At 70.0% G+C, this 454641-nt stretch carries 420 protein-coding genes and 24 pseudogenes (2 of these 444 only partly in view); 232 read left to right on the forward strand and 212 right to left on the reverse strand.

From position 1 onward, the window contains the following. Positions 1 to 341 carry the 3' end of a PDR/VanB family oxidoreductase gene (locus OG698_RS40640; RefSeq protein WP_406109152.1) on the forward strand. 616 nt of this gene lie to the left of the window's left edge, so 341 of the gene's 957 nt are visible here — the last part of the coding sequence; its start codon lies off the left edge, out of view; the stop codon is at positions 339 to 341. After that, on the forward strand, positions 338 to 760 hold the full coding sequence (locus OG698_RS40645; protein WP_406109153.1) for a nuclear transport factor 2 family protein: 423 nt from the start codon (positions 338 to 340) through the stop codon (positions 758 to 760). Before OG698_RS40640 ends, OG698_RS40645 begins: the two co-directional genes overlap by 4 nt. Before the next feature lie 37 nt (positions 761 to 797). Here the strand turns inward: OG698_RS40645 and OG698_RS40650 are convergent, their stop codons facing one another. From OG698_RS40650 to OG698_RS40675, 6 genes are all read right to left on the reverse strand, one after another. Continuing rightward, positions 798 to 1481 carry a TetR/AcrR family transcriptional regulator gene (locus tag OG698_RS40650; RefSeq protein WP_406109155.1) on the reverse strand — a complete coding sequence of 228 codons (684 nt, stop codon included), beginning with the start codon at positions 1479 to 1481 and terminating at the stop codon, positions 798 to 800. A gap of 93 nt (positions 1482 to 1574) precedes the next feature. Next, complete coding sequence (locus OG698_RS40655) at positions 1575 to 2213, reverse strand: MBL fold metallo-hydrolase (protein ID WP_406109157.1); 639 nt, start codon at positions 2211 to 2213, stop codon at positions 1575 to 1577. Next, positions 2210 to 3295 (reverse strand): S-(hydroxymethyl)mycothiol dehydrogenase, encoded by a 1086-nt coding sequence (locus OG698_RS40660; RefSeq protein ID WP_406109158.1) that lies wholly within the window; start codon positions 3293 to 3295, stop codon positions 2210 to 2212. The genes OG698_RS40655 and OG698_RS40660 overlap by 4 nt, the downstream gene beginning before the upstream one ends. 57 nt (positions 3296 to 3352) lie before the next feature. Then, entirely contained in the window at positions 3353 to 4567 is a 1215-nt protein-coding gene (locus tag OG698_RS40665) for a cytochrome P450 (RefSeq protein ID WP_406109159.1), read from the reverse strand. A 59-nt stretch (positions 4568 to 4626) separates the two neighbouring features. Then, on the reverse strand, positions 4627 to 5634 hold the full coding sequence (locus OG698_RS40670; protein ID WP_406111556.1) for a PDR/VanB family oxidoreductase: 1008 nt from the start codon (positions 5632 to 5634) through the stop codon (positions 4627 to 4629). Positions 5635 to 5744: 110 nt separating this feature from the next. Further along, complete coding sequence (locus OG698_RS40675) at positions 5745 to 6500, reverse strand: IclR family transcriptional regulator (RefSeq protein WP_406109161.1); 756 nt, start codon at positions 6498 to 6500, stop codon at positions 5745 to 5747. A 239-nt stretch (positions 6501 to 6739) separates the two neighbouring features. Between OG698_RS40675 and OG698_RS40680 the strand changes: the two genes are divergently transcribed. After that, complete coding sequence (locus tag OG698_RS40680; protein WP_406111558.1) at positions 6740 to 7126, forward strand: alpha-L-rhamnosidase C-terminal domain-containing protein; 387 nt, start codon at positions 6740 to 6742, stop codon at positions 7124 to 7126. Here the strand turns inward: OG698_RS40680 and OG698_RS40685 are convergent. Then, on the reverse strand, positions 7083 to 7667 hold the full coding sequence (locus OG698_RS40685; RefSeq protein WP_326777276.1) for an XRE family transcriptional regulator: 585 nt from the start codon (positions 7665 to 7667) through the stop codon (positions 7083 to 7085). The two genes, OG698_RS40680 and OG698_RS40685, sit on opposite strands and share 44 nt — an antisense overlap. 116 nt (positions 7668 to 7783) lie before the next feature. Here OG698_RS40685 and OG698_RS40690 point away from each other — a divergent pair, with 116 nt between their 5' ends. The 3 genes from OG698_RS40690 to OG698_RS40700 are packed head-to-tail and all read left to right on the forward strand — an operon-like array spanning position 7784 to position 10037. Further along, positions 7784 to 8620, forward strand: coding sequence for an EamA family transporter (locus OG698_RS40690; RefSeq protein ID WP_406109164.1), 837 nt, complete (start codon positions 7784 to 7786; stop codon positions 8618 to 8620). Between the two features lie 26 nt (positions 8621 to 8646). Then, the gene (locus OG698_RS40695; protein WP_406109165.1) at positions 8647 to 9294 is read left to right on the forward strand and encodes an FMN-binding negative transcriptional regulator; all 648 of its coding nucleotides are present in this window, start codon (positions 8647 to 8649) and stop codon (positions 9292 to 9294) included. A 35-nt stretch (positions 9295 to 9329) separates the two neighbouring features. Beyond that, positions 9330 to 10037, forward strand: a complete 708-nt coding sequence (locus OG698_RS40700; RefSeq protein WP_406109167.1) for a B3/4 domain-containing protein — start codon at positions 9330 to 9332, stop codon at positions 10035 to 10037. A gap of 557 nt (positions 10038 to 10594) precedes the next feature. Here OG698_RS40700 and OG698_RS40705 read toward each other — a convergent pair. The 7 genes from OG698_RS40705 to OG698_RS40735 form a co-directional block, all read right to left on the reverse strand. Next, complete coding sequence (locus OG698_RS40705) at positions 10595 to 11245, reverse strand: GntR family transcriptional regulator (RefSeq protein ID WP_406109168.1); 651 nt, start codon at positions 11243 to 11245, stop codon at positions 10595 to 10597. A gap of 149 nt (positions 11246 to 11394) precedes the next feature. Further along, complete coding sequence (locus OG698_RS40710) at positions 11395 to 12438, reverse strand: LLM class flavin-dependent oxidoreductase (RefSeq protein WP_406109169.1); 1044 nt, start codon at positions 12436 to 12438, stop codon at positions 11395 to 11397. Then, complete coding sequence (locus tag OG698_RS40715) at positions 12435 to 12674, reverse strand: 4-oxalocrotonate tautomerase family protein (RefSeq protein ID WP_406109171.1); 240 nt, start codon at positions 12672 to 12674, stop codon at positions 12435 to 12437. The genes OG698_RS40710 and OG698_RS40715 overlap by 4 nt, the downstream gene beginning before the upstream one ends. A gap of 8 nt (positions 12675 to 12682) precedes the next feature. Further along, on the reverse strand, positions 12683 to 14170 hold the full coding sequence (locus OG698_RS40720; protein ID WP_406109172.1) for an aldehyde dehydrogenase: 1488 nt from the start codon (positions 14168 to 14170) through the stop codon (positions 12683 to 12685). Continuing rightward, positions 14163 to 14894, reverse strand: coding sequence for an alpha/beta fold hydrolase (locus tag OG698_RS40725; RefSeq protein WP_406109174.1), 732 nt, complete (start codon positions 14892 to 14894; stop codon positions 14163 to 14165). Before OG698_RS40725 ends, OG698_RS40720 begins: the two co-directional genes overlap by 8 nt. 10 nt (positions 14895 to 14904) lie before the next feature. Next, positions 14905 to 15456, reverse strand: coding sequence for an amino acid synthesis family protein (locus tag OG698_RS40730; protein ID WP_406109175.1), 552 nt, complete (start codon positions 15454 to 15456; stop codon positions 14905 to 14907). Further along, positions 15453 to 16076, reverse strand: coding sequence for an amino acid synthesis family protein (locus tag OG698_RS40735; RefSeq protein ID WP_406109176.1), 624 nt, complete (start codon positions 16074 to 16076; stop codon positions 15453 to 15455). The genes OG698_RS40730 and OG698_RS40735 overlap by 4 nt, the downstream gene beginning before the upstream one ends. Positions 16077 to 16268: 192 nt before the next feature. On the opposite strand from OG698_RS40735, the gene OG698_RS40740 reads away from it, so the two are divergent. Then, the gene (locus OG698_RS40740) at positions 16269 to 17231 is read left to right on the forward strand and encodes a flavin reductase (RefSeq protein ID WP_406109178.1); all 963 of its coding nucleotides are present in this window, start codon (positions 16269 to 16271) and stop codon (positions 17229 to 17231) included. Positions 17232 to 17277: 46 nt separating this feature from the next. Beyond that, positions 17278 to 18726 (forward strand): purine-cytosine permease family protein, encoded by a 1449-nt coding sequence (locus OG698_RS40745; protein ID WP_406109179.1) that lies wholly within the window; start codon positions 17278 to 17280, stop codon positions 18724 to 18726. A 520-nt stretch (positions 18727 to 19246) separates the two neighbouring features. Here the strand turns inward: OG698_RS40745 and OG698_RS40750 are convergent. The 5 genes from OG698_RS40750 to OG698_RS40770 form a co-directional block, all read right to left on the reverse strand. Further along, on the reverse strand, positions 19247 to 20182 hold the full coding sequence (locus tag OG698_RS40750; RefSeq protein WP_406109182.1) for an integrase core domain-containing protein: 936 nt from the start codon (positions 20180 to 20182) through the stop codon (positions 19247 to 19249). A 529-nt stretch (positions 20183 to 20711) separates the two neighbouring features. After that, complete coding sequence (locus OG698_RS40755; protein WP_266675610.1) at positions 20712 to 20915, reverse strand: cold-shock protein; 204 nt, start codon at positions 20913 to 20915, stop codon at positions 20712 to 20714. A 288-nt stretch (positions 20916 to 21203) separates the two neighbouring features. After that, a complete protein-coding gene (locus OG698_RS40760; RefSeq protein ID WP_406109184.1) occupies positions 21204 to 21539 on the reverse strand; it encodes a MerR family transcriptional regulator in 336 nt (111 codons plus the stop codon). Positions 21540 to 22457: 918 nt separating this feature from the next. Next, positions 22458 to 22718: a DedA family protein gene (locus OG698_RS40765; RefSeq protein ID WP_406109185.1), complete on the reverse strand. Its 261-nt coding sequence runs from the start codon at positions 22716 to 22718 to the stop codon at positions 22458 to 22460. Then, positions 22715 to 22909 (reverse strand): DedA family protein, encoded by a 195-nt coding sequence (locus OG698_RS40770; RefSeq protein WP_406109187.1) that lies wholly within the window; start codon positions 22907 to 22909, stop codon positions 22715 to 22717. The genes OG698_RS40765 and OG698_RS40770 overlap by 4 nt, the downstream gene beginning before the upstream one ends. Before the next feature lie 1079 nt (positions 22910 to 23988). Between OG698_RS40770 and OG698_RS40775 the strand changes: the two genes are divergently transcribed. From OG698_RS40775 to OG698_RS40790, 4 genes are all read left to right on the forward strand, one after another. Next, positions 23989 to 24192 (forward strand): cold-shock protein, encoded by a 204-nt coding sequence (locus tag OG698_RS40775; protein WP_023586116.1) that lies wholly within the window; start codon positions 23989 to 23991, stop codon positions 24190 to 24192. A 337-nt stretch (positions 24193 to 24529) separates the two neighbouring features. Then, positions 24530 to 26041 carry a DEAD/DEAH box helicase gene (locus OG698_RS40780; protein WP_406109189.1) on the forward strand — a complete coding sequence of 504 codons (1512 nt, stop codon included), beginning with the start codon at positions 24530 to 24532 and terminating at the stop codon, positions 26039 to 26041. A 46-nt stretch (positions 26042 to 26087) separates the two neighbouring features. Then, a complete protein-coding gene (locus OG698_RS40785; RefSeq protein ID WP_116507132.1) occupies positions 26088 to 26492 on the forward strand; it encodes a CBS domain-containing protein in 405 nt (134 codons plus the stop codon). Between the two features lie 50 nt (positions 26493 to 26542). After that, positions 26543 to 26851 carry an SCO5918 family protein gene (locus tag OG698_RS40790; RefSeq protein WP_116507125.1) on the forward strand — a complete coding sequence of 103 codons (309 nt, stop codon included), beginning with the start codon at positions 26543 to 26545 and terminating at the stop codon, positions 26849 to 26851. A gap of 105 nt (positions 26852 to 26956) precedes the next feature. Here the strand turns inward: OG698_RS40790 and OG698_RS40795 are convergent, their stop codons facing one another. Beyond that, positions 26957 to 27316, reverse strand: coding sequence for a hypothetical protein (locus OG698_RS40795; RefSeq protein WP_116507254.1), 360 nt, complete (start codon positions 27314 to 27316; stop codon positions 26957 to 26959). Between the two features lie 364 nt (positions 27317 to 27680). Here OG698_RS40795 and OG698_RS40800 point away from each other — a divergent pair, with 364 nt between their 5' ends. The 4 genes and pseudogenes from OG698_RS40800 (at position 27681) to OG698_RS40815 (ending at position 30233) form a co-directional block, all read left to right on the forward strand. After that, complete coding sequence (locus OG698_RS40800; protein ID WP_406109191.1) at positions 27681 to 28511, forward strand: hemolysin III family protein; 831 nt, start codon at positions 27681 to 27683, stop codon at positions 28509 to 28511. A 167-nt stretch (positions 28512 to 28678) separates the two neighbouring features. Beyond that, a pseudogene (locus OG698_RS40805) lies at positions 28679 to 28780 on the forward strand (IS5/IS1182 family transposase); the annotation flags it as partial. A gap of 189 nt (positions 28781 to 28969) precedes the next feature. After that, on the forward strand, positions 28970 to 29248 hold the full coding sequence (locus OG698_RS40810; RefSeq protein WP_406109193.1) for a hypothetical protein: 279 nt from the start codon (positions 28970 to 28972) through the stop codon (positions 29246 to 29248). 301 nt (positions 29249 to 29549) lie between these two features. Next, a complete protein-coding gene (locus tag OG698_RS40815; protein ID WP_406109195.1) occupies positions 29550 to 30233 on the forward strand; it encodes an HNH endonuclease family protein in 684 nt (227 codons plus the stop codon). 370 nt (positions 30234 to 30603) lie between these two features. Here the strand turns inward: OG698_RS40815 and OG698_RS40820 are convergent, their stop codons facing one another. From OG698_RS40820 to OG698_RS40835, 4 genes are all read right to left on the reverse strand, one after another. Further along, the gene (locus OG698_RS40820; RefSeq protein ID WP_406109197.1) at positions 30604 to 30960 is read right to left on the reverse strand and encodes an Lsr2 family protein; all 357 of its coding nucleotides are present in this window, start codon (positions 30958 to 30960) and stop codon (positions 30604 to 30606) included. 135 nt (positions 30961 to 31095) lie between these two features. Next, a complete protein-coding gene (locus OG698_RS40825) occupies positions 31096 to 31503 on the reverse strand; it encodes a hypothetical protein (protein WP_406109199.1) in 408 nt (135 codons plus the stop codon). After that, entirely contained in the window at positions 31500 to 32183 is a 684-nt protein-coding gene (locus OG698_RS40830; RefSeq protein WP_406109201.1) for an Asp23/Gls24 family envelope stress response protein, read from the reverse strand. Before OG698_RS40830 ends, OG698_RS40825 begins: the two co-directional genes overlap by 4 nt. Continuing rightward, positions 32174 to 32806, reverse strand: a complete 633-nt coding sequence (locus OG698_RS40835) for an RNA polymerase sigma factor (RefSeq protein ID WP_406109202.1) — start codon at positions 32804 to 32806, stop codon at positions 32174 to 32176. The genes OG698_RS40830 and OG698_RS40835 overlap by 10 nt, the downstream gene beginning before the upstream one ends. A 147-nt stretch (positions 32807 to 32953) precedes the next feature. On the opposite strand from OG698_RS40835, the gene OG698_RS40840 reads away from it, so the two are divergent. The 5 genes from OG698_RS40840 to OG698_RS40860 all read left to right on the forward strand — a co-directional run bounded on the left by OG698_RS40840 (position 32954) and on the right by OG698_RS40860 (position 35489). After that, a complete protein-coding gene (locus OG698_RS40840) occupies positions 32954 to 33442 on the forward strand; it encodes an Asp23/Gls24 family envelope stress response protein (RefSeq protein ID WP_406109204.1) in 489 nt (162 codons plus the stop codon). Positions 33443 to 33504: 62 nt separating this feature from the next. Continuing rightward, positions 33505 to 33696 (forward strand): hypothetical protein, encoded by a 192-nt coding sequence (locus OG698_RS40845; protein ID WP_406109206.1) that lies wholly within the window; start codon positions 33505 to 33507, stop codon positions 33694 to 33696. Continuing rightward, positions 33693 to 34100 carry a hypothetical protein gene (locus tag OG698_RS40850; RefSeq protein WP_406109208.1) on the forward strand — a complete coding sequence of 136 codons (408 nt, stop codon included), beginning with the start codon at positions 33693 to 33695 and terminating at the stop codon, positions 34098 to 34100. The genes OG698_RS40845 and OG698_RS40850 overlap by 4 nt, the downstream gene beginning before the upstream one ends. 82 nt (positions 34101 to 34182) lie before the next feature. Continuing rightward, on the forward strand, positions 34183 to 34860 hold the full coding sequence (locus tag OG698_RS40855; RefSeq protein WP_406109210.1) for a DUF6286 domain-containing protein: 678 nt from the start codon (positions 34183 to 34185) through the stop codon (positions 34858 to 34860). Positions 34861 to 34880: 20 nt separating this feature from the next. Then, entirely contained in the window at positions 34881 to 35489 is a 609-nt protein-coding gene (locus tag OG698_RS40860; RefSeq protein WP_406109212.1) for an alkaline shock response membrane anchor protein AmaP, read from the forward strand. A 70-nt stretch (positions 35490 to 35559) separates the two neighbouring features. On the opposite strand, the gene OG698_RS40865 is transcribed toward OG698_RS40860, so the two are convergent. Beyond that, positions 35560 to 35715 (reverse strand): DUF6131 family protein, encoded by a 156-nt coding sequence (locus OG698_RS40865; RefSeq protein WP_199841846.1) that lies wholly within the window; start codon positions 35713 to 35715, stop codon positions 35560 to 35562. Between the two features lie 448 nt (positions 35716 to 36163). Between OG698_RS40865 and OG698_RS40870 the strand changes: the two genes are divergently transcribed. After that, positions 36164 to 36550 carry a hypothetical protein gene (locus OG698_RS40870; RefSeq protein ID WP_406109213.1) on the forward strand — a complete coding sequence of 129 codons (387 nt, stop codon included), beginning with the start codon at positions 36164 to 36166 and terminating at the stop codon, positions 36548 to 36550. 454 nt (positions 36551 to 37004) lie between these two features. On the opposite strand, the gene OG698_RS40875 is transcribed toward OG698_RS40870, so the two are convergent. Both OG698_RS40875 and OG698_RS40880 read right to left on the reverse strand, forming a co-directional pair. Further along, positions 37005 to 37742, reverse strand: a complete 738-nt coding sequence (locus tag OG698_RS40875; RefSeq protein ID WP_406109214.1) for a DUF1990 family protein — start codon at positions 37740 to 37742, stop codon at positions 37005 to 37007. Positions 37743 to 37749: 7 nt separating this feature from the next. Beyond that, positions 37750 to 37992: a hypothetical protein gene (locus tag OG698_RS40880; protein ID WP_116507291.1), complete on the reverse strand. Its 243-nt coding sequence runs from the start codon at positions 37990 to 37992 to the stop codon at positions 37750 to 37752. 188 nt (positions 37993 to 38180) lie between these two features. Here OG698_RS40880 and OG698_RS40885 point away from each other — a divergent pair, with 188 nt between their 5' ends. Then, positions 38181 to 38837, forward strand: a complete 657-nt coding sequence (locus OG698_RS40885; RefSeq protein WP_406109216.1) for a DUF1990 family protein — start codon at positions 38181 to 38183, stop codon at positions 38835 to 38837. A 44-nt stretch (positions 38838 to 38881) separates the two neighbouring features. Here the strand turns inward: OG698_RS40885 and OG698_RS40890 are convergent. Then, positions 38882 to 39162: pseudogene (locus OG698_RS40890) on the reverse strand (IS630 family transposase); the annotation flags it as partial. A gap of 14 nt (positions 39163 to 39176) precedes the next feature. Here OG698_RS40890 and OG698_RS40895 point away from each other — a divergent pair. The 3 genes and pseudogenes from OG698_RS40895 to OG698_RS40905 all read left to right on the forward strand — a co-directional run bounded on the left by OG698_RS40895 (position 39177) and on the right by OG698_RS40905 (position 41643). Then, a complete protein-coding gene (locus OG698_RS40895; RefSeq protein WP_406109218.1) occupies positions 39177 to 39722 on the forward strand; it encodes a hypothetical protein in 546 nt (181 codons plus the stop codon). A gap of 488 nt (positions 39723 to 40210) precedes the next feature. Further along, complete coding sequence (locus tag OG698_RS40900; protein ID WP_406109220.1) at positions 40211 to 40624, forward strand: DUF5133 domain-containing protein; 414 nt, start codon at positions 40211 to 40213, stop codon at positions 40622 to 40624. 181 nt (positions 40625 to 40805) lie between these two features. Beyond that, positions 40806 to 41643, forward strand: a pseudogene (locus OG698_RS40905) (SigB/SigF/SigG family RNA polymerase sigma factor). A 387-nt stretch (positions 41644 to 42030) separates the two neighbouring features. On the opposite strand, the gene OG698_RS40910 reads toward OG698_RS40905, so the two are convergent. The 5 genes from OG698_RS40910 to OG698_RS40930 all read right to left on the reverse strand — a co-directional run bounded on the left by OG698_RS40910 (position 42031) and on the right by OG698_RS40930 (position 47668). Then, the gene (locus tag OG698_RS40910) at positions 42031 to 42435 is read right to left on the reverse strand and encodes a hypothetical protein (protein ID WP_406109221.1); all 405 of its coding nucleotides are present in this window, start codon (positions 42433 to 42435) and stop codon (positions 42031 to 42033) included. Positions 42436 to 42679: 244 nt separating this feature from the next. Continuing rightward, on the reverse strand, positions 42680 to 42811 hold the full coding sequence (locus OG698_RS40915; protein ID WP_406109223.1) for a hypothetical protein: 132 nt from the start codon (positions 42809 to 42811) through the stop codon (positions 42680 to 42682). A 196-nt stretch (positions 42812 to 43007) separates the two neighbouring features. After that, positions 43008 to 43655, reverse strand: a complete 648-nt coding sequence (locus OG698_RS40920; protein WP_406109224.1) for an HAD family hydrolase — start codon at positions 43653 to 43655, stop codon at positions 43008 to 43010. A 140-nt stretch (positions 43656 to 43795) separates the two neighbouring features. After that, entirely contained in the window at positions 43796 to 44161 is a 366-nt protein-coding gene (locus OG698_RS40925; protein ID WP_406109225.1) for a hypothetical protein, read from the reverse strand. Between the two features lie 648 nt (positions 44162 to 44809). Further along, positions 44810 to 47668: a family 43 glycosylhydrolase gene (locus tag OG698_RS40930; protein ID WP_406109227.1), complete on the reverse strand. Its 2859-nt coding sequence runs from the start codon at positions 47666 to 47668 to the stop codon at positions 44810 to 44812. Between the two features lie 603 nt (positions 47669 to 48271). Between OG698_RS40930 and OG698_RS40935 the strand changes: the two genes are divergently transcribed. Further along, positions 48272 to 49303, forward strand: coding sequence for a glycoside hydrolase family 5 protein (locus tag OG698_RS40935; RefSeq protein ID WP_389710109.1), 1032 nt, complete (start codon positions 48272 to 48274; stop codon positions 49301 to 49303). A 152-nt stretch (positions 49304 to 49455) separates the two neighbouring features. Here OG698_RS40935 and OG698_RS40940 read toward each other — a convergent pair. From OG698_RS40940 to OG698_RS40950, 3 genes and pseudogenes are all read right to left on the reverse strand, one after another. After that, positions 49456 to 50392, reverse strand: a pseudogene (locus OG698_RS40940) (integrase core domain-containing protein). Positions 50393 to 50567: 175 nt separating this feature from the next. Further along, a complete protein-coding gene (locus OG698_RS40945; RefSeq protein ID WP_406109229.1) occupies positions 50568 to 51233 on the reverse strand; it encodes a TetR/AcrR family transcriptional regulator in 666 nt (221 codons plus the stop codon). A gap of 16 nt (positions 51234 to 51249) precedes the next feature. Further along, complete coding sequence (locus OG698_RS40950; protein WP_406109230.1) at positions 51250 to 51999, reverse strand: SDR family oxidoreductase; 750 nt, start codon at positions 51997 to 51999, stop codon at positions 51250 to 51252. A 122-nt stretch (positions 52000 to 52121) separates the two neighbouring features. On the opposite strand from OG698_RS40950, the gene OG698_RS40955 reads away from it, so the two are divergent. Then, the gene (locus tag OG698_RS40955) at positions 52122 to 53069 is read left to right on the forward strand and encodes a zinc-binding alcohol dehydrogenase family protein (RefSeq protein ID WP_406109231.1); all 948 of its coding nucleotides are present in this window, start codon (positions 52122 to 52124) and stop codon (positions 53067 to 53069) included. Positions 53070 to 53547: 478 nt separating this feature from the next. Here OG698_RS40955 and OG698_RS40960 read toward each other — a convergent pair whose 3' ends face one another. Next, on the reverse strand, positions 53548 to 54003 hold the full coding sequence (locus OG698_RS40960; protein ID WP_116507027.1) for a MarR family winged helix-turn-helix transcriptional regulator: 456 nt from the start codon (positions 54001 to 54003) through the stop codon (positions 53548 to 53550). 72 nt (positions 54004 to 54075) lie between these two features. On the opposite strand from OG698_RS40960, the gene OG698_RS40965 reads away from it, so the two are divergent. Continuing rightward, positions 54076 to 54867: an SDR family NAD(P)-dependent oxidoreductase gene (locus tag OG698_RS40965; RefSeq protein WP_329568325.1), complete on the forward strand. Its 792-nt coding sequence runs from the start codon at positions 54076 to 54078 to the stop codon at positions 54865 to 54867. Between the two features lie 345 nt (positions 54868 to 55212). Next, a complete protein-coding gene (locus OG698_RS40970) occupies positions 55213 to 56688 on the forward strand; it encodes an aldehyde dehydrogenase family protein (RefSeq protein ID WP_406111560.1) in 1476 nt (491 codons plus the stop codon). A 362-nt stretch (positions 56689 to 57050) separates the two neighbouring features. On the opposite strand, the gene OG698_RS40975 is transcribed toward OG698_RS40970, so the two are convergent. Continuing rightward, a complete protein-coding gene (locus tag OG698_RS40975) occupies positions 57051 to 57347 on the reverse strand; it encodes a DNA-binding response regulator (protein ID WP_406109233.1) in 297 nt (98 codons plus the stop codon). Between the two features lie 45 nt (positions 57348 to 57392). Between OG698_RS40975 and OG698_RS40980 the strand changes: the two are divergent. Next, positions 57393 to 57896: pseudogene (locus tag OG698_RS40980) on the forward strand (LuxR C-terminal-related transcriptional regulator); the annotation flags it as partial. Between the two features lie 667 nt (positions 57897 to 58563). On the opposite strand, the gene OG698_RS40985 reads toward OG698_RS40980, so the two are convergent. Continuing rightward, positions 58564 to 58977 (reverse strand): tyrosine-type recombinase/integrase, encoded by a 414-nt coding sequence (locus OG698_RS40985; RefSeq protein WP_406111562.1) that lies wholly within the window; start codon positions 58975 to 58977, stop codon positions 58564 to 58566. Here OG698_RS40985 and OG698_RS40990 point away from each other — a divergent pair. Continuing rightward, the gene (locus OG698_RS40990) at positions 58915 to 59055 is read left to right on the forward strand and encodes a hypothetical protein (protein ID WP_406109234.1); all 141 of its coding nucleotides are present in this window, start codon (positions 58915 to 58917) and stop codon (positions 59053 to 59055) included. The two genes, OG698_RS40985 and OG698_RS40990, sit on opposite strands and share 63 nt — an antisense overlap. Positions 59056 to 59150: 95 nt before the next feature. Then, positions 59151 to 59458: pseudogene (locus tag OG698_RS40995) on the forward strand (ATP-binding protein); the annotation flags it as partial. On the opposite strand, the gene OG698_RS41000 reads toward OG698_RS40995, so the two are convergent. Both OG698_RS41000 and OG698_RS41005 read right to left on the reverse strand, forming a co-directional pair. Beyond that, positions 59351 to 59722 (reverse strand): transposase, encoded by a 372-nt coding sequence (locus OG698_RS41000; RefSeq protein WP_406111564.1) that lies wholly within the window; start codon positions 59720 to 59722, stop codon positions 59351 to 59353. The pseudogene OG698_RS40995 and the gene OG698_RS41000 sit on opposite strands and share 108 nt — an antisense overlap. Before the next feature lie 45 nt (positions 59723 to 59767). Next, on the reverse strand, positions 59768 to 60256 hold the full coding sequence (locus OG698_RS41005; RefSeq protein WP_406111566.1) for a DUF5753 domain-containing protein: 489 nt from the start codon (positions 60254 to 60256) through the stop codon (positions 59768 to 59770). On the opposite strand from OG698_RS41005, the gene OG698_RS41010 reads away from it, so the two are divergent. Beyond that, positions 60255 to 60392, forward strand: coding sequence for a hypothetical protein (locus tag OG698_RS41010; protein WP_406109236.1), 138 nt, complete (start codon positions 60255 to 60257; stop codon positions 60390 to 60392). The genes OG698_RS41005 and OG698_RS41010 overlap by 2 nt on opposite strands. A 552-nt stretch (positions 60393 to 60944) precedes the next feature. Then, positions 60945 to 61169 carry an HAD family hydrolase gene (locus OG698_RS41015; protein ID WP_406109237.1) on the forward strand — a complete coding sequence of 75 codons (225 nt, stop codon included), beginning with the start codon at positions 60945 to 60947 and terminating at the stop codon, positions 61167 to 61169. A gap of 177 nt (positions 61170 to 61346) precedes the next feature. On the opposite strand, the gene OG698_RS41020 is transcribed toward OG698_RS41015, so the two are convergent. The 7 genes from OG698_RS41020 to OG698_RS41050 form a co-directional block, all read right to left on the reverse strand. Then, entirely contained in the window at positions 61347 to 62360 is a 1014-nt protein-coding gene (locus tag OG698_RS41020) for an iron-containing redox enzyme family protein (RefSeq protein ID WP_406109239.1), read from the reverse strand. A 14-nt stretch (positions 62361 to 62374) separates the two neighbouring features. Then, positions 62375 to 62617: a CDGSH iron-sulfur domain-containing protein gene (locus OG698_RS41025; RefSeq protein WP_406109241.1), complete on the reverse strand. Its 243-nt coding sequence runs from the start codon at positions 62615 to 62617 to the stop codon at positions 62375 to 62377. Continuing rightward, on the reverse strand, positions 62601 to 63290 hold the full coding sequence (locus tag OG698_RS41030) for a HemK2/MTQ2 family protein methyltransferase (RefSeq protein ID WP_406109242.1): 690 nt from the start codon (positions 63288 to 63290) through the stop codon (positions 62601 to 62603). Before OG698_RS41030 ends, OG698_RS41025 begins: the two co-directional genes overlap by 17 nt. 428 nt (positions 63291 to 63718) lie before the next feature. Beyond that, positions 63719 to 64324, reverse strand: coding sequence for an alkaline shock response membrane anchor protein AmaP (locus tag OG698_RS41035; RefSeq protein WP_406109244.1), 606 nt, complete (start codon positions 64322 to 64324; stop codon positions 63719 to 63721). Between the two features lie 20 nt (positions 64325 to 64344). Next, positions 64345 to 64845: a DUF6286 domain-containing protein gene (locus OG698_RS41040; RefSeq protein ID WP_406109245.1), complete on the reverse strand. Its 501-nt coding sequence runs from the start codon at positions 64843 to 64845 to the stop codon at positions 64345 to 64347. Between the two features lie 237 nt (positions 64846 to 65082). Next, positions 65083 to 65376 (reverse strand): Asp23/Gls24 family envelope stress response protein, encoded by a 294-nt coding sequence (locus OG698_RS41045; RefSeq protein ID WP_406109247.1) that lies wholly within the window; start codon positions 65374 to 65376, stop codon positions 65083 to 65085. Between the two features lie 367 nt (positions 65377 to 65743). After that, complete coding sequence (locus OG698_RS41050) at positions 65744 to 66229, reverse strand: Asp23/Gls24 family envelope stress response protein (protein WP_406109248.1); 486 nt, start codon at positions 66227 to 66229, stop codon at positions 65744 to 65746. A 199-nt stretch (positions 66230 to 66428) separates the two neighbouring features. Between OG698_RS41050 and OG698_RS41055 the strand changes: the two are divergent. The 12 genes and pseudogenes from OG698_RS41055 to OG698_RS41110 all read left to right on the forward strand — a co-directional run bounded on the left by OG698_RS41055 (position 66429) and on the right by OG698_RS41110 (position 73403). Then, positions 66429 to 67011 (forward strand): annotated as a pseudogene (locus OG698_RS41055) (RNA polymerase sigma factor). Between the two features lie 155 nt (positions 67012 to 67166). Beyond that, complete coding sequence (locus tag OG698_RS41060; protein ID WP_406109250.1) at positions 67167 to 67508, forward strand: hypothetical protein; 342 nt, start codon at positions 67167 to 67169, stop codon at positions 67506 to 67508. A gap of 403 nt (positions 67509 to 67911) precedes the next feature. After that, positions 67912 to 68232 (forward strand): gas vesicle protein, encoded by a 321-nt coding sequence (locus tag OG698_RS41065; protein ID WP_406109252.1) that lies wholly within the window; start codon positions 67912 to 67914, stop codon positions 68230 to 68232. Between the two features lie 32 nt (positions 68233 to 68264). Beyond that, a complete protein-coding gene (gene gvpJ / locus OG698_RS41070; protein WP_116501122.1) occupies positions 68265 to 68729 on the forward strand; it encodes a gas vesicle protein GvpJ in 465 nt (154 codons plus the stop codon). 3 nt (positions 68730 to 68732) lie between these two features. Beyond that, positions 68733 to 69482: a GvpL/GvpF family gas vesicle protein gene (locus OG698_RS41075; protein WP_406109254.1), complete on the forward strand. Its 750-nt coding sequence runs from the start codon at positions 68733 to 68735 to the stop codon at positions 69480 to 69482. A 1-nt stretch (position 69483) separates the two neighbouring features. Beyond that, entirely contained in the window at positions 69484 to 69738 is a 255-nt protein-coding gene (locus OG698_RS41080; RefSeq protein WP_100592667.1) for a gas vesicle protein GvpG, read from the forward strand. 7 nt (positions 69739 to 69745) lie between these two features. Then, positions 69746 to 70627: a histone protein gene (locus tag OG698_RS41085; protein ID WP_406109255.1), complete on the forward strand. Its 882-nt coding sequence runs from the start codon at positions 69746 to 69748 to the stop codon at positions 70625 to 70627. Positions 70628 to 70633: 6 nt separating this feature from the next. Next, a complete protein-coding gene (locus tag OG698_RS41090) occupies positions 70634 to 71710 on the forward strand; it encodes an SRPBCC family protein (RefSeq protein ID WP_406109257.1) in 1077 nt (358 codons plus the stop codon). Further along, the gene (locus tag OG698_RS41095; RefSeq protein WP_406109258.1) at positions 71703 to 72047 is read left to right on the forward strand and encodes a gas vesicle protein; all 345 of its coding nucleotides are present in this window, start codon (positions 71703 to 71705) and stop codon (positions 72045 to 72047) included. The genes OG698_RS41090 and OG698_RS41095 overlap by 8 nt, the downstream gene beginning before the upstream one ends. Positions 72048 to 72090: 43 nt before the next feature. Continuing rightward, positions 72091 to 72894, forward strand: coding sequence for a GvpL/GvpF family gas vesicle protein (locus tag OG698_RS41100; protein WP_406109259.1), 804 nt, complete (start codon positions 72091 to 72093; stop codon positions 72892 to 72894). A 3-nt stretch (positions 72895 to 72897) separates the two neighbouring features. Further along, a complete protein-coding gene (locus OG698_RS41105; RefSeq protein WP_266678019.1) occupies positions 72898 to 73128 on the forward strand; it encodes a gas vesicle protein in 231 nt (76 codons plus the stop codon). Further along, positions 73125 to 73403: a gas vesicle protein K gene (locus OG698_RS41110; RefSeq protein WP_406109260.1), complete on the forward strand. Its 279-nt coding sequence runs from the start codon at positions 73125 to 73127 to the stop codon at positions 73401 to 73403. The genes OG698_RS41105 and OG698_RS41110 overlap by 4 nt, the downstream gene beginning before the upstream one ends. Before the next feature lie 115 nt (positions 73404 to 73518). Here the strand turns inward: OG698_RS41110 and OG698_RS41115 are convergent, their stop codons facing one another. From OG698_RS41115 to OG698_RS41165, 11 genes and pseudogenes are all read right to left on the reverse strand, one after another. Then, positions 73519 to 73674 carry a DUF6131 family protein gene (locus OG698_RS41115; RefSeq protein WP_399972587.1) on the reverse strand — a complete coding sequence of 52 codons (156 nt, stop codon included), beginning with the start codon at positions 73672 to 73674 and terminating at the stop codon, positions 73519 to 73521. Positions 73675 to 73829: 155 nt separating this feature from the next. Beyond that, positions 73830 to 74003: a hypothetical protein gene (locus tag OG698_RS41120; RefSeq protein WP_406109262.1), complete on the reverse strand. Its 174-nt coding sequence runs from the start codon at positions 74001 to 74003 to the stop codon at positions 73830 to 73832. A 217-nt stretch (positions 74004 to 74220) separates the two neighbouring features. Continuing rightward, positions 74221 to 74347: pseudogene (locus OG698_RS41125) on the reverse strand (transposase); the annotation flags it as partial. Between the two features lie 102 nt (positions 74348 to 74449). Next, entirely contained in the window at positions 74450 to 74665 is a 216-nt protein-coding gene (locus OG698_RS41130) for a CsbD family protein (protein WP_406109264.1), read from the reverse strand. 341 nt (positions 74666 to 75006) lie between these two features. After that, a pseudogene (locus OG698_RS41135) lies at positions 75007 to 75412 on the reverse strand (gas vesicle protein K). Further along, on the reverse strand, positions 75390 to 75638 hold the full coding sequence (locus tag OG698_RS41140) for a gas vesicle protein (RefSeq protein WP_406111568.1): 249 nt from the start codon (positions 75636 to 75638) through the stop codon (positions 75390 to 75392). The pseudogene OG698_RS41135 and the gene OG698_RS41140 overlap by 23 nt, the downstream one beginning before the upstream one ends. Further along, complete coding sequence (locus OG698_RS41145; RefSeq protein ID WP_406109266.1) at positions 75638 to 76396, reverse strand: GvpL/GvpF family gas vesicle protein; 759 nt, start codon at positions 76394 to 76396, stop codon at positions 75638 to 75640. Before OG698_RS41145 ends, OG698_RS41140 begins: the two co-directional genes overlap by 1 nt. Positions 76397 to 76508: 112 nt before the next feature. Next, positions 76509 to 76679 carry a hypothetical protein gene (locus OG698_RS41150; RefSeq protein WP_406109267.1) on the reverse strand — a complete coding sequence of 57 codons (171 nt, stop codon included), beginning with the start codon at positions 76677 to 76679 and terminating at the stop codon, positions 76509 to 76511. A 341-nt stretch (positions 76680 to 77020) separates the two neighbouring features. After that, positions 77021 to 77515: a nucleotide exchange factor GrpE gene (grpE, locus tag OG698_RS41155; protein WP_406109269.1), complete on the reverse strand. Its 495-nt coding sequence runs from the start codon at positions 77513 to 77515 to the stop codon at positions 77021 to 77023. Positions 77516 to 77517: 2 nt separating this feature from the next. Next, positions 77518 to 79398 carry a molecular chaperone DnaK gene (gene dnaK / locus OG698_RS41160; RefSeq protein ID WP_406109270.1) on the reverse strand — a complete coding sequence of 627 codons (1881 nt, stop codon included), beginning with the start codon at positions 79396 to 79398 and terminating at the stop codon, positions 77518 to 77520. 366 nt (positions 79399 to 79764) lie between these two features. Further along, positions 79765 to 80181: an SseB family protein gene (locus tag OG698_RS41165; RefSeq protein ID WP_406109272.1), complete on the reverse strand. Its 417-nt coding sequence runs from the start codon at positions 80179 to 80181 to the stop codon at positions 79765 to 79767. A 633-nt stretch (positions 80182 to 80814) separates the two neighbouring features. Between OG698_RS41165 and OG698_RS41170 the strand changes: the two genes are divergently transcribed. The 7 genes and pseudogenes from OG698_RS41170 (at position 80815) to OG698_RS41200 (ending at position 85591) form a co-directional block, all read left to right on the forward strand. Next, the gene (locus tag OG698_RS41170; protein WP_406109274.1) at positions 80815 to 81087 is read left to right on the forward strand and encodes an ANTAR domain-containing protein; all 273 of its coding nucleotides are present in this window, start codon (positions 80815 to 80817) and stop codon (positions 81085 to 81087) included. A 200-nt stretch (positions 81088 to 81287) separates the two neighbouring features. Further along, entirely contained in the window at positions 81288 to 82043 is a 756-nt protein-coding gene (locus tag OG698_RS41175) for an SDR family NAD(P)-dependent oxidoreductase (protein WP_406109276.1), read from the forward strand. Positions 82044 to 82065: 22 nt separating this feature from the next. Continuing rightward, positions 82066 to 83178, forward strand: a pseudogene (locus OG698_RS41180) (NAD(P)/FAD-dependent oxidoreductase); the annotation flags it as partial. 2 nt (positions 83179 to 83180) lie between these two features. Continuing rightward, positions 83181 to 83351, forward strand: a pseudogene (locus tag OG698_RS41185) (hypothetical protein); the annotation flags it as partial. A gap of 15 nt (positions 83352 to 83366) precedes the next feature. Continuing rightward, a pseudogene (locus tag OG698_RS41190) lies at positions 83367 to 83960 on the forward strand (ATP-dependent DNA ligase); the annotation flags it as partial. After that, complete coding sequence (locus OG698_RS41195) at positions 83947 to 84129, forward strand: hypothetical protein (protein ID WP_406111774.1); 183 nt, start codon at positions 83947 to 83949, stop codon at positions 84127 to 84129. The pseudogene OG698_RS41190 and the gene OG698_RS41195, both read left to right, overlap by 14 nt. A 259-nt stretch (positions 84130 to 84388) precedes the next feature. After that, positions 84389 to 85591 (forward strand): PP2C family protein-serine/threonine phosphatase, encoded by a 1203-nt coding sequence (locus OG698_RS41200; RefSeq protein ID WP_406109277.1) that lies wholly within the window; start codon positions 84389 to 84391, stop codon positions 85589 to 85591. A gap of 814 nt (positions 85592 to 86405) precedes the next feature. Here OG698_RS41200 and OG698_RS41205 read toward each other — a convergent pair. Both OG698_RS41205 and OG698_RS41210 read right to left on the reverse strand, forming a co-directional pair. Further along, positions 86406 to 88037 carry a phytoene desaturase family protein gene (locus OG698_RS41205; protein WP_406109278.1) on the reverse strand — a complete coding sequence of 544 codons (1632 nt, stop codon included), beginning with the start codon at positions 88035 to 88037 and terminating at the stop codon, positions 86406 to 86408. Beyond that, positions 88030 to 88536, reverse strand: coding sequence for an SRPBCC family protein (locus OG698_RS41210; protein WP_406109280.1), 507 nt, complete (start codon positions 88534 to 88536; stop codon positions 88030 to 88032). Before OG698_RS41210 ends, OG698_RS41205 begins: the two co-directional genes overlap by 8 nt. 1195 nt (positions 88537 to 89731) lie before the next feature. Between OG698_RS41210 and OG698_RS41215 the strand changes: the two genes are divergently transcribed. After that, on the forward strand, positions 89732 to 89974 hold the full coding sequence (locus tag OG698_RS41215) for a hypothetical protein (protein WP_406109281.1): 243 nt from the start codon (positions 89732 to 89734) through the stop codon (positions 89972 to 89974). A gap of 514 nt (positions 89975 to 90488) precedes the next feature. Here OG698_RS41215 and OG698_RS41220 read toward each other — a convergent pair. Next, a complete protein-coding gene (locus OG698_RS41220; RefSeq protein ID WP_362910845.1) occupies positions 90489 to 90710 on the reverse strand; it encodes a hypothetical protein in 222 nt (73 codons plus the stop codon). Positions 90711 to 90784: 74 nt separating this feature from the next. On the opposite strand from OG698_RS41220, the pseudogene OG698_RS41225 reads away from it, so the two are divergent. Together OG698_RS41225 and OG698_RS41230 are read left to right on the forward strand one after the other, a co-directional pair. Beyond that, a pseudogene (locus tag OG698_RS41225) lies at positions 90785 to 90991 on the forward strand (DapH/DapD/GlmU-related protein); the annotation flags it as partial. A gap of 11 nt (positions 90992 to 91002) precedes the next feature. Beyond that, positions 91003 to 91542 (forward strand): annotated as a pseudogene (locus tag OG698_RS41230) (TetR/AcrR family transcriptional regulator); the annotation flags it as partial. Positions 91543 to 91642: 100 nt separating this feature from the next. Here the strand turns inward: OG698_RS41230 and OG698_RS41235 are convergent. Next, on the reverse strand, positions 91643 to 92599 hold the full coding sequence (locus tag OG698_RS41235; RefSeq protein ID WP_406111570.1) for an IS481 family transposase: 957 nt from the start codon (positions 92597 to 92599) through the stop codon (positions 91643 to 91645). Between the two features lie 159 nt (positions 92600 to 92758). Between OG698_RS41235 and OG698_RS41240 the strand changes: the two genes are divergently transcribed. Then, positions 92759 to 93925, forward strand: coding sequence for an alpha-hydroxy-acid oxidizing protein (locus OG698_RS41240; RefSeq protein ID WP_406109283.1), 1167 nt, complete (start codon positions 92759 to 92761; stop codon positions 93923 to 93925). On the opposite strand, the gene OG698_RS41245 is transcribed toward OG698_RS41240, so the two are convergent. The 4 genes from OG698_RS41245 to OG698_RS41260 form a co-directional block, all read right to left on the reverse strand. Then, on the reverse strand, positions 93894 to 94934 hold the full coding sequence (locus OG698_RS41245; protein ID WP_406109285.1) for a YihY/virulence factor BrkB family protein: 1041 nt from the start codon (positions 94932 to 94934) through the stop codon (positions 93894 to 93896). The two genes, OG698_RS41240 and OG698_RS41245, sit on opposite strands and share 32 nt — an antisense overlap. A 53-nt stretch (positions 94935 to 94987) precedes the next feature. Next, entirely contained in the window at positions 94988 to 95572 is a 585-nt protein-coding gene (locus OG698_RS41250) for a nucleosidase (RefSeq protein WP_406109286.1), read from the reverse strand. A 58-nt stretch (positions 95573 to 95630) separates the two neighbouring features. Then, positions 95631 to 96188 (reverse strand): DUF6069 family protein, encoded by a 558-nt coding sequence (locus tag OG698_RS41255; protein ID WP_406109288.1) that lies wholly within the window; start codon positions 96186 to 96188, stop codon positions 95631 to 95633. Between the two features lie 107 nt (positions 96189 to 96295). Then, a complete protein-coding gene (locus tag OG698_RS41260; RefSeq protein ID WP_406109289.1) occupies positions 96296 to 96934 on the reverse strand; it encodes a TetR/AcrR family transcriptional regulator in 639 nt (212 codons plus the stop codon). A 200-nt stretch (positions 96935 to 97134) separates the two neighbouring features. On the opposite strand from OG698_RS41260, the gene OG698_RS41265 reads away from it, so the two are divergent. Both OG698_RS41265 and OG698_RS41270 read left to right on the forward strand, forming a co-directional pair. Further along, the gene (locus OG698_RS41265) at positions 97135 to 100374 is read left to right on the forward strand and encodes a carboxyl transferase domain-containing protein (RefSeq protein ID WP_406109291.1); all 3240 of its coding nucleotides are present in this window, start codon (positions 97135 to 97137) and stop codon (positions 100372 to 100374) included. 57 nt (positions 100375 to 100431) lie between these two features. Next, the gene (locus tag OG698_RS41270) at positions 100432 to 102129 is read left to right on the forward strand and encodes an AMP-binding protein (protein WP_406109293.1); all 1698 of its coding nucleotides are present in this window, start codon (positions 100432 to 100434) and stop codon (positions 102127 to 102129) included. 20 nt (positions 102130 to 102149) lie between these two features. On the opposite strand, the gene OG698_RS41275 is transcribed toward OG698_RS41270, so the two are convergent. The 4 genes from OG698_RS41275 to OG698_RS41290 form a co-directional block, all read right to left on the reverse strand. Then, positions 102150 to 102782 carry a TetR family transcriptional regulator gene (locus OG698_RS41275; protein WP_406109295.1) on the reverse strand — a complete coding sequence of 211 codons (633 nt, stop codon included), beginning with the start codon at positions 102780 to 102782 and terminating at the stop codon, positions 102150 to 102152. A gap of 98 nt (positions 102783 to 102880) precedes the next feature. Then, the gene (locus tag OG698_RS41280; RefSeq protein WP_100597356.1) at positions 102881 to 103393 is read right to left on the reverse strand and encodes a DinB family protein; all 513 of its coding nucleotides are present in this window, start codon (positions 103391 to 103393) and stop codon (positions 102881 to 102883) included. A gap of 69 nt (positions 103394 to 103462) precedes the next feature. Then, the gene (locus OG698_RS41285) at positions 103463 to 104137 is read right to left on the reverse strand and encodes an SRPBCC family protein (RefSeq protein WP_406109297.1); all 675 of its coding nucleotides are present in this window, start codon (positions 104135 to 104137) and stop codon (positions 103463 to 103465) included. Between the two features lie 291 nt (positions 104138 to 104428). After that, positions 104429 to 106111 (reverse strand): class I adenylate-forming enzyme family protein, encoded by a 1683-nt coding sequence (locus OG698_RS41290; RefSeq protein WP_406109298.1) that lies wholly within the window; start codon positions 106109 to 106111, stop codon positions 104429 to 104431. Between the two features lie 115 nt (positions 106112 to 106226). Here OG698_RS41290 and OG698_RS41295 point away from each other — a divergent pair, with 115 nt between their 5' ends. Further along, on the forward strand, positions 106227 to 106838 hold the full coding sequence (locus OG698_RS41295) for a TetR/AcrR family transcriptional regulator (protein WP_406109299.1): 612 nt from the start codon (positions 106227 to 106229) through the stop codon (positions 106836 to 106838). Positions 106839 to 106851: 13 nt separating this feature from the next. Here OG698_RS41295 and OG698_RS41300 read toward each other — a convergent pair whose 3' ends face one another. Both OG698_RS41300 and OG698_RS41305 read right to left on the reverse strand, forming a co-directional pair. Continuing rightward, positions 106852 to 108150 (reverse strand): hypothetical protein, encoded by a 1299-nt coding sequence (locus OG698_RS41300; protein WP_406109301.1) that lies wholly within the window; start codon positions 108148 to 108150, stop codon positions 106852 to 106854. Between the two features lie 88 nt (positions 108151 to 108238). After that, positions 108239 to 110062: an alkyl/aryl-sulfatase gene (locus tag OG698_RS41305; RefSeq protein WP_406109302.1), complete on the reverse strand. Its 1824-nt coding sequence runs from the start codon at positions 110060 to 110062 to the stop codon at positions 108239 to 108241. Between the two features lie 117 nt (positions 110063 to 110179). On the opposite strand from OG698_RS41305, the gene OG698_RS41310 reads away from it, so the two are divergent. Continuing rightward, positions 110180 to 110311 (forward strand): hypothetical protein, encoded by a 132-nt coding sequence (locus OG698_RS41310; RefSeq protein ID WP_406109304.1) that lies wholly within the window; start codon positions 110180 to 110182, stop codon positions 110309 to 110311. A gap of 187 nt (positions 110312 to 110498) precedes the next feature. Here the strand turns inward: OG698_RS41310 and OG698_RS41315 are convergent, their stop codons facing one another. After that, entirely contained in the window at positions 110499 to 110882 is a 384-nt protein-coding gene (locus OG698_RS41315; RefSeq protein WP_406109305.1) for a DUF488 domain-containing protein, read from the reverse strand. 137 nt (positions 110883 to 111019) lie between these two features. Between OG698_RS41315 and OG698_RS41320 the strand changes: the two genes are divergently transcribed. Next, a complete protein-coding gene (locus OG698_RS41320) occupies positions 111020 to 111652 on the forward strand; it encodes an HdeD family acid-resistance protein (protein ID WP_406109307.1) in 633 nt (210 codons plus the stop codon). 83 nt (positions 111653 to 111735) lie between these two features. On the opposite strand, the gene OG698_RS41325 is transcribed toward OG698_RS41320, so the two are convergent. Beyond that, positions 111736 to 112869 carry a hypothetical protein gene (locus OG698_RS41325; RefSeq protein ID WP_406109308.1) on the reverse strand — a complete coding sequence of 378 codons (1134 nt, stop codon included), beginning with the start codon at positions 112867 to 112869 and terminating at the stop codon, positions 111736 to 111738. Positions 112870 to 113005: 136 nt separating this feature from the next. After that, entirely contained in the window at positions 113006 to 113896 is an 891-nt protein-coding gene (locus OG698_RS41330) for a GNAT family N-acetyltransferase (protein WP_406109310.1), read from the reverse strand. A 195-nt stretch (positions 113897 to 114091) separates the two neighbouring features. Between OG698_RS41330 and OG698_RS41335 the strand changes: the two genes are divergently transcribed. Then, positions 114092 to 115282: an acyl-CoA dehydrogenase family protein gene (locus OG698_RS41335; RefSeq protein WP_406109312.1), complete on the forward strand. Its 1191-nt coding sequence runs from the start codon at positions 114092 to 114094 to the stop codon at positions 115280 to 115282. Positions 115283 to 115565: 283 nt separating this feature from the next. On the opposite strand, the gene OG698_RS41340 is transcribed toward OG698_RS41335, so the two are convergent. The 4 genes from OG698_RS41340 to OG698_RS41355 all read right to left on the reverse strand — a co-directional run bounded on the left by OG698_RS41340 (position 115566) and on the right by OG698_RS41355 (position 119537). After that, positions 115566 to 115697, reverse strand: a complete 132-nt coding sequence (locus OG698_RS41340; RefSeq protein ID WP_326777405.1) for a hypothetical protein — start codon at positions 115695 to 115697, stop codon at positions 115566 to 115568. Positions 115698 to 116311: 614 nt separating this feature from the next. Continuing rightward, positions 116312 to 117220, reverse strand: coding sequence for a carbohydrate ABC transporter permease (locus OG698_RS41345; RefSeq protein ID WP_406109314.1), 909 nt, complete (start codon positions 117218 to 117220; stop codon positions 116312 to 116314). Next, complete coding sequence (locus tag OG698_RS41350) at positions 117217 to 118233, reverse strand: carbohydrate ABC transporter permease (RefSeq protein ID WP_406109315.1); 1017 nt, start codon at positions 118231 to 118233, stop codon at positions 117217 to 117219. Before OG698_RS41350 ends, OG698_RS41345 begins: the two co-directional genes overlap by 4 nt. Next, positions 118230 to 119537 carry an ABC transporter substrate-binding protein gene (locus OG698_RS41355; RefSeq protein ID WP_406109316.1) on the reverse strand — a complete coding sequence of 436 codons (1308 nt, stop codon included), beginning with the start codon at positions 119535 to 119537 and terminating at the stop codon, positions 118230 to 118232. The genes OG698_RS41350 and OG698_RS41355 overlap by 4 nt, the downstream gene beginning before the upstream one ends. Before the next feature lie 662 nt (positions 119538 to 120199). On the opposite strand from OG698_RS41355, the pseudogene OG698_RS41360 reads away from it, so the two are divergent. The 3 genes and pseudogenes from OG698_RS41360 to OG698_RS41370 form a co-directional block, all read left to right on the forward strand. Then, positions 120200 to 120448: pseudogene (locus OG698_RS41360) on the forward strand (beta-galactosidase); the annotation flags it as partial. A gap of 238 nt (positions 120449 to 120686) precedes the next feature. Beyond that, positions 120687 to 120932: a hypothetical protein gene (locus OG698_RS41365; protein ID WP_406109318.1), complete on the forward strand. Its 246-nt coding sequence runs from the start codon at positions 120687 to 120689 to the stop codon at positions 120930 to 120932. A gap of 14 nt (positions 120933 to 120946) precedes the next feature. Continuing rightward, complete coding sequence (locus OG698_RS41370; RefSeq protein ID WP_406111572.1) at positions 120947 to 121234, forward strand: hypothetical protein; 288 nt, start codon at positions 120947 to 120949, stop codon at positions 121232 to 121234. Between the two features lie 105 nt (positions 121235 to 121339). Here OG698_RS41370 and OG698_RS41375 read toward each other — a convergent pair whose 3' ends face one another. Then, a complete protein-coding gene (locus tag OG698_RS41375; protein ID WP_406109319.1) occupies positions 121340 to 122509 on the reverse strand; it encodes a Gfo/Idh/MocA family protein in 1170 nt (389 codons plus the stop codon). A 458-nt stretch (positions 122510 to 122967) separates the two neighbouring features. On the opposite strand from OG698_RS41375, the gene OG698_RS41380 reads away from it, so the two are divergent. The 3 genes from OG698_RS41380 to OG698_RS41390 all read left to right on the forward strand — a co-directional run bounded on the left by OG698_RS41380 (position 122968) and on the right by OG698_RS41390 (position 125251). Beyond that, on the forward strand, positions 122968 to 123744 hold the full coding sequence (locus OG698_RS41380) for a FadR/GntR family transcriptional regulator (RefSeq protein ID WP_406109321.1): 777 nt from the start codon (positions 122968 to 122970) through the stop codon (positions 123742 to 123744). Between the two features lie 30 nt (positions 123745 to 123774). Then, positions 123775 to 124818 (forward strand): enolase C-terminal domain-like protein, encoded by a 1044-nt coding sequence (locus tag OG698_RS41385; protein ID WP_406109322.1) that lies wholly within the window; start codon positions 123775 to 123777, stop codon positions 124816 to 124818. A gap of 103 nt (positions 124819 to 124921) precedes the next feature. Further along, on the forward strand, positions 124922 to 125251 hold the full coding sequence (locus OG698_RS41390; protein ID WP_406109324.1) for an L-rhamnose mutarotase: 330 nt from the start codon (positions 124922 to 124924) through the stop codon (positions 125249 to 125251). Positions 125252 to 125551: 300 nt separating this feature from the next. Here OG698_RS41390 and OG698_RS41395 read toward each other — a convergent pair whose 3' ends face one another. The 6 genes from OG698_RS41395 to OG698_RS41420 form a co-directional block, all read right to left on the reverse strand. Beyond that, positions 125552 to 127924: a hypothetical protein gene (locus tag OG698_RS41395; protein WP_406109326.1), complete on the reverse strand. Its 2373-nt coding sequence runs from the start codon at positions 127922 to 127924 to the stop codon at positions 125552 to 125554. A gap of 109 nt (positions 127925 to 128033) precedes the next feature. Next, positions 128034 to 129041 (reverse strand): aldo/keto reductase, encoded by a 1008-nt coding sequence (locus OG698_RS41400; RefSeq protein WP_406109327.1) that lies wholly within the window; start codon positions 129039 to 129041, stop codon positions 128034 to 128036. 161 nt (positions 129042 to 129202) lie between these two features. After that, positions 129203 to 130060 carry a carbohydrate ABC transporter permease gene (locus OG698_RS41405; protein WP_406111574.1) on the reverse strand — a complete coding sequence of 286 codons (858 nt, stop codon included), beginning with the start codon at positions 130058 to 130060 and terminating at the stop codon, positions 129203 to 129205. Positions 130061 to 130074: 14 nt separating this feature from the next. After that, positions 130075 to 131073: a carbohydrate ABC transporter permease gene (locus OG698_RS41410; protein WP_406109328.1), complete on the reverse strand. Its 999-nt coding sequence runs from the start codon at positions 131071 to 131073 to the stop codon at positions 130075 to 130077. Then, a complete protein-coding gene (locus OG698_RS41415; protein ID WP_406109330.1) occupies positions 131073 to 132371 on the reverse strand; it encodes an ABC transporter substrate-binding protein in 1299 nt (432 codons plus the stop codon). Before OG698_RS41415 ends, OG698_RS41410 begins: the two co-directional genes overlap by 1 nt. Before the next feature lie 445 nt (positions 132372 to 132816). After that, positions 132817 to 133608, reverse strand: coding sequence for a FadR/GntR family transcriptional regulator (locus tag OG698_RS41420; protein ID WP_406109332.1), 792 nt, complete (start codon positions 133606 to 133608; stop codon positions 132817 to 132819). 491 nt (positions 133609 to 134099) lie between these two features. On the opposite strand from OG698_RS41420, the gene OG698_RS41425 reads away from it, so the two are divergent. The 13 genes from OG698_RS41425 to OG698_RS41485 all read left to right on the forward strand — a co-directional run bounded on the left by OG698_RS41425 (position 134100) and on the right by OG698_RS41485 (position 153311). Then, entirely contained in the window at positions 134100 to 136424 is a 2325-nt protein-coding gene (locus OG698_RS41425) for an Ig domain-containing protein (RefSeq protein WP_406109333.1), read from the forward strand. Between the two features lie 155 nt (positions 136425 to 136579). Beyond that, positions 136580 to 138904, forward strand: a complete 2325-nt coding sequence (locus OG698_RS41430) for a discoidin domain-containing protein (protein ID WP_406109335.1) — start codon at positions 136580 to 136582, stop codon at positions 138902 to 138904. A gap of 261 nt (positions 138905 to 139165) precedes the next feature. Next, on the forward strand, positions 139166 to 141544 hold the full coding sequence (locus tag OG698_RS41435) for an Ig domain-containing protein (protein WP_406109337.1): 2379 nt from the start codon (positions 139166 to 139168) through the stop codon (positions 141542 to 141544). A gap of 1940 nt (positions 141545 to 143484) precedes the next feature. Continuing rightward, positions 143485 to 143745 carry an acyl carrier protein gene (locus OG698_RS41440; RefSeq protein ID WP_406109338.1) on the forward strand — a complete coding sequence of 87 codons (261 nt, stop codon included), beginning with the start codon at positions 143485 to 143487 and terminating at the stop codon, positions 143743 to 143745. Positions 143746 to 143764: 19 nt separating this feature from the next. Continuing rightward, positions 143765 to 144901, forward strand: a complete 1137-nt coding sequence (locus tag OG698_RS41445; RefSeq protein WP_406109340.1) for a 3-oxoacyl-[acyl-carrier-protein] synthase III C-terminal domain-containing protein — start codon at positions 143765 to 143767, stop codon at positions 144899 to 144901. Between the two features lie 4 nt (positions 144902 to 144905). Beyond that, complete coding sequence (locus OG698_RS41450) at positions 144906 to 145895, forward strand: hypothetical protein (protein ID WP_406109341.1); 990 nt, start codon at positions 144906 to 144908, stop codon at positions 145893 to 145895. Next, positions 145892 to 147595 carry an FAD-dependent oxidoreductase gene (locus tag OG698_RS41455; protein WP_406109342.1) on the forward strand — a complete coding sequence of 568 codons (1704 nt, stop codon included), beginning with the start codon at positions 145892 to 145894 and terminating at the stop codon, positions 147593 to 147595. The genes OG698_RS41450 and OG698_RS41455 overlap by 4 nt, the downstream gene beginning before the upstream one ends. Beyond that, positions 147592 to 148071, forward strand: coding sequence for an SCP2 sterol-binding domain-containing protein (locus OG698_RS41460; RefSeq protein WP_406109343.1), 480 nt, complete (start codon positions 147592 to 147594; stop codon positions 148069 to 148071). Before OG698_RS41455 ends, OG698_RS41460 begins: the two co-directional genes overlap by 4 nt. Further along, positions 148068 to 149318 (forward strand): beta-ketoacyl-ACP synthase II, encoded by a 1251-nt coding sequence (gene fabF / locus OG698_RS41465; protein WP_406109344.1) that lies wholly within the window; start codon positions 148068 to 148070, stop codon positions 149316 to 149318. Before OG698_RS41460 ends, fabF begins: the two co-directional genes overlap by 4 nt. Before the next feature lie 108 nt (positions 149319 to 149426). Next, positions 149427 to 150848 (forward strand): cytochrome P450, encoded by a 1422-nt coding sequence (locus OG698_RS41470; protein WP_406109345.1) that lies wholly within the window; start codon positions 149427 to 149429, stop codon positions 150846 to 150848. Positions 150849 to 150935: 87 nt separating this feature from the next. Next, entirely contained in the window at positions 150936 to 151205 is a 270-nt protein-coding gene (locus OG698_RS41475) for an acyl carrier protein (RefSeq protein ID WP_406109346.1), read from the forward strand. A 107-nt stretch (positions 151206 to 151312) separates the two neighbouring features. Then, positions 151313 to 152059 carry a 3-oxoacyl-ACP reductase FabG gene (fabG, locus tag OG698_RS41480; protein WP_406109347.1) on the forward strand — a complete coding sequence of 249 codons (747 nt, stop codon included), beginning with the start codon at positions 151313 to 151315 and terminating at the stop codon, positions 152057 to 152059. Positions 152060 to 152249: 190 nt separating this feature from the next. Beyond that, positions 152250 to 153311 (forward strand): LLM class F420-dependent oxidoreductase, encoded by a 1062-nt coding sequence (locus OG698_RS41485; RefSeq protein WP_406109348.1) that lies wholly within the window; start codon positions 152250 to 152252, stop codon positions 153309 to 153311. Between the two features lie 558 nt (positions 153312 to 153869). On the opposite strand, the gene OG698_RS41490 is transcribed toward OG698_RS41485, so the two are convergent. Together OG698_RS41490 and mptB are read right to left on the reverse strand one after the other, a co-directional pair. Further along, on the reverse strand, positions 153870 to 154568 hold the full coding sequence (locus tag OG698_RS41490; protein WP_406109349.1) for an SDR family oxidoreductase: 699 nt from the start codon (positions 154566 to 154568) through the stop codon (positions 153870 to 153872). A 128-nt stretch (positions 154569 to 154696) separates the two neighbouring features. Further along, a complete protein-coding gene (gene mptB, locus OG698_RS41495; RefSeq protein ID WP_406109350.1) occupies positions 154697 to 156157 on the reverse strand; it encodes a polyprenol phosphomannose-dependent alpha 1,6 mannosyltransferase MptB in 1461 nt (486 codons plus the stop codon). A gap of 231 nt (positions 156158 to 156388) precedes the next feature. On the opposite strand from mptB, the gene OG698_RS41500 reads away from it, so the two are divergent. Further along, complete coding sequence (locus OG698_RS41500) at positions 156389 to 157873, forward strand: MFS transporter (RefSeq protein WP_406109351.1); 1485 nt, start codon at positions 156389 to 156391, stop codon at positions 157871 to 157873. Between the two features lie 70 nt (positions 157874 to 157943). Here the strand turns inward: OG698_RS41500 and OG698_RS41505 are convergent, their stop codons facing one another. Continuing rightward, a complete protein-coding gene (locus tag OG698_RS41505) occupies positions 157944 to 158306 on the reverse strand; it encodes a hypothetical protein (RefSeq protein WP_406109352.1) in 363 nt (120 codons plus the stop codon). Between the two features lie 181 nt (positions 158307 to 158487). On the opposite strand from OG698_RS41505, the gene OG698_RS41510 reads away from it, so the two are divergent. The 3 genes from OG698_RS41510 (at position 158488) to OG698_RS41520 (ending at position 163941) form a co-directional block, all read left to right on the forward strand. After that, positions 158488 to 159444 (forward strand): oxygenase MpaB family protein, encoded by a 957-nt coding sequence (locus OG698_RS41510; RefSeq protein ID WP_406109353.1) that lies wholly within the window; start codon positions 158488 to 158490, stop codon positions 159442 to 159444. Further along, positions 159417 to 161675 (forward strand): tetratricopeptide repeat protein, encoded by a 2259-nt coding sequence (locus OG698_RS41515; protein WP_406109354.1) that lies wholly within the window; start codon positions 159417 to 159419, stop codon positions 161673 to 161675. Before OG698_RS41510 ends, OG698_RS41515 begins: the two co-directional genes overlap by 28 nt. A 715-nt stretch (positions 161676 to 162390) precedes the next feature. Continuing rightward, positions 162391 to 163941, forward strand: a complete 1551-nt coding sequence (locus OG698_RS41520) for a phytoene desaturase family protein (RefSeq protein WP_406109355.1) — start codon at positions 162391 to 162393, stop codon at positions 163939 to 163941. A 5-nt stretch (positions 163942 to 163946) separates the two neighbouring features. Here the strand turns inward: OG698_RS41520 and OG698_RS41525 are convergent, their stop codons facing one another. From OG698_RS41525 to OG698_RS41570, 10 genes are all read right to left on the reverse strand, one after another. Then, the gene (locus tag OG698_RS41525) at positions 163947 to 164921 is read right to left on the reverse strand and encodes an acetylxylan esterase (RefSeq protein ID WP_406109356.1); all 975 of its coding nucleotides are present in this window, start codon (positions 164919 to 164921) and stop codon (positions 163947 to 163949) included. A 2-nt stretch (positions 164922 to 164923) separates the two neighbouring features. Then, complete coding sequence (locus tag OG698_RS41530) at positions 164924 to 167296, reverse strand: polysaccharide lyase 8 family protein (protein ID WP_406109357.1); 2373 nt, start codon at positions 167294 to 167296, stop codon at positions 164924 to 164926. Between the two features lie 51 nt (positions 167297 to 167347). After that, positions 167348 to 168421, reverse strand: a complete 1074-nt coding sequence (locus tag OG698_RS41535; protein ID WP_406109358.1) for a DUF1565 domain-containing protein — start codon at positions 168419 to 168421, stop codon at positions 167348 to 167350. After that, a complete protein-coding gene (locus OG698_RS41540; RefSeq protein ID WP_406109359.1) occupies positions 168418 to 169038 on the reverse strand; it encodes a DUF624 domain-containing protein in 621 nt (206 codons plus the stop codon). Before OG698_RS41540 ends, OG698_RS41535 begins: the two co-directional genes overlap by 4 nt. A 1-nt stretch (position 169039) precedes the next feature. Further along, on the reverse strand, positions 169040 to 170968 hold the full coding sequence (locus OG698_RS41545; RefSeq protein WP_406109360.1) for a hypothetical protein: 1929 nt from the start codon (positions 170966 to 170968) through the stop codon (positions 169040 to 169042). A gap of 58 nt (positions 170969 to 171026) precedes the next feature. Next, positions 171027 to 172817: a heparinase II/III family protein gene (locus OG698_RS41550; RefSeq protein WP_406109361.1), complete on the reverse strand. Its 1791-nt coding sequence runs from the start codon at positions 172815 to 172817 to the stop codon at positions 171027 to 171029. Beyond that, entirely contained in the window at positions 172805 to 173536 is a 732-nt protein-coding gene (locus OG698_RS41555) for an SDR family NAD(P)-dependent oxidoreductase (protein ID WP_406109362.1), read from the reverse strand. The genes OG698_RS41550 and OG698_RS41555 overlap by 13 nt, the downstream gene beginning before the upstream one ends. 105 nt (positions 173537 to 173641) lie before the next feature. After that, on the reverse strand, positions 173642 to 174523 hold the full coding sequence (locus OG698_RS41560) for a carbohydrate ABC transporter permease (RefSeq protein ID WP_406109363.1): 882 nt from the start codon (positions 174521 to 174523) through the stop codon (positions 173642 to 173644). Further along, positions 174510 to 175481 (reverse strand): carbohydrate ABC transporter permease, encoded by a 972-nt coding sequence (locus OG698_RS41565; protein ID WP_406109364.1) that lies wholly within the window; start codon positions 175479 to 175481, stop codon positions 174510 to 174512. Before OG698_RS41565 ends, OG698_RS41560 begins: the two co-directional genes overlap by 14 nt. 12 nt (positions 175482 to 175493) lie before the next feature. Continuing rightward, positions 175494 to 176765, reverse strand: coding sequence for an ABC transporter substrate-binding protein (locus OG698_RS41570; protein ID WP_406109365.1), 1272 nt, complete (start codon positions 176763 to 176765; stop codon positions 175494 to 175496). A 125-nt stretch (positions 176766 to 176890) separates the two neighbouring features. Between OG698_RS41570 and OG698_RS41575 the strand changes: the two genes are divergently transcribed. Together OG698_RS41575 and OG698_RS41580 are read left to right on the forward strand one after the other, a co-directional pair. Next, complete coding sequence (locus OG698_RS41575; protein ID WP_406109366.1) at positions 176891 to 178096, forward strand: LacI family DNA-binding transcriptional regulator; 1206 nt, start codon at positions 176891 to 176893, stop codon at positions 178094 to 178096. Between the two features lie 156 nt (positions 178097 to 178252). Continuing rightward, the gene (locus tag OG698_RS41580; RefSeq protein WP_406109367.1) at positions 178253 to 178858 is read left to right on the forward strand and encodes a TetR/AcrR family transcriptional regulator; all 606 of its coding nucleotides are present in this window, start codon (positions 178253 to 178255) and stop codon (positions 178856 to 178858) included. Here OG698_RS41580 and OG698_RS41585 read toward each other — a convergent pair. After that, on the reverse strand, positions 178847 to 180667 hold the full coding sequence (locus tag OG698_RS41585; RefSeq protein WP_406109368.1) for a serine hydrolase: 1821 nt from the start codon (positions 180665 to 180667) through the stop codon (positions 178847 to 178849). The genes OG698_RS41580 and OG698_RS41585 overlap by 12 nt on opposite strands. A gap of 161 nt (positions 180668 to 180828) precedes the next feature. On the opposite strand from OG698_RS41585, the gene OG698_RS41590 reads away from it, so the two are divergent. Both OG698_RS41590 and OG698_RS41595 read left to right on the forward strand, forming a co-directional pair. Continuing rightward, entirely contained in the window at positions 180829 to 181956 is a 1128-nt protein-coding gene (locus OG698_RS41590) for an NAD(P)H-dependent flavin oxidoreductase (RefSeq protein WP_406109369.1), read from the forward strand. Further along, positions 181953 to 183524 (forward strand): acyl-CoA synthetase, encoded by a 1572-nt coding sequence (locus OG698_RS41595; RefSeq protein ID WP_406109370.1) that lies wholly within the window; start codon positions 181953 to 181955, stop codon positions 183522 to 183524. Before OG698_RS41590 ends, OG698_RS41595 begins: the two co-directional genes overlap by 4 nt. Positions 183525 to 183585: 61 nt before the next feature. On the opposite strand, the gene OG698_RS41600 is transcribed toward OG698_RS41595, so the two are convergent. After that, positions 183586 to 186042 (reverse strand): penicillin acylase family protein, encoded by a 2457-nt coding sequence (locus OG698_RS41600; RefSeq protein ID WP_406109371.1) that lies wholly within the window; start codon positions 186040 to 186042, stop codon positions 183586 to 183588. Positions 186043 to 186182: 140 nt separating this feature from the next. On the opposite strand from OG698_RS41600, the gene OG698_RS41605 reads away from it, so the two are divergent. Further along, a complete protein-coding gene (locus OG698_RS41605) occupies positions 186183 to 187706 on the forward strand; it encodes an acyl-CoA synthetase (RefSeq protein ID WP_406109372.1) in 1524 nt (507 codons plus the stop codon). A 196-nt stretch (positions 187707 to 187902) separates the two neighbouring features. Next, positions 187903 to 189251: pseudogene (gene thrS, locus OG698_RS41610) on the forward strand (threonine--tRNA ligase). A 25-nt stretch (positions 189252 to 189276) separates the two neighbouring features. On the opposite strand, the gene paaK reads toward thrS, so the two are convergent. The 3 genes from paaK to OG698_RS41625 all read right to left on the reverse strand — a co-directional run bounded on the left by paaK (position 189277) and on the right by OG698_RS41625 (position 193268). Beyond that, on the reverse strand, positions 189277 to 190572 hold the full coding sequence (gene paaK / locus OG698_RS41615; protein ID WP_406109373.1) for a phenylacetate--CoA ligase PaaK: 1296 nt from the start codon (positions 190570 to 190572) through the stop codon (positions 189277 to 189279). A 174-nt stretch (positions 190573 to 190746) separates the two neighbouring features. Continuing rightward, complete coding sequence (locus tag OG698_RS41620; protein ID WP_406109374.1) at positions 190747 to 191538, reverse strand: GNAT family N-acetyltransferase; 792 nt, start codon at positions 191536 to 191538, stop codon at positions 190747 to 190749. 113 nt (positions 191539 to 191651) lie between these two features. Further along, positions 191652 to 193268: an acyl-CoA synthetase gene (locus OG698_RS41625; RefSeq protein WP_406109375.1), complete on the reverse strand. Its 1617-nt coding sequence runs from the start codon at positions 193266 to 193268 to the stop codon at positions 191652 to 191654. Positions 193269 to 193464: 196 nt separating this feature from the next. Between OG698_RS41625 and OG698_RS41630 the strand changes: the two genes are divergently transcribed. The 6 genes from OG698_RS41630 (at position 193465) to OG698_RS41655 (ending at position 198971) form a co-directional block, all read left to right on the forward strand. After that, positions 193465 to 194301: a crotonase/enoyl-CoA hydratase family protein gene (locus OG698_RS41630; protein ID WP_406109376.1), complete on the forward strand. Its 837-nt coding sequence runs from the start codon at positions 193465 to 193467 to the stop codon at positions 194299 to 194301. A 28-nt stretch (positions 194302 to 194329) separates the two neighbouring features. Then, entirely contained in the window at positions 194330 to 195277 is a 948-nt protein-coding gene (locus OG698_RS41635; RefSeq protein ID WP_406109377.1) for a Zn-ribbon domain-containing OB-fold protein, read from the forward strand. Further along, positions 195278 to 196324: a thiolase domain-containing protein gene (locus tag OG698_RS41640; protein WP_406109378.1), complete on the forward strand. Its 1047-nt coding sequence runs from the start codon at positions 195278 to 195280 to the stop codon at positions 196322 to 196324. Then, a complete protein-coding gene (locus OG698_RS41645) occupies positions 196321 to 197523 on the forward strand; it encodes a thiolase domain-containing protein (RefSeq protein WP_406109379.1) in 1203 nt (400 codons plus the stop codon). The genes OG698_RS41640 and OG698_RS41645 overlap by 4 nt, the downstream gene beginning before the upstream one ends. Before the next feature lie 97 nt (positions 197524 to 197620). Continuing rightward, positions 197621 to 197848, forward strand: coding sequence for a DUF397 domain-containing protein (locus tag OG698_RS41650; RefSeq protein ID WP_383085598.1), 228 nt, complete (start codon positions 197621 to 197623; stop codon positions 197846 to 197848). 208 nt (positions 197849 to 198056) lie between these two features. Then, positions 198057 to 198971 carry a universal stress protein gene (locus OG698_RS41655; RefSeq protein WP_406109380.1) on the forward strand — a complete coding sequence of 305 codons (915 nt, stop codon included), beginning with the start codon at positions 198057 to 198059 and terminating at the stop codon, positions 198969 to 198971. 15 nt (positions 198972 to 198986) lie between these two features. Here OG698_RS41655 and OG698_RS41660 read toward each other — a convergent pair whose 3' ends face one another. Next, a complete protein-coding gene (locus OG698_RS41660; protein WP_406109381.1) occupies positions 198987 to 199697 on the reverse strand; it encodes a leucine-rich repeat domain-containing protein in 711 nt (236 codons plus the stop codon). Positions 199698 to 199751: 54 nt separating this feature from the next. Between OG698_RS41660 and OG698_RS41665 the strand changes: the two genes are divergently transcribed. Both OG698_RS41665 and OG698_RS41670 read left to right on the forward strand, forming a co-directional pair. Continuing rightward, positions 199752 to 200375 carry a CGNR zinc finger domain-containing protein gene (locus tag OG698_RS41665; RefSeq protein WP_406109382.1) on the forward strand — a complete coding sequence of 208 codons (624 nt, stop codon included), beginning with the start codon at positions 199752 to 199754 and terminating at the stop codon, positions 200373 to 200375. Positions 200376 to 200583: 208 nt separating this feature from the next. Next, a complete protein-coding gene (locus tag OG698_RS41670) occupies positions 200584 to 201084 on the forward strand; it encodes a hypothetical protein (RefSeq protein ID WP_406109383.1) in 501 nt (166 codons plus the stop codon). A gap of 68 nt (positions 201085 to 201152) precedes the next feature. Here OG698_RS41670 and OG698_RS41675 read toward each other — a convergent pair whose 3' ends face one another. Next, on the reverse strand, positions 201153 to 203138 hold the full coding sequence (locus OG698_RS41675; protein ID WP_406109384.1) for an N-acetylmuramoyl-L-alanine amidase: 1986 nt from the start codon (positions 203136 to 203138) through the stop codon (positions 201153 to 201155). Positions 203139 to 203621: 483 nt separating this feature from the next. Continuing rightward, positions 203622 to 204836, reverse strand: coding sequence for an ROK family protein (locus OG698_RS41680; RefSeq protein ID WP_406109385.1), 1215 nt, complete (start codon positions 204834 to 204836; stop codon positions 203622 to 203624). 201 nt (positions 204837 to 205037) lie between these two features. Here OG698_RS41680 and OG698_RS41685 point away from each other — a divergent pair, with 201 nt between their 5' ends. The 6 genes from OG698_RS41685 (at position 205038) to OG698_RS41710 (ending at position 213837) form a co-directional block, all read left to right on the forward strand. After that, complete coding sequence (locus OG698_RS41685; protein ID WP_406111576.1) at positions 205038 to 206558, forward strand: sugar ABC transporter ATP-binding protein; 1521 nt, start codon at positions 205038 to 205040, stop codon at positions 206556 to 206558. Continuing rightward, the gene (locus OG698_RS41690; protein ID WP_406109386.1) at positions 206555 to 207556 is read left to right on the forward strand and encodes an ABC transporter permease; all 1002 of its coding nucleotides are present in this window, start codon (positions 206555 to 206557) and stop codon (positions 207554 to 207556) included. Before OG698_RS41685 ends, OG698_RS41690 begins: the two co-directional genes overlap by 4 nt. After that, complete coding sequence (locus OG698_RS41695; protein ID WP_406109387.1) at positions 207553 to 208563, forward strand: ABC transporter permease; 1011 nt, start codon at positions 207553 to 207555, stop codon at positions 208561 to 208563. The genes OG698_RS41690 and OG698_RS41695 overlap by 4 nt, the downstream gene beginning before the upstream one ends. Beyond that, positions 208560 to 209768: a substrate-binding domain-containing protein gene (locus OG698_RS41700; protein WP_406109388.1), complete on the forward strand. Its 1209-nt coding sequence runs from the start codon at positions 208560 to 208562 to the stop codon at positions 209766 to 209768. The genes OG698_RS41695 and OG698_RS41700 overlap by 4 nt, the downstream gene beginning before the upstream one ends. Next, positions 209765 to 210640 carry a sugar phosphate isomerase/epimerase family protein gene (locus OG698_RS41705; protein ID WP_406109389.1) on the forward strand — a complete coding sequence of 292 codons (876 nt, stop codon included), beginning with the start codon at positions 209765 to 209767 and terminating at the stop codon, positions 210638 to 210640. The genes OG698_RS41700 and OG698_RS41705 overlap by 4 nt, the downstream gene beginning before the upstream one ends. A gap of 98 nt (positions 210641 to 210738) precedes the next feature. Next, a complete protein-coding gene (locus OG698_RS41710) occupies positions 210739 to 213837 on the forward strand; it encodes a ThuA domain-containing protein (RefSeq protein WP_406109390.1) in 3099 nt (1032 codons plus the stop codon). Positions 213838 to 213908: 71 nt separating this feature from the next. Here OG698_RS41710 and OG698_RS41715 read toward each other — a convergent pair whose 3' ends face one another. Next, positions 213909 to 215087: an aminoglycoside phosphotransferase family protein gene (locus OG698_RS41715; RefSeq protein ID WP_399972904.1), complete on the reverse strand. Its 1179-nt coding sequence runs from the start codon at positions 215085 to 215087 to the stop codon at positions 213909 to 213911. Positions 215088 to 215320: 233 nt separating this feature from the next. On the opposite strand from OG698_RS41715, the gene OG698_RS41720 reads away from it, so the two are divergent. Further along, positions 215321 to 216820: a hypothetical protein gene (locus OG698_RS41720; protein WP_384246033.1), complete on the forward strand. Its 1500-nt coding sequence runs from the start codon at positions 215321 to 215323 to the stop codon at positions 216818 to 216820. A 72-nt stretch (positions 216821 to 216892) separates the two neighbouring features. Here OG698_RS41720 and OG698_RS41725 read toward each other — a convergent pair whose 3' ends face one another. The 8 genes from OG698_RS41725 to OG698_RS41760 all read right to left on the reverse strand — a co-directional run bounded on the left by OG698_RS41725 (position 216893) and on the right by OG698_RS41760 (position 226239). Further along, entirely contained in the window at positions 216893 to 218323 is a 1431-nt protein-coding gene (locus OG698_RS41725) for a PP2C family protein-serine/threonine phosphatase (RefSeq protein ID WP_399972908.1), read from the reverse strand. Between the two features lie 150 nt (positions 218324 to 218473). After that, the gene (locus OG698_RS41730) at positions 218474 to 220075 is read right to left on the reverse strand and encodes a glycoside hydrolase family 13 protein (RefSeq protein ID WP_406109391.1); all 1602 of its coding nucleotides are present in this window, start codon (positions 220073 to 220075) and stop codon (positions 218474 to 218476) included. A gap of 77 nt (positions 220076 to 220152) precedes the next feature. Beyond that, on the reverse strand, positions 220153 to 221028 hold the full coding sequence (locus OG698_RS41735; protein ID WP_362903366.1) for a carbohydrate ABC transporter permease: 876 nt from the start codon (positions 221026 to 221028) through the stop codon (positions 220153 to 220155). Positions 221029 to 221060: 32 nt separating this feature from the next. Continuing rightward, positions 221061 to 222008, reverse strand: coding sequence for a carbohydrate ABC transporter permease (locus OG698_RS41740; protein WP_406109392.1), 948 nt, complete (start codon positions 222006 to 222008; stop codon positions 221061 to 221063). A 30-nt stretch (positions 222009 to 222038) separates the two neighbouring features. Next, entirely contained in the window at positions 222039 to 223451 is a 1413-nt protein-coding gene (locus OG698_RS41745) for an extracellular solute-binding protein (RefSeq protein WP_399972916.1), read from the reverse strand. 150 nt (positions 223452 to 223601) lie between these two features. Next, positions 223602 to 224624, reverse strand: coding sequence for a LacI family DNA-binding transcriptional regulator (locus OG698_RS41750; RefSeq protein WP_399972919.1), 1023 nt, complete (start codon positions 224622 to 224624; stop codon positions 223602 to 223604). A gap of 139 nt (positions 224625 to 224763) precedes the next feature. Next, entirely contained in the window at positions 224764 to 225672 is a 909-nt protein-coding gene (locus OG698_RS41755) for a TIGR03619 family F420-dependent LLM class oxidoreductase (RefSeq protein ID WP_406109393.1), read from the reverse strand. 120 nt (positions 225673 to 225792) lie between these two features. Then, positions 225793 to 226239, reverse strand: a complete 447-nt coding sequence (locus OG698_RS41760) for a hypothetical protein (RefSeq protein WP_406109394.1) — start codon at positions 226237 to 226239, stop codon at positions 225793 to 225795. A 264-nt stretch (positions 226240 to 226503) separates the two neighbouring features. Between OG698_RS41760 and OG698_RS41765 the strand changes: the two genes are divergently transcribed. From OG698_RS41765 to OG698_RS41775, 3 genes are all read left to right on the forward strand, one after another. Further along, positions 226504 to 227985 (forward strand): MFS transporter, encoded by a 1482-nt coding sequence (locus OG698_RS41765; protein WP_406109395.1) that lies wholly within the window; start codon positions 226504 to 226506, stop codon positions 227983 to 227985. A 61-nt stretch (positions 227986 to 228046) separates the two neighbouring features. Next, a complete protein-coding gene (locus OG698_RS41770; protein ID WP_406109396.1) occupies positions 228047 to 228451 on the forward strand; it encodes a nitroreductase/quinone reductase family protein in 405 nt (134 codons plus the stop codon). A 227-nt stretch (positions 228452 to 228678) separates the two neighbouring features. After that, on the forward strand, positions 228679 to 229401 hold the full coding sequence (locus OG698_RS41775; RefSeq protein ID WP_406109397.1) for a PP2C family protein-serine/threonine phosphatase: 723 nt from the start codon (positions 228679 to 228681) through the stop codon (positions 229399 to 229401). Positions 229402 to 229419: 18 nt separating this feature from the next. Here the strand turns inward: OG698_RS41775 and OG698_RS41780 are convergent, their stop codons facing one another. Next, a complete protein-coding gene (locus OG698_RS41780; RefSeq protein WP_406109398.1) occupies positions 229420 to 230004 on the reverse strand; it encodes a DUF4232 domain-containing protein in 585 nt (194 codons plus the stop codon). A 226-nt stretch (positions 230005 to 230230) separates the two neighbouring features. Here OG698_RS41780 and OG698_RS41785 point away from each other — a divergent pair, with 226 nt between their 5' ends. Continuing rightward, positions 230231 to 230905 (forward strand): TetR/AcrR family transcriptional regulator, encoded by a 675-nt coding sequence (locus tag OG698_RS41785; protein ID WP_406109399.1) that lies wholly within the window; start codon positions 230231 to 230233, stop codon positions 230903 to 230905. A gap of 173 nt (positions 230906 to 231078) precedes the next feature. Further along, positions 231079 to 232686 carry an MDR family MFS transporter gene (locus OG698_RS41790; RefSeq protein WP_406109400.1) on the forward strand — a complete coding sequence of 536 codons (1608 nt, stop codon included), beginning with the start codon at positions 231079 to 231081 and terminating at the stop codon, positions 232684 to 232686. A gap of 171 nt (positions 232687 to 232857) precedes the next feature. Here the strand turns inward: OG698_RS41790 and OG698_RS41795 are convergent, their stop codons facing one another. Then, complete coding sequence (locus tag OG698_RS41795) at positions 232858 to 233337, reverse strand: pyridoxamine 5'-phosphate oxidase family protein (protein ID WP_406109401.1); 480 nt, start codon at positions 233335 to 233337, stop codon at positions 232858 to 232860. Positions 233338 to 233560: 223 nt separating this feature from the next. Between OG698_RS41795 and OG698_RS41800 the strand changes: the two genes are divergently transcribed. Beyond that, positions 233561 to 234496 carry an SDR family oxidoreductase gene (locus OG698_RS41800; protein ID WP_406109402.1) on the forward strand — a complete coding sequence of 312 codons (936 nt, stop codon included), beginning with the start codon at positions 233561 to 233563 and terminating at the stop codon, positions 234494 to 234496. A gap of 39 nt (positions 234497 to 234535) precedes the next feature. Here the strand turns inward: OG698_RS41800 and OG698_RS41805 are convergent, their stop codons facing one another. After that, on the reverse strand, positions 234536 to 234754 hold the full coding sequence (locus OG698_RS41805; RefSeq protein ID WP_100594626.1) for a hypothetical protein: 219 nt from the start codon (positions 234752 to 234754) through the stop codon (positions 234536 to 234538). A gap of 209 nt (positions 234755 to 234963) precedes the next feature. On the opposite strand from OG698_RS41805, the gene OG698_RS41810 reads away from it, so the two are divergent. The 5 genes from OG698_RS41810 (at position 234964) to OG698_RS41830 (ending at position 239914) form a co-directional block, all read left to right on the forward strand. Next, a complete protein-coding gene (locus OG698_RS41810) occupies positions 234964 to 236139 on the forward strand; it encodes a hypothetical protein (protein ID WP_406109403.1) in 1176 nt (391 codons plus the stop codon). A 563-nt stretch (positions 236140 to 236702) separates the two neighbouring features. Continuing rightward, complete coding sequence (locus OG698_RS41815) at positions 236703 to 237230, forward strand: DUF5709 domain-containing protein (RefSeq protein ID WP_406109404.1); 528 nt, start codon at positions 236703 to 236705, stop codon at positions 237228 to 237230. Positions 237231 to 237306: 76 nt separating this feature from the next. Then, on the forward strand, positions 237307 to 238347 hold the full coding sequence (locus tag OG698_RS41820) for a Dyp-type peroxidase (RefSeq protein ID WP_406109405.1): 1041 nt from the start codon (positions 237307 to 237309) through the stop codon (positions 238345 to 238347). Beyond that, positions 238344 to 239141: a family 1 encapsulin nanocompartment shell protein gene (locus OG698_RS41825; RefSeq protein ID WP_326777478.1), complete on the forward strand. Its 798-nt coding sequence runs from the start codon at positions 238344 to 238346 to the stop codon at positions 239139 to 239141. Before OG698_RS41820 ends, OG698_RS41825 begins: the two co-directional genes overlap by 4 nt. Before the next feature lie 101 nt (positions 239142 to 239242). Further along, on the forward strand, positions 239243 to 239914 hold the full coding sequence (locus OG698_RS41830) for an HAD family hydrolase (RefSeq protein ID WP_406109406.1): 672 nt from the start codon (positions 239243 to 239245) through the stop codon (positions 239912 to 239914). A gap of 28 nt (positions 239915 to 239942) precedes the next feature. Here OG698_RS41830 and OG698_RS41835 read toward each other — a convergent pair whose 3' ends face one another. Then, the gene (locus tag OG698_RS41835; protein WP_406109407.1) at positions 239943 to 240533 is read right to left on the reverse strand and encodes a hypothetical protein; all 591 of its coding nucleotides are present in this window, start codon (positions 240531 to 240533) and stop codon (positions 239943 to 239945) included. A 17-nt stretch (positions 240534 to 240550) separates the two neighbouring features. Next, on the reverse strand, positions 240551 to 241477 hold the full coding sequence (gene htpX / locus OG698_RS41840) for a zinc metalloprotease HtpX (protein ID WP_406109408.1): 927 nt from the start codon (positions 241475 to 241477) through the stop codon (positions 240551 to 240553). Positions 241478 to 241721: 244 nt separating this feature from the next. Between htpX and OG698_RS41845 the strand changes: the two are divergent. After that, a pseudogene (locus tag OG698_RS41845) lies at positions 241722 to 242099 on the forward strand (NUDIX hydrolase); the annotation flags it as partial. A gap of 72 nt (positions 242100 to 242171) precedes the next feature. On the opposite strand, the gene OG698_RS41850 reads toward OG698_RS41845, so the two are convergent. Next, positions 242172 to 243326 carry an ROK family protein gene (locus tag OG698_RS41850; protein ID WP_406109409.1) on the reverse strand — a complete coding sequence of 385 codons (1155 nt, stop codon included), beginning with the start codon at positions 243324 to 243326 and terminating at the stop codon, positions 242172 to 242174. Between the two features lie 212 nt (positions 243327 to 243538). Between OG698_RS41850 and OG698_RS41855 the strand changes: the two genes are divergently transcribed. From OG698_RS41855 to OG698_RS41880, 6 genes are all read left to right on the forward strand, one after another. Beyond that, entirely contained in the window at positions 243539 to 244510 is a 972-nt protein-coding gene (locus tag OG698_RS41855; RefSeq protein ID WP_406109410.1) for a carbohydrate ABC transporter permease, read from the forward strand. 28 nt (positions 244511 to 244538) lie between these two features. Continuing rightward, positions 244539 to 245456 carry a carbohydrate ABC transporter permease gene (locus OG698_RS41860; protein WP_406109411.1) on the forward strand — a complete coding sequence of 306 codons (918 nt, stop codon included), beginning with the start codon at positions 244539 to 244541 and terminating at the stop codon, positions 245454 to 245456. A 15-nt stretch (positions 245457 to 245471) separates the two neighbouring features. Further along, complete coding sequence (locus OG698_RS41865) at positions 245472 to 246815, forward strand: ABC transporter substrate-binding protein (protein ID WP_406109412.1); 1344 nt, start codon at positions 245472 to 245474, stop codon at positions 246813 to 246815. Positions 246816 to 246899: 84 nt separating this feature from the next. Next, complete coding sequence (locus tag OG698_RS41870) at positions 246900 to 248105, forward strand: Gfo/Idh/MocA family protein (RefSeq protein ID WP_406109413.1); 1206 nt, start codon at positions 246900 to 246902, stop codon at positions 248103 to 248105. Positions 248106 to 248210: 105 nt separating this feature from the next. Next, the gene (locus OG698_RS41875) at positions 248211 to 248846 is read left to right on the forward strand and encodes an LAETG motif-containing sortase-dependent surface protein (RefSeq protein WP_406109414.1); all 636 of its coding nucleotides are present in this window, start codon (positions 248211 to 248213) and stop codon (positions 248844 to 248846) included. Between the two features lie 44 nt (positions 248847 to 248890). Next, positions 248891 to 249457, forward strand: coding sequence for a 2'-5' RNA ligase family protein (locus OG698_RS41880; RefSeq protein WP_406109415.1), 567 nt, complete (start codon positions 248891 to 248893; stop codon positions 249455 to 249457). Between the two features lie 4 nt (positions 249458 to 249461). Here OG698_RS41880 and OG698_RS41885 read toward each other — a convergent pair whose 3' ends face one another. Both OG698_RS41885 and OG698_RS41890 read right to left on the reverse strand, forming a co-directional pair. After that, entirely contained in the window at positions 249462 to 249770 is a 309-nt protein-coding gene (locus OG698_RS41885) for a zinc-ribbon domain-containing protein (RefSeq protein WP_326777487.1), read from the reverse strand. A gap of 97 nt (positions 249771 to 249867) precedes the next feature. Beyond that, positions 249868 to 250755, reverse strand: a complete 888-nt coding sequence (locus OG698_RS41890) for a TIGR03619 family F420-dependent LLM class oxidoreductase (RefSeq protein ID WP_406109416.1) — start codon at positions 250753 to 250755, stop codon at positions 249868 to 249870. Between the two features lie 169 nt (positions 250756 to 250924). On the opposite strand from OG698_RS41890, the gene OG698_RS41895 reads away from it, so the two are divergent. From OG698_RS41895 to OG698_RS41945, 11 genes are all read left to right on the forward strand, one after another. Then, on the forward strand, positions 250925 to 251074 hold the full coding sequence (locus OG698_RS41895) for a hypothetical protein (RefSeq protein ID WP_362902822.1): 150 nt from the start codon (positions 250925 to 250927) through the stop codon (positions 251072 to 251074). 102 nt (positions 251075 to 251176) lie between these two features. Next, a complete protein-coding gene (locus OG698_RS41900; protein ID WP_406109417.1) occupies positions 251177 to 252592 on the forward strand; it encodes a phenylacetate--CoA ligase family protein in 1416 nt (471 codons plus the stop codon). Beyond that, positions 252589 to 253482, forward strand: a complete 894-nt coding sequence (locus OG698_RS41905; protein WP_406109418.1) for a hypothetical protein — start codon at positions 252589 to 252591, stop codon at positions 253480 to 253482. The genes OG698_RS41900 and OG698_RS41905 overlap by 4 nt, the downstream gene beginning before the upstream one ends. A 234-nt stretch (positions 253483 to 253716) precedes the next feature. Further along, positions 253717 to 254664 carry an ABC transporter substrate-binding protein gene (locus OG698_RS41910; protein ID WP_406109419.1) on the forward strand — a complete coding sequence of 316 codons (948 nt, stop codon included), beginning with the start codon at positions 253717 to 253719 and terminating at the stop codon, positions 254662 to 254664. 2 nt (positions 254665 to 254666) lie between these two features. After that, complete coding sequence (locus OG698_RS41915) at positions 254667 to 255632, forward strand: amino acid ABC transporter permease (protein ID WP_406109420.1); 966 nt, start codon at positions 254667 to 254669, stop codon at positions 255630 to 255632. Between the two features lie 8 nt (positions 255633 to 255640). Further along, complete coding sequence (locus OG698_RS41920) at positions 255641 to 256393, forward strand: amino acid ABC transporter ATP-binding protein (protein ID WP_406111579.1); 753 nt, start codon at positions 255641 to 255643, stop codon at positions 256391 to 256393. Beyond that, positions 256390 to 257604, forward strand: a complete 1215-nt coding sequence (locus OG698_RS41925) for a M20 family metallopeptidase (protein WP_406109421.1) — start codon at positions 256390 to 256392, stop codon at positions 257602 to 257604. The genes OG698_RS41920 and OG698_RS41925 overlap by 4 nt, the downstream gene beginning before the upstream one ends. 165 nt (positions 257605 to 257769) lie before the next feature. Further along, entirely contained in the window at positions 257770 to 258642 is an 873-nt protein-coding gene (locus OG698_RS41930) for a MurR/RpiR family transcriptional regulator (protein ID WP_406109422.1), read from the forward strand. Positions 258643 to 258818: 176 nt separating this feature from the next. Then, positions 258819 to 260261, forward strand: a complete 1443-nt coding sequence (locus OG698_RS41935) for a hydrolase (RefSeq protein ID WP_406109423.1) — start codon at positions 258819 to 258821, stop codon at positions 260259 to 260261. Between the two features lie 66 nt (positions 260262 to 260327). Continuing rightward, a complete protein-coding gene (locus OG698_RS41940) occupies positions 260328 to 261116 on the forward strand; it encodes an SAM-dependent methyltransferase (protein WP_406109424.1) in 789 nt (262 codons plus the stop codon). A gap of 76 nt (positions 261117 to 261192) precedes the next feature. Next, on the forward strand, positions 261193 to 261705 hold the full coding sequence (locus tag OG698_RS41945) for a hypothetical protein (protein WP_406109425.1): 513 nt from the start codon (positions 261193 to 261195) through the stop codon (positions 261703 to 261705). Positions 261706 to 261847: 142 nt separating this feature from the next. Here the strand turns inward: OG698_RS41945 and OG698_RS41950 are convergent, their stop codons facing one another. After that, positions 261848 to 262528 carry a GntR family transcriptional regulator gene (locus OG698_RS41950; RefSeq protein ID WP_406109426.1) on the reverse strand — a complete coding sequence of 227 codons (681 nt, stop codon included), beginning with the start codon at positions 262526 to 262528 and terminating at the stop codon, positions 261848 to 261850. A 235-nt stretch (positions 262529 to 262763) separates the two neighbouring features. Between OG698_RS41950 and OG698_RS41955 the strand changes: the two genes are divergently transcribed. The 5 genes from OG698_RS41955 to OG698_RS41975 all read left to right on the forward strand — a co-directional run bounded on the left by OG698_RS41955 (position 262764) and on the right by OG698_RS41975 (position 267630). After that, on the forward strand, positions 262764 to 264005 hold the full coding sequence (locus OG698_RS41955) for an MFS transporter (RefSeq protein ID WP_406109427.1): 1242 nt from the start codon (positions 262764 to 262766) through the stop codon (positions 264003 to 264005). Then, positions 264002 to 265156: a GAF domain-containing protein gene (locus tag OG698_RS41960; RefSeq protein ID WP_406109428.1), complete on the forward strand. Its 1155-nt coding sequence runs from the start codon at positions 264002 to 264004 to the stop codon at positions 265154 to 265156. The genes OG698_RS41955 and OG698_RS41960 overlap by 4 nt, the downstream gene beginning before the upstream one ends. Before the next feature lie 15 nt (positions 265157 to 265171). Continuing rightward, entirely contained in the window at positions 265172 to 266074 is a 903-nt protein-coding gene (locus OG698_RS41965) for a polysaccharide deacetylase (RefSeq protein ID WP_406109429.1), read from the forward strand. An 89-nt stretch (positions 266075 to 266163) separates the two neighbouring features. After that, positions 266164 to 266853: an alpha/beta fold hydrolase gene (locus tag OG698_RS41970; RefSeq protein WP_329578190.1), complete on the forward strand. Its 690-nt coding sequence runs from the start codon at positions 266164 to 266166 to the stop codon at positions 266851 to 266853. Positions 266854 to 266985: 132 nt separating this feature from the next. Beyond that, the gene (locus tag OG698_RS41975; protein WP_406109430.1) at positions 266986 to 267630 is read left to right on the forward strand and encodes a GPP34 family phosphoprotein; all 645 of its coding nucleotides are present in this window, start codon (positions 266986 to 266988) and stop codon (positions 267628 to 267630) included. 35 nt (positions 267631 to 267665) lie between these two features. Here OG698_RS41975 and OG698_RS41980 read toward each other — a convergent pair whose 3' ends face one another. Then, the gene (locus OG698_RS41980; RefSeq protein ID WP_199841810.1) at positions 267666 to 268460 is read right to left on the reverse strand and encodes a GntR family transcriptional regulator; all 795 of its coding nucleotides are present in this window, start codon (positions 268458 to 268460) and stop codon (positions 267666 to 267668) included. Between the two features lie 137 nt (positions 268461 to 268597). On the opposite strand from OG698_RS41980, the gene OG698_RS41985 reads away from it, so the two are divergent. Together OG698_RS41985 and OG698_RS41990 are read left to right on the forward strand one after the other, a co-directional pair. Further along, positions 268598 to 270025, forward strand: coding sequence for an MFS transporter (locus tag OG698_RS41985; RefSeq protein WP_406109431.1), 1428 nt, complete (start codon positions 268598 to 268600; stop codon positions 270023 to 270025). Positions 270026 to 270131: 106 nt separating this feature from the next. Next, a complete protein-coding gene (locus tag OG698_RS41990; protein WP_406109432.1) occupies positions 270132 to 271091 on the forward strand; it encodes a nucleoside hydrolase in 960 nt (319 codons plus the stop codon). Between the two features lie 76 nt (positions 271092 to 271167). Here the strand turns inward: OG698_RS41990 and OG698_RS41995 are convergent, their stop codons facing one another. After that, the gene (locus OG698_RS41995) at positions 271168 to 272214 is read right to left on the reverse strand and encodes an NAD(P)/FAD-dependent oxidoreductase (protein ID WP_406111581.1); all 1047 of its coding nucleotides are present in this window, start codon (positions 272212 to 272214) and stop codon (positions 271168 to 271170) included. A gap of 119 nt (positions 272215 to 272333) precedes the next feature. Between OG698_RS41995 and OG698_RS42000 the strand changes: the two genes are divergently transcribed. Next, on the forward strand, positions 272334 to 272927 hold the full coding sequence (locus tag OG698_RS42000) for a helix-turn-helix domain-containing protein (RefSeq protein ID WP_406109433.1): 594 nt from the start codon (positions 272334 to 272336) through the stop codon (positions 272925 to 272927). A 4-nt stretch (positions 272928 to 272931) separates the two neighbouring features. Here the strand turns inward: OG698_RS42000 and OG698_RS42005 are convergent, their stop codons facing one another. Then, positions 272932 to 273465 carry a GNAT family N-acetyltransferase gene (locus OG698_RS42005; protein ID WP_406109434.1) on the reverse strand — a complete coding sequence of 178 codons (534 nt, stop codon included), beginning with the start codon at positions 273463 to 273465 and terminating at the stop codon, positions 272932 to 272934. Positions 273466 to 273653: 188 nt separating this feature from the next. Here OG698_RS42005 and OG698_RS42010 point away from each other — a divergent pair, with 188 nt between their 5' ends. Then, positions 273654 to 274409, forward strand: coding sequence for a hypothetical protein (locus OG698_RS42010; RefSeq protein WP_406109435.1), 756 nt, complete (start codon positions 273654 to 273656; stop codon positions 274407 to 274409). A gap of 43 nt (positions 274410 to 274452) precedes the next feature. After that, positions 274453 to 275388, forward strand: coding sequence for a hydroxymethylbilane synthase (hemC, locus tag OG698_RS42015; RefSeq protein WP_406109436.1), 936 nt, complete (start codon positions 274453 to 274455; stop codon positions 275386 to 275388). A gap of 12 nt (positions 275389 to 275400) precedes the next feature. On the opposite strand, the gene OG698_RS42020 is transcribed toward hemC, so the two are convergent. Next, positions 275401 to 276351 carry an NAD-dependent epimerase/dehydratase family protein gene (locus OG698_RS42020; RefSeq protein ID WP_406109437.1) on the reverse strand — a complete coding sequence of 317 codons (951 nt, stop codon included), beginning with the start codon at positions 276349 to 276351 and terminating at the stop codon, positions 275401 to 275403. Positions 276352 to 276525: 174 nt separating this feature from the next. On the opposite strand from OG698_RS42020, the gene OG698_RS42025 reads away from it, so the two are divergent. After that, entirely contained in the window at positions 276526 to 277248 is a 723-nt protein-coding gene (locus OG698_RS42025; RefSeq protein ID WP_406109438.1) for a TetR/AcrR family transcriptional regulator, read from the forward strand. 3 nt (positions 277249 to 277251) lie between these two features. Here OG698_RS42025 and OG698_RS42030 read toward each other — a convergent pair whose 3' ends face one another. After that, complete coding sequence (locus OG698_RS42030; protein ID WP_406109439.1) at positions 277252 to 278403, reverse strand: serine hydrolase domain-containing protein; 1152 nt, start codon at positions 278401 to 278403, stop codon at positions 277252 to 277254. A gap of 749 nt (positions 278404 to 279152) precedes the next feature. On the opposite strand from OG698_RS42030, the gene OG698_RS42035 reads away from it, so the two are divergent. Next, positions 279153 to 279941, forward strand: coding sequence for a hypothetical protein (locus OG698_RS42035; RefSeq protein ID WP_406109440.1), 789 nt, complete (start codon positions 279153 to 279155; stop codon positions 279939 to 279941). 32 nt (positions 279942 to 279973) lie between these two features. Here the strand turns inward: OG698_RS42035 and OG698_RS42040 are convergent, their stop codons facing one another. From OG698_RS42040 to OG698_RS42060, 5 genes and pseudogenes are all read right to left on the reverse strand, one after another. After that, positions 279974 to 280450 (reverse strand): (2Fe-2S)-binding protein, encoded by a 477-nt coding sequence (locus tag OG698_RS42040; RefSeq protein WP_406109441.1) that lies wholly within the window; start codon positions 280448 to 280450, stop codon positions 279974 to 279976. A gap of 11 nt (positions 280451 to 280461) precedes the next feature. Beyond that, positions 280462 to 282789, reverse strand: coding sequence for a molybdopterin cofactor-binding domain-containing protein (locus tag OG698_RS42045; protein WP_406109442.1), 2328 nt, complete (start codon positions 282787 to 282789; stop codon positions 280462 to 280464). Between the two features lie 188 nt (positions 282790 to 282977). Then, a complete protein-coding gene (locus tag OG698_RS42050) occupies positions 282978 to 284291 on the reverse strand; it encodes an aldehyde dehydrogenase family protein (RefSeq protein ID WP_406109443.1) in 1314 nt (437 codons plus the stop codon). Between the two features lie 101 nt (positions 284292 to 284392). Continuing rightward, complete coding sequence (locus OG698_RS42055) at positions 284393 to 285010, reverse strand: TetR/AcrR family transcriptional regulator (RefSeq protein WP_406109444.1); 618 nt, start codon at positions 285008 to 285010, stop codon at positions 284393 to 284395. Between the two features lie 2 nt (positions 285011 to 285012). Continuing rightward, positions 285013 to 285707, reverse strand: a pseudogene (locus OG698_RS42060) (type 1 glutamine amidotransferase domain-containing protein). 145 nt (positions 285708 to 285852) lie between these two features. Here OG698_RS42060 and OG698_RS42065 point away from each other — a divergent pair. Further along, positions 285853 to 286812 carry a LysR family transcriptional regulator gene (locus tag OG698_RS42065; RefSeq protein WP_406109445.1) on the forward strand — a complete coding sequence of 320 codons (960 nt, stop codon included), beginning with the start codon at positions 285853 to 285855 and terminating at the stop codon, positions 286810 to 286812. A gap of 29 nt (positions 286813 to 286841) precedes the next feature. Here OG698_RS42065 and OG698_RS42070 read toward each other — a convergent pair whose 3' ends face one another. Next, positions 286842 to 287234, reverse strand: coding sequence for a nuclear transport factor 2 family protein (locus tag OG698_RS42070; protein ID WP_406109446.1), 393 nt, complete (start codon positions 287232 to 287234; stop codon positions 286842 to 286844). Between the two features lie 71 nt (positions 287235 to 287305). On the opposite strand from OG698_RS42070, the gene OG698_RS42075 reads away from it, so the two are divergent. After that, positions 287306 to 287875 carry a PadR family transcriptional regulator gene (locus OG698_RS42075; protein ID WP_406109447.1) on the forward strand — a complete coding sequence of 190 codons (570 nt, stop codon included), beginning with the start codon at positions 287306 to 287308 and terminating at the stop codon, positions 287873 to 287875. Positions 287876 to 287897: 22 nt separating this feature from the next. Here OG698_RS42075 and OG698_RS42080 read toward each other — a convergent pair whose 3' ends face one another. Further along, complete coding sequence (locus tag OG698_RS42080) at positions 287898 to 288497, reverse strand: uridine kinase (protein ID WP_406109448.1); 600 nt, start codon at positions 288495 to 288497, stop codon at positions 287898 to 287900. A 46-nt stretch (positions 288498 to 288543) separates the two neighbouring features. Further along, positions 288544 to 289173, reverse strand: coding sequence for a hypothetical protein (locus OG698_RS42085; protein WP_406109449.1), 630 nt, complete (start codon positions 289171 to 289173; stop codon positions 288544 to 288546). A 347-nt stretch (positions 289174 to 289520) separates the two neighbouring features. Here OG698_RS42085 and OG698_RS42090 point away from each other — a divergent pair, with 347 nt between their 5' ends. Continuing rightward, positions 289521 to 290045, forward strand: a complete 525-nt coding sequence (locus OG698_RS42090; RefSeq protein ID WP_406109450.1) for a YceI family protein — start codon at positions 289521 to 289523, stop codon at positions 290043 to 290045. A 24-nt stretch (positions 290046 to 290069) separates the two neighbouring features. On the opposite strand, the gene OG698_RS42095 is transcribed toward OG698_RS42090, so the two are convergent. After that, positions 290070 to 290774 carry a TetR/AcrR family transcriptional regulator gene (locus OG698_RS42095; protein ID WP_406109451.1) on the reverse strand — a complete coding sequence of 235 codons (705 nt, stop codon included), beginning with the start codon at positions 290772 to 290774 and terminating at the stop codon, positions 290070 to 290072. Positions 290775 to 290815: 41 nt separating this feature from the next. Further along, on the reverse strand, positions 290816 to 292012 hold the full coding sequence (locus tag OG698_RS42100) for an FAD-dependent oxidoreductase (RefSeq protein WP_406109452.1): 1197 nt from the start codon (positions 292010 to 292012) through the stop codon (positions 290816 to 290818). Positions 292013 to 292183: 171 nt separating this feature from the next. Here OG698_RS42100 and OG698_RS42105 point away from each other — a divergent pair, with 171 nt between their 5' ends. Beyond that, positions 292184 to 294148, forward strand: a complete 1965-nt coding sequence (locus OG698_RS42105; protein ID WP_406109453.1) for a M13 family metallopeptidase — start codon at positions 292184 to 292186, stop codon at positions 294146 to 294148. Positions 294149 to 294202: 54 nt separating this feature from the next. On the opposite strand, the gene OG698_RS42110 is transcribed toward OG698_RS42105, so the two are convergent. From OG698_RS42110 to OG698_RS42130, 5 genes are all read right to left on the reverse strand, one after another. Continuing rightward, on the reverse strand, positions 294203 to 296575 hold the full coding sequence (locus OG698_RS42110) for a glycoside hydrolase family 3 N-terminal domain-containing protein (RefSeq protein ID WP_406109454.1): 2373 nt from the start codon (positions 296573 to 296575) through the stop codon (positions 294203 to 294205). Continuing rightward, on the reverse strand, positions 296572 to 297393 hold the full coding sequence (locus tag OG698_RS42115; protein ID WP_406109455.1) for a carbohydrate ABC transporter permease: 822 nt from the start codon (positions 297391 to 297393) through the stop codon (positions 296572 to 296574). Before OG698_RS42115 ends, OG698_RS42110 begins: the two co-directional genes overlap by 4 nt. Next, the gene (locus OG698_RS42120; protein WP_399973095.1) at positions 297390 to 298325 is read right to left on the reverse strand and encodes a carbohydrate ABC transporter permease; all 936 of its coding nucleotides are present in this window, start codon (positions 298323 to 298325) and stop codon (positions 297390 to 297392) included. The genes OG698_RS42115 and OG698_RS42120 overlap by 4 nt, the downstream gene beginning before the upstream one ends. Before the next feature lie 14 nt (positions 298326 to 298339). After that, positions 298340 to 299650 carry an ABC transporter substrate-binding protein gene (locus OG698_RS42125; RefSeq protein ID WP_406109456.1) on the reverse strand — a complete coding sequence of 437 codons (1311 nt, stop codon included), beginning with the start codon at positions 299648 to 299650 and terminating at the stop codon, positions 298340 to 298342. A gap of 279 nt (positions 299651 to 299929) precedes the next feature. Continuing rightward, complete coding sequence (locus tag OG698_RS42130) at positions 299930 to 300961, reverse strand: LacI family DNA-binding transcriptional regulator (RefSeq protein WP_406111583.1); 1032 nt, start codon at positions 300959 to 300961, stop codon at positions 299930 to 299932. A 187-nt stretch (positions 300962 to 301148) separates the two neighbouring features. Here OG698_RS42130 and OG698_RS42135 point away from each other — a divergent pair, with 187 nt between their 5' ends. Together OG698_RS42135 and OG698_RS42140 are read left to right on the forward strand one after the other, a co-directional pair. Further along, positions 301149 to 302423 (forward strand): D-arabinono-1,4-lactone oxidase, encoded by a 1275-nt coding sequence (locus OG698_RS42135; RefSeq protein WP_406109457.1) that lies wholly within the window; start codon positions 301149 to 301151, stop codon positions 302421 to 302423. Between the two features lie 241 nt (positions 302424 to 302664). Next, positions 302665 to 303228 (forward strand): hypothetical protein, encoded by a 564-nt coding sequence (locus OG698_RS42140; RefSeq protein ID WP_406109458.1) that lies wholly within the window; start codon positions 302665 to 302667, stop codon positions 303226 to 303228. 138 nt (positions 303229 to 303366) lie between these two features. On the opposite strand, the gene OG698_RS42145 is transcribed toward OG698_RS42140, so the two are convergent. Then, complete coding sequence (locus OG698_RS42145) at positions 303367 to 304134, reverse strand: MBL fold metallo-hydrolase (protein ID WP_406109459.1); 768 nt, start codon at positions 304132 to 304134, stop codon at positions 303367 to 303369. Between the two features lie 360 nt (positions 304135 to 304494). On the opposite strand from OG698_RS42145, the gene OG698_RS42150 reads away from it, so the two are divergent. The 3 genes from OG698_RS42150 (at position 304495) to OG698_RS42160 (ending at position 309242) form a co-directional block, all read left to right on the forward strand. Then, positions 304495 to 307329 carry a right-handed parallel beta-helix repeat-containing protein gene (locus tag OG698_RS42150; RefSeq protein WP_406109460.1) on the forward strand — a complete coding sequence of 945 codons (2835 nt, stop codon included), beginning with the start codon at positions 304495 to 304497 and terminating at the stop codon, positions 307327 to 307329. A gap of 200 nt (positions 307330 to 307529) precedes the next feature. Beyond that, positions 307530 to 308342, forward strand: coding sequence for a HEAT repeat domain-containing protein (locus OG698_RS42155; protein WP_406109461.1), 813 nt, complete (start codon positions 307530 to 307532; stop codon positions 308340 to 308342). 69 nt (positions 308343 to 308411) lie between these two features. Beyond that, complete coding sequence (locus OG698_RS42160) at positions 308412 to 309242, forward strand: SDR family NAD(P)-dependent oxidoreductase (RefSeq protein ID WP_406109462.1); 831 nt, start codon at positions 308412 to 308414, stop codon at positions 309240 to 309242. 68 nt (positions 309243 to 309310) lie between these two features. On the opposite strand, the gene OG698_RS42165 is transcribed toward OG698_RS42160, so the two are convergent. Together OG698_RS42165 and OG698_RS42170 are read right to left on the reverse strand one after the other, a co-directional pair. Further along, positions 309311 to 310186: a family 16 glycosylhydrolase gene (locus OG698_RS42165; protein WP_406109463.1), complete on the reverse strand. Its 876-nt coding sequence runs from the start codon at positions 310184 to 310186 to the stop codon at positions 309311 to 309313. Between the two features lie 227 nt (positions 310187 to 310413). Further along, positions 310414 to 311454: an Lrp/AsnC family transcriptional regulator gene (locus OG698_RS42170; protein ID WP_329578299.1), complete on the reverse strand. Its 1041-nt coding sequence runs from the start codon at positions 311452 to 311454 to the stop codon at positions 310414 to 310416. A 103-nt stretch (positions 311455 to 311557) separates the two neighbouring features. Between OG698_RS42170 and OG698_RS42175 the strand changes: the two genes are divergently transcribed. Both OG698_RS42175 and OG698_RS42180 read left to right on the forward strand, forming a co-directional pair. Next, positions 311558 to 312760 (forward strand): M20 family metallopeptidase, encoded by a 1203-nt coding sequence (locus tag OG698_RS42175; protein ID WP_406109464.1) that lies wholly within the window; start codon positions 311558 to 311560, stop codon positions 312758 to 312760. Beyond that, entirely contained in the window at positions 312757 to 314232 is a 1476-nt protein-coding gene (locus tag OG698_RS42180; RefSeq protein ID WP_406109465.1) for an MFS transporter, read from the forward strand. Before OG698_RS42175 ends, OG698_RS42180 begins: the two co-directional genes overlap by 4 nt. A 183-nt stretch (positions 314233 to 314415) precedes the next feature. Here OG698_RS42180 and OG698_RS42185 read toward each other — a convergent pair whose 3' ends face one another. Next, positions 314416 to 315612, reverse strand: a complete 1197-nt coding sequence (locus OG698_RS42185) for an acyl-CoA dehydrogenase family protein (RefSeq protein WP_406109466.1) — start codon at positions 315610 to 315612, stop codon at positions 314416 to 314418. A gap of 30 nt (positions 315613 to 315642) precedes the next feature. Then, complete coding sequence (locus OG698_RS42190; RefSeq protein WP_406109467.1) at positions 315643 to 317241, reverse strand: class I adenylate-forming enzyme family protein; 1599 nt, start codon at positions 317239 to 317241, stop codon at positions 315643 to 315645. Between the two features lie 155 nt (positions 317242 to 317396). On the opposite strand from OG698_RS42190, the gene OG698_RS42195 reads away from it, so the two are divergent. From OG698_RS42195 to OG698_RS42205, 3 genes and pseudogenes are all read left to right on the forward strand, one after another. Further along, positions 317397 to 317993, forward strand: coding sequence for a TetR/AcrR family transcriptional regulator (locus OG698_RS42195; protein ID WP_406109468.1), 597 nt, complete (start codon positions 317397 to 317399; stop codon positions 317991 to 317993). Between the two features lie 279 nt (positions 317994 to 318272). Beyond that, positions 318273 to 319485: pseudogene (locus tag OG698_RS42200) on the forward strand (SLC13 family permease). A gap of 54 nt (positions 319486 to 319539) precedes the next feature. After that, positions 319540 to 320778 (forward strand): CaiB/BaiF CoA transferase family protein, encoded by a 1239-nt coding sequence (locus OG698_RS42205; RefSeq protein WP_406109469.1) that lies wholly within the window; start codon positions 319540 to 319542, stop codon positions 320776 to 320778. On the opposite strand, the gene OG698_RS42210 is transcribed toward OG698_RS42205, so the two are convergent. Together OG698_RS42210 and OG698_RS42215 are read right to left on the reverse strand one after the other, a co-directional pair. Beyond that, positions 320726 to 321373, reverse strand: a complete 648-nt coding sequence (locus OG698_RS42210; RefSeq protein WP_406109470.1) for a CatB-related O-acetyltransferase — start codon at positions 321371 to 321373, stop codon at positions 320726 to 320728. The two genes, OG698_RS42205 and OG698_RS42210, sit on opposite strands and share 53 nt — an antisense overlap. A gap of 51 nt (positions 321374 to 321424) precedes the next feature. Next, entirely contained in the window at positions 321425 to 322183 is a 759-nt protein-coding gene (locus tag OG698_RS42215) for a peptidoglycan-binding protein (protein WP_406109471.1), read from the reverse strand. Positions 322184 to 322483: 300 nt separating this feature from the next. On the opposite strand from OG698_RS42215, the gene OG698_RS42220 reads away from it, so the two are divergent. After that, on the forward strand, positions 322484 to 324544 hold the full coding sequence (locus tag OG698_RS42220; RefSeq protein WP_406111585.1) for a restriction endonuclease: 2061 nt from the start codon (positions 322484 to 322486) through the stop codon (positions 324542 to 324544). A 42-nt stretch (positions 324545 to 324586) separates the two neighbouring features. Here OG698_RS42220 and OG698_RS42225 read toward each other — a convergent pair whose 3' ends face one another. Beyond that, a complete protein-coding gene (locus OG698_RS42225) occupies positions 324587 to 325906 on the reverse strand; it encodes an RNA-guided endonuclease InsQ/TnpB family protein (protein ID WP_406111587.1) in 1320 nt (439 codons plus the stop codon). Between the two features lie 314 nt (positions 325907 to 326220). Here OG698_RS42225 and lpdA point away from each other — a divergent pair, with 314 nt between their 5' ends. Continuing rightward, the gene (gene lpdA / locus OG698_RS42230) at positions 326221 to 327630 is read left to right on the forward strand and encodes a dihydrolipoyl dehydrogenase (RefSeq protein WP_326777553.1); all 1410 of its coding nucleotides are present in this window, start codon (positions 326221 to 326223) and stop codon (positions 327628 to 327630) included. A 73-nt stretch (positions 327631 to 327703) separates the two neighbouring features. Here the strand turns inward: lpdA and OG698_RS42235 are convergent, their stop codons facing one another. The 5 genes from OG698_RS42235 to OG698_RS42255 form a co-directional block, all read right to left on the reverse strand. Further along, positions 327704 to 328123 carry a molybdopterin-binding protein gene (locus OG698_RS42235; RefSeq protein WP_406109472.1) on the reverse strand — a complete coding sequence of 140 codons (420 nt, stop codon included), beginning with the start codon at positions 328121 to 328123 and terminating at the stop codon, positions 327704 to 327706. Positions 328124 to 328298: 175 nt separating this feature from the next. Next, positions 328299 to 329390: an ABC transporter ATP-binding protein gene (locus OG698_RS42240; RefSeq protein WP_406109473.1), complete on the reverse strand. Its 1092-nt coding sequence runs from the start codon at positions 329388 to 329390 to the stop codon at positions 328299 to 328301. A 61-nt stretch (positions 329391 to 329451) separates the two neighbouring features. Beyond that, complete coding sequence (gene modB / locus OG698_RS42245; RefSeq protein ID WP_376253575.1) at positions 329452 to 330333, reverse strand: molybdate ABC transporter permease subunit; 882 nt, start codon at positions 330331 to 330333, stop codon at positions 329452 to 329454. Beyond that, complete coding sequence (modA, locus tag OG698_RS42250) at positions 330330 to 331169, reverse strand: molybdate ABC transporter substrate-binding protein (RefSeq protein ID WP_406109474.1); 840 nt, start codon at positions 331167 to 331169, stop codon at positions 330330 to 330332. The genes modB and modA overlap by 4 nt, the downstream gene beginning before the upstream one ends. Before the next feature lie 71 nt (positions 331170 to 331240). Beyond that, positions 331241 to 331627 (reverse strand): molybdopterin-binding protein, encoded by a 387-nt coding sequence (locus OG698_RS42255; RefSeq protein ID WP_199841808.1) that lies wholly within the window; start codon positions 331625 to 331627, stop codon positions 331241 to 331243. A 148-nt stretch (positions 331628 to 331775) separates the two neighbouring features. Here OG698_RS42255 and OG698_RS42260 point away from each other — a divergent pair, with 148 nt between their 5' ends. The 4 genes and pseudogenes from OG698_RS42260 to OG698_RS42275 all read left to right on the forward strand — a co-directional run. Continuing rightward, complete coding sequence (locus tag OG698_RS42260) at positions 331776 to 332246, forward strand: molybdopterin-dependent oxidoreductase (protein WP_406109475.1); 471 nt, start codon at positions 331776 to 331778, stop codon at positions 332244 to 332246. A gap of 54 nt (positions 332247 to 332300) precedes the next feature. Beyond that, the gene (locus OG698_RS42265; protein WP_406109476.1) at positions 332301 to 332402 is read left to right on the forward strand and encodes a LysR family transcriptional regulator; all 102 of its coding nucleotides are present in this window, start codon (positions 332301 to 332303) and stop codon (positions 332400 to 332402) included. Between the two features lie 35 nt (positions 332403 to 332437). Continuing rightward, positions 332438 to 332737 (forward strand): hypothetical protein, encoded by a 300-nt coding sequence (locus OG698_RS42270; RefSeq protein WP_406109477.1) that lies wholly within the window; start codon positions 332438 to 332440, stop codon positions 332735 to 332737. Further along, positions 332667 to 332846, forward strand: a pseudogene (locus OG698_RS42275) (NAD-dependent formate dehydrogenase); the annotation flags it as partial. The gene OG698_RS42270 and the pseudogene OG698_RS42275, both read left to right, overlap by 71 nt. Before the next feature lie 30 nt (positions 332847 to 332876). On the opposite strand, the gene OG698_RS42280 reads toward OG698_RS42275, so the two are convergent. The 3 genes from OG698_RS42280 to OG698_RS42290 all read right to left on the reverse strand — a co-directional run bounded on the left by OG698_RS42280 (position 332877) and on the right by OG698_RS42290 (position 336359). Next, positions 332877 to 333269 carry a molybdopterin-binding protein gene (locus OG698_RS42280; RefSeq protein ID WP_100594555.1) on the reverse strand — a complete coding sequence of 131 codons (393 nt, stop codon included), beginning with the start codon at positions 333267 to 333269 and terminating at the stop codon, positions 332877 to 332879. Between the two features lie 22 nt (positions 333270 to 333291). Continuing rightward, positions 333292 to 333747 (reverse strand): GNAT family N-acetyltransferase, encoded by a 456-nt coding sequence (locus tag OG698_RS42285; protein WP_406109478.1) that lies wholly within the window; start codon positions 333745 to 333747, stop codon positions 333292 to 333294. A gap of 113 nt (positions 333748 to 333860) precedes the next feature. After that, on the reverse strand, positions 333861 to 336359 hold the full coding sequence (locus OG698_RS42290; RefSeq protein ID WP_406109479.1) for a SpoIIE family protein phosphatase: 2499 nt from the start codon (positions 336357 to 336359) through the stop codon (positions 333861 to 333863). A 175-nt stretch (positions 336360 to 336534) separates the two neighbouring features. Here OG698_RS42290 and OG698_RS42295 point away from each other — a divergent pair, with 175 nt between their 5' ends. The 7 genes from OG698_RS42295 to OG698_RS42325 all read left to right on the forward strand — a co-directional run bounded on the left by OG698_RS42295 (position 336535) and on the right by OG698_RS42325 (position 341901). Beyond that, a complete protein-coding gene (locus OG698_RS42295; protein WP_100594553.1) occupies positions 336535 to 336945 on the forward strand; it encodes a RidA family protein in 411 nt (136 codons plus the stop codon). 72 nt (positions 336946 to 337017) lie between these two features. After that, positions 337018 to 337665, forward strand: a complete 648-nt coding sequence (locus OG698_RS42300; RefSeq protein ID WP_406109480.1) for a DUF1707 domain-containing protein — start codon at positions 337018 to 337020, stop codon at positions 337663 to 337665. Positions 337666 to 337750: 85 nt separating this feature from the next. Next, positions 337751 to 338398: a TetR/AcrR family transcriptional regulator gene (locus OG698_RS42305; RefSeq protein ID WP_406109481.1), complete on the forward strand. Its 648-nt coding sequence runs from the start codon at positions 337751 to 337753 to the stop codon at positions 338396 to 338398. 139 nt (positions 338399 to 338537) lie between these two features. Further along, on the forward strand, positions 338538 to 339500 hold the full coding sequence (locus OG698_RS42310; protein ID WP_406109482.1) for an alpha/beta hydrolase: 963 nt from the start codon (positions 338538 to 338540) through the stop codon (positions 339498 to 339500). Beyond that, entirely contained in the window at positions 339497 to 340372 is an 876-nt protein-coding gene (locus OG698_RS42315) for an alpha/beta fold hydrolase (protein WP_406109483.1), read from the forward strand. The genes OG698_RS42310 and OG698_RS42315 overlap by 4 nt, the downstream gene beginning before the upstream one ends. A 70-nt stretch (positions 340373 to 340442) precedes the next feature. Next, positions 340443 to 341282: an alpha/beta fold hydrolase gene (locus tag OG698_RS42320; RefSeq protein WP_406109484.1), complete on the forward strand. Its 840-nt coding sequence runs from the start codon at positions 340443 to 340445 to the stop codon at positions 341280 to 341282. 49 nt (positions 341283 to 341331) lie between these two features. Continuing rightward, positions 341332 to 341901 carry a GNAT family N-acetyltransferase gene (locus OG698_RS42325; RefSeq protein WP_406109485.1) on the forward strand — a complete coding sequence of 190 codons (570 nt, stop codon included), beginning with the start codon at positions 341332 to 341334 and terminating at the stop codon, positions 341899 to 341901. A gap of 16 nt (positions 341902 to 341917) precedes the next feature. Here the strand turns inward: OG698_RS42325 and OG698_RS42330 are convergent, their stop codons facing one another. Together OG698_RS42330 and OG698_RS42335 are read right to left on the reverse strand one after the other, a co-directional pair. Then, positions 341918 to 342724, reverse strand: a complete 807-nt coding sequence (locus OG698_RS42330; protein ID WP_406109486.1) for a cache domain-containing protein — start codon at positions 342722 to 342724, stop codon at positions 341918 to 341920. Next, on the reverse strand, positions 342678 to 343502 hold the full coding sequence (locus tag OG698_RS42335; protein ID WP_399973174.1) for a FadR/GntR family transcriptional regulator: 825 nt from the start codon (positions 343500 to 343502) through the stop codon (positions 342678 to 342680). Before OG698_RS42335 ends, OG698_RS42330 begins: the two co-directional genes overlap by 47 nt. A gap of 107 nt (positions 343503 to 343609) precedes the next feature. Here OG698_RS42335 and OG698_RS42340 point away from each other — a divergent pair, with 107 nt between their 5' ends. The 5 genes from OG698_RS42340 to glsA all read left to right on the forward strand — a co-directional run bounded on the left by OG698_RS42340 (position 343610) and on the right by glsA (position 349617). Next, a complete protein-coding gene (locus OG698_RS42340; RefSeq protein ID WP_356275128.1) occupies positions 343610 to 344644 on the forward strand; it encodes an ABC transporter ATP-binding protein in 1035 nt (344 codons plus the stop codon). A 106-nt stretch (positions 344645 to 344750) separates the two neighbouring features. Continuing rightward, positions 344751 to 345953 (forward strand): ABC transporter substrate-binding protein, encoded by a 1203-nt coding sequence (locus OG698_RS42345; protein ID WP_356275523.1) that lies wholly within the window; start codon positions 344751 to 344753, stop codon positions 345951 to 345953. Positions 345954 to 345965: 12 nt separating this feature from the next. Next, positions 345966 to 346850, forward strand: coding sequence for an ABC transporter permease (locus OG698_RS42350; RefSeq protein ID WP_329578382.1), 885 nt, complete (start codon positions 345966 to 345968; stop codon positions 346848 to 346850). Positions 346851 to 346946: 96 nt separating this feature from the next. Continuing rightward, entirely contained in the window at positions 346947 to 347762 is an 816-nt protein-coding gene (locus OG698_RS42355; protein WP_406109487.1) for an ABC transporter permease, read from the forward strand. A 70-nt stretch (positions 347763 to 347832) separates the two neighbouring features. Next, positions 347833 to 349617, forward strand: coding sequence for a glutaminase A (gene glsA / locus OG698_RS42360; protein WP_406109488.1), 1785 nt, complete (start codon positions 347833 to 347835; stop codon positions 349615 to 349617). Between the two features lie 69 nt (positions 349618 to 349686). Here the strand turns inward: glsA and OG698_RS42365 are convergent, their stop codons facing one another. Both OG698_RS42365 and OG698_RS42370 read right to left on the reverse strand, forming a co-directional pair. After that, positions 349687 to 350760 (reverse strand): CU044_5270 family protein, encoded by a 1074-nt coding sequence (locus tag OG698_RS42365; protein ID WP_406109489.1) that lies wholly within the window; start codon positions 350758 to 350760, stop codon positions 349687 to 349689. Continuing rightward, positions 350757 to 351368: an RNA polymerase sigma factor gene (locus OG698_RS42370; RefSeq protein ID WP_406109490.1), complete on the reverse strand. Its 612-nt coding sequence runs from the start codon at positions 351366 to 351368 to the stop codon at positions 350757 to 350759. Before OG698_RS42370 ends, OG698_RS42365 begins: the two co-directional genes overlap by 4 nt. Before the next feature lie 410 nt (positions 351369 to 351778). Between OG698_RS42370 and OG698_RS42375 the strand changes: the two genes are divergently transcribed. After that, entirely contained in the window at positions 351779 to 352906 is a 1128-nt protein-coding gene (locus OG698_RS42375; RefSeq protein ID WP_406111589.1) for an alpha/beta hydrolase family protein, read from the forward strand. Between the two features lie 55 nt (positions 352907 to 352961). Here OG698_RS42375 and OG698_RS42380 read toward each other — a convergent pair whose 3' ends face one another. Further along, positions 352962 to 353366: a DUF5997 family protein gene (locus OG698_RS42380; protein ID WP_399973192.1), complete on the reverse strand. Its 405-nt coding sequence runs from the start codon at positions 353364 to 353366 to the stop codon at positions 352962 to 352964. Positions 353367 to 353424: 58 nt separating this feature from the next. Here OG698_RS42380 and OG698_RS42385 point away from each other — a divergent pair, with 58 nt between their 5' ends. Both OG698_RS42385 and OG698_RS42390 read left to right on the forward strand, forming a co-directional pair. Continuing rightward, positions 353425 to 354222, forward strand: a complete 798-nt coding sequence (locus OG698_RS42385; RefSeq protein WP_406109491.1) for a LysR family substrate-binding domain-containing protein — start codon at positions 353425 to 353427, stop codon at positions 354220 to 354222. Positions 354223 to 354289: 67 nt separating this feature from the next. Beyond that, a complete protein-coding gene (locus OG698_RS42390; protein ID WP_406109492.1) occupies positions 354290 to 355216 on the forward strand; it encodes an aminoglycoside phosphotransferase family protein in 927 nt (308 codons plus the stop codon). A gap of 49 nt (positions 355217 to 355265) precedes the next feature. On the opposite strand, the gene OG698_RS42395 is transcribed toward OG698_RS42390, so the two are convergent. Next, entirely contained in the window at positions 355266 to 356096 is an 831-nt protein-coding gene (locus OG698_RS42395) for a hypothetical protein (protein ID WP_406109493.1), read from the reverse strand. Between the two features lie 401 nt (positions 356097 to 356497). Further along, on the reverse strand, positions 356498 to 357388 hold the full coding sequence (locus tag OG698_RS42400; RefSeq protein WP_399973203.1) for a glycoside hydrolase family 19 protein: 891 nt from the start codon (positions 357386 to 357388) through the stop codon (positions 356498 to 356500). A 495-nt stretch (positions 357389 to 357883) separates the two neighbouring features. On the opposite strand from OG698_RS42400, the gene kdpF reads away from it, so the two are divergent. Genes kdpF through OG698_RS42420 form a run of 4 tightly spaced genes read left to right on the forward strand, consistent with a single transcriptional unit; the run spans position 357884 to position 362462 of the window. Then, a complete protein-coding gene (gene kdpF / locus OG698_RS42405) occupies positions 357884 to 357973 on the forward strand; it encodes a K(+)-transporting ATPase subunit F (RefSeq protein ID WP_018536030.1) in 90 nt (29 codons plus the stop codon). Positions 357974 to 357981: 8 nt separating this feature from the next. Further along, positions 357982 to 359646 carry a potassium-transporting ATPase subunit KdpA gene (gene kdpA / locus OG698_RS42410; RefSeq protein WP_406109494.1) on the forward strand — a complete coding sequence of 555 codons (1665 nt, stop codon included), beginning with the start codon at positions 357982 to 357984 and terminating at the stop codon, positions 359644 to 359646. Beyond that, positions 359643 to 361787, forward strand: a complete 2145-nt coding sequence (gene kdpB, locus OG698_RS42415) for a potassium-transporting ATPase subunit KdpB (protein ID WP_406109495.1) — start codon at positions 359643 to 359645, stop codon at positions 361785 to 361787. The genes kdpA and kdpB overlap by 4 nt, the downstream gene beginning before the upstream one ends. Before the next feature lie 6 nt (positions 361788 to 361793). Continuing rightward, positions 361794 to 362462 carry a potassium-transporting ATPase subunit C gene (locus OG698_RS42420; RefSeq protein ID WP_406109496.1) on the forward strand — a complete coding sequence of 223 codons (669 nt, stop codon included), beginning with the start codon at positions 361794 to 361796 and terminating at the stop codon, positions 362460 to 362462. A gap of 90 nt (positions 362463 to 362552) precedes the next feature. On the opposite strand, the gene OG698_RS42425 is transcribed toward OG698_RS42420, so the two are convergent. Further along, the gene (locus OG698_RS42425; protein WP_326777580.1) at positions 362553 to 362753 is read right to left on the reverse strand and encodes a hypothetical protein; all 201 of its coding nucleotides are present in this window, start codon (positions 362751 to 362753) and stop codon (positions 362553 to 362555) included. A gap of 207 nt (positions 362754 to 362960) precedes the next feature. Here OG698_RS42425 and OG698_RS42430 point away from each other — a divergent pair, with 207 nt between their 5' ends. Both OG698_RS42430 and OG698_RS42435 read left to right on the forward strand, forming a co-directional pair. Further along, positions 362961 to 363926, forward strand: a complete 966-nt coding sequence (locus OG698_RS42430) for an aldo/keto reductase (RefSeq protein WP_406109497.1) — start codon at positions 362961 to 362963, stop codon at positions 363924 to 363926. A gap of 68 nt (positions 363927 to 363994) precedes the next feature. Then, complete coding sequence (locus OG698_RS42435; protein WP_406111591.1) at positions 363995 to 364639, forward strand: formylglycine-generating enzyme family protein; 645 nt, start codon at positions 363995 to 363997, stop codon at positions 364637 to 364639. 54 nt (positions 364640 to 364693) lie between these two features. On the opposite strand, the gene OG698_RS42440 is transcribed toward OG698_RS42435, so the two are convergent. Further along, positions 364694 to 364885, reverse strand: coding sequence for a CsbD family protein (locus tag OG698_RS42440; protein WP_399980039.1), 192 nt, complete (start codon positions 364883 to 364885; stop codon positions 364694 to 364696). A 437-nt stretch (positions 364886 to 365322) separates the two neighbouring features. Next, positions 365323 to 365871 (reverse strand): TetR/AcrR family transcriptional regulator, encoded by a 549-nt coding sequence (locus tag OG698_RS42445; RefSeq protein ID WP_406109498.1) that lies wholly within the window; start codon positions 365869 to 365871, stop codon positions 365323 to 365325. A gap of 21 nt (positions 365872 to 365892) precedes the next feature. Between OG698_RS42445 and OG698_RS42450 the strand changes: the two genes are divergently transcribed. Then, entirely contained in the window at positions 365893 to 366612 is a 720-nt protein-coding gene (locus OG698_RS42450; protein WP_406109499.1) for an alpha/beta fold hydrolase, read from the forward strand. On the opposite strand, the gene OG698_RS42455 is transcribed toward OG698_RS42450, so the two are convergent. The 3 genes from OG698_RS42455 to OG698_RS42465 all read right to left on the reverse strand — a co-directional run bounded on the left by OG698_RS42455 (position 366533) and on the right by OG698_RS42465 (position 370459). Then, a complete protein-coding gene (locus OG698_RS42455) occupies positions 366533 to 367342 on the reverse strand; it encodes a hypothetical protein (RefSeq protein ID WP_406109500.1) in 810 nt (269 codons plus the stop codon). The two genes, OG698_RS42450 and OG698_RS42455, sit on opposite strands and share 80 nt — an antisense overlap. Positions 367343 to 367539: 197 nt before the next feature. Beyond that, a complete protein-coding gene (locus OG698_RS42460) occupies positions 367540 to 369930 on the reverse strand; it encodes an ATP-binding cassette domain-containing protein (protein ID WP_406109501.1) in 2391 nt (796 codons plus the stop codon). Between the two features lie 178 nt (positions 369931 to 370108). Beyond that, positions 370109 to 370459, reverse strand: coding sequence for a VOC family protein (locus OG698_RS42465; RefSeq protein ID WP_100594530.1), 351 nt, complete (start codon positions 370457 to 370459; stop codon positions 370109 to 370111). Between the two features lie 343 nt (positions 370460 to 370802). On the opposite strand from OG698_RS42465, the gene OG698_RS42470 reads away from it, so the two are divergent. After that, positions 370803 to 373013, forward strand: coding sequence for an ATP-binding protein (locus OG698_RS42470; RefSeq protein ID WP_406109502.1), 2211 nt, complete (start codon positions 370803 to 370805; stop codon positions 373011 to 373013). A gap of 18 nt (positions 373014 to 373031) precedes the next feature. Here the strand turns inward: OG698_RS42470 and OG698_RS42475 are convergent, their stop codons facing one another. From OG698_RS42475 to OG698_RS42485, 3 genes are all read right to left on the reverse strand, one after another. Further along, a complete protein-coding gene (locus tag OG698_RS42475; protein WP_406109503.1) occupies positions 373032 to 373529 on the reverse strand; it encodes a nucleoside deaminase in 498 nt (165 codons plus the stop codon). Between the two features lie 54 nt (positions 373530 to 373583). Continuing rightward, a complete protein-coding gene (gene cynS, locus OG698_RS42480; RefSeq protein WP_406109504.1) occupies positions 373584 to 374054 on the reverse strand; it encodes a cyanase in 471 nt (156 codons plus the stop codon). 76 nt (positions 374055 to 374130) lie between these two features. Next, positions 374131 to 374730: a carbonic anhydrase gene (locus OG698_RS42485; RefSeq protein ID WP_406109505.1), complete on the reverse strand. Its 600-nt coding sequence runs from the start codon at positions 374728 to 374730 to the stop codon at positions 374131 to 374133. A 135-nt stretch (positions 374731 to 374865) separates the two neighbouring features. Between OG698_RS42485 and cynR the strand changes: the two genes are divergently transcribed. From cynR to OG698_RS42500, 3 genes are all read left to right on the forward strand, one after another. Then, a complete protein-coding gene (gene cynR, locus OG698_RS42490; protein WP_406109506.1) occupies positions 374866 to 375774 on the forward strand; it encodes a transcriptional regulator CynR in 909 nt (302 codons plus the stop codon). Positions 375775 to 376177: 403 nt separating this feature from the next. Next, positions 376178 to 377092, forward strand: a complete 915-nt coding sequence (locus OG698_RS42495) for a diiron oxygenase (RefSeq protein ID WP_406109507.1) — start codon at positions 376178 to 376180, stop codon at positions 377090 to 377092. Positions 377093 to 377111: 19 nt separating this feature from the next. Next, positions 377112 to 378773 (forward strand): FAD-dependent oxidoreductase, encoded by a 1662-nt coding sequence (locus OG698_RS42500; protein WP_406109508.1) that lies wholly within the window; start codon positions 377112 to 377114, stop codon positions 378771 to 378773. A gap of 46 nt (positions 378774 to 378819) precedes the next feature. Here the strand turns inward: OG698_RS42500 and OG698_RS42505 are convergent, their stop codons facing one another. Further along, on the reverse strand, positions 378820 to 380073 hold the full coding sequence (locus OG698_RS42505; RefSeq protein WP_406109509.1) for a purine-cytosine permease family protein: 1254 nt from the start codon (positions 380071 to 380073) through the stop codon (positions 378820 to 378822). Continuing rightward, a complete protein-coding gene (locus OG698_RS42510; protein WP_406109510.1) occupies positions 380073 to 380267 on the reverse strand; it encodes a hypothetical protein in 195 nt (64 codons plus the stop codon). Before OG698_RS42510 ends, OG698_RS42505 begins: the two co-directional genes overlap by 1 nt. A gap of 70 nt (positions 380268 to 380337) precedes the next feature. Between OG698_RS42510 and OG698_RS42515 the strand changes: the two genes are divergently transcribed. Next, positions 380338 to 380982 carry a TetR family transcriptional regulator C-terminal domain-containing protein gene (locus tag OG698_RS42515; protein ID WP_406109511.1) on the forward strand — a complete coding sequence of 215 codons (645 nt, stop codon included), beginning with the start codon at positions 380338 to 380340 and terminating at the stop codon, positions 380980 to 380982. Positions 380983 to 381032: 50 nt separating this feature from the next. Here the strand turns inward: OG698_RS42515 and OG698_RS42520 are convergent, their stop codons facing one another. The 5 genes from OG698_RS42520 to OG698_RS42540 form a co-directional block, all read right to left on the reverse strand. Beyond that, the gene (locus OG698_RS42520) at positions 381033 to 381185 is read right to left on the reverse strand and encodes a hypothetical protein (protein ID WP_406109512.1); all 153 of its coding nucleotides are present in this window, start codon (positions 381183 to 381185) and stop codon (positions 381033 to 381035) included. Between the two features lie 370 nt (positions 381186 to 381555). Further along, entirely contained in the window at positions 381556 to 381879 is a 324-nt protein-coding gene (locus OG698_RS42525) for a plasmid stabilization protein (protein WP_326777595.1), read from the reverse strand. A gap of 35 nt (positions 381880 to 381914) precedes the next feature. Then, positions 381915 to 382310, reverse strand: coding sequence for a hypothetical protein (locus OG698_RS42530; protein WP_406109513.1), 396 nt, complete (start codon positions 382308 to 382310; stop codon positions 381915 to 381917). 39 nt (positions 382311 to 382349) lie between these two features. Further along, positions 382350 to 383891 (reverse strand): FAD-dependent oxidoreductase, encoded by a 1542-nt coding sequence (locus tag OG698_RS42535; protein ID WP_406111593.1) that lies wholly within the window; start codon positions 383889 to 383891, stop codon positions 382350 to 382352. Between the two features lie 359 nt (positions 383892 to 384250). Then, positions 384251 to 385093: a SigB/SigF/SigG family RNA polymerase sigma factor gene (locus OG698_RS42540; RefSeq protein WP_406109514.1), complete on the reverse strand. Its 843-nt coding sequence runs from the start codon at positions 385091 to 385093 to the stop codon at positions 384251 to 384253. Between the two features lie 281 nt (positions 385094 to 385374). Here OG698_RS42540 and OG698_RS42545 point away from each other — a divergent pair, with 281 nt between their 5' ends. Next, positions 385375 to 386208: a VOC family protein gene (locus OG698_RS42545; RefSeq protein ID WP_406109515.1), complete on the forward strand. Its 834-nt coding sequence runs from the start codon at positions 385375 to 385377 to the stop codon at positions 386206 to 386208. Positions 386209 to 386266: 58 nt separating this feature from the next. Here the strand turns inward: OG698_RS42545 and OG698_RS42550 are convergent, their stop codons facing one another. Together OG698_RS42550 and OG698_RS42555 are read right to left on the reverse strand one after the other, a co-directional pair. Continuing rightward, on the reverse strand, positions 386267 to 386755 hold the full coding sequence (locus OG698_RS42550; protein WP_406109516.1) for a MaoC family dehydratase: 489 nt from the start codon (positions 386753 to 386755) through the stop codon (positions 386267 to 386269). Positions 386756 to 386782: 27 nt separating this feature from the next. Then, positions 386783 to 388120, reverse strand: a complete 1338-nt coding sequence (locus tag OG698_RS42555) for an MFS transporter (protein ID WP_406111595.1) — start codon at positions 388118 to 388120, stop codon at positions 386783 to 386785. A 445-nt stretch (positions 388121 to 388565) separates the two neighbouring features. Between OG698_RS42555 and OG698_RS42560 the strand changes: the two genes are divergently transcribed. Further along, positions 388566 to 389771, forward strand: a complete 1206-nt coding sequence (locus OG698_RS42560) for a PP2C family protein-serine/threonine phosphatase (RefSeq protein ID WP_406109517.1) — start codon at positions 388566 to 388568, stop codon at positions 389769 to 389771. 4 nt (positions 389772 to 389775) lie between these two features. On the opposite strand, the pseudogene OG698_RS42565 reads toward OG698_RS42560, so the two are convergent. Both OG698_RS42565 and OG698_RS42570 read right to left on the reverse strand, forming a co-directional pair. Beyond that, positions 389776 to 390359: pseudogene (locus tag OG698_RS42565) on the reverse strand (hypothetical protein). A 34-nt stretch (positions 390360 to 390393) separates the two neighbouring features. Beyond that, positions 390394 to 391671 carry an MFS transporter gene (locus OG698_RS42570; protein WP_406109518.1) on the reverse strand — a complete coding sequence of 426 codons (1278 nt, stop codon included), beginning with the start codon at positions 391669 to 391671 and terminating at the stop codon, positions 390394 to 390396. 58 nt (positions 391672 to 391729) lie between these two features. Between OG698_RS42570 and OG698_RS42575 the strand changes: the two genes are divergently transcribed. Continuing rightward, on the forward strand, positions 391730 to 392719 hold the full coding sequence (locus OG698_RS42575) for an ArsR/SmtB family transcription factor (RefSeq protein WP_406109519.1): 990 nt from the start codon (positions 391730 to 391732) through the stop codon (positions 392717 to 392719). Next, positions 392712 to 393699: pseudogene (locus OG698_RS42580) on the forward strand (aminoglycoside phosphotransferase family protein). The gene OG698_RS42575 and the pseudogene OG698_RS42580 overlap by 8 nt, the downstream one beginning before the upstream one ends. A gap of 17 nt (positions 393700 to 393716) precedes the next feature. On the opposite strand, the pseudogene OG698_RS42585 reads toward OG698_RS42580, so the two are convergent. Next, positions 393717 to 393893: pseudogene (locus OG698_RS42585) on the reverse strand (alpha/beta hydrolase); the annotation flags it as partial. Positions 393894 to 393936: 43 nt separating this feature from the next. On the opposite strand from OG698_RS42585, the gene OG698_RS42590 reads away from it, so the two are divergent. Continuing rightward, positions 393937 to 394815: a hypothetical protein gene (locus OG698_RS42590; protein WP_406109520.1), complete on the forward strand. Its 879-nt coding sequence runs from the start codon at positions 393937 to 393939 to the stop codon at positions 394813 to 394815. 120 nt (positions 394816 to 394935) lie between these two features. After that, the gene (locus OG698_RS42595; protein WP_406109521.1) at positions 394936 to 396168 is read left to right on the forward strand and encodes a cytochrome P450; all 1233 of its coding nucleotides are present in this window, start codon (positions 394936 to 394938) and stop codon (positions 396166 to 396168) included. A 33-nt stretch (positions 396169 to 396201) separates the two neighbouring features. Here OG698_RS42595 and OG698_RS42600 read toward each other — a convergent pair whose 3' ends face one another. Both OG698_RS42600 and OG698_RS42605 read right to left on the reverse strand, forming a co-directional pair. After that, positions 396202 to 397314, reverse strand: coding sequence for a YncE family protein (locus tag OG698_RS42600; protein ID WP_406109522.1), 1113 nt, complete (start codon positions 397312 to 397314; stop codon positions 396202 to 396204). Further along, positions 397311 to 397907 (reverse strand): ankyrin repeat domain-containing protein, encoded by a 597-nt coding sequence (locus tag OG698_RS42605; RefSeq protein WP_406109523.1) that lies wholly within the window; start codon positions 397905 to 397907, stop codon positions 397311 to 397313. The genes OG698_RS42600 and OG698_RS42605 overlap by 4 nt, the downstream gene beginning before the upstream one ends. Positions 397908 to 398432: 525 nt before the next feature. Here OG698_RS42605 and OG698_RS42610 point away from each other — a divergent pair. Beyond that, positions 398433 to 398885 carry an NUDIX domain-containing protein gene (locus OG698_RS42610; protein ID WP_406109524.1) on the forward strand — a complete coding sequence of 151 codons (453 nt, stop codon included), beginning with the start codon at positions 398433 to 398435 and terminating at the stop codon, positions 398883 to 398885. 209 nt (positions 398886 to 399094) lie between these two features. Continuing rightward, positions 399095 to 401182, forward strand: a complete 2088-nt coding sequence (locus OG698_RS42615; protein ID WP_406109525.1) for a SpoIIE family protein phosphatase — start codon at positions 399095 to 399097, stop codon at positions 401180 to 401182. Between the two features lie 22 nt (positions 401183 to 401204). Here OG698_RS42615 and OG698_RS42620 read toward each other — a convergent pair whose 3' ends face one another. The 8 genes from OG698_RS42620 to OG698_RS42655 form a co-directional block, all read right to left on the reverse strand. Beyond that, positions 401205 to 402245 (reverse strand): ABC transporter permease, encoded by a 1041-nt coding sequence (locus OG698_RS42620; protein WP_406109526.1) that lies wholly within the window; start codon positions 402243 to 402245, stop codon positions 401205 to 401207. Continuing rightward, positions 402242 to 403204 (reverse strand): ABC transporter permease, encoded by a 963-nt coding sequence (locus tag OG698_RS42625; RefSeq protein WP_329578485.1) that lies wholly within the window; start codon positions 403202 to 403204, stop codon positions 402242 to 402244. The genes OG698_RS42620 and OG698_RS42625 overlap by 4 nt, the downstream gene beginning before the upstream one ends. Continuing rightward, positions 403197 to 404756, reverse strand: a complete 1560-nt coding sequence (locus tag OG698_RS42630) for a sugar ABC transporter ATP-binding protein (protein ID WP_406109527.1) — start codon at positions 404754 to 404756, stop codon at positions 403197 to 403199. Before OG698_RS42630 ends, OG698_RS42625 begins: the two co-directional genes overlap by 8 nt. A gap of 108 nt (positions 404757 to 404864) precedes the next feature. Next, a complete protein-coding gene (locus OG698_RS42635; RefSeq protein ID WP_406109528.1) occupies positions 404865 to 405962 on the reverse strand; it encodes an ABC transporter substrate-binding protein in 1098 nt (365 codons plus the stop codon). Positions 405963 to 406154: 192 nt separating this feature from the next. After that, positions 406155 to 407270: an aldose epimerase family protein gene (locus tag OG698_RS42640; protein WP_406111597.1), complete on the reverse strand. Its 1116-nt coding sequence runs from the start codon at positions 407268 to 407270 to the stop codon at positions 406155 to 406157. A 276-nt stretch (positions 407271 to 407546) separates the two neighbouring features. Continuing rightward, positions 407547 to 408557, reverse strand: a complete 1011-nt coding sequence (locus OG698_RS42645) for a LacI family DNA-binding transcriptional regulator (RefSeq protein ID WP_399980127.1) — start codon at positions 408555 to 408557, stop codon at positions 407547 to 407549. A 255-nt stretch (positions 408558 to 408812) separates the two neighbouring features. After that, positions 408813 to 411212: a beta-L-arabinofuranosidase domain-containing protein gene (locus OG698_RS42650; protein ID WP_406109529.1), complete on the reverse strand. Its 2400-nt coding sequence runs from the start codon at positions 411210 to 411212 to the stop codon at positions 408813 to 408815. Between the two features lie 139 nt (positions 411213 to 411351). Then, positions 411352 to 413955: a PA14 domain-containing protein gene (locus OG698_RS42655; protein ID WP_406109530.1), complete on the reverse strand. Its 2604-nt coding sequence runs from the start codon at positions 413953 to 413955 to the stop codon at positions 411352 to 411354. 317 nt (positions 413956 to 414272) lie between these two features. Between OG698_RS42655 and OG698_RS42660 the strand changes: the two genes are divergently transcribed. Beyond that, positions 414273 to 414737 (forward strand): hypothetical protein, encoded by a 465-nt coding sequence (locus OG698_RS42660; protein WP_406109531.1) that lies wholly within the window; start codon positions 414273 to 414275, stop codon positions 414735 to 414737. Positions 414738 to 415245: 508 nt separating this feature from the next. Here OG698_RS42660 and OG698_RS42665 read toward each other — a convergent pair. Then, entirely contained in the window at positions 415246 to 415458 is a 213-nt protein-coding gene (locus OG698_RS42665; protein ID WP_406109532.1) for a hypothetical protein, read from the reverse strand. 239 nt (positions 415459 to 415697) lie between these two features. Between OG698_RS42665 and OG698_RS42670 the strand changes: the two genes are divergently transcribed. After that, the gene (locus tag OG698_RS42670) at positions 415698 to 416942 is read left to right on the forward strand and encodes an MFS transporter (RefSeq protein ID WP_406109533.1); all 1245 of its coding nucleotides are present in this window, start codon (positions 415698 to 415700) and stop codon (positions 416940 to 416942) included. 162 nt (positions 416943 to 417104) lie between these two features. Here the strand turns inward: OG698_RS42670 and OG698_RS42675 are convergent, their stop codons facing one another. Beyond that, positions 417105 to 417437, reverse strand: coding sequence for a DUF6233 domain-containing protein (locus OG698_RS42675; protein WP_406109534.1), 333 nt, complete (start codon positions 417435 to 417437; stop codon positions 417105 to 417107). A 113-nt stretch (positions 417438 to 417550) separates the two neighbouring features. Between OG698_RS42675 and OG698_RS42680 the strand changes: the two genes are divergently transcribed. Beyond that, positions 417551 to 418780, forward strand: coding sequence for an MFS transporter (locus OG698_RS42680; protein ID WP_406109535.1), 1230 nt, complete (start codon positions 417551 to 417553; stop codon positions 418778 to 418780). Between the two features lie 121 nt (positions 418781 to 418901). After that, the gene (locus tag OG698_RS42685; RefSeq protein WP_406109536.1) at positions 418902 to 419333 is read left to right on the forward strand and encodes a VOC family protein; all 432 of its coding nucleotides are present in this window, start codon (positions 418902 to 418904) and stop codon (positions 419331 to 419333) included. 5 nt (positions 419334 to 419338) lie between these two features. On the opposite strand, the gene OG698_RS42690 is transcribed toward OG698_RS42685, so the two are convergent. After that, positions 419339 to 419611: a hypothetical protein gene (locus tag OG698_RS42690; RefSeq protein ID WP_383085023.1), complete on the reverse strand. Its 273-nt coding sequence runs from the start codon at positions 419609 to 419611 to the stop codon at positions 419339 to 419341. A gap of 484 nt (positions 419612 to 420095) precedes the next feature. On the opposite strand from OG698_RS42690, the gene OG698_RS42695 reads away from it, so the two are divergent. The 11 genes and pseudogenes from OG698_RS42695 to OG698_RS42745 all read left to right on the forward strand — a co-directional run bounded on the left by OG698_RS42695 (position 420096) and on the right by OG698_RS42745 (position 428980). After that, a complete protein-coding gene (locus tag OG698_RS42695; RefSeq protein ID WP_406109537.1) occupies positions 420096 to 420665 on the forward strand; it encodes a TetR/AcrR family transcriptional regulator in 570 nt (189 codons plus the stop codon). Positions 420666 to 420738: 73 nt separating this feature from the next. Then, positions 420739 to 421932 (forward strand): GDSL-type esterase/lipase family protein, encoded by a 1194-nt coding sequence (locus tag OG698_RS42700; RefSeq protein ID WP_406109538.1) that lies wholly within the window; start codon positions 420739 to 420741, stop codon positions 421930 to 421932. A 214-nt stretch (positions 421933 to 422146) separates the two neighbouring features. After that, positions 422147 to 422786: pseudogene (locus OG698_RS42705) on the forward strand (LysR substrate-binding domain-containing protein). Further along, entirely contained in the window at positions 422738 to 422896 is a 159-nt protein-coding gene (locus tag OG698_RS42710; protein ID WP_406111776.1) for a hypothetical protein, read from the forward strand. Before OG698_RS42705 ends, OG698_RS42710 begins: the two are co-directional and overlap by 49 nt. 62 nt (positions 422897 to 422958) lie before the next feature. After that, on the forward strand, positions 422959 to 423159 hold the full coding sequence (locus OG698_RS42715; protein WP_406109539.1) for a hypothetical protein: 201 nt from the start codon (positions 422959 to 422961) through the stop codon (positions 423157 to 423159). 247 nt (positions 423160 to 423406) lie between these two features. After that, complete coding sequence (locus tag OG698_RS42720; RefSeq protein ID WP_406109540.1) at positions 423407 to 424885, forward strand: hypothetical protein; 1479 nt, start codon at positions 423407 to 423409, stop codon at positions 424883 to 424885. Between the two features lie 405 nt (positions 424886 to 425290). Further along, on the forward strand, positions 425291 to 426961 hold the full coding sequence (locus tag OG698_RS42725; RefSeq protein ID WP_406109541.1) for a sensor histidine kinase: 1671 nt from the start codon (positions 425291 to 425293) through the stop codon (positions 426959 to 426961). Beyond that, positions 426958 to 427383, forward strand: coding sequence for a roadblock/LC7 domain-containing protein (locus tag OG698_RS42730; RefSeq protein WP_399980169.1), 426 nt, complete (start codon positions 426958 to 426960; stop codon positions 427381 to 427383). The genes OG698_RS42725 and OG698_RS42730 overlap by 4 nt, the downstream gene beginning before the upstream one ends. A 2-nt stretch (positions 427384 to 427385) precedes the next feature. Next, on the forward strand, positions 427386 to 427763 hold the full coding sequence (locus tag OG698_RS42735; protein WP_116500782.1) for a DUF742 domain-containing protein: 378 nt from the start codon (positions 427386 to 427388) through the stop codon (positions 427761 to 427763). Continuing rightward, positions 427741 to 428415 carry a GTP-binding protein gene (locus tag OG698_RS42740; protein ID WP_406109542.1) on the forward strand — a complete coding sequence of 225 codons (675 nt, stop codon included), beginning with the start codon at positions 427741 to 427743 and terminating at the stop codon, positions 428413 to 428415. Before OG698_RS42735 ends, OG698_RS42740 begins: the two co-directional genes overlap by 23 nt. Then, positions 428405 to 428980 (forward strand): GAF domain-containing protein, encoded by a 576-nt coding sequence (locus OG698_RS42745; RefSeq protein WP_406109543.1) that lies wholly within the window; start codon positions 428405 to 428407, stop codon positions 428978 to 428980. The genes OG698_RS42740 and OG698_RS42745 overlap by 11 nt, the downstream gene beginning before the upstream one ends. Before the next feature lie 5 nt (positions 428981 to 428985). On the opposite strand, the gene OG698_RS42750 is transcribed toward OG698_RS42745, so the two are convergent. Continuing rightward, positions 428986 to 430185, reverse strand: a complete 1200-nt coding sequence (locus OG698_RS42750) for an acyl-CoA dehydrogenase family protein (RefSeq protein WP_406109544.1) — start codon at positions 430183 to 430185, stop codon at positions 428986 to 428988. Between the two features lie 796 nt (positions 430186 to 430981). Here OG698_RS42750 and OG698_RS42755 point away from each other — a divergent pair. Continuing rightward, a complete protein-coding gene (locus tag OG698_RS42755) occupies positions 430982 to 432613 on the forward strand; it encodes a helix-turn-helix domain-containing protein (protein WP_406109545.1) in 1632 nt (543 codons plus the stop codon). Here OG698_RS42755 and OG698_RS42760 read toward each other — a convergent pair. Beyond that, a complete protein-coding gene (locus OG698_RS42760) occupies positions 432567 to 432965 on the reverse strand; it encodes a molybdopterin-binding protein (protein ID WP_399980185.1) in 399 nt (132 codons plus the stop codon). The genes OG698_RS42755 and OG698_RS42760 overlap by 47 nt on opposite strands. Positions 432966 to 433014: 49 nt before the next feature. Further along, positions 433015 to 433599 (reverse strand): helix-turn-helix domain-containing protein, encoded by a 585-nt coding sequence (locus tag OG698_RS42765; protein WP_406109546.1) that lies wholly within the window; start codon positions 433597 to 433599, stop codon positions 433015 to 433017. A gap of 122 nt (positions 433600 to 433721) precedes the next feature. Here OG698_RS42765 and OG698_RS42770 point away from each other — a divergent pair, with 122 nt between their 5' ends. The 3 genes from OG698_RS42770 to OG698_RS42780 all read left to right on the forward strand — a co-directional run bounded on the left by OG698_RS42770 (position 433722) and on the right by OG698_RS42780 (position 435538). After that, positions 433722 to 434678, forward strand: coding sequence for a class I SAM-dependent methyltransferase (locus OG698_RS42770; protein ID WP_406109547.1), 957 nt, complete (start codon positions 433722 to 433724; stop codon positions 434676 to 434678). A 130-nt stretch (positions 434679 to 434808) separates the two neighbouring features. Continuing rightward, positions 434809 to 434991 carry a hypothetical protein gene (locus tag OG698_RS42775; protein ID WP_399980191.1) on the forward strand — a complete coding sequence of 61 codons (183 nt, stop codon included), beginning with the start codon at positions 434809 to 434811 and terminating at the stop codon, positions 434989 to 434991. Between the two features lie 196 nt (positions 434992 to 435187). Continuing rightward, on the forward strand, positions 435188 to 435538 hold the full coding sequence (locus tag OG698_RS42780) for a GNAT family N-acetyltransferase (RefSeq protein WP_406109548.1): 351 nt from the start codon (positions 435188 to 435190) through the stop codon (positions 435536 to 435538). A 37-nt stretch (positions 435539 to 435575) separates the two neighbouring features. On the opposite strand, the gene OG698_RS42785 is transcribed toward OG698_RS42780, so the two are convergent. After that, entirely contained in the window at positions 435576 to 435866 is a 291-nt protein-coding gene (locus tag OG698_RS42785; RefSeq protein ID WP_399980193.1) for a hypothetical protein, read from the reverse strand. 341 nt (positions 435867 to 436207) lie between these two features. Here OG698_RS42785 and OG698_RS42790 point away from each other — a divergent pair, with 341 nt between their 5' ends. Beyond that, complete coding sequence (locus OG698_RS42790; RefSeq protein WP_406109549.1) at positions 436208 to 437683, forward strand: APC family permease; 1476 nt, start codon at positions 436208 to 436210, stop codon at positions 437681 to 437683. On the opposite strand, the gene OG698_RS42795 is transcribed toward OG698_RS42790, so the two are convergent. Next, positions 437664 to 439247, reverse strand: a complete 1584-nt coding sequence (locus OG698_RS42795; RefSeq protein ID WP_406109550.1) for a PucR family transcriptional regulator — start codon at positions 439245 to 439247, stop codon at positions 437664 to 437666. The two genes, OG698_RS42790 and OG698_RS42795, sit on opposite strands and share 20 nt — an antisense overlap. 93 nt (positions 439248 to 439340) lie before the next feature. Here OG698_RS42795 and lysA point away from each other — a divergent pair, with 93 nt between their 5' ends. Further along, a complete protein-coding gene (lysA, locus tag OG698_RS42800; RefSeq protein ID WP_406109551.1) occupies positions 439341 to 440615 on the forward strand; it encodes a diaminopimelate decarboxylase in 1275 nt (424 codons plus the stop codon). A 59-nt stretch (positions 440616 to 440674) separates the two neighbouring features. Here the strand turns inward: lysA and OG698_RS42805 are convergent, their stop codons facing one another. Continuing rightward, positions 440675 to 441385, reverse strand: a complete 711-nt coding sequence (locus tag OG698_RS42805) for an alpha/beta hydrolase (RefSeq protein ID WP_406109552.1) — start codon at positions 441383 to 441385, stop codon at positions 440675 to 440677. A gap of 157 nt (positions 441386 to 441542) precedes the next feature. Between OG698_RS42805 and OG698_RS42810 the strand changes: the two genes are divergently transcribed. Further along, positions 441543 to 442430, forward strand: coding sequence for an oxygenase MpaB family protein (locus OG698_RS42810; RefSeq protein ID WP_406109553.1), 888 nt, complete (start codon positions 441543 to 441545; stop codon positions 442428 to 442430). 36 nt (positions 442431 to 442466) lie between these two features. Here the strand turns inward: OG698_RS42810 and OG698_RS42815 are convergent, their stop codons facing one another. After that, positions 442467 to 444773 carry a discoidin domain-containing protein gene (locus OG698_RS42815; RefSeq protein WP_406109554.1) on the reverse strand — a complete coding sequence of 769 codons (2307 nt, stop codon included), beginning with the start codon at positions 444771 to 444773 and terminating at the stop codon, positions 442467 to 442469. A gap of 244 nt (positions 444774 to 445017) precedes the next feature. On the opposite strand from OG698_RS42815, the gene OG698_RS42820 reads away from it, so the two are divergent. Beyond that, positions 445018 to 445422 (forward strand): ACT domain-containing protein, encoded by a 405-nt coding sequence (locus OG698_RS42820; protein ID WP_406109555.1) that lies wholly within the window; start codon positions 445018 to 445020, stop codon positions 445420 to 445422. Positions 445423 to 445437: 15 nt separating this feature from the next. Here OG698_RS42820 and OG698_RS42825 read toward each other — a convergent pair whose 3' ends face one another. Continuing rightward, complete coding sequence (locus tag OG698_RS42825; RefSeq protein ID WP_406109556.1) at positions 445438 to 446721, reverse strand: ROK family protein; 1284 nt, start codon at positions 446719 to 446721, stop codon at positions 445438 to 445440. Between the two features lie 189 nt (positions 446722 to 446910). Here OG698_RS42825 and OG698_RS42830 point away from each other — a divergent pair, with 189 nt between their 5' ends. The 5 genes from OG698_RS42830 to OG698_RS42850 all read left to right on the forward strand — a co-directional run bounded on the left by OG698_RS42830 (position 446911) and on the right by OG698_RS42850 (position 453263). Beyond that, complete coding sequence (locus tag OG698_RS42830) at positions 446911 to 448224, forward strand: ABC transporter substrate-binding protein (RefSeq protein WP_100594476.1); 1314 nt, start codon at positions 446911 to 446913, stop codon at positions 448222 to 448224. Positions 448225 to 448235: 11 nt separating this feature from the next. Continuing rightward, entirely contained in the window at positions 448236 to 449231 is a 996-nt protein-coding gene (locus OG698_RS42835; protein WP_406109557.1) for a carbohydrate ABC transporter permease, read from the forward strand. Between the two features lie 34 nt (positions 449232 to 449265). Then, positions 449266 to 450105, forward strand: coding sequence for a carbohydrate ABC transporter permease (locus OG698_RS42840; protein ID WP_406111599.1), 840 nt, complete (start codon positions 449266 to 449268; stop codon positions 450103 to 450105). A 47-nt stretch (positions 450106 to 450152) separates the two neighbouring features. Beyond that, complete coding sequence (locus OG698_RS42845) at positions 450153 to 451526, forward strand: GH1 family beta-glucosidase (RefSeq protein ID WP_406109558.1); 1374 nt, start codon at positions 450153 to 450155, stop codon at positions 451524 to 451526. A 129-nt stretch (positions 451527 to 451655) separates the two neighbouring features. Continuing rightward, positions 451656 to 453263 (forward strand): molybdopterin-dependent oxidoreductase, encoded by a 1608-nt coding sequence (locus OG698_RS42850; RefSeq protein ID WP_406111601.1) that lies wholly within the window; start codon positions 451656 to 451658, stop codon positions 453261 to 453263. A 49-nt stretch (positions 453264 to 453312) separates the two neighbouring features. Here OG698_RS42850 and OG698_RS42855 read toward each other — a convergent pair whose 3' ends face one another. Continuing rightward, on the reverse strand, positions 453313 to 454641 hold the 3' portion of the coding sequence (locus tag OG698_RS42855) for a coagulation factor 5/8 type domain-containing protein (RefSeq protein WP_406109559.1). 486 nt of this gene lie beyond the right edge of the window; the window shows 1329 of its 1815 coding nt (coding positions 487–1815); its start codon lies off the right edge, out of view; it ends in the stop codon at positions 453313 to 453315.

A 454641-nucleotide genomic window follows, 5' to 3' on the forward strand; every position in this document is an offset into this window, starting at 1 on the left:
CGGAGTTGGGCTGGCCCGAGTCCGCCCTTCACACGGAGCGCTTCAGCGCCGAACCGCCCACGGACGCCGATCCGGGGGAGGCCTTCACAGTGCGACTGGCCTCGACCGGCGCCGAGTACCACGTCCCGGAGGAGCAGAGCATCCTCGACGTCCTGCTGGCCCACGGCGTCGATGCCCCGCACTCGTGCGGGCAGGGCATCTGCGGCAGTTGCATCGTGCGGGTGCTCGCCGGTGAGGCCGATCACCGGGACGACGTACTGACCGAAGAGGAGCGGGCGGAGGGCCAGTTCACGCTGTGCTCCTCGCGCTCGAAGTCCCCGATCCTGGAGTTGGAACTGTGACGCACCCTTCGACGACTGCCGCCGTGGCCACCTCGCCCCCGGCAACGGTGGAGGAGGCGGAGGCCGCGTGGCTCGCCGCGCAGGCGCTCCCGGATCCGGAGCCGGTGTTGCGCGCTCTGATGCACTCCGACTGCGTCGTCGTGCACGCCGCCGTCGGTCACATCCACGGCGTGGACGACTTCCTGCGGTACGCGGCGCGCCTGGGCCGTACGAGCAATGTCATCGTCCACGACGTGACCGTCCGGACCTTCGGCCCGACTGCCGTGGTGAGCTGTCTGCAGGAGATGCGGGTCGCGTTCGTTCCTGAACTGACGCCGTTCGTGATCCAGGCCGCCGTGACCCGGATGTGGGTGACGGACGAACAGGGCGGGTGGAAGCTGGCCCACCTGCAGATGGCCCGGCGACTTCCGCCCGGCTGAGGCCGTACAGTCAGGGGCGTGAACGCCCGGTTCGCCGTCAGTCCTGCGACGGGGAGCCGGGCGTCGGTGCGTCGTCCCCGAGCGCGGCGATGATGCGGGCGACCTGCTCGGCGTAGTGGTCGATGAACTCCTGCGAGCCCGGATCCTGCTGGGTGAACTCGCGGGCGATCCACGGCAGGGCCTCGGGAGCGATCGACGCGGCGAAGAAGACGAGGGACAGCACCCCGACGTCGATGTCACCGCGGATCTCACCGCGCGCCTGCCGAGCTCGAAGCTCCTCGACGCTCTTCAGCAGTTCGGCGGCGCGTTCGTCCTCGGCAGGTGGCGGCGCGTCGGGCTGCTCCCGCGTCAGCGTGTGCACCCATCCGGGATCCTCGTGCGCCATATGCACGTAGCGCCCTACCGCCTCGGCGAAGGGCAGGTCGTGGCTGACCGGCATCGCGGTCGACAGCCATCGGTCGCTCAGGGCCTCGTACAGGCCCCGCTTGCTGCCGAAGTAGTAGGTGATCAGCTGGTGGCTCACGCCGGCGGCCTCGGCGATGCGCACCACGCGGGCTCCGTCGAATCCATGGGCGCCGAACTCGGCACCGGCGGCAGCCAGAATGGCCCGGCGCGTCCCCACGGGATCCCGCCGGCGGTCGGGGTCGCCGGAGTGCCTGCGGCGCTGCCGCTTCCCGGACTGTGCCGTCGGCTCGGCCGACGGTCTCTCCTCCTCTGACACGTCGACGACCTTACCGGCGGCTCGGCGACGGAGGGTGCACGGGGCACCCGCCACTCGTGAGCCGCCGGCCGGGCGGAACGGCCAGGCTTCGGGTCAGTGGCCTCGGGCGATCCATTCTTCGAGGTGCGGCGCTTCGGCGCCGATGGTGGTCGACTGGCCGTGGCCGGTGTGCACCACCGTCTCCGGCGGAAGGACGAGCAAGCGGTCCCTGATGGAGCGGACGATGGTCGGGAAGTGGGAGTACGACCGGCCGGTCGCTCCCGGTCCACCGGCGAACAGGGTGTCCCCGGTGAAGACGGTGCCCAGATCCGGCGCGTGGAGCGAGATCGCCCCGGGCGTGTGCCCCGGCGTGCTGAGTACCGTCAACGCTGTTCCGGCCACGGTGATCCGCCGCATGTCGGAGAGGTAGCCGTCAGGGGAGCGGCCGGGGTGGGTGTGCTTCCAGAGCAGTCGGTCCTCGAGATGGATCAGGACCGGGGCACCGGTCGCGTCCGCGAGGGCGGGGGCGGCGTCGATGTGGTCGTCGTGTCCGTGCGTGCAGACGATGGCCTTGAGCCGCCGGTCCCCGATGGCCTCGGTGATGGCTCCGGCATCGTGTGCCGCGTCGATGACGATCACTTCTTCGTCATCGCCCACGATCCAGACATTGTTGTCCACCTCCCATGTGCCGCCGTCCAGACTGAAGGTGCCGGACGTGACGAGGTGCTCGATACGCGGGCCGCCGCCCGTCACAGGGTCACCACCGAGCGCAGCACGTCGCCCTTGTGCATCCGGGCGAAGGCGTCCTCGACGTCCTCCAGGGCGGTGGCCTCCGATACGAACGCGTCGAGGTCCAGGCGGCCTTGGAGGTAGAGGTCGATGAGCAGAGGGAAGTCGCGCGACGGCAGGCAGTCGCCGTACCAGCTCGACTTCAGTGACCCGCCGCGGCCGAAGACGTCAAGGAGGGGCAGCTCCAGTGTCATCTCGGGGGTCGGTACTCCGACGAGCACGACCGTTCCGGCCAAGTCGCGAGCGTAGAAGGCCTGTTGATACGTCTCCGGTCGGCCGACGGCGTCGATGACCACGTCCGCGCCGAAGCCGCCGGTCAGCTCGCGGATCGCCTTGACCGGGTCGGTCTCCCGCGAGTTGACCGTGTGCGTGGCGCCCAGGGCAGTGGCCGTCGCGAGCTTGCGGTCGTCGAGATCCACGGCGATGATCTTCGCAGCACCCGCGAGGCGGGCGCCTGCCACGGCCGCGTCACCGACCCCACCGCAGCCGATGACGGCCACGGAGTCACCTCGGGTGACCCCTCCGGTGTTGATCGCGGCGCCGATCCCCGCCATGACGCCGCACCCCAACAGGCCCGCGGCGGCGGGTGACGCGGCCGGGTCGACCTTGGTGCACTGTCCGGCGGCGACGAGGGTCTTCTCCGCGAACGCACCGATACCCAGGGCGGCCGTGAGCTCGGTGCCGTCGGCCAGCGTCATCTTCTGTCGCGCGTTGTGCGTGTCGAAGCAATACTGAGGGCGCCCACGCCGACAGGCCCGGCAACGCCCGCACACTGCGCGCCAGTTGAGGATCACGAAATCGCCCGGAGCCACGTCGGTGACGTCGGCGCCCACCGACTCCACCACGCCCGCCGCCTCGTGTCCCAGAAGGAACGGGAACTCGTCGTTGATTCCGCCCTCGCGGTAGTGAAGGTCGGTGTGGCACACCCCGCAGGACTGGATCCGGACCACCGCCTCGCCCGGGCCCGGATCGGGGATCAGGATGGTCTCGATGGCGACGGGCTCGCCCTTCGCCCGTGCCACAACTCCACGTACGTGCTGAGGCATTGCGCAGTCCTCTCGAGTGGTGCAGCTGAGTAGTTCTGTGGGTGCAGACAGGGGTGGTCAGGCAGCCGGACGGACGCGTACCGGCAGGGACTCCCACGCGCGCAAAGTGTTGTTGGCGTGCCGGCGCGGTGCGCCCCTCAGCTCGAACGACTCGACTCGGCGGGCCAGGGCGGTCAGTAGCGCCTCCGCCTCCAGGCGGGCTACGTGCTGTCCGATGCACTGGTGGATGCCCATGCCGAAGCCGACCTGGCCGGACGGGTCACGTGTGAGGTCGAAGCGGTCGGGCTCGCTCCAGCGGTCCGGGTCGCGGTTGGCGGCGCCGAGGAACATGAGGATCTTCGTGCCCTCCGGGATGGTGGTGTCGGCGATCGTGACATCGGTGGTGGCGGTACGGAAGAACGTCTGCACCGGCGACTGCCACCGCACTGCCTCGTCGAAGGCGACCCTCGCCAACTCAGGCCGCTCGCACAGCTGTTGCCATTCCTGTGGGTGTGTGGCGAACGCGTAGAGGCAGGCGGCCAGGCCGTGCACGGTCGTGTCCACTCCTGCGGTGAGCAGTGACCGTACGACCAACGGAGCCTGCGCGTAGGTGAGTTCACCACGGTCGGCGGCTGCCCAGATCTCGGCGCCGAATCCGTTCGCAGTCAGGGCCTCGCGTGTGCACTGGGCGTTGACCCATGCTCCCAGCGCGGCAGCGCGGTGGGCGTCGGCGGCGACGAGGTCGTTGCGCGGGCCGAACGCGTTGAAGGCCATGTTGCCGTACGGCAGGAGGTTCTCCCGGCCGTCGGGCCCCAGGCCCACGGCATCGGGGAAGGCCCGCAGCGGGAACGCCTCCGCCAGTGCCGTGAAGGCGTCGAACTCCGGCCCGTCTTTGAGGACTTGGTCCACCAGTTCGTCCGCCGTCGCGGCCCAGGTGTCGCGCAGGCGGCGCAGTGCCGGCGGGGCGAGGATCTCGCGCAGGACCCGGCGTGGCGCGTCGTGCAGGGGAGGGTCGGCTTCGAGGAGCAGGCTCGGCGCACGCCAGGGTTCCTCGTGGCGGAAGTTCGCCAGGCCCACGCCCGACCCCGACTCGAAGTGCTGCCAGTCCACCAGCGCGGCGTGCACCTGCTCGTAGCGGGCGAGCGCGTGGACGTCATAGCGGGAGAGACGCACGACGGGGCCGGCCTCGCGCAGCGCCTGATGCAGGGGATCGGGGTTCAGCAGGTGCTCGTGGGCGAACGGGTCGGCGTCGCTGACGGGCGTCGCCACGGCACGTGCGGGTGCCTCGGTCATCGCAGCTCCAAGAGGATGAGTGGGAGGGGCTGGTGCGGCTCGGACGGGCCTCGCGGTCCTCACAGATCGAGGACGAGACGATCCCCGCACGACCGCGACACACACACGAACATGCAGTCGTTCGCGGCCCGTTGGTGATCCGTGAGGATCGAGTCCCGGTGGTCCGGCTGCCCTTCGGCGACCGGTGTCAGACAGGTTCCGCAGGTGCCCTGCTCGCAGGACGACAGGACGTCCACGCCGGCCTCCCGGATCGCCTGCAGCACGGAGACGTGGCGGGGAACGGTGACGGTGCGCCCGCTACGCCGCAGTTCGACCTCGAAGGCCGCGTCCCACACCGGCGCTGCTTGATCGGAGGCGGTGAAGCGTTCAGTGTGCAGGGCGTACGGAGCCCATGACGCGCAGGCACTTTCCACCGCGGCAAGCAGCGGGGCAGGGCCGCAGCAGTACACCTTTGTGCCCGGGAGCTCAGTGCCGAGCCAGGCTTCGAGGTCCAGAAGTCCGAGCTCGTCCTGCGGAACAATGTGCACCCGCGAGCCGTAAGCCGCCGCGAGCTCGTCACGGAAGGCCATCGAGCCTCGGATTCGCCCGCCGTACAACAACTGCCAATCCAGGCCGAGGAGTTCGGCCTGGCGCACCATCGGCAGCAGGGGAGTGATCCCGATGCCGCCCGCGACGAAGAGGTACTTTTCCGACGGCACCAGGGGGAAGTTGTTGCGCGGTCCGCCGACGCCGACCCGGTCACCCGGCCGCAGCCGGTCGTGCACGTACGCGGATCCCCCGCGCCCGTCAGGTTCCCTCAGGACGGCGACCCGGTACGTGTACGCGTCCCACCGGTCACCGCACAACGAGTACTGCCGAGTCGTCCCCTCCGGCAGTACGAGATCGATATGGGAGCCCGGCGTCCAGTCCGGCAGCCGTCCGCCGTCCGGATGCGTGAGCGTGAGGGACACGACGCCTTCAGCCACCCGCTCCTTCGCGGCGACGGTCAACGACACCGCGTTCCTTGTTCCCGGCCGACTCTTGTCGGGGCCGGGAACGGCATTCACAACCACGCTGGTTCCGACCACGTTGTCGCCTTCCATCGTTGGGTTCCAGGAAGGATGCGTGGGCCGCGGTGGAGGGCGCGACGCCATTCTCAATGAGTGAGAGAGGAATTCTCCGCTCGCTCAAGCGGCGCTCACCCCGATGTCGGTGCCCCCAGGGCACGGGAGATACCGCGTGCGGCGGTGCGGACCACCGAGGCGACGGACGTGGCCCCGGCCTCGTTCGGGACGATCACCGACAGCGTGGCCAGCACCTTCCCCCGGCTGTCCCGCACCGGAGCCGCGATGCCCAGGGCGTCCGGGTGTACGTATCCGGGACAGCACGCGTATCCCTGCTGCCGGACGTCCGCGAGCACGGCGCGCAGTTGCGGCGCGGTGGCGGGCGTGGCCTCGGTATAACGGTGCAGGGGTTCGGCTAGGACTCGATCGCGCAAGTCTGCGGATCCGTGGGCGAGCAGGACCAGACCGCTGGACGACGCGTGCAACGGCAGACGGCCCGCGATGCGGGTGTAGTTGATGACCGCGCCAGGCGCGCTCAGCCGCTCCACGAACAGCACATCGTCGCCGTCGAGGACGCCCAACTGCACGTGGTGGCCCACCACGTCGTGGACGCCCTCCATGAAGGGCATGGCGGTGTCGCGCAGAGAAAGTGCGGGCGAGGCGCGCGTCACCAGCTCCCACATGCGCATGCCGATGCGTACCCGCCGGTCCGCGTCGCGTGCGAGAAAGCCGTGTGAGACCAATTCGGCGACCAGCCGCGATGCGGTCGCCATGTGCAGGCCCGTACGCCGGGAGATCTCCGAGATGGTCAGGGTCGGCTCCTCGGGCGTGAACGCCTCGAAGATCCGTACGGCCCGGGCCAGTACCGACTCGCCGTTCTGTGACTTCACGTGGCCATCATCGGATTCCTGCCGGATGCGTCAAGATCCCGGCTCGATTTCGGTTCACGTGAAGGACGCGTCCCGGCGTCACATCGCAGCCCACCCGTCGTCCACGGGGAGCGTCGTTTTGGCGGGCCCGCGCGACGCGTCGGCCGCGGGGCAGCGTGAACAGGGACGGTGTCAACGTCTCGCGGTTCCTCACCGACCAGAGCACGTGCGACCGCACCGTCCTCTACGACACCTTCGACATGACCAGGCTGGTGCGGTCGGGAGGGGAGTGGCGCCGGGATGTCGGGCGCGGTGTTCACCTGTGCCAGGTGACTTCGGAGTGGCGCAGGTTGTACGGGAGGATCGGGATGGGGGTGACGGTTCCCTGCAACACGGAGGCGGAGATGTGGGTGCCCGCGCAGCGCAAAAGGGGCCGCGCGTCCCAGGGCGTCGCGTACGTGCGGGACGATGCCTCGGGGAGCGCGCAGTGCCGCCTGTGTCGGGCGACGATGCGTGTCTTCCACTGCAACGCTGCCTCGGGCTACGGCAGTTGGGCCCGCCCGCAGCCGGCGCGAACGGGCACTCCACGTGGCCCTTACGAGGTCAGGCGGTTGTCGCAGGGCCGGGTGGCAGGTGGACCGTCATGATCAGGTGGCAGGTTTCGGTGCCCGCACCGCGGTAGGTGTGGGTGGCGTCGCCGTCGAAGGTGGCGGTCTGTCCGGCTTCCACGGGGTGCTCGGCGCCGTCGACGATCAGAACCATCTGTCCTGAGGTGACGCTGACGGTTTCGACGACTCCGGCCTGGTGGGGGTGGCTGGGGTATTCCTCGCCGGGTTCCAGTCGCCAGCGCCAGACCTCTACCGGGGCCGGTCCTGAGGTCGTCAGCATGAGCCGGGCCTCGCTGCCCCGTTCTCCGGCCCACAGCGGCATCACGGCGTCGGCGTCCACGACGCGGACGCGTCCGTCGGCCGGTCCTTCCATCAGGGCGGATACCGAGACGCCGAGCGTGTCGGCCAGCCGGACCAGGGTGGCGAAGTTCGGGTTGCCCTGTGCCTTCTCCAGTCCGACCAGGGCCCCCTTGCTGACCTTGGCGCGCCGGCCGAGTTCGTCCAGGGACAGGCCCGCACGGGTGCGGGCCGCCCTGACGTTGTGGGCGAGTGTCCGCAGGGCTGCCTCTGTCTCGGCCATCCCCTCACCATCCTCACAGTGGACCACTGGAATGCACCGCACGGTCGTTTGGTTGACCGGGTCGGTCGTTTCATCGTACGGTTTAGTCGTTCCACTGAATAGTAAGGGATGTACCCGTGATCGCTCTGCTGCTGGCTCTGGGCAGCTCACTCGCCTACGGATGCGCCGACTTCCTCGGCGGCCTCGGTGCCCGAAAGGCGCACGTTCTGCGCACCGTGATGGTCGCCGCCCCGGCCAGCCTCGCGGTCGAGCTGCTGCTGTGGCCGGTCCTCGGCGCGTCGTTCGGCCCGGCCGCGCTCGGCTGGGGTGCCGCCTCCGGTGTCGCCTCGGCCGCCGCGTTCGCCCTGCTCTACAAGACCCTGGCCATCGGCCCCATGAACGTGCTGTCCCCGGTCACCGCGCTGGTGTCCGCCGCGCTGCCCGTCGGCGTGGGCCTGATGCAGGGCGAGCGCCTGGGTGTGGCCGGACTCCTGGGCCTGCCGCTCGCGCTGGCGGCGGTGGTCCTGGTCAGCGCCGGGCACGGCGCGGGCTCCGCGCGGCCTTCCCGGACGGCGCTGCTGCTGGCCTTGGGTGCGGGCGCCGCGATCGCGCTCCAGCTGATCTTCCTGCACCAGGCGCCGTCGGACAGCGGGGTGGCCCCGCTGGTCATCGGCAGGGCGGTCTCCTCCGCGGTCACCCTGGCCGCGGCCGGGATCATGCACCGCAGGCTCGGCCCCGAGAAACCCGCCTACGCCATGTCGGCCGGCGCGGGCGTGCTGGACTCGCTGGCGAACCTGCTGTTCCTCCTCGCCGCCCGCAGCGGAGACCTCACCGTCGTCGCAGTGATCACCGCCCTGTACCCGGTCGGCACCGTCCTGCTCGCCCGCAAGGTGCTCGCCGAACGCATCCACCGCGGTCAGCTCGTCGGCCTGGGCACCGCCGCCGTCGCCGTCAGCCTCCTCGCCCTCACCTGAGCGATCCCACAGTCAAGGAGAGACACATGTTCATCCAGCCCTGGGACACCGGCCTGGACGACGCCGAATGGCAGACCTGGATCGCCGATGGCCATGACTTCGGCCAGCTCAGTGTCAACGGCCTGCCCGGCCAGCCGCCCACCGTCGTCCCCACCCACTTCACTTCCGACGGCAACCAGCTCCTCATCCACCTTGCCCGGCCCAACCCAGTCTGGAAGGCGATCGAGCACGACCCGAACGTCACCTTCACCGTCATCGGCGACTACGCCTTCGTCCCCGGCCCCTGGCGCGCCAAGCCCGACACCCCGCCCGCCGACGGCGTGCCCACCAGCTACTACGCCGCCGTCCAGTTCACCTGCCACGCCCACATCGTCGACGACCCCGAGGCCAAGGCTGAGCTGCTGCGTCGCCAGCTCGCCCACTTCCAGCCCGACGGCGACCATGGCCCCGTCGCCGTCGACCAGCCGCCTTACGGTCGCATGCTGCCCGGCATCCGCGGCCTGCGCCTGGAAGCCACCGACGTGCGGGTCAAGTTCAAGTACGACGACCACAAGCCCGTCGAGCACCGCACCGCCGTCGCCGACCGCCTTACCGGACGTGGCCAGGGCCTGGATGCGCCCACTGCGCGCCAGCAGCTCCGACGCCTGGACCGCATCGGCCCCTGGAAGCCCTGACCACCACCCCACGCCATAGGAACGGAACCCCGCCCATGACCGTCTTCGGCATCAGCCCCGCCGTCGCAGACGCCTTCCCCGACACCCTCATCGCCCTCGTCACCGCCACCGGCGTGCACGGCCACGAACCCTGGCCCCACACGGCCGCCGCTCTGGAGAACCTGGAGCAGCAGCTCGCCGACGGCTCCTGGCAGCCCGCCGACGAGACTGACCCGCGCATCGAGGCGTGGCACGCCGCCTACCGCTCCTTCGGCACCAATCCCCGCCGCACCCGCCCCAGCGTCGACGCGCTCGGCCGCCGCTTCGCCAAAAAGGGCACACTGCCGCGCATCAATCCGGCCGTCGACTCCTACAACGCCGTCTCCGTCCGCCACGGCCTGCCCGCCGGCGCCTTCGATCTGGACCATGTCACCGGCGACGTCGAAATTCGCCACGCAGACGGCAGCGAGGAGTTCACCCCGCTCGGCGAACCCGACACCATCGAGAACCCCAAGCCCGGCGAGATCATCTACACCGACACCACCGGCGTCCTGACCCGCCACTGGAACCACCGCGACGCTCACCGCACCCGCGTCACCGAGGACTCCACCCACGTCGCCTTCGTCCTCGAAACCCTCCGGGCCGACCGCGACGGCCACCTCCTCAAGACCGCCGCGCACGAGCTGCAGGGCCTGCTCCTTCCGCACGCCGAGCAAACCCGGGTGTACTACCTCAGCCCGGATCAGCCCCAGGCAGGAGCCTGAGTCCCGACGGCCAGCTCCAGCACGGTCGCCGGCGTCCCCGTCGTCATGGAGGGCCGGGACGAAGCTTTCTTCGGGCCTCGGGGGAGCCGCCCGTCCACGCTGCTGCGGCACCTTCCTCCTGGTCTCGTCTGAGCCCATAGTGCCTCTCCCTCGCTGAGGGATGACTGATGGCCGTGCTCAGACCTCACAGGCACCAGGGAGAGAAGCTTGCGGGGAGATTCTTCAGAAGGCGTCGCCCTCGCAGCTCTGACCTGCGGAGGCAGCCAGTCCGGCGACCTGCTATAGCGCCGGGCGGCCGGGGAAGCCGTTAGGCCCTACACCGTGCCGGGCGGGTCCTGGGAGTCCACACCGGTCGAGGCGGAGGCATCCTTGGTTCCGCTGGGATGTCTCGCCGACCGCGTTGACCGAGGTATCGGCAGTGTCTCCCACGCCTACCGCTCCCTCTGTGTCCCGGCACCGTCCTGGTGGTCTTGGGCGCGTTCGGCATCCTGCCGATCCGCCCGGGGTGCTGGCGACGTGACGAAGGGGCCGCCGAGCCGGCGCGCGCCCGGTCGCGGTCACGAAGCCCCGTCCTCCTCGGCGTCCCAACTGGCAAGGAGCGCCTGATGGCTGCGGCGGACGTGTTCGCGCATCATGCGTTCCGCGCCGTTGCCGTCCTTGGCGAGGATGAGGTCGAGCACTTGGTGGTGCTCGTGGTCCGATTCGCTCAGGCGGCCCGGCTGGGCGAGCGAGGTGCGGACCAGGCGGCCGTAGGCAAGCTGGTTCATCAGGGTGCGGTAGTGCGCTTCCAGCTTGCCGTTGTCGGCGCCCGTGATGATCAATTCGTGGAATTCGTGCACGAGTTGGCCGTACCGCTCCGCGTCGCCCGCCTGCGACGCCTCGTCGGCCTCGGTCATGACGGCCTGCAGGCGGTCCGTCTCGGGCACCCGGCCGCGCAGTGCCAACAGGCGGGCGGCGGCGCCCTCCAGCAGTTCCTTCATCTGGAAGAGTTCGGCGACGTCCCGGTGCGACGGGACCGCGACGAACGTGCCCACCCGTGGACGGATCTCGACCAGGCCCTCGGTCTGCAGCTGTTTGAGGGCCTCACGGATGGGGGTGCGGCTGACCCCGAAGGTCTCCGAGAGCGCCATCTCCGAGAGACTGGTGCGGGGCTGCAGCTCACCGCTGATGATCATCTGGCGCAGTTCGCCCGCGACCTGAGCCTGCATGCTGGACTTCGGCAGTCGCTTACTTCGTTGCCCCGTGGGTTCTTGCATGGCACAAGACGGTAATGACCTCGAATGCAGGCGTCAATATCCAGTACGAGGAGGCTTCTGCCATGCAAGAGCCTTGAATCCCCCGAGGGGCGTGTGCGGGCTCACTGGAAGGCTGGCAGGACTTCCTTGATGAACAGCTCCAGCGATTCCCGCTTCTCTTCGTGCGAGAGGGTGTTGTCGATCCAGAAGCTGTACTCGTCGACGCCGAGCTCCTCGTAGGCGCGCAGTCGCTCGATCACCTCGGCCGGCGTGCCGATCATGGCCGTCTTGTGGAGGGATTCGGGGGTGAACTCGGGGCGCTCCGCGAACTTGTCCTGCGGGCTCGGCTCCAGGAACCCGTTGGCCGGCTCTGTCTTGTTGCCGAACCAGGCGTCGAAGGTGCGGTAGAAGCGGTTGATGCCCTCGGCGGCGGGACGCCAGCCGTCCGGGTCGTCGGCGGAGTGGACGTGGGTGTGGCGCAGCACCATCAGGTCGGGGCGCGGCACCTCCGGGTGGGTGGCGACGGCGGTGTCGAACTTGTTCTTGAGGTCGGCGACCTCCTCGTCGCCCTTCATGAGCGGGGTGACCATGACGTTGCAGCCCTGGGAGACGGCGAAATCGTGAGACGCGGGGTCGCGGGCGGCGATCCACATCGGCGGGGTGGGCCGCTGCACCGGCTTGGGCACGCTGGTCGACGTCGGAAACTGCCAGATCTCTCCGTCGTGGGCGTAGTCGCCCTGCCACAACGCTCGTACCGCGGGCACGAGTTCACGCAGGTGCTTGCCGCCGTCGGTGGCCTTGAGCCCGTCCGTGAGACGGTCGAACTCGATCTGGTAGGCGCCGCGGGCGAGCCCGACCTCCATGCGGCCGTTGCTGATGACGTCGAGCAGCGCGGTCTCACCGGCCGCCCGGATCGGATGCCAGAACGGGGCGATGATCGTCCCCGCGCCCAGCCGGATCGTCGACGTCTTCGCGGCCAGGTGCGCCAGGATCGGCATGGGGCTGGGGGAGATCGTGTACTCCATCGCGTGGTGCTCGCCCACCCACACGGTGCTGAACCCGCCGGCCTCGGCCATCAGGGCCAGTTCGGAGAGGTTCTCGAAGAGCTGGCGGTGACTGGTCGTCTCGTCCCAGCGCTCCATGTGCACGAACAGCGAATACCTCATGACGGCTCCCTTTCTGAGGGTTCTACGGGTTCCACGGGGGTGGGGTGCGGGAACATCTCGGCGAGCGTGACGTCGCCGGTGGCCCAGTGCGTGCGGGGGACCTCGTGGACGAAGACGCGGATGTGCTCGGGCCGGGTGTTCACCGAGCGCAGTACGGCCGCGTGCACCTCGTGGATCAGCGTCCGGAGCTGCTCCGGTGTGCGGCCGTGGCCGATCGTGATCGTGACCTGTGGCATGGCGTCCGTCAGCTCCGCATCGTGAACGGGTCGGACAGCGGCTCCTCGCTCGTATTGATCCACACGCTCTTCAGGCGGGTGTACTCCTTGATCGTCTCCGTGCCGTGCTCCACGCCGGCTCCGCTGTTCTTGAAGCCCTGGCGCGGCGACATCGGGGACATGGCTCGGTAGGTGTTGATCCAGACGGTGCCGGCGTCGAGGCGCCCGGCCACGCGGTGCGCCCGCGCGAGGTGGGTGGTCCAGACGCCTGCTGCCAGGCCGTACTCGGTGTCGTTGGCCAGGCGTACGGCCTCGTCCTCGGTGTCGAAGGGCATGATCGCCACGACCGGGCCGAAGATCTCCTCGCGTACGACACGCATGGTGTTGTCGACGTCCACCAGGACGGTGGGTTCGTAGAAGTAGCCGCCGAGGCCGCCGTCGGTGGGTGCTCCGCCGGTCAGGACGCGGGCGCCCTCGCTGCGGCCGAGTTCGACGTAGGCGGCGACCTTGTCGCGCTGGTCCTCGAAGGCCAGCGGGCCGAGTTCGGTCGCCTCGTCCAGCGGGTCGCCGATGCGGATGGACTTGGCGCGCTCGAAGACCCGCTCGAGCAGCTCGTCGTAGACCGAGCGATGGGCGAACACCCGGCTGCCCGCGATACAGGTCTGTCCCGCGGCCGCGAAGACTCCGGCGATGACGCCCATCGCGGCGTTCGCCACGTCCGCGTCCTCGAACACGATCTGGGGGGACTTCCCGCCGAGTTCGAGGGTCGAGCCGATGAAGCGCCCTGCGGCCGCCGCCGCAATGCGCGAACCCGTGGCGGTGGAGCCGGTGAACGAGATCTTCGCGAGGCCCGGGTGATCGACCAGCGCCTGCCCGGCCTCCCCGCCGAACCCGGTGACGACGTTCACCACACCCGGCGGGAACCCGGCCTCCAGGGCCAGTTCGGCGAGCCGGAGCCCGGAGGCCGAGGTGTACTCCGACGGCTTGACCACCACGGTGTTGCCCGCGCACAGCGCGGGAGCCAGCTTGCTCGTGGTCAGTGTCAGCGGAGAGTTCCAGGGCGTGATCGCACCGACGACCCCGAGAGGTTCCCGCACCGTGTAGTTCAGGACCCGGCGGTCCGACGTGGGGATGGTGTCGCCCTGGATCTTGTCGGCCAGACCGGCGTAGTAGTGGAAGTACTCGGGTAGCGTGGCCAGTTGACCGCGCATCTCCCGCAGCAGCTTGCCGTTGTCCCGCGACTCCATCAGGGCGAGCTCGTCCGCGTTCTCGGCGATCAGCTCGCCGAGGCGGCGCAGCAGATGCCCGCGCCGGGTCTGGCTCAGGTCGCGCCAGCGCGGGTCCTCGAAGGCGTCCTGTGCGGCGGCGACGGCCCGGTCGACGTCAGGGGCCGTGCCCCGCGCGGCCCGGTAGAGCGTGCGGCGGGTGGCCGGGTCGGTGCTGTCGAAATATGCGCCCGCTGCGGGCTCGACCCAGCTCCCGCCGATGAAGTGCTTCCAGGTGGTGAGGTCAGACATGTGCGCTCTCTTCGATGAACGTGGTGAGGGCCTCGCAGAACGTCTCCGGGCGCTCGACGGGCAGCATGTGACGCGCCCCTGGAACGATCACCGCCCGGCAGGAGGGCAGTGCGGCGGCGAGGCGGTGCGTCATCTCCGGCGTGGATCCGGGGTCGTTCTCCCCTGTCACGGCAAGGGACGGCACGGTGATTTCGCCGAGTCGCGGGGCGAGTTCGGCGTCCGCGCTCGCGAACACCCGGTAGCAGCCGCGGAAGGAGCCGAGATCGTTGGCGAGCAGCGTGTCCTCGGTCCTGCCGATCACGTCGCTCGGCACTGCGGTACCGGCGTACCAGCGCTGGAGGGAGGCCGCGGTGCTCGACGCGAAGTCGCTCTCCGCGGTATGCAGCCGGGCTTGGACGGCCGCCCGCTCGGTGGGGGTCCGCCGGCAGACCGAGCTGACCGAGGTCAGCGTGCGCGTCAGCTCCGGCCGATGTAGCGCAAGTTGCTGCGCGACGAGCGCGCCGAGCGAGAATCCGACCAGGTGCGAGCCGGCCGGGATCCGGTCGGCGACCCCGTCGGCCAGATCGGCGAGTGTCACTTTGTCAATCACCGGCGGGCGGGCACCGTGCCCCGGCAGGTCGGGCGCGATGACCGTGAACCGGTCGGCGAGCAGGGCGGTGGCGGGTTCCCACATGGTGCGGTCGAGCCCGACGCCGTGCAGCAGTACGAGGGGCGGCTTGTCCATGGCGCGGCGCCTACTGCTCGGTCGCCAGCGGGGCGAGCCGGGCCTGCGGGCGGCCCTGGGCCGCGGCGGCGAGGCCGATGACGATCTCGTCTGCGCGGGGCCCGTCCGGGACGCGTACCTCGATGCTCTGATGGTGCGAGCGGATCGTCGCGTCGGTGATGTGCTTGAGCGGGATGTCGAAGACACTGCCGGCGACCGCCCGCTTCTCCACCGCGGGCAGCAGCGTGGTGGCGTTCGCCGCCTTGCGGAAGTGGTCGCCGAACTTCAGCGTGTGGATCAGGCCGCTGCCGTGCTCGACCTCGCCGTCGAGGCCGACGATGGCGGCCTTTCCGTACGCCTCGACCGGCGCGCCGAGCGCCTCCACGACGCGCGGTGCGAGCAACTCGCCCAGCTGGGGCGCCACTTCATCGATGCCGGGCAGCAGGTCGGCGACGAAGCCCTGCCCGGCCCACGGGTTCTCGATCACGGCGAGCACCACGGCGGTGCGCGCGACCGAGTCGACGGGGCGCCCGCCCTCGGTGTGGATGTCTTCGACGTACGTCACGATCTTGCGGAGGTTCATCGGGTGGTCTCCAGGTCGGTGAGGCGGACTATGGGGTCAAAACGGCGGTCTCCGATACGGGCGTTGGGGCGCGGCCCCGACGCGGCGGCGGCGACCACCACGATCTCGTCGGGGCGCGGCGCGTCCGGCACCCGGATCTGGACCGTCTGGTAGTGGGAGCGGGTGGCGGCGGCAGTCTTGTGCCACACCGGAACGGTCAGTGGCTCTCCCGCCGCCAGGCGGTCGTCACTGAACACGATGATCGAGGTGCCCTCCGTCATCTCCCGCAGCACATTGCCGAAGTACGGGGTGTGGATCAGGGCGCCGCCATGCTCGATCTCCCCGTCGAGCCCAACGACGGCCGCCTTGCCGAAGGCCTCGACGCGGTCCACGCCGCCCAACGTCTCGATCAGCCGGTCGGTGAGCAGTCGGCCGATTTCGGGTGCCACGTCCTCCACCTCGGGCTGCAGGTCGGCGACGAAGCCGCGCCCCGCCCAGGGGTTGCGGATCACTGCGGCCGCGGCGACGCGACGTACGGGAGTAGAGACCGGCCGCCCGAGCTCCAGCAGAACCTCGTCGACGACCGTCACCACCTTGCGTAGGCCGCCCGTCGACGGGCCGAATATTTGTTGCTGTGCCATGGCAGCGAGGCTATGAGCCGCTCGGAGGGTCGTCAAGAGGTGGCAATGAAAAGGTGGCTGCTCCCGGCTACTACCTGCGAATTCACAGCAAGACTCCACGTCGCCGCCGGATTTGCGCGGGAGGCATTGACAGCATGCGTGCCTGGTTCTTACGGTCCTGTGCCATACAACAGTCTGACTGAGAGGGTCGTCATGAGCCGCACTCTTGACCGCACGGACCAGACCGATCAGGCCGCAGGCGCCGACAGGACGGACCGGCCGACTCTCCTCGGCACCGCCTGGCATGCCGCGTGGAACCAGGGCGACGTCGATGCCCTGGACGAACTGCTCAGCACCTCGTACGTACGCCGCCGGGGACCGGCGGGTGTCACACAGGACCGCAAGGAGTTCAAGGCGAGCATCAGCGCCGTGCGCGAGGCGTTCCCCGATCTGCACACCGAGATCGAGGACCTCGTCGAGGCCGGCGATCAACTGGCCGTCCGTTGGCGCAGCACGGGACACCACACGGGCGCCTTCCTCGGGGTGCCGCCGACTGGCAGGCCCGTCGAGGTGTCCGGTGCCACCTTCGCCCGTTTCGAAGGCGACGCGATCGCCGAGGAGTCGGTGACCTTCGACTCCCGGCAGCTTCTGGAGGCGCTCGGCATCATCACGACCGGACACACCGCCGCTGTCGACCCCGACCTGGTGCGCGGCGTGCACCGCAAGTTCATCACCGGCGTCACCGTGGTGACCACCGACGACGCGGGCACCCCCCGGGGTCTGGCGGTCAACGCCTTCTCCAGCATCTCGCTCGACCCGCCGATGGTCCTGGTCTGCGTCCAGCGCAGTTCGTCCACCCATCCCGTGCTGCACCGGTCGACCCACCTGGGCATCAACATCCTCGCCGCCGACCAGCTCGACGTCGCCAAGACCTTCGCGAGCAAGGGCGACAACAAGTTCGCCGACCTCCAGTGGGCTCCCGGTGAGCACGGGTCCCCGCTGATCGAAGGCTCCAGCGCACAGCTGGAGGTGGAGATCGGCGAACGCCTGGAGGCCGGCAGCCACACCGTCTTCACCGGCCGCGTGGTGTCTGCGCACCATGCCGACCTCGCCCCGCTCGTCTACAGCGGCGGCGGCTTCTTCGACATCTCGCAGACGGCACCCCTGCCGTGGTGACCTGCCCCCGCCCCCGCCCCCGCCCCGACATCCTCCGGAGCACGCCATGACACACGCCTCGCAGGGCCCCGTTTACGGCAGCGCGGTCACCAAGGTCGAGCCCTTCGGCGTCGATCACATCCCCGACAACGAGCGGCACGGCAAACCGAGTTCACAGTTCTTCGTCTGGTTCGCCGCAGGCCTCAACTTCCCCATCATCCTGCTCGGTTTCAGCGCGGCCTGGTTCGGACTGAGCTTCTCCGCCGCCGTCTGCGCGATCGTCGTGGGTGCCGCCCTCGGCTCCGCCCTCATGGCCGTCATGTCACGCATGGGTGTACGCCTCGGTGTGCCCCAGCAGATCCAGGCCAGGGGACCGCTGGGCTTCTTCGGCAACTTCCTGCCCGTCGCCTACATCAACGTATTCTCCGGCGTGGGCTGGGCGGCCGTCACCGTCATCCTCGGCGGCAAGGCCTTCGCCGAGCTGACCCACATGCCGTTCTGGCTCTGTGCCGGCCTGCTCACCGCGGTCGAACTCGTCGTGGCCATCTACGGCTACAACATGATCAACTTCCTTCAGCGGGTGCTCACTTACGTCCTCACCCCGCTGTTCGTACTGATCACCGTCGTGGCAGTGGCGCGCGGCGGCAGCCTCTTCGGGGCCAACCCGCAGGCGGACGGCTATGTCGGTGCTGCCGGCGGATCCATCACCCTGGGCGGCTGGTTCCTGGCCTTCCTCGTGGCGTGGGCGCCCTTCGCCTCGGACTACTCACGCTATCTGCCCGACACCCCCAAGGTCGTCCGGCAGACCACCTGGTACACCGGCCTCGGTAACTTCCTCACCATCTGCTGGCTCGGCATTCTGGGCGTGGTGGTCGGCGGCTCCGCCTCCAGTACGGACACGATCACCGCTCTGCACGAACTGGCAGGACCGTTCGCCGTCCCCGCCCTCATCGCCGTTGGCCTGTCCGCGTTGGCCCAGAACTTCCTCAACGTCTACGGCGGCGCGATCTCCGTACAGACCCTCAAGATCCCGGTGACCCGCCACCAGGCGGTGGCCGCGATCTGCATTCTCGCCTACGCCATCAGCCTGTGGGGTGCCTCCGGTACGGAGGACAAGTTCAAGGTCTTCCTCAACCTGACCGCGTACTTCATCGCGCCGTTCGCCACCGTGCTCCTGATCGACTTCTATCTGGGCGGGCGCAGCGATCCCTGCAGGATCGCCGAACTCTACGACCGCTCCAGGGTCCTGGACTGGGGCCTGGTGGCCTGGGCGGGCGGCGTCGCGGCATCCGTCCCCTTCTGGCAGTCCACCGTGTACACCGGCCCCTTCGCCGCAACCCACCCCGGAGCCGGCGACCTCAGCATGTTCGTCGCGGCGGGAGCCTCGCTCGTCTTGTACCTGCTCACGTACCGACTGAAGCCACTGTGGCAACGGACGTCCGCGGAAGTCGGGCGCGCAGCCGCAGACGACGCGGAACATGGGGATCGGTCCACGGATCTGGCCGCACGCACCTGACGCGTCATGTCAGTTGGAAGGCGGCCTCGAAGCGGGTGTGCTCCACAGAGATGTGCGCAGGTCCGGCCAGAGTTCCGGCCGGACCTGCGCGGCGTTCGCGTCGCGTGTACGCCGCGCCCGGGATCCGGGCGCGGCGTACTTGAGCGTGTGACGGGCGGCGGGGTCACAGCAGCACGGTCGAAACATCTTGCCGCGTGGTCGACAGCCGGGCGAGAGCGCCGACTTCAGCGGCCGCGCCGCCATTGTGCGAAGTCCCGGCACACTCGTTCTCATCAGGGCGGACGGGGTAATCGGCAAAGGCACTGATGATCACGTGCTGGACAGGCGGAGTTCCCGGACCAGGACAAGGTGATCGGCGAAGGGGGTGTCGCCACTGATCGCCGCCACCTCGGCGAACGGGGCCGACGCCTCCACGATCAGGCGCCAGTCCGAACCGGTCGTGACGCGGGTGGAGACCTGAAGGGTGTCAAAATCTCTGCAGGTGCTGTGAGCTGGGGTTTTCCTGCTGGGGAGTGATGGTTCATCGGGAGGTTCGGTGGTACTCGTTGAGGAGTCCGTCGAGGATCTTTCGGCGTCGGACGCGCCCTGCGGGGAAGGGGATGACGGTGGGGTCGTCGCCGGGAGCGTGAAGGTCCAGGCTTCGGTGGGCCCTTGTGGTGTTGTAGTGCGTCGCGTACTGGACCAGCACGGTGCGCAGGTGGCGTTCACCGAAGATCAGCATCCGGTCGGTGTACTCGGCTGGGGCGGTGCGTGTCCAGCGTTCCGCGAAGGCGTTCATCTTCGGTGCTTGTGGGGCGGCCTTGAGGACCTGGGTGCCGTTGCCGGCGAGCACCGTGTCGAAGGCCTGGGTGAACTTGGTGTCGCGGTCCCTGTTCAGGAAGCGGAACGGGTGGGCGGGGTCCCCGAGTTGGAGGGGAAGGTTGCGGGCCTGCTGGGTGATCCAGTCGCCGGTGGGGTGCGTGGTAACGCCGAGGACGTGGGCGGTTCTGCTGCCGAGCTCCATCACGAAGGAGACGTACAGGCGCTTCAGGGTGATCGCGCAGTTGACGTGGAAGAAGTCGGTCGCCGGCGGGGTGTCGGTCTGCGTGTGCAGGAACGCACGCCAGGTGTGCTCGGTCGTGCGGGTCGGTGCGGGTGGGATTTTGTTGCGGCGTAGTACTCGGCGGATGGTCGCGGTGGCGACGCGGTGGCCCAGGCGGCGCAGTTCTCCCTGGATCCTGACGTATCCCCAGGTCGGGTTGTTGTGGGCCGGACGGAGGATGAGTGCGGTGAGTTCCTCGGCGAGCGGCGAGCGGCGAGCGGCGGTCGGCCTGACTTGGCCGGTTGCTGTCGCCGCTTGCGGCGTACCAGGCGGCGGTGCCAGGCCAGGAGCGTGCCGGGGGTGACCAGTCGATGGCGGCGGAGCAGGGCGGGCAGGCTTCGGGCCGGGGCGGACAGGATTGCGCGGTCGGCCCATGACAGGCGGGGGCGCGGGGTGTGGCGGCGCAGCACCGTGACCTCGTGCCGGAGTACGAGTATCTCCATCTCCTTTGACCGGTTGGACCGGCCGTGGAGGACAAGCCGGCCGAGTGTCCGACAGAAGATCATGTAGAGCAGTCGCAGAGCCACAACCGACGATCATGCCCAGCTCACTGCGTCAGCCAAAACTCCAGGTCAACGCACGCGTGGAATAAAGACACCCTTCAGGCCTTCTCGCTGGCTGCCCTTGCGCATCAGCCCATCGCCAGCCCGCAGCCGAACGCCTGTCGGCGCCAAATGAACCTGGCGCAGCGCGGCCCGAAGAGGTGCTTACAAACAATCCCGTCCTGTACGCGTGTCTTGACACAGATCGGGGCCGCGCGTCCATTGCCGCGCGGCCCCGATCACATATGCCACGGATCCCGCACCTCCCGCGCAAGCCTGGTGCCAGCTGCTTGGGTCGGGCCCGCTCGAGGCAGGCGTCCCTTCGAGCGCGGCGCCCGCGGCCAACAGGCTGGTGAGGCGGGTCAGGCCAGGTTGATGTTCTCCGCCTGGGGGCCCTTCTGGCCCTGGGAGACATCGAATGTCACGCTCTGCCCCTCCTGGAGCTCACGGAAGCCCGTGGAGTTGATCGCCGAGTAGTGGGCGAAGACATCCGGCCCGCCGGCGTCCTGGGCGATGAAACCGAAGCCCTTCTCCGCGTTGAACCACTTCACAGTTCCCGTAGCCATGTCTCATGCCTTCCAGTCACGAACGCCTCCCGCACCATGCGGGAAGCGGAGGTGGTCGTCCTGGTTCCTGCGGCACAGCACAGCAAAACGCCCACGCCGAAGCGCGGGCAAAACGGGGAATATCCGAACCACGACATCTGCCCTAAACGCTACACGCCCTCACGCCCTGTCACCATCGGAAACGCGTCCTGTCGCGAGGGCCGCAGCAGGGGCGGCCTGCCGCCCAGTGCTCCCCGCGCCTGGCAGGTGTGCGCAGGACCTGCCGTCGCCCGATGGCCCGTTGTCACCTCAGACCGCGGGTGGTGTACCCGATTCGGTTGCGCGGCTGTATTCGGCGTTGATGCGCTGGGCTTCTTCGAGCTGGTCCTCGAGGACGATGATGCGACAGGCGGCCTCGATGGGAGTGCCCTGATCGACGAGTTCCCGGGCACGGGCGGCGATGCGCAGCTGGTAGCGGGAGTAGCGGCGGTGGCCGCCCTCGGAGCGCAGCGGGGTGATGAGGCGGGCTTCGCCGATGCCGCGGAGGAAGCCCTGGGTGGTGCCGAGCATCTCGGCGGCCCTGCCCATCGTGTAGGCGGGGTAGTCCTCATCCTCGAGACGGTCGAACGAGTCGTCTGCTGTCATTTGCACCTCTCTGTGGAACACGCTTGAGGGGCCCTGGTGCCATATGGCACCAGGGCCCCGAAGGAACATTTACACCATCTGCCGGCCCTGGAACTGCGCCGGCCTTCTGTGTCCGCCGACCCGACCTGGGAGTTGTCGGGGACGCGGGGATCGCGGTTGCTTGACCGGAGACCACCTCACTATCGATGTCCTGCGGTACCCGGGCTCAACACTCCGCCCGGGCGATCCTGATGGCGCTCGTTCCTCCGTTCTTCCCTCGGTAATCGGCTACTTACTAAACGGGGGACTTGATACTGCTGGTACTGCGTACTGCTGGTACTGCGAACTGCTCAGTGACCTGCGGCAGCGCCACTGTTCGGCAGCCAGCCCCGTCGCCCATCGTGCGTCCGCTCTGGCTTAGAACCCCACTACCGAACCTCCCGGCGCGCGCGCCCGCAGCCGACGCCTTCACCGAGGTACTACTCACTGACTTCACTGCTGGGTACCACCAACTGCACTCACGGGAACCGCCACTGCTGACCGCGGTCCCGCGGACGGCGGCCCCTCATCACTGCGGGCCACCCGGTCCGGTCGCCAGCCCCGTCGCCGTCCTGCAACAACCCTGGCTTCGGAACTCCACCACCGCACCGTCCTACGCACTGCAACTTCCGTAATGCTGCCCGGCAGTTCGTTTCTGCCGGGCCCTGCCGACTTCTGGCTACGAGAGAAACCATAACCACGCCGCCCCCCAATGTCTACTCCGGCCAACATAGATTTCCGCGTGTTCGACGGTGAGGTAATCGGCCTCGAACAGTGAGGGCAGACCCAAGGGCTGTCATCGCCGAGTGTCGAGTAGGGACCGCAGACTGGGGTGCAAACAACCGGGCAGCCAGGGTCCGGCATCGCGGATCCAGAGGGCCGCGAGGCCGACCTGAGGTGTCAGCCGGCCCGGTTCTTCGGATCTGGACTGTCCGCCTGGCGGCGGCGCCGAACGCGCCACACGATGAGCCCGCCCACCACGATCACTGCGACGGCGATGGCAACGACGCGGCCGGCAACCGCCTCGACCCGCTGGTAGGCGGAGCCTGCGAAGTAGCCCAGCAGGGTGAAGCCGACTCCCCAGATCAGGCCGCCGAGGGCGTTGAAGAGGAGGAAGTGGCGGTAGTCCATGTGGGAGATACCGGCGAGCGCCGGCATCATAGTGCGAAGAAGGCGATGAAGCGGCGCAGGAAGACCGCTTCAGGGCCTCGGCGGCGGATGAAGTTCTGTGCCTTCTCGCTGCGTTGCTCGTGTCGGCGCAGCGGTCGGGTAGTAAGGGTTTTCGGGCCGAAGTGGTGGCCGACGGAGTGGCCCACGGTGTCTCCGGCGATTGCGGCGGGCACGACGGTCATAACGAGCCAGTAGACCGAGACCTGGGCCTTGATTGGCGAGTACGCCCCTCAGGACGACGACTGTCTTACGCGGCAGGACGAAGCCGAAGGACAGCGTGTCCTCGGCGAACACCAGGGCGCCGACGGCCGCGTAGACCAGTGGGCCGGACAGGCCGCCGAGCCAGTCGGTGATCGCGTTCATGTGCGGTGTCCTCCGGGCCGTGGTCCCCGTGGCCCAGTTTCGAGGAACGACTACACCGATGCGCGGCATGTCGACCCACGCTGACCGAGGCGAAACTCCTTGCCCCAGGTCCTCTCCCCGCAGTGGTGATCAAGCTGCTGGAACGAAGGAGGGCTGCAGATAGGTCAGCCGACTCCTCCGGGCGAGGCGACGCGTCATGTGTTTTCCGCGGTCCAGGGACGCTGCTCGCCGACTCCGGTCCGCCCCGTCGCACTCACACCGCCGGTGGCGACTCGTACACCACGGCGCGGCCTGGTTGTCGTCGAGGTCCTGGCGGGGTCAACCCGGCACGCCGTGGTGACTGTGATGTGGAGCAGGCAGCCGCATTGGACGGCGGTCACGGCCGGGCGAAGAGGGCTTCATTGCATGCTGCGGCCACCGTGGCTCTGGTTCGCGGTTCGCGGTTCGGCGCTCGGGGCCCCGAGCGCGGCGCAGTCCGTACCTCCCATACGGCACGCGGTGCAGCAGAGCCCCAGGGCCACGCTCCGTGCGGATGACAAGCGGCTGGAAATGGCGGCACAACAACGGCAGTGAGGCTGCGTCTGTGGCCAACGGCCGGGCTCCGCAGCGACTCGAGGCAATATCTGCGCCGGCGAGGTCAGAGTTTGACGGACCACGCGGTGAGAGTTTTTGCCGCAATGGGCAGAGTGGAATTATTCAACGCATGACGGCCGTTGCGGCGTGCTACTGTCGATCTCAGTTGCAGTTGTGGTTCCCAAAACTTCAAGTGTCCTCACTCGGCTCCTGCCGGTGGGAGCACTTTTGTATTTCCGGTCATTTTCCGGGCGGGGTAATCATCGCGGCGACACGGTGTCCACACAGTGTGGATTCCGATGTACTGCCCCAAAGGAGATATGACATGGCTGCTGGTACCGTGAAGTGGTTCAACGCGGAAAAGGGCTTCGGCTTCATCGAGCAGGACGGTGGCGGCGCTGACGTGTTCGCCCACTACTCGAACATCGCCGCCCAGGGCTTCCGTGAGCTGCTCGAAGGCCAGAAGGTGACCTTCGACATCGCGCAGGGCCAGAAGGGCCCGACGGCCGAGAACATCGTTCCGGCCTGACGCTGACGCACACTTGTAGCTGGGGCCCGCATCCTTAGGGGTGCGGGCCCCAGCTACACGCATTTCTGGCAGTGGTTTCGCCTGCGGGACGGCTCGGAGGGGTCCGCAATCTCGCGCAGCTCCTCCTTCAGGAATGCAGGCGCATCCTGAAGAGCTACACCGCACCTCGGCGCCCGGATTTTACGTCCCCACTGCATCGCCTATTTCAGCATTTTCGCCCGCGCGGATTACCGACGGCCCGGATTTGCTTTGACATCGGTCCATACTTGTAATTCTCGATGCCGCTCATCGCTGCGGGGATTCCTTGATATGTGCCACATCGAGGAAGGTTCCCTGTATGAACCGCACACGCACCAACGACCGTTCCACCCGCACCCGTAGCGGCACTGCTGACGCCACCAGGGGCGGCAGCCGCTTCGGCTCGCAGGCACCGCGCCGTTCCGGCGGCCCGGCCCGTTCCGGCGGCCCGGCCCGTTCCGGCGGCTACGGCCGCCGGCCGGCCGCAGTGCAAGGCGAGTTCGCGCTCCCCAGGACAATCACCCCCGCGCTGCCCGCTGTTGAAGGCTTCGAGGATCTGGACATGCCCGCCCAGCTGCTCGCCGAACTCGGCAGGCAGGGCGTGACCGCGCCGTTCCCGATCCAGGGCGCGACGCTGCCGAACTCCCTGGGGGGCCGTGACGTCCTGGGCCGCGGGCGCACCGGTTCCGGCAAGACCCTCGCCTTCGGCCTCGCCCTGCTCGCCCGCACCGCCGGGCAGCGTGCTGAGCCCCGTCAGCCGCTGGGGCTGATCCTCGTGCCGACGCGTGAGCTGGCGCAGCAGGTGACCGACGCGCTCACTCCGTACGCCCGCTCCGTCAAGCTGCGGATGGCCACGGTGGTGGGCGGGATGTCGATCGGCAAGCAGGCCGGCGCGCTGCGAGGCGGGGCAGAGGTCGTCGTCGCGACCCCGGGCCGGCTCAAGGACCTCATCGACCGTGGTGACTGCCGACTGAGCCAGGTGGGCGTCACGGTGCTGGACGAGGCCGACCAGATGGCCGACATGGGGTTCATGCCGCAGGTCACCGCCCTGCTCGACCAGGTGCGTCCGGAGGGGCAGCGGATGCTGTTCTCCGCCACCTTGGACCGTAACGTCGACCTGCTGGTGCGCCGCTATCTGACCGACCCCGTCGTGCATTCGGTCGACCCGTCGGCGGGCGCGGTCACGACGATGGAGCACCACGTGCTGTACGTCCACGGCGCCGACAAGCACGCCGCCACGACCGAGATCGCCGCCCGCGACGGCCGCGTGATCATGTTCCTGGATACCAAGCACGCCGTCGACCGGCTCACCCAGGACCTGCTCAACAGCGGGGTACGGGCCGCCGCGCTGCACGGCGGCAAGTCACAGCCACAGCGCACCCGCACGCTGGCGCAGTTCAAGACGGGGCACGTCACCGTCCTGGTAGCGACCAATGTCGCGGCGCGCGGCATCCACGTCGACAACCTCGACCTCGTCGTCAACGTCGACCCGCCGACCGACCATAAGGACTACCTCCACCGCGGCGGCCGTACCGCCCGCGCCGGCGAGTCAGGCAGTGTCGTCACCCTCGTCACACCGCACCAGCGCCGCGGCATGGTCCGCCTCATGTCGGACGCCGGAATCCGGCCGCAGACCACCCAGATCCGCTCGGGCGACGAGGCTCTGAGCCGAATCACCGGCGCCCAGGCCCCGTCCGGCATCCCGGTCGTCATCACCGCACCGGTGGCCGAACGCCCCAAGCGCAGCGCCTCCTCCCGAGGCCGACGCCGCCCCTCGTCGGCGACCCGGCGCGCGCCCGTACGCCGGCCCGTCTTCGGTGCGGCGGCCTAGAACCTTCGTGATCAGGAAGCTGACCCATCTCTGCAGGAGGCACCTTTTGACGCTGGTTCAGATGCAGCCCCGCCCGGCGAGCGCCAACCCCGTGCACAGGAAGACGGTTGAGGCCAAGGACGCGGCCGGACCGCAGGTCTGTGACGACATGAGTGTCGAGGTGGCGCTGTCCGTCATGACCGCCGCACGCACGGGTCGGCTGGTCGTCTGCGATCAGGACGGCCAACGCACCGGTCTGGTCACCCAGACCGAACTTACCGCCGTCCGCGACAGCTCCGCTTACACGGACCGCGTCCGCCTGCGCGACATCATCGGCGATCACGGGTCGTTCACCTCGCCCGAAGCCACTGGTTCCGAAGCCGAGCACGTGCTGCGCTCCCGCCAGCTCGGCGCACCGCCGGTCATCGACGGGCAAGGCAGCACCCTGGGCGTCCTCGCCCTCTCCCGCTGACCCGCCTCACCCCTCGTCGGACCGTTATCCCCTTCTCCTTGTGAGGCCACATGCGCTGCGTCATCGCCCGCTTCCCCTTCGAGCTCACCAAGAGCGGCGTGCTGGAATCGATGAAGGGCGTCAAGCCCGAACCGGGCACCGGCGAATCCGTGATCATCGGCCGCCGCCACTACCCCGTCAAACAAGTCGGCCAGGTCATCACCCGCCAGGACCGACGTGACTTCAGCGCCACCGAAGTCCTCCGGGCCATGACTCAGCTCGGCTTCACCTGCCGTAGCCTCCCCACGGCCGCACCCGTACGCATCCTCAGCTCGCTCCAGCGAGCTTCCGCGATGCTCGGCACCCCCGTATCCGTCTGACCGAGGTAGCAGGCACGAGCCGACACCTGAACAACGGATGGGCCCGACCGGCGCGCGCCGGTCGGGCCCACACTGCTGTTAGCGGGTTCCTGTCGCAGTGATTGCTCAGTGGTCGGAATAGCTGAAGTCGCCCACGGTCCAGGTGCTGATGTCCTCGATCGCCACGCGGTACATCCCGCCTGTCTCGGGAATCCCCACCGTGCCCTGCAGGATCCGGGCGACATGGAAGTGCAGATGCGTAGGCGGCCCGTCCTTCTTCGCGGGGGTGTCGAAGACGGAGGAGAACTCTCCCAAGCGGTCCGAGTCCGACAGCACCTCCGACACCCTCTGCCTCCACACTGCTTCGGGAGCCAGCCGACCGGTGATGACAGCACCACCGGTGACCACGGTCAGGGACATCTGGTTACTCTGCCCGGATTCCACCAGGGCAGCGACGTCAACGAGCAGCTCGTCAGGCTTCGACATGGGGCAGATTATATTCAACGTCATCCAGCTGATTGAGCGGCGGCGCTACAGGGAACGACGGGCGCTCACGGTCTTACCGCCTGAGGCCCGGCGAGTGACGGGGCTTCGGCTGCCCCATGGCCAACCGCCTCGCCCGCTCCACCGCAGTGGTGCCGCCGTTCAGGTCGGGGTGCGCTTGCGCATGCCGACTGGGGTCGTGGACGGCCACCTCGATGGTGTCGGGGTGTGCAGTCAGTTCCCATGTGCAGCGGCCCCCGCCGTGGCGCATGGGCGTTGGTGACGAGCTTGGACACGACCAAGTCCACGGTGTCCGCTGACCGACCTCCCATCACGCTGTCGAGGTGAGGTCTCCTAGCATGATCACATGGTTGCCAGTGACGCCCGAGAGACCGGGCAAGGACGGGAAGCCGTGTCCCGCGACGCCGCTGAAGTCGAATGCAGTCACGTCGCCTCAGCGCGGGAAGAACGCCGTGAAGAGCGGCTGCCCTGCGGATCACCAGGTGGCGATGCAGGGGGGAAGACGCCCCCGGCTGCTGCTCTGGTGGAGCAGGCAGCCGACCTGGCCGAACCGATCAAGCCGAGATTGCGTGGCTGGCTCCATGCCGGAATGGTCCCTGCCGCACTGATCGCAGGCGTCGTACTCATCTGCCTGGCCCCGACTCCGCAGGCGGTCCTGGCCTGCGCCGTGTATTCAGCCACCGCCTGGCTGCTGTTCGCAACGAGCGCCATCTACCACCGCGGCACCTGGGGGCCGCTCGGCGAGGCTCTCCTGCGACGTCTCGACCATGCCAACATCTTCCTGATCATCGCCGGCACCTGCACGCCCCTGGCCGTGCTCCTCCTCCCGCCGGACCAGCGATCCCTTCTGTTGTGGATCGTGTGGGCGGGCGCATTGGCCGGCATCGCGTTCCGGGTCCTATGGGTCGCAGCTCCGCGCTGGCTGTACACCCCGTGTTACCTGGCCTTGGGGTGGGCGCCAGTGAGCTACCTGCCCGACTTCCTGCACACCGGCGGAGTAGCCGTACTCGTCCTGATCGTGGCCGGCGGTCTCCTCTACAGCGGGGGCGCGGTGGTCTACGCCCTCCAGCGGCCCGACCCCTCACCCCGCTGGTTCGGCTTTCACGAGGTGTTCCACGCGCTGACCGTGGCGGCTTTCACCGCGCACTACACCGCCATCTCCCTGGCCACCTACTGACCTGCTCGGGCTGCGCCTGCGGCGGCGGCCAGGGTCGGTCGAAGCTGGCTACTGGAGCAGCCGGGTGTACACCGACAGCGGGCGACGTACACAGCGAGCTGGCCGCCCCGCCCGAGCGGTTCATCCGGGCGACGGAGGGCGCCAGCGAGAAGACCGCGACCTGGGTGGGGTCCAAGATGCACATCCTGTCGGACGCGAACGGACTGCCCCTCATCGTCGGTCTCTCCGCCGCCAACGTCCACGACAGCCTCGCGCTGAAACCCATGGTCGAGGTCACCCGTCGATGTCTCCCGTGTCGTGCTGGACTCCGCGCACCTTTCGGGTCGTGGGCGGTCAGGTCGAGCGGCTGGTTCAGGTGACCATGCGCTGACCGGTTGCCGTCTACAGGTCGGCGAAGTCGTGCTCCAAGCGCCAGCGTTGGGGCAGGTGGAGAGTGAGGCGGTGAAGCCGCCAAAGGAGTGGCCGAACATGCCGACCTTGTCGAGATTCCACCCGCGCCTTCCCAGCTCGTCGAGGACGAACCGGGCATCGCCGAGGCGCGCTTCGGCCGCCTTGCCCAGCTGGTCCTTGGGGATCTCAACAGGATTCTCGACCCGTCCGCCCGGAAACTCCACGGCGGTCTCAAAAGCCCTCGCTCTCAACTGCCACTGGAAGTGATCTTCAGTGAGAAAGCCTCAGTGGCCCAATCCAGTCCCGTCATGACGAAGACATGCGCCGCTGACCCGCGCGCCAAATGACACTTGAGGGAGATCCGAGGTGCGGTGTCGCCATCAGTCAACTGCCCGGTCGTGAACGACAGGTGTGGGGCTCGAAAACTCGTCGCTGCTGGTCAGGCTGTGTATCCGCTGTACTAGTTGATGACGCCGCCGAGCACTTGAGTACGCAGGAGTGTGCGGCCTTCGAGATTGTGCACGGTGGCGGGTCGCTTGTGGGCGCTTGGCGCACCCTCTTCCGGGTGACGCGACGGCTGTCTGCGGCACGTCACACGTCACGGACTCGCTACGAAGATCACGACCTGTTCGTGATCTTCGCGGAGCCATGTTGCGCACCTTCGCCCGCACTGCCACCCTGCTCAGCGTCATTGCCGCACTCGCTATCCCCACAGCTACCGCCCAGGCGGCCCCGGGACCGTTCGGCAGCCCCGGCGACGTCATCACCACACCACTCCAAAACGCCCTCAAGGCCCTGCCCGTCGCGAATGAGGACCGCAGCGGCTACCAGCGCACCAGCTTCAAACACTGGATTCACGCCGACAAAGACGGCTGCAACACGAGGGCCGAGGCACTCAAGGCCGAAGCATTGATGACCCCCGGGCAGGGCCCCAAGTGCAAGCCCACTGGCGGGCGTTGGTACTCCGTCTACGACGACCAGTACATCGACGGGCCGTCCGGCCTCAACGTCGACCACCGCGTCCCGCTCCCCAAGGCCTGGGACTCCGGCGCCTCCGTCTGGAGTGCGGCTGAACGGCAGGCGTATGCCAACGATCTCGGCGACGAGCGCTCGCTGATTGCTGTGTCGGCGAAGTCGAACCGTTCCAAGGCTGACCAGGACCCGTCCACTTGGATGCCACCGTTTGACGGGGACCGGTGCGAGTACATCACTGACTGGACCACTGTGAAGGTGCGCTGGCAGCTCGCGATCGATCCGTCCGAAGAGGCAGCGCTTGCCGAGAACGCGGCTCGCTGTCCCAACGCGTCGGTAACGGTTACCCCCACACGCTGAAAAGACTGGCCCGTGTGTCGCCGCTCCTCAAAGTGCAGCGACACACGGCCGGGCAGGAAGCACGCTTTCCAGACTGTCCAACGTGGCTCTACGGATGGAACAGTGCGGCTGGGTACGCCGCCACCCCGACCCCTGCAGTGAGGTATCCGTCAGGCATCGACGGAACTGGTCCTCGTGCTCCTCCTCGTCGAGGAAGAGCACCGACATGGTCATCATGTCCGGGATACTCCGGGTTCTGCGTCAGGCTGCGTTTGTTCGTCCACCCGATGAAGGCTGCATTCGCGCGCCGTTGGGAGGTCTTGGCCTGGGTAAGCCAGATGCCGAGGTGGGACTGCGTGAGGCCGGTGAGCTCGATCGTCAATATCAGAGATTAATCATTGGCCTTTTCGTATGCTTCCTTAACGGAAGCGGGAACTCGACCCCGGTCATTCACCTCAAGGCCGTTTTCCTTGGCCCAAGCCCGAATCTGGGCCGTGTCCGGGTGGGCGGAGGATCCTACGGCTCGACGCTTACCCCTCGTGCCGGCTGTGGTGACGCTGCCACGTACTCGACGGGCCCCCTCGGCGCTCAAGTACGGGTGCAGAACTTCCAACAGGCGATCGTGGCTCTCCGTGGAGAGGTCAATCTCGACCCCAGCCCCGTCGATGAGGATGGTGTGGGTACCGATCTCTTCGGATTCTTCACCTGTGAGGTCGTCCGTATAAGTGATTACTTCTCGCTGAGCCATGCGCTGATTGTAGGGCTAGGGCCTGCGCCGCCCCTCTTCACTCAGAACAGGGGCGGCCCTCGGGCTCAGCTTCGGCAGAATGGAGGTGTCAAGCCATGGTTCGCACTTTCATGGCTACCCTGACCGGATCATCGCTCACTTCTTTGATTTCAGCGGCCGCCGGGCGACCTTTGGTTTTGTCCGTGTGATGCGGGTGATCGTGACGGCAACAGTGACGGTGTCCGCCGTGCCGTGCGTCGTGACGAGGGTGGTGAGGGACGCGCGGGTCCGGTCGTGGACGGTGCGGGCGACGTCTATGGCTCGGTGTCCCTCGGCCAGGACGCAGCGCACCTCCACTTGCCAGCCGGAGCCGTCCGGGTCATGGACGACACGGATGCCTGACAGCGGCGAGGCGAACCTGCTGTCTGCCGCGCCTGGAGTTGCGCGTGAGGCGGCTCGGGCGAGACGGCTGGCGAGGGTGGGTTGCAGGGCGAGGACCCCGCTGACCGCGAGGGCGGCCTCAGCGGCAGTCTGGCGAATGTCGGCAGGGTGACATGCGGTCATGGGTTGCCGCCCGGTCCACTACGGGTGGTGTCTGCGCGGTTCGGCGATACGGGTGCATGGTGCACGTCGATGACCGTGACGTCCGCTGCTGTCACCCTCAGGCCCAGGGCATGGTGGGCGGCATCTACTACCGAGCGGCGCACTAGGTCGGCCGTCTCGGGCAGGGGGCGGTCCAGGCTGACAGCCAGGGTGATGCTCACACTTACGCCGGTGCCCTGGTCGGCTCGGGTGAGGCGGCAGCTGGCGGCGATGACGCCGGGTATCGCGTCTGCTGCGCGCCGTAGCACGGTGGCCGCGGTGTGTTCGGCGATCTGCAAGGTGCGCGTGGGGTCGTTCAGGGGCAGCATCGACCCCAGTCGTACCTCGTCCCGGACGCTGTCCATGACGCGGGCGATGAGGTTCTGGGTGCTGGGCTTCTTCTGTTCCCGCAGGGCCTGCGTAGCTGTGTCCAGTGCGGCCAGTCCTTCGACGGCGTCGCGACAGTAGGGGCAGTCGGCGAGGTGGGGGTCGGCGGGCGGACCGGTGTCCCGGGCCTGTTCCCAGGCGTGGCTAAGGGTGCGCCCGCAGGTGAGCACTTCGTCTCCGGTGTGACGGCGGACCTCGTCGAGGGGTGAGCCGTCTGGCGAGCGGGGTTGGCGTCCGAGCTCGGGAGGCTGGGGGGGATGGTCGTCTAGCGCCATGGGCCCAGTGCCTCCTTCAGGGATCGGCGTGCTCGGTACAGTCTCCCGCGGACCGTCTGCTCGGTGGTGCCGGTCACGTGGGCGATCTGTTCGTAGGGCAGTCCGTGCAGTTCCCGCAGGATCCAGCAGACCCGCTGCTGCGGTTCCAGCGCGCCGAGCGCGTTGACCAGGGCTTCGGTGAGGGCTTCCTGTTCGGCTGCCCGCGCGGGCGAGCTGCGCGTACCGGGGGCGGCGGGTTCGGCCACCGAGTCCAACGGTACCGGTGCCGGCCGGCGGCGCAGGGAGTTCAGGCAGCGGTTGACGGTGATGCGGTACATCCAGGTGCTGAACGCCGAGGCGTGGCGGAATTCGGGAAGGCTCCTCCAGGCGCTGATGAACGCGTCCTGCACCGCGTCCTCGGCGTCTTGAACGTTGCCCAGCGTGTGGGAGGCCAGGGCGAGCAGGGGACGGCTGTGGCGCCGCACCAGGATGGCGAAGGCTTCCTCGTCGCCTTCACCGGCGCGTGTCGCCAGCAGGTCGTCCGGCGCGGTGAGCAGCCCGTCGGCCGTGCCCGGGACAGGGGGCTCCGGGGGTGGGCCGGGGCAGGTCGCTCGGCGCGGGGAAGGGCCGGCGCTGTGCGTCATGACCGCACCTCCTCCCTGCGGTGTTGTGCCCGGCCTGAGTGATGTGATGCCGGTTCATGGAAACATGTGACGATTTGCCTGTCGGGTGTGTCCCATCCTTGACGGGCATCGTGCCGGTGCCCGCGGCAACTGATCGAGGCGACTGCCATGACGGACACCACCGACCGTTCCTCCACCGGACAGGACGGCCATCCCGGGACAGCGACCATGCTGAAGGGGCCGACCGGCGCCGGCACCTCACCCGAAACGCGGGGCAAGACCACCATCGCCGACGGCGTCGTGGCCAAGATCGCGGGAACGGCCGCCCGCGAGGTACCCGGTATCCACAACCTCGGCGCGGGCATGGCCCGTGCGTTTGGAGCCGTGCGCGAACGCGTCCCCGGCGCAGACACCGGCGGCGTCGGCCGCGGCGTGAAGGTCGAGGTGGGCGAACGCCAGGCCGCACTCGACATCGATGTCGTCGTCGAGTACGGCTACCCCATCGTCGATGTGGCAGCAGAGGTCCGCGTCGACGTCATCTCCGCCGTGGAACGCATGACCGGCCTGGAGGTCATCGAGGTGAACCTCGTCATCGACGATGTGAACCTGCCCGACGACGAAGACGACACCGAACCGGCCGAAGGCCGCGTCCAATGACTTCCGGCAGCGGGCGGAGTTCCCCTCCGATCGAACGCCGACGTGGGACAGGTGAGTCAGTGATGAATACAGCAACAGTGGGTCTGACAGCCGGAATGGCACTGGGATTCGCCGGCTACTTCGGCGGCTTCTGGGCCTTCCTCCTTGTAGCGGTCCTGGGCGCGGTGGGCTTGGTCGTCGGTCTCGTCCTGCAGGGCGACGCCGACGTGTTCACCCGGCGGCAGCGGGACCTGTCCACCCGGCGGCAACAGTGAGCACCACCACCCGCAGCGCCGGATCAACTGAGAGCCCCCGCGGCGGGTACGACGCCGAGAATCCTCTGCCGCCTGCCGAGCGCGGCGCGACAGTGATACCCGACCGGGTTGTGGCCCGCATCGCCGCACGGGTGGCGAGCACAGCCCTGCACCGGCTCACCCGTCAGCCACCTGCCCACGCGGCGCTGACCGCACCCGGCGCTCGCGCGACCACGCACGACGGGACGGCACAACTGGCGCTGTCGGTGGACCTTCCCTACCCCACTGACATCGCCGCCACCTGCGGGCAACTGCAGCGTGAGGTCGCCGAACGGGTGGCCCAGCTCACCGGTCTGGACATCAGCGACGTGATGCTGACCGTGCGGCGTCTGGTCGTCGCGGGCCGGTCGGCTCGCGTCCGCTGATCCCGCTCACCGCCGCAGCGCTGCCGCACAGGCCAGCCATCAGATCTGCGGATCCTCACACCAACGACGAAGGACGGCCACCATGACCCTCCCATCCGGGCCCGCCCCGCCTGCTCACGATGAGCAGACGCCCTCGGCCAAGGAGGCCGCGGGGACAGGTCGGCCCGACATCCGCGCTCCCGCGACGCGGCCGCTGCCGCATGACGGCTGGGGGGCGAGGTCGCCCCGCCTGTGGTCCGCACGCCGCGTCCCGGCGGCCCTGGTCGCACTAGTGACGCTCTGTGTCGCCGGGGTGCTGCTGTACGACGTGATCGCAGTGCGCGCCGGACATCGGGCCGGGGTATGGCGCATCCGCCTCGCCGACGAGCTGGCCACCCGCCCGGTCGACGACCTTTGGCTGCTGATCGCGGCCGCCGTCGCCGTCATCCTCGGCCTGTGGCTGCTCATCCTCGCCCTCACCCCCGGCCTGCGCCGACTGCTGCCGCTTCGGGCACCCGATGGCTGTCCCGACATGGAGGCCTGGCTGGACCGCAAGGGCGCCGCCTTGCTGTTGCGCGACGCCGCGATGCGGGTCCCCGGCATCAGCGGTGCCCGAGTCCGGGTCGGACGCCGCCGCGTCACGACCCGCGCGGACGTCCGCTTCCGCGACCCCGCCACCGTCCGCGACGAGCTCACCCAGGCCCTGCAGGACCAGTGCCGCCGACTCGGTGTGGCGCACACTCCGCGGGTGACGATCCGCCTACGACACCACACCCGTTGACCACGCCCCGGGAGCACGCCATGAACGGCCGATCCACACTCAACCGTCTCCTCATGGCCCTCAGTGGCCTGGTGCTGCTGGGCGGCGGTCTGCTGATCCTCACCGTAGGCCTCGACCTCTACCGCCGGTTCCACCTGGCCGCGCCTGCCGGCTGGCCCCTGACCACGCCCCACGACGTCCTACTCAGCAACGCCGACCGCATCGGGTGGAGCGACCAGGGCTGGTGGTGGTGGCCCGCCGTCATCGCCGGCCTGGTTCTGGCCGCCGTTTTGGCCCTGCTCTGGCTGCTCGCGCAGCTGCGCCGCCGTCGCCCCGCTTCAGTGCACCTGGGCGGCACGCCTCCACCCGAAAGCGTCGAACTGCGGGGCCGCGCCCTCAGTAATGCGGTCACCGCCGAAGCGCGTGCCCTGCCCGGCGTCGAGCAGGCGAGCGCCCATGTCACCGGACGGGCGGCGCGCCCCTGCCTCCACGTGGCCCTCACACTGACGGATCACGGCACGCCCGCCCCCGTCCTGCAGGCGCTGTGCCACGGCCCCGTGGCACATGCGCGCGACTGCACCGGGTTGACCCACCTGCCCACCCGGGCACGACTGGACGTTGGCAAGCACAAGGCGCGCCGCGCCGAGTAGAGCGCGGTCATCGGGTGCAGCGAGGGCCCGCGGATGGGTGGCCCTCCCATCCGCGGGCCTGGATCCCTGGCTACCAGTAGTGGCGTCGCCCTGCGACGGCGTGGCCCATGGCGCCAAGAATCCACAGAATGGCGCCGATGACGAGCACGATGATGCCGATGGTCCACAGGATCGAGAGGCCGGTCAAGAACCCGACGACCAGCAGGATCACTCCGAGAATGATCATGGTGTCCTCCAATGAGGCATGGCGCTATCTCAACTGTGAACCTTCCAGGCCCGGAGGGAAAGCGGGGCCGGCAGAGCCGGCTGAAGGCCCGCCGCGTTGCTGCTTCACTTCGTGGCGACGCCTCCGGGTGACCGCCCGCCCAAGGCCTGACGAGCGCACTCCACGTGCCGGGTCCAGGGCCGTCCGCGCTGCAGTTGTCATGGGAGCCGATGCATGTGGCGGCGATCGGAGCCCATTTGGCCGGCAGCAGCGGTCTGCTCACGGTGAATACCTCCGGGGCAGACAGAGCGGCTGCCGCTACCGTCGGTCAGTGAGACGGTCTCTCCCTTGGGCAGCTCTCAGCGACGTCTGCGTGCCCGATATGGCCGCTCTGGCCGTGGATGGGAAAATAGGACACCACCCGCAAGGCGTGTGCAGGCACCCCCGACAGGACAGGCAGGTAGAGGTCATGCCCAAGCAGCCGAAGCCGTCCGAGCCCTCGCACGGCGAGGGTCCGAGTCGGCACAAGGGCACTCAGCACGGCTGGTCGCCGGATGTGGACGAGACTCGTCAACAAGAGAATCCGAGCGCCCACCGTTCCTTCCACCCGAATGAATACGCCCCCGCGAAGGGGCCCGGCAGGAAAGTCTCCAAGGAAGAATCGAAAAGCGTCCCCGGCGACACCGCCAAGAGCGCCGGCCGCCGCGGCGAACAGCAGAGCAAGGGCCAAGGCGAAAAGGGTATGCACGACACCGGTCGCAGAGGCCGCTCGCAGCGTCCCAGCGGAACCAGGGACGCCTCCGCGTCGAGTGGGGTGGACCCCCAGGACCCACCCGGCACACGCAGCGAAGGTTAGGCAGCTCGACGAATCTGGACGTGATCTTCGTAGGAGCGCGGAGCGCATGACGTGCCGCAGACAGCGTTCGTGGTGGCGCGGCAGCCGTCTCGGACGATTTGATGAAGAAGCAGCAGGCGACTGACGAGGCGCACGCGCGCGGGCGGGCGTTGCAGGAACGGTTCGGCTCGCCCATGAGCAGGGCGTGCACGTTCTGCTGCAGTGCATGATGCACAGTCAGATCACCGATGAGTTCGGCGCGCCGCAGCCGGAGACGCGCTGGTCCGCTGCTTCAGCACACCGCGAAGCACCCGTCGAGGTGCCGTACCTCGGATGCCAGGACCGGGCCCGTCCGCCCGTGCGGAACCGGTGCGCCAAGGGGATCCTCGGGCGCTGGCACTGCACAAAGGCGCGCTGTTCGATGCCGCCTGACCGGTGCACTGCGCAGCGTGACGCGCGCCCTGAACAACCAACTTCACTTACCGTGACAGGCTCTGTATGTGTTTGCCCACAGGTTAGGGGCGATGACGACGCTGTCGTAGCCCGGGAGGGTTTTGGGTGCCAGCGGGGCGGCGCCTTGGAGCTCCGCGTGCGTAAGATGCTGCAGCCGTCGTGCGCTCGCGCGGTAGAAGCGCTGCTGGGTGGGGTGCCCGAAGGCCGCGAATCCGGCGTGGATAAGGGGGTTGGCCAGCGGCGCTCGCCGCGAGTAGCCGCTGATACAGAAATCCACCGCTCCGGTTCGCAGTCGCTTGACGACTTCGTATGTGAGTTCACCCTGTTCCAGGTGGCCTTCCAGGGTCTGATAAGACCAGCCCCACACGCGCGATTCCTCCCCGCCACAGCCGCGCGTCTCATCGATCACAGAGGTCACTCGTACGCCCATGTCGAAGCGGAGCCCGGCGAACCGGCCTTCCAGGAGCATGTTGCGGCCCAGCAGGGTGTCGTCGGCGCTGTAGATGGCGCGCAGGATGGCCGGATCTGCGAACTGGTAGTCCCGGACCAGGCGGCAGGCGATCTCCCAGGCCCCGCCCTGCTGCGGGTCGCCGGCGGATTCGCAGGCGATCGGGTGGCGCAGGGAATCGAGGTTCCAGCACGCCTCCCGGGTGGGGAGGCTCCGACTTTCGGGCAGAGGCTCGTAGTTGACCTGACGGTCGGCCAATTCACGCAGGGCGCCCACGGCCTTCGCTCGGTGGAGCCGTCGCTCGCGCAGCATGTGTGCCTCACCGAGGCGGGGCGTGTACGGCCTGGTCGAGGTCGCGCAGTGACTGCGCCATGAGCCAGAGTGTGGGTGCCCACAGGCCGACGAAGAGGGCACGTCGCTCGGCATTGCCGCGTTCGTCCTGGTCGAAGCTCGCGGCGCGCATCCAGAAGACGGTGCACAGGCCCACTGAGCCCATTGCGGCAAGTTGCAGTTGCGCACTGCGCAACCCCCATCGGTGCATCATCTGTGCGACGTCCGCCATTCAGCCCTCCTGAATCCGCATCAGCATCGAGGACGCGCGAGCGGCGCCTCGAAGCGGCGCTCACCTCGTGCTGTCATGGAGAAATGTCGGGACAAAACGACAGTAGCAGTGCCACCACTCGCGATGGCCAACCTCAGCTCCGCAAACCGACGCCGAGGCGGCGGCTGGGTACGTTGCTGCGCTTCCCCATGGGGGTATTGCTGGTTTCCTGGGAGTACATGTGGCGGGTTACCGCGCTGCACCGCACCGAGGGGAGTGGCGACGCCGGCGATCTGCCCCCTCCGCTGCCGGCGGCACACGTCGATGAGTTCACCAAGCCGCTGGCCGATGGAGTAGGCCCGATGTTCCATCGGCGCTTCAGCGTCCGAATCGAGGGGGCGGCGATGGGTCCCGAGGAACTGATCGACGCAGTGGCGGCGGATCTGAACGGACCGGCTCCATCGACCGTTGCGGTCTTCCACAGGACGCGAGGCACGCAGGGCAGCCCCGCGCGTCCCGGCGACGAGTACCGCGTGCAGATGCCGGGCCCCTGGGACGGTCCTGTCCGCGTGCTCGACCGCGACGCGCTCTCGATCAGGTTGGGCACGCTTCGCGGGCACTTGGAGGCGGGGCAGATCCAGTTCTGGGCCGGGGCCGACGACGACGTGCTGGAGTTTGGCGTCGAGGCATGGTCGAGGGCGGGCGACCGCTGGGCCGACGTCCTCTACAGTCGGCTGCGGGTGGCCAAGGAGATCCAGTTCAACATGTGGGTGCATTTCTGCCTCGGCGCCGCCGCCATTGCCGGCGGACGCCCACGGGGCGGCGTCACCATCGACACGCGCCGTGTTTCGCAGGATCTCTTGTAGACAGCCCGTGTGTCGTTAGTGTGATGCGCCAGAAATCCTGAGGGTTAGTCCTGCTTTGTTTTCTGGCTGATGGTTCCGACCTTGGTGAGGTAGTCGGCGAGGGAGTTGAGGATCTCGTCGGCGGTCTTGGTCCAGGTGAAGGGCCGTGGGCTCTCGTTCCAGGTGTCGATCCGCGCGGTGATGTCGTCCTCCAGGGCCTTCACGGACCTGTGGACGCCGCGGCGGATGAGCTTGTCGGTCAGCAGGCCGAACCATCGCTCGGCCTGGTTCATCCAGGAGGAGCCTGTCGGGTGAAGTGGACGTGGAAGCGAGGGTGTTCGCCCAGCCTCCGGCCCGAGAATGCCGGGGCCTCAACGGCGGAACCCGGACCGGCTCGCGCTCGCAGAGCAGATCGGTGCGATTCCCATCGATGACTCCAAGGCCTCGCCGATCGACCAGATCAACGAACTCACCAACGGTCTGGGGGCGGACCGTGGCTGTGAGTGCGTGGGCTACCAGGCGCACGACCCTCAGAGTGTCGAGCACCCGAACCTGACGCTCAACAACCTGGTGCACTCGGTGAAGTTCACCGGGACGATCGGGGTCGTGGGTGTCTTCGTGCCGCACGACCCGGGGAGCCCGGACAAGCTGTACAAGGCGGAGGGCGAGGTGGCCTTCGACTACGGCCTGCACTGGTTCAATGGCCAGTCGATGGGGACCGGCCAGGCCAACGTCAAGGCATACAACCGACAGCTGTGCGCCCTGATAGAGCAGGGCAAGGCCAAGCCCTCATGGATCGTCTCCCACGAGCTGCCGCTGGACCAGGCCCCCGCCGGCTACCAGCACTTCGATGCCCGTGACGACGGCTGGACCAAGGTCGTCCTCCACCCCAACGGCTCGAGCTGACCGGACCGGGCCATCCCGGGCCAAGGCCCGCCCCGCAGACACCGGGCACCTGGCTTTCGCACAGAACCAGAACTGGTTCTGGCCCAACTTCTGTGATGGCGTCTCGCCGCCTGGCGAGTCGGTGCCGTGATGACGCAGAAACCGCCACGTCAGGAGGTTGGACCGGCTGTGCGGACAGCCGCGGACGGACGGGCATGGCGTCGCTTCACAGAAGTTGAGCCAGAACCCCAGAACTGACAGCGCCTGGACACGAGATTGGGCAGCACGCGAAGCACTGCAGAAATCGAACAGTTCATGACTTCGGGCAGCGCGGGGGTCGTGCAACTCGCTACGCCGCGGTACGTGCGCCTTCGATTCCCGGCGGACCTTTACAGCTGCGGCGCTCAACGTGGGTAGGAGCGGGGACGGTACGGACCACCGCATTCAGCGCGAAGCCTTGGTCGCTCCTCAGGCAGCTGCTGACGACCCCCTGCGTCGACAGTCGCGGCGTGGCTGCTGACGAGCGTCTTCCAGGAGCGTTGTTGAATCCCCAACAGGACGGCGGGTGCCGTGAACTGCACCATGATGGAGGGGATGCGGCGCGCGTGATCATCCGCGAGGTGTCTTTGCCTCCGTCCAGAGGGGATGCCAACGAGATGTTGCTGCCATCGAAGGCTGAGGTCGCCCGTCACCTGAAGTTCTACCGGGCATGGGAGCGCAGGCTGCTCACGACTCCCACCGACCGTCAGGCGCGAAAGTACTTCGAGGATGCCGCCTACACCCTGTGCGTCCTTCTGGGGCATCGCTGCGGCCGTGAGGCCGCCGACGCGGCCGAGACCTATCTGCGGCCCTATGCGGCGCAGTACCGGGCCGCACCGCAGACCGCGGCGGTGATGGCGCGCCCCGCGCACCACGCCGCCTGAACTGGAAGACGAGCCGACTCGCAGACAGCGTGGTTCCGGCGGAAAATAGGGGGCAGTCTTACAACGGTGTTTCGGACCGGAGGCATCCCCGCGAGCGGCTCGCCGCTCCGGTCGATGCTGTCCGGGCGGCTCGCTTCTCGCGGACAGAGCAAGTGTTCTGACCGTTGAGGAGCGATTCCATATGCTCACCACCGCCACCCCGCGACGTGTGCGTTTCGATCGCGCGCACGACAGTCCCGATACGGCTGCCGCCTTCGCCCGCCGGCCTAGTGGGGCTGGATGAAGGGACCGAGAGGGAGCTTCTGCGCGAGGAGGTCGTCGAGGCGTGGCTGCCCGTGGCGCACCGTATCGACGGCTCCTTCCGCGACAAGGGCGAGAGCATCGAAGATCTGCGTCAGGTCGCCGCGATGGGGCTGCTCAAGGCGGTCAACAACTATGACCCGCGGCAGGGCCCGTTCGAGTCCTACGCCATACCCACCATCAGGGGCGAACTGCGTCGGCACTTCCGCGACCACATGTGGGACGTCCACGTACCCCGCCGCGTGCAAGACCTGCGCAACAAGGTCCGCCTCCCCGCCAAGAGCTGGCGCAGCAACCCGGTGGGAGCGAGGAACCAAGCATCGGCGCCATCGCCGCCCACGCGGGCCTGACCGAGGACGAAGTCCGCGACGGTCTCAAGGCGATCAACGGGTTCAGCGCCCTGTCCCTCGACGCGGGACTTCTCCCCTCCGACGGCCAGGGGTACAGCCTCGCCGACGCGCTCGGAGCACCCGATGGCGCCTACGTACGACATCGTCACCGACCGCGAAGCCGCCAGGACCGGCCTGGAGCATCTACCGGAACGTGAGCGCTCCATCCTGTACATGCGGTTCTTCGAGGACATGACGCAGAGCCGGATCGCGGAGAAGTTCGGCATCTCGCAGATGCACGTCTCGCGTCTCATCCACGACAGCTGCATGCGTGTTCGTGAGAAAGCCAGCCGTGACTGGAACCGAGGCGAGGGCGGTCAGGCGGCCTGAACGCTGGGTGAGTCCCGACGGCCGACCCCCGCAGTAGGGCCGAGGGCGAACGACGAGGCCGACCGAGATCACGGTGGGCGCACAGCTCGTGCTTTCACAGCGATCCGGAGATAGACCTGAGTAACGGCAGCCGGGTCCTGCCGAAGCCCTGCGGTTGACGCCTCACGCTGGGCCCAACCCTGACCGGCCGGTACAGCGGGTGCGGGGATGGGCGAGGAGGCCGCCGCACCACGCTGGCCTGTGTGAACAGACCTCAAGTAGTTGGCTGCCAGCTTGGCCTATTCCCTGTCCGCCTGTCCCGGCACGACACGCACCTCCTGGCTCCAGCGGGCGTTAATGCCGCGAAGATCGGCTCACCAGGCACAGGCTGAGCCTTCTGGAGTCGGGCTATGTCCGGGCGGCGTGTACGAGCCGGTTGTACTCCAGGTCGGACCGGCTCTTGGCCTCGATGGAAAGGTCGACGCCGTCAAGCTGATTTCTGAGGGCGGCGTACACCGCTGCGTGCGCTGCCATCTGTTCGGGACTGGTGCCTTGGGGCGACCAGGAGATCAGGACGATGGCCGCTCTGCGGCTGCCGTCCCGGTCGGCGAAGTGCAGTTCATAGGCCACGAGGCGTGGATCGGAGGGCAGGGCTTTGAGGAGTTCGTCGTGGGTCAGGTTCCCCTCGAAGTCCAGGATGAGGGTGTCCAGGTTGTCGTTGAGCCGATAGAGCACGGTGGTGATGTGCCGGCTGGTTTTGAGCTCGTTGAAGGCGTCGATGCAGCGGTCTTCCACTGAGATGGCACTGGTCACGACGACACCTTCCGCTCATGGGCTGGACGTTCGGGTAGCTCAACGACCGCTTGACCGGGAGGTTGTGGACGGGCCCGCGCGCAGTACCTAAGTCCAGGGCGGGGGTCAGGGCTGTCCAATCTCGTGAACATCGAACACGCCAGGGACTCGGCGACTTCCGAGTGGCTGAACATCCGCTGCCCAATCTCGTGAATGAGCCAGTCCCGCAGTCCACGGACTGCGGGACCTGCCGATTCGCCGGTCCTTACTCCTGTTGCCGCGCCCGCAGCAGGTTCTGCCGTGTGGTGACGAGCCGTCGCCAGCGAGGGCGTGTGGTCTGTTCGCCGTCGAGCCAGTGGGGCGGGGCGTGTCTGTCGGGGAGGGGGAGGTCGGCCATGAAGTGGACAATGTTCCCCTGTGCCGCTGCCGGTCGGGCACCGGTGGGACCGGGTGGCAGGGGCGACCCTGGCCGGCGACGCCGCTCGGGACCCGAACCGCTGCCGTCCGTCTTCTACTGGGTGTGCATGCTGATGGGCCTCGGCTTTTTTGATCGCCGCGGCCGGAGTGATCCGTTCCGCCACGGCTCAGCGCCGTCAGGTGGCGGCGCCGTCGCCCCCGTCCACCCCTTCCGCCACATAGCGCTCCAGCCAGGACGGAAACTCCGTCAGGTCCGCGAGCACCACCTCGGCACCGGCGTTGCGCAGCTCCGAGGCATCACACGGGCCGGTGGCGACCGCGATGGACAGCGCGCCCGCGGTGTGTGCCCCGACGACGTCACCGATGTGGTCGCCGACGTAGACCTGCGCATGGTGCTTGCGCAGCGCGTCGGCCTTGCCCTCCGCCCACAGGGAGCCGAAGAGGGCGTCCACGTCGAGGCCGAGGTGTTCCAGGTGCAGCTTGGCGTTGGGCTCGTACTTCGCCGTCACCACGATCGCCCGGCCGCCCGCCGCGTGGATCGCGTCGATGGCCTCCCGGGCGCCGGGCAGGGCGGGCGTCGCCGCGACCGCGTACTGCGGATACAGCTCGCGGAAGAGAGCGGCGGTCTCCGCCACCCGCTCCCCGGGGAACCAGTGGCGGATCTCCTCCTCCAGCGGGGGCCCCAGCCGGCTCGCCGCGAGGTCGGCGTCGATGAAGGTGCCGGTCCTGGCCGACAGCTCCCGATAGACGGCCTTGATGCCCGGGCGCGAGTCGATCAGCGTCATGTCGAGGTCGGAGCCGACCGTCAGAGAGTGTGCAGCCATGCCTGCCATTGTGTCTGCGGCGGTACCCCCGGTCAGGGAGGCACGACCCGGCCCGGTCAGCGGGGCACCCGCCGCATCCGCCACACCAGGACAACGCCGAGGTGACCGCCGCGACCGCACGATTCCCGGCAGCCCGTCGGTCATCTCCTGCCCCATCCGTTCCTGGGCGATGGGCTCGCCCCACCACGCGTCGAATCCGGCTCCACAGCCACACCACCAGCCAGGGCGAGCCACGACCCCAGCGCCGCACCGGCGACCAGCAGGAGGACGGCCAGCGTCAGGACCGGGCTGAGCCGCGCCCGTGCTGGCGCCGCCACCACCTCGTCCGGGGCTCCGGCCGCGGGTGCCGCCTCGGCAGCTGCGCCGCGCCGCCGACGGAGCGCCCGCCGCACCAGCCCCGGCAGCGTCCGTTCGGCCAGCGCCGCGCCGTCCGCGTCCGGGCCCTGCGCCGCGTCCGCGCCGTCCTTCTGCAAGGAAGCGGGCGCTCGCTCTTCGGCCGGTCCCATATTTCCGGGATCCCGATGCCGCCGACGAACCCCTGAACGGTCTCCCCCGGCCCGAACGGAGCCGGCCCCACCCGCCACCAGTCGGGCGCGTCAGCGTCGTCGCCCAGTTCGTCCGCCCCGGCCAGATGCGGTGGCACCCCGACGGACGGCGCGGAGTCCGCCGACCGTCGCGCGGGCCGGGCACCGTGCCGCGCCCTGAGCCCTTGCCGTGCCCGGAGCCTTTCCCGTGCGGGGAGTCCCAGCGCAATCTGCCGGCGCGGCGATCGCGTTGCCGGAGAGGCGAATTGACGCCTTGATGGACCAGGGCAGTCGTAAGCGGCTTCGATCAGGAGCCTCGAACTGCGCGGTTCGGGCGCGTAGTTCCGCAAGATGCACTGTGATTAGTGCAGAAGTCCCTCAACTGAGGTCAAGGGGTCGCAGGTTCAAATCCTGTCGTCCCGACAGAGATGTCGGAAGTTTGAGCAGCTCAGGGGGTATCTACGGATGGCCCCTTCTGCATGCCGGGGAGCAACCAGGGAGCCCTCTTCCGCCCCCTTGCTCCCCTCGGGGGCGCCAACCGGCAAGGGGTCACCTCAGGTGACCCCTTGCGACCAGGCATGAGCCCACACCCCGGCGACCGTCCCCTCGGGGCGGGCGCCGGGGCCGGCTTTACGGGATACGCTGCGGCCGCACTCCTTCCAGCGTGGGCGTGACGGGGTGCATCAGCCCGTCCGCCCCGAACGTCACCTTGTCGATGGTCGTCTCACGGCGCGTGCCGTCACCGTCGGGGATCGCGAAGCGGTGGTAGGCGATGTACCAGTCGTCGGTCCCGGGTACCTGGAGCAGGGAGTTGTGCCCGGTGCCGAGGATCCCCTGGGCCGGGTCCTTCTCCAAGACCACACCGCGGTAGGTGAATGGCCCGTTCGGGGAGTCGGAAGTGGCGTATCCCACGCGGTAGTTCTCGCTTCCGGTGTCGTCGATCGAGTATGTCAGGTGGTACACGTCCCCCCGCCGGACGACGAATGTGCCCTCGCGGAAATCCTCAAGTCCCTTGATCTGCTGCATCTTTGACGAGTCGAAGGACACCATGTCGTCATTGAGCGGGACCACCCACGCCGAACCGTTACCCCAGTACAGATACGCCTGCCCGTCCTCGTCAGTGAAGGCGGCCGGGTCGATGGCCTGCCCGGCGCCGTCCGGGTTGGCCGCGATCAGGACCTTGCCGGAGTCCGTGAACGGCCCGGTGGGTGAGTCGGCGGTCGCGACACCGATCTTCGCCTCGGCACAGTAGTAGAAGAAGTACTTCCCGTCCTTCTCGGCGATGGTGGGCGCCCAGGCGCGCGCATCCGCCCAGCCCACGTCCTTCCCGAGATCCAGGATGACGCCCTCGTCCTTCCAGTCGACAAGGTTCTGCGACGACCAGACGCTGAAGGTAGTGCCGCTCCAGCCGGCGAACCCGTCGGTGGTCGCGTAGATGTAGTACGTCCCGCCGAACGCGACGATGTTGGGATCGGCGTAGAGCCCCGGCAGCACCGGCGTACGCATCTCCACCGCGGATACCTTCCACGCGCGCTGCGCGCCCGCCGCCGAGGTGACGGTGTACGTCACCGGCTTGCGCAGATCTATCCGCTTCCCGTTCGCCGGGCTGATCCGCGCACCGGGCGCGAGCGTGAACTTGGGCCTCAGCCGCCGCCGGTCAGTCCCCGGCATGACCGGCAGGACGACGGTGGCGGCCTCCCCCTCGATGACGGCGGGAACCTTGAGCTCCTTCACCTCCACGCCACGGACGCGGGTCGCGTTGGCGGGCAGCGCGGCGATCTCGTCGTCCGACAGGGCCCGGTTGTACAGCCGGACGTCCCGCAGCCGCCCCTTGAGGGTGTGGTCGGAGGTGTACTGCGATCGGCCGAGGTAGTTGGCCGTGGTGCGACCGCCGCCGATGTCCGAGGGCATGAGGGTGATCGCGGTGTTGCGCGCGACGACAACGCCGTCGAGGTACAGCAGAGCGGTGTCCCCGTCGACGGTGTACGTGACGTTGGTCCAACGCCCGTGCTCCAGGCCGCTGTTGGCGTTCGTCTCCTGTTCCTTGCTCCAGTTGCCGTCGGACAGGGCGGCCCGGAACCCGCTGCTGGTGCTGCCGCCGGTCGCGAAGAGATAGCCGTTGCCGTAGCCGGTGGCGGAGGCGGTGTTCCCGAACCCGTAGAGGAAGTAGGGCGTCGCCTGATCGCTGTCCACCCACACATCGGCGGCCACGGTGACGGCGTCCACCCCGGACAGCATGTTGTCGGGCAGCTTGATGTGCCCGCTCGCGCCGCCGAGTACGAGAGCCCCCTCGGCCCAGCTGATGTCCCCGGTGGCGGTGCCGTGACAGCCGTGCCCGGAGGTGTCGTCGGCGCTGGTGTCCAGCGGCCAGTGGGCGACGAGCCCGTCCGCGTCGGCCAGGACAGGGGCGACGCCCCACTTGGCGTTGACCCGGTCGAACTCGTCCTTCGTCACCGGAAGCACGGTGCCGTGCCGAGGGGCCGAGGGCAGCCGGTACTCGGCCGACTTGGTCCACACCCCGCCGGCCAGGTCCGTCGACTCGAAGGGCATGTAGCCGCTCGCGGTGTAGTCATCGACGAACAGGTACCACTTCTCCTCCGTGTTGGACTTGAAGACGAGCGGCCCCTCGCCCTGCGTCATGGCCCCGCTGCCGATGCACTCGGACACCGTGTCCCAGTCCGTGTCGAGCAGATCGGTCGCTTTCTCCTCCAGGATGAACTTCCCGCACGAGGACTGCTCCGCCGACCGCTCATCCTTCGTGAACCGGTAGTACGTCCCGTCGTGCGCGATCACCGTCGAGTCGATCACGGAGTACCCGGGGTCGTTCCACACCTTGGCCTCGCTGAACGTCACGAAGTCCGTGGTCGTCGCGTACAGCATCCGGTTGTAGGTGTCCCCGGTGTGCTCCGTGTCGTCATCGGCGTACAGCTTCGACGCCCAGAAGACGACGTACGCACCGACCTCCTCACTCCAATAGGCCTCGGGCGCCCAGGTGTTGCCCGCCGTCGCCGGAGACACCTGCACCAAACGCTCCTGGGACCAGTTCACCAGGTCCGTCGACTCCCACACCATGATCGACCGGGAGCCGTGCCGCTGGACGTAGTCCCAGCCGGCCCCGCCGTAGATCTTCAGGTCGGTGGCGATGAGAAAGAACGTGTCCCCTTCGGGCGACCGGATGACGAAGGGATCGCGTACGCCCTTGTCGCCGAGGGCGGAGGTCAGCACGGGCTCACCACCGTTCAACTCCCGCCAGTGAAGCGGGTCGTCGCCGCGGCTGAGCGCGAAACGGATCTGCTCGCCGTCGGCGGTGCCCTCACCGGTGAAGTAGACGAAGAGGTAGCCCTCGTAGGCGGCGGCGCTCTTGTCCCCCGCACGGGCGGGGGCCGGGGCGGCAAGCGTCGCGGCCCCCAGAGTGAGAGCTCCGGCGACGAGAAGGTGCCGCCGCGACAGGTTGGCAGCGGGCAGACGGGATGTTCCGTTACGGGGCATACGTACTGGTCCTCGGGGTGCGGGGGGAGCCCGTGGGGGCAGAGCTCGTGGGGGTGGCGGTGGTGTCGGCGTTGGCCAGTGAAGAAGCCCTCAGGGGCCCGGTCAAGGTCCTGGACACGGATTGGTCCGAAAACTCGAAGGCCGATCGATATACCGAACGGCAAACAGTGGAAAGTCATCGATAAGGGACGCCTTCTGGTGGGTCTACGGGGTCAGCCCGCCCCGCGTCATCTCCATGATCTCCTCGCCGCTCAGCCCGAGTTGGCGCCCCTCTGGCACGAGTGCCCGCACCTTCACTGCGAGCCGGACCAACCCCCCGGTCCCGTCCCCCGGCGGGCAGCGCGACGCCAAGCCGCCCGCGCGTCATGAGTAACGAGCGGTTCTCAACGGTCCGCCTTGCGCGAGACCTTGACGGCAGAGGGGCCGGATGTGACGATTCCGGCGCTGCGATGTTTGCGTAAACATCGGCAGCGGCCGGGTCTGCCCGCAATGCCGGGCCCACGCCTGTCCCAGCGTGTGTACGCGCGTTTCCCGCGCCCAACCCGGCAATGCGGCACCGCTGTTCACCGAGTCGCTCTCTCCTGAAGGGGAATATCCGTGCGCATGGCCCGAACCCGTCGTATCTCCTCCGCCGTGGCTGTCGCGGCGGCCGCTCTCGGCGTCGCCGCTCTCTCCGCCGGACCCGCCACCGCGGCCCCGCGAGCGGACACCACCCGGTTCAAGGGCGTCAACTGGGCCGACCCCCGGGACAACTTCGCCGACGACGAGCTCCAGCTCTCCGGCCTGTTGACCACCGACAGCTACCGCGAGACGTACAGCAAGGCGAAGCGGATCATCTCGGCTTTCCGCGCCAACCTCGGGGCCAACACCGTCCGGCTTCCCATCAACCCGTACACGGTGAACGGCAGTTACTGGGACTCCTACCAGGGGGTCATCGACGCGGCCTCCGACCAGGGCTTCAAGGTGATCGTTTCCTACTGGGAGGGAACGGGCGAGCGCAAGGACGGCCTGATCGACGACACCACCACCTACTGGCCCATGTGGAACAGAGTCGTCGACACGTACAAGAACGACTCGCGGGTCTACTTCGAGCCCATGAACGAGCCGCACGGCTACACCGAGACCGAGTGGGCCGACCTGGCCGCGAAGTGGCTGGACACCTACTCCTCCGTCCCGCGCGACCGGGTCTTCGTCAGCGGCGCCGGCTACAACGACCACGTCACCTCCGTCTGCGCCGACCCGCGCCTGGCCGGCACCTATCTGTCGCTGCACCACTATGGCTTCTGGAAGTCGTACGCCACCTACGACCAGTGGGTCGCCGACCTCAAGGAACGCATCGGCGACTGCGCCGGCCGGACGGTCGCGGACGAGTTCGGCTCCCCGATGACCACCGGCCTCGACTACAACGTGCCGACCCCGGACGACAACTTCGTCAACTACCTCCAGGCCGTCACCGACACCTTCCGCGAGCTGAAGATGGGCTCCGTCTACTGGCCCGGCCTGCGCAGCGACGACACGTACTCGCTGCAGACCCTGACCGGCACCGAGGACCGCCCCTGGCTGGCCACCACCAATCAGTCGGGTGCGGACAGGCTCGCCTGGGCGTGGGGGCGCGGCGAGGCGGTCGGGGACTGAGGGCCGCGTGCGAGCGGGGCGGGCCTCGTCGGCCCGCGCCGCTCCCCGCGCCGCCCCAGACGGTGGAGACGGCGACTTGGATGCCGAGGGTGGCGAGTTCGCCGTGCACCCTGCGGTAGCCCTGCGCTTGCCGGAAACCTCATCCATCGAGGTCAGGCGGCGTGGTGGTACTCGTGGAGGATGCCGCCCAGGCGATCGCGTCTTCGTATGTCGAGGCGATTGAGCTCCTCCGGATCGGCGACCGTCACGGGCAGGGGACGTAGCGGGCGGGCGTTCGCAAGGCCCTGATGAGGCCGATGGGAGTTGTAGAACCGTTCGAACTCGCGCAAGGCGTGGAGCAGGTGCCGCTGATTCCAGATCAACGTGCGGTCCAGCAGCTCGCGCCGGCAGGTCTGCACCCACCTCTCCATGACTGAGTTCATCCGTGGTATCCGGACGCCGTTGAGGACGTTCTCGGTCCCCGCATCTCGCAGGACGGCGTCGAACAGCTCGGGGAACTTGCCGTCCCGGTCTCGGATCAGGAACTTGGCTTTGGATCTGGCGTCTTCGAGGTCCATGACCAGGTTTTTTTGCGGCCTGCGTCACCCAGGGAGCGGTCGGGTGCGCGGTCGCGCCCAGGATCCGGATCCGTCGGGTGCTGTGCTCGATCACCGCGAACACGTACATCCGCGCCCCGGACAGGGTGACCGTCTCGAAGAAGTCGCACGCCAGCACGGCCTCGGCCTGGGAGCGCAGGAAGTCTGCCCAGGTACTGGAGTTCCGTTCGGGCGCTGGGTTGATCCCGGCCTCCTTGAGGATCTCCCAGACGGTGGAGGCGGCCACCTTCACGCCGAGGATGAGCAGTTCGCCGTGGAGGCGCCGGTAGCCCCAGTTGGGATTCTCCCGGGCCAGGCGCAGGACCAGAGCGCGGATGGAGTGCACGGTGCGCGGCCGGCCTGGTCGCTTCGGGCGCGACGCGGCAGCGTGGCGGCGTGTGACCAGGTTGCGGTGCCAGCGCAGCAGCGTGTCCGGCCGGACCAGCAGTCGCAGCCTGTGCAGCACATCCCGCGGAGGCCCTGAAACGGCACATGGTCGCGCGGCTTGTCGTATGTCGTGCTCGCCGCGTGATGAAGCATTGCATCGGAAGGACGCGGTGTGAGGGGGAAGAAATTTTCCCCGGCACGCAATGCACCGGGGATCCGGTTGATCCCTCAGTGAGAAGGAAAAGCGCAGAACGGCGAAGCAAGAGCACGGGGGCGCTGCATTCATTATGGGAGCGCAGGGCTCAGCCCTCGGAGGCGTTCCACAGCTCGCTGAGTTCTGCCCAGTCCGGAGCCGGGCTCTGCAACGCGGTGGGCCCGTCGGTGGTCGCCGTGCGCAGTCCGGCGAGGATCAGGTCCAGGTACCGCAGGTGGAGCGTGGTGGCGCGTTCGTCGGTGACGGGGATCCGCGCGGTGAGGTGTTCGAGCAGCAAGGGGACGTCGGCGGAAGTGAAGTCGGCGCGCAGTACGCCCGCGCGGTGCGCGCCGTCCACCAAGTCGTCGAGGGCGGTCCGGAGCCGGCTGGAGGCGGCCACGATCTCATCGGTGGCCGGCAGTCGGCCGCCCACCAGCGGGAGCAGCGGACCGACTGCACCCTGGGCCGAGAGCGCGTTCCGCAGGAAGCGGGCGAAGGCCGCCCAAGGGTCCGGCTCCTCGGCGAGGGCTGTGCGGGCCTGGGCGACGAGCTGTTCCATCCCCATGACGCGCATCCGCTGGGCCAGCAGCTCCTTGCTGGGATAGCGGCGGTAGAGGCTGCCCATGCCGATGCCGGCCCGGCGGGCGATCTCCGAGACGGGGGCGTCCCAGCCAAGCTCGGCGAAGACTTCGCGCGCAGCCTGCATGAGGCGGGCGTCGTTGCGGTCCGCCTCCCGCCGGCGGCCGCGCGGTCTGCCGGTCTGCGTGTCACCCATGGACAGGTATTTTCCCCTACCGGCGTGCCACGCCGTACCCACCGTCGACAGTGAGCACCTCGCCAGTGACGAAGGCGGCTTGCTCACCGACGAGCATCGCGATCGCCCGGGCCACGTCCTCCGGTTCCGCGACCCGCCCCAGGGGGGTGTTCGCAGCCAGTCGCTGTTGGAATTCCTGCGGCATACGCGCGCTGCTCTCGGTGCGGACGTAGCCGGGTGCCACGACGTTGACGGTGATGCCTAGCGGGCCTGCCTCGTGGGCGACGAAGCGGGCGAAGGTGTTCAGGGCGGCCTTGGCGGTGCCGTGGGCGGCCATGCCCGGGGCGGGCGGACCGTCGGCCACGGCGCTGGAGACATACACGATCCGGCCCCGCCCTTGGGCGCCCATGAGTTCCAGTGTCTGTTGGGTGAGCGTGTAGACGGATGCCAGCTCGTCCGTCACCTTCGTCCTGAAGTCGTCCCAGGCGAGGGCTTGAACCGGGGTGGGAATGAAGCGGGCACCGGCGTTGCAGACAAGAACGTCCAAGCGCCCGTCGACCGCGGAGCGCTCCAGCAGTTCGGCAGCCTGGGTGGGGTCGTACACGTCGGCCTGTACGGCGAAGGCTTCCCCGCCGTCGGCCTCGATGAGCTTGACCACCTGGTCGGCGGACTCGCGGCGGGAGAAGTAGTTGACGGCTACGCGGTAGCCGCGAGCCGCCAGTTCCCGTGACGTGGCAGCGCCGATTCCCCGGCTGCCGCCGGTCACCAGGGCCGTGGGTTTGGTCATGGCGTTCATATGTCCTCCCGCGTCGGGTGATCGGCTGCCCAACTTATCGGAGCGGAGCGCTCCGCTCAAAAAAGTCACCGCAATGGGGAATCGGGCCTTCCGGCACCGCGTTCTCCCCTGACATGAGCGAAGTAGTAGTAGCGCGTGCTTACGGTGGTCCCGAGGTGCTGTCGGTGATCGATGTCGCCGTAGCGGAGCCCGGGCCGGGTCAGGTGCGCATCGAGGTCCGCGCCGTCGGCGTCAACCCTTTCGACCACAAGATGTACAGCGGCGCCTTCGGAACCGATCCGGCGAACCTGCCGATGCGGCTCGGTGCCGAAGCGGCCGGTGTGGTGACCGCTGTCGGTGCCGACGCGACCGGCCCCGCCGGTCCGATCCAGATCGGCGACGAGGTGATCGCGTACCGAGCGCCCGGCGCGTACGCCGCCGAACTCATCGTCCCGGCCTCGTCGGTGGTGCCCAAGCCCGCCGCTCTCTCCTGGGAGCAGGCCGGAGGACTGATGGTCACGGGCGTCACCGCTGTGCACGTTCTCGAAGCGATCGGCCTACGTGAGAACGACTCGGTGCTGGTCCACGGCGCGGCGGGTGGCGTCGGCCTGATGGCCGTGCAACTGGCCGTCGAGCGCGGAGCCAGGGTGCTGGGAACGGCGAGCCCGGCCAAGCACGACGTACTGCGCGACCTGGGGGCGATTCCGATCGCGTACGGGCCGGGTCTGGCGGACCGGGTGCGCGCGGCAGCACCGCAGGGAGTCCACGCGGCTGCCGACCTGGTGGGCACCGACGAGGCGGTGGACGTCTCGGTGGAGCTGGTGGCGGACCGGTCCCGCATCGCGACCGTCGCGGCGTTCGAACGCGGGGCCCGAGTCGGCATCAGGCTCCTGGGCGGCGGGCCCGGCGCGGACCCCGGCACGGAAGTCCGCGCCGCTGCGCGCCTGCAGCTCACCGAAGCCGCGGGGGCCGGGCGACTGCGCGTCCTGATCGCCGCCAGCCATCCGTTGCGCGAAGCCGCCGCCGCGCATCGGCAGATCATGACCGGGCATACGACGGGGAAGATCGTCCTCGTCCCGTGACCGGGCCCCTGACTGCACCGGCAACTTCGTTCGGATGGCCGTGGCCGGCCGACGCACGAGTCCTGACGCCGGTGTACCCGTGACGTCATGACGCAGTGAGAAGAGAGGAGGGAGCGTCCGGGGCGGAAGCGGAGGGCGAAGAAGCTCTACCCCGTTGCTCGCGGTGGTGGGGACCGCTGGAAGCTGCGGCACCCACCTGCTTCAGGCGGCAGGGCGCGCCGTTCAGGATCCCTGCCGCCCTGCACGGACCGACCGTGCATGGACGAGATCGCCGTGCCGATGTCGACCTTGAGGCGAGGGCGGTGGACTGGTCCTCGAGCGAGTGGTCGCTGCTTTCGCTGCGGGCCGACCGGTGCCGCGGTCGGCTGGAACCCCGCTGGCGGCGGCATACGATGCGCCGAGACCGCCGGGGGAGCGGGCGGCGTGCGCCGTGCCTGGGCCACCGACGCGCCAGCCTGTCCTTGACCGGCCGACGAGCTCAGGCGTTGCGCACCGTCTTGCTCACCTGGTCGAGCAGCGTCCGTAGCTGCGCGCTCTGGTCCGGTCCCAGGCCCTCGGTGATGTGACGCTCTACGTCGGCGATTACCTGGTCGGCCGCGCGCAGCGCCTCCCGCCCGGCGTCGGTGAGGTGCAGTTCCTGCACGTGCCGGTGGCGCGGGTGCTCGCGCCTCTCCAACTGGCCGCGGCCCTCCAGGCGTGCCACGAGGGAGGCGACGGCCTGAGGGGTGACGTTGAGGCGGCGGGCCAACTCGGCGCCCGCCAGCCCTGGTTCGCTGTGCACCGACATCAGCAGGGTGTAGTGCGCGGCGGCCATGCCCAGCGGACGTAGCCGCTGTTCCTTGAGCGTCTGCACCGCCAGTTCCGCGCGGCGCAATGCCCAGGTCACCCGGTCAAGCGCGCCGAGCCCCACAGGCTCCTCGTCATCACGTATCACCTGCCAAGGGTACGACACTTCATAACCATCAAGCGTTTGACACTAAGCTAACGGTTGAGGCATGCTCGGCGTATGACTCGCACGATCGCTCTCATCACCGGAGCTTCCTCCGGCATCGGCGCCGAATACGCCCGTCTGCTGGCGGATGACCACGACCTCGTCCTGGTGGCGCGCCGCGCGGACCGGCTCGGCGACTTCGCAGAGGAGCTCCGCGCCCGGGGTGCCGCCGTGGAGGTGCTGCCCGCCGATCTCGGCACCCACGAGGGCATCACTGCTGTCACCGGCCGTCTCGCCGCGGGGGACGTGCGCCTGCTGGTCAGCAACGCCGGCGCCGGCGGCTACGCCCCGCTCGTCGACGTCGACCACGCCGACATCGACCGCCTGCTCACCCTCAACGCCGTGGCCCCCATTCAGCTGGTCCGCGCCGCGCTTCCCGGAATGCTCGCCGCCGGAGAAGGCGCGATCATCACAGTGGCCTCGCTGCTGGCCTTCAGCGGCGGCCTCAACGATCCCCGCGCACCACGACGCACTCTCTACGCGGCGGCGAAGGCCGCCACCGTCGCCTTCACCCGGACCCTCACAGGTGAGCTCGCGGACACGCCCATCCGTACGCAGCTGCTGCTGCCCGGCGTCGTGGCCACGGAGTGGAACGAAGGCGTCGGCCGCGACATCCCCTGGGCAATGACCCCGCAGGACGTCGCCTCGGCCAGCCTTGCCGGCCTGCGCCTGGGGGAGACCGTGTGCGCACCCGGTCTGGAGAACCAGGCCGCAGCCCTTGAAGCCCTGCTGGCCGCGGAGTCCGCTCTGCTCACCGGCGGCAACCAGCCCACCCCCGCAACTCGCTACCGCGGCCCGCAGGCGTAGCAGCGGGCGCCTCCTCGGCGCTGCCCCCGACCCGGCCACGGGTCGCCCTCCCAAGGTTGCGCTACGCCCGTCCGCCGAGGGTGCTTCCCGCTCCGCGGCCACCCTTGCCCAACTGCCGAACGTCCGGCACGGCACACGCTCCCAATGACCTCCACCATGCAGTCCTCCACGTCGGCCCGCGCCGACTGCCCTCCAGCGGCCACTCGTGCCGAAGACCGCCTCCGCCACCGCCCTCACCCACGGTGTGTCTCATTCGGGCGGGCGGAAGAAAGTTAGGGAAGACCTATCACCGACAACATTCCGACGATCACCCGTGACGGCGTCATCGGATACGACGCGACCGAGATCGTCACCATCGACCAGGCCACCGGAGCCGAGTTCGCCCGATATCCCGTGGCGGGCAAGGAAGAGGCTGCCGCGGCCGTCGCCGCCGCACGCTCAGTCACCGGGGCCTGGTGGGACCTCGGCTTCGAGGGCCGCGCGGAGCGACTGCGCGCGTGGCGGCGGCAGATAGCTTTGAGCGGTGAGGAGGGCGCCGCACTCATTCACGCCGAGAACGGCAAGCCCCTCGACGACGCCCGCGTGGAGGTGCTCGGGACTCTCGAGCACCTGCAGTACGTTGCTGACAACGCCGCGCGGGTCCTGGAGCGCCGGGAGGTTCCATCCAGCCCCACCACGCCCAACCAGCGTGCGTGGGTCGAGTACCAGCCCTACGGCGTGGTCGGCGTCATAGGCCCGTGGAACTTCCCCCTGCTCACTCCCGCGGCCATCCTCGCCGATGCGCTCGCGGCCGGGAACGCCGTCATCCTCAAGCCGAGCCAGATCACGCCCGGCGTCGCCGAATGGCTCATCCGAACCTGGCAGCGTGCCGTTCCGGAACTGCCGGCCGTCCTGCAGAACCTGAACGGATACGGGGCCACGGGTCAGGCGCTCATCGAGGCCGGCCTCGACAAGCTCGCGTTCACGGGCAGTGTCGCCACAGGCCGGACGGTGGCCGCCCAATGCGCGCAGACCCTGACCCCCGTTCTGCTGGAACTCGGCGGAAAGGACGGCGTCATCGTCGCCGAGGACGCCGATCTGGACGAAGCCGCCGCTCACATCGTGTGGGGCGCCATGCAGAACACCGGACACGGTTGCATCAGTCTCGAAGTGGCCTATGTCGTCGAGTCGGTGCACGACGAGTTCGTCGAGAAGATCAGCGAGCTCGCCGGGCAGGTACGCGTCGGCAGCGACGAGGACGCGGAGATCGGGCCGGTTCCGCTGCCGAGCCAGACCTCGATCATCCGGGAACACATTCAAGACGCCCTGGAGCGCGGCGCGACAGCCACCGTCGGCGGCCTCGACGCGGTGGGCGACCGCTATGCCGCGCCCACCATCCTGGTCGGAGTGGCCCCCGACGCCCTCGCGGCGACGGAGGAGACGTTCGGGCCGACGCTGGCGGTCGGCAAGGTCGCCGACGCCGATGAGGCCGTCGCTCACATCAACGCCGGCCGGTACGGGCTGGGCAGCGCCGTCTTCAGCCGCGACCACGGCGAAGCCATCGCTCGTCGCCTCCGCGTGGGAATGACCAGCATCAACGATGCTCTGGTGTTCTCCATGAACCCCGCCGTGCCGTTCGGCGGTCGGGGCGACAGCGGTTACGGGCGCAAGCAGGGGGAGGAGGGACTGCGGGAGTTCGCCTACGCGCACGCCTTCACCGCCAAGACCGGCCCCGCCCGGTTCTCCGCCTCGACCTTCGGCAGGCCACAGGGAGCTATGGAGGGAGCCCTCGCCGGCGCCCGTAACAGGATCCTGGCCGAGAGCGGCGAGAAGTCGGACTGATTCAACTCACGGGCGCCCACGGACGTTCCGGACCGAGCTCGGCCCGCCGTACGTGCCCTCACAAGGCAGGCCATCGGCCTGCCCAGCACCCGGGTTCGAGACGCTGCACCGTCTTGGACCCGGGTCCCGGACGCCGCGCCGATGTCGGGGCGCATGGGAGAGCTGCGGCGCGCCGGCCGCGGGAGCGAGCGGTGAGCGATGGATGGCCGCCGGGCATGCGGCCGCCTGGCGATGGTACGGAGCGCTGGACCGGACATCGGAGGATGCCGGGCCCAAGGCAGCGTCGACTCCTATCAGGCGGGCCCCCGCCATTTCGCCTGAACCTCGACGCCTGACCCCCTTCGGTCCGGGCTTGCGTCCGCTCACCCGCGGGTCAGGCCTAACTCGCCCGCGCGCACCCTGGCCTGGAAACGTGAGCCCGCGTCCAGGGCGACGAGGAGTTCGGCGACTCTGCGGCGGTAGGTGCGCAGCGACATGCCCAGTTCGCGGGAGGCTGACACGTCGGTCACTCCGGAGCCCAGTGCGTTACAGCACTCGCGGGCTCGCGCGTCGATCCGGGGCCGGTCGGGGTCGAAGAAGGCCGCCAGTTCGGTGGCCGTCTCCCACGCTGCTTCGAACAGCGCGTACGCCCCGCTCACCAGGGCGGGTTCGGCACTCATCGTGTACTGACGGTTCTGGGGACCGAGAGCGGAGGAGGCTGAGGACGCATGCCCGGCAAGGACGGCATAGAGGCCCCCCGCCGCATCGTCGCCGCCGGTGACCGTTCACGCGTCCTCGTGCTCACGACGTTCGACCTCGACGAGTACGTCCACGCCGCCCTGCGGGCCGGCGCGAGCGGCTTCCTCCTCAAGGACGCCCGCCCCGAGGAGCTCCTCGCCGGGATCCGCGCGGTCGCCGTCGGCGACGCTGTCATCGCGCCCGCTCTCACCCGCCGCCTCCTTGACGAGTTCGCCCAGTACGTCCCCTCCCACAGAACTGACCCCTCCGAGGGCCTGAGGCTCACCTCCCTGACCGACCGTGAGCGCGAGATCCTCGTGGCCGTCGGCAAGGGCTGGACCAACGGGGAGATCGCCGCGCGGTTCGTTCTGTCCGAGTCCACGGTCAAGACGCATGTCGGCCATGTCCTGGCCAAGATCGGAGCCCGCGACCGCATCCAGGCCGTGATCTTCGCCTACGACCACGGCCTCGCCTGGCCCGCCGTGGACTGAACCGGCGAGCGGCCGCCTGTGATCCGGGAGCCCGTCACGTCGAGGGTGAGTCGGATCCGCCGGAGCAGGCCCGAACATTTCCCAGTTGAGCACCGGGGTGCCTGTCTCCAGCACCTGCCGCAGGGCCCCTCAATGCGCTTGACATGCTCGCGTGACAGGACCTCCGTCGGCCGCTGTGAATGTCATTGCCGACCGTCCCATCGCGTGCCTGTGTATCCGGCACCGGCGAGCCGTCCGGGGCCCACCTGTCGAACGCTACGCCTTCCTCCACCCTCCATGGTCCGCCGAAAGCCCGGCCAGTGCAGTGGCCGGAGTGTCTCGGAGGACCGTGCGGCCGGGACGAGGCTCGGGTGTTCCTACGGCGCCTGCAGAGCCGAGTCGAATCAATAGGCATCGTGGCGACCCTCGTCGCCTCTGCACTGCAGATCGTGAGCACGGTGGCGGGTTGATCGACTGCGTTCGCAGACATGCTGCGGGCCCGTCCGGGCAGCCGGAGTCTCAACGCCGTACCGGCGAGCGTTCGACGGTCAGCATGAGGCGTGATGCCACGAGCGCGCGCAAGCGCGGTTGAGGGCTCGCAGCCGACGTCTGGGGGTCAAGGGGGCGCAGGTTCAAATCCTGTCGTCCCGACTTGTGTTGTCGCAGGTCGGAGACCGTTCTCTCATGATTAAGAGGGCGGTCTTTTGTGTTTCCGGGGGGGCGTGGTGGTCGCAGTGTGGTGGCATGCCCTGGGCGGTGCTGGCTGGCCGTGGTGCTGAAGGCGGGCGGGGCGGGGTTGCGCAGTCGTCGGAGGGCCTCGCGGAGGCTGTGATTGTGGTCGCCTGATGGTCGCAGCCACGTCGGTCGGTCTGTTGAAAGACCGGTGGTCTCGGCTTGGGCGAGGGTGTGGTCGGCGGCTTCGCGTGCGGCTGTAGAGGTTCGCGGTGGTCGACAGGGTGGAGTGCCGCAGGGTCTTGGAGACCACGGTGAGAGGGACGCCCGCGGTGATGGTGATGGTGGCGGCCAGGTGCCGCAGGTCGTGAACGGTGATCCTGGGGACGCCTGCTTCGTCGGAGAGGCGGTGGAGGCGATCGAGTACCAGGTGCGGTCGGAGCGGGCGGCCGTCGGGCTGGCAGAAGACCGTCCGGCGAACGGATCGGCAGCATCGCTGTGGGTGTGAGGAGCCGTAAGTGCCCGATGCCGCAGTGCTGCGGCGACGCGAGGTGAGATGGCGACCCAGTTGCGGCTCGATCGGGTCTTGGGGGTGGTGAGGACGCCAACCGTGCCGACGTCTTCAACCTCGGCGGCGTCCTCACCGGCAAGGAGGACACCTTCGCTCTGAGCTTCGTCGAGAACGTCCTCACCGCCAACGAGCACCTCGCACCGCTGACCGGCCGGTTCCGCGCCGACCTCGACGTGTTCCTGCGCCTGGCCGACGGCGACCCCACCGCCCGCCCCGACCAGCTCACGCACCCCTACCCCCCGAGGACCGTGACCGGATCGTCGCGGTCCTGCGCCACCTGGTCGCGGCCCGCGCCACGGTTCTCGCCGTCACCGCTGCCTACATCGCCTCCGCCGCCCAGGTCCTCGTCCGCGTCGGTCTGGGCCACCAGAGCGATGAACACCCGTTCCCAGGTGCCATCGACGGGCCCACATCCGCAGCCGGTTGTAGACGCTCGCCAGTTGCCACACTTCTCCGGCAAATGAACCCAATGGGTACCAGTCTGAAACTTGAAGGCGATCGCGTCGGTCACCTCATGATGGTCCCGCCAGCGGCCACCCCGCTTCGGCGTCCGGTCCGAGAGCAACGGCCCAATCCGCGCCCACCGCGCATGAGTCAACGGCACACCTGGACCAACGACCAGCTGATCCAAACGAAACTTCCTAGCAATTCATCGTGGTCTCAGAGTCTGTCGGGCGCGCAGGATGCTGCGATGTGCGTCCGCGCCATAGACCGCGGACTCGGTGAGCGTGTCCCATACCTTTTCGTAGGCCGTGACACTGTCGGTGGTGTCGAGCCAGAGTTCGGCGTGCCAGTCCTCGACGACGACGAGGCGATCGTCGTAGATCCAGAAGCCGTTTCCTGGTGGGATTTTGAGGGATGCGGTGAGCGGGACGACGCCGAGTCGCATCGTGTTGAGCCCGACCAGTCCGGCCAGTCGCTCCAGTTGCAGGGCGAGGGTCTGGGGTGAGCAGATCAGGGCGTACAGGGCGGCTTCCCAGAGCACGACGTGGTACTCCTTGGTGCCCGCGTAGATCCATTTCTGCAGTTCGAGCCGTGCTCGTACGGCTTCCTCGGTGTCAGGGCGAACGCTGCGAAGTTCGGTGTAGTGGGTGAATATGGCGTGTGCGTAGTCCGGTGTTTGGAGGACGCCGGGGATGGCGGAGTTCTCCCACTATGCGGAACGAGTGGGTGCGTTCGTGCTCGGCCAGGAGCGTTTCTTGTACGGGGCGGTGGCCGCCGGCGAGCTGGCGGCGCCAGGAGCGGGTGAGGGACTCGAACCCGGCCAGCTGTGAGTGGAGACCCGCGATGGAGTCCTCGTGGCCGGTGGCCTGTGCCCAGGCGGTGAGGTCTTGTGGTGTCGCTGTCTGTTTGCCGTTCTCGAGCTTGCTGACCTTCGACTTGTGCCAGCCGAGTTGTCGGGCGAGTTGCTCGCCGGTGAGCCGGCCGCCAGCGCCCCTTCATCGACTGGGCGGAGACGCGTCTGCTGCCCGCACTGCGAAAACTTTGAACAGGCCAACCCGTGCGGTCGGTCGTTCATCCGTCCCGTCTGCGCCGGTGCACGTTGTTTCACGCCCTGAACCTCCATCGGGCGATCGGACTCAGCGCAAGCGATCTCATCGCCCGTCTGCTGGGCGACGGCCGTGACGGGGACGAGGCCCTCGCAGCCGCCCACGACACGCTGTACGGCACATGGTTTGACCGGCTCCCCGCTCTCGACGGAGCCCAGGACCTGCTGCGCACCCTCGTAGACCGGGGCAGGCTTGTCGTGCTGGCCGCCTCTGTCGGGGGGTGCGAAACTCAAGGCTCTATGCCGGGCAGTCGACGCGGATGACGTCATCGCCGGTGTGGCCTCGGCCGATGACGTCGCGGCCGGCAAGCCCGCACCCGATCCGGTTCACCAAGCGCTGGAACTCGTCGGAGTGGCCGTCACGGAGGCAGTCTTCGTCGGGGACAGGGTATGGGACATGAAGGCAGCCACCCGAGGCGGGCGCACCCCCATCCCAGGAACACCCGCGCTGCGGGGCCCGCAGCACCGTCCCTCCCGTGAGCGCGGAAGCCACCACTACTAGGGCTCCCGCCAGGCTATGCGCCGCGCGTGACGCGGAGATTCCGCCGAGCTGCGACCGTTCGGGCGACGGCAGGACGGCGAGCCGGTCGAATGCGCGGCCCGGGCCCGTGCGCCTCAAGTGGCGCGGAGCGAAAGGGCCCTGCTGGCCAGGAGGGGGACCGAACTGGCGGGTCAGCTGCTACAACGGCGTGCGTAGCGCGCTGCGCTGATCGCGCCAGGCTCCCAAGAGCTGTCGTCCGAGGCGTTCTTCCAAGAGGACGGTGGCTTGGACGCCGAAGGCGATGTCTGGCTCGAGCATGGGTTCGCTTGCTCGCAGCCCGCCGATGACATCGCGACGCACTACCTGTTCGTGGACCGCGTCGGCCTCCACGTGCTCGTCGTAGAAGCGGGCCGCGGCCGGTCCCGCGCCGGTACGCCGCAGGGCCGAGGCCAGTCGCCGCGAGCTGGGGGGCGACGTTACTTCGACAGCGGCGAAGTGCCCGACCAGGGCTCCGCGCAGAGCACGGTGGAGGCCGAACAGAGACATGACGTTGACGGTGGCCAGGGCTTCCGCTGGAGCCGTTTCGACATAGTGCCCGTAGGAGGTGCGCAGGCCGAGGTCCGTCATGAGGTCGGCGAAGAGCTGGGCGTGGATGTCCTCCGGGTGTCCCGCGCCGAACTCGTCGAACTCGACGGCCACCATGGCGGCTTTGGCGCGGCCGTGCAGACGGGGGAGGACCCAGGCGTGGGGGTCGGCTTCCTTGAGGTGATAGAGGGAGCGCACGGCCGCGTACTCCCTGAGCTGCTCCAACGTGCCGTCCCTCTGGAGGTAGTGGCTGACGCTCGACTCGTCGTGACCGACGGGTTCCACCAGAAGCGGGGCAAGGGCCTCGTCGGCATCGGTCCGTGGCGGCACGTGAGTGCGCAGCGCGTCGAGGAAGCGCTGTTCGAGCAGACCGCGCAGGGCGAGCAGCTCCGGATTCCACTCGTGTTCGTCGCTGACGCCGTCGAAGCCCTGATAGTGCAGTTCGTAGAGAACGTAGAGAGCGAGCTGGAGATCGTCTCCGTATGGGTCGACAGTGCGCGGCGATGCGAGCGGCAGTGGCGCCGTGGCGGCGCCGCCGAGCGCTTTGAGGACTGTGCTCGACAAGTCGCCCCGGGGCTGGGGAAGTGGAGGGCTTTGACCGCGTGGCTCCTGGCTGTCCGGATGCATGAGGGGGTCCTTCCTCAGGCCTCGGAGTCCGATGCGGGCGGGGGTGCGGGGTCGGTCCGGGGTTTCGTGCGGCGCCTGTGACTGGTGTCGCACCACGGGTAGTTACGGCTTCGCCGGCACGTGCAGATCGCGACGGTGAAGCGTTGCGAGACGAATACGGCGCCGTCGTCAACTACTACTTTTACGGGGCCCTCCACCAGCAAGGGTCCGTCAGGGTCGACGGTGACGTGGCGCGCGCGTTCAGAACTTTTCGGCACGGATGACCACCAGCTCTTCCCAGCTCTCCTCGCCCACGAGTCCTCGGCGGCGCAGCCATGCCGTCCGGGAGCGCAGGACCGGGCCGAAGGGGATGCGGGCTCGGTCGACGACGGCGGGGTGGAGTCCTGTGCCGGCGAGCCGCTCGAGCGTGGCCTCGGTGCCGGACAGCGCCGACTGCACGAGCAGCAGGACTCCGCCCGGCCGCAAGGCTGCGGGGGCGGCGTCACAGATACGGTCCACCAAGGCGCGTCCGTCGGGTCCCGCGTCCCACGAGCGTGCCTTGCCGCGACACGGCAGGCCGACCGAAGGGCAGGGCACGTACGGCGGATTGCTGACGATGATGTCGAATGCGCGACCTTGTAGCGCGCTGGTCAGGTCTCCGCGGCGGACGGTGACGTGATGCCGTGACAGGCGCGCGTTGAGACGCGCGGCCCACACAGCACGCCACGAGATGTCGACAGCGGTCACACGGGCTCCCATGCGCGCGGCCTGGACGGCGAGCGCTCCGCTGCCGGTCCCCAGATCCAGCACACCGGTGGTGGGCCCTATGTTCTCCCCGCACAGCGCCTGGACGAGTATCTGCGTGTCCCTCTGCGGTGCGTACACGCCGGGCGGCGTGAGCAAGCGGGGCGGGCGCGACGGAGCCGGTGCTGACTGGGCCTCTGCGGTCATCGGATTCCACTCCGTGTGGACATCGTGCGTGACTACTGTGGCACCGGGTGCCCTGAGGGGTGAGATCCACACGTGCGGCCTCTTGTGGTGGATGTGGTTGTGCTGCCGAAGCGGCGCCGGGTTGCGGCGGCACCTCAAGCAGAGGTGCTCGCGGTACACCTGTGGGCGACGACGACCGGCGGTTGCTGCGTAGACTCGCCGGCTAGGTCGCAGACCATGATCGTCACCAACGATGCCTACACCGACCTGGTCTTCCAGGCACGACGGAGCGCGCCGACGACGCGACCATCTCCCTCATCGAGTGGCGGGGCGGCGACGCCGGTCACCTCGCCACCCTCGACTGAGCTGACAACCACCCACCCCGACGGAGCGACGACGAAGCCCCCACGGCCGGTCCGTGCCTTTCACCGCACTCGGTGGCAGCGCCTCTATTCGGCACGGCGCGCCTTGTGCCTGCCAACGTTCAGGTGCGCTCGGGCGGGTAGATGGGCCAACCCAGTGGCCTCGCGTGCGTGGGCCACTGGGCCATGGCACAGGGCCTGCAGGACGGGGGCGGGCAGTCCGTGGTCCGTCAGCGTGAGCGCCACATGCAGTTGGGGGCCCGCCGCCCGTCCGGCGAGGTGGGCGCTGGCCTGCTTGACGTCGGGCAGAGCACGCGCTTCGGAGGTCACGGCGTCGCTGAGGGCACGGCCTCGCAGCTCGACGCTTTCGGGTGGAGGCGTCCCACCCAGGTGTACTGCGCTGGGGCGGTGACGCAGCTGTGCGAGAAGCCAGATGAGGGCCAAGGCGGCTGCCAGAACCAGGACGGCGATGACGGCGGCCGACCACCACCAGCCCTGATCGCTCCAGTGGACGCGGTCGGCGTTGCTGAGCAGGACGTCGTGAGGCGCGGCCACGGGCCACCCGGCGGGCGGCGCGACGTGAAGCCGGCGGTAGAGGTCGAACCCGGCTGTGAGGATCAGCAGGCCGCCTCCTAGCAGCACCAGGCCGCAAAGAGACAGGAGGAGACGGTTCAGTGTGGATCGACCGTTCATGGCGCGCTCCCGGGGCAGCCTCAGCGGGTGTGGTGTCGTAGGCGGATCGTCAGCCGTGGGGTGTGCACCAGGGCGAGCTGACGGCACTGCTCCTGCAGAGCCTGGGTGAGGTCGTTGCGGACGACCGCAGTGTCGCGGAAGCCGACCTCCGCGCGGGCTATGACACGGCGGCGCCTGACCCGGAGCCGGGCATGGCTGACGCCGGGGACCCGCATTGCGGCATCACGCAGCACCATTGCGGCGCCCTTGCGATCTAGCCAGGCCCCAATCTCCGTGGACTCCTCGGGTGCCCGCAGGGGCAGGAGTCGGCGCAGCCCGGGTGTGAGGGCGAGGATGAGTAGCCACAGGCCGAGAAGGACGGCGACGGCGCCCGTGGCCAGCAGCCAGGGGTCGTCGACGGGCCGGGTGGTCATCTCCTCGGCGATGCGGGTGCGCCATGCTCCAGAGCGGTGTCCCGCGCGCACCGCGATCACGTCGTACAGCAGGGCTCCGATGGCGCAGAACGCCACCAGAGCGACCACGGCGGCCGGGATGCGGCGTGCGGACCACAGGCGGGGTGATCTCGCCCCTCGCCCGTCGTACGTTGAGGGCGTTGTCGCGGGAGCGCGGATATCGGGCCGGTCCGTTCCGGCTGTTTGACCGGTCGAGGCGGTTCGGTGTGACAGCGTCATGGTGTCCGCCCTCCGTCGTCTGTCGGGTGTGTTTGCTGCTCCGGTCAAGGCCGGTGCTGAGTAGGCGCAGGTAGTTGGGCTGCGGGATCAGCGGACGCGACCTGGCTGACCCGCGACAACCAGCCGCCGCACCGTCACCATCACCTCGCTGATGTCCAGACCGGTCAGGTGGGCCACCTGTTCGGTGACCTCGCGTTGCAGTTGCCGGCAAGTGGCGGTGATATCTGTGGGATAGGGAAGATCCACGGACAGCGCTAGCTGTGCCGTCCCGTTGTACGCAGTCGCGTGAGCGCCGGGTGCAGCCAGGTCCGTCAGCGGGTGCTGCGGTCCGGTGATCCGGTGCAGGGCTGTGCCGGCCACTCTCGCGGCGATGCGTGCCACGACCCGGTCAGGAATCACCGTCGCGCCGCGCTCCGCGGGCGGCGGTGGGCGCTGTGCGCCGTTCGCATACCGGCCGTCCGGGTGTTTGGACGACTCGTTGGCACTGGGGGCAGTACTCACCGTTGCCGCCGAGTGAATATGTCGGCGTCGCCCTGCAGGACGAGACCTAGGACCAAGCCCACCGCACCCAGGACGGCTACGAGGAGGAAGGCCCAGAAGCCGCCGAAGTATCCGGCGAATCCCAGTGCCATTCCGGCTGCCAGACCCACTGTTGCCGGATTCATCGCTCACTCACCTGTCCCTTGGGTGTTCTGCCACCTCGGGCGCGCTTCTTCCCGCCAGGGGGAGCACCGCCGGTAGCCGGAAGTCATTCGACGCGGCCCTCGGTTGGCTCTGCGTCGTCTTCGTCGGGCAGGTTCACGTCGTCGACGACGAGGTTCACCTCGACGACCTCGAGCCCCGTCATGCGCTCCACGGCAGAGATGACATTGACGCGTACCTCAGCCGCCACATCGACGATGGCGAAGCCGTACTCGACGACGACATCGATGTCCATTGCGGCCTGGCGCTCGCCTACCTCGACCTTCACACCGCGGCTGACGCCGCCGGTCCCTCCACCAGGGACGCGCTCACGAACGGCTCCGATGGCACGGGTCACGCCCGCGCCGAGGTTGTGGATACCGGGTACCTCGCGGGCGGCCGTCCCCGCGATCTTGGCTACGACGCCGTCGGCGATGGTGGTCTTGCCCCGGGTTTCGGGTGAGGCGCCAGCACCTGTCGGCCCTTTCAGCATGGTCGCAGTTTCCGTAGGGCCGTCCTGCTCGGAAGGGGGACGGTCGGTGGTATCCGTCATGGCAGTCACCTCGATCAGTCGATGCGGGCACCATCACAATGCCCGTCACAAGGTTCGACACAGCCAGGTGGGAAATCGTCACATAAATCAATAAATCGACTCATGACTGCTGAGCCGGGCACTCGTGACAAAGCGGGAAGGAGGTGCAGGCGTGAAGAGCAGCACCAGTCCTTCCTCGCGCCAAGGTGCCAGCGACTACCTGTCTTTCAGGCACCCTGCCTCCGGCACGGCCGATGGACTGCTCACCGCACCCGACGATCTGCTGGCGACGCGTGCTGGTGAGGGCGACGAGGAAGCCTTCGCCATCCTGATGCGACGCCACAGCCGCCTCCTGCTCGCACTGGCCCTCCACACACTGGGCAACCTCCAGGACGCCGAGGACGCAGTCCAGGACGCGTTCATCAGCGCCTGGAGGCGCCTGCCCGAGTTCCGTCACGCCTGCGCGTTCAGCAACCTGGATGTACCGCATCACCGTCAACCGCTGCTTGAATTCTCTGCGCCGGCGGCCGGCACCGGTACCGTTGAATGCAGTGGCGGAACCCACCGCCGGTGTGGACAGTTCGCCCGCCCAGGCAGCTGAAGCGGATGCTCTTGCCAGCGCCCTGGCCGACGCGCTCGGCGCCCTTGAGCCCCGTCAGCGGGTGTGCTGGATCCTGCGGGAACTGCACGGACTGCCCTACGAACAGATCGCCCAAGTGACTGGCACCAGCCAGCAGACGGTCCGCGGAAGGCTGTACCGGGCACGCCGATCCCTGAAGGAGATGATGGGCCCGTGGCGCTAGACGACCAACCCGCCCAGCCTCCGCCCCCCGGTTGCCTGCTCGTGCCGTCTGACGGCTGGCCCGGTGACTCCGTCGAAGACCCGGCACTGGACACAGCGACGAAGACCCTGCGGGAACGGGAACCGCCCAGCACGCAGCGCCTCATCGCCCGCGTCATGACCAAAATCATCCATGATCAGGTGTGGCCGGGGTCGACACTGCCCTTCGGCGGCCAAACGCACGCCCTGCGGATAGCTGAGCGCGCCGCGTCCGCCGTGCTGCGGCGTGCAGCGGACGAGGTGCCCGGCGTCACTACCGTCAGTTGTCGCCTTGCCCGATCTGACCTCTTCACGGGTGTGCGCGTGATCATGACCCTGACCGCCGAAGTGAACCGCCCTTTGCCTGAGACGGCCGGACTGGTGCGCCGCTCAGTGGCAGACACCTGCGGCCATGTCCTGGGCATGGTGGTGACCGCCGTCGACATCACGGTGGTCGAGGTCCACCACGCATCCGTGTAGCCGTACCCAACTGCAGCAGACCGAGCCGTGTCCGGTGCGCTCCGTCGCCCTTCGTCAAACCGCCGCAGCGGCGCCGCCGGCGATTCCGCGCTGCTGCTTCCGCGCAGACCGGAGGTTGATCGCCGCCGCGACAGTGGGGTGGCCGCGGCCCGGAAAGCCGCCTGACCGTCCTGCAGTCTCAGGTGGGAACCACGGCCGGATCCTCTGGAAGCATGAGAAGCCCAGCAGGTATTACGTCAACAGCCCCCCGGGGACGCTGACGTGGCCAATAGCTTGCCGACCGCACACCAATGCCCGGATCAGCAGGTGACGGGCCTTGAGACGTGAGCAACCCGGTCCGACGCGTGCGCTCGTCTGCTCCGCTCGAAGTGCGCTAAGCCCGACATTGGTCAGACTTGTATTCATGGCAGAAGAACGTCGGCCGCGTGCCGGGAAGTCCTCGACGACAGCCGCACGCCGCTCACCGCCCATGCGGGGAGCAGGCCAAGCCGCGCGGGCTGCCTGCCAGAGCCTGGAAGGGCTCATCGGCCATCCCACGGAGGGCGTATCGGCCGTGAAGCGTAACGATGACGGTTGGTGCGTCGTCGTGGACGTCCTTGAGCTGCCCCGGATTCCGGACACTACGAGCCTTCTCGCCTCGTACGAGGTGCAGCTCGACCAGGACGGTGAACTCATGGAGTACTGCAGGGTCCGCCGCTATCGGCGCGGATCCGCCGATGAGTGACTCTGGTTTGTCGACAATCGGAAGGACGCCCCATGCCTGCGACCACCTACTCCGATGAGGTAGTGGCGTGCCCACCGCGCGCCGGCACGTTGTACGACGTGCTCGAACTCATCCTCGATCGGGGCATGGTGATCGACGTGTTCGTCCGGGTCTCCCTGGTCGGCATCGAGATCCTCAAGATTGACGCGCGCATCGTTGTAGCGAGTGTGGACACCTACCTGCGGTTCGCCGAGGCCTGCAACCGGCTGGACCTGGAACGGGACTCGGGCAGCACCACCGTTCCTGAGCTACTGAGCGGCAGTGCTGCCAAGTCCATCGGCAAACGGAAGGTCCGCAAGGCCGCGGAGACCGTGGGTGACACCGTGCGCAAGGCAGTCGGAGGCCGCGACGACGACTCCGACGAGCAGGACGACGACGAGGAAGAGCAGCAGGAACGGCCACGGAAGCGGCGTGCTCCTGCCCGTGGCAGCTCGCGTCGACGTCCGGCGGAGGCCTGAGTTGTGACAACCGACGGGGTATACGTATACGCGATCATTCGGGCGGGAAAACCGCTGCCGACGGACTCAAGCGGTGTGGGCAGCCCTGCCGCCCATCTGCGAGTCATTCGGCAGGGCCGGGTCGCCGCTGTCGTCAGCGACGCGCCCGCGAACCTCCGCGCCAGACGACGCGACCTTATGGCTCATCAGGACCTTTTGCTGCGCCTCACGGGCCAAGGCCCCGTTCTTCCCATGCGATTTGGGATGGTGGCACCGGACGAGGAGACGGTACTCGCTCAGTTGGCAGCCTGCGAGGCGGACCACGTGGCTGTACTTGAGCATCTCGCGGACGGGGTCGAGGTCAACGTCAAGGCCTTCCCGGCACAGAATGCGCTGCGAAGCCTCCTTGCGGAGGACAAGAACGTCCGCCGCCTGCGAGATGAGGCGCGCCACAGGCCCGGCTACGAAGCCAACGTCCGATTGGGCGAAGCCGTCGCGAGCGCTCTGGAAAGCAGGGCCGCCGCAGCCGGCCGGCAAGTGCTGCGCGAGCTCACTTCCAGGGCGCGTGCCGTGGCCTCGGGACCGGAGGTCCACGGATGCGTGCTCAACGTGTCGTTCCTAGTGGGCCGTGGCGACAGCGACGGCTTCCGAAGCACGGTAGAGCAATTCGCTGAGGCACACCGTGAACGCGTTGAGTTGCGTCTTGCCGGCCCGCTGCCCTGCTACAGCTTTGTCTCCGCTGAAAGCGCTTCTGTTCGGACTGTCGGAGTCTGACATGGGTCTGATCACCGGAATTCTCACACTCCCCATTGCGCCGGTCCGCGGCGTGATCTGGGTGGCAGAAAAACTCAACGACGCAGCTGAGCGAGAGCTGCACGACCCGGGAGTGCTCCGCGCCCAGCTGGCTCTGCTGAACCGTGAACTTGAGGACGGGGACATCAGCTTGGAGGAGTTCGAACGAGAAGAGGAACGACTGCTCGATCGGCTGTATTCCACACGGGTTGGTCCCGCTCCGAACGATCGAAGGTGACAGGCTCATGAATGAAAAGGAAAAGGTGGCGCTTGCTGCTGCTGTAGTGGGCGGCTACGTGCTGGGGCGAACGAAGAAGGGCCGCATGGCTCTGTCCATTGCGACCTATCTGGCAGGCCGGAGGTTCGGCCTTGAACCTCGCCAGCTTGCAGCCGAGGGGATGCGCAAACTGGGGGAGATTCCCCAGTTTGCTGATCTGCAGGAGCAGTTGCGAGGGGAAGTCCTCCAAGCGGGGCGTCAGGCAGTGGCTGCCGCTGCCGACCGCGGGATGAGCACGCTGGCCGGCGCCATCAGCGATCGCACGGCCCGGCTCGGCGAGATCGCGGACGAGGACGAAGAGGACGAGGAGGAGTACGCGCCGGAAGAGGAAGACGCGGAGTACGAGGAAGAGGAAGAGCCGGAGGCCGAGTACGAAGAGGACCAGGCCGAGGAAGAGGACGAGGAAGAGGAAGAGGAAGAGCCGGAGGCCGAGTACGAGGAGGAGGACGAAGAGGAGGAAGAGGAGGAAGAGCCTGAAGAGGAGGCGCGGCCGCAGCGGCGCCGCAGGGCATCCGCAGCAGCAACATCCAAGAAGGCCGCACCCGCCCGCGCGAAGAAGAGTCGGGCAGCCAAAGCCGCGCCGCAGAAGGCTTCGCCGTCCAAGAAGAAGGCGGCGAAGAAGTCCGCGCCCGCCAAGAAGACTGCGGCCAAGAAGAGCGCGGCGAAGAAGTCCGCGCCCGCCAAGAAGACTGCGGCCAAGAAGAGCGCGGCGAAGAAGTCCGCGCCCGCCAAGAAGACTGCGGCCAAGAAGAGCGCGGCGAAGAAGTCCGCGCCCGCCAAGAAGACCGCGGCGAGGAAAACGACGTCATCGAAGCGAGCAGCATCCAAGCGCGCCGATCGTCGGAGGTAGCCAGTCATGACCAAGACGGAGAAAGACCAACCCACTGAGGAAGCTTCGGGTATGGACCAGCTCCGCGAAGAGCTGACCAAGTTCCTCTCCGCGCAAGTGGAAAATCTCGCCGAGAAGGCGGGAGAGAAACTGACGGACGTGACCGAGAAGCTCACCGACGCGTCCGAGTCCGGTTCGCTTCCGGCGATAGGATCCCGCATCCTGCAGGGTGACTCTCCGGTGAAGGCATTCGTTTCAGAAAAAGCAAAGGGCGTCAAGGACAACGTCGTGGGGAAGGTGAAGGACGCCTTCGGCGGGGGGAAGGGGAAACGCAAGTCCAGCGGCGGCAAGGTCATGAACATCATCGAGGTTCTCGATGTAGGGGTGCCCCTGCGTGACGCTTACGACTATTGGACGCAATACGACCAATTCAGCAGCTTCGCGAAGGGCGTTCGCGACGTCTCGAAGAGTGACGAGGTCGGGAGCGACTGGAAGGTTAAAGTCGGCCCATCCTCGCGCAGCTTCAAAGCGACTGTTCAGGAGCAGATTCCCGACGACCGTATTGTCTGGACCTCCGAAGGAGCCAAGGGCACCACTCGCGGCGCGGTCAGCTTCCATGAACTGGCACCCACCCTGACCCGAATCGTCCTCGTCGTGGAGTACTACCCATCAGGGTTCTTCGAGAAGACCGGCAACCTATGGCGGGCCCAAGGGCGCCGTATGCGACTGGACTTCAAGAACTTCCAGCGGTACGTCAGCCTCACCAATGAAGAACCCGAAGGCTGGCGCGGTGAAATCCGTGACGGTGAAGTCGTCGTGTCGCACGAGGACGCCATGGAAGAAGAGGACGCTGAGCAGGAAGGCGCCGACTCCGGTTACGAGGACGAAGCCGAAGGTGCCTACGAGGACGAGGACGAGGACGAGGAGGACGAGGAGGAGGACGAGGAGGACGAGGGAGCGGAGGACGAAGAAGCCGACGCCGACGCCGACGGCGAATACGAGGACGAAGACGAGATGGAGGACGAGGAGGAGGACGAGGAGGAGGACGAGGAGGACGAGTCTGCTTCCAAGAAGCGACGAGGACAGAGGCGGCGTCGTGACTGACGTCGACTTGCGGCAGACGTCCTATCCCGCCTCCGGCCCGCAGACCACCAATCTCGCCGACATCCTCGAACGTGTTCTCGACAAAGGGATCGTGATCGCCGGGGACATCAAGATCGAACTCCTCGACATCGAGCTGCTCACCATCCGGATCCGCCTGTTCGTGGCCTCCGTAGATACCGCGAAGAAGGCCGGAATCGACTGGTGGGAAACCGACCCGGCACTCAGCTCGCGCGCTTCCCGTAGCGCCCTGCAGGACGAGAATCGCGCATTGCGAAAACGTCTGGAGGCGCTCGAATCCAAAACGAAGGACGAATCGCCCGAGCAGCGACCCAAGTGACCCCGCAGCGAAATTCCCCATCCAGCAAGGAGAACCGAGGCACATGACGGAGCGCGGCCCTGAGCATTCGGACGCCCACGCCACCTACGTGTTCGCGGTCTGCCGGAACCCGGACCCGTCGGCCTTCGTCGGGCTGCCAGGTGTCGCCGACGAGGCGCCCGTGAGCATACTGCCGCTGGAGACACTGACTGCGATCGTCCAGAAGGTCCGAGCTCGCGACTTCACCGACGAGGCCTGGCAGGCCCGCCTGTCCGACCAGCGGGAGTTGGAACGTTACGCACGCGCCCACCATGACGTCGTCACTGCGGCTGCCGCCTGCTGCCCTACAGTGCCCCTGCCGCTGGCCACGCTGTACCACGATGAGCAGAGGGCGGCGGACGCCCTCACCAACGAGGCGGACCGCTTTCATGCAGCACTCAGGCGCATCGCGCACCATGCCGAATGGGGCGTAAAGGTGTATGCGCCACCCTGCCCACCGGACGATTCGAGCCGTAGGGCCGCGCCGGCCGAGCGGTCCCGACCGGCACCCGGAGCCGGCCTTGCTTACCTGGAGCGCAAGCGAGGTGTGCAGGAACGTCGCGACCAGAGCCAGGACGAGGCGCTGCAGGTTGCCGAAACGGTAGATTCCGAAGTCCGTCTCCTCGCCACGGCATCCCGTAGGTTGCGACCGCATGCCCCCCAGCTCTCCGGGGAACGGCGGATCCAGGTCCTCAACGCAACCTATCTGGTAGCCGAACAGCGCGCCGACGAACTCGCCCTGCTGACACGGTCGTTGCGAGCACGGACCGGGGTGGAGATCGAGCTGTCGGGGCCGTGGGTGCCCTACTCATTTATTGGTGAGGTGTAGACCGTGACCTACGACGACGTGGCGCCTTGGGACAGCCCCGGGCCACTAAACGGCCCCATCGGGGTGCCTCTCGTCGATCTGTTGGACCGACTCCTGGCCACCGGGGTGGTCATCAGTGGCGACCTGGTCATCGCCATCGCCGACGTTCCCCTGGTGCGCCTGTCGCTTCATGCTCTGTTGTCGTCCGTCAACGAACGCGTTCCGGCGCCCTGGGCGGACGGAGGTCCGTTGTGACCGAATCTCGACTTGATCTTGACTCCGACAAGGTGGGACGTGACCTCGTCGCCTTCGTGCTCACCGTGGTCGAGCTCCTCCGGCAGTTGATGGAGCGGCAGGCAATTCGACGTGTCGATCAAGGCGATCTCAGCGATGCGCAGGCTGACGAGATCGGAACCACCCTGATGCTGCTCGACCAGCGGATGGCAGAACTCTGCGAGCAGCACGGAGTCCGGCCGGAGGATCTCAACCTCGACCTCGGGCCACTCGGAACGCTCCTGCCGCGGAGCTGACGCTGCAGGCCTGCAGCCTACGAGCGACTCGAGTCCGGCCATCACGTGGAACCTGCTGCACCATCGAACTCGTGGCGTAGACCGCACATGCGGCAGAAGTTGATCTCGAGATGGATCACCAGTAGTGCCGTCGGCCGCCGACTGCGTGCCCGACGCTCCCCAGAATCCACAGCACAACTCCGATGATCACCAGGATGCCTCCGATGGTCCAGAGAATGCCGATTCCTGCCAGGAGCCCGATAACGAGCAGAATGACTCCGAGGATGATCATCTTTTCCTCCGCTACGGGAGCTCGACTCCCTGATCGTCGGATGCCCGTGAGTTTGGACGCAGACATGGGTTTTCAAGCACGCGCGCCGTTCGCGAGAGCTGGCCGCTTACGCCTTCGCGGAAGCGAAGCTCCTGACGTCCAACGTCATGATTGCGTCAACGCTTGAAGACGCCCTTGGAGTTCTCTTTCGCGCCCCGCATCATGCCCCGTGCTTCGAGAGCAGCGCCTTTCGCTGCAAGGGTTTCTTTGTGTGCTGCGTGAGCCGCCTTCCGCAGGGTCTTTCCGACGACCTGTTCGGCCTTTGCCTTGGCTCTTTCTCCGGCAGTCATCTCGATACCTCCACGGAGCCTCACTGACCCTGTGCCCGTGAGGCAGGGGATAAAAACATAAGCACTGGTGCCCTCTTCCTGTGCTAAGGGAACAGGAGCACACGATGAATCACCACATCGTCGCCGAGGTGGCGAGTCGGTGGGCGGTACGCTGAAGGAATGGCCCATGGTCCGTGGCGGCGCTACAGAAGTCCTGCCAGGCCCTGCTCGTCGAGGCGTGAAGGACTCTCTGGTGCAGCCGGCCCCGGACACCGGCTGCACCAGATGGCTAACCGGCGGTGCACGGCCGACTTCGACGCCCCGAAGCGCGGCGGCAAGGCCCGCCAGGCACAGCCGCCGACCAGGTGGTCAGTGGTCCACAGGGGAAGTGGCCGTTTGAACTCAACGTCAACGGCTCGGGCCCTGAGGGGAGTTCAGTCCCTTCGGGGCCCGTGTCCGTCTAGAGATCAGGTGTGCTTCCGGATCTTTCCCTTCGTTTCCTCTGCCCCTCCGCGGACGGTCTGTTCGACTTCACCAGCTGCCTTTTCGGCTTTACCCTTGAGTCGATCGCCCGTCCCCTTCATCCGCAGCTCGTTGTCGCCTGTTGCTCGTCCGACCTTCTCCTTGGCCTTGCCCATGGTCTCCTGGGCCTTGCCGTGCAATTTCTTTCCCGCACCAGCCACATGGATCAGCTCCTCGACTGAGAAAAGAGTCCTTCTCCATTGTCAGGCAAGAACCGGGAAATGACGCCGGAAAATTCCTTCGTTGGCGGTCGGTGAGTGATTGGCTACCGAGGGTTGTCGTGGCGATATAATTAGCGGGCGCTACGGGGATAACCTTTGGTTGGCGTCGCTATTAAAGCGTTACGGCCCTCGGTCGTCGTACCTCAAGTGCGATTCTGGCCGAGAACGAGGCTTGTGCACTCGGGTCGGCCGAGCAGGTCAAACGTCTCCTCGGCCCCGCCTTCGCTCGGTCCAGTCCCGAGACCCGTCTGGCCGAAGCTTGGCCTGGCCACTGCATGGAGTCACGCGGACGGCGGCAGCAATGTACCGAGTGGCCCCAAATCCAGATTCAGGTCTTCCATCGTCAGCCCGTACTCGGCACACAGACTAGCCATGCGTTCGTGAAGGACCATGAGCGTGGCACCGAGGCGCTCCTCCTGCTCTTCGGTGAGGTCGCCCTGGTCGACCCGGTGGAGCGCCTGGCGTTCCATGAGCTGACGCAACAGTTCCACAAGCGTGAGAACCAGCCTGACCAGGTCCCGTTCCGCTGTGTCAGGGTCGGAGCTGATCCGGTGTGAGGGTGCACGTGCGGGCTCGGCCCCCGAGGGGAGGTCACGGGGCGTGGCGGGGCAACCGGAAGGCGCGCGTGGCAGCCTCAGCGACCTCGGCTTGCCGCTGTGCGTGCCTACCGTGTTCTTCGGAGGTCATCGCTGTGTCCTGCTGTAGTGGGCGGGGGCCATGGCGAGGGGTTGTCCGGGCCGATGGACACGATCAGGGCGCGCAGCGATATGCGCACGAGGTCGATGTCGGCGATGGAGAGCACCACATCCCCGGTGATGACCGCGCCTCCGCTGAGCAGCCGGTCGAGCAGGTCTATGAGGGCGACCTGTCGGTCCGGTAGTGGGGCCACCTCGGACGATTCGTCTGCCGTCATCATGCGATTGGTCCGTCCATGGGAGGGTCTGACCCGGGAGAGGCTGCCGCGAACGAGTACGGAGCCCATGGGCCGGTGACCTCCACTCTCACTCCTTGGAGTCCCTCGGCAGCTCGTGCGGCCTGGGAGCGGAAGCTCTCAGCGCGGTCCATGGAGACGAGATACGCGTCGTTGAGGACGTTTTCGTCCCCCGTGGTAGCGAGGTCACCCTGCTGGACACGATGACGTGCACGGCCGACCGCGAACTGGCGCCCGGCTGCTTCCACCCGCTCGGCAGCCTGCTGCGCAGCCCGGTAGGCCTGGTCACGGACACCCTTCTGTGCCCTGCGCTGTAGAAGATAGGCCCGGCTCGGGGACAGAGCGCCGGCTTCGGCCGTGGCTGGGGCGGGAGTTGGAGCCGAGGGGTCTGCGTAGATCTTGACACCCCACTCGACGTGACCTGCGAGCCGAGTGAGCTGCTCGTCGAGCACCGCCGCTCGGTCGTCGAGCACCTCACGGGCGCGCGCGTTGTCGAGATGGACGGTTGCCAGGCGCAGAGGGAGAACGTCGGTATGGGCCGCGAGGGCGTCGATGACGCCGTGGTGGGCGCGGGCGACGGCCTCCAGCCACTCCATGTCCGCACTTCGCCCGTGGCGCGCTGAGCTTCCACGAGGACGACCGCCATCATCTTCCTGCGGACCTTTAGGGGAAGGCAGTTGTTGTGGTGGCCCCACGGCGGACGGTTTCCCGTCGACGTTCGATGCGCTCTGAGCATCCATGCCCCGACAACTGTGTGAGGCTTTCCTGCGGTGGTGTGGACACCATGCCGGCCGCTCCTCCAGCGCGCAGCACCTCGTCCAGCATGATCGGCAGGTCTCGTACGCGCACACCTCAGGCGTACCACCCCGCGTTCCACACCGCGGCGGTCGTGCCGACGATGCCGATCTCCCCGATACCCTTCGACCTCATGGTATTGACATGGGCGTCTCGCTCAGGAAGCCAGTGCGCCTTGATCTCGTCGACGTCCGCATTGGCAGTGATGTGGTGTATCGGCGTGGTCACAGCCCTTGTTGGGGCTCGTCACCCCCAGCCGTTCGCATAGAGCGTCGAGCAGCGTCGTGCACGTGTCGACGATCAAGCGACGCGGGGCCCCGTCGACCTGCAGCGTGGTGCCGACTCACGAAGGTGGCGGCAGAGCGAGAGTGGGCGCGCGGGCGCGGTGCGAGCCGTGGGGCACCGGGGTGGGTGGCAGCGTCTCTGCCGGGTAGTCAGGAGGTCATCCCCCGCCGACCGCATCCGTCTGCGTAAGAAATCGGGTGCCGCAGCGACCGTCGCTGGGAGGAGGCACCCAACTCCGAGGCCGGCAGCATGATGTGCTGTCGCCCCATCCGTTCCGAATCGGCTCAGATCCCTGTGTCATGCCCGAGGTGGGGATCCCCTTCGGGTCGAGGCGGTCCGACGACCTCCACGTGGGCCGGACGCAGCAGGTGGTCACCGACTCGGTACCCGAGGCAGAGGATCTGCGTACAGGCCAATCGGTCGGCGTCCGAGGAGACATGATGGGCCACGGCGTCGTGGAAGGCGGGGTCGAACGCGTCGCCCGTCTCGCCGAACGACTGAAGGCCCAGCGAGCCGAGCTGGGTTCGCAGGGTGTCGGCGATGTCGTCAAGACCCGGCGTGATCGGCTCGTGCTCGCACGCGCGGTCGACGGCATCCAGCACGGGAAGCAGAGCGTGAAGAACGTTGGCGACGGCGATCTCCCGCACGGCCATGCGATCTCGCCGTACCTGCTTGCGGTAGTTGTCGTACTCCGCCTTCACTCGCTGCAGGTCGGCCGTGCGCTCCTCGAGCTGGCGCCGCAGTGAGAGGTCTGTGACCGGCAGTCGTTCCTTCTCCATGGTCAGCCCGCCTCGGGCTTGTCCTCGTCGACGATCTCGGCGTCGACGACGTCGTCATCAGCGGCCTTGTGCTCGTCGCCCGGGGCTCCGGCCTCGGGACCGCCCGCGGCCTGCGCGCCCTGCGCCTGGGCGTACATGGCCTGGCCCAGCTTCTGCGAGACGGCGGCGACCTTCTCGGTGGCGGTGCGGATCTCGGCGGTGTCCTCGCCCTCGGCGGACTCGCCCTTGAGCTTCTCCTTCAGCTCGGCGATGGACTCCTCGACCTCGGTCTTGACCTCGCCGGGGACCTTGTCCTCGTTGTCCTTGAGGAACTTCTCCGTCTGGTAGACGAGCTGCTCGCCCTGGTTGCGCGTCTCGGCGGCCTCGCGGCGACGGTGGTCCTCCTCGGCGTACTGCTCGGCTTCGTGGACCATGCGGTTGATGTCGTCCTTGGGCAGGGCGGAGCCGCCGGTGACGGTCATCTTCTGCTCCTTGCCCGTGCCCAGGTCCTTCGCGGTCACGTGCATGATGCCGTTGGCGTCGATGTCGAAGGCGACCTCGATCTGCGGGACACCACGCGGGGCCGGCGGCAGACCGGTGAGCTCGAACATCCCGAGCTTCTTGTTGTACGCCGCGATCTCGCGCTCGCCCTGGTAGACCTGGATCTGCACGGACGGCTGGTTGTCCTCGGCCGTCGTGAAGATCTCGGAACGCTTGGTCGGGATCGTGGTGTTGCGCTCGATGAGCTTCGTCATGATCCCTCCCTTGGTCTCGATGCCGAGGGACAGCGGGGTCACGTCGAGGAGCAGGATGTCCTTGACCTCACCCTTGAGGACACCGGCCTGCAGGGCGGCGCCGATGGCGACGACCTCGTCCGGGTTGACGCCCCTGTTCGGATCTTTGCCCGTGAGCTCACGGACCAGTTCGGTCACGGCCGGCATCCGCGTGGAGCCGCCCACGAGGATCACATGATGGATGTCGGACAGCTTGACGCCGGCATCCTTGATCGCGTTGTGGAACGGTGTTTTGCAGCGCTCCAGGAGGTCGGACGTGAGCTGCTGGAACTGGGCGCGCGTGAGCTTCTCGTCCAGGTGCAGCGGGCCCTCGGCGGACGCCGTGATGTAGGGCAGGTTGATCGTGGTCTCGGTCGAGGACGAGAGCTCGATCTTGGCCTTCTCGGCGGTCTCCCGCAGTCGCTGCACCGCCATCTTGTCCTTGGACAGATCGACGCCGTGGCCGTTCTTGAACTGCTTGACCAGGTGGTCCACGATGCGCTGGTCCCAGTCGTCACCGCCGAGGTTGGTGTCGCCGTTGGTGGCCTTGACCTCGATGACGCCCTCGCCCATCTCCAGCAGCGACACGTCGAAGGTGCCGCCACCCAGGTCGAAGACCAGCACGGTCTGTTCGTTCTCCTTGTCCAATCCGTACGCCAGCGCCGCGGCCGTGGGCTCGTTCACGATCCGCAGGACGTTCAGACCGGCGATCTCCCCGGCCTCCTTCGTCGCCTGCCTCTGGGAGTCGTCGAAGTACGCCGGGACGGTAACCACGGCGTCGGTGACGTCCTCACCCAGGTACGCCTCCGCATCCCGCTTCAGCTTCTGCAGCACGCGCGCGGAGATCTCCTGTGCGCTGTACTGCTTGCCGTTGATGTCCCCGGCTTCCGGGAACCGCCAGCCGTGGTCTCCCATGTGCCGTTTCACCGAGCGCGCGGTGCGCTCCACGTTCGTCACTGCCTGCCTTTTGGCGACCTCGCCGACGAGTACTTCGCCACTCTTGGTGAAGGCCACGACCGACGGGGTGGTCCTGGCCCCCTCCGTGTTGGTGATCACGGTGGGCTCACCGCCCTCGAGGACCGAGACCACCGAGTTCGTCGTGCCGAGATCGATACCGACCGAGCGCGCCATCTGCCTCTCCCTCCTCTGTCGTGGTTGACGGCGTCCCGTCACACCACCCTCCGTTCTCACCAGGTCGACCCGTTGCAGCAGGAACTCGGGCCTGTCCACAATGCCCGTTTTGTATCTTTAGTACCCATGACTCGGAGGGCCACACGGCCCGCCCGGATGTAAGGGGCAGGCACAGGCAGCCACGGCGCAAGCCCGACGCACTCGCGGGCCACCACAGACTGGCGGCGGCCTTGCCGATGGTGGCTACCGGAATCATCCCCAGTGCATCGGTCAGGCGGTGGAGACATGTTCATGGGCCAGGGCCAGGGCCAGGGCCACGCCGGGGGTGGTCTGCTTCCCAGTCATGAGCGCTTGGTGAGGTCGCGGTCATGTCCGGGGCGGGGCGAGCAGGGCTCGCACGCCTCGGCTGGTGAGGATCACGCCGTCGTGGTGGCCAGGGTCGATGAGGAGCGCCAGGTCTTCGTCGGTGGGCCAGTTGGCTGCCAGCAGTCCAAGTTGTATCTGGTGACTTACGACAATGTCGGGGAGTGCCTGGCCCATTCGCTCTGCTGACGTGAAGACGGGGACGGCACGGAGGCGTGGCGGGTCATCGATCACGGGGAGGGTCAGTCCGCCCTCTTCCGGGTGGTCGTGAGTGCCGAGTTCTGTAGGTTCAGGAACGAGAATGTCGCAGGCGGCCAGCGTGTCCAGCGCGGCCAGGTCGTCGGGTGCTTGGTGGAGGTCGCGCAGGGCGTCCTGGGCGGCGGCCGCGAAAAGTTCCTTGGGGATGCTGTCGTCACACATCGTTTGTCCCCTAGTGGCTCCGAGTGGGCCGCCCGGCGCGGGTTCGCCGGGTGGGGGTCTGCCATCTCCCCGGTACCCGGGAGTGATCCAACTATGCGGCACCAGGGTGTCGGCGGCGAGGACGGGCCCGCACGCCGGCGATGGGGGAGGGGTGAGTGCTCTGAGCCGCGGAGATTTTGGTGGCTGCTGAGGCCGACAGCCGGCATCGGCTGCTGCGCGGGCGGATGCGGACCTGCACTGCGTCACCGCAGGCAACATCGGGGTGAGACTGCCGGGCTGCTGGACTGCAACCGGGGAAAGTCGCGCGCCAGGGATCGATCCGGCCCGGACCGACGCCGTGCTCACCGACGGCGAGTTCGAGGACATGTTCATCACCGACGTCATCGTCGAAGACCGGGCAGCCGCATGCACGCGGCGCACCGGGACAAGAACGACACCTGTGAGCTCCTGAGGTGGCTGTTGTTGTGCCACGCCCAAGGCCACGCTGTAGGCCTCTCGGCGGATTGTCAGGTCACTCGGGGACGGTGAAAGTAGTGGCTACATTTGTCGCCGATTGTCCTGGAGGCACCCTTGAGGCCCCACCCCCATGAGCAGCGAAGCGATGAGCCTGCGGCCGAAGGTCCTGAGGCATCCGTGCTGGACTCGGAAGGCGGAACCGGTCGGCCGCAGCCGGGGGCCTTCGACGCGGTGGTCGACCAAGCGGCCGGCGTGCTCATCGCCGTAGGGCGGATGACGCCGGCGGACGCCTGGGACGTCCTGCGGGAGACGTCCATGCGCACCGACATCAAGCTCCGGCACGTTGCCGAGCTGCTGGTCGAGTGGGGCCGCTCGGGCGTATTGTGCGCCGACATCCGCACCGAACTGGATCGCCAGCTCGCCCAGCGCAGGCGGGCGCCCAGGATCTGATCAGGCGCAAAGGGGGCGCCACGGCCCGGGCGGGGCAGTCGTAGGCACACTCGGTATTCCGAACTCCGACGCGGCACGAAAAGAACGGCGTTACGTGTCCTGGCGGTCGGGTACCCGGCGCCCATGGGCCGTTCGGAGCAGCTCGGAGACGACAACGCCCGGCCCGGCGAGTCATGATCCGGCTTTCAAGGACCGTCGTCGTGACCGGGGCGAGCGTCGGCGTGGGTCTGGCCGCGGTCCTGACCTTCGCCGCCCGCAGCGACCGGGCCGCTCTCTTGGACCGGGGCATTGCCGGACTGGCCGCGGCGGCGGACGAGGCGCGGCACGCGGGCGGCGAGGCGCTCATCGTCACCGTCGACGTGGCCGACCCCAAGGCCATTGATCGGGCTGCCCAACAGGTGGCCGACGCGTTCGGCCGGATCGATGGTGCAGTTGCCCGCCGTCAACACACCCCAAGCCGACTGGATGTTGATCCGAGTGCCGGGGCGGGCCCGCCCGCTGCCGCGATCTATGAACCGGAACTGGCCGCCCGTGCCATAGTCCACGCCGCTGCACACCCGCGGTGGCGTGAGTGCTGGGTCGGCGGGTCCAAGGTGGCCACAGTGGTGGCCAACGCGCTGGTTCCCGGTCGGCTCGGCCGGTACCTCGCCCGCACCGGATACGACTCCCAGATCGAGGAAGGCGAGCATGCCGGGACCGGCTACCTCTGGCGCCCCGCCGAAGGCCCTCGGGGACGGGACTTCGGCGCGCACGGGAGCTTCGACGCGAAGTCCCGGCCGGGCAGCGCGCTGGAATGGGTGTCCCGCAACCGTGGGCGGGCCGGTAAGGCCGCCGTCATCGTCTGCGGGGCAGCCGTCTTCGCACGCAAGGTGATCCGCAGCGCGGGAGATTCTCACCTCGGGCCGTCCCGGGGTGTTTGGCCGCTCCGGGCAGGGGGACGCGGTAAGCCCGTATGAGCGACCGCCTCGGAGGCGGAACGTGGCGCAACCTCGCATCGTGATCGTCGGTGCCGGCTTCGCCGGGTATCAGACGGCCCGCACACTGTCCCGGCTGGCCGGGCGCAAGGCGGAGATCATCCTCCTCAACCCGACCGACCACTTTTTCTGTATCTGCCCCTGCTGCCTCAGGTCGCCGCAGGAGTCCTGGAACCACCCCGTGTCACCGTCTCGCTGACCGGCACCCTGCCTCACGTGAGGCAGGTGCTGGGAGAGGCCGACGGCATCGACCTCAAGGGACAGACGGTGCACTACAGCGATCCCGTGGGCGGCGAGGGCTCACCCACGTCCGACCGGCTCGTGCTGGCCGCGGGAAGCATCAACAAACTGCTGCCCATTCCCGGCGTCGCCGAGCACGCACACGGCTTCCGAGGACTGCCCGAGGCGCTGTACCTGCGCGACCACGTGACCCGCCAGGTCGAGCCCGCTACTGCCGACGACCCCAAGAGCTGCGCCTCGCGCTGCACATTCGTGGTGGTCGGTGCCGGCTGCACCGGTACGGAGGCCGCGGCCCACGGGCAGCTGTTCACCGACGCGCTGGTGCGCAAGCAGCCGCTACGGGAGGGCCTGCGGCCCCGGTGGCTGCTGCTCGACATCGCCGAGCGCGTCCTCGGAGCTGGACGAGCGGCTGTCGCGCACGGCCGACCGCGTGCTGCGTCGGCGAGGCGTGGACGTGTGCACCGAGACCGCCGTCAAAGAGGCGACCTCGAACGGAGTGCTGCTCAACGACGGCGAGTTCGTCGAGAGCCGGACCTTGGTCTGGTGTGTCGGTGTACGGTCCGATCCGCTCGCCGAGGCACTCGGACTGCCCATGGAGCGCGGCCGGCTGCTCGTCGACCCCCTCCAAGTCCCCAACCACTCCAAGGTGTTCGCGTGCGGAGACGCTGCCGCTGTACCTGACCTTGACAGGCCCGGCCAATACACGCCGATGATCGCGCAGCACGCCTGGCGGCACGGGAAGATCGCGGGCCGCAACGTGGCGGCCTCACTCGGAATCGGGGAGCGCCGCACCTACCGTCATCGTGGCCACGGCTTCACCGTCGACCTCGGCGGCGCGAAGGCAGCGGCAAATCCTCTGGGCGTACCGCTGTCCGGCCCGTGCTTGACGCCTTCACCGACGGCCGTCCGGTCCCGCGGCTGGTGCGTCTCGTTGTCCGGACGATGCCCGGCTCGGCGAGTCCCGCGGAACAACTGCACGCAGCCGGCATCGCTGCCGGGACGATCGCGGCGGCGGCACGGCTGCTCGTCGAGACGGCCGTTGTGCGCTGACCGGAGGAAACCGGCATGACCAGCACCGAGACGGTCCGCGTGGGCCGCCGCACCCTCGACATCCACCGACCGGGCAAGGTGCTGTTCCCCGCGAGCGGCAGCGGCAAGGAGTACACGAAGAGTGACCTTGTTGAGTACTACCGAGCCGTCGCCCGCCAGATGCTGCCGCACCTGCGGTGCCGCCCCTGATGCTGGAACGCCACCCGGACGGCATCGACGGACCCCAGTCCATGCAGAAGGACACCCCTGACCACTACCCGGACTGGATCGAACGGGGCGAGGTGCCCAAAGAAGGGGGCACGGTCGTCCACACCGTGTGCGAGGACACCGCGACCCTCGTCTACCTCGCCGACCAGGCCTGCATCACGCCGCGCCGTTGGCTGTCCCGGACCGACCGACCGAACCGATCGGATGGACGAGCCCGACCGTCTGGTCTTCGACCTCGACCCTCCCGATGGGGATGACTTCACGTGCGTGCGCCAAGCCGCGAGACGCATGGGGGAGTTGCTCGACGAGCTGAAACTCCCGGCGGGACTGATGACCACTGGTTCTCGGGGCCTGCACGCAGCAAGCCCGGTCGTTCACGACCGGGCAGTTGACTCCCTTCGTGGACTCCAAGGCGCCCCAGGGCGCCGAGCGTCTCGGATTGCCGCCGCGGACCTCAGAGCTGGTCCGCATTGCCGAGGATGCGTCGACGAGCGCGGCAATGGCCTCGGCACTGGTGCGGGCAGCCCTGGACAAGGACGTCGTGGCGGACTGCCTGGACCACGCCGCCTGAGGGTGCCCGGAAAGCGATGCCCCATCCCATGCTCTCCAGAACCGACGAGAAACCCTTTCCAGGGGTTCTCGGACGCGTTCGGCAGAAGCCCCGTTCACCTGGGCATTTCCCTGGCCGGACAGCGAACCCAGGCACGGCGGAGGCTCCGAAGAGCCACGATGAGTCTTCTCCCCGCGCGCGAGCCAGGCGGCCTGGTGTGAGACTGCACAGGTACGCATCCGCCGTGGACCGGACCAGGTTCCGGAGGAGGGGTGATGAGGTGTCGGTTCCTGAGATCCCTGACGTTGCCCTGGGCGAGTTCCTCGCGGATCCCGGCACCTCGACGCTCGACCTGACCACCGCTGTCGCGCGTTGTTCCAAGGCCCTGGGACTTGAGCATTCCGTGGTGTACCTGGCCGATCTGCAGCAACGACAGCTGACACCGCTCAACGACGTGTTACCGGCGCTTCCCATTGACGACTCGCTCGCCGGCTGGACCTACCGCACCCAGTCCCTGCGCGTCGAGGAGTCCGACTTCGGAGGGATGACAGCCTGGTTGCCGCTCGTGGACGGGGCGGAACGCCTGGGGGTCCTCGCTGTACGGTCGCCCGCTCTCGATCCGCTGTCCCTGCGCCGAGGCAGGACACTCGCGGCTCTGCTCGCCATGATGGTCACGTCAAAGAAGGCGTACAAGGACACCTACGTCCGTCAAACCCGTACGGAACCCATGCGACTGGCCGCCGAGATGCTGCGCGCCTACCTTCCGCCCCGCACGATCGGGTCGACACGCGCCGTGTCGACAGCCGTCCTGGAACCGGCGTACGAAATCGGCGGAGACGCGTTCGACCACGCGCTGACCGACTCGATCCTCCACACCGCGATCCTGGATGCCATGGGGCACGATCTGGCCTCCGGCCTGACCTCAGTGGTCGCGCTGGCCGCCTGCCGTCACGCGCGTCGCGACGGAGCAGACCTCCCGGACCTCGTGGAGTCCGTCGACACGGCCCTGTCCGAGTGGCTGCCGAACCGCTTCTGCACCTCCATCCTCGCCCAACTGGACCTACGCACCGGCAAGTTGCGCTGGATCAACTGCGGACACCCGGCGCCGCTCCTCATCCGCGACCAACGCCTGGTCGCCGGAGCGATGGACCGCGAGGCCGACCCGCCCATGGGGATGCCGGCCGCCTTCACTGTGGAGCCACGACGAGTGCACGAAATTTCCCTCGAGCCGGGGGACCGCGTACTGATGTTCACCGACGGCGTCACGGATGCCCGTACGGGGGACGGCGGCGAACTTGGACTCGAACGGTTCGCCGACTACGTCGTGCGGGCCGCCGCGACAGGCGAGCTGGCGCCGGAGACACTTCGGCGCCTCATCCACGCGATCCTGGATGCCCAGGAGAACCGCCTCCGGGATGACGCGACGATCCTCATGCTCGAGTGGCGGAACCCGGCGCCGGCGCCAGAGGCGTACGGCACCTGACGTACGAATTCCCGCCGGTTGCCCCAACGGTAGCCGGGCCCGGGTCTCGGGAGTTCCGGCCCGCCTCGCGCGCTCGCCTTGGTGCGGTGACCGGATACCTTCGCCCCGACAGTGCCTAGGGGCGAAGGCTCGCGGCTCTCCCGCGGGGAGCATGGAGGGCCGGGCCACGGTCACCCGGAGCGCGCGATCGTGCGTCACTGAAACCCGTCCAGGCCTTCCGCGCCGGTATGCGGACCGGTTGTGTTTCGCTTCAGGCTGCCTGGGCGTCCTCGGCCTGCTCTACGTGGAAACCCGTCACTCACCGAAGTCCGGTCCGGCCGAGGTGACAGGCGTGAATCACTGTGGTCCTCCGCCCACGCGACGGTGGACGCCCCGCGGCGTTCCCGGGAGTGGCCTACGAGACGGCGATCGATGGGCCGACTCGTAGGCCCATCGATCGCCGTCTCCGAGTCGCGTTCCGCCAGCCGGCCCCCTTCCGTACCAGTGCCAGAGACGGCCGGTCGCGGGCGTGCTTGGCCTGCCAGCCGAAGAGGCCCCTGGACCCGAGCCGGCCGTGGTCTGCCCCGGTCGCCGACCCGGCCGCAGACTTCGACGAGCCGCCCTCCGGTCACGGCGATGTCCGCCGTGTTCCCGTTGGAGTGGAGCAGCGAGGCACTGTGCACCCAGCGCTCCGCCTGGTCAGGCGGCATGCCCTGCTGTGAGAAGCGCTAACAGAAGTCGTTGAGGGAAGCGACGGCATAGCCGGCACCGTGGGCCGGCGCATGCCTTTGAGGGGGTTGCCATCCACGTCTGACCTTTCGGTGTTCCCCGGCCCTCAGTGGGTGAGCGGTGGTCTTCTTCCTGTCCGGTCCCGGTGGGTCAGGACGCGTTGTGCGCGGGTGAGGCCGGAGGGCCGGTGCCGACGCAGGGCCGCGCGGGCGGCATTGGCTCCGGGTGCTCCATGGACCCCTCCGCCGGGGTGGGCGGAAGCTGAAGCGAGGTAGAGACTGCGTATGGGTGTCTCGGGGCGTCCCGTTCCGGGGACGGGGCGGAAGACGAACTGCTGGTGCATTGCCGCGGTGCCGCCGTTGATGGCGCCGTCGTGCAGATTGCTGTCGAGCGACTGGAGCGTGGGCGGGGCCAGGATGCGGCGGGCACGGATGAGGGAGCGGAAGCCGGGCGCGAATCGCTCGACCTGACGTTCGATCCGGTCGGCCATGACCTCCTGCTCCTTGGTGCTCCAAGTACCCGTCAGGCCCTCGTCGCCCGCGTCGGACTTGATTTCGTGTGGGACGTGTGTGTACGCCCAAGCGGCCTCGGTGCCTTGAGGTGAACGCGAGGGGTCCGCCGTCGTCATCTGGCCGAACAGGGCAAAGGGCCGGTCGGGTACATAGCCCATGGTGATCTGGGCTGCGAAGCGGGTGAGTTCGTCCATGCCGTCGGCCACGTGCACGGTTCCGGCTTGAGCCGCTGCTTCGGCCTGCCAGGGCACGGGCCCGTCGCATGCCCAGTCCACCTTGAAAGTGGGCAAGTCCCACTGAAATCGCTTCAGGTCGGCTATCAGCTGGGAGGGAAGGTGCTCCGCTGCGACGAGTTCGCCGTACAGGGCGGGCGCGGACACGTCTGCCAGGACGGCGCGACGTGCGGCCACTGTCTCTCCGTCGGCGGTGTGCACACCGGCGGCTCGCCCGTCACGCACGATGATGCGGCGGACCCGCTGCCCGCAGCGGAGAACGCCGCCACGCTTGCGCAGCCGGCGGACGAGAGCCGCCGTCAGGGCCCCGGCGCCACCGACCGGCACGGGGAAGCCGTAAGTCTGTCCGAGCATGGACATCAGCCAGCCGAAACCTCCGCTGCCCGCTGCTTCCGGCGGGAGGTCGGCATGCAGCGCGTTCCCGGCCAGCAGTAGTTTGCCGCCTTCGCCCCGAAACTCTTCGTCCCCCATGCGGCGCACCGGCAGGATCAGGGTGCGGGCCATCCGTAAGCCGCCGGCCGCCTTCAGCCTGACGCCGAGACGGGCCGTGGCGCGTAGTGGAGGGAAGGGGGTGAACAGAGCGCCCAGAATGTCGGGGCCAAGCCGTTCCCACATCTCGTGCAGACGTCGCCAGGCGTCCCCGTCGCCCGGGTGAAAGGCGTCGAGAGAGTCGGCGGTGGCGTCGATCCCGCGGGCCAGCACCGCACACCTGCCGTCACTGAGCGGGTGGGCCAGCACACGTGGCGCGTGGCTCCAGCGCAGACCGTGGTCCTCGAGTCCAAGACGCGCCAGCACCGGTGACGCGGCCGCGAGGGGGTAGAAGGAGCTGAAGAGGTCACTGACGAAATCGGCTTCGACCTCCCTGTTGTGGCGCACTGCGCCACCGGGTCTGGGCTGCTCCTCGAGTACCTCCACGCTCCATCCCTCGTCGGCCAGCAGATTGGCCGCCACCAGCCCGTTGGGGCCGGCTCCGATCACCACCGCGTCAGGCATGGCCGCCGCCAGTGCTGTGAGCTGCCGCCCTACGCCCCTTGTGGAGGCCTTCCAGCTGTTCGGCCTGGGGTTGCGCCTCGCAGACCCGAGCGAGGCGGGCCAGCATCGCGCGATGCCGTAGTTGGATCAGCGCCTCCACCGCTACGTTGTGGAGCAGCCCGCCCACTCCCTGCAGCGGGTGCTCATCCGCGATGACCAGGCAGTATTTTCCCCAGGGGCGGAGCTCGATGGCGATCCGCGCCGTCCCCAGCGCGCCTGCTCGTGCCTCCAACCCGAGAACGGAGCCCTCCTCGCACTGCCGGACAACCGTCTCATTGGTGAGCCGCAGAGGGCCCACGCGAACTTCGTAGCTGATCGCCGAGTCCACCTGTGGCCACTGCCCCCGCACCGGCTCGGAGGCCGACGTTCCCACTACCCACTCCGCGTATCGGCTGCCGTCCGCGAGGACGGACCAAACAGTCTGCGGAGTCACCTTGATCAGACGATGCCGTACCGCCACGCCGCACCTCCAGCGAGTTCGGCCCCCAGCTCACAACCAAGTGCCCAGATCAATGCGGGCGAACCGGAAAATAGCCAAGCATTCATAGCAGATCGTCCACCGCTTTGTGTCGGCAGCCGGTGTTGCCGCCCGGGGTCGGATCGAGTGCAGGGTCGCTGCGTGAGGGACAAGTGGCTGCGGCGAAGCTGGGAATCGGCGCAAGCACCAACAGACGCGAGACCCTCAGGCCGAACGCGCCCTGAGCTGTGGCGTCACACCCCGGACTCGGTATGGGCTGAGTCACTGTCACGCGAGCGCGCAACCCCAGCCGTGTAGCCACCGACTGCGGCTTCCGATTGCCCGCTGTGCAGCGTGGGTAGCTGGCTCGGTCCAGATCGCGCCGCAGCGCGGTGGTGCTCCGATGGGGGAGCGCAGAGTAGCCGTAGAAGCTGATGATGCCGCCGCACGAGTGGGGCTCGGTGTCACGGCACAGCGGCGTCACTCTCATGGACCCGTGCACAATCCGATCCTCGCGTCGGGACCGAACCGAGCCGTGCGCGTGAAGCCGATGAGGGCTTCCGCCCGGCACGGCTAGGCCTCGCGGGTGTCGGCGCCCAGGCCTGGTGCCGTGATGGATCACGTCCGGGGGACGCGTACGAGCGCCCGCCGACCCCCGCCATGTACTCGCCAGAAGTACGCCCCATAAGTAGCGGTCTCATCGGCCATTTGAGGGGCAATCGGATGACACGACGCCGCCTGCGCCGTGGCTCGTTCGCCCGTCGATTACAGGGGCGTACGAAGAACAGGTGGGCCGGCCCGGTTCGGCGAAGGCCGGGCCGGTACCTCCTCGGTCGGAGACCGGCGCGAACCACGTCACGGCCGCACGAGAAACCATGCTGTGGAACCGAGCCAGTGGCCTTCCGCGCTGAGGTGGAGGTGCCGCGGTGAAGCTGGCGCGGGTTAAGCCATCTCATGCCTGTGGGGCAGAAGATGACAGTGCCGACGGTGCCATGGAAGACGAGGCAGTGCTCGGCTACACGTGCGCGTCACACTGACGTGCCCTCATGGTCGACCGGCAAGCTCCTTCAATGGAGTTCATTGCGAGCAGGCTGCGGCTGTCCCATGCGTCCCTCGGGCAGGACTTTCGGTACAGGCGCCCGGCGGCCGTCACTCCATGCCTTCGGCGCCTGGCCCCCTTCTACGAAAGGAGATCCCCATGACCGAAGTCCTCGGTCACGGCACGGACCCGGTCAGTGCCCTGATGCACCTCATCAGCGCGGACAACCAGCGATGGCTGAAGGACCAGCCACTGTCGAAGCAGAAGGAGATCGCCGGGCGGTATTTCGACAGCACAGGTGTAGATGTGGCCGACGTCATGGGCGGCCTGGCGGACCAGCCGAGCTCGCAGCAGAAGGCCGACCAGCTCATCGAACAAGAGAGGAACGCCAAGCAGGACTAGGGGCGTTTTCCACACCTTCGGGCGAGATGAAGACTCCCACGAACTTCCAATGCGGCCAGACCAGGCCACGTCATCGCTTCAGCTTGATGCACCGCTCCACAGAGTTGCCTGGTAGGCAGTTGTCGAAAGCAGGCATCCTGCCACCGACCGGCCACAGTTCATGCGCCTCGCGAACTTGTCGGTGTGTGTGGACCTGGCCGGGAGAGACGTCTGATGCGTGGTCGTCCGGTCCCCGGCAGGGGCGCCTTCGGTCGAGGGCCCTGCCGGGGATGGTGGGCACGGGTGACCGTGGAGTCGACGGCGTCGACGCAGTCGAGGCCGCCTCGGCGTCGGCCTGCACGAGCAGGGCGGTGAACGTCTTCTCCCAGGTGCCGTCAGCCGGCCACTTGCGCAGTCTGGTTGTGAACGCTATTCCGATCCGAACGTCTTGGGGCAGGTGGGCCGGCCCAATGCGATGCGGTGCGGACAATCGCCCGTGGCCTACCGATGCCCGCGGCGAACCTGTCGCCTCGTATCAGAGACGGCGATCTCGCTCTTCGTCGATGAGCGGAGCGGACGATGGCACGACGACCCGCCTGCGTTTGGCGATGCTGGTGAAAGCCAGCACACCGATGACGCCGACGATCATCATGATCGCGCCGACCACATCGAGGTTGACGCTCCGCATCTGCCAGTCGGTGCCGAACGTGAGAATGGCGCCTGCGCCGATGAGCAGAATGCATCCGCCTAGGCCCATGGGATTCGCCTCCAGTGTCGGATGGTGATGGTGCCGGTCGCCTTCGCGTACCCGCGGCGTTCGCCGCCATGCACGATCCGCGGCCCCGCCGCGACAAGCTGGAAGCCGCGCTGCCCATCACCATCGGCGACAACGTCTGGCTCGGCGGCGGGGTCATCGTGTGTCCCGGGGTGACCATCGGGGATGACTCCGTCATCGGCGCCGGCGCCGTCGTCACCAAGGACATCCCGGCGAACGTCGTCGCCGTGGGCAACCCCGCCCGCCCCGTCCGCACCCTCTGACCGGCGCACCCATGGCCACCGGACGCACGGACCCGCAGCGCCGCGAGCGCATCCTCGCCGCCACCCTCGACCACATCGCCGAAGAGGGGGTCGCCGGGGTCTCCCACCGCAGGATCGCCGTGCGAGCCGACGTGCCGCTCGGCTCGATGACCTACCACTTTGCAGGCATCGACGACCTGTTGCGCGAGGCCTTCAAACGGTTCGCCGACCAGATCGTCGCCGTGTTCGAGCGGCACCTGGCCGACGCCTGCACCCCCGAGCGGGCCCGGGAAGCCGTCACTGACCTCATCCACGCGCTCTCCGAAGGGCCGCGCCGGGATCTCGTCCTCACCCACGAGCTCTACGCACTCGCCGCCCGTCGCGACGAGTACCGCGAACTCACCCACGCCTGGACGGCCCGCAGCCGCGACCTCCTGGAGCGGCACTTCGACGCGGAAACCGCCCGCCAACTGGACGCACTGATCGAGGGGTTGCCCCTGCACCGTTCCCTCGACACCGCCCCGCAGAGCCGCGACCTGACGCGGGCGGCCGTGCGGCGCATGACCTCCGGCCGATCTCCGCCTGGCGTTCGGCGCGCAGCCGGCTCTGAGCCGCCCGTGGGGTGCGGACCTGACCCCGCACCCCACGGGCCCCCGTCCATCGGCCTGCGCACTAGGTGTATTGCCCTGGAGCGTTGTTTGCGCGGCTGATGGGGGGCTTGCCTGCGAGTGCGGTGTGGCATCGGTGGTGGTTGTAGGTGTGGAGGAAGTCTGTCAGGGCTGCGCTTCGTTCGCTGTTGCTGGTGTAAGGGCGGAGGTAGGCCCATTCATCGAGCAGGGTGCGGTTGAAGCGTTCGACCTTGCCGTTGGTCTGTGGTCGGTAGGGGCGGGTGAGCTTGCCCGTGGCGCCGAGTTCGGCCAGGGCCTGACGCCAGGCGAAGCTCTTGCGGTAGGACCAGGCATTGTCGGTCAGCACGCGTTCGATCCTGGTGATGCCGAGGGTGGTGAAGAAGGCGGCTGCCCGGCGTAGGAAGTCGGCGCAGGTGGCGGCCTTTTCGTCGGCGTGGATCTCGCTGTAGGCGAGGCGGGTGTGATCGTCGACGGCGGAGTGCACGTAGTCGAAGCCCATGCTCTTGCGGGTGGTTCGGCCGGCCTGGCGGCCCAGGACCCGGTGGCCGCCGCCGTCCGGGATCCGGCCGAGTTTCTTGACGTCGACGTGGACGAGGTCACCGGGCTGGTCGCGTTCGTACCGGCGGATGACCTGTCCGGTGGGCCGGTCCATGAACGCCAGGCGGTTCAGGCCGTGTCGCACCAGGACACGGTGCACCGTCGAGGCAGGCATGCCGAGGATCGGGCCGATCCTGGCGGGACCGAGCTTGCGGCTGCGGCGCAGTTCGCAGACTTCTTCCTCGCGTGCCGGCGGGGTCCGCAGCGGTGTTGCGTAGGGGCGACTGGAGCGGTCGTAAAGCCCGGCCTCTCCCTCTGCTCGCCAGCGTCGCACCCACTTGTAGGCGGTGGGGCGGGAAATGCCCATTTCCTTTGCGACGTGGGCAATCGGCCGGCCGGCACAGACGCGGTCGACCAGGATCCGCCTGCCATGAAGGGTCAGCCGGGCATTACGGTGGGACATGAAGGCCTCCGTGCGGTGAAGATTCGACACCTCCACCACACACGGAGGCCTTCGCCTTCTTCAAGGCCCGCGCGTGTCAACAACGCTCATGCTCAATACAACTAGGGTCTGATCGCCACCGCCAGGACACGGTGGCGTTCGACGAGGAGGGTGGCCGCGATGACGCAGCAGTTCGGTGACTACCAGCACGAGATCTACTTCAACGCGCTCGGGGGCGTCGTCCCCGAGCTGCCCATGGCCTTCGCGGAGTTGGAGCAGCGGGCCGGCGAGGCGCTCGCGCCGTCCGTGTGGTCGTACGTCGCGGGTGGCGCCGGCGACGAGTTCACCCAGCGCGCGAACGTCACCGCCTTCGAACAGTGGGGGCTGATTCCGCGCATGTTCGTCGGGGCGAGCAAGCGGGACCTGACCGTCGACCTCTTCGGACTCAAGCTCGACAGCCCGCTGTTCATGTGCCCCATCGGCGTGATCGGGCTCTGCGGGCAGGACGGGCACGGGGACCTCGCGACGGCGCGGGCCGCCGCGCGCACGGGAGTTCCGATGGTGGCCTCCACCCTGTCCGCGGACCCCATGGAGGACGTGGCCAAGGAGTTCGGCGAGACCCCCGGCTTCTTCCAGCTCTACACACCGACCGACCGCGACCTCGCCGAGAGCCTCGTCAGCCGCGCCGAGGCGGCAGGCTTCAAGGGGATCGTCGTCACCATGGACACCTGGGTCACCGGCTGGCGGCCCCGCGACCTGACCACCGGCAACTTCCCCCAGCTGCGCGGCCACTGCCTCAGCAACTACACCTCCGACCCGGTCTTTCGCTCCCGGCTTCCGCAGGGCCGCGCCGATGACACGCAGGCCGTCGTCATGCAGTTCGCGAGCGTCTTCGGCAACCCCCTGACGTGGGACGACCTCCCCTGGCTGCGCTCGCTCACCGACCTGCCGCTCATCGTCAAGGGCCTGTGCCACCCCGAGGACGTACGTCGGGCCAAGGACGGCGGCGTCGACGGGATCTACTGCTCCAACCACGGCGGGCGGCAGGCCAACGGAGGCCTCGCCGCCATCGACGCCCTGCCCGAGGTGGTGGAGGCCGCCGACGGTCTGCCCGTGCTGTTCGACTCGGGGGTGCGCTCCGGAGCCGATGTGGTCAAGGCGCTCGCCCTCGGCGCGACGGCGGTCGGCATCGGCCGCCCCTACGCATACGGCCTCGCCCTCGGCGGCGTCGACGGCATCGTCCACGTGCTGCGGTCCCTGCTCGCGGAGACCGACCTGATCATGGCCGTCGACGGCTATCCGACGCTTGCCGACCTCACTCCGCAGGCGCTGCGTCGCGGGCGCTGACCAGCGGCGCGTGGGGCGCGGACCGGTCCAGTTCGACCCCGAACTGGGCCCCCGCGAGCAGCGCCAGGTTCGACACCCACAGCCAGACGAGGAAGACGACGACGCCCGCCAGGGAGCCGTAGAGCTTGCTGTAGGTGCCGAGTTCCGAGGCGTAGAGCGTGAAGCCGGCCGACGCGACGAGCCAGATCAGCGCGGCCAGCAGACCGCCCGGCAGGCCGTGCCGCCACCCTCGGGCGGCGGGCGGCCCCGAGCGGAACAGCACCAGGACGAGCAGCGCCACCAGGCAGAGCAGGGCAGGCCACTTGAGGAGGTTCCAGGCCGCGGCGCCCAAGTCGCCGAGCCCGAGCCAGTGCCCCAGCGACTGGGCGAGGGATCCGCTGAGCACGAGGACGAGCGCGCTGGCCACGAGGAGCGCGAGCAGGGTGCAGGCGGTCAGCAGGATGCGGTGGGCCTTGCGCCACACGGGCCTCGTGTCGCGGACGCCGTGCAGTGTGTGCAGGGCCCGCCGGAACACCGCCGAGTAACTCGACGCCGACCACAGGGCGCTGACGGCGCCCGCGATCGTCACGGTGAGCGCGGCGGACCGCTCGTGTGCCATGTGGCGGAGCGACCCGTGCAGGGCGGCGCCCGACTCGGCGGGCGCCCAGGCCGTCACATGCGCGATCAGGGCGTCGGTCGTCGCCGGGCTGACCAGGCCGATGAGCGAGACGGTCACGAGCATGGCGGGCAGCAGGGCGAGGATCGCGTAGTACGTCAGCGCCGCGGCCCAGTCCGACACGTCGTCGTTCCACATCGACACGGGCGTGCGACGCAGCGCCGCCCACAGCCGGCGCCAGGACATCGACCTGGCGCCCGGCACGTGGCTGTGGCCGTGATCGGCGGAGGCGGTCGTGGCGGGGGAGGGGACGGTTCGGGTGACCTGGGCCGTCGGCCGGGTTCCCAAGGCGTGCTCGTCTCGGTCGGAGGGCGCCCGGCGGCCTCGGCGGGAGCGCCGGTGTGCGCGGGACATGGTCCGCGATCATCTCATCGCAGGCTCGGGCATCCTGCCGGGGGAGTCGTGGATCAGGGGCGTACGGGGACGTTCCGCGCGGTCCAGTCGGCGAGGACGCGTGCGCAGTCGGCGACCGTCTCGCGCCAGGTCCTCGCCGCGCCGTCGCCCGCCTCGTCACTGACGTGCTTGACGATGCGCAGCGGTACACCGGCCTGCCGGGCGGCGGACGCGAGTGCGTAGCCCTCCATGTCGACGAGCGGGGCGTGCGCGGCGAGGCGGGCGCGGGCCGCCTCGTCGGAGATGAAGGAGTCGCCGGTCGCGAGGACGGGCCCGTCGTGGTCGGGCAGGTCGATCGGCGCACCGTAGATCTCGCCCGTCAGGGAGGCGAGCACGGCGTTGTCGAGATCGTGCTGGATCACGGAGCCGATGACGTGGGTGCCTGTCCAGCCGGGGCGCAGCGCGCCCGCCGTGCCCAGGTTCACGATGCCCGAGGGGTGCGGGCCGCGGGCCAGGACGGTGGCGAGCGCGGTCGCCGCGTTGACCTTGCCCATCCCGGTGAGCAGGACGGGGAGATCCGTGTCGAGGAACTGCGCCTCTTCCTTCACGGCCAGCACGAGAAGGGGGCGGCCGACGGTGATCTCACCTATGAGTTCCATGGCGCAACGGTAGCTGCGGGGCGGTCGTCCACCCGCAGCCGGGGCAGGGAACGTCTGGTCAGCGGCCGCGGACCGCCCCGCGCGCCACGGGGGTCAGCAGCATCCCGATGGTGAGTCCGACGGCGAGATAGACGCCGGCCGTGCCCACCTTCGTCACGAGGGCCACCGACGTGGTGAACGGCAGCAGCACCATGACGAGCGTCGCCAGCGTGACGATCCAGGAGAAAAACCGCCCCGGCTGCGGTGTGCCGAGGCACAGGAGATGCAGGAGCAGCGTCGCCACGAGGCCCGCGACGGCGGCGCCGCCCGCGAGCAGTCCGGTGGACGCGTCACCCATCGCGCCGTCGCCCTCCGGCGCGAACACGGCGACGCCGAGGACACCGCGGACGAGGAGCACACCGGCCACGGCGGTCAGCGCGGCGACGAGCGCGGTCATCAGGCCGCCGGACCAGATCTTGCCGGCGTCGACGCGCGGTTGCGGGGGCGGAGGCGGCGCGCTGTCGACGTACGGCCCGTACGCCGGGTAGGTGGGGTGCGCCGGGTCGGGCCCGTACAGCTGATGCGGATCCTGCCCGTAGCCGGGGTCCTGGCCATAGGGCGTATGTGGTGTCTCCATGAGGAACTTCCCCCTCCGTCCGGACGCTTGGTTCAAGCCAACACAGGGGCGAGTGCATGGCGCGAGCGGGCGTGGGCCGAATGGACGGGCCGGAGGAACCCGTGGGGTCAGGGCTTTGCTCCGGCGCGGGGCGTGAGGGCGAGCAGCCGCAGGTACATCGCCGTCAGATCGGCGACCGCCCCGTCCCGGTAGCCCGGGTCGGCGGCCACGGCCCGTGCGAAGCCCGCGACCATGCCGGCCGCGGCGGTGGCCACGGACTCCGGCGAACCGGCCGGCTCGGCGAGGCCCAGGCGCACCAGACGGGCGATGTAGCGCGCGGTGCGCCCGCGGGGGCGGTCGTTGATCTCGTCGCGGAGCACGCGCATCGCCGGATCCGTGAGCGACTGGTGTTCGAGCACGGTCAGGAACGCGAGGTTGTCCACGTAGGCGTCCAGGAACGCCGCGTTGGTCCGCTCGGCGAGCAGATACGGGTCCTCGGCCTCGGGGTCCGCCGCTTCCTGGGCCGCCAGGAAGCGGTCCCGCAGATCGGCGGCGAGCACGGCGAAGACGTCCTGCTTGGAGGCGAAGTAGACGTAGAACGTGGCGCGGCCGACGTCGGCCTCCGCCGTGATGTCGGCGATCGTCGTGCGCGCGTAGCCCCGCTGCTCGAAGACCGTGCGGGCCGCCGTGAGCAGCCGGGCGCGGGTGGCGCTGTCTTGGCGGTCCCGCTTGTCGCGCACGGTCCAGGAGTTTCTCGCGATCGGCATTGCCCCAGCTTATTGACGTTGACGACGGCGTCAACGCAGACTGGGCGCGCCATTGACGTTGACACCAGCGTCAATGCACTGGCGCGTCGGTACGTCCGGCACGCCCCGAAGCCGTGCCACGTACAGCCCGAAGCACTCACTACAGCCCGAAGCCGTCACGTACAGAAGGCCCGCGTTCCGGCCCGTGGAGGAGACGTCCGATGACAGGTGTGCTGATCGCCAACCGGGGCGAGATCGCCGTCCGGATCCACCGCGCGGCGTCGGCGCTCGGCCTGCGGACCGTGGCGGTGCACTCCGCGGACGACCGCTCGGCGGCCCATGTGCGGCTCGCCGACGAGGCCCACCTGCTCAAGGGCGAAGGCGTGGCCGCCTATCTCGACGCGCGTCAGATCGTGGAGATCGCCGGGCGCGCGGGATGCGACCTGGTCCACCCCGGCTACGGGTTCCTCAGTGAGAACGCCGACTTCGCGAAGGCGTGTGCCGAGGCGGGGCTGACCTTCGTGGGTCCCACCCCCGAACTCCTCGCTCTCTTCGGCGACAAGGCGAGTTCACGGGTGCTCGCTGTGCAGCACGGCGTCCCCGTCCTCGCGGCCACCCGCGCCCCGACCTCACTCGCGCAGGCCACAGATTTCCACGCCGGTGTGCGCGACGGCGTCATGGTGAAGGCGGTCGCCGGGGGAGGCGGCCGCGGCATGCGCGCGGTGCACGACGCGTCGGACCTCGCCTGGGCGTACGAGCGCTGCCGCTCCGAGGCCGAGCGCGCCTTCGGCAACGGCGATGTGTACGTCGAGCAACTCCTGCCCCGCGCCAAGCACATCGAGATCCAAGTCGTCGGGGACGGCACCGGACAGGTGACCCATCTGTGGGACCGGGAGTGCTCGGTCCAGCGCCGCAACCAGAAGCTGATCGAGGTCGCGCCCAGCCCGTGGCTCCCCGCGCGCACGCGTGACCTGCTGATCGAGGCCTCGGTCACGATGGCTTCGGCGACCCGGTATCTCGGCCTCGGGACCTTCGAGTTCCTCGTCGACGCGGACGACCCGGACGCCTACTACTTCATCGAGACCAATCCGCGCCTCCAGGTCGAGCACACCATCACCGAGGAACTCACCGGCGTAGACCTGGTGGCCACCCAACTGCGCCTCGCCCAGGGCAGGTCGCTGGCCGAACTCGGCCTCCTCCAGGAAGACGTTCCGCGGCCGCGCGGTTTCGCGATCCAGACGCGCGTCAACCTCGAGGAGCTGTCCGCGGACGGCACGGCCCGCGCCTCGCAGGGCACGCTGACCGCCTTCGAGGCACCCGGCGGCCCCGGCGTGCGCGTGGACACCCACGGCTGCGCGGGCCTGGAGATCAAGGGCTCGTACGACTCCCTCGTCGCCAAGGTGATCACTCGTACGGTCCGCGGCGACTTCGCCGACGCGGCGGGGCGGGCGGCCGGGGCGCTCGCCGAGTTCACGCTCTCCGGGGTCCCCTCGAACATCCCGCTGCTGCGTGCCGTTCTGCGCCACGAGGCCTTCCGGGACGGCACGGTGACGACCGCCTTCGTCAACGAACACCTCGACAAGCTCGTACCGGGCGCCACCCTCTCTCAGGAGAGCCACGGCTCGGTCCTCACCGCCCTCTCCGCGGGCAGTGTCGTCGACGTCTGTGTGGAGCCGGGCGCCGAGGTGGCGGCCGGTGCGCCACTCGTCGTCCTCGAGGCGATGAAGATGGAACACGTCCTGACCGCGCCCCGCGGCGGAATCGTGCGCGAGGTCCGCGCGAGCGTCGGGGACGTCGTCCCGGCCGGTGCCGAACTCGTCGTCTTCGCACCTTCAAAGGGCGAGGACAACGTCGACGAGGAGGCGGCCGACGTCGATCTCGACGTGATCAGGACGGACCTCGCCGAGGTCGTCGCGCGCCACCGCATCGGCCTCGACGAGGCCAGGCCCCAGGCCGTCGAGCGCCGCAGGCGCACCGGCCACCGCACCGCACGCGAGAACCTCGCCGACCTCTGCGACCCGGGCAGCTTCACCGAGTACGGCGCCCTGGCCATCGCCGCGCAGCGCCGCCGCAGGACCCTCGACGACCTGATCGCCAACACACCGGCCGACGGGATCGTCACCGGCGTCGCCCAGGTCAACGGCGCGCAGTTCGGCGACCGGCGGAGCCAGTGCGCCGTCCTCGCGTACGACTACACCGTCCTCGCCGGCACACAGGGGGTGCTCAACCACAAGAAGACCGACCGCATGCTCGAACTCGCCGAGCGGCAGCGGATCCCGGTCGTGCTCTTCGCCGAGGGCGGCGGCGGGCGTCCCGGCGACACCGACATGATGGCCGTCGCCGGACTCGACGTCCCCACCTTCGCCACCCTGGCCAGGCTCAGCGGGCAGGTGCCGACGGTCGGCATCGTCGCCGGGCGCTGCTTCGCGGGCAACGCCGCGCTCCTCGGCTGCTGCGACGTCGTCATCGCGACCCCCGACGCCACGGTCGGCATGAGCGGCCCCGCGATGATCGAGGCGGGCGGCCTCGGGCAGTTCCTGCCCGAGGAGGTCGGACCGATGCCGGTCCAGGTACCGAACGGCGTCGTCGACGTCCTGGTCGACGACGAGGCCGAGGCCGTGGCGGTCGCCAAGCAGTATCTCTCCTATTTCCAGGGCGACTTGAGCGACTGGGACTGTGCGGACCAGCGCCTCCTGCGGCACGTCGTCCCCGAGAACCGGCTGCGCGCGTACGACGTGCGTGAGGCGGTCACCCTCCTCGCCGACACCGGCTCGGTCCTGGAACTGCGCCGCGCGTTCGGCGTCGGCGTCGTCACCGCGCTCGTACGGGTCGAGGGGCGGCCGATGGGCCTGGTCGCCAACAACCCTCAGCACCTCGGCGGCGCCATCGACAGCGACGCCGCCGACAAGATGGCACGCTTCCTGCAACTCTGCGACGCCCACGGCCTGCCCGTGATCACCCTGTGCGACACCCCGGGGTTCATGGTCGGCCCGGACGCCGAGAAGACCGCGACCGTACGGCACTTCAGCCGGCTCTTCGTCGCGGGAGCCCACCTCGGCGTCCCGGTCTTCTCCGCCGTGCTGCGCAAGGGCTACGGTCTCGGCGCGATGGCGATGACCGGCGGCGGCTTCCGCGCCCCCACGGCGATGGTCTCCTGGCCCACCGGCGAGATCGGCCCGATGGGCCTGGAAGGCGCCGTCCGGCTCGGATACCGCCGCGAACTCGAAGCCATCGCCGACCCGCGGGAGCGACAGGCCACGTACGAGGCCCTGCTCGCGGAGCAGTACGAGCAGGGCAAGGCGCTCAACGCGGGCACGACCTTCGAGGTCGACGACGTGATCGACCCGGCCGACACCCGCCGCTGGATCACCACGACGTTCGCCCAGCACCCCACGCATCCGTATCCGCACCGGCGTCCGCCCGAGGGGCACACCCGCGGTCGATTCGTCGACACGTGGTGACGCCGGTGCGGTGAAGGTCCAGCCAGGTCAGGTCGGGACAACGAACCGAGGAGCCGCATGAAGATCGAGGAGTACCTGGAGGATCTGCGGGCCCGTCAGGCCCGCATCCGCCCGCACGGCACACCGTCCGACGTCGTGTACCCGCTCGGCGAGATCTCCGTGCCGGATCACGTGGCGCACTGGGCGCGCCTGCGCCCCGACCGGGCCGCGGTCGTCTTCGAGGGCCGCACCGTCACCTACCGCGAACTCGACGAGCTGAGCCGCCGGGTGGCGGGACGGCTCGCCTCCGAGGGTGTCGGCGCGGGCGACCGGGTCGCCGTCCACCTGCCCAACTGCCCCCAGTTCCTGGTCGCCTTCCTCGCCGTGCTGCGCCTGGGTGCGGTGCACGTGCCGGTCAACCCGATGTTCCAGGGCGCCGAACTCGCCTACGAACTGGAGGACTGCGGCGCCGAGACCGTCATCACCCTGGACACCTCGCTCCCGCTGCTCGCCTCCGTACGCCAACAGACGGCCGTAGGACGGGTGTTCATCACCTCGCTCACCGAGATGGCCGACGCCGCGACCGCCCCGGACGTCGTGGCGACCGAGGGGCTCGCGGTCCACATGTGGGCGCAGGCCGTCGCCCACCAGCCGGTCGACGGCGCCCCCGCCGACCTCGACGCCCTGGCCGCCCTGAACTACACCGGCGGTACGTCCGGGCTTCCCAAGGGCTGCATGCACACCCAGCGGCACATGATCTACACCATCGCCACCAGCGCAGGGGCCACCCGCCAGACGGCCGACGGCGAGGTGGTGGTCCTGTGCTACATCCCGGTCTTCTGGATCGCGGGCGAGGACCTGGGAATCCTCAACCCCCTGATGCTGGGCGGGACCTCGGTCCTCATGCCCCGCTGGGACCCGGCGCGCGTCCTGCGGGCGATCGACGCGCACAAGGTCACCACAATGGTCGGCACCGTGGAGAACTACCTCGAACTTCTCGACCGGCCCGACTTCGCCTCGTACGACCTGAGTTCCCTCGTCGACCCGCTCTGCACCTCGTTCATCCGCAAGCTCGACATCGGCGTCCGGCGGCGCTGGGAGGCGGCCGCGGGAGCGCACTCGGTCCTGCGCGAGGCCGCGTACGGCATGACCGAGACGCACACCATCGACGTGACGCCCTACGGGTTCCAGGGCGGGGACGAGGATCTGCACGCCGAACCCGTCTTCTGCGGACTGCCCATGCCCGGCACGGACATCGCCGTGATGTCGCCCCTGACCGGTGAACCGCTGCCGCTCGGCGAGGCCGGCGAGATCGTCGTCCGCAGCCCCTCGGTGACGACCGGCTACTGGAACAAGCCGGACGCCACGGAACGCCAACTGCGCGACGGCTGGCTGCACACGGGCGACAACGGGCGGATCAACGAGGACGGTTGCCTGCACTACCTCGGCCGCGACAAGGACCTCATCAAGGTGAAGGGCATGAGCGTCTTCCCCGCGGAGGTCGAGATGCTGCTGTGCCGCCACCCCGACGTACACACGGCGGCCGTGGTCCCCGCCGCCGACCCGACGAAGGGCCAGATCCCGGTGGCATTCGTGACACTCCGTCAAAAGGGTGCAGTGGAAGCCTCGGTGCTACGGGACTGGGCCCGCGAGAGCATGGCGCCGTACAAGGTTCCCCTCGTGGAGATAGTCGAGGAGATGCCGATGACGACGACCATGAAGATCCGGAAGGTGGATCTGACGGCCCGCGCGCAGCAGCTCGCCGACGGCCGCTGAAGGCCGTGCTGACGCGCGCCTCAGGTCCTCGGCATGAGCGTGTGCAGCAGGTCGACGCACTGCCGGAGATCCGGCTCGGGCGATGCGTGGTCGCCGGCCGCGCCCAGTGACCACTGCTCCAGGGCGGTGCGGGTCACGGCGAGCGCGATGCCGGTGAGCAGGCGGGGCCGGGGGTCGGCGGGAGGGGCGGCCATCCGCTCGGCCACCGCCTCCCTCACCTGTTCCTCGAAGGCGTCGAACCGCGCGTGCAGCGCCGCCCGCAGCTCCGGGTGCCGGTCGGCGATCCGGAAGGTGGCCTGGACGAGTTCACGGTCGGGCACGATGTCGTCCGTGATGTGCGCGGACAGTACGTCGAGCAGCTCGGTGAGCGTGGCCCGCGGAGCCGGGTCGCCGTGCGTGAGGCGCAGGCGGAGCGCGTCCGGCAGCGGCGGCGGGCTGATGGTGAGCGCGGATTCCTTGCTCGGGAAGTAGTTGAAGAACGTGCGCGGGGAGATCCCGGCGGCGGCACTGATCATGTCGACCGTCACCCCGGCCAGGCCGTGCCCCTCGACGAGCCGTACCGCGGCCGCGTGTATCGCGTGCTCGGTCTCGCGGCGGCGCCTCGCGCGAAGACCCTCGCCTGCAGCGGACGACGTACGGGCCGGACTGGGCATGGCGACAGTCTCGCAGGTCGCACAACGCGCCCGTACAGGGCCCGGCAGGCCGTGAATGGCCCGGGTCGGAACCGGGTCACCAGCGGGTGAGGACCGGGTCAGAAGTAGCCCCTCCCGCCGTCGAGAAGCTCACGGATCGCGTCGAGGTGACCGGCGTGCCGGGCCGTCTCCTCGATCATGTGCAGGAGGATCCACCGCAGATTCGCGGCCCCCGCGCGGAAGTCGGGGTGCCGGCCCGCCTGGTCGAGGGAGTGCGCTGCGGTGATCTCGTTCGACCGGGCGTACTGGCGCGCGTACTCGCCGAGGAGCTGGTCGAGGGGGACGTCGTCGACCAGCATGTCGGCGTCCTCCGGCCCGTCGTCGAACTGGGGGCCCTCGGCCGCGCCGCCCATCAGCATGACCTCGAACCAGCAGTGCTCGACCCACCGCAGGTGCGACACGACCCCTGCCAGGGTCATGGCGGGGGACGCGGGGAGTACGGACCGATGGGCGTCCTTCTCGGACACGCCCTCGCACTTCCACTCGACGATGGCGCGCTGCATGTCCAGCCAGGCGACCAACTGCGTTCGCTCGTCTGCGTCGTAGGCAGGGCGTATACGAGGAAGAGTCATGGGCGGGGACGCTACTGGTCCCGGCGCACCCGGAGCACGGGAATTTCCCGTGGCTGGATTCGGGCCGCCTCATGCCGCGGGGCGCGTCGCACGTTCCTTGGCGGCCGGGACCGAGGCGGGACGAGGCTCGGGGTGCTGCTCGGGGTGGGGCCCGGGATGGACCTGGGGCCGCGGTTCGGGACGGACCTGCGGGCGAGGTGTGACCGGCGTCGTGAGGGCCGGAGGAGCGGCCGCGGGCTCGGCGGCGGGTATGAAGGCCGGCCCGGGCAGGCGTATCCGTCGCGGGGTGGCTATGACGTGGCAGTGCGGGGCGCCGAGGCGCTCGCCGAGCCGGCGCGCGTCCCTCGGCAGGTCGCGCCGCCAGGCCATGGCGACGACGGGCGCAAGGAGCGTCAGGGCGCCCGCGAGGCGGCACTGCACCGTGAGGCGCAGCAGGGTGCCGCGGCGGCGCGGGGAGAGCGTGAACGAGTACATCGGCGTCTGGGCGCCGAGCGGGTTCCACATCCGGTCGCCACGGAAGACGAGGTGCTCGCCCGGGACGTACGCCACGCACTGGAGCAGCTGGTCCCGGTGGCGCCCCGGAAAGCGGTACACATGAGCCACGCCCGGACCTGCGGGCTCTGCGCTCTCGGCGACGGTGTCGACCCCCGAGAACCAGAGTTCGAGATTCCGTGCGTCGGAAAGGAAGTCGTACACCTCGGTGACGGATCGGCTGATGTGGACGTCCACGGAAATCTCTGGCATCACGCACCTCCCCGGCGCCCGTCCGGTCGTCGGCGCGGTTGCCGACGGGTACGCACCCCACGGGCTCTACATTCCAAACGTGCGTGCGGATCGGCTCCACGACATCTCGGGTTAGCCCGAACGGGTGATGAGGCACGCACGTACAGTGGTCGCCTGCCCGGGGCGCGGCCCGCCATGCGGCTCGGGGCGGCCGGGGGTGTGAGGAGCGTGCGGGGGAGGTGTGAGGGGGGCGGGGTCGGCCCGCCACCGATCGGGGGATCCGGCGCCGAGCGTGTTGAACGTTCGTTAAATCTACGGCTGGTGTGCCCGCCGCAGCTCCGCCTTCAGGACCTTCCCCGCGGCCGAGGTGGGCAGCGCCTCCAGGAACCGCACCTCGCGCACCCGCTGGTACGGAGCGACGCGGGCGGACACGTGCGCCATCAGTTCCTCCGCGAGCGCCGGGCCGGGAGGCGGCGAGGCATCCGGGCGCGCCACGACGTACGCCGCCGGTATCTCGCCCGCGTCCGCCGCGGGCACCCCGATCACCGAGACCTGCGCGACCGCCGGATGCCCGCTGAGGATCTCCTCCAGCTGGCCGGGATAGACGTTGTAACCCTTGTAGATGAGCATGTCCTTGGCGCGGCCCACGATGTAGACATGGCCTCGCTCGTCGCACCGCGCCAGGTCGCCGGTGCGCAGCCAGCCGTCGACGAACTGCTGAGCCGTCAGCTCGGGATGGCCGAGGTAGCCCGCCGTGATCTGCGGGCCGCGGGCCCACAGCTCGCCCGTCTCGCCGTCGGGCACGCAGTTCCCGGTCTGCACGAGGTCGCGGATCTCGACCTCGGTGTCGAAGACGGGCAGGCCGACCGACCCGATCGGCACCGGGTCATCGGGGTCGACGATTCCCGACGTGACGCCCATGGTGGCCTCGGTCAGCCCGTACCCCTCCACGACGCACGCCCGCGGGAACAGTGTCCCCAGGGCGCGAAGCGTCGTCGTATCGATGGGCGCCGCGCCCGAGTTGACCACGCGGACCGCGGGGAGCGCACGGCCCTGTGCGGCGGGGGCGGCGAGCAGGGCGTGGAAGAGCGCGGGGGACCCGGCGATCTGGGTGGCTCCGAACTTCTCGGCCAGTTCGAGGAACCGCTCGGGGTCGAATCGTCCGGCGAGGACGCTCGTCAGCCCGGCGAGCACGCCGATCGACTGGCCGACCAGGCCCATGGCGTGGAAGAACGGCGCGACGGCGACCGAGACGCCCTGCCCCGGAGGGTTGGTGTACTCGGTGGCGGCCTCGGGAACCGGGTCCAGGAAGATGCCCCCACCGGGGTCCACCGCGGGCACGGCGGCCGCGCGCCAGCAGGTGAACTGGAGGCAGTTCGCCACGACCTGGCGGTGCAGCACCTGGACCGCCTTCGAACGCCCCGTCGTGCCGCCCGTGAAGGACAGGTGGGCGACCGCGTCGGGCGTGACGCGTGGGCCGGGCTCGGGCGCCGCCGCGAGCAGGTCGGCGAGAGGCACGGTGCCGTCGAGGTGTGCCGGATCGCCGGGCGCGACGGCCGACGGTGGCACGAGGGCCAGCAGTTCGAGCCCCTCGGTGCCGGCCGCGAGGAGCGCCGGTGCCGTCGCCGGATGGGTCACGGCCGCCCGGGCCCCAGCCTCGTCCAGCTGTGCGCGCAGGGCCGCCGGGGGCAGGGTCGGGTTGATGGGCGCCACGATCGCGCCGGCCAGCAGAATCCCGTAGTAAGTGACCGGGAACCAGAGGGAATTGGGCTGGTGCAGTGCCACCACATCGCCCTCGGCGATGCCGCGTTCGCGCAGTCCCCGCGCGAAGCGGAGCGCCTGTTCGTGGAGTTCCGCGAAGGTCAGCGTGTCGTCGCCGTCGCGCAGGGCGACGCGGTCGGGGTATCTCCTGGCCGAGCCGGCGAGGATGTCCCCGACGGACGCCTCGGGGTAGGAGAGGCGGGCAGGCATGCCCTTCGGGTGGCGACGGATCACGCGGCAACTCCCTTGTCGACGAGTGCGACGGGCGTGCAGTCAGAACATTCGTTAAGCTACGGTTCCCGTCGGCACGTGTCCAGACGCCGGGACAGGAGCAGGAGATCGGAGAGCTGTGTCCACGCGACCCGCAGGCCACAAGGCCATCGTCGAGGCTGCCCGGCAGGAGTTCTCCGAGCGCGGCTACGGAGCCACCTCGATCCGCGACATTGCCCAGCGCGCCGGGGTGAGCCTGTCTGCCCTGTACTACTACTACAAGGGCAAGCAGGACTTGCTGGTCGCCATCCTCGACGACGGTCTCGACGCCTACTTCGGTGCGTGCGACGAGGCGTTGGAGGCGTCGGGCGACGACCCGGCCGAACGACTGGAGGCGCTCGTCGCGGCGACCGTACGGTTCCGTACGGAACACCCCGTGAAGAGCAGCATCGTGCTGACCGAGGGGCGCAGCCTGGAGCCCGAGCATCTGGCGCGCTACCGGAAGAACGAGGCGCGTGGCAGCCGGCAGTTCCGCGACGTCGTCGAGCTGGGCGTGGCGCAGGGCATCTTCCTCACCCCCTACCCGGACGACGCCCGGCGCGCGGTGATCGCCATGTGCAACGCCATCGGGGAGTGGTACCGGTCCGAAGGACCCGTATCCGTGGACGAGTTGGTGGAGCGGTACGTGGCCCTGGCGCTGACCGTGGTCGAGTACCGCCCGCGCGCGGTACGCCGACCCGCGCGCGCCTGACATCGAAGCCGCGTCACCCCGCAGGGGCGGCCGTCACATGCGGTGATCCGTCGTCGTCCAGGAACTCGATCACCGCGAGAGCGATGAGCGCGCAGAGGGCGATCCACACGATGACGACGCCCGTCGGACGGTCCCACACCAGCATGATCACGGCCGACACGGCGACGACCGTCCAGTTGAGCCACGTCTTCGCCCGGTGCACCCACGCGCCCACCGGCCCGCCGGTGAGGCCCGCCGCGTCGCGCACCGCGCCGATACCGCCGCGCCACATGGCCTTGACGCGGGTCGCCGCACTGCCGTCGCCGCTCAGCCAGGCCGCGAGCGCCACCACGATGCCGACGGTGATCAGCATGCGCACCGTCGTCCGCAGGAATCGCACGAGCGCGTCGTAGACGGCGCCGGCGGCCGGCTGCGACACCTCGGAGGGCAGCCCGTCGAGATAGAACGCGCGGAAGGCCCACAGACCGATGCCGAGGATCGCGGCGCCCACCGCGATCGCGATCCCGGCCGCCACCAGCGCGCGCCGCTTGCGGACGGCCAGGAGGACGGCGCAGGCGGCGAGGACCAGGGTGATGACGGGCAGCCAGACCCCCATGAGCTGGAGCAGCCGGAAGCCCTTCTTGATCTTGCCGATGGAGTCGGACGTCATGACCGTGAAGTCGGTGTGCACCTCGGGGATCTTCGAGGCGACCCCGAGGCCGCGGTCGACGAGCCGCTGTTTCGCCTCGTCGATGACGGGCGCCAGGTCGATCGTCACCGCGTCGTTCGTGAGCTTGACGGCGCCGCCGCCGCTCCCGGTCAGCGCCTTGTCGACCGCCGTGTGCACACGGCGGTTGAGGCCGGTCCACAGTTTCTCGAACGAGTCGCTCGACACGAACTTCTGGACGGTGTTGTGCACAAAGCCGCTGAGTCCGCTGGTGAGCGGGCCGCTCAGCCTGCCCAGTGCCTTTTCGAGCCTCGGCCGGTCGGCGGGTGCCACGTCGCTGAGGAGCGCCTTGAGATCGATGTTCTCCATGACGACGTTCGTGACGCGGTTCGTGACGGCCGCCTGGACATCGGGATCGGAAGCGAGCGGCTCCATCGTCGCCACATAGCGATCGGTGTCGCCGACGATGTCGCTGGCCCATGTCGCGACCGCGCTGAGCGGCGTCAGGATCGCCACGAGGACGATCAGGAGGCCGGCGAAGAACGAGCGCAGATGGTGCCGGGGCCGGGCCGGCGCCGCGGCCTCCAGCTGAGCGACCCGGGCGCGCAGCGCCGCCATGTCGTCGCTGGTGTCCGCAGGGGGACGGTCGTCACGGTCCGGTGTCATGTACTCATGGGATGCCATGCGGTGTCCGAAGGCCCGCTGGACTAGTGCGTATGGGCGGCCACCGCACCCCGCCACCCCGTCACCACCGTCACGGGGTGACGATCGCGAAGTCCGGATCGTTCTCGTCGAGGACCGAGAGCAGGGTGTCGAGGGCGCCCAGGTCGCCCGAGTGATAGACGCCGTGGAGACCCTTCCCGGCCAGCAGAGTGAGGAGTTGGGGCTTCGTCAGCGTGAGGGAGAGGTCCGCGCTGTCGGCGGGCCGGGTCGTACGGGTGTGGACCAGGACACCGTTGTGCAGCGTCATGCGGTACATCTCGCCCAGGTCCGACAGATGCCAGTGCAGGGTGAGCGAGTGGTGCCACGCCCTGGGCCCGTCGACCCGGACCGCGAGCGAGTCGAAGAGCTGCTCGACGTTCAGCGCGTCGCCCATGTCGCCGCCGCCGATGCTGGTCGCCTTGATCTCGCCGCGCAGCTCCTGGGCGCCGGTGAGGTAGCAGTTGCGCCAGGTCGCGCACTCCGCGCCGTGCGCGAGCCGCTCGAAGGTCTCCGCGAGCAGCTCCCTGGCGTCAGCGCTGTCCGGCGCGGCGAACACGGCGTGCCTCAGGAGCTGGGCGGCGAACCGCAGATCGCCCTCCTCCAGGTACGTACGCGCCTTGCCGAGCACCGCTTCGAGCCCACCCATGCAGTCGACGTAGCGCTCGGCGGTCTCGGTGGGCGGGTGCTCCCACAGGGATGCGGGATTGCCGTCGTACCAGCCCATGTAACGCTGGTAGATGGCCTTCACGTTGTGGCTGACGGAACCGTAGTAGCCGCGCGCGTGCCAGGCCGCGGAGAGAGCGGGCGGCAGCTCGATCAGCTCGGCGATCTCCGTCCCCGTGTACCCATGGTTGAGCAGCCGCAGCGTCTGGTCGTGCAGATACGCGTACAGGTCGCGCTGCTCGGCGAGGAACGACCTGATGCGGTCCGAGCCCCAGGTCGGCCAGTGGTGCGAGGCGAACAGGACGTCCGCGTCGTGGCCGAAGAGTTCGATGGCCTCGTTGAGGTAGCGGGCCCAGATCCGGGCGTCGCGGACCACCGCGCCGCGCAGGGTCAGGATGTTGTGCAGGTTGTGCGTGGCGTTCTCGGCCATGCACAGGGCGCGCCGCTGCGGCAGCAGGAAGTTCATCTCCGACGGCGCCTCGGTGCCCGGCGTCATCTGGAAGCGGAACACGACGCCGTCGAGGGTCAGTTCCTGTCCCGTGTGCCGGACCTCGACCGTGGGCGCCACCAGGCCCGCAGTGCCGGTGGACGCCGTGAAGCCGAGTCCCATGCCCACGAGACCCCCGGGCCCGCGCTCCAGGTTGGCGCCCGAGTAGTAGGTGCCGCGGCGCAGCATCGCCGCACCCGCGTACACGTTCTCGGCGACGGAGTGCTCCATGAAGCCCTGCGGAGCGATCACGGGTACGTCGTCGTCGGCTCCGATGACGCCGAGCACACCGCCGAAGTGGTCGAGGTGGGAGTGGGTGAACACGACGGCGGCGACGGGCCGTTCGCCGCGCTGCGAGCGGTAGAGCTCCAGCGCGGCGGCCGCCGTCTCCGCGGAGGCGAGCGGATCGACGACCACGACGCCGTGGTCGCCCTCGATCAGCGTCATGTTGGCGAGGTCGAACCCGCGTACCTGGAAGACGCCCTCGGTCACCTCGAACAGGCCTGCCCGCGCGCACAGTTGGGACTGCCGCCACAGGTTCGGGTGTGCGGTGTCGGGACAGTCCTCGTCGAGGAACGCCGTGTCGTCGAAGTTCCACACGACGCGCCCGTCCTCGGCCGTGACCGTCGAGGAGAGCGGCGGAGAGACAAGGCCCCGGTCCGCCTCCTCGAAGTCGGACCGGTCGGCGAAGTCGGGGGCGGAGTAGGGGGTGTCGGAGGTGGTCACTTCGGTCTCCCAGGGATGGTGTCAGCGGCGCGCTTCAGTGCCGTACGCGCGCAGGAACAGCGCCACCACCTGCGCCAGGTGCTTGATCTCGGAGGGGTCCACGCTCTCGTTCGGGGCGTGGATCAGGCACTGCGGTTCCTCCACGCCCGTCAGGAGCCGTACACCGCCATGGCCGGAGCGGCCCGCGGGCTCGCCACCGACGCGGTCGTCATCAGCGTCGGCGTCCCCCGCTTCACGGCGGCGCCGTGACCGGTGCCGCCGACCTCGTCCGCGGTCTCGGTTCGTCGGACGGGACATCCATGGTGGTCATACGGGCCCTCCCAGGTCGCGTCGTTGCACAAAATTGGCATAGCTTGTGCCGGTTCGCACCTGCTGTCGGGCCGGGCCCGTACGCACGGGGGGCGCTGCGGGACCGATCCGCGCCGTCCCCGGACGGTCAGCTCTCGGTCAGCTGCCGCACCAGCACCGGCACATGGCTGTGCTCGATGTCCTTGACCGAGGTGACCAGCGTGACCGTGCCCGTACGGGCCAGCGCGCGCAGCTTGTCCGTCAGCTCCACGCGGTCCGGCTCCGCGAGCTCGTCGCGGTAGCGGCGCTCGAACTCCGGGAAGCGGGATGCGCGGTCCTCGTGGTACCAGGAGCGCAGCGCGGAGGACGGCGTCAGGCCCTTCATCCACGCCTGGACGTCGGCCCGCTCCTTGGAGACGCCGCGCGGCCACAGGCGGTCCACCAGGACCCGGGTTCCGTCGTCCGCCGACGGCGGATCGTAGACCCGGCGGACGCGGAAGTGTGGTTCGGAGCTCTTGGAGCGTTCTGTCATGGCCCAATTGTGCGGAGTTTCCCGGCTTCGTGTCCGCGGTCGTCCGCCGCTCCGGTGACGGCCCCCGGATGCCGGAGGCGTACGTCGTTCGCCTCACCCGAGTGGCGGGCGCGCCGACGTCGTGTGAACAGTCGGACATGACGCACGCACCGCACGAACCCCGAACCCCGGCGGCCGAAGAGACCCGCGAAGAGCGCACTTCCCCGCCCGAGGGTCCCCTCGGGCGCCTGGCTCGATCCGCATGGCAAGTAGTGCTCCTGGCAGGCATAGCCGCCCTGATCCTGGGCGTACTGGTCCTGGTCTGGCCCGGGGCGTCCCTGTTCGCCGCCGGAGTGCTCTTCGGCGTGTATCTCCTGGTCACCGGCGTCTTCCAGCTGGTGGCCGCGTTCGGCACGCATGTCACCACCGGGCTGCGCGTGATGGCCTTCATCAGCGGCGCGCTGTCGATCCTGCTCGGCCTGTTCTGCTTCCGCGGGGCGACGCAGTCGATCCTGCTGCTCGCGCTGTGGATCGGTATCGGCTGGCTGTTCCGCGGCATCACCCAGACCGTCGCGGCCGTCTCCGACGAGGCGATGCCGGCGCGCGGCTGGCAGATCTTCCTCGGCGTCGTGAGCGCGCTGGCCGGTGTGGTCCTGATCGTCTCGCCGTTCGAGTCCGTCGCCGTACTCACCCTGGTCGGCGGCTGCTGGCTGCTGGTGGTCGGCGTCGTGGAGATCGTCACGGCGTTCCAGCTGCGGAGCAAGGCGAAGCGGATTCCGCACGGGGTGTGACGAGGGTCCTGAGGGCCGATACGCGCGCGCCGGGCGCCCACATGGGGACGCCCGGCGCGACGGCTCCGGTCTGTCGGTGACGGTCAGACCGCGACCGTCTCCTCCATCTCTTCCTCTGCCGCCTCTTCCTCTGCTGCCTCCGTGGAGCGGGTGGGCGCCTGAGTCACGCTGTGCGCGGCATGCTGCCGGGGCTCGGCCTCGACGGCACCGCGCCGCCGCTCCGTGAGCGCGGCAAGCCCCGTCATGGCCAGGCCGACGACGAGCCAGACGGCCAGTGTCCACACGTTCCTGGCAAGGTCGTGGCTGCCGAAGTAGAGCAGGCTGCGCGAGCCCTCGACAAAGCCGGCGCCGTTCCAGAAGGCGTGCAGGGTGCCGAAGAAGCCGTTCTGCAGCTCGGGCCGGTAGAGGCCGCCGGAGCTGGTGAAGTTCAGCATCACGAACAACACCATGAGCGCGAGCGTCGTCCACCGCTTCAGGAACGTGTGCAGACCCACGCCGATGAACAGAATGCCCGCCGAGTAGAGCCAGGACATGGCCCACATGCCCCACAGGCCGTGGTGGGCCAGGTGGAACACGGGTCCCGCGAGAGCCGCGCCGACGAGGCCGACCACGCCGGACACACCGACCACGAGCGCGGCCCGCGTCCGCATCGACAGGGCGGAACCCGCCGCGCCGATCACGGCCACCGACGCGTACGAGCCGATGCTCAGCGCCACCAGCAGGAAGAACAGGCCCTGGCCCGTCGGATCGTCCGAGACGGTCGGGGTCACGTCCGTCACCTTGAGCGGCACGCCCTGCTGCGTGGCGACGGGGGTGAAGATCTTCTCGGCGGTGATCGCGCTCATGTCGGACCCGGCGGTGGCGACGATCAGCTCGGGGGACTTCGCGCTCAGGACGTACGCGCCGTCGATGTCACGGGACCGAAGCTGCTCCACGGCCGCCGGGCGGCTGTCGAGCGTACGGACGTCGAGAGCGTCGCCGGCCTTGTCCTTCACCGTCTGGGCGAAGACCTTCGCCTCGGGCCCCGCCCCGACGACCGCCACCGGCAGATGGTGCGGCTCGGGCGCCACGAAGGCCCCCATGTACGCGAGCCCCATGCCCAGGCACATCAGCAGCGGGGTGATGAGGTGGGTCAGCACATGGCGCAGCGCCGGATTCCGCACGCCGTGCACGGCGCCCGCGGACTCGGAGCGGTGTGCCTTGTGATCGGCGGGCATGGGCAGGACCTCCAGCTGGTTGGGTTGGTGTTTACAACCTTTCACGTTGTACTCTACAACTATCTCGGCGGGATGGGATGCGGGGGAGGATGTGACGATGGCCACCGCGGCCCCGCGGTGGCCATCGCACGTGCCTTCAGCCCTGCTGGAGCTCGAGCTGGTACTCGTACGTCCGATGCGTCGGCACGTAGCCGAGTCCGTCGTTCACGGCGCGCATGTGCGTGTTGCTGTCGGCGGTGTCCGTGAGCAGGCCCCCGAGCTTCGGGTGGCGGTCGCGGGCGCGGAGAACGGCCTCTGCCTTCATCCAGCGCGCGAGGCCGTGGCCGCGGTGCTCGGGCAGCACGCCCGTGCCGTAGTGCTGTCCGTCGCCCGTGCCGTCGCCGGGGACGACGAGCTCGGTGAACCCCACGACGGTGCCGTCGGAGGCGTCGACCGCCGCGACCGTGTCGAGGTGTTCGCCGCGCTGCTCGACCGCCTCGGCCGCCGCGCGGACGCGGTCCACGTCCCACGCGACCGTCCCGTAGTCGGTGTCGTCCATGGGCATGTCGTCCATGGCGCGACGCGACGCGGCGAACGTCGCGGCCAGGTGGTCCGGAACCGTCCCTTCCCAGGAGACGAGCCGGTATCCGGGGTGCTCCGCGCGCGCCGTCCGCGTGAGGTCCGGGACGTCCGCGTCCGCGAGCGGGAGTCGCGCGTACGTCAGGTTCAGCACCCGGCGGAACCCTCGCGCGGCCAGGAACAGGTCCGCGGGTGAGCCGTCGTCCGCCGGGGCGGTGAGCGAGCGTCGCCCGTCGTCCTTCGCGGCCGTCACCGCCGCGTCGAGGAGCCGGGTGCCGGCGCCGCGACGCCGTTCCGCGGGATGGACCTGGAGGGTCAGCTGGGCGAGATGCCGCTGCCCGTCCCGGTCGATGAGCCGCAGGAACGCGGACCCGACGGGGTTCCCGTCGGTGTCGGACGCCAGCCAGGCGAGGCGGCGGGCGTCCGGACCGCCGGACGGATCGGTCAGCGGTGTCAGGTTCAGCGACAAGAGGGCTCCTTGTGCAGGAAGTTGAGGACGCGGCTGAACCTAACCGCGGGCGCGCGCCCCCGCAAAGGGATTGGCCGCGCGGGCCCCCGGCGCCGGAACCGTCCGCCCGCGCCCATTCCTTATTTCTGAAACGAGTTCTACTGTGTGCGCCGTCAGGACCGGGACCCGGTGTACCAGCGACCGCCAGGAGGGGCCGTGCACCTCGAATACACGCCCGAGCAACAGCAGTTGCGCGCGGAGCTGCGCGCCTACTTCGCGGAGCTGGTGCCCGACAACGCGTACGCCCGCTACGAGGATCCGGCCGCGCAGAAGCGGTTCTACCGCGAGACGGTGCGCCGGCTCGGCACCGACGGGTGGCTCGGCGTCGGGTGGCCGAAGGAGTACGGCGGGCGCGGCCTGACGCCCATGGAACAGTTCATCTTCTTCGACGAGGCCGCGCAGGCGGGCGTGCCCCTGCCGCTCATGGCGCTCAACACCGTCGGCCCCACGATCATGCAGTACGGCAACGACGAGCAGAAGGCGTACTTCCTGCCGAGGATCCTCTCCGGAGAGCTCGACTTCGCCATCGGCTACAGCGAGCCCGACGCGGGCACCGACCTCGCCGCGCTCAAGACGAGGGCGGTGCGCGACGGGGACGAGGCCACCGGCCACTACACGGTGAACGGGCAGAAGATCTGGACGACCAACGGCGACACGGCCGACTGGGTGTGGCTCGCCGTGCGCACCGACCCGGACGCCCCGCCGCACAAGGGCATCACCATGCTCCTGGTGCCGACGTCGGACCCCGGCTACTCCTGCACCATCATCAACACCCTTGCCTCGCACGACACCACCGCCAGCTACTACGAGAACATCCGCGTTCCCGTCAGCCGCCGCGTCGGTGAGGAGAACAAGGGCTGGCGGCTCATCACGAACCAGCTCAACCACGAGCGCGTGACGCTCGCCGCCCACGGCACCATGGCGATCCGCGCGCTGCGCGACGTGCAGCGCTGGGCCATGGACACCAAGCTCGCCGACGGGCGCCGCGTCATCGACCTCGGCTGGGTGCGCAAGCGCCTCGCCCAGACGCACACCCGGCTCGACGCGATGAAACTCCTCAACTGGCAGATGGTGAACGCCGTCCAGGAAGGCAGCCTCACCCCGCAGGACGCCTCCGCCGTAAAGGTGTACGGCTCCGAGGCGCGCCGCGAGGCGTATGCCTGGCTGATGGAGGTCGTCGCCGTGGCGGGAGCGCTCAAGGAGGGCTCGGCGGGCGCTGTCCTGCACGGCGAACTCGAACGCGGCTACCGATCAGCCGTGATCTTCACGTTCGGCGGCGGCAACAACGAGATCCAGCGCGAGATCATCTCCTGGATAGGCCTGGGCATGCCCCGCGTCCGCCGCTGAGGCGCTCGTGACGAGGATTCATAGTTGGCACAAGAGAGGCATGGTTGGCACTGGCTGCAGCCCGCAGTCATCGGGATGCCAAGCCTCTGGGCTCCGACGGGATGGACGTGCCGCGACCACGACGGGGCACCACGAAGGTTCGGACTGAGAGGATGTCTCACGTGGTGGTGGCGTGAGCTGCGGCACGACGTCTCTTCGGGGGTGCCGATCTGTCGCGTCGGCTGGTTCCTGACGGTCTGTCGGAACTTGGCGTTCCGTTGCTGTCGTCGTTCAACTCCCGCCCTCAGGGCGGCGGAACCGCGCTGCTGGACGAGCGGGCCGGGTTCACGGCGGTGGTGTACGTGCCGACCAGCGGAGGTGCCTGGCGGCCCCTGCTGGAGACGTCCGGAATGTCGCCCGCGACGGCGCACCTCATGGACCAAGGCGGGGCCGTGGCGCGGATTGCACCGGGCGGTCCTGGACGAACTCGGCGCCCAGGTTGAGCTCGACTGGACGTACGCGATCGTCGACGCCGCCTTGGAGCGGGCGAAAGAGGGCGTTCGCCGAGCGGGCCGACCCCGGTCGGTCGCGGCAAGCAGGGCAGCGGACTGCATCTGCTGGCCGAGCCTCAGGGCATCCCGCTCAGCGTCGCCATGACCGGCGCCAACATGCACGCGAGCCTCGCCCTCAAGCCGCCGGTCCGCGGCATACCCGCCATCCGCTCACGACGCGGACCCCCGTCGGCGACGCCCGGTCAAACTCCGCGCGGACAAGGCGGACTTCTCCGCGGAACACCTGGCCTGGCCGCGCGAGCGGGGTGTCGTCCCATGCATCGCACGGCCGGGCATCGAGTCCGGCGAACGGCTCGGCCGGGACCGCTGGAAGACCGAGCGGTCCATCGCCCGGCTCTTCGGCTACCGGCGCCTCACCATCCGGTACGAGCGCAAGTGCTCCCACTTCCGCGCCTTCCTCGGGTGGGCCACTGCCCTCACCCGCTGAGAGAAGCTCGCAACACCCGCCACAGCTGATCAGCACGGAACTGTCCCCGCGTCAGCTCTTGAGACTTCCGGTGGACAGCCCCGAGCGCCAGAACCGCTGGAGGGCGAGGAAGGCGATACAGAGAGGGACCACCGACACCAGGGAGCCCGTGACGACGATGTCGTACCAGGGCTGGTCCCGAAGCTGGCTGTTCCAGAAGTAGAGACCCAGGGTCAGCGGCCAGCGTGAGTCGTCGGCGAGCATCATCAGTGGCAGGAAGAAGTTGTTCCAGATCCCTACGAACTGGAACAGGCAGATGGTGACCAGCGCGGGCGACATCAGCCGCAGGGCGATGGTGAAGAAGATCCGGAGTTCTCCCGCGCCGTCGACCCGGGCGGCGTCGGTGAGTTCGTCGGGCACGGAGGCTTCGGCGTAGACGCGGGCGAGGTAGACCCCGAAGGGGGTGACGGCGCTCGGGATCAGCACCGACCAGTACGTGTTGACGAGGCCGGTTGACGAGGCGAGCAGATACAGCGGGAGGGCGAGCAGCGGCGGGGGGATGAGCACCGCGCCGAGGATCACGGCGAAGACACCCTCCCGGCCTTTGAAGGGATATTTGGCCAGGGCGTATCCAGCCATCGCGGCGAACAGGGTGGCCACCAGGGCCCCGACCCCGCAGTACAGAAGGCTGTTGAGGAGCCAGCGGCCGAAGATGCCGTCGCTGTGCCGGAAGACCTTCGTGAGGTTGTCGGCGAGGTGGAAGTGCGAGCCGAACCAGAAGCCGTTGCTGCCGAACAGGTCGCCGTTGGATTTCGTCGCCGAGACGATCAGCCACCAGATCGGCAGCAGGAAGTAGCCCGCGATCGCGAACAGCAGCACGGTGGTGCTCAGTCGGGCGGCCGAGGTGCCGCGACGGCGGGCGGGCGGCGCCGCCCGCCCGGGGCCGGACCTGCGGTGTCGGGCTGTGGTTTGCGTGCTCATCGCGATCCTCGTGTGCTCAGGCGCAGGAAGCCGTAGGACAGGGCGAACGTGGCAAGGGCCAGGACCACCGCGACAGCCGCGGCGAAGTTGTAGTCGTTGAGGCCGAAGGCGGCCTGGTAGGAGAGCATCACCGGGGTGTAGTTGCTGCTGATCGCGGCGGTCATGGGGCGCAGCACCATCGGTTCGCCGAACAGCTGCAGCGTGCCGATGATGGAGAAGACGCCGGTCAGGGTGAGGGCCGGGCGCACCAGCGGCACCTTGATGTGCCAGGCGATCTGGAATCCGGAGCATCCGTCCAGCTCGGCGGCCTCGCACAGCTCCTTGGGGATGGACTGCAGCGAGGTGTAGATGATCAGCATGTTGTAGCCGGTCCAGGACCAGGTGACGATGTTGCCGATCGAGAAGAGGATCATGTTGTGGGAGAGGAAGTCGACGTCTGCGCCGATACTCCTGCCGACGTCGTTCAACGGACTGATGCCCGGCATGTAGAGGAAGGCCCACAGCACCGCCGCGATCACACCGGGGATCGCGAACGGCAGGAAGTACGCCACGCGGAAGAAGCGCTTGAACCGTGCCACTTGGGAGTCGAGGAGCAGGGCGAGGAGCAGGGCGAGGCCCAGCATCACCGGCACCTGGACGATGCCGAAGACCAGGACCCTGCCCACGCCCTTCAGGAACGTGCTGTCGGTGAGCACCCGCGTGTAGTTGTCCAGGCCGGCGAAGACGGTGCGCGGCGCCCCGAAGCCGAGCCCGGAGCGCTCCACCCGGAACAGGCTCTGATGGACGGCGTACCCGATCGGGATGACGAACACGGCCAGGAACAGGACGCCGAACGGGGCGAGCAGCACGGCGGCGGAGCGGTTGCGCCGGGCGGTGATCCTGCTGCCGGAGCGGCCGCGCGACGGCCGCCGCTCCCGGCCCGGAACACCGGCGAGCCGGTCCGGGCCGTGATCGCCCGACGGCGCCGGCCGGTCCGCGACCGGCAGTGTCGGGGAGTCCACATCGCGGGTCATCTGACCTGCACGCCCTTCGACTTGATCGCCGCGAGCGTCTTCTTCTGTACGTTGTTGAACGCGTCGAACAGCGTGCCGGAACCGGCGTAGGTCTTGGCGGTCGCCTCGTCCAGATCGACACCGAACTGCGACTGCGTGGGACCCCACTGCCAGCTCGTGTCCGTGTGCTGGGCGGCTTCGCCGAACACCTTGTAGATGTTCTGGCCGCCGTAGTAGTCCACGTCCTTGTTCACTTCGGGCAGCTTGAGTCCGGCGGTGGCGGCCGGGTAGATGCCGGTCTTCGTGATCAGGTTCTTGAGGCTGTCGGGGTTGGTGCTCATCCAGGTGGCGAACTCGACTGCCTCGTCCTTGTGCTGACAGCCCTTGAGCACGGCCGTGCTGCCGCCGCCGTCGTTGCCGAACTTCTTCTCCCCGGCGGTCCACTGCGGCATCGGGGCGACGGCGAACTTGCCCTTGGCCTTGGGGGCGTTCTGGGCGATCAGCGGGTTCAGCCAGACCGCGCCGATCGCCGTGGCCACCTTGCCGGACTGCAGGCCGCTCCACCACGCGGGGCTGTAGCCCTGGTCCGTGGCCACCAGCTTCTTGTCCACCAACTGCTGCCAGTAGTCGGCGAGTTGCCGGGACTGGTCGTCGTTGACGCCGACGTGCCACGCGTCGCCCTCGGTGCCGAACCACTTGGCGCCCTTCTGCCAGGCCAGGCCGGACAGGGTGATCGCCCGCAGGTTCACGATGTGGGCCTCGGGGTCGGCCTTGTGCAGCTTCTCGGCCGCCTTGGCGTACTCGTCCCAGGTCGTCGGCACCGCGATGCCGTACTTCTTGAAGACGTCCTTGCGGTAGTACATGGCCATCGGGCCCGTGTCGACCGGGATGCCGTAGGTCTTGCCCGCGACGGTGACCTGGTTCCACGTCCACGGAACGAACTTGTCCTTCGCGGCACCGGCCTCCTGGGAGACGTCCTCCAGGGCGCCCTCGAGCAGGAACGTGGGTATGGACTCGAAGCCGATCTGCGCCAGGCAGGGGGCGTTGCCCGCCTTCACCGCCGAGAGCATCTTGTCGTAGCCGCCCTGGCCACCTGACGGCAGCTTCTTGAAGGTGACCTTGATGTTCTTGTGGGTGGCGTTGAACAGCTCGGCCGACTTGTCGTAGCCGGGGGCCCAGCCCCAGAACTCCAGGTGGATGGTGCCGCCGGCGGCCATGTCGTCGCCGCTCCCTCCGCACGCCGCCGCTGTCAGGACCAGGGCGGCCGCGGACAGACTCCCGAGTACGGCCCGCCTTCTGGAGCGCGCGGCCAACTTAGCAAGCATTTATGTGCACCTTCCCGTTGCGAAGAACTGGCAATTACTCAGGTTCTTGGGCAAGTTGAACGTGAGGAGCCTGGCGCTGCCCTCGAAGGCCGAGAGGCGGCGCTGCAGTCTCCCGGGGCGCTGAGGTCCGGTACCCGTATCCACCGCTAGGCGAAGCTCAGTATTTGTGGGGCGCTCCGTGACGTCAAGACCATAGATCCGATACATTCCACCCGTAGAGATCCGTAGCTCAGAAATATCGGATGGACATTGAACCGGCCGCGAGCCTGCCTTCATCGCCGCGTCGGCCGTGATCCCGCCGTCGGACACCAGGCCGGGACCGGACCGTACCGGCGGCTGGAGCGCCATGGGGAGGCTGAGCGGACCGCAGGGCGACGGCGACCAGGTCGCCGTCGTTTCCAACCGTCCCGACCATGGCGCGATCGGCGCCTGCGCCGCTTGGCCCCGACTCACGCCGAGTGCGGTGCGTCCGGCCGGGAGCGCACCGCGGGCGCGGCCGGGGCCGCGGTGCTCCCGGCCCTCTGCGGCATCGGTTGCTCGGCGCGGCCTACCTGGCCGGGGCGTGCGGCCGGCCGGGCGACTGCACCGCTCCGCTCGGAGACTCCCGCTGACACCGGCCCGGCACGGGCAGGACCCGGAGGAAGCCGGATGAAGGACGAGAAGGCTGGTTCGACCACTGGGGCGAGCACCACCACGTACGGAACGCGGACGAGGCCGCCGCGGAGCTGGACCGGATGCTGGCTCAGGGCGCCTCGGTCAACCTCTACATGGGCCACGGCGGCACGAACTTCGGATGGTGGAACGGGGCCAACCACAACGAGACCGACTACCAGCCCACCTGCACCAGTTACGACTATGACGCTCCGGTCGGTGAAGCTGGAGAGCTGACCGAGAAGTTCCACGCGTTCCGCGCGGTGATCGAGTGGCACCGTGGCCCGATCCCGTACGCGATACCCGCGACACCGGACCGGCTCGCCCCGCAGACGGCACGGCCGAACGGTGTGTTGGCGCTGGCGGACTGCCTCGACGTGCTCTCCATTCCTCGGCAGCGGCTCTCACCGGAACCGATGGAGGTGCTGGGCCAGTCGCTGGGGCTGAATCCACCACCGCACGTGGCTCCGTGGCTCCTTCCCCGACTCGACCCTGCGCGTGCACGGCCTCGCGGACCGGGCCCAGGTGTTCCTCGACGGAGTGCCGCTGGGCGTCCTGGAGCGGACAGGGTCGCTCGACGCGCTGCCGATCAGCGTCCCCGACACCGGTGCCGAACTCGACCTGCTCGTGGAGAACATGGGACGGATCAACTACGGCCCCTTGCTGGAGGATCGCAAGGGCATCAGCGGCGTCCGGATCGACGGCCAATACCAGTTCGACTGGGAGATCCGCCCCTCCCGCTGACCGATCTGGCAGGCCTGCGGTTCGGGGCCGCCGAACAGGTCGAGGGTCCGGCCTTTCACCATGCGACGCTGAAGGTACCGGAACCGGCCGACGGTTTCCTGGCCCTGCCGGGCTGGACCAAGGGCCAGGTGTGGCTGAACGGCTTCGCCGTCGGCCGTTACTGGGACCGCGGACCCCAGCGCACCCTGTACGCCCCCGCCCCGGTGTGGCGGGCCGGCCGAAATGAACTCGTGATCCTGGAACTGCGGCCGGGCGAGCGGATCGAGCTCTGCGACGCCCCGGATCTGGGCCCGACCGACTGACCTTCGGACTGCCAACTGGCTCCGGTCCGTATTCCTTCCGGACCGGAGCCACCTGAAGCGAGTCCCGGAAGCCGACGGGATTCCGCCGGCTTCCGCCTGCCTGAATCAGCTCTGGCCGTGCCCGAAGTACGCGGCCAGGTCCCGGTCCGGGGCTGCGACCTCGACAGCGCGGCCGCCGTCCCGCAACGACATGGTGGCCGCGTAGCCGGCGGCCACCGCTTCGCGGGCCGCGACGGGCGAGGTGACGGTGGCTCCGCCGTCCCGTACGAACCGCAGGAATTCCGCCATCAGCACGGGATCGGCGCCTCCGTGCGTGCCAGTCGGTGTGTGCACGGGCACCACCAGATCGGCCTCGGCGCGGCCGTCGGAGCGGCGGTTCCACACGTGCACCCCCGCTCCCTCCGAGTCGCCGAAGTTCTCCAGGCGCCCCTCGGTGCCGATCACCGTGTAGTTGCGCCAGTAGTCGGGGGTGTAGTGACACTGCTGATAGCTCGCGAAAACGCCGTTGTCCAGCTGCATCTGCATCATGCTCAGGTCCTCCACGTCCACCACCGGGTGGAGACCGGTCTGGCTGAGCGGCGGCCAGTTCTCCGTCGACAGCCACTCGGTCATCCGCTCCCCGCTGCGGTCGCGGTGTGAGTCGATGTCCCCGTAGACCGTCAGCCCGCCCATGGCGTTCACCCGCCGGGTGTAGCCGCCGGCCAGCCAGTGGATGACATCAATGTCGTGCGCGCCCTTCTGCAGCAGCAGGCCGGTGGTAAGGCGTCGGTCCGCGTGCCAGTCCTTGAAGTAGAAGTCCCCGCCGTGGCCGACGAAATGGCGGCACCAGATGGCCTTGACCTCGCCGATCGCCCCTTTGACGATCAGCTCACGCATGGCCACCACGACCGGCATGTGGCGCATGTTGTGGCCCACGTACAGCGGGGTCCGATGCCGGTGAGCTGCCGCGAGCAGCCGGTCACACCCCTCGGTGGTGATCGCCATCGGTTTGTCCAGGAACACCGGTACACCGGCCTGAAGGAAGTCCAGGCCGATCTCCTCGTGCGTGTGATCCGGAGTCAGCACCAGCACGCCGTCGAGTCCCGCGTCGAGCAGCTTGTGGTGATCCGCGGCGGTCCGCACCTGGGTGCCGAATCGCTGTTCGGCGCCCGTCAGCAACTGTCGGTCGCGGTCGCAGGCGGCGGCCACCAGTGAGCCCGATCCGGGCTGATGGGCCAGATCGGCCAGGTCGCTGCGATTACCCAGGCCGATGACGCCGAGCCTGATGTCGTCCAAGGTGCTTGCCCTTTCAGAAGGTTCCGACCCCAGCAAGGCGAGATGACTCGATGATAGATCTGGAACATATCCTTTCCATGGTGGGTTTGTGCCCGATTCTGAGGGGGTCGGGATGGTGCCGACCGCCAGGGCGGCCGCGCTCTCGGGGGTGCAGCGACCGGGCGGCAGAAGGATGTTGCCCCGGTGGGAGGTGGGGTGAGGTGGTCGGTGCGGGACGGGATGAGTCTGAGCTCACCGGATCCTGGCGTCAAGAGTTTGAATGTGATTCACTGACCCCGGATTGGCTGATGTATCAGAAACATGTCGCAAATGGGGCGTCTCTGCGTCACTCGGCGACCTCACGCCCGACGTGGACCGCCGTACCGTCCGGACCGCCGTACCGTCCGGACCGCCGTACCGTCCGGACCGCCGTGACCTGGATCGACGGAGAAGTGGATCGACGTGAAAGGGGAGCGCCGTTGACCCGCGCAGCCCGCAGCACCGCACCCGCGCCGCAACCCCCGGGCGACGGGGCCGGTTACCGTCCCGGCTACGAGGTCGCGGCCGAACGCATCCTCGAGTACCTCGTCCTGGCCGGCCTGGGGCCCGGCGCCCGGCTGCCCACCGAGCAGGACCTCGCCGACCGGGTGGGGATGAGCCGGACCGTGGTCCGCGAGGCGGTGAAGATCCTCTCCGCGCTGGGCCGGCTGTCCGTGCACAAGGGCCGTGGCATCTACGTCGCCCAGCCCGACCAGTCCTCCTGGCAGCACTCCCTGACCCACTTCCTGCCCGCCGATCTGCGTCAGGTCGACGAACTCTTCGAATTCCGGCGCCACTTGGAAACCACCACCGCCCGCCTGGCCGCCGAACGCGCCACCCCCGCCCAGGTCAAAGCCGTCCGCGCGGCCGCCCACCAGTCCACCCGGGCCGCCCGGCAAGACGACATCGACGCCTTCAGCCACGCCGACGACACCTTCCACACCGCCATCGCCACCGCTACCAACAACTCCTTCTTCGCCGCCACCATCGACACCCTGCGTCGCCTGCAACACCAGGTCACCGCCATAGGACTGGCCGGCCTCGCGGGCGGCTCCCTGTGCGACGCCGCCGCCCAGCACGAAGCCATCGCCCACGCCGTAGCCACCGGCGAACCCACGCACGCGCACACCCTCATGGCCCACCACATCGACCGGACCACCCACCAGTTCCAACGAGAGATCCGGCACCGCATCGCCCTGGGCCACCCCAACGCCTGAACCCCACACCACCACCCATGAAGGACACCCATGCGAATCACCGACGTGACTGTGGAACTGGTCGATCTGCCCGCTCAGCCGCCCTTCCGGTGGCGGGCAGGGCTGCCCGGTTCGGAGCCGGCGGTCGTGGGCGGGATTCTGCGGGTCCACACGGACGAAGGCCTGGTGGGCGAGGCGCACACGAGACGTGGGCTGATCGTCGCCGATCTGGTGAACCGCCGTATACGTGAGGACCTGCTCGGCCGCGACCCGCTGATGCGCGAGCTGCTGTGGCACCGCCTGTGGGAGCTGGACCGCATAGAGGAGCTCCCCATTTACACGCTCGGCCTGGTCGACGTAGCGCTGTGGGACCTGGCCGGCCTCGCGGCCGAGCAGCCGGTCCACCGGCTCCTCGGCCCTTACCGCGAGGCCATCCCCGCCTACGCGAGCACGGTCACCTTCGGCAGCGTCGAGGAGTACCTCGATGTGGCTGACCAGTGTCTGGAGCTCGGCTACTCCGCCATCAAGCTGCACGCGTGGGGAGACCCGCGAGCCGACGCGGACCTGTGCCAGAAGCTGCGGGCCCACGTCGGTGACGACGTCCCGCTCATGTACGACGGCTCGGCCGGGTTCGACCTCGCGGACTCGGTGTACCTCGGCCGCGCACTGTCCGAGGCGGACTACCTGTGGTACGAGGAGCCGATGCGCGAGTTCAGCGTGACCGCCCACCGGTGGCTGGCCGAACAGGTCGACATTCCGCTGCTGGTCGCGGAAACCTCCGACGGCGCGCATTTCAACACCGGCGACTTCATCATGGCGGGCGCGGCGAGCCGGGTCCGCACCAGCGCGCAGCTAAAAGGCGGGATCACCGGAGCCCTGCGCATCGCGCACCTGGCCGAGAGTTACAACCTGCGGGCCGAGGTGCACGGCAGCGGAGTGGTCAACGCCCACCTGTGCATGGCGATCCCCAACACCACCTACTACGAGTCCCTCGTGTACACCAACCCCGTACAGCGCGAGCCGGCGGTCGGTGCCGACGGGCTGGTGCGGGCACCGACGGCCCCCGGCATCGGCTTCGATCAACCGGGCTGGTGACGACTTCTTATCGAACCAACAGGGCGGCTCCAGCACGTCCTTGACGATGTCTCAGGTTCCAACGCCCCCAACGCCTCAGCGCTTCGTGGAAAGGAGCCACACCATGCCCGTGCAACGCTACGCCTCGGTCATACGCCTGCGTGGGGAACTCGAGGCGGAATACCGCGCCTTGCACGCGGTGGCCTGGCCCGAGGTCCTCGCGACCCTCAAGCGCGCCCACATCGACAACTACTCGATCTTCCTGCGTGACGGGCTGCTCTTCAGCTACCTCGAGTACACCGGCGAGGACTACGCGGCCGACACCGCGCTCATCGCCGAGTGCCCGGTCACCCGGGACTGGTGGGCCCGTACCGACCCCTGCCAGCAGCCACTGGACAGCGTCGGCGACGGCGAGTGGTGGGCACCCGCCGAAGAGATCTTCCATCTCGAGTGACATCAGGGGCAAGCGGCAGAGGGGGGCGGACGCAGCTGCTTCCGCCCCCCTCTGCCGCTTGCCTGCCGCGGGTCACAGACCGCTCGTCGAGGGTGAAGTCGCGTCGCAGTGAGGCGAGTTCGGGGCCGGTGATCCAGTCCTGGTCGCGGGCCGACACGTCCCAGACGTGCTGGTGGGCGTCGATGGTGGTCACGGGGACGGGCTCAGTCGGGTCGGTTGTTTCTGACAACGTGCTCGGCATGCTGTTCCTGTATCTGGCGAAGTTGATGGTGGAACGGGTGCACAGCGAGAACGGCCGGATCAGGCATGACGTGCGACCTTGCCTTTCCGCGTGATCCGCACGGTGACCACCCCACCCGCCGGGACTTCGACCTGCGGCCAATCGATGAACGCCGTGTACCCAAGGGGGCGGGCCGATTGGCGGGCCGTTTCCGAAAGTACCGACACCCGTGCCGCGTAGGCCGTGTTGTTGGTCAAGCGGACTACGGCGGCCTGACGGCTCTCGCTGACATGCTCGGCCTCGACATGATCAAAGGGAATGAGGATTCCTTCCCCGGGCCGGACGTAGATTCCGGGAAGTTCGAGTGCCATCAAGACACCGTTGGTCTCGGTCCAGGAGTTTCTTGTCCTGATGAAATCACCGACGGCACCCTTGCCCTCGGCATCGCTGGGCTGGATCCGCTCCATGCTCGAACCGATGAGGTAGTCGGTGGTTATGTGTCCCGGCATGTTGACGGCCTCGGTGTGGGCATGCTGGATATCGCTGATGAGTTCAGCGTACTTCTTGTCCCCAGTAGCTCGATACAGCTTGAACAGGTGGTCAGCGGAGGACGTACAGACACCGGGCGCGGCATGTTTGTTCTGGCTGCTTGCCCAAACGGCGCCGGCCATCCTTCCCTTCAGCCGTGCGATATCACTGCCTGCCGGAAACAGCGGATCATACGCAAGAGTCCAGGACGAGCACAGAGCGGCCTGGACCTTCGCGCGATTCAGCCATCTCTTCTTTCCGGTGTACTGGTACAGCGCCATGAATGACTCCAGGAGACCAAACGCTGTTTCGGAGTCCGCATCCTGTGAAATATCCGCGCACGCTCCGCTGGTGAATCCACGGGACTTGATGTCGCGCTCATAGTAGAATTCGGCTGCTTCCTCGGCCGCGGCCAACCAGTCCGGGCGGCGGAAGTATTCAGCCGCCAGGGCGAGACCGGCCGGAGCGATGGCGCCGGCAGTCGAGTTGTACACGGCGATGTCGCCTGTTTCTGGCACGATGTACTGACCGAATTCTCCGTGCTTTCGCCAGGCCCGGGTGAATGCTTCGGCCAGACCGCCTGCGGCCAGTTCCCAGGATTCCTTGATGGTGTCGCCGTGCCCTTGCGCCTTCAGGAGCATCACATGCTTGATCAGCCAGAAGAGCACGTCTCCGTTCTTGCGTACCATCGCCTGCACCGCCGGAAAGTCGGGGTGGGCCTTCTCTGAGCGGATCTCGCCATCTTCGCTGATGAAGCCGTAGAAGAATCCGCTCTGCCCCTTCATGCGGGAACAGATGAAGTCAAGCTCATCGGAGACCCTGCCCCGTTCCGTCGGGTCATTCAGAGCCAACATGGGGTAGGTGTTGATCATTCCGCTCACCCAACCCAGTTGAAAGTGCCTGGAGTTTTCTGGAAGGTAGTAGCGGCCCGCCTTGGTCTCTGTGAAATTGCCTCGGCAGATGTTGGTGCCGAGCTCCGCCAGCTGACTCATCGGAAGCAGGTTGCGAGGCGCGGTGGGGCCGGTGAGCGATTTTCGCACTTCCATGAATTTTTGCAGGACTGCCGGAATTCCGTCGGCGTCGAAGGTGAAAACTTGGAAGCGAATCGAAACCGCGTCACCGGGAGCCCAGTTCGACGCCCTGTCACCGCTCGGCCGAAAGTCGCCGAAACCGGCCGCCTGCCGGCGCATAACCGGTGCTGAGATGCGGAATTCACAGCTTTCCCTGCTCGCACTCTCCTCAACCGAGAGCCCACTGTTGCCCAGGCGGGTTCCTTGCTCGGTGAGGACGATCCAGCCCTTTCCGAACTTGGGAGAGAAGAAGCTCATCGCTGGGGCGGCAGTATTGCACGTCGCCAGCTCGATCCGTGAGGGCACCGCAGCATCGGAGGCCAGTCGCGGGTTGTTCGATATCGTCAGCGGCGTCTGTGGGTTGTAGTACATGTCGGCCGGATAGTCCGGATTGTATCCGTTGCCGATGGCGCGATAGCGATTGCCGTTGTAGATGATTCCGGGAATCATCACGTAGTTGGTGGTCTCCCAGCTCTCGAATGGGAAATCAACGGAGACTGCGGCCTGTTCCGCCGCCCCCTTCTCCAGGGTGCAGGTCAGGGTGACCTCCCATCCGTGATGATCGGGCACCCGTCGTGCATCCCACTTCAGTTGCCACTGCCGCGGTCCGTCGGTCAGCAGGTCGCCGTCGAATTCCTGGGACCGGCGCAGCGTCGTGTCGTCATATTCCCGAATCGACACCAGGAGGGAGCCGTGCAATTCGCGCAGAGAACGGCTGAGTTCCGTAGCGTGGCCATCGGCTCCGGCAACCCCTGCGTCGAGCGGTTGGGCCTGTGAGATCGTGGGTTCGAGAGCGACCTTCGCTCCGACTCCAGCGGCCGCCAACAGGGAAAGGCAGTTTCTCCTGTCAAGCATTCTGAAACCATCCTCGTGTGTGCGTTCCAGTGAAGGAAAATTCGATCAATTTCGGTTCCACGCGGGGAGTCTGCGCTCCGCGGTCCCGGTCGCAAACCGCCGTCCGCGATCAGGGACGTACGCCGTCCTGACGCGGGACAGGCACCGGTACACCCGGCGGCAGCAGACCCTGGGCACACAGGGCGAGCCACATCCCCTCGGGGACGGGGTGGCTGATCATCGCGGTGGCGTCCGTCACCTCGGCGGCGCTGCGTGCCCCTAGCAGCACACCGGCGACCGCCGGGTGCCCCAGCGGGAATTGCAGGGCGGCTGCCCGCAGCGGAACCCCGAAGGCCTCGCACAGCGTGCGCAGAGCCAGCGCCCGGTCCAGCAGGTGTGCCGGGGCCGGTGCGTAGTCGAAGGTCGCGTCCGGCTGGGGATCGGCGAGGAGGCCCGAGTTGAACACCCCGCCGACCAGCACGGACACTCCGCGTTGCGCCGCCTGCGGCAGCAGTGCGGCCAGAGCGCTCTGGTCGAGCAGGGAGTAGCGGCCGGCCAGCAGGACCACGTCGATGTCGGTGTCGCGGACGAAGCGTGTCGGCATCGCGGTCTGGTTCATGCCGACGCCGATCGCGCCGACCATGCCCTCCGCACGCATCCGCTCCAACTCGGGGTAGGCGCAGTCGAAGGCCTCGCGCTCGTGGCCGTCCGGGTCGTGCAGATAGACGGTGTCCACGCGGTCGAGGCCGAGCCGGGTGAGGCTCTCCTCGATGCTGGTGCGTACACCTCGGGTGCTGAAGTCCCACACCCGCTCGTGGGTGGCCGGGACGGCGAAGCCGTTCGCCAGGTCGTCGCCGGGCAGCCCGGCGCGTGCGCGCAGCAGGCGGCCGACCTTGGTGGACAGCGTGAACTGCGCACGTGGCCGGGTGCGCAGTGCGTCCCCCAGCCGGCGCTCGGACAGGCCGAGTCCGTAGTGCGGAGCGGTGTCGAATGTGCGGATGCCGCAGGCCCAGGCTGCCTCGACGGTGGCGGCCGCGTCCTCGTCACTGACCGCGTGGAACAGGTTGCCCAGGGCGGCGGCACCCAGTGACAGTGCGTCGACGGCGGTGGCGCTGTGCCCGGGTGCAGTGGGGTGCATGGGGTGAGGAATGCCTCTCGCTGAAGGGGCGTGAACGGACATGAACGGACGTGAAAGGACGTGAAGGGGCGCGAGCGTCCGAAGTCCGCGACATGTGACAGGGGGGCGGGGCTTGCGTCGGTCCCTGCCCCCTGTCACATGTCCAGCCGTACCGGCCGATCTCAGCCCTTCGTCGCTCCTCCTGTGAGGCCCTTCACGAACTGCTTCTGGAAGGCCAGGTAGAAGACGAGGATGGGCAGTGTCGCCAGGAACATGAAGGCGAAGACCGAGCCGAAGTCCGCCTGGTGTTCGCCGATGGCCCGGTAGATACCGACGGTCACCGTGGTGCCTGCCGCCGGGCCCAGGACGATCAGCGGGTTGAGGAAGTCGTTCCAGATCCAGACGCCGAGGAAGATCACCACGCTGGCCGACGCCGGCCGCATCAGCGGGAAGACCACCTGCCAGAAGGCGCGGAACGCTCCGGCGCCGTCGATCGCCGCGGCTTCTTCGAGCTCTCGGGGAATCGTCTTGGCGAAGCCCGCGAAGACGAACACCCCGAACGGCATGTAGTAGCCGACGTACGCCAGGACCAGTCCGGGCACGCTGCTCATCAGCCCCAGCGTGCGCAGGACTTCGGTGATCGGGGTGAGGATCACCGCGGGCGGCACCATGAGACCGCAGAGCAGGACGACCATGACGACCTTGGACAGGACGCTGGTCGACCGGGCCAGGTAGTGGCCGAGCATGGCGGAGATCGCGGTGATGACGAGGATGGAGATCGCGGTGACCTCCGTGCTGTTGACCAGCCCGTACCAGAAGAGGTGGTCCGGGCGCGACAGCACGCTCTGGATGTTGTCCAGGGTCGGTGGGACCGGGAGGCCGACCGGGTTCGACACGATCGCCGAACCGTCCTTGAACACGTTGACCAGCACGAGGTAGATCGGCAGGAAGAACAGCAGGCCGGCGAGGAGCGCGACGACCGGGCGTATCCACGGTCTTGTCCCACCCCTGTTCACGCTCGCGTTCAGGTCCGGGTTCATCTTCGTGTTCGCGCTCATGCGGACACCTCGCGTTTCTGCAGCCACCCGAGCGCGATCACGGAGACGGTCGCGACCAGGATCAGCATCGCCACGGCCATCGCGGAGGCGTAGCCGACGTGGTTGCCGTTGAACGCGGTCTGGATCACCTGGAAGGCGAGGGTGGATGTGGTGCCGGGGCCGGGGCCGCCGTTGGTGAGCACCTGGATCTGGTCGTAGGCCTTGAATCCGCCGATCAGTGACATGACCGTGTTGATGGTGACGGCGGGTGCCAGCATCGGCCAGGTGACCTGGCGGAACCGCATCACCGGTCCGCAGCCGTCGATGGCCGCCGCTTCGTGCAACTCCTGGGGGATTCCCTGGAGTCCGGCCAGGTAGATCACGACGCAGAAGCCGAGCCCTTGCCAGGCGATGACCCAGGAGACGGTGTAGAGGGCGAGGCTCGGGTCGGAGAGCCAGCCCGGCGGATGACTCACCCCCATCTGTCGCAGCATGGAGTTGAGCAGGCCGTCGTCGACGAGGATCGACTGCCAGATGACGCTGACCACCACGGCGCTCAGCACGACCGGCACGAAGAACACACTGCGTAGAGCGTTGTACAGCCAGCCGCGCCGGTCGAGCAGCAGGGCGATCGCCAGGCCGCCGGCGTTGGTCACCAGCGTCACGATCACGGTGATGACGACGGTGTTCTGCAGTGCTTTGAGGAAATCGTCGTCGGCGAACAGGCTCGTGAGGTTGGACAGGCCCACCCACTGGGTCGGCGGGTTGAAGGGGTTCTTGTTGGTGAGGCTGTAGCCGACGGTCATGCCGATCGGCACCAGGACGAGGGCCAGGTAGGCCAGCAGTCCGGGAGCCGCGAAGACGGCGAAGCGGCCCGCTCCGCCGTTCGGGCGGAAGTGCCGGGACGGTCGCGACGACCGCCGCGCGGGGGCGTCCTGTGGTCGGGCCGCTGCCGTGTCCTTCGCCGCGGGCGCGGCAGCGGAACCCTCCGGTCGGGTCAGGGTACGTATGCGCATTATCGCGTGGCCTTGTCCCACTGCTCGTCCATGTAAGCACCGAACTGACGGTCCGTCATGCGTCCGCCGATGAGCTTCTGGACGCCGGCCGCGGCCTTGTCGGCCAGGCCGGGCGGCAGGGAACCGTCACCGGTTTCCTGGGAGAAGGAGTTGACGATCCCGTCGTCCTTCTGGGCCTGCCGATACGCCGCCAAGGTCTTCTTGTAGACGGGGCCCATGGTGCTGGGCGGGCTGTAACCCTTGATGTCGATGATGAGCCCGTCGGCCTTGACGGCGGCGTCCAGGTTCTTCTGGTCCTCCATGAAGGCCTTGGCCCACTTCTTGGCCAGGGGAACATCGGACGACTTGGAGCTCACCGTCATCCCGCCGCCGAGGACGCCCGGGAGTGCCGGGGTCCCCTGGTCCGTGGGCCACGCGAAGACGCCCGTGTCGAAGTCCGGCTTCTTCGTGTCGGCCGAGGCGGAGAACCAGCTGCCCATCGGATACATCGCGCCCTTGCCGTCACGGAAGGCCTGTTCGGTGTCCGCGTAGGAGCGGGAAAGGCCGGCGCGGTCGATGTATCCCTTGTCCGCGAGGCCGGCGACCTTCTGGGCGGCGGCGACGAACGCCGGGTCGGTGAACTTGACCTTGCCCTTGGCGCGTTGGGACAGCCAGTCCGGCGTCTTCTTGTAGACGTCGGTGGCCACCGTGCAGATCAGCGGGAACATGTCGGCCCAGGAATCCTTGCCGCCACCGCCGACCACGAAGGGGTTGATGCCCTTCTTCTTCAACTTGGCGCTGTCATTGAGCAGTTCACGGTACGTGCGGGGCGGTGTGTCGATGCCGGCCGCCGCGAAGTCCTTCTTGTTGTAGTAGACCAGCGTCGTCTGGGCGGAGTAGGGCAGCTGGTAGACCTTGCCGCCGTACGTGTTGGCTTGGGGGTTCTTGTACGTCGCGAGTTCCTTGTCCGTCCAAGGCGCCAGCTTGCCCGCCTCGGCGAATCCGGCGGGGTTCAGGCCGATCATGACGTCCGGGAACTGGCCCGTGCTGTCGAGCTGCTTCGCGTACCCGGTGCGGTCGGCGCTGGGTGATACGAGCTTCTTGATCGTCACCCCGGGCACCTTCGCCGAGGCGCGGGCGATCGCGGCGTCCCAGTACTTCGCGTCCAGGTTGGGCGTTTCGAAGGTGAGGAAGGTCAAGGTGACCTTGTCGCCGTTGCCCTTGGATGCACTCGTACCGGAACTGCCGGCCGTGCACCCGGCCAGGAGGAGAGCACCTGCGAGGGCGGCGGTTCTTGTGAGTATCGGGTTGCGCGTCATGTCCAACTTCCCCTACCCGTCGTTGTCCGTGGGCGGTACCGAGTCGCTGTCTTGTTCGTACCGAGACGAGAGAGGGAATCCCACTGCCGACCGTCCACCGAATCCGTCACATGGTTCAGACTCTTCCCAGAGTCCTGCTGCTCTCGGGGTCGACCGCTTCCCCTCAGCGTTCGCCCCTCGGGGCACCTTGGGGTATGGAAGTCCGCGCGCGACGGCATGTCAAGAGATGAGACGGAGTTATCGCCTCAACCAAGGCGCCAATAGATCCGATATATGTCCTCAGGGTTTCGCCGGGCCTCTACGGATTCGCTTCGCGAGAACGAGACACATCGGTGGCGCGGTTCACGACCGCGGCACGCTGCGCCCCCCGTCGCCCGGCCGTTTCCGGCGTGGGCGGCGGGGCGGGGGCCGGCGGGGCACTACTGATCGGGGCTGTCGCCCACGGTCACGCCCCGTCCGGGCCGGCGGGAGCGGCGAAGATGCGGTTGCGGATCTCTCGTTGGACCTGGAGTTCCGTCGTGTCTATGTGGCGGGCCATGAGGGCGGCGGCCTGCTCCCGCTCGCCGGCCCCGATCGCTTCCAGGATCGCAAGGTGCTGCTCGGCGGCCCCGGCCAGCGATCCCGGTGCGGAGTCGGCCAGGGCCACGATGGTGACCTGTCGCTGCAGCCGCTGGATCGCGTCGACCAGGCTGGAGAGGAACGCGTTCCCCGCCGCTGCACCGATCGCCTGATGGAACTCGGCATCGGCCCGGCCGAACGACTCGTGGTCGTCGCGTTCGGCGGCCTCCGCCGAACGCTGCGCTGCCTCGCGGATCGCCCTGAGCTGAACCGGTGTGGCCCGCGTGGCCGCGAGCCCGCTGGTCTCGGTCTCGGTGAAGCGCCGGAACTCGAACAGTTCACCGACGCGGCTGGGGTCGGTCGGCAGGAACCGGGAGAACGTGTCGGACCACAGGTCGTTCTTGGGATGCGCCACGAAAATGCCGCGTCCCTTCTCCACTGAGAGCCTCCCGAGGGCCGAGAGGATCTTGACGCCCTCTCGCACCACCGTCCTGCTCATGTCTACTTCGGCCGCCAGATCCTTCTCCGTCGGCAGCCGGTCGCCGGGCCCCATCCCCTGCCGGGCGACGTACTCCAGGATGCGCTCCGCCGCGACCTCGTAGCCGGGACGGTAGGGAGCTGCCTCCGTCTCCGAATCCGATGTCGCGGACGCGGACGCGGGCCAGGAAGATCCAGTCATGTTGCTCCATGTATCCGATGCATGCAGGTCACGAAATACCAAGTGCTGGGCCCCAAGATACCTCCGTGGCAGCCCGTTCAGGGGTGTTCGGACCGTCCCGCGGAGCACCCGCGCCATCGGGAATAGATCCGAACTAAGCCTTGACGGCCCCTTCCGTGCCGTGCACGCTAGACCGCACTTGTGCTGCGGTAGTTACACAGGAGAAGCAAGCGCACTTCCCTGCACGGGCAGGCCTATGGGCTCTCCGACTCACGGCCGTCGGCCGATCCCGCTCCCCGGAACAGCGCGAACCATCTCCGCTGAAGAATACGAACCATCCAGGTGACCTCGTTCGTCGCTCGACGTTTGCCGGCCTTGCGCCCCTCTGCGCTGTTCGCGGGCAGTTGATCAGCGATCCCGCGCGTCATCGAGAGTCACTTCACCTAGGAGGACATGTGGACAGGCGTCGCTTTCTGGTTGCCAGCGGCTTGAGTTCGGCCACGGCCGTGGCCATGGCCGCCGGACCCGCGCATGCCGCGGGAACGGCCAGGACCAAGACGTCCCCGTCGCTGCGGATAGGGGCGGGCTTCCTGTTGGTGGGCATCAGCGGCTCCGGGTACGTGGACAGCCTGGTGGACCTGCGTGACGGCACCGACCACCTGGCGAAGGACACCCCCGTGCCGCTGGTCAGCGTGGTGGCCGACGGCAAGCACGTGGTTCCCGCGAAGGTGCGGGTCGTGTCGCGCGACCGGTCGCACAACCGACAGGTCCTGGAGTTCGCCGGCGAGAGCGTGACGATCCAGGTGGAGGCCGTCAGGTTCCCCACGCATTCCACACTCGAAGTCGTCGGCCTGACGGCAGCCTCGGGTGTGGATGTGCAGACGCTGCTGTGGGGTCCGCTGCCGACGACGCTCGACGAGACCATCGGCGAGACGGTCGGTGTGGTCGCCGACTCCGATTTCGTCATGGGGGTCCGGCCGCTGAACGACAAGACAGTGGGCGGGTGGCCGAACGAGCATCTGGCGTACGGGTTCGGTCCCGATCTCGTCTGGAATCCGTACGGGCTCCAGACCGGTGCAAAGGACGAGTGGCTGGCGAGCAACGTCGCCGCGAAGACGACGTGGGGCAGCGTTCTGCGCGCCACCACCTACGACTACAGCAAGGTACGGGTCCGGCAGCGCACCAACGGTTACGAGATCCCGCTCGGCCCGCTGCCCGCGCCGGAGGGCCGGATCGTCGGGTCGAAGATCGCCCTGTTCGGCAGTGCGCCGGATCTCGCCCTGACCGTGCTCAGCCAGATCGCCAAGGAGCACGACCAGGCGTACCCCACCCTGGACGGCCAGTGGCAGAAGGTGGCCCAGCGCACCTCGCAGACACATTTCTGGGTACACGACCTCAACACGGGCAACGTCACCGCGGCCGCCAAGCTCGCCGCGCAGGCCGGGGTGCGGAACATCTACGCGATCTCCGGCAACGGGCCGTGGGTGTCGCACGGGCACTACCAGTTCAACGACTCCTTCGGCGGATCGGACGCGGCGGCCGCCCAGTTGGTGGCCGCGGCGGCGAAGGAGGGCATCGAGGTCGGGGTGCACACTCTGTCCACCTTCATCGACACCAACGACCCGTACGTGAAGGCGCCGGCCGATCCACGGCTCGCGTTGGGCGGCTCCGCCCGGCTCACCCGCCCGCTGGCCGGGTCGGACACCACGCTGTACGTGGATGCCAACGGCCTGCTGGCCTCCGGCGTCGACGGTCAACGGCTGCGGATCGGCGACGAGTTCATCACCTACGGTTCCGTCACCAAGGTCAGCAACACCGAGTGGCAGGTCGGCGGCCTGAGCCGGGCACAGTGGTCCTCGGCCGCCAAGGACTACCCGGCCGGCACCACCGTCGCCCGGCTCATCCAGAACGGCTACGGCGGCGCGCTGGCCAATCTGCCGATCACCGACGAGATCGCGACCCGGCTGGCCACCGCCTACAACACCAGCGGCGTCCACGCCACGTCCTACGACGGGCTTGAAGGCACCGGCTACAACGGCTGGGGCGGCTACGGCTTCGCACGGCTCGTCAACGGCGTCCACCGGCAGGTCACCACCAAGAACTTCATCACCGAGTGCAGCAATCTCGCGTCGAACACGTGGGACGCCCAGTCCAGGGCGAGCTGGGGTGAGATCGGCCCCACGAGCTACGCCCAGATCATCCGCAGCAACACCTTCTACCGGGCGAACTACCTGCCCGGGATGATGGGCCAGCAGGGGCTCTCGGGCGGCGACAGCCTGCAAAAGATCGAGGACACCCTGGCGCACGCGGCCTCCCTCGACGCCGGTGTCAACTTCGAGACCAGCGTGAGCAGCCTCCAGTCCGGTCAGAACGCCCCCACGCTGCTCGCCGCCATCCGGATGTGGGAGTCAGCGCGCGCGGCCGGCGCGTTCACTGCCGAGCAGAAGAAGCAACTGGGTGTAGCGAGCAGGCACTGGCACCTGACCGAGGTCACGCCGGACGCCGAGTGGACGCTGCAGGAGATGGACACGTCCGGTCAGCAGAGCGGCGACCCGCAGTCGATCAAGGCCCCGACGCCGGGCTTCGCCACGGCGGAGCCTACGGACGCCCGGGTCGGAAAGCTGTACGCCTTCAAGGTGACCTCGACGACGCCGCGGACCATCCGCTACGAGGTCACCGACGGCCGCCTCCCGCGCGGCCTGACCCTCGACCAGGACACCGGTGGCATCACCGGAATTCCTGCCGTCCCCGGCACCAGCAAATTCACCATCACCGCCAGGAACGGCGGGAGCATCGCCGACGCGAAGATCACCTACAAGGTGACGACCAGGCCGTGAACGCGGCCGCCGCGCCCCGGCCGTGGCCGGGGCGCATTCGGTGCCCGCTCCCCGTCGCGTCACCCGCACGAACCTCCAGGAACGAATCCATCTCGAACGGCTTGGAGTTTCAGATGAGAGCGCGTCCAAGACAGTTGCTGTGCCTTCTCGCGTTAATGGTCTCCGTGCTCGCCCTCGCCGCTCCCGCCACACCGGCGAGCGCCGCCCCCGACCCGGTCAATGCAAAACCCGCAGTGGTGCCCGCCCTCCAGAAGTGGCAGGGCCGCACCGGATTCTTCGAGCTGAGCCCGCACAGCCGCATCGTGTTCGCCGGAGCGCACCGCGACCGTCTCCGCGACCAACTAGCCACCCTCCCCGACGAGATCGAGCAGGTCACGGGGCGCAAGCCGGCCCTGTCGCCGCGCCACCCGCACAGCGGCGACATCGTGCTGTCGATCGATCCCACCGTGCCCGAAGCGGTGGACAGCGCCCGGTTCAAGGAAGAGGGCTACACCTTCGCGGTCACCGGCGAGAACGTGCGGATCACCGCGCCGACCGCGAAGGGCGTCTACTACGGCACCCGTACGCTCCTGCAGATCCTGCTGCTCGACGACGGCCGTGATTCCGTCCCCGTGGGCACTGCCGTGGACTGGCCGAACTACAAGGTGCGGGGCTTCACGCTGGATGTCGGGCGGCGCTTCTTCACCGCGGACTTCATCCGGGACTACATCCGTCTCATGGGCTGGTTCAAGCTCAACGAGTTCCAGATCCACCTCAACGACAATGGGTTCAAGGGTGACCGGCCCTGGAGCGAGGCCCAGGCCGGCTTCCGCCTCAAGACCGACAACCCCGCGCTGTCCGGCCTGGCTTCGAAGGACGGAGCGTACGACCGGCACGACTGGGACTCCTTCGAGAACACCGCAGCCGCCAACGGCGTCACGCTCGTCCCCGAGTTCGACGCCCCCGCCCACTCCCTGGCGTTCATCCGCTTCAAGCCGTCCCTCGGCCTCAACAACGGCGACTCCGACCACCTGGACCTGTCCAAGCCGGAGACCACCGCGTTCATGAAGTCGGTGTTCGACGAGTTCACGCCGTGGTTCCGCGGTCCGGACGTGCACTTCGGCGCCGACGAGTACCGGTCCGACAAGCCCCGCTACAAGACCTACTTCAACGAGATGGCCGCCCACATCCGCACGCTCGGCAAGCATCCGCGCGCCTGGGGCAGCCTGTCCCTGATGGCGTCCAGCACCGAGGGCTACGACCGGGACGTCACCCTCAACAGCTGGAACAACCAGTGGTACGGCCCGCAGGCCGCCGAGAAGGACGGTTACTCGTTCATCAACACCAACGACGCCCTGCTCTACATTGTCCCGTTCGCGAGCTACTACCACGGCCACGGCCTGGACGGTAAGTACCTCTACGACAACTGGGAACCCAACGTCTTCCCCGACGGCCAGAGCGTGGCACCGAAGGACCCCCAACTCCTCGGCGCCATGTCCTCGGTGTGGAACGACCTGACCACGTCCAGCTACACCGAACTCGACGTACACAAACTGGTCGAGCCCACCTTCGGAGTCCTGGCGCAGAAGATGTGGAGCGGCGCCAACTCGGGTGTCCCGTACAGCGATTTCATGTCGACCGTGCGCAAGCTCGGCGTGGGTACGGGGCTGACAGAGGTCGCCACGACACTCACCACCCCGGCCAACAGCGAGCTGAGTGCGGGCAAGCCGGCGACCGCGTCCGCGGGCACGGCCGACGCGGCGTTCGACGGGGTGAGCACCACCAAGTGGCAGAGCGGCCGGGGCGATCGCGCCTGGCTCCGCGTGGACCTCGGCCGCCCGCGGACCGTCACCAAGGTCGACCTGGACTGGGCCCCCGCACACGGCCGCGACTACGCGATCCAGGTGTCCGGCGACGGCATGACCTGGACCACGGTCGCCCGCCGCACGGACCGCACGTCCGCAGGGTCCGACACGCTCATCTTCGAACCGGTCACCGCAAGGTACGTGCGTCTCGTCGGCACCGAAGCGGCCCGCAAACAGGACGGCTACGCACTGTGGAGCATGCGCGTCTTCGACGCAGCGGATCTGGCGTTGCACCGGCCGACCACCGCGTCGTCGTCCGAAGTGCCCGGCCTGGGACCGGAGAACGCCACGGACGGGGACCCTGGAAGCCGGTGGGCCAGCGCCTACCACGACGGCGAATGGATCCAGGTGGACCTGGGCCAGGCACAGACGATCCGCCGGGTCCTGCTCGACTGGGAGACGGCGTCCGGACAGGACTACGACATCCAGGTCTCCGACGACGGGGTGAAATGGAATACAGCCGCCGCCGTCCGGGACAAGCCCGCGGGCGCCCGCGTGGACGACCTCACCTTCGCGCCCGCCTCGGGCCGGTACGTGCGCATGCAAGGCATCAAGCGCACGTCGTCCTTCGGCTATTCGCTCCGGCGCTTCGAGGTCCGGGCCGCGAGCCCGGAGACGTACCTTCTGCGCGGCTGAGACGTGGTGCTGACCGGTGACGGCGCCGGTCACCACCACTGCACAAGGGCGCCCAGTACGTGAAGTTGGTGTTCGACGGCGGCTCGAACGGGTCAACGACCGATCTGCTCGAGGTTTCCATCAACGGGAGATAGGTGACACGGCGACCGGTCGGCGTCGTGGTCTTCATCAGTGACGATGTCGGCAGGCGCCACTGCACAACCGATTGCACCCTCCACGTAAAACATGAAACATATCGAAACATGTCGATTTGGAGGAACTGTGGACAGAAGAAACTTCCTGATCGCCGGTGGTCTCGGTTCGCTGGCGCTCATCGCGACGCCGGCCCTCGCCCAGCCGGCGGCAGCAGCAGGGCCGGCGATCACGGAGCAAGCCGGCCGCCCGTTGCGGATCAGGGCGGGATTCCTGTCGCTTGGTCTCGACCCGACGGGCCGGGTCGTCGAACTGAAGGACATACGCAAGGGAACCGACCATCTGTCGGCGGGCAGATTGCACCCCCTGGTGTCCGTCGTCCTGGGCGACGGGAAGCAGGTCGTCCCCACCCAGGTGAAGGTCTCGCGGCGGGACCGGCACGTGCTGATGTTCAGCGGCGACCAGGCGACGGTCGAGGTCAAGGTCGTCAACCACGCGACATACGCGACGCTTGAGGTCGTCGGTCTGGACGCCGCACCGGGCGTGGATGTGCGGACCCTGCTGTGGGGGCCGCTGACCACCAGCGTCACCGACACCGTCGGCGAGGCCGTCGGTGTGGTCCGCGACAGCGGCTTCGCCCTCGGCATCACCCCGCTCAACGACAAGACCGTAGGCGGCTGGCCCAAGGAGTTCGACGCGTACGGGTTCGGCTCGGAGGTGAAGTCGAAGCCGTACGGGGAGGCCGGGACGCAGAACGAGTGGGGCGCCGCGGCGAAGACGTCGTGGGGCAGCATTCTGCGCGCCTACTCCTACGACTACAGCACCGTACGGACCCGAGAGGACGGCATCCGGATCGGCCCGCTGCCGGGCTTCGAAGGCCGGATCCTCGGATCGAAGCTGGCCGTGTACGGCAGCACCCCCGATCTCGTGCTCACCGTGCTCAGCCAGATCGCGCAGGGCGAGCACCTGCCGTACCCGACCATCGACGGGCAGTGGCAGAAGGCGGCCCGGGCGACCCGGCAGCCGTTTCTGGCTTTGTCGTCCCTCGACACCTCGAACCTCTCCGACGCCATGAAGTTCGCGAAGCAGGCGGGCATCAAGAACGTCTACTCCGTGCAGGGCGCGGCCGGTCCCTGGAAGTCGACGGGGCACTACCAGTTCAACAGCGGCTTCGGCGGCTCGGACGCCGCCGCGGCTCAACTGGTGGCGACCGCCGCGGCGGGCGGCATGCGGGTCGGCGTGCACACCCTGTCCAACTTCATCCAGGCCAATGACCCGTACATCTCTCCCGCACCGGCCGACAAGCGGCTCACGGTCGGCGCGACCGTGAAGCTGACCCGCGCTCTGGCCGCGTCGGACACGACCCTGTACGCCGACGGAGACTCCGGCGGTGGCGGTCATGTCATCGGCCGCCGGCTGCGCATCGGCGACGAGTTCCTCACGTACTCCGGTGTGACGCAGGCCGGCGCCGGCGAGTGGCAATTCACCGGCGTCAGCCGGGCGCAGTGGGGATCGGCCGCGGCGGCCCACCCCGCCGGGGCCGACGCCACCCGGGTCAGCGAGAACCAGTACGGCGGTGCACGAGGCGACCTGCCGGTCATCGACGAGATCGCCACCCGCCTTGCCACGATGGCCAACACCACCGGCGTCCGGAGCATCTCGTACGACGGACTGGAGGAGGTGTCCTGGAGCGGCTGGCGCGGCCAGGGTTTCGCTCACCTGGTCAACGGGATCCACCGCCGGCTCGACTCCCAGGACGGCTTCATCTGCGAGGCCTCCAACCCGTCGTCCAACTCGTGGTTCGCCCAGTCGCGGATCAGCTGGGGCGGCATCGGCTGGTCCGACTCCAACTACTCTCAGGTGACCAGGAACAACAACTTCTACCGGGCCAACTTCCTTCCCGCCATGGGCGGTTCACTGCCGATCGGCGGAGGCACGAGCACGCTCGACGTCGAGCACAACCTGGCCCTGGGCGCGTCGATCGGCGCGAACTTCGGCTGGTTCGAGACGAGCACGGACAGTCTCGCCAAGGGATCCAACACCGCTGCGGTCCTCACCGCGGTACGGATCTGGAACTCCGCCATCGAGGCCAGCGCCTTCACGCCCGCCCAGCAGCAGCTCATGACCGACGAGAAGAAGAACTGGCACCTGAGCGAGATGACCGAGGGGAAGGAGTGGTCGCTGCAGGAGCTGGACTCGTCCGGCAGTCCGGTCGGCCAGGCTCAGCCGGTGCAGGCGCCGAAGCCCGGTTTCACGACACCGGAGCCGGCCGACGGCCGCGTGGGTGAGCTGTACGCGTTCAAGGTCACCTCTAGCTCGCCCCGGACGGTCCGGTATGAGGTCACATCCGGCGCGCTGCCCGCCGGACTGAGCCTGAACAAGGACACCGGCGGCATCACCGGAGTCCCCACCGCCCCGGGCACCAAGCGGTTCGCTATCACCGCGCGCAACAACGGCATCATGCCCGACGCGGAGATCACATACAGCCTGCGGGTCACTCGCGGCTGACAACGGGGCCTCGGTCGGTCCATGACCGCTGAAAACAGTCAGGGCCACGACGGAAGTGTGACGACACGCCTCGGCGGACGGCGCCTTCATCGAGTGGACCGTCGACGTTCCCGACGCCGGAACCAGGACGCTGACTTTCCGCTGTGCCAAGGGCGGCCCGAGCGATCGCCCGCTGTCCGTGTCGGTCAACGGCTCCCCTGTCGAGAGCGCCCTGCCGTTCCACCCGACCGGGGGTGGGCCACCTGGAAGACGACCTCCCTCGCCGCCGCGCTGCCTGTGGGCAGGGTCACGATCCGCGCGACCACGGTCGGATCCAACGGCGCCCACATGGAGAGCCTGACGATCCACTGACCCCTCCAGCGCTCGGGCACCGCGATTCCCGACGGGCCAACACTCCGAACCTTGTGGCGTGCGGCGGCAGAAGCCTTGGAGCGGACAGCGCTTCCGGCTGCTCGGAAGCGCTGTCCGGGTTCGGCCTGGGGACTTCTTCCTCTGCGTCGGTTCATGGGGCGGGATGTGGGGCTGTTCGCCGGATCCTTCGTCGAGGTCCGGCATGTCGTCGGGGGTGACGGTGAACTGGTTCAGATGCTTTTAGCCTGCAAGCGGCGTTCGTGCCGGCCGGCGGCGTGGACGTTGGGGCTGCGGCCTGCGGCCTTGACCGGCTCGTGGATCCACTCCTGTCGCCGTGATCAAGTTTTGGAGGTGTGTGTCTGGCTGTGCTCCTGGAGGGGTGCTCCTCCGTGGGTAGCCGCCCAGTAATTGCTTCTCCAGCCGTCGCTGGCGACCCATCAGCTGGGCGATCTCCCCGGCCGACAGATCGCCCCCGGCGCCACGAGCCTCGTCCGGCCGTGCTCTACAGGGACAGATATGCTCCTTGCGCCCCGGCTTCGGCTGGATTGCTAAGGGAAGGAGGTTGCGGCAGACCCGATCTCTGGCCTCAGGCAACAGTATGGCGAGCACCGCCACGTCGAGGGATTTCCGCACAGGACGTCTCGCGCAAGAGCCATCGCCATGGCGTGTGACCTGCGGTGGACCAATGTGCCAAGTATCTCTCTGACTTCGGCCTCCGAGGTGCTGAAGCTACTTGGCATCACTACAGGTCAGGAACATCAGCTAGTGCCATGTATCGATCCTCGTCACAGGCGCTGCGACCACAGACATCAGTTGTCACATACCGAGGATGGTCGGCGCCGGCATTCGGTGGGATCGAGATGGCGGCTGAGCCGTGACATGGCAGTCGGCGCTTTGCCGCGAGCACTGGACATGACGGCGTTGCCCACTTCGCGGCGAGGGCGGCTCCAATTCAAGATCGAGAACTTACCGCCTGCCAGGCTGCGAGTTCTCCATTGGCGCCGCGCCCGAGGTTGCCCGCGGCGCACACCATCGGCAGTGGGCATTCTGGCGGGAATCTTGGAGATGTCGTTCGCGGCCGGCAAATAGATCAGTTTGTACGGGTCCAGGTTCTGAGGTGCACCGAACGCCGGGTTGACCTTCGTGGGGACGGTCCCGAGTTTGCGGCTCAGGGAGACACTCCAGCGCTCCGCGACTCCGCCAAGGCTGTGATGACACGTGTCGTACAGCTGGCGGCCCAGTCTTCCGAACTGACTACGCGGGTTCGATTCCCGTCGTCCGCTCCACGCAGGAAAGTCCTGAAGTCCGGCCGATACGAGGTCCGCGCCACCGGCCCGGACGGCAGACGCCGAAATCTGGGCACCTTCCGCACGAAGCCTTCCGCACGAAGAAGGACACGGAGCAGGCGCTCGCGAAGCACATCTCCGAGCGGATCGACTCGGGGCCTCCACCCCTGACCCGGCCAACACACCTAGGGGAGGGACGGGAAAAATTCAGGGAGGCCGCGTGAACCTCTCCGATGCCCCGTCCCGCGGCTCGGGCCAGAGTGAATCCCGTGTCGCACAGGGAGTGGGGCACGGGAGGTGAACATGTCTCTGAGGACCGATCTCTACGCAGATATCACGGGATTCCTCCAGACCCAGTGCGATGCCGACCCGGATGAACTCTCCGCGGAATCCGATCTGTACTCGGACATCGGCATCGACTCACTCGACCTCGTCGCCATGGCGCAGGCACTTCAGAACGCGTACGGCATCTCGATGGACGACGAGCGCATCGGTTCGCTCCGCACCGTCGGCGACGTCCTGGACTTCGCCGTCTCCAAGGTCGAAACCAAAGCAACCGCCTAGATCACGGGGAGACCCTGCAATGCCTGCCTACATCACCGCCATGGGGCGCTTCCTGCCCGGCGAACCGGTGCCCAACGAGGAGGTCGAGGACTACATCGGCAGCGTGGGCCGCGCGAGTTCGGAGCTGCGTGAGCAGACCCTCGCCAACTGCGGGATCAAGTCACGGCACTACGCCATCGACAAGCAGCACAAGACCCTGTTCTCCAACACCGACATGGCGGTCGCGGCGATCCGCCAGGCGGTGGACCGTTCGGACATCACCCTCGACGACATCGACCTCATCGCGGCGGCCACCGCCATCCCGGATCTCATCGCGCCCGGCATCGCCAGCAGCATCCACGGCGAACTGGGCAGCCCCCCCTGCGAGATCGTCACCACCCACGGCATCTGCAGCACCGGGATGATGGCGCTCAAGAACGCCTACCTCCAGGTGGCGGCCGGGGAGAAGAAGAACGCGGTCGCCTCCGCGTCCGAACTGGCCTCGCGTTTCATGAGGAGCGAGCGGTTCGCCGACGTCCGGCCGGTCTCGGACGACGGTGCCATCGCCATGGAGATGGCGTTCCTGCGCTACATGCTCTCGGACGGCGCCGGCGCCGCGGTGGTACAGGACCGCCCGGCGGCCGACGGGGTGAGCCTGCGGATCGACTGGATCTCACTCACCTCCTACGCCAACACCGAGAAGACCTGCATGTACATGGGTTCGGCCGACAACTCGGCGGAGCAGACCTGGTGGGACTACCCCTCCGCGGCCGAGGCCGCCGCCGACGGCGCGCTGGCGCTGCGCCAGAACCTGGGCCTGCTGCCGCATCTCGTGCGGCTCGGGGTCAAGGAGTACCAGCGGCTGCTCGACGAGGGCCGCTTCGACCCGGACGAGCTCGCCTGGTTCCCCGCGCACTACTCCAGCGAGCGCATGAAGTCCATGGTGCTCAAGGAGATCGAGCGGAAGAACGTCAGGGGCCCCTCCCCCGAGAAGTGGTACAGCAATCTGCCCCGGGTCGGGAACATGGGCTCCGCCAGCATCTACGTGATCCTGGAGGAGATGCTCAGCGAGGGCCTGGTGTCCCCCGGCGACAAGCTCCTGGTGATGGTCCCCGAGTCCGGCCGGTTCGCGGTGTCCTTCGCGCATCTGACGGCCGTCTCCGCCGGGGAGGTGTGAGGTCGTGGGTACCCAGCCCCGAGTGACGGTCTACTGGTACTCACAGACCGGTCAGCTCCTGGAATCCGTCTCCGCCGTAACCGACCCGCTGGAAAAGGCGGGTTGGGACATACGCAAGGTCGAGATCGGGCCGCGGGAACCCTTTCCCTTCCCCTGGCCCGTACGCCGCTTCTTCGGCGTCTTCCCCGCCTCCGTCGACCCCGACGGGGCACCCGAGATCACCGCCCGGCCGCCGGTGGCCGAGGACGACGATGCGGACCTGGTCGTCTTCGCCTTCCCCGTCTGGTACTTGGCTCCGGCGCTGCCCATGCGGGCGCTCGTCGGCGCCGAGCCGAAGGCGTTCGACGGGCGTGCCGTCGTCGGCCTGGTGGCCTGCCGGAACATGTGGTATTCGGCCGCCGTCGAGGTGCGGCAGCTGATCCAGGCCGCGGGCGGCCGCTACTTGGGCACGATCGCCGCAGTGGACACCGCCTCCGCAGGGGTCACCTTCGTCACCACGCTGCGCTGGCTGCTCGCCGGCAAGCGGGAGGCGTCCTGGGGGTTCCCGCGTGCCGGTGTCGGCATGGACGAGCTGGACCGGCTCGCGCTCCTCGGCGAGCGCCTCGCCGAACTCGCCCCAGCGCAACCCGAACTCGCCCCGGAACAGGCCGAACCCGCGTCCCGCGCCGCTTCCGAGGAGGCCCTGGCCGACCGGGTCCGCGACGTTCTCGCCGCCCATGACGCGGCCCCCGTGAACCCTCCGCTGGCCGCGGCCGACCTCCTGGCCGGGAAGGTCTTCCGGGTCTGGGGCCGGGTCATCCGCGCCGCCGGCCGCCGTGGCGAGGTCCAGCGCACCGCGCTCACCGGGGTGTTCGTGCTCTGGCTGACCGGCGCCATCCTGGCCGGGCTGCCCGCAGTCGTCGTCGCCCGCGTCCTGTTCAAGGCCGGCTTCGACGCCGCGGTGGCGCGGCGCCTGGCGCCGGTCGTCGCCGGTCTTACGGAGGTGCACCGATGACTGGAGCCGTACCGCATCAGCCGGAGGCCGCCGCGCAGGCGGAGGCCGACGTCGTGGAGGCCGACGTCGTGGTGGTCGGTGGCGGGCCCACCGGCCTCGCCGCGGCCCACTTCCTCGCCGGACACGGCGTCCGCACGGTCGTCCTGGAACAGCGCCTCTCACCGTCCGGTCACCCACGCGCCACGGTGATCAACTCGCGCACCATGGAGCTGCTCAGGCACCTGGGCGTCGATGCCGAGGTACGCCGTGCCGGCGTGCCCCTTGAGCACACGGCGCGCATCACCTGGTGCACCGAGCTCGCCGGCACCGAACTCGGCGCCCTCGACATCATCGATTCGGCGGACGCTCTGATGCAGCGAGCGGCCAACAGCCCGGTCCTTCCCGTCATTTGCTCGCAGAACCGGGTGGAAGCGCTGCTCGTCGACCGGCTCCCCGAGGACGCACGACTGATCCGCGGCGTCAGGGCCGAGGAGCTGACCCGGACTCCGTCCGGTGTCAGGGTGACGGCCGGGGGCGAGCGCCCCACCGTCGTCGAGGCCCGCTACGCCGTCCTGGCCGAGGGGCTGCACGGCCCGCTGCGCGAGACGGTGGGCCTGCGGCGGACCGCGGCCACGCCGCTCGGCAGGCTCCTCGACATCCACTTCAGCGCCGACCTCTCGCCCTGGACGTCCGGCCGGGAGAGCGCCCTGTACTGGATTCTCAACGACACCGTGCGGGGCGTCCTCATCACCGTGGACCCCAAGCGCGGCGAATGGCTCCTGGAGATCCCCGCCCTCACCCCCGACGAGGAACACACCTACTTCGAGCAGGAAGTCGATCACCACAAGCTGATCGAGGCCGCCATCGGCGAGCCGGGCGACGCGATCGAGGGGCTGCGCGTCCACTCCGTACGGAACTGGGTGATGGGTTCCACCGGGCTCGCCTCCTGGCGCAGCGCCGACGGCCGGGTGCTCGCCGCCGGGGACGCCGCCCACACCTTCCCGCCCACCGGGGGCTTCGGCATGAACACCGGCATCCAGGACGCCCACAACCTCGCCTGGAAGCTGGCCGCGGTACTGAGCGGCGGCGCCCCCGACACGCTGCTCGACTCGTACGAGCGTGAGCGGCGCCCGGTCGCGGAGTTCAACGCCCGGCACAGCGAGCGCAACGCCCTCCAGAAGCGGGCGCTGCTCCAATCCGACGCCGACCCGACGGAGTTCTCCCGAACCGTCGAACAGCATCGGCCGCACTTCGACTTCGAAGGGCAGGAGCTCGGTTTCAGCTATGCACCGGACGAGCCCGTGGTCCAGGACGTGGTGACCTACCGGCCGACCGCCCGGGCCGGCCACCGGGCACCGCACGCCTGGCTCGACCGGGCCGGCGACCGGATCTCCACGACCGACCTGGCCCGCACCGGCTTCGCCCTGCTCACCGGGGCAGCGGGAGCCGTCTGGCAGGAAGTGGCGCAGGAGACGCCGACGTTCATGGGCCTGCCCCTCACGGCAGCCGTGATCACCGCGGACGGGCCCGAACTGCGCGATGTCAGCGGAGCCTTCGCCGACAGATACGCCCTGCACGGTCCGGAAGCGGTTCTCGTACGGCCCGACGGCCATGTCCTCGCCCGACTGCCCGGCGTCGACCCACGGCAGGAACTCCGGCAGGCCGTCGACCGAACAGTCACCAGCGGGCCGGTGCCCGCACGAGCGGAAGGGCCCTCATGACGGCCGGACCCACTTTCTCTCCGGAGCGACTCGCGGGACTGCGCTCCGGCGCACTCTCCGAAGTCCGCGCCGCCCTCGCCGGGCTGCCGCGCGAGGACCTGGCGGCCTGGCTGGCCACATCGGACGGCGCGGACGTGCTGCGCACGGTCTTCGAGCAGATGCCCGAGCGCTACACCAAAGGCCACATGGACGGTCCGCAGACTGCCCGTTGGGAGGTCGAACGGCCGCCGGCCGACACCGTCGCGTTCGACCTCGTACTGACCGCGGACGCCTGCGAGGTGCGCGAGACAGGGAGCTCGGGCGCCCCCGCGGTCACCCTCACCCTCGACGCGGTCAGCTTCGTGGAGATGGCCTCCGCCGCGGCGAAGGGCTTGGACCTGGTGCTCATGGGCCGCCTGCACATCCAGGGTGATGTGCACCTCGCGATGCGGATGGAGTCGCTCTTCGGGCTCGCCGAGCCGGGTGAGCCCCTATGAACACCGCCCCTGGGCGCCACCGGGTGGTGGTGACGGGCATCGGCATGGTCAACCCGCTCGGCATCGGCACCGAGAAGGTCTGGACGCGGCTGCTGGCCGGAACCTCCGGCGTGGGACCGATCCAGGGCTTCGACGCCGAACGGCTGCCGGTGCGTATCGCCGCCGAGGTGACGGACTTCGACCCGACCGACTGGCTGACCCGCAAGGAGACCAGACGCCTCGACCGGTTCTGCCACTTCGCGATCGCCGCGGCCGAACTCGCCGTGGAGCGCGCGGGCCTCGACGGCATCGACCGGGACGGCGCCGCCACCGTGATCGGCAGCGCCATCGGCGGCGCCGGCACCATGATGGCGGGGGTCCTGAAGGACGCGGAAGCGCCTCGTATGGTCTCCCCGTTCTTCGTGCCCAGCTCCATCGTCAACATGGGCGCGGGCACGGTCGCCCAGCGCTTCGGCTTCCGCGGCCCCGGCGCCGCACCGGTCACCGCCTGCGCCTCCTCGGCCGACGCGATCGGGCAGGCCTACCGCATGGTCCGCGACGGCTATGCCGGGGCCGCACTGGCGGGCGGCTCCGAGGCCTGCATCGCCTCGCCGCTGATAGCGGGCTTCGCCAACCTGCGCGCGCTGTCGCGCCGCAACGACGAACCCCGCCGGGCCTCCCGCCCGTTCACCGCGGACCGGGACGGTTTCGTCATGGGCGAGGGCGCCACCATGCTGCTCCTGGAGACCGCGGAGTCGGCCGAGGCGCGGGGCTGCCACGTGTACGCCGAGCTCTGCGGCTACGGCCAGACCACCGACGCGTACCACGTCACCGCCCCCGATCCCACCGGGCGGAGTGCCGCCCGCGCCATGCTCGCCGCGCTGCGCGAGGCCGACCTCAAGCCCGGCGAGATCGACCACGTCAACGCCCATGGCACCTCGACCCCGTTCTCCGACGCCGCCGAGACGAAGGCGATCAAGGCAGCCTTCGGCACGCACAGCGGGAACCTGGCCGTCAGCTCCACCAAGTCGATGACCGGCCATCTGCTGGGCGCGGCCGGCGCGACCGAGACGGCGTTCTGCGCCCTGGCCATCGACCGCGGGATCATCCCGCCCACCATCAACCAGGACGCGGCCGACCCCGAGTGCGACCTCGACTACGTGCCGAACACCGCCCGTCCGTACGAGGTCCAGGCGGCCCTCTCCAACTCCTTCGCCTTCGGCGGGCAGAACGTCTCGCTCGCCCTCCAGCGCTTCGTCAGGGAGTGACCGCGCCCGTATCGACGGCCTCACACCGGAAGCCACCGACCACGTCCCGTTGGACCGCCGGCCGAGCCCGCGGCGCCACTCGTGACCACACCTCAGGAAGGCACTTCGATGACCCAGGTCTCCACCGCCCCGGTGGCCGCCCCCACCGCCGTCCCCGGACCCACCGGCAAGCTGCGCGCCCTGCACGCGATGTCCGGCAATCCACTGGACTACTTCAACGATCTGCGCGACCAGTACGGCCCCGTCGTGCGCGTCCCGCTCGGTTTCCGCGATCTGTACCTGGTCAGCGACCCGGAGGCGGTCCACGAGGTCCTGGTCACGTCGCACCGCAACTTCACGAAGGCCACCATGAGCGCCGGGCGCGGCGAGTGGGTCGCCCCGCTCTCGGTGATCTTCGGCAACAGCCTGACCACCAGCGACGGCGAGTACCACCGCAAGCAGCGCAGGCTGATACAGCCGATGTTCCATCACGAGCGCGTCGCCGGCTACGGCCGTGCCTTTGCCGAGATCTCCGACGACATCCAGTCCGGCTGGAAGGACGGGGCCCGGCTCGATCTGACGGTCGAGATGACCGAGCTGACCCTCGCCGTAGTGGCCCGCACGATCTTCGACGTCTCGCTCGACAGCGATGCTGCCCGCACCATCCGCACCGGCATCCCGCGCGACGAGGGTCCGCTGCGCTGGGATTCCCTGCCCTTCGCCCGCTATCTGTCGAAGCTGCCGCTGCCCGGCAACAAGCGCTTCTTCGAGGGCCGGGCCAAACTCGATGCCATCGTCTACGGGCTCATCGAGGAGCGCAGGCAGGGCGACGGTCAGGGGGACGACCTGCTCTCCCTGCTGCTCGCGTCGCGCGACGCCGACACCGGGGAACCGTTGGAGGACTACCAGGTACGGGACGAAGCGATCACCATGCTCATGGCCGGCCACGAAACCACGGCCAACGCTCTCGCCTGGTCCTACCACCTGCTCGGCAGCAACCCCGAGGCACGGAAGCGGATGCACGAGGAGATCGACGAGGTGCTCGGCGACCGGCTGCCCACGATCGAGGACCTGCCCCGCCTCGTGTGGACCGACGCGGTGCTCTCCGAGGCGATGCGCCTGTACCCGCCGATCATGGGCATGGCCCGCCGTCCCCTGGAGGAGTTCGAGCTCTGTGGCCACCGCATTCCCAAGGACAGCTTCGTCGCGCTCGTCCCGTGGGTGAACCACCGCGATCCCAAGTGGTGGCCGCAGCCGGAGCTCTTCGCCCCGCAGCGCTGGCTCAAGAACCCGCAGCCCGCCGACGCGGCGGACGAGCTCACCGGTCACGCGGTACAGCCCGGACGCCCGCGCCTGGCCTATCTTCCCTTCGGCGCCGGTCCGCGGCAGTGCATCGGCAGCAGCTTCTCGCAGATGGAAGGCGTCATGGCGCTGGCCACCGTGGGGCGGAACTGGGAGTTCGAGCCCGTTCCCGGATTCACGGTCGACCCGCTGGCAAGGATCACCATCCGACCGCGGCACGGTCTGCCGATGACAGCCAGGCGCCGCTGAGCGTGTTGCGTCCTTTGGTCCTGGATCACCTCGCGCCGTGATCACCAGGCGGCATCACTGACAGAAATCCGAAGGGAATACCCGCACATGTCCAGCATCACCCAGATCGCATTCGACAAAGAAGAGCTGCGCTCCCTCATCGCCGACGTCCTCGAGCTCGACGTGGAGGAGGTCACGGACGACGCCGATTTCGTGCAGGACCTGGAGGTCGACTCCCTGATGGCGCTGGCGATCGTCTTCCGGCTGGAGAAGCAGTACGGCGTCAAGCTGGAGGAGAGCGACCTCAAGCAGGTCTCGTCGCTCATCCAGGTCCTTCAGCTGATCACGGACAAGCGCACCGCGCAGGCCGCATCCTGACCTGCCCGCGGCTCACGCGGCCGGCCGTGCGCCCTCCGAGAGCGGAGGGCGCACGGCCGACCGCTCCCTCACAGACCCTGCTCGACACGGCTTTTCAGGAGAAGGACATGCCCGACACCCAGCGACCGGTGGCGCTCGTCTCGGGCGGCTCCCGAGGCATTGGCCGCGCCATCGTGTCCCGGCTGGCCCACGACGGATTCGATGTCGCGTTCTGCTACCGCTCGGACGCGGACGCAGCCGACGAGGTCGTCAGGTCGGTCACCGATACCGGAGCCCGCGTCGTCCCCCACCGCGTCGACGTCGCGTCTCTGGAGGAGGTCCGGGCGTTCACCGACGCCGCGGAGAGTGATCTCGGCCCGATCGACGCCGTGGTGACCTCCGCGGGAGTGGTACGTGACAACCCCCTGGTGAGGATGACCGGCGAGGACTGGGGCGATGTCATGGCGACCAACCTCGACGGCACCTACAACATGTGCCGCTCGGCCATCTTCTCGTTCATGAAGCGCCGCGCCGGCTGTGTGGTGACGCTGTCGTCCATAGCCGGGATTTACGGCAACGCCACGCAGACCAACTACGCGGCTTCCAAGGCGGGGATCATCGGCTTCACCAAGTCCCTGGCCAAGGAGTGCGGAAAGTACGGCGTACGCGCCAATGTCGTGGCGCCCGGCCTCATCGAGACCGACATGACCGCCGGCCTGACCGAGGCGGTCAAGAAGGACATCGTCGACGGCGTTCCGCTCGGCCGCTTCGGCACCCCCGACGACGTCGCCGACCTGGTCTCCTTCCTCGTCTCCGACCGCGCCCGCTACATCTCCGGTCAGGTCCTGGGCGTGGACGGCGGCCTGGTGATCTGAGCACACCCCGCCCCGATCCATCGATCATGAGAGAAGTGTCTGTCGCACCTGCTCCGCCCGTTCGCGACGACGCCCGGCGCGGCCGGTGGCGCGGAGTGCCGGCATTGCCGTTGGCGCCTGTCGTGGCCCTGCACACCGTCCTGGAATTCCTCGATCGCTCTTTGACCACGCAGGAAGGACACCCGGACCGATGAGGCTCGGACTCAATCTCCGCTACCTCGGCAACCTGGGCGCCGGAGCCCGGCCGCGGGAATCCGCTCGGTACGTTCGCGAGGCCGAGCGCCTGGGCTTCTCGGTGGCCTGGACTGCCGAAGTGTTCAGCTCGGACACGGTCTCGCTGCTCGGCTGGCTAGCCGCGCAGACCTCGCGCATCGATCTGGGCACGGCGGCGATGCAGATCCCCGCCCGCACCCCCGCGATGACGGCGATGACCGCCGCCACCCTCGACCTGCTCTCCGAAGGCCGATTCCGCCTCGGACTCGGAGTGTCCGGGCCACAGGTCGCCGAGGGCTGGCACGGCGCCCGGTTCGAAAAGCCGCTGGCACGCACTCGCGAGTACGTCGACGTCGTCAGGATGGCCCTGCAGCGCAAGACCGTCGCCTACGACGGAGAGCACTACCGCTTGCCGCTCCCGGACGGCCCAGGCAAGGCCCTCCAGCTGGGCATGCGCCCTCGGCGCAAGCACGTACCGGTCTACCTCGCGGCCGTCGGCCCGGCCAACATGCGTCTGGCGGGCGAGATCGCGGACGGCTGGCTCTCCGTCTTCTTTCAGCCCGAGTTCAGGCAGGAGTTCCTGGCGGAACTGCGCACCGGACGGGAGCGCAAGGGGGCGGATCTGCGGGGATTCGACGTGGTGGCGGCGGTGCCGGTCGCGACCGGCGGCAATCTCGCCGACTGCGCCGACCGGGTTCGCGCCTTCACCACCCACTACGTGGGCGGGATGGGCTCACGCCAGCACAACTTCTACAACCGGCTCATGGCCCGCACCGGCTTCCCCGACGAGGCCGAACAGGTGCAAAAACTCTACCTGGACGGGAAGTTGCGTGCGGCCACCGAGGCCATGCCGCAGGAATTCCTCGACCGCACCGCCCTGCTGGGTTCCACCGACCGCATCGCGGACCGGCTGCGGGCGTACGCCGAAGCCGGAGTCACCACCCTCTCGGCCATGATCTTTCCGGAACACGTCGAACAGGGCATCGCGACCCTGCGCACCCTGGCGGAGGCCATGGACAAGGCCGGAGTGGGAGACTGAGGCTCGACTACGACGTCCTCACCGCGACATCCGCGGCTCAAGGGAGCGTCACCACCTGGCCGCGCCGGCTCACCACCACGTGCCGACCTGCAGATGGTCCGGGTGCGCTCGACACTCCCGTTGGTGCTTTGGAAGCGCAAACGAAACGGTTGAGCCAGGGCCTCGACAAGGGACCCTGAGAAGTCCGCTGCCAGAAGGAGAAGTTCCTCCTCGAAGCACGCGAAGCCATGGTGACGGTCGGTGCTGACCAGATATCCAAGGCCGGGCGACGATGCCACTGATCGGTACGCCAAGTGAAGCGGCGTACGGGAACGCTTGACAGCGAGTCGACCTCGCTCAGGTCTTTGACGGCACGGCCGACCAAAGTCCGCCCGAAACGCCACGCCGTAGTCCGCCGGGCACACCAGCCGTCTGGCATGACCAGCTGACCGACCGCATCGGCCGGGACCGTGTGCACTCGGGCGAGATCGTGCAACGTGCAGGTCGACATCGTGCTCTAGAGACACCTGGCGGCTGTGGTCACAGGCGCCTTTTCGTACGGTCGTCGGGGGCGCGGGGTCAGCCGAGCTGCCCGGACGGCCGCATGGTGATGTGGTTGATGTCCACGCCCGCAGGCTGGTTGACGGCGAAGACGATCGTGTCCGCGATGTGCTCGGCGGTCATCGCCGGCGCCGCCTCGGGGGTGCCGCCGCGCTGGTCCCAGAACGGGGTGTCCACCACCCCGGGGGCGATGACGGTCACGCCGACCCCGTCCTTGCCGACCAGCAGCCGGGTGTTCTCCGCCAGCGCGTGCGCGGCCCACTTGGTGACCGAGTACAGATTGCCGGGCGTGTTGCGCACCCCGGCGACCGAACCGATGATCACGATCCGGCCCTTGGACTCCCTGAGGTGCGGCAGGGTCTCCCGCACCAGCAGGGCCGGGCCCAGGACGTTGGTGAGGACCATGGCGCGCATGTCCTCGGGGGCGTGGCTCTCCAGGTTGCCGGGCAGCGAGAAACCGGCGTTGGCGATGACGTTGTCCAGCCGGCCCCACGCGTCCACCACGTGGCGCACGGCGGAGGCGACGTCGTGTTCGTCGCTGGTGTCGCCGGTGATCGTCAGCAGCCGCTCGCCCGCTGCGGCCGAAGCGGCGAAGGCGGCGAGCTTGTCCGCGTCACGTCCGGTGACGGCCACGCGGTGGCCCTGCTTGAGCAGGGCGCGGGCGGTGGCGGCGCCGATTCCGGTCGAGCCACCGGTGATCAGCGTGACGGGTTCCATGTGACGGCCTCCTGAGTGGTGTGGTCATCGGGGATCCGCCAGGATCCTGGACGACGATGAACGCGAGGTGGCGCGTGAGGTCGAACGGCTCCGGGCCCCCGGTTCCCCGGAACGCCCGCACTATAACTTCAGGGAAACCGCAAAGGCTCTACGTAACTGGGCCGGGGGGAAGGCTGCAGCCCTGCGTCACGGGCTCGCTGAGACGTCCATGCCGCCCATAGCAGGATGGCCGAGATCCCCAGGACGGCGCCGACCACATCCGGGACGGTGGGCCCCCGGCCCGACGGAAACACCATGAGAACCACAACGACTACCGCTGTCTTGATCCGGGTGTCCGCCAGCGGGCGCCATGCGACGGTGGCCAGGGGCACCGCACCCCATAGCAGGTACCAGCCTTGCACGGCTGGAGCACACACCACCAAAGCCAACAACCCCAGGGCCGTGGCGCGTTCGGCGCCGAGGCGAGGAGCGCGCGCCAGGAAGTACAAGGCGCCGCAGCCCCCTGCCAAGGTGCCGATCGCACGCATCACTGTCACCGGGTCCGGCGTGGTGTCCCAGCCGGCTTCGGTCCCGATCCACCTCAGCAGCCGCCCGACGTCCGTGGCCACTGACATCGGCGTGTACGAGTGGGCCGGCGTGCGGATCGTATGGAGCCAACCCCAGCCCAGCCCGCTGAGCGTCACCGTCAGCACCAGCGTCCCGACGGCCGCGAGGAGGATCCCCGCCGCGCGGCCCAAGCGTCGCCAGCGGCCCGTCTGACCGGCGACTGCCACCAGGGCGGCGCACCCCAACGCCACCGCGGCCGGGGCCTTCACCAACGCGGCGCACGTCAGCGCGACAACGCCCAGAACCCATCGTCCCGACCGGCACGCCACAAGACCGGTCATCATCAAGCCGAGCATCAGCGCCTCGTTGTGTGCCCCGCCCACCAGGTGGGCCAGCACCAGCGGATTCAACGACGCTGCCCACCAGGCGCCTGAGCCGTCGCCGCCCGACCGGGTCGCGAGCCACTGAACCGACCAGGCCAGCAGGGCGAGCCCGGCGAGCGCGGCCACCCGATGGAGCACGACAGCGGCGACCACATGGTGTTCGCCGGTCACGAAGACCACGGCCCGACTCACCAGAACGGACAGGGGGCCGTACGGAGCCGGCGCGTCCCGCCACACTTCGGGGACATTTGCAGCGAGATGCCCGCCGAGTGCCGAGGGCCCGACTTCGTACACGTTCCAGGAGCGCCCGGCCAGTGCGCCCTGGGCCACGTAGCTGTAGATGTCCATGCTGAACAGCGCCGGCGCCGGGAGCAGAGGCAGCGCCCAGCCGCCCAGCGTGAGCCACTGGCGCCGTCTGCTCATCACCGCGCCGGCCCGCAGCAGCGTGCCCAACTGCCACCAGGACCAGAGCAGCAGACTGAGTCCCGCATACGCCGCCGTCGCACCGATCAGCGCGAGGGCGGGTCCCGGGGCTCCCCAGATCCCGTTCGGCACGCCGCGCGGCAGAGCGCCGGCGCCCCAGGCACCGCATGAGAGCAACGCAGAACCCCACATGCCGCGCTGTGCCCAGACCCGAATACCGCTATCCGCCGCTCTCATTCGCACGAAGGTAGAGCGCTTTCCGGATCACCGCACCAGCTCTGCCCCAATGAATGGCAAACGCCGGATGTCACCTGTGTCCGCGGCCGGGATGGGTCCATGGTCACAGCTTGGATCATGCGCCGCTGCCGAGTCCACGGGCGTGCCCACGATGTGGACATACGGAGGGGTGAATTCCGGCCGGTGCATACGATCCGACGGTACGTCCTCGCACCACACCGGAAGGCGCTCGTGAGTACCACCTCCCCCCTGTCCACCAGCACATCTCCGGTGACGCCGTCGGGCACGGTACTGATCCGCTCCGCGGCCGACGTCTCCGATCTCGTCAACTCGGGCACGGCGCGGGGCCGGCACGCCAAGATGATCGTGATCATCGCGCTCGGCGGCATCTTCCTCGACGCGTACGACCTGAGTTCCCTGGCCTACGGGCTGCCCGACATCACCCGGCAGTTCGGCCTCAGCTCCACCATGGCCGGCACGGTCACCGCCTCGATCAGCGTCGGTTCGCTCCTCGGCGCCCTCGTCGGCGGCTGGCTCGTCGACCGGATCGGCCGCTACCGCGTCTTCATGGCCAACATGCTCTTCTTCGTCGCTACCGCGCTGGTGTGCGCGGTCGCGCAGGACGTGTGGACGCTGATCGCCGCGCGCTTCGTGATGGGCATCGGCGTCGGCATGGACATCCCGGTCGCGATCGCGTTCCTCGCCGAGTTCTCCCGGCTGCACGGCAAGGGCAGCAAGGGCTCTCGCACGGCCGCCTGGTCACCTGCCTGGTACACCGCGACCAGCGGCTGCTACCTCGTGATCATGCTGCTGTACTTCGTCCTGCCGGACGCCCAGTTGGGCTGGCTGTGGCGGTTCACCGTCGGCTTCGGCGCGGTCCCCGCGCTGCTGGTACTGCTGCTGCGCCGGCGCTACATGAACGAGTCCCCGACCTGGGCCGCCGACCAGGGCGACCTGGAAGGCGCGGCGAAGATCCTGCGGCAGTCGTACGGCGTGGACGCGCGCGTCGCCGACGACGTGCCCGAGACGGCGCCCCGCCCGCCCCGCACCGGCCTCGGCGCGTACGCGCGGCTCTTCGCCCCGCCGTACCGCACGCGCACGATCCAGTCGGTGACCGTCGGTCTTGCGGAGACCTTCGGCTACAACGCGGTCGCGTTCGGACTGCCGATCATCATCGCCACGCTGATGACCCAGGGCCCGCTCACCACGATCGCGTCCTCCTTCGCCCTGAACCTCGTCTTCGCCCTGACCGGTGGGCTGCTCGGCATCCGCTGGGCGTCGACCCGCGGCGCCTGGCCGATGATGACGCTGGGCTTCGCGATCCAGTTCGTCGCCATCACGGTGCTCGGCCTCATCGGGGATCCGTCCGGGACGGCCGTCGTGACGGCGGGCATCCTGATGCTCGGCGCGTTCATGTTCGCGCAGGGCTTCGGCCCCGGCGCACACATCATGAGCTACGCCTCGCTGGGCTTCCCGACGTCGATGCGCGGTGTCAGCATCGGCTTCAACCAGGCCGTGCTGCGCCTGGGTTCGACCCTGACCCTCTTCTTCTTCCCCATCCTCAGCACTGGCCTCGGCACCCACGTCTACTGGGTCATCCTCGCCGCCCCCGTCCTCGGCCTGACGGCCCTGCTGGCGAAGCGCTGGGAGCCGATCGGCTTCGACGCGGACGCGGAGGAACGGAGCCGGTCCGGGGCGGCGGCAGCCAAGGCATGAAGGACTGAACGCCCGTGCCCCGGCCGACGTGTTGTCGGTCGGGGCACGGGTGTTCAGGCGGCGCGAGTGCCTACTGGCCCCCGTCGCACATGCCTTCCTCCAGCTCGGAGATCGGCCGGTCGCCGGAGGCGACGCAGATCCACTGCGTGGGTTCCTCGGCGTACGCCCAGCTGCGGGGGTCGGCGAGGAGCTCGGTCAGCTCCTCACCGGTGACCTCCTGGCCCGCGCCGTACGCGGGCCACTCGTGCGACCGGAACACTCTGATGAACCCCAGGGGCTGCCAGCAGGCGATGAGCCGGGCGAAGCGCGGAATGTGCTTCTTCCACTCCTCCTCGTCCTCGCCCTGCGTCCAGTCGGCGAGCACGGCCCAGAGGTCGGAGGCCTCTCCACCGTTGATGTAGAGGCAGTATTCGTCGTCGGCCCAGTCCTTCACGGATAGCTCCTCGTTCCAGCCACTCGACCACCCATCGGCACTCCTCGAAGGTGGCATCAGATTCCCGCCCGGCCGCCGCGCCGTCGACCGGTGCGCCAACCCGCCGTAGCGTTGTACCAAAGCGCCGAGCAGAGATCCTCGATCGCACTGGGCACCGCTGATTCGGGAGAGGGGCGATGGTGTGGAGGACACAGGAACGGAAGAGGGGCGGGGTGATCCCGGGCTCTTCGGGCCAGGGTCGGTCACCTGGCAGGTGCACGCGGATCCGATGATGTGGGTCGCCGGTGTGCGTGCGCTCTACTTTCAGGCGCTCCTTCCGCGTGCCGTGCGGGGCGTCATGCAGAACTCGGACTTCCGGAAGGACGCCTGGGGGCGGCTGATGCGGACGGCCGGTTTCGTCGGTACGACCACGTACGGGACCACCGAGGCCGCCGAACGTGCCGGTGCCCGCGTGCGGAAGATCCACAGCCGTCTGAAGGTCACCGACCCCGATACCGGTGAACGGTACGGCGTCGATGAGCCGGAGCTGCTCCTGTGGGTGCACTGCGCCGAGATCGACTCCTACCTCCACGTCGCGCGCCGCTCCGGGTTCCGGCTCACGGACGCGCAGGCCGACCAGTACATCGCCGAGCACCGCACCAGCGCCCGGCTGGTGGGCCTCGACCCCGCCGACGTGCCCGGCGACCGGGCCGGACTCGCCGCGTACTTCGAGAAGACGAGACCCCTGCTCGCCGCGGGTCCGGAGGCCCAGGATGTCGACGACTTCCTGCGCAGACCGCCCGTCCACCCGCTGCTGATCCCGGCGCGCGCGACGCTCTGGAGGCGCGTGTCGCATCTGGCGTACGCCTCTCTGCCGCCGTACGCCCACGAGTTGTACGGCAGGCCGGCCCCGGCACCGGCCGCAGTGACCCGAGGGCTGCGGTTCACCGGCACCGTCCTGCGCTGCGTTCCCGCAGGTGTGCGCTGGCAACTCCCGCCGAAACACATCCTGCGCGCCATGTCACGACTCGGCCCCGGCAGCCGACCGGCACCGTACAAAATCGGGAGTCGGACGGCCATACTGGACAGGCCGGGGAGGGCGCAGCGAGGTGACGGGGGCGACAGCGCGAGATGCCGGAGTCGGGGGAGACCAGGCTGATCCAGGGCCGGTACCGGCTGCTCGATCTCATCGGGCGGGGCGGTATGGGCGAAGTGTGGCGCGCCAGGGACGAGTCGCTCGGGCGCAGAGTCGCGGTCAAGTGCCTCAAGCCGATGGGGCCGCAGCACGACCAGTCCTTCACCCGGGTCCTGCGGGAGCGCTTCCGCAGGGAGGCCCGGGTGGCGGCCGCCCTTCAGCATCGCGGGGTGACCGTCGTCCACGACTTCGGCGAGCACGAAGGCGTGCTGTACCTCGTGATGGAGCTTCTGGAGGGCAAGAACCTCAGCCAGCTCCTGGAGGACAACAAGCAGCACCCGTTACCCGTCGCCGACATCGTCGAGATCGCCGGCCAGGTCTCGGCCGCGCTCGCCTACACGCACGAACAGGGCATCGTCCACCGTGATTTGAAGCCCGCGAACATCATGCGGCTCGCCGACGGCACGGTGAAGATCTGCGACTTCGGCATCGCGCGCCTCGGCCACGACATCGGCTTCACCTCACGCCTCACCGGCACCGGCATCGCGATGGGTACCCCGCACTACATGTCGCCCGAGCAGATCGGCGGCGACCATGTCGACCAGCGCAGCGACCTGTACTCGTTCGGCTGCGTGCTCTACGAGATCGCGACCGGAGCGCCGCCGTTCGACCTGGAGGACGCCTGGGCCGTCCTCGTCGGGCACCGCGACACCGCGCCCGAACCGCCCCGCACGCACCGGGCCGAGCTCCCCGGCTTCCTGGACCGGATCATCGTCGACCTCCTCGCGAAGGACCCGGACGAACGGCCGCGGGACGCCCGCGAACTGGCCCGGCGGATCGGTGACGGCCGTTCCCCGTCCGGATATGTGCCGACGGTGGCCACCGCCCCGGTACGGCAGACGGCGGTCGAGCCGCGGCAGCCGGTGTCCCGTGAACCGCGGCTGCCGTCCTGGACGCGCGGCATGACGACGGGCCACAAGGCGGCCGGCCCACCCCTGCTGCGCGGCACACCGCCCGACGCGGCCGCGGGCCTGGCCGGGGAGTGGATCGCGCGCCCCGAGTCGCGGCGCGGGGAGCAGCCCGTGCGCACGGAACGCCCCACGCCGGCACCGGAGTTGGTCGCCCATCTCGCCGCCCGGCACAGCGCGGGCCTGAGCCTCGGCCGGCTCGGGCGCTGGGAGGAGGCCGGCGAGGTCCACCGCGCCGTCGCGGCGGAGCGCGAGCACGCGCTTGGCCCCGACCACCCCGAGACGCTCGCCAGCCGCTACGAGGTCGCCTTCACGCTCAGCCGCACCGGCCGCCCCGCCGACGCCCTGCGCGAGTACCGCCGCGTCACCGAGGGGTGCGAGCGGGTCCTCGGCCCCGAGCACCCCGAAACGCTCGGCGCCCGGCAGGAAATGGCGTACGTCCTGGGCCAGTTGGGGCGCCACTTCGACGCGCACGAGGTGTACACATCGGTGCTCGCGACGCGTGAGCGGGCCATGGGCCCCGACCATCCGGACACCCTGCGCTGCCGCCACAACCTCGCGTACAACCTCAGCCGGCTCGGGCGACTCGAGGACTCGTACCGCATGGCGCGCGAGGTCGCCTCGGCGCGCGCCCGCGTCCTCGGCGCCGGCCATCCGGACACGCTCGTCACGCGCTACGAAGTCGCTTACGCACTGGGTCAGTTGGGTCGCTGGACCGAGGCCCTGCGCACTTACCGCGAGGTGGCGGAGGCCCGCGGACAGGCGCTAGGCCCCGACCATCCGGACACACTCGCCTCGCGCTACGAGGTGGGCATCAGCCTGGGCCGGCTCGGCCGCAGCGCCGAGGCCCTCGGCCTCTACCGCGACCTCATCGACGACCGTACGCGCGTCAGCGGCGCGGCCCACCCCGAGACCCTGCGCACCCGCCACGGCCTCGGCGTCAACCTGGGGCGGATGGGCCGCTGGGAGGAAGCGCTCGCCGAGGCCCGCGACGTCTGCGCGATCCGCGCCCGGGTCCTCGGGGCCGATCACCCGGACACGCTGGTCAGCCGACGCGAGGTGGCCGTCGGACTCGGCTGGCTCGGCAGGTGGTCCGACGCGCTCGACGAGTACCGCCGGGTCGCCGCGGCCCGCGAAGAGGTCCTCGGCGCCGACCACCCCGACACCCTCGCCAGCCGCAACGACGAGGCACACTGCCTGGAACAACTCGGCCGCGGCACGGAGGCGGTCGAGCTGTACCGCCGAGTGGCGGCGCTGCGCCAGCAGCGGGCGTCGGGGGGACACTGAGGGGCTGCGTGCGGTCGGCTGCCCGCGAGTGACGCCTGCGGCCGCCTGCCTCGCGTCGTCTGCCTCGGGTCGTTTGCCTGCGGTCGTGTGCCTGGGTTCGGCTCCCTGTGATCATTTGCCCGTGAGGGGCGCCCGAGGTCTGCCTGCGGTCGGTTTCCCCGCGAGTGACGCCTGCGGCCGCCTGCCTCGGGTCGTTTGCCTGCGGTCGTGTGCCTGGGTTCGGCTCCCTGTGATCATTTGCCCGTGAGGGGCGCCCGAGGTCTGCCTGCGGTCGGTTTCCCGCGAGTGACGCCTGCGGCCGCCTGCCTCGGGTCGTTTGCCTGCGGTCGTGTGCCTGGGTTCGGCTCCCTGTGATCATTTGCCCGTGAGGGGCGCCCGAGGTCTGCCTGCGGTCGGTTTCCCCGCGAGTGACGCCTGCGGCCGCCTGCCTCGGGTCGTTTGCCTGCGGTCGTGTGCCTGGGTTCGGCTTCCCGTGATCATTTGCCCGTGAGGGAACGCCCGAGGTCTGCCCGCGGTCGGTTTCCCCGCGAGTGACGTCCAGGCTCCTCCGCCTGCGGTCGGCCTCCCGCGGTCGCGGGCCTGCGGCGCCTGCCCGCGATCGTCCACCTGGGACGGGTTGCCTGCCCACGCGTGCCCGCCCGTCCGTACTCCTCCGCTTCGCGATCCCCCGAGCCAGGGTCTGGCCCGGCATGATCGGCTCGTGTTACCAAGAGGGATGCCAGCACACGAGCGCTACGACGTCGTCATTGTCGGCGGAGGTCACAACGGCCTCGTCGCCGCCGCCTACCTCGCCCGGGCCGGACGTTCCGTCCTGGTTCTCGAGCGGCTCGGCGCCACCGGCGGTGCCGCCGTGTCGACGCGGCCCTTCACCGGGGTCGACGCACGCCTGTCGCGGTACTCGTACCTGGTCAGCCTGCTGCCCCACAAGATCGTCGACGATCTCGGGCTCGACTTCGCCGTGCGCGGCCGCACCGTGTCCTCGTACACGCCGACCGAGCGCGACGGGCGGGCGACCGGGCTGCTCGTCGGCGGTGGTGAGGAGCGCACCCGCGCCTCCTTCGAGCGCCTCACCGGCGGCGGGCGCGAGTACGCGGCCTGGACCGACTTCTACGAGACGACCCGCCGCGTCGCCGAGCGGGTCTTCCCCACGCTCACCGAGCCGCTGCCGAGCAGAGACGCGCTCCGGCAGCGCGTCGACGACGAGGCCGCCTGGCGGATGCTCTTCGAGGAGCCGATCGGCGCCGCCGTCGAGGAACGCTTCAGGGACGACCTGGTGCGCGGCGTGGTCCTCACCGATGCCCTCATCGGTACGTTCGCCGACGCCCACGACGCGTCCCTCCAGCAGAACCGCTGCTTCCTCTACCACGTGATCGGCAACGGCACCGGCGACTGGGACGTGCCCGTCGGCGGCATGGGCGCCCTCACCGACGCCCTCGCCAACGCCGCCCGCGCGGCCGGCGCCGAGCTCGTCACCGGGCACGAGGTGACCCGCGTCGAGACCGACGGGCGGCACGCCGAGGTGACGTACGAGTCGGAGCGCGGCGCGGGCCGCGTCGGCGCCGGGCACGTGCTCGTCAACGCGTCGCCGCAGGCCCTCGCGGCCCTCGTCGGCGACGAGCCGCCCGCCCCGGCCGAGGGTGCGCAGCTCAAGGTCAACATGCTCCTGACCCGGCTGCCGAAGCTGCGCGACACGTCCGTCGACCCGCGCGAGGCGTTCGCCGGAACGTTCCATATCGCCGAGGGCTACGAGCAGTTGGCGACCGCGTACGGCCAGGCGGCGGCCGGGTCACTGCCCGCGGCGCCCCCGTCGGAGATCTACTGCCACTCGCTGACCGACCCGAGCATCCTCGCCCCGGACCTCGTCGCGCGCGGCTACCAGACCCTCACCCTGTTCGGCCTGCACACGCCCGCCCGGCTCTTCGCGGGCGACAACGACGCCGCCCGCGCCGAGCTCCTGAAAGCCACCCTCGCCCAGCTCGACGCGCAGCTCGCCGAGCCGATCGAGGACTGCCTCGCCCCGGACGCCGACGGCCGGCCGTGCATCGAGGCGAAGACCCCGCTCGACCTGGAGCGGGACCTGCGCCTGCCGGGCGGCAACATCTTCCACCGCGACCTGTCCTTCCCGTACTCCCAGGAGGGGACGGGCCGTTGGGGCGTCGAGACCGCCCACGCCAACGTCCTGCTGTGCGGCGCGGGCGCCGTGCGCGGCGGCGGGGTCAGCGGGATCCCCGGGCACAACGCGGCGATGGCGGTCCTCGGCCACTGAAGCGGTCAGCCGCCGAGGGCGCCGCGCAACGCGGCGATCTTCCGCGGCAGGTCGTACTCGGCTCCTCCCTCGTGACCGTTGTACGGGAACACCTCGATCTCGGCGGGCCCCGCGTAGCGGTGGTAGGCGGCGAACACGGTGGACGACGGGCAGATCTTGTCCATCAGGCCGACCGAGAACCAGGCGGGGCAGGTGGCGCGCGCCGCGAAGTTGACGCCGTCGACGTACGACAGTGTCTCCATCGCGGTCTCGACGCTGAAGCGATGGCCCGACAGCCAGCGCGCGATCTCCGCGTAGGGCCCGTTGTCCGTGATCTGCGAGGCGCGCCGGAAGTGGCACAGGAACGGCACGTCGGCGACGGCCGCGGACAGGTCGTCGCGCAGTCCCGCGACGGCCAGGGCGAGCCCGCCGCCCTGGCTGCCGCCGACGACGGCGATCCGTGAGGCGTCGACGCGCGGGTGGGCCTTCGCGGCGTCCACGGCACGGACGGCGTCGGTGACGAGCCGCCGGTAGTAGTGCCGGTGCGGGTCCTCGATGCCACGGGTGAGGAAGCCGGGCGACGAGGAGCCGTGGCCCTCGGGCGCGATGTCGGGGGTGTCGGCGGTGTTCTTGCCGCCGCCGCCCTGCCCGCGGTTGTCCATGACGAGGTGGGCGAAGCCGAGCGAGCTCCAGGTCAGCCACGAGTAGGGGATGCCGCGTCCGCCGTTGTAGCCGATGTACTGCACGACGGCGGGCAGCGGCTCCGCGTGGCCGCGCGGCAGCAGCAGCCAGGCCTTGACGGGCTGGCCGCCCCAGCCGTTGAACGTCACGTCGTGCACGTCGACCGTGGCGAGGCCCGCGTCGTGCGCCGTGAACCGGGCGTCGAGTGGATGCCGCGCGGCCTCGTCGAGCGTCTTGGCCCAGAACGCGTCGAAGTCGGCGGGTTCCTCGGGCTCGGGACGGTAGTCCCGCAGCCGGTCGAGGGACATGTCGAACAGCAAGGTCAGCTCCTGGTGAAGGTGAGGGCGAAGGTGGCGCCGTGCGCCCCGGCCGTGTCGACGGTGACGCGTGTCCCGGCGGAGGTGCGCTCGGCCCGTGCGCCGGTGTCGGCGCGGGCGAGGGTGAGACCGCGCAGCGCGAGGTCGAGCGTGACGCGGTCGCGCAGCTGCGTGGGGTCGCTGACCGCCACGGTCACGGTCTTGCCGTCGGGCCGCACGAGGACGGAGGCGGGACCGTCGGCGGACAGCTCGCCCGCCCGGCCCGCTGCCCAGAAGTTCGCGGCGAGCAGCCCGTCCGCGCCGCGCCGCACGGCGTGCACGCTCGCCGTCGTGGCCACGGGGCGCACGGGCGGCGCCAGGGAGAGCCGCCGGGTTCGGTCGGCGGACGCGCCCGGCGCCTGGAGCCAGCAGTACCCGGCGTCGGCCGGCGCAGTCCCGTGTTCCTGCCACAGCGTCAGATACGGCCGTGTCACCGGGGTGTCGGTGCCGTACTTGAGGTTGATCTCCCGCCAGGTCGCGGTGCGCTCCTCCCGCAGGGCCCGGACACGGGTGGGGCGGGGGAAGACGTAGCCGCCGGTGCCGGCGAGGTGCAGCCAGCGGACGTCGGTGAGCTCGCCGGATCCGTCGAAGCGGTCGCCGTCGACCGTCAACTGTGCCTGGGGGTCGCGCAGTTTGCGGTTCTCGACGATCGTCTCCGCGTCGCCCGCGTCCGCGCTCACGCCCGACCCCATGTGCACGATCAGGTCGTCCAGGCAGAACCAGCTCTTCAGGGCGCGCAGTGAACTGCCGTAGGCCCGCAGGTCCATCCCGTACGAGCCGAGCGTCGTGCCGGGCAGTGCGGCGCCGCCCGCCCAGTCGGCCGTGCTGGTGGTGCGCTGCCCCTCCGCGTCGGCCGGGCGCCCGGTGAGGACGGTGGTGCCGGGCAGTCGCTTCGGGTCGACGGTGGGCCAGTAGTCCTCGCTGTAGTGGCCGAGGTCGTCGTCGTACAGCAGCGTCATGCCGTCGGACAGGTGCCAGCCGTGCAGGTTCTCGTTCTGGATGGACTCGTAGTTGTAGATGCGGGTCGAGTAGGCGGAGACGCCGAACGTGAAGGCGGGCCTGTGATGCACCGCCTTGTCCATCCGCGGGTATTGACGGTGCGTCACCAGCCGTCCGCGGGGCGGGACGTCGGCGCCGAGCACCTCGCGGGCGGCCACCAGCGAGGCGAGATCGGTGGCGGCGAGGAAGTCGCGGTAGGTGTCCTCGGTGATCCACTGCTTCAGCAGCGCGGTGAAACGGTCGCTCTCCGCGGCCGGGACGCCGGGCAGCAGGCGCAGCACGGCCTCGATGACCGTCTGCGCGGAGACGTGTCCCTGCTTGCTGGAGCGCGCGATCTCCCGGCCGCAGACCGGCGCGAGCATGTCACCGCGCGCCATCAGCGGGTCGAACCCCTCGGTCACCCAGCGCCGCACGTTGGCCACGTCGGGGTCGGTGACATCCCACGGTGTGGCGGCCAGGAGATGGAGGAGGCGGGAGAGATTGCCGAGGAGTTCCTTGCCGTATCCGCCGTTGTAGGGGTGCTTGTAGTGCTGGAGGAAGGAGCCGTCGGAGTAGAAGCCCTCGCCCGTACCCGTCTGGTCGTCGTTGAAGGCCAGCACGCTGTTCGCGCCCGCCCCCTCCACGTCCGACAGCGCGTCACGGACGCGGGCGAGCGCGTCGGCGTCGTCGCGGAGCACGGCGTTGACGGCGACGACCGTGCAGATCCACACGCGGTTGGCACCCGTGGCGATCTGCCGGTCGGCGCGCCACAGATTGGGGTCGGGCGTGTAGTGGCGCACCGCGGACGTGACACGCGCGAGCCGGTCCGCGCCCAGCACGTCATGGAGGAGGACCGCCGCGTCGTTGAGGGCGAGCGCGCAGCCGATCTCCCAGTCCCAGTCGTTGTCGAACCGCGCGAAGCCGGGCCCGTAGCGATGGTCGAGCATCCAGTCCACGCCGCGCAGAAGGAGGTCGGCGGTGGCGGAGTCGGCGTGCTGCGGGGTGCCGGGGACGGCCCAGGCGGTGGCGAGCGTGGCCAGCCGTTTGAAGGAGGTGGTGACGTGGTTGGACACAGTGGTGCTGGTCAGGTCGGGCCACAGGCCGTCGGTGCGGCCGGGGTCGAGGCCCTGAGCCGCGGAGGTGCCGGCGCGGCCGATCCGGGCGACGGCGGCGGCGATCTGCGGGTCGGTGGGGTCGAGACCGGGGCCGCCGGTGAGCAGCCCCTGCCAGCGGGCCAGCAGAGAAGCGGCGTCGGGGCTCTCCGAGGCCCGCGCGAACGGCGTGACGGCAGGGAGCCCGGTCAGGGCCAGAGCGGCGGCGCCGCCGATCAGGACGGTGCGTCTGGAGGCGTGCGGAGTCATCAGGGGACCTCGCGATGGGGTGGGAGACGGAAGAAGGGGGGCGGTGAGTGCTCAGGCGGGGCAGGGGCCGGTCGGGTCGTACGCGCTGCCGTAGGTGCCCACGGCGTCGCCGCCCGTGTTGCCGCTCATCTTGTTGGTGCAGACGGGGCCTTGGGGCGTGCGCATGAACTTGATGCCGCCGCCCGCGTTGTTCGTGATCGTGTTGCCGTACACGCTCGTGTCGACGCCGTCGGTCGCGGTGTCACCGCCGAGCCGGATCCCGGCGCCCGTGTTGTCGTGCACAGTGTTGTAGCGGAAGATGTTCCCGCTTCCCCGGGCGTCGAGGCCGGCCGAACCGGAGTCGCGCTGCTGGGAACAGTCGTTGTACTCGACGTAGTTGTTCGTCGAGTTCTCCTTGAGGTCGACGCACTCGTTGCCGCGCGTGGCGATCGTGTTGTGGTCGATGCGGTTGTTGCGGCTCACGTCGGGCGCCGCGTCCGGAGCGCCGTTGTCGCCCTGCTGCTCGGGGGCCGTGCCCAGGTAGATTCCCTCGCCGTTCTTGCCGCCCGCGCCGAAGCGGAAGTCGGCGACGCCGCAGTCGGTGATCGTGTTGCCCGTCACCTCGGCGCCCGTCACCAGGTAGCGCAGGCGCAGACATTCGTCGGCGGCGTTCTTGAGCGTCATGCCGGTGATGCGCAGCCCGCCGACGCCGTTGCCCGGCGTGGTGCTCATGACGTAGACGAGCTTGAGCCGGTAGCCGTCCAGGGACGTCGACGAGCCGTGCAGGCCGTCGACGGTGAAGCCGTCGAGGACGGTGCCGTCGTGCTGCACCTGGATGACGCGGGCGTTGCCCGCGCCCTTGACGACCGCGCTCGACGGGCCGGTCAGGGTGACGTTCGCCCTGCGGGTCACGGCGTCCTGCCGGTACGTCCCCGAGGCGAGATGGACGACCGCGCCGGACGGGGCGAGGTCGAGGGCGTGCTGGATCGTGGCGAGGGGAGCGGACGCGGACGTACCGGCGTTGGCGTCGCTGCCCGAAGGGCCGACGTAGTACGCGGTCGCCGCGGCGGCGGGGTGCGCGGGTAACGCGAGCGGGGCGGCCGCCGTGAGGGCGGCGACGACCACGGTACGGACGATGCGGCTCATACGGGGTTCCTTCCGGTCGGGGACGGATCGGCGAAGGACAGGGCGAGCAGAACGGGCACGCTCGGCCCCAGGAGCAGCGGGCCGAGCGGGACGACGAGCGAGAGCAGAACGGCGGAGACGACGGCGCCGAGGAGCGCGGTGCCGCGGGCGGGCGAGCCGAAGGAGAGAGCGAGCGCGCCGCGCGTCCACGAACCGACGGATGCCTCGGGAGCGATGCCCGCACAGGCCGCGAACGCGGTGTGATGCACCACCACGGCCGCCGCGATGCCCACCTGCGCGGCGAGGAGAACGAAGGCGTACGGACTCGAACTGCCCAGCAGATAGACACTGTTGACGGCGAGCAGCGCGACGACGCCTGTGGAGAGCAGCGCGTGCCGCCACAGCGACCGCCAGTAGTGCGGAAAGGTCCTGAGCACGCCGGAGAACACGCGGCTGTCGCCGTCCGTGCGCCAGCGCTGGAGGGCCCGGGCGAGCGCGGCGAGGGCGGGCAGCCAGGTCACGACCCCGAGCGCGAGTACCGCGAACGCGGCCCCTGCGGCTGCCGGGTACGCCACGAACTCGAGCCGCCGCAGCAGCCCCCGGTCGGCGAAGCGGCCCGGTGAGAGAGCGGTCGCCATGTCACACACCTCCGGTGAACGGTTCGGGAACGTCGAGGACGACGCGGCCGTCCACCTCCACACGCCGTGCGGCCACCACGTGCACCGGCCGGCCCTCGCTCAAGAGGACCGCCGCCGCGTCGGCCCGCACACCCGCCCCCTCGACGCGCCGCTCCACGGGCGAGAGCAGCACGGTCTCGGACCCGAACGTCACGCCGTGCCCGTGCGCGCAGTCCACTGCGCGTGCGCTGACCTGTGCGCCCGGCTCGATCACGGTCAGGAACGTGGCGTGGCGAGCGGCAGGTGTGGTCACCCGCAGCGTGTGCAGCGTCCTGGTGAGCGTCAACTCCGGCGTGCTGGACGTGGGGTTGGCCGCCACCTCGGTCACACCGGACTCCGTGCGGACGTCGTCGGGCGCGAGCCTGGTCACCGTCGCGCGCGCCTCGCCCGCCCGGATCATCCGCGTACACCCGACACCTTCGGGGACCGTGGGCTCGTCGGTCTGGAGCAGGAACGTCCACTCGCGGGCGAAGCCCTCCTGGGCCTGCGCCAGGTCGAGCAGCACCAGTCGCCCCGACGGTGTGCACACCAGGGTGCGGTCGAGGCGCTGTACCCCGAGGTGAGGGTCATACATGGCGCCGATCTCCGCCGTGCCGTGTGCCCAGCCACCGCCCGCGAGGACGTCGCGCATCCGGGCCCGGCGCTCGTGGGGGATGCCCTCGTAGACGTGATAGCGGTCCTCGTCGGCGAAACCCTGCCCGTCGACGAGCAGGAGATTGTGATGCGCGGCCCGCTTGCGGTTGCTGTAGCCCTCGTCGACCGCGAGGAACGCGCCCTGCGACAGCAGGACGAACGAGCCCGAATCCGGGTGGTGGTGGCCGGTGTCGAGCGTGTCCCAGCCGAGCTCCGCCCGGTGTTTCGCCGCCGTCTCCCACGCCTTGTGACCGCCGCCGGGCGAGGCCTTGAACGACACGAACGTCGCGTCGTCGGCCCAGCTCGTGCGGGCCGTGACGAGGCCCAGGTCGGGGAAGTGGGCGTGGGTGTCGGACGCGGCCGGCGGGCGGACCCCGACAGAGGGGTCGTACCAGAGGTACTCCAGGTAGGCCTCGGGCAGGATTCCCGGCCGGACCCCGCTGTCGGCCGCCTCGCGTCCGAGCAGCTCGCGCCCGACGAGATCGGCGAGCCACTGGGCCTCGCCGATCCCGTACGCGGCCGCGAGGCGGTGGTAGAGCGCGGCGCTGTGCCCGCTGAGCCGGTCGTGGCAGTCGCCGTGTCCCGTCTGTTCGGCGAACCCGGGCGCCGACTGGTGGAGCCGGAAGCGGAACGTGTTCTCCATGAACCCGCTGCGTCCCCACCAGTCGAGACCCTCGCACTCCTGGAGCAGATCGAGGTGGATCGCCAGCCAGGGCACGCCGTAGCGCCAGTACACGACGCCCTCGGCGTGCGAGCCGTCCTCGGGGAGCAGGTCGAGGACGCGTCCCAGGTTGTCCTTGGCCCGCTCGGTCCACTCCTCGCGGCCGAGGACGTAGCCGGCGGTGGCCAGGCCCGCGTAACAGATCCAGTTGTGGTTCTGCCAGTACGAGGAGGACCACCAGCGGCCCTCCGTGGCCACCGCGAAGTCGTACAGGCGTCGGCCCTGCACCATCAGCTTGTACCGCAGGAGCGTGTGCGTCTCGTCGGACAGGGCGTCGCCCAGCCAATGGTGGGCCAGGGCGAGATGGTGCAGGAGCCAGCCCGCGTCCAGGTCGTGGTCGGGCATGTGGGCCCTGCCCCAGTGGGGGAAACCCGTCGCCGCCCCGATCCAGCGCTCGGCCTCCGCCAGATGCGCCGGGTCGCCGCTCACGCGGTACGCGAGAGCGGGGTTCGACGCGGCCGGGCCGAGCCAGGTGATCGACGCCTCGGGGTGCCGGCGGGGCGGTGCGAGTGCGCGGTGGCGGACGGCCTCGTCCATGAGCCGCCGCTCCTGGAACGGGCGGGGGCCTGGAGGCGGCGTCGCGGACAGGAGCATCTCAGGCCTCCGTCCGGTGCACGCGGCGGGAGCCGTCGGCCAGGGAGACGACCAGGCCCTCCTCGGTCAGCCGGACGTCCGTCACGGCGGGCCCCGCGGACGCCGACTGGTACACCGACGCGAAGACGACCCGCGTCGTGTCCCGGGCGGTGAAGTCGACCCAGCTGCGCTGCTGCTGGGGATCGTCAGCGGGACCCGGACCCGGCCTGCAGAAGGGCCGGACCGGTGCGGACGCGGTGTGCCAGCCGTGCAGCAGCTCGTCCCCGTACCAGGTGGTGCGCACCGGACCGGACGCCTGCACCTGGAGGTCGAGGGCGACGCCGGGCCGCAGCTGAACCGCGACCCGTCCGAGTGCGTCCCGCTCTCCGGTCACCGTCAGTACGTCGACCAGGTGGCACGTTCCCGCCTCGACCCGCCGGACCGCGCGGACCCCGTCGTAGGCCGTGGTCACCTCGGCCGTGGCCGACGTGTCGTCCGCGTTCAGCAGTCCGCCCGCGCACTCGGCCTGCTCGGCGCCGTCCACGCGGAACGAGGGATGGGCGGCAGTGGAGGCGTACAGGTCGCGGAACTCCTCGTGGGCGTAGGGGACTTGTCCGGGATCGGGCTGCCAGGGCGCCGTCACCCCGTACAGGTACAGGGAGAGCTTGTCGCGGTGGCCGTGTGAGCCGCCGTGCGGTCCGAAGTCGAGGACGGCGTGGACACCCGCGGCGCGCACGACGGCGTAACCCGCGTCGCCGAACACGGTGACCGGAGCGGGTGCGGAGCGCTCCGGGAGCGGGGAGCCCGTGAACCAGCCGTCGAGGAGCCGGTCCAGGCCGTCGTCCGCGCCTGCGAGATCCGCGCGGGCCCTCGCCGCCACCGCGTCCATGCGTGACGCGGGCGCGAACTGCCGTGCCAGCGCGCAGAGTTCGAGCCACTCCAGGGAGAGCGGGTCACGCAGATACGGGCCGTCGTGCAGGGCGGGCAGGACACCGCCGTCCGTGGCGATCGCCGCCAGGACGTCGACCATGCCGCCGAGGCGGGCCGCCACGTCGCCGGGCAGCGCCGAGGGATCGGTGCCGCGCAGCGCGAGGAGCGCCGCGCGCAGCACGAACCCGTGGTAGTACGTGCTGCCTTCCCACTCCCAGCCGTCGTCCGCGACGCAGGCCCGCAGATGGGCGTACAGCCCGTGCGGGCCCTCCAGCCACTGCTTCGCCCCGTCCCAGGGGACGCCCCGCACCGCCGCGGCGGCCCGCCCTGTGGCGATCCCCGCCGCGGTCAGCCACGTCGTGTAGTTGGACGCCAGGTCGCCCCGTGCGACCAGCACGTCCCGGGCGTCGAGAGCAGCCCGCTCCAGCTCGTCGAGCAGGGGGAGGACGGCGGCGAGCCCGGCCGTGCCGCGTGCGCCGAGCGTCCACGTCGCGTGTCCGATGTTCACGGCCCAGATCGCGTCGGTGAGCGCCTGGTGGAACAGCCGGCCGCGCAGCATCCACGGCTGCGCGTCGTCGTGGTGCCGGCCCGCCAACTCCGCGTACAGAGAGACGTATTCGACGAGTCCGGACACCGCGTCGGTGTCCTCGCCGAGCTCGGCCAGGACACGGATGCGGCGGGCCCACGCCTGATGGGAGAGGACGGTCCAGGCGCCGCGCACGGCGGTGGTGTCCACTCGGCAGCCGCGCGGACACCGCGCACCGTCCTTGGGGAACGCGCCGCCGAGGACGTCGCCGTGGTCGAGTTCGACGCCGTGCGCCGGGCACACGTACGCGTGCCACCAGCCGCCGCGCTCGCGGGGGATCCGCTTCACCGCGGCCATACGCCACCGTCGATGTCGAGGGTCGTGCCCGTCAGGAAACCGGAGGCCGGGGAGGCGAGATGGACCACTGCCGCGGCCACGTCCTCGGGCGTGCCCGCGCGGCCGACGGGGATCCCCGCCTCCATCGTCTGCTGGGCCTCGGGCGCGGTGAACGTGTCATGGAACGCGGTGCCCTTGATGAAGCCGGGCGCGACCGCGTTCACCGTGATGCCCGCCCCCGCGACCTCCTTGGCCAGGGCCTTGGTGAAGCCGCGGATCCCGGCCTTCGCCGCCGCGTACGGCACGGAGCCGGGCCCGCCGCCGTTGTGCGCGGCCAGCGACGACATGGTGACGATCCGGCCGGCCGCCGACCCGGTGAGGTGGGGGAGCGCGGCGCGGCAGGTCCGGAACGTGGACGTCAGATTGGTGTCGACGACCCGCTCGAAGTGCTCGTCGCTCATCTCGGCGACGGTGACCCGCCCGATGAGATGCCCGGCGTTGCAGACCAGGACGTCGAGACCGCCGAGGAATCCGGTGGCCTCCGCGACGAGGCGGTCCACGTCGGCGGTCACCGTGACGTCCGCGCGAAACGCCTTGGCGCGGCGGCCGAGCGCCTCGATCGCGGCGACGGTCCGCTCGGCCTCCTCGGGCGAGCTGTGGAAGTGCACGGCGACGTCACAGCCGGCCGCGGCGAGTCCGACGGCGACGGCACGGCCGATGCCGTGGCCGGCTCCCGTCACGAGCGCACGGGAACCTTGGAGATCAACAGACATGGGACAGGGCCCTTTCACGAGCAAGTGGGGGATGAGGGGCAGCGGGGACGGACGAGGGGATGGGGCGAAGGCTCACTTGAGGCCGGCGGTGGCGAAGCCCTGGACGAAGTAGCGCTGGCCGATGAGGAAGAGGATCACCATCGGCAGCGTGGCGAGCGTCGTCCCCGCCATCAGGAAGTGCCACTGCGTGGCGTTCTCCGTCTTGAAGACGGACAGGCCGACCTGGATGACGCGCAGACTGTCGGTCCGCGTCACGAGCAGCGGCCACAGGAAGTTGTTCCAGGACGCTTCGAAGGTGAGCAGGGCCACCGTGGTGAGGGCGGGCTTGACCTGCGGGGTCATGATCCGGGCGTAGATCCGGAACTCGCCCAGCCCGTCGAGCCGCGCCGCCTCCTCCAGCTCCACGGGCAGGTCCAGGTAGAACTGCCGGAACAGGAACACGGCGAACGGGGTCACGGCCCCGGGCACGATCAGCGCCCACCACGAGTCGAGCCAGCCGCTGCCGCCCTGGCCGAAGAGGTCGTTGCCGCCGGCGAGCGGCATGAACCGCACGATCAGGAACTCCGGCAGGACCTTCGTGTACGTCGGGATCATCAGGGCGGCGATGAAACAGTAGAAGATGAGGTCGCTGCCGCGGAACCTGATCCGCGCGAGTGCGTAGCCGGCCATCGAGGCGACGAGCACGTTGAGGACCGTGTGGCTGACCGCGATGACGAAGCTGTTGCGCGCGTACGTCGCGAACGGAGCGGCCTTGAAGGCGTCGACATAGTTCCCGAACTCCCAGTGCGACGGCAGGAGTCCGGCGTGTTCGGAGGCGATCTCCGCCGGTGTCTTGAGCGAGGTCAGCACCATCCACGCGAACGGCACGACCATCAGGAGCGAGGCGAGCGCGAGCGTCACGTACAGGGCGACGCGTCCGGGCGACACCCGGGGACGGGACTCAAGCCTGGCCACGGGTGCCTCCCATCATCCGCCGGTTGACCAGGGTGAACGCCATCAGCAGGACGAACAGCACGAGGGACTGGGCGCAGGCGTAGCCCACACGGAACTCCCGGAACGCGGACTTGTAGATCTCGTACGTCATCATCGTGGTGCTGTTGGCGGGGCCGCCGTCGGTGAGGATGTAGATCTGGTCGAAGGACTGGAACGCGCTGATCATCGAGGTGATCAGGACGAAGAACGTGGCGGGCTTGAGCAGGGGAAGCGTGAGGGAGAAGAACTGGCGCACCTTCGAGGCGCCGTCCACGGAGGCGGCCTCGTACAGTTCCCTCGGCAGGTTCTGCAGCGCGGCCAGATAGATCAGCATCTTCATGCCGATGCCCTGCCAGATCCCCACGAGGATCACCGACGGCATCGCCCATGTCGTGGACGCGAGCCAGGCCGGGCTCTCCACGCCGAAGATGCTCAGCAACGTGGTGAACAGGCCGTTGCGCGGGTTGTAGATCCACAGCCAGACGAGGGCGATCGCCACGGTCGCGGTGACCTGCGGCAGGAAGATCGCGGTCCGGAAGACCCCGCGCGCCCGCAGCCCCGCGTTCAGGGCGAGCGCGAGCAGCAGCCCGAGCGCCATGCCGAACGGCACGGTGAAGAAGGTGTACACGACGGTGTTCAGGATCGACTTGCGGAACACGTCGTCGCCGAGCATGTCGCGGAAGTTGTCCAGGCCCACGAACTTCGGTGCGGACAGGACGTCGTACGACGTGAACGCGAGGAAGACGGCGGCCACGACCGGCAGGCCGATCCACAGCGCCGCGTGCAGCAGGGCGGGCGCGACCATCAGCAGACCGGCCCTGCGGCGGCGTGCGCCGGGACCGGCGCCGCCGCGAACGGCCTTGCCGCGAGAGGGTTTCGGTGACTCGGGGGGCGAGGGCGGCCGCGCGGGGCCGGCCTTCACCACGGAGAGGGCTCCCACGGTGACAGCCCCTCACATCCGCGCGATGGCGGACTCGGCGAGACGCCCGAGCTCCGCGATCGCACTCTTCGCGGACCGGCCGCCCACGACGGCGGGTTCGAGGGTCGGCTTGATCTTCTCGCGGATCTCCATCCAGGCCGGCGTGCCGCCTTCGGCGCAGGCGCTGCCGAGGTTCTGCAGGGAGAAGTCGACGAGCTTGTTCTTCTTGACGTACGAGGTGGAGCGCAGTTCGCGCAGACCGGGCACGGTGGCGCGCTGCTCGGCGGCGGCGAGGATGGAGTCGGGCGCGGCGAGGTACTCGACGAGGGCGCGGGCCGCCGCTGGGTGCCGGCTGTGCGCGGACTGCGTGACGAGCGTCCCGCCGGTGAGCATCGCGGGCTTGCGGTTGCGCAGCACGAACGCCCCGATCAGGTCCTTCTCGATGAGCTCGGGCGTCTGGTCCTGGAGCTGCTTCCACAGACCGCTGCCGGTCATCATCATGGCGGCCTTGCCCGTCTGGAGGTTGGTGGGGGCCCCGGCGTCCGCGTCCGTCTTCTTCGCGTAGTCGGCCGAGCCGTCCGCGCTCAGATCCTTGAAGAACTGCAGCGCTTCGACCCCTCGCCCGTCGGTGAAGGCGACCTTCTTGCCGTCGGCACTGAACAGGGAGCCGCCGTTGGCGTACAGGAAGGTTTCCCAGCACTGCCGCAGGTCGATCGAGAACGGGTCGAAGCCCAGCCGGTCGCCCTTGGTCAACTGCTTGGCCATGGCGCGCAGTTCGGTGCAGTCGCGGGGTGGCTTCTTGATGCCGGCGGCGGCGAAGTGGTCCTTGCGGTAGGCGACGAGCCGGGTGGCCATCACCGTCGGGAGGGCGTACAGCTTCCCGTCGTAGCGGGACGGTTCGAGGACTCGCGGCTCGTAGTCGTGGCGGGTCGCGAGCGACTCGGGCAGCGGGGCGAGCACCTTCTTCGCGGCGAACGGCGGGATCCAGCCGACGCCCATCATCAGCACGTCGGGCAGCAGCCCGCCCGCGAGCGCGGTGGTGATCTTCTCGTTGAGCTGCGTGTACGTCGTGTAGTCGACGTTCACCTTGACGTCCGGGTGCTTCTCGCGGAAGCCGCCGAGGATCTCCTGCTCCAGGAGTTTCTTGCCGTCGGAGCCTTCGAAGATCGGGGTGAGCAGCGATATCTCACCCTCTGCGGGGCCGCCGGCCGAGCCGCCGGACGAGGAGCCGGTGCCGCAGCCCGTGACCGCGGCCGCCGTGCCCGCACCGAGTGCGGTCAGCAGCAATCGTCTCGTGAGTTCCATGGGACACCCCTTGTGAGGCGGAGATGGTCAATCGATACAGCGGAGAGTGGCCTGTGAGTGGCCGGAAACGCCGGTAAATCGATGCAGTGAGGCTAGGAGCCGCTCGTGAGACGCGTCAACCGCCCGTGCGCAACAATCTTTTGGGCCGATCACAGGGAGCTGCCGATTCGCTGAACCTGCGAGCCAGATCTAGTAAATCGGTACACTGGAGTGGAACACTGCACGGGACAGTCGGGAAGTCGCAGCTAGCCGGAGGTGGCACGGCATTGAACGGGGTTACGATCCATCAGGTCGCGGAGGCGGCCGGGGTGTCCGCGAGCACGGTGTCCAACGTTCTCAACGGCCGCACCGACCGGATGCAGCCCGCCACCCTGGCCCGGGTCGAGCAGGCGATAGAGCAGCTGAGCTACCGGCCCAACCGCGCGGCCCGCATGCTCCGCACCGGTCGCATCCAGGTCATCGGCCTCATCGTGCCCTCCGTCGCGAACCCGTTCTGGGGTGCTCTCGCCCGTGAGCTGGAGGCCGTCGCGCTCGCCGAGGGCTACCACGTGCTCCTGTGCAACAGCGAGCGCGACCCGGCCAGGGAGCTCAAGTACGGCGAGGAGCTTCTCGCGGACGGGGTGAGCGGCGTGGTGCTGTGCTCCTCCCTCCCCTCGCTCGACCACGTGGCGCCCCTGCTGAAGCGGGGGCTCAAGATGGTGGCCTTCGACCGCGCCGCCCAGGCCGGCGACCCGCCGTCCCTGGCCAGCATCAGCGTCGACAACGCGATGGGCGCCGAACTGGCCACCCGCCATCTCCTCGACCTCGGTCACCGGCGGCTCGCGTTCGTCTCGGGCTCGGTCAACAGCGTCAACCGGCGGGAGCGACTGCGCGGTTTCCGGTCGGCCCTGGAGGAGGCGGGCATCGACCCGGCCCGCGCGGTCGTCTGGCCGGGCGCGGCCACCAGCGAGTTCGGCGACAAGGAGTCCGCCGAGCTGGGCCGCTCGGCCGCGCGCGAGTTGCTGGCCGCGCCGGAGCCGCCGAGCGGGTTCGTCGCGATCAACGACATGTGCGCGATCGGCGTGTGCCGGGGTGCGCGCGACGCAGGGCTGAGCGCGGGCCGCGAGGTCTCGGTGGTCGGGTTCGACGACATCCTGCTCGCCGAGCTCTTCGAGCCTCCGCTGACCACCGTCCGCCAGCCGCTCCCGGAGATGGCGGCGGAGACCTTCCAGCAGTTGCGCGCCCGCATCGAGTCCACGTCGGGTGCCGGGCGTTCGCTCCTGATCCGGCCGCGGCTCGTGGTGCGGGAGTCGACCGCGGCGGGCCCCGCCGGAAGCCTTGGTGCCCGGTGAGGAGGGCACAAAGGCCCGGGCATGGGGGACGTCGGGCCTGTCAAAGAGCGTGCGGGCCCGGGGTACGGTCGAGCGACCGAGGGGGTTCGAGGAGGAACGAGGTGGCGCCGTCAGGCTCCTCGCCGTGCCGACACGACGCCGACCCCGAACGAGCAGGTGCGGCGCGGTCAGCTCATCGAGGCGACGATCGACCTGATCTGCGAAAGGGGTTGTGCCGCGGCGTCCCTGTCGGCCATCGCCCAGCAGGCCGGGATGTCCAAGGCCGCGGTCCTCTACCACTTCTCGTCCAAGGACAACCTGACGCGGGCGCCCCTCACGCACGTCCTCGACTCGGTCACGGCGTACGTCACCGAGCGCGTGGCACACGCGGCCGGACCTAAGGGGGCCGTCCTCGCCTATGTGCGCTCGGTGGTCGGCTACCAGCGCACGGAGCGGCGCCACGTCCACGTCATCGCCGAGATGCTCCTCGACCGGCGGAGTGGCGCCGCGTCCCCGGTGGGGCGCTGGGGCATGCTGGCCCGGCTGCTCGCCGACGGCCGACGGGCGGGCGTGTTCCGTGAGTTCGACCCGGAGGTGGTGGCGCTCGCCGTCGGCGGCGCCATCGAGGGAGTGCTGTCCCACTGGCTGACGCACCCCGAATTCGACCTGGACGCAGCGGCGTCCGAGCTGGAGACGTTCACGCTGTACGCGATCGAACGTCCCCGGCCCGGCCTGCCCGCCCAGGCGTCCCCGGCGTCTTCGGTGCCGCGCTCAGTCCTCTGAGCGCGACCACCCCACCGCCTCGATCCGCGCCGCGTCGGACGGGCGTGCCTCGTCGAACACGGTCCGGCGGCCGTCGGTGACGCGCACCCCGTCCACGTACACCCCGCGCCCCACGTACAACTGGTCGGTCGCGTAGCGCCAGCGCAGGCGGACCTGGCTGCCCTTGAAGGCGCCGAGGGCGGCGGTCAGGCGGTGCCAGGCGCGGCCCGACCAGCCGTCGGCCATGCCCTTGGGGTGGTCCTCGGCGCTCTCACCCTTGCGCGTGGTCGCGAACGGCAGGGCCTGCCAGGTCGCCCCGGCGTCGGCCGATGCCTCCAGGTACAGGAAGTCGGAGTGGGGCTCCGTGTCCCACCACAGGTCGCAGGCGAAGGCCGCCGTGTCGGAGGTGACGTCGAGGCCGGGCAGCGTGAGTGTCGCCGACGTGGCGCTCGTCATGCCGGAGAACCAGGCGGTGCGCCCGTGCGCGGGGCGTACGGCGACGGCGCGGGCAAGGTTGTTCGCGGTGGCGACCCGGGGAGCGGAGCCGGATCGCCAAGTACGCACGGGGTGCACGGAGTTGCCGAGCACGACGAGGAACGAGTCCGTCGTCGGGTCGAGGACGATGGACGTGCCCGTGAAGCCGGTGTGCCCGGCCGTGCGCGGTGTCGCCATCGCGCCCATGTACCAGTGCTGGTAGAGCTCGAAGCCGAGGCCGTGCTCGTCGCCGGGGAACGCCTGGTTGAAGTCGGTGAACAGCAGCCGTACCGACTCCTCGGACAGGACGCGCGCCTTGCCGTACGCACCCCCGTTGAGGAGCGTGCGGCCGAGGATCGCGAGGTCCCACGCGCAGGAGAAGACACCGGCGTGGCCCGCCACACCGCCCAGCCCGAACGCGTTCTCGTCGTGCACCTCGCCCCAGACGAGTCCGCGGTCGAGGCCGGACCAGGGCAGGCGCGCGTCCTCCGTCGCGGCGATCTTCGGCTTCCACGAGGCGGGCGGGTTGTAGCGGGTGCGGCGCATGCCGAGGGGGCCCGTGATCCGCTCGTGCAGGAGCACGTCCAGGGTCTGGCCCGTCAGCTTCTCCAGGACCAGTTGGAGCGAGATCAGATTGAGGTCGGAGTAGAGGTACACGGTGCCGGGCGGGTTGAGAGGCGCCTCGTTCCAGATGAGGCGGAGCTGGCCCTCGCGCGTCGTCTCCTTGTAGAGGGGGATCCAGGCGCGGAATCCCGAGGTGTGCGTGAGGAGTTGACGGATCGTGATGTCCTGCTTGCCGGCGCCCGCGAAGTCGGGGATGTACGAGGCGACCGTGGCCTCCAGCTCCAGCTTGCCGCGCTCGATCTCCTGTACGGCGATGAGCGAGGTGAACAGTTTCGACACGGAGGCCAGGTCGTAGACCGTGTCCTCGGCCGCCGCGATCTGCTGGTCGGCGGGGAACTCCACACCCGTGTCGGTCTTGTCGTCGTAGGCCGAGTAGCGCACGGCCTTGCCGATCGGCTGGTGGAGTGCGACCGTGCCGCCGCGGCCGGCGAGCAGTACGGCGCCCGCGTACCAGGGGTGCTTGGGGGAGGGGGCGAGGAACTTCTCGGCGTCGGCGACGAGTTGGCGCAGATGCCCGGCGATCAGGCCGGCCCGCTCGGGGGACCCGCGGCGCAGCGTGGTTCCGTGCCCGTCGGCGTGCCCGCCCGTGTGCGTGTCCGCCGCTGAGGCGGGCCCCGCCGGGAACGGGGCGATGGCCAGTGCCCCGCCCAACGCCAGCACACCCGCGCCCAGTTGGCGACGGGACAGCCCGTCGTCCGTGCCGTGCAATCTGTCCGCCGCGCCGTCGGTCATGAACGAACCCCTTCTGAAAGAATCTTTCGGGATCTAGCTCGACGCATGAAACTTTCATGTCAGGTTCCGGTCGTGTCAAGCCTCGGAAATGCGTCGCAGAAATCTGACGCAGCATCAGAAAGTGTCTTCCCTCGTTCGGAGGAGTGCGGCATTCTGCGCCCATGCAGACGGAGCTGAGCAAGAAACTGGGGATCGAGCACGCCATCTTCGGCTTCACGCCCTTCCCGGCGGTGGCCGCCGCCATCAGCAGGGCCGGGGGGTTCGGCGTGCTCGGCGCGGTTCGCTACACCGCACCCGACGACCTGGCCCGCGACCTCGACTGGATGCAGGAGCACGTCGACGGCGCGCCCTACGGGCTCGATGTCGTGATGCCCGCGAAGAAGGTCGAGGGCCCGAACCACCAGAAACTGACCGAGGCCGACGTCGAGGCGATGATCCCCGAAGGACACCGCCAGTTCGTCAGAGACACCCTCGCCAAGCACGGGGTGCCCGAGCTCGCCGAGGGCGAGACGTCGGGCTGGCGCATCACCGGCTGGATGGAGCAGGTCGCCCGCAGCCAGCTGGATGTCGCCTTCGACTACCCGATCAAACTCCTTGCCAACGCGCTCGGTTCACCGCCCGCCGACGTCGTCCGGCGCGCCCACGACCACGACGTCCTCGTGGCCGCTCTCGCGGGCAGCGCCCGGCACGCCCGTAAACACGCGGACGCCGGCATCGACATCGTCGTCGCGCAGGGCTACGAGGCGGGCGGACACACCGGCGAGATCGCCTCCATGGTGCTCACGCCCGAAGCGGTCGACGCCGTGTCGCCGCTGCCCGTCCTCGCGGCCGGCGGCATCGGCAGCGGGGAACAGATCGCGGCGGCCCTCGCGCTCGGCGCCCAGGGCGTCTGGCTCGGCTCCCTCTGGCTCACCACCACCGAGGCCGACCTCCACTCCCGCGCCCTCACCGCCAAACTGCTCGCGGCCGGCTCCGGCGACACCGTCCGCTCCCGCGCCCTGACCGGCAAGCCCGCGCGCCAGCTCCGCACGGAGTGGACCGACGCCTGGGACGACCCGTCGGGCCCCGGCACGCTGCCCATGCCGCTCCAGGGGCTGCTCGTCGCCGAGGCCGTGTCCCGTATCCAGAAGTACGAGGTCGATCCGCTGCTCGGCACGCCCGTCGGGCAGATCGTCGGCCGGATGACGAGCGAACGCCCCGTCCAGGCCGTGTTCGACGACCTCACGCGCAGCTTCGAGCGCGCCGTCGACCGCATCAACCGCATCGCAGGAAGGAGCGGCCAGTCGTGAGCACAGGCCCCCACACCGACAGCGCGCCCCCCAACGGATTCTGGGCCCAGGCCACCGCAGATCCCGGCCGTACCGTCCTCGTCGCACCCGACGGGGAGGAGTGGACCGCGGGCCGGCTGCAAGCCGACGTGAACAAGCTCGTGCACGGCCTGCGGGCCGCCGGGCTCGAACGGGGCGACGCGTTCGCCGTCGTCCTGCCCAACGGAGTCGAGTTCTTCACCGCGTTCCTCGCCGCCTCCCAGGCCGGCTTCTACCTCGTGCCGGTCAACCACCATCTGGTCGGCCCCGAGATCGCCTGGATCGTCGCCGACTCCGGAGCGAAGGTCCTGATCGCGCACGAGCGGTTCGCCGAACAGGCCGTGGCCGCCGCCGACGAGGCGGCACTCCCGGCAGCGCAGCGGTACGCGGTCGGAGCCGTCGACGGCTTCCGCCCGTACGCCCAACTCCTCGACGGGCAGCCCGAGGCGGTGCCGGACGACCGCACTCTCGGCTGGGTCATGAACTACACCTCGGGCACCACCGGCCGCCCCCGCGGCATCCGCCGCCCCCTGCCCGGCAAACTGCCCGAGGAGACCTACCTCGGCGGGTTCCTCGGCATCTTCGGCATCAAGCCGTTCGACGACAACGTCCACCTCGTCTGCTCGCCGCTCTACCACACCGCCGTGCTCCAGTTCGCGGGCGCGTCCCTGCACATCGGGCACACCCTCGTCCTGATGGACAAGTGGACCCCCGAGGACATGCTGCGCCTCATCGACACCTTCAAGTGCACGCACACGCACATGGTGCCGACCCAGTTCCACCGTCTGCTCGCCCTGCCCGACAGCGTCAGGAGCGCGTACGACGTGTCGGCGATGCGGCACGCCATCCACGGCGCCGCGCCCTGCCCCGACCACGTCAAGCGCGCGATGATCGACTGGTGGGGCCACAGCGTCGAGGAGTACTACGCGGCCAGTGAGGGCGGCGGCGCCTTCGCGACCGCCGAGGACTGGCTGAAGAAGCCGGGCACGGTCGGCAGGGCCTGGCCCATCAGCGAACTCGCCGTGTTCGACGACGACGGCAACCGGCTGCCGCCCGGCGAACTCGGCACCGTCTACATGAAGATGAGCACCGGAGGATTCTCGTACCACAAGGACGAGACCAAGACGAAGAAGAACCGCATCGGCGACTTCTTCACCGTCGGCGACCTCGGCATTCTCGACGAGGACGGGTATCTCTTCCTTCGCGACCGCAAGATCGACATGATCATCTCGGGCGGCGTCAACATCTACCCCGCCGAGATCGAGTCCGCGCTCCTCACCCACCCGGCCGTCGCCGACGCCGCGGCCTTCGGGATCCCGAACGACGACTGGGGCGAGGAGGTCAAGGCGGTCGTCGAACCCGCGGAGGGGCACACGGCCACAGACACCCTCGCCGCCGAGATCCTCGCCCACTGCGAGCGCCAACTCGCGGCCTACAAACGGCCCAAGACCGTCGACTTCATCGAGACGATGCCGCGCGACCCGAACGGCAAACTCTACAAGCGCCGTCTGCGCGACCCCTATTGGGAGGGCCGCACCCGCGCGATGTGACCCACGCGGGGTCTGACGTCAGGAGCGGCCCGGGGGCATTGCCCCGAGCCGCTCCCGTCGTTCAGTCGTGCACCCGCAGCACCTTCAGCGCCGGTGACTTCAGGATGTCCTTCTCGCAGAAGCGCGAGGTCACCCACTGCCCGTCCGAGAACAGGTGTGTCTGGTCGCTGTAGTGGGGCGAGTTGGGGTTCGAGGACTGGGAGTACGTCAGCAGGGTGCGGGCCACCGGGCAGCCGCCGCCGTTCCAGCCGACGGCCTGGAGGTAGCTCGACCCGTGGACGACCTCCGTGTAGCCGCCCGCCTTCGCGTCCCACACCGTCTCGACCTTGTTCCACACGCCGAGGGACTCCGTGCCGCCGTGGACGGGGATGCGCTTGCCGCCGCGTACGACAAACTGGTGCGCGCCGAGCGGGTCGTCCAGGGCGATCCCGGCCGACCGCAGCTCGACCACCGCGTCGGCGAGTGCCGTCGCGAAGCCCGGCGCCTGCGTGTTCAGCGTGTTCGGCGTGCGCACCGGGTCGGCGGCCGAGAACGGCATCTTCCACAGCTTGTCGTTCGGCACGGCCGCCGTGAGCCCCCGCCAGAACCGGTCGAAGAGCAGCGCGCCACGGCTCGAGGTGCGCATCGTGTGATCCCACTTCTTGAGCACATCGCAGGCCTGGCCGACATCAACAGCCTTGCCGTCGGTGCTTGTTGCCATGCCGTCCGGCAGCGCCGCGCACGCGCGCGCCGTGTCCGCCGCCGCCAGATCCGCCGCGGGCACCCGGTCGGCGAACTGCTGCCGCTGGAGGTCCGGGACGGTCAGGCCGCCCCGACTCGCCATCGCCGAGACGTCCTCGACGCCGCCGCGCGTCCGCATCGACCGCTGCGTGCCCACCGTCCCGAAGACCCGTTCGTACCCCGTCAGCGGCCGGTCGGCGTTGGCCAGCCAGGCGCTGTCGTTCGAGTTCTCCACGTACGGCGCGTCCTTGAGGACCGGCATCCTGGACGGTCCGAAGATGCCCGGCTGCACGGCGTCCTTGTCGGAGCCGAGCGCGCAGTCGCCGCGCGAGCCGTCCAGGACCGCGACGCCGGACGCCGGATACGTCACCTTGCCGAGCGGCGTCGAGCAGCGCGCGGCCAGGTCGTCGGTGATCCGGGGCAGCACCTGCGCCTGCGCGAACAGCGAGTGCCCGGAGGCGTCGGCGGCGATCGTGTTCACCCAGGGAAGCCCCTGCGTGCGCTTCAGCGAGCGCAGCACGTCGTCCGTGGAGCGCGCCTTGCTGAACCCGAGTCCCGTGTCGGAGGCGCGCAGGTTCAGGGCGTTCGGGTCGTTCAGCGCGTACGCCGTCGTGGCCGTCCAGGGCAGCGGCAGCGACGCGCCGAGCGAGTTCACGATCGGCCCGTACCGCGTCCACCACTGGGTGCGGGTGACCGGCGCACCGTCCTTCACCGCGACGCTCACGGTCCGCTTCGTCATCCGCTCCGGCTTGCCGTCGACGAGGTACGCGGTCGGGTCGGCCGAGTCCAGTGTCAACTGGTGGAGATTGAGCGTGACGCCCGTCGCGACGGTGTGGCTCCAGGCGATACGGGAGTTGTGGCCGATCGAGATCGTCGTCGAGCCGAGGAGCGAGCCGCCGGAGACGTTCAGCTCACCGGGAATCGTCTGCTGGGACTGCCAGAAGCGACGGCCCCCCTGCCACGGGTAGTGCGGGTTGCCGAGGAGCAGACCGCGGCCGTTCGCCGTGGTGGCACCGCTGAACGCGACAGCGTTGGACCCCATGTCGGCGTCCTCGTTCGAGAACAGCTCCTTGGCCGCCGCGGCTGTCGTGGCCTTGTCCGGCGTATGGGCAGGGGCTTCAGCGGAGGGCGGCTGCGCGCCGGCGTCGCCCGGTGGTTGCGCGGTCGGTGGCTGTGCGGCCGTGATGCCGTCCACGCCGCGGCCCTGTCCGCCGAGCACGGCGAGAGCGAAGCCGTGCGCCGCGACGTCCGTGGCCGTCACCGGGCGCACCCAGTCCGCGCCCTTGCAGGCGGGGTCGGTGATCCGGTTCTGCTTGAGCCATGCGTTGTACCCGGCGGCGAAGCCCCGCATCGTCTCCTTCACCTCGCGGCTCGGGCCCGCGGGCGCCGGCTGGGTGAGGAGCTTCTCCACGGTGCCCGCCTCACGGACTCCCCGGAAGTAGAGGTCGCTGGAGACGTTCTTCGTGGCCGAGGAAAGGGAGCCGTCAGGGGCCGCGTCGGGCCCGAAGTAGCGGGAGCGCTCGCCGCGCACGGTGACGAATCCGTCGGCGAGCGCGCACACCTGGTCGGCGGCCTGCGCCCACCCGGTGCCGAAGCCCAGGCCCGCGTAGTCCTTGGCGACGATATGCGGAAGGCCGAACTCGGTGTAGCGGATCGTGGCGGACAGGCCGCCGCCGTGCGGGTGGTGCTCGGGCCGGCCGTGGCCGCCGGCGGCCGCCGACGGGAGTGAGGCCGTGGTGCTCAGCGCGGTCAACAGGGCGAAACCGATGACCGCGAGACGTCTCGGGCGGGTGCGCATCGTGCCTCCCAACTGGAGTGAGGGAAGGGGCGGTTGAGCGTACCAACGGGTATGCCCGGAAGGGCGGCGTCCGGTGCGGCCTCCGTGCGACGCGCGTCACCAGCCTTGATTTCGCGTCGGCCGGGGCACAGGATCGCGCCATGACGCGTGTCCGGGATGAACAAGACGTACGTGCCAGCACGGTCGACGGGACGCTGCGCCGCAGCGCACGACGCACCCCCGAGCGCGTCGCCGTCCGCTACGGCCCGCGCACATGGACGTACGCCGAACTCGACGCGGCCGTCTCGCGCGCGGCCGGCGTACTGCGCGGCCTGGGCCTCGGACGAGGGGACCGCGTCGGTGCGTACGGGCACAACTCGGACGCCTACCTGATCGGCTTCCTGGCCTGTTCGCGCGCCGGGCTCGTGCACGTGCCGGTCAACCAGAACCTCACGGGAGACGACCTCTCCTACATCGTCGGCCAGTCGGGCTGCGCGCTCGTACTGACCGATCCCGACCTGGCGGACCGGCTCCCCGCGGGCGTGCGCACCCTGGCGCTGCGCGACGCGGACGACTCGCTGCTCGCCCGGATCCCGTCCGCCGAGCCGTACGACGGACCGCAGCCCGACGCCGACGACCTGGTGCAGCTCCTGTACACCTCCGGCACTACCGCGCTGCCCAAGGGCGCGATGATGTCGCACCGGGCGCTCGTCCACGAGTACGTCAGCGCGATCCATGCACTCGGCCTCACGGAGACGGACCGGCCCGTCCACTCACTGCCGCTCTACCACTCGGCGCAGATGCACGTCTTCCTGCTGCCCTACCTCGCCGTCGGCGCGCAGAACACGATCCTCGACGCACCGGACGCCGCGACAATCTTCGACCTGGTGGAGGCGGGCGAGGGCGACAGCCTCTTCGCGCCGCCCACCGTCTGGATCGGCCTCTCGCAGCACCCGGACTTCGCCACCCGGGACCTGAGCGGCCTGCGCAAGGCCTTCTACGGCGCGTCGATCATGCCGGTGCCGGTTCTGGAACGGCTCCGCGCGCGCCTGCCCGGACTCGCCTTCTACAACTGCTTCGGCCAGAGCGAGATCGGGCCGCTCGCGACCGTCCTCGGACCCGACGAGCACGAGGGCCGGATGGACTCGTGCGGGCGGCCCGTCCTGTTCGTCGAGGCGCGGGTCGTCGACGAGGACGGGAAGGAGGTGCCCGACGGCACGGCCGGTGAAGTGGTCTACCGCTCACCGCAGTTGTGCGACGGCTACTGGGACAAGCCGCAGGAGACCGAGGCGGCCTTCCGCGACGGCTGGTTCCGCTCGGGGGACCTCGCGGTGCGCGACGGCGAGGGCTACTTCACCGTCGTCGACCGCGTGAAGGACGTCATCAACTCCGGGGGAGTGCTCGTCGCCTCACGCCAGGTCGAGGACGCGCTCTACACCCACCCGCAGGTGGCCGAGACCGCCGTCATCGGCCTGCCCGACGAGCGCTGGATCGAGGCAGTCACGGCCGTCGTGGTCCGTGGCGGCGGCGAGGTGACCGAGGCGGAGCTCATCGCCCACGCGCGCGAGAAGCTCGCCCACTTCAAGGCGCCCAAGCGGGTCGTCTTCGTGGACGAACTCCCGCGCAACGCCAGCGGCAAGATCCTCAAGCGCGAGCTGCGGGACCGTTTCGGTACGGCGCACTGAGCCCGCCGGAAAATGACGAGCGGAGGCGGCCGGGGCCCTGTTACGGTCCGGCCATGAAGCGACGCGCGGCTGCCATGACGACGACGCCGGAGAGTGTCCCGGCGCGCTGACAGCTGTCTCAGTCCGAAGCCCCGGGGCGAGTGCCCCGGGGCTTCGCCATGGGACCACTCGCCCGACGACCGCGAGGGATCCCCAGATGAACGAGCAGAAGCACGACCAGCAGAACCACGAGCGGCGCAGTGAAGAACACGCGAAGCGCGAGAGCCACAGGCCCGAGGGTCCGCAGCACGACCACCGCAGGCTCGGCCGCGAGCTCGGCCTCTTCGGCACCGACCCGCTGATCGGCGCGGGACTGCCCTACTGGCTGCCCGACGGCGTGGCCGTACGGCACACCCTCGAGGAGTACATCCGCACCGCTGAGCGGCGGGCCGGCTACCGGCACGTGTACTCGCCGGTCCTCGGCAAGCGCGAGCTGTACGAGATCTCGGGGCACTGGTCGCTCCCCCAAGCTCTCGGCTCCGCTCGAGCAGGGGGGACCCCCATCAGCGACGACATGTTTCCCCGATGGACCTGGGCGGCGAGCAGGTCGTCCTGCGGCCCAGTCTCTGTCCCCACCACGCCGTGATCTACCGTTCCCGCTCCCACAGCTATCGCGAACTCCCGCTGCGTATGGCGGAGCTGGGCGGCATGTACCGCTCCGAGCTGTCGGGCGTGCTCGGCGGCCTGACCCGCGTACGGGCCATCCAGCTCAACGACGCGCATATCTTCTGCACCCTAGACCAGGTGGCCGACGAGGCGCAGGCGGCCCTGGAGATGATCCGCAGGGCCTACGAGGCGCTCGGCATCAGCCCGGCGCGCTACCGGCTCTCTCTGCCGGGCCCGGGCGGCAAGTACGTCGCCGCCCCCGGGATGTGGAAGCGCTCGACCGCGCTGCTCACCGACGTCCTCGACCGCTCGGGTCTTCCCTACGAGGCGGCCGAGGGAGAGGCCGCGTTCTACGGGCCCAAGATCGACGTCCAGGTCGCCGACGGCGCGGGACGTGAGTCGACCCTCTCCACCGTCCAGGTCGACTTCCACCAGCCCGAGCGTTTCGACCTGCACTACATCGGCCCGGACGGGGCGAAACACCGCCCGGTGATGGTCCACCGCAGCATCATCGGCAGCGTGGAACGGGCCGTCGCCCACCTCATCGAGCAGCACGGAGGTGCCTTCCCGGCGTGGCTCGCCCCCACCCAGGTGGCGATCCTGCCGATCTCGGACGCAGAGCTTCCGCACGCCGACGCCCTCGCGCGGCGGTGCGCCGAGCTGGGGCTGCGGGCGGAGGTCGCGGGCCCCGAGCACGGCACCCTGGGCGCCCGCGTCCGGGAGGCCAGGCTCGTGCCGTACCAGGCGGTCATCGGTGCGAGAGAGGCGGTGGACGGTCGGGTCGCGCTGCGCCTGCGCGACGGCCGCCGTCCCGCCCCGCTGCCCGCCGAGGAGGCGCTCGCCAGGATCGGGGCAGTCGTCGACGCGTACGGGCACGACCTGTGGAGCGACGCGAGCTGACGGAATCGGGGCCGATGGGGGCGGGTTACCCCTCCCGCCCCCGCAGGTCCACGATGCGCTTGATCTTGCCCACCGAACGCTCCAGCGTCTCCGGGTCCACGACCTCGACCGTCACCGAGACGCCGATGCCGTCCTTCACGCCGGTGGCGATGGTGCGGGCCGCCGCGTCGCGTTCGGCGGCGGTCGCGTCGGCGCGGGCCTCCGCGCGTACCGTCAGGGCGTCCATGCGGCCCGCGCGGGTCAGCCGGAGCTGGAAGTGGGGGGCGACGCCCGGCGTGCGCAGGACGATCTCCTCGACCTGGGTCGGAAAGAGGTTCACGCCGCGCAGGATCACCATGTCGTCGCTGCGGCCCGTCACCTTCTCCATGCGGCGGAAGGAGGGGCGGGCCGTGCCGGGCAGGAGCCGGGTCAGGTCCCGTGTCCGGTAGCGGATCACAGGCATGGCCTCCTTGGTGAGCGAGGTGAACACCAGCTCGCCCTGCTCACCGTCCGGCAGCACCTCGCCGGTGATCGGGTCGACGACCTCCGGATAGAACTGGTCCTCCCAGATGTGGAGCCCGTCCTTCGTCTCGACGCACTCCTGGGCGACGCCCGGGCCCATCACCTCGGAGAGGCCGTAGATGTCGACGGCGTCGATGGCGAAACGCTCCTCGATCTCGCGGCGCATCTCCTCGGTCCACGGTTCGGCGCCGAAGACGCCGACCTTGAGGGACGTGCTGCGCGGGTCGACGCCCTGGCGCTCGAACTCGTCGAGGATCGTCAGCATGTACGAGGGGGTGACCATGATGATCTCGGGGCGGAAGTCCTGGATCAGCCGCACCTGGCGGGCGGTCATGCCGCCGGACGCGGGGATGACCGTGCAGCCGAGCCGCTCGGCGCCGTAGTGCGCGCCGAGCCCGCCCGTGAACAGGCCGTATCCGTAAGCGACATGGACCTTGTGGCCGGGCCGGGCGCCCGCCGCGCGCAGGGAGCGCGCCACCATGTCGGCCCACATGGAGAGGTCGTTCTCCGTGTAGCCGACGACGGTGGGCAGGCCGGTGGTGCCGCTGGACGCGTGCAGCCGGCGCACATCCGTCTCCGGCACGGCGAACATCCCGAACGGGTAGTTGTCCCGCAGGTCGGTCTTCGTGGTGAACGGGAAGCGGGCGAGGTCGGCGAGCGAGCGGCAGTCCTCGGGGTGCACGCCCGCCTTGTCGAAGGACGCGCGGTAGAACGGCACCTTCTCGTACACGCGGCGCAGTGTCGCCCGCAGCCGCTCCAGCTGCTGCGCGTGCAGCTCCTCGGGGCCGAGCAGTTCCCCCGCGTCCAGCAGTTCTGTCATCGTCGACCGCACTCCCGAGCCCTGAGGGCCGACCGACCACCCGCACTGATATAACGGGCAAATCGGTCGACCGATCATTCGGTTGATCCGTTCAGGGCCAGTAATTCAAGGGGCGGGGGCAGGCGTCAAGAGGCGGGACGGACTCAATCGCCGGCCGGGCGCCCTCGGATTCCCTCAGGCGCCACCGGCGGCCTCGTGGACGTACGGAGTCGTCGTGCTCAGGGCGGCGAAGCCGAGGCGTTCCAGGATCGGGCGGCTCATGCTGGAGGCGTCGACCTGGAGGTAGCGGTAGCCGAGCTCGGCGGCGATGCGGGTACGGAACGCGACGAGGCTGCGGTAGATCCCGCGCCCGCGCCACTCGGCGACGGTGCCGCCGCCCCACAGGCTCGCGAAGTCCGTCCCCGGGTGCGTCTCCATACGGGCCGCGCTCACCGGCACGTCCCCGGCCAGCGCGAGCACCGCGGGAACGGCGTCCGGGTCCTCGGCGAGCTGGGCGAGGAGCTGGTGCCGGGTGAGGCCGAGACTCCTGCCGAAGGCCTTGTCGTGCACCGTTGACATGAGGTCGACACCGGCCTCGTCGGTGACGGGGAGCAGCCGGATCCCCTCGGGAGGCGGGACATCTGCCGGCAGGTCCGCGACCTCGGCGACCAGGAGGGTCTCCACGGGCTCGGGGACGAATCCGGCGGCCGTGAGCCGCCGCGGAAGGTCGTGCGGCAGGTCGTGCCCGTACACCTTCCACTCGAATTCACGTCCGAGGCCGGTGAAATGGCGTACCTGCGCGGCGATCGCCGCGTCGGCCGAGTGCTCGTCGAGGTCCGACCACACGACGCCGTTCCAGGAGCTGCCCTCGGCGCCGGTCTGCCGCACCACGCCGTCCACCCGCTCGACCCGCGCGCCGGGGCCGTCGGGCCTCGCGTCCCGTCTCATCTGCCGGTCGAACAGGCGCAGCACCGCTTGGTGATCCATCCGGTCACTCCAGCACCGGGACGACGGGGCGGCAACCGGATTGATCCCCGGCGCGAGGCCGTGTCCCGCCACGCGCCGTCGCCATGCCCCGCTACGAGCCCCGGTCGCGCAAGCTACGCCCCGTCCGCCGCCACCGCCCGCGCCCACCGGTAGTCCGCCTTGCCGCTGGGTGAGCGCTGGATGCGGTCGGTCAGGACCAGCTGGCGGGGGATCTTGTAGCCCGCGAGGCGGGTGCGGCAGTGGGTCTGGATGTCGTCGAGCGAGGGCGCTTTTGCACCGTCGCGCAGTTGGACCACCGCGGCGACGTGATTGCCCCACTTGGCGTCGGGCACGCCGGCCACCAGCGCGTCGTACACGTCGGGATGGGACTTCAGGGCCTGCTCGACCTCTTCCGGATACACTTTCTCGCCGCCCGTGTTGATGCACTGCGAGCCGCGTCCGAGGACCGTGACGACACCGCCCTCGTCGACCGTCGCCATGTCCCCGAGCAGCACCCACCGCTCGTCGCCCTTCTGGAAGAACGTCTCGGCCGTTTTCGCGGGGTCGTTGTAGTAGCCGAGCGGGACGTGCCCGCGCTGGGCGATGCGGCCCGGCTCGCCGGGGGCGACGGGTTCGTACGTCGCCGGATCGACCACCTGCGTACGGGAGTTGACCCGCAGGCGGAAGCCCTTCTCCGGGCCGGAGTCGTCCGTCGCCGTGCCGTTGAAGCCGGACTCGGACGAGCCGAAGTTGTTCAGGAGCATCACGTTCGGGACGAGCGCCTGGAACTGCGCGCGCACCGTCTCCGACATGATCGCGCCCGACGACGAGACGCTGAACATCGACGAGCAGTCCGTGCCCTTCATCGGCCCGTTCAGCGCGTCGATCAGGGGCCGCAGCATCGCGTCCCCGACGAGCGACATGCTCGTGACCTTCTCCTTCTCGACCGTACGCAGCACTTCTTCGGGCACGAACTTCGTGTGGATGACGAGGCGTTGGCCGAAGTTGAAGCCGATGAAAGCGGTGAGCGTGGACGTGCCGTGCATCAGGGGAGGGGTGGGGAAGAAGGTGATCCCGTCGCCGCCGGCCGCCACGCGCTCGGACAGCTCCTCCGGCCTGCTGACCGGCTCGCCCGTCGGCGCGCCGCCGCCGAGCCCCGAGAAGAACAGGTCCTCCTGGCGCCACATCACGCCCTTGGGCATGCCGGTCGTGCCGCCCGTGTAGATGATGAAGAGGTCGTCGGCCGAGCGCGGCCCGAAGTCGCGCTCCGGCGAGCCCGTGGCCTCCGCCTCCGTGAAGTCCACGGCCTTGACAGGCGGAGCGCCGGTCGGCGGGGTTCCGACGCGCACGAGGTGGCGCAGCTTCTCCGTCTGCGGCTGGGCGGCCGCGACGCGTTCGGTGAACTCGGCGTCGAAGACGAGCGCCGCGAGGTCCGCGTCACGGTAGAGGTAGACCAACTCCTCTTCCACGTAACGGTAGTTGACGTTGACGGGCACGATCCGCGCCTTGAGACAGGCGAGCACCGTCTGGAGGTACTCGATGCCGTTGTAGAGGTGCAGGCCCAGGTGTTCGCCGGGGCGGATCCCGCTGTCGATCAGGTGGTGCGCGAGGCGATTGGCCGCCGCGTCGAGTCCGGCGTACGTGAGCCGGCGCTCCGCGCCCGTGCCGGGATGGTCGATGTGCACGAGCGCCTCGCGGTCGGGGACCACGTCGACGACCGACTCGAACAGGTCGGCAAGGTTGTACTCCACCGCTCCTCCTGACCCAGGCGCCATCTCGATGTGGCCGTCATCTCAGCAGAGCCGCATGGAACAGGGAAGGGCCCCCGCACAAGAAATCTGACTGACTGTCAGAAAACTCTTGAACTGGCCACCCGCCTACTGCAACCTGTTCTCGCATCCGAGACGTACGCGGCATCCGAGACGCATCCGAGACGGGAGCACGGCCATGGGTGGCACGGAACACGACGCGGGACACGGGACGGGGCACGGGACGGAACACCTCGCGGTGCGGCGCGAAGGCGCCACCCTGGTCCTCACGCTCAACAGGCCCGAGGCCAAGAACGCGCTCTCCCTGCCGATGCTCGTCGGTCTCCACGACGGATGGGTCGCCGCCGACGAGGACGACTCGATCCGGTCGGTCGTCCTGACCGGCGCGGGCGGCACCTTCTGCGCCGGCATGGACCTCAAGGCCCTCGCCGGCAAGGGGATGGAAGGCGAGCAGTACCGGGACCGTCTCAAGGCCGACCCCGATCTCCACTGGAAGGCGATGCTGCGCCACCACCGGCCCCGTAAACCCGTGATCGCCGCCGTCGAGGGCTACTGCGTGGCCGGCGGCACGGAGATCCTCCAGGGCACCGACATCCGCGTCGCCGCCGAGAGCGCGACGTTCGGACTCTCCGAGGTCAAGCGAGCCCTCTTCCCGATCGGCGGATCCACCGTACGGCTGCAGCGCCAGATCCCGCGCACCCACGCCCTGGAGATGCTGCTGACCGGCAGGCACTACAGCGCGGCCGAGGCCCTCTCCATCGGGCTGATCGGCAGCGTCGTCCCGACCGGCACCGCGCTCGACAAGGCCCTGGAGATCGCCGAGCAGGTCAACGCCTGCGGCCCGCTCGCGGTGGAGGCGGTGAAGGCCTCGGTGTACGAGACCGCCGAGATGACCGAGACCGACGGCCTCAAGTCCGAACTGGAGCGCGGCTGGCCGATCTTCGCCACCGAGGACGCGAAGGAGGGCCCCAGGGCCTTCGCCGAGAAGCGTCCCGCCGTCTACCGGCGCGCGTGAAGCCCTCCGACCGCCAAGGAGTCATGAAGTGCCCGAAGTCCTCAAAGCCCCGCTCGTCGTCGAGTTCCCCTTCACCCGCTCGCTCGGGCCCGTCCAGAGCGCGTTCCTGACCGGCCTGCGCGAACGCACCGTCCTCGGTGTGAAGACCACCGACGGCAAGGTCATGGTCCCGCCCGTCGAGTACGACCCCGTCACCGCCGACGAACTCCGCGACCTCGTGGAGGTCGAGTCCACCGGCACCGTCACCACCTGGGCCTGGAATGCCGAACCCCGCCGCGGTCAGCCCCTCGGCACACCCTTCGCCTGGGTCCTGGTCAGGCTCGACGGCGCCGACACCGCCCTCCTGCACGCACTCGACGCGCCGGGCCCCGACGCCGTGACCACCGGCATGCGCGTCCGCGTCCGCTGGGCCGCCGAACGCACCGGCGCCATCACCGACATCGCCTGCTTCGAGCCGTACGAGGGCGAGGCCGCGGATGCCGAACCCGCCTCGCACGACGGGCAGTTCGACGATGCGATCACCGGGATCGTCGCTCAGGCCCGTCTCGACTACGTGTACTCCCCGGGCCGCGCCCAGACCGCGTACATCAACGCCCTCGCCGACCGGCGCACCGTCGGCGAACGCTGCCCGTCCTGCCGCAAGGTCTACGTCCCGCCGCGCGGCGCCTGCCCCACCTGCGGCGTCGCCACGACCGACCGGGTCGAGGTCGGCCCGGCCGGCACCGTCACCACCTTCTGCATCGTCAACGTCAAGGCCAGGAACCTCGACATCGAACTGCCCTACGTCTACGCCCACATCGCGCTCGACGGCGCCGACCTCGCGCTCCACGGCCGCATCGCCGGCATCCCGTACGACCAGGTGCGAATGGGCCTCAGGGTCGAGCCGGTGTGGACCGAGGGCGGGCGCTACCCCGACCACTACCGGCCCACCGGCGAACCGGACGCCGACTACGACACGTACAAGGAGCTGGTGTAGATGCGAGAGGTAGCGATCGTCGCCTTCGCGCAGAGCGACCATCTGCGCACGACCGACGAACTCTCCGAGGTCGACATGGTGATGCCGGTGCTGCACCAGGTCCTGGCGCAGACCGGCCTCAGGACGAGCGACATCGGCTTCACCTGCTCCGGCTCCTCCGACTATCTCGCGGGCCGCGCCTTCTCCTTCACCATGACCCTCGACGGCGTGGGCGCCTGGCCGCCGATCTCCGAGTCGCATGTGGAGATGGACGGTGCCTGGGCGATGTACGAGGCCTGGGTGAAGCTGCTGACCGGCGAGGTCGACACCGCGCTCGTCTACTCGTACGGCAAGTCCTCGCCGGGCTCGGTGCGCGATGTGCTCACGCGCCAGCTCGACCCGTACTATGTGGCCCCGCTGTGGCCGGATTCCGTTGCCCTGGCGGCACTTCAGGCGCAGGCCCTGATCGACGCGGGCGAGACCGACGAACCCGCGCTCGCCGGGATCGCCGCAAGGAGTCGGGAGTCCGCGTCGGCCAACTCCCACGCACAGGTGAAGGGTTCGGTGCCGCAGGGCGACTACGAGGTGCAGCCGCTGCGCAAGGGCGACTGCCCGCCCGTCAGCGACGGCGCCGTCGCCGTGATCCTGGCGGCCGGGGACAAGGCCCGCGCATTGTGCGAGCGGCCGGCCTGGATCCGCGGCATGGACCACCGCATCGAGGCGCACAGTCTGGGAGTCCGCGACCTCACCGACTCCCCGTCCTCGCGGCTCGCCGCCGAGCGAGCGGGTGCTTTCGAACGGCCGGTGGACACCGCCGAGTTGCATGCACCGTTCACCTCCCAGGAGGTCGTCCTGCGCAAGGCGCTGAAGCTGGGCGACGGCGTGGCCGTGAACCCCTCCGGCGGCGCGCTCGCCGCCAACCCGGTCATGGCCGCGGGTCTGCTGCGTATCGGAGAGGCCGCCGCCCGTATCCACCGCGGTGAGTCCGACCGGGCACTCGCGCATGCCACGTCCGGCCCCTGTCTGCAGCAGAACCTGGTCGCCGTCCTGGAAGGAGACGCCCGATGAGCAGCACGGTGAGCGGCGGGGTGAGCGCCGGGGTCAACAAAGAACCCGTGGCCGTCGTCGGTATCGGCCAGACCAAGCACGTCGCGGCCCGCAAGGACGTCTCGATCGCCGGACTGGTCCGTGAGGCGGCCCAACGTGCCCTGGAAGATGCCCGGTTGACGTGGGCGGACATCGACGCCGTGGTGATAGGCAAGGCCCCGGACTTCTTCGAGGGCGTCATGATGCCCGAGCTGTATCTCGCGGACGCGCTCGGCGCGGTCGGCAAGCCCATGCTCCGCGTGCACACGGCGGGCTCGGTCGGCGGTTCCACCGCCCTCGTCGCCACCAACCTCGTGGCGTCCCGCGTCCACAGGACCGTCCTCACCCTCGCCTTCGAGAAGCAGTCCGAGTCGAATGCGATGTGGGGCCTGTCCCTGCCGATCCCCTTCACGCAGCCGCTGCTCGCCGGCGCCGGCGGCTTCTTCGCCCCGCACGTCCGCGCGTACATGCGGCGTACCGGCGCACCCGACCACGTCGGCTCTCTGGTCGCGTACAAGGACCGGCGAAACGCGCTGAAGAACCCCTACGCGCATCTGCACGAGCACGGCATCACTCTGGAGAAGGTCCAGTCCTCGCCCATGCTGTGGGACCCGGTCCGCTACTCCGAGACCTGCCCGTCCTCCGACGGCGCGTGCGCCATGATCCTCACCGACCGTGCGGGCGCGGCCCGTTCGCCGCAGCCGCCGGCCTGGATGCACGGTGGCGCGATGCGCAGCGAGCCGACCATGTTCGCGGGCAAGGACTTCGTCTCGCCGCAGGCCGGCAAGGACTGTGCCGCCGACGTCTACCGGCAGGCGGGCATCGCCGACCCGCGCCGCGAGATCGACGCCGTCGAGATGTACGTGCCGTTCTCCTGGTACGAGCCGATGTGGCTGGAGAACCTCGGCTTCGCCGACGAGGGCGAGGGCTGGAAGCTCACAGAATCGGGCGTCACGGAACTCGACGGCGACCTCCCCGTCAACATGTCGGGCGGCGTCCTGTCCACCAACCCCATCGGCGCCTCCGGCATGATCCGCTTCGCGGAGGCCGCGCTCCAGGTCCGGGGGCAGGCCGGAGAACACCAGGTCGACGGCGCCCGCAAGGTGCTCGGGCACGCCTACGGGGGCGGCTCGCAGTTCTTCTCGATGTGGCTCGTCGGGGCGCAGCCGCCCACGTCCTGAACGGCTCGCCGCCGCGGCCTGTCCGCCGCGCGGGCCGATCGCTAGGCTGGCGGGCGGACGACGAACCGGGAGGAGCACGGACGTGGCCGAAAGCACCATGGAGCAGCACACGCTCGCGGGTTGGGACAAGCCGGACCTCGATCTGAGTGCCGCGGACTGGCATTCGAGCAGCAAGGGGCTGGGGGACGTCCAGATCGCCTTCGTCGAAGGCTTCATCGCGATGCGCAATGGCGGCAGTCCCCATAACCCGTCCCTGATCTTCACGCCCGCGGAATGGGGGGCGTTCGTGCTGGGGGCACGCGAGGGGGAGTTCGATCTGACCTGAGCCGGGCTGACCCTGAGGGGGTCTGACCTCGGCAGGTCTGACCCGAGCCGGTCCGGCCCGAGCCGCGGTCAGGTGACGTTTCCGGCTTTTCCGGCGACATGTGGCATACGGCCCTGCCCCTTGGCCCCGGTGTGCGCGAGGCTGGGGGCAGGAACAGTCGCTCTTGCCGGGGCCCGTCGACACCGTGCCCCGGTGTCGGAGGTTGGACATGAGTGCCCCGCGCCCCCTGCCCGTCGTGGCCGCCGTCGACGGATCCGAAGACAGCCTGCGCGCCCTGGAATGGGCGCTGACGGAAGCGGGCAGGCGCGGGGCGCCCGTGCGGATCGCCCATGTGCGCCAGTACGCCCCCTGGACCCAGCCAGGGGTACTGGTGTCCGGCCCGCCGGAGCCCGCGGGCGACGCGGTCCTCGACGAGGTGCGCGCCACCCTGACCGGTCGAGGCGATCTGCCGCCGGTCGAATACGTGACCTTGGAGGGCGCTCCGGCGGCCGTCCTGGCGGAACTCGGCTCCGAGGCGCAGCTATTGGTCCTCGGCTCACGGGGGCGCGGCGGCTTCGCCAGTCTGCTGCTCGGTTCGAACGGTGTGGCCGCGGCACGGGACGCCGCCTGCCCCGTCGTCGTGGTGCCCAGGCCCGGGCGCGCCGTGCACGGTGACGACGACCTACCGCCCGGACCGCGCGTGGTCGTCGGCGTCGAGGTGGACGAGCCCGACGACACCCTCCTCGCCTTCGCCTTCGAGGAGGCCGATCGGGGCGGGGCGCGGCTCCAGGTGATCGCGGCGTTCCCGTGGCCGGTGCTCGCCTGGACGACGTTCGGCGACTTCACGCCCACGACCGTCGACCAGGAAGCGGCCGAGAGCGAGACCCTGACCCTCGTGAACGCTGCCGTGGCGCCCTTCCGCAAGGCGCACCCCGACGTCGAGGTCGACCTGTACGTGGCGCCGGGCGACGCGGCCGGGCACCTCGTCGAGAACTCCCGCGAGGCGGACCTCGTGGTCGTGGGCCGCCACCGCCGCCGCCTCACGCGCCCCGCGCCGATGCTCGGCACGGTGACGTTGGCGGTACTGCTGCACGCGGCGAGCCCGGTCGCGGTTGTGCCGCCGGTTCTGGAGGTCGCGCCCTAGAAGGTCTTCAGTGGATCAGTACAGCACCACGCACCCCCGCGCCGTGAGGGCCTCGAGCAGCCCGGACGGCACGTGCAGGTCGTTCCACCGGAGGTCCAGCTTCTCCAGCGCGGGCAGCGCGGCGATCCAGTCGGGCAGGTCGCGCAGCCGGTTGGACCGGAGGTCGAGCCGCCGCAGCAGCGGAAGTCCGCGCAGGGATCCGGGCACGTCGGTGAGGGCGTTCTCGCGCAGTTCGAGTTCCCGCAGCTCACGCAGGTGCCGTACGGAATCGGGGAGGGCGGTGAGGCGGTTGCCGCGCAGCCACAGCTCGCGCAGCGCGGTCAGGCAGCCGATCGATTCGGGGAGCCGGGTGAGGGTGGCGTCCTGGGCGCGCAGCTCCACGAGGCCCTTCATCGAGCCGATCGATTCATGGAGTCCGGTGAGGGTGTTCTCGCCGACGTTGAGATAGGCCAGCCGCGAGAGCCTGCCGAGCGAGTCCGGGAGCGCGGTGAGCTCGTTGTCGTGCAGGTAGAGGAAACGGGTCAGGCTCGTGAGGTCACCGAGCGTGTCCGGGACCGAGGCGAGGCGGTTGTGCCCGAGATCGAGAGTGTGCAGGTGGGGGAGCGATCCGAGGCGGTCGGGGAGCCGGGTGAGTGCGTTGTCGGGCAGGAGGAGAACCTCCAGGCGGGGGTGATCCCACACCTCGTCCGGTACGTCGCTCAGGCCCGCCCGCCAGTACGAGAGCACAGCCGTTGCCTCCCCCGAGAGCTAATGGATGCGCGGGACCTTATCATTAGCCCCATGTGTGACACCAGCACCGGCCAGAACAGCGCACTGCTCGCCCTGGACCTCGTCCTCACCATCCGCCATGACGGGCACGGCGGTGTCGCCGATGACCTCGACCGGCCAGCGGGGCTGACGGCCTGGGTGCGGGAGCGTGCCGAGGTGCTGCCGGGCGCCGCCGGGTTCGAAGCGGACGCTACCGCGCTCGCCGAGGTGCGCGAGGTGCGGGCCGCCGTCCGCGCGCTGTTCGCCCGCGCCGTGCGCCCCGGCGAGCCGAGCCCGGCGGACGCCCACCGGCTGCTCCCCGTGAGCGAGGCCGTGCGGCGGCTCAACGAGGCGGCGGCGCTCGCCCCCACCGTTCCCGTCCTCACCTGGGACGACGGCGCCGTCCCCCTCGTACGCCGTGAGGCGCGCACCCCCGCGTCCGCCCCCGACCTGCTCGCCGCGGCCCTGGCCCGCGCCGCCGTCGGCTTTCTCGCGAGCGACGACCGCGAGCGGCTGCGGGCCTGCCACGCCCCGCGCTGTGTGCGCTACTTCCTCAAGGACCATCCCCGTCAGGAGTGGTGCAAGCCGTCCTGCGGCAACCGCGCACGGGTCGCCCGGCACCACGAGCGGCACCGTGCGGAGGCGGTACGAGACTGAACTCGCCGCGGGGGAGGGGGTGTTGAGTGAGGGCGCCGGCGGGGGCCCGGGCCGGAGTCCCCGGCCGGTTGCACACCGGTGAGCAGACCATTGCGCCGCCGCGGGAACCCCCGGCGCCCCCGGATTCGCCCGCGTCGGCCCGGTCACGACTCCGTCGGGGCCGCGGCCCCCGCGCCGCGGACCGCCCCGATGCACGTACCATTGCGGCATGTCCTTCCTCCGCCGACGCAGCTCCGCCACACCCGCGGGTCCTGACTTCGATGTCCTCGCCATGGACCCGGGCGACTGGCCGGGCAATCTCGGCGCGGGCCTGCTGCCCGCCCCTGACGGCAGCTGCCAGGGCGTTTTCCTGCGCTACGACCTGTTCGGCGGCCGCGGCCCCGCGATGATCATCGGGAACCTGCCCGAGGGCTCCTCGGCCCGTGAGACCGCCGAGGACGAGATCCCCTTCGAGGTCGCCCAGCTCCTTCTCGCGCTGGAGAACGACGAGGAGGTCACCGTCGTCGGCACCGAGGACGTCCCGGTGATGCAGGGCGACAACCTCCTCATCGTGCGCCGCCTCAAGCTCTCCGAGGGCCGTATCTCCTGCGTGCAGTTCGACCGCAGCGACAACGTCCTCGTGACCATCGCGGCCTGGGACCGGCCCATCACGGACGACCTCTACGCGCTTCTGAAGCCGCTGCCCCCCGAGCTGTTCCAGCAGGCCTGAGCCAGGAAAACGGCCGGGCCCGGATCTGCCCCCACGGCAGATCCGGACCCGGCCGAGTCATGTGCGCTCTAGGCTCCCGACGGCAGCACCCGCACGTCGGCGGCCCGGACGTACGCCACCCGGTGACCGAACTGGATCTCGTAGTAGACGTCCTTGCCGCGCACCACCCGGTGCGACGTCGTGTCGAACGTCGGCGAGAAGAAGTACTCACCGGTCGTCCTGCCCCCCACGACGTACCGCTGCCCCGCGAGCAGCTTGTACGGCAGCGGAGAGATCGCCTGCGGCGTGATGTCCGCCGGGTACGCCTCCTTCTCGGGGTAGGCGCGCCCGTACACGGGGACGTCGGTGAGGCCGGCCTTCGGGGCGATGACCAGGCCTGCCGCGTTCACGGCCGTGGGCTGCTTCTTCGGGTTCTTGAACCAGGCCTTCTGGCCGAGGTACCAGACCGCGGTCCAGTCGCCCTTGCGCTCCGCGACGGCATACTGCTGGCCGGTCGACAGGCGCGCGCCCATGTCGTTCACGTCGATCGTGGAGTCCTCGCCGCCGGGCCGCAGTCCGACGTCCTTGATCAGCGGCGCGGTTTCGCTGGGCGCGGTGTACACCCGTACGGCGCCGGAGCCGTGCGCCGCGCAGGTCTCGCCCGCCTTGACACAGCCCGTGTACACCGGCTTGTTCGTGGCGAAGTCGGGGGCGACGGTGACGAGGCCGCCCTTCGTGCCTGCGGTCGCCTTGAACGGCTTGCCCATCAGCGCGAAGTAGTGGGCCCAGTCCCAGTACGGACCGGGGTCCGTGTGCATCGTCTTGATCCCGGCGGGTGTCGTGCCGGGCACGTTGTCATGGCCGAGGATGTGCTGCCGGTCCAGCGGGATGTCGTACTTCTTCGCCAGGTACTTCACCAGGCGCGACGACGCCCGGTACATCTCCTCCGTGTACCAGGAGTCCGGCTCGGCGAGGAATCCCTCGTGCTCCAGGCCCAGGGACTTGGCGTTGACGTACCAGTTGCCCGCGTGCCAGCCGACGTCCTTGGCCTTCACGTGCTGGGCGATGTGCCCGTCCGTGGACCGCAGCGAGTAGTGCCAGGCCAGATACGTCTTGTCCTGCACCAGCTGAAGTGTCGTGTCCCACGTCGCCTCGGTGTCGTGGATGACGATGTAGTCGATGCTCTGGTCGTTCGGCCGGTCGGCGAGGTCGTGGTTGCCGTAGTCGCCGTCCCCGAACTCCTCGTAGGGCGCCGGGATCCACTCGCACGACACGGTCGGCGGGCACTCGATGCCGCTCTCGTCGGACTTGCGCAGACCCATGCTCCGCACCTGCGCCGCGTCGGGCTTCAGGCTGCGGTCGGCCGCGAGCTCCACGCGCTGCCCGGCGTCCGTGGTGCGCCGCTCGCCGTCGTGGATCACGGCGAACACGTCGTTCGCGTACGTCGCCGCGGTGGCGGTGTCGTCGGCGCCGGAGAACTTCGCGATCGCGCCGTACCAGTCGGCCGGGTCGGAGCTGAGGGGCTTGCCGAGGGCCTTCTGGGCCGCGGCGAGCAGGGCGGCGCCGCCGCGCACATTGGCCGCGGGGTCGGAGCGCAGCTGCTCGGCGGGGATGCCGCTGAGCTCGGCGGCACGCGTCAACGACTTGAGGCGGGCCGGGAGTTGGGAGTTCTGCGGCACCTTCGTCCTGGGAGTGAGCGCCGCCCGAGACGAGTCGCCGCGCGGATCGCCCTCGGCCTCGCTGTGCGTCGCCACACCGGCGAGCGCGGCGCGGGCGTCGGTGAGGTGCATCGGGCCGTAGCCGCCGGTGACGCTGGGCGCACCGCCGTGCGTGTCCCACCGGGACTGGAGGTAGGAGACGCCGAGCAGGACGCTCTGGGGTACGCGGTACTCGGCCGCCGCGCTCGCGAACGCGTGCTGGAGGCCCGCGTCCGACGCCCCCCGGGCCTCGCTCGGGGGCGCGGCGCCGAGGAGGGGGAGCAGCAGGGCCGCCGTCGCGAGCGTCCCCGCCGCCCGGGCCGCCTGGTTGGTGCGTCTGCGGGCGGCCGGGGAGCGGTCGCTGGTGGTCGAGGGCAAAGCGGCCTCCTGGGAGCGGTCCTGGGACAGATGAGCTCGACGGTGTGCGGGGGCGATCGTGGGTCAGTGGTATCGGCTTGCCGACGATCCGTCAATCATGCTCAGGGCAAGGGATTTCCCATGTCAGCGCCCGTACGGCGGGCTTTCGCCGGGGAGGCCTCACTGCCTGCGGCGCGTCAGTGGAGTGGACCAATGACCGTTCGGAAAGAGTGGGGCCGGTGTCTCGGCATACGGGAGGGCGCCGCGCGCTCACCGGCGCACTCCACCTGATCGGGGTATCGACCACGCGGGTGTTCCCCCACGGTCGGCCCGGGGTCGCTAGGGGGTGTCCGGCGGATCATGGCCGGGGTCGAGACGCCTGGCACGGCACCTCGCCGCGTTGCCGAAACGTCCGAACAGCTCCGCTATCAGGACGCTCCGGCGCCTTGCGATGCACCGCGCCAGGCGCCGCGACCCGTCCGACCCTGATCCGCCGGACACCCCCTAGCGCGGCGACGTCCCCCCGAGGACCCGGTCCACCTGCTCCGGCGAGAGGGCGTGCTCGATCGCCAGAATGGCCGCGCCGACCACGGCCGCGTTCGCCCCGGTGCGGCTCGGCTCGATCCGCAGCACATGGGTGGCCAGCGGATGGGAGCGGCGGTACACGGTCTCCCGCACGCCCGCGAGGAGTTGGTCGTGGACGGCGGCCAGCGCGCCGCCGACCACCACCGTGTCCGGGTTGAAGAAGTTCACCAGCCCCGCGAGAACCTCGCCGACCGCACGCCCCGCCTCGCGCACCATCCGTACGGCGTCACGGTTGCCGGACTTCACCAGGCGCACGACATCGCGGCTCGACGCGGCGTCCAGGCCCAGGTCCGACAGCTCGCGGGCCAGCGCCGCGCCGCCCGCCACCGCCTCGAGGCACCCCGAGTTCCCGCACCGGCACGGCGCCGTCTCCTGACGGCTGTCGCCCACCCGGATGTGCCCGATGTCGCCCGCGCTGCCCTGCGCGCCCCGGTGCAGCCGGCCGTCCGCGACGATGCCGCAGCCGATGCCCGTACCGACCTTGATGTAGAGGAGGTAGCGGGTGTCCGGAAACGCCCGGCGCTGCTCGGCCAGCGCCATCACGTTCACGTCGTTGTCGACGAGGGCCCGCACGCCGAAGCGGTCGGCGAAGAACTCCGGGATCGGGTACTGGTGCCAGCCGGGCATGATGGGCGGATCCACGGGCCGGCCGGTGGTGAACTCGACGGGGCCCGGCACGCCCACACCGATCGACTGGAGCGAGGCCGGGTCGAGGCCCGCCTCGTCGAGGAGTGCGTGGAGCGTCCGCTCGACGTGGCCGAGAATCGACGCAGGACCGTCGGCGATCGACAACTGGTCCTCGCGCAGCGCGAGTTGATCCCCGCCGATGTCGAGCAGCGCGACCCGGCAGTGCGAGGCGCCCAGGTCGACGCCCGCCACCACGTGCTCGCGGGTGCGCAGATGGAGGCGGCGCGGGGGCCGGCCACCCGTCGAGTCCCCGGCCTCCGCCCCGGCCTCGATGAGGAAGCCGTGCGCGATGAGCGCGTCGACGCGCTGCGACACGGTCGACCGTGCGAGGCCGGTGATCCGCGCGATGTCCGCGCGGGTCGCGGCGGCCCCCGTACGCAGCAGGGCGAGGACCTCGCCGGGCGACGACGGCGGCGCGGAACTGGGGTGATCCGGCGCTCCAGACATGGCAGTCACGATAGGGACGAGTTCCGCTGCTCACAAGCCCGATGCTGTTCGCCGGTCGACCTAAGTACATGTCAATTTCCTTTGTACGGACCAGGGTTGGACCCTTGACAGGTCAAAGAAGGGTCAGCACATTGCAATGCAGACCGCTGCGGAAGACTGCCGAGAGGCCGGAGAGGCTGAACGATGCAGGCGACACAGACGATGTTGGCGATGCACGGCGTGTCCAAGAGCTTTCTCGGTGTACGGGTGCTGCACGGGGTCTCCCTCGACCTCGCCGCCGGCGAGGTGCACGCCCTCGTCGGGGAGAACGGTGCGGGAAAGTCCACCCTGATGAAGGTCCTCGCGGGCGAGCACGTGCCCGACGAGGGCACCATCACCCTGGACGGCGCCGAGCAGTCCTTCACCCATCCCGCACAGGCGCAGGCCGCCGGAATCGGCATCATCCACCAGGAGTTCGCGCTCCTGCCCCACCGCACCGTCGCCGAGAACGTGTTCCTCGGCCGCGAACCTACCCGGCGCGGACTCGTCGGCCGCCGCACCATGGAGGCGCGCACCGCCGAACTCCTCGCCGAACTCGGCGAGTCGGGCATCACCCCGCGCACCTACGTCCGCGATCTGCCGGTCGCACGCCAGCAGACCGTCGAGATCGTCAAGGCGCTCGCCTCCGACGACGCGCCCGCCCGCGTCCTCGTCATGGACGAGCCGACCGCCCCGCTCGCCGACCACGAGGCGGCCCAACTCCACGCTCTCGTACGCCGGCTGGCGGCCCGCGGCCTCGGCATCCTCTACATCTCGCACCGCCTGCGCGAGGTCTTCGACCTCTCGCAGCGCATCACCGTCCTCAAGGACGGCCGGCACGTCACGACCGTACGCACCGAGGACACCGACACCGACCAGATCGTCCGCGCCATGGTCGGCCGGGAGCTCAGCGCCTACTACCCGCCGCGCGCCCGCCCCGGCGAGGCCGGCGACGTCCGGCTGACCGTGCGCGGTGGAGGCAACGCGCGCCTGCACGACATCGACCTGACGCTGCGCTCGGGAGAGGTCACCGGCATTGCGGGCCTCCAGGGATCAGGACGTACGTCCCTGGCCCGTGCCCTGTTCGGGGCCGCGCCCTTCACCACCGGCGCCATGACCGTCGGCGGGCGCGACCTGCGCCCCACGAGCCCGCGTCAGGCCATCCGCGCGGGGATCGCCCTGGTCACCGAGGACCGCAAGGCCGAGGGTCTCGCCCTGCGCCAGTCCGTGCGCGACAACGCGCTCCTCGTCACCCGGGCCGTCCCCGCGCGCGGCCGGCCGCCCGCGGCCCGCGACCTCGCCGTCCTCCTGGAGCGGGTCCGGCTGCACGCGCGCGGCGACGACCAGCAGGCCCAGTTCCTCTCCGGCGGCAACCAGCAGAAGGTCGTCATCGCCAAGTGGCTCGCCGCCCGCCCGCAGATCCTGCTCTTCGACGAGCCGACCCGGGGCGTCGACGTCGGCGCCAAGGCCGCCATCCACACCCTCGTCCGCGACCTCGCCCGCGAAGGACTCGCCGTCCTGATCGTCTCCTCCGAACTCCCCGAACTCATCGGCATGAGCGACCGCGTCCTCGTCATGGCGGAGGGTCGCCTGGCCGGTGAACTCCCCGCCGGAGCAAGCGAGGAGGACGTCATGCGCCTGGCCACACGCGGCGGCCCGGCAGTGGGCCCGCCCGCCCCCGCCTCACCGGAAGGAAGCGCATGACCGGGACCGCCGTCGCCCCGCCGACCGTCGCGAAGTCCGCCCCACCGCGCAGAATCCGCCTCGCCGACCCCGCCGTCGGCGTCTGGCTGGCCGCCGCGGCCGTCACCGCTGCCGGGTGGATCGTGGTGGCCGCGCGCGGCGGGGACTTCCTCACCCTCGCCAACGTCGTGGGCATCCTCCAGAACTGCGTGGCACTCGGACTCGTCGCCGTCGGGCAGACCGCCGTGATCCTCACCGGCTCCCTCGACCTCTCCGTGGCGTACCTCATCAGCCTCGGCACGCTCGTCGCCGCCACCACGATGGAGGACGGCAGCGTCGTCACGGCAGTCCTCGCCGTGCTCGCGCTCTCCGCCGCCGTCGGCCTCGCCAACGGCCTCGTCGTCACCGGCCTCAAGGTCAACGCGTTCATCGCGACGCTGGGCACGGCGTTCATCCTGCGCGGCTGGATCGAGGACAACTACACGGGCCCCGCGGGCAAGGTCCCCGCCTCGTTCCAGCATCTCGGCTACGACCGCATCGGGCCCGTCCCCGTCTCCGTGTTCCTGCTCGCCGCGGTCGCCGCCGCCCTGTGGCTCGTCACCCGCCACACCCGATTCGGCCACCACCTGTACGCGACCGGGGGCGACGAGCACGCGGCCCGCCTCTCCGGCGTCCGCACCCGGCGCACCGTCGTCGCCGCCCACGTCCTGTGCTCGCTGTGTGTGGGAGCCGCCGCGCTCTTCCTCGCCGCGCGGCTTGGCGCAGGCGCCCCCTGGGCCGGCACCGAGGCCCGCTACGACCTCGAGTCGATCGCCGCCGTCGTCCTCGGCGGCACCGCGCTCGCGGGCGGCCGTGGGGGAGTGGCGGGCACGCTCGGCGGCGTCCTGGTCCTCGCCGTGCTCGACTCCGTCTTCAACCAGCTGGGCGTCGACCCGTTCTTCAAGAACGTCGTACGCGGCGTCGTGATCATCGCCGCCGTCGCCCTCTACGCCCGGCGCGGCACACGGAGGCCCGCATGACCACCGCGAACCCAACGGCCGACCGTTACAGGCGAGTTGCCCGCTCCCTGGGCGCCGGCGCCCCCGTCTACGTACTCCTCGCCGTGCTCCTCGTGGCCCTGGCCGCCACCGACCCCGGCTTCTACGAACCCGACCGCTTCCTCGCCTTCGTCAAACGCGCGGCGCCGCTCGTCATCCTGGCGGCGGGTCAGTATCTGGTCATCGTCTGCGGGGAGTTCGACCTCTCGGTGGGGGCCGTCGTCACCGCCGGTGTCGTCGTCGCGGCAGAGCTCTACGGCTCGTACCCGGGCGCCTCCTGGATCGTGGTGACGGGCGGGCTGCTGCTCGCCGGAGCGCTGACCGGCCTCGTCAGCGGGCTGATCACGACGAAACTGCGCGTGCCGTCGTTCATCACCACGCTCGGCATGATGCTGATCCTCGAAGGCGCCGTCTTCTTCTGGACCGGGGGCTCCCCGCACGGATCGCTCCCGGAGGAGTTCCGCCGGCTCGGCCGCGGCACGGCGGGCGGCTGGCTGCCCTGGGCGGTCCTCGCCTGCCTCGTCGCGGGCGCCGCCGCGGTGTTCCTCATGCGCTCGGACTTCGGCCGCACGCTGATCGCGACCGGCGACAGCGAACGCACCGCCGCCCTCGCGGGCGTCCGCGTGCACCGGGCCCGCATCATCGCGTTCGTCCTGTCGGGCGTCGCGGCCGCGCTCGCTGCCGTAGTCGTCGGCGGATTCTCCGGAGTGTCCGCGCAAGCGGGCCGCGGCTACGAGTTCGAGGCCATCACGGCCGTCGTGCTCGGCGGCGTCGCACTCGGCGGCGGCCGTGGCAGCGTCGTCGCCGCGATGGCCGGGGCCTTCTCGCTCCAGGCTCTGTTCACGCTGCTCAACCTGCAAGGCGTCTCGGGCGCCCTCGAATCCACGGTCCAAGGCGTCATCGTCATCGCCGCCGTAGGTCTCGGAGCGGCCGACTTCTCCCGCCTGCGCCGCCGTCGTACTCACCCCTCGGGAGGGACCCCCTCATGACCCGCAGACGTCCACTCGCCGTCGCCGCCGCTCTGGCGGCCGCCGCGCTGCTCACCTCGTGCTCCAGCGACATGCCGGCCGACTCCGCGGCGGGCACGGCGTCTCGGAGCGCCGCGAAGGGGGGTGCCGACAAGCCCTCGAAGTTCTTCCAACAGGCCGAGTACGAGAGGCAGTTGGCGCTCGCCAAGGTCACGCCCGAGGGGCCCGCCGACAAGCCCTGGGAGCAGATGCTCGAACCCGAGATGACCGACACGGCTCAGTACAAGAAGAAGGGTTCAGGCGGCACCCACCTCTGCTTCTCCAACGCCGGAGTCTTCAACCCGTGGCGCCAGGTGGGCCTCAAGGACATGAAGGCCGAGGTGAAACTCCACAAGGAGATCACCGACTTCACCGTCCTCGACGCCCAGGGCAAGGACGACAAGCAGATCTCCGACATCCAGGAACTCGCCGGGAACAAGAGCTGCGACGCCCTGATCGTGTCCCCGAACACCACGGCGACGCTCACCCCGGCCGTGAAGGAGGCCTGCGGCAAGCTGCCCGTCATCGTCTTCGACCGGGGCGTCGAGACGGACTGCGCCGTCACCTTCATCAACCCCATCGGCGGCTACGGCTACGGGGCCGTCGCCGCGGACTTCCTCGTCGCCAAGGTCAAGCCCAAGGGCAAGATCCTCGCCCTGCGCATCTCGCCCGGCGTCGACGTCCTGGAGACCCGCTGGTCCGCCGCGAAGCTCGCCTTCGACAAGAGCCGACTCGACGTGGTGGACGTCAAGTTCACCGACGGCGACCCGGCCAAGACGAAGTCGATCGTGGCGGACGCGATCTCCCGGCACGGCTCGGTCGACGGCGTCTGGATGGACTCGGGCGCCACATCCGTGGCCGCCGTCGAGGCGTTCGAGGACGCCGGCGTGGACGTCCCGCCCATCACCGGCGAGGACCAGCAGGACTTCCTCCAGGCGTGGAAGGACAAGAAGCTCACCGCGATCGCGCCCACGTACCCCACTTTCCAGTGGCGTACGCCGGTCATCGCCGCACTGCGCGTGCTTGACGGCAAGCAGGTCCCCAAGGAGTGGAAGCTGCCGCAGCCCACCGTCACCCAGGACAACCTCGACGAGTACCTCCAGGAGGGCATGCCGCCCCTGCACTACGCCATGTGCGGCTGCCAGGACCTGCCCGGCTACCCGAAGGACTGGGGAGGCAAGAAGTGACCGCGCCGGCCTGGAAGTTGGGCGCCAACCCCTGGATCTGGCACTCGCCGGTCACCGGCCGCGCCCTCGCCGACACGCTGCCCCGACTCGCCGCCTGGGGGTTCGACTGCGTGGAACTCCCCATGGAGAGCGCGGGCGACTGGGACCCGGGCGACGCGGTGAAGCTCCTCGACGCGACCGGTCTCGCGCCCGCCGCCGTGATCGCCGTCATGCCGCACGGCCGCGACCTGGTCGACACGGACGCGGACACGGTGAGCACCACCCGGGACTACTTACGCCACTGCGTGGACACCGCGCACGCGATCGGGGCGCCGGTGGTCGCCGGCCCCCTGTACACGTCCGTCGGCCGGACCTGGCGCATGGACCGCGCCGCACGCGAGGCCGCGTACGACGAACTGCGCACGCACCTCGCCCCCCTCGTCGAGCACGCCCGCGCAGCCGGGGTACGCCTCGCGGTGGAACCCCTCAACCGCTACGAGACCAGCCTGCTCAACACCGTCGCCCAGACGCTGGAGGCCCTCGAAGGGCTGCCGCACGACGGGATCGGCATCGCGCTCGACACGTACCACCAGAACATCGAGGAACGCTCGCTCCCCGCCGCCGTCCGCGCGACCGGGGACCGCATCGCGCACGTCCAGGTCTGCGCGAACGACCGCGGCACACCCGGGGCCGACCACCTCGACTGGAGCGGCTTCCTGGACGCGCTGCACGAAGCGGGCTACCAAGGCTCCTTGTGCATCGAGTCGTTCACCGCGCACAACGACGCGATCGCCGTCGCGGCCTCCGTGTGGCGCCCGCTCGCCGACAGCCAGGACGCCCTGGCCACGGACGGCCTGCGCTTTCTGCGCGCCGTGACCGGCCGAACCCGCTGAACCTCTGACTTCCCCGAATTCCGGCACCCCGCAAGTCCGTCCACTGTTTCCACGGAAAGGACCACCTCATGGGATGTCATGCTCGTGACATCGGACGCATGCGAAGAGCTGCCCTCGCGTTACTGACCGCCCTGCTGCTCGCCGTCGGCTTCCTCCCCACCGGCGCCACGGCCGCGGGCCAGGCCCCCGCCTTCCGCGCCCTGCTCTTCACCAAGGCCGTCGGCTACGTCCACGGATCCATCCCGGACGGCATCAAGATGGTCGAGGAGCAGGCCGCGGCGAACAACTTCGAGGTCGTCCAGACCGACGACTCGACCGTCTTCGACGACGCGAAGCTCAAGGACTTCGACGTCATCATCATGCTGCAGAACTCCGGCATGGTCTGGGACACCGACGGCCAGCGCGAGGCCCTGCAGAAGTACGTCCGCGGCGGCAAGGGCGTCGTCGCCATCCACAACACCCTCGACATGGGCGTCGAGGAGCAGTTCCCCTGGTGGGACGAGACCATCAACGGCGGCGCCCACATGCCCGCCCACTCACCCGGCGTGCTCCAGGGCACGGCCAAGGTCGCCGACCGCGTGCACCCCTCCACCAAGGGACTTCCCGAGCGCTGGGAGCGCCCCGAGGAGTGGTACAACTTCGACAAGGACCCGCGCGGCGACGTGCACGTCCTCGTCACCGCCGACGAGACCACGTACGACCCGGGCGGCTCCGCGATGGGCGCCGACCACCCCATCTCCTGGTGCCGCAACGCCGAGGGCGGCAAGGTCTGGGCGACCGCCATGGGCCACGACACCGCCTCGTACAGCGAACCCGCCTTCCGCTCCCACGTGCTCGGCGGTATCCAGTGGGCCGCGGGCAACAAGCCCGGCGACTGCGGCGGCACCGTCTGGTCCGGCTACGAGAAGACCGCCCTCGACGACAACACCGCCGACCCGATGGAGCTCGACGTCGCCAAGGACGGCAAGGTCTTCTACATCCAGCGCAGCGGTGAGGTGAAGGTCTACGACCCCGCCACCCACGCCACCGCGACCGCGGGCAAGCTCGACGTCTACACCGGCGGTGAGGACGGCCTCGTCGGCATGGAGCTCGACCCGTCGTTCAAGGACAACCACTGGATCTATCTGTACTACGCGCCGAAGGACGCCAAGGACGACGTCAACCGGCTCTCCCGTTTCACGGTCAAGTCCGACAACACCCTTGACCTCGGCAGTGAGAAGAAGCTCCTCGACGTCCCCGCCTACCGCGACCGCAGCTTCCCCGAGCCCGGACACACGGGCGGCGCCGTCGAGTTCGGCCCGGACCGCACCCTCTACCTCGGTGTCGGCGACGACACCCCGCCCAACCTCGACCCCGACTGGCAGGGCTACGCGCCGATCGACTGGCGCCCCGGCAAGCAGATGCTGGACGCCGCCCGCACCGCCGGCAACACCAACGACCTGCGCGGCAAGATCCTGCGCATCAAGCCCACGAACGCGGGCGGCTACACCATCCCCAAGGGCAACCTCTTCGCCAAGGGCACGGCCAAGACCCGCCCCGAGATCTACGCGATGGGCTTCCGCAACCCGTTCCGCTTCAACGTCGACCCGAAGAACGGTGCCCTCCACGTCTCCGACTACGGCCCCGACCGCGGCGCCCCGACGACCGACCGCGGCCCCGAGGGTCTCGTCGAGTACAACGTCATCAAGAAGCCCGGCAACTACGGCTGGCCCTTCTGCCACGGCAACAACCAGCCGTACGCCCCGTACAACCCGGACACCAAGGAGGTCGGCGCCAAGTTCGACTGCGACAAGCCGGTCAACCCCTCGCCGAACAACACGGGCCTCACGGACCTGCCGCCCGTGCAGCAGCCGGTGATCTGGTACGGCTACGGCAAGTCGAAGGAGTTCCCGGAGATGGGCGAGGGCGGCTCCGCGCCGATGAGCGGGCCCGTCTACCACTACGACGCGAAGAACCCGTCGAAGACCAAGTTCCCCGCCTACTTCGAGGGCGCGAGCTTCTTCTACGAATGGGCCCGCGACCAGGTCAAGGAGATCCGCTTCGACCAGGACGGCAAACTCCTCAAGATCAACGACTTCCTGAAGACCGCGAAGTTCGCCAAGCCGATGGACATGACCTTCGGTCCCGACGGCTCGCTCTACGTCCTCGAATGGGGCAGCCAGTTCGGCGGCGGCAACAATGACTCCGGGCTCTACCGGATCGACTACGCCCAGGGACAGCGCGTACCGATCGCCGAGGCGAAGGCCTCCGTCACCAATGGCCCCACCCCGCTCGAGGTCTCCTTCTCCAGCGAGGGAAGCAAGGACCCCGACGGCGACCCGCTCACCTACGCCTGGGACTTCGACGGCGACGGCACCTACGACTCCACCGAGGCGAGCCCGAGCCACACCTACACGGCGAAGGGTGACTTCAACGCCCAGCTGAAGGTCACCGACTCCACCGGCAAGTCCGGCTACGCCAACGTCCCCGTCACCGCGGGCAACACCGCGCCCAAGGTGAAGATCGAGTTCCCCGTCGACGGCAAGCTCATCGACTTCGGCGACAAGATCCCGTACAAGGTGACCGTCACCGACCCGGAGGACGGCACGGTCGACTGCTCCAAGGTGACCGTCAATCCGGCCCTCGGCCACGACGACCACGAGCACCCCACCACCGACATCCCCGGCTGCGAAGGCACCGTCGACACCGGTGATCTGGGCGGCCATCCCGAGGGCGCGGACCTCACCTACGTACTCAACGCCAAGTACACCGACAAGGGAGGCGACGGCGTCAGCGCCCTGACCGGCTACGGGCGGTCCGTGCTCCAGCCCAGGCACAAGCAGGCCGAGTACTACGACGGTCAGTCCGGCACGCGCGTCGTCGCGCAGGAGGGCGCCGAGAACGGCAAGCGCATCGGCGACGTCAGCGACGGCGACTGGGTCGCGTTCGACCCGATGAGCGTCGAGGGCATCGGACAGGTGAGCTACAAACTGTCGTCACCGTACGGAGTCGGCTCCATCGAGCTGCGCGCGGACGCCCCTGACGGCAAGCTCCTGTCCACCACACCCGTCCCGAACACCGGCGGCTGGGACACCTACCAGGCCACACCCGCCGTCCCGGTCGACGCGCTGACCGGAACCCACAAGCTGTATCTCGTGTTCAAGTCCCCGCAGGACAACTCGTTCGACGTGGACGCCGTGCAGTTCAGTAACCCGTAGCCCCTAGGGATAGGGGCACACGAGAATCCGCGGTGCGCCGCTGTCCTGGCGCACCGCGGATTCCTGTCCCCTCAGCGAGTGCCGACCGCCGCACGCACGGCCCGGCGGGCCAGCTGGCAGTCGTCGTGCAGCCGCCTCAGCAGCAGCCGCTGTTCCTCGCCGGACGGCGCAGCACCGTGCGGGGCCGTGCCCGATGCCGCCGGGGTCGTGTCGTGCATCGAACGCTGCACGGCCGTCTCGTACGTCCGGATCTCCCGCGTCAGTACGAGCATCAGGTTCACCAGGAACGCGTCCCGCGCCGCGGGACCGCCGGACTGCGCGAGCTGGCTGATCTGGCGGCGCGCCACCGGCGCGTCACCGAGCACCGACCACAGCGTCGCCAGGTCGTACCCCGGCAGGTACCAGCCCGCGTGCTCCCAGTCCACGAGCACTGGGCCCGCCGGGGACAGCAGGATGTTCGACAGCAGTGCGTCACCGTGACAGAACTGGCCCATGCCCTGGCGGCCCGACGAGTGAGCGATGCCGTGCAGCAGCTTCTGCAGATCGCCCATGTCCCGGTCGGTGAGCAGCCCGAGGTCGTGGTAGCGGGAGATCCGGTCCGCGTAGTCGAGCGGCGCGTTGAACGTGCCGGCCGGCGGACGCCAGAGGTTGAGCCGGCAGATCGCGCTGAGCGCGGCCCGCACGTCCGCCCGGGGCGGTGCCTCGGCCGGGTGCCGCTGCAGGGCGGCGACCCGGCCGGGCATCCGCTCGATCACCAGCGTGCAGTTGTCGGGGTCCGCGGCGATCAGCCGCGGCACCCGGACCGGTGGCCGGTGCCGGACGAACGAGCGGTATGCCGCTATCTCGTGGCGGATCCGCTCGGCCCAGATTGGGGAGTGGTCCACTAAACACTTGGCGACGGCGGTGCTGCGCCCCGTGGTGCCGACGAGCAGCACGGACCGTCCACTGCGGCGCAACACCTGCACCGGATTGAACTCCGGGCAGATCCGGTGCACCGAGGCGATCGCCGTGCGCAGCTGCGCGCCCTGGGGACCGGACAAGTCGAGTCTCCCGCTGAGCGGTTGGGTGCCGACCCCCGGGACGCGCCTTGTCCGACCGGAGCCGAGCGCTGCGGCCGCAGGTCGCGCGGGGTCGAGATACGGGCCGCTGCCCGCCGGTGGGGCCTCCCCTGCGCGGCCGTTGCCGCGAGCCGGGGGCCGGGCGTAGAGCGGCCGGGGCGGGGCGGACACGGAGGACGATGCTGCGTACATGGGCGAACAGATCCCTTCGTGTGCCTGCGAGTTGCCTGCGCCACCCGCCCCGGGGAACCGTGGTGCACCCTGGGGAGTGAGCCGCGGCAACCGGGTCGGGGTGGCGCATTCCTACCTGACACCCGGTGCCCACTGGCACACCATCTGGCGCACCCTGGCGAACCCTGGCGAATAGTCGCTCTGCAACTGACAGAGGGTTACTGTCAACTCAGCCGAGAACCTGGGGGCTTGACGTGAACGGACAACCCAACACCCGCCTGAACGACCTGTTCGGCCTCGCCGGCTGGTCCAAGGGGGAGCTCGCGAGGCTGGTCAACCGGCAGGCGGCGGCCATGGGCCACCCACAGCTGTCGACCGACACCTCACGGGTGCGGCGTTGGATCGACATGGGAGAGATCCCGCGCGATCCGGTGCCACGGGTGCTGGCGGCGCTGTTCACCGAGCGGCTCGGCCGTGTCGTGACCATCGAGGACCTCGGTCTGGTCCGGCACGGGCGCACGGGGAAACGGCGTGACGACGGGGCTGTGCAACACCCCGACGGAATGCCGTGGGCGCCCGAGCGGACAGCTGCGGTCCTCACCGAATTCACGGGAATGGACCTCATGCTCAACCGACGCGGCTTGGTGGGCGCGGGTGCCGCGCTTGCCACAGGATCTGTACTCAGCGGCGCCATGCATGACTGGCTGCACACCGATCCGGCCCTCGCGGCCGACGCCCCACGTTTCGAAGACCCCCTGCACGCCGACCCCGCTGGGTTCGACCGCTATGAGGCCGCCCCCATCGGGTCGCAGGAGATCGAGGAACTGGAGCGCTCCGTCGAGGTGTTCCGGGCCTGGGACGCGGCCCGCGGTGGCGGCCTGCAACGCAAGGCGGTGGTGGGCCAGCTCAACGAAGTGGGCGGCATGCTCAGCTACCGGCACCCCGACCATCTCCAGCGGCGCCTGTGGGGCGTCGCCGCCAACCTGGCCGTCCTCGCGGGCTGGATGTCGCATGACGTCGGCCTCGAACCCACGGCCCAGAAGTACTTCGTCATCGCCGCACACGCGGCGCGGGAGGGCGGCGACCGGCCGCGTGCCGGGGAGGCCCTGTCCAGGGCGGCCCGTCAGATGGTGCACCTCGGCCGGCCCGACGACGCACTCGACCTCATGAAGCTCGCCAAGTCCGGATCCGGAGACCAGACCCTGCCGCGTACCCGGGCGATGCTCTACACCATCGAGGCCTGGGCGCAGGCGTCGATGGGCAAGGGCCAGGCCATGCGGCGCACCCTCGGCCAGGCGGAGGACCTCTTCGTCTCCGACAAGGGCGACGTCCCGCCGCCCAGCTGGATGCAGATGTTCGACGAGGCGGACCTGCACGGGATGCAGGCCCTGGCGTACCGCACCCTCGCCGACCACGAGCCGGCCGCGGCGAACACGGCGCAGCGCCACGCCAAGGAAGCCCTCGAACTGCGGGCGAACGGGCGGCAGCGGTCGCAGATCTTCGACTACATCTCGCTCGCGTCGGCCCTGTTCATCGCCGACGACCCGGAGCAGGCCGACCGGTACGCGCGCCTGGCGCTGGTGTCGATGGGGGCCAACTCCTCCCATCGCACCTGGGACCGGCTCCGCGAGATGTACCGGCTCACCGGGCAGTACGCGAGCTACCCGAAGATCGTGGACCTGCGTGAGGAGATCAAGCTCGCGCTGCCGAAGACCCCCGGAAAGCCCACGGGAGGCAAGCGCGCCCAGGCGTGACCCTCCGGGGCACGTGGCCCGAATTCAACAAGTAGCTGTCCGCAACCAGCTGTCCGCAACCAGCTGTCCGCGTCAGGAGCCGATCCTGGCGACCAGCACACAGGCCTCGTCCGCGCGCTCGTGCGCGGCGAACTCCTCGAAGACCGTCCGCACACAGTCCTGCGCGGTGGCGGCCTCGGCGAGTCGTGGCGCGAGATCGAGGAGCCTGTTCGCCGCCGCGGCGCCGCTGCGGTGGGGGACCAGGCCGTCGGTGTGCAGCAGCAGCAGATCGCCTGCGCGGAGCGACTCCTCGGCCAGCCCGTACGTGGCACCGGGTGTCGCTCCGAGCAGCACGCCCTCCGGCGGTGTCAGCGCACGCCCCACCCCGTCGCGGAAGAGCAGCGGGGCGGGGTGTCCCGCCTGCGCCCAGGTCAGCGTGCGCGACCGGGGATCGTAGCGGCAGCAGACCGCGCTGCCCAGTGACGGCTGAACCGACGTGTCGGTCAGCTGGTTGAGCCAGCCCATCAGCTCGTCGGGGCGGGTCCCCGTGACGGCCATGCCGCGCAGGGCGCCGAGGAGCATCGCCACGCCGGAGGTCACGGCCACGCCGTGTCCGGTCAGGCCGCCCACGCTCAACAGGGTCTGTCCGTCCGGCAGTTCGAGCGCGTCGTACCAGTCGCCGCCGACGAGCTCGCCCGTCGACGACGGCAGATGGCGGGCCGCGAGGTCGAGGTCGTGCGGTGCCCCCTGGGAGAACCGCAGGGAGCCACGCCACGGCGGCAGCACGGCCTCCTGGAGCTCGACCGCGAGCCGGTGTTCCGTCTGCTCGATGTGCCGTCGGCGCTGGAGCGAGTCATGGGTCTCGCGTACGGTGCGCTGGGTGCGGCGCAGCTCGCTGACGTCGCGCAGGACCGCCCACATCGAGGCGGTGGAGCCGTCGGCGTCGAGCACGGGCTCGCCCATCATGTGCACCGTGCGGGCGGTGCCGTTGGTGCGCAGGATGCGGAACTCGCCGTCGATCGGCTTCCCCTCGATGAGGCAGTCCGTCACCATCCTGGTGAGCATGGCCTGGTCATCGGTGTGCACGACGGACGGGAGTTCGTCGAGGGTCAGCGGGGGCGCTTCGGGGCTGCGGCCGAGGATCTGGAACAGCTCCCCGGACCAGCTCGCCTCGTCGGTGAGGAGATTCCACTCGGCGCTGCCCACGCGGCTGAGCAGGGAACCGCTCGGCGGCTCGGCCGGTGCGCAGCCGTGGGCCTCGGGGATCAGCGAATCCACGGTCGGGCGCGGTGGCCCGTCGCGCAGCTGCGCCAAGTGCTTGTCGAGATCGCTGAGTTGGTGCACGGCGAGCTCGTAGAGGGCACGCTGCCAGCGCCGCTCGGGGTCACCGTCGTCCGAAATGGCCTCGCGGCGCACGGCGTCGACATCACCGAGCAGCCGACGCGTCTGCGTGATCAGCGCGTCGACCGAACCGTGCTCCGGCGGCTGGGCGGCGGGGCGGTCCGCGAAGGCATGGGGAGGCATGACGTACTCCGATACAGGCGCGGCACGACCAAGACTTACGGAAGGACCGGTAATGACTGTCGCACAGCCGGACAGGCCCCGTAAGGGGTTTGGCAACACCCGGTGCGGTGATGCTTCTGGCATATACCTGAGTCCTCCCGGGCGTCCGGTTCAGACGCGGAGCCACACCGCCGTGTCCCGTGGAAGCCGCCCCCCGTCGTCCAAGGGGCCACTGGCCAGCAGAAGACGTGAATGCGCCGGGAGCGGAGCGGCCCGATCGGAGAAGTTGACGACGCAGACCAGGCCCTCGCCCCGGGCAAGAGCCAGTACACCAGGGGAACTTGGGAGCCAGCGCATCGGCCCGTCGCCGAAGCCCGGCTCCGTGCGGCGCAGGCGCAGCGCCTCGCGGTAGAGCGACAGCATCGAGCCCGGATCGGCGTCCTGCCGATGGGCCGCGTACGTCCCCCAGTCCGCCGGCTGCGGCAGCCAGGGCTCCCCGGGCGACCCGAAGCCGTACGAGGGTCCGTCCTGCGTCCATGGCAGGGGGACGCGGCAGCCGTCGCGGCCCGGGTCGGTGCCGCCGGAGCGGAAGTGCATCGGGTCCTCGATGCGGCCGGGCGGAACCTCCGCCTCGGGCAGGCCCAGCTCCTCTCCCTGGTAGAGGTAGACGGCCCCCGGCAGGGCCAGCGACAGCAGCGCCGCCGCGCGCGCCCTGCGGGTGCCGAGCACCAGGTCCGTGGGCGTGCCGAAGCGCTTCGACGCGAAGGCGAACGTGGTGTCCGACCGTCCGTAGCGGGTCACCGTCCGCGTCACGTCGTGGTTGCACAGGACCCAGGTCGCGGGAGCCCCCACCGGCGCGTGGTGGGCGAGCGTCATGTCGATGGACCCGCGCAGTTCCGACGCATCCCATGGGCGCGACAGGAAGTCGAAGTTGAAGGCCGTGTGCAGCTCGTCGGGGCGCAGATAGCGGGAGAAACGCTCGGGGTCGGGGACCCACAGCTCCCCGATGAGCACGCCGTCGTACTCGTCGGCGACGGCCCGCCAGGAGCGGTAGATCGTGTGCAGCTCGTCGCGGTCCACATAGCCGCTCGTGTCGTCCTCGGCGGCGTCGGCGAGTGCCGGATCCTTGGCCAGGAGCGCCGCCGAGTCGACGCGTACGCCCGATGCGCCGCGCTGGAACCAGAACCGCAGTACCTCCGCGTGCTCGTGACGCACCGTGGGGTGCGCCCAGTTGAGGTCCGGCTGCTCGGGCGTGAACAGATGCAGGTACCACTCGCCGTCGGGGACGCGGGTCCAGGTCTCGCCGGCGAACTGGGACGGCCAGTTGTTGGGCGGCAGTTCGCCGTGCGCGCCCCGGCCGGGCCGGAAGTGGAACAGCTCGCGCTCGGGGCTGCCCGGGCCCGCCGCGAGCGCGGCCCTGAACCAGGCGTGCCGGTCGGAGACATGGTTGGGCACGACGTCGACGATGACGCGGATGCCGAGGTCGCGCGCCTCCGCGATGAGCTTCTCCGCCTCGGCGAGCGTGCCGAACGACGGGTCGATCGCCCGGTAGTCGGCCACGTCGTAACCGCCGTCCGCCATCGGGGAGCGGTACCAGGGGGTGAACCAGATCGCGTCGATCCCCAGGCGGGCCAGGTGGCCCAGCCGGGCTCTGACCCCCGCGAGATCGCCCGTCCCGTCTCCGTCGCCGTCGGCGAAGCTGCGTACGTACACCTGGTAGATGGCGGCGGAACGCCACCAGTCGCCGGTGTCTGGGGTATGGGGGGCTGCCACGTAGTGGTCCTTTCGGGCAGGAGGGCGTGCCGGGGCGCGCCGTCACGGAGGCGGCGTACGGGGAGGGGCGGCGGGCGTCAGCCCTTGAGGCCGCCCGCGGTGAGACCGCTCATGATGTTGCGCTGGAACAGCAGGAAGAGGATCAGGGTCGGCAGCGAGGCGATGGTGAGGGCGGCGATCAGCCAGTTCTCGGGAACGCCGCTGGCCAGCGAGTAGATGCCGACGTTCAGGGTCTGCTTGCCGGGGTCGGGCAGCGTCAGCATCGGCCAGAGGAAGTCCTTCCACACGCCGACGACCGCGAAGATGGAGACGACGCCCAGGATGGGCCGCGAGATGGGCAGCACCACGGACCGCAGGGTCCGCAGCGCGGACGCCCCGTCGATGGACGCCGCGTCCAGCAGCTCCTGCGGGATCGAGTCGAAGAACCGCTTGAGCAGGAAGATGTTGAAGGCGTTGGTGACGGACGGCAGCCAGATCACCCAGGGGCTGTTGAGCAGATTGCGCTCGAAGATCGGCACGTCGAGGACGGTCAGGTACTGCGGCACGACCAGGACCGTCGCCGGGATCATCAGCGTCGCCAGCATCATGCCGAGGATGACGTTGCCGAACAGGGGCCGCAGCTTGGACAGCGAGTAGGCCGCCGCGACGTCGAGGACGAGCTGGAAGGCGAGCGCGCCGAACGCGTAGTACAGCGTGTTGCCGAGCAGCTTCGCCAGATCCATCACCCGCCACGCGTCCCCGTAGTTGCCGGGGTGCACGCTGGTGGGTACGAGCGTGGGCGGGGACTTGACGAATTCCTGCGTGGTCTTGAGGCCGCCGCTGACCATCCAGTACATCGGCCCCAGGAAGACCAGCGTGAAGAGAACCATCACCAGGGCGAAGACGACCCAGTAGACGACCTTGCCGCGCCGCCTGCCGAGCTGGGCCGGCGAGATCAGCGTCCGGGGACGCATCGTGTCGGTAGCCATGTGAACTCCCGTGCGGGTCAGTCTTCCTGGGTGCGGCTGAGGCGTACGTACACCGCGGAGAACCCCGCGAGCAGGACGAGCAGGACCAGGCCGAGCGCCGCCGCGCCGCCGTAGTTGTTGAAGTTGAAGGCGTACTGGTAGATGAGGTAGACGACGGTCATGGTGGAGCCCTCGGGCCCCGCGCCGTTGGTGAGCAGGAACGGCTCGGTGAAGACCTGCATCGTGGCGATGATCTGCATGAGGAACATCAGCGAGAGGATCAGCCTCGTCTGAGGGATCGTCACATGCCAGATCTTGCGCCAGAGTCCGGCGCCGTCCAGCTCCGCTGCCTCGTACAGCTCGCCGGGGATGCCCTGGAGGGCGGCGAGATAGATCAGGGTCGCGCCGCCCATGTTCATCCAGGTCGCCGCTATGACGACGGAGATCATCGCCGTGGTGGTGGACTGCAGCCACTGCTGGTCAGGTATCCCGAAGATGCCGAGGATCCGGTTGAACAGGCCGTAGCCGGGGTCGTAGAAGTACTTGAAGAGCAGGACCGAGGCGACCGGCGGAAGCATGACCGGAAGGTAGACGAGCATCCTCAAGTAGCCCTGGCCGTGCCGGAATTCATTGAGCAGGACCGCCACGAGGAACGGCACCGCGAACCCCAGCACGAGCGCGAGCCCCGTGAACAGAAGGGTGTTGCGCCAGGCCTGCCAGAAGGCCGGGTCGTTGAGGACGTAGGAGAGATTGGACCAGCCGGCCCAGGTGGTCCTGCCGTCCTTGTTCTTCTGGAAGGCCAGGAAGAACTCCCTGACCATCGGATACCAGGAGAAGAAGGAGAAGCAGAGCACCGCGCCGATCAGGAAGCCGTGGGCGGAGAGATTGCGCTTCACCGCCCGCGCCAACGAGCCGCGCCGCTCGGGGAGTTGATGCGGCGCACGGGCGGGCGCCGACGAGCTCTTGGACAGCGTGGGGGCCGACATGGTCGCTCCTCGGGGTGCAGGTGCCGTGGGCTACTGGTTGGCCAGCACCTGGTTGACCTGCTGCTCCGCGGTGGTGAGCAGCTTGTCGATGTCGGCGTTGCGGTTGGTGAGGACGCCCGACATCACGTTGTCGAGGACCTTGTAGACCTCCTGTGCCTTCGGCGGCTCCGCCTTGCCGGGCACCGGGTTGTCCAGGAACGGCTTGAAGTTCTCGACGGGCATCGTCGCGTTCTCCGTGCGGGATGCGAGGTCCTCGGCCTTGGTGTCACCGGTGAAGAAGTTCGGCTGTGGCAGGCCCACGGGCAGCTTGTCAGCCTTGGTGCGGTCCCACTGGAACTGGCCCTTGCCCGGGGTGAGGTTCTTGAAGTTCAGCCAGGCGACGGCCGCCTTGATCTTGTCGGGCGACGAGCCCTTCTTGATCATGTAGTCGTTGCCGCCGAAGAGGGTGGCCTTGCCGCCGGGGATCGGCCCCATGCCGAAGTTCTCGTAGTCGGCGCCCAGTTGCTGGACCATGTACGTGATGTCGTCGGGCGCGGCGAGGAACATGCCCAGCTTGTCGGAGGCGATCTGCTTCTGGAGGTCACCCCACTTCAGCAGCTGCGTCTTGCCCATGCTGTCGTCCTTCCAGCGCATGTCGTGCAGCTGCTGGGCGACCTGCTTGCCGGTGGCGTCGTTGAACGCGGCCTTCTTGCCGTCGGCGGAGACGACGTCGGCCCCGAGGCCGAACATCGCGGCGGTGAAGTGCCAGCCGCCGGTGTTTTCCGCGCTGTACTCGCCGTATCCCGAGATGCCGTTGCCGAGGCCGGCGATCTTCTTGGCGGCGGCGCGGACCTCTTCCCAGGTCGTCGGCGGCTTGTCCGGGTCGAGCCCGGCCCGCTCGAAGAGCTTGCGGTTGATCAGCAGGCCCATCGTGTAGTTGCTGGTGGGCAGCCCGTAGAGCTTGCCGTCCTTCTTCAGGACGCCGAGGACGTTCGGGTCGATGGAGTTCAGGGCCGGCACGGTCTTGGGTGTCACGTAGGCGGAGATGTCCTCGGCGCCGTTGTTGTCGAGCACCTGCTGGAGATCGGTGAAGTACGTGTAGAAGACGTCCGGTTGGGACTTCGCCTTGAGCTGGGCGGTGAAGCGGGCGGGCTCCTCGCACTGGCCCGGCGTCGACTTCCCGCTGATCGTGACGTTCGGGTACTTCTTGTTGAACTCCTTGACGTCCTCTTTCCACTCCCTGAGCTCGGCCGCCTTCGCCGCCGGCGGCATGCAGTCGATGGTGAGCGTGACCTTGGTCTTCGGATCCAGCGGAGCCGATATGCCGGCCTTCGAGCCGCCGCCCGACCCGCTGTTGTCGTCGCTGCTGCTGGTGCCGCAGGCGGCGAGGGAGGTCAGGGTGAGCACGGCGGCGACCGCGGCCGCGGAGGTGCGGCGGGTAGGGCGGAACCAGGAGCTTCTCATCGGTGGTCCCCTTCGGGCATGAGCTTGGAGGGCCCACGGCTGACGACAACCGCAGGAAGGCCTACGGCTATCGAGCAGCCGGGGCGCGGCACACTCAACCACCGCGAACAGGCGCCCGCAAGATGTTGTGCAGACTCCGCAAAAAATTGACTATGCCACGGTTGTGCGGGACGGAGCCTGTGCCGTGGAGCCGCGCACCACCAGTTCGGGCTCGAACAGCAGCTCACCGGGCGTCACCGAGCCGCCCTGGATCTGCGTGACGAGGAGCTCGACGGCGGCCCGGCCCATCGCCTCGATCGGCTGGCGCACGGTGGTGAGGGGCGGTTCCGTGCAATTCATGAACGCCGAGTCGTCGTAGCCGACCACCGAGATTTCGTCGGGCACGCGCAGGCCCTCACGCCGTGCGGCCCGCACCGCGCCGAGCGCCAGCGGGTCGCTCGCGCAGATGATTCCCGTGATGCCGCGCCGCATGAGGCGCGCCGCCGCCGCGTGGCCGCCCTCCAGCGAGAACATGGCCCGCTCGACAGCGTCCTCGGGCAGCGTCCCGCCGGCTGCCCGGACCACGCCCCGTGCGGCGGCGAGCTTGCGCATCGACGGCACATGGTCTTCCGGGCCGAGCACGAGTCCGATGCGTTCATGGCCGAGCGAGGACAGATGCCGCCAGGCCTGCTCGACCGCGACGGCGTCGTCGCACGCGACGCAGGGGAAACCGAGGTCCTCGATCGCCGCGTTCACGAGGACGACGGGGACCTTGCGTTCCGAGAGCAGTCGGTAGTGCTCGTGGCGGGCGTCCGCCTGGGCGAACTGGCCGCCCGCGAACACCACGCCGGACACCTGCTGCTGGAGCAGCAGTTCCACGTAGTCCGCCTCGGAAACGCCGCCATTGGTCTGGGTGCACAGGACGGGGGTGAGGCCCTGCTGGGCGAGCGCGCCGCCGATCACGTCCGCGAACGCGGGAAAGATCGGGTTCTGCAGCTCCGGCAGGACGAGCCCGACCAGGCGGGCGCGCTCGCCGCGCAGTTGGGTCGGCCGCTCGTAGCCCAGGACGTCCAGGGCCGTGAGTACGGCCTGCCGGGTGGCCTCCGAGACGCCGGGCTTGTTGTTGAGCACCCGGCTGACCGTCGCCTCGCTGACGCCGACCTTCTGTGCCACCTGAGCAAGTCTCCGTGTCATGGAACGCAAGATTAGCGCAAGAATTGCAGTCTGCTTGCGTAAGTTCGGTGAACGGTTGCCCAGGGCGCGGTGAGCAGGTTCCGAGAGGGTGCTGACAGGTGCCCTGGGCATGGAACGTATCCGTTCAGGGGTGGTGGCGTCAGCGCACGTCGCCCGTGGCCGGGTCGACGACCTTCTCCACGAGGACCTCCAGGACCCGGCGGTCCTCGTCGGCCGTGGCGCGCGCGGCAGGGCCGCCCGGGTAGGTGTCGAACAGCACGTGCGTGGCGCCGAGTCCGGCCAGTGCGAGCAGGTCCGCGCGGACCTGGTCGACGCTGCCGTGGCCGAGGGGGCGGTCCTCGGTGTCGGGCCGCTCCCCGAGCGCGATCTGCAGTCGTGGCACGAGCGACGGCGTGGGCCGCCCGGCCTTCTCGGCCTCGGCGGCCACGACCGGCAGCTTCGCGCGCAGGCCCTCGAGCGTCGGCATGAAGGGGTGCCACCCCTCGCCGAGCCGCGCGGCCCTGCGCAGCGCGGCGGGCGAGTCGCCGCCGACCCAGACCGGCAGCTGCGCGGCAGCGGGGGCGGGGGCCGTACGGATGCCCTCGTACGAGACGTAGTGCCCCTCGAAGGTGCACGGGTCCTGCGCCCAGGCGGCGCGGATCGCGGCCAGGTACTCGTCGGTGATGGCGCCGCGCTCCTCGAACGGGACGCCCAGCGCGCGGTATTCGGCGGCCGACCAGCCGACGCCCGCGCCGAGGATGAACCCGGCGTCGTTGAGCTGGTCGATATTGGCCGCGAGCCGCGCCGTCTGGAGCGGGTGCCGGTACGGGATGACGGTGATGGTCGTGCCGAGCTGAAGCCCCGGGACCCGGCCCGCGAGATGCGCGGCCAGGACGAACTGGTCGTAGAACGGGGCGGGATACACCTCGTGCACGTCGGGGGTGACGGCTATGTGGTCGGAGATCATCGCGAACGTGAAGCCCAGCGCGCGGGCGTCCGTCGCCTGGCGCTCGAGGGTTCGCGGGGTGGTGCCGGAGCCGAAATTGAGAAGGTTCACGCCGAATCGCATGATCCGCAGTCTTGATGATCATGGGCGGGGTTGTCGAACCGGGGTTGTCGAGCCGAGGTGGGTATAGGGGTGGTCGTACCGGGGGCCGTGACCGGGCCCGACCCCCGATGTGCCGCAGGGTCAGCGGGCCCAGAAGGGCACGGGGGCACAGGTGTTGGCGCAGGTGTAGGAGCCCGGCATCAACAGGCCCGCGTCGTCCTCGTAGTTGCCGCCGCCCGCGAAGTACACCTCCGGCGTCCAGCCCCAACGGCCGTTGTCCGCCTGGGTGCTGGCCCACCAGTTGTTCTCCGCGGCGCCGTCCCGGTACGTCTGGCCCTTCATCTCGGTGACGAACCAGTTGGCCGCACCGCCCTGTTCCAGACGGCCGACCACGGGGGAGCCGGGGGAGCGGCTCGCGTGGACCGGGACGTGACCGCGCGTGAGGTTGCAGTGCATGACGGCGGTCCCGGGCCAGGTGCGTCCGGACGACGGGTCGACCAGGTCCCGCTTCACGGTGTTGTGGCACGGCACGTTGTCGGTGGCCTGCGCCGGGGTGGCGGCGGGCCCTGCGAGGCCGGCCGGCGCCACGACGGCGAGGGCCGCGAGTCGGACGTGGAGGGGGTGCGCATCGAGGTGTGGTCCTTCGTTCGGGGGTGGGCTCGGGGGTGGGCTCCGGGGGTGGGTGAGAGGGACGTCACGGCGGGGTGCCCAGGTGGTGAGCGGCGACGACACGGTGCATCGGGGTGAGGGGAGTGAGTATCGGCCTGCCGTGCTCAACTGCAGGGTTGTCATATCAAACTCACTCGCGCTAGGTTGCCGTGCATGACGGTTGGAAAAGCAAACTCAATGGGGGTGGCGGACGCGTCGACCGCGAGCCCGGACGCGCAATCGGGCACTTCGGCGTCGAAGGCGGAGGCGGGTTCAGGCGCAAGCAGTCCGGCTTCCGGCAGGGCCGGATCCGCCACCGCGTGGATCGTCTCCGCGGGCGTCTTCGTCGTGAACCTCGACCTGTTCATCGTCAATGTCGCCGTACCCGCCCTCGCCACCTCCTTCGACGGCGCCTCGCTCGCCTCCCTTTCCTGGGTGCTCAATGCCTACGCGATCGTGTTCGCGGCCCTGCTCGTGGCCGCCGGACGCCTCGCCGACCGGTACGGACACCGCCTCGGATTCCTGCTCGGCCTCGCGGTGTTCACCGTCGCCTCCGCGCTGTGTGCCGTGGCACCCGGCGTCGGCTGGCTGGTCGCGGCGCGTGCGCTCCAGGCCGCGGGCGCCGCCGCCCTCATGCCGACATCACTCGCGCTGCTCCTCGTCGCCACCCCGGCGGAGCGCCGCCCGCGCGCCATTCGCGGTTGGGCGGCCATCGGGGGCATCGCCGCGGGCCTCGGCCCCGTGGCGGGCGGGCTGCTCGTGGAGGCCGACTGGCGCTGGGTGTTCCTCGTCAATGTGCCTGTCGGGATCGCCGGCCTCGTGGCCGGGGTGCGGCTGCTGCCCGCCGACCGTCCCGAGCGCAGCGGCCCGCTGCCGGACCTGGCGGGCGCCGTCCTTCTCACGCTCGCCATCGGCTCCCTGGCGCTCGGCCTCGTGAAGGCCGAGGCATGGGGCTGGAGCTCGGGTCGCGTGCTCGGCTCGCTGGTCGCCGCGGCGATCCTCGCGGCGGCGTTCTGGCTGCGCTCGGCCCGGCACCCGGTCCCCATCGTCGAACTGCCGCTCCTGCGCGTCCCGGCCTTCGCGTTCGCGACGCTCGCCGCACTCCTCTTCACCGTGGCGTTCGCCGCGATGCTGCTCACCTCCGTCCTGTGGTGCCAGCAGGTGTGGAGCTACTCGGCGATCCGTACCGGACTGGCCATCGCGCCGGGCCCGCTGGTCGTCCCCGTCCTCGCCGTCGCGTCAGGACCCGTCGTGCGACGCCTCGGTGCCGGCCGCGTGGCCGCGGCCGGCTGCCTCCTCTTCGCCGGCGGCCTCGTGTGGTGGGCCCTCGCCCTGGACACGACGCCGCACTACGCCGCCGCGTTCCTGCCCGGCATGCTCATCACCGGCGTCGGCGTCGGGTTCGCCCTGCCGACCCTCGTGGGGGCTGCCGCCACGGCGCTGCCGCCCGGCCGGTTCGCCACCGGGTCGGCGGTCACGACGATGGCCCGCCAGACGGGATCCGTCGTCGGAGTGGCCGTGATGGTCGGCCTCATCGGCGTGCCCCGTACGGCGGAAGCGGCCCTCACGGTGTTCCGTCACGGCTGGCTGACCGCCGCGGTCGTCGGGGCGCTCGCGGCGGCGGCGGCCCTCGCGCTGCCCCGCCCGGCACCCGCCGCCGCCGTCCCGGGGGAGGCGCCTGCCTGACCGGTCCCGCCGGGTCGCCTAGAGTGCGGCGGGTAGTCACAGTGCCGGCGGAGGGACGCGCATGTCGCGGTATCGCGAGTTCAAGTTCAGGGCCGTGACGTGGTTCCAGCGGCGCATCGGCAACCCGCTCCTCTCCCGGCTCCCCAGCCAGATCCTGCTGGAGACCACCGGCCGCACGTCCGGGCTGCCCCGGCGCACCCCGGTCGGCGGCCGCATGGTCGGCCGCGAGTTCTGGTGGGTGTCCGAGTACGGTGACAAGTCGCAGTACGTGCGCAACATCCAGGCCGACCCGAAGATCCGCGTACGGATCAAGGGACGATGGCACACGGGCACGGCACACCTTCTGCCGGACGACGACGCCCGCGCGCGACTGAAGCGCCTGCCCCGGTACAACAGCGCCGCCGTGCGCACCCTCGGCACGAACCTGCTGACGATGCGGGCCGATCTCACGGACCTCACCGACTGAGGCACGCCGTCCGCGCGCGGGTGCCGGCGTGGGCGTGGCGAGGTCGGCGGCCCGCGGCGCGGATACGTGAACCGGCTTGTGCGAGCTCGAAGTTGACGACTTCGGGGCGGCGGAATCCGGTTGGTCGGATTCGGCGACAATCGGTTACCGGGCGCGCTCGACTGGCTACACTTGCGCGGCGCGTCACGTCGGGCAGCATGTCCGGCCGCACCTCGGAAGGTCCCTGCATGACTGCCCGTTCCCAGCCGGTCTCTCCTCTGCCCGAGCGGGTCGGCACGCTGCGCGTCAGCGCCCGGCACCTGGCGAACGCCGCCGTCGCGCCGGTGGAGAGAAGCCCCGCGGGGGCGGGCGGCGACGTGTACGGAGCCGTTGAATCCCCTTACGGCACACGCCTGTTGATGGGGGATGTCATGGGCAAAGGCCGCGCGCTCGCCCGTACCGCGGACAGTGTCTTATGTGCCTGGCGCGATCTCGCCGCCTGCGAGGCACGGTTGGAAGGAATCGCCGTACGGCTGCACTCGCTGGTCGCGCGCTCGGACGAACCCGACCGCTTCGTCACCGCGACCCTGCTCAGCGTCGAACCCGACGGATCCGCCCAACTGGTCTGCTGCGGACACCCGCCGCCCGTCCTGCTGCGCGACGGCGCCGCTGTCCACGCAGCGGTCCCCACGCCCGCGCCACCGCTCGGCCTGCTCGACCTGCACTCCGGCTGGTGCGCCGCCCAACCGGTGCCCGCCACCGCCTGGGAGAGCATGCTGCTCTACACGGACGGGGTGAGCGAGGCCAGGGACGCGCGCGGGGCGTTCTACCCGCTGGCGGAGCGAGCCGCGGCCCTGGAGAACACGGTCCTCGAGGATTTCACCGACGCCCTCGCCGCCGACCTGCTCCGCCACGCGGAGGGCCGGCTCCAGGACGACGCCTCACTCCTAGCGGTCCGGGCCGCGGCCTGATGTCAGGTGGGTGAGGGGTCAGGCCTTCAGGACCCCCGCGCTGTCGGACTCGGCCAGGACCTCCTCCGCCTGGGCCCGCGTCGGCTGCCACAGTGTCGTCACCGGCGACCAGACGCGCAGTCCGCCCGGCTCGGAGAGTGAGGCGGCGGTGAACTTCTTGCCGTCGTGTTCCGGATTCGCCGCCACCACGACGTAGCCGACCGACCGGACATCGCTGTCACCGCTCGCGGAGACGGAGCGCACGGCGGCGTGGGCGGTCTTCCCCGCGTCCAGCTTGTACGTGGCGCTCCCGGAGAGCGGGAACGGGACGGCGGCCCCGTCCAGATCGCCGTAAGTGACCAGCGGGACGTGGCCCACGAGGCAGGCGCGCGAGGAGTGGTTCTTGACGCTCAGGCGCAGGACGTGGTCCTGGCCCGACGCGGCCGCCTTCACCGTCAGCGCGTTCTCGGCGCAGAGCTTGAGGGCGGCGGCCGGTGCGGCGGCGGGGTGCGCGGCGCGGATGTCGGCCGACGCCGTGGTGGCGGACATGCCGGTGACGGACACGCCGGTGGCGGACGCGAGCAGCGCGGCGGCGGAGGCGGCAAGGACGGTGCGAGTGGGCATCAGTCTGGTCTCCCGGCGAACAGTGGCTTTCGCATTTCACCCGAAACAGCGCTAACGAGCCTAACTCGGATGAATGCCTCTGCCCATGTCGGCGCCCGTGTCCGTGCCTGAGCCGGTGTCCGAGCCGGTGCCTGCGTCGCTGACGTGACCACGGGTGCCGAGAGTCTCATGGGCCCTAGATGCAGTGCGCGCAAAGATTGCAGTGTGTGCAAGAATCTTTGGCGTGATGACATCAGGCACCGCGACGTCGGCGGTCCGCGAGCAGGCGCCGGCCGAGGGGCTGCGCGCCCGGCGACGGCGCCAGACCCGGGCCGAACTGCACGCCGCCACGGTCCGCCTGGCCCGTGAACGCGGCCTCGAACACGTCACGGTCGAGATGATCAGCAAGGAGGCCGGTGTCTCCCCGCGGACCTTCTTCAACTACTTCCGCACCAAAGAGACCGCGCTCTTCGCCTGGCCCGGTGGCCTGACGGAGGCCGAGGCGGAGCAGTTCGTCTCCGCGCCCGGCCGCGACCCGGACGCCGTGCTGCGGGACCTGGGCGAGGTGTTCGCCGCGCACGTGGACGAGATGGCGCCCGGCGCCGGAGCGTTCGAGGACGTCTTCGCCATCGTCGAGAAGGTGCCCTCGGCCCTCGGCGCGTTCCTCGCCGAGTGCGACGCGCTCGAACGGGATCTCGCCGGCGCCATCGCCCGCCGCACCGGAGACGCCCCCGACGGGCAGACCGTCGCTCTTCTCGCGGGGATCGCCATGACCGCCGTACGCAACGGCCTCATGCGATGGGCCCGCGACAAGCAGCACCCCGACGGTCCCGCGGCCTCGGTGCGCGACTCGTTCACCGCCCTGCGCGGCCTCCTCTCCCTGGCGGACTCCCCGCACGCCACCACCGAACGGGAGGCCTGAGGCGCGGCTCCCGAAGCGCGACCCGGCTGCCGCCCCCACGGCACCGGTGCGCGCGCTCCCCGCGCAAGGCCCCACACGACTCCCCACCCGAGCCCCGAAGACTCCCCAGCCTCCCCGGGCGGCGACCGCTCGCGCGCCGCGCACCCCATCCCTTCACGTACGGAGACCTGAGCATGACCCACGCCCCCGCACCGGCGGGCTCCGATCCCGCCCTTGAGGACGGCATAGCCAAGCCGCACAACTTCGGGCTGATCTTCGGCGCGCTGATGCTGACGATGCTGCTCGGCGCGCTCGACCAGACGATCGTCAGCACCGCCCTGCCGACCATCGTCGGCGAGCTCAACGGCATCGAGCACATGGCGTGGATCACCACCGCGTACATCCTCGCCGCCACCATCGGCATGCCGGTCTACGGCAAGCTCGGCGACCTCATGGGCCGCAAGAACATCTTCCTCGCGGGCATCGCGCTCTTCCTGGTCGGCTCCGTGGTCTGCGGGCTCGCCCAGAACATGGGCACCCTCGTCGCCGGCCGCGCCCTCCAGGGCCTGGGTGGCGGCGGCCTCATGATCACCTCGCAGGCGATCATCGCCGACCTCGTTCCGCCCCGGGAGCGCGCCAAATACATGGCCCCCATGGGTGCCGTGTTCGGTCTCGCCTCGGTCGTCGGGCCGCTGCTCGGCGGCTGGTTCACCGACGAGCACTCGTGGCGCTGGGCGTTCTGGGTCAATCTGCCGCTCGGCATCCTCGCCTTCTTCGTCGCGGCCGTCGCGATCAAGCTGCCGCGCAAGGCCGTCAAGGTCACTCTCGACTATCTCGGCACCGCCCTGATGGCCGCCGCCGTCACCTGCACCGTGCTGTTCGCCAGCTGGGGCGGCACGCAGTACGCGTGGTCCGACCCGCTGGTCATCGGGCTCGGCGTCGGCGCGGTCGTCGCCTGGGTGCTGTTCTTCGTCGCCGAGACGCGGGCCGCCGAGCCGGTCATCCCGCTGCACCTCTTCCGCAGCCCGATCTTTAACGTCGCCACGCTGCTCGGCATGATCGTCATCGGCCTCGGCATGTTCGCGATCGTCGGCTACATGCCCACGTATCTGCAGATGGTCTACGGCAAGACGGCCACCGAGTCGGGGCTGCTGCTCATCCCGATGGTCGTCGGCATCATGGCCACGGCGCTGCCGTCCGGCGCGATCATGAGCAAGACCGGCCGCTACAAGGTCTATCCGATCGTCGGCACGGTCATCATCATGCTCGTTGCGTTCCTGATGTCCCGCCTCGACGTGAGCGACCCGGTCTGGCTGGTCTGCCTGTACGTCGGACTCGCGGGCGCCGGTGTCGGCCTGATGATGCAGACCCTCGTACTCGCCGTGCAGAACGACTTCCCGGGCGCCGAGGTCGGCACCGCCACCTCCGCGAACAACTTCTTCCGCGAGATCGGCGCGACCCTGGGCACCGCCGTCGTCGGCGCGGTCTTCGCCAGCCGCCTCACCGACCAGCTCGCCACGCGGCTGCCCGCGGACGCCGCCTCGAAGGTCGGCGACAGCGACTCACTGACGCCGGCGCTCGTACGGGCCCTGCCGGCCGACCTGCGCGCCACGGTCGTCTCCTCGTACCAGGAGGCACTCGTGCCGATCTTCCTGTACCTGGTGCCCGTGTTCGCTGTCGGTCTCGTCCTCGCCTTCGTGCTGAAGGAGAAGCCGCTCGCCGACAACGAGGACTGGCATGCCGAGAACGAGACGGCGCGGCCGGGCAGCGAGGAGAAGGAGTTGGAGCCTGCCGCCGGCTGAGTCGGTCGGTTGGTCGGGTCAGCCGGTTCGGTCGGCTGCGTGTGTGGCGCTGGGCGCGCCCGCCGGAGGGGTCTTCGGCGGGCGCGCCCTGTGTTTCTCGGGCTCGGGGGTGCGGTGGGTGGCGGTGGGTTCACCTCGTGGGGCGGTGCCGGTGGCAGCAAGCCCGGTCGTTCACGACCGGATAGTTGACTCCTCGATCCACTCGCCCTCCCGCATCAGCTCCCTGCCCGCCAGCTCGTTGGCCTCCCGCCAGGCCTGGACCCGCTGCGGCGTGACCCGGAAATAGAGGTACTCCGAGGTCAGCCCGCGCGGGTCGAACCCTGTCCTCTCCGCGAACGCGTCACCGACGTCGTCCGGGAGCTCCGTGGCCGTCAGCGTCTGTACCGTGCCCTCGATCATGACTACGTCACGCGTCGGGCCGATGCCGAGCCGGACCCGCCCAGTGGACCGCAGATTGCGTCCCGTGGGACTGGCCGCCGGGGTGGCGAGCAGCAGCGTCGAACCGTCCCACAGGAACGACAGCGGTACGAGATAGGGCGTCGCGCCTTCCCCGTCCGACGTGTCCGCCGTGGCCACCCATACGTCCTCGTCGCGTTCGAGCCGGTCGAGGGTGTCCTGCTTGCGCTGCTTCGCGGTCCGGGCGGGTGGCATCGGCGTCTCCCTGTCGTATCGGGCGGGTTCCCTGGTCACTGTTATGACACGGGGCGGCCCTGGAATGTGACCGATGGGCGAGAACGCGCTTCTCGTTCTGTGCGTCGTCGTCATCCCCGTCATCCGCTCAGGAATGGCGACACTCGGTGTCCTGATTTCGGGTCATGCTCGAACCGAGGACGGGCCACGACGGCCTGTCCGGCAGCAGCGAGGAGGCGGCTTCATGACGCAGGAACCCGGGACCGGAAGCGCCCGGCTGGACGGCAAGGTCGCCCTCGTGGCGGGTGCGACCCGCGGAGCGGGACGGGGCATCGCCGTGGAACTCGGCGCGGCCGGCGCCACGGTGTACGTGACCGGGCGCACTACGCGGGCCCGGCGCTCCGAGTACGACCGGCCGGAGACCATCGAGGACACGGCCGACCTGGTGACCGCGGCCGGCGGGCGCGGTATCGCCGTGCCCACCGACCACCTGGAGTCCGCCCAGGTCAAGGCCCTCGTCGACCGTATCGCCGACGAACAGGGGCGACTCGACGTGCTGGTCAACGACATCTGGGGCGGCGAGAACCTCTTCGCCTGGGACACCCCGGTCTGGGAGCACGACCTCGACGACGGGCTTCGGCTGCTCCGCCTCGCCGTCGAGACACACGCCATCACCAGTCACTACGCGTTGCCGCTCCTGCTCCGCAACCCCGGCGGCCTCGTGGTCGAGGTGACCGACGGCACGGCTGAATACAACCGCGACAACTATCGCGTCTCCTTCTTCTACGACCTCGCCAAGAGCTCCGTCCTGCGCATGGCCTTCGCCCTCGGGCAGGAGCTGGGTCCGCGGGGCGCCACGGCCCTCGCCCTCACCCCGGGCTGGCTCCGCTCGGAGATCATGCTCGGGCACTACGGCGTCACCGAGGACAACTGGCGCGACGCCCTGGAACAGACACCGCACTTCGGCATCTCCGAGACCCCGTTCTATGCCGGCCGGGCCGTCGCCGCACTCGCCGCCGACCCCGAAGTGGCCCGCTGGAACGGACAGTCGACGTCCAGCGGGGCACTTGCCCAGGTGTACGGGTTCACCGACGTCGACGGGAGCCGGCCCGACGCCTGGCGCTATCTCGTCGAGGTGCAGGATCCTGGCAAGCCGGCTGACGCGAGCTCTTACCGCTGACGCTGTGGGGGCCGAGGGCTCGGTGGTTGATGGTTGGATCTAGATCTGTGCCGGCCACACCTGCGTACCGCCACCCCGCCACTCGACCAGCTCGGGGTCGTCCAGCCGCGCGTCCTCCAGGCCCGCGCGCCGCAGGAACTCGAGCACGTCCTCCTGCCCGGTGGCCAGCCCGGCGTCCTCGCCGCGGATCGTCACCCGGCGCCCGCCGGGCTGAGTGGCGTGCACGACTACAGGGGGAAATCCTTCAGGTTCGTCCATAGTCCTCAGCTTCCGTGAGGTGAATCGGCTCCGCACCCGGACGGGGTCCCGGCGCGGGACGCGTGGCGTTCTCGTTCCGCCAACAATGACGGAACGCGTGCGCGTGCGGCAGCCACTTCCCGATTACGCCCAAATTACCCTGTATGAGCGCCAGTCGAGCTGCTCCTGCCGGTCACGCACGGCACAGAAGGACCAGTTACGGTGCTGTAGTGGTGATCACTCAGCAGGACAACGGGGAACAGACAGTGACCGGGACCGCGCTGCTCCTTGCGGCCGCCCCGGCGAACAAGAGCTGCCTCATCGACGCGACTTCCGTACTGCCCGCGCTCGCGGCCGTACCACCCAGTGCCCTGACCGGCACCGCCGCCGCGACCGTCGTCGAACTCGCCGATCCCGTCGACCCGCAGACCGTCCTCACCCGCATCCGCACGGCGGTGGCCGCGCCCGGGCCGCTCGCCCTGTTTGTGACCGGGCAGCTTCATCTGGATCAGCGCCAGCGTCTGCTTCATCTCGCCCTGGCCCGTACTACTCCGTCGACCCTGCGGTACACCTCCCTGCCCTGGCACTGGCTCACCGGCGAACTCGCGTTGCGGCGGCCCGACACCACCACGGTCGTCCTTGACCTGGTGGCCGATGGGGATGCCTGGGAGCAGGTGCGGGGTGGGGGGTTCGGTGTGGGGGTGGGTGTTCGTTTGTTCGGGCGGGTCTCGCCTCCTCCTCCGCGTCGGGCTACCGCCGTGCCCGGTTATCTCAAGACCTACGCCTCGATATGGCGCAACGGGCACCGTCCGCCGCTCGCGCATCTTCATGCTCAGGCGGCTGGGGAGGCCGGTCCGGACGGTGCCCTGTTCCTCGTGGTCGATGGTGGGCCGGGGCCCGTTCCGGCGGCTCCTCGCCCGCCTGTGCCGGCCGCTCGGCAGGAGGAGGTTCCTGTCGTCGAGCCCCGCCCTGATGCCGATCCGCACCCGGCGATCCTCGCCGCCGCGCAGTCCGGGCGGCACGGTGAGGCCGCTGCCCTCGCCGCGATGTGGGAGAGCACTGCCCTGCGTACCCATGGTGCGGGGTCGCCGGAGGCGCTCCACTGGCTCGAGGTACGTGCCGATCTTGCGCGGCTCGCTCAGGATCCTGGGCGCAGTTGCGAACTGTGGACGGCTGCGGCCGAGGCTCGGCTCGCGCGCGGGGAGGCGGTGGGTTCGGAGGATGTCGAGGCTGCCGTCGATCGCGCTCATCATCAGTGGGAGCAGCTTGGTGACCCGGCGCAGGCCCGTGCGCTTGCGGCCTCTCTCACGCGGTTGCGGCGTGCGGTTCCTGGGCGGCGGCCCGGTGCGCTCGAGGCCATTGGCCGGCGGATCTCGGCGCTGGAGGGTGTGGCTGTGACGCCGTGACGGAATGACGGGTGGTGGGGTCCGGTGCGTCGGCTGGTGCGGGGGCGTCTTGGCCGGTGTGTTTTCGGGCGCGGGGCCGCGGGGGCGTGTACGTGCTCGCTGTTCCATGGGTTTTCGCCGGCTGGCCAATTGCCTGTACGTGGTGCTGGTGGCTCCGCGCGCACATGCCCTCACGTGCCTCCTGTCTCGTACGCGGCTGTCCGCTCGGCGGGGCTGTCACTCGCTGTGCCCGGTCCCTGTCCGGTACGGGGATCCGCCTGGTTTTGTGTGCCGGGACGGTCCGTGACGTAGTTCATAGGGCCGGTTGCGGGGTGGGGAATTCCCCGGGGTGGTTCTTCGTTAAACTAGGTGTGGACGCGGATGGAGCTGTGTCCCCGGGCCTCATCTCATTTGCCTGCAAGGACGATCGTTCGGCTGAAGCCTTGTGGAGCCCCCGCCGAGAGGCGACCGCCATCCGCGACCACTCAGACCGCCCCGGCTGTGATCCCCCGTCACGGTCGGGGCACTTTCGTTTCCGGGCCGTCCGTCCTTCCGCAGGACGTGCCGCCCCCTGGCCGCCCACAATGGAGACAGAGGCCACCGCTGAAGGAGGCGACGTGGACATCGACGATCAAGGGCGGGGAGACGACGTCTACCAGCCCGACGGGTCCGAGGTCCAGGACGACGAGGGGCTCCTCGACCAGGAGGACACCCTGCTCGGCGGCGGCGTCACCGATCCGCTCGACCAGGGCTATTCGCCGCCCGAGCGGCCCTGGGGGGTCGAGCACACCGGTGTCACCTGCACGGAGCAGCGGCTCGGCGAGACGCTCGACGAGCGTCTGTCCGAGGAGATCCCCGATCTGGTGGTTCCTGATGACGACGGTATCGGCGACACCTGGGACACCGATGGCGAACCGCTCGACGACGAGGTGGGAGCCGCGCGCTCCGGGCGGCTCGTGGCGCCCGACGAAGGTGTGCGTAAGGACGCGGAGAGCGAGCTGTTCGCCGAGGACGTCGGGATCGACGGTGCGGCCGCGTCCGCCGAGGAGGCTGCCATGCACCTCGTGGAGGACGTCCGCAGAGGGCGTGATCCACGGCGGGTCACCGACTGACCGTGCGGGACAGGTGAGCCCGGCTTAGGGTGACGGAAGTCAGCCGACCGCATCGTGCACCCCTGCGGGAGAGTCAGTGACGCAAACGCAGCCTGTCATGGCGCCGCACTCGACAGCGGCCCTTTTTCTCGTGGTGACCACGGCACCTGGCGCCGAACCCCGCGTACGCGACCAGCTCGGTGATTTGAACGGGCTGCTGCGCTCGGTCTCGTTCCGGTCTCCCGACTCGTTTCTGTCGTGCACCGTCGGGATCGGGTCTGTCGTCTGGGACCGGTTGTTCGGCGGGCCGCGGCCTGTCGGGCTGCATCCCTTTCGTGAGCTGAACGGCGATCGGCACCGGGCCGTCGCCACTCCGGGGGATCTGCTCTTTCATGTGCGGGCGCGGCGCATGGACCTCTGTTTCGAGCTGGCCGGCCACATCGTCGGTCAGCTCGGCGACGCCGTGACCGTTGTGGACGAGGTGCACGGCTTCAACTACTTCGACGACCGGGACCTGCTCGGGTTCGTCGACGGCAGCGAGAATCCGACCGGTGACGCGGCGCGCTCTGCCGTGTTCATCGGCGATGAGGACGCCCCGTTCACGGGCGGCAGTTACGTCGTGGTGCAGAAGTACCTGCATGACATGACTGCCTGGAACGCTCTGTCGACGGAGGAGCAGGAGAAGGTCATCGGCCGTTCGAAGGCCGACAACATCGAGATGTCCGACGAGACCAAGCCCGCCGACTCCCACGTCGCCCTCAACACCATTACCGAGGACGGCGAGGAACGGAAGATCTTCCGCAAGAACATGCCGTTCGGCACCCTGGGGCGCGGCGAGTTCGGGACGTACTTCATCGGGTACGCGCGGACCCCCGCGGTCACCGAGCAGATGCTCGAGAACATGTTCATCGGCAGCCCGCCCGGCAACACAGACCGGATCCTCGACTTCTCCACGGCCGTCACGGGAAACCTGTTCTTCGTCCCCACCGCAGACTTCCTCGACAACCTGCCGGACCCGCCCGCCCTGCCGGACGCCGCACGCGAACTTCCCGTCCCTGCCGCGTCACCGCAGCCCGTCGTCGCCCCGCCCGACGGCTCGTTGGGCATCGGCGGCCTCAAAGGAGCCCCCGCGTCATGAACAACCTGCACCGCGAACTCGCCCCCATCAGCGAAGCCGCCTGGGCGGAGATCGAGCAAGAGGCCGGCCGGACCTTCCAGCGTCATGTCGCGGGACGCCGCGTCCTCGACGTCACCGGCCCCGACGGACTCGAACTCGCCGCCGTCGGCACCGGGCATCTGCGGTCCGTCACGCCGCCCGCCCCGGGAGTCATGGCACGTCTGCGCGAGGCCCAGCCGCTTGTCGAACTGCGCGTTCCCTTCACCGTCAGCCGCGAGGCCGTGGACGATGTCGCGCGCGGCTCCAACGACTCCGACTGGCAGCCGGTCAAGGACGCGGCCCGCACCATGGCCTTCGCCGAGGACCAGGCCATCTTCGACGGCTACGCCGCGGCCCGGATCGAAGGCGTCCGCGAGCGCACGTCCAACCCCGTCCTGAGTCTGCCGGCCGAGCCTCGCGACTACCCCGACACCATCGCGAGGGCCCTCAGCGCCCTGCGCCTCGCCGGCGTCGACGGCCCGTACTCGCTGCTGCTCGGCGCGGAGGCGTACACGGCGGTCAGTGAGACCACCGACCACGGCTTCCCCGTGGCCGGCCACATCGCCCGCCTCCTCGACGGCGACCTGATCTGGGCACCCGCGATCAACGGCGCGTTCGTCCTGACCACCCGCGGCGGCGACTACGAACTCCGCATCGGCCAGGACCTGTCCATCGGCTACACCTCGCATGACGCGACCGGCGTCGAGCTGTACTTCCAGGAGACGCTGACGTTCCTGATGTACACGGACGAGGCCGTTGTCGCTCTGCGGGCGTGATGGCTGGGATCGTTGACGGGGTGTGCCGGGGCGGTTAGGAAGGCCGGATGAGTCGACCTACCGTTTGCGGGCCCGAAGGGCCTCTGCGCGCCGGACCCGCTGTGTCCGAACTGCCTGTGCGTGCCGTTCTCTTCGACTTCTCCGGCACCCTCTTCCAGATCGGCCCCTACGCCGACAGGATCAGGGCCGTGCTGGGGCCCGTCGACGAGCTGGTCATGGACGGCATCCTCGATGGACTCGAAGCCGGCCTCACCGACCCGGACGTGGTCGCCGCGCAGCTCGGCAGGGACGTGTCCGCAAAGGCCCACCGGCACGCCTTCACCACCTGGTACGCGTCGGCTCCAGAACTGGCCCCTGTCGCGGACGTGCTGTACGAGCAACTGCGCGAGCCCGAACACTGGGTGCCGTACGCCGATGTGGAGGCGACCCTTGTCCGGCTTGCCGGCAGGGGGATTCCGTTGGGCGTCGTCAGTGACGTCGGCTGGGATCTGCGAGCGACCTTCGCCCGGCGCGGGCTCGACGGCTTCTTCTCCAGCTGGGTGCACTCCTATGAGCACGCCACCGAGAAACCGGATCCGGTGCTCTTCCGGCTGGCCTGCGACGAACTGGGCGTCACGCCTGCCGAGGCCCTGATGGTGGGCGATCACCCGGCCAAGGACGGCGGGGCCGTCGCCGCGGGGCTGCGCGCCTACGTCCTGCCCTCCGGGGCTGCCCCCGGGGCCCGACGCGGGCTCGACGCCGTGCTCCGGCTCGTGGAGGCGGAACGAGTCTAGGGAACGGGCCCTTCTCCTGGGTGCGGCGTCAGGGCCTGGCCTCTTCCAGGCCGGGTGCGCCCCACACCGGGAACCAGCGTTCCAGGTCCGGCTCTATACGGAGGTCGTCGCCGACCACCGCGCGTACGCGCAGTTCCAGGGCGTTGTCGCGCTTCTCGCCCGGGAGCGGGGCGAAGGGATAGAACGTGCCCCGCTTGTAGAGGTAGACGAGCGCCAGTGAGTGGCCCTCCGCGTTGTGGAACCCGGCCAGGGAGCAGAGGAGTTGGGGGCCGAAGCCGTTGCCTTCGAGTGTGGCGTTCACCGCGTGGAGATCGCCGACCAGTGCCGGGAGGTCCGAGGGGGAGCGTTGGGAGAGCAGCCATGTGTAGCCGTATTCGTCCCGGCTGAACTCCGTCGCGTCGACCCGTTCCGCATCGGCGTTCAGGAGCGCCCCCACGTCCTGGCGGATCGTGTCGAAGGCCGTCCCCTCCACCGTCGTGAAGCACACCGAGCCCAGGCCGGTCGGGGTGAACCCGGCCGCCGCCTCAAGGGTGACCGCGGCCGACGGCAGGCCGAAGAGCCGGTCGAGGTCCGGTGGGGCGGGCCTGGTGCGCCCGAGCAGGATGTCCAGGAAACCCATGTGGATCCCTTCGGGGCTCAGGCCGGGCGGCCGAGGTCGGCGGAGATCGCCGCCAGCTGGTCGAGGCGCTGTTCGAGCGAGGGGTGTGTGGAGAAGAGACGGGGGAGCGGGGCGGTCCTCGACAGCGCCGGGATGAAGTAGAACGCGTTGAACGCGCGGGCCGTCCGCAGGTCCTTGTTCGGGATGCGGGCGATGTCCCCGTCGAGCTTGGTCAGCGCGGATGCCAGCGCGGACGGCCTGCCCGTGAGCAGCGCCGCGGCCCGGTCGGCGGCCAGCTCCCGGTACCGGGACAGCGCCCTGATGAGGACGAAGCTGATCGCGTAGACGGCGGCCGAGACGCCCACCACCACCGCGAGGACGACCAGCGTGTTCTGGTCGGTCCTGCGGCGGCCGCCGAGCAGCTCGGAGTAGAAGGCGAAGCGCACGACGATGCCGGCGATCACTCCGAGGAACGACGCCACGGTGATCACGGCGACGTCGCGGTGCGCCACGTGGGACAGCTCGTGCGCGAGGACGCCCTCCAGTTCGTCGGGCTCGAGGCGGCGCAGCAGGCCACTGGTCACGCACACCACCGCGTGATCGGCGTTGCGGCCGGTGGCGAAGGCGTTCGGCAGGTCGGTGCCGGCGAGGGCCACCTGCGGTTTCGGCATGTCGGCAGTCGCGCACAGCCGGTCGATGACGCCGTGCAGCTGGGGCTGCTCCTCACGGGTCACGATCCGGCCGTGCATCGCGTACAGGGCGATCCGGTCGGAGAACCAGTACTGCGACACGAGGAGTCCCGCGGCGAGCACGACGACCAGGAGCGTCGACTTGAGCAGGACCAGGAGTGCGCCGACGAAGGCCACGTACAGCAGGCCCAGCAGGAACACGGTGACCAGCATGCGCACGGTCAGCTGCCGGTCGGCCTTGAACCGGCTCCCTCCGGCCTTCAGAGTGGTTGCCACAGCCGTCACCGCCTTCGCTCCGCGGCGCGCCCCGCCGTACGGACCGCTCACACGGAGCGGGACCGGCGGTGCGCTCACCTTCCACGATGCCACTAACCGGGGCTCTTCCGACCAGTAGCGCACGGTGCCCGTCAGATCCTTGTGAGCCCGCGCTCCGTCCGTCCGGCTCGCGCCCTTCTGGAGTGGCGCCATGCCGCCGAGCGAGCACCACGACCGGAGCGCCGTGACACCCGCACTTCCCGTGATGAGAGCGGGCGAGGTGTGGACCGTGGGCGCCGTGATCCTCAATCAGCGGGGGCAGGCCTTCGCGCAGAGGCGCAGCTCCGACCGGCGACTCTTTCCCGACACCTGGGACATTGTCGGCGGCCATGTCGAGCCGGGCGAGAGTCTCCTCGACGCGCTGGCCCGGGAGATCACGGAGGAGACGGGCCGGCGGCTGCGACGGGTGGGCGCGTTCCTCGGTGTCTCCACCTGGACCGGTGACGACGGCGGTGGCCGACGGCACGAGGCCGACTGGGTCGTCGAGGTCGACGGGGATCTGGTCCACCCCGCCCTGGAGTGGGCCAAGCACTCCGCGTACGGCTGGTTCGGGGCCGACGAGCTGGACCGGCTGAAGGAGAACCGTGGGCCCGGCGAGTTCCTCATCCACGATCTGATCGCCGGCGTCGTGCGCGGCGCCCGCTGGGGCGCCCCCTCACCCCTCGTTCGTCCCCAGTACCAGTACCTGGATGGCCAGGACCGCGGCGCCGCGGGCCCACTCGTGGAAGTCGGAGACCTTCGTCTCCAGGTGGACGGGGTCCGCCATGGGGTTGCGGTTGGCGAGGATCGCCTCGTGGACCACGCCGCCCGCGACATCGGCGAGGCCCACCCCCTCGCCCGCCAGCAGGATCTTCTCCGGCATCGCGAAGTTGGCGATCTGTGCGACCAGGGTGCCCAGGGCCCGCGCCGCCTCGCCGATCACGCGGGCGCAGAGCGGGTCGCCGGAGGCGGCGCCGGCCAGGATCTCCTCGTACGTCACGTCCCGGCCGGTGGCCGCGCGAACCTGGTAGCAGATGCTGGGGATGGTCAACAGGGCCATGGCGCTGCCCCGTTCGCCCTCCGGGGTGAGCGGGCCGTTGGCGTTGATGATCCAGCGCTTGCCGACGCCGTGGCCGTCCTCGCCGGTGCGGACCAGGCGTCCGCCGAGCACCAGGCCGTAGCCGATGCCCGCCCCGATGGTGAGGACCGCGAACCGGTCGAGGCCGCGGCCGGCGCCGAACCAGGCCTCGGCCTCGATCAGCGCCGCCACGTCGCTGTCGACGACGACGGGCAGCCCCGTGCGCTCCTCGACCATCTCGGCGAGGGGCACCTCCTCCCAGCCGAGGAACGCGTTCGCGACGACGGTCGCCCGGTGTCTGACGTTGCCGCCCACGCCGATGCCGATTCCGGCGAGGCGGGGGAAGCTCTCCTGGAAACCGGCGGTCATCCGGTGCAGGAGGTCCGCGATCTCCTCCGGATCGTGCGTGTCCAGGGGCTCGGAGCGGCGGGCGACGATCTCGCTCCTGAGGGTGGTGACCACCCCGTAGACCGCGTCACCCGTGATCTTGAACCCGGCGAAGCTCTGTGACCCGGCCACGATGTCGAGCGGCTGCGAGGGGCGTCCCTGGCGCAGGGATGCTGCCGTCGTGGCCTCCTCGACCAGCAGGCCCGACTCGATGAGCGGCTTCGTCAGGCGGGTGAGGCTGCCGGGGGACAGGCTGAGCCGCTTGGCGATCTCGCTGCGGGACAGCGGGCCGTGCGTCAACACCTCGATCGCCACCGCGCGTTCACCGGGGCTCAGGGGCAGCCAGCTCGCGGTACGTGCGCTCATGGGCTCCTCGCGCTGGTTGTCGATGGGGGTGGCGTGCGGATCCAAGCCTGTCACAGTCTGTGACAAAGAATTATTCCGGGACGGAAGCAATGTCAAGGTCGGATCTCGTGAAGGGCGCCCTGGAGAAGGTTCGTGCAGGCCTCTTGACGTCGTGATTGTTCCGCGTCAAAAGTAATCGGCGCGAGGACGAGTCGCGGACGAGGGAGTCTCAGATGACTGTCGCCTCAAGCAGCCCACCCACCCGAGTGCGGCTGCCTGGTGCCGAAGCAGCCAGGAACAAGACCAAGGACCGGATCAGGGAACGAGACGGTGGCGGAAGCGGAGGGGACGGCGCCCTCGCGGCGGTCTTCATCGCCCCGGCGCTGCTCGGCTTCCTGGTCTTCCTGCTCTGGCCCACGCTGCGCGGGATCTATCTGAGCTTCACCCGCTTCAACCTGCTCACGCCCGCCGAGTGGGTCGGCCTCGACAACTATGTGCGCATGGTCAACGACCCCATATTCTGGGGGTCGTTGAAGGTCACCGTCGAGTACGTGATCATCAACATCGGCGTCCAGACGGTCGCGGCGCTCGCCATCGCCGTCCTGATGCAGCGGCTGACGAAGTCGGCGCTGCTGCGCGGGATCGTCCTGACGCCCTACCTCGTGTCGAACGTCGTCGCCGGCATCGTCTGGCTGTGGATGCTCGACACCCAGCTGGGCATCGGCAACCGCGTCATCGGCGCGTTCGGCTTCGACCACATCCCCTTCCTGACCGACGAGACCTGGGCGATCCCGACCATCGCGCTGATCAACGTATGGCGCCACGTCGGCTACACCGCGCTGCTCCTGTTCGCCGGGCTCCAGGTCATCCCGTCCGACGTGTACGAGGCGGCGAAGGTCGACGGCGCGAGCGAGTGGCGGATGTTCTGGCGCGTCACGCTGCCGCTGCTGCGGCCGGTGCTCGCGGTCGTCCTGATCATGACCGTCATCGGCTCGTTCCAGGTCTTCGACTCCGTCGCCGTGACGACGGGCGGCGGGCCCGCCAACGCCACGAACGTCCTCCAGCTGTACATCTACGGCTCCGCGTTCGGCCGCTTCCAGTTCGGCTACGCCTCCGCCATGTCCGTGGCCCTCCTGGTCGTCCTCAGCGTGATCACCGTCATCCAGTACCGGCTCACCCGCGCCGGACACACCGACCTCGGCTAGCGACGAGCGAGAGAAGGGAGCCATCGCCATGGCCGCCGTGACCACCACAGCGCCCCGCACCCGCGCCCGGCGCAGGATCTCGCCCGGACGCGCCCTCGCCTGGGCCGTGATGACCGCGATCGTCGTCATCACCCTGGTGCCGTTCTACTGGATCCTGCGCACCGCCCTGTCCTCCAACGCCGCGCTCACCGCCGACCCTTCGTCCCCGTTGCCCACCGGCCTGACAGGCGGCGGCTTCGCCCGGGTCTTCGGGCAGCAGAGCACCAAGGAGGCGCTCGCCCAGGGCGGCGCGGGCGGGTCGATCGACTTCTGGCGCTATCTGCTGAACTCCGTGGTCGTCTCGACCCTGATCACCGTCTGCCAGATCCTGTTCTCCGCCATGGCCGCGTACGCCTTCGCCCGGCTCCGCTGGCGCGGCAGGGACCGGATGTTCGGCCTCTTCCTCGCCGGGCTCATGGTGCCGACCATCTTCACGTTCCTGCCGAACTTCATCCTGATCAAACAGCTCGGCCTGGTCGACACGCTGCTCGGGATCGCCCTGCCCAGCCTGTTCATGACGCCCTTCGCGGTGTTCTTCCTGCGGCAGTTCTTCATGAACCTGCCCCGCGAGGTCGAGGAGGCCGCGCTGCTCGACGGCGCCGGCAAGGTGCGGATCTTCCTCCGCGTGCTGCTCCCGATGGCGTCGACCCCCGTCATCACGCTCGGCGTCCTCACGTACATCACGGCCTGGAACGACTACTTCTGGCCGCTGATGGTGTCGTACAGCGACAGCTCGCGCGTGCTCACCGTCGCGCTGAGCATCTTCCGCGCGCAGACCCCGCAGAGCGGCACCGACTGGTCGGGCCTGATGGCGGCGACGCTCGTGGCCGCGCTCCCGATGCTCGTGCTCTTCGGCTGCTTCGCGCGGCGCATCGTCAACTCCATCGGCTTCAGCGGGATCAAGTAGAGAGGCAGGAACCTGATGCGACTGCGTGCCTTCACCGCCCTCGCGGGGGCGCTCGCCCTCTCACTGGTGTCCGGCTGTTCGGCGGGATCCTCCTCCGGCTCCGCCTCGCACACCGTCACGTACTGGCTGTGGGACTCCAACCAGCTGCCCGCGTACGAGGCCTGCGCCAAGGACTTCGAGAAGGAGAACCCGGGCCTCGACGTACGGATCACGCAGATGGGGTGGAACGACTACTGGACCAAGCTCACCGCGAGCTTCATCGCGGGGACCCAGCCCGATGTGTTCACCGATCACATCCAGAAGTTCGCCCAGTTCGCCGACCTGGAGGTGCTCGCGCCCCTCGACAAGCTCCCGCACACGAGGAGCATCAAGGACGCGGACTACCAGCCCGGCCTCGCCGCCGCCTGGGTCGGCCAGGACGGGCACCGCTACGGCGCACCGAAGGACTGGGACACCGTCGCCCTCTTCTACAACAAGAAGATGGCGCGCGAGGCCGGACTGACCGCCGGCCAGCTGAACAACCTCACCTGGAATCCCGAGGACGGCGGAACCTTCGAGAAGGCCATCGCGCACCTGACCGTCGACAGGAACGGCGTGCGTGGTGACGAGAAAGGCTTCGACAAGAACCACGTCAAGGTCTACGGCCTCGCCACGAACGACGCGGGCGACGGCGACGGCCAGACCCAGTGGAGCGCGTTCGCCGCGTCCATGGGCTGGCGCTACACCGACCAGCCGGCCTGGGGCACCCACTACAACTATGACGACAAGAGGTTCAAGGCCGCGATCGACTGGTACTTCGGTCTCGCCGAGAAGGGCTATCTCCCGCCCCAGAAGGACTTCTCCCAGACCAACGGCCCCGATGTGCAGTTCGGTTCGGGCACGGCGGCGACCTCGCTCAACGGCTCGTGGATGATCAAGACGTACTACGGGTTCAAGGGCATCGAGACCGGCACCGCCGTCACCCCGGTCGGCCCGAGCGGCCGGCGCGCCACCATGATGAACGGCCTCGCCGACTCCGTCACCAAGAACGCGCGCAACAAGCCGGGCGCCGAGAAGTGGGTGGCCTACCTCGCCTCCCACGCCTGCCAGCGGACGGTCGGCGAGCACGGGATCGTGTTCCCGGCCACCAAGGACGGCACAGCGGCGGCCGTGGCCGCGTACAAGAAGGACGGCATCGACGTCACGGCGTTCACCAAGCCGGTCGCCGACAAGACGACCTTCTCCTTCCCGATCACCAACTACGCGGCGGACGTGTACGCGTTGATGCGGCCCACCATGCAGGACATCTACGCCAACGACGCGCCCGTCGGCGACCTCGACCGCACCAACAGCCAGATCAACCTCCTGCTCTCCCAGTGAAGTTCAGGGAAGGGGAGGAGCGTGCAGTGAAGTTCCGTGAAGTTCTTTGACGTTCAGTGAAGTTCAGTCTGTGAAGGGATCCTCATGACGTTCTCCATCGGCATCGTCGGCGCCGGTCAGTTCTCCGGGCAGTTCGCCAAACTGTTCCGCGCCCACCCCGGTGTCGGCGACATCCACGTCACGGACCTGCTGCCGGAGCGCGCCGAACAGCTCGTCGCCGCCGAGCGGCTCACCGGCACCTTCCCCTCGTTCGACGCCATGCTGGAGTCCGACGCGGTCGACGCCGTGGCGGTCTTCACCCAGCGCTGGACCCACGGCCCGCTCGTCCTGAAGGCGCTGCGCGCCGGGAAGCACGTGTACTCGGCGGTGCCGATGGCGATCACCGAGGACGAGATCGCCGCGATCATCGACGCCGTGCGCGACACGGGGCTGACGTACATGATGGGCGAGACCAGCCAGTACAACCCGGCGACGGTGCACGCCCGCAACCAGATCGCCGACGGTGCCTTCGGGCGGCTCTTCTATGCCGAGGGCGATTACGTCCACGACATGGACCTCGGCTTCTACGAGGCCTACCGGTACAGCGGTGGCGACAACTGGAAGGCCACCGCCAGCTATCCGCCCCTGCTCTACCCGACGCACTCCGTCGGCGGCGTGCTCGGCGCCTGGCAGACCCACGCCGTGAGCGTCTCCGCGATCGGTGTGCCCGACGAGCGGGGTGACGGGGTCTTCGACAAGGAGGTCAGCCAGTTCGGCAACGACCTGTCGAACGCGACGGCGCTCTTCGAGGTCGCGGGCGGCGGCTCGTTCCGTACGAACGAGTTCCGCAGGGTCGGCTATCCGTCGCACATCCGGGAATCGCGGTTCCGGTTCTTCGGCACGGACGCCAGCATGGAGCAGCTGGCCACGGTCAGCTTCTGGCAGGACAAGAAGGGGGTGCAGGACATCTCGGAGCTCCTGCAGCCCAAGCCGACCCTGCCGGCCGACGATCCCTCGCTCCAGCACATCGCGCCCGCACTCAGGGACGCGTTCACCTCCGGTTCGGCGCCCGTGCACGACCGCGCCCGGCTGCCCCGCGAGTTCGACCACATGCCCAACGGCCACGAGGGAAGCCACCACTTCCTCGTCGACGACTTCGTCACGGCCGTCGCCACGAGGACCCTGCCGTCGGTGAACGCGTGGGTCGCCGCCCGCTACACCCTGCCCGGCATCGTCGCCCACAAGTCGGCCCTGCGCGGGGGTGTACGCCTGGACATCCCGGACTTCGGGGACGCTCCCAACTCCCTCTGAACCAGGGGCGCGAGTTATAGGGGAGGCGGTTGCGAGCCCTCGGTGCGCCAGGAGTAGGGTGCGCGCACTGTCAAACGGGGCGAACACATCGCGGAGGAAAATTCTGTGGTTGAGAACAAGAAGACGTGGCGGGCATCGGGCGCCCTCATAGCGGCCGCCACGGCAGGTGCGTTCGGCGTGGGGCTCTTCGCGAGCCCGGCGCAGGCGCACACCCCCGTGTGGGAGGTGACCTGCTCCCAGGTCAGCCTCGACCTGACCAACTACGGGTCGCGGTCGGACAACACGGTGACGGTCACGGTGGACGGAAAGGACCTGCTGCCCACCGAGAAGTTCCAGAACGACTTCCACAAGAAGCTGGACCTGCCCGAGCACAGCAAGGAACTCACGGTTCGCCTGGTCGTGAAGGCCGGCGACGGGGACCAGTACTCGCGCGACGAGGAGAAGACGGCCCCGGTGTGCGAGGGCAGCACGCCCAAGCCGTCGGACACGCCGAAGCCGACGCCGACGCCGTCGAAGCCCGCCGACACGGCGACTCCGACGCCGAGCGACAAGCCCAGCACGGCGACGAGCTCCGCTGCCGCGGTGCCCTCGTCCAAGCCGAGCTCCGACTCGGGTGACCTCGCCGAGACGGGCTCGTCCAGCGCCACGCCGCTCATCGCCGGGGCGGCCGCCGTGGTGATCGTCGCGGGTGGCGGCCTCGTGTGGGCGACGCGCAAGCGCCGCAGCGCCGCTCAGGGCTGAGAAGATGTGCGGGGGCGGGCCGATCCTGGTCCGCCCCCGCACGCATGTCCGAGCACGGAGGTGAGGTGGCCATGACGGCCGTCGGCGAGGGGCGCGCCCCGGAGGACCGGAGCGCTCTGGTCATCACCCTGCCCATGGCGAACCCGCTGCTCGAAGCGGCGGCGGAGGTCAACCCCGCGCTGGTGAGAAAGGGCCTGCCCGCCCATGTCTCGCTGCTCTACCCGTTCCTGCCCGCGGCGGAGCTGACGGCGGACGTCGACGCCGAGGTGCGCGGCCTCGCGGCATCGCTGCCCGCAGTCGAGACGGATCTGAAGGACTTCGTGGTGGCGCCGCGCTTCGTCGCCGTCCCCGTGCCCGCGCTGCAGGCAGTGGCCGATGCGTTCTGCGCACGCTGGCCGCACATCGCGCCGTACGGCGGCCGGTTCGGGGAGCGTCCCGAGCCGCATGTCACGCTGGCGACGGGGGCCACGGACGAGGAGGCGGAGCTCGTGCAGGACCGGGTGCGGCCGCTGCTTCCGCTGCGCGTGGCGGCCTGGCGGGTCGATCTGGTGGTCCGTACCGACCGGGACTGGCGGCTGCGCCTCACGGCGCCGTTCGCCGCCAGCCCCTGAACGACTACTGCTGGTACGGGTTCTGGCCGAGCGGCTGGCCCGGCTGCTGCTGGCCCTGGGCCGGGTAACCGGCGGGCGCGGCGGCCTGCGCGAGCAGCGCCTCCGCCTGCTCCTTGGCGAGGTGGTGCTCGATCCCGCAGAACGTGCACTGCGAGCGGTACTTGGTCGAGATGGGGAACAGCGGGACGAAGAACAGCGTGAACTTCGTGACGTACTTGCGCAGCGCGTGCGCCGCGGGATTCCCGCAATTGCCACAGACGAACGTGAGCATCGCGAGCTGGTACAGATATCCCCGCGTACCGAAAATGATCATTGGTGGCCCCTCCCGACCGGCGGCCCGCCGGCACATGAGCGGCGGTATATCGCCATCGTAGAGGGAGCACGCCGAGGCCGGTCGGGCGCAGTGGCCCTCAGGAGGCGTCGAGGTCCAGGGCCTTCGCCATCGCTTCCATCGCGGCCACCTGGTCCCTGATGGGAACCTCCGCCAGATTGAGGTCACCCCACTGGATCTCGTCCGCGCCCAGCTCCACGCACCGCTCACGTTCCTCATGCGCGCCGTCGACCAGTGTGGCCACCGGGTCGAGTGTGTCCTGGGAGACCGCGAGGATCCGGATCACCACGGGACCGGCACCGCCGGCTTCCCGGTACCAGCCGATCTGGGTACGGGCGGTGTCCCAGTCCTGGGGGAACGCCACGGTGACGAACCCCGCGCCGAGCCGGGCCGCCCGCTCCACCGCAGAACGCGCGCCCGCCCCGATCACCAGGGAGAGCGGGCCGTTCACCGGCTTCGGCCCGACGGTCGACAGCGGGATCCGGTAGAACTTCCCCTCGTACTCCACCGGGTCCGGACCCCAGCAGGCCCGCATCGCGGCGATGTGCTCCTCGAAGCCCGCGCCCCGGCGGCCGGCCGGCACCCCGGTGGCCGTGAACTCCTCCGGCAGCCAGCCCTGCCCGATCCCCACGTCGAGCCGCCAGCCGGAGAGGCGGTCGAGGGTGGCGAGCCGCCGGGCCAGGATCAGCGGCGGCTGGAACAGCGCGTTGACGATGCCCGTCGCCAGCCTGATCCGGCTCGTGTGCGCCGCGGCCCAGGTCAGCGTCTCCAGGGGATCCCACACGTACGCCTCGGGCAGCCGCGCCTCGTTGCGCCAGTCGGGTCCGGCGGGGAGCAGCAGTCGCTCGGACAGGGACACGCTGTCGAAGCCGAACCGCTCGGCGGCCCGCGCCACTTCGGCGATGGCCTCGGGGCCTGCGTACGGTCCGTAGCTCGGCAGGCTGAAGCCGATGCGGGGGGTGTTCATCGGGAGCTCTCCTCTGTCGGGGGTGCTGCTCCCTGTATGACCGTGAGCGGCGCCGAAACTCATCGCGTGAACGCGGGAGCGGCGGGACGCGGGACGATCTTGTCCGATTGCATGTTTCGGTGCGGACAATGGATCGTTGGATGCGTTCTTGACAGGAGAGTTTGCCGCAATGAGCATCGTTGTGCTTTCACCAACCGGTGAGGGTCATCCGAACGATGGAGGGGGTTTACGAATGTCCGCGATCGTTTCCACGCTCAAGCACACCAAGTACGTCATGGGTTCGCTGGCGGCGGTGCTCTTCACCAACTGTCCCAGCTGACGCGGCGACGGGGCGGGCGGCGACGGCCGCCCGCCCCGTCTCTTTGCTGTTCAGGGGGGCGCGGTTCACGGTGCGCGATGTGTCGGAGGCGGGGGAGGAACCATGTTCGACGCGGGGATCCGGCAGTTCCGAATGGCGCTGGCGATGGTGCTCGGCCGTCCCATCGACGTACGGTCCGCCGAGCGGCTGGTCGAGGACGCCCTGGCGACGATCGCCGAGTTCGGCTCGCCGGGAGAGGACGTCGAGCAACTCCTGCGGGGCGCGGCCGCCGACCCGCAACTGCGTGCCGACCTGACGAACAAGGCCCTGCGCCGCACCGCCAGGCGACTGGCCGACAAGTCACCTTTCTATGCCGAGCACTTCGAGGCCGCGGGCGTCGACCCCGCCACGCTGACCATCGAGACCATGGGCGGCGTCCCCGTCACCACGAAGACGGACCTGGTCAAGCGGTCTCGCGACTTTCTGTGCGGCGAGCCGTTCCTCGCCTCGCGCACCACCGGCACGACGGGCCGCCCCGCCGAGGTCTGGTACTCCCGTTACGAGGAGCGGCTGTGGCCCGCTCTGGTCGCTCTCTCGCAGGTCCTGCGCGGCAATGTACGCACCACGGACCTCGTCCAGTTCAACGTCAGTTCCCGCGCCACCGGCACCGCGTACGCGGAGATGCAGGTGGCCCGCATGGCCGGGGCCGCGATCCGCATGGTCGGCCTGGTGCCCCCCGTCGAGACCCTCGACCTCACCGTCGGCACCGACGCCCCCGCCCCGACCCTGATGGTCACCTACCCGAGCTATCTGGGCCAGTTGGTCGCCCTCGCGCGTGAACGGGGCCTCGGTCCCGCCGACTTCCGGCTGCGGCGCATCAACGTGGGAAGCGAGGTCCTGTCGCCGGCCCTGGCCTCGGCCGCCGAGGAGACCTTCGGCGCCCCGGTCCACGACGGTTACGGCATGACCGAGGTGACTCCGGTCGCGGGCGCGATCTGCGCGCAGCGGCATCTGCACATCGACGCCGGGATCGGCCTCGTCGAGGTGTGCGACCTGGAGACCGGGGAGCCGGCCGAGCCCGGTGCGCTCGGCACCATCGTCGCCACCCCGTTCTTCCCGTACCGGGAGTGCATGCCGCTCTTCCGCTACGACACCCGCGATCTCGTGCGGCGCCTGCCCGACGTGCCCCTCACCTGCGAGATGGCGAACGTCCCGGCCACCTCGCACATTCTCGGCAAGGCCGACCACGTGCTGAGCACCGGCGCCGGGGCCGTGATGCCGCGCGACATCATCGAGGTGCTCGACGCCCTGCCGGGCGCCCGGTGGCCCATGCGCTACCGGACCGACGTCACCGACGGCCGGCTACGGCTCGAACTCGCCGCCGCGTGCGCCGGGGACAACAGTCCGGCCGACATCGCCGGCCGCCTCGCCGAGGCCGGCATCGACGCGACCGTCGCCCTCACCGACGCCGAGGGACACCAACTGCGGCGGTACCGCTGCGACTTGGTCGAGCACAGCTTCGCCGGGAGGGCCTCGTGAGCGCCGCACAGTCCGTGTTCTTCACCCTCGTCACGCTGGGCATCGCCGTGGGCGTCTCGCTCGCCGGAGTCGCGTACTTCCGGCTCGTCACCCTGCCGCGGCCGGCAGTCGGAGCCTTCAACGGCAACGACATGGTCATCATGATGGGCTTCGTCGTCGCCCTGCCGTTCCTCTACCTGGCCCTGCCCGGTGCGCTCCTGCCGCCCGTCCTCGGCCTCACCCTGGCGGGCGGCCTCGCCGTCGCCTACGGCCCCGTGGTCCGAAGCGCCCGGCTCCGGTGGCTCCTCATCGCCGCGCTCCTCGCGGCCGACTGGTTCGCCGCGCGCACCGCCGAACACGACCCGACCCATGCGCTCCCGTACTGGCTGATCAACAGCACCGTCATCATGCTGATGGCGGTCGGCGCCGCCAATCTCAACGCCCAGGGCGGTCTCCGCCTGCGGCACGTCGCCCGGTTCGCGCTCGCCCTCGCCGCGTACGACCTGTTCTTCGCCACGGCCGTGCCCATCACACAGCGGCTCTTCGACGCCGTGCAGGGCTACGCCTTCGCGCCCTCCGCGGGCCTGCGCGTCGGAGACCTCGGCGCGGTGCTCGGCATGGGTGACCTCCTCGTGTACGCCCTCTACAGCACCGTCGCGTACAAGGCCTACGGGCGGACGGGTCTCGCCACCGCGCTCGGCCTCGTCGCCGTGTTCGGCGCGCTGCTGCCGACCCTCGCACCGGTCACGGTCGAGGCGCTCACCGGGCACCTCCCCGAGATCGTGCCCGCGCAGATCTTCTTCGGGCCCGCCGCGTTCGTCGGTCATCTGGTGCTGCGGCGGCGCGGTCCTGAGCGCCGCATGGCGGACGTTCGCCCGCCCGCTCCGGCGCCGGCCTCCGTGGGCGCGTAGACCGTCAGACCTGTACGCCCGGCACCCCGTCCTCGACGACGACGCCCTCCTGGTGCCGATGGGCGCGTCGGGCCGCATACCTGTCGCCGGGACATGGAACAGATGCCTGCCCGAGCGCGATCCAGGGACGTAACGTTTATTACATCTAGCCATCTACGACATTGATGTGTAACTTCTGGGACGTCGGCGGAGGTGATTCCGCGCGCTTCGGACGTCCGAGAGGGAACGACGTTGATGTACATCTCTGTGCCCCGCCGCGGGGCGACTGCCGTGCTGGCCTGCACGGCTCTGGCGGTGGTCTCCGGCTGCGGCGCGAGCGGCGCCGGCGGAGCTCGGCCGGCGTCCCGGGACAAGGTCGCCGGGGTCACGGTCACGCGGGACGCGGCACTGCACGCGGCATTGCCCGAGCGGATCAAGAAGGCAGGCGCCGTGCGCGTGGCCACGGACGTCCCCTACCCGCCGTTCGCGATGTTCGTCACCGAGGGGAAGAGCGAGCTGACCGGCCTGGACTACGACCTCGGCCAGGCCCTGGGCGCGAAGCTGGGTGTCAGGTTCGCCTTCACCCCCACCAAGTTCGACGGCATCGTGCCCGCCCTCCAGGCCGGCAAGTTCGACGCCGCGATGTCGGCCCTGACCGACAACAAGGAGCGGCAGAAGGTGGTCGACTTCGTCGACTACTCGCGATCCGGCTCGGGCATCCTGGTGACCGAGGGCAACCCGGCGAAGATCAGCACGCTGGACGACCTCTGCGGCCGAAAGGTCGGCGTCCAGGCGGCGACCAACCAGTACCAGCTGCTCGAGGCCCACCAGGCCGAATGCCGGGCGGCCGGCCGGAAGGCGGCCGACATCCAGACCTTCCCCAAGGACTCGGACGCCCAACTCGCCCTGCGCTCCGGCAAGGTGACAGCCGAGGTCGTCACCAAACCCGCCGCCGCCTGGTCGGCCAGGACAGCCGACGGCGGCAAGGCCTTCGACCTCGCCGAGGACCCCGAAGCGCCCGCGGGCTACCGGGCCTCACCCAACGGCATCGCGGTCACCAGACAACTTCCGCAACTGACCGACGCGATCCGGCGGGCGCTCCAGGCCCTGATCGACGACGGCACCCTCACCAAGATCTGCGACAAGTACGGCGTCGCCTCCATCGCCGTGAAGGAAGCCACCAAGAACGCGGCGGTGGACTAGAGATGGCCACCACCACCCCCACGGGCGGGCAACGCACGGGCGAGACTCCCGCACCCGACGCCTTCGAGATCGTCCCCGTCCGCCACTGGGGTCGCTGGATCTCCGCGGTGGCCGCCGTCGCCGCGCTGGCCGGCCTCATCGGCTCGCTCGCCAAGAACGGCAACCTGCGCTGGGACGTCGTCGGCCACTACCTGTTCGCCGGGCTCATCTTCGACGGTCTGGCCACCACGTTGTGGCTGACCGTCGCCGCGATGACCCTCGGCCTCGTCCTCGGCACCCTCGTGGCCGTCATGCGGCTCTCCGACGACCCGGTCCTGTACGGCCTCTCGTCGCTGTTCGTCTGGGTCTTCCGCGGCACCCCGCTGCTCGTACAGATCATCTTCTGGGGATACGCCGGAGCCCTCTACCAGCACGTGATGATCGGCGTCCCGTTCACCGGCGTCACCTTCTTCCAGGCCGACACCAACACCCTGCTCACCCCGGCCGTCGCGGCCCTGCTCGCGCTCGGCCTGAACGAGGCCGCGTACGCCTCCGAGATCGTCCGCGCCGGGATCCGCTCCGTCGACGTGGGGCAGACCGAGGCGGCCCACTCGCTCGGCATGCGCCCGGCGCTCACCATGCGGCGGATCGTGCTGCCCCAGGCGATGCGGGTGATCATCCCGCCGCTGGGCAACGAGACGATCAACATGCTCAAGATGACCGCCCTGGTGTCGGTGATCGCGGCGCACGACCTGATGTCCAACATCCAGGACGTGTACGGGCAGAACTACCAGGTAATCCCCATGCTCGTGGTGGCGTCCCTCTGGTACCTGGCTCTGGTCAGCGTCCTGAGCGTTCCACAGGCGTGGCTCGAACGCCGCTACGGGCGGGGCACGGCCCGCGGCGCCGCGGTCTCCCCACTGCGACGCCTCTGCGCCGGATCCCTCACCGCCCTGCGCAGCCGCACACAGAAGGAGGCGGGCCGTTGAACGCGCCCATGGTGCACGCCGAGGGCGTGCGCAAACACTTCGGGAAGCTCCAGGTCCTCAAAGGCATCGACCTGACGGTCGAACGCGGGCAGGTGTGCTGCCTGTTGGGGCCCTCGGGGTCCGGCAAGTCCACGTTCCTGCGGTGCATCAACCATCTGGAGAAGATCGACGGGGGCCGCCTCTCCGTCGACGGCGAACCGGTCGGCCACCGGCCGCAGGGTGCCCGCCTCCATGAATTGCGTGAGCGCGAGGTCGCCGCCCGGCGGCGCGACATCGGCATGGTGTTCCAGCGGTTCAACCTCTTCCCGCACATGACGGCTCTGGAGAACGTCATGGAGGCCCCGGTCAAGGTCGCCGGCGCGGCCAAGGACCAGGCCCGCGACGAGGCGAGGACCCTGCTGGACCAGGTGGGGCTCGCCGACCGGGAGGGCCACTACCCGGCCGAGCTGTCAGGTGGCCAGCAGCAGCGCGTGGCCATAGCCCGCGCCCTGGCCATGAAACCGAAACTGATGCTGTTCGACGAACCGACGTCGGCGCTCGACCCCGAACTCGTCGGCGACGTCCTCGACGTCATGCGCCGACTCGCGGCCGACGGCATGACCATGGTCGTCGTCACGCACGAGATCGGCTTCGCCCGCGAAGTCGGGGACCCGGCCGTCTTCATGGACGAAGGCGTCGTCGTCGAATCCGGTGATCCCCGACGGGTCCTGGCCGATCCGGAGCAGGAGCGCACCCGCGCCTTCCTCTCGAAGGTCCTGTGAGCGCCCCGCCCCGGCAGCGGCCCCTCGACGAGGCGCTGCTGGCCCTGTCCCACGCACACCAGGCGCGGTACCTCGAAGACCTGGCCGAACTCGTCGCGATCGACTCCGGCTCTTACAGCTCCGACGGCGTCAACCGGGTGGCCGACCTGGTCCGGGCCCTCCTCGAGCGTCTGGGCTTCTCAGTGGAACGCGTCCCGCTGCCGCCGGCCCACGGGCGCCGCACAGGAGATGTGCTCATAGGGCGCCGACAAGGTCGCCTCGCCGTCGCCGACGGAGGCCGCAGACTCCTGCTCGCCGCGCACATGGACACCGTCTTCGACGACGGGGCCGCTGCCGAACGCCCCTTCTCCCTCAGCGGATCCGTCGCCCACGGACCCGGCGTCAGCGACGACAAGGGAGGCCTGGTCGCAGGCCTTGCCGCCCTCGAGATCCTCGCCCGGGCCGGCGTCGAGGACTACGCGGAACTCGTCTTCCTCGCCACGCCGGACGAGGAGATCGGCTCACCCGCCAGCAGACCGGTCACCCGGCGGGCCGCCGAGGGGGCGCACTACGCCCTCGCCCTCGAATGCGCCCGGGAGAACGGCGACCTGGTCATCGCCCGGAAGGGCGTGGCCGACTTCAGGCTCACCGTCACCGGCCGCGCCGCGCACGCGGGCATCGAACCCGAACGCGGAGCGAACGCGGCTCTGGCCGCCGCCCACCTCGTCATCGCGATCCAGGCGCTGAACGGCGTGTGGGAGGGCGTCACCCTCAACGTCGGCGTCGTCCGCGCGGGCAGCCGCTTCAACATCGTCTGCCCCGACGCGGAACTCCTCGTCGAGATCCGCTCGGCCACGGACAGCGGCATGCGCGAGGCCACCGCCGCCATCCAGGACGCCGCCGCGCGGCCCGTCGTCCCCGGCACCCGCGTCACCGTCGAGGAACTCGAATCCTGCCCGCCGATGGAGGACACCGACGCCTCCCGCCGGATGCTCGACCGGGCCAAGGACATCGGCGTACGTCTGGGCCTGTACTTCGGGGCCACGGCGACGGGCGGCGTGGGGGACGCCAACACCATCGCCGGCACAGGGGTCCCGACACTGGACGGCCTGGGACCGGTCGGCGGCGCCGACCACACCCCCGAGGAGTGGCTCGACGTCGGTTCGGTCCCGGCCCGGGTCGCCCTGCTCGCCTCTCTCATCGCCGATCTCGGCGACAGCCGCAGCGACTGACGCTGCCCCGGACGCTCCCGCACCGGTTCGATCGCGCCGTTGCCCGGTGCGGGAGCACCTGTCGTGGCCCCGGGTGCGGCGACGGCCGGGACCGCGGCTTTGATGATCGGCATTAGGCTCGGCACGCGGGCCCACGCCCGCCGACGACCGAGAAAGGAACCCGCGATGGCCTCCGGCGCACTCGCCGACGTGATCCGGCACAAGCTGGGCGACCTCAGCCCGGCCGAGCGCAAGGTCGCCCGCGTCCTCCTGGTCAACTACCCCTCTGCCGGCTTCGAGACCGTCGCCGTCCTCGCCGAGCGGGCGGGCGTCAGTGCCCCGACCGTCATCCGCTTCGTCGGCAGGCTCGGCTACCGTGGCTTCCCCGACTTCCAGAGCGCCCTGCGCGAGGAACTCGACGAACGCAACGCCTCGCCCCTGTCGCTGTACGAATCCGCCGACCGCGCCCGCGCCGACGAGGCGGCGGGCGGCGACGCGTCCCTTCTCGGGCAGGGCAGCCGGCTGTTCAGCGCCGCCGTAGCCCAGACCCTCACCGAACTCCCGTCGCACGACCTGGAACACGCCGTCTCGCTCCTGGCCGACGGCAAGCGGCGCATCACCCTGGCAGGCGGCCGCTTCACCCATCTCCTCGCCCAGTACCTCGGGCTGCACCTCATGCAGTTGCGCGGTGACATCCGCCTCCTGCCCGCGGGCGACGTCGAGCGGACCGCGGCGCTCGGCGCGCTCACACGCCGCGACGTCCTGGTCGTCTTCGACTACCGCCGTTACGAGCAGGACAAGGTCACCATGGCCCGACTCGCCCTCGAACAGGGCGCGAAGGTCGTCCTGTTCACCGACAGATGGCTGTCCCCGGTCGCCGCGCACGCCGAGGTCGTACTGCCCAGCCTGGTGACGACACCGTCGCCGTACGACAGCTTCGTGCCCACCCTCGCCGTGGTTGAGACCGTCGTCGCCGGAGTCGTCGCGGCGCTCGGCGACGACGCGCCGGCGCGCCTGCGGCACACCGAGGAGATCGCGCGGCGTATCGGTCTGCAGTGACCTGGGGCATCGGCTTGCGGTGACGCGGACCGTCGACTCGCAAGGCCCTGTCGAGGCATCGGATTGCCATGTACTGTTCAACCACGCGTGGCTCTCGCTCCTTATGGCCGGTGTTCTACGCGCGCAGACTCGACCCCCGCACCGCCTTCTCCCCACCCCTCACGGAGGTATGACGGATGCTCGGATCCAGACGTCCCCGCCGCCGCGTCGCCTGTGCGGCCGCCGTCCTCGGGATGCTTCTCACCGGTGTGACGGCAGGCCAGGCGGCCACCGCCGCCACCCCGGCCGCCGCCGCGACGCCCCACCGCGTGCTCTTCGACAACACCAAGGCCGAGACAGCCGGCAACGCCGACTGGATCATCGGCACCAGCCAGCCCGACCCGCTCGGCCAGGACGCGACCCCCTCCGCAGAGAACGACTGGACGGGCGCGCTCTCCGCATGGGGCGTGGGCCTCCAGAAGACCGGCGACTACGCGCTCAAGACGCTGCCGTCCGGCAACACCATCGCGTACGGGACCTCGTCGGCCCTGGACCTCAAGAACTTCGACACGTTCGTGCTGCCCGAGCCGAACGTGCTGCTCAGCGCGGCGGAGAAGACCGCCGTCATGAAGTTCGTCCAGAACGGCGGCGGCCTCTTCCTCATCTCCGACCACACCGGCGCGGACCGCAACAACGACGGCAACGACGCGGTCGAGGTCATCAACGACCTCATGACCAACAACTCCGTCGACTCCACGGACCCGTTCGGCTTCTCCGTCGACACGCTGAGCATCAGCACCGACAACCCCAAGGCCATCACCTCCACCACCGACCCCGTCATCAATGGGTCGTTCGGCAAGGTCGGCGGCAGCATCATCCGCAGCGGCACCACGGCCACGCTCAAGCCGGCCGACAACTCCGCGGTCAAGGGCCTCGTCTACCGCACCGGATATTCAGGCAACACGGGCGCCTTCTTCGCCACCAGCACGTTCGGCAGCGGCCGCGTCGCGTTCTGGGGCGACAGCTCCCCGATCGACGACGGCACGGGCCAGTCCGGCAACACGCTCTACGACGGCTGGAACGACCCCGCCGGCACGAACGCGCCGCTCGCCCTGAACGCCACCGAGTGGCTCTCCGGAGCCACCGGCAGCAGCGGCGGCGGGGGCACCTGCACCGCCGCCCAGCTCCTCGGCAACGCGGGCTTCGAGTCAGGCAGCACCACCTGGACCGCCTCCAGCGGTGTCATCACCAACGACACCGGCGAACCCGCGCGCACCGGCACCTACAAGGCATGGCTCGGCGGCTACGGTTCCGCCCACACGGACACCTTGTCGCAGGCGGTGAACATCCCGACCGGCTGCGCCGCCACCCTCAGTCTCTACCTCCACATCGACACGGCCGAGACCACCACCACTACGGCGTACGACACGCTCAAGGTGCAGGTCCTCAACAGCGGCGGCACCGTCCTTTCGACGCTCGGCACCTACTCCAACCTCAACGCGGCCTCGGGCTACGCGCTCAAGACCTTCAACCTGGGCGCCTACGCGGGGCAGTCGGTGACCGTGAAGCTGACCGGCACGGAAGGGTCCACCCTCCAGACGTCGTTCGTCGTCGACGACACGTCGGTCAGTGTGAGCTGACCGACCGCAGGTCAACCGCCAACCATCCGTACTGACAAGCGAGTTGCTGTGGCAGACTGCGTGGCCATGACGGCAGAGACATCACCCAGCCCCCGGATAGACACCAGCAAGCCCCACCCCGCCCGTGTCTACGACTATCTTCTCGGCGGCAAGGACAACTACCCCGTCGACGAGGCGGTGGGGGAGCAACTGCCGCCCGAGGCAAGGGACGGGGCGCGCCAGAACCGTGAGTTCATGCACCGCGCCGTCGCGTGGCTGGCGGGCACCGGTGTCGGCCAGTTCCTCGACATCGGCACCGGGATCCCGACCGCGCCGAACCTGCACCAGATCGTCCAGCGGATCCGCCCCGAGTCGCGCGTCGTCTACACGGACAACGACCCCATCGTGCTGCGGCACGCCGAGGCCCTGCTGGTCAGCAGCCCCGAGGGCATGACCGACTACGTCCAGGGTGATGTGCAGGCGCCCCGCGAGATCCTCGACCACGCCCGCAAGCTGCTCGACTTCGACCGGCCGGTCGCGCTCTCGCTCATCGCGCTCATGCACTTCCTGCCCGGGGACCAGGAGCCGTACGACATCGTCTCCACCCTGGTGGAAGCGCTGCCCTCCGGCAGTTACCTCGTGCTGTCGCATGCGTCGTCCGACATCTTCCCGGAGCTGTCCGCGCAGGTGACGGCCGAGTACGCGAAGGGCGGGATCGAGCTCGGGTTCCGTTCGCGGGACGAGGTCGCCCGCTTCTTCGAGGGGCTCGAAATCGTGGAGCCCGGCCTCGTGACGGCGACGGAGTGGTTCCGGGACACGGACGCCCCGCGCGCGGAGAACGGCGGAATCTACGGCGCGGTGGCACGCAAGCCGTAGGACGGATCGAGGCGGACACCGGTGCAGCGTCCGGCGGGAGTGATCTCCCGGCGGGCGCTGCATTTATTGTTCGCGCATGGCTGTGAATGTGGAGAAAAAAGGGGAGTTGCTCAATACCCTGCGTGAGCGCCTCAAGGAGCGCATCTACGCCGCGATCACGATGCTCGCGGTGGTCGTGGGCCTCGCGCAGAGCCCGCACGCGGAGCACTGGACCGCTGCCGCCTATGTGACGGGCACCGCGGTCGGCCTGTGGCTGGCCACGCTGGTCGCGGACGTGCAGGCGCACCGCGTCGTGCACAAGCGGTTCCCGGGGCGCGCCGAGGTGCGGCACATGCTGTACGTCAGCAGCCCTCTCCTCTCGTCCGCGGCCGGCCCGCTTGCGATGGACGCTCTGTCCGCGGCAGGCGCCCTCGACCTCGACACCGCCCTGTGGATCGCGGCCGGCGCGGGCATCGCCGGCATCGCCGCCTGGGGCTTCGAGGGCGGCCGCCGGATGGGCGGCGGGCTGCTCGCCTCCAGCCTGGCGGCCGCGCTCGACGCGGTGATCGGGGCCGGCGTGGTGGGAGTGAAGCTGCTCGCGGGGCACTGACCGCGAGCCCGCGGGGGGACGGTCTGCCCGTCGGGCCGCATATCGTCTGCCGCCGCCTCGCCGACGCCCAAGTCCCGTGCGCTGCCGCCGCGTTCGAGCGCAGGGCGCCGTGAGCCCACCGGTGGCCGACGGGGCTCGGGGCTCAGTAGGTGTCGGGCGCGTCGAACAGGAGGCGCAGCGCCACCTCCCTGTAATGGCGCACATGCCGGAGCGCGCACGCGGCCGCCGCCTCGGGGTCTGCCGCGGCGATCGTCTCGTACAGGCGGCGGTGTTCCTCCCACACCGACGTGGGGTCGTCGATCTGGTGGAACAGCCAGCGCAGCCGGCCCTCCAGGGGTTCGAGGGTCGCGGCGAGGAGTTCGTTGCCCGCCGTCTCGACGATGTGGTGGTGGAACGCGGTGTTGGCGCGCGACACGCGCTCGGGGCGCCCGGCGAGCGTGGCCTTGCGGGCGGTCTCCAACAGTCGCTGCATCTGGCGGAGTTGAGCCTCGTCCGCGTTCTCGGCAGCCCGGCGCGCCGCCAGGACCTCAAGTGCCTCACGCAGGTCGAAGAGGTTGGCCACGTCCTGGCGCGACAGCTCCTTGACGACGATGCGCCGCGGGGACAGGGCCTGGAGGAACCCCTCGCTCATCAGGATGCGGATGGCCTCGCGCACCGGGATGCGGGAGACGCCGAACTCCTCGGCCACGTCCCGCTCGACGAGGCGGTCGCCCGGCTTGAGTCTGCCGCCGATGATCTGGTCGCGGATCCCCTCGCAGACCTGGTCGCGCAGCCACCCCGTCCCGGTCGGGGACGTGGTGTCCCGGGTCTGGCCCTGTGTCATGCGTCCTCCCCGAAAAGTTGCTCTTACGGTATACCAAACGCTTGACGAGGCCCTGGGGTTCCCTCCATTGTTTGGTATGCCATAGCGCGGAAGTTGCACGTCAGCACGTACCCGAAGTCTGCCGAATCGAGGGTCCGCCATGTCGCAGGTCAACCCCGTACACAGCACAGATGAAAGAACCGGGGCCGATGCGGGGCCCGCCCCCGCCGCCCGGCCCACCCGCACCCGCTGGAAAGTGTTCGTCCTTCTCCTGGCCGTCGTGGCCCTCAACTACATCGACCGCGGCTCCGTCTCCGTGGCGCTGCCCCTCATCACCGAGGACCTCCACCTCTCCAAGGAGGTCACCGGCTTCGTCCTCAGCGCGTTCTTCTGGACGTACGCCCTGATGCAGATCCCCAGCGGCTGGCTCATCGACCGCTTCGGACCCCGTTACATGGCCGGTGGCGCCTGCGTCGGATGGGGCGTCGCGACCGGACTCACCGGCGCGGCCACCGGCGTCGGCTCCCTCCTCGGGTTCCGCCTGCTGCTCGGCGCCGTAGAGGCACCGGTCATGCCCGCCGGCGGCAAACTCAACGCCAACTGGCTGCCCGCGAAGGAACGCGGCCGAGGCGCCGTCCTCATGGACGGCGGCGCACCGCTCGGCTCCGCGCTCGGCGGCATCGCCATCTCCGGACTCATCGCCTGGACCGGCAGCTGGCGCATCAGCTTCGTCGTCGCCGGTGTCCTCACCGCGGCCATCGGATTCTTCGCCCTGTGGTTCCTGCGCGACACCCCGCGCGCCCACCGCGGCGTCAACGCGGCGGAGGCCGACTACATCGACCGCGCCCACGCCGCCGAGGACGCCGCGGCCGGCACCGACCGGCGCGCCCGCCTCCGCGCCTATCTCAAGTACCGCTCGTTCTGGGGCATGTGCCTGGGCTGGATGGGCTTCAACGGCGTCTTCTACGGCATCCTCACCTGGGGTCCGCTCTACCTCTCGGAGACCAAGGGCTTCGACATCAAGACCATCGGCTGGTCCACCCTCGCCATCTTCGGCGCGGGCTTCGTGGGCGAGCTGACCGGCGGCTGGATCTCCGACCGCTGGCAGGCCACCGGAGCCGGAGCCAACCGCGTGATGCGCACTCTGATGGGCATCGCCGGCGCCGCCGTCGTCGCCGGGCTCCTCGGCGTCGTCCTCGTGCCCGACGCCCTCACCGCGGTCGCGCTGCTCTCCGGCGTGCTCTTCTTCCTGCGCTGGGCCGGCCTCTACTGGTCCCTGCCCTCGATCCTCGGCGGCCGGGCCAACGCGGGCGTCGTCGGCGCCGCCATGAACCTCTCCGGCAACATCGCCGGAATTGTCACGCCCATCGCCGTCGGATTCATCGTCGGCGGCACCGGCTCCTACACCTGGGCCCTGCTCTACTTCGTCGGCGCCGGCGTCCTGTTCACCGTCTCGTCCCTCGTCATCGACTACTCCAGGAGGCTCGCCACCCGATGACCAGTCACACACCACCCCGCCTCGGGATGCTGACCCCGTCGTCCAACACCGCCCTGGAGCCGGAGACCTACGCCCTTCTGCACGGCACGGACGCCGCGACCGCCCACTTCGCGCGCGTCCCGGTCACCCGGATAGCCCTGGACGGGGACAGCGACGCCCAGTTCGACCCCGGCCCGATGCTGGCCGCGGCCCGACAGCTCGCCGACGCCAAGGTCGATGTCATCGCGTGGAACGGCACGTCGGGCTCCTGGCTCGGTATCGAGCGCGACCGCGCACTCGCCGCCGCGATCACCGCCGAGACCGGCATCCCCGCCACCACCTCCACGCTCGCCCTCCTCGACGCCTGCGCCGCGTACGGCGTCACCCGGCTCGGACTCGCGCTGCCCTACACCCGGGACGTGTGCGAGCGGATCGTCGACACGTACGCGAAGGAGGGGATCACCTGCTCCTTCGCGGAGCCGTTCGGCGAGGACGACAACGAGGCCTTCGCCCGTATCCCCGCCACCGACATCGCCCGGCAGATCGAGCGGGCCGCCGAGGAAGACACGCACGCCGTGGCCGTCCTCTGCACGAACGTGCGTGGCGCCGGAGAGGCCGAACGGCTCGAACAGGCCCTGCGCACACCGGTGTTGGACTCGGTCACCGTCACCCTCTGGAAGGCCCTCGACCTCGCGGGCGCCGCCCCCCGCCTCACCGGCCACGGCGACCTGCTGCGCTCGGGCAGCCTGCGGGCCCTGATCCAGGACACCTTGAACGGCCTCCTCGCCGAGACCGGCGCCGACCGCACCACGTTCCGCGTCGACCTGCCCGAGCTCGGCCTCCACGTCGACCTCACCGCCGGAGAGGCGCTGCGGCCCGGCGTGCGCCCGATCCGCCGCGACGCGTCGCTCGACCAGCGCAACCTGAACACCGTCGCGTGGCTCGAACACCACCGAAGGCCGCTGATCCAGCCCCATTTCCACGCGGACCCACACCCGCCGCAGGCCCTCATCGACGTCTACGGAGTGCGGGCCCAGATGCTCGCCCCCGTAGAGACCGGCGGAGCCATGACCGGCTGGATCTCCGTCCACAGCCTGGCCGAACGTGACTGGACGCCCACCGACACCGCCGCCCTCGACGACGCCGTCACCCGTATCCGCACCGCCCTGTGACCTAGGAGCTGCCCCATGAAGGACATCAAGATCGCCCTCGGAGTCGACGTCGACGCCGTCGCCGGCTGGCTCGGCAGCTACGGCGGCGAGGACTCCCCGAACGACATCCAGCGCGGCGTCTTCGCCGGAGAGATCGGCACCCCGCGCCTGCTCAAGCTGTTCGAACGCCACGACATCCGCACGTCGTGGTTCATCCCCGGTCACTCGATCGAGACGTTCCCCGAGCAGACCCGCATGATCGTCGAGGCGGGCCACGAGGTCGGCGCGCACGGCTACAGCCACGAGAACCCCATCGCGATGTCCCCCCAGCAGGAGGAGGACGTCCTCGCGAAGTCCGTCGAACTGATCGAGCAGTTCACCGGTCGCAGGCCCAAGGGCTACGTCGCCCCCTGGTGGGAGATGTCCGAGTCGACGGCCGCGCTGCTCCACAAGTACGGCTTCTCCTACGACCACTCGCAGAACTACCGCGACTTCACCCCCTTCTACGCCCGCGTCGGCGACTCCTGGACGAAGATCGACTACTCCGGTGAGGCGAAGGACTGGATGAAGCCCCTCATCCACGGCCACGAGGTCGACCTCGTCGAGTTCTGCGGCAACTGGTACGTGGACGACCTCCCGCCCATGATGTTCAACAAGCACTCCCACAACAGCCACGGCTATGTGTCGCCGCGCGCGCTCGAACAGGACTGGAAGGACCAGTTCGACTGGGTCCACCGCGAGCTCGACTACGCGGTCATCCCGGTGACGCTGCACCCGGATGTCTCGGGTCGCCCCCAGGTGCTGCTGATGCTGGAGCGCTTCATCGCTTACGTCTCCGCCCACGAGGGAGTCTCCTTCTGCACCCTGGAGGACGCGGCCGACGACTTCCGACGCCGCTTCCCGTTCGAGTCCAAGGAGCGGCCTGCCGACATGCGGTGAGTTCCGCGGGGACCGAGAGTCAGAGAGAGGGCCGTCGTGCGCACGACGGTCACACAGAAGACGGACGGTCCCATCGTGGAGGGTGCACCATGACCACGTACGTGTTGATCCCTGGAGCCGGCGGCTCGGCCTGGTACTGGCACGGGGTCGGTGACGAGCTGATGCGCCGGGGGTGGGACGTCGTCTCCGTGGACCTCCCCGGAGACGACACCCGGGCAGGTCTTCCGGAGTATGTGGACACGGTTGTCGACGCGGTAGGTGACCGGACCGACCTGGTGGTCGTGGGGCAGTCCCTCGGCGGGTTCACCGCGCCGCTGGTGTGCCCGCGCCTGCCCGTGTCGCTCCTCGTACTCGTCAACGGGATGATCCCGCGGCCCGGCGAGACACCGGGGGAGTGGTGGGCCCACACCGGCCAGGAAGAGGCCCGCCGCGCGAACGACGTGCGTGAGGGCCGCGACCCCGACGCGGAGACCGACCTGGAGACGTACTTCCTGCACGACCTGTCGCAGACGCTGATCGACGCGTCGGCGGAGCACAACCAGGACGAGTCCGCGGCGGCCTTCGCCACGCCGTTCACCCTCGACGTGTGGCCGGCGGTGGAGACGCGCGTGGTGACCGGTCGCGACGACCGTTTCTTCCCCGCCGACTTCCAGCGCCGGGTGGCGGAGGACCGGCTGGGCATCACCCCCGACGAGGTGCCGGGCGGCCATCTGGCGGCACTGAGCCACCCGATGGAGCTCGCCGACTGCCTTGAGGCCTACGTCAAGGAGAGCGCCTGACGTCCGCCGGCGACCCCGGTGGCGTGAGGCGTCCTTCAGGATGAGTGCCCGGCCGGCTCATCCGTTGGGCCCAGTGCCGCTCCACCCGCTGGGCGGATCACTCACGGTCGTGATCGCCGTAGCGTCGAGGCCATGACGCAGACTCTGTACGGCCGGATCTATCTCACGGCCTACGACACCTCCGCCCACGGCCTCTACGACCGCACGAGGACCGGGTTCCTGATCCGGGCCGCCGTCCTGGCCGAGCTGGCGATCCGGGGGAACCTCGTCGGCTCTGGAGGCGATGTGTCGGTCGCGACGCCGGGACCGACCGGGGACCCGGTCCTCGACCTGACGCTCAGCCATGTCGCGCGCGACCGGCGCGGCTGGAAGTCCTGGATCAGGCACGACCGCAAGGAGACGCTGCACGCGGTCGAGGACAGGCTCGTCGCCGAGGGAGTCCTCGCGGTCGAGGAGAAGAAGTCCTTCGGCCGGTCCCGCCGTGAGGTGACGGTGCGGGACGCCTCCGCGGTCACCTCGCTCCAGGCCACGGCGGCCGGGCTTCTGCACGGCATCGAGCCCGCCGCGCGGATCGCGCCCGCCGACGCCGCGCTGGTGGCCCTGGCCGCCGCCGGCGGCATCCGGTCGGTCGTCTCCCGATCGGATGCCCACGCCCGCAAGGACCGCATCGGGGAATTGACGGCACGGCTCGACGCCGTGGCCCCCGGCCTGGGAAAGGCCGTCGGCGGTCTCGGCATGACGATGGTGGCAGCGCGGGGCGGGATGGGCGGCGGCTGAGGTCCCTGACCCGGACGCGCACCCCAGCGAGCGTCCTACGACTGCGGCGGCTGGTTGATCGAGAGCCGTTCCCCGGCGCGGACGATGTACTTCGCGAGATACGCCGGCCGGCCGCCGTGCTGCGCGGTCTGGGTGAGGATGAGCAGCGGGGCGGAGGGGGGAAGGGACAGCAGGCGTCCGCGCGTGGCGCCCGCGACGCCCGCCGTCATCGCGCACTCACCCGGGCCGAAGACGGGGCCCAGCAGGTCCGTCATCACGGCGAAGAGGGTGCGGCCCGGATCCTGCGGGTCCCGCAGGCGCTCGGCGAGCAGCGGGCTGATGTCGCGCAGGTCGCGCCCGGCCGGGATGTGTTCCTGGACGAGTGCCACCGGCTCGCCGTCGCGCGTGAGCCGGGTCTCCCAGAACCATGTGTTCGCGTCGGGGTCCAGCTTGAGGCCGCCCGCGACGAAGTCCGTCGCGTGCTGGATGGTCGCCTGGAGGTTCTCCACGCCGACGGCCTTGCCCTGGGAGGCGAGCACCTCTTCGAAGGGCCGCAGCCGTTCGAGGCCCGCGCGGGGCAACTCCGGTGCCACGAAACGGCCGACGCCGCGCCGCGTGTGGATGAGCCCGTCCTCCTCCAGGAGCATCAGGGCCTCCCTGACGACCGTACGGCTGACGCCGAGGCGGGCGCCGAGGTCGCTCTCCTTCGGCAGGAGAGAGCCGAGCGGGAAGACCTGCGAGCGGATGCCGGCGGCGAGGCGTGAGTACACCGCCACGCGTCGCGGCTGCCCGAGGGGAACCGTCAGGGGCTGATCGAAGAAGTCGCCGAAGTTGTCGACGGTCGCGACCACTGCACCTCACTAGGCCGTGCTGCTGGATTGGGGGACCAGCGTAGCCCCGGAAGTTCGGCTCTGGACGCATGTCGGACCGAGAGGTATAACATCACACATCAGCCGGGCGGCGACGCTACGAAATCAAGGTGTCCAACATGGTTACTCACGGTGTGCAGAACAGAGAGAGCGCCGGCCCCCCGGCCGCGTCAGACGCACCGCCCCTGCGCGGTGCGCAGGTCGCGGGCCTGGTCGCCACCCTGCTGCTCGGCGTGATCTCGTTCCAGCTCAACGCGAGCATGGTCACGCCCGCACTGCCCGACATGGCCGGGCGGCTCGGCGGCAGCGTGGACGACATAGCCCAGGTGTCCTCGCTGTTCTTCCTGGCCGGCGCCATCGGCGGTGTCATCCTCAGCCGGATCAGTGACTTCGTGGGACGGCGCAAGGTCCTCGTCGCCGTGCTCACCGTGACGGCCGTCGGCACCCTGATCTGTTTCCTGGCCCCCGACCTGCCGGTCCTGCTCATCGGCCGGGTCCTCCAGGGCGCGTCGAGCGCCGTCTTCCAGATCGCCTACGTGATCCTCAACGAACGTCTGAGCGCGAAGGTCTTCGGCACCGCGCTCGGCGTCGTCACCGCCATCAACGGCGGCGTCGGCGGAGTCGACGGATTCCTCGGCGGCGCGCTCTCCGACCGCTACGGGTTCCGCGCCATCTTCGCCGTCATCCTGGTCGTAGGGGTCCTCGCGGCCGTGTGCGTCGCGCTGTTCATCCCCAAGGACCGGCCGTCGGTCACCGTGGGCCGCATGGACTGGTGGGGCGCGGGCGCGCTGTCCGTCGCGCTGTACTGCGTCACATACTTCGTCTCGCACGGGTCGTCCGACGGATGGACGAGCCCGAGCACCCTCGGCTACCTCGCGGGCACCCTCGTCTCTGCCCTCGTGTTCGGCCTCGTCGAGCGCGGCCAGGCCACCCCGCTGATCTCCCTGACCCACCTCAGGTCGCGCCGTATGTGGCCCCTCGTCACGACGACCGTGCTCGTCCTGTCCGGCGTCTTCGCCGTCATCAACTTCACCGTCGTCGTCATCAGCCAGAACCCCGACACCGGCTTCGGCCTCTCCGCGACCGACTCCGCGCTGCTCTTCCTCACCCCGGCCGCGCTCATCGGCCTCGGGGCCGCGCCGCTGGCCGGGTGGCTCGCGGGCAAGCGGGGCTGGCTCACCACGCTGCGCGCCGGCCTCGTCCTGAGCATCGTGGCCCTCTGTGCGGTCGCGGCCTTCCCGCTCGACAAGTGGCTCGTCCTCGCGGCGGTCGCGTTCCTGGGCATCACGTACAACGGCCTGGTCCTCACGACGCTCAACGGGCTGGGTGTCCTCCTCTCGCCGAAGGACGCGCCCGCGGCGCTCCCGGGTCTGAACGGCGCCGCGTTCGGCATCGGCGCGGGCCTCGGTATCGGCATCGTCGCCCCGTACGCCGCCCGCGCCACGGCAGGCGGCTATGCCACCGCCCTGTGGATCTCGGCCGCCATCACCGTCCTCGCCCTCGGGACCAGCCTGTGCATAGCGGCGCCCCGCACCGACGACGAGTGACACCCCGACCTCCCCGAACTCCACACCGGCCACTCCTGACACCCTGGCCTCCCCGAACCCGAACCCGAACCCGAACGTGCACGTGCACAAGGAAGTCGAGGACCCCATGAACAACGCACCGCAGCCGCTCTACTTCGACTGCGACACCGGCATCGACGACTCGATGGCCCTGGCCTACCTCCTGGCCTCGCCCGAGATCTCCCTCGTCGGCATCGGCACGGTCAGCGGCAACGTCGACTCGACGCGGGCCGCCCGCAACACCCTCGCGCTCCTCGAACTGGCCGGACGGCCCGAGATACCCGTCGCCGTCGGCGAGCACGACCCGCTCGCCGGCACCTTCCCCGGCGGCGTCCCCCACATCCACGGCGTGAACGGCATCGGTGACATCGAAGTGGCCGACGCCCAGGCCGCCCCCGAGGCCGAGAGCGGCCCCGAGATGATCGTCCGCCTGGCCCGGGCCCACGAGGGCCGCCTGCGGCTCCTGACCACCGGCCCCCTCACGAACATCGCGGCCGCCCTCAAGCTCGACCCCGAACTCCCGTCCCTGGTACAGGACGTCACCATCATGGGCGGCGCCGGACTCGTCTCCGGGAACGTCACGCCCGTCGCCGAGGCGAACATCTACAACGATCCCGAAGCGGCCAACGCGGTCCTCGACGCGCCGTGGGACATCACCCTCGTCCCCCTCGACGTGACCCTCTCGCACACCATCGAGGAGTCGCACCGCACGCAGCTCCTGGAGTCGGAACGCCCCATGGCGCGCGCACTGGGCGAGATGCTCGACGTCTACTTCGCCTTCTACGTCCAGACGTTCGGCCGCCCCTGCTGCGCCGCGCACGACCCGCTGGCCGCCGCCGTCGCCACCGGCGGCGTCGTGGCGAGCCTCGCCCCCCGCGTGCACGTGACCGTGGACGACACCGACGGACCCGGCCGCGGCCAGACCATCTGCGACCTGCGCGGCGCCCACCAGGGCTTCCCGGACCAGCCCGGCGCCCGCTGCCGCGTCGTCCTCGCCGCGGACACCGACGTGGCCGCCCATCTGACCGAGCGCATGCTCGCACTCTGACCAGGACGACGGGACATGGGCCGCACCGCGCCGGCGTGCGGCTCAAGGCGTCACGGCTCAGGGAGGGGCCTGCGCGTCACAGGCCGTGACGCCGGCTGCCGAGAACCCGCTCGCACACCTGGCGTTCGGCCTCCGGTGAGAACCCGGAGAAGTCGGCGCGCCGCGCCTCGACGGCGGCACGGGTCTCCTCCGCCATCAGATCGGCATTGATGGCCGCGGCCGCGGCCAGTCCCGCGGCGGCCGAGCCGATGACCTTCTCGGTCAGCTCGGTGACGTTGCCCGCCGCCCACACCCCGGGAACCGCCGTCTGACCGGTGGGGCCGGCGGGGATGCGCGTGCCGATGACCATGCCGTTCAGCTCCTGCTCGGACGGTTCGAGCCCCAAGGAGTCGAGGAAACCGGCGCGCGCGGTGAACCGGGGCGCGACCACCAGGGCCTGGACCGGCACGAGCGTGCCGCGCTCCAGGCGGGCTCCGGCCAGCCGGCCGTTCTCGCTCTCCAGCGCGGCCACCGTGCCGTCGACCACGCTGATCCCGCGGGCGGCGAGCTGTTCGTACTCCTCGTCGGTGGGCTCGGGCGCGGTGTGCAGGAAGAGGGTGACGCTCTTGCTCCACTGCCGCCACATCAGGGCCTGGTGCACCGCGGCCGGTCCCGTACCGAGGACGCCGACCGCCTGGTCGCGGACCTCCCAGCCGTGGCAGTACGGGCAGTGCAGGACGTCCGAACCCCACAGTCCGGCAAGGCCCGGCACCTGCGGCAACTCGTCCACCAGGCCCGTCGTGACCAGGACCCGGGCGGCGCGCACGGCGCCGCCGTCGTCGAGCACGACCCGGAACCCGTCGCCGTCCCGCTCGGCCGTGACGACGCGGCCCGCCACGATCTCCCCGCCGTACCGGCGCACCTCGTCGCGGCCGGTGGACACGAGCTCGCCGGGAGGTGTGCCCTCGAGGCCCAGGTAGTTGTGCACGCCGTCGGCCGGGGCGTTGCGCGGCTCGCCCGCGTCGATCAGGAGGACCGACCGGCGCGCCCGCCCCAGGGTCACGGCCCCGCTCAGCCCGGCGGCGCCACCGCCGATCACCACGACGTCGTAGCGCCGCTCGTCACGCGAAGGGTGAACGCTCATCATCGGCTCCATCTGCTTGCTCGGCTGACTGCTCATGGGATTGCCTTCGTTCGTCACCGAGCCTGCGCCGGTCCTGTACCGGTTGACAAACTTCTTTGCCGTAAGAGCAAAATCGAGGCATGAGCGACGACGAGTTCACCCCGGTCCTCGCCGGCGTGGGGCCTCGGCTGCGGGCCCTGCGGCACGAGCGCGGGACGACCCTGGCCCGGCTGAGCGAGCAGACCGGCATCTCGCTGAGCACCCTCTCGCGCCTGGAGTCCGGGCAGCGCAAGCCCACGCTGGAACTGCTGCTGCCGCTGGCCAAGGCCCACCACGTGGCGCTCGACGAGCTGGTCGGCGCACCCGACACCGGCGACCCGCGGATCCACCCGCGCCCCATCAACCGTAACGGCCACACCTACATCCCGCTGACCCGGCACCTGGGCGGCCTGCACGCCTACAAACAGATCATGCCGGTGCGCGAACTCGGCGAGGGTGTGCGGCCCGAGCAGAACACGCACGAGGGCTACGAGTGGCTCTACGTGCTCACCGGCAGCCTGCACCTGGCCCTTGGTGAGTACGACCTCATCCTCACGGCCGGTGAAGCCGCCGAATTCGACACACGCACCCCGCACGGCTTCGCCAACGCCGGCCCGTACCCGGTCGAGTTCCTCTCCCTGTTCGGCCCCCAGGGCGAACGGCTCCACGTGCGGGCACGGCCCAGCGAGGGATGAGCTCCTACGCCGGCTTCGTGTCGTCGGCGGCGAACCGGGCGTAGTACACCAACACCGGCCGCAGGCCCCGGCGTTCGTAGAGGCGCTGCGCCCCCGTGTTCGCGGCCAGCGTGCCGATGAGCAGGTCGGTGACGCCAATGCGGTCCAGTTCGGCGTCGACCAGGTCGAGCAGGAGGGTGCCGATGCCGTGGCCACGCTCGGCCGGCAGGACGGAGAGCGTCTGGAGCTCGGCGATGCGGGTGCCGGTCACCCAGGTGTCGTCCGGGCCGTCCTCGATCTGTACGAAGGCGTACCCGACGGGCTGCCCGCCCCGTTCGGCGAGCAGCACGAACGAGCCCTCGTCGAGGATCCAGCGCCGATAGCAGTCGCGGCGCAGCTCCCAGGAGTCCGCGTCGGGAAAGTAGGTGAACCCGGGCTGCACGGACTGGTGATGGGCGTGCAGCGCGAGCCACAGGGGAGCGAGGCGGTCAATGAACTCGGCCCCTCCCTTACGGACCGTGAGGTCGCCGTCGGTGTGCCGGTCCTGGCTCGTGTCCACGGACTTCTCGCCTTTCCTGTGCCGGTACGGGGCGTGCGGGCCCGCCTTCCCGATGTGAGCGGTTACTACCCGTCAAATCGCCGCCGCCATAGTAAAAGACAGAAACATTCCGAGCCCTCTTGCGAGTGAATAGCAAACGCTTACATGCTGTCGCGCAGCCCGCACGCCACCGAGTACGAGGAGAGACGATGAATCCGCTACGTCTGGCCACAGCCGCCGGAGCCGCCGTACTGCTCACGTTGGGTGCGGCGGGCGAGAGTTGGGCCTCGACGCCCACCGTCCGCTGGACGACGGGCGCACCGACGCCCGTCACCGAGCTGACCCTGCCGATGTCGTTCGAGTCGGCCCCCGACGCGTCCGGCATCTACTTCGCGTACTACACGACCCTGGAGAGCGGGACCCGTCCGTACGCGGGCTTCCAGCCGAAGCCGGCCGTCAACGGAAAGCCCACCCTCCAGGCCGTCTTCAGCTCCTTCAACGCCAACGCCACCACCACGGACAGCCACTGCAAGTACGGTGCCGACGGCGGCGCGGGCGTCAGCTGCGCCGTCCAATTCCCGTACACGAAGGGCACGATGTATGCCGTCAAGCTCTCGCGGGTGAGCGACGACGGTACGACGCAGCTGATGAACGGTGAGGTCGTCAACACCGAGACCGGTGCCGACGTGGCGCACATCGGCAGTTTCAGGCTCCCCGTCGCGTCCGGCCGGTTCAAGTCCGCCGACCAGGGGTTCATCGAGCCGTATCTGACGGCGGGCTGCTCGCAGCAGGTGACCGTCACTTACGGCAGACCCGTCGGGACGGAGGGCGGGAACACGTACACCGGAAGCCTCCCCACCGTCACCGATCCCGCGTCCGGCAGCTGCCTGAGCAGCACGTCGTCCGACACGCCGGTCGGCCGGCAGGTCACCGTGACGGGCGACCAGTTCACGGCCGGTGGCTGAACACGCGTCGGACGGGCGGGCGTGACCCTCTATCGTGGAGGACATGTCCGCCCCTGAACTGATCCGCATCGTCTCCCGCGACTCGCCCATGGCGCTGGCCCAGGTGGAGCGCGTACGCGCCGAACTGGCTGCCCTGCACCCGGGAATCCGCACCTCGGTCGTCCCCGTCAAGACGACCGGCGACAAGTGGATGGGCGACCTGTCCCTGGTCGAGGGGAAGGGGGCGTTCACCAAGGAGGTCGACGCCGCGCTGCTCGCCGGTGAGGCCGACCTCGCGGTGCACTGCGTCAAGGACGTGCCCGCCGACCGGCCCCTGCCCGCGGGAACGGTGTTCGCCGCGTTCCTCAAGCGGGACGACATCCGGGACGCCCTCATCCATCCGGACGGCCTGACGCTCGACCAACTCCCGTCCGGCACGCGGATCGGCACCTCGTCCGTGCGCCGCATCGCCCAGCTCTCCGCCGCGTACCCGCACCTCGAGTGCGTGCCGATGCGAGGCAACGCGAACCGGCGCCTGGAGAAGCTCGCGGCGGGCGACGCCGACGCGCTCCTCCTGGCCGCCGCCGGCCTCGAACGCATCGGGCGTACGGACGTGATCACGGAGGTCCTGTCGCCCGAGGTCATGTGCCCGCCGATCGGCGCAGGGATCCTGGCTCTTCAGTGCCGTGAGGGCGACACCGACCTGATCGACGCGATCTCCGGGCTCGGTGACCCCGACGCCCACCGTGAGGCGAGTGCGGAGCGCATGTTCCTCCACGTCCTCCAGGGGCACTGCAACAGCCCGATCGCCGGGTTCGCCAGGGCGGAGCGCAGCGGTGATCTGTCGCTGCGGGCCTGCGTGTTCACCCCGGACGGGAAGACCGTGCTCAACGCTCACGAGTGGGCGGGCCCGCTCGACCCCGCGACCCTGGGTACCTCGGTCGCCGTGGCCCTGCTGCGGCAGGGAGCGCGTGAGCTGATCGACTCGATCTCGCACTGAACGGCCGGCCCGTCACTGCGCGGCGAGCCACTCGCCGTACCACGCGAGGGTGCGGTCCAGGGCCTCGCCGAGCGGTGTGGGGCGCACACCGAAGGCCGCTTCGAAGGCGGAGGAGTCGACGATCTGCGGCTCGGTGTGCTGGTAGAACATCTCGGCGTACTCGTCCATGAAGACCTCGTCGAAGGGGCCGAAGGGGCGGGCCTCGTCGAGGATCGTCGCGCTGAGCGGGCGCCCGACGCGCGCCTCGATCAGGCGGTGGATCTCGCGGGTGCTGACCGCCGGCGCGGTCGGCAGGTGCCATACGCGCCCGTCGCCGTCCGGCCGCTCGCCGAGCGTCGCGAGCCCCGATGCCACATCTCCGATGTACGTGTAGCTGTGCGGCAGGTCGAGGTCTCCGAGGCCGAGAACCTCGCCGCTGGTCAGCGCGCCCGGGAAGACGGTGGCGCCGAGCGAGGAGTTGATGACGCCCGGGCCCACGAAGTCCGCCGAGCGGCCGAGCGCCACCCTGACCCGGCCCTCCCGGTGGGCCGCGAGGTACTCCCCGTCGAGCTCGGCCCGCATCCGGCCCTTGCGTGACGTCGCGTTCCACGGGGTGCTCTCGGTCATCACCTCGCCCTTGGTCTCCCCGTACGGGTAGAGCGTGTCGAGGACGACGAGCCGCGCGCCCGTCTCCTGTACGGCGCCCAGGATCGCCTCCGTGATGCGGGGCATCACCTCGACCTGGAGGTGATAGCCGACGTTGACGCAGTGGTGGACGACGTCGGCTCCCGCGACGGCGCCCCGCGCGCCTTCGAGGGTGCTCACGTCGGCTGCGAACCGCTCCACCCCGGCGAGGGCGGGGCCGTCACCCTTGCGGTCGACGAGCCGCACGGCGTGGCCGCGGCGAGCCAGCTCCTGGGCGAGTGCGGTGCCTGCGGGGCCCGAGCCGAGAACGGTGTGGGATCCGTGTGCGGTGGCAGTCATGATGCTTTCCTCTCAGCGGGTGATTGTGTATCGCTTCAGTTAGAGACTGTAACTGAAGTGATAGGGTGTGGCAATGCCCTGAGTGGCCTGCCGTCGTTATGCACCGGAACTGTCGTTAGGCTGAGTCACGCAGTTGATTCGTCCAGCCGTCAGCCGTTCAGAGGAGCAGCCACCGTGGCCGAGACCGCCCGGACCCCGAGGGCCCGCTACCGCGAGCAGACGCGCGCGGAGATCAAGGACATCGCCCTCGCGCAGCTCGCCGAAGGTGGCACTGCGGCCGTGGCCCTGACCCGGATCGCCAAGCAGGTCGGCCTGTCGGGCCCGGCCCTGTACCGCTACTTCGACAGCCGGGACGCGCTCCTGACCGAGCTGATCCGCGACGCGTACGCCGACCTCGCCGCCGCTGTCACCACGGTCGCCGAGACCTGGCCGGCGAAGGTGCCCACGGCCCGCGCCCGGCTGCACGGGCTCGCGGGCGCCTGCCGCTCCTGGGCGACCGAGCAGCCGCACCGCTACCTGCTGATCCAGGGCACGCCCCTGCCCGGGTACACCGCCCCGGCCGACACGCTGGACAGCGCCCGCGCCGTACTCGGCCCGTTCCTCACCGCGTTCGAAGGGGCGCGCGCCTCGGAGGCGGCTCAGTCGCTCGTCGCGGAGATGACGGCATGGGCCGGCCGGGACGCCCCGGTCGCCGAGTGGGTGCAGCAGCATGCCGGCGAGTCCACGCACGGCGAGGAGGCGGGCACCGCCCTCGCCGGGGCGGTGCTCGCCTGGTCCCACCTTCATGGAGCGATCAGCCTTGAGGTGTCCGGTCAGTTCACCGGGATGGGCCACGGCGGCGGCACACTGCTCGCGGCCCAGATCGACATGCTGGCCGACGCGTTCGGCCTCGCCTGACGGTCAGGCGGTCTCGGCGGCCGCGTACCGCCAGAAGTCGCGCATCAGCGCGGGATGGGTGGGGCCGGTCATTTCCACCTGCGTGAGCAGGATGCTGACCGCGCCCGTGGACGGGACGAGATACGCCGCCGTTCCGGTGCCGCCGACCCAGCCGTAGCGGCCCATGACGTTCCACGGATTGTTGGGCGCCACGTCGACCGAGCCGCCGAAGCCCCAGCCCTGCCCCTCCGTGAACAGGCCGCTGGCCTCGCGCTGAGCAGCCGTCAGATGATCCGTCGTCATCTGCCGCACCGCGTCGGCCGACAGGAGACGCCGGCTGCCCGCGACCCCTTCCGCGAGCAGCATCCTGGCGAAGGCGTACCAGTCGTCGACGGTCGAGACGAGCCCGCCCGCGCCGGACGGAAACTCGGGCAGGCTGCTCCACTGCCCGTCGGGAGCGTCCGCCGGTTCGAGGCCGCCCTCCGGGCGCGGGCGGTAGGACGTGGTGAACCGGTCGAGCTTGCCGGCCGGCACCTCGAATCCGGTGTCGGTCATCCCGAGCGGCTCGAAGACGCGCTCAGCCAGGAAGTCCGGCAGCGCGCTACCCGTCACCCGGGAGATCAGCACTCCCTGGATGTCGGAGCACGTGTTGTACAGCCACGCCTCACCCGGCTGGTCGAGCAGCGGGATACGGGCGAGGTGCGCCATCCACTCGTCGGGCGGCGGGACGAGCTGAGGGGAGAGGCCGTTCTTCTGGAGCCCGAACAGCGACTGGACCGCCGGCAGCGAGAAGTCGGACGGGTAGCCCCACCCCGCGCGGAACGTCAGGAGATCGGCCACCGTGATCGGCCGGGCCGCGGGGACCACGTCGTCGACCGGAGCGTCCGGCGTGCGGACCACGACCGGTTTCGCGATCTCGGGAAGCCACTGGTCGACCGGGTCGTCCAGCGCGATCCGCCCCTCGTCGACCAGCATCATCACGGCCGCGGCGACCACGGGCTTGGTGATCGAGGCGATGCGGAAGATCGAATCCCGGGCCATCGGAGTACTGCCCCCGAGGGCGGCCGAACCGGCGGTCTCCACCTCGACCCGGTCACCACGGGCCACCAGCGCCACCGCCCCCGGCAGCGAACCGTCGCGGACGTGCGGCGCGAGAATGCCCTGCAAGCTGGTCATGGATCCACCTTCTCGAGTGTGGGGTCGAAGGGGAGACTCCCCACGCGGCGCGGATTCATCGGCCGGGGCGCCGCCGACCTACCCGAAAGGCGGCGGGGAGGAGGCCGGATGTCCCCAGAGGCGACAGCGACGAGGCCCTGGCGGTTCGTGTCCGGTTCGGCACGGTCAGCCTCCTCGCCGACTTCGTCCACGAGGGCGCCCGCTCGGTCACCGGCCCCCTCCTCGCCCCGCTCGGCGCATCCGCGGCCGTCGTCGGCGCCGTGACGGGAGGGGTGCTGATCGTCCTGCCGGCCTCTCGGCGGCGGTGCCCGCGCTCGCGTTCACCGGCTCCCTCGCCCCGGTCGTGCTCGGCGCTCCGGTGTGGTGCGGCGACCGGTGTGCGGGAGTCCACCCTGCGCGCGGTCGTGGCCGATCTCGTCGCGCCGGGCCGCAGGGCGACTGCGTACGGCGTCTTCGCCGCGGTCGTGGGGGTGGCGGCGTTCGCCGGAGGGGCGCTCACGGGGGACGCTCTACGACATCTCCGTCCCTGCGCTGATCGCCGTGGTGGGCGCGATCAAGGTCGCGGCCGTACTCCTGCCGGCCGTCGCCGGCGTCAGGCTCCGCCGGGCGTGACCGCCCCGCCAACACGTCGACGGTGTTGGCCAGTTGGGGCCGAACGCCCGTCGCGGACCCCCGATCCGCGACGCGCGAGGTCCTGATTCGGCCGCACGTCTCGGCGGGCGGAGGGAGTTGCGCATAGGCTTCGCGCCATGCTGCGCCTCGTCGATGCCTGCTCGGGCCTTCCTGTCGCTCCGGTGATGCACCGGAGCGTGGTGCGCATCGGCGTGCCCGTGGCCCTCCCCGAGGGCGGCGAGGCGCTTTCCGACGTACGGGCGATGCTCGTCGCCGACGTCCTGACCCGAGTACTGGAGCTGTCCGGAACCATCGCGTACACAGGGCTGATCTGCCCGGAAGGGGCCGACGAACGGCGCACGGCGCTCCAGGCGCGGGCCGCCGAGCTCGGCATGCACCCGGCCGCCGCGCACGGGGACGAGCGGGGTGTGGAGGGCGAGCTGGGGGGTCCGTTCGCCGTCCGTGTGGGACCGAATGAGGACGCGCCGGACGAGGCGAGCGGGGACGTCATCCGGCTCGCCGTCGGCGACGCCCACGCCGCCGACGGTGTCGCGGACCGAGCCGACGACCCGTTGGCCCTGCGGCTCGCGCTCCTGACCGAGCCGCGCACGGAGCCCTTGCGCCTCGCACCCGCGTCGGTGTCCGCCGCCCATCACACGCTTCTGCGGTGGCGGCACGCGGTGGCCACCTGGGCGGACAGCCCGTCCCGGCCCATGCCCGGACCCGCCCGCGACAGCATTCGCGACTGCCTGGAGGACGACCTCGACCTGCCCGGGGTGCTGAGCACGCTGCACCGCCTGGAGCACTCCGGGGACGCCCCGGCCGGAGCGCTCTTCGAGACCTTCGCGTATGTGGACCGGGTACTCGGCCTGGACCTCGTACGCGACGTCGGCAGAGCGCCCGCACCTCCCCGGCCGCTGGCCTGAGGCCTTTCGCCGGGGCGGCGCACGATGGGCGTTCACATGTTTTTCGCGCCCGCCTTGATGGCCTCGCGGATGCGCGTGTACGTGCCGCAGCGGCAGATGTTGCGGATCTCGTCGAGGTCCGCGTCGGTGATGTCGCGGCCGGCCTCCGCCGCGCGCCGGACCTTGGCGACCGCCGTCATGATCTGGCCCGGCTGGCAGTATCCGCACTGCGCGACATCGAGGTCGAGCCAGGCCTCCTGCATCGGGTGGAGGTCCTGGCCCACCGTGGCGGGCAGACCCTCGATGGTGGTGACCTCGTCCTCGGGCCCGATCTTCGACACCGGCACCGAACACGGGTTGAACGCCTTGCCGTTGATGTGCGACGTACAGGCCTGGCACACGCCGAGGCCGCAGCCGTACTTGGGTCCCGTGACGCCGAGCAGGTCGCGCAGAACCCACAGCAGCCGTACGTCGTCCTCGGCCTCGACCGTGATCTGCTCGCCGTTGAGCTTGAAGGTGTGACTGGGCATGGCGGGGCTCCTCAGAAGGCGCGGTCGAGACCGTCGGTGGGGGACTGGGGTGTGGACGGTTCGAGGGGCAGCGGGTCGAAGGAGAGGGTGGCGTGGTTGATCGGGAAGCTCGTCGGCAGGGTGCCCGTGGCGCGCGCGTAGGCGCAGGCGATGGCGGCGAACGCGGGCGCGACACCCAGCTCGCCCGCCCCTGAGGGCTTGTCGCCGGTGGACGGCATGACGATGACCCGCAGTTCGGGCGGGGTGTTCCACTGCCGCGTGTAGAAGTAGTGGTCCCAGCTGCCCTCCAGCGGGATGCCGTCCTTGATGTGCAGGCTGGAGGTGAGGGCCATCGCGAGCGCGTCGTTCATCCCGCCCATCATCTGGGCTTCCAGACCACGGGGGTTGATGGCGAATCCGGCGTCGACGACCATCAGGGCGCGGGTCACGCGCGGGCCGGTGACACCGTCCTTGACCTCGCGGTTCACCGTCTCGGGCCGGCAGTCGATCTCGACGAGCGAGGCGACCGCGCCGCGGTACTCCGTGTGCAGGGCGATCCCCTGTGCGACACCTGCGGGCAGCGACCTGCCCCACTCCCCGGCCTCGGCCGCCTTGTCGAGGACGGCGCGCAGCCGCTTCTCCTTGAGGAACTCGCGGCGGAAGGCGACGGGGTCCTTGCCCATTTTCGCGGCCAGTCGGTCGACGACGAGCTCGCGCGCGCACGCCACGTTGGGCGAGTAGATGTTGCGCATGCTGCCGGTGTTGAACTTCAGCGGCACCTCGTTGAGGAGCTGCGTGGTGACACCGAAGTTGTACGGCGTGGACTGGGTCAGCTGGAAGATGGTCTCGGCGAACGTGAGGTTGCCGGCCACGGGCAGCTTCGCCGCCGTCGACGTGATCATCTCTCCGAGCCCGTGCCCGAAGTCGGTCTGCGAACTGGTGTGGCGCTGCTCGTAGCTGACGACGTTGCCGAGCGCGTAGGTGGCGCGCACCCGCGAGACGCACATCGGATGGGTCCTGCCCTGCCGGAAGTTGTCGGTCCGTGACCACGACAGCTTGACCGGCTTGCCCATCTTCTGCGAGATCTCCGCGGCCTCGGCGGCCACGTCATGGAAGAGATGCCGCCCGAACGAACCGCCGCCCTCCACCACATGCACCGTGACAGCCGTCTGCGGCAGCCCGAGCCGGTCGGCGATGTCGCGCTGCGCCACGATCGGAACCTTGAGGCTCGCCCAGATCTCGGCGCGGCCGGGGCGCACGTCGGCGATCGCGTTGTCCGGCTCCAGCGGGCTGTTGCTGGCGAACGCGAAGGTGAACTCGGCGTCGATCTTCTTGGTGAGGAGCGGCGGGACGACCATGGGCAGCGCCGCGGCCCTGAGCTTGGCGAGGACGGTGTCGTCCGACTCCTTGTCCACCGTGCCGGGGCCCCAGGTCACGTCGAGCGCCCGCAGCGCGTCGATGCACTGGCCGAAGGTCTCGCCGCGAACCGCGACGCCGTGCTCGACGGTGGCGACATCGGTGATGCCCGGCATGTTCCTGACGGCGTCGGCGTTCGCGACGGACACCACCGTGCCGTTGACCGTGGGCGGCCTGCGCACCATCGTCGGCTTGGCGTCGGGCACGTGGAGGTCCATGCCGAACTTCTTGGCGCCGGTCACGATGTCGCGTGCGTCGATACGGTTCTGCGGCGTGCCCAGGATCGTGAAGTCGGACGTGGACTTGAGGTGGGCGGAGGCGGTGACGGTGCGCGCGGTGGCGGCGGCCTCGGCGAGCGAGCCGTACGTGGCGCTCTTCGCGGTGCCGTGCGTGATCACGCCTTCCTGCGTGGTCAGTTCGGACTCCGGTACATCCCATTGCTGTGCGGCCGTGGCGACGAGTCGCTGCCTGGCGACGGCCGCGGCGGAGCGGACGGGGAGGTAGATGCTGCGCATCGAGTTGGAGCCGCCGGTCAGCTGGTTCATCAGGAGTTCCGGGCGTGCGTCGGCCAGGGACACCCGTACCTTCGCCAGCGGGAGGTCCATCTCCTCGGCGATCATCATGGCGACCGCCGTGGTCATGCCCTGGCCCACCTCGGCGCGCGGGACCGCGAACGACGCCGTCCCGTCGGAGTGCACCTGGACGGAGATGAGACCGGACGTGGGCGCCGCCGCCAGGGTCTGCATGTCACCGAGGTCGAAGAGCTCCTCAGGCTGCGGCACGGAAGGCACCGCGGCTTCTGCGGACTCACCGCCCACGGCGTCCAGGCCGATGCGCGCACCGACCGCCAGCGTCGGCGCGGCGAGCAGATACGCGAGCACCCGCCGCCGTCCGGGGCCATCGGGTTGTGCGGGTTCACGTGGCGAACGGCTCTGTTCTGCCATGGGGTGCCTCCCGGCGCACGGATTGAGTTGATCAACCGGGGAGCCTAGGGCGCGGGAGGCGGACGGTGTATACGGTGCGGGGAAGCTCCACATGACTGCCACACACTCGCGTATGCGGGGGCAGTCGAGGATCACGGCTCGCGGCTGCGAGAGGGGCGGGGCCCCGAGACCCGCCCCGCCCGGCCGGTTCAGCCCAGCGGCACGTCGAGCCGGGCCTTGCGGTGGCTGAACGTCGCGATGGAGTGCGGGCCGTGATAGTTGCCGAGACCGCTCTCGCCGACTCCGCCGAACGGCAGCTCGGGGATGCGGAGATGGGCCATCGGCAGCCCGAATCCGATGCCGCCGGAGGACGTCTCGTCTGCGAGGCGGCGCCGGGTGTCCTCGCTCTCGGTGAAGCCGTAGAGCGCGAGCGGCTTGTCGCGGTCGTTGATGAACTCGATGGCTTCGTCGAGCCCGGCGACCTCGACGATGGGCAGGACGGGGCCGAAGATCTCCTCCCGCATGACCGGCTCGTCGGGCTTCACGCCGGTGAGGACGGTCGGCGCGATGTAGGTGTCGTCGCGGTCGGTCTGCCCGCCGAAGGCCGTCGTCCCGGAGCCGAGCAGCGCGGACACCCGGTCGAAGTGCCGCTCGTTGACGATGCGCCCGTACGCGTCCGAGGCCTGCGGGTCGGTGCCGAACATCGCCTCGACCGCCTTGGCGAGCGCGTCGGCGAGTGCGGGGGCGGTCTCCGGGTCGGTCAGCACATAGTCGGGGGCGACACACGTCTGCCCGGCGTTGCGGAACTTGGCGCCCGCGAGGCGCTCGGCGACGCGGTTCAGATTGACGTCGCGGTCCACGAACACCGGGGACTTCCCGCCCAGTTCGAGGGTGACCGGGGTCAGGTGCTCGGCGGCGGCCCGCATGACGATGCGGCCGACCGTGCCGTTGCCGGTGTAGAAGATGTGGTCCCAGCGCTGGGTGAGCAGCTCGGTGGTCTCGGGGATGCCGCCCTCGACGACGGCGACGGCCTCCTTGTCGAGGTACTCGGGCACCAGGCGGGCGATGAGCGCGGAGGTCGCCGGGGTGACCTCGCTCGGCTTGAGTACGACGGTGTTGCCGGCTGCGAGCGCGCCGACGAGCGGCACCAGCAGCAGCTGCACCGGGTAGTTCCAGGGCGCGATGATCAGGACGGTGCCGAGCGGGTCGTACTGCGTTCCGGCCGCCGATCCGTCGGGCAGCCCCGCGAGGGCGCCGGATGCCACCGGCCGGGGGCGCAGCCACTCGTCGAGATGGTTCAGGGTGTGGTCGATCTCCCGTACGGGGAAGTCGATTTCGGTGGCGAAGGCGTCGGCGCGCGGCTTGTGCAGATCGGCGTGCAGGGCGTCCGCGATGTCGCCCCGGTGCTCCGTGAACAGGGAGCGCAGCCGGGTGAGCTGCTCCTTGCGCCAGGCGAGCGGCTTGGTGCGGCCACTGGCGAAGGTGGCGCGGAGGCGGGCAACAAGGTCTTCGATGTCGGTCACGAGGGGTCTCCTGCGAGGGGGTGCCCGGCGGGTGTCGAGCGGGAAGTCAGGGGTGGGGGGAAGAGCGCGGCGGTGGCCTGGAGTGGGCACAGTGTGGCCGGTCAGGCGGGATGCGTCGCGGATCCGGGCGGCGCCCCGCCGGGCGTTGTCACCCGCGAGGTGCATAGGGATATGGGGCTGCCGAGGAGCCCTGCGAGCAGCGCGTCCGTGGCCGGGGTGAACAACTGCCGTGCGTCGGACACCGACTCCAGGCCGACCACCAGGGCGACGCAGATGTCGGCGGCCTCGGCGGGTTCCACGGCGGCGGGGGTGCCCGCCTCCGTGAACAGCTCGGTCAGCAGCCGGCGCAGATCCGCAGTGAACGTGTGGCAGATGTCGCCGAACAGCCGGGCCTTCGCGTCGAGGAGCTCGGCGGAGTGCGGCGAGTCCCCGGCGAGGCGCAGGACCAGGTCGAGCTTGGCGGCCAGGACACCCCGGACGCGCTCGGCGAGGGGAGAATCCTCGGCTGCCGCCCGCCGGGCCCGCTCCAGCGCCTGCGCGTGCTGACGCTCGGCGAGCCGGCGGAAGGCGTCGTCCTTGTTCCGTACGTACTGGTAGACCGCGGACCGGGACACGCCCATGGTGGAGGCGATGTCGTCCATCGTGGTGCGCCGCACGCCGTACCTGGTCAGGCAGTCGTAGGCGGCGTCGAGGACCTCGTCGAGCCGGTCGGCGCCCATCGTCAGGCCAGCTTCTTGAGCAGCTCGGCCGCGAGCGGCGCGGCGGAGGACGGGTTCTGGCCCGTGACCAGGTTGCGGTCGACGACCGTCTTCGGGGCCCACGGCTCGCCCTCCTGGAAGTCCACGCCCGCGTTGACGAGGCGGTCCTGGAGCAGCCACTTCGCCTGGTCGGCGAAGCCGGCCTGGGTCTCCTCGGCGTTGGTGAAGGCGGTCACCTTGTACCCGGCGAAGGCGTTGGAGCCGTCGCCCTTGATCGCGGCGAGCATGGCGGCCGGGGCGTGGCAGACGATGCCGAGCGGCTTGCCCGTCTCCAGGGCGAGGGTGAGGAGCCTGCCCGAGTCGGCGTCGGCGGAGAGGTCCTCCATGGGCCCGTGGCCGCCGGGGTAGAACACCGCCGCGTAGTCGTCGAGGTTCACGCCCTCCAGCTTGACCGGGTGCTGGAGTTCGCTGAAGGAGGCGAGGGCCGCGGTCACCTGGTCCGCGCCTTCCTGGCCGCCGTTGAACTCGGGCGCGAGGGAGCTCTGTCCACGGTCGGGACGACGCCGCCGGGGGTGGCCACGACGACGTCGTGGCCCGCGGACTTGAAGGCTTCGTACGGGGCGACGGCCTCCTCCGCCCAGAAGCCGGTCGGGTGCAGCGTGCCGTCGGCCAGCGTCCAGTGGGTGGCGCCGGTGACTACGAAAAGGATCTTCGACATGGTGAGTGCTCCGAGGGTGCGGGCCCGTTGGCCCGGAGTGGGTTCGGATCGCGGAAAGTCTGACGCTTTGTGCTCAGATCGTCAGTGTGGCGACGGCACCGACCGTAGGACGGGTCTCCCATAGGAATCCAATAGGGTGGTCAATATGAGAAATAGGGATTCGAATGGGTCTCCGGGAATAGGCCGGACGGCGCACACGGGTCCGCTGGACCTGAATCTGCTGCGCACCTTCCTCGCGGTGTACCGGTCGGGTTCCTTCACCGCGGCCGCCCGACTGCTCGGTCTGTCACAGCCGACCGTCACCACGCAGATCCGCTCGCTGGAGCGGCAGCTGGACCGCGAGCTGTTCGAGCGGCTGCTGCGCGGCGTCGCTCCCGCCCCCTTCGCCGACGAGCTCGCGTCCCGGGTGGTCGACCCGCTCGACGCCCTGTCGGCCGTCGCCGGACAGGGCGGACCCGGCACCGACACTGCGGCCGAGCCCGTCCACCTCGCGGGACCGGCCGAGATGCTGTGCCACTGCGTCCTGCCGGCGCTGGCACCACTGGTCGAGAAGGGGGTGCGGCTACGCGTCAGCACCGGGCTGACCGACCCGCTCCTCGAGGAGCTGCGCACCGGACGGCACGACCTCGTCATCGCCACCGCCCGCCCCCGCGGCCGCAATCTGATGTCGGTGCCGCTCGCCGACGAGGAGTTCGTCCTGGTCGCCGCGCCCGCCTGGGCGGACCGTGTCGGCGGCCCGGACCGGATCGCCGCCGACGGACCCGGCATACTGCACACCGTCCCGCTCATCACGTACGCGGAGGAACTCCCGATCGTCCGCCGGTACTGGCATCACGTCTTCGGCAGGCGCCTGACCTGCAAGGCCGCCGTCACCGTGCCCGACCTGCGCGGGGTCGTGTCCGCCGTGGCGGCCGGCGCCGGGTTCAGCGTGCTGCCCCGCTACCTGTGCCGCGAACTGCTCGCGGCGGGTGAGCTCGTCCTCCTCCACGACCCGGAGGACCCGCCCTTCAACACCGGTTACGTCGTCCAGCGCCCCGGAACGCCGGACAACCCGCACATCGCCCTCGTCCGCGACCAGCTCCTGGAGGCCGGCCGGGGCTGGTAGCCCCGGCCGGCCTCACAGCGGCGGCGCGGCTACGCGCCCGCGGCCTCCTGCCGGATCCGCTCGAACTGCGCTCCCATGGCCTCGGAGAGAGCCTCGGCGCCGGACAGCGGGCGCACCATGACCGTGAAGTCGTCGATGAGCCCGTTCTCGTCGAGGTGGATGAAGTCGCAGCCGTTGACCTCGCGGTCGCCGACGCGGGTGACGAAGACCAGGGCGTGGTCGCGTCCGTCGGCGCTGCTGATCTCCCGTACGTAGCGGAAGTCCTCGAAGACCCGCATGACGCCCCGGAGGATCGCGGCGGTCATCGCCTTGCCGGGGTACGGGTGGAAGGCGACCGGGCTGGTGAACACGACGTTCTCGGCGAGGAGCGCCTCGACGGCGTCGGGGTCGTTCGCCTCCACGGCCTTGCGGAATGCCTTCATGCGCGCGCTCCATAGTCAATTTGTTGAATAGGTGCGACCGAGATTAATCGTGCCGGTGTTAGCGTGTCCAGATGTCTCTGAAGCACGCGGTCCTTGCGGCTCTCCTGGAGGGCGAGGCGTCCGGGTACGACCTGGCCAAGGTGTTCGACGTGGCGGTGGCCAATTTCTGGTCCGCGACCCCGCAGCAGCTCTACCGCGAACTGGAGCGCCTCGCCGGGGACGGCCTGGTCGAGGCGCGGGTCGTGCCGCAGGAACGCAGGCCGAACAAGCGGATGTTCACGCTCACCGACGAGGGACGTGCCGCCCTGGACGACTTCGCGGTCGCCCCGCCGAGGCCCACCGCCATCCGCGACGAACTCATGGTCAAGATCCAGGCCTCGGACGGCGCGGACCCGGACGCCGTACGCGCGCTCGTCGAGGAGCGCATGGGGTGGGCGCGCGGCAAGCTGGCCCGCTACGAACGCCTCAGGGAGCGGCTCCTCGACGGGCGCGACGAGGACACGTACCTGCGCGACGCCGAACGCATCGGCCCGTACCTGACGTTGATGCGCGGCCGCGCCTTCGAGGAGGAGAACCTCCGTTGGGGCGAGCGCGTCCTGGACATCCTGGCGCGTCGGACGTCACGCGCCGGACGATCCTGAACTCCCTTACCGAGGTGAGTGGTTACCTCAGGCGCATGTAGGTGTGTGCCGGATCGGCGGGCGCGGTGCGCGGGTTGCCGTCGACCACCACGTCGGCCCGCTCCCGGGTCCCGTCCTGGGCGAAGTGCTCGTCCTCCGCGGCCATCCACGTACGCCACTGCGGCAGCGCGTCCTCACCGTCACGGGCCAGGCCCCTGCGCAGACGCACCGTCCGACCCGTCTCGACCCACACGGCACAGGCGAGACGGTCGGCGACGGCCCGGCGCGCTGTCGACACACCTTCGAGGACGAGGGCGTGGCCGACGGGGACGTCGTGCCACTCGGCGAGTTCGCGCCGCACCCAGTCGTAGCGCTGGAACCGGCCGGCCACCCCGCTCCCCAACGGCTGGAGCACCTGATCCTCGAGGCGGGGCCACCAGCCCAACGGGTCGTCCCACGAGGCGAAGTCGTCCGTGTGTACGATCCGCGCGCCGCCGAGTGCCCCGGCCAGGCGCTCGGCGAACGTGCTCTTGCCCGCCCCCGACGGGCCGTCCACGGCGACGAGCCTGACCGGTCCGCACCGTGGTGGCGCCGCCCGGATGCGGGTCGCCAGTGCCGTGTACGTCTCAGGGGTGGGTTCCATGAGGGCGCACGATAGTGGTGGTTGTGCGGTGCCGGGACCGAATATCTCAGGCGTTCGCCGGAGCGTCCTTCTTGTCGGTGTCCTCAGTGGTGGCCGCCGCGGCCGGACGGGCGGTGTAGAACACGGACTTGTTCTGCTTGGTGCGCTCGGCCTGACCGCGGGCGACGAGGGATTCGAGGGTGTTGCGCACGACCGTGCCGCCGGCCTTGCGCTCCGGGTGGGTCTCGGCGAGCGTCGTGGTGACCTCGGCGGCCGAACGCGGCTCGGTGCTCGTGGTGATGAGGTTCAGGACGATTTCCCGCAGGGTGGGGGTGCCGGGTGTGCGGGGCTGCGTGACGGTGGGTGCCTTCTTCGCGGTTTCCTTCTTGCCGGCCGCCTTCTTCGCGCGCGGCTGGGATGCCGCGCTCTCACCCTTCGGCTTGCGCGCCTTGGGGAGTTCGACGGGAGGCGCCGTCGTCGGCGCGACCGGTGCCTCCTCGGCCACCGCCGCCGTGCCTTGACCTGAGAGTGCCTCGCGCATCCCCACCAGCAGGGTGCGGTCGTGGTCCAGCGTCTGGAGCTGCTCCTGAAGTGCGGCCAACTCGGCGGCGACGCGATCCTGTTCCTTGGCGTTGCGCTCGATGTCGGCCTCCACCTGGGCGGAGTACTGGGACTTGAGCGTGTTGCTGTCCGACATGACTGCCCGCTTCCTGTTGCTGTGGGGCTGTGTGTTGGTGCCGAAGGGTACTCACACCACACACACTTGTGCACGGTTCTTCGGTGCATTGCCCCTGCGCAGTGTTGGTGGGATGGCACTGTGTACGGCCGTGCGCGCCGCTTCGGGCGGTGTCCGACGCGGATGTGTAGAACACCTCTGCGTGGGATGCCGGTCGGGTGCATCGAGTGGACGTGGCGCCCGAGCGGGCCGTCAGCGGTGACATTTGTACCGGCCGGGCGACGACATCTCGCTCTGCCGCGTGCCACCCGCCCCCGGACATGCTGAGGTCGGCCGCCGAAGTGGCGGCGACGGGACCGATGGAGGTCATGGTGGCATCGCGAGTGGGAGAACACCCTGTGCCGGACAGCGGCACGTACGAGATCGATCCGGCGGCGTCGAGCGTGAACTTCCGTATGCGCACGGTCTTCGGGCTGTTCCCGGTGCGGGGCAGCTTCCGGATCACGCGGGGACGGATCGATGTGACCGGACCTGTGGCGAAGTCCACGGTGGACGTGAGGATCGGAGCGGACACGTTCGAGTCGGGTTTGGCGCGCCGCGACGACCACGTACGGTCGGCCGACTACCTCGATGTGGCCACCCATCCCGAGTTCGCGTTCCGCGGCGAAGGCGTCGAGGTGGGCACCGACGTGACAGTTCTGACCGGGCAGTTGACCGTCGTCGGTGTCAGCCGGCCGGTCGACGTCACCGTGGAGAGCGTGGCCGTCGAGGGCCGCAGGCTGACGGTCGTGGGGTCGGCCGTCGTCGACCGGTACGCGTTCGGTGTGACCACCGCGAGGGGCCTGACCGGCCGCCGGCTGACCGTGCGCCTGGACGTCAGGGCGACGCGTTGACCTGCCGCGACACCGGGTGGGGGGTCACGGAGTGTCGGCGCTGGACGGCCTGGGTGTGTGCGGCATCCCGTTGAGCAGCACCCGCAGGCCCCAGCCCAGGCGGGCCTGCCCCGGCCCGGACAGCAGTTCGTCGCCCAGCGCGGCGAGGCGCGGGTGGCTCGTGGCGGACACGTCGTGCAGCGCGGTGGTGAGGGCGTTCCAGTCGCCCTGGGCGTCCTCGTCCCGGTCGCGGGTGGACTGCTCGGCCGCGGTCGAGGTGGCGTACTGCAGAAGGGCGTCCACGCCCCACGCGGCCTGCGCGTCCGGGACACCACCCTCGGCGAGCAGCGCGAGAAGGGCTTCGAGCAGGTCGAGGTAGTGCTCGCCCGAGGGCATCGCCACGAGTGCCGACCGGGCGAGGCTCGGATGCTCGAACAGCACGGCGGTGTACGAGGACAGGATCCGCACCAGACGATCCTGCCAGTCGCCTACGGCGGTGGCGGGGGAGAGGTCGACCTCGCCGAGCAACTCGTCCAGGATGGCCGCGTGCAGCTCGGCGGTGTTGCGCACGTACACGTAGAGCGAGGCCGGGCCCGTGTCGAGCTCCTGCGCAAGGCGGCGCATGGTGACGCGCTTGAGGCCTTCGTCGCGCATGATCGTGACCGCGGTCGCGACGATGCCGTCCCGGGTCAGGGCGGGCTTGGCCGGGCGCTCTCGGCGGCTGCGGGGTGCTGCGGGCTGGGGGGACACGTGCTCACCGTAACGAGCCGGGTTCGTGACGAACAAGTTCGTCACGAACCTGTTCCCACGCTCTCTGCCTTCTCTCCCGAGGCGTCCGCCTCCTCGCGGAACGACGCGAACATGTCGAGCAGGCCCTGCGGCGCGTCGGGGCTGAAGATGACGTCCAGGTTGTCGGCGGAACCGGCTGCGGCGTGCTCGCTGCGGGGGAAGAGCGCCTCCTCGTAGACGGCGAGCGCCTTCTCGGTCTCGCCCGGGTGCGCCAGGATCGCGGCGGCCAGCTCGGCGCCGTCGAGCATCGCCAGGTTCGCGCCCTCGCCGGCGAACGGCGACATCAGGTGGGCGGCGTCGCCCAGCAGGGTCACCCCCGGGACCCGGTCCCACCGGTGTCCGACGGGCAGGGCGTGGATGGGCCGCGGGACGAGCGCGCCGTCGGCGTCGCCGATGAGTCCGCGCAAGGCCTCGTCCCAGCCGTCGAAGGAAGTGAGGATACGGGCCTTGGCCGCCTCGGTGTCGGCGAAGTCGATGCCGCTGGTGGTGAACCGGTCGGCGGGCGCCCGCAGCGCGCAGTAGACGTGGATCCGGCCGTCGCTCTCCCGGTGGGCGAGGAAGCCCTTCTCGTCCCCGAGGGCGAACAGCGCTCCGCCGCCGACGACAGCGGCACTCTCCGGGTGAAGGGTGTCCGCGTCGTCGAGGTACGCCTCGACGAACGAGATGCCGGAGTAGGCGGGGCGGGCGTCGGAGAGCAGCGGGCGGACCTTGGACCAGGCGCCGTCGGCGCCGACGAGCAGGTCGGTGGTGAACGTCTCGCCGGACGCGAGCGTCACCTCGTGGCGGCCCCCGGTCAGCGGGCGGGCGCCGGTGACCTTGGCGCCCCAGCGGATGGTGCCCTCGGGCAGTGAGGCGAGGAGCATGTCGCGCAGATCGTGGCGGTTGACCTCCGGCCGGCCGTCGGTGCCGCCGCCGTCGGACTCCTCCATGCGTACGGCTCCGTGCCGGTCCAGGATCCGCATGGACTCGCCGCCCGCGTGGATGGCGGCGACGAACTCCTTGTGGAGACCCGCGGCGCGCAGCGCGGCCTGGCCGGACTCCACGTGCATGTCGAGCATGCCGCCCTGGGGACGGGCGGCGGCCGAGGCCTCCAGGTCGTAGACGGCCGCTTCGACGCCGCCGAGGTGCAGAACGCGCGCGAGGACGAGGCCGCCGAGACCTCCGCCGACGATCGCGATGGGGTGGTGGGTGGTGGTCATGGCGTGCTCCTTCAGGTGGACGGCGCCCGCCGTTCCGGGAGCCGCTCCACGACGATAACGAACATGTTCGTGGCGAACAAGTTCCCAACGAACATGTTCGTAAAATGCCGTGACAGTCCCGGCCCGGGGGATTACGGAACGTCCCGGCTGCACCTCGCATAAGCTGCGTCGATGAGCATTCTTGATGACGCCCGCCCGGGTATGAACCCCGAGATCCGGCCGCAGGACGACCTGTTCGGCCACGTCAACGGCCACTGGCTGGACACTGAGCCGATCCCCGAGGACCGCTCGAGCTGGGGCCCCTTCGTGCAGCTCGCCGACACCGCCGAGGAGCAGGTCAAGGCGATCATCGAGGAACTTGCGGCGGGGGCCGAGTCGACCTCGGCCGACAGTGGCGAGGCACGCAAGATCGCCGCGCTCTACGCCTCCTTCATGGACGAGCGGGCCATCGAGGCGCTCGGGCTCGCGCCGGCGCGTCCGCTGATCGACGAGGTCGCGGCCATCACCGACCTCCGGGGCCTCGCGTCGTTCCTCGGCCGCTTCGAGCGCGTCGGCGGCTCCGGCCTCTTCGGGTCGTACGTCGACACCGACGACCGCAACTCCGACCGCTACCTCGTCAACGTCGTGCAGGGCGGCCTCGGCCTGCCCGACGAGTCGTACTACCGCGACGACAAGTTCGCCGAGATCCGCGACAAGTACGTCACCTACCTCACCGATCTGCTGACGCTCGCCGAGCACGCCGACCCCGCGGCCGCCGCGCGCACGGTCCTCGCCATCGAGACCAAGCTGGCCGCGGGCCACTGGGAGCGGGCCGAGACCCGTGACGTACAGAAGACCTACAACCTCACCGCCCTGGACGAACTCAAGGCACTGGCGCCGGAGTTCGACTGGCACGGCTACGCCGCCGCGATCGGCGGCACCGACGCGACCATCGCCGAGACCTGCGTCCGGCAGCCGTCGTACTTCGCCCACCTCTCCCAGGTCCTGACCGAGTTCCCGATCGAGCAGTGGCGCGACTGGGTGCTGGTGCGCGTCCTGCGCGCCTCGGCGCCGTACCTCTCGGACGCGTTCGTCCAGAACAACTTCGACTTCTACGGGCGCACGCTCAACGGCACTCCGGAGCTGCGGGCCCGCTGGAAGCGCGCCGTCGCGCTCGTCGAGGGCGCGATGGGCGAGGCCGTCGGCAAGGAGTACGTGGCCCGGCACTTCCCGCCGGCGTCCAAGGCGATGATGGACGAGCTCGTCGCCAACCTCCTCGAGGCGTACCGCCAGTCGATCGCCCAGCTCGACTGGATGACCGACGAGACGAAGGAGCGGGCGTACGAGAAGCTCGCCACGTTCCGCCCCAAGATCGGCTACCCGGACAAGTTCCGCGACTACTCCAAGCTCCAGGTCACCGCGGACGACCTGCTCGCCAACGCGCAGGCGGCCGCGGCGTTCGAGACGGACCGCGAGCTCGCCAAGATCGGCTCGCCGGTCGACCGCGACGAGTGGTTCATGCTGCCGCAGACGGTGAACGCGTACTACAACCCGGGCACCAACGAGATCTGCTTCCCCGCGGGCATCCTGCAGAAGCCGTTCTTCGCGCCCGACGCCGACCCGGCCGAGAACTACGGCGGCATCGGCTCCGTGATCGGCCACGAGATCGGCCACGGCTTCGACGACCAGGGCGCCCAGTACGACGGCGCGGGCAACCTCAACGACTGGTGGACCGCGTCCGACAAGACGTCCTTCGAGGCCAAGTCGAAGGCCCTCATCGAGCAGTACGACGGCTTCTCGCCGCGCAACCTGCCCGGCGAGTCGGTCAACGGCGCGCTCACCGTCGGCGAGAACATCGGCGACCTCGGCGGCCTGACCATCGGCCACAAGGCGTACGTCATCTCGCTGGGCGACACCCCCTCGCCCGAGCACGGCGCCACCACCGGCTCCCAGCGGCTGTTCCTCAACTGGGCCTACTGCTGGCGCACCAAGCGGCGCAAGGAGCAGGAGCAGCAGTACCTGACCATCGACCCGCACTCGCCGCCGGAGTTCCGCGCGAACATCGTGCGCAACCTCGACGAGTTCCACGACGCGTTCAACACGTCGGACAGCGACGGCCTGTGGCTCGACCCGGCGGACCGCGTGCGCATCTGGTAGCGCGCCGGTGACGCGTGGCCCGTACCTTTCCGGAAGGTACGGGCCACGGCTGTTTCATCGCGTGGTGACGCCGAAATCGGCGTGCAGCCTGCGGGTGTGGCCCACCGCCCGCACAGGTCCGGTGAGCGTCACCTTCGCGGTCAGCCGGAGGTCGGTGCTGGACGCGCCGAGCCGCAGTTCCAGCTCGCCCGGTTCGACGATCCGCCGCCCGTCCCGCCCGGTGAACGACGCGAGGTCCGCGGGCACCGTCACACGGACCCGCGCGGCCTGCCCGGGCGCGAGTGCCAGGCGCACGAACCCGATCAGCCGCTGGACGGGTTGCACGACCGAGGCGACCGGGTCGTGCAGATAGAGCTGCGCGACCTCGGTGCCGTCACGGTCGCCCGAGTTCCTTACGGTGAAGGCGAGTTCGGCCTCGCCGTCCGTCCTGACCGTCGCGCGCTCCACGGTGAGATCGGACCAGTCGAACGACGTGTACGTCAGGCCGTGCCCGAAGCCGAACGCCGGTGTCGGGTCGATGTTCGACACCTCGTTGACCTGCCCGAGCCGCGCCGCCAGATACGTGGACGGCTGGGCTCCCGGGCCGTTCGGGATGCTGACGGGCAGCCGTCCGGACGGGGCGACCCGCCCGCTGAGCACACCGGCGATGGCGGGCGTGCCCTCCTCGCCGGGGAAGAACGACTGGACGACGGCGGCCGACTCCCGTACCGCACGGCCGAGCGCGTACGGGCGTCCCGCCAGGAGTGTCAGGACGACCGGTGTGCCGGTGTCCAGGAGCGTGTTCAGGAGCTGCTCCTGCACGCCGGGCAGCGCGAGCGTTTCCGCGTCGCAGCCCTCGCCGCTGGTGCCGCGGCCGAAGAGCCCGGCGCGGTCGCCCAGCGCGAGGACGACGACGTCGGCGCCACGGGCCAGCTCCACGGCCTCGGCGAAACCGTCGGTGCCGGTGTCGTCGATGCCGCACCCGGGCGCGGTGACGACCGCGCTGTCGGGGAACTCGGTCCTCAACGCCTCGACCAGGGTGGGCAGTTCGATCCCGGCCGGTATCTCGGGGTGCCGTTGACCCACGTGCACCGGGAACGCGTAGCAGCCCAGGACGGCCGTCGCGGTGTCGGCGGTCGGGCCGACGACCGCGATCCTGGCGGGCCGGGTCAGGGGGAGTGTGCCGTCGTTGCGGAGCAGGACGACGGCCTGCTCGGCGACCTCCCGGGCGAGAGCGCGGCGGTCCGCGGTGTCCAGGACCACGGTTCCGCGCAGCGCCTGCGGGTCCCCGAGGTCCGCACCGGCCAGCGCCTGCGGCACCGCGTCCCAGCCGGTGTCGAGGAGGCCCAGCTGCGCCTTCTGCACGAGCACACGGCGCAGCGCGCGGTCCACGACGGCCTCGGACACCTTCCCGTCCGCGACCGCGTCGAGGAGCGGCTGCCCGAACGCCTTGACGGTGGGCAGTTCCACGTCCACCCCCGCGGCCAGCGCGGCGCCGGCGGCCTCACCCCAAGTCGCGGCGACACCGTGCAGGGTCTTGAGGAACCCGACACCGAAGTAGTCCGCCACCACCGTCCCCGTGAAGCCCCAGGTGTCCCGCAACAGCCCGGTGAGCAGCTGCTCGTCGGCTGCCGACGGGACGCCGTCCGTGTCGGTGTAGGCGTGCATCACCGAGCGGGCACCGCCCTCGCGCAGCGCCATCTCGAACGGCGGCAGCATCACATCGGCACGCTCCCTGGGCCCCATGCCGACGGGTGCGAGGTTGCGTCCCGCGCGGGAGGCGGAGTAGCCCACGAAGTGCTTCACGGTGGCGACGATCCCGGCGGACTCCAGGCCCTGGACGTAGGCGGAGCCGAGCGTGCCGACGAGGTACGGATCCTCGCCCATGGTCTCCTCGACGCGGCCCCACCGTGCGTCGCGCACGACGTCGAGCACGGGGGCGAGACCCTGGTGGACACCCACCGAGCGCATGTCCTGCCCGATGGCCCGGGCCATGCGCCGTACCAGCGCCGGATCGAACGTCGCGCCCCACGCCAGCGGGACGGGGTAGGCGGTCGCGCCCCAGGCGGCGAAGCCCGCGAGGCACTCCTCGTGGGCGACGGCCGGGATGCCGAAGCGGTTGCCCGCGGCGATGCGGCGCTGGGTGCGCAGCAGCGACAGCGCGCCGAGGGCGGGGTCGACGGGGGCGGTGCCGAAGGGTCTGGTGAGCTGCCCGAGACCGTGCGGCAGCAGCGCCTCGAAGTCGACCGCCTCCTCCATCTCGTGCTGGTGCGGGGCGACTTCGCCCCCCTCGTCGGACGCCCCGACCCAGACGCCGAACAGCTGGGCGACCTTCTCCTGGAGGGTCATCTCGGCAATGAGGGCGTCGGCGCGCGTCTCGTGGTCGAGGGTCGTGTCGCGCCACAGGGGCGTGGTGGATTCTGTCGTTACGGCCACGTTGTGGGTCACTTTCCTCCCACGCCCATGAGCCCCTGGACCAGGGTGCGCCGGGCGAACAGGTAGACGAGCAGGACGGGCACCATGGACAGGACCACGGCGGCCAGCAGCCCCGGGACGTTGATGCCGTACTGGGTGCGGAAGTTGTAGAGCCCCAAGGTGATCACCTTGGTGGAGTCGGACTGGGTGAGCACCAGGGGGAACAGGAAGCCGTTCCACGCCTGGAGGGCGGAGAAGACCGCGATCGTCGAGAGGCCGCCCCGCGACAGGGGGAGTACGAGCTGACCGAACACCCGCCACGAGGAGGCCCCGTCGATGGCCATCGCCTCGTACAGATCCGGGGTGATGTCGCGCATCACGCCGGTCAGGACCAGGGCGCACATGGGGAGTGAGAAGGCCGCGGTCGGCAGGATGACGCCGATGAGGTTGTCGTAGAGCCCCGCCTTGCTGATGACGTAGAACATCGGCACGATCACCGCCTGCGCGGGGATGGCGAGACCGAGCAGGAAGAGGCGGAAGACGGCGGTCGTGACGCGGCCGCGGCTGCGGACGATGGTGTACGACAGCGGCGGCACCACCACGAGGACGATGGCGACCACGCACACGGTCACGATCACCGTGTTGAGGAAGTACCGGCCGAAGCCGGTGGAGAAGTCGTCGATGTAGTTCCGCAGCGTGAAGTGCCGCGGCAGGCTCAGCGGACCGCTCGCGCCGTAGCCCGCGCGGGACTGCACGGACGCCGAGACCAGGACGTAGAGCGGTGCGCCGACGACGAGCAGCCAGACCACGGAAGCCAGGCCGGCCAGGTAGTTGGGGCGTTGCTTGCTCACAGGCCCTCCACCGAGCTGCGCATCTTGTCGTAGCCCGAGACCCGTACGACGACGAGCGAGATGACCGTCGCGACCACCACCAGGAGCAGCGCGATGGCCGAGCCCGCGCCGAAGTCGAAGCTCTTGAAGGCCTTTTGGTACATGTAGTAGGCGCTGATGGTGGTGTCCGTGCCGGGACCGCCCTGGGTGAGGATCAGGACCGTGTCGAACGTGGTGAGGCCGCCGACGACCATCAGGATCATCGACGTGATCATGGTGTTGCGCAGTTGCGGCAGCGTGATGTGGAAGAACTGGCGCACCGTGCCCGCGCCGTCGATCTGGGCTGCCTGGTAAAGGACTTGGGGGATGGCCCGCGCCGCGCCCTGGTAGATCAGGGTGTGGAACGGGGTGAACTGCCAGGCCCCCACGAAGACCAGCACCCCGATGGCCCCGCTCTGCATGCCGAGCAGATTGCCGTCGCCGAACAGCCACTTGGCCTGCGACGGCACACCGAAGTTGGGGTCGAGCAGGGTGCGCCACAGGACGGAGACCGCGGTGGCGGACAGCAGCAGCGGGACGAAGTAGATCGCCGACAGGACGGCGCGGTTGCGCTGGCGGCCCGCCGCCCAGACGCCGAGCAGGATGCTCAGCGGCGTCTGGACGAGGACGCCCAGGACGGTGATCAGCACGCTCAGCCAGAGGCTGTTGAGCATCACCGGGTCGTCGAAGAGCTTGGTCCAGTTGTCGAGCCCGGCGAACCGGGGCGCGCCCAGGCCGTTCCAGCTCGTGAAGGACAGCACGGCGACCAGGACGAGTGGGACGACGGCGAACAGGACGAAGAACGCGGTGGCGGGCAGCGCCCAGGCGAAACCCGGGCGCCCCACTCCGCCCGCGCGCGGCCTGGCGGGCCGTCGTTCGGCCACGACTGCGGCCTTGGTGACGGTGGTGGTCATCTCGGCACCCGGTCTCACGTGGTGGGCAAGGCCTGCATGGCCTTGATGAAGCCGTCGGTGTCGAGCCCGCCGTTGAAGAACTGCTGGACCGCCTGGTGCATGGGCGTCGAGGCGGACTGGGGGTAGGCCTGGTCCCAGGAGAGCTGGAACGCCGGGGCCTTCTTCACGAGGTCGAACTGGTACTTCGAGTACGCCGGGCTCGCGGAGGTGCCGAGGAACTTCTCCGTGTTGGTCGTGGTCGGCAGGTTGCCGATGCCCAGCTGCGCCTTTACGAACTCGTCGGAGTACTGGAGCTTCAGGAACTCGGCGACGGCCTCGGGGTGCTTCGTCTTCTTCATCACGGAGTAGAAGTTGTTGGTGTTGCCGACGAGGTTGCCGGCGTCGCCCGTGCCGCCCGCGACCGTCGGGAACGAGGAGTAGCCGAGGTCCTTCTTGGCGAAGGCGGGGTGGGAGTCCTGCTGGGTCGAGTACTCCCAGGAACCCATGAGCTCGAAGCCGGCCTTGCCGGTGGCGAGCAGCGTGGGCGAGCCCTGGTCGGTGAACTTGACCGAGTCGTAGTTGGTGCCGAAGGCACCCGCGTCGACGAGCTGCCTGATCATGCCCAGAGCCTTCTTGCTGCCCGCGCTCTCCCAGGCGCTCTTGTCACCGCCGAGCGCCTTCTGGAAGACCTCCGGGCCGGCGACACGGTCGTAGAGGTACTCGAACCACATCAGCGTCGGCCACTGGTCGCCGCCGCCGAGCGCGATCGGGGTGACGCCCTTGGCCTTGAGCGCCTTCACCGCGCCGAGCAGGTCATCCCAGGTCTTGGGCGGCGTGACACCGGCATCGGCCAGGACCTTCTTGTTGTTGAAGAGCAGCACCGGCTGCGTGCCGCGCATCGGGACGCCGTAGGGCTTGCCGTTCACCGACGCGCTGTCGAAGACCGACGGCAGGAAGCTGGACTTGAGGGCCGGGTCGTCCTTGATGAAGTCGTCGAGCGGCAGCAGGAGGTCGGCGTCGACGAAGGGCTTGATGCTGCCGCCGCCCCAGTTGAAGAAGACATCCGGGGCCTGCGGGGTGCTGATGATGGTCTGCAGCTTCTGCTGGTAGTCGGCGCCGGGGATGGTGTCCAGGACCGCCTTGACCTTCGACGTCTTGTTGAAGGTGGCGACGAGCTGTTTCTCGACCTTGTTGGCAGCGTCCCCGTACACCAGCACGTGGATCTTGTCGGAGTCCCCGCCGCCCGCCGAGTCGGAGGAGCCGCCGCCACAGGCCGACAGGGTCAGGCCGAGGGCGAGCGCCACACCTCCGGCGACGGCGCGGGAGATCCGTGCGGGTGTCTTCATCTTTGAAGCCTCTCGAAAGTGTCGGTCAAGAGAGCGAAATATGCTGGGCGGTGTGACGCTAAGGCGCGCTGAACGGGCGGTCAACCCTCGGCGGACGGGTTTCCGAAGCGTTATCGGTTCGGGCGCCTGGCGCTGGGCAGGCCTTGTGGCGAAAGGGCGCGACGGGGCGGCGGTCCGGTTCGGGCCGCCGAAGAGCGTGCGGACGATGCGCGCCGACAGTTTCGAAGATCGCCGCAGGGCGTGATGGCCAATAGGCGAGGTGGCGAGGTGGGGCGAGGGCTACCGCTCGGCGGGCGCCGCCGTGCTGCTCCGCACGACGAGGCGAGTGGCCAGGTCCATGCGCAGCGTGGCGGGCTTCTTGCCCCGTGCCAGGTCGAGGGTCAGCCGTGCCGCCGCCTCGGCCATCTCGACCAGGGGCTGGCGGACGGTGGTCAGCGGCGGCCCGACCCAGCGGGCCAGGGGCAGATCGTCGAAGCCCACGACGCTGACGTCGTCCGGGATCCGCAGGCCCATTTCACGGGCCGCCTCATAGAGGCCGAGCGCCTGGAGGTCGTTGCCGGCGAACACGGCGGTCGGCCGGTCCGGCAGGCCGAGCAGTTCGAGACCGGCCGCGTGGCCGGACTCGTGGTGGAAGGTCCCCTCGCGGATCAGCGCCGGGTCGAAGGCGACCCCGGCCGTCTCCAGAGCCGCCCGATAGCCGTCGATCCGGGCACGGCTGCACATCATCCCCGCCGGGCCGGCGATCACACCGATCCGGCGATGACCCAGCTCCAGCAGGTGCCGCGTGGCGGCGAGCCCGCCCTGCCAGTTCGTGGCGCCGATCGCGGGCACGTCGTCACCGGGGTCGCCCGCCGGGTCCATCACCACGAACGGGATGTCACGGCTGGTGAGCTGCGCCCGCTGAGCGGCGTCGAGCCCGGACAGGACGAGGATCACGCCGGTGGGACGGCGGGCGAGAACGCCGTCGACCCAGGACTGGCCGATGCTGAGCTGCCCGGCGTGCTCGGACAGGACCAGGCTGAGCCCCTCCTCGCGGGCCACGTTCTCGACCCCGCGGATCACCTCCATCGACCAGGAGCTGTCCAGCTCGTGGAAGACCAGTTCAAGGAGGGGGATGGCCGTGGTGTTGGCCCTGCGGCGCTGGTAGCCGTGGTGGCGGAGCAGTTCCTCGACCCGCTCGCGGGTGGCCGGAGCGACATCGGCCCGGCCGTTGAGGACCTTCGAAACAGTCGGAGCCGAGACTCCCGCCTCGCGGGCGATCTCAGCAAGCGTCGCCGTGCCCGCCCCGGAAGCATCCTGGGACGCCGGCATCTGCTTCTTCTGCACCGCTGAGGAGTTCACGGTACGGATCGTAACTTCTTGGGGGTGAGACGGGGCAAGGGGATCAACGCACCCCAGCAGCCTTGACGCATCGGCAAGATCCTTCTAGATTTTCGCAACATGCGTCTTCAGCGTCGAAATAGTTGAACGCGAACACCTTTTGAGGACGGACATGCGGATGCCCGCGACCGATACACCACTGCGGAACTGGGCGGGAAACGTCACCTTCGGCGCGGCGCGGGTCCACCGTCCGACGTCGGAGGACGAGCTGTGCCGGACCGTCGCCTCCGCCGAGAAGGTACGGGTCCTCGGCAGCGGACACTCCTTCAACCGCATCGTGGACACGGACGGCGACCTCGTGCTCCTGGACGGGCTCGCGCGCCGGGTGCAGGTGTCCGAGGACCGCGCCACCGTGAGCGTCTCGGCCGGCATGCGGTACGCGGAGGTCGCCTCGGCGCTCCAGGATCGGAGTCTCGCCCTCGCCAACCTGGCGTCGCTGCCGCACATCTCGGTCGCGGGATCGTGCGCCACCGGCACGCACGGTTCAGGGGACTCGCTGCGCGGTCTGGCCACCGCGGTGACCGGGATCGAGCTGATCGGCCCCGACGGCACGCGGACGACGCTGGACCGCGCCTCCGACCCGGACCGCTTCCCCGGTGCCGTGGTCAACCTGGGCGCTCTCGGTGTCGTCGTCGGTATGACACTCGCCGTGGAACCCGCCTTCGACGTCGCCCAGTGGGTGTACGACGACGTGCCGCTGGACCGCATCGCCGAGGACTTCGACGCCGTGTTCGGCGCCGCGTACAGCGTCAGCGCGTTCACCGACTGGCGCGCGGAGACCGCCACCGTGTGGCTGAAGCGCCGCACCGACCGCCTGCCGACCGGCACCCCGGGAGGCCGGTGGATGGGCGGCCTGCTGGCGGACGGCCCACGCCACCCGGTCCCCGGCATGCCGCCGTCGTCCTGCACCGAGCAGCTGGGCGTCCCCGGACCGTGGCATGAGCGCCTGCCCCACTTCCGCCCCGACTTCACCCCGAGCAACGGCGAGGAGCTCCAGTCCGAACTGCTCCTGCCGCGCGAGGCGGCGGCCGACGCGATGGCGGCCCTGCGCGCGCTCGGAGACCGGATCGCCCCGGTACTCCTCGTCTCGGAGATCCGCACGGTCGCCGCGGACGACCTGTGGCTCAGCCCGAGCCACGGCCGCGCATCCCTCGCCCTGCACTTCACCTGGGTGCGACGCCCCGACGACGTACTCCCCGTCATCGGCGCCATCGAGGAGCGGCTGCTGCCGCTCGGGGCGCGCCCCCACTGGGGGAAACTGACGACGGCTGCTCCCCGTACCGTCGCCGCGCTCTACGAACGAGCCCCCGACTTCAGGCGGCTACGACAAGAACTGGACCCGGCAGGGAAGTTCAGCAACGCCTTCGTGACGGAACTCTTCGCCGGTCACTGAACGTGATCCCCTGCGGAGCACCGCAGGGCTCGTCCGTTCGGCGGCGCCCGGGTCGCTGCCCTCCGGCGCCGAACCTAGCGTTCCCACAGTCAGGGGGTATCTCTGTCTGGAGGGTCCACTGTGCGTTCCATAGGTCTCGCTTCCGCAGCGCTGTTCGGCGCCGCCGCGCTTCTGTCCGTGACCGCACCGGCGTCTGTGGCGGACGACGGTGGCGGCACCACCCCCACTTACGAGTCCGCTGGTGGCGGTACGACTGCGGCTGGTGAGTCTGATGGTGGCGGTACGACCTCGGCTCGTGAGTCTGATGGTGGTGGCACTACTGCGGCTGGTGAGTCTGATGGTGGCGGTACGACTGCGGCTGGTGAGTCTGATGGTGGTGGCACTACTGCGGCTGGTGAGTCTGATGGTGGCGGTACGACTGCGGCTGGTGAGTCTGATGGTGGCGGTACGACTGCGGCTGGTGAGTCTGATGGTGGCGGTACGACTGCGGCTGGTGAGTCTGATGGTGGCGGTACGACTGCGGCTGGTGAGTCTGATGGTGGCGGTACGACTGCGGCTGGTGAGTCTGATGGTGGCGGTACGACTGTGGCTGGTGAGTCTGATGGTGGCGGTACGACCTCGGCTCGTGAGTCTGATGGTGGTGGCACTACTGCCGCTCGCGAGTCTGATGGTGGTGGCACTACTGCCGCTCGCGAGTCTGATGGTGGCGGCACTACTGCCGCTCGCGAGTCCGACGGTGGCGGCACTACCCCCGCCCGCGAGTCCGGCGGAGGTCCCACCACGCCCACAGTGCCGAGGGGCGTAGAGGCCGGAGACGGCGGAAGCCTTTCCAAGCGCGACGCCACACAGCTCCTGGCGGGCACCGCCCTGGTGGCCGGTGCCGTGGGCGCCGGCGTGTACACAGCCAGGCGCCGCTCCGGTTCGCAGGACTGAGACAGTCTGATTACGACCTCTGCCGCGCCGGAGTCGCACGTTCGCGTGCCGTCCTGGCGGCCTCGCCCACCGAGCCGTGGTGCACCGGGCCGTGCCCGGGCAGCAGCATGTCGCCCGCGAGCCTCTCGAACACGTCCAGCGAGTCGCGGGTGCGGTCGCGGTCGCTGTCGAACATGGTGAGCAGGAGCTGAGGCCCCCGGGTGCGCGAGGTCGGGTGGCCGGTGACCAGGCCGTCACCCGAGATGACGATGCCCGCGCCGGGGAGGTGGTAGGCGCAGTGGCCCGCGGTGTGCCCGGGGGTGTGGACGGGGACGGGGCGGCCCGGCAGGTCGAGGGCACCCTCAGTGGGGAACGGCTGGGCCCGGTCTACGCGGGCGTCCGTCGTCCCGCCGGAGCGCAGGGCGTGGACGGCCCAGGGCAGGACACCCGGGCGCCAGCCGTTGCGCAGGACCCTGCCGAGCGAGACCTGGTGCAAGAACTCGCGCCGGGCGTGCGGGACTTCGGCCTCGTGCGCGTACACCGGTGCGCCGAAGGTGCGGCTGAGGTAGTCGGCAGACCCGAGGTGATCGTTGTGCGCGTGGGTGAGCAGGATCGCCGTAACCGCCTCGGGGGAGTGGCCCGCCGCGCCCAGTGAGTCCAGGACCTGCTGCCGGTCGCCGGGATAGCCGCAGTCGATGAGAGTGACGGCGTCGCCCTCGCCCAGGATCACCCAGTTCGTGTTGCTGCCGTGGACCAGATGAACGCCGTTGGCGGCGTGGATGAGGGTGTCTTCGCGCATGACGGACCGCATCTCTTGAGATATGCCGCTGGTGGGCGGGGACCGAGGGGAGCCGGGGGTACCGCAGTGACCGGTCTGCGACTGCGGTCGCAGGCAGGGTAGTTGATCGCCTGCCCCGCCCGGATGCCTTCGACGAGGAGTCGCGCCGATACGTGCCGGATCCCTTGACAGTCATCCGATGAATTTATAGCTTCCGTGGCCAGAAGCTTCTCAATTGAGCCAACTACCTTGCAAACGTTGGATGTCCGGTCCGTAGATCGATGGTCAATCCCGACCTGCCCGACCCGCCAAACCTGCCCGACCTACCCGATCTGCCCGACCTACCCGATCTGCCCGATCTGCCCGGCCTCAGGAGTCCCCGTGCGTACTGTCCATGGTTTCCGCAAGAGCCGAAGATCCCCGCTTCCCGGTCTGCTCGCCGCGGCGGTGGGTGTGACGTTGGGCTTCGGCGCCGCGACCGCGCCCACGGCGTCGGCGGCCGCGGGTGGCGTCAAGACCGTCACCCTCCACGTGGCGCCCACCGGCAGCGATCGCGCCAACGGCTCGGCGGCCAGGCCGTTCCGCACGGTCGAGCGCGCTCAGCGAGCCGCCCGCAAGGAGGCGCGCAAGCATCGGGCGAGACCCGTCGACGTCGTGGTGCACGCCGGTACCTACCGCCTGGACCGCACCCTGACGTTCGGCCCCGAAGACTCCGGCACGGAGCGTGCCCCGGTCCGCTACCTCGCGGCACCCGGTGAACGCGTCGTCATCAGCGGCGGCAGTTCGCTGCGGCCGGACTGGAACTCGTACAACGACACCGTCAAGGTCGCCGACATAGGCGCCGGGCTCGACTTCGACGGCCTCTTCCTCGACGGGGAACGCCAGGTTCTCGCCCGCTACCCCAACTACGACCCCAAGACGGCGATCCTGGGCGGCTACGCGGCCGACGCCATCTCGGCGCAGCGTGCCGCCCGCTGGAAGAACCCCACCACCGCACTCGTACGAGGCCTGCACCAGGGCGAGTGGGGCGGCAACTCCTACCGGGTCACCGGCCTGAAGGCCGACGGCACTCCGCAGCTGGACTGGGTGGGCGACAACAACCGCGGCAGCGGCCTGCACACCACGTACCGCATGGTGGAGAACGTCTTCGAGGAACTCGACGCCCCCGGCGAGTGGTTCTACGACAAACCGGCCGGCAAGGTCTACTTCTACCCTCCCAAGGGTGCCGATCTCGCCTCGGCGCACATCGAGACCGCCGAACTCGACGAGCTCATCAGGGTGCAGGGCCGCGGACCGGACGACGCCGTGCACGATCTGAGCCTCTCCGGCTTCACTTTCGCCCGCACCCACCGCACCCTCTTCGACCAGCCGTACGAGAAGCTCCAGCTCGGTGACTGGGCGATCGCCCGCGCCGGGGCGGTCCACCTGAAGAACACCGAGAACGTCGCCGTGCGCGACTCGCTCTTCGACCAGGTGGGCGGCAACGCCCTCTTCGTCGACGGCTACAACCGCGAAGACACCGTCTCCGGCAACGAGTTCAGCCACTCGGGCGCCTCCGACGTAGCCGTGGTGGGCAACCGCGACGCCGTGCGCGAGCCGTCCACGTGGGACAGCATGCGCAAGACCATCACGGACACGACCCCCGGCCCGAAGTCCGAGAACTACCCGCGCGACATCCGCGTCAGCGACAACTACATGCACGACAACGGGCAGTTCGAGAAGCAGACCTCCGGCGTGCAGATCTCGATGAGCCGGCGCGTCACCGTCGACGGCAACACGATCCACGACGGGCCGCGCGCCTGCGTCGACATCAACGACGGCACCTGGGGCGGACACGTCATCGAGAACAACGACATCTTCAACTGCGTCAAGGAGACCTCCGACCACGGGCCGATCAACTCCTGGGGCCGCGACCGGTTCTGGCCGCTGACCGCCGACGACGCGACGAAGAAGTCGTACGCGAGGCTCGACGCGATGGACACCACCGTCATCCGGCACAACCGGATCCGCCACTCCTCGCACTGGGACATCGACCTCGACGACGGCAGCTCGAACTACCTCATCGAGGACAACCTCCTTCTCAACGGCGGGGTGAAACTTCGCGAAGGCTTCCACCGGACCGTGCGGAACAACATCTTCGTCAACGGCGGCGCGCACTTCCACGTGTGGTACGCGGACAGCGGCGACACCGTCGAGAAGAACATCTTCGTCACCGGCACCCCGTACAGCCTGATCCAGGCCGACATGGCAAAGAGCAGGCCGACCGTCGACAACAACCTGTTCTGGAACAACGGCAGGCCCGTCACGGGCGTGACCGATGCGTGGCGCGCCCTCGGCCTCGACACGCACTCGGTGACCGCCGACCCCGAGTTCACCGGGGCCTCGCCCTTCACCGACCCGAAGAAGCTCGACTACACCCTCCAGGCGGGCTCCCCGGCCCGCAGCCTCGGCTTCCACCCCTTCGCGATGGACGGCTTCGGAAAGGCCGGCAGCCCCACGCCTCCCCCGCTCGAGTGGGTCGACGACACCCCGACCGACACGCTCGACGCCTTCCCGGAGCCGCTGCTCGGGGCGTCGGCGACGCGTATCTACTCGGACGCGGTCAAGTCGGCGACAGGACTGACCGACTACGACGGACTGCATCTGCCCACCGTCCCCGCCGAGTCGGAGGCGTACCGGCAGGGCCTGCGCGCGAACGACGTCATCCGGGAGATCGGCGGCAAGAAGGTCACCGGCCGCGACAGCTTCTGGAGCGTCTACAACCGCTCAGCACCGGGCGCCGACGTCCCGCTGACGATCTGGCGCAACCAGGCGGCCATGCAACTGACCGTCCACAAGCCCGAGTTGGGCGAGCAGATCAACAACACGTCCGGGGTCGTGTACGCCGGTTCGGGCTGGGACTGGAAGAACGCGTCTCGCGGCGGCGCGGGCGGCTGGGCCGACGACGTACACGCCACGCAGGGCAAGGGCGACTCCTTCGAGCTCACCTTCAACGGCACGGCGATCGACGTCATCACCCAGATCAACAGCGACGAGGGGCAGGTCGACCTCTACGTGGACGGGCAGCCGGTGGGCACGATCGACAACTCGAGCCCCACGCGACAGCACCAACAGACCGTGTTCACAAAGGCCGGCCTGACACCGGGGGAGCACACCGTCAAGGGCGTCATGAAGACGGGCAGTTATCTGATCGTGGACAGCTTCAAGGTCCGCTAGGCACCGTCGGAGTCCGCCCTGCGGCCAGGGCCTCAGGCGGGAGCCGCGTCATCGTCGAGCAGAGGGAAGAGTCGCGCGACGGCCGCGACCGCCACGGTGTCCGCCGGGCGCGTCGCGGCAGTGTCGTGACGCGGCCGGCGCGGCTGAGCCAGAAAAGTGAGCCCGGTCTGATCCGAACGAAAGACCCTAGGATCGCGGCCATGGCGATGTTCGTACACCTGACCCCCCAGGCCAACGCGGCGCGCATCAGACGGGCGGGTGTCCGGGCCGTCAGCCGGCACCGCGACGGCAGGCGTGGCGTGTACTGCTTCCCCGTGCTCGTGTCGTACACGCTCACGCACCAGTGGCTGCGGGAGCTGGCACGGCACGGTGGGCCGCGCGGGCTTGTCGCCGTCCAGGTGCGGCTGCCGGACGACGAACCGGTCACGGTGGGCCGGTACAACCGCGACCCGCTGGCGACGACGGCCGGCGACGCGGTGCGCCGGTTGGCCGCGATGGACGACCCGCGCGGGTGGGAGGTGTTCCTCCCCCGGGCGGTCGCCAAGCGGGAGGTGCAGCGACTCCGCGCCGTCCGTCAGGTGACCGGATGGCGCTACTTCCCCAACGCGCACGGCGTCGTGCCGTGCACCTGCGCGGGCTGCCGGGTGCGCGGCGAGTACGGGTCCCGGCGGCTGCGTGAGCGCAGGCCGCACCCCGATGACGGCCCGCCGCCCCCGGCGCCGGTCCTGCTGCGACGGGTCGAGGCGGCCGGAGAGCCGGGCGACGCCACCGCGCTGTGCGAGGCGCTGCGCTGGTTCGGGCTGCGCCGGCGGGGTCCGGTCGAACGCCTGTCGCGGCTTGTCGACCACCCTGAGCCGGCGGTGCGCGAGGCTCTCGCCGACGCGGTCGCCGGCTGGTCGACACCGGGGGTCGACGCACTCCTCGAACGCCTCGCGGCCGACCCGGACCCCGACGTACGGGAGCTGGCGGCGGCCGTCGTCGAACGGCGGGAGGAGAGGCGTACGCCTCGATGACTGGTGGTGGGAACACCAGGCGCGGCACGCTCTCCCTTTCGCGGCGTCGTGCCCGTCAGGATGGGCGTCATGAACCCACGCATCACCTTGATCACCGGAGCGACCCAGGGACTGGGCCGTGGTATCGCGCTCGACCTCGCCGCACGCGGCGACACCCTCCTCCTGCACGGCCGTGACGCGGGCCGGCTGGAAGCGGTCGCCGCTGAGGCGCGGGCGGCCGCACCGGACACCACCGTTCGTACGTACCTCGCCGACCTCTCGGACCTCGACCAGGTGCGCGCCATGGCGGACCGGATCCGCGACGCCGAACCCCGTCTCGACGTGCTGGTCAACAACGCGGTCGCCGGTGGCGGCGCGGAGCCGCTGCGGCGGGAGCTGAGCACGCAGGGACACGAACTGCGGTTCGCCGTCAACCACTTGGCCCCGTACGCCCTGATCCGCGGCCTGCTTCCCCTGCTCAAGGCCTCCGCGCCCGCCCGCGTCGTCAACGTCGCCTCCATAGGGCAGGAGCGCATCGACTTCGACGACGTCATGCTGGAGCGGGACTACGAGGGGCTGCGGGCGTACTGCCGCAGCAAGCTCGCCCTGATCATGGCGACGTTCGAGCTGGGCGCGGAACTCGAAGGCACGGGTGTCACGGTCAGCGCCCTGCATCCGGCGCATCTCATGGACACCGAAGGAGTGCGTGCGTACGGCCTCACCCCGGTGACGGGAATCGACGAGGGGGTACGGCCGACGGTGCGGCTGATCACGGACCCGGAGCTCGGCTCCACCACGGGCCGGTACTTCGACCGCTTCACGGACACCCGCGCCCACGAACAGGCCTACGACAAGGAGGCCCGTCGGCGCCTGATGGCCCTGACGGACGAGCTGACCGGGTACGGGCCAGCGGCACCGTGAACCGGACGTCGATGTCCCGGGGCAGCGGGGTCCGTCGGACGCCGGCCGCCCCGGGACATCGTCCCCTCCTACTGGGTGGTTACGTGGACGTAGTCGACGACGAGCTGCTGGGGGAAGCTCGTGCTGCCGTCGGGGTCGCCCGGCCAGTAGCCGCCGACCGCGAGGTTGAGGATCAGGAAGAACGGCTTGTTGAACGCCCACTGGTTGCCGCCGACGTCGGCGGGCGTTCGGGTCTGGTAGACGTTGCCGTCGACCGACCACTTGACGGAGTTCGGGGCCCAATCGACGGCGAACGTGTGGAATCCGTCCGCGAAGGCCTGCCCGCCGGGCAGCGTGTAGGCCGCGCCGATGCCGCCCGAGCCCGAGTATCCGGGGCCGTGCAGCGTGCCGTGGACCGTGCTGGGTTCGAAGCCGACGTTCTCCATGACGTCGATCTCGCCGCTGGCCGGCCAGCCGACGCTGCCGATGTCGTTCCCGAGCATCCAGAACGCGGGCCACATGCCCTGCCCGCGCGGCACCTTCATCCGGGCCTCGACATGACCGTAGGCCTGGGTGAACTTGCCCGAGGTGTTGAGCCGGGCCGAGGTGTACTCGCAACGCCCGTACCAGCACTGGTAGTTGTTCGGGTTCTCCTTGCGGGCCGTGATGACCAGGTTGCCCTGGCCGTCCAGCGCGGCGTTGCTGTTGCCCGCGGTGTAGTACTGCCGCTCATGGTTGTTGACGTTGTCGCCGGTCTCGATCTGCCACTTGCCGCCGTCGACGGCAGAGCCCGCGGCGCCGTTGAAATCATCGGTGAACGTGGCCGCGGCGGCTTTCGCGGGACTGTCGATGGGCGCCGGGGCGGCGGACGCGCCGCTGGGTATCGCCGCCAGGCTCGCGGCGCAGCAGGCCAGGGAGGCGGCGTACAGGGAGGCGCGGCGGCGCCAGGATGAGCGCACGGTCATCACATCGCTTCACGTGGGGGGTCGTGTGGGGGGTCGCGTGCATGACAAAGAAGCAAGCGAAGCATCCGGAAGTGAACGCCGACGACGGCCACTTGAGGCACTTCCTTCACTTCTTGATTTAAAGGAGTGGCCACCGTGGCGTCAAGGAGTTGGCATGTACCAAGTGACGGGAGCGGCGCGGCGACGCGTTCGAGCGTCGATGCCGGTCGCGGGAAGCGGGCGGGCCCTCACGCGTGCGGCAGCCCGCTGACGTCGAGCGGTACCGCCCCCACGTGGTAGCCGCGCTCGTCGAGCAGGTGGCTGTTGTGCTTCATCGGCCACAGGGCCACCGCCCGGTCGGCGACGGTCAGCCCGGGCACCCGCTCGGCCAGGCGCACCTCGAAGCGCTGGGCGTCGTCGAGCGAGCGGACCCAGGCGACGAGTTTGAGATTGTGGCGGGCGATCACCGCGGCGCACAGACGCACCTCGCGCATGCCGGTGACCAGCGCGGACACGGCCCGCAGGTCCGCGGGCGCGACCTTGCCCCAGAGAATTACCGACACCGGCCACTCCGACAGAGGGCGCGCCACCTCGCAGCGCGTCTGCACCATGCCCGCCGCGAAGAGGCGGCCCGTCCGGCGGCGGACGGTGTCGGGGCTCGCCTCGCAGACGTCCGCGAGAGAGCGGTACGTGGCGCGGCCGTCGACCGACAGTGCGGCCATGAGGCGGTGGTCGAGGGCGGTGAGCGGGAACACGGGCACGTCAGGGCCGGGCGCCCCCTCGGCCGCGAGGCGGGCGATCTGGCCCCCGCCGAGCGCGCGCAGACGCCAGCGGCTCCCCTCGGTGTAGACGGTGCTGGCCAGTTGGGTGCGGGTGGTGACGATGCCGTCCATCTTGCCGAGCCGGTGGGTCACCCAGCGAGTGAGCGCGACCGGGTCCGGCGCCATCACGGTCAGGAGCAGGTCACGGTCGCCGCTGACGTGCGTGACGGCGGACACGTGCCGCTCCGCGGAGAGTTCGCGGGCGACCGGCAGCAGGCTCCCGTTGGCGCAGTCGACCTCGACGAAAGCCAGGCAGCCCTGGCCCGACGCCGCCAGGACCGGTGCGGGGTGACAGCTGATCCAGGCGGCCCCCCTGTCGGTGAGCCGGTTCCAGCGCCGGGCGACCGTCACCGCGTCCATGCCGAGGGCGGCGCCGATCCGGGCCCAGCCGGCGCGCGGCGCGATCTGGAGCGCGTGCACCAGTGCCTGATCCGCATGGTCCAGGGCATGCACGGAATCCTGCGTCATCACGCTGCTCCTGCGTCTTTCTTGGGAGTTTCAGCCCCGAAATGCCTCATGGCATCAGTCTGGCCTCGTTACCGCCGGCACCGTACCAGGAGGTTCATCCAGCATGTCGACCACGGAACGAGCCAAGGAACTCCAGCCCGAACTGGCCGGGCTGCGGCGCTCCCTGCACCGTGAACCCGAGCTCGGACTCCAGCTGCCCCGTACCCAGGAGAAGGTCCTCGCGGCCCTCGACGGCCTCCCGCTGGACATCACCCTCGGCAAGAACCTCAGCTCCGTGACGGCGGTCCTGCGCGGCGGGCATCCGGGCGGCGCCGTCCTGCTCCGCGGCGACATGGACGCCCTGCCCGTCGCCGAGAAGACGGGGGTGGACTACGCCTCGCGGACGCCGGGCGCCATGCACGCCTGCGGCCACGACCTGCACACGGCCGGGCTCGTCGGCGCGGCCACCCTTCTCGCCGAGCGCCGTGAACACCTGCGCGGCGACGTGGTGTTCATGTTCCAGCCCGGCGAAGAGGGTCACAACGGCGCGGGCGCGATGATCGAGGAGGGCGTCCTCGACGCGGCCGGGAAGCCCCTCGTCGCGGCCTACGCGCTGCACGTCGCCGCCAACCGGGTCCCCGGCGGCCTGATCGCCTCCCGTCCCGGCACCATCACCTCCGCCTCCGACGTGCTGCGAGTGACGGTGCGTGGCAAGGGAGGGCACGGCTCGAGCCCGCACAGCGCCAAGGACCCGGTCCCCGTCGCCTGCGAGATCGTCACCGCCCTGCAGAACTGGGTGACCCGCCGCTTCGACATCTTCGACCCGGTGGTCGTCACCGTGGGCAGCTTCCACGCCGGTACGAAGCAGAACGTCATTCCTGAGACGGCCGAGTTCGAGGCCACGGTGCGCAGTTACTCCGAGGCCAATCACGAGCGCCTCATCGAGGGACTGCCCCGGCTGGTCCGCGGGATCGCGGACGCGCACGGCATCGACGCGGAGGTCCACTACGACGTGGCCTATCCGGTCACCGTCAACGAACCCGGTGAGACCGCCTTCGCCCTCGACACGGCCCGCGACCTGTTCGGTGCCGACCAGGCGTGGCAGGCCCCGCACCCCGCGAACGGCTCGGAGGACTTCGCGTTCGTCCTCCAGCGCACCCCCGGCGCGATGCTCCTCGTCGGTGCTGCCCCCGAGGGTGCGGACCTGGAGGAGGCTCCGATGAACCACTCACCGCACGCCGTCTTCGACGACCGGGTCCTGTACCGCCAGGCCGCGCTCCTCACCGAACTCGCCGAGCGCCGCCTCGCCGCGGGCGCGGCGGCATGACGGCGCCGGGGAAGCCCGACGGCTGCCCCACTGCGCGAACCACCTCGCCCCCTCCCCAGGCCAAGGTCGCCGCCGTGGTAGGTCTGCTCGTCGCCTTCGAGCTGGTCAGCGGACTGCTGCAGGGCGCCGCACCGCCGCTGATCCCGGAGGTCGAGAAGTGGCAGCACCTCAGCACCGCCCAGGCCCAGTGGTTCACGACGGTCCAGTTCTTCGCGGCCGCCGTCAGCGTCCCGGCCTTCGGCCGCCTCGGTGACCTCTACGGCCACCGGCGCCTTGTCCGCGTGGCGCTCGGCTGTGTCGCCGTGGGCACCGTCCTGGTCGCCCTCGCGCCGAACCTGCCGGTCCTGCTGCTCGGCCGGGCTCTCATGGGCCCGTTGGCCGCGCTGCTGCCGCTGGAGATCGGCCTGGTGCGTGACCGCCTCGACGTGGACGGCGGCCGCCGCGCCGTGGGGCTCCTGGTCGGGGCGCTCACCCTCGGGTCACTCCTCGGCCATGCGCTGGTGGGGCCGCTCCTCTCGGCCGTCGGCGGCCTGCGTCCCACGCTCGCCGTCCTCGCGGCCCTGGCGTTCGGGTGCCTTGTCGTGTCCTTCCTCGCCATCCCCGAGTCGGCCGTCCGGGCGACCGGCAGCATGGACTGGGCGGGTGCCGTTCTCCTCGCGGTCGCCCTGGTGACGCTGCTCGGCACGATCTCGCGCGGCACGGCCTGGGGGTGGCTCTCCCCGCGCACACTCGCCGCCGTGGCGCTGTCCTGCGCTCTGCTGTGGTGGTGGGCCCGCGTCCAACTGTCCCGCCCGCACGCCCTGGTGGACCTCCGGGCGGTGGCCCGTCGCCGAGCGGCTCCCTACTACGCCTCCGGGTTCGTGCTCGGCGTGGTGATGATGGGAGGACAGGGGGTGGCCGTCAGCTTCCTCGCGGCGTCGCCGGGCGACGAGGGCTACGGATTCGGCCTTGTCACCTGGCAGATCAGTGTCTGGGGCGCGATCCCGCACGTCATGGCCTTCCTGGGCTCGGCGCTGTGCGCGGGGATCGCTGCCCGAATCGGGTACGCGCGCACCCTCCTCGGCGCATTCGCCCTGATCGCCGTCGGCAACGCCGGGCTGATGGCCGCCCACTCCGCACTGCCGCTGTTCGCGGTGGCGTACGGGGCGGTGGGCATCGGCATGGGGCTCGCCCTCGGCGGCCTGCCGTCGGTCGTGGTGGAGGGCAGCGCCTCCGACCGCACGGCGAGCGCCGCCGCCGTCTACAACAACCTCAAGACACTCGGGGGCAGTGTCGCCGGGGCGGTGTTCGCGGCGGTCCTCGCCACGCTGGTCGTCGGGACGACGGACACACCGACACTCAGCGCGTATCTGACCGTATGGGGCCTGGGGATCGCCGTGAGCGTCCTGGCGGCGGGCGCGCAGTTGCTCGTGCGCCGCAGCGCCTGGCAACGGGCGAGCGCTGTCGAGGGGGCCGGCCGCCCAGCTCATTGACAACCCCCTCCCGGTTCCGCCAGGAGGATCTCGGTCCCCGCCACGACGGCGGGGACCGAGGCATGTGCGGGTACGTGACGTCCGGTCACCGGGCGACGTCAGGCGCACGCGAACGACCCCACGGCCGTGAGGGCCTGTGGGGTCGTCCGGTCCGGCCGGCGCTCCGGCACCCGGGTGGCTCGGTCAGGTGAGGAACGCCAGGCCCTTGGCGATGCCGTTCTTCTGGATCTCGGAGGTGCCGGTCAGGACCCGGAACATACGGACCTTGCGGAAGAGGTACTCCACCTCGTTGCCCTGCGTGAGGCCTTCCTTGCCGTGGATCTGTACGGCCTCGTCCAGGATCCGGAAGGCGGACTCCGCGACGAAGAGCTTGCACATGAAGGCTTCGGTCCGCACGTCGGCCCCGCTGTCCAGGGCAGCCAGGGCGGCGTACGTCATCGAGCGTGCGGCGTAGAACTCCGTTGCCATGTCGGCGACTTTGTGCTGGATGGACTGGAGCGCGAGGAGGGGCTGTCCGCCAGCGACCTTGCGGTGGCGGGTGCGGTCGAGTGTGAGGTCGAGGGCGCGCCGGGTGGCGCCGAGCACGGTCGGGCAGTGCAGGAGCCGGTTCGTGGTGACACGGCCCAGGGCGATGCGCATGCCCTCGCCCTCCTGGCCCAGGAGGTTGGCCGCGGGTACGAAGCAGTCCTGCAGGACGATGTCGCTCTCGATGTGCTCCCCCGACATGGGCGTGGCGCCGTCCAGGACGCGGCAGCCGGGGCTGTCCAGGTCGATGAGGAAGGCGGAGAAGGACGGCTTCGTGTCCCCGTCCCCGCCCCCGTCAGCCATGCGGGCCACCACGATCGCGAAGTCCGCGAAGGGCCCGGCGGAGCTGAACACCTTGTGCCCGGTGATGCGGTAGCCGTCGCCGTCGCGGACGGCCGTGGTGCGCATGGAGCGTACGTCGGAGCCGGCGTCCGCCTCGGTGAGCGAGAAGCAGCAGGCGCGCTCTCCCCGGACCAACGGCAGCAGGTACTTGTCGAGTTGGTGTTCGGTGGCGTGCCGCAGGATGTCGCCGGCACGCAGCGGACCGCCCATGTCACCGAGCACGCAGTGGCCGAGGACGCGCCCGGAGGCACCTATCTCCTCCTTGAGCGCCGCGAGTTCGGTGTACGAGAGGGCCTGGCCGCCGAACTCCTCGGGCAGGTGGATGCCGTAGAAGCCGAGTTCGCGGCTGCGCCGCCAGACGGGTTCGAGGTCGGCGCGGGTCAGCCGGGACGTGTGGGTGATGCCGCGCTCGCGTTCGTAGTCGGCGAGTTCGCCGTCAAGGTAGTCGCGGAGTGCGGCGACGAGGCCGGCGAGGCGCGGCTCGTCGTAGGTGGGGCGCAGGGAGAACGTCATGTGCGGGTTCCTCGTTCAGGTCGTTCGGGGTCAGTTCACGCGGCGGGCCGAGCCGGCCCAGAACGGTTCGCGCACGGCCTTGCGGTCGAGCTTTCCGTTGCGGTTGTGGGGGAGTTCGGCCACGAAGTCCACGGAGCGGGGCTTCTTGAGCCGGTCGAGGCGCTGTGCGCAGAACGCGGTGACCTCGTCCGCGGTGAGGCTGTGGCCGGGGCGGGTGACGACGACGGCCTTGACCGCCTCACCCCACTTCTCGTCCGGAACGCCCACGACGCAGGCCTCCTGGACGGCGGGGTGCTCGTAGAGGGCTGCTTCGACCTCGGTGCAGTAGATGTTGAACCCGCCCGAAATGATCATGTCTTTCTTGCGGTCGACGAGGAACAGATAGCCGTCCTCGCGCATCCACGCCAGATCGCCGGTGTGTACCCAGCCGTCGCGGAAGGTCTCGGCGGACAGCTGGGGCTCGTTCCAGTACGCGTGCACGCAGTCGGGTCCGCGCACGATGACCTCGCCCACCTCGCGAGGCGGGAGCTCGTGGCCCGCGTCGTCCACGATCCGGATCTCGGTGTCGAACATGGCGCGCCCGCAGGACTGCAGGAGTTCGGGGTCCTCGGCGACGGCGCGTGCCGTCTCCGCGCTGCTCAGACCGGCGACCACGCTGGTGGTCTCGCCGAGGCCGTAGCCCTGGGCGACGACCGGGCCGAACAGGGCGACCGCGTCCCGCAGCCGCTGGGGTGAGATCGGCGCGCCGCCGACGCGGACACTGGTGAGTGAGGAGAGATCACGCTCGGCGACCCCGGGGTGGGCGAGGACCATGTTCAGCATGGCCGGCACGAGGAACGTCGCGGTGATGCGCTCCTTCTCCACGGTGTCCAGGAAGGCGTCGGCGCTCCAGGTGGGCAGGACGTACGTCGTCGACCCCCCGAAGACCCCGGCGAGCAGCCCCATGCCGGTGGCGTGGGTGATGGGACTGCACGCGAGGTACCGGGTGGTGGGCCGTGGCCGTGACTCGTCGTTCATCAACTGCTTGCGCATGTTGGCCAGGCGGTTGCCGGCGGTCTGGACGGCCGCCTTGAGCGCACCGGTGGAACCGGACGTGAAGTTGAGGACGCATGCGTCGCCCTCGGAGACGTCGACGCGGACCGGTTCGGTGCTGCCTTCGGCGAGCAGGTCCCGATAGCGGACGACCGCGCGGGATTCGGGGGTGTCGGCGACCGGGGGTGTGCCCTCGTGGGCCGGGGCGTCCTCCAGCTGGACCGGAACGCAGCCGGTGCCCGCCGCGGCGATCGCCGCAAGCGCGTCCTCGCGGTGTGCGGCGTCGAAGACCAGGACGTGTACGGGCGCGTACCGCAGGATGTGCTCGATCTCGCCGCGGCCGAGCCGGGCGTTGATCGGCGCCCGGGTCAACCCCGCCTTGTAGAGGGCGAATTCGACCTCCACGAGCTCGCCCCTGTTCCAGGCGAGTGAGGCGACCGCGTCACCGGGACGCAGCCCGCGCGCGACGAGGGCGGACGCCAGACGGTTGGTCTCGCTGTCGAGGTGTGTGTGGGTCCAGGTCCGTTCGCCGCAGACGAGGGCCGTCCCGTCCGGCCAGTAGCGGGCGCTGCGGGAGAGATAGGTGCCGAGGTTCATCGACGTACTCCAGAGCCAGAAGATTTACACTCTGATCACTCTGATCAATAACAGACAGCTTGTTCAATAACGCATGGACTGTCAAGGCCTCCTAGACTGGGGCGCGACGACTGGGGCCTGCGTGAAGGCCGGCCCGGCAACGGTGGAAGGCAGCGATGGCTGAGGACAGAAGGACCAGGCGTACGCGGCGGGCCCTGGCGGACGCGTTGGTGGAACTCGTCCTGGAGCGCGGCTTCAGCGCGCTGAGCGTGGAGGACATCACGGAGCGGGCCGACGTCGCCCGCGCCACCTTCTACAGCCACTTCAAGGACAAGGACGCCTTGTTCGCGCGGGTGACCGCCGACCTTCTCGACGAACTCGGCCGGCGCCTCGCCCCGTCCGTGGCCGGAAGCGCTGTGGGCTTCACGGGGAAGCCCCTCCTGGAGATGCTCCGGCACGCCCGCGACGAGCGTGACCTGTACCGGATCGTGCTGCGAGGGGAGGGTGACGGCAAGCCGCTCCAGATGTTCACGGACGTGTGCGCCGCGAACACCGCGCAGGAGTTCCGTGCCCGCGCCGAGCGCAACGACGTGAAGCCGCGCATCGATTCGGAACTGCTCGCCCGCGTCTGGGTCGGGGAGCAGGTCGCCGTCCTGCGGTGGTGGGCCGAGAGCGAGACACCCCCCGCCCCCGCCGAGGAGGTCGTACGGATGCTGCTCGACCTCGCCCTGCGCGGCCGTTACTGGGCGAGCGGGTTCGACGCGCCCGAGTGACCCCGGCGCGCCGCACGGCGCACCCCGCGCGAGACCCTCACCGGCCCCGCCGCCCCCCGAGGTGGCGGGGCCGACTGCTGCCCTGGAGGCGGCGTTTCTCTCCTTTTCTTCCCTGCTCCTCCCTCTTGAGTGGCGACGGCACCTGACCTACATTGCTGATCTCATCGCAAGATATTGAACAACCTGTCCTGTATTGAAGAGCCGCCCACGGGAAGAGCCCGCATGTCCGTGCCAGAGGTGTTGTCCATCGTCCTGCTCGTCTCCGCGTTCGGCCTCGCGATGTGGCGCGACGTCAACGTGGGTCTCGTCGTGCTGCCCGCGGCGTTCGTGATGTCGGTGATCGCCGACATCCCCAAGGAGGAAGTGCTCGCCGGGGTCCCCGCGGACCTCGTCGTCCTGATCCTCGGCGTGATGTACATGTTCGGCCACGCCCAGCGCAGCGGGGCCATCGACCGCCTCGTCCATCTCATGGTCGGTCTGTCCCGAGGACGCGACTGGTTCCTGCCCTGGAGCATGTTCCTGGTCGCGGCGGCTCTGAGTGCCATCGGGACGCTGCCCAGTGCGACGGTCGCCGTCGTGCTCCCGATGGCGATGCGCATCGCCCGTACCAGGGGGATCGACCCCGTCCTCATGGCCGTCGTGGCGTGCGGCGGAGCCGGTGTCGGAGGGTTCTCGCCGCTGTCGCCGTGGGGTGCGCTCGTCAAGGAACTCACCGGGAAGCTCGATGCCGCCTACTCGCCCGCGATGCTGTTCGCCGGGCTCGCGGCACTCAATCTGGTCCTGGCGCTGATCGCCTTCTTCGCCCTGGGCGGCGTGCGGCTGGTGCGTGACTCCCGGGTGCGCAGGGCCACCGCGCAAGAGGGCGGGGTGCCGGTCCTGCGAGGCGCCGCGCCGGCCACCCCGTACGAGACCGGGTCGCTGATCGGCCTGGGCGTGTTCGTGATCGCGGTACTGGGCTTCGGTGTGTCCGTGAGTTTCGTGGCGTTCCTGCGGCCTCATCCTCCAGCTGGTCTTCCGGCCCGACACGCGGCGTGTGGTCGCCGAACTCCCTTGGTCCGTCGTTCTGTTGACCAGCGGAATCATGGTGTACGTCGGCGTGCTGGAGCGGACGGGCACGCTCAAGGCACTCTCGGGACACCTCGGAGGCATCGACAGCACCCTCCTGGCGGTGCTCGCCGTCTCCTACCTCGCGGCGCTCTTCGCGACGGTCGAGTCCTCCACGGTCGCCGTGCTCGGCGTAGTCGTCCCGCTGGCCGCCGCGGTGCTGCCGCACGCGGACCGGTCGCAGTTCACCGTGCTGCTGATCGCCGTGTGCGCCACGATCGGCGCAGTGGCGATCAGTCCCCTCCACCTGGGCGGCGGCCTGATTCTCGCCAACACCGAGGAGGCGGACACGCCGCGCGTCTTCCGACGGCTGATGGCCTGGTCCGTCGGCGCGGCGCTGGTACTGCCCCCGGCCCTTCTCGTCCTTCCGCTGGCGACGGGCCTGTGACCCGACGCCGGCGCGTCACATTCCCCAGCCCTCCACCAAGGAGCCGCAAAAATCATGGCAGTTGAAAAGCAGGACCCGGAAACGGCCGAGCAGTTCGAGCCCGTCAGTGACGCGCACGGCGGACCGCCGGACTGGTCCTTCCTGACCGGCAAGCGCGTGCTCGACCTGTCGCGGCTGCTGCCGGGCCCGTACGCCACCTCGATGCTCGCCGACGTGGGCGCGGACGTCATCAAGATCGAGGAACCCGACGGCGGGGATCCCGCGCGTGCGGCGCCGGCGCTGTTCGAGGCACTCAACCGCAACAAGCGCTCCGTCACCCTCGACCTCCGAGACGACACGCACCGGGCCGAGTTCCTGCGCCTCGTCGGCACCGCCGACGCGGTGGTGGAGAGCTTCCGCCCCGGCGTCCTCGACCGGCTCGGCCTCTCCTATCCCGTCCTGCGCGAGGCGAACCCGCGCATCATCCTGTGCTCCCTCAGCGGATACGGCCAGACGGGACCGTACGCGAACAAGCCCGGCCACGAACTGAACTTCCTCGGCCTGTCCGGGTTCTTCGCCGTCCCCGGGCGCATCGACGGGGAGATCGCCCGGCCGGGCGTGCGGGTGGGTGACATGGCGGGCGCGATGCAGGCGGCGTTCGCACTGACCGTGGCGCTCGCAGGCGCGGCCGCCACGGGACAGGGGCAGCACATCGACGTCTCCCTCACCGAATCGATCGCCGGCTGGTGCGCCCTGTTCGCTCTGCCCCTGGCCGATGCCGGGGATCCGCTGAAGAGCGGGCTCGTCCAAGGCGACAACGACGTCTTCCGCACGGGCGACGGACGCCTGCTCTCGCTCGCCACGTTCGAGGACAAGTTCTGGCGGGAGCTCCGCACCGCGCTGGGTGCGGAGTTCCCCGGCCTGGACACGGACGCGTACGACCGTCGGCCCGCTCGCACGGCCGCCAAGGAGAAGGTTCGCGACCTGCTGACCGCGGTGTTCGCCACCCACGACTACGCGTGGTGGGAGCGCACGCTGACCGGGATCGGCGCGCCGTGGGCACCCGTGTTCACCGAGGCCCAACAGCTCCTCGACGACCCGCATCTGACGGCAAGAGACCTGTTCTCCCGGGCCTCCGGTCCTGCGCCGCAGACGCGCTTTCCGGTCCGCTTCGGATCCGGCCTGAACACCTTCCGCACGCCGGCACCCGAACTGGGCGCGCACACAAGGGAGGTGCTGGGAGCGATGCCCGCCGCCCCGATCACCGCGGCTTCGGGGCCACGGCCTCCAGAGCGTCGACGGAGCCGGACATGACGGTGCGCACGTGCTCGGTGAGGTGCTCGGTGGGCCAGTCCCACCACGCGAGGGCGAGCAGGCGCTCGACGTCCTCGCCGGAGTAACGGCGGCGGATGAGTTTCGCCGGGTTGCCGCCGACGATCCCGTAGTCGGGCACGTCGTCGACGACCACGGAACCCGAGGCGATGATCGCCCCGTGCCCGATGCGCACACCGGGCATCACCGTGGTGCGGTAGCCGAACCACACGTCGTTCCCGACCACCGTGTCACCCCGGCCCGGCAGCCCGCTGATGAGATCGAAGTGGTCCGCCCACGAACCGCCCATGATGGGGAAGGGGAACGTCGACGGGCCGTCCATACGGTGGTTGGCGCCGTTCATGATGAAGCGGACGCCCTCACCCAGCGCACAGAACTTCCCGATGACCAGCTTCTCCGGCCCGTAGTGGTACAGCACATTGCGCGTCTCGAAGGCGGTCGGGTCGTCCGGATCGTCGTAGTACGAGAACTCGCCGACCTCGATCAGCGGCGAGGTGACGAGCGGCTTGAGCAGCACGACCCGTGACTGCCCCGGCATCGGGTGAAGCACGGTCGGATCGGCGGGCACGAATGACATGACGGGTCAACTTCCTCACGTGGTACGCGACGACGATGGACGGCCTTGCTCTCAGCCGCGCCGGGTCTCCGACTCCAGCGCGGCCCGCGTCTCGGGACCGTACACACCGGCGTCCTCGTCGATGCCGCGGGCCACCTGATAGCGGTGGACCGCGTCCGCGACATCGGTCGAGTAGCTGCCGTCGGCCGGCTCCGTGTACAAGTTGAGTTGGGTCAGCCGTCGTTGGAGGTCTTTGACCTGACCGCCGTGGCTGCCGGTGGACAGGACTCGGGCGCCGGACACCGGGCGGGCGGCGGAAGACACCGTGGGTGCGGGCGCGGCAGGCGTCGCGACGGAGGATTTCGCCGAGGCGGACGCGGATGCGGTCGCCGAGGTGGACGCCGTTCCGGAGGCCGCCGACGACGGGCTGGGGGAGCGGGTCGCGTGCGCGCCGCCGTTCTCGGGGGAAGGGTCCGCCGACCGCGACGAGACGGATCCGGACGGCGCGGGCACGGCGGAATCGTCCGCCGCCGACACCGTCTGGCTCGGGGCGCTCCCGGAGCTGAAGGCGCCGCTCGCCACGGCGATGACGGCGGCCGCGCCGACACCCAACGCCGCGGTCCCGACGATCACCCACTGGCGCCTGAGGCGCGCGGGTGGCCGACGACCACGACCGGCGGCGACGACCTGCTCCGAAGTCCGGACCGACATGTCCTCGACGGCCGGCCCGACCCCGACCGGCCCCTCGAAGAGCTGCAGATCCTCCTGGGCCACCGTCCCGGCGGACTGACCGGGCGGGATCACCTGGCCGAACACCGGGTTCGCCGGCACCACCGGTGCGGACGTCGCGCAGCCGCACGCCGGCTGCCGGCCGGCAATTGGTTCACACCCGCACAAGGGGCATCGCTGTGCACTCACGTGAATCGCCCCTCCTCCGGGCGGCCACAGCATATGCCGATGATCAGCTGAAGTCCGACGGTCGTGCCTGCCCGACCGCCACCCGACCGATGGAGCCCCGCTGCCGTTCGCCTTTGACGAGTGGATATGCGAAATGGGTGTCGCTCGATACAGTCGTCCCTTTACAACTGGTTGTGGGGACAACCGGAGCGCCTTGGGGAGGGCCTGCAACACATGAGTCGACGCTCCAGTGGTTCGGTCGGCGTCTGGGCTGAAATGCAGCGGCAACAGCAGCGCCAGATGGAGGCCGAAGCCAGACGGCAGAGGCAAGAAGCGCAGCAAGCACGTGCCTATCAACGGCGAGCGATCCAGAACCACCGCGAGTACCGGCAGGCAGAGGCCCTACGCCGCACCGAGGAACTGGACGCTCAAGTCACGTCGCTGCAGGGCCTTCTCGCCTCGGGTTGTCAGGCTCCGCCTTTCAGGGCTCCCTCTCTCATGCGCCCTGAGGATGTCCAGCCCTTCGCTCCAGGCCCCTTGGCGCAGCCCGTGCCCATGCCGGACTTCAATCACTACCAAACACAGAGCGGGTGGTCTGCCACTCGGCGGGCCCAGGTGCAGGCTGAGGCTCGGGCGCATTTCGAGAGGGACTGGCAGTCGGCCCAGGCGGCGGAGGCTCAACGGCAGCAACAGCTGGCGTCGTACCAGCGGGAGTACCAGCAGTGGGCCGATGCCCAACTGGCCGATGTGCGCCGGCACAACGCAGGCATCGAAGAACTGACCGATGCAGTCAGGCGCCGCGAACCCGACTCCGTGGTCGAGTACTTCTCCGCCGCTCTTTACGCCTCGACCGCATGGCCGGAGGGTTTCCCGCGTCAGGTGGCAGCCGCGTACGACTCGGCGGCTCGCCAGTTGGTGCTGGACTGGGAGCTGCCCGCCTACACCGTCGTCCCCGAGGTCAAGTCCGTTCGGTACATGTCCGGGTTGGATCAGGACAAGGAGACGGCCCGCCCAGTAGGCCAACGTCGGGCTCTGTACCGGGAAGTTCTCGCGCAGTGCATGCTGCTCGTCCTGCACGAACTCTTCGCCGCGGACGAGATGGGTGCGCTCGAGGCGGTGTCCTTGAACGGGTTCGTGGACGGGCACGACCCCACGACGGGCCGACCGGGCCACATCTATCTGGCAACCGTCATGACGTCGGGCGCAGCGTTCCGCAACCTGTACCTGGCCCAGGTGGACGCCGGCAGCTGCCTGTCCGACGCATTACGTGGGCAACTCTCCGCCCGCCCCGATCAGCTCACGCCGGTACGGCCCGGTCGCCGGCCGCAGGAGGTCGGAAACCGCGTAGTCATGCATGGCAGTGACGAGGAACCCGACCTGTACGACATGGATCCGATCGCCTTCGAGAATCTCGTTGCCGAGCTCTTCCGGGCCATGGGTATGCAAGCGGTCACCACTCAACGTTCGAACGACGGAGGGGTGGACGTCGACGCTCTGGATCCGACACCGATCCGGGGCGGCAAAATCGTCGTGCAGGTGAAGCGCTACCGCAACACGGTGCCGCCCACCGCCGTCCGCGACTTGTACGGAACCGTGCAGGACGCCGGCGCCAACAAGGGTGTCCTCGTGACGACATCAGGGTTCGGCCCGGGCTCGCACACCTTCGCCAACGGCAAGCCGCTGGAACTGATCCCCGGCACCGAACTCGTCGACCTGCTGCATCGGCACGGGCTACGAGGGCGCCTCGGCGATGGTGCCCGCCGCCCGGCAGCGCAGCCGACTCCGACGCTTGTGGACTTTCGACTGCCCGACGACTACAACATCCTGGGCATGTCGTGGACCGGAGACGTCGCCCTGGATGTGTGTGCTCTCGTCTGCCGCGGCAGCAGCATCCTCAGTGACGATCACTTCGTCTTCTACAACAACCCGCACACAGCGGACGGCTCCGTACGCGTGCTGCCCCCGACCGCACCGGACAAGGCCGCGATCTGCGTCTCCTTCGACGAGTTGCCGGATGAGGCCGACCGGTTCGTGCTCGTCGCCGCGATCGACCCGGAGGTGAACCCGGACGCCGACCTCTCCGGCTTCACGGACGCCTGCATCCGCCTGCTCGACCCGAGGCTGGCCGACCTGGGACGGCTCGAGGTCTCCGACGGCCGCCCGGGCGAAACCGCCCTGGTGCTTGGTTCCTTCCGCCGCAGACCGAACGGGGACTGGGACTTCGTCCTGGGCGGCAAGGGCTACGCGGGGGGCCTGGAGCAGCTCGTCCAGGACTTCGGCATCGAGGTGGATTGAAGTGCTCTCCTCCCTTCGCAAGCTCAGGAAGGAGATTCCCGTCTACCTTGCGGTGGCGGGCTTGACGCGGTTCGCACGCCTGACGACTGCCCTCCCGGCAGCCGGGATGAGCGCGTGGCCCATCCGGTACAGGTGCAAGATGTTGCGGGCCGCGTTGTGGTCGGCGTTGCCCGACCATCCGCAGTCCGGGTTCTTGCATACGAACGTGGCCTGGTCCTCCCGGCTGCCGGGCGTGATGAAGCCGCAGGCGGAACAGCGTCGGGAGGTGTTCGGGGCAGGCACCTTGTGCACGGTGCCGCCGTACCGGCCGGCCTTGTACGTCAGCATCGTGACCGTCCTGCCCCATGCCTCCTGGCTGATGGAGCGGTTCAGTCCGGCTTTCTGGGCGACGCCTGTCCCCGGCTCGGCGATGGTGCCCCGAGCGGACTTGACCATGTTCGTGATGGTGAGTGCTTCGACCACCATGACGCCGTACTTCTGGGCGAGGGCGGTGGTCGTCTTGTGCTGCCAGTCCTGGTGTCGTCGCGTGGCTTTTGCGCGCAACCCCCGGATCTGGTCATAGGTGCGGTGCAGGCGGCGGCTGGTGCGCTCGCCAGGCTTGCGGTGTGTCCTGCGCCGGGCGGCCCGGCGCTCAAGGCGCAGGAGCTTGCCCTTTTCCTCGGTGTTCAGCCACTTGTCACGGTCGGCGCTGCCATCCGGGAGGCGAGGCGCACGCCCGTGGTCCTGTTGGTTGCCGTCCGAGAGGGCGAGGGGCAGGTTCACCCCTGCGTCAATTCCGACCTCCGCCCCCTGGTGGGATGCGGGCTTGGCTTCGAAGCTCTGCACACGGAAGGCGATGTGCCATCCCAGGTGGTCCTTGACCAGCCGTGCCCCGGTGATCCGGTTGTCGGCGTTCGCCTTGTTGCCCACGGGGAGGTCTTTGGTCCAGCGGAAGCGGACACGGCCGACCTTGGGAATGTTGGCCATGCCCCAGCGGCGGTGTACCCGCTTGATCTGGAGGTCACGGCCCTGCGGAATGTCCACGCTCATCACGGACCGGAACCGGCCCTTGAAGTTCGGAGCGTCCACGCGGCCGTCCCAGAAGTTCTTCCAGGCCTGGAAGTACGTCTTGAGCACCGCTTGCGCGGCCTGCGCAGGAAGGACGGCGAGGAAATCGATCTCTTTGCGGGCCTGGCGTATCGCGGCGTCCGCGTTCGCCAGAGTCCGCTTGTCCTTCGGCATTATCTGCCACCACGCGTGCAGGCAGTTCCACATCGCGCGGGCGGCGTGCGCCTGCTCGTCGGTGAGGAGATTCTCGGCAGGGGACAGCGCCAGTCGGGCACGGTGTCCGAACTGCCGCTTCTCCCAACCGAGTTCACCCATGGTGATCACCATACTACCGTTGGTGTATGCCACCATGATGGAAGCCGAACACCGATGTCAGAACCGGCCGGCACGTCGTCCACAACCTGCACGTCGATGGCCTTCACCCCCGGCGTAAACGCCGGAACACCGGCCAAGATCAAAAGGTAGATGAAGCGCGGCTCGGGCCGAGGGCTGAGCCCCGTCCCGGGGCGTGACGGTGCTCGGACCCGGGAGGCGCTGGCGTTGCGGATGTGCGTGGGTCCGGGTCTCGGACGTACCGTCGTGCACGTCAGCGCCAGACTCGCGTCTCACCGAAACGGCAGGAACGCTCCATGAGTACCACGCACTACGACGTCGTCGTCCTGGGCGCCGGGCCCGGTGGCTACACCGCGGCCGTGCGCGCCACGCAGCTGGGCCTTCGCGTGGCGGTCGTCGAGGAGAAGTACTGGGGAGGTGTCTGCCTGAACGTGGGCTGCATTCCGTCCAAGGCGCTCCTGCGCAACGCCGAACTCGCGCACATCTTCACGCAGCAGGCCTCGACCTTCGGCATCCACGTCGACGGGCAGGTCAGTTTCGACTACGGCGAGGCCTACCGGCGCAGCCGCAAGGTCGCCGACGGCCGGGTCGCGGGCGTGCACTACCTGATGAAGAAGAACGACATCACCGAGTACGACGGGCGCGGCACGTTCACCGACGACCGCACGCTCCGGATCGACCTCACGGCCGGCGGCACCGAGACCGTCACCTTCGGGAACTGCATCATCGCGACCGGTGCCACCACCCGCCTCCTGCCGGGTACCGCCCTCAGCGACCGCGTGGTCACCTACGAGGAGCAGATCCTCTCCGAGACGCTCCCCGAGTCCATTGTCATCGCGGGCGCGGGAGCGATCGGCGTCGAGTTCGCCTACGTCCTGCACAACTACGGCGTCAAGGTGACCGTCGTCGAGTTCCTGGACCGCATGGTGCCGACCGAGGACGCCGACGTGTCCAAGGAACTCTCCCGTCAGTACCGGAAGTTGGGCATCGAGGTGCACACCGGGACGCGGGTGGAGTCCATCGACGACAGCGACCCGGCGGCCAAGGTACGTGTCACGGTCTCCAAGGACGGGCAGCAGCGGGTGATCGAGGCCGACAAGGTCCTCCAGGCGATCGGCTTCGCGCCGCGGACCACCGGATACGGGCTCGAGAACACCGGCGTACGGCTCACCGACCGCGGCGCGATCGACGTGGACGGACGCGGCCGCACCAACGTGCCCCACCTCTTCGCGATCGGCGACGTCACCGCGAAGCTGATGCTGGCGCACGCGGCGGAGGCCATGGCGGTGATCGCCGCGGAGACGATCGGCGGCGCGGAGACCATGGAGGTCGACTTCACCATGATCCCGCGCGCCACCTACTGCCAGCCGCAGATTGCCAGTTTCGGGTGGACCGAGGCGCAGGCCCGCGAGCTCGGCTTCGACGTGAAGGTGGCGAAGTTCCCGTTCTCCGCGAACGGGAAGGCCCACGGCCTCGGTGAGCCGACGGGCTTCGTCAAGGTCATCAGCGACAACCGGTACGGCGAACTGCTCGGCGCCCACCTCATCGGCCCCGAAGTCACGGAACTCCTCCCGGAGTTGACGCTGGCTCAGCAGTGGGACCTGACCGTCCACGAGGTGGCCCGCAACGTGCACGCCCACCCGACACTGGGCGAGGCCGTGAAGGAGGCGGTGCACGGCCTGGCCGGACACATGATCAACATGTGACGTGCGTCCGGGCGGCGGCCTCTGCGGTGGCCGGCCGGGTTTCCTCGGTCAGGTGACAGTGAACCCCCGGCCGTCACGCGGTCGCGAGCGAGACCTCGGTCGACTTGACCAGGGCCACGACCGAGGAGCCGGGGGCCAGGGCCAGGTCGGTGACGGCGTCCTTGGTGATCGCGGAGGTCAGTTCGCCGCCCTGGACGCTGACCTTGACGGAGGCCATGGCGCCGCCCGCGACGACGTCGTCGACCGTTCCGGGGAGTTGGTTGCGGATGGACAGGCCCTCGACCGTGCCGGTGGCGAGGGAGACCTCCGTGGACTTGACCAGGGCGCGTACGGCGGATCCCTCGGCGAGGCCGAGGTCCTTGACGGCGTCCAGGGTGATCGCAGCGGTGATGTCCTGGCCGCCGTCGAGGCGGACCGTGACCGTCGCCATGGCCTCACCGGCGGTGATGCCCGTAACTCTGCCGGGAAGCTGATTGCGGATGCTCAGGCTCATGCGGAACGCCTCGCAGAAATGGTATGGAATGTCAGGCTTTAGGCCTGTGTGGGCATCACCGTAGTCGGGTTGGGTGCGGCTGTGTGTGAGGCCCGTCGCATCTGCGAGGCAAGGGGGCGTGAGGTCCTGGCAGGTCGCAGGCGCCGACTCTGTTGTCGGCTCCCGGGGCGCCGAGTCAGGCGGGATACGCGTGCGTCTGCGCCGCCTTGACCGTGGCCCAGACCGGCGCGCCCGGGTGCAGGTTCAGCTCGGCGGCGGCGACCGTCGTGAGGTCGGCGGCGAGCTCGAGTTCACCCGTGAGGTCCGCGCGGATCTGGTCCCCGTGGGTCTCGAGCCCGGCGACCTGGCAGCGCCACAGATTCCGGGCGCTGGTGCCCGTGGGCCGGTCCCGGTACAGGGTCACGGCGATCGGGGGGAACGCCACGAAGGCGGGTCCCGACAGCTCCTCGCTGGTCGCGATCTCCGGCCCGGAGTCGACCCGCACCACGTGCCCGTCGGCCTGTCCCCTGTAGAGGTTCAGGCCGACCAACTGGGCGATGTAGTCCGTACGAGGACGACGGGCGATGTCGGCGGGGGCGCCCTCCTGGACGACGCGCCCGTGCTCTATGACGACGAGCCGGTCGGCGAGCACCATCGCGTCCAGCGGGTCATGAGTGACCAGTACGGCGACGGCCTCGAACTCGGCCAGGTGGCGCCGGAGTTGGGCGCGCACGTCGAGGCGGGTGCGGGCGTCGAGCGCGGCGAGCGGCTCGTCGAGGAGCAGCAGCCGGGGATGGGTGGCCAGGGCGCGGGCCACGGCCACGCGCTGGGCCTGGCCGCCGGACAGCCGGCGCGGCTTGGCGCCGTGGTGGTCGGCGAGGCCCATGCGGTCCAGCCACTTCGCGGCCTGATCGCGCGCCTCGGCCTTGGGTACGCCATGGCAGCGCGGGCCGAAGGCGACGTTGTCCAGGGCGCTCAGGTGGGGGAAGAGGAGGTAGTCCTGGAAGACCACGCCGACCGGCCGGGATTCGGGCGCCGTACGGTCCAAGGCGGCGCCGTCCAGGTGCAGATGACCACCCGTCAGAGGGGTGAGTCCCGCCAGGGCGCGCAGGGCGGTGGTCTTGCCGGCGCCGTTCGGTCCGAGGAGCGCGACCACCTCGCCCGGGGTCACGCTCAGGGCGACGTCGAGGCGGAAGGTGCCGCGGTCGACGACGAGGTGGGCGTCCAGGCCTTCGGCGCGGATGTCGTCGGCGGGGACGCCACCGGTGACCTGGTCGATGTGCGTCATGGGGCGGTCATCCGGTGGTCGGACGGTCCGGCGGGGACCGTGAGGGGGAGAGCGGGGCCGGTCATGACGCCGTCATCCAGCGGTCCCGCAGCCCCGCGAGGACCGCGATCGACACGGCGAGCAGCACCAGGCTGAGGGCGATCGCGGCGGCCGGGTCGTTCTGGAGCGCCAGGTACACGGCCAGTGGCATGGTCTGCGTACGGCCGGGGAAGTTGCCCGCGAAGGTGATGGTCGCGCCGAACTCGCCGAGCGCGCGTGCCCAGGCGAGGACGGCGCCCGCTGCGATACCCGGCATGATCAGCGGCAGCGTCACCCTGCGGAACGCCGTGAAGCGGGAGGCGCCCAGCGTCGTGGCGGCTTCCTCGAACCGCGGATCGGCAGCCCGCAGCGTGCCCTCCACGGAGATGACGAGGAACGGCATCGCCACGAACGACTCCGCGACCACGACTCCCGCCGTGGTGAACGGCAGCGTGATCCCGAACCACGAGTCCAGCAACTGCCCGACGACACCATTGCGCCCGAGCGCCAGCAGCAGCGCCACACCGCCCACCACCGGTGGCAGTACGAGCGGCAGCGTCACCAGAGCCCGGACGAAGCCGCGCCCGGGGAATTCCGTGCGCGCGAGCAGCCAGGCCAGCGGCACCCCGAGGACCAGGCTCACCGCCGTGGCCGCCGTCGCGCAGATCAGCGACAGCTGGAGTGCCTGCCAGACCTCCGGACTGGTCAGCTGCTCCGGCAGGCTGCGCCAAGGGGCGCGTACGAGCAGGGCGATCAGGGGCAGCAGCAGAAACGCGAGGCCGACGAGGGCGGGCAGCAGAAGCGGGAGAGGCACCCCGCGTCCTCGGGCGCCCGGCCGGGCACGCCGGCGCCGCGGCCCGGCCCCACGGGTGTCGCCACCCGTGAGGACCTCGGCCGCGGCCCCGGACTTGTCGAGCTCGGTCACGGCTTGAGGAACCCTGCCGCCGTCAGAACCTTCTGGCCCTCGGGAGACTGCACGAGCGCGATGAACTCCTTGGCCGCTTCGGCGTTCGGCGCGTCCTTCAGGAGAGCGATCGGGTAGTCGTTGATGGCGTTGGCGGACTCGGGGAACTCGACGCCCTCGACCTTGTTGCCCGCGGCCTTCACATCGGTCTTGTAGACGACGGCGGCGTCGGCCTCCTTCAACTCCACCTTCGTCAGGGCACTCTTGACGTCCTGCTCGTACGAGGCCGGGGTGAGCTTCAGCTTGCTGGCATCCAGCGCCTTCTGCGCGGCGGCGCCACACGGCACCGTCTTGTCGCAGAGCACGACCTTGAGGCCGGACTTGGTGAGGTCCTTGAGGGAGGCGACCTTGTCGGGGTTGCCCGGCAGGGTCGCGATCTCCAGCTGGTTGCGCACGAACGTCGACGGGGCGGTGGCTGTGCCCTTCCCGTCCCTCTTGTCCGTCACGATCGCCATCGTCTTGGGGCTGGCGGCGGCGAACACGTCGGCCGGCGCGCCACCGGTGATGCTGGCGGCGAGGGTGTCGCTGCCGCCGAAGCTGAACGTCACCTTCGTGCCTGGGTGCGCCTTCTCGAAGTCCTTGCCGAGGGTTGTGAAGCTCTCCTTGAGCGAGGCGGCGGCGAAGACGGTCACCGTGCCCGTGAGCTTCTTGGAGGAGTCCGCGGACGCCGAGGAGGAAGAGTCCTTCTTGGAGGACGAGTCCGAGCCGGAGGAGCAGGCGCTCAGCGCCAGCAGCGCGGCGACGCCTACGCCGGTCACCTGCAGGGTCCGGCGGGTCCGGCGCGCGTAACGGGTCATCACGGGGTTACTCCCTAGGGCTCTTTGGCGAAGAATCGGGCTGATTCTCCGCGAAGCGTCCGGCGGACACTTCAAGGACTTTCGACGACCACATTGGTCGATTTGATCACGGCGACGGCAGGCACACCGGGTTCCAGCTCCATCTCCTCGGCCGACTCCCGGCTGACCATGGCCACGACCCGGAAGGGTCCGGCCTGGATCTCCACCTGCGCCGACACATCCCCGAGGATCACCTCGGTGACGATGCCGGAAAGGCGGTTGCGCGCCGAGGATCCGTTGTTCGTCCGCTCGGTGCGGTGCAGCTCCCGGGCGAAGGACGCCAGGTCCGGCCCGGGGATGATCCGGCGGCCCAGCTCGTCACGCTCGGCATGCAGCTTCCCGCCGTCGACCCAGCGCCGAAGGGTGTCGGCGCTGACGCCCATCAAGGCGGCCGCCTCCCCGATCCGGTAGGTGCGCATGCACGGATCATACTGCCGCAGATGCGAGGCGGAAGTCTCTTGTCGCATCGCATGAGCTGGACCATGTGCGGACGGGGGTAGGCATGTGCGTTTGTGTGAGAGTGCTCCGGCCGCGGCCCGGGTACGGTCATTCGGGAGGTGGTAGTCCGTGCGTCAATCCCTTACGGCCGCCGGTCCGGTGGCAGAGCTCGCCCTGACCGGCGATGTCGCGCGCCCGGGCCGGCTGACGGTGCCCGATCTGCTCGACTGGCCGCAGCACGCGGCCCGGGTCAGCTTCGAGTGCGCCACCAGCGGCATCCAGGAGCACAGCTTCGCGGGCCCGCTGCTGCACGACGTCCTGCACGACGCGGGACCCGGCTTCGACCCAGCCCGACGCAAGGACCGCCTGCGGTTCCTGATCGCGGTGACCGGAGCCGACGGCCATCACGCCCTGCTGTCCTGGGCGGAGATCGACCCGGATTTCGGGCGGGCACCCGTCCTGCTCGCCGTCACCATCGACGACACGCCCCTCGACCGGGCCGGCCCTCAGCTCGTCCTGCCCCAGGACCGCTGCGGGGCGCGACACATCAGTGGCATCAACGCGATCCGCGTGGACGGCCGCTACACGTCGTGGGCGTGACAGGGCGAGAGCGCCACCGGCACACCGGACCCCCGACCGCCCACGGAGGGCCGCATGCTGCTGCGCCAGCTCGAATACCTCGTCGCGCTCGCCCGTGAGCGGCCCTTCGCGCGGGCGGCGGCCGTCTGCTTCGTGTCGCAGCCGCGTCCCTGCTGACCACCCCGTTCTGCGAGCGGCACCCGAAGGTCCGCGTGGGCATCGAGTCGCTGTCGTCCGCCGAGATCACCCACGGACTGGCCGAGTTCGAACTTGACGCGGCGATGACGTATGTCGACGACGACACCCTCGGACATGTGCGCCGCTTCCCGTTGTACGAGGAGCGGTACGTGCTCCTGACCCCGCTCGACGGCCCCCTCGCCGCGGCGTCGAAGGCCCGCTGGGCGTACGCGGCCGCCCTCCCGCCGTGCCTCCTCAACTCCCGCCCCGCACATCTCCGGATCCTCGCTGTCCGCGCAGGCCCGCTATGCGGCGGGCACCCGGGAGATCCTTGAGGCCTGGCTGGACGGCAGGCCGATCCGTGACGAGTACCTGATCGTGGAGGGCGGTGCGCTGGCCGGCGCGGGCGCGCACTCGTACTCCACGTCGACGGGCGACGCCTGAGGCGCATGAGACGGCCGCCGCCCGCAGACGTCAGGTGCGGTCGATGTGCACGTTCGTCGACTTCACGCGGGCGGTGGCCTCCGCACCGACCTCAAGTCCCAGCTCCTCCACGGCCTCACGCGTGAGCAGCGACACCAGCCGGTGAGGGCCCGCCTGGATCTCCACCTGGGCCGCCACATCGCCCAGCTTCACGGCAGTGACGATGCCGGGGAAGGCGTTGCGCGCGGAGGTGTACGAGATGTCGTCCTCGCCGCCGGTCCTGGCGACCTCGACCGAGAGGGCGGCCAGGTCCCTGCCGTCGATGAGCCGCCGCCCACCCGCGTCACGGTGGGTGGCCACTCTGCCCGCATCGGCCCATCGCCGCGCGGTGTCCGGGCTCACGCCGAGGAGCCGCGCGGCCTGGCCGATCGTGTAGGACTGCATACGCGTCAAGATAGACGAATACTCAGGTGAGCCCGTCCTCGGCGAGCCGCATCGTGAACCACAGCGCGGGGTCCTCCGGCAGCACGTAGCGCTCCACCTCCACGAACCCGTGCTTCTCCGCGAACCGCACCCCGGCCACGTTGGACGCCAGGATCACCGTCTCGATGACGGCGGCGTCCAGTTTCCGCGCGTGCTCCAGGCCGTGCCGGTAGAGCACTTCGCCGAAGCCCTGCCGCCGGTGGTCGGGGAGCACGCGGGCGATCACTGTGGCTGTGGCGGTGTCGTCCGTCGGCGGGCGCACCGTCGTGCAGCCCACGAGGGTGTCGCCGAGATAGGCGACTTCCAGATGGTTGCGCCCCACCCGCTCGCGCACGTCGTCGAGGGACAGCGGGTCGGCCGGGATGATCAGGTTGTGGGCGTGACGCCAGTCCTCGATCAGGGCGTCGCCCTGCACCTTCTCAATGCGTAGATCAGTCATCGCAGCAGGAAATCGTGCGCATCGCCGCACGTCAACTGTGTATCGGCGCCCGGCAGTCGGTGATCGGGCGACTTCTTTGTGGCCTGGAGGGGATGCGGTGGCGCGGCGCTGCTTCAGCGTGTCGTTTCCGGCGGCTGGTCGTCGGTCCCGGTCCCGGTGTCCGGTTCGTCGGTGAGGGACTGTTCGGCCCAGATGATCTTCCCGTCGAGGGTGTAGCGCGCTCCCCAGCGCTGGGAGAACTGGGAGACGAGAAACAGCCCGCGCCCGCCCTCGTCGGTGGTGCGGGGGTGGCGCAGATGCGGAGCGCTGGCGCCCGCGTCGGACACCTCGCAGATCAGCGCCCGTTCGACGATCAGACGCAGCCGGATCGGCCCGGAGGCGTACCGGATCGCGTTGGTGACGAGTTCGCTGACGACGAGTTCCGTGGTGTAGGCGAGTTCGTCGAGCCCCCATTCGGACAGCTGCCGGGTGACCTTCTTGCGTGCCTCGGCGACGACCGCCGGGTCGCTCTCCAGATCCCACGACGCGACCTGCCCGGCGCCGAGACGGTGGGTGCGGGCCATCAGCAGGGCCACATCGTCGATCGGGCGCGCGGGCACCAGCGCGTCGACGACGGCCACGCAGCGGCCCTCCAGGGACGGGCCGCGCAGCTCCAGGGCATTGCGCAGGCGCTCCCTGCCCGCGTCGAGGCCGGGCTCGCGGCCGGGTTCCCGTGGGGCGACGGCGAGCAGTCCGTCGGTGTGCAGCGCGAGCACAGTGCCTTCCGCGAGGGACAACTCGGCCCCCTGGAAGGGCAGACCGCCCGTGCCGAGCGCAGGCCCGATCTGGAGGTCGGGGAAGGAGACCGTGCCGTCCGGGGTCACGAGCGCGGGCGGGGGATGCGCGGAGCTGGCCATGGCGCACTGGCCGCTGACCGGGTCGTACACCACGTACAGACAGCTGGAGCCCACGGCCTGGACCGCGCTGAGGGCGTCCTCCTCGCGTGCGCCCCTGCTGACCAGGTCGTCAAGGTGGGCCAGCACCTCCTCCGGCGGGAGGTCCAGATCCGCGAGCGTCTGGACCGCGGTGCGCAGCCGTCCCATGGCGGCGGCGCCGTCGATGCCGTGACCGGGGACGTCGCCCACGACGAGGGCGACCCGGGCACCGGACAGCGGGATGACGTCGAACCAGTCGCCGCCGAGGCCCGTCAGCTCGTCCGCGGGCCGGTAGCAGGCGGTGACGTCCACCGCGTTCTGCTCGGGCAGATGGCTCGGCAGCAGACTCCGCTGAAGCACCAGCGCGGCGTCGCGTTCGCGTGTGTAGCGGCGGGCGTTGTCCACGCAGATCGCGGCCCGGGCGACGAACTCCTCCGCGAGCGCCAGATCGTCCGCGTCGAACGGGTCGGGGCGGTCCCGCCGGAAGAAGGTGGTGACGCCCATCGTGATGCCGCGCGAGCGGATCGGCACGATCATCATCGAGTGCAGCCCGAGCTCCATGAGGGACACCGCAGGGCGCCCCGTCTCGGCCGCCGCCCAGTCCTCGGCCCCGGGGCCGACCTGCTCCTCGTGCCAGGACTCGCCGCTGGTCAGGACGCGGACGGGGGGTGAATCCGCGTGATAACGGACCGTCTCCCCGATGCGGACGACGGTCTCGGGGACGCCGTCCCGCACTGACTGGTGGCCCGCGCGCCGCAGCATCACCATCTCGGAGCCGCTCGGCGGCCCCGGCGTCGGCTCGGCTCCTTCGAGCACCGACTCCAGCAGATCCACGGCGACGAAGTCCGCGAGGCCGGGCACCGCCGCATCGGCCAGTTCCTGCCCGGTCTGCAGGACGTTCAGACTCCGGCCGATGTGCTCACCGGCCCGGTCCAGGAGGGCGAGCCGCTGCCGGGCCAGATAGCGGTCGGTGATGTCCATCGCCGTGTAGTAGACGCCCAGGGGGTGCCCGTTGTCGTCGTCGAGCCGCGAGAACGACATGGCGTGGGCGACCTGGCGGTGCGGCGAGGACTGTACGCGGCCCACTTGCTCGAAGTCCACGAGCGCTTCGCCCGTCTCCAGGACCTGCCGCATCTTCGCTTCGAGCCGCTCGGAGTCGAGCCCGGGCTGGATGTCCGCCAGCCTGCGACCGATACGGTCCCGCGCCGGACCGCCGCCGAACTGTGCCAGCGCCTCGTTCGACCACACGTACCGCAGATCCGTGTCCACGATGGCGATCCCCAAGGGGGAGCGCGTGGCCATCTGCTCAAGGACGGAGCGGCTCATGTTCCATCCCGGCGCCCCCGTCAGGTCCGTCACGAGCGCGATCCAGCGCTCGGACCCCTGGCTGAGCTGCGCCTCGACGACGCGCACCATCAGAGTGACGGAGTGGCCGTCGTGGTGCCTCGCCGTCAGGATCCCCGACCAGCCGCCGCCCCTCCTGCATCGCTCGCTGAGCGCGGGAACGCGGGCCGCGTCCGCGGGCAGCAGCAGCTCGGCCACCTTCCGGCCCACGACCTCGGCGGCCGCGTACCCCAGCAGCCGCCCGGCTCCGCCCGACCAGCCGGACACCACCCCGTGCGTGTCCAGCAGCACCGGCGCGGCGTCCGCCACGTCGAAGCGCTGCTCGGTGGCATCGCTGTGCTCGCTCGTCCCCACGGCGCCCCGCTCCGTCCTGAAGGTGGCTCCCCCCTCTCGTCCATTCTTCACCTCGTGTGACGATGGCGGCAGCTGTTCGCCACCCGCACGCCTCCGCGCCGGGAAAATCCGGGGCGCCCGCCGAGGTTCCTTGCGAGGATGACTGCCCGTCGTACCCGCTTCGAAGGGAATTCACGTGCCCCGCGCCGTCTCGCTGATCCGTTCGTCCTCGCTGTCCGACGTCGCCGAGTACGCCTACGCGGCCACGGCGCCCGCGGAAGCGCGGCTGATCTTCCTCGCGGGGGCCTGTCCGCTGAACGAGGACGGCTCGACGGCGGCCGTCGGCGACTACGCCGGACAGGCGGCCAAGGCCGTGGAGAACATGCGGACGGCGCTCACCGAGTCCGGCGCCACGCTCGGCGACGTCATCAGCACCCGCGTCCTCGTCGCGTCCACGCGCCAGGAGGACCTGGTGACTGCGTGGGAGGTGGTGCGCGACGCGTTCGGCGACCATGATGTCCCCAGTACGTTGATGGGGGTCACGGTGCTCGGGTACCACGACCAGCTCGTGGAGATCGAGGGCGTCGCGGCGGTACTGGACTCCTGACGGGGCGGGCCGATCAGGGGTGGCCGCACGGGCCGGTTCCACGAGTGGCGGCCACGCCACTAGAGTGCGTCCATGCCCGGTGAAAAGCTGCCAGACCGCCGCGAACTGCGTGCGTCGCACGAGGAGCGCGACCAGGTCGTGGAGCGGCTGACCGTCGCCGCCGGTGACGGCCGGCTGACCGCGGACGAGCTGGACGAACGGCTCGAGGCCGCGCTGACGGCCCGTACCCACGGTGAGCTGGCGGCCCTGCTCGCCGACCTGCCGGACGCCGGTCCCGCGTGGGCCGCCGGGGTCGCGGCCGCGACCCCGAAAGACGTGTCGCGGATCGTCGTCGACAGCGCGAGCGCGAAGCGGGACGGCGGCTGGGTGGTCCCGAGGCGTCTGGAGATCGAGTCGAGGAGCGGTTCCGTCGTGCTCGACTTCACCCAAGCTGTCATCGCGGTGCCCACTCTGGAGATCGAGGTGGCGGTGCGCAGTGGGTCGGTGACGCTGCTCGTGCCGCCGGACGTCGTCGCCGACGTCGAGGATGTGGCCGTTCGCAGCGGCAGCGTGCGCCATCAGGCACGGCCCGAGCCCGTGACGCCGGTCAGGCTGCGCATCCAGATGACGGGTGAGGTCCACAGCGGCAGCGTCACCATACGGCCGCCCAGGCCGCCCCGCCGCGGCTTCTGGCAGTGGCTGCTGCGGCGCCCGCGACCGGTGGCGGCGCTCCCTCGCTGACCGGGACCCTGTGGGACTACGGATCATGGTCCGATCCCGGGGGCTATGGTCGGCCCGAGCGTTCGCTGCGCGAGGAGGACCGGCCATGGAAGCCGCCGATGTGAACACCCCTGCCGACGACGGCTCACCAGGACGGGCGGGCTACCGACGGTCGGCCGGGTCGCCGCGCGGCGAAGCCCGGCGGCGCGAACTCCTCGCCCTTGTCACCGAAGACCTCGCGGTCAACGGACTCGTGGACTTCTCGCTCCGGCGCGCGGCGCGAGCGGCCGGCACCACGCACAAGGTCCTGCTGTACCACTTCGACGGGGCCGACGACCTGCTCACGCAGGCGATCGTCCAGCTGCGCGAGCGGCGCATCGCGAAGGCGCTGGCCGCCGCCACCGAGGGCCACGACCGCAGGACGCTGGCGGACTGGGTGCGCGCGGTCTGGCCGATCCTCGTGGGGGAGGAGGCGCGCGTGCTCGACCAGGCCATCGGGCTGGCGATGTACGACCCGGACCGCCATGCGGCACTCGGCCGCGAGGCGTCGCAGCAGTATCTGCCCACGCTGCTGTCCGTCTGTCCGAGGCACTGGTCCGACCGTCGCAAGCTCGAGGTCGCCGAGATGGTCCTCGCCACGCTCCGGGGCTTTCTGGTGGACGCGCGGACCAGTGGTGACGCCGAGGGCGTCGCCGCCGGGTTCGAGGCGCTGGCCCGCTCGCTGGAGCGCGAGGAGGCGGCGGAGGAGGCGTAACCGCGACGCCTGGGTGGCCCCCGACCCTGCCGGACCCCGTGGGCGGAGACCGTGGACAGGTTGTGAACCACGTGGTTCACTTTTGCTGAGGGTGCTTCTCATCCACTCGGATCCACGCGGGTCCACTCGGAGGCCGGTCATGCGGATGTCCATGGAGCGGGAGAAAGTCCGATTCCCCAGCGGCGGCACCGACTGTGCCGCGTGGCACTACCCGGGGACCAACGCCGCGTGTGTGGTCATGGCGGCCGGCGGCGGAGTGACCAAGGAGCCGGGCACCGACCCGTTCGCGGCGCGCTTCCACGCCGCCGGGTTCAGCGTCCTGGCCTTCGACTACCGGCGCCTCGGCGAAAGCGGGGGAGCGCCGCGCCAGATCCTGAACATCCGGGAGCAGCTCGCCGACTGGCGGGCCGCGATCGCGTGCGCCGCCGCCCTGCCGGAGGTCGACCCCGCTCGGGTCGCGGCCTGGGGGTTCTCGGCATCGGGCGGCCACATCTTCGAAGTCGCGGCCCGCGCACCGCGGTTGGCGGCGGCGATCGCGCAGACGCCGCTGGCCGACGGACCCGAGGCGTCGCGCAGGGCTATGACGTATCAGACGCCGTGGGGCATGCTGCGGCTCAGTGTCAGGGGCCTGCTCGATGCCGCCGGTGGTCTCGTCGGACGCGGTCCCTTGCTGATGCCGCTCGCCGGTCCGCCCGGGACCGTGGCGGTGCTCACCACGCCGGACGGCAACGACGGGGACCGGGCGCTCAACCCCGGCAACCGCTACCCGGAGTGGCAGCAGGAGGTCGCCGCCCGCACGGCGCTGAGCCTCAGCTTCTACCGGCCCGGCCGCCGGGCTTCCGAGGCGCGGTGTCCCCTGCTGGTCGTCGTGTGCGACCAGGACCGGTCCGCCCTGCCGGGGCCGGCCGTCGCCGCGGCACGGCGAGCGCCGCAGGCCGAGGTGGTTCACCTGCCGGGAGGGCACTACGCACCCTTCATGGACGCGCACGAGCCGACGGTTGAGGTCGAACTCGCGTTTCTGCAGCGCCACTTGGTCGATGAGGCACCCGTCGGCGGCGGTGTCGCGGCGACCGCTGACCCTTCGGTCCGAAGCCGGTCATGAGGGAGATCGAACTGTCCGCAGGGACCATCGAGTACGAGGACACGGGCGGGCAGGCGGACGCGGACGCCAGTGGCCCCACCGTCGTCTTCCTGCACGGCCTGATGATGGACGCCTCGCTCTGGGACGGGCCGATCGCGGAACTGTCCGGCGAGCACCGGTGTGTGGCGCCCACGCTGCCCCTCGGCGCACACCGCCGTGCGATGCACGACGACGCCGAACTGTCGCTGCCCGGCGTCGCCCGCCTCGTGGCCGAGTTCCTCGACCGACTCGACCTGCGCGACGTCACGCTCGTAGGCAACGACACCGGCGGGGCGCTCGTTCAACTGGTCGTCTCCGAGGGCGCAGCCGAGCGTGTGGGGCGCGTGGTGCTCGTCTCGTGCGAGGCATTCGACAACCTTCCACCGGGGCTGACGGGCAGGACGCTCGCTCTCGCGGGGAAGCTGTCGCCACGGATGTTCGGGCTGTTCATGCAGCAGATGCGGCTCGGCGCGGTACGGCGGCTGCCGGTCGCGTTCGGGTGGCTGACGAAACGGGGTGGAGCTACGACCGGTCGATGGATGAGGCCGGTCATCACGCAGCCGGAGATCCGCCGCGATGCCGTACGGATGCTGCGCGCGGTGTTCGCCGACACGCGCGTCCTGCTCAGGGCGGCGGAGCGCCTGCCGGGATTCGACCGGCCCGCGCTCGTCATCTGGGCGCGCGACGACCGCGTGATGCCGCTCGACCATGGCCGGCGCCTCGCCGAACTCCTCCCGCACGGGCGGCTGGTCGAGATCGAGGACAGCTACACCCTCATCCCCCTGGACCGGCCGACCGAACTGGCCTCCGTTGTAGGGGAGTTCACGCGTGCACCCGATCCGGATCCGCGCTAGCGGTCCCGACCCCACCCACCCGGGGCCAATCCGCTTGCCATGATCGGCGCGCGGACCCGAGGATGACGGCATGCCCGCCTTCACCGCACCCGACGGCACCCGGCTCGCCTACCACGTCGTGGGGGAGGGTGAGCCCTTGATCTGCCTGCCCGGCGGGCCCATGCGCGCCTCCGCCTACCTCGGCGACCTCGGCGGGCTTGCGAAGCGGCGCCGCCTCGTCCTGCTGGACCTGCGCGGCACCGGCGGCTCCGACGCCCCGGCCGACCCGTCCACGTACCGCTGCGACCGGCAGGTCGACGACGTCGAGGCGCTCCGTGTCCAACTCGGCCTGGAGGGCGTCGATCTGCTCGCGCACTCGGCGGCCGGAGACCTCGCGCTGCTCTACGCGGCCAGGTACCCCCGGCGCGTCCGCACCCTCGCGATGGTCACCGCCCGCGCACGTGCCCTCGGTGTCGACTTCACCACGGAGCAGCGGCTCGAAGCGGCGGACCTGCGCGCGGACGAACCGTGGTTCGGGTCCGCGCGCGACGCGTACGGACGGGTCTGGGACGGCACCGCGACCGACGCCGACTTCGACGCGGCGCTCCCGTTCTTCTACGGTCGCTGGGACGCGGCCGCCGAGGCGCACGCCGCCGGCGAGGTCGAGCAGACCAACGAGGAGGCGGCGGAAGTCTACGCGTCCCGCGGAGCCTTCGACCCCGCCGCGGCCCGTGCCGCCCTGGCCGGGTGGGACGCGCGGGTCCTGGTCCTGGCGGGGGAGCGGGACGGCGGCCCGTTGCCCCGGGTCGCCGCAGCCGTCGCGGAGCTGTTCCCGCACGCCGCACTGGTCGTCCAGGCAGGCGCGGGCCACTTCCCGTGGGTCGACGACCCCGATCGCTTCACGGAGACGGTGGCCTCGTTCCTGGGATAGCCGCCGCCGCCGCCGTGCGTGCCGTGTCTGCCGTGTCAAGATCGGTTCCATGATGTATCGCTGGGCGACCGAGGCCGACGCTCCCGCCATGGCCGCGCTCTTCGCCGCCAATCACCGCGACGCCCTGACGGAACAGCAGCGGGACGAGCAGGGCTTCGTGCAGGGGGGTTTCGACGCCGCCGCGCTCCGCGCCATGGCCGCCGCCGGGACGCTCCTGGTCGCCGACGACGACGGGAAAGTGGCGGGTCTCCTCGCCCTCTCCGGCCCCGACGAACTGCCCGCGCCGCCGCCACCGGTCGTGGGTCTGCTCGCCGCACAGGACACGCTGCGCTGGGAGGGCCGGCCGCTGAGTGAGGTGCGCTGGCTGCTCTACGGCCCCGTGGTCGTCGACGCGGCCTACCGGGGGCGCGGGGTGGCGCGTGGCCTGTTCACCATGGCCGTCGAGGCGGCCGCTGCGCGGGCCGACGCGGTGGTCGCGTTCATCGAGTCCACGAACCGGCCCTCCTGGCGCGTGCACGTGGACGGGTTCGGTATGCGGCCCTTGGGCGAGTACGTGGTGGACGGTCGCGCGTACAGCGCGGTCGCGGCGGCGGCTGTGCGTGCGCCGGGTGGTGCCTGAGGGGGCCGGAGCAGGTCTATGACCGCCTGGCCGCAGACATCGGAGGTGTCGTGGCCAAGATCAACGGGACACCGTCGCACGGCAGTAGGCGCAGCTCGTCGTGGTCCGTGCCCTGTGTCGGTCCGGCCAGTACCGCCGCGAGGTCGGGGCCCTTGGTGAGGGAGCCGACGAGGTGGCGGGGGTCCGTCGAGGCGGCGACGCGGCCGCGCGCGTTCACCAGGCGGGCGGGACCCGGAAGGCGCTGGAGCAGCGGCACGACGACGGACTCGAAGCGCCGCAGGTAGACGTCGGCGGCGGCCACTCCCATGAACCGGCCTCCGACCGTCACGGGCGCGGACAGCGTGAGGCTGTACTCGTCGGAGCAGAGGTAGTCGACGTAGGGGCCCGCGACCGCCCGCTGCCCGGTGTCGCGGGGCAGCGTGAACCAGTCCCAGTGGGTGTAGTCCGAGTACGCGGAGCGCTGCGGGTCCAGGTCGAGCAGCAGCCGCTGCACGGATCCGTCCGCGGTCCGCTGCCACCACTCCAGCCACGCGGGTACGTCGTCGAGGAGACCGGGCGCCGCGACGAAGCCGATCCCCGAGACCAGGTCGTAGCGGTCGAGCCGGGTGTGCAGTCCGGGGCGCAGCGCGGTCAGGTCGTCCGTGGCCGGGCGGCGGCCCTTGGCGGCGACGGAGGAGAGTACCGACTCGATGTCCGCGGCGGTGGCGCCGACGGCGTCGAAGACCCCTTCGAGCGCGTCTCGGACGCGGGCGGCCGCGTCGGCTGCCGACAGGTCCTCAAGCAGCGCCGATCCGGCGTGTGCGGGACGGGGGTTGCTGCCCATCGGGGGCCTCCTTCGGGCGGGGACCGCTCGCGTCGCCGGCCGGGCCGAGGCGGAGTTCGATCAGGCGCGCCATGGAGGTCTGCACGCACTGTTCGGCCAGGGCCCTGGCGCGGTCGTCCGCCCCATCATGCACGGCCGAGATCACGGCGCGGTGACGGTCCGCGGCGTCCGCGAGGAGGTCGTCGTCGCGCAGCACCAGCCGCAGCAGCGCCCCGACTTCGGTCTGCAGAGTGACTTCTTCCCTGGTCAGACGGGCGGACTGGGCGGCGGCGGCCAGCTCGACATGGAAGCGACCGTAGACGCGGCTGCGGGCCCCCGAGTCCTTGGCGTCCATCAACTCTCCCAAAGACCTCTGCAGTTGCCGCAGATCGGCGGGCTCCGTGCGCCGGGCCGCAAGGCGGGCGGCGGCGCCGGAGACGGCGGCCCAGTGGTCGGCGAGATCGCGCAGTTCCTCGGTGCTCCAGTCGGCGAGGCGGGCGAGGAGCCGGTCCTCGGCGGGGCCGTCGGGGACGGTGACGAAGCTGCCGCCGCCGCGGCCCCTGCGGGTGGTGACCAGGCCGCGCTGCCGCAGCGCCATGAGGGCCTCGCGCAGGGTCACGGTGGAGACGCCGAGCTGGGCGGCGAGGTCGCTCTCGCCGGGCAGCTGCTCACCGTCGGCGAGCAGCCCGAGGTCGATGGCGTCACCGAGCCTCCGCACGACGGCGTCCACGCGGGCGAGCGTGTCGACGGGCGTGAAGACGGCTCTTCGGACGCCGGTTTTGTCTCGGTTCACGGTCACCACCTTGCCACTTGGCACAGCCTTTACCTTAGCGGGGCCTTGAAATTAGAACTATGGCTTCATATGTTTACGGCCAACTCCCGACAGCACCAGAAAGGTTCCCGCCCATGGAGGGAATGGCCATCCGGCTGCAGAGCCTGCGCAAGTCCTTCGGCAGGACGGAGGCCGTGGCCGGGGTCGACCTGGAGATCGCGGACGGCGAGTTCTTCTCGATGCTCGGGCCGTCCGGCTCGGGCAAGACCACGGTGCTCCGGATGATCGCGGGCTTCGAGGCCCCGACCGCCGGAACCATCGAGCTCGCGGGCGCCGACGTCACCCGCCGGGCCCCCTTCGAGCGTGACGTGCACACCGTGTTCCAGGACTACGCCCTGTTCCCGCACATGACCCTGGAGCAGAACGTCGCCTACAGCCTCAAGGTCCGCAAGGTGCCCAAGGCCGAGCGTCTCGCGCGGGCCAGGGAGGCTCTGGCGAGCGTGCGGCTCGAAGGCTTCGGCGGGCGCCGGCCCTCCCAGTTGTCCGGCGGCCAGCGTCAGCGCGTGGCCCTGGCTCGCGCCCTCGTCGGCCGCCCGAAGGTGCTGCTCCTCGACGAGCCGCTGGGCGCCCTCGACCTCAAGCTCCGCGAGCAGATGCAGGTCGAACTCAAGGCGATCCAGCGCGAGATCGGCATCACGTTCGTCTTCGTGACGCACGACCAGGAGGAGGCGCTGACGATGAGCGACCGCATCGCGGTCTTCAACCAGGGCCGCGTCGAGCAGGTCGGCACCCCGGCCCAGATATACGAGCGTCCCGCCACCCCCTTCGTCGCGGGCTTCGTCGGCACCTCGAACCTGTTGTCCGGCGACGCGGCGGAGCAGGTCGTGGGGGACCGGGCGACGTACAGCATCCGCCCGGAGAAGATCCACGTGCTCAAGGAGTCCGCCGCCGCCGAGCCGGAGCACGCGAGCGCGACCGGCACCGTCGCGGAGGTCGTCTATCTGGGGGACGCGACCCGGTTCCTCGTCGACCTCGACGCGGGCGGCCGGCTGACCGCCCTCCAGCAGAACCTGGAGACCTCGTCCGAGGACGTGGCCGCCCTGCGCGGCTCCCGGGTCAGACTCCAGTGGCACCGGCGGCACAACTTCCAGGTGCCCGAGGCGAGTTGACCCCCGGCCCGCCGCGTTCCTGACGCACACGCACACGCACGCGTCGCCGCAGACCCCGTACGACCGTTACCGACTGCCCGCCCGTCCCCTCACCGTGGAGATCCCCGTGCGACTGACCCGAACGTCCCGAGCGGTGGCCGCGCTCGGCGCCCTGCTCCTCGCCTCCGCCTGCGGTTCCTCGGACACCGCCGGATCCTCGCCCGGCGGCAGCGACTTCACCCCGCCGAAGCTCTCCGCGCAGAAGACCCTCGGCAAGACGGAGGGCCAGGTCAACCTGATCGCGTGGGCCGGTTACGCCGAGGACGGCTCGAACGACCCGAAGGTCGACTGGGTCACCGACTTCGAGAAGCAGACCGGCTGCCAGGTCAACACCAAGACCGCGGGCACGTCCGACGAGATGGTCAACCTGATGAAGACCGGCCAGTACGACGCGGTCTCCGCGTCCGGCGACGCGTCGCTGCGGCTGATCGCCTCGGGTGACGCGGCCCCCGTGAACACCAAGCTGGTGCCCAACTACAAGGACGTCTTCGCCGGACTGAAGAACCAGCAGTGGAACTCGGTCAAGGGTGTCGCCTACGGCATCCCGCACGGCCGCGGCGCCAACCTCCTGATGTACAACACCAAGAAGGTCTCCCCGGCGCCCGACTCCTGGTCCGCGGTCTTCGACAAGGCCTCGGCCCACAAGGGGAAGGTCACCGCGTACGACTCGCCGATCTACCTCGCGGACGCCGCCCTGTACCTGATGAAGTCCAAGCCGTCCCTCGGCATCAAGGACCCGTACGCCCTGGACCAGAAGCAGTTCGACGCGGCGGTCGCCCTGCTCAAGGCGCAGAACTCCAATGTCGGCGAGTACTGGAGCGACTACCTCAAGGAGGTCTCCGCCTTCAAGAGCGGTGACTCCGTCGTCGGTACCAGCTGGCAGGTGATCCTCAACACCGCCCAGGCGGAGAAGGTCCCCGTGAAGGGCGTCCTGCCCAAGGAGGGCGCCACCGGCTGGTCCGACACGTGGATGCTCTCCGCCAAGGCCAAGCACCCCAACTGCGCGTACAAGTGGATGGACTGGATCATCTCGCCCAAGGCCAACGCCCAGGTCGCCGAGTACTTCGGCGAGGCGCCGGCCAACGCGAAGGCCTGTGACCTGACGGCCGACAAGAACCACTGCGCCACCTACCACGCGGCCGACGAGGCCTACTGGAAGAACGTCCACTTCTGGACCACGCCCATCGCCCAGTGCATCGACGGCCGCACGGACACCAAGTGCGTCCCGTACGCCAAGTGGGTCCAGGCCTGGACCGAGATCAAGGGCTAGGACCTGCCGCCGATGACCGACACCGCGCCTGCCGCCGGACCCGTCCGGCGGCTCGCCGGGGCCCTGTACCGCCGCCCCCGGCTACAGCTGTCCCTGCTGCTCTCCGCACCACTGGCCTGGCTCGTCCTGGCCTATCTCGGCTCGCTCACCGTCCTGTTCCTGTCCGCGTTCTGGACCACGGACTCCTTCACCTCGAACGTCGTGAAGATCTGGAACACGGACAATTTCACCGCCCTGTTCACCACCGACGTCTACCGGCAGGTCGCCCTGCGCAGCGTCGGCGTCGCCCTCGCGGTCACCGCGCTGTGCGTGCTCATCGCGTTCCCGATCGCGTTCTACACGGCCCGCATCGCGAACCCCCGGTGGCGGCCGCTCCTCGTCGTCGCCATCCTCACCCCGCTGTGGGCCAGCTACCTCGTCAAGGCGTACGCCTGGCGGCTCATCCTCGCCCAAGGCGGCCTGCTGGACTGGGTGTTGGGGCCGCTCGGCATCAAGGGTCCGGGCTACGGCCTCACCGCCACCGTCCTCGTCCTGACCTATCTGTGGCTGCCGTACATGATCCTGCCGATCCATGCCGGACTCGAACAGCTCCCGGACAGCCTTCTCGACGCCTCCGCCGACCTCGGCGCCCGCACGGGCCGCACCTTCCGCTCCGTGGTCCTGCCGATGATCCTGCCGTCCGTCGCGGCCGGCTCGGTCTTCACGTTCTCGCTCAGCCTCGGCGACTACATCGCCGTACAGATCGTCGGCGGCAAGACCCAGCTGATCGGCAACCTCATCTACTCCAACATCACCCTCGACCTGCCGCTCGCCGCGGCGCTCGGCACCGTGCCCGTGGTGATCATCGTGCTCTACCTGCTCGCGGTACGCCGCACCGGAGCCCTCAGCAGTCTGTGACGCCCAGCAGCCTCCGGCGTCTCCCAGACCCCTGATGCCCGGGCAGCCGCCCGCCCCCGCCGACCCTCCGGATCACGCACAGCGAAGGTCCCTCCGATGAATCTCTCCCGCCCCGCGCGCATCACCCTGCGCATCGCCGCCGCGCTCGGCTTCGCGGTGATCTACGTGCCGCTGCTCCTGGTCCTCGTCAACTCCCTCAACCCGGACCGCAGTTCGGGCTGGCCGCCGCCTGGGCTCACCTTCGACTGGTGGGCCGACGCCTGGCACAGCTCCGGCGCCCGCGACGCGCTCTGGACGTCGGTCAAGGCGGGGCTCGGCGCGACCGTCATCGCCCTCGTCCTCGGTACGCTCATCGCCTTCGCGTGCCAGCGCTACAAGTTCTTCGGACGCGACGCCATCTCCTTCGTCGTCGTCCTGCCGATCGCGCTGCCCGGCATCGTCACCGGCGTCGCGCTCAACACCGCCTTCCGCACGGTCCTCGAACCGCTCGGCGTCGGCCTCGGCCTGTTCACCGTCATCGTCGGCCACGCCACGTTCTGCATCGTGGTGGTCTTCAACAACGTCATCGCCCGGCTGCGGCGCATGCCGGGGTCGTACGAAGAGGCCGCGATGGATCTCGGGGCGCACAGTTTCCGCACGTTCGTCGACATCACGTTCCCGCTGGTGCGCTCCGCGCTGGTGGCGGGCGGGCTGCTCGCCTTCGCCCTCTCCTTCGACGAGATCGTCGTGACGACCTTCACCGCCGGACCCGGCATCCAGACACTGCCCGTCTGGATCTTCTCGAACATGGCACGCCCGCAGCAGGCCCCCGTCGTCAACGTCGTCGCCGCCGTCCTCGTCCTGCTGTCCGTCATCCCGATCTACCTCGCCCAGCGTCTGTCCTCGGACACCGCGTCCGGGAGCCGGATCTGACTCGGGCATCGGGGGCACCCGTTGCCCGTTTGGGAAGGCGCATCGTCCGGCCGTGGTGTTCGATTGCGGTGTGAGGCACAACAAGCCGCTGGACGATCCGCTCGCCGCGCTCCTGGACAGCGTCCGCATCCGGCTGCGCGACCTCACCGACGGCGAGCCGGCCTCGTACATCCCGGAGCTGAGCAGGGCCGACCCCGACCTGTTCGGACTGAGCCTGTGCGCGCTCGACGGGCAGGTCTACAGCTGCGGCGACAGTGAGGTGCCGTTCACCGTCCAGTCCGTGTCCAAGCCCTTCGTCTTCGCGCTCGCGCTCGCGGACCAGGGCCTGGAGGACGTCCTGGCGCGCGTGGGCGCCGAGCCGAGCGGTGAGGGGTTCAGCTCGATCCGCCTCGAACCCGGCACCGGACGCCCGCCCAACCCGATGGTCAACGCAGGTGCCATCGTGACCAGTTCACTGGTCGCGGGAGCGACCCCCGACGAGCGCTTCGGCCGCATCCTGGCCGGACTGGGAGCCTTCGCGGGCCGGGACCTGACCGTCGACGAAGCGGTGTTCGCCTCCGAGCGCTCCACCGGCGACCGCAACCGCGCCCTCGCCTACCTCATGCACAACGCGGGATCGCTCACCGGCGACGTGGAAGAGCAGCTCGCGGTCTACTTCCGACAGTGCTCCGTGCTCGTGACCTGCGACGACCTCGCCGTGATGCACGCGACGCTGGCCGGCGGCGGCACGAATCCGCTCACCGGCGAACGCGTCGTCGCCTCCCGCCATGCCCAGCATGTGCTCGCCGTCATGGCCACCTGCGGGATGTACGACGCCTCGGGGCAGTGGATGCTGCGCGTGGGCCTGCCGGCGAAGAGCGGCGTCTCGGGCGGGATCGGCGTGGCGCTGCCCGGCCAGTTCGGTATCGGCGTGTTCAGCCCGCCCCTCGACGAGAAGGGCAACAGCGTCCGCGCCATCGCCGCCTGCCACCTCCTGTCGGAGCAGTTCGGGCTGCACCTCATGCGCGCCACCGGCAGCAGCGGCCGCCCCCTGCCGCCCCGCTCCCTCGACCCGGGCCCGCTGCGCTCGCTGCGCCACCGCCCCCGCGACCAGCGCGCCGCACTCGACGAACGACCCGACCGCATCCGGGTCCACGTCCTCCAGGGCGACCTGGACTTCGCCACCGCCGAACAGACCCTGCGCGCGGCCCGCGACCTCCCGAAGGCCGCCCGCTGGTTTGTTCTGGACCTAGCCCGGGTCGGCCGCATCGAACCCGTCGCGGCCGACCTCCTGCGCGCCCTCGGCCACGACCTGCGCGAACGCGGGATCCGCATGGTGATCGCCGACCCATCGGCCCGACCCGTGACGCACACCAAGGACGAGTTCGCCGACCTCGGTCGCGCCATCGAATCCTGCGAGGACGAACTCCTGACCGGCCTCGGACTCGACCCCTACGCGCCCGTTCCCCTGACGGACAGCGACCTCTTCGGGAAAGCCGGCGAGCAGGCCGCGCAGGCCGTCTCCGACTGCTTCGGCACCATGTCCCTGTCCGCCGGCCAGACCGTCGAGCCACCCCGCGCGGAGCCCGTGGTCCTCTGGTACGTGGAGTCGGGGCGCCTGGCCGTGTGCGCCCACAGTTCACGGCCCACACCCGCGGGCCGCACCTGGTCCGCCGGGCCGGGCGCGGCCCTCACCCCTGCGGACTTCCACGCCCGCCTCGGCGAGCGCGTCATGGCGGAGGAGGACTCGGTGTGCCGCACCCTGACGGCGGCGGGACTGCTGCGGCTGCGCACGGCCGTCCCCGCGGCGGCCGCGTTCCTGGAGCGCAGCCCGCTCGACGGGGCGGAGACGGTGGACCGGCCCGAGGGCGCCTGAAGCGCGCCAAGGCGCGGCAATCATTCGGGAGTTGAACGGCGGAGCGCCCGAAGCCGCCCCGCCGTTCGGTCAGCTGTCGGCCGTCGTGTCGGCGGGCATCGCGCCGGACTTGTCGACGACGGTGCGGCGCAGGATCGCGTTCGTACCCGCCAGCTTCATGCCCTTGCCGTCCTTGTCCAGATACGAGCGTGAGCCGAGGTAGGTGAGGCTCTCGCTGTCGAAGATCCACTCGCTGCGGCTCGCGGACCTGGCGTCCTGGCGGGCGATGCCGACCCCGTGGCGCCCCGCGGCGTCGACCGCGTCGGGAATCCGCTTGATCCCGGGGATCCGCGCGACGGCCTTGTAGAGCGCCGCGGCGTTCTTCGGCGGCATCACCGTCTCGTCGAGGAGGGACCCGATCTTCTCGAAGACGGCCTGGTCCTTGGACTCGCGGCCCCAGGTCCGGGTCCCGGCGTAGAGCTCGTCGAGGAGCTGTTCCGGGTCGGTGGGCAGCGAGGCCAGCCAGGCGTACGTCGGACGCTCCAGGCCGGGGGCGAGTGCGTCCGTCGACTCGTAGGGGAGGCGCTGCCCGGACATCGGAACGCCCTTGCCGGTCTCCTTGATGGTGCCGAGGGTCTTGACCGGCTTGGACGTCTGCGCCATCCAGACCTCGCGCCGGTGCGGGGCGCCGAGTTCGACGGGCCCGGCGAACGTGCCCTCGTTCGAGCGGACCGTGCTGCGGACGTACACGTACTGGCCGTCCTTGACCGGTGTGGTGTCCGTCCTGAGCGAGGCGTCGGCGATCTGGTCCAGCAGGACGGTGGCTCCGCTGTCGGCCGCGGGCGCATGGGCTACGGGAGTCGCGCCGTGGTCGTCGCCGACGAACGTCAGGGTGGCGGCCAGCGCGCCGGTCAGAGCGAGAGCCGCTACGGGCACGGCCACCGCGGGGCGCAGGAAGCGTCGGCGGGCGGTGGCGCTTTCCGGGCGACGCGGCGAAGTGGTGGGTGCGACGCTCTCGTGGTGGCGGTCGATCTGCTGCATCAGGATGTCCTTGTGGTGGCGGTGTCGCCCCCGCGGCAGATCCCATTCGGGTGCCTCGGGCAGAAGCCGGGATTCCTCCTGGGCCTTCTCGCGGTCACTCCCGGAGGGGTGTGCTGCGTTCATCGGGTTTCCTCCCGAAGGGGCAGGGCCGCGAACGCGGCCTCACTCGATACCTCTCCGCGACCGGGGCGCGGTTCCGGTGTTTCCTGCTGACTCAGCTGCTGCAGTTTGGCGCGCGCCCGGGACAGCCGCGAGCGGACCGTGCCCACGGGGACGCCCAACGCGTCCGCCGCCTGCGCGTAGTCGAGCCCGGCCCAGACGCAGAGGGCGATCACGTCCCGCTCGGGGCGCCGCAACGTGGCCAGCGAGCCGTGGATGCGGGCGAGTTGGCGGGCGTCGTCGATACGGCCCGCCGTCTCCTCCGCGAAGTCGTCCACGTCGGGTGCGGCGGGCTGGCGGGCCAGGAAGGCCAGCCGGCGCCGCACACCGCGCCGGGCGTTGTGCGCCTTGTTGGTCGCGATGCCGTAGAGCCAGGGCCCGAGCGGTGCGTCGGCATCGGGGTCGAGACGTTCCCTGGTCGCCCACGCGGTCAGGAACGTGTCGGACATGATCTCTTCGGCGAGCGACCAGTCGCCGGTCAGGCGCAGGGCGTGGTTGTAGATCGCCCGCGCGTACTCCTCATACAGGTCGGCGAACGCCTCGCGGTCCCCTGCCCGGATCCGTGCACGCATCCGCACTCCTTCTCATCGCGCTTCACATCCGGTACCTCTCCGCACCCCAGCACGCGTTCCGGTGACCTGCGCCACACCAGCAACTCGTGGTGGGCGCACCCTTGGTGGCCATCCCGGAGGCGGGATCCGGGATGCCCCGGGCCGCACCCTGAGATCGGGCTCACGGCCTGTCGCCGCCGTGCCCGCGATGTCAGTGTCGGTGACTTATCCGCCCCACGTTCCACCACCGGTGAGGGAGCCGCATGAGCGATATGACGGACCGTCCGACGCGACGGTCGGTGCTGACGGTGATGGGCGCGGCCGCGCTCGCGGCGGCCACGGCGGGGACGGCTACGGCAGATGCGCGTACGGCTGTCGCAGCCAACGCCGGTAGGCAAGGAGGCGCCGCGCGCCCGAGCGGCCGGACCCGGTTGGCGCTGCCCGCACCGACTGGGCGGGCGGCTGTCGGCACGACGCAGCTGCATCTGGTCGACCACTCGCGCGAGGATCCGTGGACCTCGCCCCGGTCGTCCCGGTCGACACACTCGCCCCGGGAACTGATGGTGAGCCTCTGGTACCCGGCCCGCCCCACGCACGGCCGCGCACGCGCTCCCTGGCTCCCGCCCAAGGCGTCGGCGTTGTACAAACAGCAAGTGAGCCAGCAGCTTCACACGTCCCTGGACACCGTGGATCTGCCGCTCACGCACGCGTACACAGGCGCCGCCGTCGAGGTGTCCGGGCATGGACTGCCGGTCGTGCTCTTCTCCCCGGGCCACCGCGCGCAGCGCGCCCTCGGCACGGCGCTGGTCGAGGACCTGGCCAGTCGCGGCTATGCGGTCGTCACCATCGACCACACGCACGAGAGCGACATCGTGGAGTTCCCGGGAGGTCGTCTCGAACTGGGCCGGCAGCCGGCCCGGCCGACCGACGAGGACATCGCGAAGGCGCTGCGGGTCCGCCAGGACGACACCAGGTTCGTGCTGGACGAGCTGGCCCGCGTGAACGCGGGGAGAAATCCCGACGCCGAGGGCCGCCCGCTGCCCCACGGCCTGTGCGGCTCGCTCGACCTGGGCCGGACCGGCATGTTCGGGCACTCGCTCGGCGGGGACACGGCGGCGGAGGCCATGGCGGCGGATCACCGCATCAGGGCGGGCGCCGACCTGGACGGCAGTATCAACGGGTCTGTCGCCACCACGGGCCTCGACCGGCCCTTCCTGCTGATGAGCAACGCGAGCCACGGACGCGAGAACGATCCGTCCTGGGAGGAGTTCTGGTCGCATCTGCGTGGCTGGCGCCGGAGCCTGCGCCTGCGCGCGTCCGGACACCAGACCTACACCGACCTGCCCCCGCTGATGCAGCAGCTGGACAGAGCGCTTCCGCTCCCGCCCGAGGTGGTCGACGCCATGACCGATGCCATCGGCACGATCACCGCGGACCGCGCCGTCGCCGCCGAGCGGGCTTATCTCGGCGCCTTCTTCGACCTTCACCTGCGGTGCCGGGACAGCCGTCTCCTGTCCGGGCCGTCCCCGCGCTTCCCCGAGATCGAGTTCGTACCCTGACCGGCCGGAGGTGGGGCCGGGGAGGTCGGTCGCGCGGGGCGGTCAGGTGGGGCGGTCAGGAACGCTGGTCGCCGGACTGCTCGGCGCGCTGGGCGTTCCGCTCCTTGATACGGACGGCTTCCTTGCGGACCGCGGCCTGGGTGGCACGCTCCTGCTGGAGCCACTCGGGGCTCTCGGTCTTCAGCGCCTCGATCTGCTCCGTGGTGAGCGCCTCGGTGATCCCGCCACGGGCGAGACCCGAGATGGAGATGCCGAGCTTGGACGCGACGACGGGCCGGGGGTGCGGGCCGTTGAGCCGCAGCTCCTGGAGCCACGCGGGCGGATCGGCCTGCAGCGCGTTGAGCTCGCTGCGCGAGACGACACCCTCCTGGAACTCGGCGGGGGTGGCCTCGAGGTACACACCCAGCTTCTTGGCCGCGGTCGCGGGCTTCATGGTCTGGGTGGTCTGGTGCGACGTCATGGTGTCAAGGGTATCGACTGTGTGCGATACCTCCGACCACGACCGGTAACCTGGCGGAGTGACAGGCTCGGAAGTATCCCCTTCGTTCCGGCTCGCGTATGTCCCGGGAGTGACGCCCACCAAGTGGGTGCGGATCTGGAACGAGCGGCTGCCCGGTGTTCCGCTGACCCTCGTCGCGACGCCCGCCGACGAGGCATCCGACGTATTGCGGGACCGTGGGGCGGACGCCGGCCTCGTGCGGCTGCCGGTGGACCGGACCGTGCTCAGCGCGATCCCTCTCTACGTCGAGACGACCGTCGTGGTGATCCCCAAGGACCATGTCGTGGCCGCGGTCGACGAGGTGTCCCTGGAGGATCTGGACGACGAGACCGTGCTGCACCCCCTCGACGACACCCTCGCCTGGGAGCAGCTTCCCGGTGAGCCCGCGTTCGAGCGCCCGGAGACGACGGCGGATGCCGTAGAGCTGGTGGCCGCCGGGATCGGTGTGCTGATGGTCCCGCAGTCGCTCGCCCGCCTGCACCACCGCAAGGACCTCACCTACCGACCGGTGACCGACGCCCCCGAGTCCCAGGTCGCGCTGTCGTGGCCGGAGGACGAGACCACCGACCTGGTGGAGGAGTTCATCGGCATCGTCCGCGGGCGGACGGTCAACAGCTCACGCGGCCGTACGGCGACCCCGCCGCAGCCCAAGGCCGCGCGTACCGACAAGAGCGGGACGGCGCGACAGAAGCAGGCCGCCGGTAAGAACCCGCGGAGCGGCGGTGCCAAGGGCGGCGCCAAACCCGGGCCGAAGGGCGCCGCAAGGGGCGGTCCCAAGGGCGGCGCCAAGCGCGGGAAGCCGCGCCGCAAGCCGTAGTCGCGACAGGGTCCGCGGCCACGGATATTCCGTTGCCCCGTACGTCGTCCGGCGTGATGATCCCTGAATGGCTTCGACTCCGAGTCCTTCCGACGGCCGTGCCGGAATCACCGCTGCACTCGTGGAACGTCTGATCGCCGCGCAGTTCCCCCAGTGGAGCGGCCTCCCCGTGACACCGGTGGAGGTCGACGGCTGGGACAACAGGACGTACCGCCTGGGTGACACGATGACGGCCCGCCTGCCCACCGGCGCCGGCTACGTTCCCGCGGTCGCCAAGGAGAACGAGTGGCTGCCACGGCTCGCGCCGTCACTGCCCGTAGCCGTCCCGCCCGTCCTGGCCAAGGGCGAGCCCGGCGAGGGATACCCCTTCCCGTGGTCCGTACGCGGCTGGCTGGACGGAGAGACGGCGGCCCGCGGCCCCATCGACGACATGGCGCAGTTCGCGGTCTCGGTGGCCGAGTTCGTCCTCGCGCTGCAACGCTGCGACGGCGGCGGGGGACCGTCGGCCGGAAAACACAGCTGGTACCGGGGCGCGTCGCTCACCCATTACGACGACGAGACCCGGCGCTGCCTCGCGGCGCTCGAGGGCCATGTCGACACATGCCGGGCGGCCGCCGTGTGGGAGGCCGCGCTCGCGGCGCGGTGGCAGGGGACGCCGGTGTGGTTCCACGGAGACATCGCCACGGGCAACCTGCTCGTCGCCGACGGCAAACTCACGGCCGTGATCGACTTCGGCACGTCGGGCGTCGGCGACCCCGCCTGCGATCTGGTGATCGCCTGGTACACGTTCTCCGGGGACAGCCGCGAGGCCTTCCGCCGCACGGTCGCCCAGGACGCCGGCACATGGGCGCGAGCGCGCGGCTGGGCCCTGTGGAAGTCCCTGCTGGTCATGTCCCAGTCGCTCGGCACCGACCCGGAAAGCGCCGCGTCCAATCACCGCGTGATCGACGAAGTCCTGGCCGACCACGCCCGATTCGGCGGAGCCGGTAACTGACGGCCTGCACCAGGGGCGTGCGCTCAACTCGCCCAGCAGGTCGGGCAGTTCACCACACACCCCGATCCGGCGCCGCGGCCTGCGGAGGCGTCGCCTTCGGGGAGAGGTTCTGGAGCCTGGACACGTCGACCGAGTCGTCCTTCGACGGAGTCGCGGTCGGCACCGGCCGGTTGTAGTCCGTGAGCGTCATCGTCGTGTTCAGGGCGCCGTCCTTCTGGGTGGCGCGCACGAGCCGGTGCGGGTCCTTCGCGGTGATGAACAGGACGACGTCGCTGCCGTCGTTCCTGCCACGCACCGGCACGACGTCCGTGCCGTTCACCTTGGTCTGCTTGCCCTTCGTCAGCTTCTCGGGGGGCGCACTGGAAGGGCCGCCGTTCACCTGGGCCTGGAACGCGTTCAAGTCGCATGTGTCGCCCAGGCTCTTGAGCAGGCCGTCGTTCGCATTGCCGCGTACATAGCGCCCTTTCAAGAGCTGGGCCGCGAGCTCCCCCGCGCCGCCCTCGACCTGGGACTTCCAGAACGTGGTGTCGGGCTTCATCCACAACTCGTCGCCGCGTTTGACGAGTTCGACGGTGCCGCCATAGGCGCCGCCCGTGCCCATCTTCAGGGATCCGGCGCAGTTGCCGTCCTGGTCCAGGACGAGATCGAGGACCGCGGGGGACTGGGCGTCGGCGGGTCCCGTGGAGGTGTTCCTCAGGAGCACATGGAGGGACTTCGCGTCCAGCAGTTCCTTCTTCGCGTCGTCCGCGAGCTGCTGCGCGCTCAGCTTCGACGCGTCGCCCCCGTCGTCCGCGAACGCCGGAACTCCCGCGAGAGCTGTCACGCACGCGACAGCAGCGCTCACCGGGATCAGCGCGGCCTTGCGATGCCTCCTCGACACGCACCACTGCATGGCGTCACCTCGCAGACGGGACACACATTTGCGAATCACATCAAATTGTACATTTCTGGCCGATGGCCGTCGCGGCGGCGGTGCGCTGCGCCCCATGGACGGGGGCGGCGGGGTGGGCGGGTTGGAGATCACCGCCGTCCCGGACTCCGAGGTGTTCGAGAGCCGGCTCGGGAGCACCGCGCCCGGCAGGAAGGTGGCCCAGGAGCCAGTGGTCCCGGGTGAACGTCGACAAGCTGCTCGGCGGCGAACCCGGCTGGCCCAACTTCCTTGCCAGTCCGGTCACTTGGTGCGTTCACCTGTCGCCCGGCTGCCCCGTAACGACTCCGCGGGGCGGACCCGGTGGATTCCAGGCCCGCCCCGCGGCGGGTCACGTCATACGCGGTGGCGCGTCAGCAGCTCAGGTTGTCGCCCGGTGTGGTGCCCAGGATCTGGACGAACGCCTTGTACCGGTCGATGCGGCTCTGGACCTGGCCGGGGTTGCCGCCGTTGCACTCCAGGCTGCCGTTGATGGAGCGGATCGTCTCGCCGAAGCCGGCGCCGTTCACCATGGCGTTGTGCGGCGTCATGGTGCCGGGGCCGTTCTGCGTGTTCCAGTACCAAAGGCCCGTCTTCCAGGCCACGGCCGCGTCCTGCTCCACCAGGTACGGGTTGTGGAGGAGGTCGATGCCGAGCGCGTCGCCCGCGGCCTTGTAGTTGAAGTTCCAGCTGAGCTGGATCGGGCCGCGGCCGTAGTACGCGGCGGTGCCCGCCGGGCAGCCGTAGGACTGGCTGGTGTCGCAGTAGTGCGGATAGTTGGCGGTGTTCTGCTCGACGATGTACACCAGACCGCCGGTCTCATGGCTGACGTTGGCCAGGAACGCCGCGGCCTCCTGGCGCTTGACCGTGTCGCTGCCGGTGTTCGCGAAGCCGGGGTAGGCGCTGAGCGCGGCGGTCAGTCCGCTGTACGTGTAGAACGGATTCCTGTTCGGGAACATCTGGTTGAACTGGGCCTCGCTGACGACGAAGCCGGACGGATCGGGGTCGCCGGGGTTCGTCTCGCCACCGCCGCAGGCGCCCTGGTCCGCCCAGACGTCGGAGGTGCCGGGGGTCTCGTTCTGGGTCCACCACTTGGCGTTCCAGTTGTGCCCGTTGTACGAGGCCGATCCGCCGCCGGTGTAGACGGACGAGGAGTTCCAGGGCGCGGCGCACTCGGCCGCCGATGCCGTGGTGGCCGGGCCGATGACGACCACGGCACTGACCGCGGCCAGGGTGGCGACAAGACTCGTGACGCGTTTGATCATGCCAACGCTCCTTCGGTGCGACGCGAGTTGGGGGTCCCGGCGCCGCCATGGGGGGTGTCGGTCACTCAAGCGAACCTGGTCTGAACCTGTCAAGGTCTAGACCAAAAGCGACCGCCGCGGTGGCGGGGTTTCGGCCGGGGCTGCCGCCGAGGAGCAGCCCGCACGGAAGTAGCGGGACGTTCGCGATACGGGCAAGCCCAGGGACCGCTCGACGAGGTAGTCCAAGGGCTTCTGAACTGCGGGAACGCCGGCGCGCCGGGGTGGTCCACGTCACCTTGGCGCGAAGGCGCGTATGGGATGCGTCAAGGCCGCGCACCCCGCCGTATGAGAGGCGTCAAGGGCAGGCGATTCCGGTCCTGAACGGGGGTTTCCTCTAAGCGTCCGTTCAATTCCGAACCTCATTCAGGAGCTCACGATGGCCGACGTGGCCTTCGTCGTCACCACGATCGCGGTTTTCGCGCTGGTGGCTCTCATCGCCAAGGGGGTGACGAAGCTGTGACTGCCGAAAACATCGTCGGCCTGATCGTGGCCGTCGCACTCCTTGGCTATCTGGTCCTCGCCCTCATCTACCCGGAGAGGTTCTGAGCACCGATATGAGCCCCGTACTCGCTGGTGTGCTCCAGCTCCTCGCACTGATAGTGGCGCTCGGCCTGGCCTACCGTCCCCTGGGTGACTACATGGCCCGGGTCTATTCCTCCGACAAGCATCTGCGGGTCGAGAGGTGGGTCTACAAGGGGATCGGTGCCAATCCGAATACGGAGATGCGCTGGCCGGCGTATTTGCGCGGTGTGCTGGCCTTCTCCGCGGTGAGCGTGTTGTTCCTGTATCTGTTGCAGCGTCTGCAGGGCAGTCTGCCGGGTTCGCTCGGCTTCTCGGCGATCGACCCGGACCAGGCGTTCAACACGGCGGCGTCGTTCGTGTCGAACACCAACTGGCAGTCGTACTACGGCGAGCAGGCCATGGGTCACGTGGTCCAGACGGCCGGGCTCGCGGTGCAGAACTTTGTCTCCGCGGCCGTCGGTATCGCGGTGGCGGTCGCTCTGGTGCGGGGTTTCGCCCGCTCCCGTACCGGTGAGCTGGGTAACTTCTGGTCGGACCTGGTGCGCGGTGTCGTGCGCATTCTGATCCCGCTCTCGGTGGTCGGCGCGATCGTTTTGGTGGCGTGTGGCGCGATCCAGAACTTTGCCGGGATCCACGAGGTCGGCCAGTTCATGGGCGGCTCGCAGCAGTGGAACGGTGGCGCGGTCGCTTCGCAGGAGGCGATCAAGGAGCTGGGCACGAACGGCGGCGGTTACTTCAACGCCAACAGTGCCCATCCCTTCGAGAACCCCAACGGTTTCACGAACCTGTTCGAGATCTTCCTGATCCTGGTCATTCCGTTCGCCCTGACGCGCACCTTCGGCCGCATGGTCGGGTCGCTCAAGCAGGGCTACGCGATCCTCGCCACGATGGCCACCATCTGGGTCGGCTTCGTCTGCCTGATGTGGTGGACCGAGTTCGCGCACCACGGTCCGGCGTTCGAAATGGCCGGTGGCGCGATGGAGGGCAAGGAGACCCGGTTCGGGATCGGCGCCTCGGCGATCTTCTCGATCTCCACGACGCTCACCTCGACCGGCGCGGTGGATTCCTTCCACTCCTCCAATACGGGCCTGGGCGGGGGCCTGAACCTGCTGGGCATGCAGCTGGGCGAGATCGCCCCGGGTGGTACCGGCTCCGGGCTCTACGGCATGCTGATCATGGCGGTCATCGCGGTGTTCATCGCGGGCCTGATGGTGGGCCGTACGCCGGAGTATCTGGGCAAGAAGATCGGTACCCGTGAGATCAAGTTCGCGGCCTGCTACATCCTCATCACTCCGGCTCTGGTCCTGATCTTCACGGCGGTGGCGATGGCGTTGCCCACGCCGCGTGACTCGATGCTCAACAGTGGCGCGCACGGTTTCTCCGAGATTCTTTACGCGTATACGTCGGGGGCCAACAACAACGGTTCGGCGTTCGCCGGTCTGAGCGCGGACACGCAGTGGTTCAACACCACGATCGGGCTCGCGATGCTGCTGGGCCGGTTCCTGCCGATGGTGTTCGTCCTTGCGCTGGCGGGCTCGCTCGCCGAACAGAAGCCCGTCCCCGCCACGGCCGGCACGCTGCGCACGGAGAAGCCGCTGTTCACCGGACTCCTCGTCGGCGCGGTCCTCATCATCACCGGCCTGACCTACTTCCCCGCCCTGGCCCTCGGCCCGCTCGCGGAAGGCCTGGCGTCATGACCACAGGCATAGCCAAGACCCGTACAGAAAACGACGAGGACGCGATGTCCCAAGCCACTCCGACCCGGGCGCCGCACAGCGACGTGCCCTCCGGGCACGCACAGGAAGGCCGGGTCGGCGGAGGCCTGTTCGACCCGAAGCAGCTCCTGAAGTCGCTGCCGGACGCCTGCCGCAAGCTCGACCCGCGCGTCATGGTCAAGTCGCCCGTGATGTTCGTGGTGCTCGTCGGTTCGGTCCTGACGACCGTGTTCTCCTTCAAGGACCCGTCCGACTGGTTCGGCTGGACGATCAGCGCGTGGCTGTGGCTCACCGTGGTCTTCGCGAACCTGGCGGAGGCGGTGGCCGAGGGCCGCGGCAAGGCGCAGGCGGACACCCTGCGCAAGGCCAAGACCGACACCATCGCCCGGCGCCTGACCGGCTCCACGGAAGAGCACGTGCCGGGCACCGAACTGCGCATCGGCGACCTCGTGGTGTGCGAGGCGGGCGACATCATCCCCGGCGACGGTGACGTCGTCGAGGGTGTCGCGAGCGTCGACGAGTCGGCGATCACCGGTGAATCGGCCCCCGTCATCCGGGAGTCGGGCGGTGACCGCAGTGCGGTCACCGGCGGCACGAAGGTTCTCTCCGACCGCATCGTCATCAAGATCACGACGAAGCCCGGTGAGACGTTCATCGACCGGATGATCGCCCTGGTCGAGGGCGCGGCCCGCCAGAAGACCCCCAACGAGATCGCCCTCAACATCCTCCTGGCGTCCCTCACCATCGTGTTCCTGCTCGCCGTGGTGACCCTGCCGCCGTTCGCGGACTACGCGGGCCAGCACCTCAGCATGGTCGTGCTGGTGGCCCTGCTCGTCTGCCTCATTCCGACGACGATCGGCGCACTGCTCTCCGCGATCGGCATCGCGGGCATGGACCGCCTCGTCCAGCGCAACGTCCTCGCCATGTCCGGCCGGGCGGTCGAGGCCGCGGGCGACGTTTCGACCCTGCTGCTCGACAAGACGGGCACGATCACGCTCGGCAACCGGCAGGCCGCCGAGTTCGCGCCCGTCAAGGGCGTCACCGCGGCCGAACTCGCCGACGCCGCCCAGCTGTCCTCGCTGGCCGACGAGACCCCCGAGGGCCGCTCCATCGTGGTCCTCGCCAAGGAGAAGTACGGGCTGCGCGAGCGCCACCAGGGCGAGCTGGCCGGCGCGGAATGGGTCGCCTTCACCGCCCAGACCCGGATGTCGGGTGTCGATGTCGAAGGCCGCAAGATCCGCAAGGGTGCGGCCGGTTCGGTCATCACCTGGGTTCAGGAACAGGGCGGCACCGTCTCGGATGACGCCGACACGCTGGCCAACCGGATCTCCGAAGCGGGTGGCACACCGCTGCTCGTGGCCGTGGACGACGCCGACGGCGCGCGCGTCCTCGGTGTGATCCACCTGAAGGACGTCGTCAAGGAGGGCATGCGCGAGCGGTTCGACGAGCTGCGGCGTATGGGCATCAAGACCGTCATGATCACCGGCGACAACCCGCTGACGGCCAAGGCGATCGCCGAGGAGGCGGGCGTCGACGACTTCCTCGCGGAGGCCACTCCCGAGGACAAGATGGCGCTCATCAAGCGGGAGCAGGCGGGTGGCAAGCTGGTCGCGATGACCGGTGACGGCACCAACGACGCCCCGGCGCTCGCGCAGGCCGATGTCGGCGTGGCGATGAACACGGGCACGTCGGCCGCCAAGGAGGCCGGCAACATGGTCGACCTCGACTCCAACCCGACCAAGCTCATCGAGATCGTCGAGATCGGCAAGCAACTCCTGATCACCCGGGGCGCGTTGACGACGTTCTCCATCGCCAACGACGTCGCGAAGTACTTCGCGATCATCCCGGCGCTGTTCGCGGCGGTCTACCCGGGCCTGGACAAGCTCAACATCATGCAGCTGTCCTCGCCGGACTCGGCGATCTTGTCCGCGGTCATCTTCAACGCGCTCGTCATCATCGCGCTGGTGCCGCTCGCCCTGCGCGGCGTGCAGTACCGGCCGGTGAGTGCGGACAAGTTGCTGCGACGCAACCTCGGGATCTACGGCCTGGGCGGGCTGATCGCCCCGTTCATCGGCATCAAGATCATCGACCTTCTCATCTCCCTCATCCCCGGGATCGGCTGATCGGCTATGAACAACTCGGTTAAGAACACTGCCCGGTTGCTGGGGGCCGGCCTGCGTGCCCTCCTCGTGCTGACGGTGGTCTGCGGCGTCATCTACCCGCTCGCCGTCACGGGTGTCGCGCAGGCCCTGTTCCACGGCAAGGCCAATGGCTCGGAGATCAAGGCGGACGGCAAGGTCGTCGGCTCGTCCCTCATCGGCCAGCGTTACGACCTGCCGCTGAAGAAGGGCCAGGAGACCGCGGAACCCGACCTCAAGTGGTTCCAGCCGCGCCCCTCCAACGGTCTGGGCACCAACAGCGTCAACACCCAGTACAAGCTGATCCTGTCCGGTGCCACCAACCTGTCCGGCGACAACAAGGACCTCATCGCCCAGGTGCGGGCCGCCCAGCAGGCCGTCGTCAAGGACAACACGACGGCCACCTACAAGGTCGACAAGGCCGACCTCCCCGCCGACGCCGTCACGTCCTCCGGCTCCGGCCTCGACCCGGACATCTCCCCCCAGTACGCGAAGATCCAGATCCACCGCGTCGCGGAGCGGAACCACCTTCCGGTGAACCAGGTGCAGCAGCTCGTGGAGGCCCACACCGACGGGCGGGTCGCCGGCTTCATGGGCGAGCCCCGCGTGAACGTCCTCGAACTCAACATCGCGCTCAAGGACTTGGCCGCGAAGAGCTGATCGGGAACGGAACAAGGCTGATCGGGAACGGAACAAGACGGAAGCCGGCGGCTCGGGAGACTTTCCCGTGCCGCCGGCTCCCGTTATGCGTCAGAGCGAGCCCTGCCCGCCGCTGTTGAGCGCCGGCGCCTGCGTCTGCTGCGTCGGCATGGCGCGCGGCAGCGGCGCCGGCATCACCCGTTCCAGATCCCGCAGGGTCTGTTCGGCTACGGCACGGACCTGGGCGGGGATGTCGCCTCGTTCCTGGATGAGCCGACTGTAGATCGGAGCTTCGTGCTGTGCGGCCCACACGTCGAGACTTCCCTCTTTCCTTGGCTGGCGACGCCCCCGGCACCGGAGGAATCAGCCAACGAGTCTACCGGTGACCTTTCCTGCTTAGGCAATGTGTCCATATCGGGGGACGAGCGACCTCTGAAGAGGGTATGGATCGTCGGAAGGCTTCGGGGCGCTCCGACTTCAAGGTGGCCCCGGGGAAGAAACACGACGTGGAGGTTGAGAGTGCGCTACCGCGAGCTGGGCCGCAGCGGAATGTCCGTGTCCGAGATCGGCTACGGCGCCTGGGGCATCGGCGCGTCCGGGTGGGTGGGCGCCACCGAGGACGAGTCCGTACGCGCCCTGCACCGTGCCGTCGACCTCGGGGTGAACTTCATCGACACCGCCCGTGGCTACGGCGAGAGCGAGCGGATCGTGGGCCGGGTCGTGCGCGAGCGGACCGGCGACGAGGTACTGGTGGCGACCAAGGTCCCGCCGATGAACAGGATCTGGCCCGCGCCCGACGGCATCGACGCCGCCGAGGCGTTCCCCGGCGCCCACATACGCGAGAGCGTCGAGACCAGCCTGCGGGTCAGCGGCCTTGACCACTTCGACGTGGTGCAGTTCCACGTCTGGAGCGACGAGTGGGTGGGCCGGGGCGACTGGCTGCAGACGGTCGAGGAGCTGAAGAAGGAGGGAAAGATCCGCCTGTTCGGCGTCTCGATCAACGATCACCAGCCGGACAACGCCCTCGCCCTCGTGCGCAGCGGCGCCGTCGACACCGTGCAGGTCATCTACAACATTTTCGACCAGGCACCCGCCGACGCGCTGCTGCCCGCCTGCGAAGAACACGGCATCGGGGTCATCGTCCGCGTGGCGCTGGACGAGGGAGGGCTCACGGGGCGGATCACTGCCGGTGCGACGTTCCCCGAGGGCGACTTCCGGGCGCGCTACTTCCGCGACGACCGGCCGGCGCAGGTCGAGCGGAAGGTCGCCGCCATCGTCGCCGACCTGGGCATCGCGCCCGACGAGATCGCCGAGAACGCGCTGCGCTTCGTGCTGAGTTCGCCCGCAGTCTCCACCGTCATCCCCGGCATGCGCACCGTACGCAACGTCGAGCGCAACACTGCCCTGAGCGACGGACGGCCGCTGACCGCGGACCAACTCGCCGTGCTGGCCGGGCATCGCTGGCAGCGTAACTTCTACGGATGATCTCCACAGAGAGGCTTCACGAGGTGCACTCCGCGACCGACGCCGCATTGGACGCCGTCTCCCACGGGATGGTGCGCATCCCCGGTGGCACCGTCGACCTACGGGACGACCGGCGGGGCACGCGCTGGACGGCGGACATCGCCCCCTTCCTGCTCGGCCGCCATCCCGTGACGGCGGATCTCCTTCGCTCCGTCACCGGAGCGGACCCGGCTCCCGCCACGAGCGATGCTTCGCCGGTGACGAACGTCAGCTGGCTCGACACGATCGACATCTGCAACGCCATCTCGGCGCGCTCCGGGCTGACACCTGCCTACACCCGCGACGCGGGCAGCGGTGAGGTGACCTGCGACTGGAACGCCGACGGCTACCGGCTGCCGACGGAGGCCGAGTGGCAGTACGCCTGCAAGGCGGGCACGGAGGGCTACCGGTACGGGGCGATCGACGACATCGCCTGGTACGCGGACAACTCCGGCGGCGGCGTCCGCGATGTCGGCGGCAAGGCCCCCAACGCGTGGGGGCTGCACGACATGCTGGGCAACGTCTGGGAGTGGTGCTGGGACCTGTACGACGAGGAGGTCTACGGCTCTTACCGCATCTTCCGCGGCGGTGGCTGGGCCGAGTCGGAGCGCGGCTGCGGGGCCTCGGTGCGGCGCCGCAGCCACCCGACGTTCGCGATCGACGACCTCGGGTTCCGGCTGGCCCGCACCGTGTGACAGCAGGGGAGGAGCCCCCGTGCAACACGCACGGGGGCTCCTTCGAGGCTCTGGTCAGGAGCCGTCGCGGTGCAGGGAGTCCTGGACTCCGCGGGCGCGGTCGCGGGCTTCGCCCATCGTCTTCTTGGCCTCGCCCTTCGCCTGGTCGGCGCGGCCCGAAGCCTCCTTGCGGCGATCACCGGTGGCCTTGCCGGTCATCTCCTTGGCCTTGCCCTTGACCTTGTCCATGCCGCCCTTGTCAGCCATTACGACTCCTTTGTCTTGTACGGCTCTTGCTCGACCAACGTAGAACGGCGGCGCCGAAGTCGCGCGGCGGACGACTACGCTCCGTGAGAGTCGGTGCTGCTGGGCAGCTCAGGCCGGGGCGGGGCCCAGTCCGCATGACGCGGAATCGCGGGGACTGTCGCGTGGGACGGTGCCAGGCGGAGAGGCGTATTGGGCAGGGCGACGGCCAATGGGTGCTCCAACTGCCGGCCCATCCGGCCCGCCCGGCGCGGCGGGGGAGGAATCGCCGTCACTGCGGGATGCCGGCCAACTCGCGGCGCAGATCAGCGAGTTCCGAGCGGCGGCTCACGGGGGAGGGTCGGCAGCGGCCCCTCGCGCGCCATGCCTGCGCCGTCGAGAGGACGGCCGTGCGGTAGCACCCGTCGGTCGCGGAAGGGGTGCCGGTTTTCGTCCCGCCGTCAGGCGGTCGCGGGCGGTTCCGGGAGTCGGTGGGGTGAGGCCAGGGTGGTGTCGACGAGCCGCTGCACGTCCTGGTCGTCGAGGACCTGGTCGTAGAAGAGGCGGCGGAACAGCATCAGGCCCGCCCAGGAGTCCAGGACCATGGACACATCGGTGTCGGTGGGCAGGTCCCCCCGCTCGATCGCCCGGTGCAGGACCTGTCGCGAGAAGGTCTTGCGTTCGTCGACGAGTTTGTCCCGCAGATCGCTTCCCAGCTCGGGGTTCTGTGACGTGTCGGCGATCAGGCCGGGCAGCGCCTCGCGCACCTCGTGCGACCCGAAGAGTTGGGCCAGCATGGTGACGGAGGCGAGCATCTCGGCCCTGCTGTCGCCGAGGTTCTCCGTCGGCACCTCGGGGAGACGCTCACGCAGCGCTTCGAGGACGAGGGCCGGTTTGTTGGCCCAGGAACGGTAGATCGTCGCCTTGCCGACGCCGGCGCTGACGGCCACGCCGCCGATGGTCAGCTTCGCGTAGCCCTGGCCGGCGAGCATCTGGAGCGTGACCGACACGGAATCCGCCTGTCCTCCCACATGTGGAGCGCCGTCGCCGCGCGCCTCGCTCCCGACTTCCGCATCACGGCCTGCGACCTGCCGGGCCACGGAGCCTTGGGGGAGCGGCCGTTCACGCTTGAGGGCGTGGTCGGGCAGATCGAGGCGGCCGTCGCAGAGGCGACCAGGGCGACCGGCCGCAGGCCTGTCGTCGCGGGCACCTCGCTCGGCGCAGTCTCCACCCTCGCCTACGGCGCCCACGGTTCGGACGGTGCGGCGGGGCTCTTCGCGCATGCCGGCACGATCAGGACCGACGGGCTTCTGGCGGTCCCGCACCGGACGGCCGCACTGTTGCAGAGGCTTATGGGGGAGGAGCGCGCGTTTCGGCTCAACAGGCGTGTCCTGCGCGCGAAACTGCCCGACGACAGTTTCCGGGGCGTCATGGAGGGCGGCCTGTCCCGCCACGTGTTCGGCGAGGCCATCGCGGAGGTGTCGCGCTGGGACACGCCGGCCATGGCGGGGCTCACCGACGTACCGCTGGTGCTGGCGAACGGACTCGACGACCCGCTCTTCCGGCTCCAGGAGCGCCAGTTCCTGCATCGGGTGCAAGCCAACGGCACCCCGGTCCGCCTGGTGCACGTCCCCGGCCCGCACCTGCTGCCGCTCATCGAGCCGGATACGTTCAGCAGGGTGCTGCGGCGCGCCCACGAGGAGCTCTCGGCGATGGCCTCGCAGGCCGCGAACACGGGAGCCGCGGCATGAGCGAATGGCTGCGCCCCGGATCCGGGCCACCGCCGCGGCACTCCCCGGCTATGGACGAAGGGTCAGGCAGGCGCCGTTGGACCGGGCCGAGGACATCTCTGACGCCCCGGCCGCCCGCATCGACCCGGACGCCCCGGAGCCGCTCGTGCTCTACGGACACGGCGTGCGCACCCAGTCGGCGCTCGATCTGTCCCGTGGACCGATGACGGACGAGCCGTTGTCCGGCTCGTCGCAGAACTGGCCGCACCTCGGGCGGAGTTGGAGCCCCCGCGCGCGTGCCCGCCACGTGAACCGCGATGTCGGCGATGTCCCGCGCCGTCTGTTCCGGAGGCAGCGCGAGCGCGACGATGTGGCTGATGGCCATGCGGACGACGGCGTCGACCATGAGACGCCGACGCTCGTCGGGGATCGTCGGCGAGGCCTTCCCTACGTAGTCGGCGATCAGGGTGCAGGCACTGTCGAAGATCTGCTCCGAGCGCGTCGCGATGCGGGCGACAAGGATGCGGTCCTCGCCCACGTTGCTGGTGAGGACGGACGTGAGCAGCGGGTTGTCCGCCGCGAGGCTCGGCGCGAAGCCGATCCCCTCGGCGGTGCCCCGTCCCAGGTCGTCCGGGTGCTTGCGCAGCTCGGCCACGATGCCGAGAAGGAACCGGTCCGCCTCCCTCGGCACGAGTGACTGGCCCACCGCGTCCAACGACCGGAAGTGCTCGTGCACGAACGCCCGGGTCACTCCCGCGGCAGTGGCGACGTGTGCGTCGTCCGGAGCTTGGCCCAGCCGGACTCCGCCCCCAACGCATGGGCGGCGTCGAGCAGTTGATCCCGGATCGGCGAGGGGGCGTATCGGGAACGCGGTTCATGCAGACCTCTGGGTCGAATGAACACCACTTACTGGCGTCCGGCCCCGGAAACTGCCCCCCTCACCCCCGGTCAGCCGCCCACGTAGGCCGCGAGGTGCTCGCCGGTGAGGGTGGAGCGGTCCGCGACGAGTTCGGCGGGGGTGCCCTCGAAGACGATCCGTCCGCCGTCGTGACCGGCGCCGGGGCCGAGGTCGATGATCCAGTCGGCGTGGGCCATGACCGCCTGGTGGTGCTCGATCACGATGACGGACTTGCCGGAGTCGACGAGCCGGTCGAGCAGGCCGAGCAACTGCTCGACGTCGGCGAGGTGAAGGCCGGTCGTCGGCTCGTCGAGGACGTAGACCCCGCCCTTCTCGCCCATGTGCGTCGCCAGCTTGAGCCGCTGGCGCTCACCGCCGGACAGCGTGGTGAGCGGCTGCCCCAGGGTGAGGTAGCCGAGCCCGACGTCGGCCATCCGCTGCAGGATCTTCTGTGCGGCCGGTGTGCGCGCCTCACCCGCGCCGAAGAACTGCTCGGCCTCGGCCACCGGCATCGCAAGCACCTCGCTGATGTCGTGCCCGCCGAAGTGGTAGTCGAGGACCGAGGCCTGGAACCGCTTGCCCTCGCAGTCGTCGCACGTGGAGGCGACACCGGCCATCATCGCCAGGTCGGTGTAGATGACGCCCGCGCCGTTGCAGGTGGGGCAGGCGCCCTCGGAGTTCGCGCTGAACAGCGCCGGCTTCACACCGTTGGCCTTGGCGAACGCCTTGCGGATCGGGTCGAGCAGTCCGGTGTACGTCGCCGGGTTGCTGCGCCGCGAGCCGCGGATCGCGGCCTGGTCGACCGTGACCACCCCGTCCTGCCCGGCCACCGAGCCGTGGATCAGGGAGCTCTTGCCCGAACCCGCGACGCCGGTGACGACGGTCAGTACGCCGAGCGGGATGTCGACGTCGACGTCCTGGAGATTGTTGGTGCCCGCGCCGCGCACCCCCAACTTCCCCGTAGGCGTCCGTACGGTCGGCTTCAGGGAAGCGCGGTCGTCCAGGTGCTGCCCGGTGAGCGTGTCGCCGGCGCGCAGCCCCTCGACCGTGCCCTCGAACACCACCTCGCCGCCCTCGGTGCCCGCGCGCGGGCCGAGGTCGACGACGTGGTCGGCGATCGCGATCGCCTCCGGCTTGTGCTCGACGACCAGCACCGTGTTGCCCTTGTCCCGCAGCCGCAGCAGCAGGTCGTTCATCCGCTGGATGTCGTGCGGGTGCAGCCCGATCGTCGGCTCGTCGAAGACGTACGTGACATCGGTCAGGGACGACCCGAGGTGGCGGATCATCTTGACGCGCTGCGCCTCACCGCCGGAGAGCGTGCCCGCCGGGCGGTCGAGGCCGAGGTAGCCGAGCCCGATCTCCACGAACGAGTCGAGGGTGTCCCCGAGGGCCTTCAGCAGCGGCGCCACCGACGGCTCCTTCAGGCCCCGCACCCACTCGGCGAGGTCGCTGATCTGCATCGAGCAGGCGTCGGCGATGCTGATCTTCTTGATCTTCGACGACCGGGCCGCCTCGCTCAGCCGCGTGCCGCCGCAGTCCGGGCAGGACGTGAACGTCATTGCCCGCTCCACGAAGGCGCGGATGTGCGGCTGCAGCGAGTCGATGTCCTTCGACAGCATCGACTTCTGGATCTTCGGGATCAGACCCTCGTACGTCAGGTTGATGCCGTCGACCTTGATCTTGGTCGGCTCCCGGTGGAGCAGATCGTGCAGTTCCTTCTTGGTGAACTTGCGGATCGGCTTGTCCGGGTCGAAGAAGCCGCAGCCGCGGTAGATACGGCCGTACCAGCCCTCGACGCTGTAGCCGGGGACGGTGAGCGCGCCCTCGTTGAGCGACTTGCTGTCGTCGAACAGCGCGGTGAGGTCGAAGTCGGTGACCGAACCCCGGCCCTCGCAGCGCGGACACATGCCGCCGACGATGCTGAAGCTGCGCCGCTCCTTCACCTTCTCGCCGCCACGCTCGATGGTGACCGCACCCGCGCCGCTGATCGACGCGACATTGAAGGAGAACGCCTTCGCCGAGCCGATGTGCGGGTTCCCGAGCCGGCTGAAGAGAATGCGCAGCATCGCGTTGGCGTCGGTGGCCGTGCCGACCGTGGAGCGGGCGTCGCCGCCCATCCGCTCCTGGCCGACGATGATCGCGGTCGTCAGACCGTCGAGTACGTCGACCTCGGGCCTGGCCAGCGTCGGCATGAAGCCCTGCACGAACGTGCTGTACGTCTCGTTGATCATCCGCTGCGACTCGGCGGCGATCGTGCCGAAGACCAGCGAACTCTTGCCCGAGCCGGAGACACCGGTGAACACCGTCAGACGGCGCTTCGGGAGCTCGACGCTGACGTCCTTGAGGTTGTTCACGCGCGCACCGTGCACGCGGATCAGATCGTGGCTGTCGGCAGCGTGCAGCGCAGCTGACTGCGCCTGCGTCCCCTTGGCCATGCTCATCGTGTCTCCATCTGTTGCGCGGGACCGCCCTCGCGGACCCCGTCGGCGTCGCCGCTCGATCTAACCAGCTTCGAGCCGTCCGCCTGGTCCTCTTCTGCTTCTGAGCTTCTGAGCTTCTGAGCTCCTGGCTTCTGAGCTTCTGAGCTTCTGCCCGGGGCCCGGCAGGCCGGGCCGCCCGTCAACGGTCCTGGAGCAGCCCGAGGACGTTCCCGTCGGGGTCGGTGAACGTGGCCACGAGACGGCCGCCGCCGACGTCGTGTGCCGCCTCCTTCACCACGGCACCCGCGGCCGTGACCTCGGCCAGCTTGGCCGCGATGTCCGGTACGTGCCAGTACGTCACCGGCGAGGTCATGCCCCCGCCGCCCGGCACGAGCCCGATGTGCTGGCCCTCGACGTCGAAGCCGACGTAGTAGGGCGCGTCGGCCGTCGGCTCCGCGCCGAGCAGGGCCACGTACACGGCCTTGGCCTTCTCCAGGTCGGAGACAGGGTGCAGCACGGTCTTGATTCCCTGGGTGGAAGAGCTGGTCATGATCACTCCTGAAGGTGGTGGGTGCGGCGGCCGTCGTCTGGTTCCAGGACGGCGGGAGAGCTGCCGTGAGGGGCGCTGTCCACGGAGTTCAGGCTAGGCGCGGCTCATGAGCGGCGCTTCTCCAAAACTGCTCACTTTCGGTGCCCCTCCGCCCCTCCGTGGAGTCGGGCACGGGTTCGAGCGTTCCGCGCGACGAGTGGACCGTCGTCCGGTGACGACACCATGGGGCCGCTCAGGCGTTGGGGTTGCCGTGGCGCGGGTGCAGTGACGGTTCTGCACAGGGCGGGCGCGGGCTACGGACGGCGGTGACTGCCGACGGACGAGGGGCAGGAATGTGCGGAGCATGGCGGACGTGTGGACACGCAAGGGCGGCGACAGCGCGCCGTCGGCGGAGGGCCGCGGCCAGGTGCCCGGTTCTCTGGTGGGCCGGGAGCGGGAGTCGCAGGCCCTGCGCACGCTCCTGGAGAACCATCGGCTGGTGACGGTGGCCGGCGAGGTCGGCGTCGGCAAGAGCCGACTCGCGGCGGAGGCGGTCGCCGGCGTCGGCGCGCGGGGGTCGGCGGAGCGTGTCCTCGGCGTGGGCGAGCGCCGGGTTGGCGTGGAGGCGGTCGCCGATGTCGGTGCGCGGGGGTCGGTGGAGCGTGTCCTGGGCGTGGGCAAGGGCCGGCTCGCCTCGGACGCCGTCGCCGTCGTCGGCGTCGGCGTCGGCGCGCAGGGGGCCGGGCCGCGCGTCATGGTCGTCCGCTGGCCGGGGGGCGGGCAGGAGGCCGGGTCCGGTGGTGCGGGGTCCGGTGGTGCCGGGCCGGGGGCGCCCGCCTCGCTGACGGAGGCTGTCCTGGAGGCGGCGGGTGGGATCCACGGGCGGCGCGGCGCATCCGGTGCCGGTGCCGGTGCCGGAGCCGGTGCCGGAGCCCTCGCCGAGCGGCTGCGCGCCGCTGACGTGCTGCTCCTCCTCGACGACGTCGATCCGGTCCATGCCGAGTGCGTGGGCATGGTGCAGACGCTGCTGGAGTTCGTACCGTCGCTGCGCGTGCTCGTGACCGCGCGCCGGCCCCTCGGGCTGGGCGGCGAGGCCGTGCTGCGTCTCGCGCCGCTCAGCGCCGAGCCCGCGGACGACGACCGGGCCGCGCCTGCCGTGGAGCTGTTCCTGGAGCGGTTCCTGGCGCGGGCGGGCGCCGCCTTCGACTCCGGCGATGCGGAGCTGAACTCGGTGGCGGACATCTGCCGATACGTGGGCGGTCTGCCGCTCGCGGTCGAATTGGCTGCGGAGCAGGCCGCCAGGAGCAGCGTGGGGGAGGTCGCGGCCCGGCTGGAGGAACACCAGTGCTGGCTGAGCGCACCGGACATGGCCGCGCCCCGGCACCGGTCGCTGCGCGACGCCGTCGCCGCGGCCTACGTGCTGTGCGACCGCGACGAGCGGATCGTGTGGGCCCGCGTCAGCATTCTGGCCGGAGACTTCGACGAGTCGACGGCTGCGTTCGTCTGCGCCGGCGGCGGCCTGGCCCCGGCCCGGGTGCCCGCATGCCTGACCCGCCTCGCCGCGATCGGCGTCCTGACTCCGGTCCGCGACCCCGGCGGCATCCGCGAACCGCGCTACCGGATGGCCCCCGCCGCCCACGACTTCGGGGGGGAACGGCTGCGTGAGGCCAGGGAGTTCGAGGTCGCCGCCGAGCGCCGCGCGATCCACTTCCACCGGGTGGCCGCCCTCGCGGAGAACCTGTGGAACCTCGGCAGCCAGCCAGAGGCCGTACGGCTCGTCCTTGACGAGGCCGAAGGGCTCGGGGCGATGCTGGAGTACGCGCCCCGGCAGCCCGAACTCGCGGGGGCGGCCCTGGAGTCCGTACTGAACCTGTGGTTCTGGTGGGCGGTCTACGGCGCAGCCGACGAGGGGCGCCGCCATCTGCTGCGACTGCTCCCGATGTGCCGCTCGGACACCCTCCTGATCGCGCGCGGCCTGTGCCTCGCGGCCTGGCTCACGGCGTTCGGCGACCCTTGCGGAGCGAACGAGCTGCTCCAGCACGCGTGGCCCGCCGCCGTCCTGGCGGGGGACGACGCGACGATCGGCCGGATCGCGCACGTGCAGGGCACGCTGGCGCTCCACGGGGGCGACCTCGAACGGGCCGCCGAGCAGTTCCAGGAGGCGGCGGACACGATCCCGCCGCACGCCCCCGGCGGGCTGCCGCCCGCAGTGAGCCTGGCCGCTCTCGCCGTGACGCAGGCGGAGCGGTCGCCACGGGCGGCGCGCCGGAGCGCCCGCCGCGCCCTCAGCCAGCCCGGCGTGAGCGGCGATGCCTGGGCGTGCCTCGTCGCCCGCTACGCCCAGGCGTTCGTCGACCACAGCGACGGCCGCACCGGCAGGGCCCGGCAGCGCGCACACCGCGCGCTCGCCGCCCTGGACGGCCGGCTGCCGGCACCGCACGGCTGCGCCGCGCTGCGGGATCTGATCACCGACATCGACCGGGGGAGCCGCGGCGGCCTGCCGACAGTGCCTGTGCCACGGGGGTGTACGGCGGTGGCGCTTCCTGCGCAGGCCGGGAGCGGCATCCTGGGCTGAGTCGGCGGCGGGACCGCGTCAGGCCGTCGGCGCGCCGGGGACGCGGCGGCTGCCGCCGTTGCGCTCCTGCCACAGCCGGTACACGTCGACGGCGTTGTCACGCGGCTCGTGGCGCATGGGCAGGCGCCGCTCGGTGTAGTCCTTGGCGAACTCACCGTAGAAGGTGTCGAGTTCGAAGTACTTGCGGTCGTCGACGTAGTGCGGCTCGTAGGCGTCGCGGGTGGTGAGGAAGACGACCTCGTCGGGGGAGCAGTAGTACAGCGAACCCAGGCACATCGGGCAGGGGTGGGCGAGTACGTAGATGGTGGCGCCGACCAGGTGCTCGGTGCCGAGCCTGCGGCAGGCGTCGCGGATGGCGAGGATCTCCGCGTGCGCGGTGGGGTCGGAGGTCTGGGCCACCCTGTTGGGGCTCTCGGCGAGGATCTCGCCGTCCCTGACAATGACGGTGGCGAAGGGGCGTCCGCCCTCTTCGACGTTCTGGCGGGCGAGGTCGATGGTGCGCTGGGCGAAGTCCATGGGGGTCCTCCGGGGGATTGCGTGACCGGCTGCGGTATCGGTCCTGACGAAGACTCAGAAAGGCTTCGTGGGCAGGTACTTGCCGTCGAGGGTGATGACGGCGCGCTCGCCGCCCTCGGGGTCTGCGACCTTCTTCACGTCGAGCTTGAAGTTGATCGCGCTGATGATGCCGTCGCCGAACTGCTCGTGGACGAGCGCCTTGAGGGTGGTGCCGTAGACCTGGAGCATCTCGTAGAAGCGGTAGATGGTCGGGTCGGTCGGAATGCCGCCGGGGATCGAGCCGCGCGTCGGGATGGTCTGCAGCAGCAGGGCCGCGTCCTCGTCCAGACCGAGGAGTTCCGCGACGGCCTCGGCGGACGTCTGCGGCAGGGCGTGCTGGCCGAGCACGGCCGCGGTGACGAAGGCCGGCGACAGCCCGGCGGCGTCGGCGATCTGCTGCCAGGTCAGGTCCTTACGGGTCTTGGCGTCGACGGCGGAGACGGCGAGGGTCTCGCGGGCGGTGGGGTCGAACTGGGCGTGCGGCATGGGGGTTCCTCTTTCGGGGTGCGGGGTGCGGGGTGCGGGATTCGGGTTCTGTGTTCTTCGGTTCTGGTCGGTGCGGTCAGGCCGCGATCGCGGTGGCGTCGACCGGTTCGACGGCTCCGGTGGCGATGTCGAACACCCAGCCGTGCAGCGTGAGCGTTCCGTCGGCCAGAGCGCGGGCCACGGAGGGGTGGGTGGCCAGGTTCTGCAGTTGTGCGGACACGTTGGCCCGCACCAGGGCGGCGACCCTGGGGGGACCCGACGCGGCCGGGACGGCGGCGGCCCGGGCCCGCGCGGCGTCCGCGTGCCGCAGCCAACCGGAGACGACCGGCGCCGCGCTCAGGTCGTGCCCCTCGGCCAGGGCGGTCATGGCCCCACAGGCGGAGTGGCCGCACACGACGATGTCGCTCACGTGGAGCACGGCGACGGCGTACTCGATGCTCGCGGCGACGCCGTCGGGGTCCGACGCGTAGGCCGGGACCAGGTTGCCCGCGGTGCGGACGACGAACAGCTCACCGGGTTCGCTCTGCGTGATCAGTTCAGGGACCACGCGGGCGTCCGAGCAGCCGATGAAGAGCGTTGTCGGGTGATGGGCCGTGGCCAGGCGGGCGAAGAGCCCCGCCTTTGCGGGAAAGACGTCGCGGCGGAAGCGTGCGAGGCCGTCCGAGAGATCGTGCATGGGTCACTCCCTTCGATGACTGCCGGCCCGTCGGGCTGACGAAATCCACCATGCATGAACAGCTGCTATAGCGTCCAAGACGCACTGACCATGACTCCTATCGATGACATCTATTCCTCCGCTTATAGTCGGGGTATGGGTCCCGAACTTCGTCATCTCCGCTATCTGATCGCGGTGGCCGGCCACGGCAACTTCACCCGTGCCGCCGAGGAGCTGCGCATCTCCCAGCCGACCCTGTCCCAGCAGATCAAACAGATGGAGCGAGTGGTCGGCGCCCAGCTGCTGGACCGCAGCGGCCGTACGGTGCGTCCCACCGACGCCGGCGAGGCCTACGTGTTCTACGCGAAGCGTGTACTGCGGGACCTCGCGGCCGCCGACCGCGCCGTTGTCGACGTCGCGGACCTCTCGCGGGGCCACCTCCGTCTCGCCATGACGCCCACGTTCACCGTCTACCTCATCGGCCCGCTCGTGGACGCGCTCCGCAGCCGTCATCCCGGAATCACCGTCGACGTACGGGAAATGACGCAGGATCACATCGAGGCGAGCCTGCTCGCCGACGAACTCGACCTCGGGATCGCCTTCGAGGGGTCGCATCAGGCGGGTATCGCCGCCACAGCGCTGTTCACCGAACACCTGAGCCTCGTCGTGAGCGCCGACGACGATGAGGTCCGGAGCGGCCGGCCACTGCCCGTACGCGAACTTGCTGACCGCCAACTGGCTCTGCTCAGCGGTGATTTCGCGACCCGGGGTCACATCGACGACTATCTCGCGGCGTATCGCGTCGATCCGACGGTCGCCGTCGAGGCCAACAGCATCCTGGCGCTGACCGAGATCGTGCGCCGCTCACGCCTGCTCGCCACGGTGCTCCCCGACGCCATCGCCGAAGATCACCCGTACCTTCGGCCCGTCCCTCTCGACCCACCCCTGCCCACCCGCACAGCCGTGCTCCTGCGCAGGGAGAGCGCCTACGAGAGCGCGGCCGCGCGCGCGTTCGCCCGTCTCGCGCGTGACCTGGTCAAGGACCGTGGCTACCGGCAGGCCTGACCGCGCCGAGGCGTCGGCGGAGGCGTGTGCGGGCTGCCGCCCGCTCCTTACCGGGGGGTAGGCCAACGCGCCTCCCTTGTTATACGGTCCGTCTAACAAGCGGGCGGGTGGCCTCTGCAGAGCCCCCGTCCACCTGTGCTGACCTGGTGTCTTCGCGCAGCCCGCGGAGCCGGCAGGCGGCGCCCCGCCGACGGGCCACGACAGGGCGACGGGGTGGCGGTCCGTGGCCCCGTGCGTGTGCCCGAACGGTGGCCTCCGTGATCAGCCCCGCGTACCCCCGGGTGTACTCACGGACGGTGACGGACACGGCAGCGCACCGACAGGGAGCGCACCGGCAGGGAACGCACACCCACAGGCAACGCACCGACAGGCAACGCACACGTCTGATCCAAGGAGCCGCAGCATGGCAAGCAGCACTGTTCGGCCGGAATCGCATGAACTCCACGACGAGCGCGGCGTCTCGCAGCGACTGCTGGAATCGGCCGCCGTGCTGGCGTACGACCCGGCGACCGAAGTGGACTGGGAGACCCCGCTGGACAAGGCCTTCCACGGCGCGAGCCCGGAGTGGAGCACGCTCTACGGCACCGCATACTGGGCGGAGTTGACCGAGGAACAGCGCAAGGAACTGACCCGGCAGGAAGCCGCTTCGGTGGCCAGCACCGGCATCTGGTTCGAGATGATCCTTCAGCAGATGGTGCTGCGGGACATGTACGCCAAGGACCCGACGAAGGCCGACTTCCAGTGGGCCCTCACCGAGGTCGCCGAGGAGTGCCGCCACTCGATCATGTTCGCCCGCGGCGCGCAGAAGCTGGGGGCGCCTGCCTACCGGCCGCACCGGTTCGTCATCGAACTCGGCCGCGTGTTCAAGACGCTCGCCTTCGGGGAGGCGGCGTACGCCGCGATCCTGGTCGCCGAGGAAGTCCTCGACGTCATGCAGCGCGACTGGATGCGCGACGAGCGGGTCGTGCCGTTCGTCCGCACGATCAACAACATCCATGTCGTCGAGGAGTCGCGGCACATGAAGTTCGCCCGCGACCAGACGCGCAAGCGCCTCGCCGGTGCGGGCTGGCTGCGCCGCCACATCAACGCCTTCCTGGTCGCGACCGCGTCCTACTTCATCGTGACGAGCATGGTCCGCCGGCAGGTCTACGAGAGCGCAGGGCTCGACGTACAGCGGGCCGTGGCCGAGGCCGGGGCCAACGAGCACCACAAGTCCATGATGCGTGCGAGCTGCTCGGGCCTCATGGAGTTCCTGGCCTCCGCACGGCTGCTCACCAGGCCGGCGCTGGCGTTCTACAAGCGTGCCAACCTCATCTGAACCGACGTGAGCTGACGACATGACGTACGCCATCACCCAGACCTGCTGCAGCGACGCGACCTGTGTCGCCGTGTGCCCGGTCAACTGCATTCACCCCACCCCCGAGGAGCGGGCGTTCGGCAGCACGGAGATGCTGCACATCGACCCGGTGTCCTGCATCGACTGCGGCGCGTGCGCCGACGCCTGCCCGGTCGACGCGATCTTCCCGGTGGACCGTCTCGCCCCGGAGCAGAAGGAGTACGCCGCGATCAACGCCGCGTACTTCGAAGACAGGGACAGGCATACGGATTCGGGCACGGACGCGGTCGAGGACAGCCCCAACTTCCATGCCTGGGGCAGCCCCTCGTTCCCGCGCGTCCTGCCGTCCGGCCTCGCGCCGCTCAGGATCGCCGTCGTCGGCACCGGACCGGCCGGGATGTACGCGGTGCAGGACCTGCTGCTGCACACCAACGCCGAGGTGACCCTCATCGACCGGCTGCCGGTGGCCGGCGGCCTCGTGCGTTACGGCGTGGCGCCGGATCACCCGGCCACCAAGAAGGTCGGCGAGACCTTCGCCAGGTTCCACACCCATCACCGGGTACGGATGCACCTGGGCCTCGAAGTGGGTGACGACGTCACCGCGCAGGAGCTGGCCGAGCACCACGACGTGGTCGTCTACGCCGTCGGGGCCGCCGCCGACCGCCGTCTGTCCGTCCCCGGCGAGGACCTCACCGGCAGCATCTCGGCCCGTACCTTCGTCGCCTGGTACAACGCCCATCCGGACGTGGCGCACGAAGCGATCGACCTCTCCGCCGAACGCGTCGTGGTCGTCGGCAACGGCAACGTCGCCCTCGACGTCGCCCGCATCCTCCTCGCCGACCCGGACACCCTCGCCCGCACCGACATCGCCGACCACGCGCTGAAGGCGCTGCGCGCAAGCTCCGTACGCGAAGTGGTCCTCCTCGGGCGCCGTGGCCCCGAGGATGCCGCGTACACCACACCGGAGCTGCTGGCGCTCAAGCACGTGCCGGGCCTGCAACTGCTCGTCGACGACCACGATTCCCGTATCGCCGCGGCCATCGACGAAGCCGGTCCGAACGACAGGGCCGCCGTCCTGAAGGGCGTTCCCCGCGGTGGCTTCGACGGGGACGTGGCACCGCCGCCCGGGCGGCGCATCGTTCTGCGCTTCCACAGCTCGCCCGTCGAGCTGCTCGGATCGGAACAGATCGAAGCCGTGCGCACCGAAGGGGCGTCGGGGGAGCGGTCGATCGCGGCCGGGATGGTGCTGCGCGCGATCGGCTACCGCGGAGGCCCGCTCTCCGGCCTCCCCTTCGACGAGGCCACCGGCACCGTTCCGCACGAGGGCGGACGCGTCACCGGCATGCCCGGAACGTACGTCGTGGGCTGGATCAAGCGCGGCCCCAGCGGCGGAATCGGCGCCAACCGCACCTGCGCCGCCGAGACGGTCGCCACGCTGCTGGCCGACGCCGTCTCCGGCGCGCTGCCGACGCCACCGCACGCGCCCAAGGCATTCCACCGGCTGGCCAGGCGCCGCAACCGGCGCGTCCTCGACGCGAAGGGCCTCGCGGCGATCGAGCGGGCCGAGGCCGCGCGGGGCCGCGAGGCCGGCCGGCCACGGGTCAAACTGGCCACGGTCGACGAGCTGGTGGCGAGCGCGAGGCGCCGGCGCGTGCTCCGGTGAGGTGAAGCGGGGCCCGGCGCGGCAGTTGGCGGCGCCGGGCCGGGATCTATCCGGAGGTAGGTGTCGGGCCGCCCGCGGCGGGACGGCGCGAGCGCATCATGGCGACGTAGACGGCCGCGGAGACCAGGATCCCGACCGGCAGGGAGAGGTCCGTGCCGCCCGCCGCCCGGGCGATCGGCCCGGTGTACATCGGCGTGTTGACGCACTGGGACGCGACGGCGGTGGCGACCACCAGGGCGGTCACGCCGGCCCAGTTGACACCGCCCGAGTACCAGAACGCGCTGCCTCGGGCCTCGTCGGTCAGTTCCCTGCCGTCGTAGCGGTTGCGGCGCCACAGGATGTCGGTGGCGTAGATCGCGATGCTGGGGCCCATCAGCGCCACCATGAGTTCGAGCATGTTGTTCACGGTGTCGAGGAAGTTGGAGACGAGCAGCGCGTACAGCGTCAGCGCCACGCCGAGGGCCCCGTCGAGGGCGACGCTGCGAGACCTGCGGATCCGGACGCCTATCGACTGCAGGGCGAGGCCGGAACTGTAGGCGGTCATGGCGTTGTTGCAGATCGCGCCCAGGATGACGGCCAGCAGGAAGGCCGGCTTGAACCAGCTCGGCAGGATGCCCTCGAGAGCGGTCTGCGGGTCGGACATGTCGAGCGCGGTGCCTGCCAGGGCGCCGAGTGCGGTGAACAGGACGCTGGGCACGTAGGCGCCGAGGGTGGTCCAGCCGGCGATCGCTGTGGGCGAAGTGGTGCGGGGCAGGTAGCGGGCGAAGTCGGCGCTGTTGCTGTACGAGAGCGGCGCGGAGGCGACGAGCGTGATGCCGCCTATCACCACGGACCACAACTCCGTGCCGTGGAGCGGGTGTGGGGGCGCGTAGCCCCAGTCGACGTGGCCGAGCACGTAGCCGGCCAGGACGACGAAGACCGCGGTCAGGGCCAGGGTGAACGGCAGGTAGAGCTTCACGATGGTGGCGTGGCCGTAGACGCTGATGGCGAGCGTCGCCGCGGCCAGCACCACGATGACGACGACCTTGACGCCCGTCGTGAGTTCGAAGCCGGCCTTGTCGACGAGGCTGAAGGCGGAGAGCGAGGCCGCGGCCCAGCTGAGGGCCAGATAGCAGACGGACACGAACCAGCCGGTCAGGGCGATGTTCGCCCGGTTGCCCCGGACGCCGAACATCGCGCGCGTAATCACCTGGCTCGGGGTGCCGGCCGCGGGACCGCTCACGGCGACAAGGCCGACCAGCACCCAGCACAGGTTGCCCGCCGCGATCACGCCCAGCGCCTGCCAGAGGCCGAGGCCCATCAGGATGAGGCGCCGCCGACCACGAGGCTGAGATAGCTGACGTTGGGCGCCGCCCACACGGCGAACAGCTCGCGGGCGCGTCCGTGCCGCTCGGCGTCCGGGATGAAGTCGATGCCGTGCGCCTCCACACGCCCGGCCCGGTCGACGGGGGGTGTGGCGGCTTGCGTCGTGGGGTCTGGGATCGTGGGAGCCATGCAGTCCTCCGAACAGGCGAGCACGGGAGCCGACTTGTCTATTGGTCAGGAATCCAATAGTGAGCAGGGGGTGCCGTCAAGCACTCCGCCGAAACGCGTGCGGAAGAATCCCGAGGCGCGCCGCGCCGAGATCGTGGCCGCCGCGGCGGCGATCGCCCTCGCGGAGGGCCTCGAATGCATCACGATGCGCCGGGTCGCGGACGAGCTCGCGGTGCGCCCCGGCCTGATCAGCCACTACTTCCCGGTCGCGGAGGACCTCGTCGCCGAGGCCTTCGGCGTGGCGGCGACGGCCGAGCTGGACGAACTGATCCCCGCCGACCGGCCCGAGGGCGAGGCGCTGGAGGACCTGGCCCGCTTCTTCCTCCTGACCACGGGGGACCGCTTCGACGGCATGAGCCGGCTGTGGCTCAACGCCAGACACCTGAGCCGCTACCGGGACAGGCTGTGCGACCGCGTGGGCCACCAGGAGGCCCAGTGGCGCGAACGTCTGACCCGGCTCATCCGCGACGGCGTAGCGGCCGGGGTCTTTCATACCGAGGACCCCGAGGTGACCGCCATCCAGATCCTCGTGGTCCTGGACGGCCTCGGCGTCCACGCCAACACGGAACGCACCAACCGCCCTCCAGCGGTGACAGCCATGGCGATCACCACCGCGGAACGCGAACTCGCCGTCCCTGCCGGGACGCTCGCCGAACTGATGGCGGCCCCGCGCTAGTTGAAACCCGGGCACCCCCGACGCCCTGAGCGCCCAGCGCACCGGGCAGGTCAGCCCCGGCGTGACGCCACGCAGCGGGTGCGCCACTGAGGGCCGATGGCCAGGTCGAGGCCGGTCCGGGCCATCGCCAGTGCGCCGTCCGGTACCGCCTCGTCCCCGGCCGAGCCGGAGACCCCCTCGGCGAACTTCCGGGTGCGCGGCATGCCTTGGGCGCCCAGGACCCCGATCGCCGGGTGATGGCGGGCAAGGCGTGCGTGATGTTGCCCATGTCGGTGGAACCGCCCGTACCCACCGGCGGCGGGCCCGGCTCCGGGACCTCCCGGCCGGTCGCCCGCAGGTTGCGGACGTGGGCGTCCATCAGTGACGGGTCGTGGCACAGGTGCAAGTGGTCGGGCTGGATGCGGCGCACCTCGGAGACCGCATACGTCACGGTCTGGGCGACCCGCGGCGCGCCGGCGCTCCTCGGCGTGGCCATCGCCCGCCGCGTGGGCCGCCAGCGGAGCCGGGGCCGGGTGGCCGCTCGCCCCGAAGGCGGCCGTCACCACCGTGGAGTGAGCCCGGCCCGGGCGGAGCTCAGTCGCCGAGGGCCTTCTTGAGCTCCGCCTTGTCCATGGACGACCGCCCGTGGATGTTGCGCCGCTGCGCCTCCGCGTACAGCTGGTCGTACGTGGGGCCCCCGGCGCCGGAGTGCGAGCGCTGCCCGCCACGCTTGCCGGACGACATGTCCTGCGTCGAACTCCTGCTTGCCGTACGGGACTCACCGGCGCGGGCGCGTTCCTTGTTGACGGTGCGGGCGGCGATCTCCTCGGCCCGCTTCCTGCTCTCTCCCCGCTCCTCGGCGCTCTCCTTGATGTGCTCGTACTGGCGCTCGCGCTTGGCGTTCGACCCTCGGGGCATGGCGGCTTCCTCCTGAGTGACCGGGATGTGCGTGGTCACGGGTTGGTGAGGTGGAGCTGGACCTCGACCTCTTGGTCGCCGGCGACGGTGCCGACCTTCTCGACGGCGAAGGCCGCGTCCAGGGTCCGGCAGAGGCGTTCCACCGCCACTGGGCAGCCCTGGAGGTCGGCCGTGACCGTCCCGGCGAGGGCTACGCCGGACACCTGGGCGGGGGCGTGCTCCACGAGGAAGTTGCCCGTCCACGCGGCAGGGCGCGGCCCCTCGTTGCCGTGGGGGACGGCCTCGCCGCGGTCGGAGTCGAAGTGGTCGCCCAGGAGGTGGAAGACCGCGTCGGCGTCCGGTGCGGAGCAGTCGCCGAGCACGACCTCCACCAGGTCCCGGGACGAAGGGGCCTCCGCGGGGAAGGCTGTCGAAGCTGATGTGCCGTTCACGTCGTTCTCCGTGTCTCTCGGTGGAAACGGGTGGTCCTGTCACGGCCCACTCGGGCCTCCTTCCCCGTCATCCGGCGCAAGCGATGTAACCGGCAGCTCCACCGGTGCCAGTGGCCACATGGCCGGCCCCTGAAGTACCGATCCGTCCGTGGCGAAGCGGGAACCATGGCACGGGCACTCCCACGTCGTCTCCGCCGCGTTGAACGCCACGATGCAGCCCAGATGTGTACAGCGCGCCGAGACCGCGCGGACCGTGCCGTCCTCGGCGCGGTAGACGGCGCACCGGTGTCCGTCGACGCGCACCACCGCGCCCGATCCCGGCGGGATCTCGGTGACGGAGTCGACATGGGCGGTGTGCAGCCGGTCGCGGACGAAGTGCCGTGCGACATCGGCCTGTTGCCGCAGGAGAGCGGGCGCTTCCCGCACCGTGCTCCACAGGCGGCGGGGGTCGTACAGCTGGGCCCAGGGCGGCTCGTCGCCGGTGATCAGCCCGCTCAGCAGTTGCCCGGCGAGGACGCCGCTGCTCATGCCCCACCCGCCGAAGCCCGTCGCCACATACGCGTGCCGGGCCCCGGGATGCAGCGGGCCGATCATGGGAATCCCGTCGCCCGAGTCGTTGTCCTGGGCCGCCCAGTGGTATGCGGTGTCCTCCACGGCGAAGCGCTCGCGCATCCACGAGTCGAGCCGGGCGAAGGACGCCGCCGCGTCGCCCGTACCCGGTGTGAAGCTCTCCCCGGTCACGATGAGCAGCCGCCGCCCGTCGGCGCCGTACGGAGCGGTGCGCACCGAACGCCTGCCCTCGTCCTCGGTGATGAACATGCCGAGCGGGCCGGGGTCGGAGGCGAGCGGGGCGGCGACGACGAGTTCCCGGCGTGGCTGGAGGCGGGCGAACAGGAGCGCGCGGTCGAAGATCGGATAATGGGTGGTGACGACGACGGCGTGCGCGGTCACCGTGTGCCGCGTCTCGGTGGTCACCGTGCACGGGACGCCGCCGAGCATCTCGGTCACCCGGGACCGCTCGAAGATCACGCAGCCCTGGGCGACCAGATCCTCGGCCAGGGCCAGCAGGTACTTGCGGGGGTGGAACTGCGCCTGGTCGTCCACCCGGACCGCGCCCGCAACGGCGAAGGGCAGACGGGTGTCCTCGGTGTACCGCGCGGGGAGACCGGCCTCGCGGGCGGCCTCGGCCTCGGCGCGCAGCACCCCGGTGCCCTCCTGGCGGACCGAGTAGGTGAAGGCCGGGGCGCGCTCCAGATCGCAGTCGATGGGCACGCCGGCACAGATCTCGGCCACGCGCTCCACCGCGCCCTGCTGCGACATGGCGTACAGCCGGGCGGCCTCCTCGCCGTGCGTGCGGCGCAGGCGGTCGTACACGAGGGTGTGCAGCGCGGACACCTTGGCCGTGGTGTAGCCGGTGACTCCGGCGGCGATGCGGTCGGCCTCCAGGACGGCGACGGTCCGGCCCGCGCGCGTCAGTTCCCAGGCGGTGCTGAGCCCGGCGATTCCGCCGCCGACCACCGCGACATCGACCTCGACGTCCTCGTTGAGAGACGGGTAGGCGGTCGTGCCACTGGTGTGCATCCAGTACGACTCGCCCCGCCCCGGCAGTTCCAGTCTCGGCGCCACAGTCAGGCCTCCTTCCCGTCACCCGCGATCGGGGCCCCGCGCCGTGCCCCGTAAACCCCCGCACTCCCTCAAACATGGTGACCGCGATACCGGTGAGGCGCTCGTCGAGTCGGGGAGGGCGTCGGGAGGCGGGCGCGAGGACTCGCGGAGGGGAGACGCTGTGTCCTCGCGCCCTACGGCCGTCGCCCAAGTCATCCCGGCGGCGGCCGCTCCCCGCCGGCTGCCACCCTTGCTCCCGAAGGAGCCGGGGGCAGGGGGCGGAGCTCAGCCCCTGATCCCAGTGTCCTCCCGCCGGCCGGGCGAAGCGGCTGATGTCAGGCGGCCGTCACGCCGTCGGCCGCCCCGTACTCCCGGCCCGCCTCCGCGCGCACCCGAGCGCAGCTGAGGTGGATGAGGCGGGAGACGTGCATCTGCGAGATGCCGAACTTCTCGGCGATGCGGGCCTGCGTCATGCCCTCGAAGAAGCGCAGGTAGAGGATGGCGCGCTCGCGCTCGGGAAGGTGGCTCAGCCCCGTCTTGGCGGCTTCGCGGTCGGTGATGAGGTCGTACGCGGTGTCGGGTGCGCCGAGCGCGTCGGCGAGGCTCTGTCCGTCGTGGCCGGACGGGGAGAGCTCCGCGTCGAGGGACAGCGCGCTGTAGCTCTCGATCGCCTTGAGCCCGTCGAGGACCTCCGCCTCGGTCAGCCCCGCGTGCGCGGCGATCGCGCCGACGCCGGGTTCTGGGCTGCCGGGCCGGTCGACGAGGTCGCGGCGGGCCGCGCGGACCTTGTTGCGCAGGTCCTGCACGCGGCGGGGCACGTGCACGTCCCACATCCGGTCGCGGAAGTGCCGGCGCAGTTCGCCGGTGATGGTGGGCACGGCGTAGCACTGGAAGGGGCCGCGCTCGGGCCGGTAGTGGTTGATCGCCTTGACCAGTCCCATGGCCGCGACCTGCTCCAGGTCCTCCGTGCTCTCGCCCTTGTTGCGGTAGCGGCGGGCGATGCGGTGCGCCATGGGCAGCCACGCCTCGACGAGCTCCTCGCACAGCAGGTCCCGTTCCGGGCCCTCGGCGAGACCGGCCACGCGGGCGAAAACCGCCGTCGTGTCGGGGGAGTCGTCATGCGCGTGGCGGGAGGTGCGACGGCGGTGGGTGGGGCCCGCAGTGATGTCAGTGAGCATCGGGATTCGCTCCTCAACGGTGTGCCGGCGCGGGCCGCGGGAACGGTCCAAACGAGGCCCCGAAGCGCCTCCGGTCCGAAGCATCGACATGCGACTGCACTTCGATTCTCCGGCCGCACGTGCCCATATGCGACTCGGCGGGCGCCGCGTCACGGCGGGTCATGGCCGTTCGGCGGACGGTTTCCGTCGAGTTCTGGTGTGTCGGACCTGGTGTCAGGGGTACCCGGTCGCCGGCAGAGCCCTGACCGAGTCCCCCGGGCACCGAGAGGGGGCGCCCCTTCATGAACAGCAAGCTGATCTCCAGGACCGGACCGGACGACGCCACGTCGCACCACGCGATCCTCGGATCTCCCTGCTGGGTGAGCCTGGCGGCGCGCGACCTGCCGGCCGCGCAGTCGTTCTACGGTGCCGTCCTGGGCTGGACGTTCCGCGCGGGCTCGCTGGGTGAGAGGTTCGTGGTGGCGCTCTCGCAGGGGCGGGCCGTGGCGGGGATCGGAGCGGTCGCTCCGGCTCTGCAGGTTCCCGTCGCGTGGACGCCCTATTTCGCGGTGGCCGACGCGGACGAGACGGTCGGCCGCGTACAGGAGCGCGGCGGCACGGTGGGGGTCGGTCCGATCGGCTTCCCGACCGGTCGGGCGGCGCTGGTGTCCGACCGGGCCGGCGCGGTCTTCGGGATCTGGGCCGGCGCGCTCATCCGCAACTTCGGCGCGTGGCGCCGGGACGCGCCCCTGTGGCTGCGCCTGGTCACACGCGACGCGTTCGACGCCGCGATCTTCTACGGGGAAGTCCTCGGGTGGACGTGCCCGGGCTGCTGCGACGTGCGGTACGAGGACGAGGAGGTCGTCCTCGTCTGTGGGGGACAGCCGGTGGCCGCGCTCGTCGGCGGGACGCCGGGATCGGCCCCCGACCCGCAGCTGCGGCCGCACTGGCAGGTCCGCTTCACCGTCGGCGATGTCGCCACGTGTACACAGGCCGCTGTGGAGCACGGCGGAACGGTGACGGGCTGCGAGGCGGACACGACGGGCGACTGCGTGACCCTGCTCGACCCCGAGGGCGCCCAGCTCACGCTCTTCGCACCCCGACTGCGACCGGAGGAGCCCGACGACGGCCCGTGACCGACGGCTCGCTTCCGGAGCAGGGCCGTGGCGTCCGGCGTCGGACCCGGTCCCGCCGTCACTGCGTCCGGCGCCGCAGGAAGTTCATCGCGGACAGCGTGAGCACGGTTTCGCCGCGCTGGTTGAACACCTCGATGTCGGTGTGCACGACCCCGCGGTCGGGCTTGGACTGCGAGGGACGCGCGGACACCACCGTCGTACGGATCGACAGGCTGTCACCGGGGCGCACGGGGTGGGACCAGCGCAACTCGTCGACGCCCGGGGAGGCGAGGCTCGCCACCTTGCTCACGTAGTGGTCCGCGTACATGCGCATCATCAGCGAGGCGGTGTGCCAGCCGCTCGCGATCAGCCCCTTGAAGGGACCCTGCTCCGCGGCCTCGGGATCCGTGTGGATGTCCTGCGGATCGAACTCGCCGGCGAACCGGAGGATCTCCTCCTCGGTCACCGTGACGCTCCCGTACACGTAGCCGGCCCCGGGAACGTAGTCCTCGAAGTAGCGTTCTTCAATAGGGATGTTGAAGTCCGTGCCGATCGCTGTAGTAGTCATCGAAGGCACGGTAGCCGACCTCCTGGATCAGGCGGGGGAGCCCGGGACGGCGACGCGGCGCAGTCCCCGGTCGAACACCGTCAGGAGCAGGAAGAGGGCCCCGGCGCCGAGCATGAACCAGGCCAGATGGTGCATGCCACCGGTGTCGGCGTGCTGCCCGAACGCGGTCGCGCTCGCCGCGGAGGCGACCATCGAGCCGAGGTAGATGAACGTGCGGAGCAGCCCGGACGAGGTGCCCACGCGCGCCGGATCGGCCTGGTGGTACACCGAGTTCTGCAGGGCGAGGCTGTTGAGTCCCTGGGGTACGCCGAAGATCAGGGCGACGGCGAGCAGCATCCAGATGGGGCTCGTGCCGCCGAGCCTCAACAGCAGTGTGCAGGCGGCGAGTTGGAAGACCGCCCCGATGAGCAGCTTGCCGCGGATCGACTTGTGGCGGCCGGTGAGGGTGGAGACGGCGATTCCGGTGAGGAAGATCGGCAGCTGTACGAGGCCGGCCTGCGACGGCGAGAGCCCGCGGCCCTCCTCCGCCCACTGCGTGAAGCCGTAGAGGAAGGCGTACGAGACCACGTAGGCGACCAGAGCGCGGCCGTAGGTGGCGAGCAGCGGGGTGTTGCCGGCGAGCACTCTGAGGTCGATGAACGGTACGGGGGCGCGCAGTTCACGTACCGCGAACGCGGCGGCCGCGGCTGCGGCGATGGCGAGCAGGTACCAAGTGTCGGCGTGCAGGTTCATCAGGAACAGCAGCAGCGAGAACAGCAGCGCGGCGAACAGCGCCATGCCGGGGAGGTCGAGTTCGGACGCGATGCTCCTGCCGCCCGTGCGGTGCGGGCGGGCCTGCACGGGCAGCCGGCGCGCGCCGAGGATCAGGGCGGCCGCCGCGAGGGGGATGTTGAGGGCGGATGTGGCGCGCCAGCCACCCATGTCGATGAGGAGCCCGCCGAGGGAGGGGCCGATGACGGCGATCGTCTGGCTGGACACCGCGAGCGTGGTGAGGATGCCGCCGGGACTGTCCCGGCCGGTCCGCTCCGCCTCGCTGCGCAGCAGGGACATCGAGGCCGGATAGCCGGCGCAGGTCCCGAAGCCGAGGAGTACGCGTGCGGCGATCAGACAGCCCAGGTTGGGGGCCAGCGTGCCGGCGATGCCCGCGATGCCGACCAGGGACGTGCTGATCAGGAAGAGGCGTCGCGGACCGAAGAGGTCGATGAGCCGTCCGACGACGGGCTGCCCGAGCGCGGTGGCCAGATAGAGCGCCGAGACGAGCCACGCGGTCTGTGCGGGAGGCGCCCCGAACGCCACGCCGATGGGGACGAGGGCCACGGCGACGATCGTGGAGTTGATCGGGTTCAGGACCGAGCCGATGATCATCGGCGGGATCAGCCTGCGGTCGAAGTGACCCGCCGGGGCGCCGTGCGGCCCGGGTTCGGACTCTGCCGAGAGGCCCTCTGCCGCCGGTGCGGGTATGTCGGGGTTGCTCATGGGCGGGTCAGCCCCTGGCGGTTACGTGGCGGGGTCACGGCGTTCTCGCTCATGCCTCCACCGTAGATTTGACAGGTGTACCTGTCCAGTTTGACTGAGCAGTTTTGCTTCCCTTTTGTGTGATGGCCGGCGGTCCGAGCGGCGGCCCGCGTCCTGCGGGCGGGCGTGGGGACGCCTGAGTGGCGCACCCGCACCGATGGAGTGGCGTACCGGGTCTGCACGGTATTCACACAGGTCACAGGGGGTGTGGGGGGCGTTGGTGCGCCGTCCGTGCGACAGGGCGCGGGAGTCACGCGGGTATAAAATTCCCCATGTGAGACTCCGGCGATGGTCGATGGATCGCCTACTGGAGCGGCCATCGGGCCGCGGTCTGGTGGTTGTTCCGCTCGTTCTGATCGTGGTGATCACCGTGGTGGACATCCACTCCCCGACCGACGTCCACCTCGGCCCCCTGCTCGTCATCGCACCGGCCCTGACCGCCTCCGTCGCAGGCCCCCGGTTGACCGCCCTGGTCGGGCTCCTGGCCGTGGGCGCTCAGATCCTGATAGGGGCACTGCACGGCGGTCTGACCACGGCCAACCACATCTCGCAGATCATCGCCATCACCTTGCTCTCCGCGCTGATCGTGGTCTTCTGCCGTGCGGGGGAACGGCGCCGCGAGGAACTGAGCCGGGTGCGGTCGGTGTCCGAGGCGGCGCAGCGGGTGCTGCTGAGACCGCCGCCCCACAGGGTCGGTCCGCTGCGCCTGGCCTGGCTGTACCTGGCCGCGGGGGACGAGGCCAAGATCGGGGGCGACCTGTTCGCGGTCGCCCGCGCCGCCCACCCCAGCACCCGCGCACTCATCGGTGATGTACGCGGCAAGGGCCTCGCCTCCATCGGTGAGGCATCGGTCGTGCTCGGGGCGTTCCGCGAGGGCGCGCACCGCCACGCTCTGCTGCCCGACTTGGTGGCGGCCATGGACGACAGCGTCGCCCGGAACCTGGAGGAGGTCGCCGATACCGAGCACGACGCCGGCGAGCACTTCGTCACGGCCCTCGTGCTCGACATCCCGGACGAGGGCCCGCACGCAGAGATGGTGACCTGCGGCCATCCGCCGCCACTGCTGGTGCGCGAACGCCAGGTCACCGAGCTTGCGCCACGTCAGCCCGCACCGCCCCTGGGCATGGGTGAACTGCCCGTCCCCCCGCTCCGCAGTGACCGCTTCGCCTTCACGGCCGGTGACTTCCTGGTCCTGTACACCGACGGAGTCATCGAGGCCCGCTCGCCCACCGGCGACTTCTACCCGCTCGCCGAGCGGGTCGCCTCATTCCCGTCCTTTCCCGGCGGCGGCCCGGACTCCCTGCTGAACCACATTCACCGCGACCTGCTCGCCCACACCGGCGGCCGGCTCAACGACGACATCGCGCTCCTCGTCATCGAACGCGTACCCACGCGGCACCTGCTCCGCCCGCTTCTCGACGGCCGGCCCATGGCGGACCAGGCCGCCGACGCGCACCCCGACGGAGCGCCGCCGTCGAGGGCTCGCGGGCGCGGGATCTGAACGGTCACTGTCCACGGCCAACATGCATCGGGCTTCTGCCCTGGACCCGGACCTGGACGACCTGCCACAGCACCGCCGTCGGCGCGAAGCCCGCCACGCCCATCGCGGTGGTCAGGACCGTCCGGGTGCGCAGGCCCGTGGCCACGTCCAGGCCGACGAACTTGGTGAACATCCCGTGGTCCGCGTCGTTGATGTGGGACAGCGACAGACCGCCGGCGCCGATGGCCAGGCAGATCAGGGCCGGCTGCTGCGGGGACGGGTCGGCGCGCTGGAGCAGCGGTGTGACCAGGCCCGCGGTCGTGACCAGGGCGACCGTGGTCGAACCCTGCACCGCGCGCAGCAGCATCGCGATGACGAAGGCCGGCAGCAGGAGCGGGAGGCCGGTGCGGTCGAGCAGGTCAGCGACCGCGTTGCCGAGGCCCGTCTTGGGACCCTTCCGAAGACTCCGCCGCCCCCTGTGACCAGGATGACCACGGCGACGCCGGGCAGCGCCGAAGACATGACCTGCCCGATGTGCCGGCGGGACCAGCCGCGGCGGGCGCCGAGGAAGTACGCGGACAGCGCGGCGGCGATCGGCAGGGCGACCATCGGCGCGCCCAGGACGGCGCGCAGTGTGTTGCCCTCAGGGAACGTCTTGGTGCCGATGGTGCGGGGCGGGTGTGGCGAGTGCGCCAGGCGCGGTGGGTGCGGACGTGTCGGGCTGGGCGTGGGGCAGTCGGCGTACGGCTCTGGAGGCCAGGGGGATCAGGCTGGCCGCGGCGGAGACGGCCCCGGCTGCAGCGGTCACCCGGAACGCGCCGAATGTCTCCGCCAGTGGGACCACGCACAGCTGCCCGACCGGAATCGCGACATAGGACAGCAGCTCGTCGTAGGACGCGACGCGCGACAGCACGTGCGCGGGCACGTGCTCCTGGAGCGAGGTGTCCCACGCGACCGCGGTGACGGAGGAGCCGAGCCCTGCGACGAACGCCGCCACGATCAGCCATGGAGCGTGCCCCTGTGCCCCCAGTGCGAGCAGCGGCAGCGCGCCCAGCGCCCCCGCCAGCTGCCCGAACCGCAGCAGATGCCGCACCATCATCCGGTACATCAGCAGGCTCGACGCCAGCATGCCGACCCCGCGCACACTGAGCACGAAACCCCAGGTCGTCTCGCCGCTGAGCTGCCGGGTGAGCTGGGGGCCGAGGATCTGCCACGTACCGGTCTGGACGAGGTTCAGCAGGCAGAAGGACAGGGTGCCGACCCACACCCACCGGATCGCACGGAACGCGCTCCAGCCGTCGCGGATGTCGCCCAGCACCGTGTCTCGCTGTGACACCTCAGGGGTGCCGGTGAGGGAGAGCCGTGCGAGGAACCCGGCCGCGACGAGGTAGGTGAGCGCGTCGAAGGCGATGGCGGGCCCGCTCCCGACCGTCACCACCAGCACACCCGACAGACTCGGACCGAGGATCTTCGTGGCGTTGCCGGCCGAAGCGAGGAGTGAATTCGCCTGCCGCAGAAGGGACTTGGCGACGAGCTGAGGGACGACGCCGCGCAGCGCCGGTGTCGTGAAGGCGCCGAGCACGCCGCCTGCGAACTCGAGGGCGGCCACCAGCGGCAGCGAGTAGTGCCCGGTCAGCAGGAGTGCGGCGACGGCGCCCTGCGTGAATGCCGCCCCCAGATGGGTGGCCGCCAGGACGGTCCGGCGCGGGAACCGGTCGGCGACCGCGCCGCCCACGAGCAGGAACGCGAGCAGCGGCAGCATGTGGGCGGCCAGTACGACGCCGAGGTCGTGGCCGCTGCCCGAGGCGTCGAGGACGGCGAAGGCAAGGGCGACCGGAGCCATCGAGCTTCCGAGGAGGGACACCAGGCGTCCGGCGAAGAACGAGCGGAACGCGGCCTGTTGGAGGAGGTAGGAACGCACCGGCCCGAGTGTGGGGAGCCGCGGGCACGCAAGCTAACGTTTCGGCAGGAGGCGAAAGATGGTGCTGCTGCGGCTGAGTTCGATGGCCCTGTCACAGTCCCGGTTCGCGCTGTCGCCGAGCGCCGAGACGCTGGGGTCGATGAGCGTCCTGATGAGGCCCTGCTCCGACCCGTGGCTCACCCCCTGGTACGACCGCCACCACGACGCGTTCCACGCCGCGCTCGACGCGGACCCGTTCGCCCGCGGGCTCGTCGAGCTGATCTGCTCGACCAAGTACCTCCCCGGTTACGTGAGCCGCCCGCCGTCCGGCGGAATGCGCACCACGCTCGCCGACGAACTGAAGGCCGTCGCCGCGGCCCGCGAAGACGACATACGCGCGGACCTCGACGCGGCGGTGGCCCGTAGCTGGAAGCGCCACGACCTGGAGTGGCTGACCGGGCACGGGTGGGGAGCCCGGACCGCCGACCTCTTCCGGTACGTGTGGAAGACGCATGTGTCGCCGGACTGGCCGCGCCGCCGCGCCCTGTTGGAACGGGACGTCACGTACCGGGCGGGGCTGCTCGCCGCGTACGGCTGGCCCAGGGCGCTCCAGCACATGAACCGGCGCAGTGCGTGGGTCGGCGCCGACGCCATCCGCTTCAGCGACCAGCCGGGCCCTGACTGCATCGTCGGCGAGGGCGGAATGCTGTTCGTCCCGGTCTGCGTGACGAGCGGCACCTGGCTCGCCGAGGCGCCTCCCGACCGGTACGCCCTGGTGTACCCGGCCCGCGGCGCAGCCGAGCAGAGCGGGCGGCCGCGAGCGGCGCAGGCCCTGGATCGGCTGATCGGCACCGGCCGCGCCGCTCTCCTCCACGAGCTGGAACGCCCCGCGACCAGCAGCGAACTCGCGGCGCAACTGGGGCAGTCGCTCGGCACGGTCGGCGGCCACCTGGCCGTTCTGCGCGATGCGAACATGGTCGTCGGTACGAGAGTGGGGCGACGCGTGGTCTACCGGCGCACGGAGGCGGGCGATCGCCTCGCCGGTCGTGCAGACTCTCCGGATGACTGACCACGAGATCGACGAGCCGCTCGGCGAAGCAGTCGACGAAGCAATCGACCAAGCCATCGGAGAAGCATCCGACGAAGCCATCGGCGAAGCGTTGGTGCGGTCGCTGCTCGAGGAGCAGTATCCGGACCTGGCGGTGCTGGAACTCCACCATTCGGTGAGGGGCTGGGACAACCAACTCTGGCGGCTGGGCGACGAGTTGGCCGTACGACTGCCGCGTACGTCACGCGCCCCGGACCTGCTGCGCAAGGAGCACCGCTGGCTGCCGCTCCTGACCCAGAGACTCCCCCTCCCGGTCCCCACGCCCCTCCGGCTCGCCGAACCGTCCGACCTCTTCCCACACCCCTGGACCATCGCGGAATGGGTCCCCGGCGAGCCGGCCGACCGTTCGCCGATCAGCGAGGGCGCAGACTCCGCCGACACGCTGGCGCGCTTCCTGAGGGCGCTCCACCAGGAGGCGCCCGCGGACGCACCGGCCGACACCGGCCGCGGCGCCCGCGGACGCACCGGCCGACACCGGCCGCGGAGTTCCCCTCGCCGCGATCTCACACCACTTCGACGAGGCGGTCCGATCCGTCGCCGCCCACGTGCCCGAAGGCGTCCGGGGCGTGTTGGACGAGGCCGTAGCGGCTCCCGCGTGGGAGGGGCCGCCGGTGTGGCTCCACGGGGACCTGCACCCCGCGAACGTCGTCGTCTCGGACGGCACACTCTCCGGCGTTGTCGACTTCGGCGAACTCTGCGCCGGTGATCCGGCGATGGACCTCGCGGCCGGGTGGCTCCTGCTGCCTTCAGCCGCGGGCTTCCTGGATGCCTATGAACGCGCCGACGAGGCCATGATCCGACGTGCCCGCGGGTGGGCCGTCCTGCAGGCTCTGTCCCTCGTCGCGATCGGCCGGGCAGGGGACCAGGGCCTGCCCGGCGGCAAGCCCACGTGGGGGCGGGCGGGCCGACTGACCCTCGACCGCGTGCTGGCCTCGCGCTGACCGTGAGGTGGGGTGCGTCAGGCACTCCCCAGCAGGTCCCGAAGTGCCTTCGTGACCTCGGCGGGCGCCTCCTCCGCCATGAAGTGGCCGTACGCGACCACGGTGTGCCGCAGGTCCTCGGCCCAGGCGCTCCACAGCGCAGCCGCGTCGAGGCCGAGCGCAGCGCCCCAGTCCTGCTGAAGCACGGCGACCGGCGCGTCTCAGCCGCGCGCGCCGCCCGCACGGCAGAGTGGGCGTGTGGACGCAGATGATGTCGCCGAGGATCTCTACCGCCTGCCGCCCGTACAGTTCATGGCCGCGCGGAACGCGCAGGTCGCCGAGGCGAAACAGGCCGGGGACGCGGCCGCCGCGCGCCGGATCGCCGCCTTCCGCAAGCCGACTCTCGCCGCCTGGGTGTCGAACCTCCTGGCGCGTCAGACTGAGGAGGCGGGGCAGCTCCTCGAGCTCGCGGAGGCACTGCGGGAAGCGCACCGTACGCTCGACCCGGAGCAGTTCCGGACTCTCAGCCACCAGCAGCACGTGATGATCGCGGGCCTCGCGCGACAGGCGGGTGGGCTCGCCAGACGGGCGGGCCAGCCGGTGAGCCTGAGCGTCCTGCACGAGGTCGAACAGATCCTCCACGCGGCGCTGGCCGACGCGGAGGTCGCCGAGCAGTGGGCCACCGGCAGGCTCACGAAGGTGCCCACCGTGTCCACCGACTTCCCCGGTACGGCGCCTCTGGCGCAGGTGTCGAAGAAGGACGAAAGGCCCACCCCCACCCCTGCGAGCAAGGCCCCCGACCCCGCCGAGGAGAAGCGCCGCGCCCGCCTGAAGGAGGCGATGAAGGCAGCCACCCAGGCCGCGGCCGAAGCGGGCCGTCGCGACGACGACGTGCGCCGTGCCGAGGAGGAGCACGAGCGGGCCACCACCCGGCGGTCCGCGGCGGACGAACGCGTCGCGCTCCTGACCCTTCGGCTCGGCGAGGCCGAGGAGGAACGGCGCACCGCTGCCGCGGCGGCGGACGAGGCGTCCGTGCGGGTGCGGGACGCCGCACGCGAACAGAAGGCCGCCCAGCGGAGAGCGGCGAGTACGTCCCGGGCCGTCGAGCGGCTCTCCGGAGGCGATTCCGGCCGCTGAGCGCGAGGTTCACCCGTGCATCACGAACTGATCACGCCACCCACCCGTATCCGTGTTCCATTGGATGCTGGCGACCGAGATCACGTCAGGGGATACGTGTTCGCGAAACGGAGTGAGGACATGACCGATCCGACCGCCGCACCACTGCAACTGACCCACACTCAGATCGACGAGGCGTCGCACGGCCACGACGTCCCGCTGGTGCGGGTGACACTCCCGGGGACCACAACCCCCGTGTGGCTGGCCACGCGCTACGACGTGGTGAAGGCGGCGCTCGGCGACACCCGCTTCGTACGGGACCTGGCGAAGGTTCCCGGTGCGCAGGGCGGGGGTGTCGGCGCGGAACTGCTCGACGACGCGGGGCTGCCGCCGGAGTACCGGCAGTACCTGGAGATCCTCGTCATGGCCGACGGGCCCGAGCACACCCGACTGCGCACACACGTGATGCGGGCCTTCGCGCCGCGCCGGATCGCCGCGCTGCGTCCGCGCATCGAGCGCATCGTCCAGGACGTGACCGGTGAACTCGTCGCCAAGGGGGACCAGTTCGACCTCCTGAGCGCCTTCGCCTACCCGGTCATGACGGACGTCATCTGCGAGATCATCGGCGTGGACGCGGCCGACCGGCCGAAGGTGAGCGGCTGGATCAGGGACTACGAGTCCGGTGAACCGGACCGGTTCCTGCCCGGCATCGACCACCTCGCCGAGTACATCGGCCGGCTGCTCGACCTCCGTGGCCAGGCGCCCAAGGAGGACCTGGTCTCCGATCTGCTGCGCTCCAGCGCCACGGCGGCCGAGGGGCAGCGCCTGACGCGCCAGGAGATGATCGCGCTCGTCTTCTTGCTGATCAACACGGGGATCGCGCCGCCCGCCTTCTTCATCACCGACGCGGTCCTCACCCTCCTCGACCACCCGCAGGAGGCGGTCCGGCTGCGGGCGGAGCGCGACCTGCTGCCGCGCGCCGTCCAGGAGTTGCTCCGCCATGTGTCGGCGGTGCGGGTCGGCGCCACCCTGTACGCCACCGAGGACGTGGAACTCGGCGGCGTCCTGGTACGCCAGGGCGAGGGCGTGACGAGCGGTCTGCTGGCCGCCAACCGCGACCCGGGAAGCTTTGACGACGCCACGCGGCTCGACCTCACGCGCGAGGTGGCACGCGGGGCCGGGCACATCGCGTACGGACACGGCGCGCACCGCTGCATCGGCGCCGCGCTCGCCAACCTCCAGACCGAGGTGATCCTCGACGAGCTGTTCCTGCGCCGGGACAGCCTCGAGCTGGCCGTCGAGCGGGAGGCCGTCGAGCGCGTCGGGTTCGCGGGCGACGGCACCTATCCGATCGCGCTGCCGGTTCGCATCTGAGTCGGAGCCGGGCCCGTGTCCGGCCGGGCATCGTCACAGAACGGCGATGCCCAGCGGCCGATGACCTGCGGGCAGCCGGTGGGTCTTCCCGCTCTCCAGGTCCACGACGGTGATCCCGTCCCAGAATCCGTCTCGCGTGAAGCCCCCGGTGACGTAGGCGGTGCGGCCGTCGCGCGACGCGGCGACGTCCTCGTGCGGGCCGTCGAGCGGGACGACGCGCTCCTTCCCCTCGGCGGTACGGACGGTCAGCGAGGCGTCGTTGTCGCCTGCGCTGATCGGTCCTGTGCCGACGGCGAGCAGCGTGCCGTCGGGGGTGAGCTGGGCGCCGTGCTGGTGTGTGTCGGCGGTCATCGGTTCGACGGCGACCTTGCCGGTGCGCGGGTCGAGCACGGCCAGCTTCTCGCCCTCGAAGGGCAACAGGAGCTTTCCGTCGTCGCGCACGGCGGCGTAGTGCGGCTTCAGCCACGAGCCGAGTCCGCCCTCCGTGCCGTACGGGGCGACCTCGAACCGGCGCGGAGTGAGCGTGTCCGTGCGTACGGCGGTCACGTCGAACGAGTCGTGGCCGGTGGCGTACACCTCGCCGCCGTCCCGGGCGACGTCCACATCGAAGGGGCGGCGGCCGACCGGGACGGTGTCCGTGACCTGCCGCGTCGCCGTGTCGATGACCTCCAACACCCCATTCCTGTCAGGCACGTTGACGCCCACGTAGACATGCTTTCCGTCGGGTGCGAGGGCGATGCCCATGCCGCCGCCGCGGTACTCGCCGGTCGTGGCGGGGCCGGTCTCCGTCGTGTACGGGATGCGGCCGACGTTCTCGCGCGTCTCGGTGTCGACGACGGCCACTCCTTCGGCCGTCGCAACCCACGCCCGGCCGTCCTTGCCGACGACGAGCCCGTACGGCGCGGTGCCCACCTTCACCGAGTCGAGGGTGCCGCGCCCGGGGTCCACGAACGTGACCGTGTCGCTGCCGAAGTCCGCCACCAGCAACGTGCCTTGAGCGGTTCGCTCGGGCGCCGGCGCGGACGGGGTGACGGTGGCTGCCCGGGGTGAGGACGCGGTGGAGTCGGCGGTGCCGGTCGCGGTGCACCCCGCCGCGAGGAGGACGATGGCCATTGCCCCGAGCGCACCGCGCGCGCGGGCCGTCATGACGCGGCCCTGAGCAGCGCCGCGAGCGCATCGAAGCCGCGGCGTTCCGCGTGTTCCAGGGCCGTGACGCCTTCCGCGTCCGCGAGATCCGGGCGGGCGCCCGCCGCGAGCAGCAGCTCCACGATGTCCTGGTGCGCCCGGCCCCCGTCACCGAGGATCACGGCTTCGAGCAGAGCGGTCCATCCGAGGTCGTTGACGTGGTTGACGTCGATATCCGTCTCCCGGAGCACCGCCCGTACGTACGCGACGTGGCCGCGCTCGCTGGCGGGGATCACCGAAACACCCCCATAGCGGTTACGCAGAGTGAGATCCGGGCCCGCCGGGAGCAGGACGCGCATCATCGCGACGCTGCCGGTCACGCCGGTGACGAGCCACGGGCTGTCGTGGCGCCGGTCCTGGGCGTCCGGGTCGGCGCCGGCCGAGACCAGGACCCGCGCGGCCTGGACGTGATCATTGAGGGCGGCGAGCAACAACGGGGAGCGCAGTTCCTCGTCGCAGGTCTCTACCGAGGCCCCGGCGTCGAGGGCGGCGCGCACCTCGGCGGCGTCACCGCGCCGGGCGGCCTCCAGGAGTCGGCGGTCGCGGTCGTGCATCTCGGTGCTCCATGTCCGTAGGGAAGGATCCGTAGGGAAGGAACGGGGGCGCCTCCGATTTCCGTCCCGGAGTCCATTCTCCGGCCGCGTCCCCCGCTCACCGGTCGGCCTGCCGTCTGTGGTGCGGGAGCCCGACGGACGACCCCGGGGTCAACCGATCGGCTGATGCCGACGCGGCCGGTCCAAGGGGCAGTACGACGAGGAAGGCCCCCTCCCTGCCCGGTGGGGGCGCGGAGGGGGCCTTGACGGAGGCTCGCCCTCAGGGTGTGCACCGGTTGCCGTCGCCACGACAGGAACCTGAAGACGTCCTCAGGTATCTCAACGAGCGAGCATGCGCCATGTTCTGCCATACCCGCACGGGACACCCGCACGGAGCTGGTCGGCGTGTCACGTTGACGCGTTGTGAGGGCTCCATGCGTTCACCGTGATTCCCGACCGTGCGGCGCCCGTGATCGATAGGTTGTTCCCCTGCATCGGCCGTCATCGGGACGGCGATGTCCGCAGGGGTGCAACGTGGGAGGTCAGATGCGTTCGCGAGTCTCGGCGTATGCGGTCTCTGTCATGGACGAGCAGTTGCTGCTCACCCAACTCGCGGACAGTTCACCGGTGTTCGAGCCCGGCCTGTGGCACCTGCCCGGTGGCGGGATCGACCCGGGGGAGCAGCCGCGCGAGACGCTGGCGCGCGAACTGTACGAGGAGACCGGCCTGGAACTCCTGGACGCCCGGCTGGTCGACGCGCGGGCGTACACCGCTCACCGGCTCGGCATCGACTGGCATCTGGTGGGGCTCTTCTACCGCGTCGACCTCAAGCCCGGCTCTCCCGTGGTGACCAAGGGGGACGACTCCACCAGCGCCGTCACCTGGATGCCCCTGTCCGGCTTGCGGGAGTCCGAGCTGTCCCCTGCGGCGGTCGACGGCTTGGCGATGACCGGTGTGCGTCAGAACCGTCGGCCCCGCGTGGGCGCGGCCCGCCAGTAGCGGAGGAAGCGAACATGACCTTCTCCGGGAAAGGGGCATAAAATGCCGTGTGGAGTCTGGAGGCAGTATGGCCGAGAACCTGGACCGCAGTACATGCCGGGGCTCCGGCTGACAAAATACTCGTCCTCGATGGAGTCGATGACATCCCGAACCGGGCTGATCCCTTGCAGCCGTCCCTCGGACCCCGGCGATTCTGGGGAGGTGACTGGATGGATGCGATCGGTTCGTCGCGGACGGGCCTGACAACGGCGGGCACGGTCTCCGAGCCCGGCGGCCTTCTGGACGCCCTGGCCGTGGCCGCGGTGATGATCGATGCCCAGGGCCGGATCTGCCTGTGGAGCCCGCAGGCCGAGGAGCTGTTCGGCTTCACCGCCGAGGAGGCGCTGGGGCAGTACGCCGCGCCGCTCCTGGTCGCCCCGGAGAACCAGGATCTCGTACTCGGCCTGTTCGCCGAGGTCATGGAGAGCGGCCGGAGCTGGGCCGGCGTCTTCCCCGTACGCCACAAGGACGGCAGCACCCGCCTGGTGGAGTTCCGCAACATGCGGCTCCACGACGAGCTCGGAGACGTCTACGCCCTCGGCATCGCCAGCGACCAGGCCCTCCTGCGCCGCTTCGAGCGGGACCTCGCGCTGTCCGTGCAACTGGTGGCCCAGTCGCCCATCGGGCTCGCGGTCCTGGACACGGACCTGCGCTACGTGATGGTCAACCCCGCACTGGAACGCATCAACGCCCTGCCCGCCGAGCAGCACATCGGCCGCGGCGTCGGCGAAGCCCTTCCGTTCCTGGACACCGAAGCCATCACGGCCACGATGCGCCAGGTCATGGCCACGGGCACGCCGGTCCTCAACGAGTTCACCATCGGCCGCCCCGGCGGCGCCGCCGACGTGGAACACGCCTGGTCGGCGTCCTACTACCGGCTCGACGACTCGGCCGGCCGGGTCCTCGGCCTGGCCATCTCCGTGGTCGACGTGAGCGAACAGCACCGGGCCTCGCAGGAAGCCGCCCGGGCCCGCCGGCGCCTGGCTTTCATCGCCGACGCGTCCAAGACCGTGGGCACCACTCTGGACGTCGAGCAGACCGCGCACGAGCTGGCGTCGGTGGTCGTCCCCGAGCTGGCCGACCTGGCGGCGGTCGACATACTCGACGCCGTGCTCCAGGGCCTGCGCCAGACCACCCCGGCAGCCGGAGGACCCGCTCTGTTCCGGGCACTGGCGGTGACGGCGGCCTACTCCACCAACGCGCTCCACGCCGCCGACACCCCCGGGCAGATCGCCAGCTACGCGGCCGACCGGTACATCACCCAGTGCGTGACCTCAGGGCGTCCGGTGCTGGTGGAGCACGTGAGCGAAGCGGACCTGGAGCGCATCGCCCCCGACCCGAAGTCCGCCCGGGTCCTGTCCCGGGCGGGGCTGCACTCCTATCTGGCGGTGCCGCTCATCGCGCGCGGAGAGGTGCTCGGCGCGCTGGACCTGGGCCGCGCGAGGAACGAGCTGCCGTTCGACGAGGACGACGTCGTCCTGGCCGGCGAACTGGCCGCCCGCGCGGCGGTCTGCATCGACAACGCCCGCTCGTACCAGAGTGAACGCCGCACCGCCCTCACCCTCCAGCGCCACCTGCTTCCGCCCAGACCGCCCCGCAGGCCCGGCCTGGAGATCGCTTACCGCTACCAGCCCGCCCAGTCGGCCAGCGAGATCGGCGGCGACTGGTTCGACACCATCCCGGTGGCCGGGAACAAGACCGCCCTCGTGATCGGTGACGTGATGGGCAGCGGCATCAACGCCGCCGCCACCATGGGCCAACTGCGCACCGCCACCCGGACGTTGGCGGACCTGGACCTCGCGCCGGCCGAGGTGCTCCGCCACCTCGACCACACCGCCGCCGAACTCGACCCCGCGTTCGCCACGTGCATATACACCGTGTACGACCCGCACCGCGGCGAGTGCCGGATCGCCGTCGCGGGCCACCTGCCGCCCATCCTGGTCAGGCCCGGCCGCCGCCCCGAACTCCTCGACCTGCCCACGGGGACACCTCTCGGTGTGGGCGACGTCGCCTTCCAGGAGACGGCCGTGAAGATGGAGAGCGGCGACCAACTCGTGCTCTACACCGATGGGTTGATCGAGACGCGTGCCGACGCCATAGATGCCCGCATCAACACACTGCTCGATCTGCTCTCCGAGCCGCAGGGGTCCCTGGACGAGGTCTGCGACCACCTCCTCGTGGCCCTGCGGGACGAGGGGGACCGGGACGACGTGGCCCTCCTGATCGCCCGGGCCCGCCCGCTGGGGTCCACGTCGTAAAGCCTCGGCGCGATCCGGTCGCCTACAACAACTGCCGCCTGCGGCCGAGCCACGTCTGCGCGATGACCACGACCGCGAGGAACGCGCCGCTGACGACCTGCTGGTAGGAGGAGTCGAGGGAGCCGATCTGGTTGATGACGTTCTGGATCACCTTCAGGAGAAGCACACCCACCAGAGAGCCGCTGACGTAACCCAGACCGCCGGTCAGCAGGGTGCCGCCGATGACGACCGCGGAAATGGCCTCCAGCTCCATGCCGTTGCCCAGAATCGTGACGCCGGAGGCGAGCCAGGCGGCGTTGAGCGCGCCGGCCAGGCCCGCGAGGACACCGGACAGCGTATAGACGATGATCTTGGTACGGGCCACGGGAGCACCCATGAGGGCGGCCGCATCCTCGTTGCCGCCGACGGCGTACACATGCTGGCCGAAGCGGCTGCGGCGCAGGACCACCGCGCCCGCCACGAACAGGACCAGAGTGATCCACACGGGGTTGCCGACGCCGAGGGTCGTGCCCTGGCCGAGCTCGGCGAGGAACGATCCCTTCTTGACGAGGTAGGTGTCGGCGCCCTCGTTGGTCAGGGACAGCATCAGACCGCGCGCGCCCAGCATCGCGGCCAGCGTGACGATGAAGGGAGCGAGCCGCGAGCGGGCGATCAGCAGGCCGTTGACCACACCGATGAGACCGCAGACGACCATCGGCAGCAGGAGCGCCACCAAAGTGCCGTACTGCGAACCCCACGCGGCCAGAACACCGCCGAGAGCGAAGAGCGAACCGACCGACAGGTCGATGCCGCCGGTGATGATGACGAAGGTCATGCCGAGCGCGACGACCGCCAGGAACGCCGAACTCGTCGCCATGTTGGACAAGTTGTCCCCGGTGGCGAACGAGTCGAAGCTCAGCGACGCCACCGCCGACACGATCACGAGGACCGCGAGCGCGCCGTGCTGCTGGACCAGCGCGCTCAGCCGCTCGGAGCGGCTGCTGCCCACGGGCTCGGCGGCGTCGAGCAGCTCATTTTCGGTCCGGGCCACGGCCTCTTCCGTTTCCGTCCTGGTCGCCGTCATCGCTTCCCCCGTCCGCGCGCCGCGTACACCGCCAGCACGATCACGATGGCCTGGGCGATCTGCGTCCACGAAGGCGGCAGATCGTGCTTGATGAGCGTGGCGGTGAGCAGCTGGATGAGGACGGCGCCCGCCACCGTTCCGGCGATGTTGACCCTGCCGCCGCTCAGGGGGGTGCCGCCGACCACCACCGCGGTGATCGCGGACAGCTCCATGAGGTTGCCCAGCGATGTGGGGTCGCTGGCCTGCAGCCGCGCGGTCGCGAGCACACCGGCGACAGCGGCGAGGAGCGCGCACGCCACGTAGACGAGCATCAGGACGCGGCGCACCGGGAGCCCCGCGAGCTTCGCGGCCGCCCGGTTGTCGCCGATGGCGAGCAACTGCCGCCCGAAGGTGGTGCGCCGGATGACGAAGGCGACCAGCAGAGCGAGCGCGGCGGCGATGATGATGAGGTAGGGGATGCCGAGCACGTCACCGGAACCGAGCGACGCGAGCCCCGGGTTGTGCAGGTCCTTGAGCTGCGGCAGCAGCACCAGGGCGATGCCTCGGCCGCCGACCATGAGGGCGAGGGTGGCCACGATCGGCTGCACACCGACCCAGGCGACCAGCGCCCCGTTGGCCAGGCCCACCACGGCCGCGAACACGGCCACCGTGAGCAGGGCCGGCACCAGCCCGTACCCCAGATAGAGGGCGGTGACCGAGGCGGCGAGCGCCATGACCGCGCCCACGGACAGGTCGATGCCCTCGGTGCCGATGGCCAGGGCCATGCCGAGGGCGACGATGATCACGGGCGCGACCTGCACGGCCTGTGTCCGGAAGTTCTCCGCGGACAGGAAGTGCGGCGTCACGGCGATGTTGACGACGAGCAGGACGGCCACGCCCGCGTACACGCCGTACGTCTGCATCCACTGCAGGACTCGCGCGCGGTCGAGGGCGGCCGGGCGTATGGCGGCCTCAGCCATGGCGGGTCACCTCCCCGGCGGCGCCGGGTGCGGGGCTGCCCGCCGCGATGGTCTGCATCAGCTTGTCCTCCGTGACGTCGTCGCCGGTCAGTTCGCCGACGACCGCGCCGTCCTTCAGCACGACCACGCGGTCGGATCCTTCGATGAGTTCCTCCAGGTCGGAGGAGATGAGCAGGACGCCGAGGCCGTCGTCGGCCAGTTCGTCGACCAGCTTCTGCACCTCGGCCTTGGCGCCCACGTCGATGCCGCGCGTGGGCTCGTCCAGGAGCAGCACCTTCGGGTTCATCGCCAGCCAGCGGGCCAGGAGCACCTTCTGCTGATTGCCTCCGGACAGCTCACCGACCTTCTGGTGCGGCGAGGATGCCTTGATACGGAGCCTCTTGACGAAGGTGTCCACGATCTTGTCGACCTGGGCCTCGGAGACCAGGCCGAAGCGGGAGAGCCTCGGCAGCGCGGCCAGCGCGATGTTCTCGCGGACGGAGAGCCCGGGGACGATGCCCTCGCTCTTGCGGTCCTCGGGCAGCAGGCTGATGCCGGCGCGGATGGCGGCGGGCGTGGATCCCGGGCGCAGCGGGACACCGGCCACGGTGACGTTGCCCCCCTTCGACGGCAGAGCCCCGGAGATCGCCTTGGCGGTCTCCGTGCGCCCCGACCCGAGCAGCCCGCCCAGACCGACGACCTCGCCGGGACGGATGTCCAGCGAGACTCCGAGCAGCTTATGAGGAACCGTCAGATCTCGTGCGCTGAGCACAGGTTCGGAACTCGCGGCATGGTGGTCGCCGGTGAACTTGGTGACGCCCTCACTGCGTACCTCACCCATGTCACGCCCCAGCATCGTGGACACCAGTGTGAGCCGGTCCAGGTCCGCGAGCCGTCCGGTGTGCACGCGGCAGCCGTCCCGCAGCACTGTCACGGCGTCGCACACGGCGTACAGCTCGTCGAGCCGGTGGCTGACGTAGATGACGGCGATCCCGTCGGCGCGCAGTCGGCGGATCACCTCGAACAGCGTCTCCACCTCCCGTGGTTCGAGGGAGGAGGTCGGCTCGTCCATGACGACGACGCGTGCGTCGGTGGCGACGGCCCGGGCCAGGGCCACCATCTGCTGGGCACCGACGCCCAGCGTGCGCAGCGGCTGCCGCACGTCCACCCGCACCCCGTACGCGCGCAGCGTCTGCGCGGCGTCGCGGTGCATACGGCCGAAGTCGAGCAGCCCGAACCGGTTGCGCGGCTCGCGCCCCAGGAAGAGGTTGCGGGCCACGCTCAGCAGCGGGATGAGGTTGACCTCTTGGTAGATCGTGGAGATGCCCGCGTGCTGGGCCTCCAGCGGTGTGGCGAAGGAGACCGGGCGGCCCTGGAAGGTGATGTCTCCCGCGTCGGACCGGTACACACCGGTGAGCACCTTGATGAGCGTCGACTTGCCGGCGCCGTTCTCGCCGATCAGGGCGTGGACCTCACCGGCGTGCAGCGCGAGGTCCACACCGTCGAGGGCCCGGACACCGGGGAACGACTTGCTGAGTCCGCGGACAGTGAGGACTTCGGCGGAGGGAGTCACCTGTGCCTCCAGGGTGGGGTGAGGGCTAGGGCAAGTGAGAGGAGTACGGATCAGGGGCGGGGTGGGCCGGCGCTCTGGCCTGCCCCACCCTGTCTGCCTGAAGCTGCGTCAGAATGCCTTGCCGATCTCGGACTTGGCGTTCTTCGTGTCGTAGGCCCCGTCCTGGATGATGACGTCCTGGGGGACTTCCTTGCCCTGGGTGAACGTGTCGAGGGTCTGGAAGGCGAGCGGGCCGAAGCGCGGGTTGGACTCGATGACGCCGCTGATCCAGCCGTCGACAATGCCCTGGACCGCGTTGCGCGTCCCGTCGACCGTCACGATCTTCACGTCACCGGCCTTCTTGCCGGCGCCCTTGAGCGCGGCGACCGCGCCGAGACCCATCTCGTCGTTCTCGGCGTAGATCCCCTTGATACCGGGCTTGGACTGGATCAGCTGCTCGGTGACCTGCTGGCCCTTCTCACGGGCGAAGTCGCCGGTCTGCTGGAAGACCACCTTGAGGTCGGGGGCCTTCTCCTTGATGCGGTCCTTGAAGCCCTTGGTGCGCTCGGTGGTGACGTTGTTGCCCGCGGCGCCGAGCAGGATCGCGACCTCGCCCTTGCCGCCGGTCGCCTCGATCATCTGGTCGGCGGCGCGCTTGCCCTGGTCGACGAAGTCCGAGGCGATGAAGCTGACGTAGTCCTTGCACGCCGTGGCGTTGATCTTGCGGTCGATGGTGACGATCGGCACCTTCTTGGCCGCGGCGGCCTTCAGCACCGGCTCCCAGCCGTCCGAGTTGAGCGGAGCGATCACCAGCAGGTCGGCGCCCTTGGCGAGGAGGTCCTGCACATCGCTGATCTGCTTGGAGAACTGGGACTGGGCGTTGGCGGTGAGCAGCTTCAGACCGCGCTTGTTCGCCTCGGCCTTGATCGAGGCCGTCTCGGCGATCCGGAAGGGGTTGGCCTCCTTCTCGGACTGTGAGAAGCCGACCGTGGCGTTCTTGAGGTCGAGCTTCTTCCCGCCGTACGCGTCGATCGTGCAGCCCTTGCTGCCGGGCTTCGGCGTGACGACCTTCTGGCCCGCGTCGGCGGCGGACGCGGAGGAGTCGGACTTGTTCGAGGCGTCGTCCTCGGACTTGGCGCAGCCGGAGGCGGTGAGGGCCATGGCGGCGGCCAGGGCCACGATCACAGGGCGGGCGGTGAGGTGACGGCGGTGGGCGAAGTGCTTCATGGTGACCCCGATCCGGGTGACGCGGCGACGGAGGGTTGGCAGGGAGCAGCGAGGGCGGCGCGTATGCGGCTCGACGAGGCGAGTGCCTCGACCGGTCCGCCCGCAGGAGTTTTTACATCGTTGAAAGGAGGGTGTAAAGCCTTTGTGCGGGACGTGACCGCCCTGTGATTCGGGCGGGCCGTCCGGTCGTGGTCAACGTGCGACCGCGGTGAGGTGCGGGAAGGTGAGCACGGTCCGGCTGCGCATGACCTGGTCCGGGCGCAGGACGGTGCTCGGATACTCGGGCCGGTTGGGGGAGTCGGGGAAGTGCTGCGACTCCAGGCACAGACCCGAGTGGGCGCCCAGCCGGCGACCCAGGAAGTCGCTGAAACCGCCGTCGAGTTGCTGCCCCGCGTACACCTGGAGCCCGGGCTCGCTGGTGTGCACTTCGAGCACGCGCCCGCTGCCGGGGTCCTCGAGACGGGCCGCACGCCGCAGTACCAACTGCCCCTCTCCGGGAGGTTGTTCACGGTCGTCGAGCGCCCAGCAGTGGTCGTATCCGTCGGCGCGCCTCAACTGCTCGTCGGGCTCGGCGATCCGCGCACCGATCCGCCGTGACCGGGTGAAGTCGAACGGCGAGCCGGCCACCGGTGCGGGTGCGCCAGACAGCGGGAGGCCCGTCTCGTCGATGGGCAGATACGTGGTGGCGTCCACGGTCAGAAGGTGGTCGAGTACCCCTCGGTCCGGGTTCCCGGAGAGGTTGAAGTAGGCGTGGTTCGTGAGATTGACCGGCGTGGGACGGTCGGTGACGGCGTGATAGTCGAGCGTCAGGGATCCGTCGGACGCGAGGGTGTAGGTGACGGACACCTGGAGCGAACCGGGAAAGCCCTGGTCGCCGTGTGGACTGTCCAGGCTCAGGCGCACACTCGCGGCGCCGTCGGGCCGCTCGCAGGACTCTGCACGCCACACCCGGCGGTCGAACCCGTCGGCCCCGCCGTGCAGCGAGTTGCCCCGGTCGTTGCCCGGGATGTGGTGCCGCGTTCCGTCCAGGGTGAACGTGCCCGCGGCGATGCGGTTGGCGTACCGCCCCACCACAGCGCCGAGATACGCGCCATGGCTGGCGTAGTGCTTCACGTCCGGGAGGCTGAGGACCACCTCGGCGGGCGGCCGGCTCCCGGACGGACCTGGGACACGCAGGGAGTGCAGTGCGGCGCCGTACGTCAGGACGGCGGCCTCGACTCCGCTCGCACTGCGCAGAGTCCAACGCTCGACCGGGAGGCCCGAGGGGGTGGCGCCGAAGGGTGCCGAGAAGGGGGCGGCGAAGGACATGGGCTCCTCGCGGGGAGTGAGGGCCGGGCACTGTCCGGCGCCGGGCGCGGGCGATACCGGTGGGGCGCGGACGGAGCCGGAGACCGGCAGCTGCGGACGCCTGGACATTACAACGTTGTAAGGAGGCGTGGTAAGGGGTCGGTACAGGTATCTGCTCGGGTCTTTCGGCCATGCGGCGGTCGAGTGGTTGTCCGGTGGCCAACGGGTCGGTGATTTCGGCGGGAAGTCCTTTACGGGCTTGTCGGCGGGAACGATCACGCGGTCCCGCCGCTCGGCCTATGTGTTCCGCCCCAGCGTGCTCTCGCGCGCGATGAGCCGGTAGTCCGCCCAGACGCGGCGGGGCTCGTCCGCCTGGCCGCCGAGCCGGGCCAGGACCGACTCGACCGCCATCCGCGCGATGGCCTCCTTGTCCGGCGACACGGAGGTGAGCGTGACCGCCCCGAAGTGCCCCTCCACGACGTCGTCGAAGCCCACCACGGCGATGTCCTCGGGCACGCGCAGACCGCGCTCCGACAGCACCCGCATCGCTCCGATGGCGATGGGGTCGTTGTACGCGAACACGGCGTCGGGCCGGCGCCCGGTCTCCAGGATCCGGGTCATCGCCGCCGCGCCGTCCGCGTGCCCCCACCCCTCGGTCGTCGCGATCAGCCCGTCGTCCACGGAGAGGCCCGCCGACAGGAGTTCCTCGCGCCACCCCTGAACACGCAGGTGGGCGGGTTGGCTGTGGCCACGGCGGGCGCCGATGAACGCCACCTCGCGGCGCCCCATGTCGATCAGATGGCGGACGGCCGTTCGGGCCGCCGCGACGTTGTCCACCGCGATGTGGTCGTAGGGCAGGTCGTAGTGGCGCTCGCCGAGCAGGACCAGAGGCACGTTCTCCGTGCGCTCACGAAGGTCCTCCGCCTCCAGCTCGATGGGGCTCAGGATCAGGCCGTCGATGACGCGTGCGCGGAACCCCTGGCTGACCAGGACCTCTTGCTCGCGCCGGCCTCCCGTGTGGTCCAGGAGCACGATGTAGTCGTGCAGGGCGGCGGCGTCGATCACCGCCGCCGCGAGCTCGGCGAAGTACGGGTTGCCGAGCTCGGGCAGGGCGAGGGCGATGATGCCCGTCCGCCCCTGACGCAGGTGGCGGGCGGTGAGGTTGGGCCGGTAGCCGAGCTCGTCGATGGCCTGCTGCACCCGCTCGCGCATCGCGGGGGTGACGTGCTGGTAGTTGTTCACCACATTCGAGACGGTCTTGATCGACACGCCCGCACGCGCGGCGACGTCCTTGAGGCTGACCCGCACAACATTCCTTCCGGTGACCTGCCGGGCGCCGGGACCGGTGCGTGCCCGCACGGCGCCGGAGCCATGGCCCCGGCGCAAAGGCTCTGGAGCCGGGCTTGCAACGTTATACGTCCGCATGGCGAAAGGTGGCAAGGCGACGGATATCCCCGGCGCCGGCTGCTGGACCAGCGGCTCGACCGTCGAGGAAGCGGAGCCCCGCACACCGACGCCGTGGCGCGCCGGGATCCGCCCGGCGCGCCACGATCGGTCACGACCTCAGAGCAGCCGCCACAGATGGTCGTCCGTCCCGTTGTCGTCGAACTGGACGACCTGCGCGCTGTCCGCTGTCGACATCCCGTCCACGCCGAGGACCTTGCCGCTGTTCTTGTTGCGGATCCGGTACCACCCGTCCCCGCTGTCGACGAGCGCCCACAGATGGTCGGCGGTGCCGTTGTCCTCGTACTGGACGACGTGTGCGCTGTCGGCCGTCGACATCCCGTCGACCCCGAGGACCTTGCCGCTCTGGCCGTTACGGATCAGATGCCAGCCGTCGCCCTTGTCGACGAGCTGCCACGCGTGGTCGCCCGTACCGGAGTTGGCGAACTGGACGACGCGGGCACTGTTCTCGGTCGACATGCCGTCGACGGCCAGGACCTTCCCGCTGTGCTTGTTGGCGATCCGCCGGAACGCGGGCTCCGGCGTCCACGCCCTGCCGTCGGGCGAGGCCTGGGGAAACGCCGTGATCCGCAGTCGGGCCGCGCCCATCGGGACGAGTGTCACGGTCTCGACGGGTGCGTCGCTGCGGGCCGGTCCGTTCTGCAGAGGTGCGACGACGTGCTCGTCGTCCGCGACCCACTCCTCGATGCGACGGGCCTGCGCGGTGATGTGCACCGGCGTCGTTTCGTGGGTGAACGGGTTCTCCCCGACCGGCCCGTTGTCGCGCCGGAACGCGAGGCCGGGGGCGGGGGACAGGCCGTAGTTCCAGGCGGAGGTCGCGTGCACCTCGTAGTGCGGGAACGTGTCGTCGCCCGCGTAGCGCTCGTACTGCTCGCCGATCTTCAAGGAGTAGGTGAGCGGTCCGTGGTCGACGCTGACGGCGTCATGGTTGTCGGGCCAGTGGCGTACGGAAGTGCGCTGGGGCAGGCGCAGCGTCACCACGTCACCGTCGTGCCAGGTGCGCTCCACCTTGGCCCAGGCCGGTCCGTCCTCGGCCGCCAGACGCTTGCCGTTGACGAGGAGTTCGGGCCCGCGGCACCACCCCGGGATGCGGAGCTGAAGCGGGAAACGCACCGGCTTCGGGGTGGAGAGCCTGAACTCGACCGTCTCGGTGAAGGGGTAGCCGGTCTCCTCGACGATGGTCACCTCGGTGCCGCCTTCGACCCGCGTGCGGACCGTGCAGGGGGCGTACATGGCGGCGGCGAGGCCGTCGCCGGGCGTCGCGAGCCACAGCTCCTCGTTGAAGTACGGCCAGCCCATACCGTAGTTGTGCGGGCAGCAGCGGTACTGGTCGACGCCGGGCTGCAGGGACTGCATGGCGAAGCCGTTCTGGAACTGCCCTTGTGTCTTCGGGGTGTTGTCCAGGTCGACGCTGTTGGCGCTGGTGACGTAGTGCAGGGACTTACCCTGCGGGTCGAGGGCGGCGGGCAGCATGTTGAACGCGAGTTCCTCGCAGCGGTCCGCCCACACCGGGTCACCGGTGATGCGCGTGAGCAGTTCATGGCTTGCCATGAACTCGACGATGCCGCAGGTCTCGAAGCCCTGACGGGGGTCCCCGAAGCCGGGCCGGTAGTTCTCGTCCCCCGCCATGCCACCGCCGGGGAACTGGCCGTACGCACCCATCACGGCGTCGTAACCGCGGTAGGTGGCCCGGGTCAGCTCGGCAGAGCCGGTGAGCTGCGCGTACTGGGCCGGCTCACGGAATCCCTGGGCGATGTTCACGTTGTGGCGCGAGGGCATATCGCCTGTCCAGTCCGCCCCGAGGGTGTGCATCTTGCCCGCCAGATCGAGGAGGAACTTCTCCCCGGTACGGCGGTACAGCCACACCACGATGTCGAGTCCGTCGCCCCAACGGAAGGAAACCCAGCTGGAGTTGAAGGCTCCGGCCCCCTGGGCGTTCATGAAGCGCAGGAAGCGCGTGACGAACGGGAGGACGCGCCGGTCGCGCGTGTACTCCTCGTAGGTCCGCAGCGCCATCAGGAGCGGCAGGAACGGCCAGAAGTCCGGACCGCCGTTGAGCGCGGTCCGCAGCGCGCGCGGGCCGAAGAAGCCGTCGCTCTCCTGCGTGGCGAGGATCGCGTCGATCCACTCGCGCGAACGGGCCAGGGCGTGCTCGTCGCCGGTGGCGACCGCGAGTGGCACATAGCCGCGCAGCCAGTACGGCAGTTCCTCCCAGGCCCCGCGCTCCGGGTGCACCCAGCCGGTGTTGTCGAAGTCCAGGAAGTGGGAGAGGTCCTCGTACCGGCCGCACAGCCCGTCGAGCTGGAGCTTCAGCTGTCCGGCGAGCCAGCCACGGGCGGTGACACTGCCGGAGGGCAGCTTCCGGAACGCGTCCGGGGCCGGCGTGCCGGCCGACGGCCGTGAAGCCGCCGCCGCGGACGGGGCGAACGGGCCGCCGAGCGCCGCGGCGCCCAGGCCCAGGGCGCCGGCACCGAGAAGAGCGCGTCTGCTGACAGGCATGCGGGTGCTCCTGTTCGGGGGTTCGGGGGAGGGGTGAGAAGGGGCCGCGCTCGCGCAAGAAGGGCGAGCCGCGCCCCGGCCCCCCTTCCGCCCCGAGAGGCGCGAAAGGGGGACCGGGCACTTGTCGGACCGACCGTGCTCAGCTGCCGGAGCAGCCGGCCACGGTCGCCTGCGAGGCGTCGTGGATCAGCGCTTCCTGCGCCGCCTTCACCCGCTTCACATCCGGCTTGACGATCTTGCGGTCGTACGTCAGCAGGCCGTTGAGCTCACCCTCGACGTCCGAGATCTGCGTGTACACGGCGCCGTTGCTGCCCTGGCAGGCCAGCTTGTGCACCTCGGCGAGGCGCGCGAGGTAGTCGTCCGTGTACTTCGCCGGGTCGACGTCCACGTACGACTGCTGCACCGCCCAGGCGTGACCGGGCACCGCGAGGCCGAGGCCCCCGTATTCGCCGCTGACCAGGGCGCGCTTGCCGTCGGGGTGCGGCGGCAGGGCCGGGCTCGGGTATCCGTGCTCGTCCATGATGTCGCCGGTTCCGCCGTCCGCCCCCAGGTTGAGGCCCGACATGTTGTTGACCAGCCGCGTCGGGTCCCAGGCCTTGGCCTGCTCGGCGATGCGGCCCACGTCGTACTGGCCCCAGCCCTCGTTGAAGGTGACCCACATGACCACCGACGGGTGGCTGCTGTGCTGGTCGATCATGGTCTTCATCTCGCGCTCGTACTCGGCGCGCGCGGCCGCGTCCGGCGCCGCGCTCATGGCCGGCATGTCCTGCCACACCATCAGACCGAGCTTGTCCGCCCAGTAGAACCAGCGGTCGGGCTCGACCTTGATGTGCTTGCGGACCGAGTTGAAGCCCATCTGCTTGTGCATCTTCAGGTCGTAGGCCAGCGCCTCGTCCGTCGGCGCGGTGTGCAGCCCGTCGGGCCAGAAGCCCTGGTCGAGCGTGGCCATCATGAAGGCGGGCTTGCCGTTGAGGAGGGTGCGCGGTGTGCCGTTCACCTTCTCGACGGAGATGGAGCGCATCCCGAAGTAGCTGCCGACGCTGTCCTTGCCGACGTTCACCTTGAGGTTGTAGAGGAACGGGTCGTCGGGCGACCACAGATGCGCCTTGTCGATCTTCAGGGTCAGCGGCGCGCCGGTGACCCCGCTCGCCGTGGCGACCCTGCGCCTGCCGTCGTACGCCGTCGCCGTGAACGGCACTCCGTCCCGCACGCCCTTGGCCTCGACGGTGGCCTTGCCCGCCGTGACGTCCGGGGTGATCTTGAGGTCGGCGGCGTGGTCGGCCGCTACCGGTTCCATCCACACGGTCTGCCAGATACCGGAGGAGGGGGTGTACCAGATGCCGCTCGGGTCGAGGCGTTGCTTGCCGACCGGCGGGTTCTCGCCGCCCTGCGCGTCCGTCGGGTCGTAGACGCCGACGATCAGCTCCTGGGTGCGCCCCGGCTTCAGCGCGTCCGTGATGTCGGCGCTGAACTTGTCGTAACCGCCCTTGTGTTCGGCGACCTTGGTGCCGTTGACGTACACCTCGGACTGCCAGTCGACGGCGCCGAAGTTCAGCTGGAGGCGCTTGCCGTCCCCGACCTTCCAGCCCGCGGGGACCGTGAAGGTGCGGCGGTACCACATGCGGTCCTCGTGGCGCTCGATGCCGGAGAGCTGCGACTCGACCGGGTAGGGCACGAGGATCTTCTCGCCGAGCTGCTTGCCGACCGGCGGCTTGTCGCCGGACTTCGCCGCGGCGAACTGCCACTCGCCGTTGAGGTTCTGCCAGGCGTCCCGGGTGAGCTGCGGGCGCGGGTACTCGGGGTGGGCGTTCTTCGGCCCCACCTCGTCGGCCCACTTGGTGCGCAGCTCGTACTCCGAGTCGTTCGGGCCGCTGCTCCAGAACTGGCCGACGGCCTTGTCCCCGGTGCCGGTCAGCCCGCCCTTGCCGTCGTACGTGACATCGGCCTGGCCGGACGCGCCGCCGCCCTTCTTGCCCACGACCGGCTCCTTCAGCCCGACGAGCAGGGTGCGGGAGTCGGCCGGGTCGGCCTTGATCGTGGACAGCGGCCATTGGGCGCCGCCGATCACGGCCTGGAGGTGATCCGCGAGTCCGGCCGGCGGGGCCGCGAGGGACTGCGCGAAGTCGAGCTTGAGAGTTCGGCCGTCCTTGAGGACGGTGGTCGATATCGCTCCGTCGTAGTCCCAGCCGTCGGGCAGCCGGAAGGCGGAGGAGGGGATCGCTTCCTTGGTCTCGCCGGGCTCGGTCCAGCGCAGATGGAGGTTCGAGCCGCCGAAGTGCTCGAAGTACTCGACCTTGATGTCGTACGCCTTGCCGGCCGTCAACTCGACGGGCTGGGAGGTCTGTTCCTTGTCCCAGTCGTCGACCCAGTGGTCGATGGCGAGCTTGCCGTCGACCCAGAGCCGGAAGCCGTTGTCGCCGGTGATGGAAAACGTTGTCGCGCCGGTCTTCTCCGGTACGACCTTGCCCGTCCAGCGCACACTGGCGTCGTCGGCCTGGCCGGTGGCGGTCCGCAGCCGCGGCTCGAGGGTGTCGAAGTCGAGCTTCGGGTCGAAGCCGGTGGCCTTGAGCTCGTTGAAGTCGAAGGCTCCGGGGGCGGACTGGGTGTAGTACTCGCCCTTCAGGCCGTGAGGTTCGACCGGGTCGTCGGCCGCTGTCGCCGACGGCGACCCGGTGAGTGCCGCGAGGCCCAGTCCCGCGGCCAGCAGCATGGCCAGTCGGCCTCTGAGTCGTTTGGTGCGCACGAATCCTCCTTGACTGAGGAAGAGGGGGCGGCTCGTCGCTTGCGTCTGTACAACGTTGGAAGGAATGGGCAGTTGGCATGACAGCACGCCCTCAGGGGCGCTGTCCAGGGTCACGACAAGACGACCCCCCGGTAACTCCGCGGGGGGCGATCCGACGGGCTGCAAAGTTTGCTGACGAGAAGGCGGATGTGGCTTCATCGACTTGGTTGAACACGTTCAAAACTTCTGGCAGGCTGACCCCGGCTCGAACGGGCGGACGCTGCCCGTGGTGGCCTGCTGGGGCATGCGGTCGACAAGGTCGGGGCGGTGGGTGGGGCGTGAAGTCGAGGATGGCGGTGCTGCTCGGATGTCTGGTCCTGGCCTGTGCGTCGTGCGCCGACGCGGGCGGTGAGGCGGCCGTGATCCAGCAGGCCGATCTGGTCGGGGACTGGGCCAACTCGGCCGGAGCCCGCGTGCACATGGCGGACGATCACACCGTGACGGCGAGTGGGGTCGATCATGCCGTGCCCGACTACACGTGCCCGACGACGGTGAGGGCCGCCAGATGGCAGTTCTTCACGCGGGCCGACTCGTCCGGGTTCGCCACCGCCTCCGACTCGGTGGCCGAGGGGGACTCGCTCGTGGTGAATGTGGACGCCGGTGACCCCGACTCGCAGTGGTGCGACCTCCAGGCCGCCGTTCAGAGGGACTACCGGGGCTTCAATCTGTGCCTGGTTCTGGACATGGATCAGGGGTGCACGGCCGGGGAGCTCCTGCGCAGGGTCCCGGCCGCACGGGGGTGAGCGTGCGGCTGTGTCGAATTGAGTGGATGTCGCAGGTCCGTGGGTGAGCCGAATCGCGTGGAGGCCGCGCTCCGATGCCGGGCGCTTGCCGACATCGGCTCGTTTGCAATGGTGTTGGGCCGTTTCCGGTGTGGTCGCCGGGGTCGTTCAGTGCGGGGGCCGACGGATGGGTGGACAGCGTTCCGCGCCCGTGCTCTCAAGCTGGACCGGCGCAGAGTCTTCAACGTAGTACAGCAGCTGCCCCGGGGTCGTGCCGCTTCGCCAGGTATCTACTCTCTCTGCCCGGGCGCCCCGTTCACCGGCTGCTTCTTCAACGACGTGGCGGGGGAGCGGGGCGGCGTCGACCGGGCCTCGGAGCACGGCATCGAGGTGGTGCCCGCCGACTTCTCCATGAACGGCACCGTGCACGCCGGCGTCCCGGCGAAGGAGATCGTCCGTGGCGATGTCTTCTTCGTCCCGCTGAACCGGGCCGGAGTCCGCGGAAGCCAGGGCCCCTCGGCGGGCCTGCCTACGCCGCCTCGTAGTGGTGGGCCCGACCGCCGCGCCACTTCACCCAGGCCGGATCGTCGAGCAGCGCCTCCGCGTCCGGCAGCCCGGCCCGACGCAGGAATTCGACGACTTCCATGTCGGAGTGCGCGAGGCCAAGTATCTGACCGTGCGCCGTCACCCTGCGCCCACCCGTGCGCGAGGGGCGGTGCACGACTATCGGCACGACGTCCATAAGTACAGGGTCATTCGAATGCCGGGCGCGTGCATCCGCTGGCCAGGCATTTTTGCTGGAAGATAGAGACAGAGCCCCGCTCGGCCCACCCCCCCCGGCCGGGCGGGGCTCGCCTTGTGCGCGCGGGCCCTCGCCATGGTTGTCCGCCGGAGGCGTTACGCAACCCTCTTGCTCTTGCGAGTAATGTGCAACAAGCTGGCCCGGTCCTTACCGCCTGCCCCAGGACGCGGAGCCACGACATGCCCGTCATGCCCCAGCTGATGCCCGAAGCGGGACCTCAACGCGTCATCGCCGCATCGAACTTCGTCAACACCGTCGGCAGTGGCCTCTACCTGACCGCCGGAGTCCTGTACTTCACCCAGGACGTCCGCCTCCCTGCGACGCAGGTGGGGCTCGGACTCGGTGTCGCCGGATTCGCCTCGCTCGTCACGGGCATAGCCGCCGGCCACCTCGCGGACAGGCGCGGCGCGCGCGGCGTCTACGCGGCGACCATCGTCGTACAGGCGCTGGCGACAGCGGGGTTCGCCCTGGTGGACAGCTTCTGGCCGTTCGTCCTGGCCGTCTGCGCCGCGACCGGGGCGCAAGCGGCGGGGCGGGCCGCACGCAGCCCGCTCATCAGGCACTTCGGCGGGGACCGGCCGCAGGAGTACCGCGCCTACCTCCGGGCCGTCACCAACATCGGCATCTCACTCGGCGCGCTGCTGGCGGGCTGGGCCCTTCAGGTGGGCACCCACACCGCGTACCAGCTCCTGGTCATCGGCAACGCGATCGCCTTCGGTGCCTCCGCCGCCATCCTGCTCTTCCTGCCGCCGGTCGCTCCGGAGCCCACCTCCGCCGGCCCCCGGTGGATCGCACTGCGGGACCGGCCCTACCTCCTCCTCGCGGCGCTGGACGGCATCATGGCCATCCAGTTCAAGGTGCTCACCGTGGCCATCCCGCTGTGGCTGGTCGTCGCCACCAGCGCACCCCACTGGCTCATCTCGGGCACGATGCTCGTCAACACCGTCATCGTGATCGCCCTTCAGGTGCGGGCCGGCCGCACCGTCAACTCCCCGGCCGCGGGTGGCGGGGCGTACCGGCGGGCGGGCGTGGTCTTCCTCATCTCCTGCTCGCTGATCTCGCTGTCCGCGGGGGTTCCGGCATGGGTCGCCGCGGCACTGCTCCTGGTCGCGGTCGTGGTCCACACGGTCGGCGAACTGTGGCACTCCGCCGCTGGGTTCGAGGTCTCCTTCGCCCTCGCCCCCGAACACGCCACGGGCCAGTACCTCGGTGTGTTCGGCCTGGGTGCGGGCCTGGCCGATGCGCTCGGCCCCAGCCTGCTGATCGCGCTCTGCATCACCTGGGGCCGGCCCGGCTGGTACGTCGTAGGGGCCCTGTTCGCCGTAACCGGCCTGGCGGCCCCCTTCGCCGTCCGCTGGGCTCAACGACCTGTGCCCGCACCGGACTTGTCCCTCGAAGCGGGGCGGCCCGTTACGCAGGTCTGACATGCGACCGAGTGATCCCGGTCGGCCGAGTGGTTCCGAGGCTGTCCGTCCGATCGGCCGGTGCACGCCCACCCACACGGGCCGCACATGCTCGCGTCGTGGGCGGCGGGTCATCCGGAGGCGACCTCGGAACCAGCGCTCCGACGGCTCCCGCCACGGGGTTCAGTCCAGCACTCCGAGCACCCCGTCGGGGTTGCAGTGCGGACAGGCCGGCACCTGCTCCCACAGCGCGCGGCGCGCTTGGTCGTCCGTGACGCCTCGCGACCGTTTGCCCGCCATGTGGCAGCCGCCGACGTGCACGTACACAGGTGCGCGCCCGCCGAGCCCCATCTCGATCAGCCAGTCGGGGGCCAGTGGCCGGTCCCGTTCGCCGCGCTGTCTCTCGGCTTCCTGCCGCTCCGCCTCCGCGATCTTGCGGCGCACCCTGTCCAGAGACAGCACGAGCCACGTCTCCAGCGTGCGGAGCCTTGGCAGGTCGGGCGGCAGTTCGGACATGTGTTCGAGTCTACGCCGGTTTCCGGCCAGGCAGCACGCCCGTTGAATGGCCCAGGCGCAGAGCCAAGAATTGCCCCACATGGATGGGCCGATGCGCGCGTACCGTCATTGCCATGCCGAACCTGTTGCCGCCCGCCGGCCCTCAACGCACCCTCGCCCTGGCCCAGTTGAGCAACTCGCTGGGCGACGGCGCGTACTACGTCACCTCGGCGCTCTACTTCACTCACGTCGTCGGCCTCGCGCCCGCCAGGATCGGCCTCGGCCTCACTGTCGCCTGGGCGATCGGGTCAGTCGTCGGGGTGCCGCTCGGCCGGATCGCGGACCGCCGCGGCCCGCGTGGAACGGCGGTCCTGCTCGCCCTCGCGACCGGCGTCGCGGTCGCCTCCTTCCTGGTCGTACGCGATTTCCTTCCCTTCCTCGTGGCCGCCTGCCTCTACGCGAGCGCGCAGTCGGGACTCGCGGCCGCGCGCCAAGCGCTGCTCGCCGGTCTGGTGGCCAAGGAGGACCGCACGGGTGCGCTCGCCCACCTGCAGTCGACGCTCAACGCAGGTCTCGCGGTGGGCGCGGCGCTCGGTGGCCTCGCACTGTCCGCCGGGACGAAGTCGGCGTATCTGACGGTGTTCGCGATCGACGCCGCCAGTTTCGTCCTCTGCGCGCTCGTCCTGCTGCGGCTCCCGGCCGTCGCGCCGGCGCCGGCCGTCCGCGGAGCGAAACTCGAAGTCCTGCGCGACCGGCCCTACGCCGCCGTGACCCTCCTCAACACCGTTCTTCTCCTGCGGATGCCGCTGCTCAGCCTCGGGCTCCCGCTGTGGATCAACGAGCGCACCGACGCCCCCACGTGGCTCGTCTCCGCGCTCTTCATCCTCAACACCGGCGCCGTGATGCTCTTCCAGGTCCGCACGGCCCGCTCGGTCTCCGGCCTCCCCACGGCGACCCGCGCCATCCGCCGGTCAGGCGTGCTCATGCTCCTGGCCTGCGGAATCTTCGCGGCCTCGGCCACCGGCCCGGTCTGGGCCGCGGTCGCCGCCCTGGTCGGAGGATCGGTGCTCCTGGTCGCCGCCGAGATGCTCCAGTCGGCCGGATCCTGGCAGCTCGGCTTCGACCTGGCCCCGGCCGGGCGCATCGGCGAGTACCAGGGCTTCTTCGGTACGGGCGTCACGGTCGCCCGCACGCTCGGCCCGCTGCTGCTCACCGCGCTGCTGCTCGGGATGGGCGCGCCGGGCTGGCTGCTGCTCGGCGGCCTGGTCCTGGCGGCGTCGTACGGGCTGGGGCCGGTGGCGCGGTGGGCGGCGAGAACACGTCAGGATCCAGAAGCCGTACGGGTGACGGCTTCGACGGTGTGATCTCGACGCCGCGGACGGGTAGGCCCACAGCGTCCTGAGCGGCAAGCGTTGCTGACGCTCCGTCACCGCGCAGTCTCCCCAACTGTCTCCCGAGCAGTCTCCCGAAAGGAGACCGGCCCCCATGACCGAACTCGACTCGCCGATCCCGCGGTTCCACCTGGCCATGCCCGTGGACGATCTGCCCGCCGCCCGGCACTTCTACGGTGAGGTGCTCGGCCTCGAGCAGGGCCGCAGCGCCGGCACATGGGTGGACTGGAATCTCCACGGCCACCAGTTCGTCACCCACCTCGCCCCCACCCGTGCCGAGCACATCCGCAACCCCGTCGACGGACACGACGTGCCCGTGCCGCACTTCGGCCTGATCCTCACGATCCCCGTGTTCCAGGAGCTCGCGGACCGGCTCCGCGCCGCGGACACGAAGTTCGTCATCGAGCCGTACGTACGCTTCGCGGGCGAGCCCGGCGAGCAGTGGACGATGTTCCTGCTGGATCCGGCGGGCAACGCCCTGGAGTTCAAGGCGTTCGCCGACGACTCGCAGGTCTTCGCCACCTGACCGCGCTATCCGGCGCCGCCGCCCGCCTTCGCCTTCACGTCCGCCTCTACGTCGTGCCTGGCGAGGCCCTCGTCCTTGGCGTACTCGGTGACGGCCTGCTGGACGTCGCGGGCCAGGTCCCGCCACGCGCGCCAGGCCGTCTCGTACGTCTGGGTCTGCGACTCGCTCAACGGCTCGAGCCCCGGTGGTCCGTAGCCGTCCCGGAGTCGCAGGACCTCGTGGTGTGCCGCGTTCGCGGCCTGCTGTCTCTCGACGAGTTCGTCGAAGGTGTGTGCCACGCAGCGGATCCTAGGGCGCCGTCGAGGCGATCCCGGTCAGCGCTCGCGCGGGTGACACGAATGCCGGAGGGGTGTGAGCGAAACGGGTCAGGGGCGGCGCCGTCCGGCGCCGCCCCTGACCCGTCCGGCGAGTTCCCTCAGGACTGGGGGCGCTTGCCGTGGTTCGCGGCGTGCTTGCGGCGAGCCTTCTTCTTGCGCCGTCGCTTCGAGGACATTGCTACCTCCCAGGTGTCGCTGTTCTCGGTCCTGCCTGGATGAGCGGGCCCACCCAGACGATCATCCGGCCGCCTACCCAAGGGCGCGACCGGTAATGACGTGGCCCATGCCACCACTCCCGCCCCCCGATCGGCCGGGCGACGCGCCGCTGTGACGATCCGCCGTGCGGGCTGCACGCTTCCTCGCGCGCGTTACCTAAGTTAGATGCGAATTTGCCTAAAGGTCTTAGGTAACTGCATAATCGATTTCGTTGATTGGGGTGAAGGTTATGGTGCGTGTAGGGCTGACCAGGGAACGCCTGATCCGAGCCGGCGCCGAGCTGGCCGACGAGGTCGGGTTCGACAAGGTGACCGTCTCTGCGCTCGCAAGGCAGTTCGACGTCAAGGTCGCGAGCCTGTACTCGCACCTGAAGAACTCCCAGGAACTCAAGACGGGGATTGCGCTGCTCGCCCTGGAGGAGCTCGCCGACCGGGGCGCCGCGGCGCTCGCCGGGCGCGCGGGCAAGGACGCCCTCGCCGCCTTCGCGAACGTCTACCGCGACTACGCCCGGGAACACCCCGGTCGCTACGCGGCAGCCCAGCTGCGGCTCGACCCGGAGACGGCGGCCGCCAGCGCCGGCGTCCGGCACGCACAGATGATGCGGGCGATCCTGCGCGGCTACGACCTCACGGAGCCGGACCAGACCCACGCGGTCCGACTCCTGGGCAGCGTCTTCCACGGCTACGTCAGCCTGGAGATGCAGGGAGGCTTCAGCCACAGCGCACCCGACTCGCAGGAAAGCTGGTCGCGGATCCTCGACTCCCTCGACGCCACGCTGCGGAACTGGCCCGCACGCTGACCGCGGCCCTGCGTCGACCCGTATCGGCGCGCCCGAACAGCCCCACAGGCATATTGATCAACAGGTTGAGGCAATGCACATGAACGACAACTGGACCACGACTCCCGTCACCGCGGACCTCGTGCGTGGCGCTTACGAGTTGGAGCGCTCCGAGCACGGCGTGCTCCCGCACCGGCTGCCCGAGCGGGCCCGCGCGCAGTGCTCCGACGGACAACTGGCCATGGCCGAGGCCCAACCCTCCGGCGTACGGCTGGTGTTCCGCACCCGGGCCACCGTCATCGAGCTGGACGCGCTCCGGACCAAGATGGCCTACAAGGGCGCTCCGCCCCGTCCGGACGGCGTGTACGACCTGCTGGTCGACGGCCGCCTGGCCGCGCAGGCCGGCGTCACCGGCGGCAAGGTACAGACGGTGGACATGACCACAGGCACCAGGGAGACCCAGCCCGGACCCATCGGCACCGTGCGGTTCACCGGGCTGCCCGACCGCATGAAGGACGTCGAGATCTGGCTGCCGTACGACGAGATCACCGAGCTGATCGCCCTGCGTGCCGATGCCCCGGTCGAGCGCATGCCGGACAGCGGGCGCAAGGTGTGGCTGCATCACGGCAGTTCGATCAGCCACGGCTCGGACGCCGCAAGCCCCAGCACGACGTGGCCGGCGCTGGCCGCCTCCCTCGGGGGCGTGGAGTTGATGAACCTCGGTCTGGGGGGCAGTGCCCTGCTCGACCCGTTCACCGCGCGTGCCCTGCGGGACGCCCCCGCGGACTTGATCAGCGTCAAGATCGGCATCAACATTGTCAATGCCGACCTGATGCGCCTGCGCTCCTTCACCCCGGCGGTGCACGGTTTCCTCGACACGATCCGTGAGGGACACCCGACCGTGCCGCTGCTGGTCGTGTCGCCGATCTACTGCGCCATCCACGAGGACACTCCGGGCCCCAGCGCCCCGGACTTCAGCAACCTCAGCGCGGGCAGGCTGCAGTTCATGGCCGTTGGCGACCCGGCGGAGCGAGCAGCGGGGAAGCTCACGCTCAACGTCATCCGGGACGAGCTTGCGCGCGTCGTGAAGCAGCGGATTGCGGACGACCCGAACCTGTACTACCTCGACGGCCGCGACCTGTACGGCGAGGCGGACTTCGCCGAGCTGCCGCTGCCCGACCAGCTCCACCCGAACGCCGCCACCCACCGGCGCATGGGCGACCGCTTCAACACCCTGGCCTTCGGCGCGGACGGTCCGTTCGCGTTCGCGGTGACCGAGCGTCCCTGAGGTTCACCCCTGCCAGGGGCCGCGTGGTGACACCCCCTGCGTGTCGCGCCGAGCCTCTGGTCCGTCAGGCGCATCGCGACGCGTACCGCCGCGACCGCGCCGACGGACAGGGCGACGGCGAACCTCGTCATCGTCGTCTCGACGCTCGAATGCCGGATGATCACGCTGAGCAGGATCGCGGGCAGGCCCATGCCCAGGAGGCCTGGAGCGCGAGGTGGGGGCGGCGCTGTTCGACCGGTCCCCGCAACGGGTCGCGCTGACGGGCGCGGGCGCGGCGCTGCTCCCCGAGGCGCCGGCCACCCTCGACGTCGCCCGCGGTGCGCTCGACGCCCCACGGGCCAGCCGGGCAGTCGCGCGCGGCACCCTGCACATCGGATGCCTCACGGCGGTCCGGCCGCTGGATCTGCCCAGCCTGCTCGAGTCCTTTCACGCCGAGCGTCCGGACGTCGGGCTGCGTCTGCGGGTGTCGCCGAGCGGGTCGGCGGGACTCGCGCGGAGCCTGCTCGCCGGGCGTCGTGACCTCGCGATCCGCTCCCCGCCCGGCGTCCCCGGGAGGCGTCCCGCGGGGCTGACCCCGCGGCAGGTCGCCTCGGTGCCGATGGTGCTCGTCGTCCCGGCCGGCCACCGTCCAGCGGCAGGGGAGCCGTCCGGCCGATCTCGCCGACGAGCAGTTCATCGACTTCCCCGTCGGCTGCGGCAATCGTGATCTGGTCGACCGGGCCTTCGCCACCACCGGCATCGAGCGCCGCGTCGCTCTCGAAGTGACCGACATCGGCGCGGCCTCCGCCTTCGTCCGGCATCGCGTTTGCCCGAGTTCGCGGCACCGCCCGACGAGGCGGGAGCGCGCGTACTGAGCCTGGTGGACGCACCGCTGCGGTTCGACCCGCACGTCGCCACGGCCACCGCACGCCGTCCGAGCGCGGCACTGGAAGCGTTGCTTCAGCTTCTGGAACGGCTGCTGTAGGCGGCGGCGAGAGGCCCTGTGGCCTGCGATTATGCTGGGCGGTCTCTGAGGGGGAGGGCGAAGTGACAGCTGCACGAATGATCATCGTGGTGGCGGTGACCTGGGTTGTTCTGACGGCGCTTTTTTTGGCACCGTCGGCGCTTCCGGCCTCGTGGCAGTACTACGTCTACTCGCCGGCCAGCGTCGGCCTGTGGATGCTCGCCATGCTGTTCGGGCCCGTGATCATGGTCTTCCGGAGATGGAACTGGATCAGGCGCGGCTGACCGGGCAGACGACATTTCAGCCATCGCGTCGGCGGGCGATGGGTACGCCAATTCCCGAACCACTGCCCATGGTTTGACGGTCCGTATGCATAATGCTCGGCATGAAGAAGTTGATCTCTGCGGTCCGGGCCCTGTCGGCTCGGACGTGTCCTCACCCGGATCCGTGATCAGGGGCTGACCGACTCTGGCCGGACAATCGGCGAGCCACGGGGGGCTCGCGACTCTTAGACGTGGAGACAGTTAATCGATGCGCCCCCGGACGCTGTTGCGGGCCCTGCTGACGGAGCGGGGCTGCGGCCACTTCGCTACGTTCGAAGAAGAGTTCACCCGGTCCGCCCAGCTCGCAGCCGCGAAACTGAACCGGCCCGACCTGGCGACGGTGACCGCCTCCCAGGCCACCTGGAAGCGCTGGCTCTCCGGGGACCAGATGCCCCGCAGTGACGCCGGTGCCGTCCTTGAGTTCATGCTCGGTGTCGACGTCGAGACGCTGCTGCGGCCCGCGGTGGAGCGCGGCGTCGTACTGCCGCAGATCGCGCCCAATGCCGCGCGGGACGCGGCGCGGCTCCTGAACGCCATGTTCGACACGTCCTATCTGGACCCCATGGGCCGGGCCTCCGGCATGGAGGGCGTGTGGCACCTGGACGGCCAGCGATTCTTCGACGGCACGTCCGTCGCCGTCCAGCTCTACGAGGCCGCCGAGCAGGACGGCCGTGTGGTCATCGGAGCCCATCACCACGCCCACGTACGGGCCTTCACGCGGGCCACGCGCCGAGCGCTGCTCCTCGGCACACTCGGCGACGACGGCCTGTACGCGTTGGACGCCGCCCACGCCCGCCGTCAATTAGCGGCCACCGCCGAGACGATGCCGATCTCGACCCCGTACAAGATCGACGACCTCACGTACGGGCTGCTGTGGGCGATGCTGAATCTCGACGACAGCCTGCTGGCCAACGACCATGTGCTGCACGCCGAGCAGCAGACCCTGGAACCCCTGTGGGCGCAGCGGCGTTCGGCGGTCGCGCGGTCGGCCGTGCCGGAGCTCACCAACGTCGGCAGCGCCTGGCTCGGCATGTACTTCTGTGCCGAGCACATCATCCGGCGCCTGGACGAGGGCAGCTCGCCGCCGGTCTTCTGGACCCCGGTGCGGACGGGGGAGGAAGCCGCGGTGTGGCTGTTCTTCGCGTCCTGGACGCAGTTCCGCCACGCTCTTCAGGAGCGCCTCGCGGACGGCGCAGCCGCCCCCGAGCGGGTGTTCTGCATCCCCGAGGCGGACGCCGGCGCGAGCCAGCGCTACGAGCGCATCCTGCTGTGGCTGGCCGTGGCCATGATGGAACGCGACGGGCAGACGATCTGGGTGTGCGCCCAGCCGGAGTACAAGCGCATCGACGGCTTTGTACTGGTCCCCGGACGCCGCGTCATCTCCGCGAACTGGCTGGGCGCCGAGGGTATTTGGCACGTCGACACCACCGACAGCCTGGCCGATGTCAGCTCCTACGCCCAGGTCGTCGACCACGCCCGCAGCCAGAGCGTCACCAAGGGCGACAGCTCGGAGGAGCGGCTGCGGTCGCTCGCCCGCCATCTCGACCTCGACTGGGGCTGGTTGGTGCGGCGCTGCCGCGAGCTGGGTGCGTACGGCATCGCCGGGATGCTGCGCCCGCGCAGCCGCCTCGTCTCCGTCGAGGAGCTCGAACGAGTGCTGCGCTTCGCGGGCGAGTTCGGCGAGTGAGGGTCCCGGCGGGGTCGGGGACCGGGCCCGTGATCGGGTCCGGTCTGGCCGCCGGGGCGCGCAGGGTCGTTTGAGGGTCGTTGAGGGGTGTGTCCGCGGCCGGGGGAGCGGCGGCTTACCCGGCTACCCGGCGGTAGGGGTGCCGTTCGGGCGCCGGTCCCACACCTGACGAGGAGAAACGACCCTGGAACGACCCCGGTTTCCCGTAGCTCCGCCCGGGCCGGACCGACAGAGTTGATGTTCGTCGCGGAGGCCGTTTTGCCACGCGACAGTCACCCTGGACAAGATGCACGCGAGTCACAACGAGCCTCCTTCGCAAGGAGGTTCGGACGACCGCGGGCGCGGCCGACACGTACAAGGACGTCGGCGCGCCGGCGCCGCCCCCCGCTCGTCTTGAGGACGCCTATGTCTCACTACTCGTCGGACGCCACCGCATCCGGCGCCCACCGCAGCGGCCGGAGAGCCGGCAAGGCCGCTCCGGCCGACCTGAGGACCGAGCGTGGTCTGCGCCGGCGCACCACGATGCTCGGCATGGCCCCCGCCGGAACGGTGGCCGTCCTCGCGGGCGGAGCGTTCGCCGTCTCCGCGGCGGGCGCCTCCGGACCGCTGGTGTGGGGCGCGGGGGTCTCGGCCGGAGTGTGCTGCGCGGCGGTCCTCGCCGTCGCACGGCGGGCCGCGCACAGCACCGCCGACACGCTCACCCGGCAGCGTGCCGAGAACGACGCGGCGGTCGGCGAGTGGATCAAGCATCTGACGTCGCTCGCCGCCGAAGGGCACCAGAGCGTCGCGCGGACCGCGGAGCAACTGCGCGGCGGCGACCGCCCCGACGCCCCCGCGCCCGTCCCCGAGACGGCGGCGACGCACGCGTTCGGCGCGCTGGAGCAGCACCTGCGGCACTTCCAGCACACGGCGCAGACCGCCGTGATCCACGCGGGCACGCGCCAGCAGGTGGACGCCTTCGTCAACATCGCCCGGCGGCTGCAGCTCCTCGTGACGCGAGCGCTGAAGCAGCTCGACGACGCCGAGCGGGTCGTCGAGGACCCCGAGCACCTCGACCGGCTCTACACCATCGACCACCTCGTCACCCGCGTGCACCGCGCGGTGGAGAGTCTCGCGGTCCTCGGCGGCGCCGTGCCCCGCCACTTCAGCTCCCCGGTCCCGCTCGCCACGGTGCTGCGCCAGGCCGTCGCGGAGATCGAGCACTACCCGCGCGTCCGCGTGCTGCCGCCGCCGTCCGGTTACGAGGTCCTCGGCCACTCCGCCGTCGAGATCATCCACCTCATCGCCGAACTGGCAGAGAACGCCACCAAGTTCTCGCCGCCGCACACGCAGGTGATGATCCGCGCCCAGATGGCCGCGTCCGGCATGGTCGTGGAGATCGAGGACCGCGGCCTCGGCATGCCCGCCGAGGTGCGGGACGAGATGAACCGCCTCCTCGCCCAGCCCGAGCTCTTCGACGTCGACCAGCAGTTGCAGGACGGCCGCACCGGCCTGTTCGTCGTCGCGAAGATAGCCAGGCGGCGCGGGCTCGCCGTACAGCTCCAGGAGAACCTCTACGGAGGCGTCCAGGCGGTCCTGGTCCTTTCGCACTCGGTGCTCAGCGAGTCCCGCGCCGGGCAGAAGGCGGCGGCGCAGAAGGCCGCGCCGGCGCAGGCCCCCGCCGAGCCGGAGCCGCCCCGCGGGCCCGCCCCGGTCGCGAGCCGCCGGGCGCAGCCGTTGCCCGCAGCCGTGGACCCCGCACGGCTCCAAGCACCCCGGGAGGCCACGGCCGTGACCACGCAGCCGCCCCTTCCCCAGCGGCAGGTGCCCCCCGCGCCCGCCGCCCCCGCCGCTCCGGCCGAGGACCCCACAGGGCGCCCGGTCCTGGCGCAGCGGAACAAGGAACGCCGCTCACACCTCTCCCCCCGACTGCGCGAGCAGGGGCCGGCCGCCGACCACGGCGACGGCGAGTCGATCGACGCAGGCCTGCTCGCCCGCTTCACGGCGGGGCTGGAGCGGGCCGAGCAGGACGACGGGGCCACCCCCGCATCTCCGGTGGCACCCACTCAGCGCTATGACTCCCAGGAGTACCGATGACCCAGCCATCATTCGACCAGGACCTGGACTGGCTGCTCGCCGACCTCGCCGCCAGGGTGCCCGCCGTGACGGGCGCGGTCCTGGCCTCCAGCGACGGCGTGATGCGCCACAGCCACGGTCTCGGCTACGACGACGCGGACCGGCTGAGCGCGATCACCACCGGCATGTGCTCGCTCGGCGGCGGACTCGGGACCATCCAGCGCGCGTTCGGCGGGGTCGAGCAGGTCATCGTGCAGGGCGAGGGTGGCTATCTGTTCGTCTCCCGCGCCGGCGTCAACGGCGTACTCGGTGTGCTGACCGACAAGGGCGCGGACGTCGGAGTGGTCGGCTACGAGATCGCGATGCTCGTGAAGAGCGTCAGGGGTCACCTCGGCACACCCGCGCGCACCGCACCGGGGCCCACCGGCGCTCTGGTCGACTAACGGTGCCGGACTTCACCGACGAGCCCTGGCTGGCCGAGGACACCGCTCAGCTGCGGCTCTACGCACTGACCGGTGGCCGGACCCGCCCGGCCCGCGCCCTGGGACTCGTGTCCCGGGTGCGGGCCGCCCCCGGCCTCGCCCCCTCGACCGTGGACCGGCTCGGCCCCGAGAGCGCCCAGGTGCTCGAACTGTGCGGTCGGGAACCGCGGTCGGTCGCCGAGATCGCCGGCCGGCTGGGCGTCCCCGTACAGGTCACCAAGATCCTTCTGTCCGATCTGCTCGACTCCCACGTACTCGTTCCCGCGCTTCCCCCGCGAGAGGCGGACGGAAGCGACCCACTCCTCCTGGAGGCGGCACTTGAAGGCCTTCGAAGCCTCTGACGACATCCCCCTGACCGCGCTGAAGATACTCATCGCCGGCGGGTTCGGCGTGGGCAAGACGACCATGGTCGCCACGGTCAGCGAGATCGAACCGCTGACCACGGAGGAGATCCTCACGACGGCCAGCGCGGCCACCGACAGCCTGGTCGGCGTCGAGAACAAGACCACCACGACCGTGAGCATGGACTTCGGCCGCATCACCCTGTGGCGCCAGCAGTTGCAGCTCCTGCTGTTCGGCACGCCCGGTCAGGACCGCTTCTGGTTCATGTGGGACGACCTTGCCCTCGGTTCCATCGGGGCGGTCGTCCTCGCAGACACCCGCCGTCTCGACGACTGCTTCAGCGCAGTCGAGTTCTTCGAGGACCGCGGCGTGCCCTTCGTCGTGGCCGTCAACGAGTTCGACACCGCCCACCGCTACACGGCGGAGGAGGTGCAGTCCGCGATCGAGCTGAACCCCGACGTCCCCGTCATCATGTTCGACGCGCGCGCCCCGTTCTCCACCCAGCAGGTCCTGATCAAGCTAGTCGAGTACGCGCTCACGCTGTCCCTGCGCTCCGCGCCGGAGTCCGAGCCCGCACTCGCGCCGCCCGCTCCCGCCCCTTCACCTTCGTCGCCCTCCTCCTTCGACGGGAACCCTCACCGTGCCCTTTGACGCAGAGACGGGGCTGCACATCGCAGCCCCCGACACCGAACTCGACGCGCGCGTCGGACGCCTCGCCCAGCTCGGCCTGGGCGAGGCGGCCGCCGACCTCGACGCTCTCGCCTCGGAACTCGCCGAGGCGGCGGGAACCCCGTACGCGATGGTCAACCTCATCACCGACCAGCAGTTCTTCGCCGGACTGCACACGCCGCAGGGCCTGCCCAACACCCTTGGCCCGCAGGACGCGATGAGCGGGCCCGAGGTCGGTCGTGTGATGGCCCGCGACCACGGCTACTGCCCCGAGGTCATCAGCCGTCGCATCCCGCTCGTCCTGCCCGACGTGTACGCGGCGCCGCGGTTCGCCGGCAACCCGGTGGTCGACGAACTGGGCATCCGCGTGTACCTCGGGGCGCCGCTCATCGACGAGGAGACCGGCATCGCGCTCGGCACCGTCTGCGCGGTGGGCACCGAGCCCCGCGCCCTGGCTACGGCGCGCGGCTCCCTCGACCTGATCAAGAGGTTCCGCGACCAGGCGATGGTGCGCATCTACGAGCGTGCCGGGCAGCCCCGCCTCTGACGTCGCTACACGGCCGCCGCTTCGGGAACGCGCGGAGCGGCGAGCCGGCTCGACCAGTTGCTCAGGGACGTGCCGAGCGCGACCTCGGCCAGCCGGTAGAGCTGGATCTCGGACGTCCCAGCGGGGGCGTAGATGTGCGAGGCGTCCCGGGCGAACCGCTCGACGGGCCGGTCGGGGAACAGGCCGCACGCGGCGTGGATCTCCATCGCCGCCCGCGCCGAGTCGATGGCGGACTCCACGTTGAGGTACTTGGCGTTCATCAGCTCCGCGTCGCAGGCGATGCCCGAGTCCAGCAGATGCACGGCGTGATAGGCGGCCAGGCGGGCGGTCATCAGGCGTGACTGCATCTCGCCCAGCTTCTGGCGGATCGTGGGCAGCGCGCTGAGCGGCTTGCCGTAGCGCAGCTGCTCGGAGGTGTAGCGGGTCGTCTCCTCCAGGAGCGCCTGATGGATGCCGAGCGACACGGCGGTCAGGTTCGGCCGGCCGTAGAGCACGCTGGAGGAGTACGCCACGTCGAGGCCCTGGCCCTCGTGGCCAAGAAGGTTCTCGGCGGGGACGCGGCACTCGTCGTAACGGATCTCGCCGAAGCTGAATCCGTGCAGGCCCATCGCGGGCCGGTGCGGGGCCAGCGAGAATCCGGGGCGGTCGGACTCGACGAGGAACGCGGACAGTCCGGTGGAGCCCTCGCCGGTGCGCACCACCACACCGTGCAGGTCGCCGACGTGGCTGTTACCGACGAAGACCTTGCGCCCGTTGAGGATGTACTCGTCGCCCTCGCGCCGCGCCGTCGACTCCATGCCGAGTACATGTCCGCCGGACTGGGGCTCGGTCACCGCGATGGTCGGAAGGCAGTCGCCGGCCGCGACAGCCGGCAGCCATTTCAGTTTCTGCCGTTCACTGCCGAAGTGGATGATCTTGGCGACGCCCAGCTGCGAGGCCTGCACCATGGCGCCCATCGCGCCGCTGACGCGCGACAGTTCCTCGATGATGATCGTCTTCGCCAGATGGCCCATGCCCATGCCGCCGTAGCCCTGGTCGATGGTGACACCGAGCCAGCCCTCCTTGGCGATGAGCCGGGACAGATCGTGCTCGACGGCCCGTGATGCCTCCATGTCCGCTGTCCGGGGAGCGACCTTCGCCTCGGCGAAGGCGCGGACCTCGGCCCGCAGTATTTCGTGACGCTCCGTCATGAAGTAGCCGTCCATCTGTAACCCTTCCTTACACGCAGGCCGCTTGGAACCCGGTTCCGCCCCGACGGGCACGTGACCGGGCCGGCCATCTGGTGGACATACGAAAACGAGGAACAGGAAGACGTGCTGTTCGCGCACGGTCGATCGCGGTCCGGCCCGCCGCGCGAAGCGGCGAAGCCCTGCGGGGACCCTCCGGTCAGGAGGTGAATTGCGCGCTCGCCGATGTCTGGCGGATCGCGGGCGTCCGCCGCCGACACCTCATCCGGAGGGCCTCCAGGACAGGAGGGACCGGGTGGGAGCGGGCGGGGGCGTGCCTGTGCGCTCGGCGCGGACCTTCGCGTCGACGGCGCGCACCTGGATCACGTATCGCCTCACTTCGCTCCCGTGGTCGGGCCGGCACGTTCGATGGGCCACGGGGTGTGACCGCTGCCGGAAACAGTCGGACGGTCCCGCTCCTGAGTGCGTCGCTGCACCTCAGAGGAGGACCTGTCTCTACGGTGACGATCTAGCGGCCGGTTTTCACTACATGCCCGGGGTCGTTTGAGGGTCGTTTCTTTACGAACGGACGCGGGGGCCCCGCTTTCTGATGGCGCTGACGGGAGCGGACGTGCGTCCACGCACCGCTGCCCGGACGGCTGGTTCGCAGCACGGAATCTCCACCTCTGAGGGTCGGGTCCTTGGATGTTCAACCAAGACCCATATCGCTCACACGCTCTTGCATTTACGATGCGATGACTCGCACTCGCCTGGCGAATGTGAGAAGCGGGGTACCGCTTTCCTGCGTCCCCGGGTACACAGGGAGTCAGAGCACATGCACATCGAACATCTCCTGAGGGACGAGTCACTCGGCCTGCGCCTGCTCTGGGCCGATGAACCGCAGCTGCGGCAGGAGATCAGCGGCGTGACCGTCACCGACCTCGAGGACCCGGCCCGTTTCGTGCGGCCGGCCGAGGTGGTGCTCAGCGGCCTGGTGTGGTGGACCCAGCGGAGCGGGCGGGCCAAGGCGGACCGGTTCGTCTCCGCGCTGCGCACGGCGGGCGCTGCCGTGCTCCTCGCGGGGGAGGAGACGCACGGCGTCGTCCCGGACGACCTCGTCGAAGCGTGCCGCCGCCACGGGCTCCCGGTCGCGGCGGTCCCGGCGCACATCATGTTCCGCGCCATCACGGACACGGTGTACCTCCAGCAGTGGGCCGAGCTCAGCCGCCACCACGCCCTGCCCGAGAACGTACGTGCCACGCTCAGCCGGCTCCTGGCGCAGGAGGCGGACCCGGCCGCGCTCGTCGACGCCGCGTTCGCCCACCTCGACCGGCCGGTCGCCTACGTCCTCACGCCGACCGGACGCACCGTGGCCGCCACCACCGCCTCGGCCGATCTCGCGACGCGTGACGCCGCCGCCCTGATCGCGACGGGCGCGTTCCCCGCGCAGAGGAGCGGCCACAACAGCTCCGGTACCGGGGCCCGTCCGGCGTTCGGCCGGGCATCGGTCACCCTGCCCGTACAGGCCGACACCGACGCGGTCTCGCCCTACGAACGCTGGCATCTGCACGTCCCCGACCCCGACGACGCCCCGCCGCGCATGCTGCACGAAATTGCGGAGATCCTGGGACGGTGCCAGGAAATCCGGGCCCGCCGCCGGGCCGACGAGGACCGCGCGGTGCGCGAACTCGGCACGCTGCTCACCGCGCCCGACACCGACAAGGCCGTCCTCGAAGCCGCGCTGCGCGGCTGCGGGCTCCCCGACGAGGGCCCGTACCACGTGGTCGTCGCCGAAGTCGGCGCAGGACGTGAGGACTCGGCGCAGGGCGCGCTGACCGAGGCGGCCGCACACGTTCCGCACACCGGCGCCGCCGTGGGCCAACTCCCCGACGGCACCGCGTTCGCCGTCATCGCCGGGACGGACGCCGTGAGCGAAGCACTCGCCGACGTATGGCCGTTGCTCGCGGCCTGCGAGCCGTCCGACCCGCTGCACGCGGGCATCGCCTCCCCGGCCGCCGCGCCCCGGAACCTGAACGGGGCGCTGTCCGAGGCCCGTTACGCCCTGACCTCGGCCCGTACGACCGCGCCCGGCGCCTCACACCTGACCGACGCGGCCTCGCTCACCGGCCTCGAAACGCTACTCACGGGCGTACCCGCCGAGGTGCGCGCCGCGTTCAGCCGCACCGTCCTCGGCCCCCTGCTCGACGAGACCAACGCGTCCGCGACCGCTCTGCTCCAGACGCTGGAGACCTTCCTCGCCTGCGACGGCTCATGGGCGCGCACCGCTGAGGCGCTCCACCTGCACGTCAACACCGTCCACTACCGCATCCAGCGCATCGAGCACTTCACCGGCCGCGACCTCTCCCGGCTCTACGACCGCGCGGACCTCTGGGCCGCGCTGCTGAGCCGCGAGGAGCCGGCTACGAACGGTCGACGTGCACGCTCGTCGACTTCACGCGCGCGGTGACGGTGACCCCGACGGCGAGGCCTAACTCCTCGACGGCCTCCCGCGTCACCATGGACACCATCCGGTGCGGGCCGGCCTGGATCTCCACCTGCGCCACGACGTCGTCGGCCTTGAGCGCCGTCACGATCCCCGTGAACGAGTTGCGCACCGACGTGCGCGCAGCTCCGGCCGCGCCCCGATCGGCTTCCGCGGCCCGGCTTTTGGCGAACCGTGCGAGACCGACACCGTCGATGACGCGGTTCCCCGTACCGTCCCGCCCCATCGTCAGCCGCCCGCTGTCGGCCCACCGACGCACGGTCTCCCCACTCACCCCGAGCAGGCGCGCGGCCTGGCCAATGCTGTACGACGACACATCGGAACCTTAGCCGTGCCGGGCACCGGGCTCTTCCGGGGGAGGCGGCTCACCCGTGAGGCCTGGCGCGGACGTGCATGCGTTCCCCCTGCCTCCCGAAGAGGCTGAGGAGTTCGACGGGCCGGCCGTCCGCGCTGCTGAACCAGTGCGGGACCCGGGTGTCGAACTCGGCGGCCTCGCCCGGGCCGAGGACCAGATCGTGCTCGGCGAGCACGAGCCGCAGTCGGCCGTCCAGCACATACAGCCACTCGTAGCCCTCGTGCGTACGGAGATCCGGCTCGCAGCCCCGGTCGGCGATGACCATCTTGTACGCCTGGAGCGGGCCGGGCGACCGGGTCAGGGGGACGAACGTGCCGCCGCTCGGCATCGGGCGGGGCGTCAGCCGGACCCGGGGATCGCCCACCTCGGGAGCGCCGACCAGCTCGTCCAGTGGCACGCCGTACGCACCGGCCAGCGGCAGCAGCAGCTCGAGGCTGGGGCGGCGGTGTCCGGACTCAAGGCGCGAAAGGGTGCTCTTGGAGATGCCGGTGACCTCCGAGAGGGCCGCCAGAGTGAGACCACGCCGGTCGCGCAGTCGTCTCAACCGCGGGGCGACCTCGTCGAGTACCGCTTGATAGGGCGCTGGTTTGTCCACATCGTCAACGTCATCAATGTCATCAACGTTACCCACATCGTCCATGCGGGCATTTCACCCGGCTGTCCCGGAAATGGCAACACGGATTGCCGTTCGTGGGCGACGGGTGCACTCTCCTGGCCATGAGCACTCACAGCAATCCCGGGCAGAGCCACGGACACGACCACGCGCACGGTCACGGGCATGACCACGGTTCCGACAGCACCGACATCGACTGGGAGGCCATGGCCGACACGCTCGAGAACAACGGCGATCTGCACCTCCCGGTCCTGAGGCGGACGGCGACCCGGCTCACGGAACTGCTCGGCCCGGACAAGCAGGTCCGCCGCATCCTCGACATCGGCAGCGGCCCGGGCGTGATGACCTGCGCCCTCGCCGAGGCCTTCCCGGACGCCGAAGTCGTCGCGGTGGACGGCGCGCCCGCACTGCTCGACCGCGCTCTGGCCCGCGCCGAGCGGCTCGGACTCGGCGACAGGGTGACGATCCGGCACGCGGAGCTGCCGGGGGACCTGGAAGGTGCCGACGGGCAGAGGGGCGGGGGACTCGGCGAGGCCGATCTGATCTGGAGCAGCAAGGCCGTGCACCACATCGGTGATCAGCAGGGGGTACTGGACGCGCTCGCCGGCGTGCTGCGGCCCGGCGGCATGCTCGCGGTCGCCGAGGGCGGACTGCCCATGCGCTGCCTTCCCCGCGACATCGGCATCGGCAAGCCGGGGTTCCAGGCGCGGCTCGACGCCCTGCAGGAGTACTGGTTCGAGCGGATGCGCTCCGAGCTGCCAGGCAGCACCAGCACGGTGGAGGACTGGCCCGCGATGCTCGGCAGGGCAGGACTCACGGACGTCGGCAGCTTCACGTACCTGCTCGACCTGCCGGCGCCCCTGGGCGAGACGGCCCGCACGTTTCTGCACAACCAACTGACCCGGCTGCGCGATGTGATGAGCGAGTCCCTGGACGCCGACGACCGCAAGACGCTCGACGTCCTGCTCGACGACGCGGCGCCGGAGAGCATCCTGCGACGCCCCGACGCTTTCGTGCTCTCGGCCACCACCGTCTTCGCAGGTGTGCGCCGGGCGTCGTGACGACCGGCGGGCGGGGTGCTCCGTCTGCGTGGAACGTGGGGGCTCGTTTGTGTGATGCGCCTGTGTGGCTGGCGTGATCCGCGTTCCCGGCTGTGCTTACCGTGGCCTCTCGTCGAGGGTTGGAGCGCGCATGCCCGAGCAGGAACTTGAAGTGGAGCAGCGGCGGGAACCGTCCGTGCCGTTGGGTGTCGGGGTGCGGCGGGCCACGCTCGACGACGGTCGCGTGGTGACCATCGTGTGCGAGGCGGGACTGCCCCAGAACGAGGTGAACGTCATCGCCGCCCGCGTCGCCGAGTCGAGCCTGAAGCGCTGACAAGTCGACGTCGCAACGCCCCCGCTCTGCCGCGCGGGGGCGTTGCGACGTACCCGGGGAGTGATGACGAGGATCCGTGAGGCTTCCCCGGTGACGTCGACGCCATGGTCCGTCTGAGCGTCATGGTTCGGCGGCTGCACGCGCGGCACCGGCCGGACCTGTTCGTCGACGAGCCGTCGGAGGCATGGAGGCAGGGATGCCTGAGCGCTTCCGGGGCTGGTTGAGGGACGAGGCCGCTACCCTCCTGGTCGCCGAGTCGGACGAGGGCGAAGTGGTGGGCTACACGTTCTGCCGCGTCGAGCGACGCGAGGCATCCGTGATCACCCTGCCCGCCGCGGTGGTTTCCATGGAGCACCTGGCCGTGGACCCCGGCAGCGCTCGGAGCGGGGCCGGCGCGGCGCTGGTGGAAGCCGCCCGTGAAGTGGGACGCCGAGCCGGATGCCGGCGCCTCGTCGCGAGCGTATGGGAGTTCAACGCCGCGGCACGGCCGTTCTACGAGGCCGTCGGGCTGCGGCCGATGCAGGTCCGGATGGACCAGCCGCTGTAAGGCGTCCGCGGCGGGGACAGGGCGCCGGTGCCTCACGTCACCCGAGCAGAGCGGCAGGGCGGGACGCGAGCCACCTCTGGACGGCGAGCGCGACGGTGTCGTCGAGGGCGCTGAGCGCGTCGATGGCCTCCATGTCGTCGGGGTGGGGCGGGATCCCGGCGGTGGTGAGCGTGGCGTTCAGGCTGAGGCGGTGCCGGTCACGGGAGGTCAGGCACGTGCGGGCCGGCGGGGCCAGGTCCAGGCGCTGAGCCGGGTCGGGCAGCGGGAGCAGGAAGTCGGCGCCCGCGTCCAGGTCGGGGGTCGGCAGGACGGTGGCAGGAGAGTTCATGGCACTTCCTCACGACGGTCGGACTGTGTCGGTCTGTCGGTCAGGAGGCTGCCGGGCCGCCGGTTGGTTGCGTCCTGCCGGCCACAGCACCCGAACGCCGTAATCACCGCACAAAGGCGGACATCAACTGCCTATCGGAGAAGGCGGTTTCACCTGCGCTTTCACTGCGTTACCACCTGCATCTCCGCCGATACCACGCATAGTTCGCGCACCTGTCGCATTGGCCAAAGCCTCCTGCCGCTGTTGTACGGATCCGACGTTGAGTGCGCGGTCCGGGTGCCGCAGCATCCCCCGCAGCCCCTCGCGATCCACCGCGGGGCGTGGGACATCCAGGAGGACTCATGGGCGTGTCGGCCCGTCAACTGTGCCGCCGCAAGCCGCTGGAGAGCATGATCGGTGAGGCGGAGGGCGAGGCTTCGGGGCCGGGTGGTCTGCGGCGCAGTATGGGGCTCACGCAGCTGACCCTGCTGGGGATCAGCTCCGTCGTCGGCACCGGCATCTTCTTCGTGCTCGGCACGGCGGTCCCCAAGGCGGGACCGGGCGTGGTGCTCTCCTTCGTCGTCGCGGCAGTGGTCGCGGGACTCGCCGCGCTGTGTTACGTCGAACTGGCCGGCGCGATCCCGGTGGCGGGCAGCACGTACTCGTACACCTACGCGTCCCTCGGTGAGGGAGCGGCGTATCTGGTCGCCTGGTGTCTGATTCTTGAGTACGGGGTAGCGGTCTCCACCGTGGCGGTGAGCTGGGGGCAGTACCTCGACGAACTCACCGACGCGCTCTTCGGGTTCACGCTGCCCGACGCGATCAGCCTGCCGCCCGGCGCCGGGGGAGTGGTGAACGTCCCGGCGCTCGTCGTGGTGCTGCTCTGTTCCCTGCTGCTGGCGCGCGGCACGCGCGAGTCCGCACGCCTCAACGCCGTCATGGTGTGTATCAAGCTGAGCGTCCTCGTGCTGTTCGTCGCCGTGGCATCCACCGCGTTCCGCGCCGGTCACTTCGCCGACTTCGCACCGCACGGCGCGTCCGGCATCGGGGTCGCCGCCTCCGCCGTCTTCTTCTCCTACGTCGGCTTCGACACCGTCGCCACGGCGAGCGAGGAGGTCCGCAACCCGCGGCGCACCATCCCGCTCGCACTGCTCCTGACGCTCGGCGCGGTCACGGTGCTGTACATCCTGGTGTCCCTCGCGGCGGTCGGCGCCCAGCCCGTCGGCCGGTTCGGCGCGCAGGCCGACGCGGGCGAAGCGGTCCTCGCCGAGATCCTGCGCGACGTCACGGGCGCCGGATGGCCCGTCGTGCTGCTGTCGGCCGGTGCCGTGGTGTCCATCTTCAGCGTGGTTCTGGTGACCCTGTACGGGCAGACGCGCATCCTCTTCTCGATGGCCCGTGACGGGCTCGTCCCCGAGATCTTCCGCCGCGTCGACCGCAAGCGGCACACCCCCGTCGGCAACACATGGATCGTGGGGGCCGGCGTCGGAGCGCTGGCCGCGTTCGTACCTCTGCAGTACCTGGCCGACCTGACCAGCATGGGAACCCTCGTCGCGTTCGTGGCCGTGGCGGCGGCCGTCATCGTCCTGCGCCGCATCGCGCCCGACGCGCCGCGGCCGTACAAGGTGCCCCTGTATCCGGTGGTGCCGATCGTGTCCGCGGCGTCCTGCCTCTACCTCGCGTGGCTGCTGCCGGGTGTCACGTGGGTGCTCTTCGGTGTGTGGCTGGTGCTCGCGGCGGTGCTCTACCTGACGTTCGGCCGCCGCCACTCCGCCCTGCGTGGGCGGGGCGCTTCAGCGGAGGAGGCCATCGTGACAACTACCTCTGCGCAAACCTGAGTTCGAGCCACGCGGCCAGCCGCACCTCGCGATCGTCGAGGTCGAGGCCGAAGAGTTCGCGTACCCGCCGCAGCCGGTAGCGCAGGGTGTTGGGATGCACCCGCAGACCGGCGGCGGCGCTCGCGACATCCCCGGTCGCGTCCAGCCAGGCCGTGACCGTCGCCGCGTAGTCGGTGCCCTGCTCCCCGTCGTGCGCCAGCAGCGCGGCGACCCCGGGCAGCCGCAGCCACGGCTCCCGGCGCAGCTCGTCGCCGAGCCGGTTCAGCAGGACCACATGCCGTACGTCCTCGGCGGTGGCCGTGGGCGCGTCGGCCCGGCCGCCGCCGGTGGCCCGGAGAATGTCGTCCGCCTCGCGCCGCAGCGCACCGGCCCGCAGCAGATCCGGGTACGCCCGCGTCACCACGGCCCGCACCGGAGTACCCAGCGCGGCCCGTACGGTCCCCAGCGCACCGTCCGCGAACCTCCGCGTGGCGGCGGGCGAGAGTGAGGTCAGCAACACGTACACCGCACGCGCCGACGCCGTCACCGTCGCCGACGGCAGGTGCGCCGCGCAGTACCGGACCAGGGACGACTCCAGGTGGGCGACGAGGGCGCTGCCCTCGTCCGGGGCGAACGCGGCCAGGCACACCTTCTCTCCCTGGCCGAGCCCGAGCCGGCCCGCTGCCTCGTCGGCCGGCGGCCCGTACCCCTCGAGGAGCGCCCGCAGGGTGTCCCGGCGCATGCGCTGCTCAGCCTCGGTCGCGTTCAGCGCGCGCAGCAGATGCGGGGCCGCCAGCCGTGCCGCGTCACGCAGCGCCGACTCGGCCTGCTCCGACAGGCCGACCTCCGGCTCGATCGCCCACAGAGTCCCCAGTGGCAGGGTGCCCGCCCGCACCGCGACCGCCGCACGCGCCAGCTCGTCGCGCGCCCGGGGGAACCGCACCACACCCTGCGCCGTCAGCACATCGCGGTACTGCTGCCGCTGGCCCGGGTCGTCAGGGACCCGCCGCTCCAGGATGCCGCGTTCGCGCAGGCTGTCGATGCGCTGGCCGGGGACGTTCGAGTAGGCGACGACATGCTGGTCCAGGTCCTCCACCGCGACCGAGCCGCCCACGACCGCGGCCACCGCGTCGGCCAGGGCGAAGAGTTCCTCGGTTCCGGCAGGGGCCGACGGGGACAGGTCACCCACTCCGTACGCCGCGAGGGCGCAGCCGATCTCCGCGTCCACGTACCGCCACGGCACCGCGTCGCCGGCGGCAAGGACCGCCACGGAAGACCGCTCGGCCTCGGCCGTCAGCCGATCCGCCTCCTGCCCGCGGCACTTGACGACCACCCCCGCGTAACCCTCCGCCGCCGCGCGCCGCAGCACGGTACCCGTACGCGGATCGGCCACGTCCGCGCCGACGAGCAGCAGCAGCGCCGAGGGGGCCGCGGGCAGCGGGTCGCCCGGGTCGTGGATGACCGTGCCCCGCACGGGGACGTCGAGGCCACCTGGTGCGGCGAGCGCGCGGAGCGGGCTGGTGGAGCCGACGAGCAGGCGCAAGGAGCCCGCGGCCCGGCCGTCGGGAATTGTCCGATCAGACAACAGAGGCCTCGATTCCTGGGGCGGGACGCCGGTGAAGGCGACGGGGGAAGCCGCCAGGATAGGCCCATCGACCAGGGACAGGAGCCATCGCCCATGAGCGCCACGACCGCCACCGCAGATATCGTCGGACTCTTCCCGAAGGGGACAAATCTCGCCCCGGACGGCGAGATGGTCGTCGGCGGATGCCGCCTCGACGACCTCGCCGAGCGCTTCGGCACCCCCGCCGTCATCGTCGACGAACGTGCTCTCAGGTCCCGCGCACGCGAGTACGTGGACGCCCTGAAGCGTCATTGGCCGAACGGACAAGTGGTCTTCGCGTCGAAGTCCTTCCCGTGCACCGCCGTCGTCCGGGTGATGGTCGAGGAAGGGCTCGGCGTGGACGTCGCCGGAGGCGGAGAACTCGTGGCCGCACTCGCCGCGGGCGCCGACCCGGCCCGGCTCGTCGTCCACGGCAACGCCAAGACCGACGAGGAACTCGCCATGGCGGTCGGCGCCGGAGCCGGCACGATCGTTGTCGACAACTTCGACGACATCGACCGCCTCGAGAAGATCGTCACGGACGAGCAGCGCGTCCTGATCCGCGTCATCCCGGAGGTCGAGGCCGACACCCACGAGGCGATGGCCACCGGCCACGCCGGTTCCAAGTTCGGCCTCTCCGTGCCCGACGCGGTGCGCGCCGCGGCCCGGCTGCGCGCCAGTGACCGGCTCCGCCTCGACGGCGTGCACGTCCACGTCGGCTCGCAGCTCCTCGACACCGCCCCGTTCGCCCGCGCCGTCGAGGCCATCGCCTCCCTCGGCGAGCTGGGCGAGCACGCGGTGTACGACCTGGGCGGCGGCCTGGGCGTCCGGTACACCTACGCGGACCAGGCGCCGACGGTCGACGAGTATGTACGGACCCTGACCGAAGCGGCCCGCGCCCACCTCCCCGCGAACGCCCGGCTGATCATCGAGCCCGGACGGTCCCTGGTCGCCGAGTCGGCGCTCACCCTCTACCGCGCGGTCACCGTCAAGCGGGGCCGCCCACGCGCCCTCGTCGCCGTCGACGGCGGCATGGGCGACAACCTCGAACCCATGCTGTACGGCCAGCGTTTCGAGGCGACGGTCACCTCCCGCGTCGGCGGTGGGGAGCCCTGCGACCTGGTCGGCCGGCACTGCGAGTCGGGCGACACCCTCATCCGCGATGTACCGCTGCGCGCCCCTGCCGTCGGCGACCTGATCGCGGTACCGGTCACCGGCGCGTACTGCTACTCGATCTCCAACAACTACAACGGCGCCCGCCGCCCCCCGGTCGTCTTCTGCCGCGACGGCGAGGCCCGCGCGGTGGTCCGCCGCGAGACATACGAGGACCTGCTGCGCCGCGACCAGTGACGGCGTCCCCGTAGGGAGTGGTGTCCGATGGCCTCCGCCGCCGGATCGGACGAAAGGCCCTAGACGGACCGCGCGACCGCCGCCACCACCTCGGCGGTCGCCTCGCCGAAGGCGCTGACGGAGGCATCGGCCACGCAGCGGCCCGCCACCGGGTTGTACACGCAGCCGAGCACCCCGGCGTGATCGGTGGTCTGTTCGCTGAGTGCGCAGTCCCAGCCGTGCGCGCGCAGCGCTTCGTGCATTTCCCGAGAGGACTCGACGGGGACGGCGGGGTCCTCCGTGCCGTGCACGAGCCGCACGGGCACACGTGCCGTGGCGCGCCCGAGCGCCTGGAGGGGCACGGCCCCCGTAGTGCGCGCCGGGCGCCGGTAGCCGCCCGCGATGCCGACGACCGCGGCGGGTGGCCTGCTGCTCGGGCCGCCGAAGTGGTCCGGGTCCAGGGCCACCCCGAAAGCGGCGCCCGCACCCGCCGACCAGCCGGCCACGACCAGCTGCCGGGACGGGCCGGCGAAGTCGTGGGCGAACCGCAACGAATCGGTGAGGTGCGCGCGGCCCTCGTCGGGGGTGTCCGAACGCCAGTCGGGGACGAGGACGGTGAGGCCCCGCTCGGCGATGCCCTGGGCCAGCGGGACCATCACGTCGCGCTCGTCGGACCCGATGCCGTGCCACAGAAGGACGCAAGGAGCTTCGGCCTGGGGCGAGTTGTGGATGTCGAGAGGCTTGTGCTCCCTGCCGGTGGGATAGGTCACGGTGCGGATCGCTGTGCTCAAGGCCGTTCCTCCGGGCCGCCGGAATGCTGCATCATGACCCCATCCTTGCCGCACCGCCGCCGCGCAGTCCCCCCGGGTGGCCGGGATGGATACACGCGACCTCCCGGACCGGGCGAAGTAGGCTGGATACGCGAATCCGAAGGGATGTCACGTCACCATGAGACTGACCGGGCCGGACAGCCGCGGGGTGCAGGAGCGGCTGGGAAAGAACCTCTTCGCCCGTGTCGCGGGCCCGGAGGGCCCCAGGAACCGCGTCCGTATCCACGAAGCCCCCGGACCGCGCTGGTTCGGCCCTGACCGCCCCATCCGCACGGTGCACGGGGACGCGTCCATGTTCATCGGCGGGCTCTCCGCCCTGCTGCTGCAGTCGCTCCACCCGCTCGCCATGGCCGCCGTGTCCGCCCACTCGGGCTTCCGCGGCGACCCATGGGGCAGGCTCCAGCGCACGAGCACCTTCCTGGCGATGACGACCTACGGCCCCGCCGACGGCGCGCGGGAAGCCTGCGACCAGGTGCGGGCTGTCCACGCGCGGGTGCGCGGGGTGACCGCGGAGGGCGAGGCGTACCACGCGGGGGATCCGGACCTGCTGGGCTGGGTCCACATCGCGGAGGTCGACAGCTTCCTGCGGGCTCATCAGCGGTACGGCGCCCAGCCGCTGACGGGCGACCAGTACGACGGCTACGTCGCCGACGCGGCGCGGGTCGCGACCGAGCTCGGCGTACTGGACCCGCCGACGAACCGGGCGGAGCTCGCCGAGCGGTTCACGGCGTACCGGGGTGAGTTGCGTGCGACCCCCGAGGCGCGCGGCGCCGCCCGCTTCCTTCTCCTGAACCCACCGGTGCCGCTGGTCGCCCGGCTTCCGTACGGCGTTCTGGCCGCGAACGCCGTTTCCCTGCTGCCCGGTTGGGCGGCAGCGGAACTGCGGCTGCCGCGGCTGCCGTTGGTCGACACCGTGGCCGTACGGCCGCTCGGTCGCGGCGTCACTTCGTTGGTGCGCTGGGCCATGGCCCCCAACCGTCCCCTACCGACCCCACCGGCGGGCTGACTCGGTGTCGATGGGGCCGGTCCTGGGCGTCCCGCACTATTGGCCCGTGTACGCCTCCAGTTCGGAGAGCTGGGCGGCGGGCCACCCGGTGTTGGCGGTGAAGGTGAGCCGTAGGTAGCGGGTCGGCGTCCCGGTCAGGGCGACCTCCGTCGTGTTGTCGCTGTTCGGGTTGAAGGTGTAGCCGGCGGACGCCTTGAGCGTCGTGAACGTGGAGTTGTCCGTGCTGCCCGACACGCCCAGCGTCTGCGTGCGGGTCGCCCACGCCGCCGCGGGCGGCAGCCTCAGGACGAGGCGCTTGACCGCTTTGGCGGATCCCAGATCGACGGTGATCGTCTGCGGGAACGCGTTGTTCGTGCTCTCCCAGTACGAGCCCGCGTCACCGTCCACCGCGTTCGTGGCCTGGTAGACGTCGGCGTGCCCGGATTCCGCGACCGGGCGTCCCTTGGCGAGGTTGCCCGGGTCGGACGGCGGATCGGTGGGCGGATCGGTCGGGTCGCCGCCGCCCTGCGGCACGCCGCCGTTGGTCCACACGGGGTCGGGCCACGTGCCGGTGCAGGCGGGCGGGTCCGCGTACCAGCCGGAGTTGGTGCCGGTGCGGGTGATCTGGAAGCCGCTGCCCACGCAGTTGTGGATGGGATTGCTCTGGGCGATGTGGGTGGCTGTCACGTTCTCGAAGGTGGCGGTGCCCGGCGCCTGGATCTGCAGGGCGTACGTGCCCGCCCCGTCGATGCGGATGTTCTTGAAGTGCAGGCCGTTGGTAGCGCCCTCGATGAGGTGGATCGCCGCGTAGGAGCTGTCGAGGACCTCGCTGTCGGTGATGTTCAGCGTCGCGTCGACGGGTTCGTTGAGGCCGCTGAACCAGATCGCGCCGACGCCGAAGCGCCAGTTGAAGTCGTTGTTGCCCGCGCGGATCAGCGTATTGCGCGCCGCGGTGATCGTGCCCGAAACCGCCGTACCCTGACCGGAGTTGACACCCGGATAGCGGTTGGCGATGTGCAGGCCGCCGCCATTGGTGACGGTGTCGGACATGACGTTGTCCGACAGGACGATGTCCTTGCCGCCGTACGTGACGATGTTGTTCGCGAGGATCGGCAGGATCACGGTGTTGAACGTGAACTTGTCGGCGACGTTGGGCTTCGCCTCCGCCCACATCGCCAGGCCGTCGTCGCCCGTGTTGCGGACGAAGGTGTGGGTGACGGTCGAGTTCGTGACCCCTTGGTGGAAGTTCACACCGTCGGCCGTCTGGTCGAGGATGCGGCTGTTCTTGATGGTGAGATTGTCCATCGGGCCGTCCATCCAGGCGCCGCACTTGGTGTGCTGCATCCAGACGTTGTCGACGGTGGAGTCGGACATTGCGCCGCCGATGGCGTTGACCTGGTCGTTGTCGACGCGCTCGCGGATGTCGCCGATGATGGCGAAGTCCTTGAGGGTGACGCCGCTGCTGCCGCCCTGCGCCGCGTACTTGCCGTAGACACCGACCGCCTTGCTGCGGTCCGAAGGGTCACGTCCGGTGAGGACGCTGTACCAGGGGCCCGCGCCCCGCAGGGTCACCTTGTCCACCACGATGTGGTCGCGGACCTGGAAGGTGCCTTCGGGGATGTAGACCTCCTTGTTCTGCGCCTTGCCCGCGTCGACGGCCGCCTGGATCCTGGCAGTCGAGTCCGCGGCGCCGGTGGGGTCCGCGCCGAAGTCGCCGACGACGTCCAGCGCGCCGGCCGGTTTGCCGGTCGGCGCCGCGACCTGCTCGAAGTCCGCGAGGTCGACGGTGAACGAGGGCGAGTCCGAGACCGAGGCGACCTGGAGCCTGATCTTCGTGCCGACGGGCAGCGTCGAGCCGAGCAGGGTCCGGGTCTCGTCGTAGAAGTGGTGCGGGTTGGTGTCGCCCGGGTTGTTGTTGAACGGGTAACCCCCGTAGTACCAGCCGTACTTGGAGGTGACGGGGACGCTCTTGAGCTGGTTGCCGTTGACCTTGAGGTCGATCGACGCGTCCCGGCCGGTGCCCGCCGCGTTGTCCGGGAGCGAGTAGCGGAACGACATCGCGTTCGCCGGGGCGGTGAGGGTGAACTCGACGTACTCGCCGACGGCGTCCAGCGTGACCGCCTGACGGCCGGACGCCTCCGAGGGCAGCTTGCCGTAGATGCGGTCCGGGCCGATCAACGAACCGTTGGTGGCGGCGTATTCGGCCTCCTGCTCCTTGAAGGGGACGGCCGCGCCGCGGTCCTTGACGTCGAGCGGGGAGGGGGCCTGGACCGCTGCGGCCCTGGCAGCGGGGGCGGAGGTGGAGAGCGCGACGGCGGTGGCCGTTCCTGACACCGTCAGCGCCGTGACTAATGACGTGAACATGCCATGTCTGAGCGGATGACTTCTCGGGGGGTGCACCACGGAAGGGGTCCTTGTCGCTCGTGGGAACACTGCGAACGCTCAGAGGCTAGGGCGCCCGATGGGCTGATCGCCATAAGTGTGCGCAAGATTTTGATATAGACATGAAAATCTGCGACATCGACTGGCAAGAAGACGCGAGGGGATTCTGTGAGGGGGCGTGACCTCAGGGTGTGCGCGAGGGGGCGGTCCGCCTACCCTGGTGATCATGAGTGGTGAGAGGGATCTGCGGACCCTGTTGAGCGGCATGCGGCCGGAGCTGAACCCGGGGCGCTATGTCTTCACCACCGTCGACGGCGCGATTCCGCCCGGCGTCACCCCCGTGGTGACCGTCGCCGAGAGGGAGGCCCTGACGCTGGTGGTCCCGCTGGAGGAGGCGGACGCGGCAGGGCTCGGCCACGACTACGTGGCGGGGTGGATCACCCTGCGCGTCCACTCGGCGCTGGAGGCCGTGGGCCTGACCGCGGCCGTCGCCCAGGAACTCGCCACCGCGGAACTGAGCTGCAACGTCGTGGCCGGGTTCCACCATGACCACCTCTTCGTCCCCCACGAGCGGGCGGAAGAGGCGGTGGCGCTGCTGGAAGACCTTGCGCGCCGGTCGGCCACCGCGTGACGAAGCCGGCTCGGGTCACCCGAGAACGCGACCCTCAAGTGCCGTACGCCACGCGGGCGGTGTCGGTTCCTGGGCCGGGGTGTCCCGTCGGCCGCCGCGGGCGAAGAAGTCCTCCAGGGGAAGGGTCGCCGCACCGACGGTGACCGCGTCGGGGCCCAGCTTGCCCAGTTCGATGGTGGCCCTTCCGGCCGGGTAGGAGAGGGCGTACTTCGTGGTGTGCTTCCGGACGTCGTCGAGGAAGCGGGAGCCGAACTGGAGCCCGGCCCAGCCGCCGATCAGGATGCGCTCGGGCTGGAAAAGGTTGATCAGGTCGGACAGTCCGGCGCCCAGGTACTCGGCCGTCTTCGCCATCACCTCGTATGCCACCGGGTCGGGCTCGGTCCCGTCCGTCGGGCACGCGGCGGCGAGCAGCGCCGTCAACTGGGTCTCCTCGTCGACTCCTCGGGGCGGCTGCCCGCCGGCCTCGCGCCACCGTTCCAGTACGGACTCGGCCCCCGCATACGCCTCCAGGCAGCCCGGCGCGCCGCACCGGCACGTCCGCCCGCCGGCCTGCACCGTCAGATGGCCCCACTCCAGCGCCCGCCCCCTGCCGTCCGCGAAAAGGCAGGCGCCGACCCCGGTGCCGAAGAGCACGATCGCGGCGCTGCGCGCCCCGCGCCCGGCGCCGAACCACATCTCCGCCTGCCCGAGCGTCTTGGCACCGTTGTCGATGAAGTACGGGACTGTGGAGGGGAGTTGGGAGGAAGCCCGTAGCAGCGCCTCCAACGGGACCGCGTCCCAGCCGATCGTCTGGCAGTGGACGACGGCCCCGGACTCGGGGACCCGCTCGACGACACCGGGAACGCCGATCCCGATCCCGAGAAGGTCGTCCGCCGGCACGCCGGCCTCGGAGAGGACCTGCTCGATGCCGCTTCGGATGTGTTCCACGACAACGGCGACGTCGTAGCCGTCGCCCGTCAACGGGATGTCGGCACGGGCGAGTTCGGTGAGGGTCACGTCGAAGACCTCCACGCGGACGCGGGTCTCGCCGACGTCGATGCCTATCAGACTGCCGCTGTGCGGGCTGACGCGGAGCAGGATGCGCGGCCGGCCGCCGTCGGAGTCCAGGCTGCCGGCCTCTTCCACGAGCCCGTCGGCGGCGAGTTCGGCCACCACGTTGCTGACGGATCCTGAACTCAGTCCCGTGAGCGGTCCGAGCGCCTGGCGGCTCGTCGGGCCGTCGAAATACAACTGTTGCAGTATCGCTGCTCGATTGGCCCTGCGCAGGTCACTCACCGTGCGTCTGCTCCGCCGATCCATCTGGGCTCCTTCCTGACCTGCGACAGACGCAAGGTACCCCTGCCCAAACCCTTGACGCGACCTTTCCGCGCGGTTTAACTCACAGCCTAAATTAAGTCGTGGGTGACTTCAGGAACTGAACGCCGAGCGCTTCGGCCTGCAGACCCGCGCCCCGGCTTGGACGCTCCTGAGGAAGGGACACCTGGAGCCATGCAAAGAATTCGAGCACTCGCCAGTAGCGCGGTCGTCGTCTCCCTGCTGGCCGCTGCGACCGCCTGCGGCGGGGGTTCATCCGACGAGGGATCGAACGAGTCGCCCAAGACCCTGACCTACTGGGCGTCCAACCAGGGGCCGAACGTCGAGGCGGACAAGAAGATCCTCCAGCCCGAACTCGACAAGTTCGAGAAGCAGACCGGCATCAAGGTCAAGCTGGAGGTCGTCCCCTGGTCCGACCTGCTCACCCGCATCCTCACGGCGACCACCTCGGGTGAGGGCCCCGACGTCCTCAACATCGGCAACACCTGGTCGTCCTCGCTCCAGGCGACCGGCGCCCTCGTCCCGTGGGACCAGAAGAACTTCGACAAGATCGGCGGCAAGGACCGCTTCGTGGAGTCGGCGCTCGGCTCGACCGGCGCGCAGGGCAAGGACCCGGCCGCCGTACCGCTCTACTCGATGGCGTACGCCCTGTACTACAACAAGGCGATGTTCAAGGAAGCCGGCATCACCGAGCCGCCGAAGACCTGGGACGAACTCACCGCGGACGGCGCGAAGATATCCAAGGGCGGCAAGTGGGGACTCGGCGCCGAGGGCTCCAACCTCTCCAACAACATCCACCAGGTGTTCGTCCTCGCCAAGCAGCACGGCGGCGACTTCTTCACCGCGGACGGCAAGGCCGACTTCACCAACGACGCGGCGGTCGCGGCCGTCAAGCAGTACGTCGACATGATGGCCACGAACAAGATCATCGCGCCCGGCAACGCCGAGTACGCGAAGAACCAGTCCCTCAGCGACTTCTCCAAGGGCAAGACCGCCATGGTCCTGTGGCAGGCCGCGGCCACCACGTTCAAGTCGCAGGGCATGCAGGACGACGAGTGGGGCGTCGCCCCGGTGCCGGTCCAGTCGGGTGCGCCCGGCGCGGGCAAGGCCACCAACTCGATGGTGGCGGGCATCAACCTCGCCGTCTTCAAGAACACGAAGAACATCGACGGCTCCATGAAGTTCGTGAAGTTCATGACCAGCGACGCCGAGCAGAAGCTGCTCTGCAAGACCTACGGCTCCATCCCGCCGGTCAAGGCCGCCCAGAGCGACCCGGCGTTCGACCGGCCCGAGCTCAAGGTGCTGCGCGAGACCCTCGCGACCAGCGCCACCGCGCTGCCCCAGGTGTCGGACGAGTCCCAGTTCGAGACCTCTGTCGGCACCGCCGTCAAGAACCTCTTCGCCCAGGCGGCGAACGGCAAGAAGCTCTCCACGGCTGACGTCAAGGCCGAGCTGACCAAGGCTCAGCAGCAGATGGCCAGTCAGTGAGTGATGTGCCCATGACCACCATCGTGAACTCCCCGAAGGGGGATCCGGCGGTGCGTGAGGACACTCCCGGGGCGACGCGCAAGCCGCGCCGCCCCGGGCGCATCCGCCGCCTGGGACTTCCGTACCTGCTGTTGCTCCCCGCGCTGCTGCTCGAACTCCTCGTACACCTGCTGCCGATCGCCATCGGGTTCTTCATGGCGTTCAAGGAGCTGACCCAGTTCTATCTGCGGGACTGGGGCGCCGCTCCCTGGGCCGGCCTCGGCAACTTCCACATGGCCGTCGACTTCAACGCACCCGTCGGAAAGGCCCTGCTCCACTCGTTCTGGATCACCTGCGTCTTCACGCTCATGTCGGTCGGCCTGTGCTGGCTCCTCGGCACGGCGGCGGCCGTCTTCATGCAGGAGACGTTCACCGGCCGCGGCTTCCTGCGCACCCTGTTCCTGGTGCCGTACGCGCTGCCCGTCTACGCGGCCGTGATCACCTGGGCGTTCATGTTCCAAAGGGACAACGGCCTGGTCAACCACGTGCTCCACGACCAGCTGGGCCTCACCGGCGGGCATCCCTTCTGGCTCATCGGCGACAACAGCTTCTTCGCACTGCTGACCGTCTCGGTGTGGAAGGGCTGGCCGTTCGCCTTCCTGATCGTGATGGCCGGGCTCCAGAACATTCCCAAGGAGCTCTACGAGGCCGCCGCCATGGACGGCGCGGGCATCTGGCAGCAGATCCGGCGCATCACCATTCCCTCGCTGCGCCCGGTCAACCAGGTGCTCGTACTCGTCCTGTTCCTGTGGACGTTCAACGACTTCAACACACCGTTCGTGCTGTTCGGGCGGGCGGCGCCCGAGGCGGCCGACCTCATCTCCGTGCACATCTACCAGTCGTCCTTCGCCACCTGGAACTTCGGCACGGGCGCCGCCATGTCCGTACTCCTGCTGCTGTTCCTGCTCCTGGTGACGGGGATCTACCTGGTGCTCACCTCACGAGGGAGGAAGGTCTCCCGTGGCTAGCCCCACCGTGTCCCGCGGAGCTCCGCGCTCGCCGATGGCGTCCCCGCGCTCCTTCATCTGGTCCCGCCGGATCTTCCTGACCCTGCTCACGGGCTTCGTCCTGCTGCCCGTCTACGTCATGATCTCCAGCTCGCTCAAACCGCTGGAGGACGTGTCGGGCAAGTTCCGCTGGATGCCCAGCGGGCTCACCATCCGGCCCTACTTCGAGATCTGGAAGACCGTCCCGCTGGCGAAGTACTTCCTGAACTCGCTGATCGTCGCCGGCGCCGCCACGGTCTGCTCCGTCGTGATCGCCGTCTTCGCCGCCTACGCGGTCAGCCGCTACCAGTTCCGCGGCAAGCGCGTCTTCACGGTGACGGTCCTGTCGACGCAGATGTTCCCCGGCATCCTCTTCCTGCTGCCGCTGTTCCTCATCTACGTCAACATCGGCCAGTCCACCGGGATCGCCCTGTTCGGCTCACGCGGCGGACTGATCCTCACCTATCTCACGTTCTCCCTGCCCTTCTCGATCTGGATGCTCATCGGGTACTTCGAATCGGTCCCGAGGGACCTGGACGAGGCCGCGATGGTGGACGGCTGCGGGCCGCTCAAGGCGCTGTTCCGCGTCGTCGTCCCGGCGGCGATCCCCGGCATCGTCGCGGTCGCCGTGTACGCCTTCATGACCGCCTGGGGAGAAGTGCTCTTCGCGTCCGTCCTGACGACCGACACCACCCGCACCCTCGCCGTCGGCCTCCAGAACTACTCCACCCAGAACGACGTGTACTGGAACCAGATCATGGCCGCCTCACTCGTCGTGAGCATCCCCGTGGTCGCCGGATTCCTGCTGCTCCAGCGCTACCTCGTCGCCGGTCTGACCGCCGGGGCCGTGAAGTGAGCACTGCACCGGACCGTGCCGCCGACCCCTCGCCCGAAAGGACGTCAGTGTCCAAGCCCATCGACTTCGCCGCTCTCCCGAAGGACTTCGCCTGGGGCACGGCCACCTCCGCCTACCAGATCGAGGGAGCCGTCGCCGAGGACGGCCGCGCCCCGTCGATCTGGGACACCTTCTCGCACACCCCCGGCAAGGTCGACAACGACGACCACGGGGACGTCGCCTGCGACCACTACCACCGCTGGCGCGAGGACATCGCGCTGATGAAGCAGCTCGGCACCAACGCCTACCGGCTCTCGCTGGCGTGGCCGCGGATCGTGCCCGGCGGCGACGGCCCCGTCAACGCCAAGGGTCTCGACTTCTACGACCAGTTGATCGACGGCCTCCTCGAAGCCGGCATCGAGCCGTCCGTCACCCTCTACCACTGGGACCTCCCGCAGACCCTCCAGGACCGGGGCGGCTGGCCCGAGCGCGACACGGCGAAGCACTTCGCCGACTACGCCACCGTCGTCGCCGAACGCTTCGGCGACCGCGTCACCCAGTGGGCCACCCTCAACGAACCTCTGTGCTCGGCCTGGATCGGCCACCTCGAAGGCCGCATGGCCCCCGGCATCACCGACCTCACCGCCGCCGTCCGCGCCTCCTACCACCTGCTGCTCGGCCACGGCCTCGCCACCCAGGCGATCCGCGGCGCGGCACCCGACGCGCGCATCGGCATCGTCAACAACCTCTCCACCGTCCAGGCCGCCACCGACCGGCCCGAGGACGTCGCAGCGGCCCACCGCATGGACGGCCACACCAACCGATGGTGGCTCGACCCCGTCCACGGCCGCGGCTTCCCCGCCGACATGCGGGACGTCTACGGGGTCGAACTCCCCGAGCAGGCAGGGGACTTGGAGACGATCGCCGCCCCGCTCGACTGGCTCGGCCTGAACTACTACATGCCGGCCGTCGTCGCCGACGACCCCACCGGACCCGCCCCGCACGCCCGCGAGGTGCGCCGCCTCGGCGTCCCGCGCACCGGCATGGACTGGGAGATCGACGCGAGCGGCATCGAGACCCTGCTCCTGCGCCTCACCCACGAGTACGGCGCCCGCAAGCTCTACGTCACCGAGAACGGCTCCGCCTTCCCCGATGTCGTACGGCCCGACGGATCCGTCGACGACCCCGGACGCACCGAGTACCTGGAGGGCCACCTCGCGGCCTGCGCCTCCGCCGCCCGCAAGGGGGCACCGCTCGCGGGTTACTACGCCTGGTCCCTCCTGGACAACTTCGAGTGGGCCTACGGCTACGACAAGCGCTTCGGCCTCGTCCACGTCGACTACAAGACGCAGCGACGCACCATCAAGGGCAGCGGCCACCGCTACGCGGACATCGTCCGCAGGCACCGGCAGGGGAGGGGACTCAGGGGCAACGCGGCCTGACGCGTTCCCGCGGCTTTTGCGCCCGTACGCTCACGCATGTCCGCTTGAATGCGTGCGGTATCGCCTACAGCATGGTCGGGCTGACGAAGCTCGAGGGTGCGGCGCACAGGCCGCGAGGAAGGTTTCCCCATTTCTGGAGCGGGCGAGAACCGGAATTTCTGGGGGCGGCGCGCTGCACGGCGGCGCGCACTCCTCGGCGCGCTGAGCGGACTGCTGGCTTGTTACGCGGCCCTGGCCGCCGCCGAACTGGCTGCGGCGGTCACCCGTCCCCAGGCGAGCCCTGTGGTGGCGGTGGGAGGCGCGGCGATCGACCGCACGCCGACCGCCGTCAAGGACTGGGCGATCCGGAATTTCGGTACGAGTGACAAGCTCGTTCTGCAGCTCGGCATCGTCGCCGTGCTGTCCCTCCTCGCCGTGGTCCTGGGCCTCGTCGCCACCCGCCACCGCCGCGCCGGATCGGCCGGCGTCCTGATCTTCGGCGTGATCGGCGCACTCGCGGCCACCACCCGCCCCGACTCGACGAGCATCGCCGACGCGGTGCCGTCCGTCGTCGGCGCACTGGTGGGTGCCTGGCTCCTGTACGCGCTCACCGGCCGCGCGCGGACCACGCTGACCGAGGAGCCGCCCGAGGGCAGCACCGAACCCGGATGGGACCGGCGAGGGTTCATCACACTCGCGACGACCGCCGCAGTCGTCTCCACCGCCGCCGGACTGCTGGCCCGGGCCTCACGCGGCACGCAGGACGAGAACGCCGTGGGCTCACGCAACGGCGTCAAGCTGCCCGTTCCGGCGTCACCGGGCAAACCCACCCCGGCGGGCGCCCAGTTGGCGATCCCCGGCATCGGCGCGTTCACCACTCCGAACAAGGACTTCTACCGGGTCGACACCGCGCTGGTGGTCCCCATGGTGGACGCCATGAAATGGCGGCTGCGGATCCACGGCAAGGGCGTCACCCGCCCCGTCACCCTGACCTTCGACGACCTGCTGCGAAGGCCGCTCATCGAACGCGCCATCACGCTCACCTGCGTATCGAACGAGGTCGGCGGCGCCCTGATCGGCAACGCCCGCTGGATCGGCGTACGCCTCGCCGACGTGCTCGCCGAGAACGGCGTCCGGCCCCCGTCGAAGGGCGGTCCCGCGGACCAGCTGGTCGCCCGCTCCGTCGACGGCATGACGATCGGCAGCCTGGTCGAGGACATCATGGACGGGCGCGACTCGATACTGGCTCTGGGGATGAACGGTCAGCCCCTGCCGTTCGCCCACGGCTTCCCTGTGCGCATGCTCGTCCCGGGTCTGTACGGCTACGTGTCGGCCTGCAAGTGGATCGAGGACATCGAGCTCACCACCTTCGCCGACTACGACGCGTACTGGGTGAAGCGGAGCTGGGCCCAGCAGGCGCCCATCAAGACGGAGTCCCGCATCGACACCCCCAAGCCCTTCGTGAACCGCAAGGCCGGCACGGTCATGGTCGCGGGGGTGGCCTGGGCGCAGCATCGCGGGATCGAGAAGGTCGAGGTCCGTGTCGACGACGGGCCGTGGGAGCGGGCCACGCTCGCGGCGGAGGACACCCGCGACACCTGGCGCCAGTGGTCCTACCCCTGGCAGGCGACCTCGGGAGGGCACCGCCTGACGGTCCGCGCGACCGATGGCACGGGCCGGACACAGACGGCGCAGCGCGCCGACCCCGTACCGGACGGGGCAAGCGGCTACCACTCGATTCAGGTGGAGATCGGCTGACGGCCGTGCAGGGCGACGGGCCGTGGTCCGTCGCCCTGCACGGGTGAGGTCAGGGGTACGAGACCACGGTCGAGGGCACCGTGGACGTGCCGGACGTGGCGCCGCCGATGTCGTTGATGACGTGCTCGTACTGGCCCTGGCCACCCAGCGACACGACGAGCAGGTCGTGGAACTTCACCCCGGACGTGTTGGGCGCCGCGAAGCCGTGGTCCTGGCGGATGGTGTTGTCCGCCGTGTAGTTGCAGTAGCTCCCCAGGCCCCAACCCTCGTGCGTGGTCACGGAGTCGGCGACCTTGTACGCGGCGAAGCCCTTGACGTTGCCGTCCTGGACGGCGGCCTGGTTCGGGGCGTCGTACGCCTTCTCGTTCTGGAAGAAGATCGTGCGGCCGCGCTGGCCGGCCCAGTACACGTCGTACTTGTTGAAGTGCTCGACGAACAGGCCGGTGGCCAGTACGTCGTCGCCGTTGACGCGCACGCCGTAGTCGGCGCGGTTGGTCTCCCAGCCGACGCCGTCACCGTGGTCGGCGCGCCAGACCCACGTGTGGTCGATGATCGTGTGCCGGCTGTTGACGACGATGCTGGTGGTGGCCTTTCCGGGGCCCGCGCCGCCGATCCGTACGAAGACGTCCTGGACGGTGACGGGGTTGGCAGAGTGGTCGGCGGACGCTCCGGAAGGCCCGACTTCCAGCAGGGTCTGCGAGTTGACCGCGCCCGCGTCGATCAGGAATCCGGCCAGGCGCACACCGTCGACGTCGCCGACCTTCACCGCGGTGACACCGTTGTCCGGGATGAGGGTGGCGTATCCGAGGCCGAGTACGACGGCGTTCGCGCGGTTCACCTCTATGGCCGCGTCGAGGTGGTAAATCCCGGGCGCGAGAAGGAGGTTGAGGCCCTGGTCGAGCGCCGCGTTGAGGGTGGCGGCGGTGACGCCCGGCTTCGCCACGTAGAACTGGGTGAGTGCGAGAGAGGTGCCGCGGGGCGTGCCGCTGCCCCAGGTGGTCCCGCGCGCGTCGGTGCGCTTCTCGGGCAGGAAGACCTTGTAGTCGGCGCCGTCGAGGTACAGGAAGGGCTTCTCGCGGGAGACCGGGGTCGTGTTGAGCGTGGTGTAGGGCGGGTCCGGGAAGCTCTGCGCGGGGGCGCCCTCGACGCCGGAGAACACCATGTTCCAGACGGCGTTGGTCCAGCCGCCGACAGAACTGTCGCGGGTGTACCACTGCTGCTGCGAGTAGGGCCCGACGGTGCCGTCGATGCGGCTGTCGGCGATGTAGCCGCCGCTGGCCCAGCCGTAGCCGTCGGGGGCGAGATTGAGGCCGCCCCTCACGTGCATGCGGCGGAACGGCGCGGCCTGTGCGACGGCCCAGCGATTGGTGCCGTTGAC

This window comes from Streptomyces sp. NBC_01003 (genome assembly GCF_045162695.1).
Lineage (GTDB): Bacteria > Actinomycetota > Actinomycetes > Streptomycetales > Streptomycetaceae > Streptomyces.

Bases quoted from the DNA above. Each gene is read 5' to 3' on its own strand.
- OG698_RS42330 (WP_406109486.1), bottom strand. From the start codon at position 342,724: ATGGGCAGCAACCCCCGTCCCGCACACGCCGGATCGGCGCTGCTTGAG.
- OG698_RS42380 (WP_399973192.1), bottom strand. From the start codon at position 353,366: ATGACGTCGCACCAGACCACCCAGACCATGAAGCCCGCGACCGCGGCC.
- OG698_RS42020 (WP_406109437.1), bottom strand. From the start codon at position 276,351: ATGACTGCCACCGCACACGGATCCCACACCGTTCTCGGCTCGGGCCCC.
- OG698_RS42125 (WP_406109456.1), bottom strand. From the start codon at position 299,650: ATGAAGACACCCGCACGGATCTCCCGCGCCGTCGCCGGAGGTGTGGCG.
- OG698_RS42090 (WP_406109450.1), top strand. From the start codon at position 289,521: ATGGTGGCATCGCGAGTGGGAGAACACCCTGTGCCGGACAGCGGCACG.
- OG698_RS42475 (WP_406109503.1), bottom strand. From the start codon at position 373,529: ATGGACTTCGCCCAGCGCACCATCGACCTCGCCCGCCAGAACGTCGAA.
- OG698_RS42785 (WP_399980193.1), bottom strand. From the start codon at position 435,866: ATGAACTCTCCTGCCACCGTCCTGCCGACCCCCGACCTGGACGCGGGC.
- fabG (WP_406109347.1), top strand. From the start codon at position 151,313: ATGCCCGACACCCAGCGACCGGTGGCGCTCGTCTCGGGCGGCTCCCGA.
- OG698_RS42450 (WP_406109499.1), top strand. From the start codon at position 365,893: ATGTGGAGCGCCGTCGCCGCGCGCCTCGCTCCCGACTTCCGCATCACG.
- OG698_RS42355 (WP_406109487.1), top strand. From the start codon at position 346,947: ATGAATCTCTCCCGCCCCGCGCGCATCACCCTGCGCATCGCCGCCGCG.
- OG698_RS42210 (WP_406109470.1), bottom strand. From the start codon at position 321,373: ATGTCATTCGTGCCCGCCGATCCGACCGTGCTTCACCCGATGCCGGGG.
- OG698_RS40855 (WP_406109210.1), top strand. From the start codon at position 34,183: ATGACCCTCCCATCCGGGCCCGCCCCGCCTGCTCACGATGAGCAGACG.
- OG698_RS41915 (WP_406109420.1), top strand. From the start codon at position 254,667: ATGGCCACCACCACCCCCACGGGCGGGCAACGCACGGGCGAGACTCCC.
- OG698_RS40680 (WP_406111558.1), top strand. From the start codon at position 6,740: ATGACCAGGCTGGTGCGGTCGGGAGGGGAGTGGCGCCGGGATGTCGGG.
- OG698_RS42240 (WP_406109473.1), bottom strand. From the start codon at position 329,390: ATGACGCACATCGACCAGGTCACCGGTGGCGTCCCCGCCGACGACATC.
- modA (WP_406109474.1), bottom strand. From the start codon at position 331,169: ATGACCCGTTACGCGCGCCGGACCCGCCGGACCCTGCAGGTGACCGGC.
- OG698_RS41205 (WP_406109278.1), bottom strand. From the start codon at position 88,037: ATGCCTGACGCGGTGGTGATCGGAGCCGGCCCCAACGGGCTGGTGGCG.
- OG698_RS41385 (WP_406109322.1), top strand. From the start codon at position 123,775: ATGCGAATCACCGACGTGACTGTGGAACTGGTCGATCTGCCCGCTCAG.
- OG698_RS42440 (WP_399980039.1), bottom strand. From the start codon at position 364,885: ATGGCTGACAAGGGCGGCATGGACAAGGTCAAGGGCAAGGCCAAGGAG.
- OG698_RS41600 (WP_406109371.1), bottom strand. From the start codon at position 186,042: ATGCGCACCCGCCCGAGACGTCTCGCGGTCATCGGTTTCGCCCTGTTG.
- OG698_RS42325 (WP_406109485.1), top strand. From the start codon at position 341,332: ATGATGTATCGCTGGGCGACCGAGGCCGACGCTCCCGCCATGGCCGCG.
- OG698_RS42080 (WP_406109448.1), bottom strand. From the start codon at position 288,497: ATGGAACCCACCCCTGAGACGTACACGGCACTGGCGACCCGCATCCGG.
- OG698_RS42605 (WP_406109523.1), bottom strand. From the start codon at position 397,907: ATGCACGACCGCGACCGCCGACTCCTGGAGGCCGCCCGGCGCGGTGAC.
- OG698_RS42135 (WP_406109457.1), top strand. From the start codon at position 301,149: ATGCCCGCGACCGATACACCACTGCGGAACTGGGCGGGAAACGTCACC.
- OG698_RS40935 (WP_389710109.1), top strand. From the start codon at position 48,272: ATGGCCCGAACCCGTCGTATCTCCTCCGCCGTGGCTGTCGCGGCGGCC.
- OG698_RS40730 (WP_406109175.1), bottom strand. From the start codon at position 15,456: ATGAACCTCCGCAAGATCGTGACGTACGTCGAAGACATCCACACCGAG.
- OG698_RS42160 (WP_406109462.1), top strand. From the start codon at position 308,412: ATGAACCCACGCATCACCTTGATCACCGGAGCGACCCAGGGACTGGGC.
- OG698_RS40880 (WP_116507291.1), bottom strand. From the start codon at position 37,992: ATGGCGGACGTCGCACAGATGATGCACCGATGGGGGTTGCGCAGTGCG.
- OG698_RS42075 (WP_406109447.1), top strand. From the start codon at position 287,306: ATGTCTCTGAAGCACGCGGTCCTTGCGGCTCTCCTGGAGGGCGAGGCG.
- OG698_RS40825 (WP_406109199.1), bottom strand. From the start codon at position 31,503: ATGACCGCATGTCACCCTGCCGACATTCGCCAGACTGCCGCTGAGGCC.
- OG698_RS40955 (WP_406109231.1), top strand. From the start codon at position 52,122: ATGAGCGAAGTAGTAGTAGCGCGTGCTTACGGTGGTCCCGAGGTGCTG.
- OG698_RS42560 (WP_406109517.1), top strand. From the start codon at position 388,566: ATGGATCGCCTACTGGAGCGGCCATCGGGCCGCGGTCTGGTGGTTGTT.
- grpE (WP_406109269.1), bottom strand. From the start codon at position 77,515: ATGGAGAAGGAACGACTGCCGGTCACAGACCTCTCACTGCGGCGCCAG.
- OG698_RS41280 (WP_100597356.1), bottom strand. From the start codon at position 103,393: ATGACTCTTCCTCGTATACGCCCTGCCTACGACGCAGACGAGCGAACG.
- OG698_RS41780 (WP_406109398.1), bottom strand. From the start codon at position 230,004: ATGCCCACTCGCACCGTCCTTGCCGCCTCCGCCGCCGCGCTGCTCGCG.
- OG698_RS42120 (WP_399973095.1), bottom strand. From the start codon at position 298,325: ATGACCACCACCGTCACCAAGGCCGCAGTCGTGGCCGAACGACGGCCC.
- OG698_RS42370 (WP_406109490.1), bottom strand. From the start codon at position 351,368: ATGCGTGCACGGATCCGGGCAGGGGACCGCGAGGCGTTCGCCGACCTG.
- OG698_RS41470 (WP_406109345.1), top strand. From the start codon at position 149,427: ATGACCCAGGTCTCCACCGCCCCGGTGGCCGCCCCCACCGCCGTCCCC.
- OG698_RS40840 (WP_406109204.1), top strand. From the start codon at position 32,954: ATGACGGACACCACCGACCGTTCCTCCACCGGACAGGACGGCCATCCC.
- OG698_RS40885 (WP_406109216.1), top strand. From the start codon at position 38,181: ATGGGGGTATTGCTGGTTTCCTGGGAGTACATGTGGCGGGTTACCGCG.
- OG698_RS41750 (WP_399972919.1), bottom strand. From the start codon at position 224,624: ATGACACGGAGACTTGCTCAGGTGGCACAGAAGGTCGGCGTCAGCGAG.
- OG698_RS41080 (WP_100592667.1), top strand. From the start codon at position 69,484: ATGGGTCTGATCACCGGAATTCTCACACTCCCCATTGCGCCGGTCCGC.
- OG698_RS41960 (WP_406109428.1), top strand. From the start codon at position 264,002: ATGACCAGTCACACACCACCCCGCCTCGGGATGCTGACCCCGTCGTCC.
- OG698_RS40790 (WP_116507125.1), top strand. From the start codon at position 26,543: ATGCGCTGCGTCATCGCCCGCTTCCCCTTCGAGCTCACCAAGAGCGGC.
- cynS (WP_406109504.1), bottom strand. From the start codon at position 374,054: ATGCCGCACGCCCAGTTCGACCCCACCGCCCGCGAGACCCTCGCCGTC.
- OG698_RS40865 (WP_199841846.1), bottom strand. From the start codon at position 35,715: ATGATCATTCTCGGAGTGATCCTGCTGGTCGTCGGGTTCTTGACCGGC.
- OG698_RS41490 (WP_406109349.1), bottom strand. From the start codon at position 154,568: ATGGAACCCGTCACGCTGATCACCGGTGGCTCGACCGGAATCGGCGCC.
- OG698_RS41260 (WP_406109289.1), bottom strand. From the start codon at position 96,934: ATGCCGATCGCGAGAAACTCCTGGACCGTGCGCGACAAGCGGGACCGC.
- OG698_RS40915 (WP_406109223.1), bottom strand. From the start codon at position 42,811: ATGGCCGACCTCCCCCTCCCCGACAGACACGCCCCGCCCCACTGGCTC.
- OG698_RS41890 (WP_406109416.1), bottom strand. From the start codon at position 250,755: ATGAACACCCCCCGCATCGGCTTCAGCCTGCCGAGCTACGGACCGTAC.
- OG698_RS41935 (WP_406109423.1), top strand. From the start codon at position 258,819: ATGCTCGGATCCAGACGTCCCCGCCGCCGCGTCGCCTGTGCGGCCGCC.
- OG698_RS40870 (WP_406109213.1), top strand. From the start codon at position 36,164: ATGCCCAAGCAGCCGAAGCCGTCCGAGCCCTCGCACGGCGAGGGTCCG.
- OG698_RS41970 (WP_329578190.1), top strand. From the start codon at position 266,164: ATGACCACGTACGTGTTGATCCCTGGAGCCGGCGGCTCGGCCTGGTAC.
- OG698_RS41740 (WP_406109392.1), bottom strand. From the start codon at position 222,008: ATGTCGGCCCCCACGCTGTCCAAGAGCTCGTCGGCGCCCGCCCGTGCG.
- OG698_RS42265 (WP_406109476.1), top strand. From the start codon at position 332,301: ATGCTGCTGCGCCAGCTCGAATACCTCGTCGCGCTCGCCCGTGAGCGG.
- OG698_RS41220 (WP_362910845.1), bottom strand. From the start codon at position 90,710: ATGGGCCTAGGCGGATGCATTCTGCTCATCGGCGCAGGCGCCATTCTC.
- fabF (WP_406109344.1), top strand. From the start codon at position 148,068: ATGAACACCGCCCCTGGGCGCCACCGGGTGGTGGTGACGGGCATCGGC.
- OG698_RS40780 (WP_406109189.1), top strand. From the start codon at position 24,530: ATGAACCGCACACGCACCAACGACCGTTCCACCCGCACCCGTAGCGGC.
- OG698_RS40720 (WP_406109172.1), bottom strand. From the start codon at position 14,170: ATGTCTGACCTCACCACCTGGAAGCACTTCATCGGCGGGAGCTGGGTC.
- OG698_RS41835 (WP_406109407.1), bottom strand. From the start codon at position 240,533: ATGGGTTTCCTGGACATCCTGCTCGGGCGCACCAGGCCCGCCCCACCG.
- OG698_RS42650 (WP_406109529.1), bottom strand. From the start codon at position 411,212: ATGCCTGTCAGCAGACGCGCTCTTCTCGGTGCCGGCGCCCTGGGCCTG.
- OG698_RS41695 (WP_406109387.1), top strand. From the start codon at position 207,553: ATGACCACCGCGAACCCAACGGCCGACCGTTACAGGCGAGTTGCCCGC.
- kdpA (WP_406109494.1), top strand. From the start codon at position 357,982: ATGAGCCCCGTACTCGCTGGTGTGCTCCAGCTCCTCGCACTGATAGTG.
- OG698_RS41815 (WP_406109404.1), top strand. From the start codon at position 236,703: ATGGAGACAGAGGCCACCGCTGAAGGAGGCGACGTGGACATCGACGAT.
- OG698_RS42680 (WP_406109535.1), top strand. From the start codon at position 417,551: ATGCCGAACCTGTTGCCGCCCGCCGGCCCTCAACGCACCCTCGCCCTG.
- OG698_RS41520 (WP_406109355.1), top strand. From the start codon at position 162,391: ATGCCAGCACACGAGCGCTACGACGTCGTCATTGTCGGCGGAGGTCAC.
- OG698_RS41050 (WP_406109248.1), bottom strand. From the start codon at position 66,229: ATGACGGATACCACCGACCGTCCCCCTTCCGAGCAGGACGGCCCTACG.
- OG698_RS41920 (WP_406111579.1), top strand. From the start codon at position 255,641: ATGGTGCACGCCGAGGGCGTGCGCAAACACTTCGGGAAGCTCCAGGTC.
- OG698_RS40740 (WP_406109178.1), top strand. From the start codon at position 16,269: ATGAGCCGCACTCTTGACCGCACGGACCAGACCGATCAGGCCGCAGGC.
- OG698_RS42195 (WP_406109468.1), top strand. From the start codon at position 317,397: ATGGCTGAGGACAGAAGGACCAGGCGTACGCGGCGGGCCCTGGCGGAC.
- OG698_RS40735 (WP_406109176.1), bottom strand. From the start codon at position 16,076: ATGGCACAGCAACAAATATTCGGCCCGTCGACGGGCGGCCTACGCAAG.
- OG698_RS41515 (WP_406109354.1), top strand. From the start codon at position 159,417: ATGCCGGAGTCGGGGGAGACCAGGCTGATCCAGGGCCGGTACCGGCTG.
- OG698_RS40765 (WP_406109185.1), bottom strand. From the start codon at position 22,718: ATGATGCCGGCGCTCGCCGGTATCTCCCACATGGACTACCGCCACTTC.
- OG698_RS41940 (WP_406109424.1), top strand. From the start codon at position 260,328: ATGACGGCAGAGACATCACCCAGCCCCCGGATAGACACCAGCAAGCCC.
- OG698_RS41945 (WP_406109425.1), top strand. From the start codon at position 261,193: ATGGCTGTGAATGTGGAGAAAAAAGGGGAGTTGCTCAATACCCTGCGT.
- OG698_RS41950 (WP_406109426.1), bottom strand. From the start codon at position 262,528: ATGACACAGGGCCAGACCCGGGACACCACGTCCCCGACCGGGACGGGG.
- OG698_RS41630 (WP_406109376.1), top strand. From the start codon at position 193,465: ATGGGTGGCACGGAACACGACGCGGGACACGGGACGGGGCACGGGACG.
- OG698_RS41460 (WP_406109343.1), top strand. From the start codon at position 147,592: ATGACGGCCGGACCCACTTTCTCTCCGGAGCGACTCGCGGGACTGCGC.
- OG698_RS41530 (WP_406109357.1), bottom strand. From the start codon at position 167,296: ATGACTCCGCACGCCTCCAGACGCACCGTCCTGATCGGCGGCGCCGCC.
- OG698_RS41445 (WP_406109340.1), top strand. From the start codon at position 143,765: ATGCCTGCCTACATCACCGCCATGGGGCGCTTCCTGCCCGGCGAACCG.
- kdpB (WP_406109495.1), top strand. From the start codon at position 359,643: ATGACCACAGGCATAGCCAAGACCCGTACAGAAAACGACGAGGACGCG.
- OG698_RS41115 (WP_399972587.1), bottom strand. From the start codon at position 73,674: ATGATCATCCTCGGAGTCATTCTGCTCGTTATCGGGCTCCTGGCAGGA.
- OG698_RS41540 (WP_406109359.1), bottom strand. From the start codon at position 169,038: ATGGCGACCGCTCTCTCACCGGGCCGCTTCGCCGACCGGGGGCTGCTG.
- OG698_RS41745 (WP_399972916.1), bottom strand. From the start codon at position 223,451: ATGAGAAGCTCCTGGTTCCGCCCTACCCGCCGCACCTCCGCGGCCGCG.
- OG698_RS41440 (WP_406109338.1), top strand. From the start codon at position 143,485: ATGTCTCTGAGGACCGATCTCTACGCAGATATCACGGGATTCCTCCAG.
- OG698_RS41585 (WP_406109368.1), bottom strand. From the start codon at position 180,667: ATGACCGACGGCGCGGCGGACAGATTGCACGGCACGGACGACGGGCTG.
- OG698_RS42350 (WP_329578382.1), top strand. From the start codon at position 345,966: ATGACCGACACCGCGCCTGCCGCCGGACCCGTCCGGCGGCTCGCCGGG.
- OG698_RS41860 (WP_406109411.1), top strand. From the start codon at position 244,539: ATGGCCGCCGTGACCACCACAGCGCCCCGCACCCGCGCCCGGCGCAGG.
- OG698_RS41485 (WP_406109348.1), top strand. From the start codon at position 152,250: ATGAGGCTCGGACTCAATCTCCGCTACCTCGGCAACCTGGGCGCCGGA.
- OG698_RS42485 (WP_406109505.1), bottom strand. From the start codon at position 374,730: ATGCACGATCTCTCGGACGGCCTCGCACGCTTCCGCCGCGACGTCTTT.
- OG698_RS42830 (WP_100594476.1), top strand. From the start codon at position 446,911: ATGCAAAGAATTCGAGCACTCGCCAGTAGCGCGGTCGTCGTCTCCCTG.
- OG698_RS42045 (WP_406109442.1), bottom strand. From the start codon at position 282,789: ATGGCAGAACAGAGCCGTTCGCCACGTGAACCCGCACAACCCGATGGC.
- OG698_RS41415 (WP_406109330.1), bottom strand. From the start codon at position 132,371: ATGACGCGCAACCCGATACTCACAAGAACCGCCGCCCTCGCAGGTGCT.
- OG698_RS42550 (WP_406109516.1), bottom strand. From the start codon at position 386,755: ATGACTACTACAGCGATCGGCACGGACTTCAACATCCCTATTGAAGAA.
- OG698_RS42535 (WP_406111593.1), bottom strand. From the start codon at position 383,891: ATGCACACCAGTGGCACGACCGCCTACCCGTCTCTCAACGAGGACGTC.
- cynR (WP_406109506.1), top strand. From the start codon at position 374,866: ATGGGTCCCGAACTTCGTCATCTCCGCTATCTGATCGCGGTGGCCGGC.
- OG698_RS40755 (WP_266675610.1), bottom strand. From the start codon at position 20,915: ATGGCTACGGGAACTGTGAAGTGGTTCAACGCGGAGAAGGGCTTCGGT.
- OG698_RS42720 (WP_406109540.1), top strand. From the start codon at position 423,407: ATGCGCCCCCGGACGCTGTTGCGGGCCCTGCTGACGGAGCGGGGCTGC.
- OG698_RS42520 (WP_406109512.1), bottom strand. From the start codon at position 381,185: ATGCCGCGCACCCGGAAGTTCGCCGAGGGGGTCTCCGGCTCGGCCGGG.
- OG698_RS42175 (WP_406109464.1), top strand. From the start codon at position 311,558: ATGTCGACCACGGAACGAGCCAAGGAACTCCAGCCCGAACTGGCCGGG.
- OG698_RS42625 (WP_329578485.1), bottom strand. From the start codon at position 403,204: ATGGCTGAGGCCGCCATACGCCCGGCCGCCCTCGACCGCGCGCGAGTC.
- OG698_RS42820 (WP_406109555.1), top strand. From the start codon at position 445,018: ATGAGTGGTGAGAGGGATCTGCGGACCCTGTTGAGCGGCATGCGGCCG.
- OG698_RS41975 (WP_406109430.1), top strand. From the start codon at position 266,986: ATGACGCAGACTCTGTACGGCCGGATCTATCTCACGGCCTACGACACC.
- OG698_RS41735 (WP_362903366.1), bottom strand. From the start codon at position 221,028: ATGCGTCCCCGGACGCTGATCTCGCCGGCCCAGCTCGGCAGGCGGCGC.
- OG698_RS41090 (WP_406109257.1), top strand. From the start codon at position 70,634: ATGACCAAGACGGAGAAAGACCAACCCACTGAGGAAGCTTCGGGTATG.
- OG698_RS42205 (WP_406109469.1), top strand. From the start codon at position 319,540: ATGGCAGTTGAAAAGCAGGACCCGGAAACGGCCGAGCAGTTCGAGCCC.
- OG698_RS42400 (WP_399973203.1), bottom strand. From the start codon at position 357,388: ATGATCAAACGCGTCACGAGTCTTGTCGCCACCCTGGCCGCGGTCAGT.
- OG698_RS40695 (WP_406109165.1), top strand. From the start codon at position 8,647: ATGTTCATCCAGCCCTGGGACACCGGCCTGGACGACGCCGAATGGCAG.
- OG698_RS42615 (WP_406109525.1), top strand. From the start codon at position 399,095: ATGGATGCGATCGGTTCGTCGCGGACGGGCCTGACAACGGCGGGCACG.
- OG698_RS41390 (WP_406109324.1), top strand. From the start codon at position 124,922: ATGCCCGTGCAACGCTACGCCTCGGTCATACGCCTGCGTGGGGAACTC.
- OG698_RS41410 (WP_406109328.1), bottom strand. From the start codon at position 131,073: ATGCGCATACGTACCCTGACCCGACCGGAGGGTTCCGCTGCCGCGCCC.
- OG698_RS40795 (WP_116507254.1), bottom strand. From the start codon at position 27,316: ATGTCGAAGCCTGACGAGCTGCTCGTTGACGTCGCTGCCCTGGTGGAA.
- OG698_RS42465 (WP_100594530.1), bottom strand. From the start codon at position 370,459: ATGACCAGCTCTTCCACCCAGGGAATCAAGACCGTGCTGCACCCTGTC.
- OG698_RS42470 (WP_406109502.1), top strand. From the start codon at position 370,803: ATGGCGGACGTGTGGACACGCAAGGGCGGCGACAGCGCGCCGTCGGCG.
- OG698_RS41715 (WP_399972904.1), bottom strand. From the start codon at position 215,087: ATGTACGCAGCATCGTCCTCCGTGTCCGCCCCGCCCCGGCCGCTCTAC.
- OG698_RS41475 (WP_406109346.1), top strand. From the start codon at position 150,936: ATGTCCAGCATCACCCAGATCGCATTCGACAAAGAAGAGCTGCGCTCC.
- OG698_RS42070 (WP_406109446.1), bottom strand. From the start codon at position 287,234: ATGAAGGCATTCCGCAAGGCCGTGGAGGCGAACGACCCCGACGCCGTC.
- OG698_RS41645 (WP_406109379.1), top strand. From the start codon at position 196,321: ATGAGCAGCACGGTGAGCGGCGGGGTGAGCGCCGGGGTCAACAAAGAA.
- OG698_RS41790 (WP_406109400.1), top strand. From the start codon at position 231,079: ATGACCCACGCCCCCGCACCGGCGGGCTCCGATCCCGCCCTTGAGGAC.
- OG698_RS41035 (WP_406109244.1), bottom strand. From the start codon at position 64,324: ATGAACGGTCGATCCACACTGAACCGTCTCCTCCTGTCTCTTTGCGGC.
- OG698_RS41275 (WP_406109295.1), bottom strand. From the start codon at position 102,782: ATGCCCAGTCCGGCCCGTACGTCGTCCGCTGCAGGCGAGGGTCTTCGC.
- OG698_RS41240 (WP_406109283.1), top strand. From the start codon at position 92,759: ATGACGCAGCAGTTCGGTGACTACCAGCACGAGATCTACTTCAACGCG.
- OG698_RS40745 (WP_406109179.1), top strand. From the start codon at position 17,278: ATGACACACGCCTCGCAGGGCCCCGTTTACGGCAGCGCGGTCACCAAG.
- OG698_RS41060 (WP_406109250.1), top strand. From the start codon at position 67,167: ATGACCAAAATCATCCATGATCAGGTGTGGCCGGGGTCGACACTGCCC.
- OG698_RS41550 (WP_406109361.1), bottom strand. From the start codon at position 172,817: ATGGCCGCGGTGAAGCGGATCCCCCGCGAGCGCGGCGGCTGGTGGCAC.
- OG698_RS42840 (WP_406111599.1), top strand. From the start codon at position 449,266: ATGGCGTCCCCGCGCTCCTTCATCTGGTCCCGCCGGATCTTCCTGACC.
- OG698_RS41020 (WP_406109239.1), bottom strand. From the start codon at position 62,360: ATGCATCCGGACAGCCAGGAGCCACGCGGTCAAAGCCCTCCACTTCCC.
- OG698_RS42035 (WP_406109440.1), top strand. From the start codon at position 279,153: ATGCTGCGCCTCGTCGATGCCTGCTCGGGCCTTCCTGTCGCTCCGGTG.
- OG698_RS41755 (WP_406109393.1), bottom strand. From the start codon at position 225,672: ATGCGATTCGGCGTGAACCTTCTCAATTTCGGCTCCGGCACCACCCCG.
- OG698_RS42320 (WP_406109484.1), top strand. From the start codon at position 340,443: ATGCCCGCCTTCACCGCACCCGACGGCACCCGGCTCGCCTACCACGTC.
- OG698_RS42085 (WP_406109449.1), bottom strand. From the start codon at position 289,173: ATGTCGGACAGCAACACGCTCAAGTCCCAGTACTCCGCCCAGGTGGAG.
- OG698_RS42165 (WP_406109463.1), bottom strand. From the start codon at position 310,186: ATGACCGTGCGCTCATCCTGGCGCCGCCGCGCCTCCCTGTACGCCGCC.
- OG698_RS42825 (WP_406109556.1), bottom strand. From the start codon at position 446,721: ATGGATCGGCGGAGCAGACGCACGGTGAGTGACCTGCGCAGGGCCAAT.
- OG698_RS40725 (WP_406109174.1), bottom strand. From the start codon at position 14,894: ATGGACAAGCCGCCCCTCGTACTGCTGCACGGCGTCGGGCTCGACCGC.
- OG698_RS42040 (WP_406109441.1), bottom strand. From the start codon at position 280,450: ATGCCCAGTCACACCTTCAAGCTCAACGGCGAGCAGATCACGGTCGAG.
- OG698_RS40775 (WP_023586116.1), top strand. From the start codon at position 23,989: ATGGCTGCTGGTACCGTGAAGTGGTTCAACGCGGAAAAGGGCTTCGGC.
- OG698_RS42340 (WP_356275128.1), top strand. From the start codon at position 343,610: ATGGAGGGAATGGCCATCCGGCTGCAGAGCCTGCGCAAGTCCTTCGGC.
- OG698_RS40895 (WP_406109218.1), top strand. From the start codon at position 39,177: ATGCCGGGGCCTCAACGGCGGAACCCGGACCGGCTCGCGCTCGCAGAG.
- OG698_RS40700 (WP_406109167.1), top strand. From the start codon at position 9,330: ATGACCGTCTTCGGCATCAGCCCCGCCGTCGCAGACGCCTTCCCCGAC.
- OG698_RS41325 (WP_406109308.1), bottom strand. From the start codon at position 112,869: ATGCCCGCCGATCACAAGGCACACCGCTCCGAGTCCGCGGGCGCCGTG.
- OG698_RS40815 (WP_406109195.1), top strand. From the start codon at position 29,550: ATGTTGCGCACCTTCGCCCGCACTGCCACCCTGCTCAGCGTCATTGCC.
- OG698_RS42310 (WP_406109482.1), top strand. From the start codon at position 338,538: ATGCGGATGTCCATGGAGCGGGAGAAAGTCCGATTCCCCAGCGGCGGC.
- OG698_RS42540 (WP_406109514.1), bottom strand. From the start codon at position 385,093: ATGCTCACTGACATCACTGCGGGCCCCACCCACCGCCGTCGCACCTCC.
- OG698_RS40945 (WP_406109229.1), bottom strand. From the start codon at position 51,233: ATGGGTGACACGCAGACCGGCAGACCGCGCGGCCGCCGGCGGGAGGCG.
- mptB (WP_406109350.1), bottom strand. From the start codon at position 156,157: ATGAGAGCGGCGGATAGCGGTATTCGGGTCTGGGCACAGCGCGGCATG.
- OG698_RS41570 (WP_406109365.1), bottom strand. From the start codon at position 176,765: ATGGAACTCACGAGACGATTGCTGCTGACCGCACTCGGTGCGGGCACG.
- OG698_RS41665 (WP_406109382.1), top strand. From the start codon at position 199,752: ATGTGTGACACCAGCACCGGCCAGAACAGCGCACTGCTCGCCCTGGAC.
- OG698_RS42730 (WP_399980169.1), top strand. From the start codon at position 426,958: ATGACCCAGCCATCATTCGACCAGGACCTGGACTGGCTGCTCGCCGAC.
- OG698_RS42750 (WP_406109544.1), bottom strand. From the start codon at position 430,185: ATGGACGGCTACTTCATGACGGAGCGTCACGAAATACTGCGGGCCGAG.
- OG698_RS42435 (WP_406111591.1), top strand. From the start codon at position 363,995: ATGGTGCGCATCCCCGGTGGCACCGTCGACCTACGGGACGACCGGCGG.
- OG698_RS42595 (WP_406109521.1), top strand. From the start codon at position 394,936: ATGACCGATCCGACCGCCGCACCACTGCAACTGACCCACACTCAGATC.
- OG698_RS42575 (WP_406109519.1), top strand. From the start codon at position 391,730: ATGGTGCTGCTGCGGCTGAGTTCGATGGCCCTGTCACAGTCCCGGTTC.
- OG698_RS41710 (WP_406109390.1), top strand. From the start codon at position 210,739: ATGCGAAGAGCTGCCCTCGCGTTACTGACCGCCCTGCTGCTCGCCGTC.
- OG698_RS41265 (WP_406109291.1), top strand. From the start codon at position 97,135: ATGACAGGTGTGCTGATCGCCAACCGGGGCGAGATCGCCGTCCGGATC.
- OG698_RS42835 (WP_406109557.1), top strand. From the start codon at position 448,236: ATGACCACCATCGTGAACTCCCCGAAGGGGGATCCGGCGGTGCGTGAG.
- OG698_RS41700 (WP_406109388.1), top strand. From the start codon at position 208,560: ATGACCCGCAGACGTCCACTCGCCGTCGCCGCCGCTCTGGCGGCCGCC.
- OG698_RS41870 (WP_406109413.1), top strand. From the start codon at position 246,900: ATGACGTTCTCCATCGGCATCGTCGGCGCCGGTCAGTTCTCCGGGCAG.
- OG698_RS42775 (WP_399980191.1), top strand. From the start codon at position 434,809: ATGCCCGAGCAGGAACTTGAAGTGGAGCAGCGGCGGGAACCGTCCGTG.
- OG698_RS40875 (WP_406109214.1), bottom strand. From the start codon at position 37,742: ATGCTGCGCGAGCGACGGCTCCACCGAGCGAAGGCCGTGGGCGCCCTG.
- OG698_RS42000 (WP_406109433.1), top strand. From the start codon at position 272,334: ATGAGCGACGACGAGTTCACCCCGGTCCTCGCCGGCGTGGGGCCTCGG.
- OG698_RS41775 (WP_406109397.1), top strand. From the start codon at position 228,679: ATGACTGCCCGTTCCCAGCCGGTCTCTCCTCTGCCCGAGCGGGTCGGC.
- OG698_RS41400 (WP_406109327.1), bottom strand. From the start codon at position 129,041: ATGCACCCCACTGCACCCGGGCACAGCGCCACCGCCGTCGACGCACTG.
- OG698_RS41655 (WP_406109380.1), top strand. From the start codon at position 198,057: ATGAGTGCCCCGCGCCCCCTGCCCGTCGTGGCCGCCGTCGACGGATCC.
- OG698_RS42145 (WP_406109459.1), bottom strand. From the start codon at position 304,134: ATGCGCGAAGACACCCTCATCCACGCCGCCAACGGCGTTCATCTGGTC.
- OG698_RS42185 (WP_406109466.1), bottom strand. From the start codon at position 315,612: ATGACGTTCTCCCTGCGCCCCACCTACGACGAGCCGCGCCTCGCCGGC.
- OG698_RS41250 (WP_406109286.1), bottom strand. From the start codon at position 95,572: ATGGAACTCATAGGTGAGATCACCGTCGGCCGCCCCCTTCTCGTGCTG.
- OG698_RS41910 (WP_406109419.1), top strand. From the start codon at position 253,717: ATGTACATCTCTGTGCCCCGCCGCGGGGCGACTGCCGTGCTGGCCTGC.
- OG698_RS42235 (WP_406109472.1), bottom strand. From the start codon at position 328,123: ATGAGCCTGAGCATCCGCAATCAGCTTCCCGGCAGAGTTACGGGCATC.
- OG698_RS40750 (WP_406109182.1), bottom strand. From the start codon at position 20,182: ATGGGCCGACCGCGCAATCCTGTCCGCCCCGGCCCGAAGCCTGCCCGC.
- OG698_RS42770 (WP_406109547.1), top strand. From the start codon at position 433,722: ATGAGCACTCACAGCAATCCCGGGCAGAGCCACGGACACGACCACGCG.
- OG698_RS42285 (WP_406109478.1), bottom strand. From the start codon at position 333,747: ATGACTGATCTACGCATTGAGAAGGTGCAGGGCGACGCCCTGATCGAG.
- OG698_RS42725 (WP_406109541.1), top strand. From the start codon at position 425,291: ATGTCTCACTACTCGTCGGACGCCACCGCATCCGGCGCCCACCGCAGC.
- OG698_RS41930 (WP_406109422.1), top strand. From the start codon at position 257,770: ATGGCCTCCGGCGCACTCGCCGACGTGATCCGGCACAAGCTGGGCGAC.
- OG698_RS42815 (WP_406109554.1), bottom strand. From the start codon at position 444,773: ATGTTCACGTCATTAGTCACGGCGCTGACGGTGTCAGGAACGGCCACC.
- OG698_RS41030 (WP_406109242.1), bottom strand. From the start codon at position 63,290: ATGACCGCAGAGGCCCAGTCAGCACCGGCTCCGTCGCGCCCGCCCCGC.
- gvpJ (WP_116501122.1), top strand. From the start codon at position 68,265: ATGCCTGCGACCACCTACTCCGATGAGGTAGTGGCGTGCCCACCGCGC.
- OG698_RS41420 (WP_406109332.1), bottom strand. From the start codon at position 133,608: ATGACTGGATCTTCCTGGCCCGCGTCCGCGTCCGCGACATCGGATTCG.
- OG698_RS41285 (WP_406109297.1), bottom strand. From the start codon at position 104,137: ATGCCAGAGATTTCCGTGGACGTCCACATCAGCCGATCCGTCACCGAG.
- OG698_RS41865 (WP_406109412.1), top strand. From the start codon at position 245,472: ATGCGACTGCGTGCCTTCACCGCCCTCGCGGGGGCGCTCGCCCTCTCA.
- OG698_RS40705 (WP_406109168.1), bottom strand. From the start codon at position 11,245: ATGCAGGCTCAGGTCGCGGGCGAACTGCGCCAGATGATCATCAGCGGT.
- OG698_RS42700 (WP_406109538.1), top strand. From the start codon at position 420,739: ATGCACATGAACGACAACTGGACCACGACTCCCGTCACCGCGGACCTC.
- OG698_RS41300 (WP_406109301.1), bottom strand. From the start codon at position 108,150: ATGACACCGGACCGTGACGACCGTCCCCCTGCGGACACCAGCGACGAC.
- OG698_RS42055 (WP_406109444.1), bottom strand. From the start codon at position 285,010: ATGGGCGCCGACCGGCTCGACGAGGTCCTCGACGCCGCCTACGACTGC.
- OG698_RS41010 (WP_406109236.1), top strand. From the start codon at position 60,255: ATGGCGGAGTTCTCCCACTATGCGGAACGAGTGGGTGCGTTCGTGCTC.
- OG698_RS42635 (WP_406109528.1), bottom strand. From the start codon at position 405,962: ATGAAGCACTTCGCCCACCGCCGTCACCTCACCGCCCGCCCTGTGATC.
- lpdA (WP_326777553.1), top strand. From the start codon at position 326,221: ATGAGTACCACGCACTACGACGTCGTCGTCCTGGGCGCCGGGCCCGGT.
- OG698_RS42810 (WP_406109553.1), top strand. From the start codon at position 441,543: ATGAGACTGACCGGGCCGGACAGCCGCGGGGTGCAGGAGCGGCTGGGA.
- OG698_RS42305 (WP_406109481.1), top strand. From the start codon at position 337,751: ATGGAAGCCGCCGATGTGAACACCCCTGCCGACGACGGCTCACCAGGA.
- OG698_RS41345 (WP_406109314.1), bottom strand. From the start codon at position 117,220: ATGAGCACGCAAACCACAGCCCGACACCGCAGGTCCGGCCCCGGGCGG.
- OG698_RS41245 (WP_406109285.1), bottom strand. From the start codon at position 94,934: ATGTCCCGCGCACACCGGCGCTCCCGCCGAGGCCGCCGGGCGCCCTCC.
- OG698_RS41065 (WP_406109252.1), top strand. From the start codon at position 67,912: ATGGCAGAAGAACGTCGGCCGCGTGCCGGGAAGTCCTCGACGACAGCC.
- OG698_RS41215 (WP_406109281.1), top strand. From the start codon at position 89,732: ATGACCGAAGTCCTCGGTCACGGCACGGACCCGGTCAGTGCCCTGATG.
- OG698_RS41990 (WP_406109432.1), top strand. From the start codon at position 270,132: ATGAACAACGCACCGCAGCCGCTCTACTTCGACTGCGACACCGGCATC.
- OG698_RS41685 (WP_406111576.1), top strand. From the start codon at position 205,038: ATGTTGGCGATGCACGGCGTGTCCAAGAGCTTTCTCGGTGTACGGGTG.
- OG698_RS41100 (WP_406109259.1), top strand. From the start codon at position 72,091: ATGACGGAGCGCGGCCCTGAGCATTCGGACGCCCACGCCACCTACGTG.
- OG698_RS42155 (WP_406109461.1), top strand. From the start codon at position 307,530: ATGGCGATGTTCGTACACCTGACCCCCCAGGCCAACGCGGCGCGCATC.
- OG698_RS42555 (WP_406111595.1), bottom strand. From the start codon at position 388,120: ATGATCATCGGCTCGGTCCTGAACCCGATCAACTCCACGATCGTCGCC.
- OG698_RS41880 (WP_406109415.1), top strand. From the start codon at position 248,891: ATGTCCGAGCACGGAGGTGAGGTGGCCATGACGGCCGTCGGCGAGGGG.
- OG698_RS41140 (WP_406111568.1), bottom strand. From the start codon at position 75,638: ATGACGGCAGACGAATCGTCCGAGGTGGCCCCACTACCGGACCGACAG.
- OG698_RS40665 (WP_406109159.1), bottom strand. From the start codon at position 4,567: ATGACCGAGGCACCCGCACGTGCCGTGGCGACGCCCGTCAGCGACGCC.
- OG698_RS41430 (WP_406109335.1), top strand. From the start codon at position 136,580: ATGGTCTCCGTGCTCGCCCTCGCCGCTCCCGCCACACCGGCGAGCGCC.
- OG698_RS41395 (WP_406109326.1), bottom strand. From the start codon at position 127,924: ATGCTTGACAGGAGAAACTGCCTTTCCCTGTTGGCGGCCGCTGGAGTC.
- OG698_RS42755 (WP_406109545.1), top strand. From the start codon at position 430,982: ATGCACATCGAACATCTCCTGAGGGACGAGTCACTCGGCCTGCGCCTG.
- OG698_RS40965 (WP_329568325.1), top strand. From the start codon at position 54,076: ATGACTCGCACGATCGCTCTCATCACCGGAGCTTCCTCCGGCATCGGC.
- OG698_RS41535 (WP_406109358.1), bottom strand. From the start codon at position 168,421: ATGAGCCGCATCGTCCGTACCGTGGTCGTCGCCGCCCTCACGGCGGCC.
- OG698_RS40860 (WP_406109212.1), top strand. From the start codon at position 34,881: ATGAACGGCCGATCCACACTCAACCGTCTCCTCATGGCCCTCAGTGGC.
- OG698_RS41795 (WP_406109401.1), bottom strand. From the start codon at position 233,337: ATGCCACCCGCCCGGACCGCGAAGCAGCGCAAGCAGGACACCCTCGAC.
- OG698_RS40715 (WP_406109171.1), bottom strand. From the start codon at position 12,674: ATGCCACAGGTCACGATCACGATCGGCCACGGCCGCACACCGGAGCAG.
- dnaK (WP_406109270.1), bottom strand. From the start codon at position 79,398: ATGGCGCGCTCGGTCGGTATCGATCTCGGCACGACGAACTCGGTGGTC.
- OG698_RS42420 (WP_406109496.1), top strand. From the start codon at position 361,794: ATGAACAACTCGGTTAAGAACACTGCCCGGTTGCTGGGGGCCGGCCTG.
- OG698_RS42365 (WP_406109489.1), bottom strand. From the start codon at position 350,760: ATGAACGCAGCACACCCCTCCGGGAGTGACCGCGAGAAGGCCCAGGAG.
- OG698_RS41340 (WP_326777405.1), bottom strand. From the start codon at position 115,697: ATGAGGTGCGCCGTCGCGGGCGACATTCCGGACGTCTCCAGCAGGGGC.
- OG698_RS42390 (WP_406109492.1), top strand. From the start codon at position 354,290: ATGGCTTCGACTCCGAGTCCTTCCGACGGCCGTGCCGGAATCACCGCT.
- OG698_RS41770 (WP_406109396.1), top strand. From the start codon at position 228,047: ATGTCGCGGTATCGCGAGTTCAAGTTCAGGGCCGTGACGTGGTTCCAG.
- OG698_RS40660 (WP_406109158.1), bottom strand. From the start codon at position 3,295: ATGCCTCAGCACGTACGTGGAGTTGTGGCACGGGCGAAGGGCGAGCCC.
- OG698_RS42010 (WP_406109435.1), top strand. From the start codon at position 273,654: ATGAATCCGCTACGTCTGGCCACAGCCGCCGGAGCCGCCGTACTGCTC.
- OG698_RS41850 (WP_406109409.1), bottom strand. From the start codon at position 243,326: ATGAGCGCACGTACCGCGAGCTGGCTGCCCCTGAGCCCCGGTGAACGC.
- OG698_RS40710 (WP_406109169.1), bottom strand. From the start codon at position 12,438: ATGAGGTATTCGCTGTTCGTGCACATGGAGCGCTGGGACGAGACGACC.
- OG698_RS42065 (WP_406109445.1), top strand. From the start codon at position 285,853: ATGAGAAATAGGGATTCGAATGGGTCTCCGGGAATAGGCCGGACGGCG.
- OG698_RS40925 (WP_406109225.1), bottom strand. From the start codon at position 44,161: ATGGGACCGGCCGAAGAGCGAGCGCCCGCTTCCTTGCAGAAGGACGGC.
- OG698_RS41895 (WP_362902822.1), top strand. From the start codon at position 250,925: ATGAGCATCGTTGTGCTTTCACCAACCGGTGAGGGTCATCCGAACGAT.
- OG698_RS41995 (WP_406111581.1), bottom strand. From the start codon at position 272,214: ATGAGCGTTCACCCTTCGCGTGACGAGCGGCGCTACGACGTCGTGGTG.
- OG698_RS42640 (WP_406111597.1), bottom strand. From the start codon at position 407,270: ATGTCCTTCGCCGCCCCCTTCTCGGCACCCTTCGGCGCCACCCCCTCG.
- OG698_RS40975 (WP_406109233.1), bottom strand. From the start codon at position 57,347: ATGAGTGCCGAACCCGCCCTGGTGAGCGGGGCGTACGCGCTGTTCGAA.
- OG698_RS42500 (WP_406109508.1), top strand. From the start codon at position 377,112: ATGACGTACGCCATCACCCAGACCTGCTGCAGCGACGCGACCTGTGTC.
- lysA (WP_406109551.1), top strand. From the start codon at position 439,341: ATGAGCGCCACGACCGCCACCGCAGATATCGTCGGACTCTTCCCGAAG.
- OG698_RS41315 (WP_406109305.1), bottom strand. From the start codon at position 110,882: ATGACAGAACGCTCCAAGAGCTCCGAACCACACTTCCGCGTCCGCCGG.
- OG698_RS41405 (WP_406111574.1), bottom strand. From the start codon at position 130,060: ATGAACCCGGACCTGAACGCGAGCGTGAACAGGGGTGGGACAAGACCG.
- OG698_RS41785 (WP_406109399.1), top strand. From the start codon at position 230,231: ATGACATCAGGCACCGCGACGTCGGCGGTCCGCGAGCAGGCGCCGGCC.
- OG698_RS41900 (WP_406109417.1), top strand. From the start codon at position 251,177: ATGTTCGACGCGGGGATCCGGCAGTTCCGAATGGCGCTGGCGATGGTG.
- OG698_RS40920 (WP_406109224.1), bottom strand. From the start codon at position 43,655: ATGGCTGCACACTCTCTGACGGTCGGCTCCGACCTCGACATGACGCTG.
- OG698_RS41165 (WP_406109272.1), bottom strand. From the start codon at position 80,181: ATGTGTGACGACAGCATCCCCAAGGAACTTTTCGCGGCCGCCGCCCAG.
- OG698_RS42695 (WP_406109537.1), top strand. From the start codon at position 420,096: ATGGTGCGTGTAGGGCTGACCAGGGAACGCCTGATCCGAGCCGGCGCC.
- OG698_RS41640 (WP_406109378.1), top strand. From the start codon at position 195,278: ATGCGAGAGGTAGCGATCGTCGCCTTCGCGCAGAGCGACCATCTGCGC.
- OG698_RS42460 (WP_406109501.1), bottom strand. From the start codon at position 369,930: ATGAGCATGGCCAAGGGGACGCAGGCGCAGTCAGCTGCGCTGCACGCT.
- OG698_RS40845 (WP_406109206.1), top strand. From the start codon at position 33,505: ATGAATACAGCAACAGTGGGTCTGACAGCCGGAATGGCACTGGGATTC.
- OG698_RS41670 (WP_406109383.1), top strand. From the start codon at position 200,584: ATGTCCTTCCTCCGCCGACGCAGCTCCGCCACACCCGCGGGTCCTGAC.
- OG698_RS41455 (WP_406109342.1), top strand. From the start codon at position 145,892: ATGACTGGAGCCGTACCGCATCAGCCGGAGGCCGCCGCGCAGGCGGAG.
- OG698_RS42495 (WP_406109507.1), top strand. From the start codon at position 376,178: ATGGCAAGCAGCACTGTTCGGCCGGAATCGCATGAACTCCACGACGAG.
- OG698_RS42505 (WP_406109509.1), bottom strand. From the start codon at position 380,073: ATGGGCCTCGGCCTCTGGCAGGCGCTGGGCGTGATCGCGGCGGGCAAC.
- OG698_RS42130 (WP_406111583.1), bottom strand. From the start codon at position 300,961: ATGCCGGCGTCCCAGGATGCTTCCGGGGCGGGCACGGCGACGCTTGCT.
- OG698_RS40835 (WP_406109202.1), bottom strand. From the start codon at position 32,806: ATGACGCACAGCGCCGGCCCTTCCCCGCGCCGAGCGACCTGCCCCGGC.
- OG698_RS41355 (WP_406109316.1), bottom strand. From the start codon at position 119,537: ATGCTTGCTAAGTTGGCCGCGCGCTCCAGAAGGCGGGCCGTACTCGGG.
- OG698_RS42610 (WP_406109524.1), top strand. From the start codon at position 398,433: ATGCGTTCGCGAGTCTCGGCGTATGCGGTCTCTGTCATGGACGAGCAG.
- OG698_RS41425 (WP_406109333.1), top strand. From the start codon at position 134,100: ATGGCCGCCGGACCCGCGCATGCCGCGGGAACGGCCAGGACCAAGACG.
- OG698_RS42100 (WP_406109452.1), bottom strand. From the start codon at position 292,012: ATGACCACCACCCACCACCCCATCGCGATCGTCGGCGGAGGTCTCGGC.
- OG698_RS42190 (WP_406109467.1), bottom strand. From the start codon at position 317,241: ATGAACCTCGGCACCTATCTCTCCCGCAGCGCCCGCTACTGGCCGGAC.
- OG698_RS41680 (WP_406109385.1), bottom strand. From the start codon at position 204,836: ATGTCTGGAGCGCCGGATCACCCCAGTTCCGCGCCGCCGTCGTCGCCC.
- OG698_RS41085 (WP_406109255.1), top strand. From the start codon at position 69,746: ATGAATGAAAAGGAAAAGGTGGCGCTTGCTGCTGCTGTAGTGGGCGGC.
- OG698_RS41885 (WP_326777487.1), bottom strand. From the start codon at position 249,770: ATGATCATTTTCGGTACGCGGGGATATCTGTACCAGCTCGCGATGCTC.
- OG698_RS41800 (WP_406109402.1), top strand. From the start codon at position 233,561: ATGACGCAGGAACCCGGGACCGGAAGCGCCCGGCTGGACGGCAAGGTC.
- OG698_RS40760 (WP_406109184.1), bottom strand. From the start codon at position 21,539: ATGACAGCAGACGACTCGTTCGACCGTCTCGAGGATGAGGACTACCCC.
- OG698_RS40820 (WP_406109197.1), bottom strand. From the start codon at position 30,960: ATGGCTCAGCGAGAAGTAATCACTTATACGGACGACCTCACAGGTGAA.
- OG698_RS41350 (WP_406109315.1), bottom strand. From the start codon at position 118,233: ATGACCCGCGATGTGGACTCCCCGACACTGCCGGTCGCGGACCGGCCG.
- OG698_RS41650 (WP_383085598.1), top strand. From the start codon at position 197,621: ATGGAGCAGCACACGCTCGCGGGTTGGGACAAGCCGGACCTCGATCTG.
- OG698_RS42105 (WP_406109453.1), top strand. From the start codon at position 292,184: ATGAGCATTCTTGATGACGCCCGCCCGGGTATGAACCCCGAGATCCGG.
- OG698_RS42300 (WP_406109480.1), top strand. From the start codon at position 337,018: ATGCCCGGTGAAAAGCTGCCAGACCGCCGCGAACTGCGTGCGTCGCAC.
- OG698_RS41825 (WP_326777478.1), top strand. From the start codon at position 238,344: ATGAACAACCTGCACCGCGAACTCGCCCCCATCAGCGAAGCCGCCTGG.
- OG698_RS42665 (WP_406109532.1), bottom strand. From the start codon at position 415,458: ATGGACGTCGTGCCGATAGTCGTGCACCGCCCCTCGCGCACGGGTGGG.
- OG698_RS41255 (WP_406109288.1), bottom strand. From the start codon at position 96,188: ATGGAGACACCACATACGCCCTATGGCCAGGACCCCGGCTACGGGCAG.
- OG698_RS40930 (WP_406109227.1), bottom strand. From the start codon at position 47,668: ATGCCCCGTAACGGAACATCCCGTCTGCCCGCTGCCAACCTGTCGCGG.
- OG698_RS40800 (WP_406109191.1), top strand. From the start codon at position 27,681: ATGGTTGCCAGTGACGCCCGAGAGACCGGGCAAGGACGGGAAGCCGTG.
- OG698_RS42670 (WP_406109533.1), top strand. From the start codon at position 415,698: ATGCCCGTCATGCCCCAGCTGATGCCCGAAGCGGGACCTCAACGCGTC.
- OG698_RS40950 (WP_406109230.1), bottom strand. From the start codon at position 51,999: ATGACCAAACCCACGGCCCTGGTGACCGGCGGCAGCCGGGGAATCGGC.
- hemC (WP_406109436.1), top strand. From the start codon at position 274,453: ATGTCCGCCCCTGAACTGATCCGCATCGTCTCCCGCGACTCGCCCATG.
- OG698_RS41590 (WP_406109369.1), top strand. From the start codon at position 180,829: ATGCAGACGGAGCTGAGCAAGAAACTGGGGATCGAGCACGCCATCTTC.
- OG698_RS42220 (WP_406111585.1), top strand. From the start codon at position 322,484: ATGAGTCGACGCTCCAGTGGTTCGGTCGGCGTCTGGGCTGAAATGCAG.
- OG698_RS41620 (WP_406109374.1), bottom strand. From the start codon at position 191,538: ATGGATCACCAAGCGGTGCTGCGCCTGTTCGACCGGCAGATGAGACGG.
- OG698_RS42685 (WP_406109536.1), top strand. From the start codon at position 418,902: ATGACCGAACTCGACTCGCCGATCCCGCGGTTCCACCTGGCCATGCCC.
- OG698_RS41320 (WP_406109307.1), top strand. From the start codon at position 111,020: ATGACGCACGCACCGCACGAACCCCGAACCCCGGCGGCCGAAGAGACC.
- OG698_RS42225 (WP_406111587.1), bottom strand. From the start codon at position 325,906: ATGGGTGAACTCGGTTGGGAGAAGCGGCAGTTCGGACACCGTGCCCGA.
- OG698_RS41605 (WP_406109372.1), top strand. From the start codon at position 186,183: ATGACGCGTGTCCGGGATGAACAAGACGTACGTGCCAGCACGGTCGAC.
- OG698_RS42600 (WP_406109522.1), bottom strand. From the start codon at position 397,314: ATGACGGCCCGCGCGCGCGGTGCGCTCGGGGCAATGGCCATCGTCCTC.
- OG698_RS42280 (WP_100594555.1), bottom strand. From the start codon at position 333,269: ATGCAGTCCTACACGATCGGCCAGGCCGCGCGGCTCCTCGGCGTGAGC.
- OG698_RS42675 (WP_406109534.1), bottom strand. From the start codon at position 417,437: ATGTCCGAACTGCCGCCCGACCTGCCAAGGCTCCGCACGCTGGAGACG.
- OG698_RS42545 (WP_406109515.1), top strand. From the start codon at position 385,375: ATGAACAGCAAGCTGATCTCCAGGACCGGACCGGACGACGCCACGTCG.
- OG698_RS41235 (WP_406111570.1), bottom strand. From the start codon at position 92,599: ATGTCCCACCGTAATGCCCGGCTGACCCTTCATGGCAGGCGGATCCTG.
- OG698_RS41120 (WP_406109262.1), bottom strand. From the start codon at position 74,003: ATGACTGCCGGAGAAAGAGCCAAGGCAAAGGCCGAACAGGTCGTCGGA.
- OG698_RS41855 (WP_406109410.1), top strand. From the start codon at position 243,539: ATGACTGTCGCCTCAAGCAGCCCACCCACCCGAGTGCGGCTGCCTGGT.
- OG698_RS42510 (WP_406109510.1), bottom strand. From the start codon at position 380,267: ATGGCTCCCACGATCCCAGACCCCACGACGCAAGCCGCCACACCCCCC.
- OG698_RS42315 (WP_406109483.1), top strand. From the start codon at position 339,497: ATGAGGGAGATCGAACTGTCCGCAGGGACCATCGAGTACGAGGACACG.
- OG698_RS42180 (WP_406109465.1), top strand. From the start codon at position 312,757: ATGACGGCGCCGGGGAAGCCCGACGGCTGCCCCACTGCGCGAACCACC.
- OG698_RS42255 (WP_199841808.1), bottom strand. From the start codon at position 331,627: ATGCGCACCTACCGGATCGGGGAGGCGGCCGCCTTGATGGGCGTCAGC.
- OG698_RS42030 (WP_406109439.1), bottom strand. From the start codon at position 278,403: ATGACCAGCTTGCAGGGCATTCTCGCGCCGCACGTCCGCGACGGTTCG.
- paaK (WP_406109373.1), bottom strand. From the start codon at position 190,572: ATGACAGAACTGCTGGACGCGGGGGAACTGCTCGGCCCCGAGGAGCTG.
- OG698_RS41270 (WP_406109293.1), top strand. From the start codon at position 100,432: ATGAAGATCGAGGAGTACCTGGAGGATCTGCGGGCCCGTCAGGCCCGC.
- OG698_RS40770 (WP_406109187.1), bottom strand. From the start codon at position 22,909: ATGACCGTCGTGCCCGCCGCAATCGCCGGAGACACCGTGGGCCACTCC.
- OG698_RS42620 (WP_406109526.1), bottom strand. From the start codon at position 402,245: ATGACGGCGACCAGGACGGAAACGGAAGAGGCCGTGGCCCGGACCGAA.
- OG698_RS41725 (WP_399972908.1), bottom strand. From the start codon at position 218,323: ATGCCTCCCCATGCCTTCGCGGACCGCCCCGCCGCCCAGCCGCCGGAG.
- OG698_RS41805 (WP_100594626.1), bottom strand. From the start codon at position 234,754: ATGGACGAACCTGAAGGATTTCCCCCTGTAGTCGTGCACGCCACTCAG.
- OG698_RS42170 (WP_329578299.1), bottom strand. From the start codon at position 311,454: ATGACGCAGGATTCCGTGCATGCCCTGGACCATGCGGATCAGGCACTG.
- OG698_RS41985 (WP_406109431.1), top strand. From the start codon at position 268,598: ATGGTTACTCACGGTGTGCAGAACAGAGAGAGCGCCGGCCCCCCGGCC.
- OG698_RS41545 (WP_406109360.1), bottom strand. From the start codon at position 170,968: ATGGACGAGGCCGTCCGCCACCGCGCACTCGCACCGCCCCGCCGGCAC.
- OG698_RS42790 (WP_406109549.1), top strand. From the start codon at position 436,208: ATGGGCGTGTCGGCCCGTCAACTGTGCCGCCGCAAGCCGCTGGAGAGC.
- OG698_RS40685 (WP_326777276.1), bottom strand. From the start codon at position 7,667: ATGGCCGAGACAGAGGCAGCCCTGCGGACACTCGCCCACAACGTCAGG.
- OG698_RS40830 (WP_406109201.1), bottom strand. From the start codon at position 32,183: ATGGCGCTAGACGACCATCCCCCCCAGCCTCCCGAGCTCGGACGCCAA.
- OG698_RS41145 (WP_406109266.1), bottom strand. From the start codon at position 76,396: ATGGATGCTCAGAGCGCATCGAACGTCGACGGGAAACCGTCCGCCGTG.
- OG698_RS41690 (WP_406109386.1), top strand. From the start codon at position 206,555: ATGACCGGGACCGCCGTCGCCCCGCCGACCGTCGCGAAGTCCGCCCCA.
- OG698_RS42780 (WP_406109548.1), top strand. From the start codon at position 435,188: ATGCCTGAGCGCTTCCGGGGCTGGTTGAGGGACGAGGCCGCTACCCTC.
- OG698_RS41965 (WP_406109429.1), top strand. From the start codon at position 265,172: ATGAAGGACATCAAGATCGCCCTCGGAGTCGACGTCGACGCCGTCGCC.
- OG698_RS42525 (WP_326777595.1), bottom strand. From the start codon at position 381,879: ATGCCCCGAGGGTCGAACGCCAAGCGCGAGCGCCAGTACGAGCACATC.